General features: G+C 59.2%; 418 protein-coding genes, 9 tRNA genes and 5 pseudogenes (2 of these 432 running past the window's edge). 198 read left to right on the top strand and 234 right to left on the bottom strand.

Annotated elements, in window-relative coordinates:
- The 5 genes from KUF73_RS03425 to KUF73_RS03405 form a co-directional block, all read left to right on the top strand.
- On the top strand, positions 1-114 hold the final stretch of the coding sequence (locus KUF73_RS03425; RefSeq protein WP_218436621.1) for a DUF1330 domain-containing protein. Its footprint begins 186 nt before the window's first position; 114 of the gene's 300 nt are visible here — the last part of the coding sequence; its start codon lies beyond the left edge, outside the window; its stop codon occupies positions 112-114.
- 126 nt (positions 115-240) lie between these two features.
- On the top strand, positions 241-1602 hold the full coding sequence (locus KUF73_RS03420; protein ID WP_256345338.1) for a cytosine permease: 1362 nt from the start codon (positions 241-243) through the stop codon (positions 1600-1602).
- Between the two features lie 312 nt (positions 1603-1914).
- On the top strand, positions 1915-3660 hold the full coding sequence (locus KUF73_RS03415; protein WP_218436620.1) for a hydantoinase B/oxoprolinase family protein: 1746 nt from the start codon (positions 1915-1917) through the stop codon (positions 3658-3660).
- A gap of 39 nt (positions 3661-3699) precedes the next feature.
- Complete coding sequence (locus KUF73_RS03410; RefSeq protein ID WP_218436619.1) at positions 3700-5790, top strand: hydantoinase/oxoprolinase family protein; 2091 nt, start codon at positions 3700-3702, stop codon at positions 5788-5790.
- Between the two features lie 95 nt (positions 5791-5885).
- A complete protein-coding gene (locus KUF73_RS03405) occupies positions 5886-6857 on the top strand; it encodes a helix-turn-helix domain-containing protein (protein ID WP_218436618.1) in 972 nt (323 codons plus the stop codon).
- 43 nt (positions 6858-6900) lie between these two features.
- Here the strand turns inward: KUF73_RS03405 and KUF73_RS03400 are convergent, their stop codons facing one another.
- The 15 genes and pseudogenes from KUF73_RS03400 to KUF73_RS03330 form a co-directional block, all read right to left on the bottom strand.
- The gene (locus tag KUF73_RS03400; RefSeq protein ID WP_218436617.1) at positions 6901-7614 is read right to left on the bottom strand and encodes a GntR family transcriptional regulator; all 714 of its coding nucleotides are present in this window, start codon (positions 7612-7614) and stop codon (positions 6901-6903) included.
- Between the two features lie 71 nt (positions 7615-7685).
- Positions 7686-8708: a proline racemase family protein gene (locus tag KUF73_RS03395; RefSeq protein ID WP_218436616.1), complete on the bottom strand. Its 1023-nt coding sequence runs from the start codon at positions 8706-8708 to the stop codon at positions 7686-7688.
- A gap of 11 nt (positions 8709-8719) precedes the next feature.
- Positions 8720-10201, bottom strand: coding sequence for an aldehyde dehydrogenase family protein (locus tag KUF73_RS03390; RefSeq protein ID WP_218436615.1), 1482 nt, complete (start codon positions 10199-10201; stop codon positions 8720-8722).
- Positions 10198-11496, bottom strand: coding sequence for an FAD-binding oxidoreductase (locus tag KUF73_RS03385; RefSeq protein ID WP_218436614.1), 1299 nt, complete (start codon positions 11494-11496; stop codon positions 10198-10200). Before KUF73_RS03385 ends, KUF73_RS03390 begins: the two co-directional genes overlap by 4 nt.
- Positions 11493-12536: a 4-hydroxyproline epimerase gene (locus KUF73_RS03380; RefSeq protein WP_218436613.1), complete on the bottom strand. Its 1044-nt coding sequence runs from the start codon at positions 12534-12536 to the stop codon at positions 11493-11495. The genes KUF73_RS03385 and KUF73_RS03380 overlap by 4 nt, the downstream gene beginning before the upstream one ends.
- A gap of 59 nt (positions 12537-12595) precedes the next feature.
- Positions 12596-13477, bottom strand: a complete 882-nt coding sequence (locus KUF73_RS03375) for a dihydrodipicolinate synthase family protein (protein ID WP_218436612.1) — start codon at positions 13475-13477, stop codon at positions 12596-12598.
- Positions 13478-13514: 37 nt separating this feature from the next.
- On the bottom strand, positions 13515-14180 hold the full coding sequence (locus KUF73_RS03370) for an amino acid ABC transporter permease (RefSeq protein WP_218436611.1): 666 nt from the start codon (positions 14178-14180) through the stop codon (positions 13515-13517).
- A 10-nt stretch (positions 14181-14190) separates the two neighbouring features.
- Positions 14191-14862, bottom strand: a complete 672-nt coding sequence (locus tag KUF73_RS03365) for an amino acid ABC transporter permease (RefSeq protein WP_218436610.1) — start codon at positions 14860-14862, stop codon at positions 14191-14193.
- Positions 14863-14873: 11 nt separating this feature from the next.
- Positions 14874-15695, bottom strand: coding sequence for an amino acid ABC transporter ATP-binding protein (locus tag KUF73_RS03360; RefSeq protein ID WP_371135398.1), 822 nt, complete (start codon positions 15693-15695; stop codon positions 14874-14876).
- Positions 15696-15747: 52 nt separating this feature from the next.
- Positions 15748-16590: a transporter substrate-binding domain-containing protein gene (locus tag KUF73_RS03355; RefSeq protein ID WP_218436609.1), complete on the bottom strand. Its 843-nt coding sequence runs from the start codon at positions 16588-16590 to the stop codon at positions 15748-15750.
- Positions 16591-17129: 539 nt separating this feature from the next.
- Positions 17130-18128, bottom strand: a complete 999-nt coding sequence (locus tag KUF73_RS03350) for a bile acid:sodium symporter family protein (RefSeq protein ID WP_218436608.1) — start codon at positions 18126-18128, stop codon at positions 17130-17132.
- Positions 18129-18368: 240 nt separating this feature from the next.
- Positions 18369-19494 (bottom strand): annotated as a pseudogene (locus KUF73_RS03345) (agmatine/peptidylarginine deiminase).
- Positions 19495-19520: 26 nt separating this feature from the next.
- Positions 19521-20624, bottom strand: a complete 1104-nt coding sequence (locus tag KUF73_RS03340; protein ID WP_218436607.1) for an extracellular solute-binding protein — start codon at positions 20622-20624, stop codon at positions 19521-19523.
- 1 nt (position 20625) lies between these two features.
- Positions 20626-21534 carry an N-carbamoylputrescine amidase gene (gene aguB / locus KUF73_RS03335; RefSeq protein ID WP_218436606.1) on the bottom strand — a complete coding sequence of 303 codons (909 nt, stop codon included), beginning with the start codon at positions 21532-21534 and terminating at the stop codon, positions 20626-20628.
- Positions 21535-21538: 4 nt separating this feature from the next.
- Entirely contained in the window at positions 21539-22591 is a 1053-nt protein-coding gene (locus KUF73_RS03330; protein WP_218436605.1) for an agmatine/peptidylarginine deiminase, read from the bottom strand.
- A 134-nt stretch (positions 22592-22725) separates the two neighbouring features.
- Here KUF73_RS03330 and KUF73_RS03325 point away from each other — a divergent pair, with 134 nt between their 5' ends.
- The 4 genes and pseudogenes from KUF73_RS03325 to KUF73_RS03310 all read left to right on the top strand — a co-directional run.
- Entirely contained in the window at positions 22726-23583 is an 858-nt protein-coding gene (locus KUF73_RS03325; protein WP_218436604.1) for a LysR family transcriptional regulator, read from the top strand.
- Between the two features lie 68 nt (positions 23584-23651).
- Positions 23652-24845 (top strand): GAF domain-containing sensor histidine kinase, encoded by a 1194-nt coding sequence (locus KUF73_RS03320; RefSeq protein WP_218436603.1) that lies wholly within the window; start codon positions 23652-23654, stop codon positions 24843-24845.
- Positions 24846-24932: 87 nt separating this feature from the next.
- Entirely contained in the window at positions 24933-25859 is a 927-nt protein-coding gene (locus KUF73_RS03315; protein WP_256345335.1) for a serine hydrolase, read from the top strand.
- Positions 25860-25862: 3 nt separating this feature from the next.
- Positions 25863-26147 (top strand): annotated as a pseudogene (locus KUF73_RS03310) (hypothetical protein); the annotation flags it as partial.
- Positions 26148-26360: 213 nt separating this feature from the next.
- On the opposite strand, the gene KUF73_RS03305 reads toward KUF73_RS03310, so the two are convergent.
- On the bottom strand, positions 26361-26957 hold the full coding sequence (locus KUF73_RS03305; RefSeq protein WP_218436601.1) for a DJ-1/PfpI family protein: 597 nt from the start codon (positions 26955-26957) through the stop codon (positions 26361-26363).
- A gap of 457 nt (positions 26958-27414) precedes the next feature.
- Here KUF73_RS03305 and KUF73_RS03300 point away from each other — a divergent pair, with 457 nt between their 5' ends.
- The 6 genes from KUF73_RS03300 to KUF73_RS03275 all read left to right on the top strand — a co-directional run bounded on the left by KUF73_RS03300 (position 27415) and on the right by KUF73_RS03275 (position 33756).
- Positions 27415-28479: an alpha/beta fold hydrolase gene (locus KUF73_RS03300; RefSeq protein WP_218436600.1), complete on the top strand. Its 1065-nt coding sequence runs from the start codon at positions 27415-27417 to the stop codon at positions 28477-28479.
- A gap of 501 nt (positions 28480-28980) precedes the next feature.
- A complete protein-coding gene (locus KUF73_RS03295; RefSeq protein WP_218436599.1) occupies positions 28981-29565 on the top strand; it encodes a hypothetical protein in 585 nt (194 codons plus the stop codon).
- Positions 29566-29671: 106 nt separating this feature from the next.
- Complete coding sequence (locus KUF73_RS03290; RefSeq protein ID WP_218436598.1) at positions 29672-30703, top strand: NAD(P)-dependent alcohol dehydrogenase; 1032 nt, start codon at positions 29672-29674, stop codon at positions 30701-30703.
- A 96-nt stretch (positions 30704-30799) separates the two neighbouring features.
- Positions 30800-31192 carry a GFA family protein gene (locus tag KUF73_RS03285; protein ID WP_218436597.1) on the top strand — a complete coding sequence of 131 codons (393 nt, stop codon included), beginning with the start codon at positions 30800-30802 and terminating at the stop codon, positions 31190-31192.
- Positions 31193-31441: 249 nt separating this feature from the next.
- On the top strand, positions 31442-32158 hold the full coding sequence (locus tag KUF73_RS03280) for a glycosyltransferase family 25 protein (RefSeq protein ID WP_218436596.1): 717 nt from the start codon (positions 31442-31444) through the stop codon (positions 32156-32158).
- Between the two features lie 191 nt (positions 32159-32349).
- Positions 32350-33756: an aldehyde dehydrogenase family protein gene (locus tag KUF73_RS03275; RefSeq protein WP_218436595.1), complete on the top strand. Its 1407-nt coding sequence runs from the start codon at positions 32350-32352 to the stop codon at positions 33754-33756.
- Positions 33757-33840: 84 nt separating this feature from the next.
- On the opposite strand, the gene KUF73_RS03270 is transcribed toward KUF73_RS03275, so the two are convergent.
- On the bottom strand, positions 33841-34416 hold the full coding sequence (locus tag KUF73_RS03270) for a TetR/AcrR family transcriptional regulator (RefSeq protein WP_218436594.1): 576 nt from the start codon (positions 34414-34416) through the stop codon (positions 33841-33843).
- Between the two features lie 106 nt (positions 34417-34522).
- On the opposite strand from KUF73_RS03270, the gene KUF73_RS03265 reads away from it, so the two are divergent.
- The 17 genes from KUF73_RS03265 to KUF73_RS03185 all read left to right on the top strand — a co-directional run bounded on the left by KUF73_RS03265 (position 34523) and on the right by KUF73_RS03185 (position 51919).
- Positions 34523-35404, top strand: a complete 882-nt coding sequence (locus tag KUF73_RS03265) for an NmrA family NAD(P)-binding protein (RefSeq protein ID WP_218436593.1) — start codon at positions 34523-34525, stop codon at positions 35402-35404.
- 78 nt (positions 35405-35482) lie between these two features.
- The gene (locus tag KUF73_RS03260) at positions 35483-36109 is read left to right on the top strand and encodes a glutathione S-transferase family protein (protein WP_218436592.1); all 627 of its coding nucleotides are present in this window, start codon (positions 35483-35485) and stop codon (positions 36107-36109) included.
- A 137-nt stretch (positions 36110-36246) separates the two neighbouring features.
- Complete coding sequence (locus KUF73_RS03255; protein ID WP_047530178.1) at positions 36247-36918, top strand: GntR family transcriptional regulator; 672 nt, start codon at positions 36247-36249, stop codon at positions 36916-36918.
- Between the two features lie 114 nt (positions 36919-37032).
- Positions 37033-37965, top strand: a complete 933-nt coding sequence (locus KUF73_RS03250; RefSeq protein ID WP_218436591.1) for a 4-hydroxyproline epimerase — start codon at positions 37033-37035, stop codon at positions 37963-37965.
- Entirely contained in the window at positions 37962-39077 is a 1116-nt protein-coding gene (locus KUF73_RS03245; protein ID WP_218436590.1) for an FAD-binding oxidoreductase, read from the top strand. The genes KUF73_RS03250 and KUF73_RS03245 overlap by 4 nt, the downstream gene beginning before the upstream one ends.
- Positions 39070-39306, top strand: a complete 237-nt coding sequence (locus KUF73_RS03240; protein ID WP_218436589.1) for a (2Fe-2S)-binding protein — start codon at positions 39070-39072, stop codon at positions 39304-39306. Before KUF73_RS03245 ends, KUF73_RS03240 begins: the two co-directional genes overlap by 8 nt.
- Complete coding sequence (locus KUF73_RS03235; protein WP_218436588.1) at positions 39303-40556, top strand: FAD/NAD(P)-binding oxidoreductase; 1254 nt, start codon at positions 39303-39305, stop codon at positions 40554-40556. Before KUF73_RS03240 ends, KUF73_RS03235 begins: the two co-directional genes overlap by 4 nt.
- A gap of 74 nt (positions 40557-40630) precedes the next feature.
- Positions 40631-41380 (top strand): AraC family transcriptional regulator, encoded by a 750-nt coding sequence (locus KUF73_RS03230; RefSeq protein ID WP_218436587.1) that lies wholly within the window; start codon positions 40631-40633, stop codon positions 41378-41380.
- A gap of 362 nt (positions 41381-41742) precedes the next feature.
- Positions 41743-42561, top strand: a complete 819-nt coding sequence (locus KUF73_RS03225; RefSeq protein WP_218436586.1) for a transporter substrate-binding domain-containing protein — start codon at positions 41743-41745, stop codon at positions 42559-42561.
- Positions 42562-42571: 10 nt separating this feature from the next.
- A complete protein-coding gene (locus tag KUF73_RS03220; RefSeq protein ID WP_218436585.1) occupies positions 42572-44350 on the top strand; it encodes an aconitase X in 1779 nt (592 codons plus the stop codon).
- Positions 44343-45008 (top strand): amino acid ABC transporter permease, encoded by a 666-nt coding sequence (locus tag KUF73_RS03215; protein WP_218436584.1) that lies wholly within the window; start codon positions 44343-44345, stop codon positions 45006-45008. The genes KUF73_RS03220 and KUF73_RS03215 overlap by 8 nt, the downstream gene beginning before the upstream one ends.
- 10 nt (positions 45009-45018) lie before the next feature.
- A complete protein-coding gene (locus KUF73_RS03210) occupies positions 45019-45669 on the top strand; it encodes an amino acid ABC transporter permease (protein ID WP_218436583.1) in 651 nt (216 codons plus the stop codon).
- Entirely contained in the window at positions 45662-46384 is a 723-nt protein-coding gene (locus KUF73_RS03205; protein ID WP_218436582.1) for an amino acid ABC transporter ATP-binding protein, read from the top strand. Before KUF73_RS03210 ends, KUF73_RS03205 begins: the two co-directional genes overlap by 8 nt.
- Positions 46385-46518: 134 nt before the next feature.
- Complete coding sequence (locus tag KUF73_RS03200) at positions 46519-47547, top strand: proline racemase family protein (protein WP_218436581.1); 1029 nt, start codon at positions 46519-46521, stop codon at positions 47545-47547.
- A gap of 269 nt (positions 47548-47816) precedes the next feature.
- Positions 47817-48734, top strand: coding sequence for a dihydrodipicolinate synthase family protein (locus KUF73_RS03195; RefSeq protein ID WP_218436580.1), 918 nt, complete (start codon positions 47817-47819; stop codon positions 48732-48734).
- A gap of 72 nt (positions 48735-48806) precedes the next feature.
- Positions 48807-50201, top strand: a complete 1395-nt coding sequence (gene abaF, locus KUF73_RS03190) for a fosfomycin efflux MFS transporter AbaF (RefSeq protein WP_218436579.1) — start codon at positions 48807-48809, stop codon at positions 50199-50201.
- A gap of 137 nt (positions 50202-50338) precedes the next feature.
- Positions 50339-51919: an aldehyde dehydrogenase (NADP(+)) gene (locus KUF73_RS03185; protein ID WP_218436578.1), complete on the top strand. Its 1581-nt coding sequence runs from the start codon at positions 50339-50341 to the stop codon at positions 51917-51919.
- A gap of 130 nt (positions 51920-52049) precedes the next feature.
- Here the strand turns inward: KUF73_RS03185 and KUF73_RS03180 are convergent, their stop codons facing one another.
- Complete coding sequence (locus KUF73_RS03180; protein WP_218436577.1) at positions 52050-53168, bottom strand: succinylglutamate desuccinylase/aspartoacylase family protein; 1119 nt, start codon at positions 53166-53168, stop codon at positions 52050-52052.
- 251 nt (positions 53169-53419) lie between these two features.
- Here KUF73_RS03180 and KUF73_RS03175 point away from each other — a divergent pair, with 251 nt between their 5' ends.
- Genes KUF73_RS03175 through KUF73_RS03145 form a run of 7 tightly spaced genes read left to right on the top strand, consistent with a single transcriptional unit; the run spans position 53420 to position 60998 of the window.
- Entirely contained in the window at positions 53420-55021 is a 1602-nt protein-coding gene (locus tag KUF73_RS03175) for a 5-guanidino-2-oxopentanoate decarboxylase (protein WP_218436576.1), read from the top strand.
- A 34-nt stretch (positions 55022-55055) separates the two neighbouring features.
- The gene (locus tag KUF73_RS03170) at positions 55056-56639 is read left to right on the top strand and encodes an amidohydrolase (RefSeq protein WP_218436575.1); all 1584 of its coding nucleotides are present in this window, start codon (positions 55056-55058) and stop codon (positions 56637-56639) included.
- A gap of 33 nt (positions 56640-56672) precedes the next feature.
- Positions 56673-57488 (top strand): ABC transporter ATP-binding protein, encoded by an 816-nt coding sequence (locus KUF73_RS03165; protein ID WP_305516099.1) that lies wholly within the window; start codon positions 56673-56675, stop codon positions 57486-57488.
- A 54-nt stretch (positions 57489-57542) separates the two neighbouring features.
- Positions 57543-58316, top strand: coding sequence for a transporter substrate-binding domain-containing protein (locus tag KUF73_RS03160; RefSeq protein ID WP_218436574.1), 774 nt, complete (start codon positions 57543-57545; stop codon positions 58314-58316).
- Between the two features lie 36 nt (positions 58317-58352).
- Positions 58353-59066, top strand: a complete 714-nt coding sequence (locus KUF73_RS03155) for an ABC transporter permease (RefSeq protein ID WP_218436573.1) — start codon at positions 58353-58355, stop codon at positions 59064-59066.
- Between the two features lie 11 nt (positions 59067-59077).
- Positions 59078-59767, top strand: coding sequence for an ABC transporter permease (locus KUF73_RS03150; protein WP_218436572.1), 690 nt, complete (start codon positions 59078-59080; stop codon positions 59765-59767).
- A gap of 49 nt (positions 59768-59816) precedes the next feature.
- On the top strand, positions 59817-60998 hold the full coding sequence (locus KUF73_RS03145) for a pyridoxal phosphate-dependent aminotransferase (protein WP_218436571.1): 1182 nt from the start codon (positions 59817-59819) through the stop codon (positions 60996-60998).
- Between the two features lie 182 nt (positions 60999-61180).
- On the opposite strand, the gene KUF73_RS03140 is transcribed toward KUF73_RS03145, so the two are convergent.
- Positions 61181-62188, bottom strand: coding sequence for an Ldh family oxidoreductase (locus tag KUF73_RS03140; protein ID WP_218436570.1), 1008 nt, complete (start codon positions 62186-62188; stop codon positions 61181-61183).
- A gap of 413 nt (positions 62189-62601) precedes the next feature.
- On the opposite strand from KUF73_RS03140, the gene KUF73_RS03135 reads away from it, so the two are divergent.
- Both KUF73_RS03135 and KUF73_RS03130 read left to right on the top strand, forming a co-directional pair.
- Positions 62602-63420, top strand: a complete 819-nt coding sequence (locus KUF73_RS03135) for an alpha/beta fold hydrolase (protein WP_256345375.1) — start codon at positions 62602-62604, stop codon at positions 63418-63420.
- Between the two features lie 280 nt (positions 63421-63700).
- Positions 63701-64219, top strand: a complete 519-nt coding sequence (locus tag KUF73_RS03130) for an HIT domain-containing protein (RefSeq protein WP_218436568.1) — start codon at positions 63701-63703, stop codon at positions 64217-64219.
- On the opposite strand, the gene KUF73_RS03125 is transcribed toward KUF73_RS03130, so the two are convergent.
- A complete protein-coding gene (locus tag KUF73_RS03125) occupies positions 64176-64505 on the bottom strand; it encodes a carboxymuconolactone decarboxylase family protein (RefSeq protein WP_218436567.1) in 330 nt (109 codons plus the stop codon). The genes KUF73_RS03130 and KUF73_RS03125 overlap by 44 nt on opposite strands.
- Before the next feature lie 229 nt (positions 64506-64734).
- Here KUF73_RS03125 and KUF73_RS03120 point away from each other — a divergent pair, with 229 nt between their 5' ends.
- From KUF73_RS03120 to phnE, 8 genes are all read left to right on the top strand, one after another.
- On the top strand, positions 64735-66108 hold the full coding sequence (locus tag KUF73_RS03120) for a glutamine synthetase family protein (protein WP_218436566.1): 1374 nt from the start codon (positions 64735-64737) through the stop codon (positions 66106-66108).
- 10 nt (positions 66109-66118) lie between these two features.
- Positions 66119-67510 (top strand): aldehyde dehydrogenase family protein, encoded by a 1392-nt coding sequence (locus KUF73_RS03115; protein ID WP_218436565.1) that lies wholly within the window; start codon positions 66119-66121, stop codon positions 67508-67510.
- A 3-nt stretch (positions 67511-67513) separates the two neighbouring features.
- Entirely contained in the window at positions 67514-68674 is a 1161-nt protein-coding gene (locus KUF73_RS03110; protein WP_218436564.1) for an iron-containing alcohol dehydrogenase, read from the top strand.
- Between the two features lie 229 nt (positions 68675-68903).
- Positions 68904-70469, top strand: coding sequence for an amino acid permease (locus KUF73_RS03105; RefSeq protein ID WP_218436563.1), 1566 nt, complete (start codon positions 68904-68906; stop codon positions 70467-70469).
- A gap of 258 nt (positions 70470-70727) precedes the next feature.
- Complete coding sequence (locus tag KUF73_RS03100) at positions 70728-71579, top strand: putative selenate ABC transporter substrate-binding protein (protein ID WP_218436562.1); 852 nt, start codon at positions 70728-70730, stop codon at positions 71577-71579.
- The gene (locus KUF73_RS03095) at positions 71576-72373 is read left to right on the top strand and encodes a phosphonate ABC transporter ATP-binding protein (RefSeq protein ID WP_218436561.1); all 798 of its coding nucleotides are present in this window, start codon (positions 71576-71578) and stop codon (positions 72371-72373) included. The genes KUF73_RS03100 and KUF73_RS03095 overlap by 4 nt, the downstream gene beginning before the upstream one ends.
- Complete coding sequence (locus KUF73_RS03090; RefSeq protein ID WP_218436560.1) at positions 72367-73194, top strand: ABC transporter permease; 828 nt, start codon at positions 72367-72369, stop codon at positions 73192-73194. Before KUF73_RS03095 ends, KUF73_RS03090 begins: the two co-directional genes overlap by 7 nt.
- Positions 73191-73958 carry a phosphonate ABC transporter, permease protein PhnE gene (gene phnE / locus KUF73_RS03085; protein ID WP_218436559.1) on the top strand — a complete coding sequence of 256 codons (768 nt, stop codon included), beginning with the start codon at positions 73191-73193 and terminating at the stop codon, positions 73956-73958. Before KUF73_RS03090 ends, phnE begins: the two co-directional genes overlap by 4 nt.
- Positions 73959-73970: 12 nt before the next feature.
- Here the strand turns inward: phnE and KUF73_RS03080 are convergent, their stop codons facing one another.
- The 9 genes from KUF73_RS03080 to KUF73_RS03040 form a co-directional block, all read right to left on the bottom strand.
- The gene (locus KUF73_RS03080; RefSeq protein ID WP_218436558.1) at positions 73971-75479 is read right to left on the bottom strand and encodes an aldehyde dehydrogenase; all 1509 of its coding nucleotides are present in this window, start codon (positions 75477-75479) and stop codon (positions 73971-73973) included.
- Positions 75460-76533 carry an aminoglycoside phosphotransferase family protein gene (locus KUF73_RS03075; RefSeq protein WP_218436557.1) on the bottom strand — a complete coding sequence of 358 codons (1074 nt, stop codon included), beginning with the start codon at positions 76531-76533 and terminating at the stop codon, positions 75460-75462. Before KUF73_RS03075 ends, KUF73_RS03080 begins: the two co-directional genes overlap by 20 nt.
- A gap of 5 nt (positions 76534-76538) precedes the next feature.
- A complete protein-coding gene (locus tag KUF73_RS03070) occupies positions 76539-76883 on the bottom strand; it encodes a cupin domain-containing protein (protein WP_218436556.1) in 345 nt (114 codons plus the stop codon).
- A gap of 142 nt (positions 76884-77025) precedes the next feature.
- Positions 77026-77394, bottom strand: coding sequence for a cupin domain-containing protein (locus tag KUF73_RS03065; protein WP_218436555.1), 369 nt, complete (start codon positions 77392-77394; stop codon positions 77026-77028).
- Positions 77387-78670, bottom strand: a complete 1284-nt coding sequence (locus KUF73_RS03060) for a glycosyltransferase (protein WP_218436554.1) — start codon at positions 78668-78670, stop codon at positions 77387-77389. Before KUF73_RS03060 ends, KUF73_RS03065 begins: the two co-directional genes overlap by 8 nt.
- Positions 78671-78702: 32 nt before the next feature.
- The gene (locus KUF73_RS03055) at positions 78703-79782 is read right to left on the bottom strand and encodes an ABC transporter ATP-binding protein (RefSeq protein ID WP_218436553.1); all 1080 of its coding nucleotides are present in this window, start codon (positions 79780-79782) and stop codon (positions 78703-78705) included.
- Entirely contained in the window at positions 79775-80581 is an 807-nt protein-coding gene (locus tag KUF73_RS03050) for an ABC transporter permease (RefSeq protein ID WP_218436552.1), read from the bottom strand. Before KUF73_RS03050 ends, KUF73_RS03055 begins: the two co-directional genes overlap by 8 nt.
- The gene (locus tag KUF73_RS03045; protein ID WP_218436551.1) at positions 80578-81438 is read right to left on the bottom strand and encodes an ABC transporter permease; all 861 of its coding nucleotides are present in this window, start codon (positions 81436-81438) and stop codon (positions 80578-80580) included. The genes KUF73_RS03050 and KUF73_RS03045 overlap by 4 nt, the downstream gene beginning before the upstream one ends.
- A gap of 114 nt (positions 81439-81552) precedes the next feature.
- A complete protein-coding gene (locus tag KUF73_RS03040; RefSeq protein WP_218436550.1) occupies positions 81553-82608 on the bottom strand; it encodes a spermidine/putrescine ABC transporter substrate-binding protein in 1056 nt (351 codons plus the stop codon).
- Between the two features lie 267 nt (positions 82609-82875).
- On the opposite strand from KUF73_RS03040, the gene KUF73_RS03035 reads away from it, so the two are divergent.
- The 4 genes from KUF73_RS03035 to KUF73_RS03020 all read left to right on the top strand — a co-directional run bounded on the left by KUF73_RS03035 (position 82876) and on the right by KUF73_RS03020 (position 87076).
- On the top strand, positions 82876-83808 hold the full coding sequence (locus tag KUF73_RS03035) for a GntR family transcriptional regulator (RefSeq protein WP_218436549.1): 933 nt from the start codon (positions 82876-82878) through the stop codon (positions 83806-83808).
- 99 nt (positions 83809-83907) lie between these two features.
- Positions 83908-85191: a glycosyltransferase gene (locus KUF73_RS03030; protein WP_218436548.1), complete on the top strand. Its 1284-nt coding sequence runs from the start codon at positions 83908-83910 to the stop codon at positions 85189-85191.
- 111 nt (positions 85192-85302) lie between these two features.
- Entirely contained in the window at positions 85303-86700 is a 1398-nt protein-coding gene (locus KUF73_RS03025; protein WP_218436547.1) for an FAD-binding oxidoreductase, read from the top strand.
- Positions 86701-86713: 13 nt separating this feature from the next.
- Positions 86714-87076, top strand: coding sequence for a cupin domain-containing protein (locus tag KUF73_RS03020; RefSeq protein ID WP_218436546.1), 363 nt, complete (start codon positions 86714-86716; stop codon positions 87074-87076).
- Positions 87077-87112: 36 nt separating this feature from the next.
- Here the strand turns inward: KUF73_RS03020 and KUF73_RS03015 are convergent, their stop codons facing one another.
- The gene (locus tag KUF73_RS03015) at positions 87113-88165 is read right to left on the bottom strand and encodes a metallophosphoesterase (protein WP_256345327.1); all 1053 of its coding nucleotides are present in this window, start codon (positions 88163-88165) and stop codon (positions 87113-87115) included.
- 321 nt (positions 88166-88486) lie between these two features.
- Between KUF73_RS03015 and KUF73_RS03010 the strand changes: the two genes are divergently transcribed.
- Both KUF73_RS03010 and gltS read left to right on the top strand, forming a co-directional pair.
- A complete protein-coding gene (locus KUF73_RS03010) occupies positions 88487-89068 on the top strand; it encodes a hypothetical protein (protein WP_218436545.1) in 582 nt (193 codons plus the stop codon).
- A 201-nt stretch (positions 89069-89269) separates the two neighbouring features.
- Positions 89270-90508: a sodium/glutamate symporter gene (gene gltS, locus KUF73_RS03005; RefSeq protein ID WP_218436544.1), complete on the top strand. Its 1239-nt coding sequence runs from the start codon at positions 89270-89272 to the stop codon at positions 90506-90508.
- 26 nt (positions 90509-90534) lie between these two features.
- Here the strand turns inward: gltS and KUF73_RS03000 are convergent, their stop codons facing one another.
- Complete coding sequence (locus tag KUF73_RS03000; RefSeq protein WP_218436543.1) at positions 90535-91425, bottom strand: LysR substrate-binding domain-containing protein; 891 nt, start codon at positions 91423-91425, stop codon at positions 90535-90537.
- A gap of 127 nt (positions 91426-91552) precedes the next feature.
- Here KUF73_RS03000 and KUF73_RS02995 point away from each other — a divergent pair, with 127 nt between their 5' ends.
- From KUF73_RS02995 to KUF73_RS02980, 4 genes are read left to right on the top strand one after another with little or no spacing between them, the layout of a single operon-like run.
- Positions 91553-92893: an FAD-binding oxidoreductase gene (locus KUF73_RS02995; protein ID WP_218436542.1), complete on the top strand. Its 1341-nt coding sequence runs from the start codon at positions 91553-91555 to the stop codon at positions 92891-92893.
- Between the two features lie 32 nt (positions 92894-92925).
- On the top strand, positions 92926-94572 hold the full coding sequence (locus KUF73_RS02990) for an FAD-dependent oxidoreductase (protein ID WP_218436541.1): 1647 nt from the start codon (positions 92926-92928) through the stop codon (positions 94570-94572).
- Between the two features lie 4 nt (positions 94573-94576).
- Positions 94577-95746 (top strand): FAD-binding oxidoreductase, encoded by a 1170-nt coding sequence (locus KUF73_RS02985; RefSeq protein ID WP_218436540.1) that lies wholly within the window; start codon positions 94577-94579, stop codon positions 95744-95746.
- Between the two features lie 57 nt (positions 95747-95803).
- The gene (locus KUF73_RS02980) at positions 95804-96601 is read left to right on the top strand and encodes a transporter substrate-binding domain-containing protein (protein ID WP_218436539.1); all 798 of its coding nucleotides are present in this window, start codon (positions 95804-95806) and stop codon (positions 96599-96601) included.
- Between the two features lie 65 nt (positions 96602-96666).
- Here KUF73_RS02980 and KUF73_RS02975 read toward each other — a convergent pair whose 3' ends face one another.
- Positions 96667-97794: a diguanylate cyclase gene (locus tag KUF73_RS02975; protein WP_218436538.1), complete on the bottom strand. Its 1128-nt coding sequence runs from the start codon at positions 97792-97794 to the stop codon at positions 96667-96669.
- A 201-nt stretch (positions 97795-97995) separates the two neighbouring features.
- Here KUF73_RS02975 and KUF73_RS02970 point away from each other — a divergent pair, with 201 nt between their 5' ends.
- Both KUF73_RS02970 and katG read left to right on the top strand, forming a co-directional pair.
- Entirely contained in the window at positions 97996-98250 is a 255-nt protein-coding gene (locus KUF73_RS02970; RefSeq protein WP_218436854.1) for a hypothetical protein, read from the top strand.
- 113 nt (positions 98251-98363) lie between these two features.
- Positions 98364-100622 (top strand): catalase/peroxidase HPI, encoded by a 2259-nt coding sequence (katG, locus tag KUF73_RS02965; protein ID WP_218436537.1) that lies wholly within the window; start codon positions 98364-98366, stop codon positions 100620-100622.
- Positions 100623-100729: 107 nt separating this feature from the next.
- On the opposite strand, the gene KUF73_RS02960 is transcribed toward katG, so the two are convergent.
- From KUF73_RS02960 to KUF73_RS02950, 3 genes are all read right to left on the bottom strand, one after another.
- Positions 100730-101089, bottom strand: a complete 360-nt coding sequence (locus KUF73_RS02960) for a DUF6124 family protein (protein WP_218436536.1) — start codon at positions 101087-101089, stop codon at positions 100730-100732.
- 509 nt (positions 101090-101598) lie between these two features.
- Positions 101599-102165: a DUF4157 domain-containing protein gene (locus tag KUF73_RS02955; protein ID WP_218436535.1), complete on the bottom strand. Its 567-nt coding sequence runs from the start codon at positions 102163-102165 to the stop codon at positions 101599-101601.
- Positions 102166-102414: 249 nt separating this feature from the next.
- Positions 102415-102804: a hypothetical protein gene (locus KUF73_RS02950; protein ID WP_256345322.1), complete on the bottom strand. Its 390-nt coding sequence runs from the start codon at positions 102802-102804 to the stop codon at positions 102415-102417.
- Between the two features lie 89 nt (positions 102805-102893).
- Between KUF73_RS02950 and KUF73_RS02945 the strand changes: the two genes are divergently transcribed.
- Positions 102894-103334 carry a TspO/MBR family protein gene (locus KUF73_RS02945; protein WP_218436534.1) on the top strand — a complete coding sequence of 147 codons (441 nt, stop codon included), beginning with the start codon at positions 102894-102896 and terminating at the stop codon, positions 103332-103334.
- A gap of 71 nt (positions 103335-103405) precedes the next feature.
- On the opposite strand, the gene KUF73_RS02940 is transcribed toward KUF73_RS02945, so the two are convergent.
- On the bottom strand, positions 103406-103810 hold the full coding sequence (locus KUF73_RS02940) for a DUF488 domain-containing protein (RefSeq protein WP_218436533.1): 405 nt from the start codon (positions 103808-103810) through the stop codon (positions 103406-103408).
- A gap of 6 nt (positions 103811-103816) precedes the next feature.
- Positions 103817-104629: an AraC family transcriptional regulator gene (locus tag KUF73_RS02935; RefSeq protein WP_218436532.1), complete on the bottom strand. Its 813-nt coding sequence runs from the start codon at positions 104627-104629 to the stop codon at positions 103817-103819.
- Between the two features lie 134 nt (positions 104630-104763).
- Between KUF73_RS02935 and KUF73_RS02930 the strand changes: the two genes are divergently transcribed.
- From KUF73_RS02930 to KUF73_RS02900, 7 genes are all read left to right on the top strand, one after another.
- Positions 104764-105282: a carboxymuconolactone decarboxylase family protein gene (locus tag KUF73_RS02930; RefSeq protein ID WP_218436531.1), complete on the top strand. Its 519-nt coding sequence runs from the start codon at positions 104764-104766 to the stop codon at positions 105280-105282.
- A 26-nt stretch (positions 105283-105308) separates the two neighbouring features.
- Positions 105309-105560: a glutaredoxin 3 gene (gene grxC, locus KUF73_RS02925; RefSeq protein ID WP_218436530.1), complete on the top strand. Its 252-nt coding sequence runs from the start codon at positions 105309-105311 to the stop codon at positions 105558-105560.
- 293 nt (positions 105561-105853) lie between these two features.
- Positions 105854-106627, top strand: a complete 774-nt coding sequence (locus KUF73_RS02920) for an alpha/beta hydrolase (protein ID WP_218436529.1) — start codon at positions 105854-105856, stop codon at positions 106625-106627.
- Positions 106628-106753: 126 nt separating this feature from the next.
- Positions 106754-107011: a DUF2790 domain-containing protein gene (locus tag KUF73_RS02915; protein WP_218436528.1), complete on the top strand. Its 258-nt coding sequence runs from the start codon at positions 106754-106756 to the stop codon at positions 107009-107011.
- A gap of 115 nt (positions 107012-107126) precedes the next feature.
- Positions 107127-107798 carry a heavy metal response regulator transcription factor gene (locus KUF73_RS02910; protein ID WP_218436527.1) on the top strand — a complete coding sequence of 224 codons (672 nt, stop codon included), beginning with the start codon at positions 107127-107129 and terminating at the stop codon, positions 107796-107798.
- On the top strand, positions 107795-109207 hold the full coding sequence (locus KUF73_RS02905) for a heavy metal sensor histidine kinase (RefSeq protein ID WP_371135397.1): 1413 nt from the start codon (positions 107795-107797) through the stop codon (positions 109205-109207). Before KUF73_RS02910 ends, KUF73_RS02905 begins: the two co-directional genes overlap by 4 nt.
- 153 nt (positions 109208-109360) lie before the next feature.
- Positions 109361-111742 (top strand): DUF3772 domain-containing protein, encoded by a 2382-nt coding sequence (locus tag KUF73_RS02900; RefSeq protein WP_218436526.1) that lies wholly within the window; start codon positions 109361-109363, stop codon positions 111740-111742.
- Positions 111743-111869: 127 nt separating this feature from the next.
- Here KUF73_RS02900 and KUF73_RS02895 read toward each other — a convergent pair whose 3' ends face one another.
- Both KUF73_RS02895 and KUF73_RS02890 read right to left on the bottom strand, forming a co-directional pair.
- Positions 111870-113360 carry an aldehyde dehydrogenase family protein gene (locus KUF73_RS02895; RefSeq protein ID WP_218436525.1) on the bottom strand — a complete coding sequence of 497 codons (1491 nt, stop codon included), beginning with the start codon at positions 113358-113360 and terminating at the stop codon, positions 111870-111872.
- Positions 113361-113406: 46 nt separating this feature from the next.
- Entirely contained in the window at positions 113407-113799 is a 393-nt protein-coding gene (locus KUF73_RS02890) for a cytochrome c family protein (RefSeq protein WP_218436524.1), read from the bottom strand.
- A 474-nt stretch (positions 113800-114273) separates the two neighbouring features.
- Between KUF73_RS02890 and KUF73_RS02885 the strand changes: the two genes are divergently transcribed.
- The 3 genes and pseudogenes from KUF73_RS02885 (at position 114274) to KUF73_RS31580 (ending at position 117866) form a co-directional block, all read left to right on the top strand.
- Positions 114274-115596, top strand: a complete 1323-nt coding sequence (locus KUF73_RS02885) for an alginate export family protein (protein WP_218436523.1) — start codon at positions 114274-114276, stop codon at positions 115594-115596.
- A gap of 143 nt (positions 115597-115739) precedes the next feature.
- Positions 115740-117008 (top strand): annotated as a pseudogene (locus KUF73_RS31585) (HAMP domain-containing protein); the annotation flags it as partial.
- A gap of 246 nt (positions 117009-117254) precedes the next feature.
- Positions 117255-117866, top strand: a complete 612-nt coding sequence (locus KUF73_RS31580) for a methyl-accepting chemotaxis protein (RefSeq protein WP_371135401.1) — start codon at positions 117255-117257, stop codon at positions 117864-117866.
- A 105-nt stretch (positions 117867-117971) separates the two neighbouring features.
- On the opposite strand, the gene KUF73_RS02875 is transcribed toward KUF73_RS31580, so the two are convergent.
- Entirely contained in the window at positions 117972-119120 is a 1149-nt protein-coding gene (locus KUF73_RS02875) for a hypothetical protein (protein ID WP_218436521.1), read from the bottom strand.
- Positions 119121-119587: 467 nt separating this feature from the next.
- Between KUF73_RS02875 and KUF73_RS02870 the strand changes: the two genes are divergently transcribed.
- The 4 genes from KUF73_RS02870 to KUF73_RS02855 all read left to right on the top strand — a co-directional run bounded on the left by KUF73_RS02870 (position 119588) and on the right by KUF73_RS02855 (position 124750).
- Positions 119588-120511 carry a hypothetical protein gene (locus KUF73_RS02870; protein ID WP_218436520.1) on the top strand — a complete coding sequence of 308 codons (924 nt, stop codon included), beginning with the start codon at positions 119588-119590 and terminating at the stop codon, positions 120509-120511.
- Between the two features lie 629 nt (positions 120512-121140).
- A complete protein-coding gene (locus KUF73_RS02865) occupies positions 121141-122454 on the top strand; it encodes an amino acid permease (RefSeq protein WP_218436519.1) in 1314 nt (437 codons plus the stop codon).
- On the top strand, positions 122447-123727 hold the full coding sequence (locus tag KUF73_RS02860) for an aspartate aminotransferase family protein (RefSeq protein ID WP_218436518.1): 1281 nt from the start codon (positions 122447-122449) through the stop codon (positions 123725-123727). Before KUF73_RS02865 ends, KUF73_RS02860 begins: the two co-directional genes overlap by 8 nt.
- A gap of 9 nt (positions 123728-123736) precedes the next feature.
- Positions 123737-124750, top strand: coding sequence for a phosphotransferase enzyme family protein (locus tag KUF73_RS02855; RefSeq protein WP_218436517.1), 1014 nt, complete (start codon positions 123737-123739; stop codon positions 124748-124750).
- 130 nt (positions 124751-124880) lie between these two features.
- Here the strand turns inward: KUF73_RS02855 and KUF73_RS02850 are convergent, their stop codons facing one another.
- Together KUF73_RS02850 and hpaC are read right to left on the bottom strand one after the other, a co-directional pair.
- Complete coding sequence (locus tag KUF73_RS02850; RefSeq protein ID WP_218436516.1) at positions 124881-125177, bottom strand: DUF6124 family protein; 297 nt, start codon at positions 125175-125177, stop codon at positions 124881-124883.
- Positions 125178-125633: 456 nt separating this feature from the next.
- A complete protein-coding gene (gene hpaC / locus KUF73_RS02845; RefSeq protein ID WP_218436515.1) occupies positions 125634-126146 on the bottom strand; it encodes a 4-hydroxyphenylacetate 3-monooxygenase, reductase component in 513 nt (170 codons plus the stop codon).
- A 261-nt stretch (positions 126147-126407) separates the two neighbouring features.
- Here hpaC and KUF73_RS02840 point away from each other — a divergent pair, with 261 nt between their 5' ends.
- Complete coding sequence (locus KUF73_RS02840; RefSeq protein WP_218436514.1) at positions 126408-127037, top strand: response regulator transcription factor; 630 nt, start codon at positions 126408-126410, stop codon at positions 127035-127037.
- A 184-nt stretch (positions 127038-127221) separates the two neighbouring features.
- On the opposite strand, the gene feaR is transcribed toward KUF73_RS02840, so the two are convergent.
- The 9 genes from feaR to KUF73_RS02795 form a co-directional block, all read right to left on the bottom strand.
- Complete coding sequence (gene feaR / locus KUF73_RS02835; RefSeq protein ID WP_218436513.1) at positions 127222-128142, bottom strand: transcriptional regulator FeaR; 921 nt, start codon at positions 128140-128142, stop codon at positions 127222-127224.
- A gap of 154 nt (positions 128143-128296) precedes the next feature.
- Positions 128297-129247 carry a PDR/VanB family oxidoreductase gene (locus KUF73_RS02830; protein ID WP_218436512.1) on the bottom strand — a complete coding sequence of 317 codons (951 nt, stop codon included), beginning with the start codon at positions 129245-129247 and terminating at the stop codon, positions 128297-128299.
- Between the two features lie 136 nt (positions 129248-129383).
- Complete coding sequence (locus KUF73_RS02825) at positions 129384-130124, bottom strand: SDR family NAD(P)-dependent oxidoreductase (protein ID WP_218436511.1); 741 nt, start codon at positions 130122-130124, stop codon at positions 129384-129386.
- 10 nt (positions 130125-130134) lie between these two features.
- Positions 130135-130635, bottom strand: a complete 501-nt coding sequence (locus KUF73_RS02820; RefSeq protein WP_218436510.1) for an aromatic-ring-hydroxylating dioxygenase subunit beta — start codon at positions 130633-130635, stop codon at positions 130135-130137.
- Positions 130632-131915, bottom strand: a complete 1284-nt coding sequence (locus tag KUF73_RS02815) for a Rieske 2Fe-2S domain-containing protein (RefSeq protein ID WP_218436509.1) — start codon at positions 131913-131915, stop codon at positions 130632-130634. The genes KUF73_RS02820 and KUF73_RS02815 overlap by 4 nt, the downstream gene beginning before the upstream one ends.
- Before the next feature lie 23 nt (positions 131916-131938).
- A complete protein-coding gene (locus KUF73_RS02810; RefSeq protein WP_218436508.1) occupies positions 131939-133087 on the bottom strand; it encodes an amidase in 1149 nt (382 codons plus the stop codon).
- Complete coding sequence (locus KUF73_RS02805) at positions 133084-133554, bottom strand: nuclear transport factor 2 family protein (protein ID WP_218436507.1); 471 nt, start codon at positions 133552-133554, stop codon at positions 133084-133086. Before KUF73_RS02805 ends, KUF73_RS02810 begins: the two co-directional genes overlap by 4 nt.
- A gap of 3 nt (positions 133555-133557) precedes the next feature.
- The gene (locus KUF73_RS02800) at positions 133558-133929 is read right to left on the bottom strand and encodes a hypothetical protein (protein ID WP_218436506.1); all 372 of its coding nucleotides are present in this window, start codon (positions 133927-133929) and stop codon (positions 133558-133560) included.
- Positions 133930-133958: 29 nt separating this feature from the next.
- Complete coding sequence (locus KUF73_RS02795; protein WP_218436505.1) at positions 133959-135122, bottom strand: acyl-CoA dehydrogenase family protein; 1164 nt, start codon at positions 135120-135122, stop codon at positions 133959-133961.
- A 343-nt stretch (positions 135123-135465) separates the two neighbouring features.
- Between KUF73_RS02795 and KUF73_RS02790 the strand changes: the two genes are divergently transcribed.
- The 7 genes from KUF73_RS02790 to KUF73_RS02760 all read left to right on the top strand — a co-directional run bounded on the left by KUF73_RS02790 (position 135466) and on the right by KUF73_RS02760 (position 142537).
- Complete coding sequence (locus KUF73_RS02790) at positions 135466-136947, top strand: sensor histidine kinase (protein WP_218436504.1); 1482 nt, start codon at positions 135466-135468, stop codon at positions 136945-136947.
- Between the two features lie 214 nt (positions 136948-137161).
- The gene (locus KUF73_RS02785; protein ID WP_218436503.1) at positions 137162-138310 is read left to right on the top strand and encodes an amine dehydrogenase large subunit; all 1149 of its coding nucleotides are present in this window, start codon (positions 137162-137164) and stop codon (positions 138308-138310) included.
- Between the two features lie 13 nt (positions 138311-138323).
- On the top strand, positions 138324-138863 hold the full coding sequence (locus KUF73_RS02780; RefSeq protein WP_218436502.1) for a MauE/DoxX family redox-associated membrane protein: 540 nt from the start codon (positions 138324-138326) through the stop codon (positions 138861-138863).
- 4 nt (positions 138864-138867) lie between these two features.
- Complete coding sequence (gene mauD / locus KUF73_RS02775) at positions 138868-139488, top strand: methylamine dehydrogenase accessory protein MauD (protein WP_218436501.1); 621 nt, start codon at positions 138868-138870, stop codon at positions 139486-139488.
- Positions 139489-139506: 18 nt separating this feature from the next.
- Positions 139507-140028, top strand: coding sequence for a methylamine dehydrogenase light chain (locus tag KUF73_RS02770; RefSeq protein WP_218436500.1), 522 nt, complete (start codon positions 139507-139509; stop codon positions 140026-140028).
- A 132-nt stretch (positions 140029-140160) separates the two neighbouring features.
- Positions 140161-140682, top strand: coding sequence for a cytochrome c (locus KUF73_RS02765; RefSeq protein WP_218436499.1), 522 nt, complete (start codon positions 140161-140163; stop codon positions 140680-140682).
- Positions 140683-141112: 430 nt separating this feature from the next.
- The gene (locus KUF73_RS02760; RefSeq protein WP_218436498.1) at positions 141113-142537 is read left to right on the top strand and encodes an undecaprenyl-phosphate glucose phosphotransferase; all 1425 of its coding nucleotides are present in this window, start codon (positions 141113-141115) and stop codon (positions 142535-142537) included.
- Between the two features lie 48 nt (positions 142538-142585).
- Here KUF73_RS02760 and KUF73_RS02755 read toward each other — a convergent pair whose 3' ends face one another.
- The 12 genes from KUF73_RS02755 to KUF73_RS02700 all read right to left on the bottom strand — a co-directional run bounded on the left by KUF73_RS02755 (position 142586) and on the right by KUF73_RS02700 (position 155519).
- The gene (locus KUF73_RS02755) at positions 142586-143716 is read right to left on the bottom strand and encodes a glycosyltransferase 61 family protein (RefSeq protein ID WP_218436497.1); all 1131 of its coding nucleotides are present in this window, start codon (positions 143714-143716) and stop codon (positions 142586-142588) included.
- A gap of 47 nt (positions 143717-143763) precedes the next feature.
- Positions 143764-144906, bottom strand: a complete 1143-nt coding sequence (locus tag KUF73_RS02750; protein WP_218436496.1) for a hypothetical protein — start codon at positions 144904-144906, stop codon at positions 143764-143766.
- A gap of 86 nt (positions 144907-144992) precedes the next feature.
- On the bottom strand, positions 144993-145739 hold the full coding sequence (locus tag KUF73_RS02745) for a WecB/TagA/CpsF family glycosyltransferase (protein ID WP_218436495.1): 747 nt from the start codon (positions 145737-145739) through the stop codon (positions 144993-144995).
- Entirely contained in the window at positions 145739-146926 is a 1188-nt protein-coding gene (locus KUF73_RS02740; RefSeq protein WP_218436494.1) for a glycosyltransferase family 2 protein, read from the bottom strand. The genes KUF73_RS02745 and KUF73_RS02740 overlap by 1 nt, the downstream gene beginning before the upstream one ends.
- A complete protein-coding gene (locus KUF73_RS02735; protein WP_218436493.1) occupies positions 146923-148125 on the bottom strand; it encodes a glycosyltransferase in 1203 nt (400 codons plus the stop codon). The genes KUF73_RS02740 and KUF73_RS02735 overlap by 4 nt, the downstream gene beginning before the upstream one ends.
- Before the next feature lie 75 nt (positions 148126-148200).
- Entirely contained in the window at positions 148201-149124 is a 924-nt protein-coding gene (locus KUF73_RS02730; protein WP_218436492.1) for a DUF535 family protein, read from the bottom strand.
- A gap of 7 nt (positions 149125-149131) precedes the next feature.
- Positions 149132-150109, bottom strand: coding sequence for a glycosyltransferase family 2 protein (locus tag KUF73_RS02725; protein ID WP_218436839.1), 978 nt, complete (start codon positions 150107-150109; stop codon positions 149132-149134).
- Between the two features lie 5 nt (positions 150110-150114).
- Positions 150115-150639, bottom strand: coding sequence for a serine O-acetyltransferase (locus tag KUF73_RS02720; protein WP_218436491.1), 525 nt, complete (start codon positions 150637-150639; stop codon positions 150115-150117).
- A 7-nt stretch (positions 150640-150646) separates the two neighbouring features.
- The gene (locus KUF73_RS02715) at positions 150647-151603 is read right to left on the bottom strand and encodes a glycosyltransferase family 2 protein (RefSeq protein ID WP_218436838.1); all 957 of its coding nucleotides are present in this window, start codon (positions 151601-151603) and stop codon (positions 150647-150649) included.
- A complete protein-coding gene (locus KUF73_RS02710) occupies positions 151596-152213 on the bottom strand; it encodes an acyltransferase (protein ID WP_218436490.1) in 618 nt (205 codons plus the stop codon). The genes KUF73_RS02715 and KUF73_RS02710 overlap by 8 nt, the downstream gene beginning before the upstream one ends.
- 101 nt (positions 152214-152314) lie before the next feature.
- Positions 152315-153811: an FAD-dependent oxidoreductase gene (locus KUF73_RS02705; protein WP_218436489.1), complete on the bottom strand. Its 1497-nt coding sequence runs from the start codon at positions 153809-153811 to the stop codon at positions 152315-152317.
- Positions 153812-154142: 331 nt separating this feature from the next.
- A complete protein-coding gene (locus KUF73_RS02700; protein ID WP_218436488.1) occupies positions 154143-155519 on the bottom strand; it encodes an oligosaccharide flippase family protein in 1377 nt (458 codons plus the stop codon).
- A gap of 94 nt (positions 155520-155613) precedes the next feature.
- Between KUF73_RS02700 and KUF73_RS02695 the strand changes: the two genes are divergently transcribed.
- Together KUF73_RS02695 and KUF73_RS02690 are read left to right on the top strand one after the other, a co-directional pair.
- A complete protein-coding gene (locus KUF73_RS02695; protein ID WP_218436487.1) occupies positions 155614-157140 on the top strand; it encodes an O-antigen ligase in 1527 nt (508 codons plus the stop codon).
- A gap of 5 nt (positions 157141-157145) precedes the next feature.
- The gene (locus tag KUF73_RS02690; RefSeq protein ID WP_218436486.1) at positions 157146-159764 is read left to right on the top strand and encodes a cellulase family glycosylhydrolase; all 2619 of its coding nucleotides are present in this window, start codon (positions 157146-157148) and stop codon (positions 159762-159764) included.
- Positions 159765-159812: 48 nt separating this feature from the next.
- On the opposite strand, the gene KUF73_RS02685 is transcribed toward KUF73_RS02690, so the two are convergent.
- Complete coding sequence (locus KUF73_RS02685; protein ID WP_218436485.1) at positions 159813-161459, bottom strand: sulfatase-like hydrolase/transferase; 1647 nt, start codon at positions 161457-161459, stop codon at positions 159813-159815.
- A 224-nt stretch (positions 161460-161683) separates the two neighbouring features.
- Between KUF73_RS02685 and galE the strand changes: the two genes are divergently transcribed.
- Complete coding sequence (gene galE, locus KUF73_RS02680; protein WP_218436484.1) at positions 161684-162661, top strand: UDP-glucose 4-epimerase GalE; 978 nt, start codon at positions 161684-161686, stop codon at positions 162659-162661.
- Between the two features lie 44 nt (positions 162662-162705).
- On the opposite strand, the gene KUF73_RS02675 is transcribed toward galE, so the two are convergent.
- The 5 genes from KUF73_RS02675 to KUF73_RS02655 all read right to left on the bottom strand — a co-directional run bounded on the left by KUF73_RS02675 (position 162706) and on the right by KUF73_RS02655 (position 167650).
- The gene (locus tag KUF73_RS02675) at positions 162706-163497 is read right to left on the bottom strand and encodes a CpsD/CapB family tyrosine-protein kinase (protein ID WP_218436483.1); all 792 of its coding nucleotides are present in this window, start codon (positions 163495-163497) and stop codon (positions 162706-162708) included.
- Between the two features lie 11 nt (positions 163498-163508).
- Positions 163509-165074 carry a Wzz/FepE/Etk N-terminal domain-containing protein gene (locus KUF73_RS02670; RefSeq protein WP_218436482.1) on the bottom strand — a complete coding sequence of 522 codons (1566 nt, stop codon included), beginning with the start codon at positions 165072-165074 and terminating at the stop codon, positions 163509-163511.
- Between the two features lie 21 nt (positions 165075-165095).
- Positions 165096-166211 carry a hypothetical protein gene (locus tag KUF73_RS02665; protein ID WP_218436481.1) on the bottom strand — a complete coding sequence of 372 codons (1116 nt, stop codon included), beginning with the start codon at positions 166209-166211 and terminating at the stop codon, positions 165096-165098.
- Between the two features lie 32 nt (positions 166212-166243).
- Positions 166244-166801 (bottom strand): polysaccharide biosynthesis/export family protein, encoded by a 558-nt coding sequence (locus KUF73_RS02660; protein ID WP_218436480.1) that lies wholly within the window; start codon positions 166799-166801, stop codon positions 166244-166246.
- 363 nt (positions 166802-167164) lie between these two features.
- Positions 167165-167650 carry a hypothetical protein gene (locus tag KUF73_RS02655; protein WP_218436479.1) on the bottom strand — a complete coding sequence of 162 codons (486 nt, stop codon included), beginning with the start codon at positions 167648-167650 and terminating at the stop codon, positions 167165-167167.
- A gap of 504 nt (positions 167651-168154) precedes the next feature.
- Here KUF73_RS02655 and KUF73_RS02650 point away from each other — a divergent pair.
- Positions 168155-169120 (top strand): Dyp-type peroxidase, encoded by a 966-nt coding sequence (locus KUF73_RS02650; protein WP_218436478.1) that lies wholly within the window; start codon positions 168155-168157, stop codon positions 169118-169120.
- Here the strand turns inward: KUF73_RS02650 and mug are convergent.
- Together mug and KUF73_RS02640 are read right to left on the bottom strand one after the other, a co-directional pair.
- Positions 169117-169638, bottom strand: coding sequence for a G/U mismatch-specific DNA glycosylase (mug, locus tag KUF73_RS02645; RefSeq protein WP_218436477.1), 522 nt, complete (start codon positions 169636-169638; stop codon positions 169117-169119). The genes KUF73_RS02650 and mug overlap by 4 nt on opposite strands.
- Complete coding sequence (locus tag KUF73_RS02640; RefSeq protein ID WP_218436476.1) at positions 169631-170257, bottom strand: TetR/AcrR family transcriptional regulator; 627 nt, start codon at positions 170255-170257, stop codon at positions 169631-169633. Before KUF73_RS02640 ends, mug begins: the two co-directional genes overlap by 8 nt.
- A gap of 260 nt (positions 170258-170517) precedes the next feature.
- Here KUF73_RS02640 and KUF73_RS02635 point away from each other — a divergent pair, with 260 nt between their 5' ends.
- From KUF73_RS02635 to KUF73_RS02615, 5 genes are all read left to right on the top strand, one after another.
- A complete protein-coding gene (locus tag KUF73_RS02635; protein WP_218436475.1) occupies positions 170518-171636 on the top strand; it encodes an HlyD family secretion protein in 1119 nt (372 codons plus the stop codon).
- Positions 171636-173132, top strand: a complete 1497-nt coding sequence (locus KUF73_RS02630; protein ID WP_218436474.1) for a DHA2 family efflux MFS transporter permease subunit — start codon at positions 171636-171638, stop codon at positions 173130-173132. Before KUF73_RS02635 ends, KUF73_RS02630 begins: the two co-directional genes overlap by 1 nt.
- 17 nt (positions 173133-173149) lie before the next feature.
- On the top strand, positions 173150-174622 hold the full coding sequence (locus KUF73_RS02625) for an efflux transporter outer membrane subunit (RefSeq protein ID WP_218436473.1): 1473 nt from the start codon (positions 173150-173152) through the stop codon (positions 174620-174622).
- A 96-nt stretch (positions 174623-174718) separates the two neighbouring features.
- Positions 174719-175669, top strand: coding sequence for an aldo/keto reductase (locus KUF73_RS02620; RefSeq protein WP_218436472.1), 951 nt, complete (start codon positions 174719-174721; stop codon positions 175667-175669).
- A 63-nt stretch (positions 175670-175732) separates the two neighbouring features.
- The gene (locus KUF73_RS02615; RefSeq protein ID WP_218436471.1) at positions 175733-176677 is read left to right on the top strand and encodes a LysR family transcriptional regulator; all 945 of its coding nucleotides are present in this window, start codon (positions 175733-175735) and stop codon (positions 176675-176677) included.
- A 44-nt stretch (positions 176678-176721) separates the two neighbouring features.
- Here KUF73_RS02615 and KUF73_RS02610 read toward each other — a convergent pair whose 3' ends face one another.
- The 12 genes and pseudogenes from KUF73_RS02610 to KUF73_RS02560 form a co-directional block, all read right to left on the bottom strand.
- A complete protein-coding gene (locus tag KUF73_RS02610) occupies positions 176722-176994 on the bottom strand; it encodes a DUF2790 domain-containing protein (RefSeq protein WP_218436837.1) in 273 nt (90 codons plus the stop codon).
- Positions 176995-177260: 266 nt separating this feature from the next.
- On the bottom strand, positions 177261-178946 hold the full coding sequence (locus KUF73_RS02605) for a BCCT family transporter (RefSeq protein ID WP_256345316.1): 1686 nt from the start codon (positions 178944-178946) through the stop codon (positions 177261-177263).
- A 281-nt stretch (positions 178947-179227) separates the two neighbouring features.
- Positions 179228-180475 (bottom strand): MFS transporter, encoded by a 1248-nt coding sequence (locus KUF73_RS02600; RefSeq protein ID WP_218436470.1) that lies wholly within the window; start codon positions 180473-180475, stop codon positions 179228-179230.
- Between the two features lie 98 nt (positions 180476-180573).
- The gene (locus KUF73_RS02595) at positions 180574-180945 is read right to left on the bottom strand and encodes an ethanolamine utilization protein EutQ (RefSeq protein ID WP_218436469.1); all 372 of its coding nucleotides are present in this window, start codon (positions 180943-180945) and stop codon (positions 180574-180576) included.
- On the bottom strand, positions 180942-182270 hold the full coding sequence (locus KUF73_RS02590; protein ID WP_218436468.1) for an FAD-binding oxidoreductase: 1329 nt from the start codon (positions 182268-182270) through the stop codon (positions 180942-180944). Before KUF73_RS02590 ends, KUF73_RS02595 begins: the two co-directional genes overlap by 4 nt.
- A 10-nt stretch (positions 182271-182280) precedes the next feature.
- Positions 182281-183537, bottom strand: coding sequence for an FAD-dependent oxidoreductase (locus tag KUF73_RS02585; RefSeq protein ID WP_256345372.1), 1257 nt, complete (start codon positions 183535-183537; stop codon positions 182281-182283).
- Positions 183526-183690, bottom strand: a pseudogene (locus tag KUF73_RS31280) (rubredoxin); the annotation flags it as partial. The gene KUF73_RS02585 and the pseudogene KUF73_RS31280, both read right to left, overlap by 12 nt.
- A 5-nt stretch (positions 183691-183695) precedes the next feature.
- Positions 183696-185141, bottom strand: a complete 1446-nt coding sequence (locus KUF73_RS02580) for an aldehyde dehydrogenase family protein (protein ID WP_218436466.1) — start codon at positions 185139-185141, stop codon at positions 183696-183698.
- A 9-nt stretch (positions 185142-185150) separates the two neighbouring features.
- Entirely contained in the window at positions 185151-186338 is a 1188-nt protein-coding gene (locus KUF73_RS02575) for an aromatic ring-hydroxylating dioxygenase subunit alpha (RefSeq protein ID WP_218436465.1), read from the bottom strand.
- A 259-nt stretch (positions 186339-186597) separates the two neighbouring features.
- Positions 186598-187515, bottom strand: a complete 918-nt coding sequence (locus tag KUF73_RS02570) for a LysR substrate-binding domain-containing protein (RefSeq protein WP_218436464.1) — start codon at positions 187513-187515, stop codon at positions 186598-186600.
- Between the two features lie 248 nt (positions 187516-187763).
- Positions 187764-188084: a multidrug efflux SMR transporter gene (locus KUF73_RS02565; RefSeq protein ID WP_218436463.1), complete on the bottom strand. Its 321-nt coding sequence runs from the start codon at positions 188082-188084 to the stop codon at positions 187764-187766.
- 56 nt (positions 188085-188140) lie between these two features.
- Complete coding sequence (locus tag KUF73_RS02560; protein WP_218436836.1) at positions 188141-188596, bottom strand: carboxymuconolactone decarboxylase family protein; 456 nt, start codon at positions 188594-188596, stop codon at positions 188141-188143.
- 224 nt (positions 188597-188820) lie between these two features.
- Between KUF73_RS02560 and KUF73_RS02555 the strand changes: the two genes are divergently transcribed.
- The 3 genes from KUF73_RS02555 (at position 188821) to KUF73_RS02545 (ending at position 191619) form a co-directional block, all read left to right on the top strand.
- A complete protein-coding gene (locus KUF73_RS02555) occupies positions 188821-190239 on the top strand; it encodes a PLP-dependent aminotransferase family protein (protein WP_218436462.1) in 1419 nt (472 codons plus the stop codon).
- A 114-nt stretch (positions 190240-190353) separates the two neighbouring features.
- Complete coding sequence (locus tag KUF73_RS02550; RefSeq protein ID WP_218436461.1) at positions 190354-190992, top strand: FMN-dependent NADH-azoreductase; 639 nt, start codon at positions 190354-190356, stop codon at positions 190990-190992.
- Between the two features lie 18 nt (positions 190993-191010).
- Positions 191011-191619, top strand: coding sequence for a TIGR00730 family Rossman fold protein (locus KUF73_RS02545; RefSeq protein WP_218436460.1), 609 nt, complete (start codon positions 191011-191013; stop codon positions 191617-191619).
- 67 nt (positions 191620-191686) lie between these two features.
- Here KUF73_RS02545 and KUF73_RS02540 read toward each other — a convergent pair whose 3' ends face one another.
- A complete protein-coding gene (locus tag KUF73_RS02540) occupies positions 191687-192103 on the bottom strand; it encodes an organic hydroperoxide resistance protein (protein WP_218436459.1) in 417 nt (138 codons plus the stop codon).
- 144 nt (positions 192104-192247) lie between these two features.
- The gene (locus KUF73_RS02535; RefSeq protein ID WP_218436835.1) at positions 192248-192577 is read right to left on the bottom strand and encodes a hypothetical protein; all 330 of its coding nucleotides are present in this window, start codon (positions 192575-192577) and stop codon (positions 192248-192250) included.
- A gap of 185 nt (positions 192578-192762) precedes the next feature.
- Here KUF73_RS02535 and KUF73_RS02530 point away from each other — a divergent pair, with 185 nt between their 5' ends.
- Positions 192763-193164, top strand: coding sequence for a hypothetical protein (locus KUF73_RS02530; RefSeq protein WP_218436458.1), 402 nt, complete (start codon positions 192763-192765; stop codon positions 193162-193164).
- 325 nt (positions 193165-193489) lie between these two features.
- Positions 193490-193768 (top strand): DUF3303 domain-containing protein, encoded by a 279-nt coding sequence (locus tag KUF73_RS02525; RefSeq protein WP_218436457.1) that lies wholly within the window; start codon positions 193490-193492, stop codon positions 193766-193768.
- A 56-nt stretch (positions 193769-193824) separates the two neighbouring features.
- On the opposite strand, the gene KUF73_RS02520 is transcribed toward KUF73_RS02525, so the two are convergent.
- Positions 193825-194883: a hypothetical protein gene (locus KUF73_RS02520; RefSeq protein ID WP_218436456.1), complete on the bottom strand. Its 1059-nt coding sequence runs from the start codon at positions 194881-194883 to the stop codon at positions 193825-193827.
- Between the two features lie 175 nt (positions 194884-195058).
- Here KUF73_RS02520 and KUF73_RS02515 point away from each other — a divergent pair, with 175 nt between their 5' ends.
- From KUF73_RS02515 to KUF73_RS02505, 3 genes are all read left to right on the top strand, one after another.
- Complete coding sequence (locus tag KUF73_RS02515) at positions 195059-195598, top strand: RNA polymerase sigma factor (RefSeq protein ID WP_218436455.1); 540 nt, start codon at positions 195059-195061, stop codon at positions 195596-195598.
- Complete coding sequence (locus tag KUF73_RS02510; RefSeq protein WP_371135396.1) at positions 195595-196431, top strand: FecR family protein; 837 nt, start codon at positions 195595-195597, stop codon at positions 196429-196431. Before KUF73_RS02515 ends, KUF73_RS02510 begins: the two co-directional genes overlap by 4 nt.
- A gap of 77 nt (positions 196432-196508) precedes the next feature.
- Positions 196509-198848 carry a TonB-dependent receptor gene (locus tag KUF73_RS02505; protein WP_218436454.1) on the top strand — a complete coding sequence of 780 codons (2340 nt, stop codon included), beginning with the start codon at positions 196509-196511 and terminating at the stop codon, positions 198846-198848.
- Between the two features lie 1284 nt (positions 198849-200132).
- Here KUF73_RS02505 and KUF73_RS02500 read toward each other — a convergent pair.
- The 4 genes from KUF73_RS02500 to KUF73_RS02485 all read right to left on the bottom strand — a co-directional run bounded on the left by KUF73_RS02500 (position 200133) and on the right by KUF73_RS02485 (position 207081).
- Positions 200133-202562, bottom strand: a complete 2430-nt coding sequence (locus KUF73_RS02500; RefSeq protein ID WP_218436833.1) for an RND family transporter — start codon at positions 202560-202562, stop codon at positions 200133-200135.
- Positions 202563-202589: 27 nt separating this feature from the next.
- Positions 202590-203666, bottom strand: a complete 1077-nt coding sequence (locus KUF73_RS02495; RefSeq protein ID WP_218436453.1) for a YCF48-related protein — start codon at positions 203664-203666, stop codon at positions 202590-202592.
- A gap of 187 nt (positions 203667-203853) precedes the next feature.
- Positions 203854-205218, bottom strand: coding sequence for a DUF1329 domain-containing protein (locus tag KUF73_RS02490; RefSeq protein WP_218436452.1), 1365 nt, complete (start codon positions 205216-205218; stop codon positions 203854-203856).
- A 33-nt stretch (positions 205219-205251) separates the two neighbouring features.
- A complete protein-coding gene (locus KUF73_RS02485) occupies positions 205252-207081 on the bottom strand; it encodes a DUF1302 domain-containing protein (RefSeq protein ID WP_218436451.1) in 1830 nt (609 codons plus the stop codon).
- A 168-nt stretch (positions 207082-207249) separates the two neighbouring features.
- On the opposite strand from KUF73_RS02485, the gene KUF73_RS31275 reads away from it, so the two are divergent.
- The 3 genes from KUF73_RS31275 to KUF73_RS02475 all read left to right on the top strand — a co-directional run bounded on the left by KUF73_RS31275 (position 207250) and on the right by KUF73_RS02475 (position 210034).
- Positions 207250-207378, top strand: coding sequence for a hypothetical protein (locus KUF73_RS31275; RefSeq protein ID WP_256345312.1), 129 nt, complete (start codon positions 207250-207252; stop codon positions 207376-207378).
- A gap of 16 nt (positions 207379-207394) precedes the next feature.
- Complete coding sequence (locus KUF73_RS02480) at positions 207395-209389, top strand: alkyl/aryl-sulfatase (RefSeq protein ID WP_218436450.1); 1995 nt, start codon at positions 207395-207397, stop codon at positions 209387-209389.
- Positions 209390-209575: 186 nt separating this feature from the next.
- Entirely contained in the window at positions 209576-210034 is a 459-nt protein-coding gene (locus tag KUF73_RS02475) for a transposase (protein WP_218436449.1), read from the top strand.
- A 91-nt stretch (positions 210035-210125) separates the two neighbouring features.
- On the opposite strand, the gene KUF73_RS02470 is transcribed toward KUF73_RS02475, so the two are convergent.
- Positions 210126-211178 (bottom strand): AraC family transcriptional regulator, encoded by a 1053-nt coding sequence (locus KUF73_RS02470; protein ID WP_218436448.1) that lies wholly within the window; start codon positions 211176-211178, stop codon positions 210126-210128.
- 188 nt (positions 211179-211366) lie between these two features.
- On the opposite strand from KUF73_RS02470, the gene KUF73_RS02465 reads away from it, so the two are divergent.
- From KUF73_RS02465 to KUF73_RS02455, 3 genes are all read left to right on the top strand, one after another.
- Complete coding sequence (locus KUF73_RS02465; protein WP_218436447.1) at positions 211367-213028, top strand: GMC family oxidoreductase; 1662 nt, start codon at positions 211367-211369, stop codon at positions 213026-213028.
- Complete coding sequence (locus KUF73_RS02460; protein ID WP_218436446.1) at positions 212997-213356, top strand: hypothetical protein; 360 nt, start codon at positions 212997-212999, stop codon at positions 213354-213356. The genes KUF73_RS02465 and KUF73_RS02460 overlap by 32 nt, the downstream gene beginning before the upstream one ends.
- 123 nt (positions 213357-213479) lie before the next feature.
- Positions 213480-214592 carry a CaiB/BaiF CoA-transferase family protein gene (locus KUF73_RS02455; protein WP_218436445.1) on the top strand — a complete coding sequence of 371 codons (1113 nt, stop codon included), beginning with the start codon at positions 213480-213482 and terminating at the stop codon, positions 214590-214592.
- Positions 214593-214689: 97 nt separating this feature from the next.
- On the opposite strand, the gene KUF73_RS02450 is transcribed toward KUF73_RS02455, so the two are convergent.
- The 3 genes from KUF73_RS02450 to KUF73_RS02440 all read right to left on the bottom strand — a co-directional run bounded on the left by KUF73_RS02450 (position 214690) and on the right by KUF73_RS02440 (position 218520).
- Positions 214690-215271, bottom strand: a complete 582-nt coding sequence (locus KUF73_RS02450) for a DUF2889 domain-containing protein (RefSeq protein WP_218436444.1) — start codon at positions 215269-215271, stop codon at positions 214690-214692.
- Positions 215238-217004 carry an arylsulfatase gene (locus KUF73_RS02445; protein ID WP_256345311.1) on the bottom strand — a complete coding sequence of 589 codons (1767 nt, stop codon included), beginning with the start codon at positions 217002-217004 and terminating at the stop codon, positions 215238-215240. Before KUF73_RS02445 ends, KUF73_RS02450 begins: the two co-directional genes overlap by 34 nt.
- Positions 217005-217077: 73 nt before the next feature.
- Positions 217078-218520 carry a coniferyl aldehyde dehydrogenase gene (locus KUF73_RS02440; RefSeq protein WP_218436442.1) on the bottom strand — a complete coding sequence of 481 codons (1443 nt, stop codon included), beginning with the start codon at positions 218518-218520 and terminating at the stop codon, positions 217078-217080.
- 358 nt (positions 218521-218878) lie between these two features.
- Between KUF73_RS02440 and KUF73_RS02435 the strand changes: the two genes are divergently transcribed.
- The 5 genes from KUF73_RS02435 (at position 218879) to KUF73_RS02415 (ending at position 224588) form a co-directional block, all read left to right on the top strand.
- Positions 218879-219664, top strand: coding sequence for an enoyl-CoA hydratase/isomerase family protein (locus KUF73_RS02435; RefSeq protein WP_218436441.1), 786 nt, complete (start codon positions 218879-218881; stop codon positions 219662-219664).
- A 30-nt stretch (positions 219665-219694) separates the two neighbouring features.
- Complete coding sequence (locus KUF73_RS02430; RefSeq protein WP_218436440.1) at positions 219695-220942, top strand: thiolase family protein; 1248 nt, start codon at positions 219695-219697, stop codon at positions 220940-220942.
- Positions 220943-220952: 10 nt separating this feature from the next.
- A complete protein-coding gene (locus tag KUF73_RS02425) occupies positions 220953-222110 on the top strand; it encodes an acyl-CoA dehydrogenase family protein (RefSeq protein WP_218436439.1) in 1158 nt (385 codons plus the stop codon).
- Between the two features lie 72 nt (positions 222111-222182).
- The gene (locus KUF73_RS02420) at positions 222183-222959 is read left to right on the top strand and encodes an SDR family NAD(P)-dependent oxidoreductase (RefSeq protein WP_218436438.1); all 777 of its coding nucleotides are present in this window, start codon (positions 222183-222185) and stop codon (positions 222957-222959) included.
- A gap of 42 nt (positions 222960-223001) precedes the next feature.
- Positions 223002-224588 (top strand): class I adenylate-forming enzyme family protein, encoded by a 1587-nt coding sequence (locus tag KUF73_RS02415; protein WP_218436437.1) that lies wholly within the window; start codon positions 223002-223004, stop codon positions 224586-224588.
- A gap of 173 nt (positions 224589-224761) precedes the next feature.
- Here the strand turns inward: KUF73_RS02415 and KUF73_RS02410 are convergent, their stop codons facing one another.
- The 3 genes from KUF73_RS02410 to KUF73_RS02400 all read right to left on the bottom strand — a co-directional run bounded on the left by KUF73_RS02410 (position 224762) and on the right by KUF73_RS02400 (position 227216).
- On the bottom strand, positions 224762-225436 hold the full coding sequence (locus KUF73_RS02410) for a DUF3313 domain-containing protein (RefSeq protein ID WP_218436436.1): 675 nt from the start codon (positions 225434-225436) through the stop codon (positions 224762-224764).
- Between the two features lie 129 nt (positions 225437-225565).
- The gene (locus tag KUF73_RS02405) at positions 225566-226381 is read right to left on the bottom strand and encodes a hypothetical protein (protein WP_218436435.1); all 816 of its coding nucleotides are present in this window, start codon (positions 226379-226381) and stop codon (positions 225566-225568) included.
- A gap of 16 nt (positions 226382-226397) precedes the next feature.
- Positions 226398-227216 carry a DUF2092 domain-containing protein gene (locus KUF73_RS02400; protein ID WP_218436434.1) on the bottom strand — a complete coding sequence of 273 codons (819 nt, stop codon included), beginning with the start codon at positions 227214-227216 and terminating at the stop codon, positions 226398-226400.
- Between the two features lie 295 nt (positions 227217-227511).
- Between KUF73_RS02400 and KUF73_RS02395 the strand changes: the two genes are divergently transcribed.
- From KUF73_RS02395 to KUF73_RS02385, 3 genes are all read left to right on the top strand, one after another.
- Positions 227512-229125 (top strand): arylsulfatase, encoded by a 1614-nt coding sequence (locus tag KUF73_RS02395; RefSeq protein ID WP_218436433.1) that lies wholly within the window; start codon positions 227512-227514, stop codon positions 229123-229125.
- A gap of 77 nt (positions 229126-229202) precedes the next feature.
- Positions 229203-230471 carry an OmpP1/FadL family transporter gene (locus KUF73_RS02390; RefSeq protein ID WP_218436432.1) on the top strand — a complete coding sequence of 423 codons (1269 nt, stop codon included), beginning with the start codon at positions 229203-229205 and terminating at the stop codon, positions 230469-230471.
- Between the two features lie 48 nt (positions 230472-230519).
- Complete coding sequence (locus KUF73_RS02385) at positions 230520-231194, top strand: DUF3313 domain-containing protein (RefSeq protein ID WP_218436431.1); 675 nt, start codon at positions 230520-230522, stop codon at positions 231192-231194.
- Positions 231195-231287: 93 nt separating this feature from the next.
- On the opposite strand, the gene ligD is transcribed toward KUF73_RS02385, so the two are convergent.
- Entirely contained in the window at positions 231288-233903 is a 2616-nt protein-coding gene (gene ligD, locus KUF73_RS02380) for a DNA ligase D (protein WP_218436430.1), read from the bottom strand.
- Positions 233904-234087: 184 nt separating this feature from the next.
- Here ligD and KUF73_RS02375 point away from each other — a divergent pair, with 184 nt between their 5' ends.
- Positions 234088-234534, top strand: a complete 447-nt coding sequence (locus KUF73_RS02375) for a cupin domain-containing protein (protein WP_218436429.1) — start codon at positions 234088-234090, stop codon at positions 234532-234534.
- A gap of 93 nt (positions 234535-234627) precedes the next feature.
- Here KUF73_RS02375 and KUF73_RS02370 read toward each other — a convergent pair whose 3' ends face one another.
- A complete protein-coding gene (locus KUF73_RS02370; RefSeq protein ID WP_218436428.1) occupies positions 234628-235371 on the bottom strand; it encodes a tellurite resistance TerB family protein in 744 nt (247 codons plus the stop codon).
- Positions 235372-235636: 265 nt separating this feature from the next.
- Here KUF73_RS02370 and pcsA point away from each other — a divergent pair, with 265 nt between their 5' ends.
- Positions 235637-236359: a phosphatidylcholine synthase gene (gene pcsA / locus KUF73_RS02365; protein WP_218436427.1), complete on the top strand. Its 723-nt coding sequence runs from the start codon at positions 235637-235639 to the stop codon at positions 236357-236359.
- Positions 236360-236363: 4 nt separating this feature from the next.
- Positions 236364-236498 (top strand): hypothetical protein, encoded by a 135-nt coding sequence (locus tag KUF73_RS31270; RefSeq protein WP_256345310.1) that lies wholly within the window; start codon positions 236364-236366, stop codon positions 236496-236498.
- 104 nt (positions 236499-236602) lie between these two features.
- On the opposite strand, the gene KUF73_RS02355 is transcribed toward KUF73_RS31270, so the two are convergent.
- A complete protein-coding gene (locus KUF73_RS02355) occupies positions 236603-237418 on the bottom strand; it encodes a class I SAM-dependent methyltransferase (protein ID WP_218436426.1) in 816 nt (271 codons plus the stop codon).
- Between the two features lie 37 nt (positions 237419-237455).
- Positions 237456-237725 (bottom strand): DUF4242 domain-containing protein, encoded by a 270-nt coding sequence (locus KUF73_RS02350; RefSeq protein ID WP_218436425.1) that lies wholly within the window; start codon positions 237723-237725, stop codon positions 237456-237458.
- 187 nt (positions 237726-237912) lie between these two features.
- On the opposite strand from KUF73_RS02350, the gene KUF73_RS02345 reads away from it, so the two are divergent.
- Positions 237913-238869 carry an AraC family transcriptional regulator gene (locus KUF73_RS02345; protein WP_218436424.1) on the top strand — a complete coding sequence of 319 codons (957 nt, stop codon included), beginning with the start codon at positions 237913-237915 and terminating at the stop codon, positions 238867-238869.
- A gap of 89 nt (positions 238870-238958) precedes the next feature.
- Here the strand turns inward: KUF73_RS02345 and KUF73_RS02340 are convergent, their stop codons facing one another.
- The 3 genes from KUF73_RS02340 to KUF73_RS02330 form a co-directional block, all read right to left on the bottom strand.
- Positions 238959-240173, bottom strand: coding sequence for a cytochrome c biogenesis protein DipZ (locus tag KUF73_RS02340; RefSeq protein WP_218436423.1), 1215 nt, complete (start codon positions 240171-240173; stop codon positions 238959-238961).
- A 152-nt stretch (positions 240174-240325) separates the two neighbouring features.
- Positions 240326-240538 carry a hypothetical protein gene (locus KUF73_RS02335; RefSeq protein ID WP_218436422.1) on the bottom strand — a complete coding sequence of 71 codons (213 nt, stop codon included), beginning with the start codon at positions 240536-240538 and terminating at the stop codon, positions 240326-240328.
- A gap of 49 nt (positions 240539-240587) precedes the next feature.
- Positions 240588-240851 carry a DUF2790 domain-containing protein gene (locus tag KUF73_RS02330; protein WP_218436421.1) on the bottom strand — a complete coding sequence of 88 codons (264 nt, stop codon included), beginning with the start codon at positions 240849-240851 and terminating at the stop codon, positions 240588-240590.
- A gap of 305 nt (positions 240852-241156) precedes the next feature.
- On the opposite strand from KUF73_RS02330, the gene KUF73_RS02325 reads away from it, so the two are divergent.
- From KUF73_RS02325 to KUF73_RS02305, 5 genes are all read left to right on the top strand, one after another.
- On the top strand, positions 241157-241897 hold the full coding sequence (locus KUF73_RS02325) for a response regulator (RefSeq protein WP_218436420.1): 741 nt from the start codon (positions 241157-241159) through the stop codon (positions 241895-241897).
- Positions 241894-243216: an ATP-binding protein gene (locus tag KUF73_RS02320; RefSeq protein WP_218436419.1), complete on the top strand. Its 1323-nt coding sequence runs from the start codon at positions 241894-241896 to the stop codon at positions 243214-243216. Before KUF73_RS02325 ends, KUF73_RS02320 begins: the two co-directional genes overlap by 4 nt.
- A gap of 110 nt (positions 243217-243326) precedes the next feature.
- Positions 243327-243959 (top strand): CDP-alcohol phosphatidyltransferase family protein, encoded by a 633-nt coding sequence (locus KUF73_RS02315; RefSeq protein ID WP_218436418.1) that lies wholly within the window; start codon positions 243327-243329, stop codon positions 243957-243959.
- Positions 243946-244545, top strand: coding sequence for a 1-acyl-sn-glycerol-3-phosphate acyltransferase (locus tag KUF73_RS02310; protein WP_218436417.1), 600 nt, complete (start codon positions 243946-243948; stop codon positions 244543-244545). Before KUF73_RS02315 ends, KUF73_RS02310 begins: the two co-directional genes overlap by 14 nt.
- Positions 244542-245486, top strand: a complete 945-nt coding sequence (locus tag KUF73_RS02305) for a phosphatidate cytidylyltransferase (protein WP_218436416.1) — start codon at positions 244542-244544, stop codon at positions 245484-245486. Before KUF73_RS02310 ends, KUF73_RS02305 begins: the two co-directional genes overlap by 4 nt.
- Before the next feature lie 109 nt (positions 245487-245595).
- Here KUF73_RS02305 and KUF73_RS02300 read toward each other — a convergent pair whose 3' ends face one another.
- The 3 genes from KUF73_RS02300 to KUF73_RS02290 form a co-directional block, all read right to left on the bottom strand.
- A complete protein-coding gene (locus KUF73_RS02300) occupies positions 245596-246315 on the bottom strand; it encodes a DUF2063 domain-containing protein (protein ID WP_371135400.1) in 720 nt (239 codons plus the stop codon).
- 28 nt (positions 246316-246343) lie between these two features.
- A complete protein-coding gene (locus KUF73_RS02295) occupies positions 246344-247183 on the bottom strand; it encodes a DUF692 domain-containing protein (RefSeq protein WP_218436414.1) in 840 nt (279 codons plus the stop codon).
- Between the two features lie 144 nt (positions 247184-247327).
- Positions 247328-248662, bottom strand: coding sequence for an acetamidase/formamidase family protein (locus tag KUF73_RS02290; RefSeq protein WP_218436413.1), 1335 nt, complete (start codon positions 248660-248662; stop codon positions 247328-247330).
- A 499-nt stretch (positions 248663-249161) separates the two neighbouring features.
- Here KUF73_RS02290 and KUF73_RS02285 point away from each other — a divergent pair, with 499 nt between their 5' ends.
- Together KUF73_RS02285 and KUF73_RS02280 are read left to right on the top strand one after the other, a co-directional pair.
- Positions 249162-250208, top strand: a complete 1047-nt coding sequence (locus KUF73_RS02285; protein WP_218436412.1) for a class I SAM-dependent methyltransferase — start codon at positions 249162-249164, stop codon at positions 250206-250208.
- Between the two features lie 145 nt (positions 250209-250353).
- On the top strand, positions 250354-251196 hold the full coding sequence (locus tag KUF73_RS02280) for an NAD-dependent protein deacetylase (RefSeq protein WP_218436411.1): 843 nt from the start codon (positions 250354-250356) through the stop codon (positions 251194-251196).
- A gap of 130 nt (positions 251197-251326) precedes the next feature.
- On the opposite strand, the gene KUF73_RS02275 is transcribed toward KUF73_RS02280, so the two are convergent.
- A complete protein-coding gene (locus tag KUF73_RS02275; RefSeq protein ID WP_218436410.1) occupies positions 251327-252211 on the bottom strand; it encodes a LysR family transcriptional regulator in 885 nt (294 codons plus the stop codon).
- Between KUF73_RS02275 and KUF73_RS02270 the strand changes: the two genes are divergently transcribed.
- The 4 genes from KUF73_RS02270 to KUF73_RS02255 all read left to right on the top strand — a co-directional run bounded on the left by KUF73_RS02270 (position 252201) and on the right by KUF73_RS02255 (position 255070).
- Positions 252201-252410: a hypothetical protein gene (locus KUF73_RS02270; RefSeq protein WP_218436409.1), complete on the top strand. Its 210-nt coding sequence runs from the start codon at positions 252201-252203 to the stop codon at positions 252408-252410. The genes KUF73_RS02275 and KUF73_RS02270 overlap by 11 nt on opposite strands.
- Before the next feature lie 66 nt (positions 252411-252476).
- Entirely contained in the window at positions 252477-253175 is a 699-nt protein-coding gene (locus tag KUF73_RS02265) for a CoA transferase subunit A (RefSeq protein ID WP_218436408.1), read from the top strand.
- Positions 253176-253211: 36 nt separating this feature from the next.
- Positions 253212-253877, top strand: coding sequence for a CoA transferase subunit B (locus KUF73_RS02260; protein ID WP_057399619.1), 666 nt, complete (start codon positions 253212-253214; stop codon positions 253875-253877).
- Positions 253878-253888: 11 nt separating this feature from the next.
- The gene (locus KUF73_RS02255; protein ID WP_218436407.1) at positions 253889-255070 is read left to right on the top strand and encodes an acetyl-CoA C-acetyltransferase; all 1182 of its coding nucleotides are present in this window, start codon (positions 253889-253891) and stop codon (positions 255068-255070) included.
- 252 nt (positions 255071-255322) lie between these two features.
- On the opposite strand, the gene KUF73_RS02250 is transcribed toward KUF73_RS02255, so the two are convergent.
- Positions 255323-255961 carry an NADPH-dependent F420 reductase gene (locus tag KUF73_RS02250; RefSeq protein ID WP_256345369.1) on the bottom strand — a complete coding sequence of 213 codons (639 nt, stop codon included), beginning with the start codon at positions 255959-255961 and terminating at the stop codon, positions 255323-255325.
- A 76-nt stretch (positions 255962-256037) separates the two neighbouring features.
- On the opposite strand from KUF73_RS02250, the gene KUF73_RS02245 reads away from it, so the two are divergent.
- A complete protein-coding gene (locus tag KUF73_RS02245) occupies positions 256038-256934 on the top strand; it encodes a LysR family transcriptional regulator (RefSeq protein WP_218436832.1) in 897 nt (298 codons plus the stop codon).
- Positions 256935-256989: 55 nt separating this feature from the next.
- Here the strand turns inward: KUF73_RS02245 and KUF73_RS02240 are convergent, their stop codons facing one another.
- On the bottom strand, positions 256990-258309 hold the full coding sequence (locus tag KUF73_RS02240) for an Nramp family divalent metal transporter (RefSeq protein WP_218436405.1): 1320 nt from the start codon (positions 258307-258309) through the stop codon (positions 256990-256992).
- A 286-nt stretch (positions 258310-258595) separates the two neighbouring features.
- Here KUF73_RS02240 and KUF73_RS02235 point away from each other — a divergent pair, with 286 nt between their 5' ends.
- The 5 genes from KUF73_RS02235 to KUF73_RS02215 all read left to right on the top strand — a co-directional run bounded on the left by KUF73_RS02235 (position 258596) and on the right by KUF73_RS02215 (position 262323).
- Positions 258596-259393, top strand: a complete 798-nt coding sequence (locus KUF73_RS02235; protein ID WP_218436404.1) for a hypothetical protein — start codon at positions 258596-258598, stop codon at positions 259391-259393.
- Between the two features lie 55 nt (positions 259394-259448).
- The gene (locus tag KUF73_RS02230; protein WP_218436403.1) at positions 259449-260366 is read left to right on the top strand and encodes a DMT family transporter; all 918 of its coding nucleotides are present in this window, start codon (positions 259449-259451) and stop codon (positions 260364-260366) included.
- A gap of 84 nt (positions 260367-260450) precedes the next feature.
- Positions 260451-261122, top strand: coding sequence for a glutathione S-transferase family protein (locus KUF73_RS02225; RefSeq protein WP_218436402.1), 672 nt, complete (start codon positions 260451-260453; stop codon positions 261120-261122).
- A 31-nt stretch (positions 261123-261153) separates the two neighbouring features.
- Positions 261154-261480 (top strand): putative quinol monooxygenase, encoded by a 327-nt coding sequence (locus KUF73_RS02220; RefSeq protein ID WP_218436401.1) that lies wholly within the window; start codon positions 261154-261156, stop codon positions 261478-261480.
- A 270-nt stretch (positions 261481-261750) separates the two neighbouring features.
- Positions 261751-262323 carry a hypothetical protein gene (locus KUF73_RS02215; protein WP_218436400.1) on the top strand — a complete coding sequence of 191 codons (573 nt, stop codon included), beginning with the start codon at positions 261751-261753 and terminating at the stop codon, positions 262321-262323.
- A 3-nt stretch (positions 262324-262326) separates the two neighbouring features.
- Here the strand turns inward: KUF73_RS02215 and KUF73_RS02210 are convergent, their stop codons facing one another.
- From KUF73_RS02210 to KUF73_RS02200, 3 genes are all read right to left on the bottom strand, one after another.
- Positions 262327-263043 carry an alpha/beta hydrolase gene (locus KUF73_RS02210; RefSeq protein WP_218436399.1) on the bottom strand — a complete coding sequence of 239 codons (717 nt, stop codon included), beginning with the start codon at positions 263041-263043 and terminating at the stop codon, positions 262327-262329.
- A 142-nt stretch (positions 263044-263185) separates the two neighbouring features.
- Complete coding sequence (locus KUF73_RS02205; RefSeq protein ID WP_218436398.1) at positions 263186-264298, bottom strand: succinylglutamate desuccinylase/aspartoacylase family protein; 1113 nt, start codon at positions 264296-264298, stop codon at positions 263186-263188.
- Between the two features lie 194 nt (positions 264299-264492).
- Positions 264493-265272, bottom strand: coding sequence for an ABC transporter substrate-binding protein (locus KUF73_RS02200; RefSeq protein ID WP_218436397.1), 780 nt, complete (start codon positions 265270-265272; stop codon positions 264493-264495).
- A 319-nt stretch (positions 265273-265591) separates the two neighbouring features.
- On the opposite strand from KUF73_RS02200, the gene KUF73_RS02195 reads away from it, so the two are divergent.
- Positions 265592-266224 carry a type 1 glutamine amidotransferase gene (locus KUF73_RS02195; protein ID WP_218436396.1) on the top strand — a complete coding sequence of 211 codons (633 nt, stop codon included), beginning with the start codon at positions 265592-265594 and terminating at the stop codon, positions 266222-266224.
- An 82-nt stretch (positions 266225-266306) separates the two neighbouring features.
- Here KUF73_RS02195 and KUF73_RS02190 read toward each other — a convergent pair whose 3' ends face one another.
- Positions 266307-266741, bottom strand: a complete 435-nt coding sequence (locus KUF73_RS02190; protein ID WP_218436395.1) for a rhodanese-like domain-containing protein — start codon at positions 266739-266741, stop codon at positions 266307-266309.
- Between the two features lie 101 nt (positions 266742-266842).
- On the opposite strand from KUF73_RS02190, the gene ftrA reads away from it, so the two are divergent.
- The gene (gene ftrA, locus KUF73_RS02185) at positions 266843-267817 is read left to right on the top strand and encodes a transcriptional regulator FtrA (protein ID WP_218436394.1); all 975 of its coding nucleotides are present in this window, start codon (positions 266843-266845) and stop codon (positions 267815-267817) included.
- A 108-nt stretch (positions 267818-267925) separates the two neighbouring features.
- Here ftrA and cobF read toward each other — a convergent pair whose 3' ends face one another.
- Both cobF and KUF73_RS02175 read right to left on the bottom strand, forming a co-directional pair.
- Positions 267926-268681 (bottom strand): precorrin-6A synthase (deacetylating), encoded by a 756-nt coding sequence (cobF, locus tag KUF73_RS02180; RefSeq protein WP_218436393.1) that lies wholly within the window; start codon positions 268679-268681, stop codon positions 267926-267928.
- Complete coding sequence (locus KUF73_RS02175) at positions 268678-269253, bottom strand: histidine phosphatase family protein (protein ID WP_218436392.1); 576 nt, start codon at positions 269251-269253, stop codon at positions 268678-268680. Before KUF73_RS02175 ends, cobF begins: the two co-directional genes overlap by 4 nt.
- A 544-nt stretch (positions 269254-269797) precedes the next feature.
- Between KUF73_RS02175 and KUF73_RS02170 the strand changes: the two genes are divergently transcribed.
- The 3 genes from KUF73_RS02170 to KUF73_RS02160 all read left to right on the top strand — a co-directional run bounded on the left by KUF73_RS02170 (position 269798) and on the right by KUF73_RS02160 (position 272916).
- On the top strand, positions 269798-270814 hold the full coding sequence (locus KUF73_RS02170; protein ID WP_218436391.1) for an arginine N-succinyltransferase: 1017 nt from the start codon (positions 269798-269800) through the stop codon (positions 270812-270814).
- A gap of 49 nt (positions 270815-270863) precedes the next feature.
- Positions 270864-271898 (top strand): arginine N-succinyltransferase, encoded by a 1035-nt coding sequence (gene astA, locus KUF73_RS02165; protein ID WP_218436390.1) that lies wholly within the window; start codon positions 270864-270866, stop codon positions 271896-271898.
- Positions 271899-272046: 148 nt separating this feature from the next.
- A complete protein-coding gene (locus tag KUF73_RS02160) occupies positions 272047-272916 on the top strand; it encodes an oxaloacetate decarboxylase (protein ID WP_218436389.1) in 870 nt (289 codons plus the stop codon).
- A 545-nt stretch (positions 272917-273461) separates the two neighbouring features.
- Here the strand turns inward: KUF73_RS02160 and KUF73_RS02155 are convergent.
- Entirely contained in the window at positions 273462-274535 is a 1074-nt protein-coding gene (locus tag KUF73_RS02155) for a diguanylate cyclase (protein ID WP_218436388.1), read from the bottom strand.
- A 258-nt stretch (positions 274536-274793) separates the two neighbouring features.
- Between KUF73_RS02155 and KUF73_RS02150 the strand changes: the two genes are divergently transcribed.
- From KUF73_RS02150 to KUF73_RS02140, 3 genes are all read left to right on the top strand, one after another.
- Entirely contained in the window at positions 274794-276248 is a 1455-nt protein-coding gene (locus KUF73_RS02150) for an NAD(P)/FAD-dependent oxidoreductase (protein ID WP_218436387.1), read from the top strand.
- 22 nt (positions 276249-276270) lie between these two features.
- A complete protein-coding gene (locus KUF73_RS02145) occupies positions 276271-277227 on the top strand; it encodes an alpha/beta fold hydrolase (protein WP_218436386.1) in 957 nt (318 codons plus the stop codon).
- Positions 277228-277331: 104 nt separating this feature from the next.
- Positions 277332-278711: a VOC family protein gene (locus KUF73_RS02140; RefSeq protein WP_218436385.1), complete on the top strand. Its 1380-nt coding sequence runs from the start codon at positions 277332-277334 to the stop codon at positions 278709-278711.
- A 92-nt stretch (positions 278712-278803) separates the two neighbouring features.
- On the opposite strand, the gene KUF73_RS02135 is transcribed toward KUF73_RS02140, so the two are convergent.
- Positions 278804-279481: a type 1 glutamine amidotransferase domain-containing protein gene (locus KUF73_RS02135; RefSeq protein ID WP_218436384.1), complete on the bottom strand. Its 678-nt coding sequence runs from the start codon at positions 279479-279481 to the stop codon at positions 278804-278806.
- Between the two features lie 331 nt (positions 279482-279812).
- Between KUF73_RS02135 and KUF73_RS02130 the strand changes: the two genes are divergently transcribed.
- Positions 279813-280331: an Hcp family type VI secretion system effector gene (locus KUF73_RS02130; RefSeq protein ID WP_218436383.1), complete on the top strand. Its 519-nt coding sequence runs from the start codon at positions 279813-279815 to the stop codon at positions 280329-280331.
- 350 nt (positions 280332-280681) lie between these two features.
- Here the strand turns inward: KUF73_RS02130 and KUF73_RS02125 are convergent, their stop codons facing one another.
- The 6 genes from KUF73_RS02125 to KUF73_RS02100 all read right to left on the bottom strand — a co-directional run bounded on the left by KUF73_RS02125 (position 280682) and on the right by KUF73_RS02100 (position 286165).
- Positions 280682-281260, bottom strand: a complete 579-nt coding sequence (locus KUF73_RS02125; RefSeq protein ID WP_218436382.1) for a hypothetical protein — start codon at positions 281258-281260, stop codon at positions 280682-280684.
- Between the two features lie 85 nt (positions 281261-281345).
- On the bottom strand, positions 281346-281513 hold the full coding sequence (locus KUF73_RS02120) for a hypothetical protein (protein WP_218436381.1): 168 nt from the start codon (positions 281511-281513) through the stop codon (positions 281346-281348).
- 10 nt (positions 281514-281523) lie between these two features.
- Positions 281524-281766 (bottom strand): hypothetical protein, encoded by a 243-nt coding sequence (locus KUF73_RS02115; protein WP_218436380.1) that lies wholly within the window; start codon positions 281764-281766, stop codon positions 281524-281526.
- Between the two features lie 197 nt (positions 281767-281963).
- Entirely contained in the window at positions 281964-283037 is a 1074-nt protein-coding gene (locus KUF73_RS02110) for a lipocalin-like domain-containing protein (RefSeq protein WP_218436379.1), read from the bottom strand.
- A complete protein-coding gene (locus tag KUF73_RS02105; RefSeq protein WP_218436378.1) occupies positions 283027-285495 on the bottom strand; it encodes an ABC transporter permease in 2469 nt (822 codons plus the stop codon). The genes KUF73_RS02110 and KUF73_RS02105 overlap by 11 nt, the downstream gene beginning before the upstream one ends.
- Position 285496: 1 nt before the next feature.
- Entirely contained in the window at positions 285497-286165 is a 669-nt protein-coding gene (locus tag KUF73_RS02100; RefSeq protein ID WP_218436377.1) for an ABC transporter ATP-binding protein, read from the bottom strand.
- Positions 286166-286302: 137 nt separating this feature from the next.
- Here KUF73_RS02100 and KUF73_RS02095 point away from each other — a divergent pair, with 137 nt between their 5' ends.
- The gene (locus KUF73_RS02095) at positions 286303-288282 is read left to right on the top strand and encodes an alkyl/aryl-sulfatase (protein ID WP_218436376.1); all 1980 of its coding nucleotides are present in this window, start codon (positions 286303-286305) and stop codon (positions 288280-288282) included.
- 125 nt (positions 288283-288407) lie between these two features.
- On the opposite strand, the gene KUF73_RS02090 is transcribed toward KUF73_RS02095, so the two are convergent.
- The 5 genes from KUF73_RS02090 to KUF73_RS02070 all read right to left on the bottom strand — a co-directional run bounded on the left by KUF73_RS02090 (position 288408) and on the right by KUF73_RS02070 (position 295637).
- Positions 288408-289793, bottom strand: coding sequence for a DUF1254 domain-containing protein (locus KUF73_RS02090; protein ID WP_218436375.1), 1386 nt, complete (start codon positions 289791-289793; stop codon positions 288408-288410).
- Positions 289790-291139: a DUF1254 domain-containing protein gene (locus KUF73_RS02085; RefSeq protein WP_218436374.1), complete on the bottom strand. Its 1350-nt coding sequence runs from the start codon at positions 291137-291139 to the stop codon at positions 289790-289792. The genes KUF73_RS02090 and KUF73_RS02085 overlap by 4 nt, the downstream gene beginning before the upstream one ends.
- Positions 291140-291310: 171 nt before the next feature.
- Positions 291311-292648 carry a DUF1329 domain-containing protein gene (locus KUF73_RS02080; RefSeq protein WP_218436373.1) on the bottom strand — a complete coding sequence of 446 codons (1338 nt, stop codon included), beginning with the start codon at positions 292646-292648 and terminating at the stop codon, positions 291311-291313.
- Positions 292649-292659: 11 nt separating this feature from the next.
- Positions 292660-294486, bottom strand: coding sequence for a DUF1302 domain-containing protein (locus tag KUF73_RS02075; protein ID WP_218436372.1), 1827 nt, complete (start codon positions 294484-294486; stop codon positions 292660-292662).
- A 311-nt stretch (positions 294487-294797) separates the two neighbouring features.
- Positions 294798-295637, bottom strand: coding sequence for an AraC family transcriptional regulator (locus KUF73_RS02070; RefSeq protein WP_218436371.1), 840 nt, complete (start codon positions 295635-295637; stop codon positions 294798-294800).
- A 97-nt stretch (positions 295638-295734) separates the two neighbouring features.
- Here KUF73_RS02070 and KUF73_RS02065 point away from each other — a divergent pair, with 97 nt between their 5' ends.
- Positions 295735-296652, top strand: a complete 918-nt coding sequence (locus tag KUF73_RS02065) for a LysR family transcriptional regulator (protein WP_218436370.1) — start codon at positions 295735-295737, stop codon at positions 296650-296652.
- A 119-nt stretch (positions 296653-296771) separates the two neighbouring features.
- On the opposite strand, the gene KUF73_RS02060 is transcribed toward KUF73_RS02065, so the two are convergent.
- Complete coding sequence (locus tag KUF73_RS02060; protein WP_218436369.1) at positions 296772-297686, bottom strand: LysR family transcriptional regulator; 915 nt, start codon at positions 297684-297686, stop codon at positions 296772-296774.
- A 71-nt stretch (positions 297687-297757) separates the two neighbouring features.
- Here KUF73_RS02060 and KUF73_RS02055 point away from each other — a divergent pair, with 71 nt between their 5' ends.
- Positions 297758-298828: an AraC family transcriptional regulator ligand-binding domain-containing protein gene (locus tag KUF73_RS02055; protein WP_218436368.1), complete on the top strand. Its 1071-nt coding sequence runs from the start codon at positions 297758-297760 to the stop codon at positions 298826-298828.
- 213 nt (positions 298829-299041) lie between these two features.
- Positions 299042-299806: a ChbG/HpnK family deacetylase gene (locus KUF73_RS02050; RefSeq protein WP_218436367.1), complete on the top strand. Its 765-nt coding sequence runs from the start codon at positions 299042-299044 to the stop codon at positions 299804-299806.
- 157 nt (positions 299807-299963) lie between these two features.
- Here the strand turns inward: KUF73_RS02050 and KUF73_RS02045 are convergent, their stop codons facing one another.
- Positions 299964-300770 (bottom strand): bifunctional 2-polyprenyl-6-hydroxyphenol methylase/3-demethylubiquinol 3-O-methyltransferase UbiG, encoded by an 807-nt coding sequence (locus KUF73_RS02045; RefSeq protein ID WP_218436366.1) that lies wholly within the window; start codon positions 300768-300770, stop codon positions 299964-299966.
- Between the two features lie 176 nt (positions 300771-300946).
- Between KUF73_RS02045 and KUF73_RS02040 the strand changes: the two genes are divergently transcribed.
- The gene (locus KUF73_RS02040; protein ID WP_218436365.1) at positions 300947-301330 is read left to right on the top strand and encodes a hypothetical protein; all 384 of its coding nucleotides are present in this window, start codon (positions 300947-300949) and stop codon (positions 301328-301330) included.
- 38 nt (positions 301331-301368) lie between these two features.
- On the opposite strand, the gene KUF73_RS02035 is transcribed toward KUF73_RS02040, so the two are convergent.
- The 5 genes from KUF73_RS02035 to KUF73_RS02015 all read right to left on the bottom strand — a co-directional run bounded on the left by KUF73_RS02035 (position 301369) and on the right by KUF73_RS02015 (position 309923).
- On the bottom strand, positions 301369-302799 hold the full coding sequence (locus tag KUF73_RS02035) for a sigma-54 dependent transcriptional regulator (RefSeq protein WP_218436364.1): 1431 nt from the start codon (positions 302797-302799) through the stop codon (positions 301369-301371).
- The gene (locus KUF73_RS02030; protein WP_218436363.1) at positions 302768-304261 is read right to left on the bottom strand and encodes a sensor histidine kinase; all 1494 of its coding nucleotides are present in this window, start codon (positions 304259-304261) and stop codon (positions 302768-302770) included. The genes KUF73_RS02035 and KUF73_RS02030 overlap by 32 nt, the downstream gene beginning before the upstream one ends.
- Positions 304262-304363: 102 nt before the next feature.
- On the bottom strand, positions 304364-305467 hold the full coding sequence (locus KUF73_RS02025; RefSeq protein WP_256345303.1) for an SCO family protein: 1104 nt from the start codon (positions 305465-305467) through the stop codon (positions 304364-304366).
- Positions 305468-305484: 17 nt separating this feature from the next.
- Positions 305485-308289, bottom strand: coding sequence for a multicopper oxidase domain-containing protein (locus KUF73_RS02020; RefSeq protein ID WP_218436361.1), 2805 nt, complete (start codon positions 308287-308289; stop codon positions 305485-305487).
- Positions 308290-308474: 185 nt separating this feature from the next.
- Positions 308475-309923: an ATP-binding protein gene (locus KUF73_RS02015; RefSeq protein ID WP_218436360.1), complete on the bottom strand. Its 1449-nt coding sequence runs from the start codon at positions 309921-309923 to the stop codon at positions 308475-308477.
- 293 nt (positions 309924-310216) lie between these two features.
- Here KUF73_RS02015 and KUF73_RS02010 point away from each other — a divergent pair, with 293 nt between their 5' ends.
- Genes KUF73_RS02010 through KUF73_RS01995 form a run of 4 tightly spaced genes read left to right on the top strand, consistent with a single transcriptional unit; the run spans position 310217 to position 315841 of the window.
- Positions 310217-311563 (top strand): hypothetical protein, encoded by a 1347-nt coding sequence (locus KUF73_RS02010; protein WP_218436359.1) that lies wholly within the window; start codon positions 310217-310219, stop codon positions 311561-311563.
- Between the two features lie 35 nt (positions 311564-311598).
- Positions 311599-313845: an Ig-like domain-containing protein gene (locus KUF73_RS02005; protein ID WP_218436358.1), complete on the top strand. Its 2247-nt coding sequence runs from the start codon at positions 311599-311601 to the stop codon at positions 313843-313845.
- Between the two features lie 59 nt (positions 313846-313904).
- Positions 313905-314366 carry a curlin gene (locus KUF73_RS02000; protein WP_218436357.1) on the top strand — a complete coding sequence of 154 codons (462 nt, stop codon included), beginning with the start codon at positions 313905-313907 and terminating at the stop codon, positions 314364-314366.
- Between the two features lie 26 nt (positions 314367-314392).
- Positions 314393-315841, top strand: coding sequence for a curlin (locus KUF73_RS01995; RefSeq protein WP_218436356.1), 1449 nt, complete (start codon positions 314393-314395; stop codon positions 315839-315841).
- A gap of 172 nt (positions 315842-316013) precedes the next feature.
- On the opposite strand, the gene KUF73_RS01990 is transcribed toward KUF73_RS01995, so the two are convergent.
- From KUF73_RS01990 to KUF73_RS01890, 21 genes are all read right to left on the bottom strand, one after another.
- Positions 316014-316343: a DUF6124 family protein gene (locus KUF73_RS01990; RefSeq protein ID WP_218436355.1), complete on the bottom strand. Its 330-nt coding sequence runs from the start codon at positions 316341-316343 to the stop codon at positions 316014-316016.
- 805 nt (positions 316344-317148) lie between these two features.
- Positions 317149-318024: a CsgG/HfaB family protein gene (locus KUF73_RS01985; RefSeq protein WP_218436354.1), complete on the bottom strand. Its 876-nt coding sequence runs from the start codon at positions 318022-318024 to the stop codon at positions 317149-317151.
- Between the two features lie 31 nt (positions 318025-318055).
- Positions 318056-318475, bottom strand: coding sequence for a curli assembly protein CsgF (locus KUF73_RS01980; RefSeq protein WP_218436353.1), 420 nt, complete (start codon positions 318473-318475; stop codon positions 318056-318058).
- Positions 318472-318861: a curli production assembly/transport protein CsgE gene (gene csgE, locus KUF73_RS01975; protein ID WP_218436352.1), complete on the bottom strand. Its 390-nt coding sequence runs from the start codon at positions 318859-318861 to the stop codon at positions 318472-318474. Before csgE ends, KUF73_RS01980 begins: the two co-directional genes overlap by 4 nt.
- Positions 318858-319397: a type II secretion system GspH family protein gene (locus KUF73_RS01970; protein ID WP_218436351.1), complete on the bottom strand. Its 540-nt coding sequence runs from the start codon at positions 319395-319397 to the stop codon at positions 318858-318860. The genes csgE and KUF73_RS01970 overlap by 4 nt, the downstream gene beginning before the upstream one ends.
- Positions 319372-319746 carry a type II secretion system protein gene (locus KUF73_RS01965; RefSeq protein WP_218436350.1) on the bottom strand — a complete coding sequence of 125 codons (375 nt, stop codon included), beginning with the start codon at positions 319744-319746 and terminating at the stop codon, positions 319372-319374. The genes KUF73_RS01970 and KUF73_RS01965 overlap by 26 nt, the downstream gene beginning before the upstream one ends.
- A gap of 4 nt (positions 319747-319750) precedes the next feature.
- Positions 319751-320224 carry a type II secretion system protein gene (locus KUF73_RS01960; RefSeq protein WP_218436349.1) on the bottom strand — a complete coding sequence of 158 codons (474 nt, stop codon included), beginning with the start codon at positions 320222-320224 and terminating at the stop codon, positions 319751-319753.
- 2 nt (positions 320225-320226) lie between these two features.
- Complete coding sequence (locus tag KUF73_RS01955; RefSeq protein WP_218436348.1) at positions 320227-322059, bottom strand: secretin N-terminal domain-containing protein; 1833 nt, start codon at positions 322057-322059, stop codon at positions 320227-320229.
- A complete protein-coding gene (locus KUF73_RS01950; RefSeq protein ID WP_218436347.1) occupies positions 322056-322574 on the bottom strand; it encodes a hypothetical protein in 519 nt (172 codons plus the stop codon). The genes KUF73_RS01955 and KUF73_RS01950 overlap by 4 nt, the downstream gene beginning before the upstream one ends.
- Positions 322574-323122 carry a GspMb/PilO family protein gene (locus KUF73_RS01945; protein ID WP_218436346.1) on the bottom strand — a complete coding sequence of 183 codons (549 nt, stop codon included), beginning with the start codon at positions 323120-323122 and terminating at the stop codon, positions 322574-322576. The genes KUF73_RS01950 and KUF73_RS01945 overlap by 1 nt, the downstream gene beginning before the upstream one ends.
- Positions 323109-323654: a PilN domain-containing protein gene (locus KUF73_RS01940; RefSeq protein ID WP_218436345.1), complete on the bottom strand. Its 546-nt coding sequence runs from the start codon at positions 323652-323654 to the stop codon at positions 323109-323111. Before KUF73_RS01940 ends, KUF73_RS01945 begins: the two co-directional genes overlap by 14 nt.
- 1 nt (position 323655) lies before the next feature.
- Complete coding sequence (locus tag KUF73_RS01935) at positions 323656-324459, bottom strand: hypothetical protein (protein ID WP_218436344.1); 804 nt, start codon at positions 324457-324459, stop codon at positions 323656-323658.
- Positions 324440-326146, bottom strand: coding sequence for a GspE/PulE family protein (locus KUF73_RS01930; RefSeq protein ID WP_218436343.1), 1707 nt, complete (start codon positions 326144-326146; stop codon positions 324440-324442). Before KUF73_RS01930 ends, KUF73_RS01935 begins: the two co-directional genes overlap by 20 nt.
- An 84-nt stretch (positions 326147-326230) precedes the next feature.
- On the bottom strand, positions 326231-326764 hold the full coding sequence (locus KUF73_RS01925) for a response regulator (protein WP_218436342.1): 534 nt from the start codon (positions 326762-326764) through the stop codon (positions 326231-326233).
- Between the two features lie 222 nt (positions 326765-326986).
- Positions 326987-327940 carry a peptidylprolyl isomerase gene (locus KUF73_RS01920; RefSeq protein ID WP_218436341.1) on the bottom strand — a complete coding sequence of 318 codons (954 nt, stop codon included), beginning with the start codon at positions 327938-327940 and terminating at the stop codon, positions 326987-326989.
- Between the two features lie 13 nt (positions 327941-327953).
- A complete protein-coding gene (locus KUF73_RS01915; protein ID WP_218436340.1) occupies positions 327954-329504 on the bottom strand; it encodes an ABC transporter substrate-binding protein in 1551 nt (516 codons plus the stop codon).
- 9 nt (positions 329505-329513) lie between these two features.
- Positions 329514-330134, bottom strand: a complete 621-nt coding sequence (locus tag KUF73_RS01910) for an SCO family protein (protein WP_218436339.1) — start codon at positions 330132-330134, stop codon at positions 329514-329516.
- Entirely contained in the window at positions 330131-330787 is a 657-nt protein-coding gene (locus KUF73_RS01905; RefSeq protein WP_218436338.1) for an SCO family protein, read from the bottom strand. Before KUF73_RS01905 ends, KUF73_RS01910 begins: the two co-directional genes overlap by 4 nt.
- 13 nt (positions 330788-330800) lie before the next feature.
- Positions 330801-332750: a YncE family protein gene (locus KUF73_RS01900; protein ID WP_218436337.1), complete on the bottom strand. Its 1950-nt coding sequence runs from the start codon at positions 332748-332750 to the stop codon at positions 330801-330803.
- A gap of 163 nt (positions 332751-332913) precedes the next feature.
- Positions 332914-338733, bottom strand: coding sequence for a manganese-oxidizing multicopper oxidase MnxG (gene mnxG, locus KUF73_RS01895; RefSeq protein ID WP_218436336.1), 5820 nt, complete (start codon positions 338731-338733; stop codon positions 332914-332916).
- Between the two features lie 310 nt (positions 338734-339043).
- Positions 339044-339652, bottom strand: coding sequence for a lytic transglycosylase domain-containing protein (locus KUF73_RS01890; RefSeq protein ID WP_218436335.1), 609 nt, complete (start codon positions 339650-339652; stop codon positions 339044-339046).
- A 205-nt stretch (positions 339653-339857) separates the two neighbouring features.
- On the opposite strand from KUF73_RS01890, the gene gspG reads away from it, so the two are divergent.
- The 3 genes from gspG to KUF73_RS31265 all read left to right on the top strand — a co-directional run bounded on the left by gspG (position 339858) and on the right by KUF73_RS31265 (position 342284).
- On the top strand, positions 339858-340307 hold the full coding sequence (gspG, locus tag KUF73_RS01885) for a type II secretion system major pseudopilin GspG (protein ID WP_218436334.1): 450 nt from the start codon (positions 339858-339860) through the stop codon (positions 340305-340307).
- Positions 340308-340321: 14 nt separating this feature from the next.
- Complete coding sequence (locus KUF73_RS01880; RefSeq protein ID WP_218436831.1) at positions 340322-341509, top strand: type II secretion system F family protein; 1188 nt, start codon at positions 340322-340324, stop codon at positions 341507-341509.
- Between the two features lie 124 nt (positions 341510-341633).
- Entirely contained in the window at positions 341634-342284 is a 651-nt protein-coding gene (locus tag KUF73_RS31265) for a hypothetical protein (RefSeq protein ID WP_256345299.1), read from the top strand.
- Positions 342285-342345: 61 nt separating this feature from the next.
- Here the strand turns inward: KUF73_RS31265 and KUF73_RS01865 are convergent, their stop codons facing one another.
- Positions 342346-343248 carry a LysR family transcriptional regulator gene (locus KUF73_RS01865; RefSeq protein ID WP_218436331.1) on the bottom strand — a complete coding sequence of 301 codons (903 nt, stop codon included), beginning with the start codon at positions 343246-343248 and terminating at the stop codon, positions 342346-342348.
- A 216-nt stretch (positions 343249-343464) separates the two neighbouring features.
- On the opposite strand from KUF73_RS01865, the gene KUF73_RS01860 reads away from it, so the two are divergent.
- The gene (locus KUF73_RS01860; protein ID WP_218436330.1) at positions 343465-344487 is read left to right on the top strand and encodes an alpha/beta hydrolase; all 1023 of its coding nucleotides are present in this window, start codon (positions 343465-343467) and stop codon (positions 344485-344487) included.
- A gap of 106 nt (positions 344488-344593) precedes the next feature.
- Positions 344594-346021, top strand: coding sequence for a mechanosensitive ion channel family protein (locus KUF73_RS01855; RefSeq protein ID WP_218436329.1), 1428 nt, complete (start codon positions 344594-344596; stop codon positions 346019-346021).
- A gap of 129 nt (positions 346022-346150) precedes the next feature.
- Here KUF73_RS01855 and ycaC read toward each other — a convergent pair whose 3' ends face one another.
- From ycaC to KUF73_RS01835, 4 genes are all read right to left on the bottom strand, one after another.
- Positions 346151-346777 (bottom strand): isochorismate family cysteine hydrolase YcaC, encoded by a 627-nt coding sequence (gene ycaC / locus KUF73_RS01850; protein ID WP_218436328.1) that lies wholly within the window; start codon positions 346775-346777, stop codon positions 346151-346153.
- A 70-nt stretch (positions 346778-346847) separates the two neighbouring features.
- Positions 346848-348686, bottom strand: coding sequence for an amidohydrolase (locus KUF73_RS01845; RefSeq protein WP_218436327.1), 1839 nt, complete (start codon positions 348684-348686; stop codon positions 346848-346850).
- Positions 348683-349294, bottom strand: coding sequence for an antibiotic biosynthesis monooxygenase (locus tag KUF73_RS01840; RefSeq protein WP_218436326.1), 612 nt, complete (start codon positions 349292-349294; stop codon positions 348683-348685). Before KUF73_RS01840 ends, KUF73_RS01845 begins: the two co-directional genes overlap by 4 nt.
- The gene (locus KUF73_RS01835; RefSeq protein ID WP_218436325.1) at positions 349287-349703 is read right to left on the bottom strand and encodes a DoxX family protein; all 417 of its coding nucleotides are present in this window, start codon (positions 349701-349703) and stop codon (positions 349287-349289) included. Before KUF73_RS01835 ends, KUF73_RS01840 begins: the two co-directional genes overlap by 8 nt.
- 292 nt (positions 349704-349995) lie before the next feature.
- Here KUF73_RS01835 and KUF73_RS01830 point away from each other — a divergent pair, with 292 nt between their 5' ends.
- The 6 genes from KUF73_RS01830 (at position 349996) to KUF73_RS01805 (ending at position 358853) form a co-directional block, all read left to right on the top strand.
- Positions 349996-351999, top strand: a complete 2004-nt coding sequence (locus tag KUF73_RS01830; RefSeq protein ID WP_218436324.1) for a type VI secretion system tip protein VgrG — start codon at positions 349996-349998, stop codon at positions 351997-351999.
- Positions 351996-352862 (top strand): DUF4123 domain-containing protein, encoded by an 867-nt coding sequence (locus KUF73_RS01825; protein ID WP_218436323.1) that lies wholly within the window; start codon positions 351996-351998, stop codon positions 352860-352862. The genes KUF73_RS01830 and KUF73_RS01825 overlap by 4 nt, the downstream gene beginning before the upstream one ends.
- Positions 352859-356464, top strand: a complete 3606-nt coding sequence (locus KUF73_RS01820) for a toxin VasX (RefSeq protein ID WP_218436322.1) — start codon at positions 352859-352861, stop codon at positions 356462-356464. The genes KUF73_RS01825 and KUF73_RS01820 overlap by 4 nt, the downstream gene beginning before the upstream one ends.
- Positions 356448-357578, top strand: coding sequence for a hypothetical protein (locus KUF73_RS01815; RefSeq protein ID WP_218436321.1), 1131 nt, complete (start codon positions 356448-356450; stop codon positions 357576-357578). Before KUF73_RS01820 ends, KUF73_RS01815 begins: the two co-directional genes overlap by 17 nt.
- Positions 357575-357739, top strand: coding sequence for a hypothetical protein (locus KUF73_RS01810; RefSeq protein WP_218436320.1), 165 nt, complete (start codon positions 357575-357577; stop codon positions 357737-357739). Before KUF73_RS01815 ends, KUF73_RS01810 begins: the two co-directional genes overlap by 4 nt.
- Before the next feature lie 364 nt (positions 357740-358103).
- Positions 358104-358853, top strand: coding sequence for a hypothetical protein (locus KUF73_RS01805; protein ID WP_256345297.1), 750 nt, complete (start codon positions 358104-358106; stop codon positions 358851-358853).
- Positions 358854-358989: 136 nt separating this feature from the next.
- Here KUF73_RS01805 and KUF73_RS01800 read toward each other — a convergent pair whose 3' ends face one another.
- Both KUF73_RS01800 and KUF73_RS01795 read right to left on the bottom strand, forming a co-directional pair.
- Positions 358990-359916, bottom strand: coding sequence for a LysR family transcriptional regulator (locus KUF73_RS01800; protein ID WP_218436318.1), 927 nt, complete (start codon positions 359914-359916; stop codon positions 358990-358992).
- 47 nt (positions 359917-359963) lie between these two features.
- Positions 359964-360956, bottom strand: a complete 993-nt coding sequence (locus KUF73_RS01795) for an MBL fold metallo-hydrolase (RefSeq protein WP_218436317.1) — start codon at positions 360954-360956, stop codon at positions 359964-359966.
- A 260-nt stretch (positions 360957-361216) separates the two neighbouring features.
- Between KUF73_RS01795 and KUF73_RS01790 the strand changes: the two genes are divergently transcribed.
- Positions 361217-361672, top strand: a complete 456-nt coding sequence (locus KUF73_RS01790) for a helix-turn-helix domain-containing protein (RefSeq protein WP_218436316.1) — start codon at positions 361217-361219, stop codon at positions 361670-361672.
- A 34-nt stretch (positions 361673-361706) separates the two neighbouring features.
- Here the strand turns inward: KUF73_RS01790 and KUF73_RS01785 are convergent, their stop codons facing one another.
- From KUF73_RS01785 to KUF73_RS01775, 3 genes are all read right to left on the bottom strand, one after another.
- The gene (locus KUF73_RS01785; RefSeq protein ID WP_305516098.1) at positions 361707-363149 is read right to left on the bottom strand and encodes a catalase; all 1443 of its coding nucleotides are present in this window, start codon (positions 363147-363149) and stop codon (positions 361707-361709) included.
- A gap of 73 nt (positions 363150-363222) precedes the next feature.
- Positions 363223-364047 (bottom strand): alpha/beta fold hydrolase, encoded by an 825-nt coding sequence (locus tag KUF73_RS01780; protein ID WP_218436315.1) that lies wholly within the window; start codon positions 364045-364047, stop codon positions 363223-363225.
- Between the two features lie 32 nt (positions 364048-364079).
- Positions 364080-364655: a flavodoxin family protein gene (locus KUF73_RS01775; RefSeq protein ID WP_218436314.1), complete on the bottom strand. Its 576-nt coding sequence runs from the start codon at positions 364653-364655 to the stop codon at positions 364080-364082.
- A 359-nt stretch (positions 364656-365014) separates the two neighbouring features.
- On the opposite strand from KUF73_RS01775, the gene KUF73_RS01770 reads away from it, so the two are divergent.
- Positions 365015-367819: a winged helix-turn-helix domain-containing protein gene (locus KUF73_RS01770; protein ID WP_218436313.1), complete on the top strand. Its 2805-nt coding sequence runs from the start codon at positions 365015-365017 to the stop codon at positions 367817-367819.
- Here the strand turns inward: KUF73_RS01770 and KUF73_RS01765 are convergent.
- Positions 367796-369268, bottom strand: coding sequence for a winged helix-turn-helix domain-containing protein (locus KUF73_RS01765; protein WP_218436312.1), 1473 nt, complete (start codon positions 369266-369268; stop codon positions 367796-367798). The two genes, KUF73_RS01770 and KUF73_RS01765, sit on opposite strands and share 24 nt — an antisense overlap.
- A gap of 159 nt (positions 369269-369427) precedes the next feature.
- On the bottom strand, positions 369428-370378 hold the full coding sequence (locus KUF73_RS01760) for a GlxA family transcriptional regulator (protein ID WP_218436311.1): 951 nt from the start codon (positions 370376-370378) through the stop codon (positions 369428-369430).
- Between the two features lie 302 nt (positions 370379-370680).
- Here KUF73_RS01760 and KUF73_RS01755 point away from each other — a divergent pair, with 302 nt between their 5' ends.
- Complete coding sequence (locus KUF73_RS01755; protein WP_218436310.1) at positions 370681-371403, top strand: pirin family protein; 723 nt, start codon at positions 370681-370683, stop codon at positions 371401-371403.
- Between the two features lie 73 nt (positions 371404-371476).
- Here the strand turns inward: KUF73_RS01755 and KUF73_RS01750 are convergent, their stop codons facing one another.
- Complete coding sequence (locus KUF73_RS01750; RefSeq protein ID WP_218436309.1) at positions 371477-372352, bottom strand: LysR family transcriptional regulator; 876 nt, start codon at positions 372350-372352, stop codon at positions 371477-371479.
- A gap of 112 nt (positions 372353-372464) precedes the next feature.
- Between KUF73_RS01750 and KUF73_RS01745 the strand changes: the two genes are divergently transcribed.
- Positions 372465-373688 carry a YbfB/YjiJ family MFS transporter gene (locus KUF73_RS01745; RefSeq protein ID WP_218436308.1) on the top strand — a complete coding sequence of 408 codons (1224 nt, stop codon included), beginning with the start codon at positions 372465-372467 and terminating at the stop codon, positions 373686-373688.
- Positions 373689-373808: 120 nt separating this feature from the next.
- A complete protein-coding gene (locus KUF73_RS01740) occupies positions 373809-374810 on the top strand; it encodes an NAD(P)H-quinone oxidoreductase (RefSeq protein WP_218436307.1) in 1002 nt (333 codons plus the stop codon).
- Here the strand turns inward: KUF73_RS01740 and deoC are convergent.
- On the bottom strand, positions 374804-375487 hold the full coding sequence (deoC, locus tag KUF73_RS01735) for a deoxyribose-phosphate aldolase (RefSeq protein ID WP_218436306.1): 684 nt from the start codon (positions 375485-375487) through the stop codon (positions 374804-374806). The two genes, KUF73_RS01740 and deoC, sit on opposite strands and share 7 nt — an antisense overlap.
- Before the next feature lie 121 nt (positions 375488-375608).
- Here deoC and deoR point away from each other — a divergent pair, with 121 nt between their 5' ends.
- Positions 375609-376379 (top strand): DNA-binding transcriptional repressor DeoR, encoded by a 771-nt coding sequence (gene deoR / locus KUF73_RS01730; RefSeq protein ID WP_218436305.1) that lies wholly within the window; start codon positions 375609-375611, stop codon positions 376377-376379.
- Here the strand turns inward: deoR and KUF73_RS01725 are convergent.
- From KUF73_RS01725 to rbsK (KUF73_RS01715), 3 genes are read right to left on the bottom strand one after another with little or no spacing between them, the layout of a single operon-like run.
- Positions 376372-377430, bottom strand: a complete 1059-nt coding sequence (locus tag KUF73_RS01725; protein ID WP_218436304.1) for an aldose 1-epimerase family protein — start codon at positions 377428-377430, stop codon at positions 376372-376374. The genes deoR and KUF73_RS01725 overlap by 8 nt on opposite strands.
- Positions 377427-378758 (bottom strand): L-fucose:H+ symporter permease, encoded by a 1332-nt coding sequence (fucP, locus tag KUF73_RS01720; RefSeq protein WP_218436303.1) that lies wholly within the window; start codon positions 378756-378758, stop codon positions 377427-377429. Before fucP ends, KUF73_RS01725 begins: the two co-directional genes overlap by 4 nt.
- Positions 378759-378801: 43 nt before the next feature.
- A complete protein-coding gene (gene rbsK, locus KUF73_RS01715; protein WP_218436302.1) occupies positions 378802-379740 on the bottom strand; it encodes a ribokinase in 939 nt (312 codons plus the stop codon).
- A gap of 286 nt (positions 379741-380026) precedes the next feature.
- Here rbsK (KUF73_RS01715) and KUF73_RS01710 point away from each other — a divergent pair, with 286 nt between their 5' ends.
- Positions 380027-380980, top strand: coding sequence for an alpha/beta hydrolase (locus tag KUF73_RS01710; RefSeq protein WP_218436301.1), 954 nt, complete (start codon positions 380027-380029; stop codon positions 380978-380980).
- Between the two features lie 3 nt (positions 380981-380983).
- Here KUF73_RS01710 and KUF73_RS01705 read toward each other — a convergent pair whose 3' ends face one another.
- The 3 genes and pseudogenes from KUF73_RS01705 to KUF73_RS01695 all read right to left on the bottom strand — a co-directional run bounded on the left by KUF73_RS01705 (position 380984) and on the right by KUF73_RS01695 (position 384745).
- Complete coding sequence (locus KUF73_RS01705; protein ID WP_218436300.1) at positions 380984-382798, bottom strand: ABC transporter ATP-binding protein; 1815 nt, start codon at positions 382796-382798, stop codon at positions 380984-380986.
- Positions 382799-382945: 147 nt separating this feature from the next.
- A pseudogene (locus tag KUF73_RS01700) lies at positions 382946-383557 on the bottom strand (DUF6338 family protein).
- Positions 383558-383737: 180 nt separating this feature from the next.
- Positions 383738-384745: an AraC family transcriptional regulator gene (locus tag KUF73_RS01695; protein ID WP_218436299.1), complete on the bottom strand. Its 1008-nt coding sequence runs from the start codon at positions 384743-384745 to the stop codon at positions 383738-383740.
- Positions 384746-384912: 167 nt separating this feature from the next.
- Between KUF73_RS01695 and KUF73_RS01690 the strand changes: the two genes are divergently transcribed.
- The 5 genes from KUF73_RS01690 to KUF73_RS01670 all read left to right on the top strand — a co-directional run bounded on the left by KUF73_RS01690 (position 384913) and on the right by KUF73_RS01670 (position 387912).
- A complete protein-coding gene (locus KUF73_RS01690) occupies positions 384913-385764 on the top strand; it encodes a 3-hydroxybutyryl-CoA dehydrogenase (RefSeq protein WP_218436298.1) in 852 nt (283 codons plus the stop codon).
- Complete coding sequence (locus KUF73_RS01685; RefSeq protein ID WP_218436297.1) at positions 385751-386410, top strand: TetR/AcrR family transcriptional regulator; 660 nt, start codon at positions 385751-385753, stop codon at positions 386408-386410. Before KUF73_RS01690 ends, KUF73_RS01685 begins: the two co-directional genes overlap by 14 nt.
- A gap of 90 nt (positions 386411-386500) precedes the next feature.
- Positions 386501-386914, top strand: a complete 414-nt coding sequence (locus KUF73_RS01680; protein WP_218436296.1) for a VOC family protein — start codon at positions 386501-386503, stop codon at positions 386912-386914.
- A gap of 133 nt (positions 386915-387047) precedes the next feature.
- Positions 387048-387476, top strand: coding sequence for a hypothetical protein (locus KUF73_RS01675; protein WP_218436295.1), 429 nt, complete (start codon positions 387048-387050; stop codon positions 387474-387476).
- A gap of 232 nt (positions 387477-387708) precedes the next feature.
- Positions 387709-387912, top strand: a complete 204-nt coding sequence (locus KUF73_RS01670) for a hypothetical protein (RefSeq protein WP_218436294.1) — start codon at positions 387709-387711, stop codon at positions 387910-387912.
- Positions 387913-388035: 123 nt separating this feature from the next.
- On the opposite strand, the gene KUF73_RS01665 is transcribed toward KUF73_RS01670, so the two are convergent.
- The gene (locus KUF73_RS01665; protein ID WP_218436293.1) at positions 388036-388431 is read right to left on the bottom strand and encodes a hypothetical protein; all 396 of its coding nucleotides are present in this window, start codon (positions 388429-388431) and stop codon (positions 388036-388038) included.
- 503 nt (positions 388432-388934) lie between these two features.
- On the opposite strand from KUF73_RS01665, the gene KUF73_RS01660 reads away from it, so the two are divergent.
- The 3 genes from KUF73_RS01660 to KUF73_RS01650 all read left to right on the top strand — a co-directional run bounded on the left by KUF73_RS01660 (position 388935) and on the right by KUF73_RS01650 (position 392129).
- Complete coding sequence (locus KUF73_RS01660) at positions 388935-389399, top strand: MarR family winged helix-turn-helix transcriptional regulator (protein ID WP_218436292.1); 465 nt, start codon at positions 388935-388937, stop codon at positions 389397-389399.
- Between the two features lie 265 nt (positions 389400-389664).
- Positions 389665-390594, top strand: a complete 930-nt coding sequence (locus KUF73_RS01655; RefSeq protein WP_256345290.1) for an HlyD family secretion protein — start codon at positions 389665-389667, stop codon at positions 390592-390594.
- Complete coding sequence (locus tag KUF73_RS01650; protein ID WP_218436290.1) at positions 390591-392129, top strand: DHA2 family efflux MFS transporter permease subunit; 1539 nt, start codon at positions 390591-390593, stop codon at positions 392127-392129. Before KUF73_RS01655 ends, KUF73_RS01650 begins: the two co-directional genes overlap by 4 nt.
- 795 nt (positions 392130-392924) lie before the next feature.
- Here KUF73_RS01650 and KUF73_RS01645 read toward each other — a convergent pair.
- The 9 genes from KUF73_RS01645 to thrS form a co-directional block, all read right to left on the bottom strand.
- Positions 392925-393001 (bottom strand) — tRNA-Pro (locus tag KUF73_RS01645).
- 89 nt (positions 393002-393090) lie between these two features.
- Positions 393091-393447, bottom strand: coding sequence for a MerR family transcriptional regulator (locus KUF73_RS01640; protein ID WP_003179985.1), 357 nt, complete (start codon positions 393445-393447; stop codon positions 393091-393093).
- Complete coding sequence (ihfA, locus tag KUF73_RS01635) at positions 393428-393730, bottom strand: integration host factor subunit alpha (protein ID WP_002553164.1); 303 nt, start codon at positions 393728-393730, stop codon at positions 393428-393430. Before ihfA ends, KUF73_RS01640 begins: the two co-directional genes overlap by 20 nt.
- 3 nt (positions 393731-393733) lie before the next feature.
- Entirely contained in the window at positions 393734-396115 is a 2382-nt protein-coding gene (gene pheT, locus KUF73_RS01630; RefSeq protein ID WP_218436289.1) for a phenylalanine--tRNA ligase subunit beta, read from the bottom strand.
- A gap of 26 nt (positions 396116-396141) precedes the next feature.
- A complete protein-coding gene (pheS, locus tag KUF73_RS01625) occupies positions 396142-397158 on the bottom strand; it encodes a phenylalanine--tRNA ligase subunit alpha (RefSeq protein WP_056853666.1) in 1017 nt (338 codons plus the stop codon).
- A 109-nt stretch (positions 397159-397267) separates the two neighbouring features.
- Complete coding sequence (rplT, locus tag KUF73_RS01620) at positions 397268-397624, bottom strand: 50S ribosomal protein L20 (RefSeq protein ID WP_007905879.1); 357 nt, start codon at positions 397622-397624, stop codon at positions 397268-397270.
- A 28-nt stretch (positions 397625-397652) separates the two neighbouring features.
- Complete coding sequence (gene rpmI, locus KUF73_RS01615) at positions 397653-397847, bottom strand: 50S ribosomal protein L35 (RefSeq protein ID WP_002553160.1); 195 nt, start codon at positions 397845-397847, stop codon at positions 397653-397655.
- 60 nt (positions 397848-397907) lie between these two features.
- Positions 397908-398459, bottom strand: a complete 552-nt coding sequence (gene infC, locus KUF73_RS01610; protein ID WP_172668659.1) for a translation initiation factor IF-3 — start codon at positions 398457-398459, stop codon at positions 397908-397910.
- Positions 398459-400381 carry a threonine--tRNA ligase gene (thrS, locus tag KUF73_RS01605; protein WP_218436288.1) on the bottom strand — a complete coding sequence of 641 codons (1923 nt, stop codon included), beginning with the start codon at positions 400379-400381 and terminating at the stop codon, positions 398459-398461. Before thrS ends, infC begins: the two co-directional genes overlap by 1 nt.
- A gap of 374 nt (positions 400382-400755) precedes the next feature.
- Between thrS and KUF73_RS01600 the strand changes: the two genes are divergently transcribed.
- Both KUF73_RS01600 and KUF73_RS01595 read left to right on the top strand, forming a co-directional pair.
- Positions 400756-401058, top strand: coding sequence for a hypothetical protein (locus KUF73_RS01600; protein WP_218436287.1), 303 nt, complete (start codon positions 400756-400758; stop codon positions 401056-401058).
- 292 nt (positions 401059-401350) lie between these two features.
- Positions 401351-401563, top strand: a complete 213-nt coding sequence (locus KUF73_RS01595; RefSeq protein ID WP_003179963.1) for a cold-shock protein — start codon at positions 401351-401353, stop codon at positions 401561-401563.
- A gap of 70 nt (positions 401564-401633) precedes the next feature.
- On the opposite strand, the gene KUF73_RS01590 is transcribed toward KUF73_RS01595, so the two are convergent.
- The gene (locus KUF73_RS01590; protein WP_218436286.1) at positions 401634-401954 is read right to left on the bottom strand and encodes an I78 family peptidase inhibitor; all 321 of its coding nucleotides are present in this window, start codon (positions 401952-401954) and stop codon (positions 401634-401636) included.
- A gap of 167 nt (positions 401955-402121) precedes the next feature.
- The gene (locus KUF73_RS01585) at positions 402122-402427 is read right to left on the bottom strand and encodes a hypothetical protein (RefSeq protein ID WP_218436285.1); all 306 of its coding nucleotides are present in this window, start codon (positions 402425-402427) and stop codon (positions 402122-402124) included.
- A gap of 133 nt (positions 402428-402560) precedes the next feature.
- Here KUF73_RS01585 and KUF73_RS01580 point away from each other — a divergent pair, with 133 nt between their 5' ends.
- Positions 402561-402761, top strand: coding sequence for a hypothetical protein (locus KUF73_RS01580; RefSeq protein ID WP_218436284.1), 201 nt, complete (start codon positions 402561-402563; stop codon positions 402759-402761).
- Here the strand turns inward: KUF73_RS01580 and KUF73_RS01575 are convergent.
- The 8 genes from KUF73_RS01575 to KUF73_RS01540 form a co-directional block, all read right to left on the bottom strand.
- Positions 402754-403782 (bottom strand): nucleoside hydrolase, encoded by a 1029-nt coding sequence (locus KUF73_RS01575; protein WP_218436283.1) that lies wholly within the window; start codon positions 403780-403782, stop codon positions 402754-402756. The two genes, KUF73_RS01580 and KUF73_RS01575, sit on opposite strands and share 8 nt — an antisense overlap.
- A gap of 43 nt (positions 403783-403825) precedes the next feature.
- On the bottom strand, positions 403826-404230 hold the full coding sequence (gene rbsD, locus KUF73_RS01570; RefSeq protein WP_218436282.1) for a D-ribose pyranase: 405 nt from the start codon (positions 404228-404230) through the stop codon (positions 403826-403828).
- Positions 404227-405144, bottom strand: a complete 918-nt coding sequence (gene rbsK, locus KUF73_RS01565) for a ribokinase (protein ID WP_218436281.1) — start codon at positions 405142-405144, stop codon at positions 404227-404229. Before rbsK (KUF73_RS01565) ends, rbsD begins: the two co-directional genes overlap by 4 nt.
- Before the next feature lie 24 nt (positions 405145-405168).
- A complete protein-coding gene (locus KUF73_RS01560; protein ID WP_218436280.1) occupies positions 405169-406188 on the bottom strand; it encodes a LacI family DNA-binding transcriptional regulator in 1020 nt (339 codons plus the stop codon).
- Positions 406189-406191: 3 nt separating this feature from the next.
- Positions 406192-407169 (bottom strand): ABC transporter permease, encoded by a 978-nt coding sequence (locus KUF73_RS01555; RefSeq protein ID WP_218436279.1) that lies wholly within the window; start codon positions 407167-407169, stop codon positions 406192-406194.
- The gene (locus tag KUF73_RS01550) at positions 407166-408719 is read right to left on the bottom strand and encodes a sugar ABC transporter ATP-binding protein (protein ID WP_218436278.1); all 1554 of its coding nucleotides are present in this window, start codon (positions 408717-408719) and stop codon (positions 407166-407168) included. The genes KUF73_RS01555 and KUF73_RS01550 overlap by 4 nt, the downstream gene beginning before the upstream one ends.
- A 55-nt stretch (positions 408720-408774) precedes the next feature.
- On the bottom strand, positions 408775-409731 hold the full coding sequence (locus KUF73_RS01545) for a sugar ABC transporter substrate-binding protein (RefSeq protein ID WP_218436277.1): 957 nt from the start codon (positions 409729-409731) through the stop codon (positions 408775-408777).
- 193 nt (positions 409732-409924) lie between these two features.
- Complete coding sequence (locus KUF73_RS01540) at positions 409925-410383, bottom strand: hypothetical protein (protein WP_218436276.1); 459 nt, start codon at positions 410381-410383, stop codon at positions 409925-409927.
- Between the two features lie 352 nt (positions 410384-410735).
- Here KUF73_RS01540 and KUF73_RS01535 point away from each other — a divergent pair, with 352 nt between their 5' ends.
- From KUF73_RS01535 to KUF73_RS01525, 3 genes are all read left to right on the top strand, one after another.
- On the top strand, positions 410736-411824 hold the full coding sequence (locus KUF73_RS01535) for an asparaginase (RefSeq protein WP_218436275.1): 1089 nt from the start codon (positions 410736-410738) through the stop codon (positions 411822-411824).
- A gap of 184 nt (positions 411825-412008) precedes the next feature.
- Positions 412009-412278, top strand: a complete 270-nt coding sequence (locus tag KUF73_RS01530; protein WP_218436274.1) for a DUF1654 domain-containing protein — start codon at positions 412009-412011, stop codon at positions 412276-412278.
- Between the two features lie 4 nt (positions 412279-412282).
- On the top strand, positions 412283-412972 hold the full coding sequence (locus KUF73_RS01525; protein ID WP_218436273.1) for an endonuclease: 690 nt from the start codon (positions 412283-412285) through the stop codon (positions 412970-412972).
- 71 nt (positions 412973-413043) lie between these two features.
- Here the strand turns inward: KUF73_RS01525 and KUF73_RS01520 are convergent, their stop codons facing one another.
- Positions 413044-413409, bottom strand: a complete 366-nt coding sequence (locus KUF73_RS01520) for an SPOR domain-containing protein (RefSeq protein WP_218436272.1) — start codon at positions 413407-413409, stop codon at positions 413044-413046.
- Positions 413410-413659: 250 nt separating this feature from the next.
- Between KUF73_RS01520 and csrA the strand changes: the two genes are divergently transcribed.
- Positions 413660-413854 carry a carbon storage regulator CsrA gene (csrA, locus tag KUF73_RS01515; protein ID WP_007938114.1) on the top strand — a complete coding sequence of 65 codons (195 nt, stop codon included), beginning with the start codon at positions 413660-413662 and terminating at the stop codon, positions 413852-413854.
- A 229-nt stretch (positions 413855-414083) separates the two neighbouring features.
- Here the strand turns inward: csrA and KUF73_RS01510 are convergent, their stop codons facing one another.
- A complete protein-coding gene (locus KUF73_RS01510) occupies positions 414084-414539 on the bottom strand; it encodes a DUF2214 family protein (RefSeq protein WP_218436271.1) in 456 nt (151 codons plus the stop codon).
- A 243-nt stretch (positions 414540-414782) separates the two neighbouring features.
- Here KUF73_RS01510 and KUF73_RS01505 point away from each other — a divergent pair, with 243 nt between their 5' ends.
- Entirely contained in the window at positions 414783-415535 is a 753-nt protein-coding gene (locus tag KUF73_RS01505; RefSeq protein WP_218436270.1) for a carbonic anhydrase, read from the top strand.
- Positions 415536-415598: 63 nt separating this feature from the next.
- Here the strand turns inward: KUF73_RS01505 and KUF73_RS01500 are convergent, their stop codons facing one another.
- On the bottom strand, positions 415599-415793 hold the full coding sequence (locus KUF73_RS01500) for a hypothetical protein (RefSeq protein WP_218436269.1): 195 nt from the start codon (positions 415791-415793) through the stop codon (positions 415599-415601).
- A 579-nt stretch (positions 415794-416372) separates the two neighbouring features.
- Here KUF73_RS01500 and KUF73_RS01495 point away from each other — a divergent pair.
- Positions 416373-416651 carry a hypothetical protein gene (locus KUF73_RS01495; protein WP_218436268.1) on the top strand — a complete coding sequence of 93 codons (279 nt, stop codon included), beginning with the start codon at positions 416373-416375 and terminating at the stop codon, positions 416649-416651.
- 94 nt (positions 416652-416745) lie between these two features.
- On the opposite strand, the gene KUF73_RS01490 is transcribed toward KUF73_RS01495, so the two are convergent.
- Positions 416746-416822: transfer RNA gene (locus KUF73_RS01490), tRNA-Val, on the bottom strand.
- 183 nt (positions 416823-417005) lie between these two features.
- On the opposite strand from KUF73_RS01490, the gene KUF73_RS01485 reads away from it, so the two are divergent.
- Positions 417006-418289 carry an FAD-binding oxidoreductase gene (locus KUF73_RS01485; protein WP_218436267.1) on the top strand — a complete coding sequence of 428 codons (1284 nt, stop codon included), beginning with the start codon at positions 417006-417008 and terminating at the stop codon, positions 418287-418289.
- A 90-nt stretch (positions 418290-418379) separates the two neighbouring features.
- Here the strand turns inward: KUF73_RS01485 and KUF73_RS01480 are convergent, their stop codons facing one another.
- The 5 genes from KUF73_RS01480 to KUF73_RS01460 form a co-directional block, all read right to left on the bottom strand.
- On the bottom strand, positions 418380-419351 hold the full coding sequence (locus KUF73_RS01480; protein WP_218436266.1) for an XdhC family protein: 972 nt from the start codon (positions 419349-419351) through the stop codon (positions 418380-418382).
- A gap of 1 nt (position 419352) precedes the next feature.
- Positions 419353-420588 (bottom strand): cytochrome c, encoded by a 1236-nt coding sequence (locus KUF73_RS01475; protein ID WP_218436265.1) that lies wholly within the window; start codon positions 420586-420588, stop codon positions 419353-419355.
- Positions 420589-420590: 2 nt separating this feature from the next.
- Positions 420591-421130 carry a (2Fe-2S)-binding protein gene (locus KUF73_RS01470; RefSeq protein WP_007982256.1) on the bottom strand — a complete coding sequence of 180 codons (540 nt, stop codon included), beginning with the start codon at positions 421128-421130 and terminating at the stop codon, positions 420591-420593.
- A complete protein-coding gene (locus KUF73_RS01465; RefSeq protein WP_218436264.1) occupies positions 421123-423954 on the bottom strand; it encodes a xanthine dehydrogenase family protein molybdopterin-binding subunit in 2832 nt (943 codons plus the stop codon). Before KUF73_RS01465 ends, KUF73_RS01470 begins: the two co-directional genes overlap by 8 nt.
- A 187-nt stretch (positions 423955-424141) precedes the next feature.
- Complete coding sequence (locus KUF73_RS01460; protein ID WP_218436263.1) at positions 424142-425083, bottom strand: LysR family transcriptional regulator; 942 nt, start codon at positions 425081-425083, stop codon at positions 424142-424144.
- Positions 425084-425207: 124 nt separating this feature from the next.
- Here KUF73_RS01460 and KUF73_RS01455 point away from each other — a divergent pair, with 124 nt between their 5' ends.
- Genes KUF73_RS01455 through aldA form a run of 4 tightly spaced genes read left to right on the top strand, consistent with a single transcriptional unit; the run spans position 425208 to position 429973 of the window.
- Positions 425208-426503 (top strand): MFS transporter, encoded by a 1296-nt coding sequence (locus KUF73_RS01455; protein ID WP_218436262.1) that lies wholly within the window; start codon positions 425208-425210, stop codon positions 426501-426503.
- 16 nt (positions 426504-426519) lie between these two features.
- A complete protein-coding gene (rhmD, locus tag KUF73_RS01450; RefSeq protein ID WP_218436261.1) occupies positions 426520-427704 on the top strand; it encodes an L-rhamnonate dehydratase in 1185 nt (394 codons plus the stop codon).
- A 14-nt stretch (positions 427705-427718) separates the two neighbouring features.
- Positions 427719-428519, top strand: coding sequence for an aldolase/citrate lyase family protein (locus KUF73_RS01445; protein ID WP_218436260.1), 801 nt, complete (start codon positions 427719-427721; stop codon positions 428517-428519).
- A 20-nt stretch (positions 428520-428539) separates the two neighbouring features.
- On the top strand, positions 428540-429973 hold the full coding sequence (gene aldA / locus KUF73_RS01440) for an aldehyde dehydrogenase (protein WP_218436259.1): 1434 nt from the start codon (positions 428540-428542) through the stop codon (positions 429971-429973).
- A gap of 297 nt (positions 429974-430270) precedes the next feature.
- On the opposite strand, the gene KUF73_RS01435 is transcribed toward aldA, so the two are convergent.
- The 19 genes from KUF73_RS01435 to leuC form a co-directional block, all read right to left on the bottom strand.
- Positions 430271-430347 (bottom strand) — tRNA-Asp (locus KUF73_RS01435).
- 92 nt (positions 430348-430439) lie between these two features.
- Positions 430440-430516: transfer RNA gene (locus KUF73_RS01430), tRNA-Asp, on the bottom strand.
- A 53-nt stretch (positions 430517-430569) separates the two neighbouring features.
- Positions 430570-430645, bottom strand: a tRNA-Val gene (locus KUF73_RS01425).
- 182 nt (positions 430646-430827) lie between these two features.
- The gene (locus KUF73_RS01420; RefSeq protein WP_218436258.1) at positions 430828-431604 is read right to left on the bottom strand and encodes an SDR family oxidoreductase; all 777 of its coding nucleotides are present in this window, start codon (positions 431602-431604) and stop codon (positions 430828-430830) included.
- Positions 431601-432812: an O-succinylhomoserine sulfhydrylase gene (locus KUF73_RS01415; protein ID WP_218436257.1), complete on the bottom strand. Its 1212-nt coding sequence runs from the start codon at positions 432810-432812 to the stop codon at positions 431601-431603. Before KUF73_RS01415 ends, KUF73_RS01420 begins: the two co-directional genes overlap by 4 nt.
- 78 nt (positions 432813-432890) lie before the next feature.
- Positions 432891-434396: an amidophosphoribosyltransferase gene (gene purF / locus KUF73_RS01410; protein ID WP_218436256.1), complete on the bottom strand. Its 1506-nt coding sequence runs from the start codon at positions 434394-434396 to the stop codon at positions 432891-432893.
- A gap of 41 nt (positions 434397-434437) precedes the next feature.
- The gene (locus KUF73_RS01405; RefSeq protein WP_218436255.1) at positions 434438-434998 is read right to left on the bottom strand and encodes a CvpA family protein; all 561 of its coding nucleotides are present in this window, start codon (positions 434996-434998) and stop codon (positions 434438-434440) included.
- A gap of 98 nt (positions 434999-435096) precedes the next feature.
- Positions 435097-435762: an SPOR domain-containing protein gene (locus KUF73_RS01400; RefSeq protein ID WP_218436254.1), complete on the bottom strand. Its 666-nt coding sequence runs from the start codon at positions 435760-435762 to the stop codon at positions 435097-435099.
- Positions 435746-437053, bottom strand: coding sequence for a bifunctional tetrahydrofolate synthase/dihydrofolate synthase (gene folC, locus KUF73_RS01395; protein ID WP_218436253.1), 1308 nt, complete (start codon positions 437051-437053; stop codon positions 435746-435748). The genes KUF73_RS01400 and folC overlap by 17 nt, the downstream gene beginning before the upstream one ends.
- A complete protein-coding gene (gene accD / locus KUF73_RS01390) occupies positions 437050-437970 on the bottom strand; it encodes an acetyl-CoA carboxylase, carboxyltransferase subunit beta (RefSeq protein ID WP_218436252.1) in 921 nt (306 codons plus the stop codon). The genes folC and accD overlap by 4 nt, the downstream gene beginning before the upstream one ends.
- Before the next feature lie 189 nt (positions 437971-438159).
- Complete coding sequence (locus KUF73_RS01385; protein ID WP_218436251.1) at positions 438160-438774, bottom strand: phosphoribosylanthranilate isomerase; 615 nt, start codon at positions 438772-438774, stop codon at positions 438160-438162.
- Between the two features lie 63 nt (positions 438775-438837).
- Positions 438838-439662 (bottom strand): tRNA pseudouridine(38-40) synthase TruA, encoded by an 825-nt coding sequence (gene truA, locus KUF73_RS01380; RefSeq protein WP_218436829.1) that lies wholly within the window; start codon positions 439660-439662, stop codon positions 438838-438840.
- A gap of 243 nt (positions 439663-439905) precedes the next feature.
- Positions 439906-442533 carry a FimV/HubP family polar landmark protein gene (locus KUF73_RS01375; protein ID WP_218436250.1) on the bottom strand — a complete coding sequence of 876 codons (2628 nt, stop codon included), beginning with the start codon at positions 442531-442533 and terminating at the stop codon, positions 439906-439908.
- Between the two features lie 207 nt (positions 442534-442740).
- The gene (locus KUF73_RS01370; RefSeq protein WP_218436249.1) at positions 442741-443751 is read right to left on the bottom strand and encodes an aspartate-semialdehyde dehydrogenase; all 1011 of its coding nucleotides are present in this window, start codon (positions 443749-443751) and stop codon (positions 442741-442743) included.
- 208 nt (positions 443752-443959) lie between these two features.
- On the bottom strand, positions 443960-445072 hold the full coding sequence (gene asd, locus KUF73_RS01365; protein WP_218436248.1) for an aspartate-semialdehyde dehydrogenase: 1113 nt from the start codon (positions 445070-445072) through the stop codon (positions 443960-443962).
- Between the two features lie 66 nt (positions 445073-445138).
- The gene (leuB, locus tag KUF73_RS01360) at positions 445139-446221 is read right to left on the bottom strand and encodes a 3-isopropylmalate dehydrogenase (protein ID WP_218436247.1); all 1083 of its coding nucleotides are present in this window, start codon (positions 446219-446221) and stop codon (positions 445139-445141) included.
- 79 nt (positions 446222-446300) lie between these two features.
- Positions 446301-447068, bottom strand: coding sequence for a class I SAM-dependent methyltransferase (locus KUF73_RS01355; protein WP_218436246.1), 768 nt, complete (start codon positions 447066-447068; stop codon positions 446301-446303).
- A 119-nt stretch (positions 447069-447187) separates the two neighbouring features.
- Entirely contained in the window at positions 447188-447832 is a 645-nt protein-coding gene (gene leuD, locus KUF73_RS01350; RefSeq protein ID WP_218436245.1) for a 3-isopropylmalate dehydratase small subunit, read from the bottom strand.
- A 10-nt stretch (positions 447833-447842) separates the two neighbouring features.
- Positions 447843-449261, bottom strand: a complete 1419-nt coding sequence (gene leuC / locus KUF73_RS01345) for a 3-isopropylmalate dehydratase large subunit (RefSeq protein ID WP_218436244.1) — start codon at positions 449259-449261, stop codon at positions 447843-447845.
- A 148-nt stretch (positions 449262-449409) separates the two neighbouring features.
- Between leuC and KUF73_RS01340 the strand changes: the two genes are divergently transcribed.
- Both KUF73_RS01340 and KUF73_RS01335 read left to right on the top strand, forming a co-directional pair.
- Positions 449410-450300 (top strand): LysR family transcriptional regulator, encoded by an 891-nt coding sequence (locus KUF73_RS01340; protein WP_218436243.1) that lies wholly within the window; start codon positions 449410-449412, stop codon positions 450298-450300.
- Positions 450301-450367: 67 nt separating this feature from the next.
- On the top strand, positions 450368-453646 hold the full coding sequence (locus tag KUF73_RS01335; RefSeq protein ID WP_218436242.1) for a PAS domain S-box protein: 3279 nt from the start codon (positions 450368-450370) through the stop codon (positions 453644-453646).
- Between the two features lie 152 nt (positions 453647-453798).
- Here KUF73_RS01335 and KUF73_RS01330 read toward each other — a convergent pair whose 3' ends face one another.
- From KUF73_RS01330 to gltX, 9 genes are all read right to left on the bottom strand, one after another.
- Positions 453799-454758 (bottom strand): tRNA-dihydrouridine synthase, encoded by a 960-nt coding sequence (locus tag KUF73_RS01330; RefSeq protein ID WP_218436241.1) that lies wholly within the window; start codon positions 454756-454758, stop codon positions 453799-453801.
- Positions 454759-454911: 153 nt separating this feature from the next.
- A complete protein-coding gene (locus tag KUF73_RS01325) occupies positions 454912-455349 on the bottom strand; it encodes a thioesterase family protein (RefSeq protein ID WP_218436240.1) in 438 nt (145 codons plus the stop codon).
- Between the two features lie 47 nt (positions 455350-455396).
- A complete protein-coding gene (locus KUF73_RS01320) occupies positions 455397-456230 on the bottom strand; it encodes an alpha/beta fold hydrolase (RefSeq protein WP_218436239.1) in 834 nt (277 codons plus the stop codon).
- A 29-nt stretch (positions 456231-456259) separates the two neighbouring features.
- Positions 456260-456799, bottom strand: coding sequence for a TetR/AcrR family transcriptional regulator (locus tag KUF73_RS01315; protein WP_218436238.1), 540 nt, complete (start codon positions 456797-456799; stop codon positions 456260-456262).
- 184 nt (positions 456800-456983) lie between these two features.
- Positions 456984-457059, bottom strand: a tRNA-Glu gene (locus KUF73_RS01310).
- An 80-nt stretch (positions 457060-457139) separates the two neighbouring features.
- Positions 457140-457215, bottom strand: a tRNA-Ala gene (locus KUF73_RS01305).
- A 53-nt stretch (positions 457216-457268) separates the two neighbouring features.
- Positions 457269-457344: transfer RNA gene (locus tag KUF73_RS01300), tRNA-Glu, on the bottom strand.
- A 79-nt stretch (positions 457345-457423) separates the two neighbouring features.
- Positions 457424-457499 (bottom strand) — tRNA-Ala (locus KUF73_RS01295).
- A gap of 236 nt (positions 457500-457735) precedes the next feature.
- Positions 457736-459217, bottom strand: a complete 1482-nt coding sequence (gene gltX, locus KUF73_RS01290) for a glutamate--tRNA ligase (RefSeq protein WP_218436237.1) — start codon at positions 459215-459217, stop codon at positions 457736-457738.
- A gap of 220 nt (positions 459218-459437) precedes the next feature.
- Here gltX and KUF73_RS01285 point away from each other — a divergent pair, with 220 nt between their 5' ends.
- Together KUF73_RS01285 and KUF73_RS01280 are read left to right on the top strand one after the other, a co-directional pair.
- On the top strand, positions 459438-460487 hold the full coding sequence (locus KUF73_RS01285; protein ID WP_218436236.1) for an HlyD family secretion protein: 1050 nt from the start codon (positions 459438-459440) through the stop codon (positions 460485-460487).
- A protein-coding gene (locus tag KUF73_RS01280) for an MDR family MFS transporter (protein WP_218436235.1) crosses the window boundary here: on the top strand, positions 460477-461373 show its 5' portion. The gene runs 654 nt beyond the window's last position; only the first 897 of its 1551 coding nucleotides appear in the window; the start codon lies at positions 460477-460479; the stop codon falls past the right edge of the window. Before KUF73_RS01285 ends, KUF73_RS01280 begins: the two co-directional genes overlap by 11 nt.

Here is a 461373-nt window from a genome sequence, read left to right as displayed (position 1 = left end):
ACCGCAGCGCGCGCGTGGTACGACAGCCCGGCCTATCAGGAGGCGCGTCAACATCGTTTCAAGGGCGCGCAGTATCGGATGCTGCTGGTTGAGGGCAGTGACGTTCAGGCATAAGCAGTAAGACGTACAGGTGCCCCCGCTATTCACTCAACGACAAAAGACAGGGCCGCCAACAGCAATCATTCGGCACCATGGGCCTCTTACCATCCAGGTTCTTCACACTAAAACAAGAGAAGAACCATGGCCGCCACCCTCCAGAAACAAGGCGACAGCACCGACTATTCGGGCGCTGCCGTTGCCGAAACACACCGCATGAGTAAACGCTCGCTGACGATGGCCTGGTGGGGCATTTGCAGCGCCATGTTCTGGCTGGTCGTTTCGGCCACGCTGGCAATGACCTTCGGTACTAAAAACGCGATTATCGGCCTGCTGTTGTCGGTGGTGACCTACGCGGCCATCAATGGCGTTATTTCCCGTTATGCGATCAGGACCGGGTTGTCGGTCGCGTTGTTCTCGCGGGTATTGTTCGGCCACAAAGGCGCGGTGCTGGCGACTTTGATCTTCTTCGCCACCGCAACGTATTACAGCGTGTTCGAAGGCTCGGTCATCGCCATTGCGATTCAACAGTACGTGCCCTCGTTGTCGATCAATCAGGCGTATCTGCTGGTGGTGCTGTACAGCGTGCCGCTGATCTTGGGCAGCGTGCAAAACTGGATGGACAAGCTCAACGGCGTGCTGCTGCCCTTCTACCTGATCGGCCTGGTCGCATTGGTGGTGATGACCGTCGACCAATACGGCTACAGCGCTGCCTGGCTGCAAATGGGGCCGGCGACCGGCCCTGTGGAGAACGGCTGGTGGAATTGCTTCAGCTACTTCATGGGCGTGTGGATCCTGATGATGTACACCTGGGACTACGCCCGTTTCGGTCGTAAGGAAGACGCCAACTACCATGGCCGCTTCAATTTTGGCCTGCCCTTCTACACCTTCACGTTTTTGATCAATGGGCTGGTCGGGATCTTTCTGGCGGGGACCATTCCGACACCCGGCGGCTTGTCCGAGGTGTCTGTGGTGATGGCGATTATCGAGTTGATGGGTATCTGGGGTCTGATTTTTGTCTGGATCAGCCAGACGCGTATCAACTCGGCTAATTTCTACCTGGCCGCCACCAACATGCAGGCCTTCTTCGGCGGTCTGGGACTGGCGAAAGTGCCTTACATGGTCTGGGCTATTGCCGTTGGCGCTTTGGTTTACACGCTGATGCGCCTGAATGTTTTCGAGTACATCCTGCAAGCGTTGTCGTACCAGAGCATTTTTGTGGTGGCCTGGGTGGCGATAGCCTTGGCGCATATCTTTTCGCCCCGATACACCCAGCTGTTCCAGGATCGGATCGAATATCAGATGGATCGGGTCAGTGCCTTTAATCCTTGCGGCCTCGGTGCCTGGTTTTTTGCTGCCGGGCTGGGCATTGCGCTGCTCAATTGCGGCAATGCAACGCTGACGACGTGGTCGGCGCCGGTGACATTTGTCAGTGCATTTGGCGCGTATTGGTTGCTGCTGATGAATGCTCGGCGTAGCTGGTTTGTGAGTGCCAGTTGTGCCTGAAAGCCCTTTATGCGGTGGATTGGGACAGGGGCAAATCAAAAGCAAGATCAAAAGATCGCAGCCTTCGGCAGCTCCTACATGTGATCGCGTGCACCTGTAGGAACTGCCGAACGCTGCAGTCCGAGCGCAGGTTCTGCGCAGCCGCAGAAACGCATTTCCACCCACCCCCCTCAATCCCCCCAGTGCACTGACAATCAAATACCAGTGCACGTTGCGCCAAGCCACCCACCGGTTCGAGCGCGTAGTTTTGTGTCGTGGGTTAGACGTTCGTCCTGACCTCCACCTGGATAACAACAAGATTTCTGGTGACCCATGAGCACAGTAGATCCGATCACCCTGGCCGTCGTGCGAGGCGCGCTCGAAACCGCGCAGCGCGAAATGACCATCACCCTTGAGAAAACCGGTCGTTCGAGCGTTTTCAACCTGGCTCACGACTATTCGAACGCACTGTTCGATCACCTTCCGGAAATGATCCTGCAAGGCCAGGACATCCCGATTCACCTGGGCTCACTGATTCCCGCGATGAAATGCGTCGCCGGTTTTTTCGGTGATGACGTCCAGGAAGGCGATGTGATTTACCACAATGACCCGGCCTACATGGGCAGCCATATTCTCGACTGCTGCATGTACAAACCGGTGTTCTACAAAGGCGAACTGGTGTTCTGGACCGTTTGCAAAGGCCACCTGACCGACATCGGCGGCCCGGTGCCCGCCGGCTACAACCCGGATGCCAAGGAAATCTACGCCGAAGGCTTGCGTATCCCCCCAGTGAAACTCTGGTCTCAGGGCAAGCGCCGCGAGGACGTGATCAACCTGTTGCTGACCAACATGCGCGCCCGGGCTTATCAGGAAGGCGATCTCAACGCCCAGTACGGCGCCTGCAATGTCGGTGAACGCCACTTGCTCGAACTGCTCGATCGCTACGGCGTGGAGCAGGTGCGCGCGTGCATCGCCGAACTGAAAGACATGGCGGACCGGCACATGCGTGCCTTGCTGCGTGACGTGCCGGACGGTTTCTACACCGGCACGGCGGTGCTTGAGGACTCCGGTCACGGCCTGGGTGAACTGTCGATCACCGCGCAAGTGGAAATTCGCGGCGACGAGGCGCACATCCTGATCGAAAGTCCGCCGCAAGTGCCCTACTTCATCAACTCTTACGCGGGTAATTCGGTGTCCGGGGTTTACCTGGGGCTGATGATGTTCGCGCAGGTGCCGCCGCCCTACAACGAAGGCTTGTACCGTTGCGTATCCGTCGACCTCGGCCCACCGGGCACATTGTGCAACGCCCAGGAACCGGCGCCTCACGTCAACAGCACCACCACGCCGATGGAAACTCTGGCCGATGCGGTGCGTCTGGCACTCGAGCAAGCAGCACCCGACCGCGTGACCGCCTCCTGGGGCCATGCCAGTGGGATCAACATTGCCGGGCATGACCCGCGCAATGGCAACGACGAGTACGTGACCATGGTCCTCGCTTCGATCATCTCCGGTGCCGGCGCGAATAAAGCCATGGACGGTTGGCCGGCGTGCGGTCCGCTGTGCTGCTTCGGGGCGCTGATGTCTGGCGATATCGAGTTGCTGGAGTATTCCTATCCGATCCTCATCCACCGCTACAGCCTGATGACCGACAGCGGTGGCGCCGGTGAATATCGCGGCGGTTCAGGGACACGTATCGAAATCGAGCCGCTGAACCACGCCATGACCGTGGTCGGGTTTGGTGAGGGCCGTCAGTTGCCGACGTCGGGTGCCGCCGGCGCGAACAACGTCATGCTCGAACCCAAGCTGGGCCATTTGATTCACCGCAAAAACGACGGTGAAGAACAGCGCTTTATCTACAACGCGCAACTCACCGCGCAACCGGGCGAACGGGTCATCAACGTCAACCCTGGCGGCGGCGGCTATGGCAACCCTCTGCGCCGATCTATCGCCAGCGTGTTGAACGACGTGCGCAACGGCCTGGTGTCTCGTGAAGGTGCCAGTCTGGAATACGGCGTGGTGATCGACAGCAACGGCCAGGTCGATGAAGCAGCCACCAGCGCCCGCCGTGCCGCCCATTAATTGAGCCCGGCCCCTTTGAGCCCTCTGGAATCCCTGATCATGAGCAAACAACAATATCGTCTGGGCATCGACGCCGGCGGCACTTTCACCGATTTCATCCTGGCGGATCGCAGCGGCAACGTGCAGCTGTTCAAGGCACCGTCGACACCGCAGGACGGCACTATCGCGATCCGTAACGGGCTGGCGCAAATCGCCGACGCCATCGGTCGCACCCCGGCCGAGATCATTGGCGACTGCGACCTGTGCATCAACGGCACCACGGTGGCCCTCAACGCGCTGATCGAAAAAACCGGCGTGAAGGTCGGCCTGCTGTGCACCGACGGGCATGAAGACAGCCTGGAAATCCGCCTGGGCCACAAGGAAGACGGGCATCGCTACGACGCCAGCTACCCGCCAGCCTACATGCTGGTACCCCGCCACCTGCGGCGGCCCATCGGCGGCCGAATCATCAGTGACGGCAGCGAATATGCCCCGCTCGACGAACAGGCAATTCGTGACACGATTGAGTATTTCCGCGAGCAGGACGTTAAAGCCGTCGCCATTTCCTTCGTCTGGTCGGTGCGCAACCCGAGCCACGAACAGCGTGCCGCCGAAATGGTGCGGGCGGCATTGCCGGACGTGTTTGTCTGCACCGGCAACGAAGTGTTCCCGCAAATCCGCGAATACACCCGCACCTCGACAACAGTGGTTAACGCTTACTTGAGCCCGGTGATGGGCCGCTACATTGAAAAGATCGATGCCTTGTTCGAGGAACTCGGTGCGCAACAGCCGACTCGCTACTTTCAATCCAACGGCGGCCTCGCACCAGGTGTGGTGATGCGCGAACGTGCGGTCAATGCGATCAACTCCGGCCCCGCTTCCGCGCCACAAGCCGGGTTATGCGTCGCGCAGCCGTTTGGCATCGACAACGTAATCACGGTGGACATGGGCGGCACCTCGTTCGACATCACCTTGAGCAAGTCGGGGCGCACCAACTTCAGCAAGGACACCGACTTCCTGCGCTACCGCATCGGCGTGCCGATGATCCAGGTGGAAACCCTCGGTGCTGGCGGCGGCTCGATTGCCTATCTGGATGACTTCGGCATGCTCCAGGTCGGCCCGCGCAGCGCCGGTGCCAATCCCGGGCCGGTGTGCTACGGCAAGGGCGGGACCGAACCAACGGTCACCGACGCCAACCTGGCGCTCGGTTATCTGGCCGACGGTGCGTTGCTGGGTGGCAGCATTCGGCTCAACCGCGACGCTGCCATCGAGGCAATCCGGCGCAAAATCGCCGAGCCATTGGGCATCAGCGTTGAGCGCGCGGCCATCGGCATCATCACCCTGGTCAACCTGAACATGGTCAGCGGCATTCGGCGGGTGTCGGTAGAACGTGGTTACGACCCTCGGGACTTTGCCCTGATCGGCGCCGGGGGTGCGGCGGGCATGCACGTGATGCGCCTGGCCGAGGAAATCGGCAGTCAGGTGGTGCTGATCCCGAAAGTCGCTTCCGGGCTGTGTGCCTACGGCCAGATTCTTTCGGACATCCGTTACGACCAACTGACCACGCTGCCGATGCGCCTGGATGACGAACTGGTCAACTTGCCGCTGCTCAACCAAACACTGCGCGACCTGCGCGAGCGCGGCATGAACAACCTGCGTGACGATGGCTTCGGTGCCGGCAACCACGTCGAGTGCCTGTACAACCTGGAGATTCGCTACCTCGGGCAAATTCACGAATGCAGCGTCGAGCTGACCCGCGATCAACTGGATCAACCAGGACTGATCAGCTTGCGTGAAGCGTTCCATACGCGGCACAAGGCGCTGTTTTCCTACAGCGAGCCTGAAAGCCCGATAGAACTGGTGAACCTGGAGTGCTCGGTGATTGCACGCCTGCAACGCCCACCTATGCCGGAACTGCCGCAGCCAGCCGAAATTGTCTTGCCCAAGGCCACTGACCATCGCTCGATGCTGTTCAGCGCTCAATCACCCTGGCAGGAAACGCCGGTGTACAACGGTGATCGGCTGCAATCGGGGCAAACGGTTCAAGGCCCTTGCGTGATCGAAGAAGCGACGACCAACATCGTCGTGCCACCGGGTTGGAAGGCGACGCTCGCACCTTCGGCCACCTACCGGCTGACGCCTGACGATTGACCGCCCGCAAGCATTGGCAAATGATGGCAAACCAGCGGTGCCGACGGATCTTCCGTCGGCACCGTCCTCATAATAAAAATGATACGAGGGCCGCCATGGCGTACAAACTCTCCACCCGTTCCTGGCCCGACAGTCAACGCCAGCCACTCTGGGCCAATGCAATCGCCAGCGCCTATTTTCCGCTGTCGCTGGAGTTCGCCCCCACCAGCAGCTTCAGCGGCAGCCTGCAAATCTGGGAAACCGGCAGCACCCCGCTGACGCTTTCACGCCTTCGTTCCAGTCAACTGGGCTATTCGCGCAGCAAGGCCCAGGTCAGTGACGACAACGAAGCCTGCTACCTCGTCACCGTACCGCGCCGCAGCGAAGTCCATTTCGAACAGGACGGCCGGGCACTGCATTGCCAACCCGGGGGCTTCATTTTCGAACGGGGTGATGCGCCCTACCGCTTTCACTACGCCAGCGACAACGACCTGTGGGTGTTCAAGCTTCCTGAGCGTGCGCTGCACGGACAACTGCGCGGTGCCGAGCGCTACACGCGTTTCTGCTTCGATGCCAAGCGCGCCCTCGGACGGATCTTTGTCGATCAGTTGGCCATGTGCGCTGCCCGTTTCGATGAATGCGACGAGGCCGCCCGTCATATGTTGCTGGAACAGGCACTCTCAACCTTGTTGATGGCTTTGCGTGATGATGAGCGAGTGCTCAACAGCGAAAGCTCGAACCTGGCTGCAATGCATTTGCAGCGCATCGAGCAGTACGTCGACAAGCAACTGGGCAACCCCGACCTGGCACCACAGATGATCGCCGATGCCTGTGGCCTGTCAGTGCGTTATCTGCACAAACTCTTCAGCAGCACGCCCTACAGCCTTGGGGAATGGATTCGTCTGCGACGTCTTGAAGCGGTCAACCGGGGTTTGCTTGACCCCAACTGCCACCTGTCGATCGGCGAGTTGGCCATGCGCTGGGGGTTCAGTGACCAGGCCCAGTTTACCCGCAGTTTCCGCCAGCACTTCGGTTGCACCGCCAGGGAAGTGCGTAGCGGTGCGGGTGCATCGAAGCTTTGTGTGTGACCCGATCCCAGCCCTTGTAGGAGCCAGCTCGCTCCTACAGGTATTAACCCACCGATATCTTCTCGGTGAGGTTCTGTTGCAGGTAGGCCAGGAAGCGTCGTTGAAACAGCATGGTGTGCTCGTGCGCCGCGCTTTCGGCTTCGTCCGGTTTGCGCGCCTGTATGGCATTCACAATCTCATCGTGGTCTCGACCCAGACGCGTGTTTGTGCTGGCCGCCGAACTGACGATGTAGTCAAAGTGCAAATGGAGAAGGCGCTGGCCTTCACCCAAAAGCTTTTCGTAGTAACTGATGAAGTAATGGTTTTTGCCGGCTTCGGCGATGGCCATGTGAAAGGCTTTGTTGGCTTCTGACATAGCCTGAAAGTCACCCGTGCTGACCGCTTCAAGGTAGGTCGCATCGGCCGCCCGGATACGGACAAGGTCATCATCGGTGCGTTGCAGGGCCGCCAGCCGGGTGACCGCACGCTGAATAAGATCCAGTGCGGAAATATAGTTCGGGAACTCTTCGATTTCGAAAGGCGTGACCAACAGCGTGCGGTTGGGCAGGATCGTGACCAGCCCTTCGCTGATCAAACGGGCCAGGGCATCTCGCACGGGAGACCGGGAAAGGCCGAATTGAGCGGCCAATGAAACCTCGTCCAGCGGCACGCCCGGCTTGAGCTTCAGCGTCAGGATCTGCTTGCGCAACTCTTCGTAGATGTAGCGACCACCATGGCGTTTCGCACCACTGGATGTTTCCGTCGTTTCTGTGCTCATAGCGTCATATTCTCAGCAGTGCAGGCCAGCCATCCGACCGGCCTGCAACTTTAACACCGGCCTTGGGATAGTTAAAAACCTTCACCCCAGGTATCGCTCAACATGAATCCCGCCGCCAGCGGATCGTCCGGATCGACGCCGATCTGATGCAACCCGTATATCCAGGCTCGCCCCGTCACTCTTGGCAACACCGCTGGTTTTCCTCCCACTTCAGTCAGCCACAGCAGTTCGACCTGAAACTCGCCACCGATGGTCGAGCGCGAGATGAGTTTGTCGCCCACCTCAACCAGCCCACGGGCACTCAAGGTCGCCAGATTGGCCGAGCTGCCCGTGCCGCAGGGCGAACGGTCAACGCGCCCTGGTGGCAAGGTGGTACAGGTCTGGTAAGTGCTCTTGTCCAGGCGATTGCGGAACATCACGTAGGCCACTTCATTGAGCTCTTTGAACAACGGGTGGCTGACGTTGACCTGTTCATTGATCAGCGTTTTCAAACGCACACCCTGGGTCGCCAGCTCGCGCGCATTCTCGGGGGCAATGGTCAGCCCGATCTGATCCACGTCGACCAATGCGTAATACACGCCGCCGAACGCAATGTCTGCCTTCAGAGTGCCGAACTCAGGCGTGAGGATCGGTACATCCAGCGCTTCGACAAACGAGGGCACCATGTCCAGCGAGACGCTCATGCAGCGGCCATCCGCGCACTGGGCACGGGCCGTCACCAATCCGGCCGGCGTGTCCAGTACAACGGTGGTCACAGGTTCTTGCATCGGCAACATGCCCAGCTCCAGCAGCGCCGTCACCACGCAGATGCAATTGCTGCCAGACATCGGGTGCGCCTTGTCCGCCTGCAGCACGATGAAACCCGCCTGCGCTTCAGGCCGGGTCGGCGGCAACAGCAGGTTCACTGACATTTGCAGGCAACCGCGAGGTTCGAGAATCACCAGCCTTCTAAGGCTGTCGTCGACTTCGTTGATGTAGTTCATCTTGTCGAGCATGGTCTTGCCGGGGATATCGATCACGCCACCGGTAATGACCTTGCCGATTTCGCCCTCACAATGCACGTCAGCCATTTGCAGCGTTTTTTTCCAGCGCATGGCAGGCTCCTTTACTTGATGTACCAGCCCCACGGCTGCTCGCTGTCATAGCGAGTGATCTGCTTGGTTTCCAGGTAGTTGTTCAACCCCCACTCCCCCAATTCGCGGCCTATACCGCTTTGCTTGTAACCGCCCCAAGGGGCTTCGGTGAACGTTGGCTGAGAGCAATTGATCCAGACGATACCTGCACGCAGTCGGCGGGCGACGCGTTCGGCACGCTCAAGGTCCTTCGACATCACGGCGGCAGCGAGACCGAAGCGCGAGTCGTTGGCACTGCGCAACGCGCTGGCTTCGTCGTCGAATGGACGCACACACACCACGGGGCCGAAGATTTCCTCGGTCCAGATCCAGCTGTCCTCGGGTACATCGGCAAAAATCGCCGGGGTCAGGAAGTAGCCTTTCTCACAATTTTGCGGGCGGGTGCCACCGGTGAGCAGTGTCGCGCCCTCCTCGCGACCCCGGGATATGGCTTGCAGGACCTTGTCGAACTGGCCACGGCTGACCAATGGACCGAGTAATACGCCTTCGTCCATCCCGTTACCGATGCTCAGGCTTTGGGTCTGTTCGACCAGGCGCTTGAGCAACGGCTCGTACAAGTCACGCTGGACCAGAACCCTCGAAGTCGCCGAACACACCTCGCCCTGATTCCAGAAAATCCCGAACATGATCCATTCGACTGCGGCTTCGATATCGCTGTCATCGAAGATGATGAAGGGCGACTTTCCGCCCAGTTCCAGACTAATGTTTTTTATATCCCGGGCAGCGGCTTGCATGATCCGTGTGCCGGTTGGAACGCTGCCGGTGAAGGCCAGTTTATCGATACCCGGATGCTCGCTGAGCGGCGCGCCGGCCTCCGCGCCGAGGCCCGTTACCACGTTGAGCACACCAGCAGGCAAGCCCGCCTGATGGGCGATATCCGCCAGCTCCAGAGCGGTCAATGGCGTCAGTTCCGAAGGTTTGAGCACCATGCAGCAACCGGCCGCCAGTGCCGGTGCGACCTTCCAGGCCGCCATCAGCATCGGGAAGTTCCAAGGAATGATTGCCCCGGCGACGCCGACCGCTTCTTTGCGAGCAATGGACGTGAATCGCTCATCCGCCAGGGAAATGCGCTGCTCGCGGTGCCCATCGAGCTCATCGGCCAGATCAGCATAAAAGTCAAAGCAGCCGGCCGTATCGCCGATGTCCCACAGCGCCTCGGGCAGCGGTTTGCCGTTGTCACGCACCTCAAGCCTGGCGAGTGCGTCCTGACGTTCACGAATGCCGCTGGCGATGGCCCGTAGAATCGTCGCGCGTTCGGCGCCATTCATCTGCGGCCATGGACCTTCATCAAAGGCTCGGCGTGCCGCTTTTACCGCCAGGTCGACGTCTTCGGCGGTGGCTGCCGCCACCTGGGTGATGACCGATTCATTGCTCGGATCGATGGTGTCAAAGGTACCGCCGAGCGTGGGACGAACCCACTGGCCGTCGATATAGAGCTGATCGTAGGATTTCATGCATGTCCTCCAACAAGGGCAAAGCGCTTGGCGCTAAATGGGGTCAGGTCCTGGGCCGGCGCACGGCCAGCGACCATGTCGGCAATCAGTCGCCCGGTCGTCGCACCCAGTGTCAGACCGAGCTGGCCGTGACCGAACGCCAGGAACACGTTCGATAGGCGGGCGCTGCGATCAATGACGGGTTTGGTGTCCGGCAGAAACGGACGATAGCCGACGCCGTACTCGATGTTGTCCAGTTGCAGCCCAGGCAGGATCTTCCGGGCTTTCTCAAGAATGATGTCGGCGCGCTTGAAGTTGGGCTCGGCATTCGGACTGGCGAACTCGATGGTGCCGCCGATCTGCAGGCCACGGGTCATGGGGCTGAAGCAAAAGCCACCATCGGCATAAATCACCGAGTGACGCACCTCCACCCCAGGGCTAGGCAAGAGCACTTGGTATCCGGCGATTCCCGCCAACGGAATTTGCGTACCCATCTGATCGAAAAACTGGCGTGAGCCCGTGCCCGCTGCAATCACTACATGGCTGGCTGCATAGCGCTCACCGCTGCCGAGGGTGACACCGCTGGCATGATCGGCCACTTCGTCGATCCGCTTGACTTGACCGCGCACACGCGTGCCGCCCTGTTCAATAAAGCTCTGGGTCAGCGCCGCGATGAAACCTTTGGTGTCGCTGACGGCTCGCCAGTCTGGAAACAACAGCCCGTGGCTGAACTTACCCGCCAGTGAAGGTTCGAGATCAGCAATCGCGGCGCGGTCCAGTACTTCGGACTTGAAGCCCAGCGCCTTGCGCAATTCCAGATGCGCAGCCTCATGCTCGAGCCCCGACGGTGAGTCGAAGACCTCGATAATCGGCCGCTCGCCCATCAAGGTTTTATCCGGGCAGGCTGCCAGCAAAGGCGCGTAGTCTTCGTAGACATGGTGCGTGAGGGTCGCCATGTGTTCGGAAATTTCGACAATTTTCGAGTGCCTGGCACACGCCAGGAATCGCAGAAACCACGGCAGGATGCCCGGTAGCGCGCCCGGTCTTAAGGCCAGTGGCCCTTTCTGATCGAGCAACCAGCCCGGTATTTTTTTCAGAATTCCCGGTTTGGACAGCGGTATCACTTCGCTGACCGCCATCTGCCCGCAGCTCCATTTGGCGGTGCTGTCACCCGCCGCCGCCGGATCAATCAGGGTCACCCCGTAGCCTTCGCGTTGCAGGTAAAGAGCACAACACACGCCAACGATTCCCCCGCCGATCACGATGACCTTTTCGGCCAGGGCGGGTGCTGGTGCAACAGAGTGCTGAGGCGTCATAGGGAACTCTCTTGAGCAGAGGCTGGAGCGGCATAATCTTCCAGACTGAAGCCGTCCCACCACGGTTGGGTATCGTCGACAATAAACTCCGCGCGCCCGGTGATCCATGCCCGCCCCTCAATGCTGGGACGAATCGCCGGACTACCGTCCTCCAATTCAAGCTGCTGCGCCACACGACCGGTGAAGAAACTGCCGATCAGACTTTCATGGCGGTAGGCCGCGTCTTTGGCCAGCCAACCGCGGGCAAAACGCTGGGCAACCCGGGCCGAGCTACCGGTGCCGCAAGGTGAACGATCTATCAGGCTGGCCCCGGCGATCACGACTGCCCGTCCCTGAGATTCTGCCGACAGCGGCGCGCCCGTCCACATGCAGTGTTTGACACCTTTGATAGTCGGGTTGTCGGGGTGGACGACATCGACGCTTCGATTGATCAGGTCCTGGATCTGCCGTCCCCACTCCAGCAGTTGCTGGGGGTCGTAATGTTCGCAACCGGGATAGTTGGGTTGCACTTCGATAATCGGATAGAAGTTGCCGCCGTACGCAATGTCGACCTTCAACAGCCCCAGTGGCGGGAAGTCGACGGCCAGGTCGCGATGCAACAAAAACGACGCAACGTTGGTGAAACACACCGAACTGATTTTGTCGCCGCTGCGGGTGTAGGTGGCGTGAATCTGGCCCGCAGGAACATCCACCACCACAGTGCCCGGGACTTTCGGCTCAATCAGGCCGGCCTCCAATGCAAACGTGATGGAACCGAGCGTGGCGTGCCCGCACATCGGCAAACACCCCGAGGTTTCGATGAACAGCAGGCTGAAGTCACTGTCTGCACGCATCGGCGGATAGAAGAGGGTGCCCGACATATGCGAGTGCCCACGCGGTTCAAGCATCAAGGCACGACGAATCCAGTCGTACTCGGCCATGAAATACTCACGCCGCTCGCTCATGGATTTTCCTTTGAGCGCCGGTGCACCTGCGATCACCATACGAACGGGCATTCCCTCGGTATGTCCTTCAATGCTCTTGAATACGTGTCGGGTCATGTCATATCACTCGGTAGAGCCGCATCAGTCGAGCGCGTCGACCGATACGGCATGCACGGTTAGCCCAGGGCCAGTTCGAAAGCCTTGCGGAAACCGGCCTTCTCTTCGGTGGTCAGGGGCTGCAACGGCATTCTTGCGTTGCCGGCATCGAAGCCTGCCAACTCACAGCCGTACTTGACCTTCTGAATGAACTTGCCGGACTCCATATCCGCCAATACCGGGAACAGCGAACGCACAATAGCCTGGGCGCCCGCCAGGTCACCGCTGGTGTACTTGGTGTAGAAATCGCAGACCTGTCGGGTCAGGCAGTTGGCGGGACCGCAGATCCAGCTCGTCGCCCCCCACAGGAAGAAGTCCAATGCCTGGTCATCGGAGCCGCAGGACAACTGATAGTTATCCTTGTAGGTGTTGCCGATTTCGATGGCGCGCAACAAGTTACCGCTGCTTTCCTTGATGCCGATAACGCGCTCGTTGTCCTTGAACGCGTCCAGCACACTAAAACCGACTTCAACGTTGGTGCGTACCGGGTAGTTGTACATCACCACGTTGATATCGGGCGCGGCATCCAGAATGGCCTGATAGTGGCCGATCAACTCTTCCTGCGACGGCAGCGCGTAATAAGGCGGCGCAATCAGCAGGTTGGTGTAACCCGCATCACGGGTCTGTTTCACCTGCTCGATGACTTCACGGGTGCAGGAACCATTGGCACCGGCAATCAGTACGCCACGGTCACCGACCACTTCGCGCACTGTGGCCAGGATCTGTCGGCGTTCGTCGTTAGTCAGCGCGTAGTACTCGCCGGTGGAGCCCAGCGGCACGAAACCCGTGACGCCGGCACTGAGCTGCGACTCGATGATGTTGGAGAGCATGTCGTAATTAACATATCCAGCCTTGTCGAACGGTGTGACCAGAGCAGGCAGGATGCCTTTGAGTTGGGTCATTGCAGACACTCCACTTATGTTGGAAAACGGGTTGGGGTTAGTACGCATAACGTCGCAGCATCCGCGTCTCGATCACGCCAACCAGCCGGGTCAACGGGAACGCCACGAGGAAATAGATCACGGCGACCGCCGACAGGAACTCGACCGGGCGGGCCGTGCTGTTGGAGATGTTCTGGCCGACGAACATCAGGTCGGCGACACCTACCGAGGAAATCAGCGCGCTTTCCTTGAACAGCGAAACCACGTTGGAAAGCAGCGGCGGGATGCCTCGAAGCAGGGCTTGGGGAAACACCACAAAGACCGTTTTATTCCATGAGGCCAGCCCCAGTGCGACGCAGGCATCGTGCTGTTCTGCTGGAATGGATTTCAGCGCGCCACGGAAGGTCTCGCTGGTGATCGCGGTCATGTACAGCGTCAGTGCCAGCAACACCGACACATAGGGCGGCACATCGATGCCGAACACCACCGGGAAACAGAAGAACACCCAGAACAGCTGGATCAGCAGCGGCGTACCGCGAAACAGCTCAACATAGAGACCCGCGGGTACGCTCAACCAGCGACGACGCGAGGCACGCAACAGGCTCAGAAAAAACCCGCACAGACTGCCCAGAATCGCGCACCCGACGGTGAATACCAGGGTCAACGCCAGCCCTTGCAACAAGGCCTGCCAGTAAGACAACACCACGGTGAAATCAAGATTCATGACAGTCTCCTCAGCGCGCGAGCGCGGCGTCCTGACGGCGTTCCAGCCATTGCACGAACTGAGCGATGGGCAGCGACAAGGCGAAGTAGATGAGCGCGATCAACGAGTAGGTTTCCAACGGACGGTAGGCTTCGGTGGCGATGCTTTTGCCGACGTACATCAGGTCGCCCACGGCAACGATCGCCACCAACGCACTTTGCTGAAGGATCGAAATGCCGTTGGTCATCAGCACCGGGATGGCACTGCGCAATGCTTGCGGAAGAATCACGTAAAGCGTGCGCTGCCATGGGCGCAGACCCAATGCGACGCAGGCGTCCAGGTGCTCACGCGGAACAGCTTGTACGCCGGCCCGGTAGGCCTCGGCATTGAATGCCGTCAGGTTCAGGCCCAGGGCGAGGACGCCCATGGTGATCGGGTCAATGAACACGTCGAACAGCATCGGCACGCAGTAGAAGAACCAGACGATTTGCAGCAATACCGGCGTGCAACGAAAGAACTCGATGAATAGCTGCGCCGGCCAACGCAGAAAAAACCAGCGACTCAAGGTCAGCAGACAAAGGCCAAAGCCCAGTACCAGGCCGACGATGTTCGACACCAATGCCAGTTGCAGCGTGACCTTCAGGCCATCCCACAACAGACCGAAATTACCGTTGAGAAAGTTGAAGTCGAATTGATAATTCATGGTCGCCGTCCTCAGTCCAGGTGCAGCACTTTTTCCAGGAACTCGCGGGTGCGGGGTTCCTTGGGCTGAGTAAACAATTGGTCGGGATGGCCTTGTTCGACCACTTTGCCGTTGGCGCAAAACACCACACGGGTCGCGATATGCCGGGCGAAGTGCATGTCGTGGGTGACGATGATCATCGCCATCTTCTGCTCGGCCAGTTGCAGCATCACGTTCTGCACCTCGATCACCATTTCCGGATCGAGCGCTGAGGTGACTTCGTCGAATAGCATCAACTTGGGCTCAAGCATCAGCGCACGGGCAATCGCCACCCGCTGTTTCTGGCCACCGGACAATTGGCTGGGGTAGACATTGAGCTTGCTCTCCAGGCCAAGCCGCGCCAGCAATGCCCGCGCCTTCTCCGTTGCCTGTGCCCTGGACAGCCCATGCACTTTCATGGGTGCGAGAATCAAATTGCCCAGAACCGAGAGGTGCGGAAACAAGGTGTAATGCTGGAACACCATGCCCACCTGGGTTTGCAGCGAGCAGTCCATGGGCTTGCCTTTGCCCCGGGCATTGCCATCGATATAGGCTTTGCCCTGAAAGCGAATGGTCCCGCCCTGAATGCTCTCCAGCCCCATCATGACCCGCAGCAACGAGCTCTTTCCGCTGCCGCTGGGGCCGATGATGACCAGGCGATCATCGGCCCGCATATCCAGATCGAGGTGGTCCATCACCACCAGGTTTTCGCCGTAGGACTTATAGACGTCGCGCAGCTGGATGAACTCAGCGCCCTTCATTTCACAGGCGTGCAGAGGCCGTGACGGCACCGCCGCCAGATTGGAAGTTTTCATCGAACATTCTCCGAGAGCGCGCAGCCCGCTGCGCGCTCGCCATCGGCGGGGTTTACTGAGGGGTTTTGTCGGCGTTGGCCAGTTGCGAGGCTTTGTCGACCAGGGCGTCGATTTCACCGGTCTCACGGCGCTGCGAGAGGTAGATGTTCAGCGTCTGCAAGTCAGCGGCGCTGACGTCGCGGCGCACGCCGAACGCGACGCCCTGCTTGGCCAGCGCAGGTTTAGGCAGCACTTCCTTCGTCCATGTCGGGTTGGCAACCGCGAACAAGTGGTTGGTGTCGCTGGCATCGACCAATACGTCAGCGCGCTTGGACATGACGGCGAGACGAACCTCGTCCATCCCCGGCAGGCGCATGATCTTGCCTTGCTTGATGACGGCCGAAATCGCCTTGTCCTGAGCGGTGCCGGACATGACCGCAAAGGTCACCTCAGGCTTGTCGAAATCGGCAAGGGTGTTACCTGCATTCGCCAGTTTCGAGTTGTCTTTATTGATCAACAACGAGACTTGATAGTCGGTGGCGGGCACCGAAAAGCTCACAGCCAATGCGCGCTCAGGGGTCTGATTCAGCGCCATCGCCATGTCCCACTTGCCACCTTGCAAGCCCGCCACGAGGTTGTCCCAGTTGGTATCGACGAACTCGACTTTCACCTTCAGTACTTTCTCGCCGAAGTCGCGACACAGGTCCACGAAGTAGCCGCTGTATTCACCAGAGCGGGCATCTCGCATGACGTAAGGCGCAGCGACGGCGGCCCCGCAACGCAGGACGCCGGCTTTCTGAATGTCTTTCCAGAGTGAAACATCAGCCGCCTGGGCTGGGACCTGACTGAGCAACGCGCCAATAGCGGATGCACAAACGAGCATGTTGCGGATGGTGCGAGGAAGGAACCGAGCCATTTTGACCTCTCCGATGAATTCGTTCTTGTAGGCAGGAAGGTACAAATCTACATCGTTGTGCGCCGTCATGTGTGCAGCGCTGTATGCAGATTAGATTTGAACGAATTAAGCTGTCAACACGAGATCGGAAAAATTATTGGGAAAATGACCGAGCGGTCGGACGTCCGCTCCTGGCCGCGAGCAGCAAATGCCCGTGCTGCAAGGCCTGGAGGGAGTGTCGGAGTATCGGAGGGATGGATTTTTGAGGTGACGACAGGTGCAGTCGACCCAGCCCCAGCGCAAGGCAGGACTGTATGTCGTGGAAAAGGGGATTGGGATCGGCCCAGGGAAGCAACGCTGTTTATGAGAAATCTGTGGCGAGGGAGCTTGCTCCCGCTCGAGTGCGCAGCACTCACAAAAATCAACAATGGTCGTCAGATTTTTGGGGTCGCTACGCAGCCCGGCGGGAGCAAGCTCCCTCGCCACAGGTGTGTCAATGCCTCAAGAACTGCCTGACTGAAAAAGCCTGCAATCGGATTGCAGGCTTTTTCGTCTGGCGATCAAGGATCAACCTGCCCCATCAATTCAGCCACCGATTCATGGCGTTTTGCATAGCGCTGCGCTAACACCGCGCAGACCATCAACTGAATCTGATGGAACAACATCAGCGGCAGGATCAACACGCCGATGGTGCTGCCGGCGAACAGCACCTGGGCCATGGGTACGCCGGTTGCCAGGCTCTTCTTCGAACCACAAAAGAGAATGGTAATGCGGTCTTCCATGCTGAAACCAAAGGCTTTGCCCAGCACCGTGGCCGCGACCAACACCAGCCCCAACACCACGCAGCAAGCGACCACCAGGCCCGCCAGATCCCGCAGCGGAATCTGATGCCAGATGCCTTCGTTCACCGCTTCGCTGAAAGCCCCGTAGACCACCAACAGAATCGAGCCCTGATCAACGAACTTCAGCCAGCTCTTGTTGCGCCCTACCCAGGCACCGATCCAGCGCCGTGCGATTTGCCCGGCAATGAAGGGCAGCAACAGTTGAATGCTGATCTTCACAATCGCATCGATGGTCGAGCCGCCGTCGCCGTGCACATTCAACAGCAACGTCACCAGCAACGGCGTGAGAAAAATCCCGAACAGACTCGATGCCGCCGCACTGCAAATCGCTGCCGGAATGTTGCCGCGCGCCAGCGAAGTAAAGGCAATCGCCGATTGCACCGTAGCGGGCAGCGCGCACAGGTAAAGCATGCCCATGTACAAGTCATCGCCAATCAACGGCGACAAGACGGGCTTGAGCGCGAGGCCGAGCAGCGGGAACAGCACGAAGGTCAGGCTGAACACCAGCAAATGCAGGCGCCAATGGCCGGCACCGGCGATGATCGACTCACGCGACAGCTTGGCGCCATGCAGGAAAAACAGCAGGGCAATGGCGATGTTGGTCAGCCAGCCAAAGCCCACCGCCACCTGACCGCTGGCGGGCAGAAAACTGGCGAGAAGCACCACGCCGACCAGGGTCAGGGTGAAATTGTCGGGTAAGAAGCGAGGGCGAGTCATGAGGATCATCCAGGATTGCCGGGAACGTGATCAGGACTCTAACTTGCCTGACAATTGCCGACTAACGCTAGTAAGCCAGAAGATGTCGCGTAAAGGACAAGACGCAATTCAAGAGCGCAGTATTCCTGTAGGAGCGAGGCTTGCCCGCGAACAGGTCGGTACATTCAACAGTGATATCGACCGATACAAAGCCTTCGCGGGCAAGCCTCGCTCCTACAGAGGGTTGTGCTGAATCGTTACTTAAACCATCGGCTGATGACTGGTCACACAGTGAATCCCGCCCCCCCCCGGCAGAGATGGCATCGATATTGAGCTGCACCACCTCGCGATCCGGGTAGAGCTCCGACAACAAATCAAACGCCCGTGTATCTGCCGTCTTGTCACCGAACTCCGGCGCTATCACCGCGCCGTTGATGACGAAGTAGTTGATGTACCCGGCCGCAAAGTCCGGGTTTTCGCGGTTGAACTTGCTTTGGCGCGGCTTGAGCGGTGGCGACACGGTGTGCACCTGGAGCTTGCGGCCGTCGGCATCCGTGGCGTTTTTCAGGATCTCCAGATGAGCCAGCGTGACTTTGCGGTCGTATGACTCCGGGTCGCTATCGAGGTTGGCGATCACCACGCCCGGCTTGACGAATCGGGCGTAGAAATCGACGTGAGCGTCGGTGATGTCCTTGCCCTTGATTCCGGGCAGCCAAATGATTTTGCGCAAACCCAGCCGGGCTTTCAGTTCTTCTTCAACCTCGGCCTTGCTCCATTCGGGGTTGCGGTTGACGTTGATCCAGCTGCTTTCGGTCATGATCCCGGTGCCGTGGCCATCCACTTCGATACCACCGCCCTCGCCCACCAACTCGCTGCGCAGGTAGCGGGCATTCACGGTTTTGGCCACCAGAGCCGCGACCTGCGCATCCTCCTTGTGCTTTTGTTTGTTGCCCCAGCCATTGAAATTGAAGTCCACCGCGCCGAGCCCGCCCTGACCATCGACGACGAAGTTGGCACCGATATCGCGCATCCAGATGTCATCGAGTTCAGTGCTGACGTAGGTGATGTTGGCCGTGCCGCAGTGTTCCTCGGCCAAGTCCCGTTCGCTTTCACGACAGAACACGGTCACCGGCTCGTAGTCGGCGATGGCCCGGGCAATACGGCCAAGCGCCGCTTGCACGTCCGGAGTGAAGTCCTCCCAGATCGCCTCTTGAGCGCCAAAAGCGATGAAGGCCTGTCGGTGTTTGTCGCCCTCATCCGGCATGAACCAGTTGCCCGAGGCAGCCGCTTGCGCACGCGACGGTGCCAGGCCCAGGCCGAGGGACACTGCCGCGCCCAGACCGGCCACCACCGATACCTGTTTTATGAACTGACGACGCGTCGACATGGTTTGATCCTTGAATGTATCTGAAGTCATTTCGCGGTGGCTGTCTTGAATTTTGTCCAGGTCCGCATGCGGGCGCGCATGTCCGATTGGGGAATATCCTTGCCCGGAATCAGCCGTGCATAGGTGGCTTCGTCGAGGTAAATATCCGGGTTGTTGCGCATGCTCGCATCGACGTCCGGACGTGCCTTGGCGTTCGAGGTCGGGTAACCGGTGAAGTTACTGATGGCGGCCATGTTCTGCGGGCGCATGACGAAGTTGATGAACGCATAGGCGTACTCCGGATGTTTGGCGTCGACAGGGATCGCCATGGTGTCCATCCACACGGTGGTGCCTTCTCGGGGAATACGGTACTGGAACGAGGTTTTCTTGCCCGCCGCGTCCGAGGTTCGTTGTGCCTGGGTCATGTCCCCGCTGTAACCGAGCGACAGGCACAGGTTTCCGTTCACCAGGTCGGTCACCGGCTGCGACTGGAATTTGCGAATATACGGCCGCATTTTCAGCAGCAGATCGCTCGCCGCTGTCAGGTCTTCTGGCTTGGCGCTGCGCGGGTCGCGACCGAGGTAATTGAGCACCACGGCCAGCACCTCATCCGGTGAATCGATCATCGAGATACCGCAATCGGCAAATTTGGCGGCCAGTTCCGGCTTGAACAGCATGTCCAGGCTGTTGACCGGGGCATTCGGCACGCGCTGTTTGATCTGTTCGTCATTATAGGTCAGGCCGATGGTGCCCCAGGTGTAAGGCACCGTGGCCTTGCTCGAATGCTCATAGTGCGAACGCAGCTTTTGCAAGCCGGGTTCGACGTCGCCCAGCGCGGTGAGCTTTGACGGGTCAAGCGGCAGCAGGCTGCCGGCGCGCATCAAGCGCTCGGCCACCGTGTCACCGGGGAAGATCAGGTCATAACCGCTGCCGCCAGCGAGCATCTTGGCCTCCAGTGTTTCACTGCCATCCATCACGTCGTAGATCACTTTGATCCCGGTTTCGGCGGTGAATCGGCTCAGGGTGTCCTCGGCAAAATAATCGGCCCAGTTGTACAGGCGCAGGGTTTTATCCTCGGCGTGCAGCGACGGCAACGTACCGATCAGCACCAGGCCCAGGACACCGGTCAACAGCTTGTTGGATTGGCGCATATCAAACCCCTTGAGTGTTCCAGCGTGAATGGATTTGCCGACCGTCGTGGCTTAACAACGCCCCGTACATGTCCGGACGACGGTCGCGATAAATGCCCCAGCTCAAGCGCTCTTCGCGCATGGCGGCCAGGTCCAGGCTATGGACCAGCACGCTGGTGCTGTCACGGTCGGCCTCGGCGAGCAATGTGCCCTTGTGGTTGCAGATAAAAGACGAACCGTAGAAATTCATCTGCAAGGTCGGATCGGTGGTCGCCGCTTCGCGACCAATGCGGTTGGCCGCCACCACCGGCAGGATGTTGGCCGCAGCATGACCGCGCATGGTCATTTGCCAGTGGTCGCGGGAATCGAGGGTGGCGCAACCCGGTTCAGAGCCGATCGCAGTGGGAAACAGCAAAACTTCGGCACCCATCAATGCCAGGCAGCGCGCGGTTTCGGGGAACCACTGATCCCAGCAGATGCCCACGCCGATGCGCCCGAACGCCGTGTCCCAGACGCGGAAACCGGTATCGCCAGGGCTGAAGTACTCCTTCTCCTGATAACCGATAGCATTAGGAATATGAGTCTTGCGGTACACGCTCAGCAGTCGCCCGTCGGCATCGGCCACGCTCAAGGAATTGAAGTAAGCGTTGCCGGCTTTTTCGAACCAGCTCAGCGGCAGCACCACCCCCAATTCCCTGGCCAGTGCGGCAAAGCGTTTGAGCACATGGCTGTCGCGAAACTCTTCGGCCAGCGCCAGGTGTTGGTGGCTTTGCTCGATGCAGAAGTACGGCGTGGCAAACAACTCCTGCAACAGGATCACCTGCGCACCCTTGGCCGCTGCCTCACGTACCAGTTGTTCGGCCTGATCGAGGTTGTGCTGCAAGTCCCAGGTGCACGGCATCTGAGTGACAGCAATTGTCATCAAGGTCATGGCATCAACCCTCCACTGGCCAGGCGGGCTGCTGCTGGGTGATGCAATGCACACCGCCGCCGCCATGGGCCAGGTGGTTGATCCGCACTGGCACCACTTCACGGCCCGGGAAGGCTTGAGCCAACACTTCGGCTGCCGCGTGGTCGGCCTCGATGCCATAGGCCGGCATGATGATTGCGTCGTTGGCGATGTAGAAGTTGGTGTAGGAGGCACAGAACACTTCGGCTTCGGTGTCCACGGCTTCGGAGGCTTCGAACAGTTCGATCAGCTCGAAATGGCGGCCCTGGGCATCAGTAGCCAGTTCCAGCGCACGACGGTTCTCGCGGGCCACTTCGGCATACACCGATTGCTGGTCGCGGGTGGCGTCCACCAGCAATACACCGGGGCGGGCAAATGCGCACACGCCATCGACATGGCCGTCGGTCATATCGCCGGTGACATAGTCCGGATCGCCCGGCAGCCAGATGGTTTTCTTCACCCCCAGCAGGCGCGTGAAGATGTCTTCCATCTCGGCCTTGTTCATGCCCGGGTTGCGATTGGGGTTGAGCAGCACCGATTCGGTGGTGATCAGCGTGCCCTCGCCGTCGACATGAATGGCCCCGCCTTCGTTGCTCAGCGGCGTGCCAAAACAAGGCAGGCCCAGATGATTGAGCGCGCGGCGCGCCAGGCCTTCGTCCAGGTCATGGGCCGACTTGCCGCCCCATGCGTTGAAGCGCCAGCTCACCCCGGCCAGCCCTTGTTGCGGGTGGCAGACAAAGCTCGGGCCGGAATCGCGGCACCAACTGTCGTTCACCGCCAATTCGATCAGTTCGATGTTCGGCCCGCACAGGGCTTTGGCGCTGGCAACCGCCGAAGGGTCAACGACCATTTTCACCGGTTCGAAACGGGCAATGGCGTTGGCCACGCCGGCGAAGTCTTCTTGCACCTGCGCCAATGTCACGCGCCAACCGGATTCCCAGAGTGCCTGATTGTGCGGCCAGACCATCCAGGTCGCGGCGTGCTTGACCCACTCTGCCGGCATCATCCAACCGGTGTTCCGAATTTCATTCTGCTGCATGACAAGCACCTTTAAGTTAAGTCATTCTGTTCAATGAAAACTGCCTTGGCGGTCTTGGCATGCATGCTACGGCTGTAAAATCGGGCGAACAAACGATGGATTTTGCGCAAAACTGATTAGAGGAACTTATCAATATGCTCAAGCACTGGCCCCCGCTCAGCACCCTTCGCGGCTTTGAAGCCGCCGCGCGGCTGGGCAGTTTTCACAAGGCCGCGGATGAGCTGCATCTCACTCAGTCCGCCATCAGTCAGCAGATCCGCAGCCTTGAGGCGTACCTTGAGCAACCGTTGTTCTTTCGCAGCGGGCGCAGCGTCAGCCTCACCGATGCCGGCCACGATTTGCTCAGCACCACTCAGGCGATGCTGCAACAACTGGCGGTGGGCATTCGTCGGCTCGGGCAATACCAGAAACCCAATCAACTGGTGCTCAACACCACACCGGCATTCGCCCGCCACTGGCTGCTGCCGCGCCTGGGGGATTTTCGCCGTCAGCATCCGGACGTCGACTTGTGGATTTACAGCACCGATGAAGTTCCGGACATGACCACCGAGACCATCGACATTGCGGTGCGTGATGACATCAGTTCCCAGGCCGAATGCAGCTTCAAGGTGCTGCATGCCGACCGCCTCTACCCGGCTTGTCATCCGAACTTGATGGCGTTGCCCGGCGAACAGCGCACCACCCTGCACGGCGAGCGGGAAATGGACTGGAGTCATTGGGCGGTGGAGTCGGGGATTGATGTTGGCCAACAAGATCAGGGGCTGAATTTCTCCGATCCGGGCCTGCTGCTGGACGCCGCTTGCGCGGGACTCGGTATCGCGCTGGTCAGCGAATTACTCAGTCAGCAAGCGCGCACCAATGGGTTGTTGCAACCCTTGGTGGAGCAAACCATTCGTGGCCCGAACTGGGCTTTGCTCACCCATCGTGACAGCGAGACTAATGCTCGGAGTTTCTGCGAGTGGCTGATCAGTAATCTGCAACGCACGGGCTGATCAGCCCAATTAGCCAGTTTGCGGGTTTAGCGATAGTCTCAGATCGAACTCATTTGAACCGTATAGCCATGACCAGCCCAGAATTCTCACTCGATGTTGATGCCATCCACAGTATTGATGCTGTGCCGGTCATCTTGAGCATGGTCAAGCACTTCACCGGGATGCGCTTCGCCGCCGTGGCGAGGGTCACCGAGAAAAACTGGGTGGCGTGTGCGGTGGACGATTCCATCGAATTCGGCTTGAAACCCGGAGACGAACTGGTGCTCGAATCGACCATCTGTCATGAAATCCGCCAGCACCGACTGCCGGTCATTTTCGGGCACGCCAGCGCACACCCGGTTTTTTCGCTGCATCACACACCCAAAACCTATGGACTGGAGAGCTACATCTCCATCCCCATCATCAAGGCCAATGGCGACTTTTTTGGCACCTTGTGCGCCATCGATTCGGTGCCCGCGCACCTGGACGAACCGGCTATCGCCAAAACCCTCACCCTCTTCGCCCAACTGATCGCGATGAGCCTCGACACGCAAAGCAACCTTGCAGCGACGAAAGCCGCGTTGCTGACCGCCAATGAGCACGGCAGATTGCGCGAACAGTTCATCGCCGTACTTGGGCACGACCTGCGAACCCCGTTGAGCGCCATTCGCATGAGCGCCGACCTGCTGGAAACCAAAACAGCGGACAAACGATCACTGAACCTGATTTCGGCCATTCGCAGTAGCTCGACGCGCATGGGCATGCTGATTGAAAACGTCCTGGATTTTGCCCGGGGCCGGATGGGTGGCGGGATTCCCATCAAGCGCCAGTTGATCGACGATCTGGGTAGCACGCTGAAACTGACCCTCGATGAAGTGCAAGCGTCGCATCCGGGGGCGACGTTTACACACTCGCTGAACGTGCCGACTGGCGTCTATTGCGATTCGCTTCGCATCAGCCAATTGCTATCCAACCTCCTCGGAAACGCCGTCACTCACGGTTCAACAGCGCATCCCATCAGTGTGCAAGCCTGTGCCGAGGAGGACGAGATCGTCATATCCGTGACCAATCAGGGCAACCCGATCCCCCCGCAATTGATGCCATTGCTGTTTGAACCCTTTACCCGGTCAGAGGCGGGGCAACGAGGTGAAGGGCTGGGGCTTGGGCTTTACATCGCCTCGCAAATCAGCACCGCTCACAACGGTAAGTTGAGTGTGGTGTCCACGCTGGAATCCGGGACCTGTTTTGTTGCCCGATTCCCTGCCCGATTCAAATGGGCGTGAGCTTGCCCGCAACAGCGGTGTGTCTGCCGATGGAGATGTTGAATGTGCTGGCCTCTTCGCGGGCAAGCCTCCCTCCGGGAGAGCGCCGTGCCTAGACCCATCCAACCTTCAGAAATCATCACTGGAGCAGAACATTCGCTGGTATCGAACGGCCAACTGCTCACCATTGATCAGCCTGAAACCGTGGTCCCGTGGTGGAGCTTTACCAAAACGGTCCTGGCCGCGACGGCCCTGTCGCTGGTCCGTGATGGCCTTGTCGGGCTGGACGATCCGCTTCCCGATCAACTATTCACGCTGCGCCAACTGCTGCGACATGAGGCGGGGCTGGCGGATTACGGTCAACTGGCTGAATACCATGCCGCCGTCGCCAACAATGAACCTGCCTGGTCGGCAGATGAAATGATGCAGCGCCTCGATGCAACCCAACGGCGCTACAGCCCCGGCACCGGCTGGCGCTATTCGAACGTCGGCTACCTGCTCATAACCAGGCTCATTGAACGCGTGACTAACCTGGGGTTTCAAGAGGCGGTGACACGACGGGTGCTGGCGCCATTGGACATAGAGGCCGTTCGCTTCGCAAAAACCCGAACAGACTTACAACAGACATCCCTTGGCGATACCTCGAACTACGACCCGGCCTGGGTCTATCACGGATTGCTGATCGGTCCGCTCTCCCAAGCGGCACTTGTGCTGGATCGCTTGCTCGCCGGACGCCTTCTGCCACAGGCGTTGCTCCAGCAAATGCAAACCGTACGCCCGCTTGGAGGTCCGATTCCCGGTCGCCCCTGGGTCAATCCAGCTTATGGCCTGGGTGTCATGCAGAGTTCGATCGAGGGCGGCTTGAACCTGTGCGGACATACCGGCGGCGGTCCAGGCAGTGTGGTTGCCATTTACCGCTGCACTGACGGCAATACGTCGGCGTGTTGCGCCGTTTTTGAGAAAGGCGCCAGCGAAGGAAACGTCGAAGCAAATGTTGTTCGACGCTTGATGGCCGCTTTACGATCATCTGGCTAAAACGACTACGTGCTGGTGATTTTCGAGCAGCGCGAAGTCGATCCGAACGATCTGCTGAACGTCTGCGCCAACCAGACCGAAAACCAGATGCTGGCCAACCTCGAACACGAGTTGCAGCGCACCAAGTTGCATTTGCAGGCGACGATCGAACAATCGGAAGTCTCCAGCGAGGAACTCAAGGCATCAAACGAGGAAATGCAGGCGATCAACGAAGAACTGCGTTCGGCCACCGAAGAGTTGGAAACCAGCAAGGAAGAACTGCAGTCGATCAATGAGCGATCCATCAGCCGGCATTGGTGTTGAATGTGCCGGCCTCATCGCGAGCAAGCTCGCTCATACAGGGATCTATGCCGGCCACCGGCTTCGCGCACACCAAAGATCAAAACTGTAGGAGCGAGCTTGCTCGCGATAGCGGTCTATCAGGCGGCATCGAGGCCAAATGTGCCCGCGTTATAGCGAGCAATCTCGCTCCTACAGGGGAGTTGTGGCTGCACCAAAGGCTTAAAGGAACGGTGAAATGTTCGCCATCGCGCGTGTCACGTAATCGTCCTTTTCACCCACCGGTGCCACATAGTGAATGGCATTGCGCGCCGCCTCGATGCCTTCCAGGCGAGCGATGAACCAGGCGGCCAAATACTGCGATGCCAGGCAGCCACCGCACGTCGCAACGTTGTCCTTGGCCACGAACGGCTGGTTGAGCACCGCCACCCCGGCCTCCTCGACCCATGGTTTAGTGGTCAGGTCCGTGCAAGCCGGCACGTCATTAAGCAAGCCAAGTTTGGCCAGTATCAGCGTGCCCGAGCATTGGGCACCGAGCAGTTGCCGCGTCGGGTCGAGTTTGAGACGAGACATCAACCCAGCATCAGCGACGACCTCACGGGTCTTTTTCCCACTGCCCACCAGAACAGCGTCCGCGGCACATGCCTCCTCAAGTGTTGACTGAGCCTCGATCACCAGGCCGTTCATCGACTGCACCTTGGCCGTGGGGCTGGCGATAGACACCCGCCAGCCGGGGCGTTGGACCCGGTTCAGGATGGCGAGCGCGATCAGCGAGTCGAGTTCGTTGAAACCGTCGAAGGTCAGGATGGCGATGTGCATGGGCAGCCTCGTGCGCGTGGAGACGATATGTGGCTCCATCCTAAAAGCGGCGGTTAATACATTCAAAAAATTGTCATGGATACATTCACCGGACTAACACGTTGCTGAACAGTTCATTACCGAAGCCATGCAGCAGTTTGAGAGTGGCGTGGACGAAATCCTCGTTTAGCCGGCCGAGGCCATGCGCGCCAACCCCGGCCCGAACGAGCATGCGTGGGTCAATCAGTTCAACGACATGATCGCCAACGGGCCAGCTTTCGGTTGATCGCAACACCGCACAGCATGTCTGCTGGTCCGCTATGTATCAGAGTGTGTATGAAGCACACGTCGCTACATAAGCTTTCATCTGGACTAACATTCGACACAAGCCAGATACGTCGCCGCTTTCAAATACAACCAAGGTTTGAAGGGGATCAACCAGATCCCCTGGCCAATGGTTTGCAACGGAGACATGACCATGCAGATGGCAGTGCAGAACAACAAAACCTTCAAGGCCCGCCACCATCTGGTCGGCTCATCGATTCTCGCGTTTGCCCTGATCGGCGTTTTCGGCGCAGCCCAGGCGCAAACGGCAGCAACTGCGCAGCCAGTCGCGACCAGCGCGGGTGCCACGTATGCGCCCTCGCCGTTCGGCCCGCTGAAACATGTCAACGCTGGGCTGCTGAACGTCGCGTATGCCGAAACAGGTCCGGCGGATGGACCGGTGGTGATTCTTCTGCACGGCTGGCCGTATGACATTCACAGCTATGACCAGGTCGCCCCTTTGCTGGCAGCGAAAGGTTATCGCGTGCTGATGCCGTATGCGCGCGGCTATGGCGATACGCATTTCCTGTCCGATAAAACCGTTCGCAATGGTCAACCGGCCGCGCTGGCCAGTGACGTCATCGATTTCATGGATGCACTGAAGATCAAGCAAGCGGTGCTCGGTGGCTATGATTGGGGCGCGCGCTCGGCCGACATCGTCTCGGCGCTGTGGCCAGAGCGGGTCAAGGCGCTGGTCTCGGTCAGCGGCTATCTGATCGGTAACCAGGCAGCCGGCAAGAATCCGCTGCCACCGAAGGCTGAACTGCAATGGTGGTATCAGTTTTACTTCGCCACCGACCGTGGCCGCGCCGGGTATGAGAAAAACACCCACGACTTCGCCAAGTTGATCTGGCAAACGGCGTCACCGAAATGGGCGTTCGATGACGCCACTTTCGACCGCAGTGCCAAGGCGCTGGAAAACCCAGACCATGTCGACATCACGGTGTTCAACTACCGCTGGCGCCTGGGCCTGGTTCAAGGCGAAAGCCGATACGAAGCGCTGGAGCAAAAACTGGCCACGGCGCCGTCCATCAGCGTGCCAACCATCACCCTTGAAGGCGACGCCAACGGCGCACCGCACCCGGCGCCGGAGGATTACGCCAAGCGCTTCACCGGCAAATACGAGTTCCGCTTGATCAACGGCGGCATCGGCCACAACCTTCCGCAGGAAGACCCGCAAGCGTTCGCCAAGGCCGTGATCGATGCGGATCACCTCTGAGGCTGATCTGAACAGCTAAACCCCCAAACCTGTAGGAGCAAGGCTTGCCTGCGAAGAGGCTGGCACATTCAACATTGATGTTATCTGTCACACCGCCATCGCGAGCAAGCTCGCTCCTACAGTGAATTTGGGCCGGACACCAATCCCGAGCACGCCAATAAACACCAGTAGGAGCGAGCTTGCTCGCGATGAGGCCAGGACATTCAACATTGATGTTATCTGTCACACCGCTATCGCGAGCAGGCTCGCTTCTACAGCGGTTCCGGGCATGACACCCATTCTGCGTACGCGAAAAAATCGTGACTACTTCCACGGCGCATTTCTCTCGCCACATCAGCTCTCTGGACGAGGCAGACAGCAGCCAACAAAAATAGTTTGATTCGTTTCATTTTGAACACTATCGCAATTGCGATTACGTCTAGACTTCATCCAAGGCAGGTTACAGCCAGGCTCCGCGCTAAAAACAAAAAAAAGCCCACGTAAAACGAGGGAGCTTCGACTTTGAAAACTTCAACAATCTGCGCGATGGCCGGCCTGTGGCTTTCGTTCGAGGCTGCTGCCACGGGTGTCATGCCTGTTTTCGACGTGGACTTCACAAGGACCGCGGCTGAAACCCTGAAAAAACACGGTATCGACGACGCTTGCATTATCAGAGCGTCAGACCCTGTCGCGTTCACCTATTGCCGTGAAGGCTCGTCAACACTCTGGAAATATCAGGACCTGGACCTGGCTCAAGTAGCGGCGATCAAGAGTGACGCACTGCTGCCCTCGACGGCCTACCAGCAAATCAGCATCATCGAATTCAATAGCCCTGTCTGCAAACAGGAAACCTCCGAATCCATTGTCGAGCCGGCAATGGCTCAGCGACTGGCCTTGGGACTGGCCGCCCTGTCCCTGCTGCTGGGTTTGCGTTACATCTACTTGCTGATTTTCCCACGCCGCCTTCACTTCGCTGCATTGTCAGAACCTGGTTTGCAACCAACGAGCCGAACCCTGCCGCACTTCCACTCCACCAAAAAAGCCGTGGCCGCACTGGGTATTGCCGCGGCTTTGACATTCGTCTACTTCGGCTACTTGGGGTTTTGAGGCACTGATCAGCGGTGCTGCGACCTTCCCGCGCCAAGCTACACTTTCTTCGCCTTGCCACGACATCCGAGCTGAAAATCCTGTCTCCTGATCTGGAGGTATCGCCATGAGCAATAACACCGAACTCAATTCCTTTACCGGATGGGCCGCAACGGCTGCCGGCGCTCCGCTTGAGCGCTACAGCTACGATCCCGGCCCATTGGGGGACGAAGAGGTGGAGGTTGCCGTGGAATATTGCGGCGTCTGTCACTCTGACCAGTCGCTGATCGATAACGATTGGGGCATCAGCCGATACCCTTTTATCCCCGGCCACGAGGTGGTCGGCAGTGTCGTGCGAGTGGGTGCGCAGGTACGCGCTCTGAAACTCGGGCAACGGGTCGGGATTGGCTGGTACAAGGGCAGTTGCATGCATTGCTCCTCGTGTATCAGCGGTTCGCACAACCTTTGCAGCACCGCCCAACCCACGATTATCGGCAGCAACGGTGGCTTCGCCGATCGCCTGCGCTCGCACTGGGCCTGGGCCCTTCCGATTCCGGCCGGGCTCGATCCCGCCATGGCCGGCCCGTTGTTCTGCGCGGGTTCGACGGTGTTCAACCCACTGCTGGAATTCGGCATCAAACCCACTGACCGCGTCGGTGTGGTGGGCATCGGCGGCCTCGGTCACCTGGCCCTGCGCTTCCTCAACGCCTGGGGCTGCGAAGTCACCGCCTTCACTTCATCGTTGAGCAAGCAAGACGAAGCCAAACGCCTGGGCGCGCACAACGTAATCGCCTCGACCGACAGCAGCGCGCTGAAGGCCATTGCCGGCACCCTGGATTTTCTCTTGATTACCGCCAACGCCAACCTCGACTGGCCGGCCATTCTCGGAACGCTGCGCGCCAAGGGCCGCCTGCATTTTGTCGGCATCGTGCCCGACGCTATCCCCGTGCATGTGTTCGAGCTGATTCCCCAACAAAAGACCCTGTCCGCCTCACCGGTCGGCTCGCCCAGTAATACGGCGACCATGCTGGAGTTCTGTGCGCGTCATCAGATCCTGCCGCAGGTCGAGATGTTTCCCATGAGCCAGGTGAACGAGGCCATCGATCACCTGCGCAGTGGCAAGGCGCGTTATCGCGTGGTGCTGGATGCCAGTAAATGAGGGCGTGGCGCGTCGGTTAACGCCGCACGCGCCGTCAACTTCAGCGATGCTCAGTCGACCATTCAAAATCAAGCGGGATGACAAAAGAGACGCAACATGGACCGATTCACCGGCGGTTGCCTGTGTGGCAACGTGCGCATCGTGGCGTCGGGGCTTCCCTACCGGGTTGGCCTTTGTCATTGCCTCGATTGCCGCAAACATCACGGCGCGCTTTTTCACGCGTCGGCGATATTCCCTGAGACTGCTGTGACGATCGAGGGTGAAACCCGTGACTACGCCGGGCGCTATTTCTGTCCTTCCTGCGGCTCATCCGTGTTCGCCCGCACTGACGACGAAATCGAAGTAAACCTGGGTTCTCTGGATGCCCCTGACCAACTGACGCCGACCTATGAAAGCTGGGTCGTGCGGCGTGAGTCGTGGTTGCCGGCGTTTGCCCTCGCGAAGCATTACGATCGTGATCGTGAAGGCTCCGGGCGTTCTGAGGAGTAGCCGGGAATCCTCATCGGGCGTCTTCGAATCGGTGCAGCCCGCCTGCTGATGAAACCAATTACTCATTCGCAAATGCAGCCTATACTCCGACCCCGGGGAGAATAGAGCGCACGGCCAAATCGCCAAACATTCAGCCGGACAGATTGAGATCACAGACGCTGACGCGGAGCCGTCAATGAGTGCCCTCGCGCTGATGCGGTGCGAGCTCCCCCAATCCCCCCCTGATTGTCTGCGCTAAGGACCTGACAGATGAATGTGATCGACTATTTTGATGGCGCAAGAATCATCAATATCTCGTCCAGAAAGGATCGCCGTTTAGAAACAGAAGAAGAGTTCGCTCGCAATGGCTTTGACATTGACGATGAAAAAACAGGCTTTTTCGAGGCGGTCACACCCACTGAGGGAAAGGGTTTCCCGAGCATCGGGGTCAGGGGCTGTTTTTTGAGTCATCTGGGGGTACTGGAAGAGGCAATGCGCCTGAATCTGAAAAATATCCTGATCCTGGAGGACGACATTCAGTTTTCCAGACGCGTTGCTGAATACGGGACACAGGCCATCGAGTCTCTGGAGGGGATGGAGTGGGATATCGTTTATTTTGGCCATCCGGTCGGAGGGGACTCAAACTCGCCCGTTTGGAAAGAGGTCGACCAGCCCATCCATCTGGCCCATTTCTATGCGGTAAACGGGAGATGTTTTGCAAAGTTGAGGGATTTTTTGTTGCAGATTCTAGAGCGCCCGCCGGGACATCCTGATGGTGGTCCGATGCATTATGACGCGGCCCTCAATACGCTCATTCACAAGGATGACGGGATCCGGGCTTACTATTTCACCTGGAATCTTGGCTATCAACGACCTTCACGGACGGACCTGCATGCGCTTTCCTTCTTTGACAGGGTGCCTCTGCTGCGACCGGTAATGGGAATGCTCAGGAGGTTGAAAGCAAGAAACCTGAGGAGAACCCGCTAGTTTGTCGTAAAAATAGCCGTGATCTCTTCGGAGCTGATCAACACTTTCTCTAAAACTGAACAACACGCTCTCAATTATTCATTTTTGCAAAAAGGCATTCGAGACTACCGTGACGCCAGGCCGACAGACCCGTCGGCCCAACTCATAACAAGGCAGGCCAACTGTCCTTTTGTCCCCTCGAGGTAAGCCCAATGTCCGACCAAACCCTGACTGTTTATGCCCCCTACAACAGCGCCGTCGTCGGCCAGGTGGCGGTGTCTACCGAAGCGGATGTCGAGCAGGCATTGAGTGTCGCCCACAGTATTTTCCGCGACCGCAGCCAGTGGCTGTCCAAACCACAACGCATTGAAATTTTGCACCGCACTGCCGAGCTGATCCGCGCGCGCAAAATGGAGATTGCTACCCAGTCGGCCAGCGAAGGCGGCAAACCGCTGAAGGACTCGATCACCGAGGTCGAGCGCGGCATCGACGGCATCCTCAACTGCATCGAGGTGCTGCGTACCGAGGGCGGTCATGTGATTCCCATGGGGCTCAACGCCACGTCGGAAAACCGTGTGGCCTTTACCCAATACGAACCCATCGGCGTGGTGGCGGCGGTCTCGGCGTTCAACCATCCGTTCAACCTGATCGTGCACCAAGTGGTGCCGGCCATCGCCGTCAGCGCCCCCGTGATCATCAAACCCGCAGCCAATACACCGCTCAGTTGCCAGACCCTGATCGAAATCCTTGCCGAGGCCGGCCTGCCAAACGGCTGGGCGCAGATGGTGCTGCCGACCGACAATGCGGTCACCGGCAAGTTGGTGTCGGACCCGCGCGTAGGTTTCTTCTCTTTCATCGGCTCTGCGGCGGTGGGCTGGATGTTGCGCTCGACCCTGGCGCCGGGCACCCGCTGCGCGCTGGAACATGGTGGCGTAGCGCCGGTCATTGTTGCAGCCGATGCCGACCTCGATGACGCACTGCCGCGCATTGCCCGTGGCGGTTTTTGGCACGCCGGCCAGGCCTGCGTGAGCGTGCAACGAGTCTTTTGCCACAGCAGCATCGCCGAACAGGTCGCCAAGCGCCTGGGCCAATTGGGTGACGCGATGGTGGTCGGTGACCCAACTGATATCCACACCGATGTCGGCCCGTTGATCTCTGAACGTGAAGTGCACCGCGTTGGCCAATGGGTCGATGAAGCGGTTGCCGGCGGGGCTCGCTTGATCTCGGGCGGTCGCGCGCTGGATCACAACAGCTATGCGCCCACCGTGCTGCTCAACCCGTCAATCGACTCGAACGTGATGCAAAAGGAAGTATTCGGCCCGGTCGTGGCGGTCTACGCCTATGACGATCTGGCGGAAACGATCCAACTGGCCAACGCCCTGCCCTATGCCTTCCAGGCTGCCGTGTTCACTCAGAATCTGGACGTTGCCATGCAGTGCTATCAGGACCTCGACGCGACGGCGGTGATGGTCAACGAAAACACCTTGTTCCGCGTGGACTGGATGCCTTTCGCCGGGGCGCGGTTGTCGGGGCATGGCGTGGGCGGGATTCCGCACACGATGAAGGAAATGCAGGTTGAGAAGATGATGGTCTGGCGGTCTCGGGCTGTTCGTCGCTGAGGGCCGCGGCCCTTCATCAACTTCCACCGAAACGCTCTCTGCCGAGGCGAGAAACATTGCGACCGACGCGATTTGTCTCGCGCCTTAATCTGCTGGCGTTTCGGGAACAGCCAAATGTTCGTAGGCCGCCTCCAGGATTTCTGTTGAAAGTGCCGGGTGCGTGACCATTCTCGACAACGTGAGCGCGCCCATCATTGTGCACATGGCGACTATTGCCCGGGCGCGTGCGGCCCCGGGCACTGACGATTCGGATTGAGCCGAAAGCAATTCAATAACCCTCTCCAACCCCAGGGTCGCGACCTCCTTGGTCTGCTCATTGCCGCGAGCCAACTCACTGCCCAGCGCCGCATACGGACAGCTTTTTTCCAGTGAATCCCGGTGATCGGTTGAAAGGTAATAACCCACCGCAGCATTGAACCCCCCTTCGTCAGCGATCTCCTCCAACTCTGATACCAGCACATCAATTGCTGCACCGCACGCCTGCGCCACGACCTGGTCTTTCGACTCAAAGTGGCGATAGAAGCCGCCGTGGGTCAGGCCCGCAGCGGCCATAAGGCCCGCAAGCCCTGTGCCATCTATACCGTTCTTTCGAAACTCGACGCTGGCGGCCTCTACGATCCGCTTCCGGGTTTCAGTGGTTTCCTGCCGTGATTTGCGCATGCAAAGAATCCTGATGAGTGGTGTTTGACTTAGATGTTGATAAACATCTAATGTGTATTACGAACATAATATATCCGCACTGATACCACAACCTGAGGCTACCAACATGACCCAAGCCACCATTCTCGTCACGGGCGCTACTGGCTTCACCGGCCGTAAAACCATTGAAACTCTCCTTTCCAAGGGTGTACCGGTCAGGGCACTGGTGCGTAAAGAAGATGAGCGTTCGGCAGAGCTTCGCGCCTTGGGTGCCGAGGTAGTCCTGGGTGATCTGCTGGATCTGAACGCTGTCCGCAGCGCGCTTGAAGGCATCCGCACCGCGTACTTCGTTTACCCGATCGCGCCGGGGTTGATCGATGCTACTGCTCGCTTCGCCCAGGCGGCTAAAGAAGCCGGTGTCGACGCGGTGGTCAACATGTCGCAGATTTCTGCACGGCGCGAATCCAAAAGCAACGCAGCGCTTGATCACTGGACGGCGGAACGCGTCTTCGACTGGTCCGGGTTGGCAGTGACCCACCTTCGCCCGACCTATTTCGCCCAGTGGCTCATCTACCCGCATTTCCGCTCGCACATCCTCGAAAAAGCCGAGATCCGCCTGCCCTTTGGTGAAGGTCGCCACGCCCCTATCGCTGCCGAGGACCAGGCCCGCCTGATTGCCGCTATTCTCGAAAATCCAGCGCCGCATCAGGGCAAGACTTATACCCTTCACGGCCCGACCGAACTGAACCAGCAAGGTGTCGCCGATGCCATCGGCGAGGTGCTTGGACGCAAGATCAGCTACACCCAAATCAGTCTCGAAGACTACAAACGCGAACTGCTCGATGCCGGATTGCCTGCCTTTATCGTCCAGCACTTAGGCGAAGTGGCACTGGACTATCAGCATGGCATTTTCGAAGGCGAAGACAGCATCATCCAGGAAGTGACCGGACAAGCGCCGATGACGGTTCAGCAATTCGTCACCCTTCACGCAGCGCTGTTCAATGCTTGAAACATGCAGGGTGAATGCTTGTGAAGCTGAGCAGGTACTCACCCGGCGAGCAAACACCCTTTTCAAACGGAGCGTCCAATGAATACTGCGATTGAGCTGTACGGCGCAAACACCGGTAATACCTTGCGGGCAGCCATTGCACTCGAAGAAGCTGGCCTCCCCTATACCGCAAGACGTATCGACCTGCGCGCGGGTGAGCATCGCGATCCGACATTCCTGGCCCTGAATCCGGCAGGCAAAGTGCCGACCCTGATAGACCGAAGTTCAACACCCGCGCAGGTGATCAACCAGTCCAACGCGATCATTCAGTACGCGGATACCCAGGCGCCAGGTCGACTCTCGCCTGCGCAACCCGGACCGGAGCGCATCAAGGTATTTGACCGCTACTTCTTTTTTGTCACCGATGTTATTGCCCCCAGCCATGCCGCGTTCTTTCTGCGTCAGGCCGGGGCAAACGATGCCGCGGCCCTCATCGATCGGCGGGTGCTTGAACAATTCAGCCTGGCAGAAACCTTCCTGGCCGATGAGTTCATGGCGGGCGATCGGTTTTCCATGGCCGACATCTCGGCTTTCACGATAGCCGCCTCGATCCGTGATCGGCTGGATTGGACATCACTCACGCACCTGTCGCGCTGGTTTGACGCCATCGAAGCGAGGCCCGCCGTGCAGCGTGGCTTGAAGGCATTCCAGCATTTCCCTGAATAATCCTTGCGGTGCAAACCAGGTTCATGAAAACAGAACGCCACCCGCCCAGGTGGATGGCGGGTGGCTGAACCGAGTGAGATCGACTAACGAATTTCGTATACCCTGTCGCTATCTCATCACTCCAAACGACCGCCGCCGTGAACCTACCCAAATTCAACGCTCCCGACCTTGGCAATACGCCCTCGACCTCGGAAATCATCACCCGTCATTTGCGTGATGCGATTGTCGCCGGGCATTTTGCCGAGGATGAGCCGATTCGCCAGGACGACATCGCCCGCCAGTTCAACGTCAGCAAGATCCCGGTGCGCGAGGCGCTCAAGCGGCTGGAGGCCGAAGGGCTGGTGATGTTCCAGCGCAATCGCGGGGCGATGGTCACGCGGATTTCCGATGCGGAACTGGCGCAGATGTTCGAAGTGCGCATGTTGCTGGAAGACAAGGTGTTGCGCCTGGCGATTCCCAACATGACCGAAGAAACCTTCGCCCGTGCCGAGCGTATCTGCCAGGAGTTCATCGGCGAGGATGACGTGGGTCGTTGGGCCGAGCTCAACTGGGAACTGCACGCCTGCCTGTACGAGCCGGCGCAGCGACCGTTTCTGGTCAGCCTGATTCGTTCGGTCAACGACAAACTTGAGCGCTACCTGCGCATGCAGATGAGCCTGTCGGCCGGCAAGGAACGCGCCGATCATGAGCACCGCGAAATTCTCGCCGCCTGCCGCGCCGGGGATGTGGACCTGGCCGTGAAGCTGCTGGACGAGCACATTGCCGGGGTCTGCGAAACCCTGTTCAAGCACCTGCCCCACGCCCACTGATCGCTACTGGCACTGTGCCGATTTCGTCATCGGCACCGGTTAAATCCATCAAGCCGCCCACCCGCTGCACAGGCCACTCTTTTGTTCACTCATCTGAACGGACGTGGCCCACTCATGAAACGTATCACCGTGATCGACTCCCACACCGGCGGCGAACCGACCCGCCTGGTGACCGCCGGTTTTCCTGATCTGGGCACCGGCAGCATGGCCGAACGTCGTCAGCGACTGGCCGAGCAACATGACCAATGGCGTGCGGCGAGTGTGCTGGAACCACGGGGCAGCGATGTACTGGTCGGCGCTCTGCTCTGCGAACCTGTAGACCCAAGCGCTTGCGCCGGGGTGATTTTTTTCAACAACAGCGGTTACCTGGGCATGTGCGGCCACGGCACCATCGGCCTGGTAGCGTCTTTGGCGCATCTGGGCAAAATCGGCCCTGGCGTGCACAGCATCGAAACGCCTGTGGGCACGGTACAGGCCACCCTGCACGACGACCACTCGGTGAGCGTGCGCAACGTCCCGGCCTATCGCTATCGCAAGGCGCTGCAATTGCAGGTGCCGGGCATCGGTCAAGTCACCGGCGATATCGCCTGGGGCGGCAACTGGTTTTTTCTGATCGCCGATCATGGGTTACGGGTGGCCGGCGACAACCTCGATGCGCTGACCGCTTACACCTACGCCGTGCAACAAGCGCTGGAAACCCAAGGTATTCGTGGCGAAGACGGTGGGCTGATCGACCATGTCGAACTGTTCGCCGATGACGATCACGCCGATAGCCGCAATTTCGTGCTCTGCCCTGGCAAAGCCTACGACCGCTCACCTTGTGGCACCGGCACCAGCGCCAAACTGGCGTGCCTGGCCGCCGACGACAAATTGCAGCCAGGGCAGATCTGGCGCCAGGCCAGTGTCATTGGCAGCGAGTTCGAAGGCTCGTTTGAATGGCAAGGTGAGCGCGTCGTGCCGACTATCCGGGGTCGCGCGTTTATCAGTGCCGAAGCCAGTTTGATCATCGAGCAGGACGACCCCTTCGCCTGGGGCATTCGCCTATGAGCCAGGGCCATGCGGCCGATGTGATCGTGATCGGGGCCGGCATCATCGGCGCGGCCTGCGCCCAGTCGCTGGCGCGTCGTGGTTTGCAGGTGCTGGTAATTGACGCCGGCCTGCATGGCGCGACGGCGGCAGGCATGGGCCACTTGCTGGTACTCGACGACAACCCGGCGGAACTGGCCCTGAGTCACTATTCCCTGCAGCGCTGGCGTGAGCAGGCAGCAAACTTGCCCGACGCCTGCGCCTATCGCACCAACGGCACGCTATGGCTGGCGGCCAACGCCGAGGAAATGGCCGTCGCCCATAGCAAATACCTCAATCTGAAAGCTCAGGGTATCGCCTGTGAACTGGTCGGCGCTCATGCCTTGCGCCAGCGTGAACCGGAACTGCGCGAAGGCCTTGAGGGTGGGCTGTTGATCAAGGGCGACGGCATTCTTTATGCACCGGCGACAGCCAACTGGATGCTCGAAACGCCGAACATCCGTCAGCGCCGGGCGCGGGTCAGCGAAGTCGACGGCAATCGGGTGCGACTCGATGACGGTCAGTGGTTGAGTGCCGAAGCGGTGTTGCTGGCCAACGGAATCCAGGCCAATGAACTGTGCCCCGAGTTACCCATCGAGCCGAAAAAGGGCCATTTACTGATCACCGATCGCTACCCCGCCACCGTCACTCACACGCTGGTAGAACTCGGTTACGTCACCAGCGCCCACAACGCCAAAGGGCCTTCGACTGCCTGCAACATTCAACCGCGTCCGACCGGGCAATTGTTCATCGGCGCTTCGCGGCAATTCGGCACCACTGACCCGCAGGTCGAAGGCTGGATGCTGGCGAAAATGCTCAAGCGCGCCGCCGAATACATGCCGGGCCTGACCCGGCTCAATGGCATCCGCGCCTGGACCGGTTTTCGGGCGGCCAGCCCCGACGGCTTGCCTCTGGTGGGTCAGCACCCGCAACGTCAGGGTTTGTGGCTGGCGGTCGGTCACGAGGGGCTAGGCGTTACAACAGCCCCCGGCACAGCCGATTTGCTGGTCGCGCAACTGTTCAACGAAACCCCACCACTGCCAGCGCAACCCTATCTGCCCCAGCGTTTCCTCGGAGAACCTGTCTATGCCTGATTTGATGCTCGACGGCCGTGCCCTGAGAGTGGCCGAGGGAACCAGCGTCGCGGCTGCGCTGGCGTTGGGCAGCGACGGTTGCACGCGTACCTCGGTCAGCGGCCAGCGCCGAGCACCACTGTGCGGCATGGGCATTTGCCAGGAATGCCGGGTGACCATCGACGGTCGACGTCGCCTGGCCTGCCAGACCCTGTGCCGCGACGGCATGCACGTGGAGACACGTCCATGAACGAATACGCCGATCTGCTGATCATCGGCGCCGGTCCTGCCGGCATGGCCGCCGCACTCGCAGCAGCGCCGAGCGGCGCGCGCATTGTCATGCTCGACGACAATCCACTCGCGGGCGGGCAAATCTGGCGCGACGGTCCTCAGGCCACTGTGCCGGCTCAAGCCCGTGACCTGCGTGAGCGCTTGCAGTCCCATGGCAACATCCATCATCACGCCAGCACGAGAGTGATCGCCAATCCCGGCCCAAAGCAACTGCTGGTCGAAGACGAAGACAACGGCTGGTTGATCCGCTACGACAAACTGATTTTGTGTACCGGTGCCCGCGAGTTGCTGCTGCCCTTCCCCGGCTGGACGCTGCCGGGGGTCACCGGGGCCGGCGGTTTGCAGGCGCTGATCAAGGCGGGATTGCCGGTGCGGGACGAGCGCGTGGTGATCGCCGGCAGCGGGCCACTGTTACTCGCCAGCGCGGCCACCGCGAAAAAACACGGTGCGAAAATTCAGCGCATCGCCGAGCAAGCTTCGCTCGCAGCCGTCGCCGGTTTCGCAGCGCAACTGCCGCGCTGGCCTGGAAAATGGCTGCAATCGTTCAGCCTGTTTGACCACCACTACCGCAGCGCAACTCATGTAGTAGCGGCACTCGGCACTGACCGGCTGGAAGGCGTGCGCCTGCAACAGCAAGGCAAAATCGTCGAACTGCAATGTGATCGGCTGGCCTGTGGTTTTGGGCTGATCCCTAACATCCAGCTGGGTCAGGCACTGGGTTACGCCATCGAAGGCCAGGCACTGGTAGTCGATGCCTGGCAAGCCAGTCGTGCCGATCATTACGCGGCAGGTGAATGCACCGGCTTCGGCGGCAGTGAACTGGCCTTGGTGGAAGGTGCGATTGCCGGCCACGCCGCTGTCGGTGACGTCGAAAAGGCCCGTCAGTTATGGCCGCGTCGGGCACGCTGGCAGGGTTTTGCCAACACGCTGAATCGAGCCTTCGCCCTCGACCCACAACTCAAATCCCTGGCCCGCCCGGACACCCTGGTCTGTCGCTGCGAGGACGTACCTTACGCAGCTTTGACCGGGCACACCGACTGGCGCGAGGCCAAGCTGGCCAGCCGCTGTGGCATGGGTGCCTGTCAGGGGCGTGTGTGTGGCGGCGCGGTGCAACATCTGTTTGGCTGGCAACCCTCGGCGTCGCGCCCACCCTACAGCCCGGCGCGGATCGAGACACTGATGAGCCTGGACGACACTCCGCCAACATGATCACCGCGTCGGGGCTTTCGGCCACGCCGGCGAGCCACTATGATCCCGGGGGTCGCCCTCAGGCCCCCAGCGCTATGTACCCCTCGCTCACCACCTTCAAACCCTGCGACTTGCCGACGCTGCTGAACAGCCTTCAGCCGATCGCGCCGCTGCTCGACACCCTGTCGGACGTGGTGTTTTTCATCAAGGATCGCGAAGCCCGCTACGCCTTCGTCAACCAGACGTTGGCCCGGCGTTGTGGCTTCAAGTGCAGTGAAGAATTGCTGGGGCTTACCGCTGAAATGGTCTTCCCGGAAAACTTCGGCCCGCTGTACACCGAGCAGGATCGACGGGTGTTATCCAGCGGCCGGGTACTGGCCGACCAGTTGGAACTGCACCTGTATTTCGGCAACCAGCCAATCTGGTGCCTGACCCACAAACTCGCCTTGCACGATGAGCAGGGCCACATCGTTGGCCTCGCCGGTATTTCCCGCGACCTGCAATCGCCGCAGTCCAGCCATCCTGCGTACCAGAAGCTTGCGGCCGTGGATGCGCATATCCGCAGTCACTTTGCGCGCGCCATCAGCCTTGCCGAGTTGACCGCCCTGGCCGGGTATTCGGTGGCGCAACTGGAGCGACATTGCAAACGAGTATTTCAGCTCACGCCAAGGCAGATGATTCACAAGGCGCGTCTGGAAGAGGGGTCGCGGCTGTTGCTGCACACTGACCTGCCGATTACAGAGATCGCCCTGCACTGTGGGTATACGGACCATAGTGCTTTCAGCCGGCAGTTTCGGGCGTTGACTAGTTTGTCGCCGAGTCAGTATCGGGGGAATCGGGGGTAGGTAATATGAGGCAGGGAGAGTCCTGTACACCTGTAGGAGCTGCCGAAGGCTGCGATCTGTTGATCTTGATCTTCTTGCCATCGAGGCACCGAACGAAGGGGTAACCCCAACCACAAAAACGGATATGTCCCGGTGTTCCTAAAAGGGGCGCCCACCCAACCATTGCTCCCATATGTAACACCCCCCATCAACACCAACACCACCCTGACCCAGCGTCACACCGCCACAACACCCCTACCCCAAGCCTCAATAACTAATTCCCCCCGAAAACTGGAAACCGGCACATTGATTGCTATCGTTAATATCGTATACGAAATCCGCAATACGATATCTAACAGCACTCAACCCACAACGAGGCCTCTATGAAAAACCCAGCATTTGCCGTAGCCCTCAGCGCTGTTCTCAGTACCTCCTTTATCGCCACCGCCCAAGCCGACAAGCTCGATGACATCATCGGCTCGGGCAAGCTGCGCTGCGCCGTCACCCTGGACTTCCCGCCGATGGGTTTTCGTGATGCCAGTAACAACCCCGCCGGTTTCGATGTGGACTACTGCCACGACCTGGCGAAGATCCTCGGGGTCGAGGCTGAAGTGGTCGAGACACCGTTCCCGGACCGCATTCCGGCACTGGTCTCCGGACGGGCTGACGTGATTGTCGCCTCCACTTCCGACACCCTCGAACGCGCCAAGACCGTCGGCCTCACCGTGCCCTACTTCGCCTTCCAAATGGTGGTGCTGACCCGCGACGACACCGGCATCAACGGCTTCGACGACCTTAAAGGCAAACCCGTGGGCAACACCAGCGGCACCTACGAGGCCATCGCCCTGGAGAAGGACGTGAAGAACTGGGGCACCGGCAGTTTCCGTGCTTATCAATCGCAGAACGACACCCTGCTGGCCGTCGCCCAGGGCCACATCGACGCCACCGTGGTCACCAACACCGTCGCCGCCGCCACCCTCAAGTCGGGTAAATACAAAAACCTGAAAGTCGCGGGTAACGCGCCGTATGTCATCGACTACGTCTCCCTCGGTGCCAAGCGCAGCGAGTATGGCCTGCTCAACTACCTCGACTTGTTCGTCAACCAGCAGGTGCGCACCGGCCGTTACAACGAGCTGTTCGTCAAATGGGTCGGCACCGACATCTCGCCGGCCGATCTGACCGTGCCAAAGGTCTACTACTAAGATGTCCGGTATGCCTGGGCTCACTTCACTGACCGGGCGCAGCCTGGTCGCGGGCGCGGCTCAAGGCGCCCTGTTGTTCGCCGATGTCGGGTTGAGTTTCTGGGGCGGGGTTGATTCTGCCACCGGCGAGGTCATCGACCGTCATCACCCACTCAGCGGCGAACACCTGGCTGGCCGAGTGCTGGCGATTCCCAGTGGTCGCGGCTCATGCACCGGCAGCAGCGTGATGATGGAACTGATCAGCAACGGCCATGCACCGGCGGCACTGGTACTGGCCGAACCCGATGAGATCCTGACCCTGGGCGTGCTGGTGGCGCAGACCATTTTTGCCCGTTCCCTGCCGGTGCTCTGCATCGGCAAGGAGGCCTTCGCGACTTTGCGCAATCACGCTTTCGCCCGGGTTGATGGTGCGGCGCTGGATGTGTTCGAGCTACCGCCCGGCGATGCCTGGCAAACGCTCGATCACACTCTGCCCAACCTCGATACCCATGCTTCGATGGAGCTCACCGAACATGATCGAGCGTTGCGCGATGGCGACTATGGCAAGGCCGCTCAAATGGCCATGCAAATCGTGCTGCGCATGGCTGAACTGCAAGGCGCCCAACGTCTAGTGAATGTCACCCAGGCGCACATTGACGGGTGCATCTACACCGGACCGGCGAGCCTTCGCTTTGCCCAACAACTGGTGCAATGGGGGGCGAAAGTCCGCGTGCCCACCACCCTCAATTCAATTTCCGTGGACCAGCGCCGTTGGCGCGAACTGGGCATCGACCCGGCTCTCGGTGAGCCGGCCAGTGCCTTGGGCGATGCGTATATGGCGATGGGTGCACAGCTCAGTTTCACCTGTGCGCCGTATTTGCTCGACAGCGCCCCCAAGGCTGGCGAGCAGATTGTCTGGGCCGAATCCAACGCCGTGGTTTACGCCAACAGCGTGCTCGGTGCCCGCACCCTGAAGTACCCGGATTACCTCGACATCTGCATTGCCCTGACCGGCCGCGCCCCGTTGATCGGCTGCCACCTGGACGCACAACGCAAGGCCCGCTTGCAGATCGAGTTGCCGGCTCTTGATGAACTGGACGATGCCTTTTACCCGCTGCTCGGCTATCACATCGGTGCACTGGCCGGCAGCCGCGTGCCGCTGGTGCTGGGCCTGGAAAACCGCGCGCCCAGCCTGGACGATCTGAAAGCCTTTGGTGCGGCTTTCGCGACCACTTCCGCAGCGCCGCTTTTTCATATTGCCGGGGTCACTCCGGAGGCGATTGATCCGTCGCAGGTGCTGGAAACCGGTGTAGATCTGCCCGTGGAAAAGATCCGCCTGAAAGACCTGCTCGTGAGTTGGCGCGAGCTCAACAGCGCCCGCGACAACCGGGTGGATGTGGTGTCGCTGGGCAACCCGCATTTCTCCCTCAGCGAATTCGCGCAGCTGGCGCGGCTATGTCGTGGTCGTCGCAAACACCCGCATGTGGTGCTCGCCATCACCTGTGGCCGTGCGGTGCTGGAACAGGCGCGCGAGGCCGGGCACATCACCGTGATCGAAGCCTTCGGCGCGACGCTGGTCACCGACACCTGCTGGTGCATGCTCGGCGAACCGGTGATTCCGCCGGCCGCTACCACCCTGATGACCAACTCGGGCAAATACGCCCACTACGCACCGGGACTGGTGGGACGCCAGGTGCATTTCGCCAGCCTTGCCGAATGTGTCGATTCCGCCTGTACCGCCACGGCCAGCGGCCGTCTGCCGGCCTGGTTGCAACCTGCTGCCCAACTGGAGAGCCCCGCGCATGTTTGATTACACCTTCCAATGGCGCTCGGCCCTGCGCGCCTTGCCGGACATGCTCGCCGGCGCGCTGGTCACCTTCGAGACTGCGGCGCTGTCGATGATCTTCGGCGTGCTGATCGCCCTGGCCCTGACGGTCATGCGCGAAAGCAAACAACCGGTGCTGCGCGGTATCGGCAACGGCTGGGTATCGATCGCGCGCAACACGCCATCGCTGTTCCAGATCTACGTCCTGTACTTCGGCCTGGGCTCGTTGGGTGTGCATGTCAGTTCGTGGTTCGCGCTGTTGGCCGGGATCACGTTCAACAACGCCGGTTATCTCGCGGAAAACTTTCGCGGTGGCCTGAAGGCGGTGCCTGACACTCAAGTGCGCGCCGCACGCTCACTGGGCATGAGCGCCTTCCAGACCTACCGCATGATCATCGTCCCGCAACTGCTGCGGATCGTCTTCTACCCGCTGACCAATCAGATGGTCTGGGCAGTCTTGATGACGTCACTGGGCGTCATCGTCGGGCTGAACAATGACCTGACCGGCGTGACTCAGGAATACAACGTCAAAACCTTCCGCACCTTTGAATACTTCGCCATCGCGGCGGTGCTGTATTACGCGATTGCCAAGGCGATTGTTGCGACAGCCCGGCTGATGGCCTGGCGGTTGTTCCGCTACTGAGGAGCTGTCCATGTTTGCCACCGATTTTTCCTCGAATGACCTGATGTTCCTGCTCAACGGTGCCTGGGTCACGCTGCAACTGACGTTCTGGTCGATCATCCTCGGCTCCCTGGCGGGTTTGCTGTTCGGCTTGCTGCGGGCGCTGTTACCGCGAGCGAGCCTGCCGCTGGCCTGGGTGCTGGACATATTTCGCAGCGTGCCGTTGTTGATCCAGTTCGTGCTGTTCAATTCACTCAAAAGCATTGTCGGCCTGAACATCAGCGCCTTCAGCGTCGGTTGCATTGTGCTGGGGGTCTATACCGCCGCGTACTTCACCGAGATCGTGCGGGGTGGCGTGTTGGCGGTGCCGTTCACGGTGCGTCGGGCCAGTCGTTCGCTGGGCCTGAGCTTTTTCCAGGACCTGCGCTGGATCGTCCTGCCGATGGCCACGCGCGTCGCCTTCCCCGGCTGGCTGAACCTGGTGCTGGGCGTGATGAAAGACACCGCGCTGGTGATGTGGATCGGCATCGTCGAGCTGCTGCGCGCCTCGCAAACCATCGTCACCCGCATTCAGGAACCGCTTCTGGTGCTGTGCATCGCGGGCCTTATCTACTACGTCATGAGCCTGGTGGTCGCACGCCTCGGCGCTCGTCTGGAAAGAAGGTGGCAAGAAAATGATTGAGATCGACAACGTACATAAATCCTTCGGCAACCTCGAAGTGGTCAAGGGCGTGAACCTCACAGTGAGCAAGGGCGAAGTGGTGTCGATCATCGGTGGCTCCGGCTCGGGTAAATCGACCTTGTTGATGTGCATCAATGGCCTGGAGCCAATCCAGAAAGGCAACATCCGCGTCGACGGCGTCGAGGTCCATCACAGCGCCACCGACCTCAATCGCCTGCGGCAGAAAATCGGCATCGTGTTCCAGCAATGGAACGCCTTCCCGCACCTGACGGTGCTGGAGAACGTCATGCTGGCGCCGCGCAAAGTGCTGGGCAAAAGCAAGGTCGACGCCGAGGAACTGGCGGTCAAGCAACTGACCCACGTGGGTCTGGGCGACAAGCTCAAGACTTTTCCGGGCAAGTTGTCCGGCGGCCAGCAACAACGCATGGCCATCGCCCGTGCCTTGGCGATGTCGCCGGACTACATGCTGTTTGACGAAGCCACGTCGGCCCTAGACCCGCAACTGGTCGGCGAGGTCCTGGACACCATGCGCATGCTCGCCGAAGACGGCATGACCATGGTGCTGGTGACCCACGAAATCCGCTTCGCCCGCGACGTGTCTGACCGTGTGGCGTTCTTTCGCAATGGGTTGGTGCATGAGATCGGCTCGCCGGATCAGGTGATCGGTAATCCGCTGCACGCGGAGACTGCGGCGTTTTTGAAATCGGTGAAGTAGCTGCTGGCCTCATCGCGAGCAGGCTCACTCCCACAGTGGCCTGTGTTGGTCGCTAATTTTGTGTACACCCCCAAACCCTGTAGGAGCGAGCCTGCTCGCGATGAGGCCCTCACAGACGAAACAAGGATAAAACCATGCGCTCATCAAGAGTAATCCACGTAGTCAGCTGCCACGCCGAAGGTGAAGTCGGCGATGTCATTGTCGGCGGCGTCGCACCACCACCTGGCGCCACCGTATGGGAACAGTCGCGCTGGATCGCCCGGGATGACACCCTGCGCAACTTCGTACTCAACGAACCGCGCGGCGGCGTATTCCGGCACGTCAATCTGCTGGTGCCGGCCAAGGACCCACGCGCGCAAATGGCCTGGATCATCATGGAGCCCGCAGACACCCCGCCCATGTCCGGCTCCAACTCGCTCTGCGTGGCTACCGTGTTGCTCGACAGCGGCATCCTGCCAATGACCGAACCACAAACCCGACTGGTACTGGAAGCCCCCGGCGGATTGATCGAGGCCGTGGCCGATTGCCGTGATGGCAAGGTCGAACGGGTGGAAATCAAAAACGTGCCCTCCTTCGCCGATCGCCTGGACGCGTGGATCGAAGTCGAAGGGGTCGGCTCGCTCAAGGTCGATACCGCCTATGGCGGCGACAGCTTTGTCATCGCCGATGCCCAGGGGCTGGGCTTTTCAATCCGCCCGGACGAAGCCGCTGATCTGGTGACAGTCGGACTGAAGATCACTCGTGCGGCCAACGAGCAATTGGGCTTCGTGCACCCACTGAACCCCGAGTGGTCGCACATTTCGTTCTGCCAGATTGCCGCGCCCATTGTCCATGAAAACGGCATTGCCACCGGCGCCAACGCCGTGGTGATCCAGCCGGGCAAGATCGACCGCTCGCCCACCGGCACCGGTTGCTCGGCGCGTATGGCGGTGCTGCAAGCCAAAGGCTTGATGCAGGTTGGCGACCGCTTTATCGGTCGCTCGATCATCGGCTCGGAGTTCCACTGCCGGATCGATTCGCTGACCGAAGTGGCCGGGCGCGCTGCCATCTATCCCTGCATTTCCGGGCGCGCCTGGATTACCGGTACCCACCAGTTGCTGCTCGATCCAAGCGATCCGTGGCCACAGGGCTATCGCCTGTCCGACACTTGGCCCGGTGCCTGATGCCAAGCGGGGGCTTTTGTGGCGAGGGAGCTTGCTCCCGCTGGACAGCGCAGCAGCCCCAATTGCAGTGTGTCTGATACAGCGAGTTCTCTGGATTTACGACTGCTGCGCAGTCAAGCGGGACGGTGCGACGATTCGACAAGCTCCCTCGCCACAGCTTCACCAGACCAACGGCCAGATAAACCCAAAAAAACACGAAAAAACCACTAGCCGATTCCTTTCATTTTAAATATCGTATACGAAATACAATTAACGAACCGGAGGCAACAATGAGCAAGCGAATCAACTGGAGTGGCGTCTTCCCAGCAGTGACCACTCAATTCAACGACGACTTCAGCATCAACCTGGATAAAACCCACCAGGTGATTTCCAACGTGATCCGTGACGGCGTTTCGGGTCTGGTGGTTTGCGGTTCGGTCGGTGAAAACACCTCGCTGACCGCCGAAGAAAAAATCGCCGTGACTGAAGTGGCGGTGGATGCCTCTCGCGGGCGCGTGCCGGTGATCTGCGGCGTGGCCGAATTCACCAGCATTCAAGCAGCCAAAGTTGCCAACGCGGTGCGCAAGGTCGGCGTCGACGGTGTGATGCTGATGCCAGCGCTGGTCTACGGCTCCAAGCCATTCGAAACCGCCGAGCACTACCGCTACGTGGCGAAAAACGCCGACGTGCCGCTGATGGTCTACAACAACCCGCCGATCTACAAAAACGACGTCACCCCGGACATCCTGATTTCCCTGGCCGACTGCGACAACGTGGTGTGTTTCAAGGATTCCTCCGGCGATACCCGTCGTTTCATCGACGTGCGCAATGAAGTCGGCGACCGCTTCGTGCTGTTCGCCGGTCTGGATGACGTGGTGCTGGAAAGCATCGCCGTCGGTGCTGAAGGCTGGGTATCGGGCATGTCCAACGTGTTCCCGAAAGAAGGCGAAACCATCTTCCGTCTGGCCAAGGCCGGGCGCTTCGCCGAAGCGATGCCGATCTATGAATGGCTGATGCCGATCCTGCACCTGGATGCCCGTGCCGACCTGGTGCAGTGCATCAAGCTGTGCGAAGCCATCGCCGGTCGCGGCAGCGCGCTGACCCGCCCGCCGCGTCTGGCCCTGCCGGAAGCCGATCGGGTTTTCGTCGAGCAGATCATGGCCAAGGCCCTGGCCAACCGTCCACAGCTGCCGGACGTCGGTCTCTGAGTGATTGCCGGGCGGGCCCTTCAAGGCCCGGCCCGGCTGCCTGTTTTTTGCGCCCCTACAGGAAACGCCAGCATGCCCAACCCTCAACACATTCAAAGCGCAACCACGCCCTCGGGACTCAAGCGCGTCGTGGCCGCCGCCATGGCCGGCACCGTCGCTGAGTGGTATGAATTCTTTCTCTACGGTACGGCTTCGGCACTGGTCTTCGGCCAGTTGTTCTTTCGCCAGACCGACAGCCCCGTCGACGGCATCATCGCCGCCTTCGCCCTCTACGCCGTGGGCTTTCTCGCCCGCCCGCTGGGTGGCCTGGTGTTCGGTCACTACGGTGACAAATTCGGCCGTAAACGCCTGCTGCAACTGAGCCTGGTGGTGGTCGGCATCACTACTTTTTTGATGGGCTGCCTGCCCGGCTTCGAGCAGATAGGCTATGCCGCGCCGGTGTTACTGGTGCTGTTACGGCTGATCCAGGGGTTCGCCTTTGGCGGTGAATGGGGTGGCGCAATTCTGCTGGTGTCCGAACATTGCCCGGACAACCGACGTGGCTTCTGGGCCAGTTGGCCACAAGCCGGTGTGCCGGCCGGCAACCTGGTGGCGACGGTTGCCCTGCTGCTGTTGTCGTCGAACCTGTCGGAGGAGCAATTCCTCGCCTGGGGCTGGCGCGTGGCGTTCTGGTTCTCGGCGGTGGTGGTGCTGATCGGTTACTGGATTCGTACCAGCGTCGATGACGCCCCGATTTTCAAGGAAGCCCAGGCCCGTCAGGCGCACACCAAGCAACAACAACTGGGCGTGGTGGAAGTGCTGCGTCACCACTGGCGCTCAGTGCTGGTCGGTATCGGCGCGCGGTTTGCCGAGAACATCCTCTACTACACCGTCGTAACCTTCTCGATCACCTACCTGAAACTGGTAGTGCACAAGGACACGTCGGAGATTCTGTTGCTGATGTTCGGCGCTCACCTGCTGCACTTCTTCCTGATCCCGTTGATGGGTTACCTATCCGATCTGGTCGGGCGCAAACCGGTCTACTTGGTCGGTGCAGTGCTCACTGCTTTTTGGGGATTCATCGGTTTCCCGATGATGGACACCGGGAATAACTGGCTGATCATGGCCGCCATCACCCTGGGCCTGGCCATCGAGTCGATGACCTACGCACCGTATTCAGCGCTGATGGCCGAGATGTTCCCGACCCACGTGCGCTACACGGCGTTGTCGCTGTGCTACCAGGTGGCGCCGATCTTCGCAGGTTCGTTGGCACCGTTGATCGCGATCACGCTGCTCAACAAGTACCACAGCTCGACACCCATCGCCTGGTACCTGGTCGGTGCGGCACTGATCTCCATTGTTGCTGTCGGCCTGACCCGTGAAACCCGTGGCAAGTCGCTGCACGCGGTGGATGCCGAGGCTGCGGCGCGGATTGCTGCATTGGACAGTGCCCCGGCTAACCCGCGTCGGGCTGATTCGCTGGCCTGAACCATTCCCCTTGTAGGAGCGAGGCTTGCCCGCGAATGGGGTCTGACATTTACCATTGGTGTCGACTGACTTACTGCCTTCGCGGGCAAGCCTCGCTCCTACAGGAGTCCATTTCTCAGTTCCGACAGGAGTGCTCAATGCCTCAGATTCTCGGCCACAACTACATCGGCGGTGCCCGTAGCGCCGCTGGCAGCATCACGCTACGCAGCCATGACGCCAGCACCGGCGAAGCCCTGACCTTCTCCTTCGTACAAGCCACCGAGGAAGAAGTGCACGCCGCCGCCCAGGCTGCCGCTGCCGCCTACCCGGTATTTCGCAGCTTGCCAGCGACACGTCGCGCAGATTTTCTTGAAGCCATCGCCGCGCAACTGGATGCCCTGGATGACGAATTCGTCGCACTGGTCACCCGCGAAACGGCATTGCCGTATGCGCGCATTCGGGGCGAACGTGGTCGCACCAGCGGTCAGATGCGCTTGTTCGCTCAGGTCCTGCGGCGCGGCGACTTCTACGGTGCCCGTATCGACCGCGCCTTGCCCGAGCGTCAACCGCTGCCACGGATCGACCTGCGTCAGTACCGAATCGGCGTCGGCCCGGTGGCCGTGTTCGGCGCCAGCAATTTCCCGCTGGCCTTCTCCACTGCTGGCGGTGATACCGCCGCTGCCCTGGCCGCCGGTTGCCCGGTGGTGTTCAAAGCGCACAGTGGCCACATGGCCACGGCCGAATGCGTAGCCGATGCCATCCTTCGGGCCGCCGAGCAGACTGGCATGCCCAAAGGTGTGTTCAACATGATCTACGGCGCTGGCGTCGGTGAAACGCTGGTCAAGCATCCGGCGATTCAGGCGGTCGGGTTCACCGGCTCGCTCAAAGGTGGCCGTGCGCTGTGCGACATGGCGGCGGCACGACCACAGCCTATCCCGGTGTTCGCCGAAATGAGCAGCATCAACCCCGTCGTGGTACTGCCCGAAGCACTGAACGCACGGGGCGAGAATATCGCCGGCGAACTCGCCGCTTCCGTGGTGCTCGGTTGTGGCCAGTTCTGCACCAACCCGGGTTTGGTGCTCGGCATTCGCGCCCCCGCGTTCAGCGCTTTCGTTGCAACACTAAGCGCGCTGATGGCCGAACAACCGGCGCAAACCATGCTCAACGCCGGCACCCTGCGCAGCTATGAAAAAGGCGTGCAGGCGTTGCTCAGCCATCCGGGCGTGACCCGCCTGGCCGGCGATGACCCGCACGGCAACCAAGCGCGACCGCAATTGTTCAAGGCCGATATCAGCCTGCTGCTGCAAGGTGATCCGTTGCTTCAGGAAGAAGTGTTCGGGCCGACCACCCTGATCATCGAAGTGGCCGACAAGGCCGAACTGCGACAGGCGCTGAACAGCTTGCACGGGCAACTCACCGCGACCCTGATTGGCGAAGCGCAAGACCTGGAGGAACACGCCGACCTGCTGATCCTGCTGGAACAGAAAGTCGGTCGGGTGCTGTTCAACGGCTACCCCACCGGCGTCGAAGTCTGCGACGCGATGGTGCATGGCGGCCCCTATCCGGCCACGTCCGATGTTCGCGGCACCTCAGTCGGCAGTCTGGCCATCGAGCGATTTCTACGCCCGGTGTGCTATCAGAATTGCCCGGACGCGTTATTGCCGGAGCCACTGAAAAACGCCAATCCACTGGGCATCGCCCGTCTGGTTGACGGCATCAGCCATAAAAACCCAATCTAAAAAACACCCTCACACCTGTAGGAGCGAGCTTGCTCGCGATGAACGTCAACGATTACACAGGCTGCCTGGTTCAGCGCGTCGTCCTTGGGTTCATCGCAAACAAGCTCTCAACAACAGGTTTTGCTCTTCATCACGCCGAAACCACCACCCCACCCTCCAGCGCCGTCGTCCCCGCCACCTTGCATAACTCCACTCCTGGCGCCGCAAACCGGATCGCGCTGCGCATGTACATCACCCCACTCACTGAACTGCATACCACCTGCGTTGCACCGCCAATGGGATCGATGATGTGCACCACGGGTTCATCGCATTCAATCCAGGCGCCTGGCTGATGCAGGAATACCACCAGCCCCGCACACGGGGCATGCAGGGTGAGTGAGCCGTCGAAGGGGGTGGCCGGTCGGGCCAGCGCGGGCATGGGCGGTGCGGCGCCAGCAAGGATTGCGCGGTGTTGCAGGAACGCATAGAGCGCAGCCGCGTCCTGGGCTGCCAGTGCGTGTTCGACCTGCGCTTCGCCGCGCAACTCGACAGTTGCCGCGATGCAGCCTGACGGAATCGGGAAACGACCGGCGAACTGTTCGGCCAGCCGCCACCATGGTTGACCGCAGGCTTCGTCGAACGAGCCGGCGCCGCTGCCTTCGGCGAGCAACGTGGCTTGAGCACCGATGTAGCGCGCCAGCGGTTCGATCTGCGCCGAGTAAGGCGTCTCGCCGTAAAGGTGGACCACGGCCTGGGCATCGCAATGCAGATCGAGAACCACATCGGCATCGAACGCCAACAGCAATTGGGCCTGGCGCAGGGAGTCAATCTCGGTGACGGGTTGCATCTGTTTCAGCGCATCGGCCATGGCGCGACGAATCATTTGCCGATTCTGGTCAAGGTCTGCAGTCAGCTCATGCGCCAGGCGCCCTGCAACCATCTCGGCCAAATCTGGGTAGCGTCGGTTGAAGTTCTCACCGCTATTGAAGTCAAAACGGCCCATGGCATCGTGCATCAATGTCTGTTCCAGGCCGATCGGGTTGGCGATGGGTACCAGCACGATTTCCCCGAGGATCTCGCCACGGGCCTCGGCCCTGTCCAGCAATTGCCGCAGATGATGCAACGCCAACATGCCGGGCAATTCGTCGGCGTGCAGGCTGGCTTGCAAGTACACCTTGCCGGCGCGACCCGCCTGGCCGTAATGCAGGCTGATCAGCTCGCGCCGGGTGCACGGGTTGCGGGTCAACAGGGGATGGTGCTCGACGCGCATGGGGTTTTCCTTATGGGGTTGGTCGATCCATCTTTATGAAAATGAAAGCCCCCCACAATCGAATAATTTCCCCGTCAATGGTGAGCCAAATGATCCTTTCAGCGGGGCTGACGAGGGAATAATCGTTCAATTAAATTTGACAATGACGCAAATTTATTTTGATTGATGTAATTATTTTGTCACCAATACTAGGGCACTCGATTCAGGTTTTTCTTCGCCTGACCTCCATAAGAAAAACAAGAGGTGCTCGCATGACCAGTTGTGCCCAGGCGCTCGTTCGCCTGCTTGAAGGCTACGGTGTGGAATCAATATTCGGCATTCCTGGCGTGCATACCGTTGAGCTTTATCGCGGACTGCACGGCAGCACACTGCGCCACATCAGCCCCCGCCATGAGCAAGGGGCCGGATTCATGGCCGACGGTTATGCCCGCGCCAGCGGTAAACCCGGTGTGTGCTTCATTATCACCGGTCCCGGCATGACCAATATCCTCACCGCCATGGGCCAGGCCTATGCCGATTCGGTGCCGATGCTGGTGATCTCCACCACCAGCCGCCGCGAACACCAGCGCCTCGGTCACGGTTACTTGCACGAGATGCCAGACCAGCGCGCCGTGGTCTCCGGGGTCTGCGCCTTCAGCCATACCTTGCAGCGTCCGCAGGAACTACCGGAAGTGCTGGCTCGTGCGTTCGCCCTGTTCAGCTGCGCCCGTCCACGCCCCGTGCATATCGAAATCCCTCTGGACGTTCTGGAGATGCCGGCCGACGACCTCGATCTGCGTCCACGTAACTTGCCGCAAGCGCCAGCGCCGGCGGCAGCCAATATCGACGCTGCCGTGCAGTTGTTGGCGTCGGCGCGCAAGCCATTGATCCTTGCCGGTGGCGGTGCACGCCGTGCCGGCCAGGCTGTGCAGGCTCTGGCTGAGCGCCTGCAAGCACCGGTCGCCCTGACGACCAACGCCCGTGGTCTGTTGTCCCCTGAACACCCGTTGTTGCTCGATGGCGTGCAATCGTCGGCGCATGGTCGGGCCTTGTTTGCAGAGGCGGATGTGGTGTTGGCGGTAGGCACTGAACTGGGGGAAACCGACTACGACTTCTTTGGCCTCGGGCCTTTAGCGTTGAACGCGCCGCTGATTCGCCTGGACATCGACCCGCTGCAAATCCTCGGCGCGGCGCGTGCCGATGTGGGTTTGCTGGGAGATGCCGGGCAAGGTCTGCAAGCACTTCTGGACGCACTGCCCGACAGCCCCGCCAGCGACTGGGCACAGTCGAGCGTGACGCGGGTCAATGCCGCCGAGCGTGCTGGCTGGACATCCAAGCAAAACGTCATGCAGCAAATGCTCGACACCCTGCGTGACAGTCTGCCGGCGCCGATTGTGGTCGGCGATTCGACCCAGCCGGTTTACCAGGGAGCGCTGGGGTATCGCGCACCTCAGGCCAATAGCTGGTTCAACGCCGGGACCGGTTTCGGCACCCTGGGCTACGGCTTGCCTGCCGCCATCGGCGCCAAGCTGGCCATGCCCCACCGCCCGGTCATCGCCGTGGTGGGCGACGGTGGCGTGCAATTCTCCAGTGCCGAACTGATTGCCGCGCGCGAAGCAGAGGTCGGAGTGATCGTGGTGCTGTGGAACAACCATTGCTATGCCGAAATCCGCGACTACATGACCGCCCGCGATATCCCGCCGCTGGGCGTCGACATCCTGCCTCCGGACTTTGCCGCCCTGGCCAAGTCCTGCCACGTACAACACCTGCCGGTCAGTAGTCGCGAGCAACTGCGCGAAGTGCTCATCAGCCTGGCCGACACCCGTCAGCCCGTGCTGCTGGAACTGGATGCTGCCGCTTTTCTATCTGCCTGAGCACAACACCGCTGATTTTTTGGGAGTGAACCGCATGGAATTGCAGAAAAGATTTGCCCTGAACTGGATCGAACAGCACCGCCAGCAACTCTCGGACTGGCACCAGATTATCTGGCACTACGCGGAACCGGCGTTTCGCGAATACAAATCCTGCGCCTGGTATGTCGAGTTGCTGCGCAAGGAAGGCTTCACGGTAGAAGAAGGCAGCGGTGGCATGCCGACCGCGTTCTGCGCCACCTTCAGTAATGGCGAAGGACCGGTACTGGCGACTTATGCCGAATACGACGCGGTGCCGGGTAATTGCCAGGCGGCCACGACGCGCAAAATGCCACGGGATGGCCTGTCGCGTTTTGCCCCGGGCCACACTGACCCGCATTCGGCACTGGGCATCAGTGCCCTGGGCGGCGTACTGGCGGCGAAGGCGACGATGCTCGAGTTCGGCATTCAGGGCACCATTCGTTTCTTTGGTGAGCCCGCCGAAAAACTGCGTGCCTCCAAACCGGTGCACGCGGCCAAGGGTTACTACGACAACCTTGATGCGGCGATCAGTTTTCACCCCACCTACATGCTGCCGCTGAACAACACCACCACTTGGGACACCCATTGCGGTATCGCTTACGCGTACATCTATAGCTTCACTTGCGAAGACCCGGAAAACTGGATCGCCGCCGACCGTTACAGCCCGATTCCGCAAAACCATCTGGCAGCGCGCGCACCGGGGGCCAACGATGCGTTGATGCACTTCTACAACCTCAACGAAAGCCTGCGCCGTTCCACATTGCCGTTCACCGGTCTGTGGAGTTACAACGAAGCGATCCTCACCGCCGGCCAGGCCACTGCCGACAACCTGCCACCGCACTTGTCGCAGATCCAGTACCTGTTGCGTTGCGATTCGATCGAACAGGCCGAAACCATCTCCACGGTGATGGACAACAACGCCGCTGCGGCCGCGATGGCCACCGGGTGTCAGTGGAAAAAGACCTGGGTCTGCAAGTCCCGCGGCGGCCTGGCCAACCATGTGCTGGCCCAGGCCACTTACGACAATCTGGCGGCCATCGGCGCCCCGCAGTGGGGTAGCGTAGCCTGCGATATCGCGCGCGAGATCCAGAGCAATCTGGGGCTGGAACCGATGCCCGAACCCTTCTTGCCCGCCATCGAACAATTGATCGAGCCGCAGGAATGCGAACGCCAGATGCGCCTGCAAATGCCGTCATGGCAGAAGTACCTGACCTCCGACGACTATCCCGAATACACCTGGCATTGCCCGACCGTACGCCTGTTGGTGGCCCGTCCGATGCTCGCCGCGCCCGCCGGTCACGTTTACCCGGACTGGGTCTCCAATGCCTTGGGCGGCATTCCCCAGACCATCGACCCGATGATCAACGTCGCCTCGAAAACCATTGCCACCACCCTGCTCGATCTGTTCTGCCGCGACGAGTTGCTGAGCGCCGCCAAGGCCGAATTCAACCAGCGTACTGGCGGTGGCATCGGTGGCGAACATTGGCAGGCGCCCTTGTTGCCGGCTGATTTCCAGGCGCCTCATCGCTTTCGTTGGCCGGAGTACATCAGCACCGCACGCGGTGAAGAGTGGTGGATTCCCGCCCGAGAAGACGAATAGTCCCCAAAACAATAAGAATTCGAGGAGCCAGACGTGCAAGCACTCACCAACGTGAAAATCCCGCAGCCGGAAACGGATACCTCGGTCGTCGCCATTGACGACCTGCACAAAAGTTACGCCGATCACCATGTACTCAAGGGCATTTCGATGCGTGCCAAAGAGGGCGAAGTGGTCTCGCTGATCGGGTCCAGCGGCTCGGGTAAAAGTACCCTGCTGCGCTGCATCAACCTGTTGGAAATCCCCTGCAGCGGCAGCCTGAAAATCAATGGTGAAACGGTGCACCTGAAGACCGGTCGCAACGGCGTCGCGCAAGTTGCCGACCCGCGCCAGGTCGAACGGCTACGTACCCGACTGAGCATGGTGTTCCAGAGTTTCAACCTGTGGCCGCACCGCACGGTGCTGGAAAACGTCATCGAAGCCCCGGTGTATGTGCTCGGTGAAGACCGTAAAGAAGCCACCGCGCATGCCGAACATCTGCTGGAAAAAGTCGGATTGATCGACAAGCGCGACGTCTACCCCTCCTTCCTGTCCGGTGGCCAGCAGCAACGAGTCGCCATCGCCCGGGCCTTGGCGATGCGCCCGCAAGTGATGCTGTTCGATGAACCGACTTCGGCACTGGACCCGGAATTGGTAGGCGAAGTATTGCGCGTGATCCAAGGCATCGCCGAAGAGGGCCGCACGATGATTCTGGTCACCCACGAGATGGCCTTTGCCCGTGATGTGTCGAGCAAAGTCATTTACCTGCATCAGGGCCGGGTCGAGGAAGAAGGTCCGCCTTCGCAAGTATTGCTCGACCCGCGCAGCGAACGTTGCCGGCAGTTTGTGATGGCCCAGGACAACCGCGGATAACCCGCACCAATGTTTTCAACCTCGATAACAACAACCTGAAAGAGGCACTCAAACATGAAAAAAACTCTGTTGGTTACCCTGCAAGCCTGCCTGTTGGCCGGTATCGCAAGCACTTCGTTTGCCGCGGACAAACTGGTGTTCGGCATCGCGCTGGAACCCTATCCACCGTTCTCGTTCAAGAGCGGCAAGGGTGACTGGAGCGGCTTCGAGCCTGAGATGATCACCGCTGTCTGCGCACGCATGAAAGCCGATTGCACCCTCAACGAAATGTCCTGGGACGGCTTGATCCCGGCGTTGAAATCCCAGCAAGTGGACGTGGTACTCAACTCGCTGTCGATCACCCCGGAACGCCAGCAGGTGATCGACTTCACCCAGCCATACTTCTTTACCCGCGCCCTGTGGATTGGTGACCGCAGCATGGAACTGGACCCGACACCGGCCGGCCTCAAGGGAAAAATCATCGGTGTGCAGGGCTCCACCACTCACTCCGCCTTCGTCAAGAAGTACTACGGCGAATCGAACATCCGTTACTACAACGACCAGGACGACATCCTTGCCGACCTGCGCAGCGGTCGCGTCGACATCATGCTGGCGGACCAGTTAGTGGTCGAGCCGCTGCTGGAGAAGCCAGACAACTCGATGCTCGCCAGTAAAGGCGTCGCACCGCTTGACCCGTTGTTCGGTGATGGCGTGGGCGCCGGTGTGCGCAAAGGCAACGACGCGTTGCGCGAGCGTTTGAACGTGGCCCTGCAATCGCTGCGTGACGACGGCAGCTACGAAAAAATCCGTGCGCGCTACTTCAAGACTGACATCACGACCCTCCAGTAATCCGGTTGTCCCAGCCAGTCCCGCAAAGGAGCGCTCATGACAGTTTCTGAAATTTCCCAGTTGTTTTTTGCCGACGGTTGGCTACAAGCCTTGGCGCAGGGCACGGTACGAACCCTGGGCATTTCCCTGGGCGCCTTCATCCTGGGCCTGGCGATTGGTTTGATCGTGGCGATGGTCAAACTCAAGGGGCCGCGCTGGATGGTGGTTTGCGCCAATTGCTACACCACCTTGTACCGCGCGGTGCCGGAGTTGCTGCTGATTCTGTTGCTGTATTACGCCGGTGCCGACCTGATCAACCTGACAATGGCGGCGCTTGGGCAACCGAGCGTCGAAATCAACGGCTTCATGGCCGCTGTAGTGGTGCTGGGAATTGTGCAGGGGGCTTACTCGGGTGAAATCATCCGCGGGGCCATCGAATCGATCCCCCATGGTCAGATCGAAGCCGCCCGAGCCTACGGGATCAACCGCAGCCTGCTGGTACGGCGGGTGATTCTGCCGACCATGCTGCCATTCGCTATCGCCGGCCTGTCCAACCTGTGGCTGGTGCTGGTCAAGGAAAGTGCGTTGATCAGTGTGGTCGGTTACAGCGAGTTGTTGACGGCGGGTCGCCAGGCGGCGGCGTCGACCAAACACTACTTGCTGTTTTACCTCGCAGTGGCTGCGTTCTATTACCTGATCACACTGGTTTCAAGCTCGGTGTTCCGGCAGGTCGAAGTTCGCTTCGAGCGCTGGATGCCACGGCACGCATAAGGGGCGCGATCATGGATTTTCACTGGTTAAGCAGTTTTTACCACGAGTTGGTCAGAGGCTTTGGCCTGACACTTCAACTGCTGCTGATTTCGGGTTTTTTCGGTTTTCTGATGGCCGTGGGCGTGGCCTTGGGGCGGTTGTCGAAGCACCGCTCTTTGGCTAACGGGCTGCGTTTTTATACCAGCGTATTGCGCGGGACACCGCTGCTGGTGCAGATCTACGTCCTCTACTACGGCGTTGGCAGTGTGTTCGCCACCTTCCCGTTGATTCGCGGCAGTATGTTCTGGCCGTACCTGCGTGAAGGTTTCTGGTATGTGGCATTTGCCCTGACCCTGAGCGTTTCGGCGTATGTGGGCGAAGTGCTGCGCGGTGGTCTGCGTGCGGTTCCGCGCGGTGAACTGGAAGCAGCACGGGCCTATGGCATGCGGCCGTGGCTGGTATTGCGTCGGGTATGGATGCCGCGTGCGCTGCAGATGCTGCGCCCGACGCTGGCCGGCGAGAGCGTGATGCTGCTCAAGGCCACGGCGCTGGCTTCGACCGTAGCGGTGACCGATTTGCTCGGGGCGGCGAACCTGGTACGTGCACAAACATTGCGGGTCTACGAACCACTGCTGGTGGTGGCCGTGATCTACATCATTCTGGCGATTGTCATTGAACAAAGCTTTGCCCGTATCGGCAAAACGCCCCAACGACAGGCCTGAATTCAAGGATGCCTGAAACATCGGCCCAAGGGTTTATAAGGAGTTGCACATGAAATACTCGTCCATGGTCAAGCGCATCAGTGGCGAAACCGTCACTGCCTGGGATATCCACTACGCCGCGTGTGACGCGCAGGCGCGGGGTGAAGATGCGATCGTGCTGAGCATCGGCGATCCGGACTTCGCTACCGACAATGAAATTTGCGCGGCGGCGGTCCAGGCGCTGAACGAAGGCGACACCCACTACACGCATGTGATCGGTCGGCCTGAACTGCGTGAAGCCATTGCTGCCAAGCAAACGGCCTTGCTCGGCCAACCGGTGTCCGCCGATAACGTTGCGCTGGTGGCCGGGGCGCAGAACGGCTTGTATGCGACCGCCATGTGTCTGTTCGAACAGGGCGATGAGGTGCTGGTACCGGCACCAATGTACTTGACGTATGCCGCAAGCATTCAGGCCTCGGGGGCGCTTCTGGTGCCAATTGCCCAGCCGGCGGAAAATGATTTTCGCCTGACGCTGGCAGCCATCGAAGCGGTGATCACCGACAAGACTCGCGGCATCGCCCTGGCCACGCCCAACAATCCGACTGGCAACGTCTACACCCGCGAAGAGCTGGAAGCAGTGGCCCTGGTCGCCCAGCGTCACAACCTTTGGGTGATCAGCGATGAGGTCTACGGTCAGCTCACTTATGACCGTCCGCACCAGAGCGTTGCCACACTCGAAGGCATGGCCGACCGCACCGTGGTGCTCAACAGCCTGTCCAAATCCCACGCCATGACCGGATGGCGGGTGGGCTGGGTGGTGGCTCCGCAAGAACTGATCGGCCATCTGGATAATTTGCTGCTGTGTATGCTTTACGGCTTGCCGGGCTTTATTCAGGCGGCCGCCCTCAAGGCCCTGGAGCTGGATGAACAGGTGGTCAGCCAGGCGCGGGCACTGTACTTGCGGCGCCGCGACCTGGTGGTCGAAGGGCTGCGCAATGTGCCGCTGCTCAAGTGCAAAGTGCCCGAGGCCGGCATGTTCATGTTGGTGGATGTGCGTGAAAGCGGTTTGTCGAGCACCGACTTTGCCTGGCAGCTATTCCGTGAAACCGGGGTCGCGGTACTCGACGCCAGCGCGTTCGGCGCCAGCACCGCCGGTTTTGTGCGGATCTCGTTCACCGTCTCCGATGCCGCCTTGAGCGACGCCTGTGGTCGCATCGCAGGGTTTGTCGAACGCCTTCAGGCGCTCAACTGAAGCGCAACGCCCATGCACCAGACAAGCTGGCTCCTACAGGGGAATTTGCTGCACAGAAATTTTGTGCACGACACCGGTTCAACTGTAGGAGCGAGCCTGCTCGCGAAGGCGTCGGCACATTCAACATCCACGTATCAGACAAACCGCCTTCGCCGGCTAGCCGGCTCCTGGAGAGGGTTTAATCAGGCCAGCAGCGCCTTCAGATCGTTGTACAACGCCTCGGGAATCTGCACCCCTTCGACCACACTGCGAGCGCGCGCCGCATAGCGCCGCTGTGACGGCAAACGCGCGCCCTGCCCTTCAATGCCCTGAAACAACGCTTCAGCCCTGGCCAAATGGACCTCCGTTGCGTCACCGAGAAAGCGCCGCGGATCCAGTGCGATGATCAGTTCACCATGGTACGGCGACGACTTGCTGCCCGCGTCATACGCCAGCGACTCGGCGCTGGTCAGGTCACCGATCAGCGGCCCGGCGATCAACTCCACCATCGCCGCCAGCGCCGAACCCTTGTGCCCACCAAATGTCAGCATCGCGCCGCTATCCAGCACCACGTTGGCATCGGTACTCGGCTGGCCCTGCGCGTCCACGCCCCAGCCCTCGGGAATTGCTTTGCCAGCGCGCCGATGCAGTTCGATATCGCCACGGGCAATGGCACTGGTGGCAAAGTCGAACACGAAAGGATCGTGCCCGACACGCGGCCAGCCAAAGGCAATCGGGTTGGTCCCGAACACCGGCAAACGTCCGCCGGCCGGTGCCACCCAGGCATGGCTTGGATTGCACGCCAATGCGACAAGGCCAGCCGCCGTCAACTGCTCGATCTCCACCCAGAGCGCCGAGAAATGTACACAGCGGTTAATCGCCAGTGCCGCAATCCCGTTGGCCCGGGTTTTCTCCGTTAACAACGGCAGCCCAGCCTGAAACGCCAGTTGCGAGAACCCGCCGCCAGCGTCCACCCGCACAATCGACGGCGCCTGATCGACTACTTGCGGCGTCGCATCGGCAGAGACCTTGCCGGCCCGCAGGGAATTGACGCATCCCAGAACCCGGTACAACCCGTGGGAGGCACAGCCATCGCGTTCGCCGGCTATCACCGTCGTCGCCACGGCTTGCGCATGGGCCAGGCTAAAACCGTTGTGCAACAGGATCGATTCGGCCAACTCACGGGCTTCGATCAAGGTCAGTCGGATCATGTTCATCTCCTTGGACAGACCCGTCAGGTTGGGCTGTTCGCGACGATTTGGCTTGATGGCTTTGGCCACGGGAAATGACGAAATCGGCACAGGCTCGCTGACCGGAACAGCCCATACCAAAGCGTTAATTTGAAACACCCATGTCTACTGGTCAGTGCCATCGTTTGACCCTAAATTCGCCGAAACCGTCGCCGGAAGGCCCACCTCGGGACGCACAAGCGCCAGCTTCAGAAACCATATGAGTGTTGATAATGACTGATCAGACAAACGGAACCACCCGTCGCGCCTTGATGACCGCCGGTGCCATGGCCGCAGCAGCCCTGGCCGTTGCAGCACCGGTGTTGGCGGCGCAACCGGCACCGACAGCAGCGCCCGTGGGCGACCAGAGTAACGGCGATGCCAGTGGCTCGGGGATGATCACCGTCAAGGACGGCACCCACATTTTCTACAAGGACTGGGGCACCGGTCAGCCAATCGTGTTCCACCATGGCTGGCCCCTCTCCAGTGACGACTGGGATACGCAAATGCTGTTTTTCCTCAGCAAGGGTTTCCGCGTCATTGCTCACGATCGTCGTGGCCACGGCCGCTCGTCCCAGACCGCTGTCGGCAACGAAATGGATACCTACGCTGCCGACGTCGCTGAACTGATGGCGCACCTGGACATCAGGAATGCTGTGCATATCGGTCACTCGACCGGCGGTGGCGAAGTGGCACGCTATGTAGCGCGCCATGGCCGCGGGCGTGTCGCCAAAGCGGTGCTGATCGGTGCCGTGCCGCCGATCATGCTGCGCACGGCGAAGAATCCGGGAGGCCTTCCGTTGGAAGTCTTCGACGGCCTGCGCAAAGCCGTGGCCGAAAATCGCGCGCAGTTCTACCGTGATTTTCCGAGCGGCCCGTTCTATGGATTCAATCGACCTGGCGCGAAAGTCTCCGAAACGACGATCGACAATTGGTGGCGCCAAGGCATGAACGGTGGGATCAAGGCGCAGTACGACTGCATTCGCGCCTTCTCGGAAACCGACTTCACTGACGACCTGAAGCAAATCGAGGTGCCGACTCTGGTACTGCACGGTGAAGACGACCAGATCGTGCCGATCGCCGACTCGGCACACCTGTCGATCAAACTGCTCAAGCACGGCACGCTGAAAACCTACCCTGGCCTGCCCCATGGCTTGTGCACCACCCATGCCGACGTCATCAATCCCGACCTTCTGGCGTTCATCAAGGGCTGACGCCCTGCGGGTCGCTGCACCAGCTCGCCTGGTGTAAAAATGGTTCGCACGACGAAGAACTGGATCTAGAATCCGCAGAGGCAGACTCACCCAAAGAGCTGCCGGTGCGAATTCTGGGTGTCTTGCAGCAGTGGAGTGCGAGACAGCGGCTGAAAGACCAACCTGGAACCACTCGCGCTGCTGTTCGATGCGATTTTTCAAGACCAAAGCAGATGGCATGGGATATAAACGGGCAGACCGATCTCCCGTTATCCCCAGGCCTCACCAACGGACATTCGCCATGGACATCGCGCCACGCTTCATCATCCATGAAACTGCCCACTGGCTACTCAATCATCACATGTCGTCAAAGCTGCCGGGCTATCTGGTGCTGGGGACGAAACACCCAGCGCGCTCATTGTCCGACCTGCCCGACGATGCACTGGCCGAGTTAGGGGTTCTGCTCGCCAAAGTCCAGCGAACCGTGCAATCGGAATTGGAGCCGAAATGGCTCTACATCAGCCGATTCGGTCATGACCCTCGCTTCCCCATCCATTTTCACTACATCCCGGTGTACCACTGGGTCGAAGAACTGTTCATGCGGGACGAGCGGTACCGGTTGTTGAAAAACTTCGGTGCGCCGGCCAATGCTCAGACATCGACCGATGGCGCGGAAATGACCTTGTTCGTCTGGCGTGAATTTGGCGAAAGCCTTGAGCCACCGAGCATTCAGGGACCTTCGATCGAACAGATCATCGAGCGTTTGCGGATGGCATTCACGCCACCGGAGGTGCTCCAATTACGTCGTCTGCCCAACTGATGGCCGCCACCACGGTCGGGAAACCGATCGTGCTGGTCAACGAAATCAGGGTGTGGCGAATCTGCTCTGGCGTCGCGCCGGCCTCCAGTGCCCGCCGCGCATGGCTGTGTACGGCGCCTTCCGAGTGAATCGCTGCCGCGGCACCGAGTTGAATCAACTGGACGACAGACTCGTCCAACGGTCCGGCATGCCGCACAGCTGCCCCCAACGACTCCACGGCGTCCAGGTAATCCGGGTATTGCTGTTTGAGATTGCGGTAGGTGTTGTGCTCTTTCTTCCTGGCCATTTTCGTTACCTCGCGAGCCGATACCGGTTTATCGATGGACCCCTCTGCGGCGATGTTTACGCCGATTCATAAAGTTTCCATCAGCGAAAACTTGCGAAAAGCGACAGTCAGCTAAGCTTAGTGCAGCTTATTGCCCACGATGCTCGCGACGGCAGTTTTTGGTTTTTTCTGGAGAGCGTCTGCAACGGCTATTTCAGACAAACCAAACTCTTTGCGCAGGACTGCCGTGATGCCCGAGCCTTTCCTCAGTTTTGACGAACTCAAACGTGCTGCCACTTCCGGCGAGATCGATACCGTGCTGGTGTGCATGGTCGACATGCAGGGACGGCTGGTCGGCAAGCGATTCCAGGTCGAGTTTTTCATCGACAGCGGCCATGAAGAAACTCACTGCTGCAACTACCTGCTGGCCGACGACATCGACATGGAGCCGGTGCCGGGTTACGCCGCCGCCAGTTGGAGCAAAGGCTACGGCGACTTCGTGCTCAAGCCCGATATGAGCACTTTGCGCAAAGTGCCTTGGCTTGAGTGCACGGCGCTGGTGCTCTGCGATGTGCTCGACCATCACCATCGCAAAGATCTGCCACACAGCCCACGGGCGATTCTGAAAAAACAGGTCGAGCGCCTGCGCGAGCGCGGCTACACCGGCATGTTCGCCTCGGAACTGGAGTTCTATCTGTTCGACGAGAGTTACGAGGCCATCCACAAGCGCAACTACCACAAGCCGAAAACCGCCGGCCATTACATCGAGGATTACAACATCCTCCAGACCACCCGCGAAGAGCCGGTACTGCGGGCTATTCGCAAGCATCTTCAGGCATCCGGCATTCCCGTGGAAAACTCCAAGGGCGAATGGGGACCTGGCCAGGAAGAAATCAACATCCGTTACGCCGACGCCATGACCATGGCTGACCACCACGTCATCATCAAACACGCCTGCAAAGAAATCGCGCAACTGCAAGGCAAGGCGATCACGTTCATGGCCAAGTGGCGCTATGACGCGGCCGGGTCCAGCAGCCATATCCACAATTCGCTGTGGGACAAGAACGCTAAAAAACCGCTGTTTTACGACGCCAAGGCCGAGTTCGGCATGTCGAAACTAATGCGTGCCTGGGTCGCCGGACAACTCAAATACGCCAACGACATCACCTGCTTTCTCGCGCCGTACATCAACTCCTACAAACGCTTTCAGGCCGGCACCTTTGCCCCGACCCGGGCGGTGTGGAGCCGCGACAATCGCACCGCAGGCTTTCGTCTGTGTGCCGAAGGCAGCAAATCCATTCGCATTGAATGCCGCATTGGCGGGGCTGACCTCAACCCCTATCTGGCTTTCGCTGCATTGATTGCGGCAGGCCTGGCCGGTGTCGACGAGAAGCTTGAGCTTGCACCGCCCTTCGAAGGCGATGCGTACATCGACGAACAGTTGCCGGAAGTCTCCAAGACCCTGCGTGAGGCGAGTGCCGCACTCAAGGGCTCAAGCATGTTGCGTGAGGCATTCGGCGATGAAGTGATCGACCACTACGTACACACCGCCGAATGGGAACAGAAGGAGTACGACCGGCGGATCACCGACTGGGAACTGCAACGCGGCTTTGAGCGCTATTGAGACCGAGCTTATGACTTCTAAGATTCAGCTCATTTCACCGGTTGATGGCCGGGTTTACGCCGAACGTCAGACCGCCGATCCGGCGCAGATCGAGCAGGCACTGGCCGCTGCGTCGGCCGCTCAGGCACAGTGGAAGCGTCGGCCTCTGAGCGAACGCGCGGCTTTTTGCAGTGCTGCGGTGGACGCGATGCTGGCCATGAAGGCCGAAATCGTGCCGGAACTGGCCTGGCAAATGGGTCGCCCGGTGCGCTTTGGCGCGGGCGAGCTGCGCGGCTTTGAAGAGCGTGCCCGGCATATGATCGCCATTGCGCCTGACGCGCTGGCCGCGCTTGAACCGACGCCGGTCGCCGGCTTTCGTCGATTTATCAAACGTGAACCGCTGGGTACGGTGCTGGTGGTCGCCCCTTGGAATTACCCCTACCTGACAGCGGTCAACACGATCATTCCGGCGTTGATGGCGGGCAATAGCGTCATCCTCAAACACGCTTCGCAAACGCTGCTAGTCGGGGAGCGTTTTGCCGAGGCTTTTCGCCGCGCCAACCTGCCCGAAGGGTTGTTCCAGAACCTGGTGCTCAATCATGTCTGGACCACAGCGATCATCACCTCTGGTCAGGTGCAGCAGGTGAATTTCACCGGTTCGGTCGCCGGTGGGGAGGCTATGGAAAACGCCGCCTCGGGGCATTTCCTCGGCATGGGCCTGGAGCTCGGTGGCAAAGACCCGGCTTATGTCCGCGCAGATGCCAACCTCGAACACGCCGTGGAAAACCTGGTGGATGGCAGCTTCTTCAACTCCGGGCAGAGCTGCTGCGCCGTGGAACGCATCTATGTCGATCAAACAATCTACCCGCTGTTTGTCGAACGCTTCGCCGCCTTGACCCGTCAGTACGTGCTGGGCAACCCGCTGGACGAAGCGACCACGCTCGGTCCGCTGGTGAATCCGGGGGCCGCTGACTTCGTGCGCGGCCAGATCGCCGAAGCGCTGAAAATGGGCGCAACGGCACTGATCGATTCGCAGGCGTTCGCTGCTGACGTGCCGGCCAGCGCTTACCTCGCGCCGCAGGTGTTGGTCGATGTCAGCCATCAAATGTCGGTCATGCGCGATGAAAGCTTTGGCCCGGTGGTCGGCATCATGCCGGTGAGTGGCGACGACGAGGCCATCGCCTTGATGAATGACAGTGAGTTCGGCCTCAGTGCGTCGATCTGGACCCAAGACCTTGCCGCCGCCGAGCATCTGGGCAACCAGATCGACACCGGCACCGTGTTCATGAATCGCTGCGATTACCTCGACCCGGCGCTGGCCTGGACCGGGGTGAAAAACAGCGGACGCGGCGTCACCCTGTCGCGCCTGGGTTATGAACACCTGACCCGCGCCAAATCCTTCCATTTACGCCACGAGATCTGAGCCATGAGCCTGACTGGAAACTGGAGCTACCCCACGAGCATTCGCTTCGGCGTCGGGCGCATCAGCGAGCTAGCCGATGTCTGTCGCAGCCAGGGTATCCAGCGACCGTTGCTGGTCACCGACAGTGGCCTGGGGCGCGCGCCGATCACCACCGCCGCGCTCGACTCCCTGCGCGATGCGGGTTTGGGCGCAGCGCTGTTTTGCGACCTCAAGCCCAACCCGGTCGAAGCCAATCTGGCAGGCGGGCTCGACGCCTGGCGTGCCGGCAAGCACGACGGCGTGATTGCCTTTGGCGGTGGCAGTGGCCTGGACATGGGCAAGCTCATCGCGTTCATGAGTGGCCAGACCCGCCCGGTCTGGGATTTCGAAGACATCGGTGATTATTGGACCCGCGCCGATGAAAGCAAAATTGCTCCCGTTATTGCGGTGCCGACCACTGCGGGCACCGGTTCTGAAGTGGGCCGCGCAGCGGTGATCATCGACGAGGCAACCCACACCAAACGCATCATCTTCCACCCGAAAATGATGCCGCGCGTGGTCATCAGCGATCCGGCACTGACCGTCGGCATGCCGTCGAAAGTCACCGCCGGTACTGGCATGGATGCGTTGGCGCACTGCCTGGAAGCGTACTGTGCCCCGGGCTTTCATCCCTTGGCCGATGGCATCGCCGTGGAAGGCATGCGCCTGGTGACCAGTGCGCTGGTGCGCGCCGTGCACACCCCTTCCGACCTCGATGCCCGCGCGCAAATGCTGGCGGCTGCGGCGATGGGCGCCACCGCGTTCCAGAAAGGCCTGGGCGGGATGCACGCCCTCGCCCATCCGATCGGTGCGCTGTACGACACCCATCACGGCATGACCAACGCGACCTTGATGCCCTATGTGCTCAAGTTCAATCGCCCGGCCATTGAAGAACGCATCACGCGCCTGGCGGCTTATTTGCGTCTGCCCTCGCCGGGCTTCGACAGCTTCCTGGCCTTCATCCTCAAATTGCGCAAAGACATCGCCGTGCCGCACACGCTGTTCGAACTGGGGGTGGATGACAAGCAGGCCGATCTGATCGCCGACATGGCGGTCGTCGATCCGTCCGCCGGCGGCAACCCGCTGCCATTGACCCGGGCTGGCGCAGCAGAAATTTTCGACGCGGCTTTCCACGGCCGCCTGTAGGAGCCGAGTTTGCTCGCGATGGACTCAAGGACGACGCGTTTATTCAGGAAGCACGCGTCATCGTAACGTCCATCGCGAGCAAGCTCGGCTCCTACAGAATGGTAGAAACGGCAACGCGCCGCATGGACAGGTTGTATCGGTTGGAACAGGAGCAGTACGACAAGGGGTTGAAGCCATCCCTTCCGGCAACCCGGAGGGGCGCGTATCAAAACCTGAAGGGGCACACAGCATGAACCCAGCAAGCCAGCCCGGCGCCGACGCGCCGCACGACGATGACGTCAAGGTGCTGCACAGCATGGGCTACGCCCAGCAGCTATCGCGACGAATGGGCGTTTTCTCCAACTTTGCGATTTCCTTTTCGATCATCTGCATCCTCTCGGGCGGCATCAACTCACTCGCCCAGGGCACTTCGGGTGCGGGCGGTGCGGCGATCGGCATCGGTTGGCCGATCGGTTGCCTGATCTCCGGGGTGTTCGCCCTGGCCATGGCACAGATTTCCTCGGCCTACCCCACCGCGGGCGGCCTGTATCACTGGGGCTCGATTCTCGGCAATCGCTTTACTGGCTGGCTGACAGCCTGGTTCAACCTGCTGGGACTGGTCACGGTGCTCGGCGCGATCAACGTCGGCACCTATTACTTTTTCTTCGGTGCCTTCGGCCCGGCACTGGGCATGGAGGACACCACCACCGTCAGGGTGATTTTCCTGGCTGTCCTGACCGGCCTGCAGGCGCTGTGCAACCATCTGGGGATCGGCCTGACAGCGAAACTCACGGACTTCTCGGGCTATCTGATTTTCGCCACCGCGCTGGCGCTGACCATCGTCTGCCTGATTTCGGCCCCCAGTTATGAGTTCGCCCGGTTGGTGACCTTTGCCAACTATTCCGGCGACGCCGGCGGCGGCGTCTGGCCCCAGGCCTCGAACGGCTGGATTTTCATGCTTGGCCTGCTGCTGCCGATCTACACCATCACCGGCTATGACGCCTCTGCGCACACCTCCGAGGAAACCCGCAACGCGGCCATGTCCGTGCCCCGGGGCATGGTCATGTCGGTGGTCTGGTCGTTGCTGTTCGGCTGGGTGATGCTCAGCGCGTTCGTGCTGATGCTGCCGAATATGGATGAAGCGGCCAAGCAAGGCTGGAACGTGTTTTTCTGGGCCATGAACACGCAGGTCAGCCCGGGGATCAAGGAAGCGCTTTACGTGGCTATTTTCGTTTCGCAGATTCTCTGCGGATTGGCGACCGTGACCTCGGTTTCGCGCATGATCTTCGCCTTCTCCCGTGACGGCGGCCTGCCGTGTTCGAAAGCACTGTCGTCGGTCTCGCCGACCTTTCGCAGCCCGGTGGCGGCGATCTGGACCGGTGCCACCCTCGCCGTATTGTTCGACTGGGGATCGTCGGTGATTTCGGTCGGTGCCACGCCGGTTTATACGATCGTGGTGTCCTGCACGGTGATCTTCCTGTTCTTCTCCTTCATCATCCCCATCGTGCTGGGCCTGTTTGCCTACGGAACCTCGAAGTGGCCGGCCATGGGTCCGTGGAACATCGGGCGTTTCTGGTACTCGGTGTTCGCTCTGCTCTCGGTCGTGTCGATGGTGATTATTTTCATCATCGGCATCCAGCCACCCAACGATTGGGCGCTGTACATCACCATTGGTTTTCTGGTGCTGACGGCTATCGTCTGGTTCGGCTTTGAAGCGCGACGCTTCCAGGGCCCGCCGATAGGCGACGTGATTCTCAAGCGCCAGGCTGAGATTGCGGCGGCTGAAGCGGCGTTGGATAAACGCGCCGGAGGTTGAGTGCTATAGCCATGCGAACACGAACTTGTAGGAGCGAGCTTGCTCGCGATAGCGGCGGGTCAGTCAACATTGATGTTGAATGTTTTGCCGCCATCGCGAGCAGGCCCGCTCCCACAGGTTTTGTGTTTTAACCGATCGGTATCAGCGCCCGGTTCTCCGTTTTCTTCGGGTTTCGTCTACCCTCACAAGGCGCCTGTTCAGCCTTCAGCGTGCCGCAGGCGCATCGACATTCTTGCGTTACCAAAACGGAGAACTTCCATGCTCAAGCGCACCCTGGCAATGGCCGTCGGCTTGACCCTGTCTGCTTGCACCCTGCTGGCGCAAGCCGCCGAGACCCTGAAAGTCAGCGCCATTCCCGATGAAGCCCCCACCGAACTGCTGCGCAAGTTCAAGCCCTTGGGCGCTTATCTGGAACAGCAATTGGGCATGAAGGTCGAGTTCGTGCCGGTCAGCGACTACCCGGCCGTGGTCGAGGCCCTGGCCACCGATCGCATCGACATGGCCTGGCTGGGTGGTTTCACGTTTGTGCAGGCACGCCTGAAAACCGGCAATGCCATTCCGTTGGTACAGCGTGAACAGGATGCCCAGTTCACCAGCAAATTCATCACCGCCGACCCGAACGTCAAATCCCTCGCCGACCTCAAGGGCAAATCCTTTGCCTTCGGCTCGGTGTCCTCCACGTCGGGCAGCTTGATGCCGCGTTATTTCATGCTCAAGGACGGCATCAAACCTGAAACTTACTTCAGTCGCGTTGGCTACTCGGGTGCCCATGACGCCACCGTTGCCTGGGTCCAGGCCGGCAAGGTCGACGCCGGGGTGCTGAATGCCAGCGTCTGGGAAAAACTGGTCGCCGCCGGCAAGGTCGACACCACCAAGGTCAGGGTCTTTGAAACCACCCCGGCCTACTACGACTACAACTGGACTGTGCGCGGGACGCTCGACCCGGCGCTCGCCGAAAAGATCAAGGCGGCCTTCCTCAAACTTGACCCGGCCAACCCTAAAGACAAGGAGATTCTCGATCTGCAGGCCGCCACGCGCTTCATCGAAACCAAGCCTGAAAACTACACGGGCATCGAGGAAGCCGCACGCGCCGCCGACCTGCTCAAATGACCTTGCGTCTGAGCGGCGTCAGCCTTACCCACGCCAATGGCGTCCAGGCGTTGCGTAGCCTGGACCTGCACATCGGCGCCAATGAACAGGTCGCCATCATCGGCCCATCCGGCGCGGGTAAGTCGAGCCTGCTCAACCTGCTGGCCACCGCCCTGCGTCCGAGTGGCGGTGAGTTGCAAGTGCTGGGCGAGCACGCATGGCAATTGTCTGCCCGCCAGCGTCAGCGTTTACGTGCGCGTATCGGCCTGGTGCATCAAGCACCTCCGCTGCCGCCACGCCAGCGTGTGGTGACTGCGGTGCTCGCCGGGAAAATTGGTCAGTGGGGATTGGGCAAAAGCCTGCTCAACCTGCTGCATCCACTGGATATTCCGGGCGCACACGCGGCATTGAGCAGGCTGGACCTGAACGACAAGTTGTTCGCCCAGTGCCAGCAACTGTCCGGCGGTCAGCTACAGCGCGTTGGCATTGCCCGCGTGTTGTATCAGGCACCCGAAGTATTGCTGGCCGATGAACCGGTGTCGGCGATGGACCCGGTGTTGGCCGAGCACACGCTTTCTGTCCTGTGCCGGCACGCCCGGGAGCACAACGTCACCCTGGTCGCCAGCCTGCATGCGGTGGAACTGGCCTTGGCGCACTTTTCACGGATTATCGGTTTGCGTGACGGGCAGATCCTGTTCGACCTACCCGCCGACAAAGTCGACCGCGAACGGCTCGACAAGCTCTATGCCAACGAACAACTGCATTCCTCACCACCGCCTTCGACGCCCTTGCACGTGCAGATTCCCCGATGCTGACGCGCAATACCCGCGATCCCGCCGCCCTGCCCCGTCTGCTGCTCAGCCTGCTGGCGATTGTCCTGCTATGGCCAGGCATTCACTTCAGCGAGTTGGACTTGAGCGTACTGGTGGCGGGTGATAGCCGGAGCGAAATTGGCCGGTTCGTTTCGGCGTTTTGGCCACCGGCCCATGACAAGGAATTCATTGACCTGCTATTGCAAGCGACCCTGCAGACGCTGGCCATCGCCACGGCCGGCATGGCACTGGCGTTGCTCTTGGCAGTGCCTGCAAGCCTGTTGGCCAGTCGGGCGCTGTCGCTATCAGCCGCTTCCCGTGGCGGTCGTCCGGGTTACTGGGGCCAACTGCTGCGCTGGCCGGTGCGCGGCGTGCTGATCTTCCTGCGCAGCGTGCCGGAAATCGTCTGGGCCTTGCTGTTTGTACGCGCGGTCGGACTCGGCCCGACAGCTGGTGTGCTGGCCATCGCGATTACCTACAGCGGCATGCTGGGCAAGGTCTACGCGGAAATTTTCGAATCGGTCGACCAGCGTCCAGCCCACGCCTTGCTGCAAGCAGGCAGTGGTCGGCTCGCCGCTTTTTGCTACGGAATTCTGCCCAATGTCGCGGCGGAACTGCTGTCGTACACGGTGTACCGCTGGGAATGCGCAATCCGCGCCTCGGTAGTGATGGGTTTCGTCGGTGCCGGTGGTCTGGGCCAGCAAATGGACCTGTCATTGCGCATGTTCGCCAGCGGCGAAGTCGCCAGCCTGTTGCTGACCTTCCTCGTGCTGGTGCTGTTTGCCGATCAACTCAGTCGCCTGCTGCGCTGGAGGCTGACATGAATCGCCTGATCAATCTGGCGCTGCTCCTCGGCATCGTCGCCGCGATCGTGGCCTCGTTTGTCTATCTGGGCATCGATCTCGGCGAGTTGGGCGGCAGCAGCAACCTGAAGCAGATGGGCACCTATGCACAGCGATTTCTCAGCCCGGATTTGAGCACAAGTCATCTGCAAGCCATCGGCCATGGCGCGCTGGAAACTATCGCCATGTCTGCCCTTGGCACCCTGCTCGCGGCGGTGTTCGGCCTGCTGTTGGCACTGCCCGCCGCGGGACGATTCGGCTGGCCTTGCAAAAGCGCATCGCGTCTGGTGCTCAACGCCCTGCGTGCGGTGCCGGAACTGGTGTGGGCCGCGTTGATGGTGCTGGCCGCCGGGCTCGGCCCCAATGCCGGCACCCTGGCATTGGCGCTGCACACCACCGGCGTGCTTGGCCGATTGTTCGCCGAAGCGCTGGAAAACACCCCGCCCGAACCGGCCGAGGCGATCCGCTTGCAGGGTGGCAATGCCGTGTGGGCGTTCTGTTACGGCACCCTGCCCAACCTGCTGCCACAGCTGCTGGCCTACATCCTGTACCGCTGGGAGAACAACATCCGCATGGCCAGCGTGCTCGGTTTTGTCGGTGCCGGCGGTTTGGGTCAGATGCTCTATGTCAGCCTCAGCCTGTTCCAGGAAGCGCAGGCCAGCACGGTGATCCTGGCCATGCTGTTGCTGGTGTTCGCCGTTGATTCGTTGAGCAGCTGGAGTCGTCAACGCTGGGTCAAGGCCTGACGTTGCAACGCCTCAAGCCGGGTCGCGATAAAACACATCGTCGGCATACGGATACCACCAGTCCTGAATCTTCGGTTGGTGGTCAATGATGACCATTTTCGAGCGACGGAACGCTTCAAGACCCTGACGCCCCAACTCACGTCCCAGGCCGGACATCTTCCAGCCACCAAACGGCAGCGCGTCATTGTCTATCAGCGGGTTATTGACCCAGACCATCCCGGCCTCCAGACGATCAGCGGCCTCCATGGCTTCGGCAAGATCGGTGGAGAACAACGACGCGCCGAGACCGAATGGCGAATCGTTGGCCCGGCGTACGGCTTCGTCGAAATCGCTGACCCGACAGATCGCCGCTACTGGCCCGAAGCACTCCTCCTGAAGAATCGCCATCTCAGCGGTGACGCCGGTGAGAATGGTCGGCTCATAAAACCAGCCCACGGTGTGCTGCGGCGGTATGCGCCCACCGCAGACCAGCGTCGCGCCTTTGGCCAGTGCGTCGTCAACCAGGCGCATGACTTTATTACGCGCAGCTTCGCTGACCATCGGCCCGATTTCCGTACGCTCCAGGCCATGACCGATACGCAGTGCACGGGTGCGCTCGGCGAACCGTGCGACGAACTCATCGTGAATCTCGTCGACCACGTAGAAGCGTTCAGCCGAGGTGCAGATCTGCCCACTCAGGTGGAACGCGGCGGTCACTGCACCGGCAGCGGCGACTTCAAGCGGTGCGTGTCTGGAGATGATCAACGGATCGCTGCCCCCGGCCTCGATCACGCTGGGTTTCATCTGCTGGGCACAGGCCACTGCCACCGCTTGGCCCGCAGCGACGCTGCCGGTAAAGGCGACGGCGTGAGTACCCGAAGACTTCACCAGTAACTGCGCAGTGGCGGCATCGCCGGGCACGCAAGACATCAGGCCCGGCAACAACGCCCTGAAATGCTCCATGAACTTGAGGGTGCACAAGGTCGTGGCTTCCGCCGGTTTGACGATGCAGGCGTTGCCCGCCGCCAGCGAGGCAGCGACCGTCCAGCACATCAGCAGAATCGGAAAGTTGAACGGCATGATGTGCACGCTGACGCCATACGGCTCATAGCGCACATGCTGGAAGGAGCCGATTTGCGTGGTGCCGGCGACCTTGCCGGCGTCGTCGCGGGCCATTTCCGCGTAGTAGCGGAAGATCGGCGCGCAGTTAGCCAACTCGCCCATGGCTTCCGGAAACGGCTTGCCCATTTCCAGGGTCATCAGGCGCGCGACCTCACGGTTGCAGGCGACGTCCTGCTCAATGGCGTTGGCCAGTTTGTGCAGGATAGCGGCGCGACTTTTGGCATCGACCTGGCGCCACTGTTTTTGTGCGGCAGTCGCGGCATCAATGGCCGCCTGCACGTCGGTTTCGTTGCACAGGCCGACCTGCCCGACCGGTTGCAGGGTCGCCGGGTCCAGCACTTCGCGCACGCGCTCGCTGGTCAGTGGCAGGAACTCGGCGTTGATAAAACGTAAGGCGGTGTCAGTATTGAACGTGGCCATGGGCTGATCCTTGAACCAATCGATAAGGGGTGTCGCGCAACATCGCCAGGGTCTCGGCGGGTAATGGCTCGCGCCAGCCCGGCAGGTGCCGGTCGAGCCATTCGCGCAGCGGCGCCAAGGCTTCGGTGTTCAGCGCTCGAACAAACAGGCCGAGGGTGCGCGGCAGATGAGCCAGGTAACCGTGCTTGCCATCGCGCCCGGCCAGGCGCACGAAAATCCCCAACACCTTGGCGTGACGCTGGGCGGACAGGCGACGGTAATCCTCAAGAAAACGCGGGGCGTCGAGTTCCGGGCGCTGCACCAGATAGTGACTGAGCAACGCCACACGAAGCCCTTCCGAGATGTCGCGACGAGCGTCTTCGAGCAGCGACATCAAGTCATACGCGGCTGCGCCGACCAGTGCGTCCTGAAAGTCCAGCAAACCGCAGGCCGCTACGCCTTCGCGCCCTTCCAGCAGCATCAGGTTGTCGACGTGGAAGTCACGCAGCACCAACGCTTCGCGACGTTGCGCGACATCGACAAAGACATTGCCAAACAGCGCCAGGTACGACTCGCGCAACGCCAGCGCCGGCTCCTTGCCAATCAACAGCGGCGCATACCAATCGATGAACAGCGCGCACTCGTCACTCAATTGTCGAGCGTCATAAGCCGCCAGTTCCGCGCCAGGCGTCGCGCCATGCAATGCCACCAACGTATCCACCGCCAGGCGATACAACTCGCGTTCCGGATGCCCGGCCGCCAGTAACCGGGTATAGGTGTCGTGACCGAAATCTTCGATCAACGCCAACCCGGCTTCTTCGTCGACCTGCTGCAGAGCCGGGGCGGACAAGCCCAGCTGCTGCAATTGCCGGGCAACCTGAACAAACGGGCCAATTGGCTCGCTGTGGGGTGGCGAATCCATCAGCAACAACCCGGCGCCGTCGAGACGGAAATAACGCCGGGTCGAGGCATCCGCCGGCAACGCAACCTGCCGCGCGCCCGCGAAGCCGGCACGTGCCAGAAAGGCTGCGCGCTGGTCTTCACGGGTGGGCAGTGAAGCAAGAGCTTCTGTCATGACAATCACCGGATCATGTAGACCTTTTTTACGGTCTCGTGGACGGTGCACACGCCTTTCCAGTCCTTGCGGAAGAAAGCTGCGGTGTCAGGCTTGATCTCGATCACTTCGCCGGATTCGTGCACGTAGGTGCAGCGGCCTTCGAGGAAATGGCAGAACTCGTCACTGGTGACATGGCAAAACCATTTGCCCGGTGTGCAGATCCACACGCCACATTCGGACTGGCCTTCAGGGCCTTTGTGCAGCACCACGCCAGAGACACGGGACTCACCTTCGAGCATGGTCGGGATCACGCCCCAATCCTTGACGTCAGTGATGCTCAGCGGGTTGTACAGAAACGGGGTAGTCATTGATCTTCTCCAGAAAAAAGTCAGGCTCAACTTGTAGGAGCGAGCTCGCTCGCGAAGAACGTAAGGGCACCGCGTTCATTCAGACAGCCCTCGTCATCGTTAACGCCCATCGCGAGCAAGCTCGCTCCGACAAAGGGCAGGCTCAAGCGAGCATGTAAACGTTGCGCAGGGTTTCGCGGACGTGGCATTCGCCAGTCCAGCCGGCCGGGAACAGCACCAGGGTGTTAGGGCGCACTTCAATCACTTCGCCATTGTCATTACGGTACGTCGCGTCACCCGCGATGAAATGGCACAACTCGTCACGGGGAATCGACAGTCGCCAGCGCCCCGGCGTGCACACCCACAACCCGGTTTCCGGGCTGTTGTTCGGGCCTTTGAACAGCAGGCGTCCGCTGGAGTGCGAGACACCTTCGACGGCGTCGCTCTGCACGCCCCAGTCCACCAGATCGGTGCGGCTGCTGACGTCTTCGAGGTACGGCGTAAAACCCGCCGTGGTGGATTGATCAGGCATCGTTGAGCACCTTGTCGAGAATGGCCGCCGCGTCTGCCGGCCCCTTGCGTGATTGCATCTGCGCGCTGGTGCGCTGCAAGCGTTGGCGCATCGCCTCGTCGTTGAGGCACGCAGCGAGTTTTTCCGCCAGCTGCGCTTCGCTCCAGTCGTAGCGATCGAGTTTGAAACCGTGTCCGCTTTCTTCGGCGCGCATGGCGTTGTCGTGACCGTCCCAGACGTAGGACATGACAATTGCCGGTTTGCCGAAAAACAGGCACTCGGTGAAGCTGTTGTTGCCGCCGTGGTGGATCACCGCATCGACCTGGGCAATCACCGAAGGCTGCGGGAACCAGTTGGAAATCTGCACGTTGTCCGGCAGCTCCGGGTACTCATCGAGGTGCTCGCCGACATTGAACAACGCGCGATACGGCAACTGGCCTACCGCCGTGATCAGGCGCTTGAGCAAGTCGACATCACCAGAACCGAGGCTGCCGAAACTGACGTACAACAGCGGTTTGTCGTTGTGTGCGCGGAACTGCGGAATCTCGTACGCCGTGTCATGCCGCACACAGCCTTGCAGGTAGTGGAAACGCTCGGCCGGCAACGGATGACGGCGTTCGAATTTGACCGCGTCCGGGTACAGCAGCAGGTTCATGTAGGGTGAGGCTTCGAAGAACGTGCCTAGCGGATACGGCTGTTCACCGTGAGCTTGAAGGAACTGGTTGAAGTCTTCGTGGATCGGCCCGACCACCTCTTCAAAGCGCTGGCGAAACTGCGCGTGACCGGCCTTGTCGTCGATGCTCATGCCCGACAGGTGCGGCGGAATGTCCGGGTCTTCGATCTCGTTTTCCGAGCAGGAAATGATCCGCACCCATGGCTTGCCGTATTGCTTGATCGCCGGAAACAGGATCACGTTGTCGACGCAGATCAAATCGGGTTTGACTTTGTCCAGCACCGCTGGCAAGTCCTTTTGCGCCCACTTGGCGGTGTCGACGATGGCCGACCAGCACTCCTTCACGTAGTTGTCGATCTGCTCCAGCGGTGTCTTGCGGAAGTTGGGAATGTGGCCGTTGATGAAGTCGACCCAGTAACGGGCCATTTCTTCGGCCGGCATCGGCGCCGACATGTTGACCATGTGTTCTTCAAAGCCGTACCCGGCATACACCCCGCTCATTCCGGGATCGGTCAGGAACACGGCTTTGTGGCCGAGGGCCTCGCAGGCCTGGGCGATACCGACTGAGTTCAGCGCCGGGCCATAGGCGGCTTCCGGAAAGAAGGCGATCACTTTCTGTTTCATCGAGAGATACTCCTGCCTGGTCTTTTTATTGTTCAGCGCGTCAAAACACGGGCATGGCGAGGCTGCCAGCCCAAGCGGATGGTCATACCGATAGCAAAATGAGCGAATTCGAATTGCGAAGAAGGCACGCGGACGATCAAGGCTTTGTCGCTGAGCGACGTCTGCACATGCACGTTGGTGTCAAGGCCGTGGTAGGCAATTTCAACGATCTTGCCGCTGACCTGGTTGGCGCAATCGCTGCTCTGCTCGCCCAACACTTGCAGACGTTCCGGGCGCACCACAACGGCGACTGATTGACCGGGCACGAGCGGCGCGTCGGTCTCGACTACCAACTCCTGGCCGTTGACCCGTACCGAGCGCTCCCCTGAACGAACACCTTCAAACAGATTGCTGACCCCGATGAAGTTGGCGACAAACCGGCTGTTGGGGTTTTCGTAAAGTTCGGTCGGGCTGCCGCACTGGCAGACCTTGCCGCCGTCGAGCACCGCCATGCGATCAGACATCACCAACGCTTCTTCCTGATCGTGGGTGACGATGATGAACGTTATGCCGCTTTCGAGTTGCAGGCGCTTGAGTTCCAGCTGCATTTTTTCCCGAAGCTTCTTATCCAGTGCGCCCAGCGGTTCATCGAGCAGCAACACCCGTGGTCGCTTGACCAGCGCCCGTGCCAGGGCAACGCGCTGACGCTGACCACCGGAGAGCTGATCCGGCTTGCGCTCGGCCAGTTCACCGAGTTGCGCGGTGCTCAGCACTTCATCGACCCGGCGGCGGATTTCCGCTTCCGGCAAGCGCTCCATTTCCAGGCCGTAGGCAATGTTCTTGCGTACGGTCATGTTGGGGAACAGCGCATAGGACTGGAACATCAGGTTCAGCGGACGCTTGTTGGCCGGCAGCGGCGAGATGTCCTTGCCGTCCAGATAGATGCAGCCGCCACTAGGCGTCTCAAACCCCGCGAGCATCCGCAACAGCGTGGTTTTGCCGCAGCCGGACGGCCCCAGCAGCGCGAAGAACTCGTTCTCGCGGATGTTCAGCGACACCTCGTCGACGGCCAGACCATTGCCATAAGACTTGCTGACTTTGTCCAGGATAAGTACCGCAGAAGAATTATTCATGGGTGCGAGGAGCCTTGTTGAGACGCTGCGAAGCCAGCAGCGCGGTAATGCTGACCAGCATCACCAGCGTCGCCAGAGCGTTGATTTCCGGGGTCACGCCGAAACGGATCATGGCGTAGATCTGCATCGGTAACGTGGTGGAAGCCTGGCCGGAGCCCGAGTTGAAAAAGGCGATGATGAATTCGTCCACCGACAGGGTGAACGCGAGCAAACCACCCGCCAGCACACCGGGAAAAATCGCTGGCAACAGCACCCGGCGAAAGGTGGTGAACCAACTCGCGCCAAGGTCGATCGAGGCTTCAAGAATCGAATAGTCGAAATGCTTGAGCCGCGTGCGCACCACCGCACAGACGAAAGCGATGTTGAACACCGCGTGGCTGATGATGATCGAGTGCAGGCCCAATCCAACCTTGAGCAGGTTGAAGAAGCTCAACAGCGCGATGGCCAGGACGATGTCGGGAATGATCATCGGCGCCATCAGCAAGGTGTCGACCACTTGCCCCTTATCATCGCCCTTGCGGCGCATCTCGATGCCCAGCGCCAGCAGCGTGCCGAGCACACAGGCAATGAAGGTCGCCGACAACGCGACGATCAAGGTGTTGAGTGCCGCCGACAAAATCGCCGAATTATGCGCCAGCGCCGTGTACCACTTCAGGGACACACCGCCCCACGCCGTCGGCAAACCGGACTTATTGAATGACAACAGGATCAACACCAGGATCGGCACATAGAGAAAGGCGTAGACCAACCCCAGATGCGCACTGAGCACTGTACCGCCGACAGAACGTGGTTGACTCATGAGCGCGCCCCTTCTGCACGGCGGGCCACCAGTGCCTGGATGAACAACAGGATCAGCATGATGGCGATCAGGAAGAAGCTCAGCGCTGCGCCGAACGGCCAGTCCCGCGCCGTGAGGAACTGCGAGTAGATCAGGTTGCCGACCATCTGCACCTGCTTGCCGCCCAGCAAGTCGGCGGTGATGAAGTTGCCGATACTGAGGACGAAGACAAACACCGCGCCGGCGGCAATGCCGGGCACGCTCAGCGGCAGAATGATTCGTCGAAAGGTCATCCAGCCCGAAGCACCGAGGTCTTTCGAGGCGTCCCAGAGTTCGTTATTGATGCGCGACAGCGAAGAGAAAATCGCCAGGATCACAAACGGGATGTAGTTGTAGACCAGCCCCAGCACTACCGACGATTCGGTGTACAGCAAGCTGATGGGTTCGCCGCTGTAGCCGAACAGTTGCAGCAGGCGGTTGATCAAACCTTCGCGATTGAGCAGGACGATCCAGGCATAGGTGCGGATCAGGTAGTTGCTCCAGAACGGCAACATCACCAGAAACAGAAACACCGCTTGCCGACGCCGTGGCGCACGGGCGATCGCATACGCTGCCGGGTAACCGATCAGCACCGCAAACACCGTGGCGAGACCCGCGATTTTTGCCGATTTGAGCAAGATCCCGAGGTACAGCGGGTCAAACGCGCGCTGGTAGTTTTCCCAGGTAAACAGCCAGTCGATACCGCCATAAGCACCGCGCTCGACGAAGCTGTAGACCAGCACCAGCAAGCAAGGAATCACCAGAAAAGTCAGCAGCCAGCCGAAGCCGGGCGCAAGAAGCCAGGCCGACAGGCGCCTGTCAGCATGCAAAGCACTCATTACCCATATCCTCCCGCCTCCGAACAGAGGCGGCCTGCGAGCGTGGCGAAGGCATGCGGGGCATGCCTCGGTTGTGTACGGCTTACGTGTTGCGCGGCTTACGTTTTTTGAGGCTTAGTTCTGTGCAGCCATGATTTCGGTGACGGCCCGGGTGTAGGCCTTTTGCGTGGTGCCGCCCAGATCGCGCAATTGTTCCATTTTTACCAGCTCGCTCGGGGCGATGGTCAAGTTGGGGTATTGCTTGAGCAGGTCCGGGGAGAGGTCGGCCATGGCGGCTTGGTTGGGGACTTTGTAGAGGATGTTTTCCGCGACCCAGGCGTGGTTTTCCTTGGCCAGCATGAAGTTGACGAACTTGAAGGCTTCGTCCTGATGCTTCGAGCTTTTCAGCACGACCATGGTGTCCACCCACAGGTCGGAACCTTCCTTGGGCACCACAAATTTGATCGCCGCATTGGCTTGGGTGCCGTAGTTGCACCAGCCATCCCAGGCGTGCGCCATCAGCGACTCACCGGAAGCGAGCTTGGAATAGAACGTGGTGTCGTCGAAGGCGAGAATGCGTTTTTTGGTGGCGATCAGTTGATCGCGAACCGCGGCGATCTGAGCCGGATCGCTGTCGTTGACCGACCAACCCTTGGCAAGGAAACCGGCGCCGAGCATCCAGCGATCGGTGGCCAACATCGTGACCTTGCCTTTGAGCGCATCGCTTGGATTGAGCAGATCGTTCCAGCTTTGCGGCGCTGGCGCCACCTTGTCGGTGCGATAGCAGATGCCGGTCGTGCCCCAGGTGTAAGGCACGGAGAAGTGGTTGCCGGGGTCATATTCCAGGCGACTGGCTTCGGGGTAGAGGTTTTTGAGGTTGGGCACCTTGACCGGATCGATGTCGGCCAGCAGCCCTTGTTTGTGCAGGATTTCAGCGAAGGGCGAGGAGACAAAGACCACGTCATAACCTTCACCACCGGACGCCATGAGCTTGCCCATGATTTCTTCGTTGGTGGCGTGCAGGGACTTGTCGACTTCAACGCCGCTGGCGGCCTTGAACTTGTCCAGCGCATCCGGGGCCATGTAGCCGTCCCAGATGGAAATCACCATGTCTTTCGCGCTTGCAGCCTGCGCAGCGATCGCCAGGGAAACGGCCAACCCTATGCACAGCACGTCTTTCAGCTTTCTCATAATACTCACCCGACGATTGTTTATTGTTGTTTCGAAGGCAGTACGGCTAAACGAGAAACGACTACATGTGTTTTTTTTTAGAAATTAGGACCAGCAAGAAAAGATGTCAACGCTTTTTTCCGATTCATCACGTACGCCCGGCACACACAGGCAACGCAAACCTTGTAGGCGCTGCCGCAGCATTGGAGATGTACACCCTGACGATTGCGCAACGCATGACATAAGATGAGCACCTGAGTCCGAAGCGACCGAACCGAGATAAGACGCTTGAGCACAACAGCCGAGAAAAAACCCCGCAGCAACCACCTCGAACTTGCCCGGCGGATTCTGGAGCACACACAGGAAGCCGGGCTGGTGGCCGGCGACCCGGTTGCCGAGCAGGCATTGGCGCGAACCTTTCAGGTCTCGCGCACGCTGATTCGCGGCGCACTGAAAGTGTTGCTGGAAGAAAACCTGCTGAGCCATGAAGCCGGCAAAGGCTATCGCCTGCTCCCAGCGCCAGCAGGCCAGGCGTTCAACGCCGCGTTGCCGCAAGCGGAAGAGGAAGAGCTGGCCGCCTCGGTCTTGCGCGATCGCATGGCCGGGCGCCTGGGCGACAGCATCAGCATCAGCGAGCTGATGCGTCGTTACGACATTGGCCGCCCCGCGGCACAAAAAGCCCTGCAACAACTGAGCGAAAGTCAGGCCATCGAGCGTGGTCCCGGCCAGTCCTGGCTGTTTCGCCCCTCACTGAACAGCCTCGCGGCACTTGAAGAAAGCCTGAAATTCCGCCTGATTCTGGAGCCGGAGGCACTGCTCGGCTCGCACTTCAATGCCGACCCACAACGCCTGGCATTGCTGCGCGGAGCCATGCAATCGCTGCTTTCAAGACCCGTAGAAGACTTCGATACCCAGCAGTTCCGTGAGCTGGACATCAGCTTCCACGAACTCCTCGCCCAGAGCTGCGGCAACCGCTTTATTGGCGACGCCCTGCTCCAACATCAGAGCCTGCGACGCCTGCCGAATCTGCTGCCATCGGTCAGCGTGCACCGCTTGCAAGAGGCGCTGCGCGAACACCTGCAAATCATTGCGCACATCGAACGCGGGCAGATGGAGATCGCCGCCGACCTGCTACGCCTGCACCTGCGCCTGAGCGCCGCGCAACGCCCGCAAACCGCAAACCGCGGTATCCCTCAGGGCCATCTGTTCGGTCGCCGCTGAGGCACCTCAAAAAACATGATGATTTTTTTTATAAAATAAGACAGCATCCAATCATCTTCAGGAACGGCGGGGTTTCCCCGCCATGGATATGGCATCGCCATGCAAAAACAAAAACTGATCGCCCTGTTTCCGGAAGCCAGTTTCGGCGCGGCCCTGAACTGCATTGGCATCGCCCAATCGCTGCGTGAACTGGGCGCCAAACCCGTGTTCATCTGCCACGAACATTTTCAGGGGCTCTTCGCCGAATACGGTTTCGATGAGTACCCGATCCCGCAAGCCAGCCCATTGTCGGCGGCGGAACACCAGCACTACTGGGAGCGCTTCATCGAGCGCAACATTCCCTACTTCGACCAGACCCCGCTGGCACAGATCGACAGCTATGTAGCACCGGCCTGGGACGCGATCATCGACACAGCCATCGAAGCGGAAAAACCGCTGCAGCAGTTGCTCAGCCGACTGAAGCCGGACGTTATCGTCCTCGACAACGTGGTCATGTTCCCGGCCATCGCCAACGCCGGCTGCCCTTGGGTGCGGATGGTGTCCTGCGCTGAAACCGAATTGCCGGACGCCAACGTGCCGCCCTATTTGTCAGGATGCTTGAGCGGCGAAGCAGAAGAACGTGAACGTTTTAACGATCATTACTTGAAAGCCGTCGCACCGGCCCATGAACGCTTTTCGCAGTTTCTTGCCAGCAACGGCACGGCTCCCTGCCCGCCCGGCCAATTCCTCGTCGATTCGCCTTGGCTCAATTTGCTGCTGTCACCGACGCCGGTGCGCTATGAACGCAGTCAACCATTGGACCCGCAGCGCTATGTCTACCTCGACGGCTGCGTGCGCCGCGAAGCGCCGTACATTGTTCCGGACTTTCCACGGCACAACGAAGCACCGCTGATCTACATCAGCTTCGGCAGCCTCGGCGCCGCCGACACCGACATGATGAAGCGGTTGATCAACACTATCGAAACCTTGCCCTATCGCTTCCTGATCAATGTCGGCGCCTACCGCGACATGTACACCACCGTCCCGGACAACGTGTACCTCGACAGCTGGTTTGCACAGCCCGCGGTGCTCAAGGAATGCGAGCTGTTCATCCATCACGGCGGCAACAACAGCTTCTGTGAGGCGCTGTACTTCGGCTTGCCGTCGCTGATCATTCCTTACTGCTGGGACGGCCACGACAATGCCGCGCGCGCCGAGGAAACCGGTGTCGGTCGCTACCTGCCACGCTTCGCCAATCCGCTGGCCGCATTGCCCGCAGCCCTCGAACAATTGCTGGCTGACCAGGTGATGAAACAGCGTCTGCAAGCGTTCAGCCGGAGCATGCAGGCGACTCGCGGCACGGACATTGCTGCACGGGCGATTCTGGCGCTGCCCGACGCCTGACAAGATCGCAGCCTGCGGCAGCTACAGGGTGTGCGCATTTCCATGTAGGAGCTGCCGAAGGCTGCGATCTTTTAATCCTCTGACTGCTCGATTCACCACCGGAGCTCCTGAATGACGTCGCAACCGTGCCACGATTCGCTCCACAACATCCAGCCTCACCCGTTCTGGCAGGACACCGTCGCACCAGCTCCGACCGCATCATCTCTGGCCGGTAGCCTGGAATGCGACCTGGCCATTGTCGGTGGCGGATTCACCGGTTTGTGGACGGCCCTGCTGGCTCGCCGACGCTCGCCGACCCTGAACATCACAATCATCGAGGCACGTCGCTGTGGTGGCGAAGCCAGCGGACGCAACGGCGGTTTCTGCGCACCCAGCATCTCCCATGGCGTCTCCAATGCGCTCAAACGCTGGCCACAGGAAGCCGAGAAGTTGATCCGCCTGGGTCGGCAGAATCTAGACGAACTGGCCGCCGATCTGCAGCACTTCGGCATGCAGGTGGAATTCGAGCGCGAAGGCAAACTGAACGTGGCCAGCCAGCCCTGGCAGATCGACGGTCTGCGCTCGATGCAGCGCAACTACGCGCGATTCGGCATTGAGTGCGAATGGTTCGAAGGCAGCGAACTGGCCAGGAAGCTCGACTCTCCGCTCTATGGTGCGGGGGTGTTCGAACCTAACTACGCCCTGCTCAACCCGGCAAAAATGGCCGCCGAACTGCGCCGGGTCTGCCTTGCACAAGGCATCCGACTATTCGAGCAAAGCCCGGTGCTGGAGCTAATGGAGGGCAAAAACCTTTTGCGCCTGCGCACTGCCGATGGCGACATGAGCGCCGGGCACGTTGCCCTCGCCACCAACATCGCCCCGCCGTTGCTTGGCCACCTGGCCTCCAGCGTGATTCCGGTCTACGACTACACCCTGGTCAGCGAGCCGCTGAGCGATGCCCAACTGACAGCCATCGGCTGGACCGGACGCTACGGCATCGCCGACTCAGGCAACCAGTTCCACTACCTGCGCAAGACCGCCGACAACCGCATTCTTTGGGGCGGCTTTGATGCGATCTATCACTTCGGCGGTCGCCGCGACGAAGCACTGACCCAAAGACCGGAAAGCTTCAACCGCCTCGCCGAGCAGTTTCGGCAAGCCTTTCCATCATTGCGCGAGGTCCGTTTCAGCCACGCATGGGGCGGGATCATCGATACCTCCGCGCGCACGACGATGTTCACCGGTTGTGCAATGCAGGGCCGTGTTGCCTATGCCCTCGGCTTCACCGGGCAAGGCGTATCGGCCAGCCGTTTCGCGGCGCTGAACATGCTCGACTTGCTGGCCGGCGAACGCACGGAGCGAACCGAGCTGCTGATGACCTCCAAGGCGCCGTTTCGCTTCCCGCCAGAACCGTTGCGCTTTGCGGGGGTAAAAATGGCACAGCGCTCACTGGCCCGCGAAGACCGCGATGGCCACCGCGACCTTTTGCTCAAAACCTTCGATGCCTTTGGCATCGGCTTCGATTCTTGATCCGGAGACTCGCATGTCCACCGCCCTGCCCCAGCACATCATCGACTTCGCCAACCCGGACCTGCTGCCCAAAGAACTGGAAATCAACGACCCGGCGCTGGTCGATGCGCCTTATCGCAGCCGCAGCTGGCGACATTTTCTGGCGCCGCAGAAAAACGCCGTAGCCGGTATTTGGGAGGCCGGTCCGCACCTGGAACGTTGCCAGTGCGACTACGACGAGCTGTGTCACATCCTCGAAGGCACTGCGCGCTTGACCGACGAGCATGGCGTCAGTCGTACCTTTGGCCCTGGCTCTTCGTTCGTGGTCGCCGCGGGATTTCGCGGCACCTGGGAAAACCTCACGGCGGTGCGCAAGGTGTATTTCATTCTTGGATAAGGGCGGTGACCGTCAGCGATCGACACTGACGCGGCTTCATTGCGCCAACTGCGCGGTGGCCTCTTGCGCCCCCTCGGGCAATAAACAGCCTTTGGCCATCCACGGGCAGTCTCTGGCCCAGCGATAACCGGTTTCCAGATCGCCACGATCGTTGTAATACGCCAAGCGCAGTTGCCGGGCATCCAGGTCGAGTTTGGCGAACCCGGCGCGCGATGCGGCGAACGTGCTATCCAGCGCAGGCGTTTTCAGGGCATACAGTTTCTGCCCCCCAGCACCGGAAATGACCCACGCGGGCTCCCCCGCACGCAACAACAGTTGCTGATTGTGATCATGGCCTGACAAAAGCAGATCGACTTTGTTGCGTTGCAACACAGGCAAAAGCCTTGCAACCAGATCCGACTCCTCACCATGTTCGCCGAGATTGCGCACCGGGTGATGGGACGCAGCGATTCGCCATACCGGAGCCGGACCCGGTGCCTGGAACGCCTGATCAATCAAGTCGATTTGCTGTTGTAAGTTTTCACGCGGCGCCGAGGTGTCGAGAAACACCATTCGCACCAAGGGGCGACCGCCGACGTCACCGAAATCCTTGACGTAAAAATTCGTCGGCATCTGCCAGCGGCCCGATCCCTTGTGCTGTTGTCCGTACTTGATCTCGTACTTTTGCGACATTGGGTAATCGTGATTGCCCAGCACCGCGTAGAACGGCACATGACTCAACCAGCGCCCCCAATACACCCGCTCGAATTTGGTTTGCCAGTTGTGGTCATGGGTACTGGCTAACGGCTTGCCATAGAAGTTGTCACCCAGGAACACCACCATATCCAGCCGCCCCTCATGGACCGCGACTCGCTCCATGGCTCGCCCCACCCGCCACTGTTGAAGATCACCACTGCCTTGATCGCCCACAGCAATCATCGACACCGAGGCGGGATCCAGACCGCTCAGCGGAACATACGGCGAGGGGGGTATGTAGAGCCAGCAACCACCCGTGATCAGCAGAAGAATGAAGGTGACGCCAGCGCAAAGCACGATCCTTCCGAGCACCAAACGCTTTGCAACCATCGAGGGGGAAATTGTGCGTTTCAATCGGTGACTCACTAGGCATGCTGGCAGGGAAAATTAACGTCAGCCTTCCCCTCAATACATCACACCTGTTGTTCACACTTCGTTAAAAAAACGTACCGGACTCCTTAGTCGGTGATGTTTTTTTGTGATCAAACGCGTTCGCACAAGACGCCCGTTTTGACATGACCAATCTGCCTTTCATAGAAAACCGACCCACCCTTGATACAGCGCAAACCCGGCGGCGAATGCCCACGACTCCATCGATATTCAGGTCGGCTGCAAGAGGGCCCCTGTTCCACTGCTATGCTCATGACATCTGTTTCTGCATTAGAGACGAGTAGCATGGCAGCACAAGGCGAGCGTTCCCCGTTCACGTTCAAGGCGATGGCCTACGCGGCTGGAATTTTCCTTGTGGGTTGGGTTGCCATAAAACTGCTCAACACTTACTTCGAGCTCACGTTATTGGCAGATACCACGGGCTGGCTGCGACATTTTTGGGACTGGCTTTCGTTGGAAACGCCAGTGCCGAATTGGTCATTGCTGATGATTGCCATGATCCTAATCAGCACTTCGTCTGTAGCGATTTACTACGCCCGCACCACTGACGGCGCTTGCGTTGAGCTACACGAGATAGAGCGAAAAGTTTACAAAAATAACAACCCTCAATTTCCGCAACTGACAGATAACCAAACGCTATTAATGGAAGCTTTAACCTATCATGCGAACTTCAGAAAAGTTGCAACCTTAAACTCGGTTTGCAAACTTGTCTCAATCAGCACAGCCGAAGTTGAAGCCGGTCTGAAGCAGCTCCAGGCTAAACGCCTTGTGAAGCAAAAAGTGACAAGGGGAACGTTTGGTGCCACCACGTTCGAACTTACCTTGGCAGGTAAGGACTATGCGTTAGAGCGATTTGAGCTGACCTAGCATGGACACACGCGAGGGCAACATTATTCCCTGATGGTGTCCGTTCCCAAGACAATCGGCTTGGCCTGCGTCTCGCTTCCACATCCAACAGGTAGCTTCCAGCCTGCCTGCTATGCTGCACACCCCGTTGATTGACCCAGGCCTGAACATTGAACGGCAGAACCCTGATAATGATTTTTCATATTTTTAGGTGGGCTCTGAATGACTCCGCAGCTCTTTCCGGTTCATGGCCTCGTGAGTTTCACCCTCGCCATTCTCTTGCTGTTCCTCGGCAAAACCCTGGTCCAGCGCAGCGCCGTGCTGCGTCAATACTGTATTCCCGAATCGGTGGTCGGCGGTTTCGTGTGTGCGGCGGTGACGACCGTTTTTTACTTCGGTCTCGATATTCAGGTCGAATTCGATCTACAAGTTCGCGATACCTTGTTGCTGTATTTCTTTGCCGGTATCGGCTTGAAATCAGACATGCGCCAACTGCTCAAGGGCGGGATCCCGCTGCTGATCCTGCTGGTGCTCGCCGCTGTGTTCATCGTCTTGCAAAACGCGCTGGGCATGGGGGTGGCCGAGGCATTTGGACTCGACCCCAAGGCGGGGTTGATGGTGGGCTCTATTTCCCTCACGGGGGGTGCTGGCACTACCTTGGCCTGGGCTCCGATTTTTATCGACAAGCTGGGCATCAGTAACGCGCATGAGTTGGGCATGGCCAGCAACACCATTGGCCTGATTGCCGCTTGCGTGATCGGCGGTCCTATCGCCAATCGACTGATTCGGCGTTATCAACTGACGCCTTCCGGGGATGCAGCGCTTGAAGTTGGCATTCTCGAACAGCAACCGAGCAAAGCATTGGACTACTACGACGTGCTCTGGGCGTGGATGTGGCTCAACCTCAGCCTGATGCTCGGCTACGGACTCAACCTGCTGCTCGGCTACGGACTCAACCTGCTGCTGGTCGACGTCGGCGTCACCCTGCCCAAATTTGTCAGTTGCCTGTTTGCGGGCATCGTCATTCACCACATCGTTCTCGCCGTGATAGGTGATCAGCGGCTGAAAACCTGGAAAGGTGCCAGCCTGGGCCTGTCGCTGATCTCCGATATCTGCCTGGGCATGTTTTTGACCATGGCCCTGATGGGGCTTCAGTTATGGCAGCTCAGCGGCGCATTGATGTTCATTCTGTGCGCATTGACCCTGCAAATTCTGCTGACGGTCCTCTATACGTATTTTGTGGTCTTCCGCTGTATGGGTCGCGACTACGAAGCCAGCGTGATTGCTTCCGGATTCGGCGGGATCGCCCTAGGTTCCACGGCGACAGCCATCGTCAACATGACGACCGTGACTCAAAAATACGGTGCTGCGCACCAGGCCTTCCTGATTGTGCCGCTCGTATGTGGCTTTTTCATTGACCTGGTCAATGCGGTAATCATTGGCATGTTCAGTGGGATTTAACCGCCCTGCCGGTACAGGAATGCAACTCAACTCATCGAGCCGGGCGCGGCCATCTCCTGTTCCAGCCACTCAAGGAACTCGCAAAAACCGCTCGAGTGCTTCACCCGTTTTGGATAGACCAGCGTGTAACGTCCACCGGTAATGATGCTGCCGGCGTGCACCCGTGTCAGTTGCCGGGTGCGTAACTCATCGCGTGCGAGAACGGCGTCGACGAGCGCGATGCCCTGGCCGCATTTCACCGCGACGATGGCGGACTCCAGGGTATCGAACGTCAGGTGGGCGTTATCGGTCCCGGTTGAGTCCGGGTAGTACTCTTGCCAGCGGCGCCAGTCCAGGCGATCCATGCTGGAGTCCACCAGACGTGCGGTCTTGAGCACTTCCTCGGGGGTCGTGCCGGCGAGCAAGTCCGGCGAGCACACCGGAATCAGTTCTTCTTCCCACAGCTCCAGCGCTTCGAAATCCGGCCATGTGGCGGTGCCGTACGCGATCATCGCGTCGATCGATTCAAACGCGAAATCGGGAAAGCGGTGATACACCGTGTCGACACTGACAGTCACTTGCGGATGCACACGATAAAACCCCGTCAACCTTGGAATCAGCCAACGCGCCGCCATCGTCGGGTGCGCGCGCAAGCTGACGCTTCTGCCCACCGTCGCGAGCATGTGCGATGCATCCGACAGCAGGCCGATGACCTGTTCCGCCACCGGCACCAGCGACCGGCCTTCGGCGGTGAGCACGATTTTGCGCGTGTGCCGCTCGAACAGGCGGTTCTCCACTCGCGCCTCCAGTTGCGCGATTTGTCGACTCACCGCGCTCTGGCTCAGGTGCAGTTGCTCGCCTGCCTGACCAAAATTGCCCGTTTTGGCAACCGTCAGGAACGCCTGCAAAAGCTCGATGGATGGCAGTTGGCGGCTCATCTTTCTATGCGCTCCTCGCATGGGATTAATGCAGATACATCACTGTTCATTCAAAAAATCGAGGCACATTCTTAGCCGAAACAACGACGCTGCGCTACGCGTCATTTTCAACCTGACGGTTCCCCCTATGACCATTCCAGAAGCGGCGTTTTCCACCCAATGGACACCCCAGGACCTGCCTCGTGAAGTCGACGTGGCGATCATCGGCGGCGGTCTGATGGGCTGTGCATGCGCGTACTACCTTAGCAAAGCGGGGGCCAAGGTTCTGGTCCTCGAAAAAAGCACACTGGCCGGTCAGCAATCGTCACGCGCATGGGGTTTTGTTCGCCAGCAATCGCGTGACGAAGCCGAAGTGCCATTGATGCAAGCCAGCATCGGGATCTGGCGCTCGCTGGAGCGCGAACTGCAGACCGACCTTGGATGGCGCAACGACGGTTGTCTTTTTGTCGCCGGCAATGAAGCCGAGCGCGACGGGTATGAATCGTGGCTGACCGTTGCGCGCAGCTTTTCGGTCGACACTGTGATGCTTTCGCCACGCGAGGTGGCAAACAAACTGCCGGGCTACGCCGTGCCACAACTGGGCGGCCTGTTTACCGCCAGCGACGGCCAGGCCGAGCCCACGCTCGTGGCACGCGCCTTCGCCATGCGTGCCCGTGAACTGGGTGCACACATCGTCGAACACTGTGGCGCCAAAGGCATCGACGTCGCCGCTGGCCAGGTCGTGGGCGTTGAAACCGAGCGCGGTTACGTGAAGGCGAAAACCGTGGTGTGCGCCGCCGGTGTCACGACGTTCCGCCTGCTGAAATTACTCGGCATCGCCTTGCCACAGCAGTTGGTCAGGGGCACGGTGGCGCGGACCACGTCCGGACCGACGCTCAGCGGCATTTCCACAATCGCCAACGGCGTGGGCTTCCGGCAACGGCTGGATGGCAGCTTCAACATCGCCGACGACGCTCATGTCGACGTCGACATGACGCTCGGTCATCTGCGCGCACTGCATTGGTATGCGCCTTCGCTGTGGGCGCACCGCAAATCGTTCCGCTTCAACTTGAACGGTGCCTGCCTGACGGATCTGCACCAGCGCCTGCCATGGTCGGAATCGTCGCGACTGGGCGCCGGCATTCACCAGCGCAATCCATTCACCCCACCCAACGACAAGGGTCTGGGAACGGCGATGCGCGCGCTCAAGGCGGCATTCCCCGGCCAGGTGAATACGCAAATTGCCGACCGTTGGGCGGGGGGTATCGATGTGTTGCCGGACGGCATTCCGGTGATCGACGCGCAAACGTCGCCACGCGGCCTGGCCGTCGCCACCGGCTTCTGCGGCCACGGCTTTGCCATGGGGCCCATCGTCGGCAAGACCCTGGCGGACTGGATCGACTCTGGCGACCCGGGACTGGACATGCATCAGTTGCGTTTGTCGCGCTTTGCCGAAGGCGACGTCAAGCCGCCCTCCTCGCTGTTCTAGTCCGATACCCACACCTCCTGGGGAGAATCACCGTGACAACAGAAAACATCTATTACGATCCGGCGTCGGTGGCGGGCAAAGCGCCGCCGATCAATGACGAGACCGACATCCTCATCGTCGGCGCCGGCCCGGCGGGCCTCGCCGCCGCATTGACCGCTGCCGGCCATGGCCTGCGCGTCACACTGGTCGACGAAAACCCGGTGCCCCTGGAAACCATGGGCGAAGAAGTGCCGCTGCATTTCGGTGGTCGCATGGGCGCTGCGGTCTCTAACCGCAACAGCGTGCTGCAAACTTTTCTCGATGCACGCCCGGAAATCGCCGAGGCGCTCGAAGCCGGGGTCGATGTGCGGCTCGGCACAGCGGTCTGGGGACTGTTTCCACAACAACGCACCACGGCGTGGATCGAGGGTGCCGTGGCCGGCCTCGCCGACGACGAAAACGCCTGGCTGCTGCGCTTCAAGCAGGTGATCGTCGCCGCTGGACGGCGCGACATGGGCCTCGCGTTTGATGGTTGGCACCGTCCCGGCGTCATGGGCGTCAGTGCTGCGCATCGCCTTGCGACAGTCTATGAGGCACTGGAATGCAAACGCGCCGTGTTGGTCGGCAGCGATACCCAAGCACTGGCGACGGCCCATGCGCTGATTGGCAAGGGCGTGCAGATCGCGGCAATCATTGAACAGGCCGCACAGGTGAGCGGTGACCCCGCGTTGCTCAGCCTGTTGGTCGAACATGGCGCACAGGTATTGACCGCGCATGTGGTTCGCGAGGCGGTCGGGGATGCATTCGGCGTCAAGCGGATCACCGCAGTCGCTGTCGACACGACCGGTCGAGCCATTGGCGGATCTGAGCAGGCCATCGAATGCGACACGGTGCTGCTTGGCGTGGCCGCGATTCCGGCGATTGAACTGGTTGAAGCCACAGGCTGCCACACTTCATTCCAGGCCGAGCGTGGTGGCCACGTCGCCATGGTTGACCCTGCACAGCGGACGTCGTTGCCCTTCGTTTTGGTGGCTGGGGACTGCGCCGGCGTCTGGGCTTCAAAAAGTCTCGATGACGACGTTTCCCGACGCGAAGGTCGGATCGCCGCGCTCAGTGCCCTCGCCGCACTGGGTATCGACATCAACCAGAACGACACAGCGCCAGTGCCTGACGCGCCTGTCTGCGATGTCGCCGCCAACCGCGCGGCCTGGGTGCGCGCCTCGACCGTCCATGCCCAGAACGCACCCTTCGTTTGCCTGTGCGAAGAGGTAACGGCCAGTGAAATTCTGGGTCAACAGCCGCCGCGCTATCTCGACTGGACACCCGCCGATACGGCGTCGGCAAACGCAATGGCAGCGTCGCAACCCAACCCGGATGTAACCAAGCGTCTGACTCGGGCCTGTATGGGCCCCTGCCAGGGACGTCGTTGCCGCGAACAAGTGGCGGCCCTGCTCAGCATCGGCGCTGGCTTGAAGGTCGAAGACATTGCGTTGGCCTCGTTTCGCCCGCCGGTGCGCCCACTGTCACTGCAACAGGCTGCACAGATCGGGGAAACGCCGCAGATGCGAAGCCACTGGGATGCTTGGTTTGACATGCCGTCGCAGTGGACACCGTTCTGGCTGTGCACCGGGCAACCGACCGTCGCCAGGCACCCGCAGGACAGCGTCCGTCAAATGAATCCGCCGCATAACGAGGGCTGACAGCATGCAGGCAGTTACGAAATCGTCCACCCGCGCGTCCGTCGTCATTGTTGGTGGCGGCGTGACCGGATTGAGCGCCGCCTGGTGGCTGGCGCGCGATGGCGTCGATGTGCTGGTGCTCGAAGCCAGCCTGATTGGCTGGGGCGCCTCGGGCCGTAACGGCGGCGGGTGCTCGCACCACCACAGCCCGCTATTTCTCGAAGAACAGCGGCTCTGGCCGATGATGGATGAATTGCTCGGCTATCCGACCGAGTATCGCAAGGACCGCATCAGCATCGATCTCGACGAACACCAGCTCAAACTCGATAAAAAAGTCGTCGACGAATGCGCCTGGTACGGGTTGCGCGCCGACCTGCTGGACCCGCAGCAGGTGCGCGAACTCGTGCCCTTCGCTGGCGATAACGTGCTGGCGGGCTATTACTATCATTTTGGCGGTCACGCCAATCCGCACCGTACTTTGCAGGCTTACGCCTGGGCGCTGAAAAATCTCGGCGGTCGCGTGCTTGAGCAAACGCCGGTCGTCGGCATCGAACGCGAAGGCGACCGCGTGACGGGCGTGCGCACTGCACAAGGCTTGATTCACTGCGATCACCTGGTGATCGCCGCAGGTCCGCATACCGGCGAACTGGCAGCCCAACTTGGCGTGCACATACCGCTCGTCACCGCGCGCGCCGAGATGATCGTGACCGAACCGCTGCCTTTGCTAGAGGTCGGCGGTGTCGATGGCAATGGTTTGTATGGCCGGCAAACCCTGCGCGGCAACCTGGCGTATGGTGGTGGTCCGCACGAATGGGTCGAGCTTGGGGATCTGCGCGGCACACGCCCGCAGTCGACGCCGCTGCAATGCAACATCGCCAAACGACTCGCCGAACTGTTCCCCAAGGTCGCTCACAAACGCATGATCCGCAGTTGGGCCGGGTTCATCGAAAACACCCCGGACGGCCGCCCGGTCATCGATCGCCCCGCCGAACTGGATAACGTCACGGTCGCGACGATGTCCGGTGTCGGTTTCGGACTTTCGCCGGCGAGCGGCCATGCCATTCGCGACCTTGTCGTCGACGGGACGTGCAGTTTTGCCGACCTGACCACCTTCTCGCTCTCACGCTTCACGGCGCTGGAGCCTGACTGGCGAGCCATTCAGGGATGGCTGCCGTTACCTGTTCCAGGGCCTTAGCAAACGCTTGATCGAAACAATGAATCTGCATCCCTCCAACAAAAAAAGGATTCGACCATGAAACGAATGTTGCGCAATCTGACGTTGCTGGCCTCGCTCGGCATGACGTTGTGTTCCTTTACCGCCCCCGCCAACGCAACGGCAGACACGCTGCGATTTGGGGTGGCCGCGGAGCCGTATCCGCCCTTCCTGGTCAAGACACCTACCGGGCAATTCACCGGCTTCGAACCCGACCTGATCCGCGCCCTCTGCGAGCAAATGAAAGCCGAGTGCGAAATCAAGGAAGTGGCATGGGACGGTATTATTCCGGCGCTGCTGGCCAACAAGTTCGACGTGCTGTTCAACTCAATGGGCATCAGCCCGGAACGGCAGAAGGTCATCGCCTTCTCGCGCCCTTACTATGAAACGTCGGGGATTTTCGTCGCCCCCAAGAACGTTAACCTGACACTGACACCGGAAGGCCTGGCGGGTAAATCCATCGGTGTGCAGGGCTCGACCACCAACGCCGAGTTCATCCGGTCTGCTTACAGCAACGCCTCGACCATCCGCATCTACAACACGCAGGACGAGTGCAACGCCGACTTGCAGGCTGGCCGTATTGACGTCATGTTTCTCGACAAGCTGGGCGACATTGATTTCCTGAAGTCTGAAGACGGTTTGGCGTTCGAGGAAAAAGGCACCGGCAGCGTCAAAATGGACCCTTTGAAATACGGCTTGGGTATAGGGGCAGGCTTGCGCAAGAACGACACAGCGCTCAAGACGCGCATCGACGTGGCGCTTACGCAATTGTATGAATCGGGCAAGTACACGCAAATATCAGAACGGTACTTCCCGGTCGATCTCTGGCCACACTGAAATCAAGAAATGGGCGTCGTCGAGTTGAGACTCAACGACGCCTGGCAGTACGTTTTTTTGCAAACCTATTCCGCCACCGCCACCTGATTACGCCCCCGCGCCTTGGCTCGATACAGCGCTTTATCGGCGTTGCTCATCAAGCTATGCAAATCATTGTCGCTGGCGTTCAACGCCGCCACACCGACACTGGCCGTTATGCAGTGAACCGGCCCGGTCATCAGCCCGGAAATGGATTCGATCAGTTCTTCGGCAATAATCTGGGCGGTTTCAAGGGAGGTGTTCGGCAGCAACACCGCAAATTCCTCCCCGCCCAACCGGCCGTGAACATCGCACTCGCGAAAGGACTTGCCAATCACCACACCCATTTGCCGCAGCACCTGATCGCCGATCTGATGCCCGTAGGTGTCGTTGATGTGCTTGAAGTGATCCATATCCAGCATCACCGCGCAGAGCGGCAACTGGTAGTTTCGGCAATGGCTATATAGCTGTTGGGCATGCTCGAAAAAAGCCCGGCGATTTTTCAGGCCCGTGAGTTCATCGGTCTGTGCAGCACGGGTGGAAATGCTGTGTGCCAGTTCCATTTCGCGGGTCAACCGAAAGGCTGTTTCCACTGCATTGGCCAGGCTGCGAGTTGCACTGAACACAAACGACGCGAACACCAACACCGCCAGGGCCATGCCGACCTGTATGGCCGACGGCTGGAACAACAGCCACAGGGTACAAGGCAGCAGAACCAGAGAAATCGATACCACCGTCATGTAGCGGTAGGCCGAGTAACAGGACACTGCACTGACCGACATGCCAACGGTAAAAAGCATGACCAGCGCCTGGGCCAGCAGGTCGTCCCTGGGCATCACCGCTAACGCACCCGCCCCCCAGATGCAGGCGGATATCACCAGCGTTACCCAGTACCGGCGCTCCCAGTGTTGCGGAGTGCGCTGAACTTCCGGGCTGCGGAAATAAGCGACAAACATCAAGATGCGCAGCATCGTCGAACCGGTCAGCAGGGCTATCCACCAGGTGATGACGTTGTGGTCAAAACGCTCCCAACACAGCCAGCACAACATGATAACGGCCAGAAAACTGCCGAAAACCGCTGAAACTGATTGGCGAAACAGCTGATGTAATCGATCCGCGTGCACCTGCTGTGCAATATAGCGATCCTGCTCGTGCCGAAACCCAAGGCCGTCCATTCAATCCGCCTGATCATGATGCTGCAACGAAAGACTATTGTGGCACATAGCTTATGAGCCCTTGCAACACTCTGTGCCCGCCTAAAAGATTCCGCCTATCGCCTGCCAATACTCCGACTATTAGCTGACTTGCCAAGTGACGACTAGCATTAGCTAACGCCGGTGCTCTCTGGCCGGCCGAGACCTGATAACGAGATAAGAATGAGCCAGAAACCGACCAGGCGTACCGTGGGTCATCCTGTTGGCAACTCGATTGCCGCTGTCAAGAATACCCGCATGGCCGAATGTCAGTCAGTTAAGCGAACGCTGACCCTTGCAGGAGCGAGCCTGCTCGCGATGGACGTTAACGATAACGCGTACTTGCTGGAACAACGCGTCGCCGTCAGGCCTTTCGCGAGCAAGCTCGCTCCTGCAAACTTCCTTAACTGTCTGGCGTTACCCGCATGGCCACTTTGATCAATTGATCGAAATGCCGGCCCAGCAGCCTGAGTCTTTGATTTCACTCGCTGTTATCCCAAGCCCGAACCGGGCCGGATAGCGCAATGAACACGACCGAGGGTAGCTCACACATGGCAACTGAATCGAAATGCCCGTTCAATCATGCCGCCGGTGGTGGCACAACGAACCGTGACTGGTGGCCGAACCAGCTTAATTTGCGGATCCTGCACCAGCACTCGTCCCTGTCCGACCCCATGGACGAGGGCTTCAACTACGCCGAAGCCTTCAAGAGCCTGGATTTTGCGGCGGTCAAGAAAGACCTGACGGCGCTGATGACCGACTCCCAGGACTGGTGGCCGGCGGATTTCGGTCACTATGGCCCGTTTTTCATTCGTATGGCCTGGCACGCCGCCGGCACCTATCGCACCGGTGACGGCCGTGGCGGCGCCGGTTCCGGCCAGCAGCGCTTCGCACCGCTCAACAGTTGGCCCGACAACGTCAGCCTCGACAAGGCACGCCGGCTGCTGTGGCCGATCAAGCAAAAATATGGCCGTCATATTTCCTGGGCCGACCTGATCGTGCTCACCGGCAACGTTGCGCTGGAATCCATGGGCTTCAAGACTTTCGGCTTTTCCGGTGGTCGTCCGGACGTCTGGGAACCGGATGAGGACGTTTACTGGGGCTCGGAAAACAAATGGCTCGGCGGCGACAGCCGCTACGGCAAAGACGACAGTAAACCCGTGCAGAAACCCGGCGATGTGCCGCTCGTTGCCGAGCCGGGGCGAAACGAGGAAAGCCGCGTCGAAGACGGGCGCAACCTGGAAAACCCCCTCGCCGCCGTGCAAATGGGCCTGATCTACGTGAACCCTGAAGGCCCTGAAGGCGAGCCGGACCCGGTTGCTTCAGCACTGGATATCCGAGAAACCTTTGGCCGCATGGCCATGAATGACGAAGAGACCGTGGCGCTGATCGCCGGCGGCCACGCCTTCGGCAAGACCCATGGTGCCGGCCCGGCCGACAACGTCGGTGCCGAGCCTGAAGCGGCGGGCCTTGAACAGCAGGGCCTGGGCTGGAAAAACAGCTTCGGCACCGGCAAAGGCCCGGACACCATCACCAGCGGCCTGGAAGTGACCTGGACCACCACCCCGACGAAGTGGAGCAACAACTACCTGGAAAACCTGTTCGGCTTCGAGTGGGAACTGACCAAGAGCCCGGCCGGTGCGCACCAGTGGACACCGAAAAACGGCGCTGGCGCCGGGACCATTCCGGATGCTTTCGACCCCTCCAAACGTCGCAACCCGACCATGCTCACCTCGGACCTGGCGCTGCGTTTCGACCCGATTTATGAGCCGATTTCGCGACGTTTCCTGGCCAATCCCGACCAGTTGGCCGATGCGTTCGCCCGCGCCTGGTACAAGTTGATCCACCGTGACATGGGCCCGCTGTCGCGCTACCTCGGCCCGGAAATGCCCAACGAAGTACTGCTCTGGCAAGACCCGATTCCTGCAGTCGACCATGCTTTGGTCAACGACAGTGACGTCGCTGGCCTCAAAAGCAAATTGCTGGCATCGGGGCTTTCGGTCTCGCAGCTTGTATCGACCGCTTGGGCGGCCGCTTCGACCTTCCGTGGCTCGGACAAACGTGGCGGCGCCAATGGCGGCCGTCTGCGCCTGGCGCCACAGAAGTCCTGGCAGGCCAACCAGCCTGAACAACTGGCGAGCGTGCTGGCGAAACTCGAAGGCATCCAGAAAGAATTCAACGCAGGCGGCAAGAAAATTTCGTTGGCGGACCTGATCGTGCTGGCCGGTGGTGCCGGTGTCGAACAGGCGGCGAAAAATGCCGGTCATAGCGTCACGGTGGCGTTCACGCCGGGGCGTATGGACGCTAGTCAGGAACAGACTGACGTCGAGTCGTTCGGCTTCCTCGAACCTATCGCCGACGGCTTCCGTAATTATCTGAAAACCCGCTACCGCGTATCGGCCGAGCAACTGCTGATCGACAAGGCGCAGTTGCTGACCCTCACCGCACCGGAAATGACCGCGCTCGTCGGAGGCCTGCGCGTGCTCAATACCAACGTCGGCAAAACCGCTCACGGAGTATTTACCTCGCGGCCGGAGGCGCTGACCAACGACTTCTTTACCAACTTGCTGGACATGGGCGTGGAATGGAAACCCGTGTCCGAGGACGATCAGGAGTTTGAAGGCCGCGACCGCAAAACCGGACAGGTGAAGTGGACTGGCACCCGTGTCGATCTGGTGTTCGGCTCCAACGCGCAGTTGCGCGCCCTGGCGGAAGTCTATGCAACCGCCAATGCCCAGGAGAAATTCGTTAAAGACTTCGTGGCGGCGTGGACCAAGGTAATGAACCTGGATCGCTTTGATCTGAAGTGAAATAGAGCGGGCGTCTGTTAGCCCTCAAAAGATCGCAGCCTGCGGCAGCTCCTACAGGTGTACTTATGTAGGGGCTGCCGCAGGCTGCGATCTTTTGATCTTGATAACTACTGCGGCGGATCGATTTGATCCAGCACCCGATTCGCCGTGATTTCCGCCAGCATGATGCTGTTGGAAATGCCCAGCAGCGCGTTGCGGTCTCCACCTTCCAGATGATCGACCAATTGATGGACCATCACATCGACCGAGGCCAGCGTCTCCACCAGATACACCATCAACGTTTCAGTCTTGACCTCAGGGTCCACGGTGAACAGTGTGCTGGGTGTACGCGGCGTGGCTTTGATGTCGGCAGACGACGGGAAGTGATAATCGAGGGCTCGCTCGGCGGCTTCGTTGAGTTTGTTCGAATCGAGTTTGTACGGGGATGCCGGATCGCTGTCTGGCGGGTTTGGCGTTACTTTGAACATGGTGAAACTCCTAGAAAAATGGAGCTGCCACCATTCGCTGCGAAACGAAAAAGGTGGCAACTGTACGCGGGTTCGCAGACCAGGACTCTAGGAACCCGGCAGACCCGAAGGTCTCCCACGCACAGCCGCCATGACACGAGTGACAGACCTCATGGAGTATCTGCTCACGGACGGAAGACATTGTGCGTCTAGAGATTACCCAGGCTGCGAAACCCGATCACTGATGGGCAGTGACAGGACTCAAACTACCGACAGGCTCCAAGGCGCACAAGCCGGCGGATTCTGGCGTAAGCGTAGGCAACGGCGCAAGGTTTTGTAGCTTTCAGGAAGTAAGCTCGAGGACGCTTAAACACGCACCCTGCGACCCTGTTGAAAAGAACACGCACGCTTCATTCTCAAGCATTCCCCACACCCGTAGGACCGAGGCTTGCCCGCGAAGGCGTCCTTGAGATCGCCTTCGCGGGCAAGCCTCGCTCCTACAAGACTGGCGTGGCCAGTCATCCCCATTTTCAGTCAGTCGTTTCCCGCACTGCCCGTCTGACCTCAGCCTGTATGGCATAAGCCGGCGCCTCCACCGCATTGAAATCCTGTGTATAGCGCTGGGCAAATCCTTCTACCCCCCATTCCTGATATTGCTGCACATGCTTGAGTTCGTGAGCCCAGAGCGCGACGTTCTGCTCGGCGGTTTGAGCGTCGCGGAAGAGGATGATGTCGATCAGCGTCACGGCACCGACATCGGGGTTTTGCAGTATCGCAGTGGCGGCGTTGAGTTGGCCGTTGTCACTGACTTTGTAGCGCGCAGCGTCAAGGACGCTGGGCTCGTACCAGCGCAACAGCTGCTCGCGGAGGTGCGGAGGAATGGGTTGAATGTCGGTCGTGGCGGCCTCGGCGCGGGCTTGAGTCAGCCACAGCGCCAGGGCAGGCGCCGCGATCTGATAGAGGCCATCCGGCAAACAGATGCAAACGTCCAGGCACACTTGTTTTTCGCCAGCTGGGCAAGTGTCGGTCTGGGCTGGCGCTTCAAGCGTCAGGCAGAGAACAGACAGCGCCACCAGGCGCGTGATGATGGACGGCATTGGGCGCTCCTGGAGCGGATGCAGCGCGAACAGCGGGTCACGTCTGTTCGACGGCTGGCCTGGGTTTAGCGTAGTCGCGAACCGGGCGCCGTCAGGATATCGAAGGAATCGAGGGGTCACTTTTCCAGTGAAGCCCACCGAGTAGACGTGCATCCGCGCAAGTTCCTAGCTGGTAGCAGCCCGTTGCGACAGGGAGAAATCGGCCTTAGGCGGTCATCCAGGTTGAGCGCTAGCCAGTAGCACTTTGGTCTAGACGCCAAACCTGCTCAACAACGCGGCACCATCCGCAACACCAAGAATCTGATCAATCACGGCGATTTTCCGGGTTGCGTGGTCGAGTTGAAAGTCAGCATTGTTGTATGTGGTCTGCGCCTCGTTATGAAGTGCATAGGCTATATGCGCCGCGACACGGATGCTCATTGGCGCATCTACATCGCTGCCCAAATAATCAGCAAGCAAGTTCCTGATCTCAATCAATGCGAGGGCGAGTAGCCTGGCCTGGTCAGTCGGCATAAGAAGATCCTGAATAAAGCAACGAGTGTTCCAAACGAATTTTTCGAGTTTTATAAACTTACAGGCTGGCAAAAGCAAAAGACCACCTGACACCCCTACGCTCACCAAAAAAATGTCATCGCTCAATCCAAACTTTTGGCGTCACTGGGCGTCCCTTGTTTAAGACTGCGCCATGGCGCTGACCCCAGACAGCTGATTTCAGCTAAGGACAGGTGATGACTTTTTTTGTTTTTCTTCTAGCCTGCGGTACCGCGGCGAGCACAGGTCTCTTCTTTAAACCGAGCCAGTGGTACGAATCTCTCACTAAACCCGGCTTTACACCGCCCAACTGGCTGTTTCCGGTCGCCTGGACGACTATCTATCTGTTGCTAGCCTGGGCCGGATATCGATTGAGCTTGATGCCTGGAACTCAAGGGGTGCTGGCGCTATGGGCGGCACAGATTGCGCTTAATACGTTGTGGACACCGGTATTCTTCGGCGCACGCCGCATTTTCGCCGGTATGGTGATCCTGACGCTGCTCTGGCTTGTGGTCGCCGCAATGGTGGTGATGGCATTGCAGTTTGACGTGATCACCGGGTTGATCCTGTTCCCTTACCTTGTGTGGCTTTGTGTTGCCGGTGCGTTAAATTTTTCCATCTGGCGCCATAACCGCTGATGAATAACTTCTCAGTGGCTGTTAACGCGCCTTGGCCTGCCAGTGCTATAGGTTGGCCGTTCCTTTCCTCTTCAATACTCCGGAAACTCATCCCGATAACACACCGGCGAACTGGAGCCCTGGTATCGATCGAGTTCCTCTTCCAGCCACTGGGCGAGCACCACGGCGTGGTTTTGCAGCGGGTCTTTTGCGGTGAACACCAACGTCAGCATTCCTGATTGCGCAGGCTGCAAAAGCGCCCACCAATGCGCTGGCTGGGCAGCCAGTTCCTGGCGATAGGCGGCGGTGAATTGGGCAAAGTCGAGCAACTCGTCATTGAATGTCTGAAGCAGATCAGCCGACGGCGCGACATCGGGTAGCCAGGCATCCAACGATAATTGATCGTTTGAGTCATCTTGCGGCCATTGGCGGTCCACCAGCATGCGCCGCCCGTCTTCCGGCATTGCCGGAACAACGGCAGATTTGCACTGGATCATGTTCGCTCACCCCCTCCATTCCCGCGGGCTGACACCCGTTTTACGACGGAACGCCCGGGCCAGTGCCGATGGGCTTTCGTACCCGACTTCTTCGGCGATCAAGGCAATGGGTTTGCCCTCGCGCAAGCGTTTCTGCGCCAGACTGATGCGCCAACTCACCAGATAATCCACCGGCGTCTGCCCGACCACTCGCCGAAAATGTTCGGCGAAACTGGCCCGCGACATGTTGGCCGCCACCGACAACTCTGCCACGCTCCAGGCCTTGCCCGGCGCTTCGTGCATGAGGTTCAGCGGCCGCGCCAGCCGCCCATCGGCCAGGCCCGCCATCATTCCCGGTTGCTGGTTGCGACTGCTGAGGATGTGCCGCAGTAACAGAATCACCAACAGTTCAAACAGGCGGTCCATCACCGCTTCGCGCCCGCAAGTGCCATCGAAGGCCTCGTTGAACAGCCACTCCAGCGTGTTCGCCAGCGTCGGGATTTCGTCGAGTTTAAGCACCAGATAATCCGGCAGCGCCATGGCCAGCGCATTGCCCGAGCCGCCATCGAAGTTCAGCGACGCACAGACCAACTGCGTGGCGGACGCCTCTGTGGCAGACAAGCGATGACGGTACGGCCGGGGGAAGAAGATCAGCGTCGGCTCGGTGATGCGCAGTTCTCCTTCATCGGCCAGTTTCAGCACGACCTCGCCGGCCTGCAGCAAGTGCAGATGACCGCAGGTTTGGCTGCCATCGAAGGCCGATATGCCGCAAAACGCACCGCTGTGAAAGGTGCCGGCATTGACGCCGAAATGCGCAAGCAACGTGGATAAACGATCCATGGGGAGACTCCCGGCAACAGTTTTGGACGATCTGTCGCATATCGTCGACGATTTGCATCCAACAGGCCAGCACGAATCCTTAGCATGAACTCCGTACCCAGCGCCTGTCGCGCTTGAATCCTCGGAGAATCACCATGACCCGCATTTCCCCTGTCAGCCTGGAACACGCCACCGACACCATCCGCCCACTGCTGGAAGGCGTGCAAAAGAAAATCGGTTTCTTGCCCAACTTATTCCGGGTGCTGGCCCACGCCCCCGCCGTGCTCACCTCTTATGTACAAAACTCGGCGGCATTGGGCAAAACGTCCTTGAGCGCGACTGAGAAGGAAGCGATTTTCCTCGCCACCTCACAAGTTAACGGCTGCGATTACTGCCTGGCAGCCCATACGGTGTTTGCCGGCAAGGCCGGGCTGTCTAGCCAGGAAATCCTCAGCGCCCGGGAAGGCCAACTCAACGCCTTCGCCCTGCTCGCCCGGCAAATCACTGAAAGCCGTGGCCACCTGAGCGCCGAGCAGATCGCCGCCGCACGCGCCGCCGGTATCGACGACGCCAAGATCATCGAGGTGATTGCACACGTGGCCTCGCAGACGCTGACCAACTACCTGAACAACGTCGCGCTGACCGAGATCGACTTCCCGGCCATCAATGCCTGAACAACGCCAAAAGCGGAGAACCGACCATGAACACTGTGACCCTGTACACCACCGACACCTGCCCTTACTGCCGCAGCGCCAAATCCCTGCTCGCCAGTAAAGGCATCACCCTGAAAGAGATCAACATTCAGACCCAGCCGGGCAAACTTGAAGAAATGCTCAGCCGCAGCGGACGACGCAGCGTGCCGCAGATTTTCATCGGCGACACGCATATCGGCGGCTTCGACGACCTGGCCAAACTGGACCGCCAGGGCGGGTTGATGTCGATGCTGGCCTGAACCTGTAGGAGCGAGCTTGCTCGCGATGGACGTCAAGAAAACGCGTGCGTCCTGGCTAAACGCGGTGTTCTACAGTCCATCGCGAGCAGGCTCGCTCCTACAGGGGAGGCAATGCCGGACACCAAAATCCCAGCCAACGTCTTCGCCTGGTTTTTGAGGTTCCTTGCAAACCAGCATTACAAACTTGTCATTGAGTTGTCAGCGTAGCCAGCACTCTCGATTCATACAGTGGCGTCGTCAGTCACCCACACCGGATGACACGCCTTCCACTGATGATGACAAGGGTCGAAACCATGAAACCATTGAGCAAACTCTGCCTGATCGCCGCCAGCCTGTTCATGCTGGGCAGCGGTTCCGCCATGGCTGCCACCGCAACGGCACCGGTCAAGGCCAATAACGTCGTGCTGGTGCACGGTTCCTGGGCCGATGGCTCCAGTTGGTCGGAGGTGATTGCCCGTTTGCAAGCCGCCGGTTTGCACGTCACCGCCGTACAAAATCCGCTGACTTCCGTGGCTGATGACGTCGCCGCCACCCAGCGGGTGCTCAATCAGCAGGACGGTCCAACCGTGCTGGTCGGCCACTCCTACGCCGGCACCGTGGTCAGCGAAGCCGGGGTCAATCCGAAAGTCAGCTCGCTGGTGTACGTCGCTGCTCGCGCACCGGATGCCGGTGAAGACTTCGTCGCCCTCTCCGCCAAATACCCGACCATGCCCGTGCGTGCTGGCACCGAAGAACACGATGGCTACATCAGCCTCAAGCAAGACGCCTTCCTCAAATATTTCGCCAGCGACGTGCCCCACGACAAGGCCATGCAGTTGTTTGCCGAGCAGCAACCGATCGCCAAAACCCTGTTCACCGACCGTACGACAGTCGCCGCGTGGCACACCAAGCCATCCTGGTACGCGGTGTCAACGCAGGACCAGACCATCAACCCGGACCTGGAACGCTTCCTCGCCAAGCGCATGGGCGCGACCACCATCGAACTGCCGTCGAGCCACTTGTCACTGGTGTCGCACGCCAAGGAAATCGCTGACCTGATCGTCGCTGCCGCCGGTCGCCAGTCCTAACCCAGCCCCATTTATTACAACTTTGTCATCGAGCTGTTGGTCGGCTGTTCGGATCGCCTGGTTAACCTGAACTCACTGCCAGGAACAGCCACCGGCAGCCTCCAACCCTGAATAGAGAGACTCATCATGAAAATGCTAATCCTCGGTTTTGCCGCCCTCCTCGCCACCGGCTCGGCCTTTGCCGACACCCAGAGCAGCGCGCCCGTGATCCACGACAAAGACGCGGCGTTCGTCCACCTCGACGTCGCCAAAGTCGTCGGCAGCACCGACATTTCGCAACAATGCGGCATCGTCCCTGCACACCTGAACTACCTCGACCACCAGGGTCGGCAACACGAGCTGGACTACCTGGTTGAGGGCAGCGGTTGCACCAATGATCATTGATCATCGTTGCACCGTACGGGCAGATGATCGGGCTACACTTGCGGCACCGGTATGCCGCTGTAGCCCGCCTGCGCGGAACTGAAGCTTGCTGACACTGAATCAGGCAGATCCCCCGATGAACATCCTCGTAGTCGAAGACGAACCCAAGGCCGGCAACTACTTGCTCAACGGCCTGCAGGAACTCGGTTACACCGTGAGCCTGGCCCGCGACGGCGTCGATGGCCTGCACCTGGCCCTGGAGCACGATTTCGATGTGATCGTGCTGGATGTGATGATGCCGAAGATGGACGGTTGGGAAGTCCTGCGCCGCTTGCGCAAGGAAGCCGACACGCCGGTGCTGTTCCTCACAGCCCGCGATGATATCGCCGACCGTATCAAAGGCCTGGAACTGGGCGCCGACGATTACCTGATCAAGCCATTTTCCTTCGCCGAGCTGGTGGCGCGCCTGCGCACCCTGACCCGACGTGGCCCCACCCGCGAAGAAGAACAGCTGCAAATTGACGACCTGCAGATCGACGTGCTCAAACGCCGCGTCACCCGCGCTGGCACGCGCATCACCCTGACCAATAAGGAATTTGCCCTGCTGCACCTGTTCGCCACGCATCAAGGTGAAGTGCTGTCGCGTTCGATGATCGCTTCGCGGGTCTGGGACATGAATTTCGACAGTGATACCAACGTGGTGGATGTCGCAGTACGACGCCTGCGGATGAAGATCGACGATCCCTTCCAGCTCAAGTTGATCCACAGCGTGCGCGGTATCGGTTACCGCTTCGATACTCAGCCATGAACAGCCTGTCCCGCTTGCGCCACTCACTGACGCTGCGCCTGGCGTTGGTGTTTGCATTTCTGGCGTTTGTCTCGCTGACGCTGCTCGGCGTGGCGCTTTACCGTGATCTGGAACGAGAGTTGATCCGCCGCGACGATGCCGCGCTGGTGACCCGTATCGATCAACTGCGCACCTTCCTCAATGACAGCAACACCCTGGAACTGATCCGCACCAAACCGGCGCTGTTCCAGAACATGCTGGGTAACCGCGAGGCCCTGTTGACCATTGGCGCCCCCGGGCAACCGCCATTGCTGGAGGTCAATCCGGGGCATCTGAACATGCCCGCATTGCCACCAATGCCCATCAATCATCCGCTGGCGCTTAGCGACGTGCAGCACTTGCCCAACGTCAACGGCGTACCGTTTTCGGCATTGGCGGCAATCATTGATTCCGGCGATCAAGGCAGCTTGCAGGTGGTCACCGGACGCCTGATGACCGAACGTACCGCGGTGCTCGCCAGTTACCGATTCAACGTTTACCTGTTCGCCAGCGTCGCGGCGATTCTGCTGGCGTTTTCCGGCTATGTGCTGGTGGACCGAGGCCTGCTGCCGGTGCGTCACCTTGCTCGACATGCCCAGGGCATCGGTATTGGCAATCTCAACGAACGCCTCGACAGCCGGGATGCGCCGTTGGAGTTGCTGCCAATGATCGAGGCTTTCAATGCCATGCTCGACCGCTTGGGCAAGGGCTTTGTACAACTGGGCCAGGTATCGACCGATATGGCCCATGAACTGCGCACGCCAATCAACAACCTGCTGGGCGAAACCCAGGTCGCACTGCAGCAGAACCGCAGCATCGAAGCCTATCAACAGTTGCTTGCCTCGAATGTCGAGGAACTGGAGCGCCTGGCACGGATGCTCGACAACATGCTGTTTCTGGCGCGCACCGATCCGTCCAGCGCCCTGCGTCAACGCCAGGAGCTGGACGCAGCAGATGAAATGGAACGCATCGCCGACTATTTCGAAGGGCTCGCGGCGGATGTCGGTATGTACATCGACGCCAAGGGCAGCGGACTGATCTGGGCCGAACCGATGCTGCTGCGCCGTGCCCTGGCCAACCTGTGCGCCAATGCCATCAAGTACGGCGCGCCCGACTCCGAACTGTCCATCCGCGCCACGCCGACGGCCGACGGCATCCGCTTGCAAGTGCGCAACCACGGCCAGACCATCCCTGCCGAACACCTGCCCAAGCTGTTCGAACGCTTCTACCGCGTCGACGAATCCCGCGAACGCTCGGCGCAATCCAATGGTTTGGGGTTGTCGATCGTGGCGACGATCATGCAACTGCATAACGGTGCATACAGCGTCAGCAGTGCCGAGGGTGTGACGTGTTTTGAGCTGTTTTTCCCGGCGCGGCGGCTGGGTGAATAAAGAGAAGATCAAAAGAGACATCCCCTGTAGGCGCTGCCGCAGGCTGCGATCTTTTGATCCTGCTTTTGACTCAACCGACCAAAAAACCCTCGACGGTGCGAGTCATGACCTAACCTCATAGGCTGAGTGACTAACAACCAGTCGAGCACTCCTATGCGCAATGCATTGAGGTCAGTGATTTTCATCGCGTTCGCGCTGTTTGCAGCGAACCCCGGCACGCTGTCGGCAGCGCAACCGCTCGACCCCTCTTCCTCCGTCATAGCGGCCGCAGTCAGTGTTTCCGACAGCGATCTGGAAGTACTGCAAGGTCAACTCAACAGCCTCAAACAACAGGTTTCCCAGGCCAACAATTACAGCCAGCTCGAAGCCCCGCAGGATCTGGTTCAAGCGCTCATCCAGAATGTGGATCGCCTGTCAGCCCTGCTGCTGCCCGAACAAAGTCAATTACAGGCCCAACTGGGCGTGCTGGCCCCTGCACCGCTGGCTGAGGCCGATCTGGAGAAGTCCGATATTGCCAGTCAACGGGCCTCGCTCACCGAGCAAAAGAACAGGGTCGATTTCAAACTCAAAACCCTGGTGGCGATCAAAGCCAGTGCCGCCGAGTTGCTCACCCAGATTGCCGCCATTCGCCGTAGCCTGCTGGAAACCGAGGTGACCCAACAGACCAAGAGCGTGCTCAACCCCTGGTTCTGGTTACCGATGCTCAATCCCCCGGTGGAGGATCGGCAACGGCTGAGCTCGTTCATGCAACAAATTGGCACCACCCTCGAATCGATCTGGCAGCCGGGCCAGCGTCTGCTCACCGTCGTACTGGTCTCATTGGCCTTGGCCGTCTGGATCCTGGGGCGTGGCCTGGCGGAACGAGGGCTGACCTGGCTGTGCATCCATCGAGTGCCTGAAGGTCGCCTGAGGCGCAGCGCCCTGGCGCTGGCCTCGGTGCTCGCCACGATATTGGCGGCCTGGTTGGCCTTGCAGCTGCTGTTTTTTGCCCTGACCCGGCAACTGCCGCTGACGCCGCAACTGACGGGGTTTTCCCAGGATTTCGAAAGGATCGTTTATACCTGCGTGCTGATCACCGGCCTAAGCCGTGCGCTCCTGTCCAACCAACACCCTTCGTGGCGATTGCCGGCCATTGCCGACCCGGTGGCCCTGGTCATCAAACCCTTCCCCGCCCGATTGGCATTCGCCCTGCTGGTGCTGGTATCGATGGCGCAGGTGACCAATGCCACCGGCATGAGCACCGAGGTGGTGATTTCCGTCAGAGGCTTCGTCGCATTAGTTATCTCAATATTGATCGGTACCCTGCTGCTGCGCGTAAACAGAACCCGCCGGGCCATGGTCCTGGCCGGTGCAGCGCCCGAGGCAGGCCGGACGCTGGCCGGGGTCATTTATGCGTTCGCCAGCATCGCGACCGTGGTTTCCCTGCTTGCCTTGCTAATTGGCTACGTATCGTTGTCGCGCTTCATCACTTACGAACTGGTCTGGCTGTTTATCATTTTTGCCGGTTTCTACTTGCTGATACAGCTATTGAAGGACGGCTGCGAATACCTGTTTTCACCCCGGCAACCCACTGGCAAGGCGATCAAACAGTTGCTGGGCATTGGCGATGCTCGCCTGGAGCAGATTTCGATCATTTTGTCCGGCGCAGGTCGGGCCGCGTTGTTGCTGATCGCTTGTATCTCGCTGTTGGTGGGTGGGGTCGGATCGACGCTCGGGCAACTGGCAAACAACACCCTGGCGATACTCGGTGGCGACGGCCTGCGCAAACTGAACATTGTCCCGGGCAACCTGCTGCACGCCGTGCTGGCGCTGATGATCGGTGTCTACCTGATTCGCGCGTTGAGCCGCTGGCTGGACAACGAATTCCTGCCCAAGACCGAGATGGACCCCGGCATGTGCGCCTCGCTCAGCACATTGTTCACCAATATCGGTTATGCGCTGGTGATCCTGATGACGTTGTCGTCACTGGGGGTGAAGTGGACCAACTTGGCCTGGATCGTCAGCGCCTTGTCGGTGGGGATCGGTTTCGGCCTGCAGGAGATCGTGAAGAACTTCGTCTCCGGTGTGATTCTACTGACCGAACGCCCGGTGAAAGTCGGCGACCTGATCAGCATCAGCGGGGTTGAGGGTGACATCCGCCGGATCAACGTACGGGCCACCGAAATACAACTCGCTGACCGCTCGATCGTCATCGTGCCCAACTCGCAACTGATCTCGCAGAACCTGCGCAACGTGACCCTCGGCGGCAGCGCCCAGGGCGTGGCGATACTGGAACTGGTGTTCCCACTGGACATCGACCCGGAGCAGGTGCGCAACCTGCTATACGACACTTACTGCGAGCACGAAGCCATTCTGGAAAAACCGGCACCGTTCGTGCGCTTCAGCCAACTCAGGCCTGAAGGCATCACGTTGACGATCACCGGTTATGTCGGCAGCCCGCGCCTGGTCGGGTCGATCAAAAGCGAGCTGTTGTTTGAAATACTCAAGCGGCTGGGTGCCGCCGGTATTGAACTGGCGAAACCGCCTGCGGCGTAACGCACAGTCCTTTGTAGGAGCTGCCGAAGGCTGCGATCTTTTGATCTTGTTTTTTAAAAGCAAGATCAAAAGATCGCAGCCTCGTTTCACTCGTCAGCTCCTACATAGCTTCACGCCAACCGGTTTATCAATGCGCGATACACACCGATTTAAGCTCTGTGTAAGCCTCAATCACCGCACGTCCAAACTCGCGCCCCATGCCCGATTGCTTGACGCCACCGAACGGCATCGCCGGGTCGAGTAGCACGTGGGCATTGACCCACACGGTGCCGGCTTCGATGCGCGGCACCAGGTTCATGGCTTTGCTCAGGTCGTTGGTCCACAGGCTGGCGGCCAGGCCGTAGCGGTTGTCGTTGGCCAGCTCGATGACTGCATCTTCATCGTCGAACGGCATCACGCCCAGTACCGGACCGAACACTTCTTCGCGAGCCACGGCCATGCTGTGGTCGATATCGGCGAGGATGGTCGGCTGCACAAAGAAGCCGTTACCTTCGATCAATTCTCCGCCCGTTACCACACGCGCACCTTCCTGACGGGCCAGTTCGATGTGTTTGAGCACGCTTTGTTGTTGCTTGCGCGATACCAATGGGTTGATCGCCGCTTCGCAGTTCATACCGTCGCCAATCGGCATCGCCGAGACTGCCGCCGCCAGAGCCTCGACAAATTTGTCGTGAATCGAGCGATGCACATAGAAGCGCGAAGCCGCTGCGCAAACCTGACCGTTGTTCAGCAAGCCGCCAAGGATCGCCCCTTGGACGGCTTTTTCGACGTCTGCATCGGCGAGCACGATCATCGGGTTTTTGCCACCCAGTTCCAGCGAGAAGCGCGTCATGTTTTCCATGCACGCCACGCCGACACTTTTGCCCACGGCGGTGGAGCCAGTGAACGACACTTTGCTCACCAAGGGGTGCTTGGTCAGCACGCCACCGACCGAGGCACCGCCACCGGTGACGACGTTGAACACGCCCGCCGGGATGCCCGCTTCAAGGGCCAGTTCCGCCAAACGCATCGCGGTCAACGGGGTTTCCATCGCCGGTTTGATAATCACCGTGCAACCGGTGGCCAGCGCTGGCATGAGTTTCCAGGCCGCGATCAGCAGCGGGAAGTTCCACGGCACAATGCCGACCACTACACCGACTGGCTCGCGTTTGGTGAACGCGGTGAACTTGGCGCCCGGTGGCAGCGGGATCGACACGTCGAAGGTCTGGCCTTCGATCTTGGTGGCCCAGCCGGACATGTAGCGCATGAATTCGACGGTGGCGTTCAGATCCAGCGCACGCGCCATGTTGATCGACTTGCCCTGGCTCAGGGTTTCCAGTTGCGCCAGCTCTTCAGCGTGCTCTTCTACCAGACGGGTGAAGTTCAGCAGAATGCGCTCGCGGTCTGCTGGACGCAGGCCCGACCAGACGCGGGACTTAAAGGCTTTGTGCGACGACTGCACGGCTTGCTCGACGATTTCCTGCGGCGCATCGAGGGTTTCGCACAGGGTTTGCCCGGTGGCCGGGTTGACCACGGCGATGCTTTCGCCTTCGGCGAATACCCACTGACCATCGATAAAGCAGCCGTGGCGGCGGTCGAGGAATGCAGCAACCTGCGGCAGAATTTCAACGTTGCTCATAATTCACCTTTCGTTCAAACGAGGGGATCAGCCGTAGACCGGCCGCTTAGATTTTTTGTTCTTTGAGGTAGCACACAACCGCCTGGCGATCGTCTGCCGAATTCAGGCCCATGTAGGGCATGTAGGTGCCGGGCACATAAGCCTGCGGCTGAGTGATCAGTTGCGCGATGTTCTCGGCCTGCCAGTCGATGTTTTTGCTGCGCATGGCCTGCGAGTAGTTGAAGCCTTCCAGCGAACCGGATTTACGCCCGACCACACCCGCCAGGTTCGGTCCCATCATGCCGACGGTGCCCTTGGTCACCGAATGGCAGACCCCGCACTCGTTGGCGAACACTTCGGCACCGTGGCGCTGATCGGATGCGCAATCGGCGGCCAAGGCAACCTGGGCCAGGGTGAAGGAGAACAAACCGATGAGGGGCAAACGCAGGGCGGTGAACATAGGGAACGACCTTGAAAATCCACGCATTCGCCAGCAGACGAACGCCAACTCTGAAAGCGCCAGGGCAACGGTGCCCGGGCAGGTTGGGAAGGATTGTCGGTGGTCGGTGGCGCGCACGGTTTGCCCTGCGTGCCAGTTGTGTTGGCGCTTCTGCCAAACCGCTCGGTTGTACCCTCAAGATCAAGAGCTGAAGGCGAGCCAATGCTCGGCTTGATAAGTGGTGAGAAGCAAAAACTGTACGCCGATCCACTGTAGGAGCTGCCGCAGGCTGCGATCTTTTGATCTTGATCTTTAAAAACAAAATCAAAAGATCGCAGCCTGCGGCAGCTCCTACAGGGGATTGCGTTCAACTTTCGTAATCTGGCAAGCACAGCCAACTATTTGGCAAACAGGCAAAAGGGCAAAAGAAATCCGGACCTTAGTATCTAAAAAGACCGCAAACCTGCGCTCAAGAACAAGAACGGATGTCACGCCATGCTCAAGTCCCCCTTGCTTCGACTCTCTACCCTCGCGCTGATGGTCAGCGCAGGCCAGGCCGGAGCTTATGAACTCTACGCCGATAGCGACAGTCACCTGAACGCCACCCTGGAAGCCGTTTTCGGCATTTTCCACAGCCAGGAAAACTACGCGCTGTCCGGCCGTCTTGATGAAGGTAATTCGTCGTGGCGCGAGGGCTACGTCAAATACGGCCTGAGCTTCGACAAGGGCCTGGCCGGTGTCGGCAGCACATACGGCGCAGCAAATTTGCTGAGTTCCGGCACCTGGGGCGACGGCGATGCCGCCGGCTTCAGCGATGGCACGGAACGCACCACCAAGTTCGAAGATGCCTACCTCGGCTGGCGCTCCGGCGATCTGTTCGAGGCCTTGGGTAAAGACGGCATCGACTTCTCGTTCGGCCGCCAGAACATCGTGGTCGGTGACGGCTTCCTGATTGATGGCGACGCGTTGAACATGGGCAAAGGCCTGGCCGACGGCGAATTCAATCGTGGTGGCGCTTACTGGCTGGCTGCACGCAAAGCCTTCGACGAGACGGCGGTGTTGCGTATCGGTGGCAAGGAAGGCTGGCGCAGTGACCTGATGTATCTGAAATCCGATAACCGCGCCCAGGCCAAGACCGAAATGTACGTCGGCACCCTGGAGCACGTTTCCGATATCGGCACCGTCGGTTTGACTTACATCGACAGCACCGATGTCGACGAGCAATACGCCTCCCCCGCGCAGCTCGAACGCGACGGCATGAAGACCTACAGCCTGCGCGCAACCGGCAACGCCGGGGTGAAAGACCTGTTCCTCTCCGGCGAATATGCCAAGGAGGACAAACCCCATACCGCTACCGAAGACGCCTGGTACCTGGAGGCCGGCTGGACCTTTTCCAACGTAGCCTGGGCACCGTATGTCAGCTACCGCTACAGCCGTTTCTCGGAAGGCTACGACACCCTGTTCTACGGTTTCAGTCGCGGTTTCGGCACCTGGTTCCAGGGTGAAGTGGCGGGTAACTATGCCGGTCCGTTCAACACCAACTCGCGTATCCAGCAAGTGAAATTCACCGTCTCGCCACTGGAGAACCTGACCGTCGGTGCGATGTACTTCAACTACGACACCATCGACCGCAGCCTGGGCAACACCGATGGCCACGAAACGGATCTGTATGCCGAATGGCACGTCAGCGAGAACCTGACGGTGATGCCACTGATCGGTCTGTTCCAGCCAGACAAGAGCGCCGATCAAGGTGGCACGCAGTTGGGTAACAACGACAAAAACCTCTACAGCCAACTGGTGTTCGCAACCACTTTCTAAGCTAAAACCACGCACCCCTGTAGGAGCTGCCGCAGGCTGCGATCTTTTGATCTTGATTTTATAAGTCAAAAGATCGCAGCCTGCGGCAGCTCCTACAAGAGCGCGTTACGGTGTCATTGCTTTCAAGGAAAAAGGCATTTCCAATGCAGACAAAATTCCTCACGATCCAGAGCAAAATAGCCCTGCTCGCCGGCCTCTGCCTGCTGTTGGTGGTGGGTTTGCTGATGGGCTTGTCGCTCTATCAGACCCACCAGAGTAGCCAGCAAGTCGCCGAGGCCAGCGGTGAAATGCTCGCCGACGCAGCCAAGGAACACATGCAGGCCCTGGGCAAAGTGCAGGCGATGCAAGTGCAACGGACCTTCATGCAGACCCACGAATATGGCCAGGGAATGTCGCGGTATTTGCTTTACCTCAGGCAACTCCAGCATCAAGGGAACCTCACCCGCCAACAACTGCGCCAGGAGCTGAGTACACAGCTTCACCAGGCCCTGATCGACAAGCCCGACCTGCTCGGGCTTTACGTCATTTTTGAACCAGACGCTTTGGACGGCGTCGATGCCAGCTTCGCCGACAAGGCCGATCTGGGCAGCAATGAAACCGGACGCTTCTCGCAGTATTGGGTGCAGAGCAAACCCGGCGAGTTGCAAGCGGTCATCGGTGACGAAGGCCTGCTCGCCAACACCTCGCCCGGCCCAAGTGGCGCGCCCTACAACTCCTTCTACACCTGCGCCCGCGACACCCGCCAGGCCTGCGTCCTGGAGCCGTACTTCGACGAAGCATCCGGCAGCCGCAAACTGGTGACCAGCGTCGCTTTTCCGCTGTTGGAAAACGGTAAAGTCATCGCCGTGGTCGGCCTCGACATCAACCTCGCCGCGCTGCAAAAAAACAGTGAAACCAGTGCACTGCAACTGTTCGATGGCCACGGCCAAATCAGCATCGTCAGCCCCCGTGGCGTGGTCTCCGCCAACAGTCAGGACGTCAATCGCCTCGGCCAACCGATGGACAATGCCGAAGTGATGGACGCGTTGCGCCAAGGTCAACCGAAGGTGTTTGTCGACCCGCAACAAATCAAAGTCCTCGAACCCCTGGCACCGATTGCCGGTGCCGCGCCTTGGGGCGTATTGGTGGGTGTGCCGCAGGACGTGCTGCTGGCACCGGTCACCACGCTGCAAAAGGAACTCGACGCCCAAGGCGTGAAAAGCACTGCGCTGGAGTTATTGTTGGGTGGCGGCTCGGCACTGCTGGGTCTGCTGTTGATCTGGTACACCGCGCAACGCATCACCCGACCGTTGCAAGTGCTGACGCGGGTCATGGAGGACATCTCCCTTGGCGAAGGTGATCTGACCCGACGTCTGCAAGTGCAATCGCGGGACGAGATCGGCCAGTTGGCGACGGCGTTCAACCGTTTTGTCGAACGCATCCATCACTCGATTCGCGAAGTATCGTCGGCGGCCCTCGGCGTCAATGAAGGCGCGCGGCGCGTACTGGATGCCTCCAATTCGTCTCTGAGCAATTTCGACGATCAATCCACCCGCACCAACAGCGTTGCCGCCGCGATCAATCAACTGGGCGCTGCCGCCCAGGAAATCGCCAGCAACGCATCCGATGCTTCGCAGCAAGCCTCCGCTGCACGACAACAAGCCGAAGACGGTCGTCAGGTGGTGGAACGCACGATTGAAGTGATGAACGAACTGTCCGGAAAAATCAGTGCGTCGTGCGCCAACATCGAAGTGCTCAACGACAAAACCGTGAACATCGGCCAGATCCTCGAAGTGATCAAGGGCATCTCTCAGCAGACCAACCTGCTGGCACTCAACGCGGCGATCGAAGCGGCACGTGCCGGTGAAGCGGGCCGTGGTTTTGCCGTGGTGGCCGATGAGGTGCGCAGCCTGGCGGGACGCACGCAAACCTCGGCGCTAGAGATTCAGCAGATGATCGAAGAGCTGCAAGTGGGCGCGCGTGATTCGGTCATCACCATGACCGAAAGCCAGCAGCACAGCGAGGAAAGCGTGAACATCGCCAACCTCGCCGGCACACGCCTGAGCAGTGTCACGCAACGCATTGGCGAGATCGACAACGTCAACCAATCCGTCGCCGCCGCCACCGAGGAACAGACTGCGGTGGTCGAGGCGTTGAACGTCGACATCACCCAAATCAACACCCTCAACCAGCAAGGCGTGGAAAACCTGCAATCGACCTTGCAGGCCTGCACCGAGCTGGAACAGCAGGCGGCGCGGCTTAATCAGTTGGTGGGGAGTTTCCGGATCTGACTCCCCTGCGGCAGCTCCTACATGTGATCTGTATCCGGTGAAGATCCCTGTGGGAGCGAGCCTGCTCGCGAAGGGTCGTCACATCCAACATGAATGGTAAGTGCTTCAAACATTGGGTCGATCCATTCTGTACCCCGCCCCCGGTGCACCTTCATGCAAAGCGGACTGAATTTTCGAATACAAAGCGTTAGCCTCAGCAGTCGTTATTGACCGTGAACAATCACGCAGTACTACACGCAAAAGCACATTTTCCTGACCGGGCAACAATCCGAGACGGTCAATTGCCTGCACCGGTAAATCCGAAAACTGCCAACGTCCCTTGACCTCCATCTCCTCGATCCAGTCAGAACACTCACCTGCGGCCTGCAACATTCTTTCGGTCAACACTTCTTCACTCACCCCTGGCGTTACCGCCAACGAAATGTCCCGAGCAATCGAAGGCAACCGTGATACAGCACTCCACGGATTCAGATCATGCATCTGCGCCTGTACTCGAACGTTCTGATCCCGCAGCAAGCGAATATCCGGAATGCCTTTGCGCAGCATGGTCAGACGATCCAATCCCATGCCGAGAGCCAGTCCGCCATGACGCAACGGATCAATCTGGAGACGTTCGAGTAACGACCTCGCAATACGACCGCACTCCAACACCTCGACTGGCGCACCGTCGTTCAACACATTCACTTCAATTCCACCCTCCGTGTAGTGATGCGGGCTGTCGCTGCAGATCCAAGGTTTGTCGGGAACGGCTGAAGCGAGGATATCGCTGACCAAACGCAACAGTTGTTCATGCGTGGCCAGCTCCGGCTCACCGAGCACCCAGATATCCATCTGATGCGGTTCGGCACAATGCCAACGATCCCGGCTATCTCGGCGAAAAGTTATCCCTGGCGCAGCCAGCAAAATCATCTGCCCAGGCTGCCTTATATGAGCGGCACGCTGAAGCGCCCTTGGAATTTGACTAGTCGTTTGCGTTCGCAAAAGAGAGCACTCGTCGACCCAGCGTGTGTGTGCACTACCGAGGGTGATTTCCGCAGAGTCATAACCGAGCAAACCGTAATTTTCTTCAGCGGACACAATCCGCGGGCCTGATTGTAGTTGCGCCTGAGGCCAGCCTTTTTCCTTCAGCCCATCAAGGACTTCGTTCAGCAGTAAGCGAACGGCGTGATCTGGAGCGCCTTTCTCGGTTAGATCAATCAGTAACAAGGCTTGATGCACGGACGAATCTGTCAGATATTTCTTTAACTGCTCCACTAGCAACCCCCTCACAATCAGTTGAACACTGAATTTCCAAAAAAAGAAACACCACAAATAAAAATAACGAAACACAATCTATAGACACAACCTGAATCTGGCGAAATCTGCAACTTTGGGAAGTGGACTACAGACCAAGCCCACACAAATAACCGATGGGAATTTACAAAATTCCATTGCTCATAATTAAATCTAAAAAACTAGCCAAGCCCTATTTAACAAGCCAAAAATCTCTGCATTAATTACATCACTCCCACGCATTACCGGGAGTTCAAATCCAACAAGAATGAAAAAGGATGATCAAATGAAAAAGAAAAACATCGCTATTGAAAAACTCAACCGCATCACTTCCGGACCGGAAAATTTTGGTTGGGCTCCGTTAGCTTGGGCTCATGCTGAAGAGTAACTGATGTAAATGGGCGTCAAGAACACTCTTGTCGCCCATTAACCAAAACGGGGAGAAATTTATGTCACCGTCCAGAATGATAGCGACACTTTTTGGTCCAGACGAGCCGTCAATAATTGCGGACTCATCAGGCTTTCTAAAAAAATGCTCGAATTTAGGATTCAAGACCGCCAATATTTTTGAAATCAATCGACTACCAAAAAACAGTATTATTTTCTCTTTCAGCAATGACGCAGCAAAATTGACGTTTGAGATCGCGAAAAAAACCAAGAATAAAAAAAGTATTTTTTGTGCAACACAGGTATTCGAACCGTCCATAGCTAGCGCCCTCTATAGCTTGCAGCTTTTATTTAAGAGTAATTTTGAGCAGGCCTTAAGAACACAGAGGTCGGTACTGAATATGCTCAATTCACATGATTTATTTTTCTTATCTGGCAATCATGCTGACGCGCAAGTCACTATCTTCCCACACGCTCAGCCATATGCATTAATTACAGAAGACATAGAACACAGCTTTATTCAATCAGTGGCCGAATTTTTTGAAGTTCATTATGCACATATGAACCCCCAGAAACCTTGTCCATTCTCCTTTAGTGGCACTTTGAAAATCTCTGGAATTCTTACAGTTTTGAGAAAGCCTAACCCAACACTACCCGACGGCTTGAAAGCCTCATTGAAATGGCTAAGCGAACGTATATCAAAGGAAGGAGCGCTCCTATCGATAGAAGAAAACATCATTACTTCACTAAAAACAGAAACCGAGGAACACATAAAGCTATTGGATCTTGCAGCAGGACCACGCGGGCTTAAACTAACTGAATTTGCTATCGGGGTAAACGAGGCCATCGCGCAAAGTATAGATTACAAAATAAACTCGCAATTGAATGAAGGCATCAACGGAGTTCATTTAGCCATTGGTGACGGATCTTCTGGCTATCACATAGATTTTCTTAGCCCTGACGTGAGCGTATGCCCGACACGCTAATCATTCCGCAGTAATTGGCAATGACTGGAATTTATCGAACAACTGTTACTTGATACGCCTACTGAACGGAAGTTTCGGACTACCACTCCCAGTGCCGTTTCTCCACAGTTGCCTGATATATCGCTATTGCGAACAATCCGCTCTCACATATTGATCACCATCGAACCCAAATGCTGTATCCGGCGAAGATCCCTTTGGGAGCGAGCCTGCTCGCGAAAGGGCCAACATAGCCAACGTTGATGTCGACTGACACTGCGCTTTCGCGAGCAGGCTCGCTCCTACATTTGGATTGCCGCCGTGCACAAACTCTGTGCCCACCAGTTGCCACTGTAGGAGCGTGGCTTGCCCGCGAAGGGGCCGTCCGCGGCCACATCAACGGTGACTGACACTCAGTCTTCGCGGGCAAGCCTCGCTCCTACAAAGGTCCTCGCTGTATTCCCACAGGGAATGAGTTCATCTCGCCAAATCTGGCACCCACAACCAACGACCTGGCATGCGCACAAACAAGCCGCGCCACCCTCCCCGCGTAGTATCGAAGTCAACCCCAGTTACTGGGCGTGAAGCAACGCTGAACCCCCTCCACTCCATACCAAAACAATAAATCGGCCTTCGGGTCGCGGGAGACTTCTGTGCTTAAGAAAAGTGCGTTGGGCTGGCCAAAGATTGCCGGCCTTGGAATTGCGTTGGTGGTGGCCGGGCAGTTTTCCGGTTGGAATTTCGGCTTGATGGCCGGTGGCTGGCTGAACATGTTGATCGCCACGCTATTGATGGCGCTGCTTTGCGGTGGCCTGGCGTTGTGCGTGACGGAACTGTCCACCGCGTTGCCCAGCGCCGGCGGCGTGTTTGTCTATGCGCAAAGTGCGTTCGGACCGTTCGTGGGCTATCTGGTCGGCGTGGCGTGTGCGATTGCACTGACCATCGGTACCGGCGCGGCGGCGACGTTTATTTGTGCCTACACCGAGTCGATTTTCGGCTTCGGCGGCTGGGCGGTGAAGATCGCCTTGTTCGCGGTGATCATCGGCATCCACCTGCGTGGCGTCGGTGAAGCCATGGGCCTGACGATGGTTGCCGGCGTGATCGCGGTCGTTGCGCTGCTGACTTTCGGCGTGGCCATGGCACCACACGTCGAACTGGCGAACCTGCTGAAGATGCCGGCCAATGCCGGACCGGCGATCAGCCTCGGCGGCATTTTCGCCTGTGTGCCGTTCGCTATCTGGTTGTTCATCACCGTGGAGCAAACCGGTTCAGCGGCGGAAGAAGCGAGCGATCCAGGCCGCAGCATGCCGCGCGGCATTCTCGCCGCGATTGGCACCTTGCTTGTTACCGCGTTGGTGGTACTGGTCTGCGCCCCGGGTGCCGGTGGCGTTGAACTGGTGGGTAGCGCCGGCGACCCGCTGTACGCCGCGATGGCCAGCAGCAATGTCTACGGTGAAGGTTCGTGGCTGGCCAAAGTGATTGGTTGTGGCGGCGTGTTTGGCTTGATCGCCACCTTCTTTTCACTGATCTACGCGGCTTCGCGGCAATTGTTCGCCATGGCCCGTGACGGCCTGTTCCCACAATGGCTGGGCAAGACCGGCAAACGTGGCACACCCTACCCGGCGCTGTTGCTGATCGGCGCGATCGGCCTGCCGATGTCGGCTGTCGACCCGGCCACGGTGATGCTCGCGGTGGTGCTGCTGCTCAACGTTTGCTACCTGTTCATCTTCGGTGCCTACCTGCGCATCAAGAGCAGCCAGCCGGACCTGCCACGGCCTTTCCGTCTGGTGGGCGGCAAGCTGATTGCCTGGCTGGGCCTGGCCCTGACGCTGGTGGTCATCGCTGCCTGCTTCCAACTCGACGTGAAGATGCTGATCGCCCTCGCGGTGACTTTCACCCTGTGCATTCTCAATTTTGCCCTGCGCACTCGCCTGCCAACCCCTCTGGAGACGCCTGATCATGCCTGAAGCCACCCTGCTGCAACGCCGCCATCGCGTACTCGGCAGCGCTTCGCCGCTGTTCTACGACAAGCCCTTGCACCTGGTGCGCGGTGAAGGCGTCTGGCTGTTCGACGTCGATGGCCGCCGCTATCTGGACGTGTACAACAACGTGCCCTGCGTCGGTCACTGCAACCCTCATGTCGTCGAGGCCATGCACCGTCAGGCCAGCACATTGAACATCCACACGCGCTACCTCGATGAACAAGTGGTGCGCTACGCCGAGCGCCTGACCGCAACTTTCGCACCCGCGCTGGACACCGCTATGTTCACCTGCACCGGCAGCGAAGCCAACGAACTGGCGCTGCGCCTGGCGCGGTTTGCCAGCGGCGGCACCGGCATTATCGTCAGCGACTACAACTACCACGGCAACTCCGCGTCACTGGCCGAAGTCACCACCGCCCTGCCCTCGCCGGAGCCTTTCGCCGCCCATGCGCGTGCGGTGCCGATTCCGTGCCTGTACCACGCGCCAGCAGGGACCAGCGAGTTACAACTGGCCGAGCAATATGCTTCCAACATCGCCGCTGCGATTGCGTCGATGCAGGCCCAGGGCATTCGCCCGGCGGCGCTGCTGATCGACACCCTGTTTGCCAACGAAGGCTTGCCACGGGTGCCCGCCAGTTTCGTCAACAAGGCTGCCGCGCTGATCCGCGCCGCTGGCGGTTTGTTCATCGCTGACGAGGTGCAGTCCGGTTTCGGGCGCACCGGCGATCACCTCTGGGGTCATCAGGCCCACGGCGTGGTGCCGGACATCGTCACCCTCGGTAAACCCATGGGTAACGGTTATCCGCTGGCCGGGCTGATCACCAACAAGGCGCTGGTCGAATCGTTCGGGCGCCACGCCATGTACTTCAACACCTTCGGCGGTTCACCGGTGGCGGCAGCGGTCGGCATGGCGGTGCTGGATGTGATTGAAGAACAGCAACTGCTGCACAACGCGCAAACCGTCGGCGCTTATGTGCAACAACGTCTGCAAGTGCTGGCGCAAAAGCATTCGATCATCGGCGATGTGCGCGGCAAGGGATTGTTCTTTGCCATGGAATTGGTACGCGACCACGCCAGCAAGGAACCGGCCGGCCTGGAAGCACGCAAAGTCGTCAACGACATGCGCGAGAAAGGTGTGCTGATCAGCAAGATCGGCGCCGGCGACAACATCCTGAAACTGCGTCCGCCGCTGGTGTTCAGCCGCGAACACGCCGACCTGTTCGTTGACACTCTGGACAGCGCCCTGAGCGCGATTTGAGGCCCTGCCATGACTGAATTTCACACGCTAAACCACGACCAGCAAGTAGCCCATCTGCATGATTTGGCACGCAACGCCCTGCAGCATTGGGAAGGCGACTTCGCCGACATCACGCTGGTGAAATACCGCGAGAACGCGGTGTTTTCCGCCCACCGCCACGACGGCCAGCGCGTCGCCCTGCGCATCCATCGCAACGGTTATCACTCGGAAGCTGCATTGCGCTCGGAGTTGCAATGGATGGACGCGCTTGCCAGCGCCGGCATCACCGTGCCGCAAATCATCCGAACTCAAGACGAGCGCCACCTGATCGAAGTGGCCCATGAAGCAGTCGGCGAACGCCATGTCGACATGCTTGCCTGGCTGCCAGGTGCGACCGCCGGTACTTCCGAGGACGGCGTGCAAGCCGACACCGAGATCGATTTTCTATTTGCCGAAGCCGGCGCGATTGCCGCACGCATTCATCTGCACTCGGCGGATTGGCAGCAACCGGATGAGTTCGTGCGCCATGCCTGGGACGAAGATGGTTTGATCGGGGCCAGCCCGTTCTGGGGTCGCTTCTGGGATTTGGAACAGCTCAGTGACGAGCAGCGCGACTTGTTGCTGGAGGCACGCCGTGCGGCGCGCAAGGACTTGCGTCAGTACGGTCGGCAACTGGGCAACTTCGGCATGATCCACGCTGACCTGGTGCCGGAAAACCTGCTGATCGAAGGCCCACAGTTGCGTCTGATCGACTTTGACGATGCCGGGTTTGGCTGGCACATGTTCGAACTGGCCACGGCCCTGTATTTCTGTTTGGACGACCCGCGTTATGAGCAGATCAAAGCGGCGCTGCTGGCCGGCTACGACGCGGTCAAACCGCTGAGCGAGACGGATCGCCAGACGTTGGCGTTGTTCCTGATGCTGCGCGGCACCACGTACCTGGGCTGGATTCACACCCGCAAAGGCACGCAGACCGCGATTGAAATGGCACCAATGTTGATTGAGCGGGCGTGTATGTTGGCTCGGGAATATCTGCAACAGTAACGTCAACCGATAAACCGCTTTCGCGGGCAAGCCTTGCTCCTACAGGTTTGTGTGATTCACAAATATTGTGAACGACACAAACCTGTAGGAGCGAGGCTTGCCCGCGAAGAACGATAACGCGGTGCTCCGATTACCCAACCGGATCTAGATGATCCAATGCCCGATTCACCGCCAACTCCCCCATGTTGATGACTTGCGCAATACCCAACAGGGTATTGCGGCTCGTCCCCTCTGTGCGATCCGCCAAATCCATGGTCATGACATTGGCTGAGGCCAGCGACTCGCAGGCGTGAGCCAGCAAGGTCTCGATATCAAGTTCCGGGTTGACGATGAACATCTTGCAGAGTGTGCGTGGTGTGGCGCGGATGTCGGCGGCCGAGGGGATGCGCTCGGGGGTGTCTTGGGTGGGTTTTGAGTTGTTGGGCATTGATTGAACTCCAGTACTTGCGAAATTGGAGCCATCACTCTCGCTACCAAACGAGGGGTGGTGACCATACGCAGGTTGGTAGACCGGAGTACTGGAACCGGCGCCTCCGAAGAGGCCCTGCGCATGACCACCATAAAAGCAGCGACCTGAGCGTCTGCAAAAGGTGGCGTTGCGCGCCAGAACTCCGGGCTACCAAACCCGATCACTGTTGTTTTTCAGCGACCGGAAAACGATAGAGCCCAGGCCCAAGGCGCACAAGCCGGCGGATTCTGGCGTAGCTGTAGGCAATGCCGCAAGGTGCTGTAGCTTTCAGGAAGTAACGCCCTTCCACGGCGAAACACGGTCAATGTAGGAGCTGCCGGAGGCTGCGATCTTTTGATCCTGCTTTTAAAGATCAAGATCAACAGATCGCAGCCTCCGGCAGCTCCTACATGAAATGCGTTAGACCGGTCACTCTCAGCAATGCGCCCCGGCGTGTTCCAGGCGATGGAACAAACGGTTGAAGTACACCAGGCTATCGCCCTGCTCGCGCACACCAACCTTCGTCAGCTCCACAAACATCACCGAATGCGAGCCCACTTCCTTGCACTCGCTGATGCGTCCTTCCAGCTGCACCAGGGCATCGCGCAGCACCGGCACATCAGCCGCGCCGTCGTCCCACAAATCCCAGGCAAAACGTTCGGCCATCGGCACTTTGGTCATGCCGGCAAAGTGGCGTGCCAGTTCTTCCTGCTCGCCGCACAGCACGTTGATGCACAGGTGGCCGTTGGTGCGGAACACGTCGTGGGTGGCGCTGTTGCGGTTGACGCACACCAGTACGGTGGGCGGTGAGTCGGTGACCGAGCACACGGCGCTGGCGGTGATGCCGCAACGTCCGCCAGGGCCATTGGTGGTGATGATGTTCACCGCAGCAGGCAGCTGCGCCATGGCGTTGCGAAAGTCGATTTGCTGCTGGCTCAGGTCGGCCATGTCGATGCCCCTTCCTTCAGGAGGACCGCTTTGATGCGGTCCGTAGGTGATGGAACAAGACTAAGGCCCGGCACGGTGCGCAACCATTCTGACGATCCCCATCGTGAGGTTAGCTTTCCGCTAGTCGACTAGGTGGTTTCTTTATCGTCACGGCCGGTCAACGTGGGTATTCTGCACACTGGCTCCAGAAAGGTGAGCCGATGTGCGCCGCGCGTGCTCGCGTGGAAAAACAATAAATAGAAATTCTCGTGGCAGCCCCTGATGGAAATCCGCAAACCGATTGTTTATATCGTTGACGACGACAAAGACCTGCGCACTTCGCTTGCCTGGTTGCTGGAGTCGGTCAGCGTGCAGGCGCAGTGCTTTGCTGGTGCCGAAGAGTTCCTCAGCCAATACGACCCCAAGCAACCGGCCTGTCTGGTGCTGGACGTGCGCATGCCGGAAACCAGCGGCTTTCAGTTGCAGGAGATCCTCAACCAGCGTGGCAGCAGCTTGCCGACAATCTTCGTCTCGGCCCATGGCGACATTCCCATGTCGGTCAATGCGATGAAGAACGGCGCGCTGGACTTCGTCGAGAAGCCCTACAACCCGCAGCAGATGATCGACCGCATTCAGGCCGCGCTGAAGACCGCCGTGCACGCCCAGGCTGATCAGGAGCAGCGTCAGAACCTGCAAGGCAAGTTGGCGTTGCTGACCAGCCGAGAGCGTGAGGTGTTGATGCTGGTGATCGATGGCAAGGCCAGCAAGGTGATTGCCCGGGAGCTGAACATCAGCGTGAAAACCGTTGATGTGCATCGCACCAAGATCAAGGAAAAGATGGGCGTGACCAGCATCGCCATGCTGGTGCGTGAAGTGTTGCATTTGCCAGCGGAAGAGACGGCACGGCATTGAGACAGGGGCTGGCGGTCTGGATCTTCAGGGATCTTGAGGCCGCCATCGCGGGCAAGCCCGCTCCCACGGTGGCCTGATCCCACTGATCATCCAATGTAGGAGCTGCCGCAGGCTGCGATCTTTTGATCTTCTAACCAGCAAAATCAAAAGATCGCAGCCTGCGGCAGCGCCTACAGGGGGCGATTCAGTTTTGGCTGTAGCGCTTGCGGTAGGCGCCGGGGGAAACGCCGAAGCGTGATTTGAATGCCGACGAAAAGTAGCTGGAATCCGAGAAGCCCCAGGCGTAACACAGCGCCGAAAGTTTCTGCTCGACATCGCTGCGGCGCAGGTTTTCCGCGCAGAAGTCCAGGCGTCGGTGCTTGATGTATTGCGCCACCACCAAGCCGCGTTTGGAGAACATCCGGTACAGCCCGCGTACCGAAACCCCCACCTCACGGGCAATCAGCTCCGGGCAGAGTTCCTCGTCACTGATGTGCTGGTCGATGAAGGCGATGATTTTGCGAAACTGCCGTTCATGGGCATCGCCGCCGCTGTCATGGGCGCGAATACCCGGCAACAGCAGGCTGGCCAAGGCGTCGAGCACCGCTTCGCTTTCCTGCATGTCCAGCCCTTCTTGCTGGCGTGTTTCCAGCACGAGTTTGTTGGCCATCGCGGCCAAGGGACTACTGGCACCGATGCGCGTGGCGCAATTGACTGCGGTGAAATGCGAGCCGCGCTCAACCACCTGACGCGGCAAGATCAGCGACAACTGTCGGGAGTCCTCGTTGTAGGTCATGTCGCTCGGGCGGCAGGCGTCGATCAGGGCAATATCGCCGCAACCCAATAACGCACGGTTGTCGCCCTGCTCCAGTTGCGAGCTGCCACGCATCTGGAACACCGCGTAGTAATGGCCGTCGCTGCTGACACTCACATCCTTGCTGGTGCGATACAGGTGCACATGCGCCATGTCGACGACGCTGAGTTTGATCGCGCCGCTGCGAAATTCATTCAGCTCGCCATAAAAATCGGTATCGAGCGCGCGGGCATCGAAACGCCCGCAGGCCTGGTTAACCTGGCTTAGCCAACTTTCGAACGCCTCATTGCGCACCGCCGATGCTGTAATCATGTCCGCAAAGCCTCACGTGTTTTTGTTGTTATTGCCGACCGCTTCGTCGAGCAGTTCGGTAAAAATGTTTCGTTTTTCAGCCGTCTCCTCCCTCGACGGCCGCCGGACGCCCATTCAACAGGCTCCGGCGCAAGCTTTCCAGCGCTGGAAGCGCCTAGATGTCCAATACCAGACGAGCGGAAAGCGCCCGTGAAACGCAGGCACAAATCTGCTTGTTTGAGGCCTTTTCCTTGTTGGACAGGCAGTTGTCTCGGTGGTCCGGTTCACCTTCAAGTACCTCGACAATGCAGGTGCCGCAAATGCCTTCGCGGCACTCGGTGTCGATGTCGCAGCCGTGGGCCTGCAGCACATCGACCAGGCTGGTTTTGGCCGGTACCTGCAGCACCACGCCGGAGCTGGCCAGCTCCACTTCAAAACCACCGCTCGGGCCGGCATTGGCGGCCGGGTCCGCCGCGAAGTGTTCCAGGTGAATGGCGTCATCCGGGCGGCTGCGTGCGGCCACTTCCACCACTTTGTTCATGAACGGAGCCGGCCCGCAGGTGTAGACGTGGGCGGCATTGCCGGCGCGGTTCAGGCATTCGCTCAATGCGCCATCCAGATCGCCCGGTTCGATGCCGTAATGGAACTCGACATGATCAGCAAAATTCGTCGCCAACAATTCGGTGAACGCGGCGTACTGCGCCGAGCGGGCGAAGTAATGCAGGCGATAGGGCTGACCGCTTTCGGCTAGTTGATAGGCCATGCTCAACAGCGGCGTGACACCGATGCCGGCGGCAAACAGCACGTGCTCAGTAGCCGTCGGGTCGAGACGGAACAGGTTGCGCGGCGCTCCCATTTCCAGCTCCATGCCCTCTTCTACCTGCTCATGCAGCGCCAGCGAACCACCGCGTGATTGCGCTTCTTTTTTCACCGCCACCAGGTAGGCGCGGCGATCCTGCGGCGGGCTGCACAGGGAGTATTGGCGGGTTACCCCGGTCGGCCCGGTCAGGTCGACATGGGCGCCCGGTTCATAGGTGTCGAGCGGCTGGCCGTCACTGCGCACGAGGCGAAAGGAACGGATATCCAGCGCTTCGTCGACGATCCTTTCGATTTTCACCTTCATCATGGCATCACCTGAATACACTTGTTTTTGGTTTGACACTCACCCCTGTAGGAGCTGCCGCAGGCTGCGATCTTTTGATTTTGTGTTTTAAAGACAAGATCAAAAGATCGCAGCCTGCGGCAGCTCCTACAGGGAACACTCAGCGCATGAACAGGCCGCCGTTGATGTCCCAACACGCGCCGGTTACGGAGGCGGCGTTGTCGGCAATCAGTAGCAGGACGCTGTCGGCGATGTACGCAGGGTCGCCGAGGGTGCCGGCCGGGATCATTTTCAGGATCTGTTCCAGACGCTCCGGGGCGACGGTTTCGCGCACCACCGGCAAGTCCAGCGGACCTGGCGAGAGGCTGTTGACCGTCACCCCACGGGGCGCCAGTTCGCGGGCGAACACCTTGGTCAGCGTCACCACGCCGCCCTTGGCCGCCGCGTAGTGCGCGCCGGTGGCGGTGCCGCCGTTTTGCCCGGCCAGGGAAGCGATGTTGACGATTCGCCCGAAGCCACGTTCGGCAAAGTGCGCGCCGAACACCTGGCACGCGACAAAGGTGCCGCGCAGGTTGATCGCCATCGACTCATCGAATTCTTCGGGCGTGATGTCCATCAGCGCCGCGACTTTCGACACACCGGCGTTGTTCACCAGAATGTCGGTGCCGCCCCAGCGCTCGGCGAGCAGGTCGCGAGCGCGCTGGAAATCCGCCTTGCTGCGTACGTCCAGCTCGATAGCGACGGCGGTGTTGCCGCTGCTATCCAGCTCGGCGGCCAACTGCTGCACGCCGTCGAGACGTACATCGGCCAGACCGACGCGATAACCCGCCGCGTGCAGACGACGGGCGATGGCCTCGCCCAGTCCGCGCGAGGCACCCGTTACGAGGGCTACTCGACTCATGATGTTGTCCTCACAGTAGGAAACCGAGCGCGCTCAGGCTGTCGGTGGAGTTGATCAGGCGCACCACTTTGCGTTCAAGGGACGGCACGCCGTCGGTGAAGCGAATGCGGTGGTTGAGGTCGGCCACGAACGGCGTGTGCACGCCGCGTTTGTAGGCGTAGAGCAACTGCGCCGAGTTGACTTCGACGATGTCACCGGCCGCTTCCACCAGGCGGAACCGCGAGACGGTGCGAATGGTTTTAGCCGCGTCCACTGCCGACGGCGAGTAGCCAGCGGTCAGGCGTTCGATGCGCAGGTCACGCATGCGCGCATCGTCGTAGGCGTAGTTGAGCGTCGCTTCGAAGTCTTCGGTGTCCGGGTCGATCGGCACAATGTACTTGCCGCTTTCGCTCCACAAGGTCGCCCATTCGGCGTAGTGCTTGTGATCGAGCAGTTCGGCTTCGCGCCAGATGAATTCGATGGCTTGGGCCAACGGGCCGGAGAAGCCGTTCAGGTTGTCGTGATTGCTCATTGGCTCATCATCCTTTTCCACATGTCGTAGGCACCGCGCATGCCGCCCTCGTCGGTGGCGTGGGAAACCTTGTCGCCATTCTCGGCGGTCAGTTCGCGATTGAGGCCACGGTTGACCAGGATCGGTGCATCGACGCCGGCATACGAGCCGCGCTGCACGCGGTCCCAGGCTTCGGCGTCGTCTGGGCTGCCGAAACCGAACGGGCCCTGGAAGTGTTCGTGAATGCGCATGCGTTCGCGGTTGGCGATTTCCGGGCCGCCGTCCATGCCGAGGGCAACGTGACGGATTTCCGTTTCAGTCACCGACACCGGACGCAGCACGCGGAAGAACGACATCGACATCGCCACGTTCGGGAACAGGTTGAGGTTGAACCCGGCGCCGTGCAGCGAACGCACGATGCGGCGCACCTGATCCGCAGGCAGGGTTTTCGACAGTTCTTCGGTGACGTGGGCGAAGCGTTCCTGCAACTGCTCGGTGCCGTCGTCGTGATCGAGGTCGACGTGCTCGGGCACCATCACCATCACGCTGTGGCCGTTGCCCAGCGAGTGGGTCACGGCTTGCTCGTCGGTCATGAACGAAAGCATTTCCGAAGTTTCTTCATCCACCGACGACATGAACGACTTGTGCACGATCGGGAAGTGGTAGCCGTCGGTGGTGTTTTCCAGCTGGATCTTCCAGTTGCCCTTGAAGCTGAACTTGTGTTCGCCCTGGGTCTTGATCGGGTAACCGGCACCCTGTTTCATGAACAGGTCCATCCAGTGCTTGGCACCGCCGAGGAAGTCTTCCAGCGGTTCGATCTCGTCGTTGTAGCTGGCGAAAACCATGCCGGCGTAGCTCTCGACCCGCAGGCTGGTGAGCGGCAGTTCGGACTTTTCCAGAATACCTTCGTAGCCATCCGGATACGGCAGCGCACGCAACTTGCCGTCCAGGCCATAGGACCAGCTGTGGTACGGGCAGGTGAAACCGGTGGCGTTGCCCTTGTGCTTCTCGCACACAGTGGCACCACGGTGACGGCAGCGGTTTTCCAGGACGTTGATGTTGTTCTTCTTGTCGCGCACGACAATCACCGGGCGACGGCCAATGGTGGCGGTCTTGAAGTCGCCGGAGTTGCGCACTTCACTTTCGTGAGCGACCCACACCCAGGTGCGGTAGAAAATCTTGTCGAGCTCGGCTTCGAACAGCGCCGGGTCGTTGTACAGCGAGACATCAACGCGGTCGTGCTGAACCAGTTGGTCCATGCTGCGCGATGTGGCGATCAAACGGTTTTCATGAGTACTCATACGGTCCTCCTCATGGTTTCTTGTTATGAATTCTGTTTAGAGGTCGACCGTTCACCGGCCATGCTCTGTTGCAACTGCGCCCCGAAGGCGCAGACCATTTCGTCCTGGCCTTTTCGGCCGACGATTTGCAGGCCGACTTTCAGCCCGCCGCAATCAAGTTCCACCGGCACTGTCAGCGCCGGATGGCCGCTGAGGTTGAAGGGGCGTACCAGCGGGGTCATGCCGGCCACCGCTTTGCTGCCACTGCGCGCTTCGCTCAGGGTTGGCGGCAGGCTCGGCAAGGTCGGCAGCAACAGCACCGCGTATTCTTCCAGGGCCGCATCCACTTGCTGAGTGAAACGGCTGCGCACGGCTTCGGCCTGTGCCAGTTCTTCGCGGCTGGTGCGACTCGCGGCCAACAGACGCTGTTCGACATCGGCACCAATCAGGCCCTTGCCAGTGAGGTGCCCGAACGCGGCCCAGTTTTCAAAGTTGATCACGGTGAGGCCGGCGGCGAATGCGGCTTCGAATTCGCTCAAGTGCAGGTTGCTACGACGCCAGCCGGCACGGTCCGTGGCGGCACCGAGGCTGGCTTGCAGATGCGGGTCGCAGGCCACTTCGAGAAAGCCCACTTTTGCACTGGCGCCTGGCATTCCTTGAGCTGCAAAACCCGGGCAGATCACCTGCATCGCGGCGATCAGGTCGTCCATGCTTTTGGCAAACGGGCCGACGCAATCGAGGCTGGATTCCATCGGATGCGCGCCGACACGGCTGACACGGCCGTAAGTCGGCTTGAGCCCGGCAATCCCGCAGCACGCCGCCGGCACCCGCACTGAACCACCGGTGTCGGTGCCCAGTGCGATATCCGCCAGACCTGCAGCGACCGCCGAAGCCGAACCGCTGGAGGAACCACCCGGCACACGATCCGGTGCTTGCGGGTTGATCGGCGTACCGGTCCAGTCGTTGATACCGGTGACGCCAAAGGCCAGTTCGTGCAGGTTGGTTTTACCAACGATCTGCCAGCCAGCGCCAAGAATGGCATCCACCACTTCGGCGTTTTTTGTCGCCGGTGGCGCGTCGGAAAACGCACGGCTGCCTGAACGAGTCGGATAGCCGGCGATGTCGATGGAGTCTTTCACTGCGACTCGTTTGCCGCTGCCACCGAGCAGGAATTCACTGATGAACGTGCTCATGCGCCTAGCCCCGTATTGAACAAACGTTGCGTGCGGAAATGCGCGATCAACCACACGCCATCGACACAGCAGAAATCGATGTTCAGCCGAGTGCCGAACAGCTCGCTGTGACCATCGGCGTAGGTGGAAATCTGCTGCATGATCCATTGCCCTTGGGCCGTGCTGCCGTCGACCCGAATCGACTCGCTGGTGAGGTAATGCAGGTTCAGCTGGAAGTGCTCGGATGGCGGCAGATAACCCCCGACGAACGCTGCCACTGCTTCACGCCCACGGTGCTGACCAAAGGCCTGCGCCGTCTGGCTGCCGACGCCTTCCCAGATCGCGTCTTCGCAGAACAACGCTGCCAATTCGCTGACATGGGTGAGCGCGCGCGGCACATCGCACAGGTCCATGTAGCGCGCCATCAGGCGACGCACCGAACTCTCCCCTTCGAGCGTCTCCAGACGCTGCAGCAAGGCCTCGTTCATGGCTTACACCTTGGCCGCATCAGGGATGGTCAATGGGCGGCCGATGCGCGCTTCGATCTTGGCGTAGCGCCACAGGCTGTACTCGTTCACCGGGGTGGTGCGGAACAGATTGCAGGCGTTGATCACCGTTTGGTGGCAGTCAACGTCGGCCATGATGTAGACGGTCCACGGCGAGGTGGTGGACGGGCCGACCATCAGGCGGTCGTCATCCATCGCGCCGAGCACGGTGATGCCAGGCATGGCACCGAGGTCACCCATCATCTGGCTGAAGCCCTTCCACACGCTCAGGCCTTCGCCGGTGGGCAGGTCGAAAAAGTTCTGGGTGATGCCGATGCAGAAGACGACGCGCAACGGTTCCTGGGTAGCTTGGGACATGGTTGTGATCCTTGAGTAAATGACGAAATTCAGATGTAGCCAGGGAACGGCGGTACGCCGAGGAACACCGAACCGGCGCCGTCGTACAGGCCTTCGCTGAGGAAGGCGTGCTGGGTGACCACCATCGAATCGCGCAAGTAGCGTTGCAGCGGATGGTGCAGGTAAATGGCGGTGGTCCCGGCGAGGCTGTAGGCGCTCTGCACCACGGCAGCACCCGACTGGGAAACGTGAATCGCGGACAGGCGCAGCAGGCTGGTTTGCTCAGGCGTGACCGGGTTGCCGGCCAGGATCGAGTTCCACACCTGCTCGGTGGCGTTGTAGAAGAAACCGCGCGCAGCGGCGAGCTTCGCTTCGGCCTTGGCGATTTCGATGCGCACATAAGCGCGATCCGCCATTTTCGGCGCGCCGGTGATACCACCGCCGCCGGCCATGCGGCTGACTTCGTCGAGTGCTGCGCGGGCCAGACCGAGGTTGACCACTGCCAGCACTTGCGCGGCGTAGGCAATCGACGGGTAGCGGAACAACGGCTCGTCGATGGTGGCAGCACCGCCACGGATGAAGGTCCAGCGCTCGTCGATGCGTTTATCGGTTACGCGCAGGTCATGGCTGCCGGTGCCTTTGAGGCCGACCACGTCCCAGTTCTCGACGATCTCGACCTGATCCGGGCGGAATACCGCGGTGCGCGGCTTACCGCCCGCAGCGCCGATACCCACGCCGAGTAAGTCCGCGCCTTTGCAGCCGCTGGCGAATTTCCAGGTGCCGTTGACCTGCCAGCCGCCCTCGACAGCCTCGGCGGGTTGCAGCGGGAACAGGCCGCCGGCGAACACCAGGTCCGGGCTCTGCGAGTAGAGCTCTGCAAGCGTTTCTTTTGGCAGCGCGGCGAGATAGACGCCGGCGCTACCAAAGCTGGCGACCCAGCCCGCCGAGCCGTCGGCTTCGGAGATGCGCTCGATCATCTGCAGGAATCGCGCAGGAGCCAGAGCGTCACCACCGAAGCATTTCGGCGTGGCGGCACGATAGATGCCCACCTGCTTGAAGCGCTCGATCATGTCCCGTGGTACGTGGGAGCCGGCGTCGAATTCGTTGCGGCGTTGACGCACTTCTTCCAGTACCTGCGCAAAGAGCTGACTGTCGACGACGTTTTCGTCGAGGCCTGGCAGGGCATCATTTTGTGCGACAGCTGAACGCAGCATGGGCGGGTTCTCCGTTTTACTTATTGTTAGTGGGGCGACACCTCACCGCTGCCTGTAGGAGCTGTCGAGTGAAACGAGGCTGCGATCTTTTGATCCTGATCTCGAAAAACAAGGTCAAAAGATCGCAGCCTCGTTTCACTCGACAGCTCCTACAGGGGATCGGCGTAGTCACCCTTGCATTGGAGGCCAGTGTAGAAACCGCATCGGGTCGCAACTATTGGTGCGTGCAGCCCCCCGGCTAAAGAAAACCCCTATACCCACCCCGGTTACCTCTGAGCGCATCCCCGGGCGCGAGCCGGTATAAAACGCCATACTGAAACCCTCTGCCGCCAAGGGCTGCGTGATGTACCTGCCGAAACCGAACGATTTCTACACCCTCATCGAAGCCATGCCGCTGTGCATCATTCTTCACGATGCCCACAGCAAGGAGATCCTCTGGGCCAACGCCGCCGCCCTGTCGGCGCTGGGATTTACCCTGGAGGAACTGACCCCGCTCAAGGCTCCCGACATGACCAGCGACGCGCCCAAGTACCGGCGCTCGGTGGGTTTGCGCTGGCTGGAGGGCGCCGCGCGCACGGGCCAGCGCGCCATCGAGTGGTGCTACCGTTCCAAGCAAGGGGTGGAAATTCTTTCCGAGGCAGTCGCGACACTGGTGCACCTGGAAGGTCGCGATGTATTGATGGTGCAGTTCCGCGACATCTCGAAAGAGGACAAGGTCAAGCGCGACCTCAAGCGCTTCGAGAGTCGGCTCAAGGCGTTTATGCAGGACCTGGCCGAAGGCGTGGCGGTGCTCGGTCCCGAGGGTGAAATCCGCTTTATCAGTGATTCCGGTGCACATTTGCTCAAGGGTGAAGAACAGCAACTGATCGGCGAAAACTTCCTCGCCTGTTGCGATGACGCTTCCCGTCAGCGTCTGCTGCAACAGCTTTCCAGCGGACGACCGGAACAGGCCCCGTTCAGCGTCCACTATCGCGTGCAGCGCCTCGACGGCGAGTGGCGCTGGCACGATGCGACCTGCCGCTTTATCGAAATCGAAGACGATCTGGTCGGTCACTTGCTGTTGTTCCGCGACGTCACCGAACAGGTACACGCCGAGGAAGCCCGACGGGTCAGTGAGCAAAAACTCGAATACTTGGCGCGCTACAACGCCATGGGCGAAATGGCCGTGGCGATTGCCCACGAGCTGAGCCAACCACTGGCCGCCACCCGCAATTTCATCGAAGGTGCGGTGATTCGCCTCGGTAACGCGGCGGACGCCGATCAGGGCGTGGCTTGGGGCTTGCAGAGTGCCGTGCGACAGATTGAGCATGCGTCCGTGATCATCAAGAGCGTGCGCGATTACGTGGTCAAACTGGAGCAAAGCGAAGAGCTGATCGACCTCAACGAACTGCTGCGCGAAACCCAATACTTCATCAGCTTGCGCGCCGACCCGAGCCTGGTGCGGGTGGAAGTCGTGACCTCGCCCGAGCCGTTGCGGGTCAGTTGCGAGAAGGTGTTGATCGGCCAGGTGATCCTCAATCTGGCCTTCAATGCCATTGAAGAGATGGCCGACCTGCCCATCCAACGACGCCTTTTGCGCATTCATGCCGGTCGCGAAAACGATGTGGCGCTGGTGCGTATCGAAGACTGCGGCCGTGGCATTCAAGCCCAGGCGCAAGAGAAGCTGTTCGATGGTTTCTTCTCTTCCAAGGTCAGCGGCAACGGCATCGGCCTGGCGTTGTGCAAGAACATCATCGGCCGGCATCGGGGCGATATCTGGGCGCAGAACCAGGAGCCTTGTGGCGCTGTTTTCAGTTTTTCCCTTCCCCTCGCAAACCCCCTTTAAAAGCAAAAGATCGCAGCCTTCGGCAGCTCCTACATGACCCTGTAGGAGCTGCCGCAGGCTGCGATCTTTTGATCTTCCCCATCACTGGCACAGACACACAAACACTTGGCAGGCAGCGCAATTCCCCTGATCGCCGGGCGAGGCACTATTCAATCGTCAGAATCTGCCCACTCACCCGCGATCCGCGTTACCAACAATTCAGGAAGTTCCCCTTATGCGAACAAACAGGATCTCCGTACAGTCAGCGCTAGGCCTGAGCCTGCTTGTACTCGGTTTGAACAGTGCCCGCGCGGACCTCCCCGCCGACACCATCGGCCAGACCGTTTTGCCTTTCCCCGCCGAAGCTCACCGGGCGTTCGTCGTCGATGTCGAGTTCGACAGTTTCGTCGCCGGCCGTATCACCGTGGTCGACCCCGACCAGAAGCGCGTGCTGGGCATGGTGCCGACCGGTTTTGCCGCGCCTTCGGCCCTGAGCCATGACGGCAAACTGATTTATGCCGCCGATATCTGGTACTCCCGTGGTACCCGTGGCACCCGCACCGACGTGCTGACCGCGTGGGACAGCTCGACCCTGTCGCCGGCCTGGGAAGTGCTGATTCCGAACAAACGCGCCGAGTCGCTGACCCAGCGCTACGGCCTTAAAACCAGCGGCGATGACCGTTTCGTCTACGTCTACAACTTCACCCCGTCGACCTCGGTAACCGTGGTCGATACCCAGACCAAAGCCGTCGCGACTGAAATCGCGATTCCCGGTTGCGTGCTGAACTACCCGATCGGCAATCGCCGTTTCGCCTCGCTGTGCGGCGACGGCAGTCTGCAAGTCGTGACGCTAAACGATCAGGGCCAGGAAACCGCGCGCAGCCGCACGCCGTTTTTCGACCCGAACGCAGAAAAACTGGTGGAGCGCGCGGTCAACGTCGGCGACACCTACTACTTCACCACGACTACCGGCACCGTGCGCGCGGTGGATTTCTCCGGCGACAAGCCGAAAATCCTGCCGAGCTGGTCGCTGGTCACCGACGCCGAGAAGAAGGCCGGCTGGGCGCCGGGCGGCTGGCAGCTGATGGCTGTCGCACCGAAGCTGAACCGCTTGTATGTGCTGATGCACGACAATCACGAACCGATGAAGTGGGAAGACCCGAGCACCGTCATCTGGGCCTACGACCTCAAGACCCAGAAGAAAGTCGCAACCCTGGAAGCGCCGGTCCCGGTGTGGAGCATGCAGGCAACCGGCGACGACAAACCATTGTTGTTGGGTGCTGACGTTGAAGGCGGCTTGCAGATCTTCGATCTCAAGTCCAACCAACACACTGGCGCCATGGCCAAAGTCGCAAAAACCGCGACTCAGGTCATGAGCTACTAAACGAGGTTCGGCCATGCATTCAGATCCGATCTTCATTATTGCCAGCGCCATCGCCATCGCGGTGTTGCTGGCCAGTGCCGCGACCCACAAGGTGCGATCGCCCGCACGCTTCGCCAAACAACTGGCGGATTACCAACTGCTGCCCGCTGCGCTGGTGCGTCCGAGCGCGCGGTTGATCCCGCTGCTGGAGCTGGCCATCGCCTTCGCGTTGCTGGTGCCGGTCAGCCGGGCCTGGGCCGCATTGAGCGCAGCCAGCCTGTTGGCGCTGTATGCCGCCGCCATTGGCATCAACCTGTGGCGCGGTCGTGCCGACATCGACTGCGGTTGTGCAGGCCCGGACCAGGCGCAACCGCTGCGACCGGTCCTGCTGTTGCGCAACAGCGTGCTGGTGGGTGTGGCACTACTGGCCAGCGTGGCCCCGTTTGTCCGTGACATGACTGTGTTCGATGGCTTCGTGACGCTGGCCTGCGCCACGGTTGCGCTGCTCATCTACGCCGCGGCCGATGGCCTGCTGGCGAACTCCCCTCTTCTGCTCAAATTGATTGGTAGGTGATCCAATGGAAGGCTTGATTGTTTCCAACGTTCTGCTCTGGGTGCTGCTGGTAGCGGTAGCCTTTGTCGTCATGGCCCTGGTTCGTCAGATCGGCGTACTGCACGGTCGCCTGGCACCGGCCGGTGCACTGATGGTCGACAAAGGCGTGGCCGTCAACGAAGCCGCACCGCAAGTCACCGCGTCCGACCGTAACGGCCGCCCGGTGAACTTCGGTTATGCCAGCGAGAAATCGCAGCTGCTGTTTTTCCTCTCGCCGACCTGCCCGATCTGCAAGTCCTTGCTGCCGGCAATCAAGTCGATTGCCAAGGAACAAGCCGATCGCCTCGACGTGGTGTTCATCAGCGATGGCGACATGGACGCCCAGCATGCGCTGATCCGCGAACACAAACTGGAAGACGCCACCTACGTAGTCGGCCCGGAAGTGGGCATGACCTACCAGATCGGCAAACTGCCGTACGCCGCGCTGATCGACAAGGCCGGCACCCTGCGCGCCAAAGGCCTGGTCAACTCCCGCGAGCACCTGGACAGCCTGTTCGAAGTTGAGCACTTGAAGCACGCGACGTTGCAGCAATACCTCAACGCGCAACCCCACGACCACGACCACAGCCACGGCCATAGCCACTGATAAGGCAGGGAGACGTTTATGAAACTGCTGGATCTGTTGTTTGAGCGCTCGACCCGCCGTGTGGCCGACACGACCTCACGCCGCAAATTGCTGTCGCGCATGGGTTCGCTGATGGTGGCCGGTGCCGCCCTGCCCCTGCTGCTGCCACTGGACCGCACCAGCAAGGCACTGGCCGCCGATAACCCGAAGGCCGGTGACCCCGGTGATCCGAACAGCTGCGACTACTGGCGCTACTGCTCCATCGACGGCTTTCTGTGCAGCTGCTGCGGTGGCTCGGTGACCTCGTGCCCACCGGGTACCGAAGCCTCGCAAGTCACCTGGATCGGGACCTGCCGTAACCCGGCAGACGGCAAGGACTACATCATTTCGTACAACGACTGCTGTGGTAAGCAAAGCTGCGCCCAGTGCGCCTGCACCCGTAACGACAGTGAAGAACCGGCCTATCGCCCGTTCAACAACAACGATGTGAACTGGTGCCTGGCCGCCAAATCGCACATCTATCACTGCACCGTTTCGATCATCCGCGGCGTGGCGGTTTAACACGCGGTCCACCGCCGGTTGCTTACGCAATTGGCGGCTTATTTTTTAAAAGATCGCAGCCTGCGGCAGCCCCTACGTAGGAACTGCCGCAGGCTGCGATCTTTTCAGGCATAACAATAAAAGGGGTATGTCATGCGTCATTTGCTAATCCTCGGCCTGGCCTGCCTCTTGATCACCCCACAGGTGTACGCCCGGGCCATCCCCAATCCGGCGCAACGCCACGCACCGGGTAATGAAGCGCCACAAAAACCGATCAGCGAAGCGGGTTACAGCGTGGGTGTGAACTATCAGTTGCAATGCGCCGGCTGTCACTTGGGCAATGGCATGGGCTCCGCGGCCAATGACACCCCCCGGCTGACGGGGTTTGTCGGTAACTTCCTGAAAGTCCCCGGTGGCCGCGAATTTCTGGTGCGCGTGCCCGGTATGTCGCAGTCGGCGCTCAACAATGCGCAGTTGGCGGACTTGCTTAACTGGTTGATGCGCGAAGACGGTTTGGCAGGTAAAAGCACCCCAGCCGATTACCAGCCCTACAGCGCTGAAGAAGTGACGGCATTGCGCGCAAAAACCATGCTCAACCTCCCCGGCACCCGCGCCGAATTGATCAAGCAAATGCGTGCGCAAGGCATTGCGATTGAAGACGGAATGCATGACTGACAATGATTCCTGTAGGAACTTGCTCGCGATGGCGATGTAACATTCAACATTAATGTTGGCTGACCCGCCGCCATCGCGAGCACGCCCGCTCCTCCTACAGGTTTCGTGCTTCAACTGATCTGCATCAGCCCTTCCCACCTCATTTTGCCTCCTCCGACTGCTGACAATGGCTCCATCCGCCGGCCGGTCGAAACCTTCAGAAATGACCGCTAGAAAATTTCGCGGATTCCGTGAATGATGCCAGTGTGCTGCTACAGTATTGGCACGCGTTGCCACATTCTGCCCGGGGTCTGTAATTTTTGAGGGTGGGTGGCTTGCCACGAGCGGTAGCTTGCTGGGACGCTAATGCTAACGCCCTCACGCGAGGGTCGTTTCAAACTGAATCGCGTCATCATTGAGCGCGATGGGGGGCAGCAAGTGAGGTCTAAATATGATATTTGAACCCAATACCAGCCGTTCCGTACTTCAGCGAAGAAGCAGCACCAGTATCGTTATTCAGGCCGGTCTCGATGGTCTCGCGATAACCGGCGTCGCGTGGTATTTGATCAATTATCACATCGGCTATATATCTCAGGCCTACGTCATCATGGTCCTGTTGCTGCTGGGGGCGTTGGCCGTCGTTTACGACCACTATGCTATTTACCGCAGCAATGTCGGCTTCGCCGTTAAAGCTTTCAAGCTACTCAAGGCATGGACCGCCGTTTTTTGTTTTCTTGTTGCCATGGCCTTTCTTACTAAACAAAGTGAACAGTACTCGCGGCTATTGGTTGGCGAGTTATTTGTTATTGGATACTTCGCTCAATTGCTTTTGCACCTTGCCACACGCGAATTGCGGAAGAAATTCCTGGCCCATCCAGCGCAAAGGGAAAACGCCCTGATCATCGGCACGGGCGAGCTCGCCAACTTCCTCCACCTGAAGATCAGTAATAACCCCTGGTTGGGTGAGCGAGTGGTTGGCGCCGTGCTGATCGGGGCTGATGAAGATCATGGAAAGGATGGTTCAAAAAGTGCGCAACGCCTGACGATACTGGGCCATATTTCCGACCTCGATGAGTTGGTCGTTCAACACGCCATTCGCACCGTTTACTTCGTAACACCGCTGGACGGTTCGCAGGTTATCAAGGACGTTTATTTAAGACTGTTTGACAAGCACATCTCGGTTAACTGGGTACCGGATATTTTTTCGTTGCGCCTGATCAACCACAGCGTTCGCGAGATTGCCGGGATTCCCGTGCTGACCTTGTCTGAAACGCCGCTGATGGGGATGCGCCTGTTGCTGAAGAACCTCGAAGACCGAGTACTGGCCTTTCTCATCTTGCTGTTTGCAGCACCCTTGCTGGCGATAGTTGCCATTGCCATCAAACTCGATAGCCCTGGGCCGGTGTTTTTTCGGCAGGAACGCATGGGCTGGAGTGGCGATTCTTTCCGTATCTGGAAGTTCAGAAGCATGGTCGTCCATCAGCCGGAAGAAGGCATCGTCAAACAGGCCGAAAAGAATGATCCGCGAAAGACCCGAGTCGGCGCGTTTATTCGAAAAACCAGCCTGGATGAACTACCCCAGTTGTTCAACGTATTGATGGGGGAAATGTCTCTGGTGGGGCCGCGACCGCATGCCATCGCGCACGATGCGCAGTACTCACCCGATATTGCCGACTACTTTGCACGCCACAACATCAAGCCGGGCATCACAGGCCTGGCTCAAGTGCGCGGTTTCCGCGGCGAAACGAGAGATATTGAACAGATGATTCGGCGTGTTGATTCGGACATCGAGTACATCAACAATTGGTCGCTTTGGCTCGACTTCACGATTCTTGCGCGGACACTGCTTGCCTTCTCTGGCAAGCATGCCTACTAACGAGTGCCCCTGACTTTTAAGGCTGACCCGTTTGCAAACGGGTCAGCCTCAAGAGGCACTCACCGGAAATAAATCGAGCGTTCGCTCAACTTCATCGGCGTCGATACTGAAGCCATCGCCCTCTTGTTTGCCCACTACAAAACCAAAGTTTTGGTGGTCGCGATCGGTCAGGTATTTGAAAAAGCACAGGAACCGGTTTGGCGGCTGCAGCACGAGCAATGAACCACCGGGCTGCAGCACGTTGACGCCATGTATGAGATGACTGCCCTCGATCCCGACTACGGTTCTTGCTCCGGCACAGGCCGCGACAATGGTTGGAACATCGGACTTCGCCGGATCGATAATGCGAAATCCGCGACGATCTCTCAGGCGTTCCGCCAATTCCATTTCATTGCGCAACAAGCGTCTTTCGCCCTTGTCCCCCCGCAGAATGAACACGCCAGGGTGAGCGTCAACCGTCACGTGCGAGAGCAGCTTTTGTCCCATGGCACGAAAGCGCAAATGCTTGTGACGATTTTGGCTGAGATCGTCAAAGATCACGAGCTCACGGAAAAATGCATTACGTAAGCGAACCGGCGTCATTCCAAGCCAGTCCTCATAACCAGGGGCGTGAAGTATGCCGTGCTTTGATGTAGAGACCAGCTTGTCCGAGGTTGCCGTGGTTACCGGCACGCCTTCCTCACAAGCCAATGGATAAGTAATGCAATCATCCATTAACCATGAGCCAAACCACTTGTTCCCTCCCGCAGTGCAATACAGTGCCCCGCGATCAATTTCGGTTTCTACGCGAACTCTTGGCAGCCATCCAGATTGAGGCGATAACCATGACTTGGCACTCCCTTTATAGAGAGCGCCATCGATTAACCATGCATCTTTAAGCAGGTAGCCGCGTGTAGGACCATGTTCAACACTGCCGACCCCTTCCATGGTGCGGCGAGGATGCTCAAAGGGATAAAAAAGATCCTCAGCCCACCCGGTCACCCGCTCAAGTTGATTGGGAAGATAAAACGCGGGCGGCGCGATCGAAACATTACCTGGCGCAATTTCCCAAGTCTTCACGGCGACACTTTGCAGCGTCAGCGACGGTTTTCGACTCAGTCGGGTCTTTAAAATGTGCTTATACGCAGCAAGGCTCCACTTCGATGGACCGTCGTTCGCCAATGTATCGATATCCGACATATGAACTTCCCCGCGTGCTTATAAAGAAGTAGTGCTTTTGAACCCATTCAGGCGGATACAACACTTTCCATCATCGGCGGCGACTTCAAGTGAGTGTAGCGGCCACGCAGGGTGTCGAGCAGCGACTCATCCAGCGTTCGGTCACAATGGAGATACACTTTTGACAGTCCGCCAAAACCCATTTCACGGTATCGGCTGGCGATCTCCTCATCACTCGGCCCTTCGGGCACCCCTAGATGAAGGGTCAAGCCTTTTCCTTCGACAGCAAATAAAGGGGTTTCCCAAAGAAATTGCGCGGCACCTGTCTTTGGCAGCCGCACAAACATATAACCGGAGTTCCCCAGCGTATCGACATCTCCTCCGCGCCTTCTTTTCCATTCCAGTAGCCCATCGTCAGGGCGCGCCAGACAAACGCCGATATCGTAGTAATCGAATTCGTTTTCAATCGCCCATTCAAGCGCCATGAACGTGGTAATCGAGTTAACTTCACGCAGCTTTTTCGCATCTGAATACACGGGTTCCGGGTAACCAAAACGAATCGTGCTCCAGTAGCGTTTTCCTGCCCGGGTTATGACGCACCCAAGATGGCAAGCGACAACCTCGTCCTCCAGCAGGACCAGATCAAGCCGCCCGGCATTTTTTGCCACCCTTCGAACCTCGTGCGTTTCGATTTGAGAGGCGGCCGTCCCATGTCTTGCCTTGGCATAGGGCTGAAGCATCTGCTGATCGGCGGTTTCAATTTCATCATCGTTCAGCGCCTGCTTCATGCGGTAGCGCAGCCGGTTCTTGCGCAGATTTCGACGTAACTCGGTGTTGTATCTCGCGGTGATTTCGTCGATTGGCCTGCGCAGCGGCACAACGGCACTCAAATACTGAGGCACACACAATGCGCCCGGTGTCGGCATTTCACTGACCAAAACCGTTTGCCCTGATTTGTCCGGTTTTAATTCGCTATCAACCCCCGGAGATTCCACCCCGAGGAGCACCTTCACAAATTCACGCTGGGTTTTCCTGCCGACATAGAGCACGTTGAAAGAACTGTCTTCCCGAAGTTTGAACCTGGCAATTTCCCAGCGCCAAAAACAGGCTCGCCCCGTTATATCCCGCAGCCAGGAAACGGCTTTTCTTAGCTCGAAGCGTAAAGAAGGAGAAATCAGCTTACGTATCAGTTTCGCTATAGGTTCTTTCATGTATGCCCCTTCTGCGGGTTGAGTGCGACGGTACAGACAGGGTGCCCTTGCAGGTGCAACACCTGGCTAGCGGGCCCAGGCATTCGCTAAGTCGTCGCGTTTCCGGCTCTGCAAATCAACGTGCGCAACAAGAACATTGGATTACCCACCACATAGCGCGAGAACAATCGCCTGGGTTCACTGATTAACCTGAACACCCACTCACAACCGAGCCAACGCATCCATTGCGGGGCTCGACTCACCTTGCCACCGAGAAAATCCAGAATCGCCCCTCCGCAGACGATCAGGCAAGGTGCTCCACTGGCCGCCAGTCTGGCAGCAACGGCTTCTTGCTTGGGCATGCCCATGCCCAATACAACCAACTCTGGCTGCCACTGCCGGGCAAGTTCCATATAGGTATCCACGCCGGCAAAACCATGGTGAGCGCAAACCACGTCTACGCCATACACCGCTTCACTGTGCCGCACCGCATTGTTTAGCCAGGTGTCTTCAGTGCCCCAAAAAGCCACGCGCCGTCCTTTGAAGGCTGCCAGCAGTTTGGGGATCAGATCCGTACCGTTCATGTTGAGTCCCGGCACCAAGGCAAGTCGACGAAACAGAATGGCCATGCCCGAACCATCCCGTAACAACACGTCGGCAGCGCACAGCGAATGGTAGTAATCAGTGTTGCCCGCCACCAGGTTCATGGCATGGGCATTGACGAACCCAAGCACTGTTGCCACCTCGGTATGGGACAACGCATCAATCAGCCTCTGTTCATCATCCCGATCACTGACCACCCGGAGTTTCTGGATAATCGTTTTCCAGTTATGCAGCCATGCCGAAGCGCCCATCAACTGTCATCCCGCTTGGATCGCACCCACTCAACCTGGCGCTTGAGCAAAAAGCCGATATAGAGAGGGATTTTCTTCAGTGCGTAGAACGGCGCATACAACAAGGCTGAAAAAGCAATGATTCCCCGACCAAACCGGCTCCATGCCAGCAAGACAGTCACTCCCAATATTGTCACCCCGGCAGACGCTATCAACGCTGGCGTCAACGCGCCGGACAACGCAAATACCAACCATGACAGACCCAATACCGCCACCAGGACCAACGTCAACAAAGCCAACGGCGGGACCAGCAGATCCAGCGTCATGGCCAGCAGGCTGCCGTTACCCTTACCAATCGACTCCACCAACAGCTTCGGCGTGTCGCTAAGGATTACCCCGAGATGACCATGTTCCCAGCGCGTACGCTGGGTGGTCAGGCCCTCTTCACTGCGCGGAAAATAACTGGTTACCAGCGCATCGGGGCAAAAGAGTGGCGGCTTGCCGCTTCGACAGAAATCCAGGCCCATCTTCAGGTCTTCGACGATGTGGCCGCTGGCTAAATCGATTAAAGGCAGATCCCGCCAGGCGAAAGCCATTCCAGAGCCCATCAACGGGCAGGGTAAACCGAGCCGGGCCCATCCCCGCGGTCGCACCAGATTTTTCACACACCAGGCAAACTCGGCAAGCCGCACTTTTAGCCCGGACCCTGCCGGAGCGTGCATTAAATAGAGTGATTGAACTGGCCGCCCTGAGTCGATGCAACAAATGGCCAAACGCTCAATAGAGCCTGCGCTTACCTGGCAGTCAGCATCGACAATGATGACGACGTCCGGCGCAATATTCGCCAAATGACGGACGCCATAGTCCAGCGCATATCCCTTGCCACGTTGTTGGTCATTGTTGCGTTCCACTACCTCGGCACCCGCGGTGCGGGCCAGGGCGGCCGTGTCGTCAGAACAGTTGTCCGCCACCACCAACAGGCAGTCGCCCGCCTGCAGTTGAGGTCGAATTGTGTTTAACGTTGCGACGATGATCGAAGACTCATTGTGCGCCGGCACCAACACCGCCACCCGTGGTCTTGCCCCTTGCACTGACGGCAGCGATCTCCCAGGCAGGCAGGCCAGAAGGACCTGGATAAACAGCACCAGTACCGGCAGGACAATGAGCAGCAGCAGTGCGCTGAACAGCCAACTCAACAAAGTGATCATGCTTGCGCCCTGAATAGGTGAGCCAACTTGGCCGCTTCGGTATCGATGTCGTGTCGCTCCAGCACTCGCTGATAAGCGGCCTCGCCCATGCGTTGCAATACTTCGACAGGTTGCGCCAGGCAATCAGCCAGCGCCGCCGCCAACTCGTCGACATCGCCAGCGGGAAACAGCCAACCGTTCTCGCCCTGGCGCACCAACTCGGGAATGCCTGCCACATAGGTCGTCAGTACTGGTCGGCGTAACGCCATGGCTTCCATGATCACCACCGGCAAACCCTCGGCGAAACTCGGCAGCACCAAGGCCCTCGCCGCAAGGATTTCCGCTCGCACTTGCTCGCTACTGATCCACCCGGTAATTCGCACCTGCGCCTGCAAACCATGCTGCGCAATCAACGCTTCAATTTGCTCGCGCATTTCACCGTCGCCGGCCAGCACGATCTCGAATTCCATCCCTCGTGCGGCGAGGATTTGCGCGGCTTCAAGCAGCAGCAACTGGCCCTTCTGCTCACACAAGCGCCCCACGCACACCAGTCGCGGCGCGGTCGGCACGGCAACGGCCGGCACATTGTGAAACGCCTGCTCCAGGCCGCAATGCACCACTTTTACCCGCGGCCAATGTGCATGATCCACCCAGCGAAACAACTGGCTGCGACCATAGGCGCTGATCGCCGCCACAAATGCCGCGCGCCGGACCTTTTCGCCCAAATGAATAAATTGCGGTTTGTCGAACTCTTCCGGGCCGTGCACGGTAAAGCTATAGGCGGGCCCGCCAAGTGCGTTGGCCAACATCACCACCTCGGTCGAGTTCGTACCGAAATGCGCGTGCACATGTTTGGCACCCGACGCTTGCAGCCAGGACAGCAGGCGGCACGCCTCGAACAAATAGATCAAATGGTACGGCCAGGCGCGATCGGCACGTCGGCTCATGCGCAATGCCAGCCATAGCGCCGAGAGAAAGCGTCGCGGCTCGGCGCGCAACACCTGCAGCACCGGCATCAACAGCCCTTTGACGCCGTCCTGCAGTACATATTGAGTTTTGCTGCGCTCGGACTCGTCCTCGGCATCCACCAACTCGGCATCCCAGCCACGCAACGCAACACGCTGCACCTCTAAGCCCTGGCGTTCCAACGCCAAAATCTCGCGACGAATGAAGCTATGGCTGACCTTGGGGTATTGATTGATGAAATAAGCGATACGCATAGGGACCAAGCTTAGTTTTCGTTGCGGAGGATGATTACTGCGGGTACTTCCACAGTAGTACAGTAACCTGGGCCGTCAATTTGCTGCATAGCAACCGACCAACACGGTATCTATCTTCGTAAACGTATCATCCAGTAGTTCATAGCGCCGGCGGTACATGGCGCGCTTTTTTGAAGCAATAGAATCCAGCGGCTTGCGCGACGGCGTCATGGGAATCTCGAAAAAGTCTTCGCGCTTAGATGGAATTGCACCATGTTCCAGCCATATCGAATCGTAATCCGACGCCAGTTCCAGTGCTTTATGAGCGCCAAAGTAGGGATGGCGATGATGTCGATAGCCATCCCCGACGGCAAAAATCTTTCCGACGCCCATCTTCACGGCAATGTACTTGATAACTTCAATCAGGAAACTTCTTGGCCGGAGGCCTTCGAAATCCTTTGTCAAATCCCGATAGATACTCAAGGATTTGTCACTCTCTATGCCCTTGTGTATCCCTTGAACCGCGCCGATAAAAATACAGAGTTCACCCTCTGTGTAACACAAGGTGAAGGCGATGGAGGCAATCCGCAAATCTTCCTGGAACAAGTTAAGCACCAGTTCCCCTTCGCGCATAAACCATATTGGGCGATCCAATACCAGGGAACAACTCGCGGAAAACTCCGACAAGTCGCTCAGGCGCAAACTGTCCTCTCGTCCATAAAGCAATAACTGCGGGCAGTTTTTGGCGACCACTTCGTAATGCGAGGCCAATACACTTAGTTTGTCCTGAGGGCTCCAGCTTTTACTGATGTAGGGCCAATGAACGACCCCCAGACAATCCCCGCCTAACTTATTAAAACCGGAATCGCCTAGCGCGTTAGACATACGCGACAAAAACAATTTCAGTTCGGCCCGGTTTCTTACAACCAGGATCAGCATCTTAAGCTTATTTTTCAAGGCTCTCAGGGAATACCCTGCATGTAAGGAAAACATGCTTTTTAATGCTGACCAATCATTCATGGACGTCTCACTTGTATTCGATCAACGACGTCTTGCCGGCGCCGAATCTGTTCAGTAGAAACTTGATTTGCCCGAGCATCTCGGGAAACTTCCCCAGCACGAGAAAAAAAGCCAGCCGCCAGTTTTTGCCAGAAGATCCACGCCCCCGACGGGCCAAACGCACGACCTGCAGCGGATACGCCAACAGCAGAAGCAACCCGGACCACCCCAGCAGCAGGCACGTGATCAACGTTGCCAACGGGATTCCCAACCCCCAGAACCAGGCACGGCGCGACTCTCGCCGCCAATGTTGCTCCGGTGTGGCTCCATGCAAAAATGCGCCCTCGGCAAAGGCATAGCCCCCGCGCAGGGTGCGTCGCCACCATTGGCCGAATCGGGTCATGGCCGCGTCGTGCAGGGTCATTTCGTCAGCCAGGCGCCAGACCTTCCACCCCTTCGCACGCAGGCGCACGCACAACTCCGGCTCTTCCCCGGCAATCAGGTCCGCTCGAAAACCAGACACCGCGACGAAAGCGTCGGCCCGCATCAGCGCATCGCCCCCGCAAGCCTTGGCCTCGCCTATCGGCGTGTCCCATTCGAGATCACACATAAAGTTATAAATAGAGCGCGCCGGAAAGCGTTCACGCCGCCGCCCGCAGACCACTGCCACCTCGGGCTGCGCGTCGAGAAAAGCCTGTGCCCGGGGCAGCCAGCCAGCGACGACTTCGCAATCACCATCGACAAACTGCACATAGCGCACCTGCGACAACAGCCGCTGTACACAGGCGAATCCTTCGTTGCGCGCACGCGCTGCGGTGAAGGGAATCGTCATGTCCAGTTCGACCACCTCGGCCCCAAGCTTCAAAGCCGTTTGCACTGAACCATCGGTTGATCCGGAGTCGACATAAACAACCTGCTGCGCGGCACCGACCAGCGAGGCCAGGCAACGCTCAAGCCGCAAGCCTTCATTGCGACCGATGACAACCACACCGATGCCAGCAGCCAGAATGTTCAAGAGCACTCCCTGGTTTCTGCACTTTGTCTTCGCTTGATCGTCGCAGGCACGCCCACTGCAACCGAGTTATCCGGGACATCGGTCAGTACCACGGCATTGGCACCAATTACCACGTTGTTACCAATGCGAATATTGCCCAGGACCTTGGCCCCTGTGCCGATATCAACATTGTTGCCAATCACCGGGGCAATCGGTTCATTCACATTCTTGAGCCCCACCACCACGCCATTGCGGATACGGCAATCGTCGCCAAACTGCGCATAACCACTGATGATGATTCCGCCGAAATGATCGATGACGAAATTGCGCCCGACCACAACCTCACACGGCAGCTCGATGCCCGTGATGATCTGCACGAATTTGAAGAGCACTTTGTAGATAAAGGACAACAGCTTGCGTAACAGCGCTGGACGCACGCCGTAACGCCAGCGCCCAAAGCGATAAACCAACATCACCCAGAACCCTTGGGCCGCCCAATCACCCGCGTATGCGCGCAAGTCCGCTCGTATGTTTTCGAACATGGATGATCTACCGTGTGGGTTGGGTCGCGAGTCTGGTTTTGAGCAGCAGCGCCCAGGTAGCACGCATGTGCTGCCAGCACGCCCCAATGGCGGCCAGGCCTCGGCCTTTCAAAAGCGCCTTGAGCGCCAGAATCAAATCGCCCAGGCTCACCAAAAACATATGGAACGCCAGCCCCGCCAGACCGTGGTGTTTGCGGAAGTACAAAAGCTCGCTTTCGATTTGTATGGTTGAGATTTGGCGGCTGGCGGCATTGAGCTTATCTACAGATTTGGCACTTTCACCGCCGATATGCACGACCGTGGTATGCGGGTAGTAAACCACCTTCCAACCGGCCTCTTTGACGCGTTTGCAGTGATCAACCTCTTCGTAATAAAGAAAGTAGCGCGGGTCAAACAAGCCGACCTGATCAATCACTTCGCGGCGAATCAGGTAATAGCAGCCAGGGACCCAGTCGCATTCACGCACTGCGTTGTGATCCCAGGTCATGTCGTCGACCTTTTTCACCCAAGGAAAAAAACGTTCTATCCCTGCATGCGCGATGAAGACATTCAACGGCGTCGGAAAATAGCGGCAGGAGGGTTGCAAATCGCCCTCGCGCCCCACCAGCCGAACGCCCAGCACACCGCAGTCAGGATGAGCCTCCATGTATTCCAACGTCTTGTTCAGGGTATCCGCAGCAACGAACGCATCGGTATTAAGGAGTAACGCGTACTTGCCCTGCAGATGTTCAACCAATTGATTGTTGGCACGACCAAAACCAACATTGTTTTCGTTGGCCAGTTGCAATGCCTCTGGACAAATAGTTGCCAGGCACTCCAGCGAATTATCGGCAGAGGCATTGTCCACGACTAGATAACGCGTGCGATGTGCATTATTGGATTGGCGTAACGCATTAAACATGGGTTGCAACAAAGTTGCTGTGTTGTAATTAACGACCAACACATCCAGAGGAGCACTAACCATTGGGTTGTTCGCCAAAAAAGTACTCTGCTCTCATGGCTTGCAGCTTCGGTTCCAGTTCCGGGTCAAACAACCCATCGCGTTGCTCGATCAGGTCGATCCACGGATAGGCGGAGCAACGCTCCTGGATATTCTTCACCAGCGTTTCCATCGTACAGATAACCCTGGCTGGATTACCTCCGACCACCATCCCGGGCGGAACGTCCTTCAGTACAACAGCGCCAGCGGCCACGACTGAATCCGGGCCAATCGTTACGCGCGGCATGACGATAGCGCCATGGCCGACAAAGGAATTGGCCCGGATGTCGACGCCGCCGACAGAATCGAGTTTTGTTCCGTCACGCGCATTGAGTACATGGACGATGCCATCGTGGCCGAAGATTGTGCAATCGGATAAACCTACGTTGTCGCCGAGTCTAAGCATCGCCGGGTCGGTGATGTTGCACCCGAGGTTGATCCATGCACCTTTACCGACGGAGTGAAGCCCCCCCCATCGCCCCATATGTTGGGCCCATTCATACCCGTCCGGTTTACAAAACTTTTTGTAGAGCGAGGTTCCACGCCCTGTTGTTTTGGCGTAATGAGCAATTGCACGTTTTACTAGACCAATCATCCTGTCAGCCTCAAAAATTCAGCAATAGACGTCTGTGCCAAGGTTAGATACACCTTGATTCTTGATTACTCACTCTCTAAGCGTAGCCCCCTCCCTGAATTTCAACTCGGAAAATCTACAAACTCGTGGGTTCCGGAATACCTGCCCACGGCGGGTCCCATCTGCTGGTTAAGGTAGTCCGCCAGCCTCAGGGCCAGTTGCAAAAGAGGCATCGTGGGATTGCTTGCACCGCCAGTCGAAAAAACACTACTGCCCGCGACATAAAGATTCTCGACACCGAACACTTTGCAGTTTTCGTCGACAACGCCAAACTCAGGCGAAGCGGCCATTCGTGTGGTCCCCATGTGATGGGCATGGGGATTGACCTTCAGCGGTAAGGAGGTGTCATAAACGCACTCATCCAGTTTGACAAAGCCCAGCCCGGTCTCGGCAAAACACTTCGCCACTTCGAGCCCGATGGACTTGATGGTATTTCTGTCGGCGGGGGTCAATTCCCAATGAATGTTTACCTTTCTCATTCCTAACGCATCGCGCTCTTCGAGCAATGAAATACGGCTATCGGGGTTGGGAAATTGTTCGATCAACGTGCCGAGCACCCCATCCCCCGGGCATTCGAATTTGGTAATGAATTCAATTTTGTGTTCCGCACCGATGTCGCAGACGAGATTTTCGAAAAAGTCCTTGATTGCCGCCATTCGCCCATAGGCTTTCACTTCCGATACAAGCGAGGCCGTCACGTTTCCTTTACCCGACTGGTGCTCCATCACAAACGCATCGGTGGTGAAGTACTGCCGAGCATCCGTATCCTGGTCGCCTTTGAGGATGTAGGTACCCATTGCGACGTTCAGATGCTCCATGAAGCACCTGCCGACAAAACCATTTTTGCTGACGATACCGCCAGACGCCAGGGACTCACTGTTGAGCAACTGCCGGGCATTCTCGATTGCGCCTGTCGCCAGGATGAATTGCTTTGCCTTGACTTTCTCTCGGTGCATTCCGTAGTCCGCGACGACTATCGTCGCTATGCGACCGGTCTTGCTGTCGAACTCAAGATCGACACAGTTGCAATTGATGAAGACATCGAGCCCCTCGGTCTCTTCAAGATCCTTGGCATATTTTTGGGCAAATCGCGTCGGCGGGCTAAGCAAGAAACGATCAGCTTCAAAATCGGCGCCGTCCAGCGTGGCGTTGATCGTCTTGAATCCTGAATCCGCCGGCAGATCGACGATCGCCATGGCCGCTGGCAGATTGCGCTCCATCTCGGAAAACTCGATGGGCCAACCAGGCAAATGCACGGGAGGGCCTACGGTAAAGTCGGAGCGTTCGAAGGGACGGCATCGCCCGGCCCAATGATTGGAGGTCCCGCCAAGAAAGCGCAGACGGGTTTCCTCTGCGTAGACTTCGAGGCCTGTCGATGGGCACGTGTAGAGGTTCTGCGAAGTCGGTGAATACTCGTGCCCACCGCCCTCGACAAGCAGCACACGACGGCCATTACCGGCCAGGCGCAAGGCCAGCGTAATACCGGCTGGCCCCCCTCCGACAATGCAGACGTCATAGTGGTCGCGGAGTTCTTTCTGCGATTGGTAATCTTTGATCATGCTTGCGCTTGCCGAAAGTGATGGGCTGGCAGCACCCATCCGTTGATGACGACAAACTCGGATTTCGCCACAGAAGGCCGAGCTACAGTTTCGGAAACTCCAAAGACGAGCCCCCCAACACTCAACAGGGCAAACGCCTGGAGGAAGCCCCTGCGCCCCATCACAGAGGTATTCAAATCAGTTTCTCTCATGATTCAAAGCTCCACGACATCGAGATTGCGTTGGATATTTCAACTACACATCAAGGCCACAATTGTTTGGCGCCAACCATCAACACTTCAATGGCGACGCTGTACTTCAGCTTTGGAGACACCAAGAGAAATAGATCAAATCAGAGCCAGTTGGCAAGAGCCGTCAATAACTCTCCGCACAAAGCCCCCACTGCCAGCATTGGCAGCACCACCAGTTCACGTTTGAGATTGAACATCCCCAGACGATAATTGACATAAAAAACCAGGAAGAGCGTAGGAAACGTATACAGGGCCGCGCCCCAGATCGCCCATTTGACCCCGCCAAGCGCTAGCAGCAGAGGCAACAGAACCCACAACGAGACCACGCGGATAATGTTGTCCATGGCCTGGTATTTTGTATGCCCCAAGGCAATCCACACCTGATTCGCCAACATATAGCGCATCGTGAAAAAAGACAGTGAAAGAATGGCCAGCATGTTGCCGGCTTCAGCGTAACGCTGATCGTACAAAACGTGGATGAGCAGCGGACTGCCGGTCAGGAACAGCCCACAGAGAAACAGACAGGCGAGATCGAACATCAATTTCAAGCGGTAGTACAACGCGTGGAGCCGTGCAGTGTCATTGGTTCTTGCGGCCTCACTGAAGGCCGGCAAGGCTACTGCCCCGATTATCCTTTGCAACCCAAGCTGAACAGCTCCCAAAATCAGCACGGCAATGGAGTAAACGCCCAACTCGGTGGTCGTCATACTGCCGCCGAACCAGACGCGGTCACCGTACATGGCCAATACGCCCACGACCGATGACAACAATATCCAGCGGCCGAAGCCGACCAATTCGTCGAGCGCGGAACGCTCCCACTGCAGACGGTTGGACGGGCCCTCAAACCAGATATGCCCCAGCACAGTGTTGACCAGCGACTGGACCAGGCCGGCAATCACCAGCGACCAGATGGACCGAGTGAAGTAGCCAACGACCAACATGACCAACAGCCCGACGGCCTGAGACGCAAACTCGGCGAGTACCACTTTCTTTTGCTGGAAAGCGCGCACTGCCAGGTCGATTTTCGTCGACTGAAAACCAACGATGATTGCCGAGAAGCCGGTCACGACCAGCACCAACGGCAGCTCCGGGGCGGCGTAGGCGGAATCGGGCGACCACAGATCGAGGGTCTGTGCATACCAGGCGAGGGCCGCGAGAAGAAGTGTCGAAGCAAACAGGATAAAGCCGCGCACGATCTGCACGGTCCAGATGGTGTTGAGAAAAACTGGATCGTCGCCACGCGCGCTCTGAATAATGTTCTGGCGCAAGCCGACATCGGAAAGCAGGTGAAGCACCAGCGAAACGGTGATGGCGATCATCATGATGCCGAACATTTCCGGCATCAGCAGACGGGCCATTATCAGGTTGCCACCCAGGCGAATGGCTTGGGATGTGACCAATGCCCCGACGTTCCATGCTCCAGCAGAGATCGCTCGCTTACGAAGGCCAGACGATGGCGAGAAATCAACTAGCGGCATAGCATCAACTCCGGCTCAATGGTACGAAAGGTACTATAGTCGCATTTGGCCATTCCACTAGTCGTCGCTCATCAATCGATAAGTCCAAGCACCCATGCCTGAGCATTTACGCGCGTTAATCGTCATTCTGGTCCTTGCCGGCATCGTTTTTGCTATGGCACGCCGACCGGCAGCAGACCTGATCCCTGACCAAGACTTCACTCGCCGGCGCAATCTGTGGTTCGTTCTGACGCTAGTGGCCTTTCTTGCGCACAGTTTCTGGGTGTACGCGGGCATCGCCGCTATCGTGATGACCGTCGCGCAAAAACGCGAACGTAACCCTGTTGCACTGTTTTTTCTGCTGCTGTTTCTCATGCCGCCGGGAGCAGCGGAGATACCCGCCTTTGGCCTGGCCAACTATTTCTTTACCCTGAACCACATACGCCTTCTGGCATTTTTCATATTGATGCCGGCGTTTCTCGCTTTACGCAGGCGAGCAGACACCGTGCCATTCGGACGCACGTGGCCCGACAAATTGTTGGCCGCCAACATCGTGCTGACGAGCCTGCTTTACCTGCGCGAAACCACGGTCACCGACACGTTGCGCCAGACGCTTTATCTGTTCATCGAAGTTTTTCTGCCTTACTACGTTGCCAGTCGCGCGCTGAAGAACCTCAGCGACTTCAAGGACGCCCTGTTTGGTTTTGTCATCGCCGCCATGGTGCTGTCGCTTATTGGTCTGTTCGAATATTCCCGCAACTGGCTGCTCTACACCGCGCTGACCGATGCCTTGGGCGTGCAACAGGAAATGACCAGCTACTTGACGCGTGGCGGTTCATTACGCGCCAGCGTCACCACCGGCCAGGCCATTGCGCTGGGCTTCGTCATCAGTGTGGCCATCGGGCTGTTCCTGTACTTGCAGGAGGATGTACGCAGCAAAATGCAGCGAGGCCTTGGCGCGCTATTGCTCGCCGGTGGCCTGTACGCGCCACTGTCGCGTGGCCCCTGGATCGGAGCAGCCGTGATGATCGTCGTGTTCATCGGCACCGGCCGCAAAGCGTTCAAACGCCTGATGCTGCTGGCGCTCGCAGGCGTCATCGCCCTGCCCCTGCTGGCCGTCGTACCGGGCGGGCAAAAAGTCATTGACCTGCTTCCTTTCATCGGCACGGTGGAAGTCGAGAACATCACCTACCGGCAACAGTTGATCGATAACTCAATGATCGTTATCCAGCGCAACCCCTGGCTGGGCTCTTTCGATTACCGCAGCCAACCGGAAATGGTGGCATTGACTCAAGGCCAGGGGATCATCGACATCGTCAACACCTACATCGGTGTGGCGCTGGCAGTCGGGTTGGTTGGATTGGCTCTGTTCGTGGGATTTTTCGCCGCTGTTCTGCTTGGCATCCGCAAGGGGATGCGTTCGTTCCCTCACAAAGATGATGAGTCACGTCGACTCGGGCGTGCACTCCTGGCGACACTGGCCGGAATTCTGATCACCATCGTGACCGTTAGCAGTATCACAGTTATCCCGGTGGTGTACTGGTCGGTGGCCGGACTGGGGGTTGCCTACGCGCAGATGGCACGCAGGCTCAAGCAAACCACCCCGGCCGTCACGGCAAGTGCCCATCTCCAACTCAGGTAGAACTCATGCTCCCGTTGTTTCGCCGCCCCCGGATATTGCTCCTGCTACTGCTGTTTTTTGCTGTTTGGCCGTTGCGTACCTGGGCGTCTGACTGGGTCGCCAGTGTCGAAGAGCGCAATGGCCTGCCAGCACTCGCGCGTGGCGGTAGCCCGGCTGTTGCCAGCAAATTCTCCTTCTTTGGGAGCAACTGGGACTGGACGTATTTGCAGACCGAATTCAAGGTCAATGGCCCTTATCGATACTCCCTTGCCGGAAAAAACAAAGCGCTGGATTTCGACTTGGCTGCACAGATTCAGAAGCAAGACGAGCAAACGATGACCTGGAACTTTGTCCTGGATGCACGCAGCGAGAAGTCGGGCTTGTCAGGTGGCGGTATCGTCTTCAACTTCGACTCCGCCCTTTTCGCCGGAGAAATGGGCGAGCCCACTTTGCTAGCTGACAACCGAGGCTGGTCGTGGGGCAACGCACAAGGACGACACATCGAAATGCGCTTCGAGCCCGCGCTGGCGGGTGTGTACTTTGAACCGGGCGGTAAATCCGAGGTGCGGGCTTTTTTCTACAAGAACACGATCAAACCTGGCCGCCAGGCATTCACCGCCACCTTGAGCGTTTCCGGGGATATGGCGGTCGGCCCGACCAGCAGTGAGCGCTTCGGGCTGACTGACCCGAAGACCTGGCCGACTGACAAGCTCGACAGCAATACCTCGCCGGTCGACCTGTCCTTTCTCAACGCTCAGGAAAAACCGGCAGGCAAGCGCGGCTTTATTAAAGCCTCCGGCGAACAATTGCTGTTTGCGGACAATACGCCGGCGCGCTTCTGGGGCACCAACCTTTCGGCCTATACACTGTTCAAAACCCCGGACGATGCCATCAAGCAGCAGGCCAAACGCCTGTCCGCACTGGGTTTCAATCTCGTACGACTGCACCACCATGACTCGCCATGGGTCTTGCCGAACATCTTTGGCGACGTCCGGGTCACGCGTGACACCCAGCAACTCAGCCCGGAATCGCTGAGAAAACTCGACTGGTGGATCAAGTGCCTGAAAGACGAAGGCATTTATGTGTGGCTCGATATGCACGTCCAGCGAGCCCTTATGGCAAACGACAACATTTATGGTTTCGATGAACTGCCAAAAGAAGAGCAAAACATCGCCTATCTCAAGGGCTACAACTATGTGAATCTCACCATTCAGAAAGCCATGAAGCGTTTCACCGAAGCCTATATGACCCATGTTAACGCCTACACCGGCCTCGCCTACAAAGACGATCCGGCGATCGCCGCCGTCCTGATTACCAACGAAAATGACATTACATTCCACTTTGGCAATGCCCTTCTGCCAGACAAGCAAGTGCCAAAGCACAACCGCGTCTATATGGCAGAAGCCGAGGCCTTCGCCAGCCAGCACAATCTTTCGGCCAACCAGACCTGGCGTGCCTGGGAGCCAGGTCCCTCCAAGCTTTTCCTTAACGATCTTGAGCGACGTTTCAACGTCGACATGATTCAACACCTGCGTGGAATAGGCGTGAAGGTCCCCATTGCCACGACCAGCACCTGGGGTGGCAATGCCTTGAACTCCCTGCCGGCCCTCACCGCCGGCGACGTAATCGACGTCCATAGCTACGGCGGCTCCGGACAGATAGAAAAAAACCCGCTCTACAGCGACGGCATCGTGAACTGGATTGCCGCCGGCCAGGTCATTGGCAAACCCTTGACCGTCACCGAATGGAACAATGAGCCCTTCCCGACGCCAGACCGCCACTCGCTGCCACTCTATGTCGCTGGCACCGCGAGCCACCAAGGCTGGGACGCATTGATGCAATATGCCTACAGCCAGGAGCCACTGGGGGGCGAAGGAATGAGTGCCAGCAACTGGCACGCCTACAACGACCCTGCAATGCTGGCCACCCTGCCCGCCGCCGCATTGCTTTATCGCCGTGCGGACGTTCACGAAGCCACGACGACCTACGTCTTCGCGCCGACGCCAGACACCCTGTTCAATCAAATGATCACACCGGCCAACTCTGCTCTGCTGCGCACCGCCATGGAGAAAGGCAAGCTGGAAATCGCGATGCCACAGACGCCGGAATTGCCCTGGTTGCAACAAAGCGTTATCCCGAACAGTGCACAGCAATTTCATGACCCGAATCAATCGCTGCTGGACGCCAATGCCAGCGAATCCACAACCGACACGGGTGAGTTGAAGCGCAACTGGAAACAGGGCGTCTACACCATCGATACGCCGCGCACCCAGGCCGCGACCGGCTGGATCGGCGGCGAGTCGGTCAGCCTTCGCAACATTCAGGTTCAGGTGAAGACCGCCAACGCCAGTGTGGTGGTGCAAAGTCTGGACGATGCGCCCTTGGGCCAATCGCAGAATCTACTGATTTCGCTGGGCACCCGTGCCGTTCCCCAGGACAACGACAAAACACCTTTTTACGTTGAGCCCCTTGAGGGCACGCTGACAGTCCAGGCGCCGCAAGGCTTGACGCTGTTCACCCACGGCGTACTGGGGCAAATGAAGAAGCTGCCCGCGGCTTACCTTGATGGCCGCTATACCATCAAGTTCGACGGCTTGCAGGCGTCGAGCTGGTTGTTTTTGAAAAAGGCCACCAGTAAGCAGTGAAGTCAACCAGGCAGAACAACGCCTGCAGCGTTGTTCTGCCTGGTTTGTTTAATCAGCGTTAAAATCAAACGATGGAACATATCCTGCGCCGAGAAGATAAGGGCATTCCGACGATACGAAATCGTTACTCAGCAAATCATTTGAACTGTTGTATTTCCCCGTAAAAACCCCCGTAAGACTTAACAGCGTATGCGATAGCGACGATATGCTGACTTTTTGAGCCTCTCTATCCTTCAACTTTAAAAGCTGCAGCGCTTGTTGATTTGAAACATTACTTGAGGCCCAGATAAATGCCGAGACCGGGAGATCGTATTTATTGCCAAGACCGTGCCCCAAAAGCCCTCGGGCGTCATCCATCATATTTTCACCATGATCAGATGCATAGAACAAGACAGAGGGTTTTTCACTTGATTCCAGCCGCTTGATAAACGTACTTAGCAACCAATCCGTATACAAAATAGTGTTGTTATATTCCGCGATGGTTTTGTCTTTGAAGGTGTCCGTTGAAGGCTTGAATTTATCGAAACCTTCCGGGTATCGACGTGAATACTCGAAATGACTACCCTTGATATGAATAAATATGGCTTGCTTTTCTGCATCGCTGTTTTGCAGTATTTTTTCATACTCTGACATTAATGCGCCGTCATAGCTTCTCTCAAAGTACTGACGATACTGTGCCTCAGCCGCTATTTGTGGAATTATTCCGCCAAAACTATCGACTTCCTGTGCAGACAGCCAATAGGTCTTGTACCCGGCGGCACGATATATACTCACCAGCGACCTTGTCGACGCAATCGACTCCCAATCCGATATAGGCTCGAGGCTCAGCATTGAAGGCACCGCAAACGAAGTGTATGGGGCCGTGGTGCAGATATTATTAAACTTGAAAAGCCCCACCTGCTTGTTCAAATTCGGGGTGGTTTCCTGGTTGTACCCGTAGAGAGACCAATTTTGCGGCCGTGATGACTCACCGATCACAAACACAATGGTTTCTATATTTGATTGCTTGGATACGCGGGTTATTTTTACATCAGACGCCAGGCGACGCTTGATGAATTTCTCCGACTCCAGATACAAGTCTGCAGTGAGGCCGACTTGCGACAAATAACCCACTGGCGTGCTTTGATCTTTTGCCAGGAGATCCATGAATGCAGATTTCCCGAAAGAGTTTATCTTGACGGTTTTATAAAAATACGCTCCATACCCCAGTAGCAAAGCGCTAATGGCCAGAACAAAAATACCTTTGTTCTTATACAAGTCGCGTTTGTATAAACCCGTTAGCCCAACCCCATAGCACAGCATGAACACCACCAGAACGATACTGATGGATCGCCAATAGGTCGGTAGAAAATCGGCTGCTTCCTTATAGTTGGTCAAGCCAATAAATATATAGGCTGCTGTCAGTCTTGAGCTGAAATTCAACACCAGAAACAGATCCATGGTTGCTGCCAGATAGAATGGCAGTAGAACAACGTGAACCCTGAACTGATTGCCCGACACAAATCTAATAGCCAAAAACCACAACAACGACATGCCAACAGTATAGAAGGCTAACACATCAATTTTCGAGTACTGATAGTTCAGCACCAACCGAATTATCAACGGTGACAGCAAATATGACCACAACACTAAATTTGGCCATTCCGCTTTTAATATTTGTAGCGCGCAATCGCTAACTTTGGCGGAATTTTTCATTTTATATTTATTCTCGCACGACACCCGAATGCAGTCTGAAGGGTAGCTTTAATTGGCGTGTAGTGCCATGATTTTCAGGGTTCCAAAGCTTCGAATCAATTGCAGGCCGCCGCTGCAAGACTCACTAGCTAAAACTATCTTTTAACGTAATGCTCAGGTAAATCGCACTGAGGTTCCAAGCTGTGCTTGCACAGCAATAGCGCCCTGGAAGATCGGAGATCAGGATGAAATTTTTGGTGGTGGGTGGCGCGGGCTACATTGGCTCGCACATGGTGAAGCAACTGCTGAATGCAGGTCACGAACTGGTAGTGGCAGACAACTTTTCAACGGGGTATCGCAGCGCGTTGACGGGCGGGACACTGGTCGAACTGGACATCGCCGATGCACCGGCACTGGATGCCCTGTTTGCGGCTCACCCATTCGATGCGGTCTTCCACTTCGCCTCCTTTATACAAGTGGGCGAATCCGTCACCGAACCTGGCAAGTATTATCAAAACAATCTGGCCGCCACCCTGTCGCTGCTGCAAGCCATGGTGCGGGCGGGTGTTAAAAACTTCATCTTTTCCTCCACCGCCGCCGTCTACGGCAACCCGATGTACGTGCCCATCGATGAAGAGCACCCCAAGGCCGCGATCAACCCTTATGGGCGCAGCAAATGGATGGTGGAGCAGATGCTTGAAGATTTCGACCGCGCATACGGCCTCAAATCGGTCTGCCTGCGTTACTTCAACGCCGCCGGAGCAGACCCTGAAGGTCAGTTGGGTGAACGTCATGAACCGGAAACCCACCTGCTGCCCCTGATCCTGCAAGCTGCCTCGGGCCGGCGCGAATCCATCACCGTCTACGGCCGTGATTACGACACGCCTGATGGCACCTGCATTCGCGACTATGTTCACGTTGCCGATCTTGTCGCAGCTCACGCGCTAGCCGTGGATTATCTGCTGGAAGGCGGTGCAAGCACGGCTTTCAATCTCGGTAACGGCCAAGGATTTTCGGTCCAGCAAGTGATCGACACTGCGCGCCATGTAACCGGGCAGGATATCCGCGTAGGCGAAGCGCCACGCCGCGCTGGCGATCCGCCGCGCCTTGTGGCTGATCCCCGCAGGGCCAACGAACTACTTGGCTGGCAGCCACGATTTGCCTCACTGGAACAGATAGTGACGCACGCCTGGAACTGGGAGCAGAAGTACCCTTGGCACTGAGACTCGGCGCCGACAAGTAACGCCGCGCGCCGAAGAGAGCCGCTCTAGTAGTAAGAGCGGTTTTGCGGCTCGGCTTTGTTCAGCACCGTGCCAATCAGATTGGATGTCCCCAGGTGATGCAGGCATTCCTCGATTTCTTTCTTGCTGTTCATGCCGTTCGCGACCACCAGCAGCACGCAATCGAATTTCGGCAAGACCGTAATCACGTCATCCGAACTCAACAATGGTGGCAAGTCGAAAATCACGATACGCGAGTTGTAGCGCTCGCGAAGATCGCTGATCAAATGGCTCACCGCGTGCGAGGACAGCACCTCAGTCGAGAGGGGAATCGGCTCTCGTGTCGGCAGGACCACAAAGCGCGGCAAGGTCGGATTGACCAGCACGTCTTGCAGTTCGGCTTCGTCGGCGAGCAGTTCATTGAGCGACTTTTCCATCGTAAGGCCCAGGCAGGCACCCACCTTCGGACGACGCAAATCGAAGTCCACCAACAACGCCGTCTTGGTGGTGTGATGCGCGATGCTCATCGCCAGGTTGATCGCCATGACGGTTTTGCCTGAGTCCGGCGTCGGCGAGGTAATCGCCAGCGTGCGCCAGCCATTTTCCTCCATGGCTTTCAGAACCTGCGTACGCAGCAAATCGAAAGCCCCGCCCATACTCGAATTCTTGTTGTAAGCCACAATGCGGTTGCGCTCAAGGTGGTCTGCCCGCAAGGGCACAACCCTGGTTTGTACATAACTGAGGGCATTGAGCGTCGCAGGCTGCGGGGTCGATGTGGTCACCAGACCTGACGAAGGCTGTTGCTCGTTCTTATCGCTCGCTGGCTTGATAATTTCCATGGCTGTATTCCTTATTCAAACCGGGCCAGAGCCTTGAACACCAGTAGATCCAGAGGCATGTAGAAGAAATGCACGAGCACCAGAATGCCCGCGATCAACATGACTCCACCGAGGATCAGAAGCTGGCGCAACCGCTTGCGACGCGCCAGCTCCGCCTTGGTGTGAATGTAGGGAATGGTGCCCAATACGCGTCTACCCAACACACTTGTCAGCGCCTCGACACCGCGAACACGCTGATTCAGCATTTCCAGCAACATCACCAATGCACCAGTGCCTACCGGGGCGAGAACAAATCCCATGGCAACCACTTTCTTGCGGTTTGGCCGTACCGGCTTCTCAGGCATCAGCGGCGACTCAAGCAGAACAAAACGCTCGGCCTTGTTTTCCTGCTCCAGGCTTTCGGAAATCTTCGCCCCCATTTCCTTGGTCCGAATCTCCTCATACTTTTTACGAGCGTTGTCGTGGTCACGCATTAAAGTGACCAGGCCGCGCTCGACTTGCGGCGTCTCCAGTATCTGCGCCTCGTAAGCGTCGATTTTTGCGAGAATGCCCTGCTTCTGATCAGCCAGCGACTTGATGCGCGCGTCCGAGGCCGCTACCCGGGCCTGAGCCTTGGCAACATCCAGACTGACCGCGCTCACTGCACCCGCCCCCTTACCCTGAGTAGCTTCAAGCGCAGCGATTTTGCGTTTGACGGCACGCACATCGGGGTGAGCTTCGGTATAGAGCGACAGCAACCGGGTGTACTCCGCCTTGAGACTACCCAGATCCTGCGGCTGATCAGCCGCCGCACCAGACGCACCAGGCTTGGTCGCTACCCCGGCACTGGCGGCGGAAACCTCCAACTCGTTGAAGCGCAATTCCTCTTTGGCAGCCTTGTAGTCGCGGTCGACTTCCTTGAGCTCGGTTTCGGCGCGCGACAGCATATTCATGCGCAACTCCTGATGCTCAGGCAGTGCGTTACTGTGCGCCTGCTTAAAGTCCGCCAAGCGGTTCTCCAGGGTTTCCAGCTCAACCCGGAGCTTGTCCGCCTCTTGCGTCAGGAACTCTGTTGTTTCACTGGCACGCTCGGTGCGCTGCTTGATGTTCTCATCGAGAAACAGCGTCACGAGTTCATTGGCGACCTTGTTTGCGACTTCTGGCTGCTTGTGCTCGAAGCCAAGACGAAAAGCAATGGTCACCTCGCCGCGCCCTTTGACGGCGGCACTGACCAGGGAGACGGTAATCGCATTGCGCATTTCGTCGATTTTCTCGGTAACGCTCAACCGACGGCTTTCCGAAGAGAAAAGATTGTACTTGTCGATGATGCCTTCCAGATGCTCACGGGTCATCACGCGCTGGCGGATGACTTCGATACGCTCATCGGCAAAGGTGTTGTTGTTCGCCGCCACCAGGTCTGGCGAAATCTGCTGAGACTCGACCAGAATCGTGCCGGATGACTGGTAAACCGGAGGAATGGACATCGCCACCAATACACTCACGGCGAGAATGACCACGATACTCACGATCACCAGCACCGCGTGATGCTTGATTATTGCAATGTAGTCGTTGACCGACATTTCGTATTCAGAGGCCATAAATACTCACACAGCTGAATTTCAGAGTTCGGGATAACTATAGGTCAGCGTCAGTCCGACAACATTGGCGCTGGCATCCGGCAAGCCATCTTCCACGCGTTCTTTGTAGGTGTAGGATAGGCGCGCAACCCAAAAAGGCGAGAGTTCTCGACTGACCCAGGCATTGAAACTGCGCAGGGTACTTGGCGCCGTGCCTTTGGTTTTTTGCCACGAGGTGTCAATACCGGTGCGGCTGAACTCGTCGATGGAGTAACTCACTGTGCCGCGCAGATTGTCGCTCTCGGCGAAACCGCCATCACCGTTGGCGATCGTGCTGCGACTGGCATCGAGGATCGTTTCAAAACGCTCACCGGTATAGTGCAGATTGAACCCGCCCTGGCCGGTTGGACTGCTATCCGTACCCGAGGTTTTGTTGGCACCCACGTACACCGAACCCTCAAGCCGCTCGGAAATCTTGTAGTTCAAACCGGTGGTTGGGGTGTAGCTGTTCGAGGAGGCGATTCCGGAGCCCGACTCCGGCTCATAGCGCTTCACTGAAAAACGTGTGAAGAGATCAACGCGTTCGCTCCACGCGTAAATCCAGCTGACTCGGTTCGAAAGCTCGTCATAAGGGGTCAGTGAATTAACATCGTAGTCGACGTTCGTGTATTCAGCCTCGTCGACCAGCGTGCTCCGCTCGCTGATTGCTGAACGCCAGTTGGCGCCCAAGGTGTACTGCTTTTGCGTGCCATCAGTGGGGGCGATCACACCGGTTTGCTGAACCGCACTGGAAAGCGTCGAGCTTTCGACATAACTCGCCGTCAACCCGTAGGCGCCCTTCTCGGTCTCACGTTGCCACCCTAACAGCAGTTTTGGGTCTTGACGGTTCTTGACGATGGAGGTGTCGGACGAGTGCACTACGTTCAGCCCAAGGCCGATATTCAATTGATCCTGGCCAGAAGTGCCGACGAGACTCAAATCGGGGGCGATGATCGTTCGCGTCACCCCCTTCTTGTCGTCGTCCCCGAGAAGTACCGGATTGCTGTCGTACTCGACGGTCGAAGGCACTGCAACGGCTGATTGCCAGGTGGCAGCGTAGGCCGCACCCGAATACGGCAACATTAAAATGGCTGTCGCGGCCCCGGTGGTTCGTAGCATGAGAAGGCTCAATCCTAAAACATCGCGCAAGATCAAGGCACGACCAACGTATCGCCGACCTGGAGCACATAGTTGGTGGACATGTCCTTTCCGGACATCAGATCTTTATAACGAACGGGCATTGACACGTCTGTAGTCCCTTTTCGCCGAATGATCTTGATATCACCCGTGTCCGCGAACTTGTCGACCCCACCCGACATGCTCAAGGCTTGCAGCACGCTGGTTGGTCCGGTCATCTGTACCGGGCCGGGTTTGAGCACCTTGCCGTTCAAGTAGATGAGATAACCCTTAGGGTCTTTGACACCGACGCTTACGTCCGGATCGGGTATGTATTTTTCGAGCTTGGCGGCGAACGCCTTTTCGACTGCGGCCGTATCAAGCCCCGCAACATGAATTTGGCGTGCCAAAGGAAAGTTTACGCTGCCATCGGGAAGTACGGATAAGTCTCCCTCCAGCTTCGTCTCACCCCACACCGAATAATGAATGACATCACCTGGGTTCAGGAGGTATGCCCCACTTTTTTCATCGGCACAGACCATGCCGGAGCAGACAGACAGCGCACAGAGCGCAGGTAGCAATAAACGCAACATTCGGGATCCCTCCGCCTAAGTAGCCTTGCCAGGAGTTTTGCACAAAAACGGAGCAGAAACACTCTCCCCCGTTTCATGCAAAAGAAACCATAAAAGACCATTTGAATCGAGCTTGCCGGCGGATAATTTCATCTGACACTACCTCAGACAGCGAAATTTTATTATTTAACAATCACTTAAAGCACAACACAGTAACCTGCGCCTACCTCGTCAAATTAATTGCATCATGGTCGTTACCGACCCCCGCCAACCTTTCCCAATCCGATTTTGTCAGTCTATTAAACTGACACTTCCTCTTGTCAACATCGCGATTAACATCTGACTTAATGGCAACTAACCTCACCAAAAACCCAAATTCAAACCTTAAACTTTGCGTCGATTGGCTACTACAACAAAACCAAATAGCGCTGAAGAAAACAGCCATGCAACCGCAGACAACGGTACAGCCTTCGGTTGATTGGACACACCAGTCAAGCCGGTATCCTGACCAATCAGATTAACCATCGCTTGATCATCGCTAACCGCCGCCATTAAACCGTCGCAAGAAGAAACATTGACACTTTCAGTCGAGCCCGCGTGATGAATCACACTGCTGAATTTGGCAGATTTTTCACCATCGAAATAGATATCGGTGACCAATGCAGGCATGCCAAGGCCGTTTCCAAAAGTAAGTAGCTCGCTACCGGAAGTCTCTTCGAGTGCGACACCAACTTGCGACCTTAACGCATCGCAAGAATTACCCATGCGATTAGTTTCATTGACAAAACTGGTCGCCTGCGCACTAAAGACAGCCGCACCATTAAGAAGCATCATTACCAGAACGGATTTAATGACAACTGTTGGACGCATGGCACCGCCTCCCTGCACAGAGGTAATTTCTTTGTTAGAAGGGTGGAATCTTTCATCAGGTTAAACTGAGCCTATAAGCACATAGCCAGTACGTCAATAGCTCGTCACGATAATAAATTAAAATATAAAATCGCGCAGAACGGCGTCAAAATATCGCCACAGCAACGCTATTCATCATCAGCGAATGGACCGTATTCGCATGCAACTGCCCGGCGTCAGACATTAACTTTCACCGGTCTGCCCCCTCGAAAACTTTATTGTTATCTTTTCGAAAGTTAGCGATGCTTTTGAAAAAAAACATCAAGAGTCCAATCAGTTACATCCGCTTATCCAGTTCTATAGCCAGCAGAAAACAACGCTTTTTTTCGCCGGCAGGATGCTTATCCACCCTTTCACTCCAGGTGCCGTAAGCCGTTTGAGCCTTGACGTGCCCTGACGGCAGAAAACCGGCGCGAATCTTTGCTAATGTCTCTCAAACTTGACCTTCCGCTCATGGAACCGCTTATGACCGCGCGACTGCCAACGAATACCTCGTCTGCGGAGCCTCAATCGATCTGCAATCCCATCACCAGCAGCGCGATTTTTATCGTTGCAACATTGGGGCCGGGTAGTGAGCGTGCCACTAAAGTGCGTGCCTGGTGCGCCGACATCGCGGCCCTCACGCGATCGGTGGGCAAACGGGTCCCCGCCGGGAACTTGTCATGTGTATGCGGCTTTGGTGCCAACGCATGGGACACCCTGTTCGGCGGCCCCCGCCCCGCCGCCCTACACGGGTTCCGCGAGTTCGGCAGTGAAGGCCGTCTGGCTGTTGCAACGCCTGGGGATGTTTTGCTGCACATCCGTGCAGACCAGATGGATCTGTGTTTCGAGTTGGCAACGCAATTGATCTGCGCACTGGGCGACGCGATCTCGGTCGTCGACGAAGTTCAAGGTTTTCGCTACTTCGACATGCGCAGCATCATCGGCTTTGTGGATGGCACCGAAAATCCCGTCGGTCGCAAGGCCATCGACTTCACGATTGTCGGCGATGAAGACCCGGCATTCAGTGGCGGCAGCTATGTGCTGGTGCAGAAATACCTGCACAACATGACTGCCTGGAACGCGCTATCTGTTGAAGCGCAGGAGCGGGTTATCGGGCGCACGAAACTGTCCGATATCGAGCTCGACGCTTCGGTCAAACCGAGCTCCTCGCACAGTGCCTTGACGACGATCACCAAGGACGGCCAGGAAGTGAAGATTCTGCGCGACAACATGCCGTTCGGCCGGCCAGGTGCCGGAGAGTTTGGTACTTACTTCATTGGCTACGCGCGCTCGCCTGAACCCCTTGAGCAAATGCTCGAAAACATGTTTGTCGGCAAACCACCGGGCAACTATGACCGCCTGCTGGATTTCAGCACTGCTGTCACCGGCAACCTGTTCTTCGCGCCATCCGCCGACCTGCTGGAGGAACTGGCTGAACGTAACCCTTAGAACACCCGCCTATCGCCCGACGCCAAATGGAGCTGGCGATAGGCCTCAACCAGTTGCTCCAGGGTAAACGCGCGATTTCGGCCACTCGGGTTGGGCAGCAGCCATACCGCGGCATTGCCAAAGGTTTGGCGCTGAAGCCCCCACTCAACGTCTCGTTGACCGGATAACGCGCAATACGCCGCTTTGCCGAGAAACGCCACGTAGCGTGGTGCATAGCGCGTGATCTTTTCTTCGAACGCCGCAGCGGCCGCTTTGAACTCATGCAGTGACAGCTGATCCGCCCGCGCCGTCGGCCGTTCAACCACGGCCGTCAAGCCACACTGATACTGCAAGATCGTCCGATCGTTTTCCGGACGCACCTGCGCAGGGGTAAAACCGGCGAGATGCAACGTGCGCCAGAAGCGATTGCCCCGGCCCGCAAAATGATGCCCTTGGGCCGCGGCCATCACGCCTGGATTAATGCCACAGAAAATCACCGCAAGCTGTTCAGCCAGAATATCTTCGAGACCTTCAGCCACCGCAGATCACACTGACCGCATCGCGTGCGAGCTCCGTCAACTCCTCGCGGGATTTGCCCGCCCGCGCACGGATAGAGATGCTGTGCAGCAGGGAGGCGGCAAGTACCGCAAGGGCCCCGGCATCGACGCTGCTTTTCAATTCGCCGGAATCAATGGCCAGCCGCAAACGCGCTTCCAGATCGGCGTCGAGCCGGCTCAATCGATCCGAAAGGACGTCGCGTATTTCAGAATCCTCCACCGCCTCGGTCGTCGCTGTGCCGATCGCAAAGCAGCCTCGGGGCTGACCTTCTCCCGAGAAGTAGATCGACAACTGCCCTTCATAAAAACGCATTAACGCCTCGCGCAGGGTCAGCGACGAATCCGTCAACGCCTCATGCATGGCGGCAACGGCGAACTCCCAATACTGCTCGAGCGCTTTGATATAGATCGCGTGTTTGTCACCGAACGCCGCATACAGGCTTGGGCGATTCATACCCGCCGCCGTGGCAATGCTGTCGAGCGAAGCGCCGGAATAGCCGGTGCTCCAGAACACACCAAGCGCTTGCTGCAGGGCTGTCTGCGGGTCATACGCGCGGGGGCGGCCTCGGCCTTTGCCCTCTGTAACTTTATTTTGTGCCATGTCGTACAAAATCCTTGAATATGGGTGAGTGCAGGGATATTCTTACACCATCGCACAAAAATAAGGAACCAAAAGTTCCTCGGTTACAGGTTTGTTGAAGCGAAGCTCGAATTGGGTGTTGCGGCGACGAAACAGAGGCAACGGAGTCACCCTCCCCACTGCCCACCGGTTTGCTTTCTCACGGCAATTATTAACGTCAGGGCCGCAGGCGATTCATGCAGCTGTTAGCCCGATTTCCCCGGTTAAAGGTGTATTCGATCATGACTAAACAGTTCGACATTCCAGCTTCGCAGACCTTCGAACAGCCCGTGGCCGTCAAAAAGCCGCTCAAGGAAAAACTACGCCCATGGCTGATAATCGGCGTGCCTGCCGTCTTCGCCGTAGTGGGTTACGCCCACTACGTGGCAGGCGAGCCCTTTGTTTCGACCGACAACGCCTACGCCCGTGTGGCCAAGGCTTCGATTAACGCGCGGATTTCCGGGCAAGTCGTCGAAATTGCAGTTGAGGACAATCAACGGGTTCAAAAGGGCCAGGTGCTGTTTCGCATCGACCCTAAACCGTTGCAGATCGCGGTCAACCGTGCCGAAGCCCAGCTGAACGTGGCGCGCTTGCGCATCGACGGACTCAAGGCCAGCTACCGCCAACAACAGGCAGAATTGCAATCGGCCAAAGAGTCGGCCGATTTCGATCAGCGCGACTTTGCGCGCAAGAAAGCACTGGTAGCGACCGAGTTTGTTTCGCGCTCCATTTTTGAGCGTGCAGACACCGACGTCAAAGTCGCACGGCAACGCATAGCGTCGATCGAACAGCAGATCGCCAGCACCGTTGTTTCCTTGAATGGCAATCCGAACATCGACGCCGACAGCCATCCGACCGTTCGTGAGGCCAAGGCGCAGCTCGACGAGGCGCAGTTGTACCTCTCGTACGCAACGGTGTACGCGCCAGCCGACGGCATCGTGGCCAAGGTCGACGATCTGCAAGTGGGCAACTATGTCAACAACGGTGCCGCGGCCTTCGCGCTGATTTCCGATCACGAGATCTGGGTCGAGGCCAACTTCCGCGAAACCGAGGTGACGCACATGCGCCCCGGCCAGGAAGCGACCATCAGCATCGATACCTACCCTGACCACGTGTTCAAGGCCCACGTTGTCAGCATGAGCCCCGGTGCCGGATCGGATTTCGCCCTGCTGCCACCAGAAAATGCCACTGGCAACTGGGTCAAGGTTGTCCAGCGAGTACCGGTGCGCCTCGAACTTGATGCGATCGACGCCACCCTGCCGCTGTTCTCAGGCACCAGCGCCACGGTAAAAGTCGACACCGGCCATCGCACGCCTTGGTGGCACCCGCTCAAGTCGCTGTTGACCGCAGGTAACTTCTGATGAACGCCAACGCGGCTGGAACCCCGGAGGCAGGTGGTGCACGCTCGCTCAGGTTCGCCGCACTGCTGGCAACCTTCATGCAGTCGGCGAACCTGCCGGTGCCAAACTCGGCGCTCAGGTTTATCCAGGGCGGCCTGTCGATGACCGACGATCAGGCTGGCTGGATATTCACTGCGTACCTCGGCGCCAGCGCCATCACCATGCCGATTGCGCAGTGGCTGGCCGGGCGCTTCGGCTTGAAGCTTGTCTACCAAGCCGCAATCGCCCTGTTCATCGTGGGTTTGCTGCTCGCCACGGCGGCAACGACCCCGATGGAATTCATCGGCGCGCGGATTGTTCAAGGCATCGCCGGTGGCGTGCTCGGACCTCTCTCGATGGGCATTGCCATGGAGACATTGCCACCGGCCCGGCGTCCGAAATACGGCGCGGTGCTCGGGCTCATTGTGCTCTTGGGCATTGCCACCGGTCCGACCATTGGGGCGTTGCTCAGCGACAATCACGGATGGCGTTCGATGTTCTACGCCAGTGTGCCGCTGTCGGCCTTCATTTTTCTGGTGGTGACACTGGTACTTGCCGAGAAAAAGGCCGAAAAAAAACCACCCTTTGACTTCTTTGGGTTCGGCACGTTCACGCTGGGCATGATCGGGCTGCAAATGCTCCTCGACCGTGGCGAGCGCCTGGACTGGTTTGCTTCGCCCGAGATCTGGATCGAAACGGTGGCCTTTGTGTTGGGGATCTACCTGTTTGTTGTGCATGTCCTCACGACAAACGTGCATTTCGTCAACAAGAGCCTGCTCAAGGACCGCAACTACGTACTGTCGACGATCATCTTTTTCGCACTCGGGTTCGTACTGTTGTCGACCATGGCACTGACGTCGCCGATGCTGGATGAAATTCTCGGCTACCCGCCGACCACCACCGGTTTCCTGACGCTGCCGAGAGGCGCGGGACTTGTCGGGGCGTTCTTCCTGATGAACCGTTTTACCGATCGCTACGACCAACGTCTCTTCGTTGCGGCAGGCGTTGCACTGGTGGCGTATGCCAACTGGATGATGCTCGGTTATTCGCCGCTGATGGACTGGTCGCCGGTCGCAATTGCCGGTGCGATCCAGGGGATTGGCCTTGGCGTCCTGATGCCGTCGATCAGCAAAGTGGCGTTCAACACCCTGGATCCCAAGTTCCGCCCGGAAGGCACCGGTTTTTTCAATCTGATGCGCGCCTATGGCAGCACGCTGGGCGTTGCGGTGGTGCAGTTGTACTTCTTCAACAACACCCATGCGATGCACATGGCACTGGCCAGCAACCTGACGCCCTATCGCGCGGCATCGCACTCGCTGACCTCGGCGCCGTTGCCAGCACTTGCCGGGCTCAACGAAATGATCACTGGGCAGGCCGCGTTTATCGCCGTCATCGACCAGTTCAAGATTTTGATGGTGGTGATGCTGGTGGTGAGCCCACTGGTTGTCTTTCTTCGCAAACCCGCTGCGACCAACTAATTTTCGGAGTGTGCCAAATGAAATCCCGTCATCTGTTCCCATCGAAAATCAGTGCGCTGTCGGTGCTGGTATTCCTGTCAGCCTGCACCGTCGGCCCTGACTACAAATCCCCCGAGACCACCGCGACGCAGCACTATGACCAGCAGGCCGAGCAACGTCTTGGCCAAAGCGGCCAAAAGCCCGGCGAACAGCGCATCGGCCTCGGCCAGAAGGTACGCGGTGAGTGGTGGTCGACCTTTCGTTCGCCAAAACTCGACCAGGTCGTGCGCCGGGCCATCGACGGCAATCTTGAACTCGTCGCCGCGGACGCGACCATCCGCCAGGCGGCCTCCTCCGTCGCCGCTGCAGAAGGTGCGCTGTATCCGCAGGTCGACTTCGGTGCCACCGCTGGCCGTCAACGGACGCACAACGCGAAAGACCCTTCGATCTCCAATTTCTATGCGATCGGCCCGCGGGTCGGCTTCGATCTTGATGTTTTTGGCGGCAACAAGCGCCAGGTCGAAGAGCAGCAGGCGTTTACCGATCTGCAGAAACATCGCTACGAAGCGGCGTACCTGACCCTGACCGGCGATGTTGCCAGCCAGGCCTTGTTGGTGGCCTCTGCCAACGCACAGATGCGCGCCGTCGAGAAGCTGTTGGCCAACGACACCAAGAACCTCGAACTGGTACGTTCGGCGCACGCCAATGGCAGCACCACGCAGATCGATGTGTCGCTGGCCGAGACTCGTCTCGCTCAGGACCGCACGTTATTGCCGCCCCTCGCCCAGCAGCGCGATGCAGCACGCCATGCGCTGTCGATCCTTACGGGCAAGGGCCCGGCCGACTGGATCGCGCCGGACTTCGATCTGGCCGAGTTTGCCTTGCCGCCAAACGTGCCCGTCAGTCTGCCTTCGGAAATGGCCCATGACCGCCCCGACATTCTGCAAGCCGAGTCTGAACTGCACATCGCCAATGCCGCCGTTGGCGTGGCAACCGCCAACCTCTATCCCCATGTAACGCTCTCTGCATCGCTGGCGCAGGCCGCTTCGGGCAATGGCGGCGCGGCACTCTGGGGCTTCGCTGCGGGGATCGCCGGGCCGCTCTTCGACGGCGGCACGCTCAAGGCTGAACAGCAGGCTGCTGTCGAAGGCTATAAGGCAACGCTCGCCGGCTACCAGCAGACGGTCATCAGTTCGTTCGGCCAGGTCGCGGATACGTTGCAGGCCATCAACCATGACGCCGAGCAAAACCTTGCACAGGAAGACGCGCTGCGCGCGGCCGAGACCAGTTTTCGCTTGAACCAGCAAGCGTTCGCGCAAGGCGAAAACAGCATTCTCCAGGTACTTGAGGCGGAGCGTGCCTACGAGCAGGCGTTGCTGGGACAGATCCAGGTGAAGACCGCGCAATACCTCGACACGGTGCGCTTGTTTGTCGCGCTCGGCGGTAACTCCGTCGGTGTATTCGAACAACGAGTGGCCAGTCGCGAAGAACCAAAACCTTCGTATCAGTAATCACCGCTGCACAACCGTCGCGCATGCGCTCATGAACACCTACACAAGGGCCCCCTGCGCTGTGCAGTTGCGGTCCCGGGCAACGGAGTAATAGTCATGTCTTACGAACCCATTTTCGACGCACTTCGCGAAACCACATTTCCACTTGTACACGGCTCTGGTGAAATGCCAGCCGTTGGTTTCGGCACCCTGTTCAAAGACCTGAGCGTGACAACCCAGGCAACCAGACTCGCGCTGGAAACCGGCTTTCGCCATTTCGATTGCGCGGAACGCTATCGAAATGAAGAAATGGTGGGCGTGGCCTTCAAGGAATTCCTGGAGGCCGGCAAGGCCCGGCGAGAGGATCTGTTCGTCACCACTAAACTGTGGAACACCAACCATCGTCCCGAGCGCGTTTTGCCTGCTTTCGAGGCCAGTTGCCGACGCCTTCAGGTTGACTATATCGACTGCTATATCATCCACACGCCCTTTGCCTTTGAACCCGGCGACAACCAGGACCCGAGGGATGCATTCGGTCATGTCATCTACGACTCGGGCGTGACATTGATCGAGACTTGGCGGGAACTTGAGCGCCTGGTGGATGACGGCCGCTGCAAGTCCATTGGCTTGTCCGATATCACCCTGGAAGCTCTGAAAGAGATTGTCGCGCAGGCCCGGATCAAGCCCGCCGTCGTGCAGGTCGAGTCCCATCCTTATTTGCCTGAATGGGAATTGCTGGAGTTCTGTAAGGCGCACGGAATCATCGTGCTGGCCTTTGCACCACTGGGCCATGCCATGGAACCCAACTTACTGGAAGACGCTGTCATTACCGGCATCGCCCGACGCGTACAGAAAACCCCGGCACAGGTAGCACTGGCCTGGGCCGTTCAACGGGGCACCGCTTTCCTGACTACCTCTGTCACACCAAGCCGTATTCGGGAGAATTTTGATATCGCGACCCTGCCCCATCGGGCCATGCATGAAATCCGTGAGGACATAACGACCCGGATACGCTTCAATTCGGTAGTGGAAACCGGTGTACCTGGATTCATCCCGCGCAAAAAATGACACACGACAAGGGGCGGTCCTGTGCAGGGCCGCCCCTTTTTTTTGACTCATCGAGGTGAAACGATGGATGTTTTCCAGACCATGCGCTTCTTCACGGCGGTCGCCCAGACCGGCAGTTTTACAGCGGCGGCGCAGTTGTTGGACACCACTACAACCAACGTTTCGAAAGCGGTTTCCAGCCTGGAAGCCCGACTTCAAACCCGCCTGATCAACCGTACCACCCGACGTCTGGCGTTGACCGAAGCAGGTCTGCGCTACTTGCAGCGCTGCGAGAAAATTCTGGAAGAGATCCGTGATGCGGAGGAGGAAGCAGGCACTGCACACATCAAGCCCGTTGGCCGGCTGAAAATTCATGCCATGGGCGCCATTGGCAATCACTACGTGATCGAAGCCATTGCCCGGTACAGGGAGATCTATCCGTCGGTGTTGTTTGATTTGACCCTGACCAACCGGCTACCTGACTTGCTGGAGGAAGGCTATGACATGTCGATTGTCCTGGCGCGGGACCTGCCCGACTCCGGGTTTGTCGCTCAACGGCTCGGCATCACTTACAGCATCCTCTGCGCCTCGCCGGCGTATCTGAAGAAACACGGCATGCCCGATACTCCGGGTGCGCTTGGCGAACATGATTGCCTGAGAATCGTGAATACGATTATGCCGGTTGAAAACTGGGTATTTGAAGGCCCCGAAGGCGTGGAGACGGTCAACACACCCGTGTCGCCCTTTCACGTCAATACAGCCGATGGCATGACCATTGCGATAAAAACCGCGATGGGAATCGGTATTCAGCCCATTGCTTCTGCTGTGGAAGGACTGAAGGCTGGCACCCTCGTGCGCGTACTGCCCGAGTACCATTTCGAAGAGTTCAATCTGTACGCAATCTACCCGTCACGCAAATTCGTCGATGCAAAAATAAAGACCTGGGTGGAGTTTCTTAAAGACTGTATTCCAGGCTTGTTGGCTGCTGATGAAAAAATCGCTGGCTCATCGAGAAAACGGGTTCGCTAACGTTGCACACATGGAGTGTCGACCCTCCACCGTTTGCACCGCACTCAACCGTTTGAGCATCCAGTCCCCATCACTTGATATTGCAGGACGTGGCGTTGGCCGTTGGAGTCCTCATAGGTCATTTGTGCCGGGACCGGTCCGCATACGTTAGGAATGTCGGTCACAGTAATAACCTTCTTGATGTCCAGTTTGGTGCCGTAAGAGTAGGTCTCGACGGGCGCCTTGATCGCTGGCGTCTTGGCCTGGCTTTCTTCCGCAAATGCCTGTGTCCCTAATAAACCGAGTGCAAGAAAAATCGCGATTTTTGAAATGTTCATGGTGTTCACCGTCTCGTTGAAATTTTGGTTTGTACCTTGAGAACCCATGACATGGGTTCATTCGGTAGAGACGATGCTAGGTGTTTGACCCTTTCCTAAAAAGCCGCCCACCGGACAAACACTGTTGACGGATTGCGCATGAATAGAGCGGTTTGTGTCGCGATTGGCAGGTAACACAAGGCGTAAAAAAACACCGAAACCGTCAGCTCTGCCAGAGGACGGTTTCGGTGTTTTTACAAACTGCCCCGTGAGGGTCATCAGTAGGCTTATGCTGCGGTCAGCGGCGTCGTATTACCCAGGTTCGACTCTGCTTCGCGACGCTCGGCATGCGCAAGCCCCAGCTCCGGCAAGCTATCGCGCGCAGGTGCCCAGGCTGGAACGCTCGGCATTTCCTTACGCAAGCTGCTGATCAATGTGTACGACATTACCAGCAGTAGCATGGCAATCGGCAGCCCCGCCGCAATACTTGCCATCTGAATGGCCTTGAGTCCCCCGGCCAGCAGCAGGCCCGCGGCAATGGAACCTTCCAGAATGCACCACAACAATCTGATCCAGTTGGGCGGATTGGTGCTGCCCAGCGCACACAACGTGCACAACACTTGGGTTCCCGCATCTGCCGTGGTGACAAAGTGCACACCGAGCAAAACGCAGACGAGGATCGAGAGCGCGGCGCCGACGGTTTTACCATCGAGCGACTGCAGCAGCGTGAACATCGCAGCGGTGGTTTCTTTCTTGGTGGCCAGCAACACCGTGCCGCCGGCAAACTTCGGCTGATCCGCAGTGACCTCTTGAGCAGCGACGGACGCCTGGTAAGCCTGTCGGTCCTGTTGCTCGTTCTTCAGCGCAGCGCCACCGAACACCGACATCCACAGAATGGTCACCATCGTCGGCACCACCAGAGCGCCGATGACCAGTTCACGAATGGTCCGGCCTTTGGAGATCCGTGCAATGAACAGCCCAACGAAAGGCCCCCAGGTCATCCACCATGGCCAGTAGAACGCTGTCCACCAGTTTTGCCATTCAGTGTCCTTCTGCGTGTCCATCCAGAAACTCAGGCCGACGATGTTTTGAACATAGTCGCCGGTGGATTCAAACATCAGGTTCAGGATGTAGCGGGTCGGACCAATCGCCAGTACCGCCAGCATTAATATGAATGACAAGTACATGTTAAGCGTCGATATACGCTTCATGCCTTTAGACAGCCCGGCCAGTAGCGAAATACAGGCAACTACACTGACAAACAAGATAATCGACAACTGCAACCCGATACTGACCGGAATACCAAATACCTGATGCAGCCCGGTATTGATCTGCGCCACGCCCAGACCAAGAGACTGGGAGACACCAAAGGCCGTAATCACCACACCCAGAATGTCGACAACATGACCAAACCAGCCATAAATGCGGTCGCCAATCAGCGGGTAAAACAGTGAGCGAAGTGCCAGCGGCAAACCTTTACGGTAAGCAAAATAGGCCAGGCTCAAGCCAATCATGGAAAAAATCGCCCATGGATGCAGGCCCCAGTGGAACAGGGTGATACGCATCGCCAAGGTGGCCGATTCATCCGTCAACCCTTTGGAGAACGGGTTATCGGCATAGTGCAGCATGGGTTCGGCAACCGACCAGAAGATCAGGCCGATCCCCATCCCTGCGCTGAACAACATGGCGATCCATGAGGGGAAGCTGAACTCCGGCACATCATGTTCGGCACCCAGTTTCAGATTGCCAAAACGGCTGACGGATATATAAAGCAGTACGCCCAGCACACCGCTGATCAGGGCGATGTAATACCATTTGAAGTTATGCAGAATAAACACCGAAGCCATTTCAAAGGCCTTGGCTGCCTGTTCATCTTTAAATGCACAAAACAGTACAAATATGATCACCGCTAATATGGAAGCCACTGTCACATTCGGATTCAGGCCTTTCAACAGGCCGGATTGAGCACGCATTTTTATCCCCTTTTGTTTTTGTTTAAGGGTGTAGAGAGTGTTCCGTTGGATGCTCGTCGCCTGGCACTCATTGACGCCAGGTCAAAGGCACTGTTCATCCATGGGTTAATTCAGGTCTAACCGGGTCTTGGCAGCATCGCCAAGATCGTTGAAACGGGTGCGTCGTTCAAACCATTTTTCGTCACCGACTCATGAGAAAAACGCATCAATAGAATCGGTTTCCCCCTGTATTTTTCCTGTCCTGTCCCTTGCTCGACGAAGAAACTGACGCCCTCCTCTCACTAACGCACTTCAGCGCATTTATTTGCAGGCTCAGCGACCGCCACCAGGTTGGAGCTGGCAATCCCGTTAGGTGTCGAGGGGTGATGAAGCGGCGCATCCTTGTGCAAGTGTTTGCCAGTCACTTTCGCCTGGCCCACCAATAGCGCGAGCAACGTTGCACTGCCCGCATAGAAAAAATAAAAGCTGGATGGCCCGAAAAACTCCATCAGCACTCCAGCGATCAGCGGCCCGAAACAGGCGCCGACGCCGAAGGTAATTAACAGCATCCCCGAGAGCGACACGCGTAACTGCGGTTCCATGTTGTCGTTGGCCAGCGCCACGCCCAGCGGGTACAGGCAGAACTGCAAAAAGCCGATGCCCGCCCCGAACCACAGCAGCGTCGTGAATGAAGGGGCTTGATAGAACGCCAACGGCAGGCTGGTCAGTATCAGCAACACGGCCACTGCGCGGATCAGACTGGCGCGGGGCAAGCGATCCGAGAGCCAGCCCAGAGGCAACTGCGCCAACAGTCCCGCACCGATGGTCAATGCCATGAACTGCCCGACCTGCGCCGTTCCCAGCCCCTGCTTGCTCGCATAGATCGAAGCCAGGCCATAGAAGCTGCCATTGACCATGCCAGACACGAGAATGGTCACCAACGACTGCGGAATCCTGCGCAGGAACAATCGCAAATCAATGGATGCCGCCGGCACCGCCGTTGGATGCGCGCTACGGGTGAGCGCCACCGGCACCGAACACAAGGCAAACACCATCGCCACACCCAGCAGCGCACGGATGCCCAATCCCTCATCCAGACTCAAGGCCAACTGACCGAGCATCATGCCGACGTAACTCGCCACCATGTACAGCGCCAGGACACCGCCACGCTGTTCGGTCCTGGCCTGGTCGTTAAGCCAGCTCTCCAACACCATCAGTTGGCACATCATGGCCAGCCCGACCAGCGCCCGAAGCACCAGCCAGAACGGCAAGGACGTACTGAATTCATGGGCCAGTACCGCCGCCGCAATCGTACCGGCACAGGCCGCATAAGTGCGAATGTGCCCGACCTGTGCGATCAGGCTGCGCCCGACCCAACCACCCACAACCATGCCCAGGGCATTGGTGGCCATCAACGCACCACCTGCCGTTTCAGAAGCCCCCAATGCATTCAGGCGAAGTGCCAGGTAAGTCATCAGCAAGGTCGAGCCCAACTGCATCAACAAGCTGGCCAAATAGAGCGCACCAAAGGTTTTCGTCAGTCCAAACACTGTGCTGATTCCAGAAAAATGCGGCATGAGAAAACGAACGAAACCCCGGTACGCCTTGCTCGCCCCCCCTGTAGGAGCAAGCTCGCTCCCTCAAGGTCTCAAGCCAAACCGTGAAGCTCTTTCCAGTTGCCCGGATGCACGACATACCCGAACAAGGCATGCCCGCCATAGACCAGTTCCGTGCCTTCAGGAATCCACAGCAACTGACCGGGTGTGACCTGGAACAGCTCGTCGCCGACCTGCAATTCAAAGCAACCTTCGATCACGAAGATCACCTCGTCATACAGCACCGTCCAGGCGATTTGCGCGCCTTCCCAGCGGGCGAAACCCACCCCGATGTTCGGCGAGATTTCATTGCTGAGGGCACGGGCGACATAGGCAGCGCCGGGCGGACCACCACGGAAGTTGAAGTCCAGGTCCTTATGGTCGATGCGCAGGACCCGACTTTTTTCCGTTTCGGGCTGACTCATAGTTCACTCCGGCTGTTCCAGGCGGCCAGACGAATACGCGAGCGAACACCCAGTCCAAGAAACGGTTCCGGCGGGTTGAGCGATGGCATGCCGGTGACAGCGCGGATGTCGTTCAACTGCGCCGAATCGGCACCCACCGCAAGGTCCGCCAGCATCGTGCCGGAGATCGTGCCCCACGCCGCACCGACGCCGTTGTCGCACGCCGACGCATGCACGCCCGGCTCCAACTCGCCAAAGAAGTTGGTGAAGTTTCGCGAGATGGCATAAACCCCGCCCCACGTGTGGCTAAAAGGCACGTCGGCCAGTTGCGGGAAGCGCGCCAGAAATGCCTTGCGATGGGACGCCTGCACATTCTCGCGCATGCCATCGCTGGTGCTGCGCCCGTACTTGGGCACGTGCTTGTAGGTGTTGCGGATAATCAGGCGGCGGTCCTGAGTCATGCGCACCGTCGTCCCGGCGTGATCCGCCGGCGTGAGGCCCCAATCCAGTTGCCCGCCGTAGGTAGCCAGTTCCGCATCGGTCAGCGGCCGGGTCCAGCTGGCAAAGGTCATCACCGGCAACAGGCGATTGCGCAGATAGCCAAATTCCTGAGTGAAAATACTGGTACCCAGCAACAGTTGCGGGGTACGGATCTGCCCCGAGGTGCCATGCAGAATCCAGCCGCCACGGCCGTCACGCTCCAGGCGCTGGATCGGCGATTCTTCCAGCAGCTCAACGTTGCCCGGCAATGTCCGCGCCAGGCCAGTGACCAGCGCTGCGGGTTGCATCAGGTAGCAACCGGGGGTGTAAATCGCGCCGCTGTAATGCGGGGTGCCCAGTACACCGGCGAGCTCTGTCGACCCTACTCGGCGGAACGGTTCGCCCAAGTCGCTCATCAAGCGTTCGAAGTGATCCAGGTAAGCCATGCCGCGTTGGCCGACTGCTCCTTGATACTTGCCGGCATGGGACCACTGGCAGTCGATGCCACGGTCCTGTACCAAACCCTGCAACTGCGAAATCGCCGCGCGGTTGAGCGACAGCAAGCGTTGTTTATGCGCCGGGTCTGGATGCTCCAGGGCGAACTTGTGGGGCAGGTCAATGACGAAACCGGAGTTACGACCCGAGGCACCATGGGCGACCCGCTGCGCATCCACCAACAGAATGCGTGCTTGCGGATGATGCTCGGCGAGGCGACGGGCCGCAGCCAGGCCGGCAAAGCCTGCGCCCACGACCGCGTAGTCGGCACGCTGTTCGCCGGACAAACGCTTGCAGGCAGGTTGTTGAGGCAACGCTGCGTACCAGCCGCAGGTCGCATCGTCATATGGCAGATTGATCGAGTTCTTCATGATTCTGGCCTCAGGCTACAGCCTGCTGAGAGTTCTGACAGGACTGCAGCAATGCGCTGCGCTGTGTTTGCGCTTGGCGACCCAGCAGGACAAAGCCATTAAGCCTGCCCTCGGCGTCATAAAACCCGGCGCTCAAACCGTCTTGCGTCGGCGTGCATCGCCATTCACCTTCACTGGCGTTGGCCGGCGCTAACAGACACAGCGGCGCGGCCGGCGTCTTCACCGTCACCGGCATCAGCGGGTAGTCGACAGCCGTGAGTTGGCCGAGCAAGGTTTTACTCAGCGCCTGGATGCCCTGATTGATCGGCGCCAGATAAGGCAGCAACTGACCGTCGATCTCGATGCAATCGCCCAGGGCGAAGATGCCCGGCGCAGAAGTTTGCAGATGAGCGTTCACTTGAATGCCTCGTCCAACCGTCACGCCGGCACTCTCTGCCAGGCTCAAATCGGGTCGCAAGCCGACTGCCGACAACACCAGATCAGCCTCGACGGTTTGGCCATCGGCGAGTGTCAGGTGATAGCCCTGCCCGCTGGATTCGATGGCTTGCACGGTGTTCTGCAAATGCCACTTCACCCCCAGTTCACTCAGCGCGTTCTTCAGCACCTGCCCCGCTTCGGCGGGTAGCAAGCGCTCCATCGGCCAGCGACCCAAGCCGATGACCTCCACGCTAAAACCGTTGTGGGCCAGGTCATTGGCAAACTCGCAACCGATCAGGCCATCGCCCAAAATGGCGACACGCTGCACGCCGGCCAGGCGCTCACGAAAGCCGTGATAATCCTGCAAGTTGTTGACGCTGAGCATCGCTGCCATGTCGCCCTGGATCGGCAAACGAATCGGCTGCGCACCGCTGGCGAGCACCAACTGGCCGTACTGCATTTCACCGAAGCTGGTGCGCAGGCGCCGTGCCGAACTGTCGATGCCCAGCACCTTGCAATGGGGATAGACGCGGATGTTCAGACGCTGTTCGATCGCCAGGGGTGATTCGCCGGACAACGCCTCGGCGCTTTTGCCCTGGGACAGTCCAATCGATAGCGCGGGTTTCGAATACAGGTGACCGGATTCCTGAGTCAGCACGCGGATTTCGACGTCGGGGTCTGCCTTGCGCAACGCCTGGGCCAGGCCGTAACCGGCGTAACCGCTGCCGATGATAACGATCGGCTGACGTGGCGACAGGCTTACAGTAGGCACAGTAACTGCCACCGGCAGCGCACTGATCGGCGCGCTGACGGCAGCAGCTGCCTCAACGTGTTCACTGATATCGAGCATCTCGAAATCGGCCTTGCCGACATGGCACTCGGGGCAAACCCAGTCCTCTGGAACATCTTCCCAGCGGGTGCCGGCGAGGATGCCGTCGTCCGGCCATCCCAGTGCCTCGTCGTAAATCAGGCCACAAACGATGCAAAGCCAAGTCTTGTACATGATGTTCACTCTCCAGCGACCCGGATTGCCACGTTCTTCGTGCGAACGTAACTGAACAAGGCTTCCTGGCCCTTTTCCCGACCAAAGCCCGACAAACCGACGCCACCGAACGGCGTTTCGATGCCGCCGGCATACCATTCGTTGACGAACACCTGGCCCGATTTCAGGCGACGGGTGCAGCGCATGGCGCGGCTGATGTCCTGGGTAAACACCCCGGCTACCAAACCGAATTCGGTGCCGTTGGCAATGGCAATGGCTTCCTCTTCCGTATCGAACGCCATGATCGCCAGCACCGGCCCGAAGACTTCTTCCTGGGCAATGCACATCTGGGGAGTGACGTCGCGGAACACCGTCGGACGCATGAAATGCCCGGCACGGTCGCCAAATGCTTCGCCGCCGGTGACCGCCACGGCGCCGTCTTCGACTGCCCGTCGGCACAAGGCTTCGATGCCCGCCAGTTGCCCGGCGCTGACCACCGGCGTGAGGTCGGCGTTGTCCTGACCGACGCCAACGCTGAGCCCTTCGGCCATGGCGACGACGGCCTCGACCACCTCTTCATAAATCTCGCGCTGCACCAGCAGGCGCGACATCGCCGAACAGACCTGGCCGGCATTAAAGAAAATGCCGGACTGGACACTGGCCAGCAGTTGCTCACGGTCGGCATCGGCGAAGGCAATCGCCGCCGATTTGCCACCCAACTCCATCACGCTCGGAATCGCATGCTGAGCGGCATCGCGCAAAATCGACTGCCCCGTCGGTACCGAACCGGTGAACACGATCTGATCGACCGCACGATGGCTGACCAGATAAGAACCGACCTCGCGGCCACGGCCACAAATCAGATTGACCGCACCGTTAGGCAAACCCGCTTTGGCAATGGCGCGGATCAGCACGCACATGCCCAGCGGTGAAAGCTCGGGGGACTTGATGACCACTGCGTTGCCGGCCGCCAGGGCCGGTGCCAGCGAGCGGGCACAAATCGAAACCGGGAAGTTCCACGGTACGATTTGCGCCGAAACGCCCATCGGGTCGTACAGGGTAAAGTCCATGTAGCCATTGCCGAGCGGGATCGAGGTGCCTTCGATTTTGTCCGCCATCCCGGCGTAGTACTCGAAGTAACGCGCCGCCTCGATGAACTCGTCTTTGGCATCGCTCAGGCGCTTGCCGTTTTCCTGGCACAGCACCCAGGCACCTTCGTCTGCTACCGCTCGAATTTCCTCGGCGATGCGCAGCAACCAGGTAACACGCTGCGCCGGGCGCACACGGGTCAACTCGCCGCTGTCGGCGCAGCGTCGGGCCGCCAGCAAGGCGCGCTCGGCATCGGCAACGGTGGCCTGGGCGATGGTCGCGATCTGCTCGCCAGTGCCAGGGTTGTGCACCGCCAGTTGCTGGACGCTGTCGCTCCATTGACCGTCGATGTAGTTGAGCCAGTGAGAGGCTATCGGATACATGGGGCCTCCTCAGGCAGACGGTGTGGTGGCGAGCAGTTGACGTGCGGCCCACTGGTGGAAGAAGTGCGTCGGGATGTCCATTTCCGGAGAGAACGCGCCGCCCTTGTAGCCAGGGGAATGACGGCCTTTCTGCATGCCTTCCACGGAGCTGATGTCCTCGGCGAACACCACTTTCCAGGATTCGAGAATCGCATCGCGGCAAGCGGCAAACTCATCGCTGGAAGCGGCTTCGTCACCGACATAAAACAGGCGCAGGTGCTCGATCGTGCGACCCGGCGCGACCGGTTCAAGCTGCATGGCGAAGGCATGGTCGGCCTGGATGCCGAGCAAGACGTTCGGGAAGAACGCGACGTACTCGGCATTTTTCAGGCGATCCAGCGGCCAGCCCGGGAATGTCGGCAGGTGCGTACCGGCCACGTCCGACAGGTTGTAGGCGTAGCTGCCCTGACCGGCGAAGTGCTCGTCGAAGATGATGTTGTAGTGGTCTTCCAGACGCGAGTACGAGTTCAGGCTCGGGTGCACCCACGGCAGGTGATAGGCCTCGCAGTAGTTTTCAACGGCCAGCTTCCAGTTGCAGTTGATGTCCAGCGTGGTGGCGTCATGACCCGGACGGCGGCGCAGCAGGCTCATGCCGTCTTCACCGAGGAACTGGGTCCAGCGTGCGGTCAATGGCGCGAGCATGTCTTCCAGCGGCTGTGCATCGCCGGACAGGTTGATGAACACCATGTCCATCCAGATCGCACTGCGGATAGCTTTCAAGCCGTGTTTTTCACAGGCGAAGCGCTCATCCTTGTGTTGATCGATGCCACCCACATGCGGAGTGCCGCGCAGCCCGCCGTTGAGGTCGTAAGTCCAGGAGTGGTATGGGCAGCGGATAACGCCTTGCACCTCTCCGGCCTCCTCCACCAGTTTCATGCCGCGGTGACTGCACACGTTGTGGAAAACCTGCACCAGGCCTTCGCGGTTGCGCATCAACAGCAGCGGCAGGCCCATGAAATCGACCGGTTTGACCGAGCCGGCCTTGCCCAGATCGCTGGCAAAACCGACACAGGCCCAGGTTTTACCCATGACCTGATCGCGCTCAAGTTCGAAGTAACGTTGTTCGGTATAAAACTCGTTGCTCAGGCCGGTGGCTTCATGGATCGGATTGAGGACGGTTTCGAGGTGATGCACTGGAATTTGTTGGAGGGTGGTCATTATTGTTTTCCCCTGCTGGGCACGGTGTTGAAAGATCGGCAGGCTCACTGGCCAATGTCCGTTGGCAGCAAGTTTCGGAAAACAGGGCATGTCTCGACAAACGATATTTCCAGCGCAATTCATGACTTTTGATCATAAATAGGAGAACGCAAACACCCCTGTAGGAGCTGCCGCAGGCTGCGATCTTTTGATCTTGTTATAAAAAAGCAAAATCAAAAGATCGCAGCCTGCGGCAGCTCCTACAGGGGTGTTGTGGCTGTTAATTATTATTCGGCGTTACTGGAAGTTGATTCATCAACCAACTACGGAAGCGCTTTACACTTTGCCGCATGCCACCACGGGCCAAGGGTTCCAGCAGGCAAAACTGCGCATCGGTTCGCAACACTGTATCCAACGGTCGCACCAGCGCGCCGGTTTGCAGGTAATCATCAACAAGATTCGACCAGGCCAGTGCAACGCCCTGCCCGCTGATCGCCGACTGGATCAGCATCGAATAACTGTTGATGTTGATCCGGCGTTTGGGTTCGACACTTTTCAGCCCCTGGATCTGGAACCACTCGGTCCAGCCAATCCAGTCACGCTGCGGGTCGTCGAGGAACAGCCAGGTGCAGGCCGCGAGGTCTTCGGGCTGCATCAAGCCGGGATGCTTGGCAAAGTAAGCGGGACTGCAAACCGGGTAAACCTCTTCGGAAAACAGCGGCGTGACCTGCATATCCCGAGGTGGCGTACGGCAGTAATACAACGCCAGATCGCAATCCAGACGAGAGAAATCCTTGACCTGGTCGTGGGCGATAATGCGCAGGTCGATCTCTTCGTTTTCCCGTTGAAACTCTGTCACTTTGGGCAACAACCAGAGAGAGGCCATGGCGGTACTGGTGGCAACGGTTACTTGCTCCGCACCTTGCCAATGACGAATTTCACCGGTGGCCTGGGCAACTTGCATCAATGACGCACGAACCGTCTCGTAATATTGACTGGCCGCCGGACTCAATTGAATCGTGCGGGTGGTACGTATGAATAAAACTTTACCTAAATAGTCCTCAAGCAAGCGTACTTGTCGACTAATCGCACCTTGGGTCACATTTAATTCTTGCGCGGCAAGCGTAAAACTCAAATGCCGGGCTGCGGCTTCAAACGCGACCAAACTATTGAGTGGCGGTAAAGGATGGATTTTCATACAGGCAGGTCACGTCGTTATTTTGGTTTTATCGCGGCAGTTTAGCCCTTGATGTTGGAGGTGGACAGCGCCATTGATTTCGGCCAGAGGCCTTCCAAAAAATCGCAGCCTGCGGCAGCTCCTACATCAAACCGCGTATCTGCGTGTAGGAGCTGCCACAGGCTGCGATCTTTTAATCTTCCTGCTGATCAGGTTTTGAAATTCATGCACGCCGAGTTTGTACGCGCCCCACAAACTCCAAATATCCGTCAACTCCCCGATACCAGCTTAAGTCCGATCACCCCGCCCAGAATCACCGCGATACAGAGTAAACGCAGGGGTGCCGTGGAATCTCCGAGCAATGCCATGCCGACAACCGCAGTGCCCGCCGCGCCGATGCCGGTCCACACTGCATAGGCCGTTCCCACCGGCAAAGTGCGCAGCGACAGAGAAAGTAAAAAGACGCTCGACAGGCCGGTGACGACCGTCAAGAGTCCGGGAATCAGTCGGGTGAAGCCTTCGGAACCCTTCATATAGAAGGCGAAGGCGATTTCCAGAATGCCTGCGATACCGAGCAGTGCCCATGTCATGTTTTCAGCTCCTTCAGAGGGCTCACCCGGCATCGAGGCCAGGCGAGCGAATGGGGTCAGGCTTTTTCAGCAGCCGCCGGTGTCGAACGGAACGCCACGCCGAATCGATTGAAAGCGTTCATCAAACCGATGGCATAGGTAAGGTCCGACAGTTCCTTCTCGCTGAACTCGGCCACCACGGCGGCATAGTCAGCATCGGGAACGCCGGTCTGCGCGACGTGTGTTACGGTTTCTGCCCAAGCCAGTGCCACACGTTCGCGCCGAGTGAAGACGTTCCCGGCGTCGTGCCATACCGGCACCAGCACCAACTTTTCGACTGAAACGCCGAGACCGATCAGGTCGCGAGAATGCATGTCAATGCAAAAGGCGCAGCCGTTGATTTGCGAAACCCGCAGGTAAACCAGATCGATCAGTTCGGTGGGCAAGCCGCTCTTTTGCAGATAGCCGTACACATTGCCGAAAGCCTTGTAACCTTCAGGGGAAGCGCTGGAGTAGTTGATACGCGTCATGATGAATCCTTTATTTGGTTGTTTGAAGGACTGCATCGTGCGGCGGCCTGGTCTATCGGAGAAGGTCCATGTTCCGCCTTAAGTCATAGGCCATATTTGCGCAATCATGGCCCAGTCGATCTATGGTTTTATGGACCTTGGAGGCAGTGCATGAGGTTTGTAGGATCAATGTTCATGCCGGTGAATCAGCCTGACCGAGGCCACGGTATTTCCCTCGGAGCCAGAGCATGACCAAAGCCGCCAACAGTTTTTCACCCCTCGACCCCTCTTCCACGGAACCGATTTACCGGCAGATTTACTGGCGGTTCCGCGGGGCGATCACTGAAGGAGTGCTCGCACCGGGCGAACGCATTCCTGCGGCCCGGGCCCTGGCGAAAGAGTTGGGGTTGGCACGGGGGACTATCGATAACGCGTATTCGTTGCTGACGGCTGAGGGCTACATTCAGTCCCGTGGCCAGGCCGGTTCGGTGGTGGCTGAGGGGCTGCAGGTCAGGCCCGCGAACAGTCAGACCGAGCGACCATTGGGCGCAACCGCCAAGGTCTCGATCCGGCACAAGGCACCGCTGCTGCCCTTTCAAATGGCCTTGCCGGCGCTGGATGCTTTTCCGCGAAAAATCTGGGCACAGATCGGGGCACGGTGCGTGCGCTCCACGCAGGTCGCCGATATGGCCAACCCGTCGGCGTTTGGTCTGGAGTCGCTCCGCACCGCGATTGCCGGTTATCTGCAGGTAGCGCGCGGCATTGCCTGCCAGCCCGCGCAAGTGTTCGTGACCTCGGGCTACCGCAATACTCTGGCGCTGATCTCGCAGGCGCTGCTGCAACCTGGAGATGGCGTCCTCGTCGAGAACCCGGGTTACCCGCCTACACGGCAGATGCTTGAGCATTTGCAAATGCGGGTGGCCGCGGTCGCAGTCGACCAGGACGGCATGCAGGTCGCGCAGGGCGTGAAGCGCACGCCGAATGCACGCGCCGCCGTAGTCACGCCGGCCCATCAGAGCCCGCTCTGCGTGTCGCTGTCTTTGCCGCGACGCCTTGACCTGCTTGAGTGGGCAGCGGCCCAGCAAGCGTGGATCATCGAGGACGACTACGACGGCGAGTACCGCTACGTCAGCCGTCCGCTGCCTGCGCTCAAGAGCCTGGACCGGGACGGGCGCGTGCTCTATGCCGGCACCTTCAGCAAGGTGCTGTTTCCCGGCATCCGTCTCGCCTATCTGGTCGTGCCACCCGAGCAGGTCGAGCGCTTTGAAGACATCAGCCAGACTTTCCTCGGTGGCTGCCCGGAACTGACCCAGGCCATCGTCAGTACCTTTGTCACCGAGGGTCATTTCGCCCGGCACATTCAGCGCATGCGCAAGCTCTATGGTGAACGTCGCGAGGCGACAGTCAGGGGACTCACCGCTGTTTTGGGTGAGCACATCAGCATTGATGCCCAGCCCGGCGGTATGCATTTGATTGTGCGATTGACCCAACCACAACCGGATCGCGCACTGGTTGAACGTCTACTGCACGCGGGCATCTACGCCGAAGCCTTGAGCGAGTGTTGTATAGGCCCTGAAGCACATACCGGTTTGATGCTCGGTTTCGCCAATATCGACTCGCAAGCCAGCGCCGAACAACTGGGGAGGCGCATCCTGGCGCTGATTTGAGCCGCATCCGCGCAGAGCGTATGGCCCACTCGCACAGCCGTTTCTTGGCTCTTTGTCAGTGGTCCAGGCCACCACATCATGTAGATCCTGTTTCCCTACACCCCAAAGGATCCCATGAAAATACTGCGCGTGATTTGCAGCCCCAGAGGCACCTCTTCCGAGAGTTATCGGCTTTCGCAAACCCTTATCAACCACTTGATCGACCACCATCGCGGCAGCGATTTCATCATCACCGAGCGCGGTGTCACCGGGCTTGCTCACATCGATGCTGACTACGCCGAAGCAATGAGCAAACGCCGGGAACCTGATGATACCGGCTCCACCAAAGGCACCCTGTTTCGGTCCGAGCAATTGATTCGAGAACTGGAAAATGCCGACTGCGTGGTGATCGCCACGCCGATGCACAATCTGATGGTGCCCTCTGCGCTGAAGGCCTGGCTCGATCATGTGATTCAGGCCGACCGAACCTTCCGGATCACCCACCATGGCAAGGTCGGCGCATTGCATGATCGACCGGTGTATATCGCCATCGCATCGGGTGGCACATTCACTGGCGTCGATGCCCAGCAACCTGACTTCATCCGGCCCTGGTTGACGACCGTGCTGGCAAGCATCGGTTTGCTCAATGTGAAGTTCTTCTCGGTGGAAGGCACCGGGCAAAAACCGGAGGTCCTGAATGTCATCCGAGCAAAAGCCGAGCGGGAAACCGTGCTGTATTTTTCCAGTCACACGCCACAGCTCCAATCGGCATAACTCATCTGGAACTCTTTGATGGCCACTTCCCCAATTCTGCGCAGCATTGCCGTGTTCTCCGGCTCTAATTACGGCTTCAATCCCGAGTACATCGAAGGCGCCAGAGCCTTGGGCCGGGAAATCGCCAAACGTGGCTTACGCCTGGTTTATGGCGGCACCGACAAGGGTTTAATGGGCGTAATGGCCGACACTGTGCTCGCCGAGGGCGGTGAAGTCGTCGGCATAATCACGCGCCTGCTGTTCGACCTCGGCCATCTGCATACCGGTCTGACCCAATACGAAGTGACACCAGACATGCGCAGTCGCAAAACCCGCATGAGTGAGTCCGCCGATGCCTTCATTGCACTGCCCGGCGGCCTGGGGACTTTTGAAGAGTTGTTTGAAGTGGCGACGCTGACGCAACTGGGCGAGCATCACAAAGGGCTTGCCTGCCTGAACATTGGCGGATTTTTCGATCCGGTACGCAGCCTGCTCAACCATGCAGTGAAGGAAGGCTTCATGAAAACCGAACACAGTGAAATGCTGATTTTCAACACTGATCCGGCGGCGCTGATCAATGCACTTGAGCGATGGCAGGCACCGACCGTATCCAAGTGGATTGGCTCTGCGCCTGACGCCAGTAATTAAGGCCCGCACATTGCAATCCCTGTGGGAGCGAGCTTGCACGCTCCCACAGGTTTTGTGTGTCACCGGCTTAAACGAGCTTCACCACAACATTGATGTTGTTGCGCGTGGCTTTGGAGTACGGGCAGTACTTGTGGCCGGTATCGACGATTTTCTGCGCGGTTTCGCGGTCCAGCCTCGGCAGGCTGACATTGAGCCGCGCTTGCAACAGGTAGCCACCTTCATTGGTCCCCAGATCGACTTCGGTGTCCACGGCCACATCCTCGGGCAGCGCAACCTTCAATTCCTTGGCAGCGACCCGCATCGCGCCGATAAAACAGGCGGACCAGCCGGCGGCGAACAGTTGCTCCGGGTTGGTGCCACTGCCTCCTGCGCCCGGGGACGAAAGCTTGATATCAAGAATGCCGTCAGAGCTTTTCGACGCGCCGTCCCGGCCACCTGTGGTGTGGGTTTTGGCGGTGTACAGTACTTTGTCGAGCTGGGTCATGATGATCTCCTGATTGAATGTTGTTTTTGCAATTTCAGGTGAATCAGAAAACGGCCGTCAGGCTTGATGCCAGGCATTCAATATAGACGGCGCAGCCCAACCGGTTGGTCTATCCGACAAAGGCCACCTTTGACCTTCGCAGGTTCATTTACGCGCCAACTTGTACTTCACGCAGTCGCCATAAAAAACCTCCCGCAACGCCGCAGGCTTGATCCGGGTCGGGCTGTCGTAGGTTTGTTCGGTAATGCCCATGGCCATCATGCGCATCCATGACTTGGCAAACTTGTAGGAATGAATTTTTTGTCGTGCGGCATACAGTGAAACCCCAGCCAACTTGAGCTCCTGCGCTTTTGCCGCCGTGCCAGCGCCCCAGCTGCACATATAACGATCGTTGGGCATCAGTTCCCTGGCCTGGGCAGACATTGCGAGGCCTGCAACGCTGAACGAAATCAGCGCGATCCAAACATTGCGCATTTTTACTCCACCTAACCGCCTGAAAATGAAGCGATTCTGGCGACAGGCGAGACACTTGGGGGCCAGCATAATGCCTTTTCTGCAACGCCCCGCCCCAGTGCCCGATTCAGTCAGTTCAAGCGCTTGAGGCATCCGTCCAAAACCCTATGGGCAAACCCGATCACAGCGCTCTATGATTGAACCCCATGACTACCTCTGCTCCGATCCGCCCACCCTGCCCGCCCGGCGCCTGCGACTGCGGGCGTGACCCGTTGCTGGAAACACCGGGGGCGGACGTGCGCATTCTGTTTCTGACCCGCGTCGAAGAAAAACGCCTGATCGAACGCCTGGAAAACCTGCAGAGCCTGACGGACCTGGAGCACCTGCAACGACGCATGTTCGATCAACTGGGCATCCACGTGAACGTCGCCCCCGGTTTCAACGAAGTGCGCACCATGCGCGGCATCGGCATCAGCATCGACGAGTTGCCGGGGCTGTGCCGCAAGACCCGCGCCTCGATCCCGGCCGCGATTCGCCGCGCCTTGGAAAAACGCCCGGAAATCGCCTACGACTTGCTCAATGCCAACGACCTGTTGCGGGATGCGTGATGAACCCGTCGTTCGCACTGACCTTTCCCGATCACGATCGCAACCGATACTGATCAGGCGCACCGCAGGACAATTCATCCGTTCCCCCGCTACAACCGGTGCCTATGTTTCGCGGGTGAAACATACGTGGCGCCCTGCTGTTGAAATTGCCCCGAAAGAGGATCAGCGGTCGTACGCGAAGCGCTGGCCACTGCTATGCCTTCACCTAGGAGATTTCGTTGTAAACCAGCCAGGACGGAACTGGAAACCCGAGTGCGACCCTGGTCCAGGTGCCAATCAGGTACGCGAAGGAAAACAGGTGCCAATCCGCAACAGGAGGTGGCAGATGTTATTCATCGTCAGTTGGTCAATCAGCCCGGAAAACCGTAATGCCGCGGTCGAGCGCTTTCTCAAGACCGGCGGCGCTCCGCCCGAAGGCGTCACGATGTTGGGGCGCTGGCATGCTGTAGGGAGTTCGGCCGGTTTTGGCATCGCCGAAGCCAGTGATCTGGTGCCGATCCAGAAATGGGTGCTGGACTGGAACGACCTGATGAGCATGGAAGTGCATGCTGCATTGACCGACGCACAGATCGCGCCGTTGCTGGCCGGTGTTGGTGGCAAGTAGCGACCGTTGAGGCGGCGAGTACTGTGCGCCGCCTCTTATCGCACGTCGGTGTTCAGTCAGGCGCGCTTCCAGCAATCCGAAAATCGTGCGCACACCCCGTATTGCTCATCCATTTTCGCCATTCGCTCCAGATGGTTACCGACGGTTTCAATCGTCAAACGGTTGCTGATCTGGAAGTAGTAAATCGCCATCGCCTTGTATTCGGCGAATGCTGCCGCATTGGCAGGTTTGGCCCATTTGTCTTCCGGCAAGGCCCATTGCTCCAATTGCTGATCGTCGAGTCGTTGCAGGCGCACGCGGTATTCGGCGGTGTAACGCTTGAGTGTCTCGCCTTTTTTCCCGGCCATTTCGTCTTCAAAGGCAATCAGATTCTGGCGATACAGCGCCCAATAGTCGTCCGGTAGCGTGAAGCCGAGTTTCGCCTTGCGCTCGGCGATCAACTGGTCGAGGTGTTCCGGGGTCGAACGGGTAGCCTTGGCCGGATCGGGCTTCATCGAGGCAATCACGGAGCTATCGATGATTTGATTGATCAACGTCACGCGACGCGGTGTATCCGGCAATGCGTCCGGCAATTTCGGGAATATCGCGTTACGACCTACGCAGGCCGCGACGCCATTGCGGTCCAGCAACATCGGCGTGCGTACATCCTTGCCATCGACACGTTGCACGCGGTGCAACGTCGTTTTGCAATATCCGCCCCCGGCACTCAGGGTCACTTCGTACTCCGCACCCCGTTGCGGCGTGAGGTTAAACCCGGTGCCACATACCGAATAGCCGCCCAGAGTCTGGGTACGCAGAAAAGTATCCTGGTCGGGTTTGAGCTTGATTTCCAGGTAGCCCTTGGCATCGGCCGGCGGCGCGACACTCATGCCGACCCGGCGCTGGCTTTGGCTGGTGAACAGGTTGTTGAGGGGGCCTGTGGTCTGGCCATCACAGTGCGCAGCATCGAAGTAATCGAGCGTTGCGTTTTGGGTATTACTGATAAAACGCAGCTTGGCGGCGTCTGGCTCGGCGGCATCGGGATAAGTGCCATTGATAGTGCAACCGCCAAGCAAAGCAGAAAACAGCGCGACCGTGGCAAAGGCGCGCAACGAGCCAAAATGGAGTGCCAACATGTTCGTCCTTGAAGGGCGTGGATCATGGAAAGCGCGGAAGGCTACTAAATCGCCACCATTCTGTCCATGCAGGCATTGCGATCCTGGCCGTGCCAATCAGACCGTATTTTTAGGCTATGAATGAAAAGACTTCTCATTTATATTTGCTGTCGCTCTGCCTCGCCTCAGGTCTGTCATGCCCTTCGACCCGGTCAAACCATCGCTGATCAGCACCCTGGTGCGTCATTACGACGAGCTGGTCGACCATGTGCGTCGGCGTTTCGGCGATCGGGGTTTTGCCCGCGAGGTGGTGCACGACGTCTGCGTGCAATTGCTGGAGAAACGCGAAAAGGATAACGTCCATACGCCCCTGGCATTGCTGCGCAAGATTTCCCATGATCAAGCCGTGAGCCGTTATCGTAGCGAGCGCCGGCGTCAGGCCTGGGTGGTGGCGTTACCGGAATTGCCCGACGCGGCGTGCGAAGCGCCCTTGCCGGCGCAGCACTATGAAGCGGCCCGGGAGTTCGATCGCCTGGCCCAGGCCATCGCCCAACTGCCGGCGCGCTGCCAGATGGTTTTTGTCATGCATAAAATCCATGAGTTGCCTCAGGCTGAAGTGGCTGTGCGAATGGGCATTTCCTTGAAGACCGTGGAAAAACACCTGCGCCTGGGCCTGGCTGCCTGCCGCGCGCACCTTGATCGCACGACGCTTGATGACATGGAGCCTGCCCAGTGAGCCAATCGTCTGCCCCCTCGCCATTGTCCCGCGAAGAAGAAGCACTGACGCGCCACCGCGAAGAGTTGCGCAACCGCTTTCCGATGCCAACCCCAACCCCGCGCAAGTCACACAAGGCACTCGGGGCTGCGGTGCTGCTGCTAGTGCTTGGCGCGGGGCTGGCGTGGATCGACCCGGCCTACCAGACCGAGCAATTCCATACCGTCATCGGCGAGCGTCGCGTTGTAAAACTCGACGATGGCAGCCGCATGACCCTGGACAGCGACACGCGTGCGACGGTGGCCTGGCATCTACGCTCGCGGCGTGTGGCACTGCAAACCGGGCAGGCATTGTTCGATGTGTCGAAAACCCTTGTCCGTCCCTTCCAGGTCGATGCCGGTTTGGCGCAAGTCAAGGTGTTGGGCACACTGTTCAGCGTCAGCCATTTTGAGGGCGCCGTGCGTGTGACCCTGGTGCGTGGTGCCGTCAGCGTCAACGACACTACCGAAGCCAGGCACACCGTGCAGCTCGTTCCGGGCCAGCAGGTCGACGTGCGAAAAAACCTGCTGCAGCCACCGACAGCCGTCGACGCCGATGCAGCCATAGCCTGGAAAGACAGCCGACTGATTTTCGACCACACGCCGCTGGCCGAGGCACTGACGCAGATCCAGCGCTACCGCAAGCCATCGATCGTGCTTGACGACCCGAAACTGGCCAGCCTGCCGATCAGTGGCGTGTTCGACAACCGTAACGTTGAAGACCTGCTGAATCTGCTGCCGAGCATCCTGCCAGTGAGTCTCAATGCCGAGTTCGATGGCACCCTTCATATACGGCGCAAGGCTGCAAAAAAATAATTTCAATCAGGGGTAGGGTTTTCCGACGCTCGTGGCGGCTAGTAGGTACAGCTCTCACTTTCCAAGGAACACCGTCCATGAAGCACCGCCGGCACTTGCCATTGTCCGCCCTCGCCACCAGCCTGTTGCTCGCCCTTGCGGCACCCGCCCAAGCACAGGAACAGGTCGAACTTGACCTGCCCGGTACCCGCCTGGACAAGGCGCTCAACACCCTGGCGCGGCAATCGTCGGTGCAAATCATCTTTGCCAGTGACATCACGGTGGGCAAGACCACTCAGCCGCTCAAGGGTAGCTACACGCCGGAGCAGGCGTTGTCGCAATTGCTCGATCACAGCGGCCTGCAATCGCAGGTTCGCGATGAGCATACGTTCATCATTGTCCCCGCATCAGAGCAGGCACCCGCAGCCGCCAAGCCTGCCGAAGTCGAGTACATCGCACCGATGGTGATTCGCGGCGATGTGCTGGGTGGTGCCACCGACCCGGAAATCCTCACCTACCCCGGCAGCCGCTCAATGGTCAAAGACGCAGACCTGCACAAAGCCAGCGTGCGCAGCGTCGACGATGCATTGCAACGCGTGCCCAGCGTGAAAATCTTCGACGAAACCGGCACCGGTGCCCTGCCGCAAATTTCCGTGCGCGGTTTGTATGAAAGCCGCAGCGGCCGGGTTCAGGCCTTGTCCGACGGTATTCCCCTGGCCCTCGCGCCTTACGGCCAGACTGGTTTGTCGCTGTTCCCGGTGACCCTGGCCACCGTCGACCGCATCGACGTGGTGCGCGGCGGCGCAGCCGTGCAATACGGCCCGAACAACGTCGGCGGCGTGATCAACTTCATCAGCAAACCGATCCCCAAGACGTGGGAAACCACTTTGCAGGAACGCACGACCTTCAACGCCGGCGGCCACCAACTGTGGGACACCTACCTGGGCACCGGCGGTTACCTGACCGACAATTTCGGCCTGCAACTGGACCTCAACACCCTCAATGGCGACACCGCCCGCGAACACTCCGACAGCGACATCCAGAACTATCGCCTGCGCGGCCAGTGGAACATCGACGATGACCGCGACCTCAGTTTCGGCGTGCAGCATTACCAGGCCGACATGGATCTGGCCGGCGCCCTCAGCGTCAAGGACTACAAAGACGACCCGCGCCAGTCGACCCGGCCGCTGGATCGCTTCGAAGGCGACACCGACCGGGTCTGGGGCACCTACACCCAACAACTCGGTGCGATGGGGCCGTTCGATTCGGTGGAGTTCAGCTGGACCAACTTCGCCCACAACAGCTACCGCAACTTTGTGGTTGGCTTGCCGTTCACGCCGGATGGCACGGCGGTGACCAAACAGGACGGCCCAAGGGACTTCAAGGTCTGGAGCAGCGAGCCACGGCTGAGCATGAGCATCGACGGCAACTCACTCAGCCAGACCTGGCTGCTGGGCGCGCGATACGTGCGTGAAGACATCGACTACAAGGTCAACCGCGAAAGCCTCGCCACGGGTAGGACCACGCCGTTTCGCGACTGGACCTTCGATGACGAAGCCAAGGCGTTTTACATCAACAATGCCATCGGCCTGCTTGATAACCGCCTGACCATCACGCCGGGCGTGCGCTACGAAAACGCGACAATGAAATACGACGACGGCATCACCGGCTTCGAACACGAAAACAAATCCGAGGAGTGGTTGCCGGGCCTGACCGTCGGCTTCCAGGCCAGCGATGACTGGTTCGTCTACGCCAACGCGCAAAAATCCCTGCGCCCGCCGCAAGTGACGCAGATCGTCAAGGAAGGCGACGTCGGTGCCGAACTGGCCTGGAACTATGAAACCGGCGTGCGCTACACGCCATGGCAAGGTCTGCGCGTGGACGTCGGTCTGTACCGCATCGATTTCAGTGATCAGATCGTCTACAACGCCACCATCGATCGCTTCGTCAACCTTGGCAGCACCCGTCATCAGGGGATCGAGAGCGAAATTTTCTGGACCCCGTCAGCCCTGCCCGATCTGGACCTGCACGCCAGCTACGCCTACCTCGACGCCAAACAGCGCAACGGCGAATTCAATGACAACGAAGTGCCGTACGCTTCGCGCAACCAGTTCAACATCGACGGCCGCTATCACTTCGCCGAACACTGGACCTACAGCCTCGATGGCCTCTTCGTCAGCAGCGCCTACACCGACGCCGCCAATTCCGGGGACGAGGACAAGACTGCATCGGTGGGCAAACTTCCGGCGTACTGGGTATGGAACACCGCGCTCGAACGGGAATTCAAATTGCAGGACCACAGCGTCCTGACGGCCTCGGCCGGGGTCAGCAACCTGTTCAACCGCGAGTATTACTTCCGAGGCATCGACACCAGCCCGTGGGGTCGGCAGCCCGCACCGGAGCGTTCGTTGACGTTGGGGCTCAATTACCGATTCTGACCAAAACACGTCATCCATCGACACCCTGATCCCTGTAGGAGCTGCCGCAGGCTACGATCTTTTGATCCTGATCTTAAAAAATCAAAAGATCGCAGCCTCGTTCCACTCGACAGCGCCTACATCGGATTGCGTTCCTGTGTAGGAGCTGCCGCAGGCTGCGATCTTTTGATCTTGATCTTAAAAAATCAAAAGATCGCAGCCTCGTTTCACTCGACAACTTCTACATCGGATTGCGTTCACTGTGTAGGAGCTGCCGCAGGCTGCGATCTTTTGATCCTGATCTTAAAAAATCAAAAGATCGCAGCCTCGTTTCACTCGACAGCGCCTACATCGGATTGCGTTCACTGTGTAGGAGCTGCCGCAGGCTGCGATCTTTTGATCTTGATCTTAAAAAATCAAAAGATCGCAGCCTCGTTTCACTCGACAGCGCCTACATCGGATCGCGTTCCTGTGTAGGAGCTGCCGAAGGCTGCGATCTTTTGATCTTGATCTTAAAAAATCAAAAGATCGCAGCCTCGTTTCACTCGACAGCGCCTACATCGGATTGCGTTCACTGTGTAGGAGCTGCCGCAGGCTACGATCTTTTGATCCTGATCTTAAAAAATCAAAAGATCGCAGCCTCGTTCCACTCGACAGCGCCTACATCGGATCGCGTTCCTGTGTAGGAGCTGCCGAAGGCTGCGATCTTTTGATCTTGATCTTAAAAAATCAACAGGTCGCAGCCTCGTTTCACTCGACAGCGCCTACATCGGATTGCGTTCACTGTGTAGGAGCTGCCGCAGGCTGCGATCTTTTGATCCTGATCTTAAAAAATCAAAAGATCGCAGCCTCGTTTTACTCGACAGCGCCTACATCGGATTGCGTTCCTGTGTAGGAGCTGCCGAAGGCTGCGATCTTTTGATCTTGATCTTAAAAAATCAAAAGATCGCAGCCTCGTTTCACTCGACAACTCCTACATCGGATTGCGTTCACTGTGTAGGAGCTGCCGCAGGCTGCGATCTTTTGATCCTGATCTTAAAAAATTAAAAGATCGCAGCCTCGTTTCACTCGACAGCGCCTACATCGGATCGCGTTCCTGTGTAGGAGCTGCCGAAGGCTGCGATCTTTTGATCTTGATCTTAAAAAATCAACAGGTCGCAGCCTCGTTTCACTCGACAACTCCTACATCGGATCGCGTTCCTGTGTAGGAGCTGCCGCAGGCTGCGATCTTTTGATCCTGATCTTAAAAAATCAAAAGATCGCAGCCTCGTTTTACTCGACAGCTCCTGCATGGGTGGTGTTGGGTTATCGCACTTTGCGCAACAGGAAATGCGACAGCGCCGGGATCAGTACCAGTGCCCCAACCATGTTCCAGATGAACATGAACGTCAGCAGGATGCCCATGTCCGCCTGGAACTTGATCGGTGACCAGGCCCAGGTGATCACGCCCGCGGCGAGGGTGATGCCGACCAGCGCCACGACTTTGCCGGTAAACGAAACGGCGTTGCGGTAAGCCTCGGTCAACGACAACCCGGCACGTTGCTGCGCCAATTGCACGCTCAACAGGTACAGCGCGTAGTCCACGCCGATCCCCACACCGAGGGCGATTACCGGCAGTGTGGCAACTTTCACACCCATGCCCAGCCAGACCATCAACGCTTCGCAAAGGATCGAAGTCAGCATCAACGGCACCACCGCCACCACCACCGCGCGCCAGCTGCGGAAGGTGATGAAGCACAACACAATCACCGCGCCATACACATACAGCAGCATGGTCCGGTTGGCGTCGCGCACGACAATGTTGGTCGCCGCTTCAATCCCGGCACTGCCGGCGGCGAGCATGAACTGGCGTTCGCCATTGCTGTGCTCGCGTGCAAAATTTTCGGCCACCTGCACCACGCGGTCTAGAGTTTCTGCCTTGTGGTCCGAGAGATAGGCCACGATCGGCATCATCGAACAATCGTTGTTGAACAGGTCGGGGCTGCTCACCGAGGCCTGCTGCGCGCCATAGTTCAGCACGTTCTGGTTGCGGGCGATGGTCAGCCACTTCGGATTGCCCTCATACGAACCGGCAGTAATCTGCCGCACCGCATTGACCAGCGACACCGTGGTTTGCACCCCCGGTTGCTGCTGCAACAACCAGCCCAGGCGATCGGCTTCCACCAGGCTTTCGTACTTCAGGCAGCCTTCGCTCGGGGTCTTGAGCATGATTGCGAACTGGTCGCTGGACAGCGAATAGTTGGCAGTGATGTAAGCGTTGTCGCGGTTGTAACGCGAGTCGGAACGCAGCTCCGGCGCGCCGGGGTCGAGGTCGCCGATCTTCAGGTGATGGCTGACGACAATCCCGCCGACCGCCAGCACAGCTGAAACCACCACCGCGACCGTGGCCCAGCGGCGTTCGGTGAACTTGTCGAGAAAACTCCAGACGGCGCCCATGCCTTTGCCGCGCAGTTCTTTATTCTCGGCGCGCAAACTGCGCTCGGCCGCCTTGCGACTGACGCCCCAGTACGACAGCAACACTGGCAACAGCACCAGGTTGGTAAAGATCAGCACCGCGACGCCAATGCTGGCGGTGATCGCCAGGTCTTGAATCACCGGAATGTCGATCAGCATCAACACCGCAAAGCCCACGGCATCTGCCAACAGCGCGGTGAGGCCAGCCAAAAACAAGCGGCGGAAGGTGTAACGCGCGGCGACCAGTTGATGGGTGCCACGCCCGACGTCCTGCATGATCCCGTTCATCTTCTGTGCGCCGTGGGACACGCCGATGGCGAATACCAGGAATGGCACCAGGATCGAAAACGGGTCCAGCGCGAAGCCGAACAGTGCCACCAGCCCCAACTGCCAGACCACTGCAATGACCGAGCAGAGAATCACCAGCGCCGTACTGCGCACGCAGCGGGTGAAGTAGAAGATGATCGCCGTAGCAATCAACGCGGCGGCACCGAAGTACAACATCACCTGCATCAGGCCATCGATCAGGTCGCCCACCAGTTTGGCGAAACCGATCACGCGGATCTTAATCGGGCCTTTGCCTTCTTCGCCCACGACGCGAACGCTGCCTTCGAACTCGTACTTGTCGCGAAGTTTTTCTTCGAGGGTTTTCGAGAACTGGTGGTAGTCGATGCCCTCGCCGGTGACCGGGTCTTTCTCCAGCAACGGCACGAAAATCATGCTCGATTTGAAGTTGTTGCCGATCAGGCTGCCGACGATCCCCGAGCGTGCAATGTTCTGCCGCAACTGCTGCACGCTCTGCGCCGAACCGTCATAGGAGTCGGGCATCACCGGGCCGCCCTGGAAGCCCTCTTCGGTGACTTCCGTCCAGCGCACGGCCGGGGTCCACAGCGACTTCATCCACGCCCGGTCAACACCTGGGGTCACGAACAATTCGTCGTTGATTTCCTTCAAGGCGTCCAGGTAATGCGGATCGAAAATATCGCCGTTGCTGCTCTCCACCACCACCCGTACCGCGTTGCCCAAACCCCGCAGGGCCTGACGGTTTTCCAGGTAGTTTTTGATGAAGGGCTGGCTCTGCGGGATCATTTTTTCGAAGCTGGCATTGAGCGTCAGCCGCGTGCTCGCGAAGTAGCTCAGCGCCAGCGTCACCATCAGGCAGGCCAGCACCACCCACAGGCGGTTATTGAAAATCAGCCGTTCGAGGGCGTTGCCGGAGCGGGCATCGAAGCCCTTGAGCTCGCGGATGACCGGCATTGTTTCGAGTTCGTAGTGACCCATCATGCTGTTCTCTTTGTAATGCCGGGCTTATTCGAGGGGCAGTTGGCGCAGGCCGCGCGTGCCTGCGAGCACCAGTGAACCGCCACTGACCACTTGCGCGGCGGCGACCGGCGCCAGTGTCGTGTTTGGCTGGAGTTGAAAACTCGCACCGTCATCGGCGCTGACCAACACATGACCGGCCTGGCTGACCAAAACAATCCGGCCATCGGCGGTGATGCTGCTGGCGGTAATGCTCAGGGGCAGGCCAAGGTCGATCTTGTTCCAGGTCGCCCCACCATCGGTGCTGCGGAAGACGTTGCCGCGCAGGCCAAACACCAGCACGACGCCGGGCTTGCCAGTAACGCCGAAAAAGCTGCCGTTGTACGGGGTGGGCATCGCGTTGAAACGACCGCTCGCGCGATCCAGCTTCATCACCAACCCTTGTTCGCCGACGATGAACAACTCGTCACCGACCGGGCGCAACGCGTAGAGGTTCAGCGCGCCGGGGTTTTCGGTGCGATCCAGCAATGGCGTCCAGCGCTGGCCGCCATCGTCGGTACGGAAAATCAGATTGAACGCGCCGACGATGTAGCCGACTCGCTCGTTTTCGAACCAGACATCGAGAAAGGGTTTGTCGGCACCCTCCTCGACCATGCGTTGCGCTTCGCCGACCCGCGCTTGCAGGTCCGCGTCATCCGGTTGTTTATCGAGTTGATGCTGGTAGTAAGCGAGCATGATCGGACCGACCTGACGCCCGTCCAGTTGCCGACGCCAGGTCTGCCCGCCATCGCTGCTGTGCAGAACCACGCCATCGTGACCCACTGCCCAACCAAGTTCCGGCGTCGGAAAATGCACCGACACCAGGTCCGAACTGACCGGCACCTGCGCCTGCTGCCAGTGCTGGCCGGCGTCGTCGGAATAGAGGATGTGCCCGCGCTGGCCGACGGCGACCAGTCGATCACCGGCATGCGCAAGCCCGGTCACCATGGAATGTGCGGCCAACGCGCTTTGCAGCGCCGGCGTGTCGAGTACATCGGCAAATTCGCCGGCAATCACCGGACGGGTAAACGGCACGGCCATTGCGGCCGCGAGGGCGGCGAGCAGAGCCCATTTGATCATTGTCATTATTGTTATCTCGGGTGCACACCACAGAATCTCTGTGACCTCCCATGTAGGAGCTGCCGAGTGCAACGAGGCTGCGATCTCTTGATCTTTTTTTTCAAGATCAAGATCAAAATCAAGAGATCGCAGCCTCGTTGCACTCGACAGCTCCTACATGAGGTTTCACGGGGGTCGCCGTGGATCGCGGGGTTTAACGGATACCGGTTCCCGCCAGCGACTCGGCAGACCACTGGGCCTTGGACAGCGGGTCGATGTACTTCAGGCCACCGTAAGGCCCGTAGAAACCGTTCATGTTGTAGGCACCGGAAACCAGGTCGTAGAGCATGTGGTTGATGGTGTCCGGGGCCTGCACGTCGTAGCTGTAGGTCAGGTGCGAGAAGCCACCGCGATAGAGCTGGCCACGCGCGTCATACTCGTCGGACGCCAAAGCAATCCAGCTGTCCTCGTCGAGATAGAAAGTGCGTTTGCTGTAGATATGACGTTTGCCCGGCTTGAGCGTCGCCTCGACCACCCACACCCGGTGCAGCTCCCAGCGCAGCAGGTCAGGGTTGACGTGGTTGGCCTTCATCACATCGGCCGCGTCCTTGTGGTAGCTCAGCTTGTAGGTGTTGTACGGCACGTAGAGTTCTTTCTTGCCGACAAGCTTGAAGTCGTAACGGTCCATCGCACCGTTGAACAGGAACGCGTCGTCGTAGGTGGCGGCGCCGACAGTGCCAGGGTTTGGCGTGTCGTAGGCCAGGTCCGGCGCCAGCTTTACCCGACGTTGCCCCGGCAGGTATTGCCAGGCGCGTCGAGGTTGTTTCAGCGGGTTGACCGAGTCCATCAGCAACAGTGCTTCACCGGCGCGACGGGCCGGACCGGTGTAGGTCAGCTTGATCTTGTAGAAGGTTTCATCGGGACTGACAGGCCCCGCAGCGCGCGTCGGGGCATAGAGCGGGTATTCGATGTTGAAGACGCCCGTGGAGCTCAACGATGCGGCACCGGACGAGTCGACGTTCCAGGAGTCGTACTTGTTGGTCATGCCCACGCCTTGATAACGCAGCAAGTGGTTCCACATTGCTTCGTTGCCATCAGCGGGGATCGGGAACGGCACGCCCGGCAGGACGTTTTCCAGCGACAACCCGCCGTCAGTGGTCTTGGCAGTCACCGCATTTTTTGCGGTGTTTTCCAACACGCCTTTGGGCAGCGCAACGCTGCGGTGCGTCGGGTATACGTCGAGGCGATAGGTCGGGTAGCGCGTGAGCAACGCTTGGGCCGTCGCCGTGAGTTTGTCTTTCTGCTCGGCGACGTCCTTGCCGGTGATCACCAGGCGCGGTTTTTCATTGCCAAACGGGTCCGGGCGGAACGCGTCGCCGCTTTTGAAATCGGCCGGCGCCGTGGTCAGGCCGCCGGTGTAGGCCGGAATGCTGCCATCGGCGTTGGCGGCTTTGTCAGCGCCAACCGAGGTCAGGCTGGTGCCGAGTTTGGCGGCCTGGTCGGCGCTGACTGCCGCGTGTGCGGAGCCTGCAACGGCCAGCGCCAACGCGCTGGCCAATACTGATTTTAGGAAGTTCATGGGGGTGTCTCCTGTTAACACACAGCTCGAAGATCAGAGGGTGGTTTTGAAAGTGAAAGTGACCATGCCGCGATCCTTGAGCTGGGCCGGTGTACCCGCGAATGCGGTGGTCTGGCCAGGAACGCAGTTGTACTGGCCATTGGCGCCGGGAGCGGCACCGTCACCATGTACAGCGGCACTGCCAGCAGAGCCGCAGGTATCGAAGTCGCCGAAGTTGTCGACGTATTTGAGGTCGAAGCGGTATTGGCTGCGCACGTCCATGCCAACGCCGACCGAGTAACTGCCAGTGCCTTTATTGCCGCCCAGTTGCACCGAGGACTGCCCCGCGAGGCCGACGTTGTAGCTGACCGGCAGGAACATATCGACACCAGGGAACACCTGGTACCAGGTCGGGTTGAAGTTCATGCCCAGGATGTAGTTGTCCTTGGAAACCTTGTCGACGCCGTGATACCAGTCTTCGCCCTTGAACAGTTGCTTGTTCTCGGTCACGTCCAGCCAGCGGCTATAGCCGAGTTCGACCAGCAACGACGAGGTATCCCACAGCGGCGTTTCGCCGAATGTGGTCAGGCCGTTGAGCACCGCGTGCACGGTGTTGCCGCGTGCCACGCCGTTGTCGCCGTCGAAGCTGCTGATAAACCCGGGGGCATTCGCCGCACCCAGCGTTGGGTTGACGGTAGCCGGGACGCTGGCCAGTGGCATGTTGTGGCGATAGTTGAGGTCGAAACCGACGCTCACGCCCGCGATGCTTTTGGCCAGGCTGAAGCCATAGACGTCGATGTCATCGACATAGAACTGGTTGTAGCTGCCGGCATTACCGGAAATCAGCTGGGCCGGACCAACGGCGGTTGGTTGCAGCACCAGGTTAGGCAGGATGTCCGAGGTTTTGCGGTAGTAGAGGCCCATCGTGCCGTCGAGCCACGCCGGGCTCCACTTGGCCATCAAGCCAAAGTCGCCGCTGTTGCTCGGGGTGTAGGTGTGACCGTTAGTCAAGCGCAGGAACTGGTTGGCACCCAACGGCCCCGGCGTGCCGAAGCGAGGATTCTGTGCAGCGATCAGCGACAGGTTGTGGCCGCCACTTTGAAGCCCGTCGTTGAACCCCAGGTACGTGCCGGATTCCGGCAGGCGTGCTGCGTCCCAGTCGAGGAAGTACTGCGCCGCCAGGGTCAACTCCTGATTGACGGTGAAGCTGGTGGACAACTGGTTGCGCGGAATGAACAGCTCTTTGGCTTCGGTGCCCGGCACGGCGAGCGCCTTGGACAAATCCAGGCCCGACTGGCCATAGCTGTTGCCGTGCGCGAACGCCAGCACGCTTTCGCCCCAATACAGGGTGTGCTTGCCTGCCTTCCCGCTGAGCAGCGATTCGTCGCCGATCTCGGTGCTGCCGAACACAAAGGCGTCGAGAATTTCCGAGGACGGGCCGTTGTAATAACGGTCGGCGTAGCCGCTCTGATGATTCGAATCGGGCTTGCCGTTGTTCAACTGATTGGTCGAAGGATTGAAGCTGCCGACATCGTCATAGGCATGGTCGTACCAACTGTTGGCACTGACCCGAAAGCCCATCTGCTTCTTGTACACCACGTCCAGCTCCGAGAGCACGTCGAGGCGCTGGGCCACCGGGCTGCCAGAAGAAAAATTGCGATCGCCGTCGTTGTTGTTCCACGCGTTGGCCAGTTTGCTGTTCGGCGCTTCGACCCGTTGGGCGTAGTTGAATTTCAAGGTGTTGTCGAAACGAACCGACAGGTCTTCATTCCCCGTATCGAACTCAAATGCCTGCACCGGCGTCATTCCCAGCCCGGCGAAAACCGCCGATGCCAGCAGCCCGCGCCGCAGATTTGGATGGCAGATCTTATTGTTGTTATTCATCTAGCGTGCTCGCCTTCTCTGTGGTTTCACGAAAAGTCATTCAAGAAAATGACGGATTTGACGCAACACCCTGCTCTAAGGAGTGCAGGCCGAATCGGTCGAGGCTGTTGTATCGCGGGGGGTGGGTGGGTCGCCGGTCAATTGGGCCAAATCACCGGTCAGCACAACGTGGGCGCGACAAAGCGCCGGCGTTATTCCGCGTGGACTGGTGAACGGGCGCTATTGACCGGTCTGGAACAGGCATGGGGCGTAGAACAGCAGTCGAGCGGTCCGGCCTGCGCCGACCAGAACCCCTGACCTGAAAACAGAGCCCATGAAAAAGACCCTTCCTGTACTGCTGTTACCGACCTTGCTGGCCAGCCTGATCAGCCAGTGCGCCCTGGCCCATGTCGAGCCGAAATCAGCCGAGCCGGCCACCGTGGCGGCCAACACGGCGGTCAGCCAGATGCTGCAAGGCATGAACGGCCAGAGCGATGCCGACATCAATCGCGGCTTCATCGCCAGCATCCCGGACGCCGAAACGCTGACGGCCGACGGCAAGGTGATCTACAGCCTCAAGGGCTATGAATTCCTCAAGCCTGTCACCGGCCCGGACACTGTCAATCCAAGCCTGTGGCTGCAAGCGCGCAAATCCATGGCCAACGGTTTGTACAAGGTCACCGACGGTTTCTATCAGGTGCGCGGCATGGACCTGACCAACATGACCATCATCGAAGGCAAGACCGGGTTGATCATCATCGACCCGTTGATGACTGCCGAAACTGCACGCACGGCGCTGAATCTCTACTACGCGCATCGCCCGAAAAAACCGGTGCTGGCGGTGATCTACAACCACAGTCACGTCGACCATTACGGCGGCGTCAAAGGCATCGTCGACGAAGCCGACGTAAAGGCTGGCAAGGTGCAGATCATCGCGCCGGTAGGCTTCATGGACCATGCGATCGCCGAGAACGTCATGGCCGGCAACGCCATGAGCCGTCGCAGCGAATACCAGTTCGGCACCACCCTGCCCCGTGGTGATCGCGGTCAACTGGACCTCGGTGGCGCCAAGGCGTTGCCCAACGGCACCATCACCTTGATCCCGCCGACCCGCGAGATCAGCCAGCCCATCGAGAAGATTGAAATCGACGGCGTCGAGATCATCAACATGCTGACACCGGGCACCGAGGCGCCGGCAGAGATGGTTCACTACTTCCCGCAGCACAAAGTGCTCGACACCGGCGAACTGGCCCTGCAGACCCAACACCAGTTGCTGACCCTGCGCGGCGCGGAAATCCGCGACAGCCAGTCCTGGGCCAAATACCTCAACGAAGCCTTGCAGCGCTTTGGCGCGGACACCGACATTCTCGTCGGCCAGCACACCTGGCCGGTGTTCGGTAAACAGCAGGTCAACAACTACCTGAGCAAACAGCGCGATCTGTACAAGTGGATTCACGACCAGTCGTTGCGCCTGGTCAACAAGGGCTACAAACCGGTGGAGATCGCCGAGTACATGCGCCAGAACGTGCCATCGAGCCTGGCCAGCGAGTGGTTTACCCGGGGTTACTACGGCTCGGTGCAACGCAACGCCAAGGCGGTTTATCAGCAATACATGGGCTGGTACGACGCCAACCCGGCCAACATGGATGCCTTGAGCAACGCCGACTACGGACGCAAGTTTGTTGCTTACGCTGGCGGAGCCGATGCACTGCTCGCTCGCGCACAGGCGGACTACAAGGCGGGTGAATATCGCTGGGTGTCCCAGGCAATGAGTCATCTGGTCGATGCCGAACCGACCAATCAACCGGCACTCGAATTGTTCGCCGATGCCCTTGAACAACTCGGTTACCAGGCCGAATCAGCGGTGGAGCGCAACAGCTACCTGACCGGTGCCATGGAGCTGCGCAGTGGCGGCAAGAAAGTCCCGTCACCGCTGCGCACTGCCAGCCCCGACACCATCCGCGCGTTGTCGATCGAAAACATCTTCGACCTGCTGGGTGTACGCCTGAACGGGCCGAAAGCCGAAGGCAAACACATCGTGATGAACTGGAACTTCAGCGACAGCGGCAAGCACTACCTGCTGAACCTGGAAAACTCGGCGCTGACCTACTCCGCCGATCGCAGCGCCCCCAACCCGGACGCCACGCTCACGCTGAACCGCGACACCTTGAACGCGATCATGACCCAGCAGCTGACTCCGCAGCAGGCGATCCAGAACGGCCAACTGAAAATCGAGGGCAACCCTCAAGCCTTCGGCGGCCTGCTCGGCCTGATGGACACCTTCTCGCCGAACTTCGAAGTCATCCTGCCGAACCCGGCAGCGCAGTAAACACCCTGTAGGAACTGCCGCAGGCTGAGATCTTTTGACGTTGATTGTTTAGATCAAGATCAAAAGATCGCAGCCTGCGGCAGCTCCTACATTTGTCGTTCGACACATCCGGAAAATGCTTCGTCCTTCCGACGCAAACAACAGCGACTAACGTTCATTTTCAATCTATGAACGGAGGGCAACGGAATGCCTGCCGCTGCAAACGCCTGTCGCCTGCGTAGAGGTCGATATTCTGAATCGGGGCAGATTTATCTTCTGACTGCCGTCACTCACGAGCGGCAACCTGTGTTTGCGGATTGGCGAATGGGGCGCTTGTTAGTCGACCAATTGCGCAGTGCTGACGAAACTGAAAGGGTCACGTCGATGGCGTGGGTGGTAATGCCTGATCACCTGCATTGGCTGGTCCAACTGCACCAGGGTTCTTTATCTGAACTGGCCTGTCGCATCAAATCCAGAAGCAGCCGTTCAATCAATCTCAACCGTGGCCAAGAAGGCCGTTTATGGCAGCGCGGTTACCACGACCGTGCCCTGCGCCGCGATGAAAACCTGAGAAATACCGCCCGCTACATCATCATGAATCCACTGCGTGCGGGGCTGGTGCAACGGATCGGCGATTACCCGCTATGGGACGCCATCTGGCTGTAACACGCCCCCCATGTAGGAGCTGCCGAAGGCTGCGATCTTTTGATCTTGATCTTAAAAATCAACGTCAAAAGATCGCAGCCTTCGGCAGCTCCTACAGGGGTTGTGCCCGGTAATCGGTTGGTGAAAACCCGGTCCAGCGTTTAAAGGCGCGGGTGAAGTTGCTGGTGTCGCTAAACCCCAGCAGAAAGGTGATCTCAGTCACCGGTCGCGAGGCCTGGCTGAGGTAGCTGCAGGCCAGTTCCTTGCGGGTGTCGTCGAGCAGTTGCTGGAAATTGGTACCACGCTGGGACAATTTGAGCTGGAGTTTGGTCGGGCTCATGCACAGGGCGCTGGCGACCCGATCCCGGGTGCAGTCGCCGTCCGGCAGGAACTCGATGATCTTCTGCGTCACTCCAGTGATCACATCATTTTTTTCCAGTCGAGCCAGGTAACTGATGACGATGTTGTCGTTGACCTGCGCCAGCTCCGGGCAAGAACCGCTGAGCACTTGCATCAGGTCTGCCTTGGCGAACACCACCAGGCCGGACGTCTGACTGAACAGCACCGGGCAGCGGAACAACGTCAGGTAAGGTTCGGCGCCCTCATGCGGAACGGGCCGACGCATTTCCAGGCGCAAGGGAGTGAACTCCTGCCTGTGGATCAAGCGCATGGTGCGAATCAGGAAACCGAAGAATGCATCTTCCGTCTCGCTACTCAACTGCACCAGGTACTCGAATCGCAACAGCACCTGGTCGCCAACCTGTTCGAGACTGACCTTGGCCACCTGGGAAACCAACCGGAAGTACCGCTCCAGGCGCCGGCAGAAATCCATCAGGGTGCCACTGGCTGCGAGGGAATAGCCCAAGGCGTGCAGGTGCGTCAGGTGGATGTGCTTGGCCACGGTCAGGCCAAAATACGGATTGTTGGTGACGTCGACGCAGGCTTGGTACAAGCGGGTCATGGTGGGGACCGGCAGGCGGGTCATCGGGTCGGTGGACAAGTCCATCGGGATGCCCATGGCGCTGAAAATCCGTTTGCTGTCCACACCACTGGCGTCCAGCGCCCGCGCGATGGCCACGGTGTAGCTGCCGATGGTGGTGGGTTGCAGCGTTTCTTCACGCAGCGGTATTTCGGTGCCGGGCGTATCCATTTTCGAACCTGACATTGGCCTGCCTGTTGGGGATGCGAATTCCGATACTCGCTCCCGACGTTCCATCGGTCAATGACCCGTCCGGTGCTTGGCGCGATTGTCACCTGTCGCAGTGACCGTCGAATTGACTCAATTGACCGGTAGCGCCTCGTCCTTCTGCTCACAATGCGTTGAAGTTGTGCATCGAACAAAGAGAAGAACGCATGAACGAGAACACGGAATTCGATTACATCGTAGTCGGTGCAGGCGCTGCCGGTTGTGTAGTTGCCAGTCGCTTGTCGGAGGATTCGAATATTTCGGTCTGCCTGCTCGAAGCGGGCGGCCCGGACACCCATCCCCTGGTGCACATGCCGGCCGGCGTGGCCGCGATGGTGCCGACCTCGATCAACAACTGGCAGTACCAGACCGTGGCGCAATCGGGCCTGAACGGCCGCGTCGGTTATCAGCCTCGGGGCAAGACACTGGGCGGCAGTTCTTCGATCAACGCCATGGCCTATCACCGTGGCCATCCGGAAGATTTCAACCGCTGGGCGGCGCTGGGCAACCCGGGCTGGAGTTATCAGGAGGTGCTGCCGTTCTTCAAACGCGCCGAGCACAACGAACATTTCAAAGATCCGCTGCACGGCCAGAACGGCCCGCTCAACGTGCGTTTCCACTCCTCGCCCAATCCGTTTGGCGAAACCTTTGTCGAAGCCGGAATGCAAGCAGGCTACCCGGCCTGCCCTGACCAGAACGGCGCGACCATGGAGGGCTTCGGTCGCGTGCAAGTGATGCAGAAGGACGGACAGCGTTGCAGTGCGGCCAAGGCTTACCTGACACCGAACCGCCAGCGGCAAAACCTGCACATCGAAACCCACGCCCACGCCACGCGAATTCTCTTCGATGGCAAACGTGCGGTGGGCATCGAGTTCATGCAGAACGGGGTAAAACGCACCCTGCATGCGCGGCATGAACTGATCCTCAGTTCCGGCGCGTTCAACTCGCCGCAGCTGCTACTGCTGTCCGGCGTTGGCCCCTTGGCTGAACTGCTGAAATTCGACATCCCGGTGGTCCACGAACTACCCGGCGTCGGCCAGAACCTGGTCGACCACATCGACTACGTGCACTCCTACCGCGTCAAATCCAGACGCCTGATTGGCCTGTCGCTGGCCGGCGCCTGGGACATCACCAAAGCGGCGTTTAGTTACTGGCGCCGCCGCAGCGGTCCGCTGACCAGCAACTTCGCCGAGGCCTGTGCTTTCGTCAAAACCGCGCCGGAACTGGTTCAGGCTGATATCGAACTGGCCTTGACCATCGCCATGTTTGCCGACCATGGCCGCACCTTGTATCGCGGTCACGGCCTGAGCGTGCATGCCTGCCTGCTGCACCCGAAAAGCGTCGGGCAACTGACCCTGGCCAGTGCCGACCCGATGGTACCGCCGCTGATCGACCCGGCCTTCCTGACCCACCCTGACGACATCAAGACCCTGATCAAAGGCTACCGGGTCATCGAGAACGTCATGGCAACACCGGCGTTCAAAGCCTTCAGTCCACAAAGCGTGATTGATGCGCCGATGCGCAGCGATGCCGAGATCGAGCAGGTAGTGCGTAACCGCTCCGACACCCTCTACCACCCGGTCGGCACCTGCAAAATGGGCAGCGATGCAATGGCGGTGGTGGACGCCCGATTGAGCGTGCATGGCCTGCTGGGCTTGCGCGTGGTCGACGCTTCGATCATGCCGACTATCATTGGATGCAGCACCACGGCGGCGACGGTGATGATCGGCGAAAAAGCCGCCGAGTTTATCCGCCAGGATCGCGTCGCCAGCGCCTCTACCCCATCGAGTGATAGCCATGAATCCAGCGCGCTTTCTCACCCCGCATAAGCTGCTGACGGTGGCAGCGGTTGTCGAGCTTGCTACCGGATTGGCGCTCTTGTTTGCACCCGGACTGGTCAGCCAGCTGCTGCTGGGAATTGCCGGGACCGAGGTGATCGCGCTGTTTGCGCGGTTGTTCGGTTTGGCGCTGATTGCGCTCGGGATTGCCTGCTGGCCACGGCCGGCGAATGCCAGCGCGGTGTGGGCGATGCTGATCTACAACGGGACGATTGCGTTGTACCTGGCGTATGTCGGTTGGTTTGTCGGCAGCGGGCCGTTGCTGTGGCCCGCCGTTGTGTTTCACGCAGTGATGACCGCGTTGCTGGTCCGTCGTTAACGTCAAAAGATCGCAGCCTTCGGCAGCGCCTACACAGGCCTGCGTAAACCTGTAGGAGCTGCCGAAGGCTGCGATCTTTTGATCTTCATCCCCAATTTTCCGTTGAAACATAGGAGTACTCACATGGGCGTACTGGACGGCGTTCGCATCGTCGAAATTGCCGGCATCGGTCCGGGGCCGTTCTGCGGCATGTTGCTGGCGGACATGGGCGCCGAGGTGATCCTCGTCGAACGCGCCGGCACCAAGGGCAGCGACATGCTCGACCTGGGCAAGCATGCGATCGTCAATCGCGGCAAGCAGTCGATCGCACTGGACCTCAAAGACCCCGAAGCCATCGAAGCGGTGTTGCGCCTGATCGAAGGCGCCGACGCGCTGATCGAAGGCATGCGGCCCGGCGTCATGGAGCGTCTGGGCCTGGGTCCCGACGTCTGCCTGGCGCGCAATCCTCGATTGGTCTACGGGCGCATGACCGGTTGGGGCCAGCAAGGCCCGTTGGCTCAGGCCGCCGGCCATGACCTCAACTACATCGCGTTGTCCGGTGCCTTGTGGTTCAGCGGTGAGGCCGGTCAACCGCCAATGGCGCCACCCACGCTGGTCGGCGATCTGGGCGGCGGCGCACTGTACCTGGCGATGGGGATTCTGGCGGGGATCATCAACGCCAGCACCAACGGCGTCGGCCAGGTGGTGGACGCGGCCATTGTCGATGGCAGCGCCAACCTGATGAACCTGTTGCTGTCGGCGCATTCTGCCGGTCAACAACCGCTGGAACGGGGTTGCGGACTGCTAGACGGCGCCCACTGGAGCCGCACCTATGCCTGCGCCGATGGCTCGTTCGTCAGCGTGCAGGCCCTCGAACCGCAGTTCAATGCACTGCTGTTCAACAAGCTCGGGCTGGGCGACGACGCGGATTTCAAGAATCCCTATGACCCGCGCCTGTGGGGCACCTTGCGCGAGCGACTGGCCGCCGTGTTTGCCAGCCAGCCGCGCCAGCACTGGATCGACCTGTTGCAAGGCAGCGATGCCTGTTTCGCGCCGGTGCTGACACCCGCTGAAGCGCTGACGCATCCGCACATGGCTGAACGAGGCGTGTACTCGCGCCACGACGGTGTGCTGCAAGCGGCACCGGCACCACGGTTTTCGGCAACGCCTTCAACGGCTGGCCTGGTGCCAAAACGCGGCGAGCACACTGCACAAATCCTGCAAAAGGCCGGCATTCAACTCAGCACTGCCAGCTAACAAATCCCCTTTAGGAGCTGCCGCAGGCTGCGATCTTTTGACGTTGTTCTTACAAAACAAAATCAAAAGATCGCAGCCTGCGGCAGCTCCTACAGGGTTATTTTTTCAGGAATATCGCCACCGGGCTGTCCTCACGCAACGCGTAACAGGTATTAATCAAACGGCCGGTGGCGTCGCTGTACGCTTCGGCATCTTCCGCCGTACGCGGCGCCACCATTGCCCTAGCCATGGGGATCGTCTGAAACGCCGTGGTCGCCATCGGCAGCAGCAACTCGGTCAAATGCACGCACCCGCCGACACCGCCGAACAGCTCCTTGATGCGCCGTGAAAAGCCCGGACCGACCCGCTCCCCCAGCAACTTGTCATACGCCGGCATCGACCCGCGACATTGACTGGTGGGGACGTCGGGCATACTCACCTGGACTTCTTGCACGATAAAGTCATCGTCCAGTGTCAGGCGGATCAGCATGCCGTGATAGGTCTGGCCGGCTGCAACAGTTCGGCCTTCAGCCAGGGTCACCGGATGCGTCTTGCTGTCGTTCAATTGGCCCTCGATATCCCACAGGCCATCGGCTCGCAAAAATCCCTGACACTCGACCTTGCGCCGGTGAATCAACCGGCGGCCCCACTCGTCGACTTCATTGATCACGATTGTTCGCCCCTGCTGCGACGACGCCATACCCAAACTCCGATCAACAGCACCAACACGGCCAACACTGGCGGGGCAGCGGCTTTGAGTTTCGGTATCAGCACATGCTGCAACGCGTACAACTGGCCCTGGCGCTTGTAGTCATAACCCGCCGGCATCGGCAGCACGCCGTTGACCTGCGCGTACTCGACGTAGTCCGCTTGCATGCGCAGGAAACGCTCTGGTTCCTGACGCTGCAGGTCGTTCACTTCGCCGGGGTCGGTGGCGATGTTGTAGAGATGCCATCGCTCGTCGCCCACCGGTTTCAGGCTTTTCACCAGTTTGTAATCGCCCTTGAACAACGCCGCACTGCCCGACAGTTCGTAGCCGATGGCCTGATCTTCGGGGTGTACCCGCTCGGACCGGCCGTGCAACACCGGCATCAGACTGCTGCCGATCAAGGGCTCGACGGTTCTGCCTTTGTATTGTCCGCCAGGGTCTTGAACACCGGCCACCTCCAGCAACGTCGGCACAATGTCGGTGACGTGAGCGAAGGTTCTGGAAATTTGATTGGCCTGGATACCGGGCACGCCGGAAACGATCAGTGGCGTGCGCAGCCCGCCCTCCCCGGCGAAAAATTTGTAGCCGCTCAACGGTGCCGCTGCGGCACTGGCCCAGCTCGGGCCGATGCTGGAGAAACCGCCCTTGCCGCCCAGTCGGTCAATGTCGCGGGAGTACTTCACTTCCAGCCACAGCTTCAGCGCGAGAATGTCGTAGGGGTTGGTCGGTTCGCTGCCATTGTCGGAAAGGAACACAAACACTGTGTTGTCGTATTCGCCAGTGTCTTTGAGGTGGGCGATCAGGCGGCCGATTTCCAGGTCCATGGTTTCCGCCATGCCGGCATAGACTTCCATGCGCCGTGCTTCGTAGCGTTTTTCATGTTCATCCAGCGCCTCCCAGTCAGCAGTGCTGGCCATCGTCAGCATGGCGGATTCGGCCGGGATCAGGCCCAGTTCTACCGCACGATCACGACGGGCCTTGCGCAATGCGGTCCAGCCTTGGTCATAGCGACCACGGTATTTATCGATGATGTCCTTGGGTGCCTGGACCGGAATGTGGTTGGCCTGAAAGCCCAGATATGCAAAAAACGGCTGCCCGTCCGCGCGGTCCTGCGCGATGTAATCCATGGCTTTGTCGACAATGAACGTCGAGGAGTAATAGTCCTTGGGCAGGTGCGCCGGTTGGCCGTTTTCGAACCACGCGGCTTTGTCGTACAGCGGTGCATAGGGCCGTTCCTCCCAGTTGTCCGAGCCGCTGTCGGCCTGGATGAACGAGCGCTCGAAGCCGCGATTATTTGGCAGCGTGTCGGCGGTTTTACCCAGATGCCATTTGCCGGTGATGTAGGTGTGATAACCGCTGTCCTTGAGCAGGCTGGCCACGGTGATCGCGTTGTCATTGAGCACGCCGCTGTAGCCCGGTTTGCCGAGATGCTCGGCGGGCATAGTCTCCGGCATATTGCCGACGCCATTGCGGTGGTTGTCGACGCCAGTCAGCAGCATCGAGCGGGTCGGCGAGCAAGATGCAGTGACATGAAAATCGGCAAAGCGCACGCCTTCACGGGCCAGTGTGTCGATGTTCGGCGTGGCGATTTCGCTGCCAAAAGCGCCGACATCGCTGTAGCCCCAGTCGTCGGCGACCAGGACCACGATGTTTGGGCGTTTTGGGGTGGCGAGGCATTGGGGGGCGAAAGCGAGACAGCACAGGGTCAGGACAAGAGGTTTCATCGGGGGCATTTTTTTCCCTTTTGGACGAAGATCAAGATCAAAAGATCGCAGCCTGCGGCAGCTCCTACAGGGGTTAGGGTTTCAATAACGCACCCATTACACGTCGGAACAATTTGCCGTACGGCGGGCGCAACATACCCATCACATCCCAGCGCGGCGGCGTGAATACCGACCGTTGCAGGCTGAACGCCTTGAAGCCGTCGCCGCCGCGATATCGACCGAAACCGGAATTGCCGCAACCACCGAACGGCAGGTCGCTCTGGAAAATATGCTGCATGACTTCGTTGATACAGGCACCACCCGAGGACGTCCGCTGCAACACCTGCTTCGCTTCGGCGCGGTCATCGCCAAAGTAGTACAGCGCCAGCGGGCGCGGACGCGCATTGACGTAGGCAATGGCCTCGTCGATGGAACGGTAAGCGCGGATCGGTAACAGCGGGCCGAAGAGTTCTTCCTGCATCACCAGTGCCTGCTCCGGCGGGTCCACCAACAGTGTCGGGGCGATCTTGCGCACGCTGGCGAGTTCTTCGTCGGCGGGATTGACCTCGATGCACCGCACGTACCACGACCGGGCATCCGCCAGGTAGGTTTGCAGTCGTTGGTATTGGCCCGGCGTGGCCATGGCGGTGTAGTCGGGGTTATCGCGCAGGGTCGGGAACATCTTGCGCAGTTCTTCCTGCATGCAGGTCAGCAATGATTCGAGGTCATTCTCGTGTACCAGCACGTAATCCGGGGCGATACAGGCTTGACCGGCGCTGATGCCCTTGCCGCCCCAGATGCGCCGCGCGGCATTGCCCAGATCAGCGCCGCGACCAATGATCGTCGGCGACTTGCCGCCCAGCTCAAGCGTGAGCGGCGTCAGGTTTTGCGCGGCGGCGGCCATCACCAGTCGCCCTACCCGGGGGCTGCCGGTGAAGATGATGTGATCCAGCGGTAATGCGGAAAATGCCGCGCCGACTTCCGCGCCACCGACAAAAGCCGCGACCTCGGTGTCGTCGAAGTAACGCGCCACCAGTTTGATCAGCAGTGCCGCAGTGGTGGGGGTGAACTCCGACAGCGTGATCATCGCCCGATTGCCCGCCGCAAAGGCTTCGGCCAACGGGCCCAGAGCGATGGCCACCGGAAAATTCCACGGTGCCATGATGCCGATGCTGCCCAGCGGCTGGAAGTGGATCTCGGCCTTGGCGCCGAGCCATCCGGTGCCCATTTCCGGCGTGCGTCGCTCGGCCTTCATCCAGCGATGCACCCGCTGGCGCGCGTACTTGAGCCCGGCAACCGGCAACAGCACATCGCTCATCAACGAGTGGTCGTGCGAGCGCCAGGAAAAATCCGTCGCCAGCGCCTCACACAGCGCCTGGCGGTTTTCCAGTACCAGCGCAATGACCCGGTCAATACGGTCGATGCGCAATGCGACCGGGGGTGGACCTTCGGCAGCTTGTGCAGCCTTTTGCCGCGCAAGCACGTCGTGCATTCGAGCGATGGTCACATGGGCATTGAGGTCTTGGCTGCTGGCCATGGGATTCCTTGGGTACTGAAAAGAGAGATCACCCGATGGTGCGCAACACCTGCGCGCGATGCCGGTCATCTGAAGCCTTTCACCAGTCTTTGGCGCAGCAGATACCTGACCGGCAACGACAAGATTAAAAGATCGCAGCCTGCGGCAGCTCCTACATGGAAGCGCATGTCCCCTATAGGAGCTGCCGCAGGCTGCGATCTTTTGATTTCTTGCCGCCATCGCTGGCAAGTCAGCCGACCTTTTATGCTCCAGCAGACAAGCGCTTTGGTCGCAATGACCTGCGCAGCACCGGACAGCATTCCTACTATCGGCCCATCGATGACGCCAATAGCGCGACTAACAATAAAGGGGAGCTGTCATGAGTGAAGATGTGTTGCTGTTTGAAATCATTGGCCCGGTAGCGCGCTTGACGCTCAACCGGCCACGGGCCATGAATGCGCTGAACCTGGCAACCCTCGCCGAGCTGGAACGCAGCCTTGATGACATCGCCCGCAACGATGAATTGCGCGCAGTGATTCTGACCGGCAATGGCCCGGCCTTCTGCGCCGGTGCCGATCTGAAAGAAGTGCTGGCCGGTGCCAGCCTCGCCGCCGGTGAAGCGGATTTTCTCGACCGTGCCAATCAGGTGTTCGGGCAACTGCGCAACTTCCCCAAACCGGTGATCGCCGCCCTCAACGGCGTGACCATGGCCGGCGGCCTGGAGCTGGCGATGTGCGCCGACATCGTGGTCGCCGCACAAACCGCGACCCTCGCCGATGCCCACGCCAACTTCGGCGTCTACCCCGGTGCCGGTGGTGCGGCGGTGTTGCCCCGCCTGATTCCATTGAACATGGCGATGTACCTGCTGCTGACCGGCAAATCCCTGTCGGCCACGGAAATGAAAGTCTACGGCCTGGTCTGTGAAGTCCACGCCGACGCCGAACTTGCCGACGCCACCCTGGCCCTGGCCAACCAGATCGCGAAAAAGAGCCCGATTGCCCTGCGCCGCATGAAAGAAGTGGCGCGCACCTCGGCTGACAAGTCCCGCGACGACGCCTTGCTGCATGAGCAAGTCATGCTGCGCCAGCACCTGCGCACCGCTGACTTCCAGGAAGGCCTGCAAGCCTTTGGCGAAAAACGCGCACCGAACTTCAAGGGCCGCTAGGCCGAACGCCGCAAACCTCAGGATCAGACAATGAACGATATCTACGTAGTGGGCGTCGGCATGACGCCGTTTGGCCGGTTGCTGGAGCGCAGCGTCTACGACATGGTCGACGAAGCCGTGGGCCTGGCACTCAAAGATGCCGGTGCCACCAACGCTGACGTCGGCTCGGTGTACTACAGCACCATGACTAACGGCATGTTGCAGGGCCAGACCGGGATTCCCGGCCCCATCGCCATGCGCCGCATCGGCATCGAAGGCGTGCCGGTGTTCTCGGTAGAGAACGCGTGTGCGTCCGGCTCGTCGGCGTTCAACCTGGCGACCCTGGCGCTGCGCGCCGGTCAGTGCGACATCGCCCTGGCGGTCGGTGCCGAGAAGATGAACATCCCGGACAAGGCCAAGATGTTCGCCGTGTTCGACGGCGGCTGGGACGTGTCCACAGTCGAGCAGAACAAACACACGTTGCTGGCCATGGGCGAAGGCATCGTGCCGCCGCCGGGCACGGTGTCCGAACGCCCGTACAGTGTGTTCATGGACGTGTACGCCGCAATTTGTCGCAACCACATGCTGCGTTACGGCACCACCCAACGGCAGATCGCCGCCGTTGCGGCGAAGAACCACCAGCACTCGGTGCACAACTCGCTGGCGCAGTTCCAGCAAGCCTTCAGCATCGACGAAGTGTTGGCCTCGCCGCCGATCTGCTACCCGCTGACCACCCTGATGTGCTCGCCAATCAGCGACGGCGCCGCCGCCGTGCTGCTGTGCAACGCCGAGGGCCTCAAACGCTTGAAAAGTTCGGGTGATCGCGCTGTTCGCGTACTGGCCAGCGTCGTGCAAACCGGCACCAACCGTGGCCTCGACGAACCAGAAAAAATCGTTGCGCACCTGGCGGCGAAAAAAGCCTACGCCCAAGCCGGCGTTGAACCTGGTGACGTCTGCGTCGCCGAGGTGCACGACGCCTCTGCCATCGGCGAAATCCTCAATGCCGAATCGCTGATGCTGGTGCCGTTCGGCCAGGGTGGCCCGGCAGCCGAGCGCGGTGATTTCACCGTCGGCGGCCTCATGCCGATCAACCCGTCCGGCGGTCTCGAATCCAAGGGTCACCCGATCGGCGCCACCGGTCTTGGGCAAATCCATGAACTGGTCACGCAACTGCGCGGTGAGGCCGGCAAGCGCCAGGTCGAAGGCGCGCGCATCGCCATTCAGGAAAACGGCGGCGGACTGTTCGGCATCGAAGAAGCCGTGGTCGCCGTCAACATTCTCGCCAACAAAAACTATTAAGGAGAACCCCATGGGACACGTCATGCGCACCCCGGAACAACTCGAAGCTGTCGAAAGTTTCCGCCGCTTCCTGGCCGACAAGATCGACCCGATCTTCAACAAGGAATACCGCGACAAATTCATTCCCAAAGAGAAAATGGCCGAGGTGATGCGCCAGCTCTCCGAGTTCGGCATGGTCTCGGGCGCGGTCAGCGAAGCCAATGGTGGTTTGGGCCTGGACTGGCCGACCATGACCATGTTGTTCGAAGAAGTTGCCGCGTGCTCGGTCGACCTGTCGACCCCGGTGGTGATCAACTCCTTCGGCGCCCAGATGCTGGAAAAACTTGCCCCAGACCATCTGCGCGAACGTTACCTGCCGGGCCTGATCAGCGGCGACTCGTTCGTCAGCGTCGGCATATCGGAACCTGACGTCGGCTCCAACGTGCTGGAAATCAAAACCCGCGCCCGCCGTGACGGTGACGATTACATCATCACTGGCGAGAAAACCTGGATCAGCAACGGCTCGTACTCGGACTTCCTGATCTGCACTTGCCGCACCGGCGAAGACCCGCGCAAAGGCCTGACGCACTTCCTGCTCGACCGTAAAGAACATCCATACGAAGTGCAGAACATCCACAAGATGGCCTGGAACAGCCAGTCCACCGCGCAGATCTTCCTGAACGACGTGCGGGTGCCAGCCAGCAACATCATCGGCGGCGAAGGCCAGGCGCTGAAAAACACCCTGTCGTTCTTCGAGCGTTCGCGGGTGTTTGTCGCCGCACAAGGCTTGGGCATCGGCCGGCGCGCACTGGAAGAAGCCGTGCGTTACGCCAAGGAGCGCAAGCAGCACGGCAAAGTGATTGCCGGTCACCAGTTGATCTCGGCGATGCTTGCGGAAATGGCCACCAATGTCGACGCAGCGCGCCTGTTGACCTACCGCGCCGCCGAGATGATCGGCGCTGGCATTCCGGCTGAAATGGAAGCGGCAATGGCCAAGTATTTCGCCTGCGAAGCAGCAGTGACCATCGCCCGTCAAGCCGTGCAGATTCACGGCGGTGCCGGTGTGACCACCGACTTCCTGGTCGAGAAGCTCGCCCGTGAAGCCATCATCGTGCCGATTCCGGAGGGCACCACCCAGATCCAGCAACTGATCATTGGACGCGCCCTGACCGGGGTCAACGCGTTCTGATCAGCCGTCAGTTCGACACCTAACAATAACAACCCGGCCTGCATTGGGCCGGGACCGAACAAGGACACTTTCATGCGTATTCAAGACAAAGTTGTGGTCATCACCGGCGGCGCCTCAGGCCTGGGCCTGGCCACCGCTCATTATCTGGTGGAAGAAAAAGCCGCCCGCGTGGCGATTTTCGACCTGAACATCGAAGCCGGGGAAAAAGCCGTGGCCGAAATCGGCGCCGACCGCGCAATGTTCGTGCAGACCGATGTCAGCGATGAAGCCTCGGTGCAGAACGCCGTCAATGCAGTCATTGCCAACTTCGGCGCGATCCATGTGTGCATCAACGGTGCCGCCGTGCCGACCGGTTTCAAAGTGCTGGGCAAGGAAGGCAAGGCTGCGCCGCTGGCACGTTTCGCCCAGGCCACTGCGATCAACCTCAATGGCGTGTTCAACGTCATGTCCAAGTGCGCCGAGCACATGGCCAACAATGAGGCCGAAGCCGGCGAAGAACGCGGCGTGGTGATCAACGTGTCGTCCGGCGCGGCCTATGAAGGTCAGGTCGGCCAGTGCGCGTATGCGGCAACCAAGGCTGGGGTAATCGGCATGAACATGCCCGCCGCCCGCGAGTTGGGCGCCATCGGCGTGCGGGTCAACGCCATCGCACCGGGCCTGTTCCTGACCACCATGGTCGCGGGTCTGGATGAGAAGGTTTTGAACTCCCTCAAGGAGCAAATGGAAGCGCCCAAGCGCCTTGGTGACATGCGCGAGTTCGCCCATTGCTGCGCGTTCCTGATCGAGAACGCCTACATCAACGGCGAAACCATCCGCCTCGACGCCGCATCGCGCATGCGTGCCCGGTAAGCGCCGCGTTCATTTGAGCCAGTCATACAAGGCCGTCACAGCATGAAAATGAATTTCAGCCGAATCATGGGTCTGCTTGCGCTGCGTCATCGCGATCAGGAAGCCATCGTCAACGTCGAGCGCAATCGACGTTTCACCTATCAGCAATATCACCTGCTGACCAACCGCATCGCCGATGTCCTGCGCAACACCTTGCAGGTGCGTGCGGGCGAACGCTTCATGCTGATCCTGGAAAACGACAACCTCAGCCTGATGATGTTTCCGAGCACCTTCAAGCAGGAAGGCACGGTGGTCATGACCAACCTGCGCGACCCGCTCGACGAACATGCGCGGCAGATCGACCTGGTGAAACCACGAGTGGTGTTTCTCGAAACCCGCTTGCTGGACAGCTACTACGGCATGCTGCGCAGCCGCGATTGCCAGATCGTGGTGATGGACCCGCCGACGCCCGACCAAGCCGGCCTCCCCGGCGTGCACAGCTTCTGGCCGTTGGTAGAGGCCTCGTCGGATCTCGACAATGACGTGACCCTCGATACCGACCAGCACATCTGCATGCTGCGCTTTACCGGTGGCACCACCGGCAAAGGCAAGTGTGCGATGTACTCCATCGACAACTGGATGGCCTGCCGCGATGCGGCGTTCATCAATACCGATCTGGGGTTGTCCGGTACGACGCGGTTGCTGCACGTGTCGCCCTTGTCCCACGGCACGCTGATGCTGTTCTTCCCTACGGTTTATGGCGGTGGCACCAACATCACCCTGAACCAGCTGGACATGGAATGCTGGCGGCAGATCGTCGAGAGCGAACGGGTCACCCATTCGTTCCTGGTGCCGACCGTGTTGTATCGCTTGCTGGAATTGCAGCGCGCCGATCCGAAGGACTTCTCTTCGTTGACCACGTTGATCTACGGTGCCGCACCGATGAGCCCGGACAAACTCGGCGAATTGGTGGCGTGCTTCGGGCAGATTTTTGTTCAGGGTTACGCCGCCACCGAGTCGCCGATGATCATTGCGTCGCTGGACAAGGCTGCACACCAACCTGGCGATGTTGCGGCGTTGCAGCATTTGTCTTCGGCTGGCCGCCCGACGCCGGGTGTCGAAGTGTTTATCGCCGACCCCGATGGTCACCCATTGCCGGTTGGCGAGACGGGTGAAATCCGCATTCGCTGCAAGGCGATCATCAAGGGTTACTACGAAAACCCGGAAGCGACAGCAGCGGAATTCGACGATGGTGCCTGGAAATCCGGCGACCTGGGTTACCTCGACGGCGACGGCTACCTGTACATCGTCGACCGACTCAAGGACATGATCATCAGCGGCGGTTTCAACGTATACGCGGTGGAAGTCGAGGCCGCACTGGCGGCGCATCCGTCGGTGCTGATGGCCGCCGTGGTGGGCATTCCGCACGCGGAATGGGGCGAAGCAGTGCACGCCGAAGTGATCCTGCGCCAAGGCGAAACGGTGACATCCGAAGAGCTGATAGCCCAGACCCGCTCCCGACTGGGTGGCTACAAGGCACCGAAATCGCTGGTGTTTGTCGAGGAGCTGCCGACCTCCGTCGTTGGCAAGGTATTGCGCCGGCAAGTGCGGGAAAAGTACTGGCAGAACTCGTTGCGCAAGATCAGCTGAAACGCCCAGACTGACACTTCACGAATGTAGGAGCTGCCGCAGGCTGCGATCTTTTGATTTGGATTCTTAAGATCAAAAGATCGCAGCCTGCGGCAGCTCCTACAGGGATATCAGGGATATCAGGGATATCAGGGATATCAGGGATATCAGGGATATCAGGGATATCAGCGTGTTTACATCAACTGCGCGCGCATATCGCTGGCCATGCCGTTGATTGCCGACTCGAAATCAGCGGCCGTGACCGGTTGGCTGGCGTTTTTTAATGTATCGCCAAAAACCTTGCGCACCACCCTGAGCAGCGGCAAGCCGTTCGCCGCATCGATAAACTCGGCCTCGATAAACAACTCGGTATTCTGATCACGATGCCCGGTCGCGGCCTCGGTCGCCCCGACCACTGCCGCCACCGGCACGATTTCATACCAGCGCATACCTTCGTTGGTGGCTGATACGCCGGTAATCGCTGCGCGCAAAATCAGCGTCTTTTTACCGGGTCGCACTTCCTGCATTGAGGGTACGACGCGGTATTTTTCATCGAGAACGCTTTTCACGCTGGCGTTGGTGTAAGCCTGCAAGTCTTGCAACGTCTGCCTGTTTACCCGCTCGTCAGGTTGCGGCGCGGGGTAGAACTGCAAACCGCTGAACACCACTGTTGAATAGGTGTCCGGTGCGAAACCTGGCGCGACCCAGCGCAACACCTGCTTGCCACTCGGCGAGCTCAGTTCCTGCAAGCCTGCATAGCTGGGCAGAAAACCGGAGTACTGCTGCTCGTCTGTCACCTTGGAGGTACAGCCAGCGAGTAGCAGGCCACTGATCAGGGCGCAGACCAGCCATTGACAATGCGTGTTCATTGATCCGATCTCCTCAAAGCGGACAAAATGTAGGAGCTGCCGAAGGCTGCGATCTTTTGATCTTGATCCTGAAAAACAAGATCAAAAGATCGCAGCCTTCGGCAGCTCCTACATTGGGATTTGTGTGAGTCAGGGCATCGGCACGACGGTGTAGAAAACACCGTTGGCACCGTAGGCAGGTCGCACCCATGAATTGCCGCATTGATAGAACGTACCGCCTGACACGGTCCTCAACCCACACCCGGAAGGAAGGCTGACAAAGGTCGCGCCCATGGGCATGGTCGGCGGTGCGGAGGCCACCATGCCGGCGTTATAGCCTGCGCCGTAAGCGTTGTTGTTGGCATTCTGGTCGGCCGCTGTGGCGACGGCGGCACCGGCCACTACCCCGGCGGCTGCAGCGGCGGCAGGATTCACGCCTTCGTTGTAGCCACAGTTGTAGCAACCACTGCTGGCGTATACGGCGGTCGGTGGATGGTAGTAACTGGTGCCGTAGGTCGCTGGATGGTAGGCCGTCGTGCCATACCCGTCGGCATGATAGCCGCTGGCCGTGGCGCCATTTTCGCCCTGGGCATGCCATGCGCCTTCGCCACCGGACGCCGTGCCACCTTCGGCACCGGTGCCATGCCAGGAACCGTCACCGCCCGAGGCCGTACCGCCGTTTTCGTCCTTGCCGCTCCAGCTGCCGCCACCACCGGACGCGGAACCGCCGCGATAGCCCGAGCTATTCCAGCTGCCATCGCCGCCCGAGGCCGATCCGCCTCGATTGCTTTCGCCACTCCAACTGCCACCGCCACCCGAAGCCGAGCCATATTCACCGGAGTGACTCCAAGAGCCACCGCCACCGGAAGAGCGCCCAAAACTGGATGCGTGGGACCAGGCCAACGCCTGCTCGCCGGTCAGCAGCGCGACGATCAACCCGGCAAATTTCAAGGTGGTTCTGTTCATGGTTCAGCCTCCTCGCTCAGGGTTTGGCAACCGGCGCTTTAACCCCATTCGGGGCGCGCAGGTCAGGCGGTGGAGCAAACTGAATCCGGTGAGCATCCTCAATGTGCTCTGGCTTGAAGAAGTCTGCGGACAAGGCCGATTCGAGCTTCCAGTCACTGAACGCGACCTGATGCCGGGACTGGTTTGGATCATCACGAAACACGGCCCGCAGCATGCGCGGCAGTTTGTCTTGAGTGCCAACCCAGGCTTGTACGAACACCACGTCGTTGGCGTAAGCGATCACATCGGTGGTGGTATCGCCGACCACGGTCGACTGGCCGATGTAAAACGCCAGGCGCATATCCCTGATCAGATCCTTGTAGGGATCGGCGACGATCACATCGGTGAAGGGAAAATAGATCGCTGCGCGCTGGTACGCAGCTTCAAGAGTGGCATCAATGGTGGGTGGCGCCTCGGCTTGCGCCAGCAGCTTTTCCTTCGGTTCAAAGGCGTACGCCTGTTTGCCGTCATAGTAGAACTCGGTCGCCGGACCATCGCCCGAGGTCAGCACGCGCAAGCGATCTGGCCGCTGCACATTGACCAGTGCCACAGTGTTGTAGGCCAAGGGTGGCCCCAGTCGGCTGGGTTTTTCGTAGGTGGTAATGGCTTTGAAGCTCATGCCCTGGGTGCCTGCCAGCCTGGCGCTCATGCTTTTCAGAATCTCCAGCGCCTTGGGCTCCAGCTGACTCGCGGGTGCCTCACCGGCAGCCGGTTGGGCCGCGTGCAACGGAATGGCAACCAGGCCCAAGACCAAACCGAGAGAGAACAATCGAACACGCTGTAGAAGGTGCGACATCACTTGTTCTCCGCAGAGATCAGGTCAGGTTTTAAAGCGTAGCAACGGAAGTGCTGGCGCAACGGATTAATTTGCCGTGCTTGCCAAAGGTTCGGGGGCGGATCCGGGCTTTATGACCACCAGCATTTCAATGGCTGCCCCAACTGTAACGCCCATGAAACAACAGACATATGACCGGCAATATTTTTCTGGATATTTCACGATTCAAACCTACTCTCTTGCGGGGGAACCAGATTTTCATTGGGCGGTCGGGGGGCTCGTCTCAGTACTAAATACCAGTACGCAGGAGCTCAACATGAACCGGAAAAAGTTATCTTCAGTGTTTGCTGTCCCTTTATTGTTCTCGGCAATGGCGCTTTCGGGCATGACCCATGCCGCGGATGCGCCACCCAACATCGTGGTGATCATGGGCGACGATATCGGCTGGTCCAATATCGGTGTCTATAACCAGGGCATGATGGCCGGCAGAACGCCCCACCTTGATCAACTTGCCAATGAAGGCATGCGCTTTACCGACTACTACGCCGAGGCCAGTTGCACGGCCGGACGCGCCAACTTCATTACCGGTGAACTGCCGATCCGTACGGGCATGACCACCGTGGGCCAGGCCGGTTCTCCGATAGGTATTCCTGCTGAAGCCGTAACCATTGCTACCACGCTCAAAGCCATGGGTTATGCCACCGGCCAGTTCGGCAAGAACCATTTGGGCGACCTCAACGAATTCCTGCCTACCGTGCACGGCTTCGACGAATTCTTCGGTTACCTCTATCACCTCGACGCCATGGAAGACCCGGCGCACCCCAACTATCCGCAGGATCTGCTAGAGAAATTCGGCCCCCGCAACATGGTTCACAGCTGGGCAACCAATACCGATGACAGCACAGTGATGCCGCGCTGGGGCAAGATCGGCAAACAGAAAATCGAAGACGCGGGCACGCTCTACCCAGAGCGCATGAAAACCGTCGACGACGAGATTCGGGACAAGGCTTTCAGCTTTATCGACAAAGCCAAAACCGACAACAAGCCCTTCTTCCTGTGGCTGAACCCGACCCGCATGCATATCGTTACCCACCTTTCCGACAAATACGAAAAAATGCGTAATTCAGAAAACGGCTGGTCGGAACAGGAAGCCGGCATGGCGCAACTTGACGACATCGTTGGCGATGTCATGGCCAAGCTGAAAAAAGACGGCATGGATGGCAATACCATCGTGGTCTTCACCACCGACAATGGCGCAGAAAACTTCACCTGGCCGGATGGCGGCACCACACCGTTTGCCATGGGTAAAGGCACGGTGATGGAGGGTGGTTTCCGGGTTCCGGCGATTATTCGCTGGCCTGGCAAAGTACCGGCGAATCAGGTGGCCAATGGCATCATGTCCGGCATGGACTGGTTCCCGACCTTCGTCGCGGCGGCAGGCAACCCGAACATCACGACTGAACTGCTCAAAGGCAAGCAACTGGGTGATACCACCTACAAGGTTCACCTGGATGGCTACGATCAGACGCCTATGATTACCGGCAAAGGACCGTCGAATCGGCATGAGATCTTCTACTTCGGTGAGAGCACACTCGGCGCAATCCGCATCGATGACTTCAAATATCGCTTTATTGACCAGCCAGGCGGCTGGCTTGGGCCTAAAGTGCAGCCGGACATGCCGGTCCTGACCAACTTGCGGCTCGATCCGTTCGAACGCATGGGCTGGTCTGAAAATCTGACGGCGAATGGCTCACTGGAATATTTCGAATGGTTCAAGTTTCAATTCTGGCGTTTCGTGTTTGTGCAGGACCAGGTAGGGAAGCTGGCAATGACCGCCGTTGAATACCCGCCAATGCAAAAAGGCGCGAGCTTCAACCTCGAAGCAGTCAAGGCCAAGATCGAAGCAGCCCGTGCGGCCATGGGCAAATAAGCAGTCAAGTTCACGGGTGGTCGACGCTGGCCACCCGTGCTCCTGACGGACGTTTATTGACGCAGTAGGGAATACATATGCAGATAAAAACCTCCGCCCTGCCCGCCTTTACCGTGTTTGCGTTGTGCTGCCAGCAAGCGCACGCCGGCGGCATCATGCTCTACGAAATTGGTACCGATAATGCGGGACTGGCCAACGCCGGTGCCGCCGCCCGAGCCCAAGGTCCTTCCACCATCGCCAGCAACCCGGCGGGTATGAGTTACCTGCCGGGCACGCAGATTACCGCTGGCTTGCAAGTGCTCTACGGCGACCTCTCCTTCGATCGCGATTCCGGCACCAATGTCCCCGGCAGCGGCAGTGGCAATGCCCTTGACCCGATACCCGGCGGCAGCTTTTTCATCACCCACCAACTCGATGACCACTGGAGCGTCGGCTTCGGCCAGTACGGCGATTTCGGTCTGGCGGTCAATTATGACAACGACTGGTCCGGGCGCTACTTCGCGCAAAACTCCAGCCTGCTCGGTTTGTCGATGGTGCCCAGCGTGGCTTACCGCTTCAACGATCAATGGTCGGTCGGCATCGGCGTGAAAGCCATGTATGGCATGCTCAAAGCCCAGACGGCTATCGACCGCTCGCCTTTTGGCCTCACCGACCGCAGCGACGGTCAGTTCAAATACAAGGACAACGATTGGGGATTTGGCGCCAACGTGGGGGTGATCTACGCCCCGCAACCCGGTACTCGAATCGGCCTGACCTACACCAGCAAGGTTGACCTGGACTTTGAGGACAAGCTGGACGTCAAGGGCGACGGACCGTTGCTGCGACGCCTGGACAACTCCAACATCCAACTCGACACGACAGTGCCGCAAACCGTCACCCTGAGCCTGTTCCAGCAACTTGACCCGCAATGGGCATTGCTGGCTTCGGTGAACTGGCAGGACTGGTCAGAGTTCGGTCAGATCTCGGCGCAAATCGACACTTCGGCGGGCAATGCCCAATCAACCACCATCGACGCCGACTTCAAGGACACCTGGCACCTGTCCCTCGGCGGCCAATACCAGGTCACCAAGCAATGGCTGTGGAACTTCGGTGTGGCCTATGACAGCAGCGCCGTTTCGGACAGTAATCGTTCCGTGACTGTGCCAATGGCCGAATCCTGGCGCATTGCGACAGGAGCCACCTATGCTCTGAACAAGGACACCGACGTCAACGTCAGTTGGGCCTTGGTCTATTTGGGCGACATGCCAGTGGACCAGACCAAATCCACGTCAGGCAATCGAATTTCCGGTCAATTCGACAGTGCCTGGATTCAAGCCGTGACCGGAAACATGACTTGGCGATTCTGATGCCCTGCCAGTGAAAAAGACGACTTTATCCAAGGAGCACACAGCACTATGAACCTGACCCGAAAAATGCTCGTCGGCGCCGCACTGACCGGGCTTCTGCTCGGTGGTTGCACCTCGAAAGTCACCGAGAAGGAGCAGTACTCCGGCTACCTGTCCAACTACAACAACCTGCAAGAAGTCGAAACCCCTAGCGGGGGAACGGCCATGCGTTGGGTGAGCCCGTCTTGGAACCCGAATGCGTATAACACGGTGGCGTTCAACCGGCTCGAACTGTATCCGGCGCCCAAGCCCAATGAGCGGGTTAACCAGCAGACGCTCAACGATATTCAGAACTACATGACCAGCAAGGCCAAAGCGACACTGGGTCAGAAGTACCAGGTGGTCTCCAGCCCGAGCGCCGCACCGGCCGGTTCGAAAACCTTGGTCATGCGTGCGGCCATCACCGGCGTGAGTGCGTCCAACGAAGGCATGAAGTGGTACGAAGTGGTGCCTATCGCGGCGGTCGTCGGTGCTACCCAGGCGGCCACCGGCCACCGGGATCAGGACACTGAGTTGTACATCGAAGCCGAATTCATCGACGCGAAAAACAACCAGACCGTGGCCAAAGTCGTGCGCAAGGTGTTCGGCACGCAGCTGTCCAACGAAAGCCAGAAAATCACCGCCAAGGATTTCAAGGCGGCGATCGATAAACTGGGTTCCGACTTCCAGGCCTTCATCAAATAACACGCCTCCCCCTGTAGGAGCTGCCGCAGGCTGCGATCTTTTGATCCTGAAAAACAAGATCAAAAGATCGCAGCCTGCGGCAGCGCCTACATGTCACGGTTTTTTCATGCCGATCCGCCGGCGCATCTCGGCGGTAATGGTTTGCCTGGTTTTCTTCAGGTCCGCCCAGGGCTCATCACCCACCTCGGCCAGGCGTTCGTGCACGTTGTGCACGTTCCACTGATTACCACCCTTGAGTTCTTCAATCTCCTCACGAAAGACCGGCACCGACACCGGCAGCCCTTCCCGGGTGCGCACGGCGTAGGCGCAGATGGTGGTCGCACCCAGTCCATTGCGCAGATAGTCGATGAAGATCCGCCCGACCCGGTTCTTCGGCCCCGATACCGCGGTAAACCGCTCTGGCAGCAACTTCGCCATGTGGCTGACAATCGCGTGACTGAAATCCTTGACCTCATCCCAGCCGAGCTTGCGGGTCAACGGCACCACCAGGTGAATGCCCTTGCCACCGCTGGTTTTGAGGAACGCCTTGAGCCCCAGCTCGTCCAGCACCGAGAGCGTCAACTGAGTGGCCTCGACCATGCGTTTCCATGGCAATGCCGGATCAGGGTCGAGGTCGAGAACGAAGCGGTCCGGTTTGTCGAGATTGTCCGAGGTGGCGTTCCAGGTGTGCAGCTCGACGGTGCTCATCTGCACTGCGCCGATCAAGGCTTCGGCGCTGTTGATGACCATCATTGGCTGGCCGGTGAGTTGCTGGTCCAGCGTGGTGATGCCGGGGATGGCCAGCCGTTCGGCGTTCTTCTGGAAAAACAGCTCGCCAGCAATGCCGTCCGGCGCCCGCACCAGCGCCACGGGCCGGTCCTTGAGCTGCGGCAAAATCCACTCGGCAACGCTGGCGTAATACTCCGCCAGTTGTACTTTGGTGGTGCCACTGGTGGCGTCGATGACCCGATCCGGGTGAGTGATGCGCACCTTGCCTTGGTCCAGGCCGATTTGGGATGGCGCGGGTTCAGCTTTCTTTTGAGCGGCGGTTTTCCTGGGCGATGCCGAGGACTTGGCAACGGCTGGTTTTTTCGCAGGGGACGTTTTCACGGCAGTCGGACGCTCCTCGGTAATGTCTTTAGCAGGTTTGTCGTCACGCAGGCCATGGAACACCGCGTGCCGCACCGAACCATCCTTGGTCATTTCAGCAAAGGCCACTTCCGCCAGCAGGTTGGGTTTTAGCCAATGCACCGTCTTGAACTCGGCACCGCCGGGTGGATTGACCACCGCCGGTTTTTTCGTCTGCAAGGGCTTGAGTTGTTCGTGGATGCTGCCCAAAGTCGCTTCCGTAAAGCCGGTGCCGACCTTGCCCGCGTAGCGCAACTCACCGCTGTCACGGTCATGCAGCCCCAGCAGCAACGCGCCAAAAGCACTGCGCGAACCTTTGGGATCGGTGTAGCCGACGATGACGAATTCCTGCCGATGCTTGCACTTGAGCTTGATCCAGTCGCTGCTGCGCCGGGACACGTAAGGCGAACCCAGGCGTTTGCCAATCAAGCCTTCCATGCGCATCTGACAGGCGCTGTTGAGCAAGGCTTCGGGGTCTTCGCCGAATGCGTCAGAAAAGCGCAACAGTGGGTCTTTACCGGTTTTGAGCACGGTTGCCAGCGCCGCTCTGCGTTCTTCGACAGGCACGTCGCGCAGGTCGACGCCGTTGAGATAAGGAAGATCGAACAGATAGTAAAGAATGTTGCCGCTGCGACCGGCATCGAAGGCATTTTGCAGCGCCTGGAAGTCCGGCACGCCCTGCTCGTCCGCCACCACCATTTCACCGTCGAGCCAGGCCGACTCAAGCCCCAGACCGGCCAATGCCTTGGCCTGACCGGGCAACTTGTGGGTCCAGTCGTGGCCGTTGCGGGTGAACAGTTTGACGTCGTCATGGTCGATGCGCGCCATGATCCGATAGCCATCGAACTTGACCTCATAACTCCACGGACCCTGCGGGGCTTTTTCCACCAGGGTCGCCAGTTCCGGCTTGATCTGATCCGGCAGTTTGGCTTTGTGCGCACCGCTCAGCTGCGCAGACTTCTCCTTGCGCGCCGGGGTGGCGGTTTTTTTTATCGCTTTGGGCTTGGCGGGTTTACCGGCCTTGCTCGCCTTCTCCACGATTGTGCGATCGCTGAGCACACTGTCCGGCTCAGCCTTGACCACGTCGTAATCGTCTTCGGGTCGCGCCGCGCCGTCCTGATGCTTGATCAGAAACCATTGCTCCTGCTTGCCTGGCATGTGCGTGCGCACCAGGTTCCATAGACCGCCAAGTTTCTCGCCTTGCAGCTCAAACTTGAGCCGGCCCTTGGCGTAGGCCGTGGCCGGATCGTCCTGGGGAATCCACACGCCACGGTCCCAGACAATTACGTCTCCGGCACCGTAATGCCCTTCGGGGATGCTGCCTTCGAAGGTGGCGTAGTCAATCGGGTGGTCTTCGACGTGCACCGCCAGGCGCTTGACCTTGGGGTCCAGCGACGGGCCCTTGGGCACCGCCCAGCTTTTCAGCGCGCCATCGAGTTCCAGGCGGAAATCGTAATGCAGGCGCGAGGCGTCATGCTTCTGGATACAGAATTGCAGGGCATGATCCTTGGCGTTCTTTCTGCGCGAACTTTTGACGGCTGCCGGCTCCGACGTCGCCGAAAAATCGCGCATGCGGTTGTAGTCTTCCAGGTTCTTGTTCATGGCTCACCTGCCGGTCGCTGCAAGGCGCTGAATCAGCCCTTCCTTCCCTCAGCAGAGCCAGCCGTCTGGAAAAAAATTCCATCGGCATTGAATTTGCCCGGACAGACGGACGGCCCGGCGGCACCCGGTTCAAGCCCAAATGCATATACTCAACCGGTGCTGTCTTACCCATTGGAGAGCAATCATGCGCACGGTGCACGTCATCGATGCCGGCAACATCCCCCGACCGGTCAACGTCGTTGGCGAGGCGATCACCATTCTCGCTGGCGGGGACCTGACCAAGCCCTTTGAGATGCACATCCAGGAAGGCGTGCAAGGTGGCGGACCGCCGCCGCACTTTCACCCGTGGGACGAAGCGTTCTTCGTCATTGACGGCCAGGTCGAAGTGACCGTGGAAGGCCAGGCCACCACCGTCTCGACCGGTGGTTATGTGCATATTCCCGGCGGTTCGATCCATACCTACAAAAACATCAGCGCCACGGCGAAAATCATCGGTGTGGTCTCCGATCCCCGTGGTGGGCAGTTCTTTGCGGCGATGGACCAGTTCAAGGTGCCCGAGGACCTGCCGCGGATTTTTGAAGTGGCTGAGCGTTATGGCGTGACGTTTCTGGTTCCGGAATCACCAAAATAACTGTAGGAGCTGCTGCAGGCTGCGATCTTTTGATCTTTGTTTTTTTAAGATCAAAAGATCGCAGCCTGCGGCAGCTCCTACATTGGGATTTGCTCAGGCTGTGCCGCCCTTGGCCTGCTGTTCCAGATGCACCTGCAAGTCCGGATCAATGTTCAACGCTGCTGCCAGTTCATCCAAATAACTGCGCTCGGCATCCCCTTGATCGTTCACCAGCATCACGCTGGCCAGGTACATCTCCGCCGCCATGGCGGGGTCGGTGGCCGACTGCGCCACTTCGCCCGCGTCCAGCGGTTTGGCGACTTCGCCGTCGAGCCATTGCTGAAGCTGCGGGTCGTCAGTGTGCCGGCCGATTTCGGTGCTGATCATTTGTTTTTCAGCGTCATCGATTCGCCCGTCAGCCTTGGCCGCCGCTATCAATGCACGGAGAATCGCGTGGCTATGCGCCTCAACTTCCGGGCCAGCCAACATATCCACGGTTTGCAGCGCCTGTTGCGGTGCCTGTTGTGGTGCCGCAGCCTGGCTGCGTTGCCAGGCCTGATACGCCTGGAACGCCATCATCCCCAGCGAAGCGAGCGCGGCATAATTGGTGCCGCCCCCGGAACGCGATGGCGCAGAACCGCCCATCGGCGAACCGCCGCCGAGCAGGCCACCGAGCAAACCGCCCAGCCCGCCCATTCCGCCCGCCCCGGCGCTGGAACCGCTGCCACCACCCAGCAGGCCGCCGAGCAACCCGCCGAGATCGCCGAGCCCACCTTGTGTCGACGCCCCACCGCCGCCCTGTTGCGCCGAGCCTTGGCCGCCCCGCAGTAATTGTTCGAGCAGATCGCTGGTGTTCATGACGACGTCCTCATCGATGGGAGTGATCCAGTCAGACAACAATAGTCCCCGTCGGAAAATGCGCTACCACCGTTGGGCTGACGTATCCGCCAAACTCGAAACTGCGGATTTAACCGGGGTATTTTTTTGTGGCGCAGCTAAGATTCATAGGGTGGTGAACCTTATCCGCGGATACCCGGTCGATACCTGCAACCCGACCGGTTTGCCGCCGCCCCCGAGGCTGAGGGCGATGACTGGCTTGCTTCACTTTCTGGAGAACGCTCCCGTGATTTCGACTCTACACATCGCCAGGCTCAAAGCCTGGGGTGCCCATGGATTCACCGCCACTGGCGTGGTCACCGCCTTCCTCGCCACCCTCGCCCTGCTCGATAACCAACCGACCAATTGCCTGCTGTGGCTGGGCGTCGCGCTGATCGTTGATGGGCTGGACGGTGCGCTGGCTCGCAAGGTCAATGTGCAGTCTGTGTTGCCGAGTTTCGACGGATCGATCCTCGATCTGGTGATCGACTACCTGACCTATGTGTTCATACCGGCGCTGTTCATCTATCGCTACATTCCGCTGCCGGACTACACGCTGCTGCTGACGGTGTCGCTGATGCTGGTGTCGTCGCTGTTCTGCTTCTGCAACGTCAACATGAAGAGCAAGGACAACTACTTCCAAGGCTTCCCTGCCGCGTGGAACGTGGTTGCGTTGTGTCTGTACATCATCGCGCCGTCGCCGTGGATCACCTTTCTCACGGTCATCGGCCTGGCGCTGCTGACCCTGACCCGCATGAAGTTCCTGCATCCGTTCCGTGTGCGGCGTTTCATGCCGATCAACATTGCCGTGACGGCCATCTGGCTGCTGTGCAGCTTGTCGCTAGTGATCAACCACCCGGTGATCAACCCGATGGTCATGGGCCTCTGGTTGCTGATGTCAGCGTATTTCCTGGGGATCTGCTTCTGGCGCACGGCGCTGGAATGGTTCGACGGCTCGCGGCTCAAATAACACCATGCCCATTCATATTGTGCGACTGGGCTCGCCGCGCCTGCCCAACGAAGGCTTGCGCATCGGCACGGTACCCATTGGCTGTTATTCGGTGTTGCGCGACGAGTTGCTGGAAGCACGGGGCGCGAAAATCATCTAAACCCCTGTAGGAGCTGCCGAAGGCCGCGATCTTTTGATCTTGCTCTAAAAAAAGATCAAAAGATCGCGGCCTTCGGCAGCTCCTACAGGGGCAGTGTTATCAGTTCAGCGTCGTGTGATGACCACCTCCAGGTATTCACCCGGCACCACCAGCGACTTCTCCCCCGCCCGGTTCGAACGGTTCAGCAGTTCGGTCATGTCATTTTCCAGGGCCGTGGCGCCGTCCGCCGGCAGCGCCGCGAAAGCCTTGTGGACCGGGCCGTACCAACTGCGGAACGTGTCGATGAAATGCCCGGCATTGCGATAGCGGAAGTTGAAGATCCTTTGGGTCACCTGGACCAGAAAGTCGCGCTCGTCGAAGTGTTTATGCAACCAGACTTCGGTGCCCCACTGCGTCGGCGATTGCGCGCCAGGCGGTGGCGGCAGGTGTTTGCCCAGGGTTTTGAACATCTGGCCGACAAAACCTTCCGGCGTCCAGTTCGCGAGGCCGATCCGGCCTCCCGGCCGACAGACCCGCGCCAGCTCCGAGGCGGCTTTGGTCTGGTCTGGCGCAAACATCACGCCGAAGGTGGAAAGCACGGCGTCGAAGCTGGCGTCCTCAAAGGGCAAGGCTTCGGCGTCAGCCATTTGAAAGACCACGTTGTCCAGGCGCTCCGCCCTGGCCCGGTCTTCCCCGCGTTCGAGCAACGCGGCGACGTAGTCTGTCGAGCGTACATTGCAGCCTCGACGTGCCGCAGCCAGTGTGGCATTACCGTTGCCGGCGGCGACATCGAGCACATGCTCATCGCACAACAAGTCGCAGGCTTCAGCCAGCTGCTCGCCGACGATCTGCAAAGTGGTGCCAATCACGGCGTAGTCGCCACTGGCCCAAGCGGCCATTTGACGGTTTTTCAGGGCAGCAAGATCAATAGGTGTACTCATGAATTCCGCTCCGTTGCGGGTTGGAAGGCCATTGGCCCTATTCCGCTGTGGTGGGATCGATGATGTTCATGACCTCGGAGATGCGATTGGCCGGGAAACCGCTCTGCCTGGCGTGTTCCCTGATCAGCTCTTCGCTCGGCGAGATGTACACGCAATACAGCCTGTCACCGGTGACATAACTTTGAACCCACTGCACCTCTGGCAACTCGCGCAATGTCCTGCAGGACTTTTGCGAAGCAGCTTTCAAATCCCTTTGTGACAGTGTTCCAGCCCCTGGAATCTCGCGTTCTATGACGAACTTCGGCATGGCAACCTCTCATTCTTGTTATGGCTTACAGGGCCGGGATGCCCTGTGTGTTCACTATCGCGCTGGGCAACGGCGGCGTCCTGCCCGATCGTCGGCCAAGCCTGCCCGATCGTCCGGAGGTTTCATGCTTCGCTGCGACAGGCTCACAATCGACGTTTCATCGACAATTCCCGCGCGGGAAAAACCCATGGACGCTCTGTCACAAACCTTGCGCGTCGTCCGCCTGGTCGGCGCGATTTTCATCAATGCCCGGTTCACCGCCCCGTGGTGCTATCAGTCACCGCGAGCAGACACGGCGGCGCCGTACCTGGAGCCGAACGCCGAACGGGTGGTGATCTTTCACTTGATCACCGAGGGCGAGTGTTACGTCGAACTGGGGGATGATCCGCCGCTGCTGCTGACGGCTGGCGATGTCGTGGTTTTCCCGCAAGGTGATGCTCATCGCATGTGCTCTGCACCTGGCGTTCCACCGGCCACCGGCGCGCGTCTGGATGCGGTGTTGGCGCGGCGGCCCCGGCAACTGAGCTATGGGGGTGGCGGCGCGGTCACGCGTTTGGTATGCGGCTATCTGGCGTGTGACAGGCGGTTGGCGGGCATGCTGCTGACGGGGCTGCCTGCAGTGGTTCGGGTCAATGTGCGCGGCTCGAATGCCGGTATCTGGCTGGAGTCTTCAGTGCGTTACGCCTTGGCCGAAGCCCGCTCGCCAAGGCCGGGCGGCGAAGGCGTGCTGGCGAAACTGGCCGAGGTGTTGTTCATCGAGGTGCTGCGTTTGTACATGCACGAGCATGGCAAGGGCCGAACCGGTTGGCTGGCGGGCGTGAATGACCGGATTGTCGGTGCAGCGCTCAACGCATTGCATAACAAACCGTGCCACGCCTGGACCCTGGATGAACTGGCGCGCACCGCCGGCACCTCAAGATCGGTATTGGCCGAACGCTTCCAACAACTGGTGGGGACTTCACCGATGCAATACCTGACGCAATGGCGCATGTTGCTGGCCGCCAACCTGTTGCGCAGCAGTAACAGTTCGTTGATGCGCATTGCCGAAGAGGTGGGTTATCAGACGGACACGGCGTTCAGCCGGGCATTTCGGCGTGAATATGGATCTCCGCCAGCGGCCTGGCGGCGCAGTCAGGCGTCATAACGTCAAAAGATCGCAGCCTGCGGCAGCTCCTACATTGGAATGCTTTTCCTGTAGGAGCTGCCGCAGGCTGCGATCTTTTGACTTTGACCTTACACCGCTGGAGCGGTGGCCTTCGCCTCCTCCAGCAACTGCTGAATCATCTTCTCCTGAGTCTCGTAACTGCCCTCACCAAAGTGGCGGTAACGCACTTGCCCCTTGGCATCGATCAAGTAATGCGCCGGCCAGTACTGGTTGTCGAAGTTGCGCCAGATCGCGTAGTTGTTGTCGATCGCCACCGGGTAGGTGATGCCGTATTCCTTCACCTTGTCCTTGACGTTGTCGATGATGCGCTCGAACCCGTACTCAGGCGTGTGCACGCCGATCACCACCAGGCCGTCCTTTTCGTATTTCTTCGCCCAGTCTTTCACGTAAGGCAGGGTGTGCTTGCAGTTGATGCAGTCGAAAGTCCAGAAGTCCACCAGCACCACTTTGCCTTTGAGCGATTCGTTGGTCAGCGTCGGCGAGTTAAGCCATTGCACTGCACCGGACAGCGACGGCATGTTGCCTTGGGCGTTGTCCATGGACTCGGCCTTGACCTTGCTGACGAAGTAATCGACGACTTTCGGCACGGTTTCCAGCACGCTTTTTTCGACGCTGCTGACCCCTTCGGACGACGTATTGGCCAGCAGCACGTTGTCGGCACCGGTGGAGATCACCGCCGCACCGGCCAACACCGCCACACCGGCACCACGACGCAACCAGCCAGTGACCGGAATCGATGGTTTCAAGCGATTGACCAGGCCGCGACCGGCGAAAATCAAGGTGCCCAGGGACAACGCACTGCCCGCCCCGTAGGCCACCAGCAACAGACTGGTCCCGGCGTTCGCGCCCTGTAACATGGCGCTGGTGAGAATCACCCCGAGGATCGGCCCGGCGCATGGTGCCCAGAGCAGCCCGGTGGCCACGCCAATCATCACCGAACTCAATGGCCCGGACATTTTGCGGCTATTGGGGTCGATGCGATTGCCCAGTGCAACGAACGGACGTGCCAGCCAGTCGCCCACCCGGGCGGAAATCAGCGACAGGGCGAACAGCACCATTACGATCAAGGCCACGTGGCGGCCGGTGTTGCTGGCTTTTATCACCCATTCACTGCTGACAACGGCCAGGCTGGAGATCAGGGCGAAGGTCAGGACCATGCCGCCGAGAGTGAGCATGATCGATGAACGCGAGCGGTTGGCACCGGCGAACAGAAACGGCACGACCGGCAGGATGCAGGGGCTGAGGACGGTCAATATGCCGCCCAGGAAAGCGATGAGTAACATGGGATCACCTTGAATAATGTGGGTGGCACCTCACACACGTCCCCTGTAGGAGCTGCCGCAGGCTGCGATCTTTTGATCCTGATCTGCTGTGGCCTCAAAAAAAGCCAAAAACAGAATCAAAAGATCGCAGCCTGCGGCAGCTCCTACAGGGTTCACGCCGGCTGCTGATCTGGCGCTTGCCCTTGCGGTGTGCGGTTATAACCATCTTCGGCGAGAAACGCGCCAGCGCCCTTCTCTGCCACGGGGGTCAGTTGAAAGCAGGTGCTGCTGCCACAAGCGCTTTGTTCTACAGCGGCATTGGCGTGAGCAGCGGCGCCGGCGGCGGAGAAGGCAATGGCGGTCAAATAACGGGTCACGTTGTTCATGATGTTCTTCCTGTGTTCAGTCGAGAGGGGCAATGGCTGAGCACAGAACTCAGTTGTCCGAGTTGCAGTTGTCAGCAATCTTGCGGTAGTCCAGGACCTGGGTTTTGTTGTGGGAATCCAGGTAGGTCAACTGGGCATCCACAATCCCGCAGGAAGGCAAAGCGTCCTGTTTCAGCGACACCACTTTCTTGATGTCCAACTGAGTGCCGTAGGTGTAGGTTTTAGCGCTGACATCAGCTTCGGCGCGGGCCGACAAGGTGCAGATGTTCAGTGCGGCAAACAGGCAAGCGGCGTAGATGGCTTTAGTGTTCATGGCGTTTTCCTCAAGGTTTCAATAGGTAAATCGTTTGTTGGGTAGAGGCGGTCTGGTTTGCCTCGATGGAACCTATTAAAAGCCTGCGAGGTATCTCGTCTGTGTCGGGAATCGGCGCGTGTAAATCGCTACGTATCAGAGCCGGCCCGGGATACAGAGCGATACAAACCTCCCGGAATATCGCGTTTTTGCGTCTGTGTGTATCCACCGTCCGGCCAGATACACTGCAATACAAAGGGCTGCGGGCGAGCGGGCCAAGGCTCGATAGACTGTGCGACATCCCCCACTGATAGAGGCAAGACCCCATGGAACACGTTGATCACATTCTCATCGTTGACGATGACCGCGAGATCCGGGAACTGGTGGGTAACTACCTGAAGAAGAACGGCCTGCGCACCACGGTCGTGGCGGATGGGCGGCAGATGCGCACTTTTCTGGAGTCCACGCCGGTTGACCTGATCGTGCTCGACATCATGATGCCGGGCGACGATGGCCTGATGCTCTGCCGCGAGCTGCGGTCCGGCAAACACAAGGCTACACCGGTACTGATGCTCACCGCCCGCAACGATGAAACCGACCGCATCATCGGCCTGGAAATGGGTGCCGACGATTACCTGGTCAAGCCATTCGCCGCCCGTGAATTGCTGGCACGAATCAACGCTGTGCTACGGCGCACACGGATGCTGCCGCCGAACCTGGTGGTGACCGAATCCAGCCGCCTGCTGGCTTTCGGGCGGTGGCGCCTGGACACGTCGGCCCGCCACCTGCTCGATGGCGACGGCACCATGATCGCTCTCAGTGGTGCGGAATATCGCTTGTTGCGGGTATTCCTCGATCACCCGCAACGGGTGCTCAACCGCGACCAGTTGCTCAACTTGACCCAGGGCCGCGACGCCGATCTGTTTGATCGTTCCATCGACTTGCTGGTGAGCCGCTTGCGCCAGCGCCTGCTGGACGATGCCCGTGAACCGGCCTACATCAAGACCGTGCGCAGCGAGGGCTATGTGTTCTCCTTGCCAGTCGAAATCGTCGGTGCGCCAGCATGAATCTCTCGATGCGTTGGCCCCGTACCCTGGCTTCGCGGTTGTCGCTGATTTTCTTGATCGGCCTGATCCTCGCCCAGGCACTGTCCTTCGGCGCGCAGTATTACGAGCGCTATGAAAGCGCGAAAGACACGATGCTGGGCAACCTGGAAACCGACGTATCGACCTCCATCGCCATCCTCGACCGCTTGCCGGCCGATGAACGCGCGAGCTGGCTGCAACAACTGCAGCGCAAAAACTACGGGTATCTGTTGAGTGAGGGCGAAAAAGGCGCGCCCATGGACATGGGCATGCCCGATGCGCCGATCGCCATGGCCTCGATCAAGGACGCCATCGGCAAGGAATACCCGATGACCTTCAGCGACATTTCCGGGCCGAACAAGCACTTTCAGGTGCACCTGAAACTGTCGGACGGCAGCCCGCTAACCATCGACGTGCGGCCTGCAATGGTGCCGTTGTCACCCTGGTTGCCCATCGTCTTGCTCGGGCAACTGGCGCTGATGCTCGCCTGCACCTGGCTGGCCGTGCGCATCGCCATCCGCCCACTCACCCGCCTCGCCGAAGCCGTGGACACCCTCGACCCCAACACCCACCCCGTGCTGCTGGACGAAAATGGCCCGACCGAAGTCGCTCATGCGGCCAAGGCCTTCAATGCCATGCAGGCGCGCATCGCGGCGTATCTCAAAGAGCGCATGCAATTGTTGGCGGCCATCTCCCACGACCTGCAAACGCCGATCACCCGGATGAAACTGCGCGCCGAGTTCATGGACGACTGCGTCGAAAAAGACAAACTGTGGAACGACCTCGGCGAGATGGAACACCTGGTACGCGAAGGCGTGGCCTACGCGCGCAGCATCCATGGCTCTACCGAAGAAAGTCGCCGCACCGATCTGGACTCGTTCCTCGACAGCCTGGTGTTCGACTACCAGGACATGGGCAAAGACGTTCAGCTCAACGGCAAAAGCGCGGTTGTCATCGACACCCGTCCCCATGCCTTGCGCCGGGTGCTGGTCAACCTGACGGACAACGCCCTGAAGTTCGCCGGCGCCGCTGAGTTGTCGGTCGAAGCGAAGGCCGATGGCTACCTGTCGGTGAAAGTCATGGACCGTGGCCCGGGCATTGCCGAAGAGGAACTGGCGCAGGTCATGGAACCGTTCTACCGCGTGGAAAATTCGCGCAACCGCAGCACCGGTGGCACCGGCTTGGGTCTGGCAATCGCGCAGCAACTGGCGTTGGCGATCGGGGGATCGTTGACGTTGAGTAATCGCGAGGGTGGTGGGTTGTGTGCGGAGCTTAAATTGCGCGGGAAAGCCGGCCAATAACGTCCAGTCGCTTTCCACTATCGGTCACTGCATTGTGGGAAGCAGCTGACATCAATCCATTGAAATTGCATATACGCTTAGTGAAACCCAAGAGACAGGGACACCAAGCAATGGATGACAACAGAAGGCCGATCAAGGCGCGCTCTTCAGGTTGGGCGAAACGGATCACCGACACGCTGGTAAAAAAAGATGTTTCCCCCAACCAGATCTCCGTCGCCAGCATTGGCTTTGCGCTGGCCGGTGCGCTTGCACTAATTATCGATAACGGCGTCCTCGGCTCGATCTGCTGCGCGGTCGGCATTCAACTGCGCCTGCTGTGCAACCTCCTCGACGGCATGGTTGCCATCGAGGGCGGGAAGAAGTCGGACATCGGCAGCCTCTACAACGAATTCCCCGACCGTATTGCCGACAGCGTGCTGATCGTAGGGCTCGGCTATGCCATCGGGTATGCAGACCTTGGCTGGTTTGCTGCACTAGCCGCCGCACTGACGGCCTATGTGCGGGTGTTTGGCGGCTCTATCGGTCTCAAACAGAGTTTTATGGGCCCGATGGCCAAGCAGCACCGGATGGCATTGATGACCGCCGGGGTGCTGTTGAATGCCGTCGAGGTTGTCGTTTATGCCACCCATTATTTGCTGTTGCTGACGCTGGTCGTCATCGCCATCGGCTCAGCCGCCACCTGTGCGACCCGAACGCTGGCGATCTCCAGGCAACTGAAGGAGGCCGGCCATGTGGATCAGTAACGCGCTGATTGCCGTGCTTCGGCTGGTGATCGGCGTCACGGCCAGATGGGAAAGTCCGCCCGACCTCACCCGCCAACGCATTTATTTCGCCAATCACACCAGTCACATGGACACCCTGGCGATCATCGCGGCCCTGCCCCCGGAAGCCAGGGTCAATGTAAAACCGGTCGCCGCCGCCGATTACTGGGGCAAGAACAGGTTCCTCTCGTATATCTCTCAACAAGGGCTCAATGCGGTTCTGATTGAACGCAATCCCGCACCCGGCACCCATGTGCTGGAGCCAATTTTCGATGTGGTACGGGCCGGCCATTCGATCATCATCTTCCCCGAAGGCACTCGATCCAATCAGGCATTGCCCGGGGAGTTCAAATCGGGGCTTTATCGGCTGGGTGAGTCCTTCCCCGATGTCGACCTGGTGCCCATCTACCTGGAAAACCTGCATCGCTCGATGCCCAAGGGCAAGCACGTGCCCTTGCCGATCATCTGCACGATCCGTATCGGCGACCCGCTGCCAAGGATTGCCGGCGAGGACAAACAGATGTTTCTGGAGCGCGCGCGCGACGCGATTGTGAGGCTGTCGAAATGAGTCTTGAAGTGAAGTTCTTGTGGTTCTTTGCTGCCATCGCCTGCCTGCTGGCGGTGGCTTCGCTGGTCGGCCGGGTGCTGGCCAAAAGGGCCACGACGGAGAGCGCCATCTCGACCATCGAAAATCTCAATCAGCGCGTGAATGCCTGGTGGGGGATGGTCATTATCTTCTTCGTGTCCTGGTTGCTGGGCCCGAATGCGACAGTGGTCCTGTTCGGTTTCATCTCGCTGTTCGCCCTCAGGGAATTCATCACCCTGACACCCACCAAACCGGGTGACCATAACGCGCTGTTTTCGGCTTTTTTCATCCTGATCCCGCTGCAATATTTCCTGATCGGAACCCATTGGTACTCGATGTTCACGCTGCTGATTCCGGTATATGCCTTCCTGCTGCTTCCGGCGATTGCGGTATTGAGCCAGGACACCGAGGCGTTTCTGGAAAGAACGGCAAAGATTCAGTGGGGGGTGATGATCTGCATCTATTGCATCAGCCACGCGCCGGCACTGTTGCTGCTTGATCTTGAAGGGTTCAAGGGCCAGAACGCGCTGCTGCTGTTCTATCTGGTGTTCGTCGTGCAAATGAGCGATGTCTTGCAGTACGTGTTCGGCAAGCTCTTCGGCAGACACAAGGTCGCGCCGTTGGTGAGCCCGTCGAAAACCGTCGAAGGCCTGGTGGGTGGTGGGCTGTCTGCAACGCTGATTGGCGGCTGCATGTTCTGGATGACCCCTTTCAACTTCTGGCAGTCGCTGTTGATGTCGCTGGCGATCGTGGTGATGGGGTTTCTCGGTGGCCTGGTCATGTCGGCGATCAAGCGCAGCTTGAGCGCCAAGGACTGGGGCACCATGATCAAGGGGCACGGCGGCATGCTCGACCGGATGGACTCGATCTGCTTTGCGGCGCCAATCTTCTTTCACCTCACACGGTATTTTTTCTCGGTTTGACCGAAGATCAAAAGATCGCAGCCTTCGGCAGCTCCTACATTGGCCGTGTAACCGCGCAGGATCGCATTTGTAAGAGCTGCCGCAGGCTGCGATCTTTTGACTGTAGTGATCACACCAAACCCAAAACCCCTTCGTCATGCATCTGCCGCAACAGCGCCAACCCGTTATCGAAAAACGTCTGCGACCCGGTCCTCCCCGCCTCCACCGCCAACTCCTGCAACTGCGCATGGCCGCTCAGCTCGGGAAATTCCTCGATTCGTTGCAACAACCGCCACGCCAGCGGGCTCAATTCGGAAAACTTCACACTCCAGTCTTCGACCCGGCGAACCAGTAGCAACGTAGGTTGCGCCGGTGCGGTGTCCGGCTGGTAATCCGGTCCGACCAAATGCACCGGCCAGGCGTAAGCCAACGGCCAGGTCAGTGGCGAGACCTGCAACGGACACTCCAGCAACAACCCGGCGTCGCTGACAGGCAATGGCTGGTCATCGGATTGTTGCAGGGCCATTTCCACCCATTCGTAGTGCGCCAGCTCCACCATGAACGGCGGCCACGATCCATCCGCCAACGCGGCCGGGTCAGACGCCAGGAATTCGACGAACTCTTCGGCGATCTCACCAAATTTCGGCGTTTTGGCGCGGTAGTCGCGCAGGAATATCCGCACCAGCGAACGCCAGCGCGCATCGCCCAGAATCTTTACCAGCACCGGAAAGGTGCCGCTGATCAACGACGACAGGTTGGCAAACACCAGGTCGCGATAAATCTCGGCTCGTACCGGGTTCATTTCGGCCGGTGGCGCGCAGTGGTCGGGGTTGCGCAGGTACTGACCCATGCTGTGTTGCTGTTCGTGCAGCGAACGCTTAGCCACGGGTCACCTCCTGGGTCTGCAAGCGGCGAATGGTCTGCAATTCGGCCACCAGTTCGGAAAACGCCGGAAAGTTGAAGTCTCGCTCCAGCAAGGTCGGTTGCGCGCCGAACCGCGCATATGCCTCGGCGAGTAGCGACCACACCGCCGGTTTGACCGAGGCGCCATGGGTGTCGATTTTCAAGGTATCGGACTCATCGAAGTGCCCGGCGATGTGCATGGCCACCACACGGTTCGAATCGATACCGGCCAGAAAGGACCGCGGATCGAAACCATGGTTGATCGAGTTGACGTACACGTTGTTAACGTCCAGCAACAGGTCGCAATCCGCTTCGCGCAGCACGGCGTTGGTGAACGTCACTTCGTCCATGTCCTGCTGGGGCGCGGCGTAGTAGGAGACGTTTTCCACCGCCAGGCGTCGACCGAGAATATCCTGGGCCTGACGAATGCGCGCGGCAACGTGAAGCACCGCTTCTTCGGTAAACGGCAACGGCAACAGGTCGTAGAGGTGACCATCATCGCTGCAATAACTCAGGTGCTCGCTGTACAGCGGCACGTTGTGATGATCGAGAAAAACCCGCACCTCTTGCAGAAATCCGACGTCCAGCGGCGACGGCCCACCCAGGGACAATGACAAGCCGTGACAAGACAACGGATAGCGCTCGGCCAGGGTTCGCAGCGCTGCGCCATGAGCGCCGCCGATGCCGATCCAGTTCTCCGGTGCGACTTCCAGAAAGTCGAAATGACCGGCCGATGCAGCCAGGAGATCCTTCATTAAACCGCGACGCAAGCCGAGCCCGGCGCTGGCCTTGGCTGAAGTGATGGGGGTTTGCATGGTGTCTGTCTCAACGGTTGTCAGTACGGAATCACAGTTAATCGAAGTGATGTATCGGGGCTGTGTTGCGTACCGACGGAAAACGGCAGGGCTTGTATCACCAGCGGGTCTGTACACACTCTGGTACAGACCCTGTTTTCGGCATTACGCCAGGTCGTACTTCTCGCGCACCAGATGACCGATGCCGATACGATCCAGCACGTCCATCGGGCACAGGAACGTCACGCGCACAGTGCCTGGCAGGCGGCTGATGTCGATCGAGCCGGTGATGGTGGCGCGGTTGAGTACTTCGTCGTAGGGCAGACCGGTAACGGTGGCGGCACGGGTCAAGCCGTTCTCCACCGCCAGGTTGAGGTTTTCGCCACTGCCGATGAAGGTGATCGGGCCGCTTTGCTCGATCTCGTGCTGACCCCAGCGTGCGCCCAATTCACGGACTTTGGCCCGTTGTTCGGCGTTCATGGGCCGGGCCATAGGCGGCAAGTCATCGAGGTTTTGCAGGAGGATCGGCCCTTCCAGCGTCAGGTTTTTCACCACTTCGACGCTCACTTCGGTTTCCCCGGAGCAATCGGTGGCGTGCCCGGCGATCTCGCCGTTGCCCTGCTGGGCGTGCATGTCGCCCATGTACACCCCAGCCCCCGGCACTTTCACCGGGCAAATCAACACGCACCCTTCGCGGATCGAGTTGGTGTCCATGTGGCCGTCAGTCTTGGCTGCGTGCAGTTCTTCACGGGTCATGCCAAAGCGGTGCGGGGCGTTGATCAGGTATTGGCCGAAATCGGCGCAGTTGTGGGAATCGGGTATATCGCGTGAAGGCATGGTGCCGATGTTGCCGAGGAACGGACGCATGTGCGCGGCCACACCAGGAATATCCGCACGGGCCAGCGACAGGATCGAATGCTGCGCGGCGAATTCCGGCAGCGCCGACATTTGCGAGGCATTGCCGGCCAGTTGATTGGCGATGTCCTGATTGACCGTCAGACTGACCTGGTTCTGTGCATCGAACACAATCACGTAGCCGTGGCTGAAACGAAACGCACTGACTTCGGCACCGCAGTTGTTACAGCGAATCGCGTCCTCACCGATGCCATCGACATGACTGGCCGGGTGTTCAGTACCGCACTTGGCGCAGAACTTGGAGACGAATGGATCGCCGTTGTAACGCCCTTCAACGAAGGTCATGACCCCGGACGAGGTGGCCAACGAGGTCACGCGCATGCTTTTGATCTTGATGGCGACCGCATCGCCGATTTCCGCACCGACGATGGCCACCGGCTGCGTCACTTCATGGCCGCCTTCAAACGATGGCGTGATCATCGGGCCCCAACAACCCGGCGGCGTTCCGGTAATCAGGGTGCCGCCGTCAGCCAACGGACCGAGCATCGGCTGGCTCGGGCCAATGATGCCGTTGGTGTAGTGATCGACCCGCAGGCGATTGACCGGCGTGGCATTGAGGTTGGGTTGCGACACAAGCGTTGTCATTGTTGTCCCCTTGACCGCATCAGGCGCGGAACAGAGTCAGGAGCGAAGGCCGCCTTTGAAGGCGGTCAGGAAAAGGTCTTGGCCGCCACGGTTTCAAGGCGCCAAAACGGCCTTCACAGTTCATCGCAGGTTTGTATCTGGTCTGTGTTCGCGGATGGTCCGGAGTTGTGGGGGACTGTATCGAGAGGTCGGTTAGATACATTGGGATACATGCACTCCCCAGGCACCGCACCCTGTAGGGGCTGCCGAAGGCTGCGATCTTTGATTTTTATTTTTAAAGATCAAGATCAAAAGATCGCAGCCTTCGGCAGCGCCTACAGGGTTCTGTGCCAAACCGCGGGGCTTTCGTCGCCTCAGATACCGGCACACGGCCCGCGAACTAAACTTAATGCACGCAGGACGAGCCAATCGTCCTGTTCATTCCAACGACCACCGCCCAGAGGCGCATGCCTCGACAAACAATGCCTCTGGACCGTGATCCTGTTAAGGAGCACACGTGATGGACGAGGCCAGACTCAACGATTTCATGGGCAAACTGGTGAATGACATGGGCGGCGCGGCGATGCTCGCCAACGTCATCCTTGGCGAAGAGCTCGGCCTGTACCGGGCCATGGCCGACAGCCAGCCCACCAGCCCTGAAACACTCGCCGACAAGACCGGCTGCAACCCCCGCCTGGTGCGTGAATGGCTTAGCGCCCACGCCGCCTCCGGCTACATGGAACACGTTGACGGCCAGTTCCGCCTGCCCGAAGAGCAGGCCCTGGCATTGGCCATCGAAGACTCACCGGTCTACATTGCTGGCGGTATCGGGGTGGTCGCGTCGTTTTTCCATGACAAGGACAAACTGGTCAAAGCGATGCGCGGCGACGGTGCCCTGCCCTGGGGTGATCACCATCCGTGCATGTTCAGCGGCACGGAACGGTTCTTCCGCCCTGGCTACAAGGCACATTTGATCGCCGAATGGCTGCCGGCGCTTGATGGTGTGGTCGCCAAGCTGGAAGCCGGTGCCAAAGTGGCGGACATTGGCTGCGGGCATGGCGCCTCCACGGTGATCATGGCCCAGGCGTTTCCGGATTCGCGGTTCGTCGGTTTCGACTACCACGCACCCTCCGTCACCGTCGCCACCCAACGCGCTGAAGAAGGTGGCGTCTCCAGTCGCGCGCGGTTCTTCCAGGGCACAGCCAAAAGCTACCCCGGCGACGACTATGACCTGGTCTGCTACTTCGACTGCCTGCACGACATGGGTGACCCGGTGGGCGCGGCGAAACACGCCTATGAGTCGTTGAAACCAGACGGCACGGTGCTGCTGGTAGAACCGTTCGCCAACGACTCGCTCGACGACAACATCACCCCGGTCGGTCGATTGTTTTATGCCGCCTCGACCTTCATCTGCACGCCCAACTCGCTGTCCCAGGAAGTCGGCCTCGGCCTCGGCGCCCAGGCAGGCGAGGCGCGGTTGCGCAAAGTGTTCACCGAGGCCGGATTTTCAAGTTTCCGCCGGGCCACGGAAACGCCGTTCAACCTGATTCTGGAGGCACGCAAATAACTGACGGCCAAAATGTAGGGGCTGCCGAAGGCTGCGATCTTTTGATCTTGCCGTTAAAAGCAAAATCAAAAGATCGCAGCCTTCGGTAGCTCCTACAGGGGTGATGCTAATCTGCATGCACCCAGGGTCCACCGGAGTGTTGAACATGCTCGACCACCCGATCCGAGAACAGCTCGACCGGCTCCAGCAGCTTATGGCTGATCGACCGTTCGTGGTCCTGACCGGTGCCGGGATCAGCACGCCCTCGGGTATTCCGGACTACCGCGATAACCAGGGCGTACGTCGTGGCCGGCAGCCGATGATGTACCAGGAATTTCTCTCGGCACCCGAGTCCCGGCGGCGTTATTGGGCGCGGGCGATGCTGGGTTGGCCACGGGTGCGCCAGGCCCAACCGAACGTCGCCCACGACACCCTCGCCCGCTTGCAAAGCACCCGACAAATCAGCGGGTTGATTACCCAGAACGTCGACACCCTGCACGATCAGGCCGGTAGCCATGACGTGATCGAACTGCACGGCAGCCTGCACCGGGTGCTGTGCCTGGACTGCGGAAAACGCAGCGAGCGAGATTCGATCCAGCACCTGATGGAAGCACAAAATCCTTATCTGGCCGGCGTTGACGCGGTGCAGGCGCCGGACGGCGACACCCTGCTGGACGCGGCCTTTGAAGCACGCTTTCAAGTGCCGCATTGCCCGCATTGCGCCGGAGAACGGATGAAACCCGACGTGGTGTTCTTTGGCGAAAACGTCGCCCAGGAAACGGCAGCCAAAGCGATGGCCGCCGTGGAAAAGGCTGCCGGGTTGCTGGTGGTCGGTTCGTCGCTGATGGCATATTCGGCGTTCCGCCTGTGCCGGGCGGTGGTGGATCAGGGCAAGCCGTTGCTGGCGATCAACCTGGGCAAAACCCGCGCGGATGACATTCTGGATTTGAAAATAGAAGGGTCGTGCGAACAACTTTTACCGTTGCTGGCTCAACGCCTCTTCAACTAATCAACTCAATACCCTGTAGGAGCTGCCGCAGGCTGCGATCTTTTGATCTGGTTTTTTGGCGGTGCTGAAATCGCTGAAGATCAAGATCAAAAGATCGCAGCCTGCGGCAGCTCCTACAGGGGGTGGGGTGTTAGAGAGAAAATTGTGCTTTAAGCACATCAAACAATGCCTGGGCCGCCGCCGACAGTTCTGCGCCCGGCAGGGTCAGCACGCCGATTGCCCGCTCCACCACAGGGTCGCTCAAGGTGATGCATCGCGCGCCCAGTTCACGCATCTGCCCGGCGCACAACGCTGGCACAGCACTCACCCCCAACCCACTGGCAACCATCCGCCCGACTGTCGCCAGTTGGTGGCTTTCAAATTCCACCGGCAATTTCATTCCCCGCGCCTGCAGATGTTCTTCCAGCATGACCCGCACCGTCGACGGGCGCTGCAGGGTGATGAACGGTTCCTTGAGCAGCGTCTGCCAATCGATTTCGTCGAGTTCGGCCAGTGCCGAATCATCAGGCACCACCGCCACAAATCGATCGATATACAAGGGGGTGAATTGCAGCGACGAACTCATGGTCGGCTCAAACGCCACCCCCAGTTCCACCTGACGGTCACGGACCATTTCCAGCACCTGTTCGTTGATCACGTCGTTCACGGTGACGTTGACTTTCGGGTAGCGGGCACGGAACGTCTTGAGGATTGGCGGCAACAGGTTGCCGGCAAACGATGGCATGGCCGCCAAGGTCACCCGCCCGCGCTGCAGAGTGAAGCGCTGGCGCAGTTCGTCCTCGGCATTGTCCCAGTCGGCGATCAGACGGCGCGCCAGTGGCACCAGCGACTCGCCTTCGGCGGTCAGCGCCACATTACGGGTGTTGCGGGTAAACAAGCGTCCGCCGAGGCCCTCTTCCAGCGCCTTGATGGTCAGGCTCAGGGCTGACTGCGACAGGTGCAGGCGCTCGCAGGCCACGGCAAAACTCAGGCTCTGGGCCACGGCCAGGAAGGCGCGGATCTGCTTGACGGTCATGCGCGCTGTCTCCAGGGTAACTACATTAATTCGACCGTTCCCTGTAGGAGCTGCCGCAGGCCGCGATCTTTTGATCTTCAACGATCCCACCACCGCTAAAAAGCAAGATCAAAAAATCGCAGCCTTAGGCAGCTCCTACATGAGCGGCACTGTTGAGTTTTATCTATTAATCAACCTTAAAAATCAACTTAACAAATAAATACTCCAGCGCGACACTTCATTCATTCGGCTAGCCAGCCGCCCACAAAGAATAAAAGAGGTGCATATGGCAGGTTTCGACAAGCGTGTGAGTTCCTACGAGGAAGCTCTGGCAGGTCTTGAAGACGGCATGACCGTGATCGCCGGGGGCTTCGGCCTGTGCGGGATCCCGGAAAACCTGATCGCCGAGATCAAGCGCAAAGGCACTCGCGACCTCACCGTGGTTTCCAACAACTGCGGCGTCGACGGTTTCGGTCTCGGCGTGCTGCTGACTGACCGCCAGATCAGCAAGGTTGTCGCTTCTTATGTTGGCGAGAACAAACTGTTCGAAGAGCAACTGCTCAAGGGCGAAATTGAAGTCATCCTGACCCCGCAAGGCACCCTCGCCGAAAAAATGCGCGCGGGCGGTGCCGGCATTCCGGCCTTCTTCACAGCGACCGGCGTCGGCACTCCGGTGGCCGAAGGCAAGGAAGTGCGCGAATTCCATGGCCGCAAGTACCTGATGGAAGAATCCATCACCGGTGACTTCGCCATCGTCAAAGGCTGGAAAGCCGACCATTTCGGTAACGTCATCTATCGCCACACCGCCCAGAACTTCAACCCGCTGGCCGCCACCGCCGGCAAGATCACCGTGGTCGAAGTCGAAGAAATCGTCGAACCCGGCGAGCTGGACCCGGCGCAGATCCACACCCCTGGCATCTACGTCGACCGGGTCATTTGCGGCACGTTCGAGAAGCGCATCGAACAGCGCACCGTGCGTAAGTGATCCCCTGCCCCCGGACCGAATGAAGGAATAACAACAATGGCACTTTCCCGCGAACAAATGGCTCAACGCGTCGCCCGCGAAATGCAGGACGGCTTTTACGTAAACCTGGGCATCGGCATTCCGACCCTGGTCGCCAACTACATCCCTGAAGGCATGGAAGTCATGCTGCAGTCGGAAAACGGCCTGCTGGGCATGGGTCCTTTTCCTACCGAAGAAACCATTGATGCCGACATGATCAATGCCGGCAAGCAAACCGTGACCGCGCGCATCGGCGCTTCGATTTTTTCCTCGGCGGAGTCGTTCGCGATGATCCGCGGTGGTCATGTCGACCTGACCGTACTGGGCGCCTTTGAAGTCGACGTACAAGGTAACATCGCCTCGTGGATGATCCCCGGCAAACTGGTCAAGGGCATGGGCGGCGCGATGGACCTGGTGGCCGGCGCAGACAACATCATCGTCATCATGACCCACGCGTCCAAGGACGGTGAGTCCAAGCTGTTGTCCCAATGCAGCCTGCCGCTGACCGGCGCCGGTTGCATCAAGCGCGTTCTGACCGACCTGGCCTACCTGGAAATCGAAAACGGCGCGTTCATTCTCAAAGAACGTGCGCCGGGTGTCAGCGTCGAAGAGATCGTTGCCAAAACCGCCGGTAAACTGATCGTGCCGGACCACGTTCCGGAAATGCAGTTCGCTGCCCAGTGAGGAATCATTCCATGCAAGAAGTCGTCATTGTTGCCGCTACGCGTACCGCGATCGGCAGTTTCCAGGGTGCCCTGGCCAATGTTTCTGCGGTTGACCTGGGCGCGGCGGTGATCCGTCAGTTACTGGCGCAAACCGGGCTGGATCCTGCAGAAGTCGATGAAGTGATCATGGGCCAGGTGTTGACCGCCGGTGCCGGGCAAAACCCTGCGCGCCAGGCCTCGATCAAGGCCGGTCTGCCTTTCGCTGTACCGGCCATGACCCTGAACAAGGTCTGCGGCTCGGGCCTCAAGGCCCTGCATTTAGGTGCCCAGGCCATTCGCTGCGGCGATGCCGAAGTGATTATCGCCGGCGGCCAGGAAAACATGAGCCTGGCCAACTACGTCATGCCCGGTGCCCGCACCGGCCTGCGCATGGGTCACGCGCAAATCGTCGACACCATGATCAGCGATGGCCTGTGGGATGCATTCAACGATTACCACATGGGCATCACCGCCGAGAACCTGGCCGAGAAGTACAACCTGAGCCGCGAACAGCAAGATGCATTCGCCGCCGCCTCTCAACAGAAAGCCACCGCCGCGATTGAAGGCGGGCGTTTTGTTGATGAAATCACGCCGATCCTGATTCCACAGCGCAAGGGCGAACCACTGTCCTTCGCCACCGACGAGCAACCACGGGCCGGCACCACCGCCGAATCCCTGGGCAAGCTCAAGCCAGCCTTCAAGAAGGACGGTTCGGTGACTGCCGGTAACGCCTCGTCGCTGAACGACGGCGCCGCTGCCGTGATCCTGATGAGCGCCGAAAAAGCCAAGGCCCTGGGCCTGCCGGTACTGGCAAAAATCGCCGCTTATGCCAACGCTGGTGTGGACCCGGCAATCATGGGCATCGGCCCGGTCTCGGCCACTCGTCGCTGCCTGGACAAGGCCGGTTGGTCCATCGATCAACTGGACCTGATCGAAGCCAACGAGGCTTTCGCCGCACAATCGCTGGCCGTGGCCAAGGACCTGGAATGGGACTTGAACAAGGTCAACGTCAACGGTGGCGCCATCGCCCTCGGCCACCCGATCGGTGCCTCGGGCTGCCGCGTGCTGGTGACCCTGCTGCATGAAATGATCAAGCGTGATGCCAAGAAAGGCCTTGCGACCCTGTGCATCGGTGGTGGTCAGGGCGTGGCACTGGCGCTCGAACGGGCTTAAAGCGTTCAACAGACGGCGCGGGGACCCACGAATATCCGTTCGCCGTCTGGCAAAACACCCGGTGCGACTCACGTCGCACCGGGTTATCTCCGCTCCCCTGTAGGAGCTGCCGAAGGCTGCGATCTTTTGATCTTGTTTTTGATCTTTTTGAGATCGCCGAAGATCAAGATCAAAAGATCGCAGCCTTCGGCAGCTCCTACAGGGAGTAGCCGTCACGTGTATTCATACGAACGCAATAGCCATCGCATTTCGTCAGGCAAATTTCACCAGGTTCAACACCGGCAACGGTCCGCCCGGAAACTGCGCCAGTCGCGCGCCGACACTCAGCGTCCCCAGATCAATCCCGAAGAACCCCACCTGCTCGATCAAGTTCGCCACTTGCGCTTTCGCGTCAGCATCATCGCCCGAGAGAAACAGCACTCGCCGCCCACCCTCCGCTGTCGGATCGCTCTCAAGCAAACGTGCCACCAAGTGATTGAACGCCTTGACCACCCGCGCCCCCGGCACCCACTCAGCGAACACTTCGCTGGATGTACGCCCCTGTAAATCCACCGCTTTGAATGAGGGTGCCTCTATCGAATTGTTGGCATCAATGACAATTCGCCCGGCAAAGTCCGGCAGACCCGCCAGCGCCGTCGGCAACTTCGACCAGTTCACCGCGACCAGAACGATCGGCTGGGCGGCCGCTTCCTCGCGGGTGCCGGCACGGGCCGTTGGCCCGAGTTCTGCGATCAGATCGGCGAGGCTTTCCGGCCCGCGACTGTTCGCGATGACTACTTCGATGCCCTGACGGGACAAGGCTCTGGCGAAGGCTGATCCGATGGCGCCGGCGCCAATGATTCCAATGGTGCTCATGGTTTTCTCACTCCGAGGGTTGTCGTTGGAGCGAATACTGCCCTTGCCATTAGTGTTTTATTAGCCGGTAATGACTTGAATGATTTTCAAGTCTTGCTATCAGGTCGTAACCATGGAAACCCTCGCCAATCTCGAATCCTTTGTACGCAGCGCCGAGACCGGAAGCTTCTCAGCCGCCGCGCGGTTGCTTGCACTGACACCCGCCGCCGTCAGCCGCAACGTGGCGATCCTCGAGCGCAACATTGGCGTTCGTCTTTTCCAGCGCTCCACCCGCAAGCTGTCCCTGACTGAGGCCGGCGAGCGCTTTCTGGCCAGCATCGGCGGCAATCTGCAGGCGTTACAGGCGGCGATCAGCGCCGTCACCACCGATCGGGGTGAGCCGGCAGGCGTGCTTAAAATCAGCCTGGCACCGACCTTTGGCATCGGGCACATTTTGCCGCTGCTGCCGGCGTTTCTGGCGCGCTATCCGTTGATCCGCCCGGAATGGCATTTCGAAAACCGCCCGGTGGACCTGATTGCCGAAGGCTATGACGCGGCCATCGGTGGCGGCTTCGAATTGACGCCTGGCGTCATTTCGCGAACCCTGGCGCCAGCACAGGTGGTGGCCGTCGCTTCGCCGACCTATCTGGCCAGCCGCCCCTTACCCAAAACCCCGGCGGACCTCGCCGGTCACATCGGCATCGCGATGCGCGGCAGCCTCACCGGACGGATTCGTCAGTGGACGATGCGCGATGGCGCCGGCCATGAAATGCCGGTCAACCTCAACGAAAACATTGTCATCAACGACCCCGCCGCCATGCGTGAAGCGGCCATTCTCGGTTTGGGCGTCACGTTGCTGGTGCTGCCCGATGTGCAGGCGAATATCCAGCGCGGTGAACTGGTGCGCGTTCTGCCGGATTGGCATGCCGATGCGGGACCGATTTCGTTGTACTACCCGAGCCGGACGCTGATGCCGGCCAAGACCCGGGTGTTTATTGATTTTGTCGTCGAAGCGTTCGAGCGGAGTTGAAGATCAAAAGATCGCAGCCTGCGGCAGCTCCTACAGACTGCGACCTTTCAACAGCTCACCCAAACAGCTGCAGAATCAACCAGCTATTTGCCCCGCTGATCACCACAAACACCCCCCACGCCAACACCCGCGTCGGTAACCGGTTCACAAACGGCCCCATCAATTTCTTATCGTTGGTCATGCGTATCAGCGGATACAGCGCAAACGGCAATTGCAAACTCAACACCACCTGACTCAGCACCAGCAGCTTGCCCACCGCATCGTCACCCATTAACCAGACGCCGATGAACGCCGGGATCAGCGCCAGCCCACGGGTGATCAGACGCCGTTGCCAGCAAGGAATCCGCAGGTTCAGGAAGCCTTCCATGATCACCTGGCCGGCGATGGTGCCGGTGAAGGTTGAACTCTGCCCCGACGCCAGCAACGCGACCCCGAACAGCACGCTGGCCAACGCCCCGCCCACCAGTGGATCAAGCAAATGATAGGCGTCCTGAATATCCACGACATCGGTGTGCCCGGTCTGGTGAAACGCAGCGGCAGCAAGAATCAGGATCGCCGCGTTGACCAGCAACGCCAGCGCCAGTGAACCAATCGTGTCGATGCGCGCCAGTTTCACGGCGTCCTGCTTGCTGGCCAGGTCCTTGCCGATCAGCCGGGTCTGCACGATCGAAGTGTGCAAGTACAAGTTATGCGGCATCACCGTGGCCCCGAGAATACCGATGGCCAGGTACAGCGGCGCGGCACCGCTGATGGCTGACAGTGACGGTTTGAAACCCTGTAAGACGTCCGGCCAGTATGGTTTGATCAGCATCAACTCGACGAAGAAACACGCGCCAATGGTGCCTACCAGCACCAGCATGATTGCTTCCAGGCGGCGGAAGCCACGGTTTTGCAGGGCCAGTACCAACAAGGTGTCGAACGCTGTGAGCGCGATGCCGAACGTCAGCGAGCAACCCAGCAGCAAGTGGAACGCCAACGCACAGCCGAGCACTTCGGCAAGGTCGGTGGCGATGATCGAGATTTCCGCCAGTACCCACTGTGTGCGGGCGGTCCGCGTGCTATAGCGCTCGCGGGACAATTGCGCCAGATCACGCCCGGTGGCAATGCCCAGGCGCGAACACAAACATTGCACCACCATCCCCGCCAGGCTGGCCAACAGCACCACAAACAACAGGCTATAGCCAAACCGCGATCCGGCCTCGATGGCGGTCGCCCAGTTGCCCGGGTCCATGTAGCCAATCGACACCAGCAAGCCAGGACCGGCAAAGCGCAGCACGCGCTTGAAAAATGAGGCAGTGGGATCGACGGCCACACTGCCGGCGACTTCAGGCGGACAAAACGGTGCGGTGGCGACTTTGGGCAAACTGAATTTCACGCGATGGTCCGTCAACAGGTGGGAGACGCCCAGCTTAGACGTTTCAATTGCTCCGGTGTACACGCAAGTCCCTGCTGACGAAACGCCGCTTCTTTTGAAACCCCCTGTAGGAGCTGCCGCAGGCTGCGATCTTTTGATTTTGCTTTTAAAAAACAGGATCAAAAGATCGCAGCCTGCGGCAGCTCCTACAGGGGCCATATTTTGTATACAAAATCGATATATCTATAGAGCAATCCAGCGTGCTCAATGCTACCGTTGCCGGCATACACAGGTCGGAGATATACGCGTGCTGATGCTCAAACTGCTGGTGATTCCGGGATTTCTGCTGCTGATCTCTCTGGCGGGTAAACGCTGGGGACCGAGCGTGGCCGGTTGGTTGTCGGGGCTACCGGTGGTGGTCGGGCCGATTCTGTTTTTCCTCGCCATTGAACAAGGCGAACTGTTCGCCGCGCAGTCAGCCATGGCAGCGCTGTCGGCAATGGTCGCCATGATCGCTTTCTGCGTGACCTATGCGCAGGTTGCTCAACGCGCCGGCTGGACGATTGCATTGACGATTTCGCTGACGGTCTGGGCTGTGATCGCCGTGGTGTTGTCGTTGATCCCGCCATCGTTGCTGTTTTCGGTGATTGCGGCGGCGACGGCTCTGTTGGCCGCGCCCTACCTGTTCCCGTCGGTGCAGCCGGTCCTCTCAGGCCCGGCACCAAAATCCGACAAATTGCTGCTGCGCATGCTGGCCGGGGCCTTGCTGACCCTCGCCGTCACCTTGCTCGCCAGCACGGTCGGCGACCGCTGGAGCGGGCTGCTCGCCGTGTTCCCGGTATTGGGCAGTGTGATGGCAGTGTTCTCCCAGCAAACCCGTGGTCCCGCATTTACCGCCGCCCTGCTGCGAGCAACGGCCACCGGCATGTATTCGTTCTCGGCGTTCTGTCTCGTGTTGACGCTGACTTTGCCAAGTCTGGGCATGAGCGCGTTTGCCCTGGGCGTTGCGGTATCGGTGGCGATGTTGGGCGTGACCAAACGCTTGCTGGCGCGCCCCGTCGGGCCGGTATCGGCGGACGCTGGACGAACCGCGATCAAGCGCTAAGCTGCATCAGGTCATCGGGCAAGGAAGTCGCCCGCCACGTGCTGAAGGAACAGACATGACCACGCCTCGCGTCCGTAATGCTCACTCCGCCACAGCGGTCGGCGTAATCGCGATCTTTCTCTGGTCCTGTCTGGCGTTGTTGACCACCCTCACCGAAGGCATTCCGCCCTTTGAATTGCTGACCCTGAGTTTCGCCGTGGCGTTTGCCGCGAGCGTGGTCATTCTAGGTCGACGCGGTCTTGGCGGCTTCAATAGCTGGCGCCAACCCTGGGCGGTATGGGCGACCGGGTTCGTGGGAATTTTCGTTTATCACGCGCTGTATTTTTTCGCGCTCAAAGCCGCGCCAGCCGCCGAAGCCAGTCTGATCAATTACCTGTGGCCATTGTTGCTGGTGCTGCTCTCGGCCTTCGCCGCTGGAGAAAAGCTGCATAAACGGCAAGCGCTCGGCGCTGTGCTGGGTCTGGCCGGCACCGCATTCATCATGCAGCAACGTGGCTCGGACACCTCCGCCGCCATGCCGGTCGCCGGTTATCTCGCGGCGTTCGGCTGTGCGTTGATCTGGGCCGGGTATTCGGTGTTCAACCGGCGCTTCAGTGAAGTTCCAAGCAGCACCATCGGCGGCATCTGTGGCATGTCCGCGGCGGCGGGACTGCTTTGTCATCTCACTTTCGAATCCACCGTATTGCCTGATGCCAGGCAATGGGCAGCCATCGTCATCCTCGGTCTGGGGCCGGCAGGGCTGGCATTTTTTGCCTGGGACCACGCCACCAAACACGGCAGCCTGGCAACACTGGGGGCGCTGTCGTACCTGGCACCGCTGATTTCTACCATGCTGCTGATCGTCGTCGGGCGCAGCCATGCCAGCCCTATTCTGCTAGTGCCTGCAGTGTTGATTATTGCTGGTGCGGTGATTGCCACGTCGCAACCGGCAGTCAAAATCCCTACAACACCTTCGATGGTTTCGCACGAGTAGAGCAATAACCTCGTACGTCAATCGAACAGGTTTCGCCCAACATCAACCTCAGTTCAAACCCCACTACTGACTGAGGCCTACACCATGAAATTCTTTTTCCACCCTTCGCCAAACCCGATGAAAGTCGCCCTGTTGCTTGAAGAACTGCAAACGCCTTACGAATTGATCGGCGTCGATACCTTCAAGGGCGAACAACACTTGCCGGCCTTCCTCGCGATCAACCCGAACGCCAAGGTGCCAGCCCTCGTCGATGGCGACGCCACGGTCTTCGACTCCCAGGCCATCCTGCTGCACCTGGCGCAAAAACATCAGCGTTTCCTGCCAACCAGCGCTGCCGGCAACGCCGAACTGCTGTCCTGGCTGATGTTCATCGCCACTGGCCTGTCGCCGTTCTCCGGTCAGGCCGTGCACTTCCTGCACCACGCACCGGAAGACCTGCCTTACGCGAAAAACCGCTACCTCAAGGAAGTCGAACGTCACTATCGCGTACTCGACCAGCGCCTGGCCGACCATCAGTACCTGGCCGGCGACACTTACAGCGTCGCCGACATGGCGCTCTGGGGTTGGGCCAACTACGCGCCTTACATCCTTGGCGAAAACGGCTTGGCGGCTTACCCGAACGTGAAGCGCCTGTTCGATGAAATCAGCGCTCGCCCGGCAGCCCAACGTGCCCATGGCCTGAAAGAGCAACTGGTGTTGAAGGCCGAATTCGACGAAGAAACCCGCCGCAACTTGTTCCCGCAAAACCAGGCATAAGAAACCGTTCCCAACCTTCGAGGGTGATGAAATGAGTGACCAAGTCGCGTTTATCGTTTACCTGCCGGCCAAACCGGATCGTTTCGTCGAAACCAAAGAACGGCTGCTGGACGTGGTACACCAAATGGCGGCCGAGCCTGATTTCATCAATACCTGGGTGCATCAGCTTCAGGACGAGCCGAACACTTTGGTGCTCTACGAAACCTGGAACTGCAGCAAGGAAGATTTCATCGCACGCCACCTGAGCAAACCTTATCGCCAGGAATACGAAAAGCTGCTGCCGGAGCTGCTGGCCAGCGACCGCCGGATCGAGTTTCTGGAGGTGATCAAGCGTTACCCGGCACGGCGGAAGGTGTAATTGCTTCTCCGTGCCTGGCTCAACCTCTGTGGCGAGGAGCTTGCTCCCGCTCGGCTGTGCAGCAGCCGCAATGATGAACATGACTTCTGCCTGCCAAAATGCGGTCAGCGGTTTTGGGGCCGCTTCGCAGCCCAGCGGGAGCAAGCTCCCTCGCCACAGGTTAGTTTGTAAGCCACAGGTTCGTGACCGTCCGTTAGACCACGCTGGAATGCGCCACAGCCTCCATGGGATGATCGCCCCCCATTGCGCGACCATCCCTGGAGATTTCGAATGTCACTGTTGAGTAAAAAAGCCGCTGTCCTGCTGCTGGCAGCGGTTGCCAGCCTAGGGGCTTTGAATGCGCAGGCGGCCAAGGCCACTGCCAAGGAGACTGCATCGGCACAGAAGGTCTCGATGCTCGGTGGCAAGTTCACCTTCACCCTGCCCAAGGGCTTCGTGGCCAACCCGCTGCCGACCAGCCCCACCGGCGCGAGCGGCACCATGTACAGCAACGAAACCACCAAGACCGTGGTGATCGCGGCAGAAAACAGCCTGCCCGAAGGCGTCACGGTCAAGGACAACGACGGCGCGTTTCTCGATGGCACCGTGGCTGACTTCGACGCGGCGCAGCGCAAGGCTTTGCCGGATTACAACAAACTCAGCGAGAAAAGCCTGACCCTGAAAGGTAACGGGCTGGGCCTGCGCCAGGTCGACAGCACCGCCACTCAAGGTGGCGGCCAAACGCTTAACACCACGCTGATGGCAGCGTCCGGCGGCCACATGACCGTGATTCAGGTGATTTCCCGCCCAGGCGACATGGCGGCGCATGAAACCCTGATCAAACAGATCGTCAGCGGCAAATAAGCCTCAAGGATTGAGACGCTGCAACCAGGCGCTCAAATCCTGTATTTCGGCGGCACTGATGTTGTGACCGACACCGTCGTAGGCGTGAAACTCAGGTTCGAGTGACACGCTCTGCAACAGGCTGTTGGCTTCGGTGCCGTCGCTGATTGGAAGTCGTTTATCCGCTGTACCATGACCGATGAAAATCGCCAGCGACTGGCGTTTTTCATCCGGTTTCAGCTCGGACTTGAGCACCGGCAAAATCCTCCCGCTCAATGCAGCGATCCCGCCCACGGCCTCTGGATGGCGCAGAGCAACTTCGTAAGACATGATCGCGCCCTGGCTAAAGCCCACCAGGTAAACCTTGGACGGTTCGGTGTGGTATTTCTTCGCCGCCTGAGCGATGAAATCCAGCAGCAACTGGCCGCTGGACTTCAGGTCATCCGTCTCGCCGTTGTAGGCACCTTCGCCCTTCTTGCGAAACCACTGGTAACTGCCCTCTTCCATCACTATCGGCGCACGGACCGACAGGTAAGTGTATTGCGCGGGCAAGTCATCCTTGATGCCGAACAGATCCTGCTCGTTACTGCCGTAGCCGTGGAGGAAAATCACCAGAGGTTGATTGCTCGAATCGGAATTGGCCTGCTCCAGGTACTTGAGCGGCAGATCGGTTTGCAGTGGGGTTTGAGCGTGGACAGCGGCGGACGCCAGCAGCGTGAGCAGAGCAAGAATTCTCAACATAAACCTTCCTTCACAGTGCGCAGGATTCGGTTCAGAGCCTAACACTCTTCTCGCACACTGTAGGAGCTGCCGCAGGCTGCGATCTTTTGATCCTGAAAATCAAAAGATCACAGCCGGCGGCAGCTCCTATGGGTGAGTGGGGTCAGTCGTTGATGAGCTTGCCCACACGAATCGGCTCCCGCCCCGCTACTTTCGCCTGCCACGTCCCCGGTTGCGTGTAGCGCCCACGATCGATGGCAAACAACACGCCAGTGGTGCCAGCGCGAACAGTGGTGACCTTGTCGTTCAGCGGGTCGACCACTTCAAACAGGGCATCGCCCTGCTCCACCCATTCACCCGCCTCGCGCAGGAAACTGACCACCCCGTGGTGCGGCGCGAACAGGTACTCCGTGCCTTCGAACGGCATGCCTTCACAGCATTCGACCGGGGCCACCGGCCAAGTGCCCTTGATGAAACCCTGTTCGGCGAGAAAGCCCAGAATGGCCTCGCAATTGGCTTGGGCCTGATCAACTCGGGTGTCGCCCATGCTGCCCAGTTCCAGGGTTGTCGCCAGGTTCGCCGGTGGAATCGCCGCTTCAGGGAAAGCCCTGGCCAGGCGCAACCATGGCGCGGAACAGGACTCATCAAACGAACTGCCGCCAGAATCTTCACACAGCAACGCGACACCGGCCTTCAGGCGCGCGGCCAAGGATTGCCACTGCGGCCAGTGTTGCGGCAACGCATAGATGTGAATCGCCGCGTCGAAGTCGCAATGCAGATCAAGGGTGATGTCGGCGTCGCAAGCATGGCGCAGCAACAAGCGATGCATCGCCTCCAGTTGCGAAGCCGGGGCCGGCAAACCATCGAGCACCTGGCCCATGGCCTGGCGAATCAGGGCGATGTTGGCTTCGGCATCGTTGCCCAAGCGGTCGCCAATCAACTGCCCCACCGGTGCGCTGAGCTCGACAAACGAGCGGTTGAAATTCTTGCCGCTGCCCAGTTCAAAGCGGCCCATGTGACTGCCTTGCAGGTGCTGATCGAGACCGATGGGATTGGCTACTGGCACCAGCTCGATCACGCCTTGCAACTGCCCCTGGCTTTCGAGTTCGGTCAGGCGTTTTTTCAGTTCCCAGGCCGTGCGCATGCCCGGCAATTCGTCGGCGTGCAGGCTGGCCTGGATGTAGACCTTGCGAGTGCCCGCGCCATAACGAAACACGCTGAGGCTGCGCTCGGTACCCAGGTGGCTCCAGGGCAATGGATGGTCGATGCGTTGCATGGAAAGCTCCAGGTTCGCGAAAATCATGTAGGAGCTGCCGAAGGCTGCGATCTTTTGACTTTGATCTTTAAAAGCAAGATCAAAAGATCGCAGCCTGCGGCAGCTCCTACATTGGAATGTGTTGGAAGGATAAATCATGAACATAAAAAAAGTGGCAACCGCGTCAACGGTTGCCACTTTTTTGAACGGCTCGATTACTCGCCGTAAACGTCAAACTGGAAGTACTTGTCCTGCACTTGCTTGTACTTGCCGTTGGCGCGGATCTCGGTGATGGCTTTGTTGAATTGCTCGGCCAGAGCGGTATCGCCCTTGCGCACAGCAATACCGGCGCCGCCGCCGAAGTATTTCGGATCGTTGTACTCAGGGCCTACGAAGGCGAAACCTTTACCGGCGTCGGTTTTCAGGAAACCGTCGTCCAGGTTGACCGAGTCGGCCAGCAGCGCGTCTACGCGGCCGGAGACCATGTCCAGGTTGGCTTCCTGCTGGGAACCGTAGCGAACCAGGACGATGCCGGCCGGTTGCAGTACTTCAGTGGCGAAGCGGTCATGCGTACTGGCGCGCAGTACACCGACTTTCTTGCCTTTGAGTTCGGTCAGCGGATCCTTCACAGCGGAGCCTTCCTTCATCACGAAGCGCGCCGGGGTGTGATAGTACTTGATGGTGAAATCGACGTTTTTCTTGCGATCGTCGGTGATGGTCATGGACGACAGAATGGCGTCGATTTTCTTGACCTTAAGCGCCGGGATCAGGCCGTCGAACTCTTGCTCGACCCAGGTGCACTTCACTTTCATCTGCTCGCACAGTGCATCGCCGATATCGACGTCGAAACCGGTGAGTTTGCCATCAGGGGTTTTCATCGAAAATGGCGGGTAACCGGCTTCGATACCGATGCGGATCGGCTTGGCGTCTTCGGCCACGGCGGTCAGGGACAACATCGACAGTGCCAGGGCACCAAACATCACTAGCTTCTTCATTTATAACTCCTGTGTGCGGAGGCTTTTATTGGCAGCTTTCGGTCGGTCGCTTGTGGCGGGTAAAGACCGAAGTGGCCGGCAGTCTAGAGGTGCGGCCGCAGGGTAAATTGTGTTTAAGCGACAATTATTTATAAAAAAGTGGCTGCGGGGATGCAGGCGATTGCGGTGTGCGCCATGGCGATGCAAGGACTGTCAGACAATCACCTGCTTCAGAAAAAACCTACAAAGTTTCGAGTGCTTTCCGACTAACGAGTCGCACTGGTGATCACGCACTTTTTGCGGCACATTGGCCGTCCCCCTGACCCACAAGAGAAGCGTGATGCCCACGTTGAACCTGATCCAGCACCACCCCGCCGAAGGTCCGGGCGCCATTGCCAACTGGGCTGAATCCCGGGGTTTGACGCTGAATGTCTTTCGCGCCGACCTCGGTCAGTTGCCGCCAGCAAGTGCGGCACCTGTGATTCTATTGGGCGGGCCGTTTGAGTCCAACGCCGGACCGGCATGGCTGGAATCCGAACGCCAATGGCTGGCAAGTAGCCTGGATCAAGGCGCGGCCGTGTTTGCCATTTGCCTGGGCGCGCAGTTGCTGGCGTTGAGTCTGGGTGGGAATGTGCGGCGGATGGACCGAACCGAAACCGGATGGACCACCGTAAGTTTCGTCGATGGCCAGCGCCTGAAAGTGCTGGAGTGGCACGAAGATGCCTTCGACCTGCCGCCAAATGCGCGGTTGATGGCCAGCAGCGAGCGATGTGAACAACAGATGTATTGCGCTGGGCCGACGCGGATGGGGCTGCAGTTTCATCCAGAGTGGAATGCCGAATCGGTGGCCGTTCTGAATGAGTATTTTGCCGAGGAGTCGCCGTTGCCGAGGGGTCAGCAGGACGATGCCGCGCATGCCGCCGTTTTTGAATGGTTGCAGGTAACGCTGGATGGGTGGTGGGCGGCGGTTTAAACAGCAAGATCCAAAGATCGCAGCCTGCGGGATTTTGCACTCCATGTAGGAACTGCCGCAGGCTGCGATTTTTTCGACTACATCAACATTCGCAACCGATAACGACAGCGACATCCCGTTGTACCGCAACACTCAATTCAAACCCTTCATCCAGCCATCCGGTCACACCACCGATCATCTCTTTGACCGGGTAACCCAGCGCCGCCAGTTTCACCGCAGCCTTGTTCGCGCCATTGCAATGCGGGCCGGCGCAATAGACCACGAACACGCTGTTTTTCGGATAAGCCGCCAGGCCTTCAGCGGTGAGCAAGCGCCCCGGAATATTGATCGACCCCGGTACATGCCCGCGCTCGAACGCCATCGGGCCGCGCACGTCCAGCAGAATGAAATCAACTTCGCCAGCCGCTTGACTGCCATGGACGTCGGAACAATCGGTTTCGAAAGTCAGACGGTTGCTGAAATGCATCAAGGCAATGGCCGATGGGGCGGCGGGAATTTCGCGAACCAGGCTGGTCATGGGCAATGCTCCTCAGTGTTGGTGGGTGTGAACAGACTTTATCCGTCTGCGACTTGTGGCTACAGTGGCGCACAAGACACTCACCGGGAACTTTCCGCCAAATGCAGCCTACCCCTGGATTGGTCGCGATTCTGGCCTACGACGGCCTCTGTACCTTCGAATTCGGTATCGCCGTGGAAGTCTTCGGTCTGGCGCGACCGGAGTTCGATTTCCCTTGGTATGAGCATCGCATCGCCGCCGTCGATCAAGGGCCGATGCGCGCCATGGGCGGCATTCAGGTATTGGCCGATGGCGGTCTGGAACTGCTCGAACACGCCAGGACCATTATTATTCCCGGCTGGCGTGACCGCCACGCGCCGGTGCCCGAGACGCTGCTCACCGCTTTGCGCCAGGCCCATGCCCAGGGCGCGCGACTGCTGTCGATCTGCTCAGGAGTGTTCGTGCTGGCCGCCACCGGGTTACTCGATGGACGTGGCGCCACCACGCACTGGCGCTACACCACAGAATTGGCGGAGCGTTTTCCGAACATTCTGGTGGACCCCGACGTGCTGTATGTCGATTCGGGCCAGTTGATCACTTCGGCGGGCAGTGCCGCAGGCATTGATGCCTGCCTGCATCTGGTGGCACGGGACTTCGGCACGCAAGTGGCCAACTCCGTGGCACGGCGACTGGTGATGTCGCCGCAACGCACGGGTGGACAAGCGCAGTTCATTCCTACACCGGTCAGCCCTACACCGCGCAGCGATCTTTCCCGCGTCATGCAATGGGCGCGTGAACGCTTACATGAACCGCTGGAAGTACGCGATCTGGCCAGCGAAGCGGCTATGAGTGAACGGACATTCCTGCGGCGCTTTACCGAAGCCAGTGGCCAGTCGCCCAAGACGTGGCTGCAACATGAGCGTCTGGGTCGCGCCCGTGAACTGCTGGAAAGCACCGATCAAAATACCGATCAGATTGCCCAGCGCTGTGGTTATCGTTCGGTAGAGAGCTTTCGGGTGGCGTTTCGCAGCGTGGTGGGTGTGCCGCCGTCGGTGTATAGAGAGCGGTTTGGGCGGGAGGTCCGAGCCATTTCTTGAGGTGATCTTCAGGGCCCCTTCGCGGGCCGCCTCGCTCCTACAGAATCACCGCGCCCTCTGTAGGCGCGAGGCTAGCCCGCGAAGGCGTCAGCTCAGGTAACCCATCGTTCAAGGCTTACGCAACAAATAGGTATCCATGATCCAGCCATTAGCCAACCGGGCCGCCTTGCGCACCCGTTCGATTTCATCCGCCACATCCCTGAGCTTGCCGCTGATCAGGATTTCATCCGGCGTGCCCAAGTAAGCCCCCCAGTAAATCTCGGTGTCCTGATCCGCCACCTGATGGTAGGCGTCCTGCGCGTCCAGCATCACCACCAGGCTGTCGGCATCGCTCACCAGCCCGGCGGCCAGTCGCCGGCCGGTGGTGATTTCAACCGAGCGGCCAATCTGATTGAGCGACACCTTGTGTTGCGCCGCCAATGCCTGGACGCTGGTGATGCCCGGGATCACCTCGAATTCGAAAACACAGGCACCTGACGCCAGGATCGCCTGCAGGATGCGGATGGTGCTGTCATACAACGCCGGGTCGCCCCACACCAGGAAACCGCCGCACTGGCCGTCAGACATTTCTTCGTTAATCAGCCGTTCGAAAGTCTGCTGCTTGGCCAGGTTCAGATCGTCGACACTGGCCTTGTAGTCCACATCACCGCGCTCGCGCTCCGGGCTCAGGGCTTCGACAAAGCGGTAGTCGCGATCAGTGATGTAGCGCTCGCAGATCTCTCGACGCAGGTCGATCAGTTTGTCTTTGCTCTGGCCTTTGTCCATGAGGAAAAACACGTCGACCCGATTCAGCGCCTTCACTGCCTGAAGGGTGATGTAGTCGGGGTTACCGGCGCCAATGCCGATGACCAGTAGCTTTTTCATCCACCCATCTCCTCGGGATCAGCGCCCGACAAACGTAGCCGCCAGCAACCATGAAAGCGCAATTCGACAGCCGACAGTGGCTCAACATCAATCAGGTTGAACGCCGAACTTTGCAACACATGCGTCAGCGCGGCGCGGACGACAAATGGATGAGTCACGGCAACCACATGCCCCGGTGTCGCCTGCAATGTTATGAGCCAGGCGACCACCCGCTCACACACTTTCGTCACCGACTCACCACCGTGTGGCGCCGAAAGGGGATCGGCGAGCCAGGCCTGGAGCAATTGGGGTTCGGATGTCTGCAGGTCATTAATCCGCTCACCGCTCCAACGCCCAAAATCGCAATCCCTCAGCGCCGCGTCAATCTGCGCAGTGCTGCCAAACAACTCGGCGGTTTGCCGGGTGCGCAGTTCCGGGCCGCACAACAGCCGTGGCTCACCTTTGAATTGAGCACTACGAGCACCCCGCGCCGATTGCCAATCCATCTCCAATGGTTCGTCCGCAGGAAAGCGTGCCAATTTCTGTGCGACAGTTCGAGCGTGGCATATCAGGGTTAAACGGGTCGCCTGCACGAAAGATCACTCTGTCGATAGATTAGGAAAAACGGTATTTAGCCGTCAGACGTTGCGCAATTGTGCCGTAAGAAAGGTACTCAGGGGGGCGATTCATTTTGCTGAAGGGATGATCTCCGACCTTTCTATAGGGCAATGCCTTACAAGGTCTGTCGACATCCGTGTAGCCATGCACTTACAGGGATTTCGCCGCATCATCGGCCGTTGAAAAACGGCGTGAAAATTAACTAGACATATAGTGCGCCTTAAATAAATACTCCTTTCAACGGATTACCCCACATCCAGCAGGAGCCCGGATGCCTTTGTTCAATGACCCGATCATCGATCCCGGACAGAACCCCGTCCAACGTCAAAACAATGTACGCCTTTGATCAATACCTGCCGCTGTAGCGAGCCGGGCCTGATATCGCGCCCGATCAAACCTGAGTCGCGACTAAAAAAGAGCGGAGTCTGGCAAGACGTCCGCCGATTCAATGCGTGGAAACCGACAGTGATAGTCAGGTTCGGTGCAGGCCGCCGAACCCTTTGATACAGGAGTTCATCCATGCTGGTCTTGCGCCCAGTGGTATTAACCGACCTGCCCCAATTGCAGCGACTGGCTCGCGAAAGCCTGGTGGGCGTTACGTCGTTGCCGGACGACAGCGAGTGCTTGCGCGACAAAATTCTCGACTCTCGTACCTCGTTCGAGCAAACCGTCCACAGCCCAGGCCCCGAGAGCTACTTGTTCGTGCTGGAAGAATCGACGACGCGGTGCCTAGTGGGCTGCTCGGAAATTCTTGCCACCGCCGGCTTCAGCGAACCGTTTTACAGCCTGCGCAATCGCGACTTCAACAGTGCTTCGCGGGAGCTGCATATCGAGCACGGCGTGCCCGCACTGTCGCTGTGCCAAGACCTCAGCAATCACACCCTGCTGCGCGGGTTTCATATCGATACGGCGTTGGTGCGCACTGCGTTTTCCGAGCTGTTGTCACGGGCGCGACTGCTGTTCATCGCCGCCCATCCACGACGCTTTGCTGATGCGGTCATCACCGAGATCGTCGGTTTCAGCCGCGATGACGGGCATTCACCGTTCTGGGATGCCGTGGGCAAACATTTCTTCGACCTGCCCTACGTCGAGGCCGAGCGGCTCTGTGGCCTGGAAAGCCGGACGTTTCTTGCCGAATTGATGCCGCAATACCCGATCTATGTGCCGATGCTGCCCCAAGCCGCGCAAGACTGCATCGGCCGAGTTCATCCCGATGGCCAGGAAGCCTTCGATATCCTCGAGCGCGAGGGATTCGAAACCAACAGTTATGTCGACCTTTTTGACGGCGGCCCCACGCTGTATGCACGCACCGGCGGCATACGTTCCATCGCGCAAAGCCAAACCACTTCGGCGAAACCCGGCTCATCCATCGACGCCCGTGGCCTTTATCTGGTGAGCAATGATTCGCTGGAAAATTACCGCGCCATCGTCGCCGAACTGGACTACAACGCCGGGCAGGCCGTGACCCTGGACGCCGCAATGTGTGCGGCGCTGAAGGTGAGCGAAGGCAGTCCGATCCGGCTGATCGCCTTGTGAGCATCAACCGACGACCGCGCCACAGTTGGCGAGCAAAAGGAGCTACAGCATGATTGTTCGTCCGGTACAGGTCACCGACCTGCCCGCCCTGCTCGCACTGGTTCGGCGGGCAGGTCGCGGATTGAGCTCGCTGCCGGCCAACGAAGAACGCCTGATCCACCGTTTGCGCTGGGCAAAAAGGACCTTCGCAGAACAGGTTGAGCGCGCCGATGCCGATTACCTGTTCGTGCTTGAAGACGACGATCAGCAAGTGGTGGGCGTCAGCGCCCTGATCGGAGCCGTTGGACTGCGCGAGCCCTGGTACAACTATCGGGTCGGGCTGACGGTGAGCTCGTCAGCTGATCTGGGTATCCAGCGGCACATTCCGACCTTGTTCCTGAACAATGAAATGACCGGCCAGTCGGAACTTTGTTCGCTGTTCCTGCGCCCCGATCAACGCCAGGACAATCACGGTCGATTGCTCTCCCTTGGACGTTTGTTGTTCGTGGCAGAGTTTCCGCATCTGTTCGGCGACAAACTGATCGCCGAACTGCGCGGCAGTGCCGACGAACAGGGCTGCTCCCCCTTTTGGGACAGCGTTGGCCGGCATTTTTTCAAGATGGATTTCCAGCATGCCGATCACTTGTCGGGATTGGGCAGCAAATCATTCATCGCTGAACTGATGCCACGGCAACCGCTGTACACCTGCCTGCTCACCGAACAGGCCCAGGCGGTGATTGGCAAACCTCATCCCAATACCGAGCCAGCCCTGAAAATCCTCACTGCCGAGGGTTTTGCCCACAAGGGCTACATCGATATCTTCGACGCTGGCCCCGTGATCGAGGCCCCGGTTTCGGGCATACGTACCGTGCGCAACAGCCAGCTACTCGAACTGACTATCGGCCCCCCGGACGACTTGGCACCCGTATGGCTGATCCACAACCGCCGCCTGGAAAACTGCCGCCTCACCGCCACCCCGGCACGGCAGGTGGGCAACAGCCTCATCGTCGACCGCCTCACCGCCAAACGGCTGCAACTTCAACCCGGCGACTCGGTACGCGCAGTACTGCTGCACAATCAACTGCAGCAGGCCGTGGCCGCGTAATCGCTTGCCGGCTCGCCAAATATTCGGAGCCAATCAGCAACACTCTGCAAATTCGTCATCATTCTAGACCCGCCTCCGTGATAGCCTTTTACATCTTCGGCGTTGACACTTTTGCTCAAGCCCTTCCATTTCCATTGGTGGAACTCATATGTCCAGGCTTTCTCATCAAGATTTGCGCCGCAATTTTCGCCAACTGTTCGCTTCCAAAACCTGCTATCACACAGCGTCGGTCTTTGACCCGATGTCGGCACGCATTGCCGCCGACCTGGGGTTTGAAGTGGGCATTCTCGGTGGTTCGGTGGCTTCATTGCAGGTGCTGGGCGCGCCTGACTTTGCCTTGATCACCCTCAGCGAATTCGCCGAACAGGCCACCCGCATCGGCCGTGTCGCCCAACTGCCAGTGATTGCCGACGCCGACCATGGCTATGGCAATGCGCTTAATGTCATGCGCACCATCGTCGAACTCGAACGTGCCGGCGTTGCCGCCTTGACCATCGAAGACACATTGCTGCCCGCCCAGTTCGGCCGAAAGTCCACGGACCTGATCACCGTTGCCGAAGGCGTAGGCAAAATTCGCGCGGCACTGGAAGCCCGCTGCGATTCGGAAATGGCAATCATCGCCCGCACCCACGCAGGCATTCTTCCGGTTCAGGAAATCATCAGCCGGACCAAGCAATACCAGGCCGCTGGCGCCGACGGGATCTGCATGGTGGGCGTGAAGGATTTCGACCATCTGGAACAGATCGCCGAGCATTTGAATGTGCCGTTGATGCTGGTGACCTACGGTAATCCGCTGTTGCGTGATGACAAACGCCTGGCCGAACTGGGCGTGCGCGTCGTCATCGACGGCCACGGTGCCTACTTCGCCGCAATCAAGGCGACCTATGACAGCCTGCGCGAGCAACGACAGATCTTCACCCAGGCCGCTGACCTGAGTGCGACGGAATTGACTCACACCTATACGCAGCCGGCGGAATATATTCGTTGGGCGGAAGAGTTCATGCACGTCAAAGAGTAATGGGTAACGGGCAAGCCAAGCGCCTACAGGACGCCGGGTGTATCCGCTGAATTTTGGTCGGCTGTCAGGACGCAAAGATCAAAAGATCGGAGCCTTCGGCGGCTCCTACAGGGGGAACCGCTTTCGCCTTTCACCAGTCATCAGGCCGAGCGTTAGCTCGCCTTCAGCTCTTGATCCACCCGCCCCCTCGGGAGGCTGAGTGGAGGTGTTCATCCGGGGAGTGGCGCAAAGCGCCGTTCGACGCAGTCGAACACGCTGCATGTAGGTCGAAGCGAAGCCGACCGGAGGGCAGTGTCCCCGGATGGATACCGCAGCGAAGGAACGCCGAGCCCTAGCGAGGGGCCGGACGCAAGGGGCGAGACCTTTGCTTCCTTTGGGGCGTTTGCCAAAGGGAGTCGCCGTAAGGGCGAAACCATAAGCCGCCGTTACCGCAGCACCGGATATGTACACCACCAGCAAGGACCAGGTCGGCCCGAAGGCCGCCTTCGCAAGCAAGCAAGCAAGCAAGCAAACAACCCCAAACCAACAGAGACATTCGCTAAAGGTCAGACCGAATCGAGCAGTTCGTGATACGGCCGGCCATCACCACAGCAGATCACCCGATTGCGACCGCTGGTCTTGGCCTCATACAACGCCTGGTCAGCGTCGTTGAGCCACAGGGTGGCGTCGGTATGGGAGGCATTGAAGGCAGCCAGACCAATACTCAGGCTGACTTTCAACGCAGGGTTTTGCTCGTAACCCAGCGTGGCGAAACGATCACGCAGCGCTTCCATGGCTGCAGCAGCGTTGCTCAGGGGCAAATCCGGAAGGATCACGCAGAATTCGTCGCCACCGTAACGCCCGGCGACATCGGTAGCCCGCAAATTCTGTTTGAGCATCTTGCTCAGTTGCCGTAACACGATGTCACCCGCCACATGGCCGTAGGTGTCGTTAATGCTTTTGAAATGGTCGATGTCGATCAGCGCAATTGCCCCGCCCTGATGCTGGCGTTGGCAGCGCTGGAACTCGACTTCCAGTTGATCCTTCCAGGCGCCGTGGTTGAGCAGGCCGGTCAGGCTGTCGGTGCGGCTCAGGGCGAGCAGTTCACGCTTCTGCCGGCCAAGGGTGTGGGCCTGGCGAAAGCAGATCCAGCCCAATGCCAGCGGATAAAAACACATCAGGGGCAAGCAGGCGTAGAGCTGGAGCTGACTGGTTTCAGGGATGAAGAGCGGTCTGAAAATCAGCCATCCGACACCGATCCCGAGAATCTGTGCGGCGCTGCCCGCCAGCAGAAAACGCAAGCCGCCGATGGCCACGTTGTTCATCGCCATCATTGAAATGGTGGTGGCGCTGGGCAATGGATTGAATTGCATGGCGGCGACCCAAAAGCCCCCCATGAAGGCATCGACCAACAAGTTGCGGTGTTCGGCGTGGTAAGGCGCTTGAGTCCGGCGGCCCCACTGGTAGGCCAGGTGCGGCCAGAGCAGACCGTTGAACAGCATGAGCCCCCAGACCCAAGGTGCCGGGTTCAGCGGGTACATCGCCACACTCACACATAACAAACCCAGCACGAGGCCGAGGATGCGTGACGTGTAGAGCCTCCTGGCCAATGAAAGTCCTTTTCCTCCCAACTTTCCCATAGGGACCTCTGCACCACAGAACGGAACCTGATAAAAACCAGGGCTGCGTATGTGCTCGAAGTCTAACAGGGTAACGTTAAATAGCCATCACCGGCGGGCGGGCTAATACCGTGATATCAGGCTTGCCCGCGAAAAACGACAACGCGGTGCGTCGGCCGACCGCGTTATCGTTTTTCGCGGGCAAGTGTCGTTCCTACAAGAGCATAAACAGCTATATATGAAGTAAGGTTGGCTCGATAACGATAAAAAAGGAGGCCCATGCAGACCTTTCAAGTGTTGATCATTGGTAGTGGCTTTGGTGGTCAGTGTGCGGCGGTCAACTTGCTCAAGGCTGGCATCAGCGACTTTCGCCTGCTGGAGCGGCGTGACTTCTTCGGTGGCACCTGGTGCCAGAACACCTATCCCGGCGCGGCAGTCGACGTGCCCTCGCCGCTTTACTCGCTGTCCTTCGCGCCGTATCGCTGGACGCAGATGTTCGCCGAACAAGCCGAACTGCACCGCTACACCGGCTATGTGGTCGAGCATTTCGGCCTGCGTGACCGGGTTGAGCTGGAGGCCAATGTCGAACGTGTGGAATGGGATGACGAAAACAAGCGCTGGGCGATACACACGGCCAGCAAAGGCACGTTCTACGCGCAGTTCCTGATCAATGCCACCGGACCGCTGAGCCAACCGGTGGTCCCACACTTCGAAGGCCAGGAACGCTTTCAGGGCAAGACTTTTCACACGAACAATTGGGATCACGCCTACGACTACCGGCAAAAACGTGTGGCCATCGTTGGCAGCGGTGCCAGTGCGGCTCAGGTCATTCCGGCGATAGCCCCGGACGTCGAGCATCTGCATGTGTTCCAGCGCACGCCCCATTGGGTGTTGCCCCGTGCCGATCGCAACTTTGGCCGCTTCCAGCGCTGGTTACTCGGGCTGAAACCGGCCTACAAGCTGCTGCGCTGGATGATCTACTGGCAATTCGAAACCCGGGTGATTGCCTTCAAATACTCGAAACCGGCCGTGCGCATGGTTCAGCATCAGGCTTTGCGCTTCCTCAAACGTCAGGTGCCGGACACAGAACTGCGGAGCAAACTCACGCCGGACTACACCATCGGTTGCAAACGGGTAATTCTGTCGAGCACGCTTTACCCGGCCCTGGGCCGCTGCAACGTAACGCTACACAGCCGCGAACAGGGCATCGCCGCCCTGGACGAAACCGGCGTCGTCATGCAGGACGGCCAGCACATCGACCTGGATCTGATCGTCTGGTCCACCGGTTACGACGCCACCGACGGGGTGATTTCCTACCCGGTGACCGGCAAAAACGGCACCCGCCTGAAAGACGTCTGGGCCCAATATCCACGCGCCTATCTCGGCACCAGCCTGCCGGATTTCCCCAACCTGTTTATTGTTACCGGGCCGAACACCGGCATTGGCCATACGTCGGCACTGTTCATCATCGAATCGCAGATGAACTACATCCTCGACTGCATCCGCACATTAAAAGCACAGGGTTTGCGCAGCATCGAAGTTCGCCCCGAGGCAGAACGTACCTACACTGAAATGATCCATAGAGAAATGGAGCGCACGGTGTGGAAGTCCGGTGGCTGCCACAGTTGGTATCAAAGCAAGAGCGGTCATGTGATTGCCATGTTCCCGGGGTTCAGTTTCAGCTTTCACCGCTTGACCCGAACCCTGAAACCCGCCGATCACATTTTGTCCTGATCCGTTAGAAGGAAGACGCCTGATGCTGTTACTGGTTGTCGCTATCGCGGTGTTTGCAGCCTGGAGCTGGCTAAGCTACCCGGCCATCGGTTACTGGCTCTATGACTTGAGCACGGCCGCCGAGGCCAAGTTGTACAAGCTGCACAAGATCGTTGTGCCCATCTCCGAAATGACCGTCTCGACCTGGCAAGGCGGGCCGTACGAAGCATCCAGCAATGTCTTGATGCTGCATGGCTTCAGCGCCGACAAAAACCTGTGGTTGCGCTTTGCCCGGCATTTTGTCGGCAATTACCGGGTGATCATCCCTGACATTGCCGGCCATGGCGAAACCGGCTTCAAGGCGGGCGGCGGCTATGACATCGCGCTGCAAGCCAAGCGGATGATTCAGTTGCTTGATGTCTGCGGGGTCGACAAGGTCCATGTGATCGGCAACTCGATGGGCGGCTACATCGCAGCATGGCTGGCGGCCACCTATCCGGAGCGCATTGCATCAGTCGCCCTGTTCGACCCGGCGGGCGTCACCGCTCCCGAGCCCAGCGATCTGGAGCGGCACCTGGCCAAGGGTCACAACCCGTTTTTGATTAACTCACGGGAAGAATTCAAATATTTCTACGCCATGACCATGGCTGACCCGCCGTGGATACCGCGAGTGGTGCTGGACGCCGTCGCCCACCGCTATGAACAGTCGCGCGATGAGCTGGAGGAGATTTTCCGCGATTTTCGCGCCAGCCCGCCTATGGAACCCAAACTGTCGGCCATCACGGCACCGGCGCTGTTGTTGTGGGGGCGCAAGGATCGCCTGATCGATGTCAGCAGCGTGGCCATCTGGAGCAAAGGCCTGGCCAATCTTCGGGTGGAAGTCTGGGAAGGTATCGGCCATATGCCGATGGTCGAAGCGCCTGCCGGATCAGCACGCCTGTATCGGGAATTTTTGGCATCGCTGCGCTCGGAAAGCCCTCAGGATCAACGACTGCATTGAACCAGCAGTCCTTTGCAGAATGAAGTTCGTCAGAAACTTCGTTTGTCGGCGACGCTGAAGGCTGCGATCTTTTGCCTAACGTCACCGCGCCAGGAATCCTGTTCATGAATCACCCGAACTTCGTCAGCCCCGACCTGATTCGCCAACGCTTTTCCAAGGCGATGTCCGACATGTACCGCGAAGAAGTGCCGCTGTACGGCGCGCTGATGGAACTGGTGGAACAAACCAACCGCCACGTGCTGGAGAGCGATCCGCAAGTGGCCCGACAGCTCAACAGCACAGGCGAAATCGAACGCCTGGACCTGGAGCGCCATGGCGCGATTCGCGTCGGCACAGCCGCTGAGCTTGCGACTCTGGCGCGTTTGTTCGCCGTCATGGGCATGCAGCCAGTGGGCTATTACGATCTGACGCCAGCCGGAGTGCCGGTGCATTCCACCGCGTTTCGGGCCGTGCATGAAACCGCCCTTCAAGTCAGTCCGTTCCGCGTATTCACCTCGCTGTTGCGCCTGGAACTGGTCGAAGACCTGGAACTGCGGGCGTTCGCCCAATCGGTATTGGACAAGCGTTCGATCTTCACCCCGGCAGCACTTACGCTGATTGATCGCGCTGAAACCCAGGGCGGCCTTACCGAACAAGAATCCCAAGACTTCGTCGAGCAGGCACTGGAAACTTTCCGCTGGCACCACAGCGCCACCGTCACCGCCGAGCAATACCAGAAACTCAGCAATCAGCATCGCCTGATTGCCGATGTGGTGGCGTTCAAAGGCCCGCACATCAACCACCTGACGCCACGTACGCTGGACATTGATATCGTTCAGGCGCAAATGCCGGCTCATGGCATCACCCCTAAAGCGGTGATCGAAGGTCCACCCCGCCGCCAGTGCCCGATTTTGCTGCGCCAGACCAGTTTCAAGGCGCTCGACGAACCGATCGCGTTCACCGACCAATCCGCCACTCGCGGCAGCCACAGCGCCCGATTTGGTGAAATCGAGCAACGCGGCGCCGCGCTCACACCAAAAGGCCGAGCACTCTACGACCGCTTGCTCAATGCCGCCCGGGATGAACTCAAAGACTTCCCCAACGAAGCCAATGCCCCACGCTACAACACGCTGATGGCGCAGCATTTCAGCGAATTTCCTGACACCTATGAGGGCATGCGCCAACAGGGACTGGCGTACTTTCGCTACTTTGTGACGGAAACAGGCCTGGCCGCGCAGGCACTGAAAACTTCGACACTGGAAGAGCTGGTCAGCGGCGGTTATCTGCGGGTTGAACCCTTGGTGTACGAAGATTTTCTGCCGGTCAGCGCGGCGGGGATTTTTCAGTCAAACCTGGGGGACGCGGCGCAAACCCACTACGGCGTGCACTCCAACCAGCAAGCGTTCGAGCAGGCCCTGGGGCGTGCGACCATTGACGAGCTGGCGTTGTATGCCGAGACACAGCGGCGCTCGATCGAGCAATGTTTTGCAGCGCTGAACAAGTAATCATCAAGAACGCTAAAAAAAAATCGCAGCCTGCGGCAGCTCCTACAGGGATATGTGTAGGAGCTGCCGCAGGCTGCGATCTTTTGATTTTTCTATTTCAACTTCGCCAATAACGCCTCGGCCGCAGCTTGCGACGACGCCGGATTCTGTCCGGTCAGCAACAATCCATCGGTAAGCACGTAACTCGCCCAGTCAGGCCCCTTGGAATAAATCCCGCCCTTGGCCTTGAGCTCGTCCTCCACCAGAAACGGTACGACATGGGTCAACTGCACCGCTTCCTCTTCGCTGTTGGTGAACCCCGTCACCTTCTTGCCTTTCACCAACGGCTGGCCGTCTGAGCCTTTGACATGACGCAATACGCCCGGCGCATGGCAGACGGCTGCGACCGGTTTACCTGCGCTGTAAAACGCTTCAATCAGTGCGATTGAATGCTTGTCTTCGGCAAGGTCCCAGAGCGGGCCATGACCACCTGGATAGAAAACTCCGTCGTAATCATCGGCCTTCACTGAGTTGAGCAGGACAGTCGAAGCGAGTGCGGACTGGGCGGCAGGGTCTTTGCGGAAACGCTCGGTGGCTTCGGTCTGTGCGTCGGGTTCATCGCTTTTCGGGTCCAGTGGTGGCTGGCCGCCCTTTGGCGAGGCCAGGGTCAATTGCGCGCCCGCGTCCTTGAAAGCGAAATAGGGCGCGGCGAATTCTTCGAGCCAGAAACCGGTTTTCTTGCCAGTGTTACCCAATTGATCGTGGGACGTTAAAACCATCAGGATTTTCATGTCGTCTTCACTCCGTCTCGGGACTGCAGTGGTGGCTGGTTACCATTATGCGCAACAACTTGCGCATTGAGCTTGCCGTAAGACCGTTGCGCGGTGCGGATCGTTCGGCCTGACAAGGCCATTGATCCACGTGTGCAAAATATTGATCTGCGCTGCGCAATCTTCTGCGCAACTGTCGGGGGTATTGCGCGGCGGAACCTTGCGAAAATCACTCAACCGGCAGGTTTATATAGCGTTCAGGCTTATGGCACGGACCTTGTTAAGAGTCAGGCCCCCATCGAGCGATACCGCCTCTCGGGCACCGTCATTTACTTTAGCAAGGAGAGCATCCATGGCTACACCCGCGTACATGTCCGTCACTGGCGAGCAACAAGGTTTGATAACTGCTGGCGCATTCACTGCCGATTCCGTTGGTAATACCTACCAGGAAGGCCATGAAGACCAAGTCATAGTCCAGGCATTCAGCCATGAATTAACCAGGCCCCGTGATCTGCAGTCAGGTCAGCCTACTGGCCCCCGTACCAATAAGCCTCTGATGATTACTAAGGTATTCGACAAGGCTTCTCCACTGCTGCTCAATGCGCTGTGCTCCGGTGAACTCATTACCCAAGTGGAAATCAAGTGGTACCGAACTTCGGCTCAAGGCACTCAGGAGCACTACTACACCATCGAACTGGAAGACGCGATCATCGTCGATATCAAGGACTACATGCACAACTGCCAGGATCCGATCAGCGCACACTTTACCCATCTTGAAGACGTACACTTCAGCTACCGAAAAATCACCTGGACTCATGAAGTATCTGGAACTTCAGGTTCTGATGACTGGCGCGTTCCGATCACGGGCTAAGTTTGCTAAAACGTCTAAATGTCGGCCAGCTCTGCTGGTCGATTTTGTTTGCGGGGCAAAAATCAGCAGGACTAATCGAAGGGAAGGTGTTCGCCCAGTGCAATGGCCTCGGCAATCCATGCACTGGTAAAGAGCCGTGACACTGGGCGAACGGGACGTATTTTAATTGAAGTCTTTGAATATGTCCGCGCCGGCAAACGTGAAATTTGCCGATACACATTTTATAAATTATCGAACAAAACAACATTTAGGCGGGCGATTTAAACTCACCAGTTCGGCCAAAAAAAACCGATTATTCCTATACAAAAAGTTGTACAGGAATAATCAATTGATGTAGCAGACATTCAACTTCAGTGTTTGCTGGTCACTGTCAGTATGTCGGTGTAGGTCACATAAACACTTTGCCCGACTTTCAGGTCTTTGAGCTTGGCTTGAACTTCCGGCCTTTCGACATTGACGGTTTTGCTCTGGCCGGCCGGGTTTTCAAAGGTCACTTGGTGTTTTTTCACGTCGATGTGTTTGATCTTCAATTGGACCTTCACCTGGCGGAAGGCTTCGCCGCCCGGGTTGGCGCTGCCCGGTGCGAAACGGGCGTCCCCCGTGGTTTCGGTGCTGCCAGGCAGGCCTTTGTCGATATCGGTGTCGAGGTAGGCCGCAACGGAGCGGGTCACCTTGACGTCGACCTGATCGCCGACTTTCAGGTTGTCGAGGTTCTTGGCCTTCTCGGTCAGTTGCACATGAACCTGACGGCCTTCCGGTCCTTCAAGGACCACTTGATGATTGGCAGCGTCAACCGACACGACTTTGGTGGTGATCTGATCAGCTTCCACGACGGCAGACAGTGGGATATCGGCGGCAACGGCGCTGAAGCTGGCGGCAGACAGCAACGTGGCGAGGGTGATGGCTTTAGTCAGTGCGTGGAGTTTCATAGGCAGAACATTCCCTGTGATAGATGGCGACAAACGGCGCAGAAGCAGTCTTCAACGCCATGTGTGCGATGAGCATAGACGCTGATCAGGGAGTGTTCGCAGTTTCTTGTGCAGTGGACTCGCCACTGGTCGTGCCTTTGCCGCTTTCCTTGCGCCGGGTCGGGTCGGTAGGACGCAAGGCATCGTTGTCGCGCTCGGTTTCTCCGGGTGGACGCGGTTCGTCGGGGTGTTCCGTGTCGGGCGTGGGTTTCATGGCGTTTTCCTCAGGCTTCGGGATCGTCGACTTCTCGGGCAACGTTAATCGCCGGTGAATCTCTGTGGGACTGTTCCGTCCTGCTTCTCAGGTCTTGCCATTGTTCGAGGTCAATGGTGCCCTGCCCCAACAGATCGTCGGCCAGGCGCAGCAACTCCATGTAATGGGCATCGGGGGATTGTTGCCAGTAGGCATCGTCTTCAAACAAACGCTGCCACGAGTCAAGGTCAGGCGGGGCAAGGTCTTCGCGCATGGCAGTCTCCTGCTGGGTGTTCTTACGGTAGAGGGTTGCGCCATGAGCGGAGTTCCAGCGGGTTTTGGCCAAAAAATCGCCGCATCCCCCCGGCAGGAGCTGCCGAAGGCTGCGATCCTGGCGGCGGCTGGCTCACCGGGAAGATCAAGATCAAAAGATCGCAGCCTTCGGCAGCTCCTACATTGAACGCGTAAGGTTTAGTAGCCGGTCATTTCCAGGTAGCCCTGTCCGCCGTGGCTGCCGCTCAATTGCACAGGGCCTTCCCAGTAGGGAATGCGCAAATCCATCCAGGCGTTGGGATTCAGCGCACTGATGACGATGTCGACGTGTTTGCCGGGGATCTCGATCGACCAGCGTACGGGCATCGAGCGCCCGGCCACTTTGACGGTGTCTTGTGGCGTAAGGTGGATGTCGGCGGCCTGCAACAGCTGCGTTTGGCCCTGCGCATCGATCCACGTACCGGTCAGGTAAGGCGCACCGTCCTTTTGGCGCATGCGATAAAGCATGACCTGTTCACCGCTGTCCAGGTGCAGGGAAAACCAGTCCCAGCCGGTCTGGTTGGCGGTAAGGGGCTGGCTGCTCCATTCACGGTCGAGCCATGCGGGACCGCTGACCTGATAACGGTTGCCATCGATTTCCACGGTGCCGCTGGCCTGGAAAAACGGCTGGCTGTAGTAATACGACGCCTGGCCCTGCTCGGATTTCTGGCTGAAACCCTTATCCCCCTGCAACACCAGCGGACGGTTTGCCGTCAGCCGCAGGTGATAGCTGAAAGACTTGTCGCGTGCACTGAGTTGCACGTCAACCAGCGGGTCCGAATCGGCCGAGTCACTGCTCAAGCGCCAGTCATCAATCCATGCATTGAACGGCGTCAGGGTGACGCCGGCCTGCCCCACACCCCCACGGGCATAGCGTTCGGCGGCGTGATGCTCGGTGGCCGAGGTGACGGCCGCATGGCCCAGCCATAATGTCTGATCACTCCAGCCGGTGACTTCGGGCGTGGCGTTCAAGGCGCTGCGAAACAACGTCCACTGCGCGCCGAACTCATGGCCTTGTTCGTCCTTCAGGTTGGCGGTGACATACCACCACTCAATGCGAAACCCGTCATGGGGGCCATGATCCGCCGGAAAGCTGAACACACGACCGGGCACCACCGGTGTGAAAGCAGTCGCCTGATGACCCAGGCCGGCGAAACCTTTTTCCACCGGCGCTGACTGATCGCAACCCGCAAGCAGCGTTACGAGCAACCAGATGCCGAACCTAATCTTCATGGGCAAAGGTCCTCAGCAGGTCCGCCGGTTGCGTGCGATACAGCGAATACAGCGGCCATGCCGAGGCCAACAACGTCGCCAGCACCGCCAGCCCCATCAACTGCAGCAATTGCAGGGGGAATACCCGCAATGGCAGGCGCCAGCCGAATGCCTGAACGTTGATCACCGTGTCCAGGCACCAGGCCAAGGCAATGCCCAACGGCAACGCCAGCACCAACGTCAGCAGCGCCAGCAACCAGGTTTGCCCGAGGTTCAGCAGCATCAACTGCCGACGTGTCACACCCAATGCCCACAACGGTGCCAGTTGTCCGAGTCGGCTTTGGCTTTGGGTCAGCAGGCTGATAAACAGCGCCACCCCCGCTACACACAGCGTCAGGCTGTTGAGCGCCGCGGTGGCGGCGAAGGTGCGCTCGAACACCTGCGTGGACCACCCCTTGAGCCGGGCCTGATCGACAATCCGGCTGTCGTCCAGAGCGAAGCGTTGTTGCAACGCAGTCACGAACGGTGGGATCGCCGTCGGCTCAATACGCAGGTTGAATCGGCTGGGCGTCAGCTGCGGCCAACCGCGCAACAAGTGATTGACGTTGACCAACACGTGCCCCTTCGGATTGCCATAGTCGGCGTAGATCCCGACGATGCGCGGCGACCACGGACCGTTAGGCGTGGGAATGGTCAGGTGATCGCCGAGTCGCACTTTCAAGCGCCGCGCCAATTGTTCGCTGAGCATCAGTGCATCGTCCTTGGCCAGGCGATCCCATGGGCTGTCGCCGAACGACTCCAACAGCGGCCAGTGTTGGCGATAAGTCGGATGATCGATCACCCCAAAGACATCCGCCGGCCAGCCTTGCAGCTGAATCGAAACCTGCCAGTTGGGCAGCACCGCCGTGAGTGGTGACTGCTGCTTGAGCCAGGCGTACAGCTCCCGGGCCTGGGCCGGGTTTTGTGGATTGAGATAGAGCTCGGCGGTCAGCCGTTGTTCGAGCCAGTCGCTGAACGTCTGGCGAAAACCGGCGGTCATGCTGCCGGCGCCGATGTTCGCCGCCAATGCCAACAGCAGCGCCATCAGCGCCAGGCTCAAGGCCGGCAGTTGCTGACGGCAATCGGCGACAAACCATTGGCCGAGCACAGAACGGCGACTTGCCAGCCCGTTGAGTACCGCATCGAGCACCACCGGCAACGCCAGTGCCGCACCCAGCAATAGCGCCGCCATGAGCACGAATCCGCTGGCCAGGCTGTCACCGCGCAACAACGCCAGCAACGCGATACCCAAAGCCAACGCCGCCACCCAACCCTGACGCCGCAACCAGCGCGCGTGGGCTTGAAGCCAGGCCTGCGGATCAGCCAGTGCCAGCAACGGCAAACGTGCGGCCCGCCACAAACTGTTGGCGCCGGCGAGGAAAGCACCGAGCAGACTCAGGCCGACGCCGCTGAGCCACCACAGCGGACTCAGGCTCAACTGCCCCGCGACTTCAGCACCGTACAAACCGCGCAGGCTGGCGGCGACATCCGGCAGCAGCACACTGGCCAGCAAGTAGCCGCTGACAACGCCGGCCAAACCGCCAATCAATGCCAGCGTTCCCAGCTCGACGGCGAGGCAACTCATCAACATTCGCGCACTGACTCCACAGGCGCGCAGGGTTCGGAGCAAGCCTCGACGCTGTTCCAGCGCCAACCCTATCGCCGCGTGCACGATGAACAGGCCGACCACGAAAGACAGAAAACCCAAGGCATCGAGGTTCAGGTGAAAGCTCTCGGTCAGGCGCGCCAGATTATTTTCTTCGTCGCGGGTCTGGAGCTGCAGTTGCCCTTTGAAGGGGTCGGGCAACGTCGCGGTGAAATCCTTGGGCAGCAACAGGCGCGACAACTGGTCCGGCAATCCGAGAATCTGTTGAGCGAAACCGATGTCCACCAGCAACAATCCGGGGGCCATCTCCGCCTGAGCGTGCAACGGCGGCAGTGCCTGACCATTCAACGCGAGCGGACGCGCGCCCTCCTCCAGCCCCAGCACCTGCAAGGTTTGTGGCGAAACCCAGGTACTCCCCGGCGGCGTAAAAAACGCTACAACCTGCTCGATCGCCAACGCCTGCCCCGCCACCGCCGCACCGGCCGGAAGCGATACCGGCTCGATGCCCATCAATTGCAAACGCTGATCTTCGTGGTTTTTAAGGATCACCCGCCCCTGCAACACCGGCGACACCGGCCAGCCCGCGCGACGCAAGTCGACAAACAGCTGCTGCGAGAACGTCCCGCCACCGGGTGGACTGAGGCTGGCCTGGGGTTCGCCGCCGATCAACTGACTGGCCCGGGCGTAGCTTTCGCGGGCCTGGTTGTTCAGCGCTTGCACGCCGGTCAGCAGACTGGTGGCCAGCCACAGCCCGGTGAGCACGCTGAAAAACTGCACCGGGTGCTGCCGCCAATGGCTGAGCAACGCGCGCAAGGTCTCGCGAAAAATACGCAAGTCAGCGCGCTCCCACATCGACCAGACGACCACCGTGCAGCACCACTTTGTCAGCCAGCCGTGCCGCAACACTAGGGCTGTGGGTGACCATCAACAGCGTTGTCGGGCTGTCGTCGAGCAGCTCCAGCAGCAACTTCAATACCTCCTCGCTGGTCGCTTCATCGAGGCTGCCGGTGGGTTCGTCGGCCAACAGCAATTTCGGCTGCGACGCCAAGGCTCGGCCCAACGCCACTCGTTGCTGTTGCCCACCGGACAACTGCTCCGGATAACGCCGCAACAACTCGCTCAGGCCCAGACGCTGCACCAGATGCGCCTGCCAGCGTGGATCATGCCGACCCGCCAGCCGTGCCTGAAACGCGAGGTTGTCCTCCACGCGCAGGCTGCCGATCAGATTGAATTGCTGGAACACCAGCCCAATTTCGGTACGCCGCCAGTTCGCCAGTTGCCCTTCGTTCATCTGCTCCAGGCGATGTTCGCCGCTGCGGATACTGCCGCTGTCCACCTTGTCCAGCCCGGCAATCAGGTGCAGCAACGTGCTCTTGCCACTGCCCGATTCACCCATCAGCGCCAGGCTGCTGCCGGGTTTCAGGGTCAAGTCGACGCCTTGCAACACCGGCAAAGGCCCTTGCGGCGTGGCGTAGCTTTTGAAGACACCGTGGACTTCAAGCATGGAGGAATCCGTTCGATAAGCGTGAGCCAAGGATAGCGGCCCTGCATGGTTTTTGTCCGTTGACGATTGCAGCCAGGCGCAACGGACGCCCTACCCTCAAGGCTGGTCTAACCATAACGATAAAAAACGGAGACGCCATGCCTCGTTTCATTTTGAGCCCTCGCGGGCTGTTGGCCTGCCTGATCACAGCGTGCCTTGCGCAATCGGTGATCGCCGCTGATGCGCCAGCCAGTTCCAGCGCCAGTGCCTTGACCACTGCCAACAACGCCGCCGTCCTGCAACACTTGCCCTTCAGCGATCGCACCGATTTCGAGTCGATAAGTCGTGGTTTGATCGCGCCGTTCACGGGTCAGGTCAAGGACGCCTCGGGCAAGGTCATCTGGGACATCCAGTCCTACGAGTTTCTCGACAAGGATCAAGCCCCGGCCTCGGTCAATCCGAGCCTGTGGCGCCTGGCCCAGCTCAATGCCCATGCCGGCCTGTTCGAAGTCAGCCCGAAGATTTATCAGGTACGTGGCCTCGACCTCGCCAACATGACGATCATTGAAGGCGATGACGGCCTGATCATCATCGACCCGCTGACCGTCGCCGAAACCGCCAAAACAGCGCTGGATTTGTACTACCAGAACCGCCCGCATAAGCCGGTGGTAGCGGTGATCTACAGCCACACCCACGTCGACCATTTTGGCGGCGTGCGCGGGGTGATCGACGAGGCCGACGTCAAGGCCGGCAAGGTCAAGGTTTATGCGCCTGCCGGGTTCATGGAGCACGTCATGAGCGAGAACGTATTTGCCGGCACCGCCATGAGTCGTCGTGCGCAATTCCAGTTCGGCAGCCTGCTGCCGCGCGGTGAGAAAGGTCAGCTGGACGCAGGCCTGGGCAAGAGCTCGCCGAGCGGCGGCACCGTCACCTTGATCCCGCCGACCGACCTGATCGACAAGGATTTGGAAACCCGCACCATCGCCGGTATCGAGGTCGAGTTCCAGCTCACGCCAGGCACCGAAGCGCCGGCAGAAATGAACCTTTACCTGCCGCAGTTTCGCGCGTTATGCATGGCCGAAAACGCCACGCAAATGATGCACAACATCCTCACCCCGCGTGGCGCGCAAGTCCGTGACGCCAAGGCCTGGTCGCAATACCTGGACAGCAGCCTGGCACGCTACGGCGCCAAGAGTGACGTGCTGTTCGCCCAGCACAATTGGCCGACCTGGGGTGGCGAGCGGATTCGCACTTTCCTCGCCGATCAGCGCGACATGTATGCCTTCCTCAACGACCGCACGTTGCACTTGCTGAACCAGGGCCTGACGCCGCTGGAAGTCGCTGACGCAATCAAGACGTTGCCCGGGGCGCTGGATCAGAAGTGGTACACCCGCGGCTACTACGGTTCCTTGAGTTTCAACGTGCGGGCGGTGTATCAGCGCTACCTGGGTTTCTATGACGGCAACCCGTCCAATCTCAATCCACTGCCACCGGTGGAGACGGCCAAACGCACCGTCGAGGCCATGGGTGGCAGCGCGGCGGTGCTGGAAAAAATGCGCGCGGCGATGACCCAGGGTGACTATCGCTGGGCCGCGCAACTGGGCAATCATTTGTTGTTTGCCGAACCGGACAACGTAGCGGGCCGCAATGCTCAGGCCGAGGCGCTTGAGCAATTGGGCTACCAGAGCGAGAACGCTACCTGGCGCAACATGTACCTGACCGGGGCGATGGAACTGCGCAATGGCGTGCCGCAACATGCCGGCAGCTCGGTGTCGGTGGACATGATGCAGGCGATGACCCCGGACATGTTCTTTGACTACCTGGCGATTCGTCTGGACAGTGAAAAAGCTGTCGGCCATGACCTGACGTTGAACTGGACGTTCGAGGATCAGAACCAGGACTTCAACCTGACCTTGCGCAATGGCGTGCTGACGCACCGGGCCGGGCTCAACCCTGCCGCCGATGCCGGTGTGACGCTGAGCAAGGCAACGCTGGAGCAGATCAGCCTCAAGCAGCTGGATTTCCCGACGGCGATTCAGAAAGGCTTGATCAAGCTGCAAGGGAACGGGAAGAAGCTAGGGGAGTTGTTGGGCAGCGTGGATACGTTCAGCCCGCAGTTCAATATCGTCACGCCATAAAGATCAAAAGATCGCAGCCTGCGGCAGCTCCTACAAAGCTGCCGCAGGCTGCGATCTTTTGCTTTAAAGCAGCATTGGATCTACGTCGTTCACATATCCCTTGCTCGCGATGGCGTCAGACCGGCCTATACAGAAACCACTTCAACCGCCGGCATCTGCCACCGCTGCTCGACCACCTGCCGTTCTGGCCCATACAAACGCAAGACCAGGGTAAACACCCCGCTCGCAGGTGCCGGGAGCCAATTGCTTTGCTCGTCCGGTGTCGAGGATTGCATGACCAACGTCAATCCACCGTCCGCATCCCGCTGCAGGTGATCGCGACTGCTGAGGCAGTAACGATTGATCGCATTAGCCACCAATTGCCGGTCCGGCAAGTCATACAAGGTCAATGACCAGAACTCGCTGGCCGGTGGCAGTTGCCCCGGTGCAAAGCGCAGTCGATATTGCCGTCCGCCCTGCAAGGGCTGCCCCTGATTGTCCAGCCGTGTGCCGGTGTAAAACGCTTCTTCAACGCTGTTGCCGTAGATGCCGACATGCGCCGCAACCGCGCGATTGAGGTAATTGCCGTGCAGCGCTTCGCGGGTACCGAACAGGCCCAGCGTGGTGCGTACTTTACCCACAGCCGCTTGCAGTTGTGCCTGGGCATCCTGGATACCGGCGAGTAATGCCTGACGCTGTTCCGCCGGTAGCGTCGACAGATCAAAACCCTGGCCGGGGACGATGCCGATACGGGCGAAGCGTTCACGCAAGGCCCGTTCCGAGGGTTGCGTCGGGCATAGCGTGAGGATCTGATTCAGCATTGCGATAAAGTCCGGGCCCAACCCGGTTTTGCTGGCCCAGGTCGGCCAGGCAATTGCCGGCGCCACGATAGGCGCGGAACTGCCGGTGTATTCATGCAACGCACGCAGGCGATATTGCTGCTGCAACGCACGCACCGCCGGCAGGTCTTCGGCGTTTTTCAAGCCGGTGCGGCCAAGCACCATGACGATCTCGGTTTCACTGCGCAGCACGGCTTTGATCCCGGCGGGGGTCGGGCCTTGCCAATCGGGCCCGGCGATCAGGTAATCCCCCGCTTCACGTCCGGTGCTGAGCACGCCGACATAGGCGAAGTTGTGCGTGTACTGATCCACCAATTGATGCACGTAATAACGGTCATCGGCGACCGCTGGCACGCTCAGCACCTGAGGCTCGCTGCGCAGGTCGAGCCAGGCCCATGAGTACGGCGTGTCGTTGTTCGGCGTGACGATTTCGCGGTTGTTCGGTGTGTACAGTTCGCTGTAATGACGAAAGCGATTGAAGCCGCCGACGTACTCCGGTGCGGCAGGATTGAGTACCTGTTTTTCCAGGGTCTGGTAGTGCATGAGCATCGGGTAGGCGTAGATCCACGCCTCCTGGGCAATCGCCCTCAGGTCATCAGATTCGGCGGCCAGCAACCAGCGTGGAAACATCAGACTTCCTCCCAGCACACCCATGCTGCCCAAGACGCGGCGGCGACTGAAAACCATGTTCATGGCTCGATCCTCGCGATAGTCGGCAAGTGATAACTGCCGTCCAGCGCCCCCGCCTTTGGCAGGTACAGGCGCAACAGCAAATTGAACGGACCTTCCGGCGTCGGCAGCCAATTGCCCTGCTGCGTGGATACGGGGGCGTTGGGTTGCAGCATCAGAGTCAGACCGCCATCGGCGTCGTAATGCAGATCGGGGCTGCGATCGCCCAAGGCGTATCGCTGGATCGGGTTGGCGGCGAGCAATTGAGTTTTGCCGTCATACAGGGTCAACGACCAAAAGGCATCCACTGGCGGCAATTGCCCGGCGGGGAAATGCAGTCGATAAGTGTTGCGGCCGTCCAGCACCTGACCCTGAATGTCGTGCAGCGCCATCGGATACACCGCTTCCACCGCATCGTTGGCGTAGATGTAGCGCCAGGCCACCGCTGCACGGGACAGGTCGTCATCACCGAATTTGCCGACATTGGTCGGCGAGCGGAACCAGCCTTGTTGCTCCACCGACACCTGGCTGGACGCATTTCGTACCTGTTCGCGACCCGCTTCGGCCCCTTGGACAATGGCCTCGCTGAGTGCCGCTGGCGGCTCGAACGTGGCACCAGGTTTGATGCCGATGGCGGCAAAACGCGCGAGTTTTTGTTGTTCGCTAGCGGTCCATTGGTGCAGCGGTGCCAGCGCATTGAACGTATTGAACAGTGCCGCTGCCGGGCCTTGCTTGGTGTCCTGATAAGCCGGCAATTGCAGCGATGGCAATGCAACAGGGGCCACGCCACCGAGGACTTTGGATAATGGTTGCAAGGCATAGCCCATCAGCACGTTCGCTGCGTCTTTCTGGTCGGCCTCACCTTTGACTTCAGTGCGCCCGAGCAAAAACACCAGACGACTCGGGGAGCGGATCACGCCGGCGAAACCTGCCGGCAAATCACCTTGCCAATCCGGCCCGGCGATCAGGTAGCGCCCGGCCTGATTACCGGTGGCACGGGTGCCGATGTAGTCGAGGTTGTCGGTGCGCATGTCCACCAACTGAAAGCTGTAGTAGCGCCCTTCTACTGCCGGCACTTCCAGCACCACCGGTTCACCGCGCAGGTCGAGCAAGGCCCGGGAGTAAAAGGTGTCGTTGTTGGGCGACACCACTTTGTTGTCTTGCGGGCCGAGCAATCGCGGTTCGCTGTAGAGCCGGTTGAACGGCAGTTTCGCGGCGATAGCAGTGAGCACTTTGTCGTGCTCGACGGTGGCGTAGGCAAATACGTAAGCCTCCTGCGCCAGCGCTTTTGCCTGCGGTTGATCGAGGGTTGCAGCGTGCACGTTGCCCAGGCTCGCGCCCAGGGCCAGTGCGGATATCCAGTAGCGCACGGCAGATCTCCTGGTAGTTGTCGAACACCGCATTCCTATGTAGGAGCTGCCGCAGGCGGCGATCTTTTGATCTGGATCTTCAGCAATTTCAGCTCTGTCAAAAACAGGATCAAAAGATCGCAGCCTGCGGCAGCTCCTACAGGGATAGTGGTGCGTCAATAACGGTGTGGGTTACTTGGCCCAGCGCCGCAGGTCCGACGGGGTGTAGTCGTCGGTCTTGGCGGCGAAGCCGACGCGCATCGGTTCGGTCTCTTCGTTGGCCAGGCCGCCGGCGTAGTAGCGCCCGGAGATCAGGTCATAGGACGTTTCCAGCACGTTGTAGGTGAAGCCGTGGTCGTATTGCTGAATCGCGTGCAGTTCACCGCTGCGCCACAGTTCACCGCGACTGTCGTACTGGTCCGACTGGGCGATCTGCCAACTGTCTTCGTCGATGTAGAACCGGCGCTTGGCATAGATGTGCCGGGCGCCCGGTTTGAGCGTCGCTTCCACCACCCACACCCGATGCTTCTCGTAACGGGCCAAGTCCTGATTGACGTGGTTAGGCTTGATCACGTCGTCATACTTGATGTCACGACTACCGATTTTGTAGCTGTTGTATGGAATGAACAGCTCTTGCTTGCCCACCAGTTTCCAGTCGAAACGGTCCGGTGCACCGTTGTAGCCGTCGATGTTGTCGGCAGTGATCAGGCCGTTGCTGTAACGGGCACTATTGTCGTAGGCGATCATCGGCGCGCGGCGCACACGACGTTGACCCGGCAGGTATTGCCACGCCGAACGCGGCTCGGCCACCTGGTCAATCGGTTCGTGCACCAGCACCGCCTCGCCGGACAAACGCGCCGGTTCCAGCACCCGGCTCTTGAACATGAACAGAATGTTCGAGCCCGATTCCAGCCCGCCAACGGTGTCGGCAAAGTTGATCAACGACTGGTTGCGCACGTAACTGGTAGCACCGTTTTCACGCACCAGGGCCGCGCTGCTGATGCGCTCGTAACTGCCGCCGCGATAACGGGTCATGTGGTTCCACATCACCTCCAGTCCTTCAGTGGGCAGCGGAAACGGAATGCCCCGCGCATAGTCGTGCAGGCCGTTGCCGCCGTCAGCCATGGTGGTTTTGGCGACGTTATCGCGGCTCTGCGCCAACACATCCTTGGGCAGATTGGCGCTACGGTGCGTCGGGTAGATGTTCATTTTGTAAGTGTCAGGAAAGCGCTTGAACAAGGCGATTTGCCCAGGGCTGAGAAACTTTTCGTACTGCGCCAGATTCTTCGCGGTGACGGTGAACAATGGTTTCTCGGCGGCATAGGGGTCGCTGTAGCCACCCTTTTTATCGACCGTGCCGGCGTTACTCGCCAGACCGCCGCTCCACGCCGGAATGCTGCCATCGGCATTCGCCGCCATCTCCGAGCCCATGGGGGTCAGGGTTTTGCCCAGAGGTGCCGGATCGGTGCCTTTGGCCTGAGCCAGGCCGACAGTGCAGGCCAGGGCCAGCACGCACAATTGCATACGCATAACGGTTCTCCTTAGAAGTCTGCCTTGAAGCTGACGGATGCGAAATCTCGGTCGTCGAGGGTGCTGTATTTGTTGGAGCCGAAGAACGAGTTGTAAGCCAGTTCCACGCTGTAATCGTTCATGTAGACGCCGGTCAGGCTCAGGCCCAAGGCTTGCTGCCCTTCCTGGAACGGGCCTTGCGGATCGTAGGAATAGCCCTCGACGTCGTGCCGCCAATTGACTGCCGGAATCAGGTTGATGCCCGGTAGAACATCGCTGTATTCCAGGCTGCCGCGCAGTCGATAGCCCCACGACCAGTCAGTGGCGAAACCCTTGTCGGTGCAGTACTCATTGGTCACACCCGAGGCCACGGTGTTGCAGGGTGTACCGTTGCGCGTCGAGCTGCGACCGAACGCGGCGCTGCGACCCAGACGTTCATCGCCGAGGTTATCGATGTGCACCACGCCGGCTTCGGCGAACAGGCTCAGGCGAGTGGCACCCATGATGTTGTCGAAGGCCTGGGTGGCCGAGGCCGTCCCCTGCCAGACACCCTTGCGTTCCCATGCGTCAAAACGGCTGCCCCGATTGATATTGAAGCCGGGTGGCAACTGCACCCAGGAACTGCCCGCCGGACCGGAAATCACTGCGACGTTGACGTCTGGCGCGTTGATCGACAGTGGCATGTTCGGGCGATAGCTCAGCTCGCCGGCGAGGGAAATCCCGCTATTGGGTTCCACGCCGTTGAGGCTGATGCCGTACAAATGAATATTTTCCGGAAACGCCGCCGCGTAGCTCGGCGCCTGAATGCCGCCGGGGAACGTGCCGCGTATGGCGGTGTTCTTCGCGTCGAGGGTGAAGTACGGCAGCCGCGAGTGATAGTTGATGTAGTAGATCGCCGCTTCGGCATCGTTCAGCGCCGGGATCATCTGGCGCAGGGCGAAGCCGAACTGACCGTTGTCGGATGGCGATTCGTTGCCCCGGGAAGTGGCGTACAACCCGGCTGCCTGCATCTGCTGATCCGTCTGCACCTGATTCAGGTACAAAGGCCCGCAACCCTTCTGGATCACATCACTGGCAGCGAAGAACGTGCCGCAACCGTCGAGTACGCTAGGGCGCCAGTTGTATTGGTAAAAGCCTTCAAGGTTAGTGGTGTCGGACAGCCCGAAACTGAAGGAGACCATCTCCACCGGCAACTGACCTTCCTTGATCTCGACGCCCGGGCGGTTGAACGCCGAGACGTCCAGCGGGTTGATCACGTTGATGCCATTCTGGATCAACAGCGACTCTCCCCAGGACAACACCTGATTGCCCACCTTCACGTTCAGCGGATGCTCGGCCACCTGAAAGTCTTTCCAGACATAGGCATCGAGCATCTCGAAGCCCTTGAACTTGGACAGGTCTTCCCAGCCCGAATCGTCGAAATCCTTGAAGCGCCCCTGACGGGTTTCGTAGGCGTGGTCATACCAGTATTTAAAGCGCACGAACGCGCCCTGGCCCTGACCATCGAGACTGAAATCAGTGAGACCCTTGAACAGCTGCGAGATGGGATCGCCCTTCTCGAAGTTCAGCCGATTGTCGTCGGCACTGACGCTGGTGCCGTTGGCCTGAACACCTTGCGCCTGCAAGGCGTTGGCGCGGGTCATCAGGCTTTTATCGGGGTTTTGCGTCGACCAACTGCTGCCCAGGCTCAAGCTGGTTTTGGTCGACAGGCTCCAGTCTTCGTTGATGTCGAATGTTGTGGCGCAGGTTGGCCCCGCCAGTACAGCAAGAACCGCCAGCGCAAGGGGCTGCGGGCGGGTGTGGCCAAGCCGGTGAAGTCGTTGGCGAACTCCGGCTGTGGCCGAGCGTTTTTTTATCATTATTAGGCTCCGGTCAGATTTGCTCAGCCCGGACACGGTGCCCAACAATCGGCGATGACACGCAAGCGGTGGCCGACAAAAAGTAATCATCGGTGGTGGTGTTTGCGAATCCTCGGGGTGGGATTGTGTGAACATCCATTTTTGCGATAACGGCCGTTTTTCAAACGTAAGCAACATCAATGGCAAGATCAAAAGATCGCAGCCTTCGGCAACTCCTACATGGGATTGCGTACTCCTATAGGCGCTGTCGAAGGCTGCGATCTTTTGATTCTGATCTTCCCGTCAACCCGCAGCCACCTCCACCGGTGCCGCTACACCCCCAACCGAAACTGCTTGGGCGTAATACCAAACTGCTTGCGAAACGCCCGGATAAAATTGCTCGGTTGACGATACCCGAGGCGCTCGGCGATTCGTTCGATCGGCTGGTCGCCCGCCGTCAGCCAGTGTCGCGCCAACTCCAGACCGTCGCTGCGCGCATGTTGTGCCACCTCGGTCTGCCAGTGACGCAACATGCTCTGGTGCAGGAACGGGTTAGCGCCAAGCAAGGGTTCATCAAGGCTCGCAAGTGGAAGTGTCAAACACGGATGTGGCCCTTCTTGAACCTCGATGCCAACGCTGCGCAACCACTCACCGGCGGCTTGTTGCAGTGTCAATTCGACACCGGTAAACACCGCGCCGGGCGCCCGTCCGAGACGCCGGGCAATGTTGCGCACCAGCGTCAGCGTCGCCGCGTCCAGCGCGAAAAAATGCGGCTGCTGGTCGACACTGCGCAGGTGCAAGCGGGCCTGCCCGTCGACCTCCTCCAGCTCTGCCAGCACCGCGTCGGTCACCCGTGGCAGGAACTGGACGAAACACCCGAGACTGGCGCGCAGCGTGCTGGCGGAGTCGAGCAAAATGTTCAAGCCTTGCAGACTGGTCGTCGCCATGCCATTGACCATTTCGCAGCCAAATGTGGCACCTGCGCCCAGGCGCTCGCACTCACGCCACAGCTGGTCGACCAAATGCCCAGGAACGCGCAACCCCTGCCCGTCCAGTAACGACAAACAGATTCCAGCCCGCTGCAATAGTTGCTCCTGGCACAGGCCGGAACGTTGGGCGTGGCTGAGAATGGTGCGGGTGAAAGCGCTGGAGGCGAAGGTTTGACTGGTCATGGCGAGCTACGGCGGGAAGACAGGCGTGTACTTATGCCAGTCACTGTGATATCGATCAAATGCATTAAAAGTATCCGCCGAATGCAGGAGACGCATGATGGATCTACGACAGCTTCGCCACCTCGTCGCACTGGCCGATTACCGCAGTTTTGGCCGCGCCGCCGAAGCGATCAATCTGAGCCAACCGGCCTTCAGCCGTAGCATTCAGACCCTGGAACGAGATCTCGATTGCGCGCTAGTGGAACGCAGCAGTCGCGAATTCCGCCTGACCGGCCAGGGTGAATTGGTGTTGCAACACGCCCGGCGTCTGCTTGCGGGCAGCCAGGCATTGCACAACGAGTTGACCCAATACAACGGCCTGACCGGCGGCGAATTGCATTTCGGCAGCGGCCCGTATCCGGCGCAGCTGTTGGTGCCCGAAGCGCTGGCGCAGTTCATCCAGGCGCATCCGGCGATCCGCACCCGCTTCCACCAGGGTGACTGGGAACAACTGGCGTTGTGGCTGCGCGAACAGCAGATCGAGTTTCTGGTCGCCGATTCGCGTTACTTCACTGGTGATCCGCAGTACCAGGTGCAACTGCTGCGACCACGGCGGGGGCGGTTTTTCTGTCGCGTCGATCATCCCTTGGCCAACCGCGAAAACCTGCCGCTGCGCGCCCTGCTCGACTACGCGGTAGTCGGTACACGCATTCCGCCGATGATCCGCAAAATCCTCGCCGATGTGCAGGGCGAACCGGACTTCAACCCCAGCGTCGAGTGCGCGCAATTCGACGCCATTTGCCGCGTGGTCAGGCACTCCGACGCGGTGGGTATCGCCACCATGGAAGCCCTCGTCGAACAAGTCGATCAGGGCTTGATACAGCTGCTGGAGTTCGTCGACGTGCCCCGCGACGACCCGGGTTTGCAGTTGCATTACGGCATTGTCAGCCGCGTCGGGTATTCCCTGACACCGGCGGCGCTGGCGATGGTTGAGGCGATTCTGCAAGTCGACCAACGCCTGCTTGAGTCCCTGTAGGAGCTGCCGCAGGCTGCGATCTTTTGATCTTGCCCTTAAAAAAGATCAAAAGATCGCAGCCTTCGGCAGCTCCTACAGGGGATCAGTGATGCCAGGAAAAACCGGTTCGTGGCAAAAATCTACGCGCGCCGTGCCAGCGCCTGCAGCGCACGTGGCTCACCCAGCGCACGCAACAGGCAATGCATCGCCTCCTCGCGGCTTCGTTCGAAGCGATAGCGCGCCTCGATGTACAGCGCCAGTTTCAGCTCCACCGGTTCTTCCAGCGGCAGGGGCACATGCTGCAAGCCCAGCACCTCGGCAACCCGACTCGGCAGGCTCATGCCGAAGGGCTGCCGGTCGGCGATCAACTTGGCGGCCAGCGTGCTTTGCGTGTTCACCGCGAGGTTTCGGCGCAAGCCTTTCAAACCAAGGTGCAGATCCACCGGACTGAGCCCGTCGCGGCGGCTGGAAATCTGAATTTGCGGTTGTGCCAGATAGGCCTCCAGCGTGCGCGGTGGCTCTTTGAGTGCAGCGCCATAGGCAAACACGTAATGGTCCGCCGGCAGCATCTGTTTGTGCAGGCCAGTCAGCCCGGCCAATGGTTGGTCGAGGTCGATCAGGATATCGAGCTTGCCACTCGCCAGTTCCTGCAGGGCATCGCGCCGGCGCGGCTGGAAGTAGCGTACCTGCCAGTCGGCATGGGGCGATTCGAGCAACGCATCGAGCAACACCGGTTGCAGGCAGTCCAGGCAACTGATGCGCAGCAACGGGTTGTTCTGCCGCGCGGCGGGAATCATGCGCAAACCGTCACGCAACGACTCCAGCGCGGCGCGCACGTAGTCGGCCAGCCGATGCGCGACCAGCGTCGGCGTCACGCCCAAACGGCTTTTGATGAACAGTGGATCGCCACACAATTCGCGCAGGCGACGCAGCGCATTGCTCATGGCCGGTTGCGACAGGCACATCACCTCGGCGGCGCGGGTGACACTGCGCTGCTGGTAAATCGCATCGAAGGCAAGCAACAGGTTCAGGTCGAGCTGGCGTAAATCAAGCATGGTCTTGCTCCGGCAAATCGCTTAACGTCGGGCAGCCTAACCAGTGTTCTGACACAAGCTGTGAGCCCTACATGACAAAAAGCGATCAGCCACCCCGTGATCAACCCTCGGCGAATGCGTTCTACGCGCCGACCCTGCTGCCGGCCATTGAAGAACTGCTCGCGCGCGGTGTTGCCCGGGAGAAAATCGAAGGCCTTTTGCGCCGCAGCCTGTTCGAGTTGCGCACGCCATTCATGCGGGTGCCGTTATTCCTGTCGCGAAGTTTTTGGGCATTCGCGCTGGAGGAAACGCAAGACCCAATGATCGGGTTGACGGCCGGACGGCGATTTGTCTCCACCGCGACCAATGGCCTGACGTACCTGTTCGACGTGGCTGCTTCACTGGAAACCGCCTGCGATTTTTTCGAACGGTTCTTTCCGTTCTTCAGCGGCCACTTCGAAGCGCGAATCGTGCGCCACGAGAAAGGGGTTGAACTGCGTCTGCTCGACTGCGGCGGCGTGAGGGCCAGCGCGCCGATTGCCGATTACATCCTCATCAGCCTGTGCAGCATGCTGCGTCGAAAATTCCTCGCCAGTGGCCTGGAGAAGGACCCCATCCTTGGCGTCGACCTGGCCTTTGCCTGTCCAGCCTCCCCTGAAAACCATGAGCAGGCATTCCGCGCAGCGGTGCGCTGGGGCGTGGCGCAGCATTCGATTCACCTTGACTCACAGCTGTTCGTCATTGCGTTGACCCCCGGCAATCATGAACTGGAACAGACCCTGGTGGCGTTGCTGGAACAGACCCGGCGCAACAGCGAACCGACCTTGCTGGAGCAAGTCAGCGACCACCTGATCGCCGACTTGGCCGGTGCCAACTGGCAGCAGTTTTGCGCCGGCCATCACTTGCTTGAACGCACAGCTGCACGACGGTTGAAGGCGCTGGGCTGGAGTTTTTCAGAGTTGCTCGACGAGTACCGTCGCTGTCGCGCCGAAGACCTGTTGCAGGCGGCGGACCTGGAGCTGGTGGAGGTTTCCGACCAGTTGGGTTACAGCGATGTGCAGAGTTTCAACCGCGCGTGTTTGAGGTGGTTTGGTTGTGCGCCGGGGGTGTACCGGGCACGGTGGGGACAGACCCCGAATGACGCCCGCTTATCGCTTTCCTGAAAATCTTCGCGCCCCTTTCAGACCCCGGTAAATCCAGCAGCAGTAAGCGTTTGATGGCAACTGGAGGAAAAGTCCGGACGTGATTCAGGCAAGCAGCATGTCATTTTGCCGGTATGGATCTTCAGGGCTGGTCTATACCCTTCTGACGGTTTCATTTCTGATCTTTGCGGCGACTTCCGAGCGGCACCTACCGAAAACTTCTGGAGGACGAACATGCCTCGCCAAGTCATCGTCAACGCTGACGATTTCGGCCTCAGTGCCTGTGACAACGCGGTGATTCTGGGGGCTTTCCAGGCCGGGGTCATCAGTTCCACCACCGCCATGGCCAACATGCCTGCGTTCGAAGCCGCGTGTTCCCTGGCCCGGCATCCGTTGCTGGAAGGACGCGTCGGCCTGCACTTCAACCTCACCCATGGCCGCCCGCTGAGCCGGCGGATTCTTGCGCGCCGGACCTTCTGCGACAGTGCCGGCGTGTTCGACCTCAACTTGTCCCGCGCCCGCCTCTGGCTCGGTCATCAGGATCGCCGCGCCGTTCTGGAAGAGCTCGAAGCCCAATGGCAGCGCTGCCTGGACCACGGTGTACGGCCCAGTCATCTGGACTCCCACCAAAACGTGCACAACATCTGGCCCATCGGCGAGATCGTCGCACGCTTCGCTGCGCGCCAAGGTGTTCCGGTGCGACTGGCGCGAAATCTGGGGCCACAACCGAGCCTGCCCAAACGCGTGTTCAAGCAATTGCTCAACCATCGCTTGAGCAGCTTGGCGGGCTCCACCGCCGACTACGTCTGCACCCCCGTGGACCTGCGCAACGCCACCCCGCCTGACGACGGCTTACTGGAAATCGTCGCCCACCCCAACCAGCTCGGCGCTGACTTTGGCGATGCTTATCTGGATCAGGGCGAGTCGTTGAGTGCACTGCTGGAACAGCGATTGCCGGGAGTGCCGCGGGTTGCGTATGGGGTGGCTGAAGAAACATGATTTATCTGGCTGAAAGATATTGATGTCTGTGGTGCCGCCATCGCGAGCAGGCTCGCTCTCACATTGGATCTTCGTTCAGAGCAGGATTTGGGTTTGACGCTGATCAACTGTAGGAGCGAGCTTGCTCGCGATGGTGCCAGTCGCATCACCACTTCAGTCAGCGTTTCACGGCAACCAACGTAAAACACAACGGCAACTGCGCCGCTTGCTGCTGATAACGGTTATAGAGTTCCTCGCGGTTGGAATGCGGGTACTCCTTGAAGTGGCTGATGTTAAGGCCAGCGGCGATGGCGCCGCTGAAGATCGCGCCCAGGGTGTGAACGAACCAGAAGGACGCAGCAGCCTGCTGCTCGACCTTGCCTTCGTACACGATCGGCTCGTTTTGCACGAAGGGCTCGCAGCGAAAATAGGAGCTGTCGAGGCGATAGGGATCAGCGGCTTCGGGGTCGAACATTTCCAGAAACGGATGGGTTTCGTACACCACCAAGGCGCCACCCGGTTTCAGGGTTTGTGCCACGTGCCGGAAGAACTCGCTAATGTCCGGCATCCAGTTCAGCACGCCGATGGTGATCAGTGCCACGTCGAAGCGGCCCTGCAATTGCGGTGGCATGCGGTGAATGTCCGCCTCGATGAATTCGGGCGAATGCGGCGAGCGGGACGCCAGTTCCCGCGCCTGATCCAGAAAGGCTCCGGACTGGTCGATGCCGACCACATGCCTGGCGCCCAACGCATACAGCGACAGGCTCTCGCGACCGTTGTTGCAACCCAGTTGCACCACCTCTTTTGCGTCGACACCGACTTGAGTCAGCAGCCCGGCCAGGGTTTCATCCAGACAGGAGAAATCCGCTTGAGTGACAGCCCAAAGTAACGCCTGCCAGTCGGGGCTGTCTTTGTGGTGTCGGGCGGAGTCATTCCAGGCATCGCGGTTACTGGCGATGGCTGTTTCGTGTGTTGGCATTTCCATTGCTCACTCCAGAATCGGCTTTTTTGTTGGCCGGCCGAGTCTAGATCACCGCGAGGTAGAACCCCATTCAGCGTTTGTTGTGATCTTGTAATCCCGGCCTCACCAACGCTCACCCACCGGAACGCTATAGTTAATGGCCTGGGGAAAAACCGAAAACCGATTTCACAGGTGCTGCCATGAACAAGACTGAACAGACGCTGTTGCTTGCCCTCTGCCTGACCGCCGCCACTTGTGCGCAAGCGGATGACAGCCTGATGCAAACCGAGCAATCGAGCAGTGAATTCAACTATTACGGGGCGGACCAACCCTTCGCCCATCCCGCGCCCATGACGATGAGTACGGTGCCGCCGGGGGCCTACATTCCAACATCACCCGGCGACTTCATCCCGGTTTCAAGCCAGCATGTGTTCTCCGATTCACAGTTGCCAACGGTCGCAGACGCGACCGTTCGCGTTTTCATCCGTTCCTACGATGCCGAGCACGGGGTCTACGTGAACCAGGAAGTCCTCGACCCGACGTGCATGCTGGCCTGCCTCAGAACGCCGGAGCCGGCGTTGTAGATCTGTAGGAGCAAAGCTTGCTCCTACAGGCGATCGCCTTACCACTGGCGCTTGTCCGGGCGCGCCAGGCCGAGTTTTTCGATCCGGTAACGCAGCATGTCGCGGCTCAGGCCCAGCAGCCGTGCGGACTTGGTGACGTTCCAGTCGGTCTTGTCGAGCATTTTGCGCACCATGTCGCGCTCGACCTCCGGCAGGTTCATCGACTCGTTGCCGTTATAGAGCGGGCGCGAATCGCTGGCGGGCATCTCATGCTGGAACATCGGTGGTTCATCCACCAGGCTCAGGCAGACATTCAGCTGATGGGCCGCAATGGTATCGCTCTGCGCCAGCAACACGGTTTGCTCCAGCATGTTGCGTAACTCGCGCACGTTGCCCGGCCAGCTGTAGTTGAGCAGCAGTTCTTCGGCCTGATCGCTGAAATGCAGGTTCGGCTTGCCGTAGCGCTTGCCGTGGGTCCCGAGAAAGTGTCGCGCCAGCAGCAGAATGTCTTCGCCACGGGCATACAGGCGCGGCACCTTGATCGAGATGATGCGCAGGCGGAAAAACAGGTCGCGGCGGAACTTGCCCTGCTGGACCATTTGTTCGAGGTTGCAGTTGGTGGCGCTGATCACCCGCAGGTCGACTTTGCGCTCCTTGACCGAACCGACCCGACGAATCGTCCGGTCCTCCAGCAGCTTCAGCAGTTTGGCTTGCAGCAGCAGGTCCATTTCACCGATTTCATCGAGAAACAGTGTCCCGCCATCCGCCGCTTCTACCAGACCGAGGCGACGGTCCTTGGCGTCGGTGAAGGCGCCCTTCTCGTGACCGAACAGCTCGGACTCCACCAGATTGGAAGGAATCGAGGCGCAGTTGAATTCAATGAACGGGCCTTTGGCGCGCGGACCATCAAAATGCAGCGCCCGAGCAACCAGTTCCTTACCGGTACCGGTCTCGCCTTCCACCAGCACCGGTGGCAGGTCGGCGTTGGCCATGCGGCGCTCGGCATCGAGCAGCTGGGCGATGGTGCCCTTGAGGTAAACCATCGGTGCCGAATCACCAATCAGTGCCTGCACCCCGGATTTCTGCGCTTCGCGCTCTTGATAGAACGACAGCGTGCGCTCCATCCGATCGGTGGCCAGGGCCTTGTCCAGCAACAGTTTGAGCTCCGGTAACGCAACCGGTTTGGTCACGTAGTGGAAGGCACCTTCTTTCATCGCCACCACCGCGTCTTCAACGTTGCCGTAGCCGGTCATCATGATCACTTTCAGATCCGGTGCGCTGACACGCAGCTTCTGGATCAGGTCATGACCACTCATGCCCGGCAACGAGTTATCGGTCAGCACGACATCAGGCACAAAAGTACCCAATTGCTCCAGTGCGTCTTCAGCCGAGTGGCAGACCGTCACCTCGAAGTCCTTGCGCTCCAGGTAAGTCTGAATATTCTCGGCGAGGAGTTCATCATCCTCGACCAGCAGTATGCTGTGTTCCATATTCCCCTCCCGTTGCCACTTTAAAGTTGAGGCTTACGCGGGTTCCTTCCTGCTCTTGGCTGGTCAGTTCTACCGAGCCTTCGAATCGCTCCATTATTCTTTTGACCAGGGCCAGGCCTACACCTAACCCTCCTTGTTTGGTGGTGAAAAACGGCTTGAAGACCATTTGCTGCTGCTGTTTGGTCATGCCCTTGCCGGTATCAGTGAGAATCATGCACACCTGCCCGGACGCGAGTGTTTCAAGATCGATACTCAACACCCCGCCCTTGGGCATGGCTTCCAGGGCGTTGGCAAACAAGCTATTGAGAATTTGCGTGAGTAGCACCTGTTGACTGACGACCGGTGGAACACTTTTGGGGGTGAAGCGCACTTCGACGTTCGAGCGCTTGATCAACGGCTCGAAGGCACTGAGTGTGTCGTCGATGGCCAGGACCAGGTCGACGTTTTCATCGTCGTCATTCACCGGCCGCAATGACACCAGCAATTCGCGGACCCAACGCGACATGCGATCAACCTGACTGATGATGTCGCCGATGTTCTTCTGTGCGGTCTGGCTGGCGATTTCCTGGGCCAGTTCAGCGCTGGAACGGATGTTCGCCAGCGGGTTGCGCAGGCTGTGGGCGACCGCCGAGGACATTTCACCAAGGGCCACGAACGTCTCGTTGGCAATCAGTTGTTTCTGCTGGCTCTGCAGCAACATGGCTGCGCGCCGCACAATCCAGAACAGCCCCAGGTAAATGGCCGCGCCACCGAGCAGCGTCGCCAGCCAGATAGCTTTAAACCCACGCTGGATACGCTCCACCAGATCAATCGGTTCCTTGTAGATCTCGACCATGGCGATCACTTTGCTTCGGTCGGCGTTGAACATCGGGATGTAGTTCTCGATGAACAGGTACTGAGGTTCACGCAGCAAGCGCTGTTCGGGGCGCTCTTCATCGATTTCGTGGTAGCTGGTGGACACCGGTTCTTTCATTTCGAAGGACTCGTCGAGTTCATCGTCATCGTCGATGCGCACGCCGATCAACTCGGGGTTGGTCGACCAGACCACGGTGCGGTCCAGGGCGTAGACCGTGGCCAGGAGAATGTCCGGCAGGTGCTCGACATGATCGAGAAACTCGATGCGCGAAGCCGCACGGGCCGCTGGATCGACATCGGGATAGGCATTGTCCTGACGCGGGTCGAGCATTTCGCCCATGGTTCTTTTCGGGGTAATCGCGGCATGGCGAACTTCGGCGTCGCCAATGGCCTGAATGAATTGCGCGGTCAGCATCGAGTCGCGCTCGATGCTCTCTTCAACCACGAAGCGCGTGGATATGTAGCCCAGCCCCAAGGCCACGGCGGCAATAATGAAAAAGCTCGCCAGGGAAAACCAGCGCACAAGATTGAACGGCGGTCGCCAATCCTTGCTTTCTGCTGCCGGTGTCTCTGGCGCAGGCATTTTTTGTTGTTCCAGTATCTGCATGGGGCTGTCCTGGATGCTGGTGATCTAGCCTTTTCAGCCGTGTTTCGGATCAGTGTAGGTGGCATTGATCGCGACCGACGGTCCAAGGAAAGTATTTCGCCACTATTGCACCTGAGTCGTGTTCGGCACCGCGACGGCGTGATGATGTTCCGGCTCTTCATTGCCCGCAGCCAACGGCGCTACCAATGGGTGTTGGCGGTCGGTTTCTTCCTGCAGAAAATCGATGATCGACTGCGCGGAGAGTTCATCCATGCGCAGATTCGGCATCGAGATTTTGTCGAACCGCTCGTACAGCTCCATGGCGATCGGATCTTTTTCCTTGAGCATACGGTCTGGCTCGCGGATCCAGCGGTTGAGCCACGCGGGATCACGCTGACGGGTCACGCCGACCAGATCGGGGCCGATGCTGCGCATGCCAATGCCCTGCCCATCCTGCGGGCCTAGGCTGTGACACGACGCGCAGCGGGTGCGAAACAGTTCTTCGCCATTGCTCGGCGGGCGGATTTGCGGCGCATTGGCGTAGCTTTCTTCACTGCTGGGTTGTTTCCAGTTCTGCAAGGTATTGGCCAGTTGATCGGCAAGAATCCACGGATTTTCGAAGGGCGACGCTTTCATCCAGCGCCCCGTCTCCTGGTTGCCGACGATCAGGCTCAGGTTGTGATCCTTGCTGCGGCCGTTATCCACGCCCTCGATGAACAAGCCGAGTTTCTGCCGCAGTTCGGTGACATCGGCGAATTCCCCGGTGAGGAATTTCCAGCCCGGCCCGACCTGGAAGCGCTGCGCGTAGGCCTTGAGCACCGCGGGTGTATCGCTCAAGGGATCGATGCTGATGGAGTAGAAAAAGATGTCCTTGCCGACCCGGTCACCGAGCAGCTTCTGTACCTGACGCAGGCGCGCGGTTTCCAGCGGGCAAGAGTCGCTGCATGACGTGAAGATGAAATTGATCACCACCACTTTGCCCTTGATCAGGTCATCGAAAAAACGCACCTGCCGACCGTCCTGGTCGGTCAGCAAGGTGTTGGGGAAATAGTCGCCACCCCACGGGGTGGCGGATTCAGCAACGGCTGTGGTTGTAGTGGCGGGTGCAGGTACAGGCGTCGACGGTGACGGGCTGGCGACCAGCAACTGGCTGGCCAGCAAGCAGGTTGCCAATACCAGCACCAGGTGCATGCCCAAGTCTCGCGAGCGTGGTGTTTGCCACTTCATGTCGACACCCTCCCTGTTCATTTTTTAACAGTCACTTGTGGGCCCATGCCGTCGCCAGTACGGAAGGTTGGCAGTGCGGCAGAGTTCACGTAGCGCACACCATCCCAACTTGGCAGCGGCGTCGGCATCAACTGGAATTGACCGGGCTTCTCAATGTCCCAACGCAGCAGCATGGAGTTGTCTTCGTGCTGGGTGTTGTGACAGTGCTCCATGTACGTCCCGGCGAATTCACGGAAGTTGATCGCCATTTCCACGCTGTCCAGGCCATCGGCTTCAGAACCAATGCGGTACACGTCCTTGCGTGCCCATTTTTCCCATTCCGGTGGTGCCTTGCCGCCACGGCTGAGGATGATCCCTTCCTCGAAGTGCACATGCACCGGGTGGCTCCAGCCTTTGCCGCCGAGCTTGATGTTCCACACTTCCAGGGTGCCGAAACCGGCAGCCCCGGCATCGGTGGGACCGCTGGCCAACTGGGTCGACGCGTTCAGGCGACGAGGGTCCATGTGGAAGCCGAAGCCGCCATCGGTCTTGACCGTCCACGGCGCTTCATCGGTGCCGTCGGAACGACCGAAGATGAAGCTGCGGTGACGGGCATTGGCCAGCAGTGCCTTGTCGGCAACGTTATCGCGGTGGATTTTCAGCGGGATCATCACCAGGCCTTCAGCCTTGCCAGGTTTGGCCGGTTCGTACAGCGCCGGGTCCATGGCCAGGTCCTGACCGGTGTAAGCCTTGACGTTGAGTTGCAACACCTTGCCCACTGCCGGGTCGCCCTTGTCCCACTGTGGGCCTTTGCTGGTTTGCTTGATCACCGCCAGGTACTTCTCGGACAGCACGTCGCCCAGGGCGATGGGTTCTTTCGGACCTTTGCCGTCGTCGTGGGCCAGCAGGTTGACGAAGAAGATCTTGTCCCCCGGCTTGATGCCGTTTTTCGCGAAGTTGACGATGATGTCGAAGCGCTCGGCGATCCCCTGAGTCGGCAGGATTGCGTTGTGGTTCTGTTTATCGCCGTCGGCGTCCAGATCCATGGTGCCGTCGAATGGCACGCTGTGCTCCATGATGTTGCCGTCGTTGGCAATCATGTGGAACGGCACGCGGGCATAGGACAGACCCGATCCTTTAGGCCCCTGGAACTCGCCACTGGTGCCCTTGATTTCCCGCACGAGCGCCCACTTGTAATAACGCGACACCGAGCCGTTGAGCATGCGGAACCGATAGCTGCGGGCACGCACGTCCAGGGTGGGTTTCCATCCCCAGTTGACCACCACTTGATCACCCAGGAAGCCGTCGGTGTTGAACGGGTTGAACCACAGCTGACCGTTTTGATCCCAGGCCTTGTCGGCGAACACCAGGTTGACGTCATAGTCGCGGTTACCCCACGGCAAGGCGTTGCCGCTGGGGAAACGCAGGTTGACGCCGTCGTTCACCGCTTCGTTGCCACGGTCCAGCGCGCTGTAATAGTTCATCATCGCCGCGTTGCCCTTGTAGACGTTCTGCGCGGTGAAATCGAGCATGTGGTCATGGAACCAGTGCGTGCTCATGGTTTCGCGCCAGTCGCCACGGATCTTGATCGTGCCGTTTTCGCAGGTCTTCTTGCTCGGGTTGACGTCATTGGTCCACAGAGTTTCACCCGGTGCGCACGGAAATGCTGCGCGCGGATCATGGGCGTCGGTGTTGATGCTGTCGTACCCCGCCAACTGGATCGGCCAACGATAGTCGTAGTACTGCCCGGGAAAGAAAAACGCATTGGCATAGCCGTCACTTTCCGCGGGTCCATGGCCGTTGTGTTCGTGGGTGGTAATGGTGTGCAGACCAAAACCCATATTCGCCGACGGGTCGATGGGCAAGCCGTTGTAATGACGCATCAGCATTGGCTGGCCGTAACGCACCATCAATAGTTTTGGCGGCAAGGTGCCGTCGAACGTCCATACCGAGTTGTGGTTCTGCACCGGCATCTTCGGATGCAGGCGCACATCGGTACCCTTGGAAGTGCCATCCGTTGCCGGTATGCCCGCGACGTTGTGATAGAGACCACCGGGGCCGAACTCTCCGAGGGCATAGCCGTGCATTTGCCGGGCATCACGCAAGCCGCCGTTGACCCGCGCACCGGTCTGCACGGTTTTGTAAGCGTTCTGCGGGTAGAACTCGTTCCAGCGTTGATGCGACCAGCCTTTTCCTGGCGGACGACCTTCAGCCGAAGAACCGATGTGGCGATTGAGGAAATACTCGATCTGCGCCTGCCAAGGGTTGCGGTCCACCACGTTGGAAAACTGGCTGGGAAATGGCGTCAGCCCCGGTTGGCGCAAGAAGGTATCGAGCGCCAGGCCTGGCGGCGCACTGCGGGCCGCGCTGGTAGGGTCTTGCGCCGGCAACGGGCCAATGGCTGCCGGAGGAAACGGCAGGGGCGCGGCTGGCGTGGTGGGGTCGAGTTTTTCCGGCCCGAATTCCTCGAACAGCAGCAATTGCTGGGTGAACGGTTGAGCGCCAAACAACGGGCTCGGTTTGCCATTGGTGGGGTAGTTGAAACTGGTCTGCGCACTGGGTGGCAGAACGTTTTCGACCCGCGTGGCGTCGCGTGTGCCTTTGACCCCGTCTGGCAAATCGAAGGAATCTTCGTTGGCCTCCGGCATGGTCAAAATGGCACTCAACGCTGCCGGTTCATCGGCCGGTTCGTCGTAGTAGGCCGAAGGATCGGACGGTTCTGGCTGTCGCTCGTCGTCTATTGGGCTGGCGCGCAACGTCCCTGAAGCTAGCGTCATCGAGATAAGGACGCTCAGAGGCGTCAACAGGAACCACTTGAAGGGATACCGCGATTTTCTGTCCATCACCAGCCGCCTCGTATGTGTGAAGGGGGTGATGGAGGTTTTGCAATTAGCTCGCCAGATTTGTAACAACTTTATACAAAAGTATTAATACCCACTGAAACAATGGCTTATCAACATCAATGTGCCATGACCGGGGAAACGACTGGGGAATGACACCCGCTAGCGGGGATAGTTCACACCCATTTTCAGGGAATCAGCTTGAACGACAGACGGACGTGGGTGCCTTCGCCTTCACGGCTATCCAATGCCACCGTGCCGCCAAAACGCTCCATGATCCGCTTGACCAGCACCAGCCCGACCCCAAGCCCGCCCTGCTTGGTGGTGAAGAACGGGCGGAACGCCATGGCGCGTTGTTCTACGGTCATGCCTTTGCCGGTATCGCCCACCACTACGCAAACGCCATCAGCACCGGCCGGTTCCAGAGTGATGGTCAGCGTACCGCCTTCGTCCATCGCCTCCAGCGCATTGGCCAGCAAACTGTTGAGGATCTGCGTCAGCTGCACTTGCTGGCTCAACACCATCGGCGTTTCTTTGGGCTCGAATACGACGCTTATCCGCCCCTTGGTGATCTGCAGTTCATAGGCCGAGAGGCTGTCGTGAAGGGTTGCCACCAGGTTCACCGGCTCGGCCTCATCACTCAGGGGACGTAGCGATTGCAGCAACTCGCGTACCCACTTCGACATACGGTCGACCTGCCCGATGATGTCATTGATGTTCTTGTGCGCCGGGCCGCTGTCGAACTCCAGCGCCAGCTCGGCGCTTGAGCGAATGGTTGCCAGCGGATTTCGCAGACTGTGGGCGACCGCCGATGACATCTCGCCCAAGGCCACAAAGGTTTCGTTGGTGATCAATTGCTTTTGTTGCTGCGCCAGCAGAATCGCCGCCCGTCGCACAATCCAGTACAGCCCCAGGTAAATCAGAACGCCGCCCAGGGCCGTGGCCAGCCAGATCATCACCAGGCCACGCTCCATGCGATTGATCAGATCCTGGGGCTCTTTATAGATCTCGACCATCGCCGTGACCTTGTCGCCATCGGCATCGAACAATGGAATGTAGTTCTCGATGAAGATGTATTCCGGCGGCGTCACGAACTTCTGCTCCATGCGCGACTTGTCCACATCGTGATAGCTGGCCGATACCGGAGTCTTTGCGTTGAAGGCTTGATCCAGGTCCTGATCGGCATGGATCGTGGTGCCCATCAGTGCCGGGTTTGTCGACCAGATCACCATGCGGTCGGGCGCATAAATATTGGCCAGGATGACGTCCGGCAAGTGTTCGACGTGGTCGAGAAATTCACCCCGGGCATTGGCACGGGCCATGGGGTCGACCTCCGGAAAGTCCTTGTCTTTGCGTGGGTCGAGTAACTCGCCCATGGTCCGCACATTGGGGATCGACACGTGACGCACTTCGGCCGAGGCAATCGCCTGAATGAACTGCGAGGTCAGCAAGGCATCGCGCTGCACACTTTCAGTGATCACGAACTTTGTGGACACCGAGCCCAGCGCCACCGCCACCGTACCGATCACCGCCATGCTGATGAGCGAAAACCAGCGCAGCAGATTGAACGGCTGTTTGCGCGTGCTCAAGCGAATATCGCCCTTGTCGGACTGAAGTGTTTTTGCCAGTGTCGTCATGAGCGTTTATCCCGCAAAACCCCTACAAGGTTTATAGCCCACTACTGGCAGTTTGCCCGACGTTGGGTTTTCCCCTCCCCCCACTTTCCCCACTCCGCACCGCCGCCCCCATCTACCCCCAATGCTGGGGAAAGAGGCCCGTTCCCAACATCGGGAAACCGCCTTCGCTTGCGCTGTAAATGCCTGTGGCTCGGGCCTCTCGCGGACATTTCCGCCGGTTGGTATGGAAGTTGCCGAAGCCCTGTCAACTGACCCATCCCCAAGGGGCAGGTACTCTGATAGAGGGAATACTCATGCACCCTTTACTGTCCAAAACCGCGACCGCCCTGGTCGTGACCGCTCTTGCCCAAGGCGTCGCCCAGGCAGCGTTGTTTGCAGTCGATCCCGGACCTTATCTGCCAGCCAATGGCTCCTTCGCCTCCTGGTATCAGGACACACATGGTCGAACCCTCGATTTGTGCCTGTCCAAGGCAGTCAGCTCGAGGGTCCCCAGCGCGCCGGGAGCCCCGACGTACATGTGCAATTTGCTACCGGCTCCCGGGATCTTCGACGATACGCAACCGGTCGTATTCCCGAACAACTTCCCGGACGAAGCGTTTTGGTTCACCGGCGATGGCACGATCGTCGATGCCGCACGAGGCATCGACCTGACTTACGTCAGCGCCGTTGAAGCGGCCTTCAGTGGCGGCGATCCAGTTGAAGGCGACCAGATCAGCTTCGCCCGTATACGTATACGGATCGATGTTCCTGCTGCTGGCACCTATGTCATCACCCACCCCTACGGCGTCGATGTATTCAACGTCGACACCCCCGGGCGCCGTGCGATCAACATGACCCGGGACATTGGCATCGGCGCGGCGAAAACCTACGACGGAGCGTTGAAGGGGGACATCGGACCGTTCCTGCGCAGCGTCAATGGCCCCTATACCGAAATCAACCCGGTGACCGGCGCGGCCGATCAGTTCGTCGGCGACCCGAACCTGGTAGAAGCTTTCACCGGCAGTCCTTTCAATACCAACTACATCCGCATCGAAGGCCCCAACGGGATCGACCTGCGAACCACGGTGATGGCCATCTCCGGCAAGTTGTCGACCGTGGCCCGGCCGACCCCGATCATCAGTGAGCGCAGCACCTACTCGCGTAAAGCCGGCAGCAGCGCCCCGGTGGCCCAGCAGGACGTGTTCGTCAAGGCACCGCCGCCACCGGCCAAAGTGACCCTGGACAGCAACAACCCCGTGCTCAATCTGACCGAGGCCGACACCACCGGCAGTTGGTACGCCCAGTCCTCCACCAACCCGACGTTGCCGAGCACCTTGCAGGTGACTGCCGACAACCACCTGGCGATCCCTAACAGCACGCCGACCTCCTTGCCCATGCCCCTGACAGACCTGGTAGTGATCTCCCGTGCCGAATACAACCTGACCACCGGGCAAATCACGGTGGAGGCCTCCTCCAGCGATGAAACCTCGCCGCCGGTACTCACCGCCACCTCTGGCGCCGGTGCCGCCATCGGCGCCCTCGGGGGCGGCGGAGTGGTTAAAACCCTGTCCACCGGGATCTCGCCGATTCCACCGGCCAAGGTTCGCGTGACGTCATCCAATGGCGGCAGCGATATCGAAGACGTGGTCATCGTGCAATGAACGCTCACATGGCCAGATCCTCATCAGGAGGCATCATGAACAAATTGCCACGCCTGGCGCTCAACGCCCTGGGACTGACTCTATCGCTGTCTGGCAGTGCTTTCGCGCAACTCGCCGCCGTCGACCCTGGCCCTTATACCTTTGCTTCGGGAAAATTCCCGATCTGGTATCAGGACAATAATCTGCTCTCGATGGAACTGTGCCAGTCGCGGGCGGCCAGTTCGCGGGTGCCGGCTGCCACGCCACCGGCCTACATGTGCACCCTGTTGCCGACCCCGGGCGTCTTCGACGACACCTTGCCAATGGTGTTCCCGGATAACTGGCCGGACGAAGCTTTCTGGTTCCTTGCCGAGACCAACATCCCCAACAACGCCGCCGGTTATGGAATGGACGCCTACGTGGCCGGGATAGAAGCAGCGTTTGCCAGCGGAAACCCGCTCGATGGCGATCAAATCAGCTTCGCGCGGATTCGTATGCGGATAAACGTGCCCGTGGCCGGGACCTACACCATCACTCACCCTTATGGTGTTGAAACAGTCAATGTCACCACGCCCGGTCGCCGGGCTATCAACATCACCCGAGATATCGGCGTCGGGGCACCAGGCGTGTTCAGCGGTGCGTTAAATGGCGCGATCGGACCATTCCTGCGTAGCGTCAACGGACCTTACACCGAAGTGAATCCGGACACCGGCGCTATCGAAACCTTTGTCGGCGACCCGAACCTCACCGAAGCCGTCACCGGCAGCCCCTTCAACACCAACTTCGTGCGTATCGCGGGACCGGCCGGGACTATTCAGTCCAGTCTCTTTACCCTGTCCGGCAAAGTCCTCGATAACCGTGCGCAAACCCATGTGGAACTCGAACGGGCCACCTACCGCCGCACCACCTCGGGCACCGGCACCAGCATCCGGGTCGAAGTCTTCGGCAAAGCGGACAACAGCTCGACCCTGTGCTTCCGCGAATCCGTCGCCCTGGTGCCCGGCCCACCGCCTACGCCATGCCTGACCAACCTGGTGGGTAACGGCACCGGGCTGTTCTTCGGACAACGCCTGTTCAACGGCCCCGTGCCTCCGGTTGTGGTGCTCACTGCCACCAACCCGGCCGGTTCCACCCGCCCGACCTCTGTGTCGAGCAAACTCAGCGACGTAGTGAAAATCCAGACCGCTCGCTACAACTGGAGCAATCACAGCCTGCTGATCGAGGCCACGTCCACCGATGAAGTGGCCGTGCCGGACATGGTTGCCCAGGGTTACGGACGCCTGTCGAAATCCGGCACACTGCAACGCCTGACCGTTGCCGATCTGCCGCAACCACCGGCCACGGTCACTGTTAAATCCGCCGCCGGCGGCAACGATACCGAGCCAGTGGTGGTACTCGGCACAGCACCGGACAGTGGCGAAAACCAGGCACCTATCGCAATCGCTGACAGCGGCAGCACCAGTTTCGGGGTGCCGATCACCCTTAACCTGCTGGCCAACGACAACGACCCGGACGGCAACGTGCCGTTGAGTATCACCGCGCTGACCCAGCCGGCCTCCGGCCAGGGCACCGTGGCACTCAGTGGAACCACAGCCGTCATTTACACCCCGCCAGCCGTGGTCAATGCACCGCTGACCACGACCTTCACTTACAAGGCTCAAGACGTCAAAGGCCTGGCCTCGGCCAATCCTGCAACGGTGACGATTACTGTGGCACCGAACCAGGCGCCTACGGCCGTCGCCGACGCCGCCACCACCCTGGGCGTGGCGATCCCGATCAGTGTGCTGGCCAACGACACCGATCCGGAAGGCAACGTGCCGCTGGCCATCGCCAGTTTCACTCAACCGGCGGCAGGTCGCGGGACCGTCAGCAGTAACGGCACGGTGATTACCTACACCCCACCGGCCACGGTCACCACAGCCTTCACCACGACCTTCACCTACTTCGCCAAGGACAGCTTCGGCGCCGTGTCGGCCTCGCCGGCCACGGTCACGGTGCAAGTCTCGCCACGGCCTGCTGCGGAAACCTTCACGGTGACCACGGCCACGGTGTCCGCCCGTTCCAATAACCGCTTCACCTGGGACTTTGCAGGGACCTCGTCGGTGACCACCGGCAACACCATCACCATCCAGGTCACCACGCCGACCGGGCTGCAAACCCTGGGCACGACCACCGTGCCGGTGACAGGTCGCTGGAGGCTGACGGTGAACAACATCACCACGGTGATTCCGTCGGCGAACCCGACAGCCACCATCACCTCGTCCCAAGGCACCACGCGCACCGTGACAGTGATCGCGAACTGAGCCCTCGCCCCATCGACCACCCGGTCGATGGGGTCGGCCTCATCCCAAAGGAAACAGCCATGAAAATGTCGACCGCCACCCTGCTTTGCCTGCTTCTGCTGTGCAGCAGCGCAGGCGTGCGCGCCGACGATTTGATGGAAAACGACGACCTGGCGCCCGCCGCCGATCTCGGCGAGCTGCCACCACCGGTGGGCCAACACGCAGTGATCGACCAGAACGGCCAGGCCAACATCGCGCTGTTGCAACAGAACGGCCAGTCGCTGCTCGGCCAGATCGTGCAGTCCGGCAGTAATCAGGAAGCCTACATCCTGCAACAAGGCAGCGACCTGATGGCATTGATCAACCAGCAAGGTTCAGGCAACGCCGCTTCGATCGTCCAGAGCGGCAGCCACAACCGCGCGCAGATTTCCCAGAACGGCAATAACAACGACGCCAGCATCGTCCAGGCCGGCACGGGCCAGCAAAGCTCCGTGACCCAGGCAGGAAATGGAATGAGCGTATCGGTCACCCAATATCGCTAAGCACTGCACCACTTGGAGGTTTCATCATGTTCAAACTGACGCCCCTAACCGCCGCCCTGCTGGTCATCATCAGTGCCCAGGCATTGGCCGATGACAGCGTGTCCACGCAAAGCCAGTTCGGTACCGCCAACATCGCCAATGTGAAGCAGACCGCAGCGCCGTTCAGCTCCGCGACGCAACAACAATCCGGCGAGGGCAACGATGCCGCTGCGGTGCAAGACACGGCCACGAGCACCATCACCCAAACCCAGACCGGTGATTTCAACGCCGGCTATGCCGAGCAACTGTTCGAAGACAACAGCACCATCACCCAGAACCAGATCGGCAGTTCCAACACCAGCCACGCCAGCCAGTCGATTGGTGTCGGCGGCGGCGAAGTGCTGCAACAACAGGAAGGCACCGGCAACTTCTCGTTCATCTATCAGGACAGTCAGGAAGGCACCACCGCAAAAACCTTTCAGTACGGTGACAACAACGAAGCCAACGTCGAACAGATTGAACTGGGCGCGGGCAACAACGCAGTGATCATCCAGTACGGCGACACCAACTATGCGACCGCCGAACAAATTGGTCAGATGGGCGGCCAGATCGACATCAACCAGGCGGGCAGCACCAACTATGCCTATGGCGACCAACGCAGCGGCACAGGCGGCAACCTGACCATCAACCAATTCGGCGACTTCAACGGCACCGAAGTCTGGCAAGACACCCAAATCGGCAGCAAGGCCACCGTCAGTCAATACGGGCAGACCAACGAAACCGTAGTCGACCAGAGCTTCGGCGAAAACAACGTCGCCAACGTGGTGCAAGTCGGTGACCTCAACGCGATCTACGCCGATCAGTTCGAGTCCATGGGCTCGACCCTGACGCTCAACCAGACGGGCACGAGCAACGTGCACTTCACCTACCAGAACGGCGACAACCAAGTGCTCAATGCCACGTCGGTGGGTACTGGCAACAAGGTCTACGCCAGCAACTGGAAAGGCCCGCAAAAGGGTGGCCAGTTCGGTAGCAACCAAGTCGCCAACGTCAATCAGAACGGCACCAACAACGTCGCCAACTTCACCCAGAACGGCGTTGGCCACATCATGACCACCAACCAGACCGGCACTGGCAACAAAACCACCGTCACCCAGGCCGACTCCTACAACGAGCTGTACTTCGACCAGAACGGCAGCGACAACATCCTCATCGCCGACCAGCGCGGCACCACCAACCTGGCCCAGGGCAGCAGCAACGGCAGCGGCAACAGCACCGAGTTCACCCAGGACGGCAGCGGCAACCAGGCCTATACCGCGCAGCTGTATGGCGACGACAACATGATCACCATCAAACAGGCCGACACCATGAACGTGGCCTACGTGACCCAGGGCGGCACCGGCAACATCGCCAGCGTCGATCAGAGCGGCATGACCCAGACGGCCAACGTGACGCAATTTGGTACCGCCAACTCGGCGACTGTGTTGCAGAAATAATCGCGCTGCAAAAAAACCGCGATCCTTGAGGGAGGGTCGCGGTTTTTTTATAGCTTGCATATGCCCCCTGTAGGAGCTGCCGAAGGCTGCGATCTTTTGACTTTGTTTTTGAAGAGCAAGATCAAAAGATCGTCCGAACGCGGCCCGAGCCTTCGGCAGCTCAGGGCGGTGGTCAGCCTTGCGGGTCGAGGTTATCCAGCGCCCGGTTTACTGCCAGGTCGGCCAGCATGATGACCTGCTGGATGCCCAACAACATACTGCGTTGCGGCCCGTCCACAAACGTTGCGAAGTCAGTCGCCATGATGCTCGCGGATGCCAGGGATTCACAGGCGTGGGCCAGTAGGCTCTCGGTGTCTATGTCCGGGGCGATGAAGAATATTGTGCTGGGTTTGTGGGGGATGCAGGATTTGAGGATGGCGGGTTTCAGGTGGAGGTTGGAGGCGCGGTTGGTGGTGTTGCTTTCGGTATCTGAATCGGGGGGAGTGGGGGTTGATTTCGCCATGGTGAAACTCCGTCTATAGGGTTTGAAGCCGCAGCATTCGATTCCAGCCGAATGGGTGGCAGCTGTACGCAGGCTGGAATTCCCGGGATAAACGAGCCCGGTAGACCCGAAGGTCTCCCGCGCACAGCCGCCATAACGGAGTGCACGCAAAGCGAGCGCAGCATACGTTATGAAGGGCGCTATTGCGCCGTTTATACATCGGGATTCCAGCCCCGGTCGCTGAATTGGCAGCGACGTCCGGAGGCTAGACTTTGAGCTTCCGACGGACAACCTTAAAAACCTGTAGGAAAACCCACCAAAAATGCCAAGGATGTCAGCTCTTTCTGTAGGAGCTGCCGAAGGCTGCGATCTTTTGATCTTGCCCTTCAAAAACAAAGTCAAAAGATCGCAGCCTTCGGCAGCTCCTACTGGGGCGAACCGTTTTTGCTTCTCACCACTCATCAGGCCGAGCGTTAGCTCGCCTTCAGCTCTTGATCTTGATTCACCCGCCCCCTCGGGAGGCTGAGTGGAGGTGTTCATCCGGGGAGTGGCGCAAAGCGCCGTTCGACGCAGTCGAACACGCTGCATGTAGGTCGAAGCGAAGCCGACCGGAGGGCAGTGTCCCCGGATGGATACCGCAGCGAAGGAACGCCGAGCCTCAGCGAGGGGCCGGACGCAAGGGGCGAGCCTTTTTTTGCTTACTTTTTTTTGGCGTTTGAAAAAAAAGTGAGTCGCCGTAAGGGCGAAACCGCCAGCCGCCCTTACCGCAGAAACGGATATGTACTCAAAAAACCAAGAACCAGGTCGGCCCGAAGGCCGCCTCGGTTCACTCACCCTCACCCTCACCCCCACCCTCAGGGTCCACCTTGTTCTGCGTCAGATAACGATCCAGCGTGTCATTGCTCGCTGGCGAATTATCCCCGGCCACCTGCCACAAATGCCGCTCGATCCCCTGCGCCAGCATATGCCCCACCGCCGCCTCGATCGCCGACAACACACACAGTTGCGCCGGTTCGTTGGTGGTGTAGCCGACCTCGGCCTCCAGCAACTTCTTGAACTCGATGAACTTGAACACACCAGCACTGCGGGCCACGGAATAGATGGTCTTGCTGGTCATGACATTGGACAGCACCTGCCCGCTACGCACATCGACTGCGCGCAAATTCACCGTAACCTGATCCACGCGGTATTCCCGGGAAATGTCGATGCCCAGGTAGCGCGCCCCTTCCCCGCCGCTGCGCACGTTGGTGTCGTAAGCGATGATCCCGCCCTCAAGCATCATGTTCGCCGCTTGCAGCGGTGGCAGTTCAGCCTGAATGTTCACCGGCGTGTTCGGTTTCTTTTGCGAGGCACGGATGATTTTGCGTTCGGTCAGCAGGTTCTGCAGCCCTTCACGCTCCAGCACCACGAACCAGCCACTGGCCTGCAAGGCGTCCATCAGCATACTCGCCGCGCCTTGGGTCACGCTGGTGGAAAAGGAACTGGCCGGCGTCGGTTTGTACTGCCCGGTCTGATCGCGGAAGCCATACACCACCGCCATCAATCGGCCCTTGGGCCGTGGCATGTTCAACAAGTCGTAATAGGTAGAGGCCCTGGGGGTCAGGGTCGGGGTTTTGCTGTCCTGCTCGGCCGGCATCGGCTCGCGCAGACTGCACCCTTGTAATGCCGCCAACAGCATCCCTAGCAAGATTATTTTTTTCATGTCCATCACTCCCCATCAACCCAAATCCCCTTCAAGGGGCCAGGCCGTTCACCTTGATTTCCGAAAGTTCGCCGGTCGCTCGGTCGGTCACCTGAATCGTCAGTTGCCCTGAATCGTCGACGACGTTGACGATGAAAGCGTCGGTAGAAAGGCTCCCGGTGTTGCCGGTGGAAATGTTGTCGAGCAATTGCCCTAGCAATCGCGATTGCAACTGACTGGTAAAGCGCTCCAGGGCCGAAGTCCCGGCCACGGCGGTGCGATCCTTCAAGTCAGGGTCGTCGAAATCGTTTTGCGCCTGGGCATTGTTGAGCAGCCAGGTGCCATTCAACGGGTTGCCGCCAAACGATGGGTTGATAGGCGTGTAGACCAGTTCCGTAGCCTGGACCAGGGCGCAACTTCCCAGCCCGAGCAACCAGAGCCCAAGGTGCCGCGAGACAGTTTTCTTATTCATAATTCGTCCCTCTCAAGGTCCGTGGTGTCCTGCAACAAGGCTTCCAGCTTGCGCTGGACAATCTGCCCGCGTACCTCGTCGGCGGCGTTATAGGCCTCGTCCTTGAGTTCCACGGTATTCGGCGGCAGGAAACGCCGATAAACCAAACGCTGTTGATATTCCACCGTCACCAGGCTGCCCCAGCGAGCCGAAGGTCGTTCGCGTACCACCAGGTTGAAATCCATCGGGCTGGTGGCCCGCAGGCGTTCACTGAACGAGTAATAGAAGTCGTGGCCAATGTGCGAAATCGTGTCGTCGATGATGAAGCCCAGCATCTCGTCCTCTTCGCCGGCCGAGGCCATGGAGGTGGTCAACACCAGGATCAACGCCACGCAGAACCGGTTCATGGCTGCAACGCCTGAGGGGCTTTGCTCTGGCCTTTCGCCGGGCCCGAGGTGCCGTCGAGGAAGGCCTTCTCCGCGACAAACTGCCAGTCCTTGTAGCTGGCCATACCATTGAAATCCGACCACTGACTGGGAAAGTCCGCCTGTTTCAGAGGCTTCTCGGTGGAGGGACTGTTGATGCCACTGATGCGCCCGTCGAAACCGCGCATCAAGGTCCATTCGCCGCCACCAATCGGGTCCGGGTACAACTGCCGCAAGTGGTGCTTCGGGTTAGGGAAACGCTCGTCCTGCAACAGATCGGCGAGTTCTTTCGGGTACTGGGCCAAGCCTGGCGAACTGCGGTAATAGCTGCGCAATGCCTGGGCGTATTGGGTGCCAACCCACAGCAGTTGGCGCTCGCGATCACGGCGCGAGGCGGTGGCCCATAATTCGCCGGCACTGGCCAGGCCCATGCCCATCACCATGATCAGGAACAGCACACCCAGGTAGGTGAAGCCGCCCTGCGAAGCAGGTTTACCACTCGGAATAAAGGCTGCCATCACGCGCCCTCCCTGTGGCACCGCTCTTGATATCGGCAACCCCGCCCTGCACGCCATCAGGCGGCGCGACCAGGACCCAGGCGTCCTTGCGTTCGCTGATCGGGTCTGTCGGCTGGTTGCGCAGGTAACGCTGCTCAACCATTTGTTCAATGGAATCGGGATAACGCCCGGTATCGCCGTAATAGTGATCCAGCGCTTCGCGCATCGCCGACAGGCTCTGGCGCAGGGTGGTCTCTTTCGAGGCTTCGAGGCTGTTGAAATAGCGCGGCAAGGCGATGGTCATCAGCGTCGCAATGATTGCCATGACCACCATCAGTTCAAGCAGGGTAAAGCCCTTTTCCCGGCGCATAGATTCACCACTCCCGGTAGGCGATGCCGTTGAGACCCTTGCCCCGGGCCTTGGAGTAAACGTCAAAGACGTCTTCGCCATCGCGCGGGTTTTGAGCCGTACTGTCATAAGAGCGCAAGCCCCAGCCACCGTCGTCGTCACGCTTGACCGGGGCCAGCGGGTCGTGGGGCACGCGCCGCAGGAAATAGAACTTGGCCCCCTTGGCGCTGCGCACATCACGCACGCCATCGACCAACACTTTCAGGTTCGGCGGGTAGCCACTGCTGTCGAGTGATTTCTCGATGTAACCGGCGTCGAAAGCACGTTTGTAGGCGTCGATGGCATCGCGAATCTGGTACAGCGCCGTGCGCATCTCCTGCTCTTTGCCCCGGCGCACCACGGTCTCGGTCAGCGGCGCGGCCAGGCCCGCCAACAGGCCGACCAGGGCCAGCGTCACCACGACTTCGATCAAGGTGAACCCACGTTGCGAGGCGTTCATGATCAAGGTTTCTCGATGGTGACGGTGGTGGCAATCGGAGCGCTGATGGGCTCAGCCGCCTGAACCGTCGACGCGCCCATTGAACGATCCGGCGCCTGAATGTGCATGCTGGTTTCGGTACCGGTCGTGAACTCCATGTCCGACGGGCTCTGGTACGGCAGGTTGCGCACGATCCGCGGCGTGATCGACAGCACCAGCTCGGATTTGATGACGTCGTCCCTGTTACTGCCGAACAGACGGCCGATGCCGGGAATGTCACCAAGACCGGGAATCTTGTTGCCGGTGCTGCCGTGGTCGTTACGCACCAGCCCGGCGAGGATCTGGGTTTCGCCATCATGCAGGCGCAACGTGGTCTGAGCGTTTCGGGTATCGACCTGGACCGGAATCGTGCCCTGGCGGGTCGGCTCCAGCGGCGTGGCATTACTGACTTCCAGCGCGACCTTGATCGCCACTTCGTTGTTCAGGTGCACGGTCGGCTGCACTTCCAGTTTCAGACCGACATCGAGGTAAGTCACGCTTTCGGTGATCACCGGTCCCTGGGTCGAAGGCACCGAGGTGGCGCTGATGATCGGCACCCGCTGGCCGATGTGGATGCGCGCCTGTTCGCGGTTGCTGACCCGAATGACCGGGCTGGCCAGGGTATTGATGTCCTTGTCCTGGGCGTTGATCTTGGCTTGTGGCGACGGCGAGATCGTAATCCGGCTGGAGTCGATGCCTTTGAGTTGATCCAGCAATGTCACCGCCGAACCGTCGCTGTTGACCACGCCGAAGGTGTTCGGCCATTGCAGGCCAAGGTCAAGAATGCGCTGACGGGCGACCTCCATCACTTCCACTTCCAGTATCACTTCCGGGTTGGACTGGTCCTGCGATTGCAAGAGCTTTTCCGCCATGCGAATGGCGTCGCCGGTGTCGCGCATGGTCAAGGTATTGAGGCGTTCATCGACGAACACGTCGCGGGTCTTGAGCATGGTTTTGATCATGTTCAGCGCGGTGTTGGCATCGATGCTGGTCAGGTAAAAGGTGCGCATCACCAATTCCTGATAATCCTTGAGCTTCTGCGGCGAGTCCGGGTAAATCAGCAAGGTGTTTTCGTTCACCACTTTCTGGTGCAGCTGGTTCTGTTGCAGCAGCAGTTCCACGGCGTCTTCGATGCGCACGTCACGCACGAAGATCGTGGCTTTCATGTCCGGGCGCAGGTCCTTGTCAAAGATGAAGTTCAAACCGGCGACCTGGGACAGCACTTCGAAAATGGTTTTCAGGTTGGCATCGCGAAATTCGAGCGTCACCGGCCGGTCCAGGCGGGTCCGCAGTTGCGGATATGGCACCACGTTGCGGCTCTGAACCAGGCGGATATTGCCTTGCAGTTCCTGGGCGCCCTGGTTGTTCGGGTCCAGTTCGAGAATCTGTTTGACCTGACGGTCGGCACCGTAGATATCGCCACGACGCAGATCGCCACGGGCCAGTTCGAGTTTTTCATCCATGCTGTGCAGATAGTCGAGCTGGCGAATGGAATCCTGAGCGCGGCGGTTGTTCGGTTCGATGGTCAACACCCGGCTGTAATCCAGGCGTGCCGACGGGAAATCGCGCTGGGTGCGGGCCATGTCGCCCTGGCTCAGCAGCGTCGTCACCGCCAGGGCACGGCCGCGGTTCAGTGCCATGTGCAAATCAGTATCACGCGGGTTTTCCCGCAACCCTTCTTCGATCCGTGCCAGCCCTGCCTCGTATTGACCTGACTCGATCAGGGCATTCGCTTCATCCTTGGCGACCTGTGCCGAGCTGCACGCAGCCAGCCCTGCACAGAGGCAAATGCTCATCAGCAAACGGGATTTGTTCATTGCGCGCTCCCCACAGACAAGGTCTGGGACAAATGCAGAGGCAAATAGACCAGGCTCAATTCCATGTCGGAAATCCGCTCGATCTTCCATGTTTTGTCGATCACATCCCCTTTGCGCACGACGTATATTTTTTCTCCGCTCTGCAAGAACACTTGCAGGTCAGTACGGTCATCCAGCCTGCCAATGAACTGGAATGGCATAGGCGGCGCAGTGGGGATTTGCACCACCGGGGTAACGTTGACGGGTTGTTCGTTGACGCTGGCGAGTGCCGGTGCAACCTTCCAGCTGCGGGCGGCGAACAGATCGCCGGCCGGGCTCAGATCTTTGATCGCAACCGGCGTACCGGAAGCTTGCGTGGCCGCCAGCGCGCCTGCGCTTTTGCTTTTACCGGTGGTTGCCACGGTGGCAACCGCAGGGTCACTGTCGTTGGCCTGTTTGAAGTATTCGGGCAGCCAGGTCAGTGCCGCCGCTACACCGAGGAACGCCACCCAACCCATTGCGCGCTTGGTATTCATCATGACCTCGACAGGTAAAGGGTCATGCGGATCCGCCCGGTCAGGTCGGTGTCGGCGATCTTCTTGCGCTGGAACTCCACGTCCTCCACCACCACCGCCGGCAACTGGCCGAGCAAAGCGTGCAGGAAACGCCGCAGCTGCGGGTAGCTGCCGCGCACTGGAAGCAGAATCTGGTAGCGCGCCAGGTGGGTCTTCGGATCGATGCCCAGCGAATATTCACCCCGACTCAGCGTGATGCGTTCCTGGGCGGCCAGCGCGTAAATCTTGTCGATGGCGACGGTGGCCTGCGGTTGCGATGGCAACTTGCTGCGAAAATCATCGAGTTGACGTTGCGGCACCACCGGTGCGGCCACCGTGCCGTCTTCGACCTTGGCCAGGTACTCGCTGGCTTCGCGCGTCTGCTGGCTGAGTTGTTGCAGTGACTGCCAGTCCGGCAACAAACCGGCCAGGCCCCAGGTCAGCGCCAGCACCAGCATCGCCAGCCCTGCCAGGCCAGGCACGCCCAGGCTTTGCAGGTATTCGTGGACGATCAATCTAGGGATTTGCATCGCCAATCTCCCAGGTAGCCGACAGGTTGAATTGCACCGGGTGTTCCGGCACGTTGGCGACGATTTCGTGGCTGAGCAGCGACACATCGGACAGTTCGTCGCTGGCTTCAAGGCGGCGGTGGAAGTCGAGCATGGCGTCCAGGTCGCGCGCTTCGGCGCTGATCCGCACTTGCCCTTTGCGGGCGTCCGGGGTCAGGGTCAGCAAGGCAATGTTGTCGCGAGGCATCGCTTCGAGCGTGGCGAACAGGCGCTCCCAAGGGCGGCGCAATTGCTGCGAGACCTTGCGCATCTCGGCCAGGTTCTGCGCCTGCTCGCGGATTTGCGCCGGGGTCAGGCTGACCTTGCTGCCGGTGTCACCGGTGAGTACGCGTTGGGTGGTTTGCAGGTGACCTTGTTGTTGCTCGGCCTCCACGCTGAGGTGTTGTTGAATGACGATGCAGGTCAGCGCCAGCACCACGCCACCGGCCAGCAGGCTCCAACCCAGGGGGCTTGAGCGACGGCGCGGCTGAAAGTCGAGCGTCAGGGCGCGCATGTCAGGCCACCGCCCGGGACATGACGTACAGGCTGTCGCGTACGGCTGTCCGGTCCTCTTCAAGGGTGCGCAAGTGCACGCCGGGTACATCGGGGTGCGATTCGATGCGGGCCGGCGCGTGCAGGTAAACGTTCAGCGGCCGTTCGCTGCTGGAGGCCTGCATTTGGCTTTCGCGGCCGATCAGCGCGGTCAGTGCGGCATCGCTGTCGCTGCTGCCCACCGAACGCACCGCCGTCCAGCGACCTTCGCGGGCCAGCAGCATCACGCTGCGTACCGGCTCGGCAACCACGAAGAGGAAGTCCCCGGCGTCGAAGCTTTTATCGAAGTGATTGAATGCGGCCATCAGGTACGGCTGCACCGAACGCAGCTTCAGGCCGCGCCCCGCAACCAGTGTGCGCAGGCGCTCCAGCAAATCTTGCGGCAGCGCCGTGGCGATCCGGTCGTAGCCGGCAGGTTCGGCCGAGAGCACCAAGCTCCAGGGTTGGCTCGGGGCACCGTAGAGGTCTTCGAAACACACTTGGGCAAACCCGCGCAGTTCATCGGGGCTGCTGATCTGTTCGCTCCAGGGCACCAGGCAGAAACGGCTGAAGTGTCCGGAGATCACCACAGTCAATTCCGCACCGGCACGGGCGTGTTCGCCCAGCAGACGGTCGAGGGTTTCCAGGGCCACGGCCCAGGCAAGGAAGCCCTCATCGATAAAGCCGACGCTGCCCAGCCACAGGGTTTGACTGCCCTGACGCTGCCCCAGGCCGACACCACTTGCGCCGAGTACGGCGACATAACGCTCACGAGATAAAAGTGACACGATTGATCTCCTCGAGAGTGGTCCGGCCTTGTTGCACCAGTTCCAGCGCCGATTCGCGCAGCAAGCGCAAGCCACGTTTGCAGGCGTGGGCCTTGATTTTCGAAATGGGTTGGCGCTCGACGATCATTTGCCGCAGCTCATCGTCCAGGTGCAGCAGCTCGGCGATCGCGCTGCGTCCGCGGTAGCCGGTGCCACGGCAATTACCGCAACCCTTGCCGTGGACAAAGCGGTAGTGAGCGACCTGTTGCGGGTCGAGCCCCGAGGTTTCCAGCTCTTCTTGCGTCGGGGTGTATTCGCTGCTGCAGCCGGTGCAGACCAGTCGAATCAAGCGCTGGGCCAGCACCGCGTTAAGGGCGCTGACGAGGCTGTAGGGGTCGATTTCCATCTGGGTGAAACGGCCGATCACATCGAACACGTTGTTGGCGTGAATGGTGGTGAACACCAGGTGCCCGGTGAGGGCCGATTGCACGGCGATCTGCGCGGTATCGGGGTCGCGGATTTCACCGACCATGATTTTGTCCGGATCGTGACGCAGGATCGAGCGCAGGCCACGGGCGAAGGTCAGGCCTTTCTTTTCGTTGACCGGGATTTGCAGCACGCCCGGCAGCTGATACTCCACCGGGTCTTCGATGGTGATGATCTTGTCCACACCGTGGTTGATCTCGGTGATCATCGCGTACAGCGTGGTGGTCTTGCCGCTACCGGTGGGGCCGGTGACCAGCACCATGCCGTAGGGTTCGGCGGCAAGCCGGCGCAGTTGGCGCAGGGTTTCCTCTTCGAAGCCCAGCGCCTGCAATTGCACGCCACAGACTTTGTCCGCCAGGTCCTGTTTGTCCAGCACCCGCAGCACCGCGTCCTCGCCGAAAATGCTCGGCATGATCGACACCCGGAAATCAATCTGCCGACCGCTGATGCCAATCTTGAAGCGACCGTCCTGGGGCACGCGTTTTTCGCCGATGTCCAGTTCGGCCATGACCTTGACCCGGGAAATCACTTGTTCGGCAAACTCGTTGCCCTGGATTTTACTGATGTTGTTCAGCACGCCATCGATCCGGTACTTGATCACCAGACCGCTGCCGGTGGTGCCCAAATGGATGTCGCTGGCGTGCATTTTCAGCGCGTCATAAAGGGTCGAGTTGACCAGTTTGACCACCACGCTGGAGTCTTCGCTGATGCTGGTCAGGGACAGACTTTGCAGCGTATCGATTTCGGTATTGCCGTCGGCCTGGGCGTTGAGCGATTCCACCGCGTGGAAGCTCTCTTCGTGACGCGCCAGATAGGCTTTCAGGTCGTCGGCGTGCACCAGATACAGCGGCGCGCCATGCAGGCAATCGTCGATCCAGGCCAGGCGGGCCGTGTCAAAGGGGTCGGCAAACACACCGATGACCGCATCATCGTGACGCAGCAGCGTGAATTCGCGCTTGAGGCATTGGGCCAGGGTAACCCGGTCGAATACCGGGGTGGCTTGAAACAGGCTGTCGGTGTCGAGCACCGGATAATGCAGGGTGGCGCCGAGGCAGTGAATGAAAGGCATCGGGGCGAGTTCGCACAACTCCCCGAGGGCATCCAGCATCCGTTCGCCGGAACTGGTGGCCAGCGCCCGTGCCTGGGCCAATTGCTCACTGGAAAATCGGGTCGGTACGCACTCCAGCGGCGACGGTTCCACAACAAGGGATAGACGGTCCATGGCTTGCTCTCCAACGCCCGGGGCTTTGAGCCCTGTCGGCGCGGCGAGCTGGTTCGGCGGGGGCCGGAACGTCTTGTCGCGCCACTACTCCCCGGTGAGCAATTGTTCGTCGTCTGGCGCTTCGGAGGCCGATGTACTTCGTCGGCGATCTGCAAGCACCCAACTACCGTCGTACAACTGCAGCGGGAAACTCTCGGTCCTGCTCTGGCGTCGTTCGACAAAGCCTTCAGAAGTACTCACAGCCGTGTTGGGTTCGCGCTCCATCCCCAGAAGATCGCAGACTGCCCGGGCCAATTCCGCCAACGGAAACGGTTTGAACAGGATATGGCTGACTCCCAGTTGCCGGGCCCGGTCGCAAACTTCTGCGGTGGGGTGCCCTGTGATCAGCACAAAATGACAATTCCTGTTCTGGCGGACAGCATCGAGCACCTCAAAGCCTTCCATATCGGGCAAGCGGTAATCGAACACCATCACGTCGGGTGCGAAATCGTGAGCTTCCACAATTCCTTGCGCACCGTCGTGAGCAATCCGGACTTCCAGCGCTTGCGCCTGCAGGTAACCCTGGAGGTTTTCCGCAAGAAGCTGTTCGTCTTCAACAACCAGTACTTTGTTTAACAAGGTGGACTCCTTGAAACCGCAGGTCCGAATACCGAACCTGGCGGAGTGCGCGCCTTAATAGGTCTAACGCACACTTCATGCCAGGCTGAGCGCCGGTCATTTTATTACTTCATGTCCTTGAATTTAAAAACAATGCCTTTTCGTCCACATGCCCCACCCCCCAAAAACGGGGAAAAGCGAACGGATCTGCATTGATGCTTTTCCCCACTGTTGGGGAATGGCTCAATCATCGTCAATCCGTTCAATCCGGTTACTGGAGCGCAACTGCGCCAGAACCTGCAGACGAGCCTGGACCTGTTTCTGTCGGGCAAGGTACGCCCGTACCATGTCAAGTCCTTGCTCCTCTGTGACATCGGCTGCCTCCAATCGGTTCTCTAAATAAATCAGATGCCAACCTACCGCCGTACGCACCGGTTCGCTGACTGCACCCGGTGCCAGGGCAAACGCTGTCGCTTCGAACTCAGGCAACATTCGCCCCCGGGTAAAGTAGCCCAGTTCGCCGCCGTCGCTGGCCGAGGCGTCTTCGGAACCGGCCTTTGCAACACTGGCAAAATCGGCACCCTGATGGATGCTCGTACGCATTGCCTCCAAGCGTAGTCTTGCAGCTTCAACAACGGAAGCCTCCGCACCCTGAGGCACTTTGATCAGGATATGCCTGACCTGCACTTCTTCGGGCCGGTTCATTTCGGCGCGATGCTCTTCAAAAAACGCCCGTACCTGCTTGTCCTCCGGTTCGCTGGTTTGAGTGAGTTCGGCAAACACTTGCCGCGCCGCCAGTTCACGCCGGGTGTACTCGGCATAGCCGGCCTCATCGAAACCGGCGTCTTCCAGGCGTCGGGCGAACACGTCGGCACCACCAAAGGCCTGACGCGTCTGATCAACCTGGCTTTGCACCGTGGCATCGCTGATCACCACGCCGCGCTTGAGCGCTTCCTGCCAAAGCAATTCCTTGTCGATCAAGGCGTCCAGGGCCGCCTTGCGCAATTGCGCGTAGGCCTTGGGGTTGCGGATATTGCCCACCGAGCGGCCCTGGTCCTCCAGGTACTCGGCGAAATAACGCTCCAGGCGCAGCTGCGATATTTCTTCGCCATTGACCCGTGCCACAGCCGGGCCATTGCTGCAAAACGCAGCGGGAACCCACAGCGTCAGCAGAACCAGCAGAGTGTTGAGTTTCATCTTCGGCCTCCGGTCAGGGCATGGCGGCAATGGGTTTGTACGGGGCAACCAGATAGAAACGCTGGTCGGGCAGATCTACCGTGACAATGTGTGCGCCACTCAGGCCCTGACGGCGGCCCGGGCCGAAGCTGATCAACGGCGTGAGCCCGGTATCGAAGTCATGCAGGCCTTCCAGCGCGCTGATCAGTTTTTCGCGGCTGGCGTCCCGCCCGGCCTGCTTCATGCCTTCACTGAGCAGCATCATCGAACTGAACGCACCGACTTGCAGGACCGCATGCTCGCCGCCCAGTTTCTGCCGTTCGCGCAACTGGGTCAGGGCCAGGCGCCCGGCCATCGTCCAGTCGCTGGGCACGAACGGATACGCCAGAAATACCCGCCGGGAAAAGTCACTGGGCACTTGCAGCAGATCCCCCGCCACCTGGTTCGAAGCCGCGAACAGGTAAGGCAGCTGCCCCGCCGTCTGCAAGCGCTCGGCCAGGTGACTGAAACCGTTGCTGCTGCCCATGTAAAACACCGAACGCGAACCCAGCGGCAGTTCGTCCTGCGCCGACGCATAGGCTTGCAGGCGCACTTTCTGCCAGGCGTTGTCTTGCAAATACTGCGCGAGTTTTTCCGCTGCCGACCGCTGGCCGGGATCGTCCGGGTAGGCGATCAGCGTTGGCCCCTGGAGAACTCGCAGGCTCGCCGCCGCGTAATTGGCCAGGGCAATCATTTGCTCGGGTAACCCCGGCAACGGCTCGAAAATCTGTCGGCTGGCCAGGGTTGTGCCTTGCAATGAAAGCGGCCCGATCAGGGGCACGCCGGCCCGTTCCAGGCGTGGTGCGAGCTCCGAATCCAGCGCCGGCACCAGCGGCGCAATCAGCGCGAACACCTGTTCCTGTTCGATCAGTTGGTCCAGCGCCCGCTCGGCGCTGTCGCGGTCCGGGCCGGGATCGAGAATAGTCAGGCGCAACTGCCGGCCATGAATTCCACCGGCGTCGTTGATCCGCGTCACGCACCCATTGAGCACTGCCGCCACCGTGACGCCCTCCTCGCTCAACGCGCCGGTACTCGGCAACAACGTGCCCAGGTGCAAACTGTCGGGGCTCAGGCCTGGATCACGGTCATCGGCCAGGCGCTTGAGGTACGCCGTGAGGTTGCGCTGGTCATTCATCGACAGCACGAACCTGGGCATCGCCGGGTCGAGCCGGTTGTTAGCGGAATCGCGCCCTTCCTGAATCGCCCTCGCCAACGTGCTCTCGTTATAGGCCGGATAGGCGCGCCCGTTGATTTGCTGTTGACCGTAAGTGCTGGAAAGCCGCGACCAGGTCAGGTCCGGTGGGCGCACCCCGCCTTCGGGACGACCGATACCGTCGCTGCCATGGCAGTTGGCACACGGCAGGCTGGTGGCCGGCAACAGCATGCCCGCCGCCCCGATCCGCGCCATGATCGGCTCGCCACTTGCCGACACGCCTTCGCGGTACAGCCGTTTGCCGGCGCTTTCACTGGGCGTCAGCGACAACGCCTGGGCGGTCAGGCTGGTGCCGGCGAAAATGAGCAGGCCGAAGATGAGGGCTTTTTTCATGGCGCGGACTCAGCGACCGGCCACGGGCATTGTCAGCAACTGCAAACGCTGGGCAATGGCGGCGGCCGGGGCATCGGGACGGATTTTGCTCCAGCGTTTGTTGGCTACGTCACCCACGATCAACTGCGTGGAATGCTGTTCGGGGGTCGGCACGATCTGGCCGATGCGGCTCAGGACCAGATCCATTTGTGCCTTGTCGCCGGTAAGAAAAAGCCAGTGGGGCCCATTGACGCCCTGCTTCAAGGTGTAAGCCTTGAGTACCGCCGGGGTATCCCGCAGCGGATCACTGGTAAGGGAGATGAAGGTGATGTCGTCCGCTTTGTCGCCCAGCACTTCACGAACTTCCTTGAGCTTCTGGGTGATCAACGGGCAGGCATCGGTGCAACTTGTGAAAATCACATTGAGTAGCACCACGCGGTTCTGCAATGCGTCGCTGTAGAACCGCAGGGTGTTGCCGTTCTGGTCCTGCAACGGCGTGTCGGTGAACCAGGTTTTTGCATCGCGGGTGCCGCCGCTGGGTTGTGCCGCCGCGACAGCGGGTGCCGGTTCTTCATGCCCTTCATGGGCGAATGCCACCGCACTGAAGATGCAAAAGCAGATGCACAGGGCGACCCAGTCGAAGATTCTCATGGCTGCTGCTCCATCGCGATGGCGGTGTGTTTGGCGTGGGCGTTGCGCTGGCCGCTGAGTTTCTCGACTTCACGGCTGAGCACCGTCGGGTCGGTAAAGCCGTAATAACGGGTCCAGTGACGGCTGTTGCCATCGCCCACCAGAATCAGTGGCGCATGGTTTTTGAAATCACCACTGAAGGTGCCCAGGCCCTTTAGGGTTTCGTTGACCGACTGCGGGGTGCCGGTCAGCCAGCTCCAGCCCGGACCATTCTGAAAAGTGCGGGCGTAGTCGTTCAGGCGTTTGGCGTCATCACGCTGCGGGTCGATGCTGATCGACACCAACTGCACCTCGGTGCCAACCCGTGCACCCAGTTGTTTCTGCACCTTGCCCATGATCGAGGACACCACCGGGCACACCGTGGTGCAACTGGTGTAGATGAAGCTCATGACCACGATCTTGTTGCTGACCAGGTCTTTTTCCAGGCGCACGGTTTTACCGTTCTGGTCCACCAGCGCCACGTCGGCGAATTTGACCTGGGTCGTCTCCGAACGAGCGCCCTTGGCCTCCATGTTGTGGCCGGCATGTTCATCGGCCGAATGGGCCAGGGCCTGGCCTGTCCCTACGGCCAACAGGCAGAGCGTCAGCAGGCCGCGATGTGCAGATCGGTTCATGTCGATGTCCTCTTCAATGAGCGTCGTCGGGTGTCACCCGAACACTGGCAAATGTCTGGTCGCCGAAATTTGCCCCCAGTGACGCTGCACGCACGTGCAAGTACCAGGCGCCTTTGCGGTCAAGGGTCACCGGGGCTTCATAAACGCCATTGCCGACGTCCAGTGCCGCGACGTGCTGTGGCCGTGAAGTCGGCGCCAGGAAGTAGCGCACCTGAACGTCCTTGACCCCGCTGCGCTCGACTTTCTGCTTGCCCTGGACGATGCGGAACCGCACGACGTAAGGGCCCGGCGCGGCGGTGGATTTGCCGAGCAAGAACTCGACTGTCGGCACGCCAGCGTGCTGCTCGATGCTGGGGTTGGCCTCCACCACAGTGCTGAAGCAATGGATGATGTTCGGTTGATTGAGCAGGAACGCCACGTCGAAACGCCCCGCCGGCGGCAACTTGATCCGCGCGCTGTAGAGCCCCGGTTCAACCTCGCGCAGGCTGCGGTCAATCACCAACGCGGCCCGCGCCACTTGCCCGCGATTGGGGTAGCCGGACATCGGCGCGTTCATGCCTTCGGCGTAGAAGTAGGTGGTGTTGTCGACCGGGTTGACCACAAACACCGCGTTGTCGTCCCGCGACACAGCCAGGCTCGATGCCAGCGGCAAGTCACCGGCCAGCCGTGGTGCCTGAGGCCCGGCTTCAAAGCCTTGGCTGATCGGCATACGGCCTTCGCCGAGTGACGACAGATTGATCATCGTCACTTTGGGCGATGCCAGTCCGCGTACGTAGGCATAGGCCTTGGTGAACACCACTTGATAGGGTTCGGCGGACACGTCCAGTTCATGGATCAACGAGTCGTTGGCGGCATCGATCACCGAGGCCTGGTTTTCCAGGGTGTTAAGGACGATGCCGAAACGGCCATCCGCACTGAAACCCATCGGGCCGAGGCCCTGCTTCATCTTGATGACCCGACGCACCGACTGGTTGGCGGCATCGACCACCGTTACCGTGCCGTCCTTGCCATCCGCCACATAGGCCGCGCCGGACAGCGGCGAGTACACCACCGACAACGGGCGTGAACCGGTCTTGAGCTGTTTGCTGAGGGTCAGGCTGGCGATATCGATGATGCTCAGCGTGCCGTCGTCGCGGTTGGTGACGAAGGCAAACCGGCTGTCCTTGCTGAAGGCAATTTCGTGGTGCCCGCCGCCCGTGGCCAGGTGTTTGAGGGTTTTCAGGCTGTGGGTGTCGATCACCGTGACCCCGGATTGCGCCGCCGATTGCGCATTGTTGCCGACCCACAGCAGGCGCTCGTCCGGTTGCAGCGCTACGCGCACCGGGTTGCTGCCGGCCGTCACCGAGTCCAGCAGTTTGAATTGTTCACTGTCGATCACCGCAACTTCGCCAGCCGTCGGCATCGAGATAAATACTCGTTTGTTGTCTCTGGGGGTGACCCAATCCATCGGTGGTTGCTTGATATCGATCCGGGCCATGGTGCTGGTGATGCCGCCCACCGACACCGACGGATCGACCACCGAGACGCTGGCGTCGCGGTTCATCACCAGCAGGAAGTAGCTGTTGAGATCCAGCAGTGGCCGCGCGCCGATGCTCGATTTGAGGAACACCCCGACCCGGGATTTGCAGCTCTGCTTGCGACCCTGGGCCTGGTCGGCGGCAATGGTTTCCGGGTCCAGCCAGGCACCGGGGGCGACGCCCGCCAGGGGTTGGCCGGACGCTTGGTCAGTGACACGAAATTGCACGTCGGCAAATTCGCCTTCACGCAGCACGCCGTCCTCGGCCAGCGGCCGCACGTTGAGCGCCACCGAAACGCCGTCTCGCTCAAGCGTCTGGCCGGTCCAGGTGTTGGGCAGCTCAACTTCGCTGAGCAAGGTAGACGGCGACGTGCGCCATACCCCGAGCCAGATCAGCGCCACGCCGACTATCAGCGCACCGCTGGCGATTTTGATGGTCCTGTTCATGCCAAAACTCCCCTTTACCAATCTGTACCTGCCTAACTTCTGTAGGAGCGAAGCTTGCTCGCGAAGGCGTCATCCGGTTCACCACCAAAGAACGAGGTGAACCCTTCGCGGGCAAGCCTCGCTCCTACAGGATCGGGGGTGTTGTTCACCGCCGATCCAGTTCCTACGGTGTTGGGGTCGGCTCCGGTTCGTTGGTCACCCGCAGCAATCCCCATAACCCGGCGGTGTTGCCATAGGCGGCGTAGTCGCGGAACAGGTAGTCGCCCGGTATCGCGTTGACGCCCCCGGCGCTCGGGTGCATGAAGCTGAAGTGCGCCGCTGGCAGAACGCTTTCGTGGGCGCCGATGTACATCGACATCGGGTTGTAGCCGAACCGCACCGAACCCACACCCGGAGTACCCATCGGGTAGCCGCCGGTGTCGCTCTTCTCCGACAGGAACGGGTTGACCGACCAGACGTGACCGTCGAGCTGGAAGGTGGTGCCGCGACTGCCGCCGGTCGGCATGAGAATGTGCGTGCGGAAGGGTTGCCCCGGTTTGACGTACAGCACCGGTGTCTGCGGATCGCCGCCCACCAACGCATTGCTGTAGGCCATGTGCGCGTTCGGCATATCGCCGTAACCCGCGCCGTCGGCATGCCCGAATGGCGCATCCGGGGCCAGGCCGAAGCGGTACCAGATCGGCTCGGCCTTGTAGTTGATGGCCATGCTGGAGTTGTCTTGCGGATCGGTCGGCACGCCGAAACCTTCGGCGGCAATCCCTTCCACCGGCCGGCCATTGGCCCAGCGAATGTTCAAGGCTTTCTGCCAGACCATCGCAAAATCGCGGTAGCTGGTTTGTCCCGGTGCGGTGACGGTCGCGTTCACCTTGCGCACGTCGTCAACCCAGGTCGCGCCGACCGGCAGGATGCTCATTGCACCGCCCAGGCCTTTTTGCGGCTGCTTGATCACGTCCGCCGGCGTGAAATTCAACCCGCCGAATTCCACCGCCGTGGCGTTGATGTTGTCGACGCTGCGGCCCAGTTGCGTGATCGGTTTGCCTTCACGCTCCAGGTGCCCGGCGTAGTACTGATACGTCCGGGTCGGGTACGCACCGCTGCTGCCGATACGCGGTGGCACGGTCTGGATCGGGTTGACACCAACGTTGGTGCCATCGGATTTGGTGATGTCGTACGCCAGCAATTGCGCGTGCAGACCCACGTGGCTCGACGGCCGCATCAGGTTGTTGCTGAAGGTGGTCGAACCGGTGCCGCTGTTGCGATCACGTTTGACCATGCCTTGCATCACCGCCGTCTGAGTCAGGTCCGGCATGACCGTAGGCAGGCGGTTTTCCAGGGTGATGTTGATGCAGTCACCCGCAGCGGCGCGCAGCACCAGCGGTTCGACGGGCACACCGGGTTTAAGCTTGCCGGTGGTTGGATCGAGGTCGGCCTTGCGCACATACAGGATCGCGGTCGGGTCATGCAGCGGCCCGCTTTGCCCACCGATGGTGATGGTTTCACCGTCTTCAGGGTCGGTCACGGTGACCTGCGGAATACTCACTGTCCGCGAGTTGAACACCAGGGTGCCACCCGCCGGATTCAGCGGGCCGCCGACATGCTGGCCAAGCCCCGCCGAGTCGCCGATGGACAAGCCCAACGGGTTTGTGAGGATGTCGTTGGCCAGCGCAGCAACCACGTCATAGTTGCGTTGCGGCGTTGGCCGGGTGCCGATGCCATTAGGATTGGCACCGATCCGTGGGCAGCTGCCGTCGAAGGCTACGGTGTTGCGCATGCCGGCCGGTTTCGGATTGTTCGGCAGGGCGAACAGGTCATTACGCTGCGCGGTGTAGTTGCGCATCACGCCCCAGATACCGCTCCAGTAACCTTCGATCGACGCGTCCATCGAGTACAGATAGTCACCGGTGGTGGCCGCCGAACTGGAGAGCATCGAGACCGGCGCAATGAAGCCCATCTGCTCGGAGATCCCGATCATCTGCGACGCGCGCCAGCCGGAGTTGGAGCTGTTGCCGAAACCGGAACCGCTTTGCAGCCACTTCACGCCGTGCAGGGTGACGTTGTGCTCCTCTTCGTGACCGCCGGCATGCACCCGCAGCCGCACGTTGTCACCGGTGTAGGTGCGCAGCATCGGGGTGAAGGGGTCGCCCGGTTCGGCACCGCCCTTGTTGACGTGCGGCGGGAACAGTGTGGTGCCGCCGGTTGGGCCGGTGGCCGAGGTGATCAGGTTCGGCGCCAGGTTCATCGCCGGAATGGCGCGATCAGTCCGGCTTTGCATGGCGTACGCGAGGTCGCCGCCCAGGCCATCGGCCTGCATGCCGCGCTTGCCATCCGGGCCGACGCGGTTCGGGTCGTACACCCGCAAGGCCAGCGGTTCGTTGCGGTAATTGACCACGAACATGCCAGGGTCATCGACCGAGATCGCCTGCGGGCACGGCCGGGTCGGGCAGCCAGGAACCATGCCGCCCTGCACTTCAAGAACGCCGTCCAGCAGGCTACTGGCGTTATTGCGCACCGGCGGGTTGATCGCGTAGCGGAAGCTGTCGGCGGTGGCCGGGAAGCTTTGCGCATCAGGCACGCCGTTAGGTCCCGCGCCCACGTACACGCCGGCTTCATAAGCGTGCTGGAAGTCGCTGTATTCGAGGAAGAACTCGCGGAAGCTGTCGTTCTTGCCGTCGCCGTCCAGGTCACCGGTGGAAATTACCGCCTGCCATGACGTCGGCCCGCCGTCCTGACGCGCGCCGCTGTACAACGGCTCGCCGGTTTCGGCGTGGAACCAGGTGGAACCGGCCGGCTCAGCCAGCACCGTGGCATACAGACCAATCTGTTGGTGCGTCGACGGGCCGAGGTGGTCGTGGGTAAAAATGGTGCCCAGGCCACGGTCGACACCTTTGCTGTTGACCACCGGATCGACGAACCAGCGCTGCATTGCCGTGCGCGCACCGACCCAGTCGGCCCGGCCGTATTGGCCAAAGAACGGGTGATTTTTAGCTTTCGGGCACGCGGGTGTTCCGTCACGCGGATCGGCGCCTTCACACTGGTTGAACTCACGAATGGCGCGGATGCGTTCTTGCACGGCGCCAGGGGAAAGTACGCCGTCTTCATAGTTCCAGCCGTTGGCTGAGCCGTCGGCCGATGTCAGGTCCCACTTCGGCAGGTGGATGTGCTGACCGATCACGTCGGTCGGTGTGCGCACCTGATAGTCGTCCATTTCATAGGTGGCCGGGACCAGGTTGGTTTGCTGGTACTGCACGCAATCGAAGGTATTCATGCGCATCACCAGCGGTTCTGGTGGACGCTGTTTGGTGATCACCGGCCAGGCGTCTTCCCACAACGCAAGGATGCGTGCCTGCGGGAAGTGGTAGCCGACTTTGTTGTACACCGCGTCAAACTGAATGTTCGCCGCTTTATAGATGCGAGGGCGGTCGGCAGTGAAGGTCGAGGCACCGATGAACGACATGCCATCGACGCGTTCACCACTGTTGAACTCGCCTGTGCCAGCGCTGCTGGTCAGGCGTTTTTGCCGGTCATCCATGCACGGTTCGTAGTACGGTGCGCCAGCCATCGGCAAGGCGCCATTGGTGCGGAAGTTACGCGCCACCACCTGGTTGCCCGGCAGCACGGCGTAGCTTGGGTGGTCTTTTTTGGCGTGGAAAGCCATGGCCGCCTGTTCGACTTCTGTGCCTTCTTCCGGCATGTAGATCGGTTTGGCGCGGGTGACCTCCTTGGAGAAATCCAGTGACGTGGTCACGGTATGCGCCTGCCCGCCTGAGGAGAAACCGTCCAGGGAATGACGTCCCAAACCGCCGTCCCAGCCACCCGACTGATTCGGGTCGAGGTTGGCCCACAAGGCTTTGCCACTGGCTTTCAAGGACTGCGCCGTGGCGGCATCGAGCATGTCCAGCGGTGGCGTCGGTGGGCGTTGGCCGACCGAACTTTCCATGCCGCCGATCCAGAACGGATAGCCAGGGTTTTTAAGGGTGCCGTCAGGATTGCGGTTGGCTTCGCTGCGATCCACCAGCGCCAGCGAACCGATGGCTTGAGCGCCACCGCTGCCGCCATGGTGCTCGCCGTCATCGTCTTCTTCATCGTCATCGTCGTTGGCGGCCACCAGGGTCTCGCCGACTTTCGGTACGACCGCGACTTTGCCCGGCATCGGCGCCATGGCTTTTCCAGGTAGCGGCACCACCGCCGGAATGGGTGTGCCGGCAATGATTTCGCCATCGGGCAAGGCCCGTGCGCCAGCCGCCGGTTTACCGCTGCGCAGGGCATAGGGTTCGCTGTGATAGCCGTCGGCACCCTGCTGCGACACTTCGAGCCGGGTGCCTTCTTCAAACACGTCGTGCACCCGCCACATGGCCCACATGCCCTGGGCAAAGTGCGGATAGAAGTGGCAGTGATAGATCGCATCGCCCGCTACCCGGTTGCGGTTGCCCGAGCCACCGTTGGCGATTTCATAGGTGTAGCCGGCACCCGGACCGATGCCTTGGGCGTCCACATAATCGGAGTTGTCATCGTTGGGGTTGAACAGCCACTGATGCCCGTGCAGGTGGAAAATGTGCTGCTCATGACCGTTGTGGGTGTTGCGGAATTTGACGAAGTCACCGATGTAGCTGTGGTTGACGTTGGACGGCTCGGACGGGTACAGCGCCATGGTCGCCTTGACCCCGACCTGATCGGCCCTCGGCACTTCACCAGGACGAATGTTCTCCAGGCCGGCGTTGGCCGGTACATCCACCAGCATCGCCACGTCGCCGACGGTGTGGGAGCTGAGGAAGAATTCTTCATAGGCGCAGGACAGGCAGTCATGCATCGGCCCCACACCCAATCGGTTGGCGACCACCTCGGCGCCCATGCCGCCGGAGCCGTAGTTGATCATGAACGAATCGCGGGTCGGCTCCAGCACGTGGGCCATCACCGGGTCAGCCCAGTAAGCGGGAAAGGCTTGGGTTGCGGCGGTTTCATCCTGGAACTGCGAGGCGAAATCGCGGAAAGGCTCCAATCGATTGGGCAACGCGGGGTTGCGTTTGCCCACGGATTCCAGCGGATACGTCGAGGGCGGGAAGCTGCCATCGGCGTTGCTGCCCATCACGATCGCGTCGCTCTCGCTGGAGATGATTTCATTGCCGTCGACCATGTTGATGATCGGCGTGCCAGCCTTGCCTTCACGGAGCCAGGGCTCGCGCTGCGGGTAGCGTGCCTGGTAATCGACGATGGGCTGACCGGCCGGCGTGCGACCAGTGCTGGCCAGGCGCATTTCTTCTTCGGTCAAAGTGTTGCGATAGGTGCGCCCGCCCCTGGGCACCACCACCACTTCGCCAAACAAACCGTTGGCCACGTTGCCGGCGTCGCCTTCGCCACCGAAGGTCGCGCCCCGGCTGCTGGCGGCGAATGCGCCTTCACGCTCGGCGTACAAGGTATAGGTGCGAGTGGCGCCGGGCGGAATCAAGCTGTTGCCGTTGCGCCCGGTAAACGAAGCGATGTCGTCGATGCTGTTGACCGCTTGCAGGCCGTTGACCTGGAAACCGACATGGCGATCAGTGACCTGCTCGTCGACCTTGAAGTCATCGTTGTTGCCAATTTCGATGCCTCCCTCTTCCTCCTCGCCACCCTCGTGCGAGCCGGGGTTGGCCTGGTAAGCCAGCAGGTTTTGCAGGTTGATGGTCAGGCAGTCACCGGCGGCGACTCGCAGCACCAGCGGACGCGGGCGCTTGTCGGCTCGCAGTGAAACCTTGCCCGGCACCGCCGCACCGCCCTTGGCCAGTGAAACGTCACGGTCATCGACCACATCGCGACGCAGGGCGAACATCATGCCGTTGACGTTCTGCGCGCCGAGGCGGTTGAACATCAGCGGCTGGTCCAGCGCCACGACGTTCGCCACCAGATTGCGTTCGCAGCGTGCAGCGGCCTCAACCAGCTCGACACTGAGCATCGAGCCTGCCAACAGCAGCAATTGGAGTAAGGACGGAGCGTGGATTATGCCGGTCATGATCACAGGCCTCGCTGTGGGTGCTCACAGGGAATAATTCTCGACAAATGGCTTGGAGCAATCTGCATGCCATAATTTTTTTACTTGTTTTTCATACCCTTACGACAATCAATTGATGAACCGGGGAATATTCCCCACTTATTTCCCCCGATTTGCGGGCTGTTTTTTTTCCCAAGATCAAAAGATCGCAGCCTGCGGCAGCTCCTACATTTGTTGGCGGACTCCATGTGGGAGCTGCCGCAGGCTGCGATCTTTTGATCTTCATCAGCTCTCCCCCAAATGTGGGGGAACTCTGCCCCACGATCCCCGCTCACAGCGGAGCGTCCTCCGACAGCCCCTGCAGACGCCGGTATTGGCGCAGCACGCTGGGCACATAACGCTGGGTTTCGGCGAACGGCGGGATCACTCCGCCACGGCTGAGCACCGCCTGCGGCCCGGCGTTGTAGGCGGCTACGGCGAGGGCAATGTCGTTATCGAACAGTGTCATCAGCCGTTTGAGATAACGGGCGCCGCCCTGGATGTTGGCCTTGGGGTCGTAGACATCGGCCACGCCCATTTCACGCGCGGTGTCGGGCATCAACTGCATCAGCCCGCCCGCGCCCTTGGGTGACACGGCACTGGGGTTGTAATGCGACTCCGTCTGGATCACCGCATGCAGCAGCGCCGCCGGCAACGCATTGGCCGTGGCCGCCGCTGAAACCAGCTCGGCATAGGGCCTGGCGGCGATCATTTGCGGTTGCTGATCAAGGCTGACCAGCGCCTTTTCAGGTTCATGAATGACCCGTTCATAGTGGCGTCCGGGGCGGTGGACATTGGACAAAACGAAATTGCCCTTGGCATCCACGGAAACGAACACATCGGCCTGAGCGACGCCGGTCAACAGCATCAAACCGAGCAGTCCTGTGGTGAGTGTTTTCATTGTTCTGTCTCCCCTGCCCGGCCCCGAAAAATGGGGGTAATGCCCCAATGACCAGTCGTGAATCAGCCATACGCAAGCACTGTGCCGAAAGCGCAAAAGGCCGTAGTACGGGGGTTCAGGTGAATGCCAAACGGTTTGCCAACCCTTTGCATGGCAATTGCATAAGCCTTTATTGCGACCCTTCTGCCGACTGTGTGAGGTCATCATGAAACAGCGCCTGTGTTTCGCCCCGCGTGATTTTTCCCTGCGCGCCCAGCGCGGGTTCACCCTGCTTGAACTGTTGGTGGTGCTGGTGGTGCTGGGGCTATTGGCCGGTATCGTCGCGCCGAAGTATTTCGCTCAATTGGGCCGTTCCGAAGTGAAAGTGGCCAAGGCGCAAATCGAAGGCCTGGGCAAAGCGCTGGACCTGTACCGGCTGGAAGTCGGCCATTACCCGTCGACCGAACAGGGTTTGCAGGCACTGGTCACCGCACCCAGCGATGAAACCCACTGGACCGGTCCGTACTTGCAGAAAAAGCTGCCGCAGGACCCATGGGGCCGTAATTACAACTATCGCTACCCAGGCGAAAACGGCGAGTACGACCTGCTGTCCATGGGCAAGGATGGCCAGCCGGGCGGCGAAGGTGAAAACGCCGAAATCACCAGTTGGCAGTGACGGGAATGGCCACCATACGTTTTCACCTCAAAGCGGTAGGCAAGGCGGGTGTCGTTTCAATGACCGTCGAGGCAACGGGTGACAGTGAAGCCCGGCGCATCGCCGAAGACCAGGGCCTGCGAGTGGTCAGCGTGCACGCCGAACGACACTGGCGCGCGCTGCGGGTCAAACAGCGCGAGACCTTCAACCTGGTGTTGTTCAGCCAGGAACTGACCACGCTGCTCAATGCCGGCCTGCCGTTGATCGATGCGCTGGAAAGCCTTGCGGAAAAAGAGAACGCGCCGCAGGCCCGCAAAACCTTGAACGGGCTGGTACGCCTGCTTTATGAGGGAAAATCGTTTTCCCAGGCGTTGGCCCAGATGTCCGCGGTCTTCCCTCCGCTGTACGTTGCATTGGTCCAGTCCAGCGAAAAGACCGGCGCCGTAGGCGATGCGCTGGGTCGTTATGTCAGCTATCGCCAGCGCATGGACGAGGTTCGCCAGAAGATCGTCAGCGCTTCGATCTACCCCATGCTGTTGCTGGTGGTGGGTGGTGGCGTGGTTTTGTTTTTGATGGGCTACGTGGTGCCGCGCTTCAGCCTGGTGTTCGAAGGGCTGGGTTCCGACCTGCCGTGGCTTTCGCAGATACTGATGAGCAGCGGCATGTTCCTGCACGCCCACCAGGGCGAATTCTTCGGCGCCTTTGCGGCGATCATCGTCGCCCTCGTGCTGCTCAAGCGCCAACCGGCCTTTCGTCGCGGCGTCGACCGTTTGATCGAAAAGCTGCCGGCGGTGCACCAGCGCATCTTCATGTACGAACTGGCGCGCTTCTACCGCTCCCTGGGGATTCTGCTGCAAGGCGGCATTCCCCTCGTTACCGCCATGGGCATGGTCCGCAACCTGCTCACCGTTGCCTCCCGCTCGCGCCTGGACCAGGCCTGCGAACGGGTGCGCGAAGGGCAATCCTTGTCGACGGCGCTGGAACTCAATCACCTGGTGACGCCGGTGTCCCTGCGTCTGCTGCGTGCTGGCGAGCAGTCCGGCAACCTCGGGCAAATGATGGAGCGCAGCGCCGACTTCTATGACGAAGAAATCAGCCGCTGGATCGAATGGTTTGTGCGGTTGTTTGAACCCTTGTTGATGACCTTCATCGGCTTGCTGATCGGGGTGATCGTGATTCTGATGTACATCCCGATATTCGAGCTGGCCTCCAGCATTCACTGACCGTCAGGAGCAAGGTCGAGCTATTCGTTGCACCGTTCATCGACGTTTTGACTGACTAACCGAATAAAGCACTGCACTGGAGTGTTTATCAAAGTTCAACCTGAAGAAGAAGACGGAGATCGATATGCACATGAACAAGCTTTTGTTGGCTGTTGCTATTGGCGCAGTTCTGTCAGCGTCTACCGTACTGATTCCGGACAACCTGTCCGGCATGTCGAGCGCTCAGGCAAGGGAAGGAGGTAGCGGCGGTGGTGGTGGCGGCGGTGGTGGCCACGGTGGCGGCGGCGGTAGTGGCGGCGGTGGCGGTGGCGGTGGCCACGGTGGCGGCGGCGGCGGTAGTGGCGGTGGCGGTGGCGGCGGTCATGGTGGTAATGGCGGCGGCAATGGTGGCGGCGGCAATGGCGGTAGCAGCGGCAGTGGTCACAGTGGCTCTGGCAGCAGCGGCACCAGCGGCACCAGCGGCAGCGACCATGCGTCGGGGCACACCGGCAGCACAGCCTCATCCAACTCCGGACGCAACAGCACCCATGCCGAACCGGGTGATGACCATGGGGTTCATCAGGCTGGACAAGTCGGTGATGACCACGGAGTGCATCACGCCGGACAAGTCGGTGATGACCACGGGGTTCATGTCGGCGGCGAAGTGGGTGATGACCACGGCGTTCATCAGGCTGGGCAAGTTGGCGACGATCGCGGCATTCACGCCAATGGTGAGGTCGGCGATGACCGCGGCATCCATGTCGGCGGCGAAGCGGGCGATGACAAAAGGACCTGACACCCTTTGATCACCCAACAACACATAACCCTGTAGGAGCTGCCGGAGGCTGCGGCAGCTCCTACAGTGGATTGTGTGGATCGCTTTGATCCAGCCGCTCACGCAAAAACTCGATCAACGCCTGCACCGGTCGCGATGACTGACGATGCTGCGGATACACCGCCGACAACGTCAGCGGTTCCGGCCGAAACGCGTCCAGGACCGGCACCAGTCGCCCGTCTCTCAGCGCCGAACCCACGATAAACGTCGGCAAGTACGTAATCCCCATCCCGGCGATCGCCGCGTCTTTGAGCAACTCACCATTGTTAACCCGCATCCGTCCGGTAACGTTGACGGCCAGCGGCTTGCCCTGCCCCGCGAAACGCCACTGCACCTGACGTCCATGACCATAGGGCAGGCAGTCATGATCGTGCAGGTCTTCCGGTTTGAGCGGCGTGCCGCGCTCGGCCAGGTAGGCCGGGCTGGCGCAATACACACGCTCGATGGAGGCAATGCGCCGGGCAATCAGCGTCGAGTCTTCCAGCGTACCGATGCGCAATGCCAGGTCGTAGCCCTCGCCAAGCAAATCCACCGGACGGTCGCTCAGATCAACTTCCACCGTGACCTCGCGATAGCGCTGCAAAAACACCGGCAGCAGGCACCCCAAGTGCGCCAGGGCAAACGACAGCGGCGCACTGACGCGAATGGTCCCGCGCGGCTCGGTAGTCTGCCCGGCGATGCCCTGCTCCACTTGCTCGACCTCACCCAGCAGGCGCAGGGCTGACTCGTAATAACTCTGGCCCAGGGGCGTGACGTCCAGCCGGCGGGTCGAACGGTTGAGCAGCCGCACGCCGAGACGTTCTTCGAGTTGCATCAAGCGTCTACTGATGAACTGCTTGGACAGGCCCAACTGATCGGCCGCTGCGGTGAAGCTGCCCGAGTCCATCACCTGGCAAAAAATACGCATATCTTCGAACGGGTTCATTGTCACGCCTTGGTTGACAGTCAAACACCTTATAGCCGCTTTTTCCCTTTTCGACACCCTATTAATCTGTGTCCACGGTGTTGACACCGATACCCGCAGGCGCTGCCGAAGGCTGCGATCTTTTGATCTTCAGCGATGCAAAAAAAAATCAAAAGATCGCAGCCTTCGGCAGCGCCGACACGGACCGCAGACCATTAATTAAAAAGGATTTACCTAATGAACATCGTCAAAAAAACCCTGACCGCTTCCCTCCTCGCCCTCTCCATCGGTAACGCGTTTGCCGCCGGCAGCCCCGGTGTCGAACACAACACCCAGGCCTTCCTCGAAGCCCTCGCCGCCGGTGGTGGCAAGCCGCTTGAGCAACTGAGCCCGAAAGACGCGCGTGCGGTGCTGACCGGCGCCCAGTCTTCGGTGAAGGTGGACCTGTCGGGTGTGGACGTCAGCGACCGGGCAATCCAGGTCGATGGTCAAACCCTCCACCTCAAAGTCGTGCGTCCGGCCAAGGTCAAAGGCGAGTTGCCGGTGTTCATGTTCTTCCACGGTGGCGGTTGGGTGCTGGGTGACTTCCCGACTCACCAACGCCTGATTCGCGACCTGGTAGTGGGCTCCGGCGCGGTCGCGGTGTATGTCGATTACACGCCATCCCCGGAAGCGCAATACCCGACGGCGATCAACCAGGCCTACGCCGCGACCCGCTGGGTGGCCGAGCACGGCAAAGAAATCGGCGTCGACGGCAAGCGTCTGGCAGTAGCTGGCAACAGCGTCGGCGGCAACATGGCGGCAGTCGTTGCGTTGATGGCCAAGGAACAGAAAGCTCCGGCCTTGCGCTTCCAGTTGCTGATGTGGCCGGTCACCAATGCGCAGTTCGACGATGGCTCGTACCAGCAATTTGCCGAGGGTCACTTCCTCACCAAAGGCATGATGCAGTGGTTCTGGGACAACTACACTACCAACCCGGCCGAACGTGCGCAGATCCATGCTTCGCCGCTGAATGCCAGCGCCGAACAGCTCAAAGGCTTGCCCGCCGCGCTGGTGCAGACTGCCGAGTTCGACGTGTTGCGCGATGAGGGCGAAGGCTATGCCCGCCACCTGGATGCGGCCGGTGTGCCGGTCACGGCAGTGCGCTACAACGGCATGATTCATGACTTCGGCCTTTTGAATCCGCTGAGCCAGATTCCGCAAGTGAAGGCGGCGGTGCGCCAGGCAGCGCTGGAACTCAAGACTCATTTGAAGCCCTAAAAGCAAAAGATCGCAGCCTGCGCAGCTCCTACAGGGAAACGCATTCCAAATGTAGGACCTGCCGCAGGTTGCGATCTTTTTTCCCGAGCACCACGGAGCGTTGCCCATGTCCCTTTTCTACACCCACCTGTTGTCCTGGAGCGCGCTGCTGCTAGTGATCGACGCCGTGCTCTGGCACCTCGCGCCGTTCCAGCACCGCGTCACCCGAGTCGGTTTGCGCACCGGTCTGTTCCTGATCTTCAGTACGCTCATCATCAACGCCGGCGTCAGCCCGTTGCAGGCACCGCTGTTGGCTGATGACCCAGTGGCGCAATTGGGGGCCACGGCGCTGGGGATTCTCTGGTGGTTGTACGCCGCACGGGTGCTCACCGAAATCATTGGCCTGGTGCTGATGCGCCGTATCGGTCATAGCGGACGGTTGTTGCAGGATGTCATCGGCGCGCTGGTGTTTCTGGCCGCCATTGTTGCCGCAGCGGGTTATGTGCTGGAGCTGCCGGTGAAAGGTTTGCTGGCGACCTCCGGCGTGGTCGCCATCGTCGTCGGTCTGGCGTTGCAGAGCACGTTGAGCGATGTGTTTTCCGGGATTGTGCTCAACACCACCAAGCCCTATCAGGTGGATGACTGGGTGATGATCGACGGCGTCGAAGGCAAGGTGCTGGACATCAACTGGCGAGCCACCCATCTACTGACCAGCGTCGGGACCACGGCGGTGGTGCCGAACTCGGTGGCGGCCAAGGCGAAGATCGTGAACCTGAGTCGCCCGAGCAACATGCACGGTGTGTCGATCAGCATTCAGGTGCCCAACCATATTCGCCCACGACGCGTGCTCGATGCACTGGACCGCACCCTTCAGGGCAGCAGCAGTTTGCTGTTGAATCCGGCACCGAAAGCGGTGCTCAAAGAGGCCGGCGAAACCATGTCCGAATACGTGGCCAGCGGGTTTATCGCCGAGCTGGGCAAAAAAAGCGAAGTGCGCAATCAGTTGTTCGACCTGGCCCATCGGCATCTTGAAGCGGCCGGCATTTCCCGGCAGCTCGATGGTGTGATCGAACCCTCGACCCGCGCGCGGGCATTGCTCGACGAGGTGAAAATCTTCCGTTCCCTGAGTGCAGAGGAACGTGACAGGCTGGCGCAGGGCATGGTGGCGCAGCAATACGCGGCGGGTGAAGTGGTGCTGGAGCTGGAGGCAGTACCAGACAGCCTGTTCGTCATTGCCACAGGCGTGGTCAGCGCTACCCTGCCCGACGGCACCGGGCAAACCGAAGCCGGGCGCATGGGCCCCGGCGAAGTCATGGGCGAACAAAGCATCATCGCCGACACCCCGTCCCAGGCTCGTTTCACCGCCATGACCTCAAGCATCATCTACCGCCTCGACAAATCCCTGACCCGCAGTTGCATGGAGCAACGCGGCGAAGTCGGCCGGGCGATGAACAAGTTGCAGGCAGTGCGGGAGCAGAGCAGCCGGCTGGCATTGATGAGCAACCCATTGCCGATCAAGAAAGGTGGTTTTTTGGGATGGTTGCAGAAACGTTGATGAAACACCTGTAGGAGCTACCGAGCGAAACGAGGCTGCGATCTTTTGATCTTGTTCTTAAAAAAACAAAGTCAAAAGATCGCAGCCTCGTTTCACTCGGCAGCTCCTGCAGGGGTAAACGTTACGTTCTTACTTGGCGGTGAACGCCGTGTAGCTGTTGATCAGGTTGCGATAGTTCGGGATGCGTGCCGACAGCAGGTTGGCCAGGCCTTCCATGTCGTTGCGCCAGTCGCCTTGCAGTTCGCACGCCACGGAGAACCAGTTCAACAGTTGCGCACCGGCCGCCGACATACGCGCCCAGGCCGCTTGTTGCACAGCGGTGTTGAAGGTGCCGGAAGAGTCGGTGACCACAAACACGTCAAACCCTTCGGCCAGCGCCGACAGCGTAGGGAACGCTACGCATACGTCAGTCACCACACCGGCGATGATCAGTTGCTTGCGGCCGGTGGCCTTCACTGCCTTGACGAAATCTTCGTTGTCCCAGGCGTTGATCTGGCCAGGGCGAGCAATGTAAGGGGCATCCGGGAACTGCGCTTTCAGTTCCGGCACCATCGGGCCGTTCGGGCCCGATTCGAAGCTGGTGGTGAGAATGGTCGGCAGTTTGAAAAACTTGGCGATGTCACCCAGGGCCAGCACGTTGTTCTTGAATTCGTTGGGCGAGAAATCCTGCACCAGCGAGATCAAGCCAGTCTGGTGATCGACCAGCAACACCACTGCATCGTCTTTGTTCAGGCGCTTGTAAGGAACGTTGCTCATGTGAAACTCCTTGGTGGATGGTTGTTGCGTGTGGCGCCGTCCCTCAGGGCCGACGCCTTTCTGTTCTGGTTCAGAAGGCGAAGCAAGAGCAGCCGAACGCGCCCCAGAAACCGGCGAAATCGCTGACCGGTGCATTCGACAGGCGCGCCTTCTCGTGGCTGTGGGTATGCACCGCACACGGTCCGCTGCATTGGTGAACCTGCGCCTGCAGCGGCGAATTCGGCCGCCAGTGACCCGGCACTTTCACCACGGGCGACCAGTCCGGCAGCACCGGCACGCGGGCCGGCCCGAGTTTTTCGAAATCGCCGGCGGCATACACGACCTTGCCACCGACCACAGTCAGTACCGACTCGATCCACTTGATCGCTTCTTCGTCGACGTTGAAAAAGTCAGCGCTCAATGCCGCCACGTCCGCCAGTTGCCCGACCTTGATCTGGCCTTTCTTGCCCTGTTCGGACGAGAACCAGGCGCTGCCGTGGGTGAACAGTTCCAGCGCGGTCAGGCGCGACAAGCCTTCGGCGTGCAGTTCCAGGCCGCCAACGGTGCGGCCGCTGACCATCCAGTACAACGAAGTCCATGGATTGTAGCTGGACACCCGGGTAGCGTCGGTGCCGGCGCCGACCGGTACACCTTCAGCCAGCATGCGCTTGATGGGCGGGGTCGCTTCGGCCGCTTTGGCACCGTAGCGCTCGACAAAATATTCCCCCTGAAACGCCATGCGGTCCTGAATCGCGATGCCGCCCCCCAAGGCCCTCACCCGCTCGATGTTCTGCGGGGTTATGGTTTCGGCGTGGTCGAAAAACCACGGCAAACCATTGAACGGTATGTCGCGGTTGACCTTCTCGAACACGTCGAGCATGCGACTGATGGACTCGTTGTACGTGGCGTGCAAGCGGAACGGCCAACGCTGCTCCACGAGATGGCGCACCACCGGTTCCAATTCGTCTTCCATGCTTTGCGGCAAGTCCGGGCGCGGCTCAAGGAAGTCCTCGAAGTCCGCCGCCGAGAACACCAGCATCTCACCCGCGCCGTTGTGCCGCAGGTAGTCGTCGCCCTGATGCAGTTTTACGCTGCTGGTCCAGTTCTTGAAATCGGTCAGCTCTTCCTTGGGCTTCTGGGTGAACAGGTTGTAGGCAATGCGGATGGTCAGTTGCTGGTCCTTGGCCAACTGCTCGATCACTTGATAATCATCCGGATAGTTCTGGAATCCACCGCCGGCATCGATGGCACTGGTCAGCCCCAGGCGATTGAGTTCGCGCATGAACTGGCGGGTCGAGTTGACCTGATATTCCAGCGGCAACTTAGGCCCTTTGGCCAGCGTCGAGTACAAGATCATCGCGTTGGGCCGCGCCACCAGCATGCCGGTTGGATTGCCGTTGGCATCACGGACGATTTCACCGCCCGGCGGGTTCGGCGTGTCACGGGTATAACCGGCAACGCGCAGCGCCGCTCGGTTGAGCAAGGCACGGTCGTACAAATGCAGGACAAACACCGGCGTATCCGGCGCGGCCTGATTGAGCTCTTCGAGGGTCGGCATGCGCTTCTCGGCGAACTGGAATTCGTTCCAGCCACCCACCACCCGCACCCACTGCGGCGTCGGCGTGCGATCGGCCTGATCCTTGAGCATACGCAAGGCATCGACCAGTGAAGGTACGCCCTCCCAACGCAGTTCAAGGTTGTAGTTCAAGCCGCCACGGATCAGGTGCAAGTGCGAGTCGTTGAGACCGGGTATTACGCAACGGCCCTGGAGATCGATCACTTGCGTGCCAGCACCGCGCAACGCCATGGCCTCGGCGTCGCTGCCAACCGCGACGAAGCGACCATCGCTGATGGCCACCGCACTGGCGAGGGGGTTTTCACGGTCAACGGTATGAAATTGGCCATTGAACAGAATCAGATCGGCGTTCATCGCGTTTCCTTGGGCAGAGTGGAAGGTGACAGCCAAGGCGCGAACAAACGCGTCGCCATCGGCATGAACAGGTACACCACCGAAAGCACGATGGTCAGTGTGATCAGGAACGTCGCAACCAAGTAATTGGAAAGAACGGCGTTGAGCTGTAGCAGTGGCCCCCAGAGCAATGGCACCAGCAAGGTGTGCGGCAAGATCACCAACAGTGTCACCACAGCCTGTTTCCAGCGCGGCGGTGGCGAGCTCGTTTCTCCTTGTGGAGCGAACCAGAACTCGTTGACCGGGTTGACCTCGGTCTGGTCACCGTCCGCCAGCATCGGCGTGGCTTCGTTGACCAGTGCCTGGCGTTGCGGAGAATCGAGCCAGTGCTGCATCGACTCCGTCGAGCAAAAACGCAATACGCACGTGTACATATCGAGGCCAGCGTTCTTCCCGCGCATCACGTCCACACCCAAGTGCCCTTCTTGCTGCCCGGCGACACTGACAATATTGCGCAGCCAGGTTTCGTAAGGCGCTTCAAAACCAGCCTTGACCCGGTGTTTGATAATCAGCGTAACGACTTCTTCGAAGCCTCGTGCTGGCAAGTCGAGCGAACTGGATTCAGGCATAACGAAAGGCTCCGGCAAATCGATGATTGATCGCCAGCCGCCCCGGCCCGGCGATAAAAATGCTGGTGAACAGAATCAATAGCAGCCAGCCGAACTGCCCTTCGGCCACGCTCCATTGCGGATGCACGATCAACAGCGCCACCAGCAGCACAAAGAGAATAGGCAAACAGGCCAGACGCACCAGCACACCGACGACGATCAACAACGGGCACAACACCTCGGTGAAAATCGCCAGCATCAGCGTCAGATTCGCCCCCAGGTGGAACGGGTCTTCGATGCGTTGCAACTCAACGCTGTAGTTGAGCAACTTCGGCAAGCCATGCACCCACAACAGGAACAGCCCGGCGCTGACCCGCAAAAAAAGCAGCCCGAGGTCCCGGGCCCGTTCATCCCATTGAGAAGCAATCATGGCCGACTCGCACAAAGGAAAAACCACCGACGTCAATGCGTCGCGGACAGGTTTGATAGTGCCGAAGGGAGGATGGGAAAAATTGGATGTACGTGCTCTTTTTGCAAGAGCGACTCACGCGATATTGCTGCAGTGCACAATCCTGCAGACCGGCCTGATACCCATTGGATCAATGACCGCATCCATCGGCATAACGGACGCGTCCTACACTAAAAGTCGACTTAACTGACTGCGCCAATTGATAGATCCACGCAAAGTCCCCTGCCTTTTTTAAGACACAGGGAAAGTGGAAATGCCCAGTACGGCCAGCCAAGTCGCTTTCACACTCGATATTGACGGGTTTCCCCATGACCTTCAGGTGCTCGAGTTCCGTGCCACCGAATCACTCAACCGGCCCTACGAGGTCAAGCTCGAACTGGTCAGCGAACACCCCGCCCTGGATCTTGAAGCACTTTTACACCGCTCGGCATTTCTGACTTTCGGCCCCGATGGCACCGGTATTCACGGGCAGGTCTATCGTGTCGCCCAGGGCGACTCACGCAAGCGCCTGACCCACTATCAGATAACCCTGGCGCCTCGCCTCGCCTATCTGGCCCACCGCCACAACCTGCGTATTTTCCAGCAACTGAGTGTGCCGCAGATCATTGCCAACGTGCTGAAAGACCACGCCATGCAGTCTGATGTCTGGCGCTTTCAACTGAGTATCGAGTACCCACAACGGCTTTACTGCGTGCAGTACGACGAGACCGACCTGCACTTCATTCAAAGGCTGTGTGAAGAAGAAGGCATTCACTTTCATTTCCAGCACACCTGCGACGGGCACCTGCTGGCATTCGGCGACGATCAAACCTTTTTCCCGAAACCTCACCAACCAACGGCGTACGTGCAAGTCAGCGGGTTGGTCGCTGAGCAACCGGTGATCGACCGATTCAATCTGCGACTCGAAGCCCGTACCACTCATGTCAGTCGACGTCATTACAACTTCGAAAAACCACGGGTGCAACTCGATAGCGAGACCCAAACTCCGCTGCTGCCGCACCTTGAAGACTACGCCTTTCCAGGCCCGTTCACGGATCGGGAGCGCGGCAACAAACTAACCAGACGTGTACTGGAACGCCATCGCAGCGATTACCGGCAGGCAAGTGGCCGCAGTGATCAAAGCGTTATGCGCAGCGGGCATTTTCTTGACATGAGCGAACACCCACGCGGGGAATGGAATGGGCTGTGGTTGTTGATCGAAGTCGAACATGTTGGCAAACAACCTCAGGTACTGAAGGAGTCGATCAGCGACTGGCATCCCGATGACGACTTCAGTCAGGGCTACCGCAATCACTTTGTCGCGACACCTTGGGACGTGATATTCCGCCCGCCTCTGGAACACCCCAAGCCTCGCATTAAGGGCAACCAGAATGCGGTGGTTACCGGCCCACCCGGTGAGGAAATTTACTGTGATCGATACGGTCGAGTAAAAATTCAGCTGCCCTGGGACCGCGATGGCCAGTACAACGAACACTCAAGCTGCTGGCTACGCGTCGCGACCGGTTGGGCGCATGACGGGTATGGCAGCGTGCAAATACCGCGGGTCGGTATGGAAGTGTTGGTGGGGTTCACCGACGGAGATCCCGACAAACCGTTTGTCCTGGGTTGCCTGGCCAACGCGGTCACCCCGGTGCCATTGAATTTGCCAGCCGAGAAGACCCGCAGCATTTTTCGCAGTCAAAGCAACCCAGGTGGCGGTGGCTACAACGAACTGCGCATCGAGGACCGCAAAGGGGCTGAGGAAATCGCCCTGCGAGCGCAACGGGATCTGGTCCAGCACGTACGCAACGACGAGCGCGTTCAAATCGACAACCAGCGCAATGTCATGATCGGTGGCGTTTGCAGTCACGATCTGCGCGGCGACGAACATCACCTCACCCACGGCAACCGCCTGGCCGAACTCAGGCAGGACGACCATCTGCTGGTTCATGGCGACCAACACATCCGCGCCACCCAGATAATGTTGAGTGCCACGCAGCAAATCCATCTCAGCGCAGAACAACAAGCACTCATCGCCAGCGGCGCACACCTGACTGTAAAGGCCGGCGGTCACTGGCTGACGTTGGGGCCGGATGGCATTTCCAGTAGCGTACCGATCCTGCAGGGCGGTGCCCCTGCTTCAGTGATGTCGGCCGAGCCTTTGATGCCGGGAGCCTTGCCCCTGCTGAAATTGACCTTCGACCCTGTACAGCAACGCCAGGCCCTGATTTCAAACCGAACTTCACGCTGCCTGATCTGCGAGGCTGCCCGAGCATGAGCCTCTCGACATCGCTGCCTGAAAACCTGCCCTGGCATGCGCAACAAGCTTTCCTGTTGCTCGACGGTGCAACCGTGAGCGACTTGCCCGGGCGGATAAAAAAGCTCAACCCCGACGCCTGCATCTTCCCTCTGTATGACCGGCCGCCATTTGCTTCGCTGCGAGATATTTCACCGCTGCTGGTGAGGGTCCAACAACCGGATGAACCGGTCTTCCAATTCTTTTTGCGACAGGCGCACAACGAGTGGGGCTGGCTGCTATTCAGTCATGCACCCGCACTTTCCATCGCCCGGCATTTGAAGCAACTGCTGACTGTCGAGTTGCCCGAGGGCCAGACCGTTCTACTGCGACTGGCCGATGCAGCGGTGATGCAGGCGCTGTTCAACAGCGGCGATCAACGTTTGTTCGGTCCCCTATGCGACGTAGTGATCGCCGACAGTGCCAGTACCCACTGGCACCGTCATCGCCCTCGTCGGCCCGAGTGCCCGGAAATGCCGAACCCTTATCGCCTGAGCCCGGAACAAAATGCGGCACTGGACCGGGTCGATCGACGTCGTGCGCTGCTGGAACTCGACGCCCATCTACTGCGTCACTTTCCCGAACACCATAGCGGTGAAACCGTGCTCCAGCGCTGGCCAATGCTCGAGCAGCGACTGGATGAGGCCCACGCCCTGGGCTTGAGCGATAAATCAGAACTCTTCTATTACGCCAACGTCATGGCTTGGCTCGCGGGCGCCACACTCGAACAACGCGCGCGAATCAACCACTTACTGCAAGCGCCGTCCCTGCAACCACCCGGCGAGTGCGTTGTGCTGGCCACTGAACTGGCCCAACGCTGGGCCATTGAACGGGAACAAACATGACCCATCCTGCCAACCTCGATGCCGCCGCGGCCTCCAAAACCGCCATCGGCTCCCTCGGCGCCTGCCCCTTGCGGCAAACCCATGTGCAGTTGTTGCCCGTGTGCTACGGCCTTGTGGAAAAGCCCCTCGACCCGAGCGCCAAACTGCAACTGCCTTACACCCTGACGACACGCCCGCTGGGCATTCGCATGCTGCGCGATGGCTGGTTGTATGTGATCGACAGCGCTACGGGGCACTTGCACGAGTATCAGATACGCAATGGATTGGTCTGTGCGCTGTTGCACAAAGGCGCCAAGGTCGACAGCGATCAGCGCGCGCCTTACGAGGAGCGCCCGACGCTGATTTTTTCCCGGCGCAGCACCTTGCATGTAACCTTCGCCGAGGTGCAGTGGACCGCTGCCAAATGTCATCAGGTGCTCGACAGTGCTGACGAGCGTGACCACTTCATGCAGGCCGTCGACCTCGGCCCGGTGCACTGCCTGACCGGTGGCACGCACCTGCTTACCGTCGAGCAAGGCAAGCGCTGGCTGGCGGAACTCGCGGCGACAACTGCGGAACAACAGCTATGGGACGATGACCCGTTCGTCACTCCATTACCCACCGTACAGGTCAGCGACGCCCCCGAGCACGAGCGCGAACCCTATTTGTGGGAACGACCCCGGCGCTTTCGCGACGCGCACGTCGGCGAGTTTCTCGGTCAGGTGCGCGCCCCTTATCAGGACGACACGCTGTTTCTGGTCCTTGAAGATGATCTCGGTGTGCTGCGTGATCTGGCCGAGTATCAGGACCGGGTGGTCGGTTGGCTCGACGAGTGGAGCAACACGGGCAATAACGAGCGCGACTACATGCTGGCCTGCTACATCGAATCCCTGAGCCGGCTCAGTGCCGAGGACATCGACAAGCTGGCCAATTCCAACGTCCATCCGCCGGTCAGGGCGATGTTTGACGACCTGGAGCAATTGCCCGAACCGGATCGCGAAAACACCCGCAAAGCCCTGCTCGATTACCTGAACAAGGGTGGCGAGGTCGAGCCGACGGGCGAACCGGCATCGCCGGAACTGCAAGAGCTGCGTGATCAGGCTCTAAAAGATTCGTTCGACCGAAACCGTTTCGACGGTTACGGCGTCGATCCCAAGGCCCACGAGCGCGCCACCGCCGAGGCCGACCGCCGTTACTACACGCGGCAACACTTCGCGGTGGCCCCCGACGATTTTGTCGAGCGCCACCTGCAAACCCTGGTCAAGCTCGGCCGCGACCAGAACCGGCGTATGCGCGACGTGCTCGAAGGCCCGGTGTTCAGCGGCAAGCGCGGGGTCAACGACCTGATCGACCGCCCGGCCATGGACGAAGTGCTGGAACGTCACCGTGATGACATCGGGCGCTGGAACCGCCTGCTCGAACGCATCACCACCGATCGTACGAATCTGGTGTGCGCCGGTCGCTACCACCGCTCGGCCTGGTACTACGACGGGCACGATCCGCAGCAGCTGGGCCAGACTTTCAGCGCCGAATACGCCTGCCTCAAGGACATCTGCCGCAGCGATGCCGCCAGCCAAGCGCTGCTCGACTATCTGGAAAAACACCCGGAGCTGACGCGGCCGCTGTTCTACACCTTGCCCCTGCGCCTGCAACCGGAGCTGGCGGCGCAATATTCCACGCTGTTCAACGCCGGCATGGGCCTGCTCAACAACCTGCCGCACTGGCTGGAAACCCTGCAAAAAATCGAACAACCGCAACTGCCGGCCCTCGACGATTTGCCTGAACACTCCCGCGCCGTCGCCGATGCCGCGCAACACAGCTTCAGCCCCGCGCTGAACCTGGGCCTGAGCCGGGCGCTGGCAGGTTTCGACCTGTCGGGGGAAAAAATCCCCGATCTCGACGAGCTGTTCCGCAGCCTGCCCAAGGCCCTCTCCATCCGGATCCTCGATGCGGCGAGAGCCACCGGGGTGACGTTCACCGTGGCCACCCCGGCCGAACACGCCGCTTTGCAATCGACCCTCAAGGACCTGCTGAGCGAACGTGACTACCTCAAGACCCTGACCCGCGAACGCAAACGTCTCATCCACAACAAAAACCAACAGGGCCACAAAACACCGCGCGCGATTGAGCTACAGAACGAAATCACGCGGGTGCGTGGGGCGCTGACTGAACTTGAAGGCCGACTGGCCGGGGCGCTGAGCCCGATAGCGGAACTGCCGGATCAGTCGACACGCCTGTACGGCGCGACACCGGCCCGGGCGGGAGTGACGGCAGTGTTTCCGCCCGCGCAGCAGCAGGAAGTGCGGGGGTTGCTGAGGAATATCCGGTTGGGGGTACAGAGTGTGCCGAATGCGAGCTTGATCAAGACCGAGGGGGTGGGGTTATTGGTGTTTTTGGTGCAGGGGGTGAATTTGGTGGAAGTAACCCGTGAGCTGATGGATCAATCCAAAGACAAACGAGTCTGGATGCCCTTTGCCAATGCGCTGGCGACTACTGGGGCGGCGGGGTTTCTTCTGGCGCAGAGCCTTGCAGATACAGCGTTGAGGGTACGCAGCGCTGCACTCGTTTCGGGGCTTCAGCATCATGCCTTGAGGAGTGTGCATGTGCAGATGGGGAAGATGCATGTTGGGTTGGGTGGCTTTACTTATCTTTTTGGATTCTTATCCTCAATATCGAGTTTTATCACCTATCAGCAAAACTGGCAGACTGCGGCTCAGAGTGGAAATCGCTCGGCACAATACAGTGCAGCGCTTGCCATGGTGGGTTCTGGCGGAATGGCGACTGTGAATGTCGCTGGATTTACTCCTACTGCCCACGTCATCTACAAATTACTGACTACTCGGGACGCGGCGGCACGCACTGCCGCCTGGGCCACCGCCGGCACGCGCCTCTCGACGATATTCTTCCGTTTCAATCTAGCCGGTGCACTGTTCACCGTGCTGGAGTTAAGCGGTATGTGGCTCTATAACCGCTACAACCTCGGCGCGCACGATAAGTGGCTGCAAACCACGCCCTGGGGCCTGGACAACGATGAACGGGGTGACCACTCCCTGGCCGACTACCGTAACTATCTGGCTTTCTTGTTTTACGTTCCCTACGCGCAACTCGGTCAGAACGAACATGACTCCTGGCTGAAAAACCTGCTGCTAAAAGCCAAACCCAGCGACATCCATCTGGTACTGCCAAGGGCCACGCTCAACGACTTCCTGCCACCGCTGGGCGGTAAACCTGCCAAGCGTTTAGGCATCGGTGCCCATCGCATTTCCATGCCTCTGCAAAGCCGCGGCACTCCGCAAGCGCGCAAAACCGTCATCAGCGAAGAAGTCGCCAACAGCCTGCGCATCGTCCAGGAAAGCCCCGATGGTCTGGTGCTATGCCTGCAATACCCGCTGACCCCTAAGGCTGAAATTAGCCCGGCAAATGAAACCCTCGAACTGGCCGTCTGCATTCAGATTTTGAATACGCAGGGCGAGTGGTTATCTCAAACGCGGGTCATTCGAATCGATCCTCATGGCGAAGGGCACTTTGCCGCCCTGCCTCTTGACTCGGCGATCGAGCATCCGCCGATGATGCTTGTGGATACCGAGCTACTGGAGCTGGCCGATCATGCCCAACAAAATTGAGGTCACCCTGCCGACGCCACATCTTGAGCAATCTCGAAAGGCCGGTGATATCGAACCGTTTCCGAGCGGGAAGATTACCTATCTGGCGCCCTTGCCACTGCCCACACCGTTGCCACCTCATGGTTCTCACATTGGGGAGCTAAATGACGTGCATATGGATTTCGGATTGGGATCTCCGCAGGTGTTTTCGTGGCAGTTCACCTTGGGACTTCCCTTTAGCGGCACCTTTATGATCATGTTCTTGTTCCCACTAATCGGCGGGTTCTTGTTTTTTTTGTTCGGGATGAACTGGGGCGATATCTCCCATGCCATTGCCGGGATCTTTCACGAAGTCAAAGGTCTTGCACTGCTAACCGGTTTCGTTTTCCTATTCATCGGCCTAGCCGTCTGGCACCACAACATCAAAAAACGCATCACCATCATCCCCACCCGCTTCAACCGTCAACGCCGCGAAGTCTGCTTCATGCCCGAAGGCGCCACCGAGCCCGTCTTCGTCCCGTGGGAATCTCTCTCGGCCTGGATCATCGAAGCCAAAGGTGCCACGCAATACGGCATTCACCGCCAGTACGGCATGGGCATCGGTTTCCAGAACGGCGAGCGCCTGACCAGTGTTGAATTCCCCTGCTTCGGGCTGTCCCTGGCCATCAGCCACTGGGAAGCCATCCGCGGTTACATGGAATACGAAATCCACGACCTCAAAGCCATTCAAGACCCGCAAGACCTGCAAGGCCCCAACGACCCGCCTCACGAAGGCCTGCACACCTTCTACAACGCCCGCGCTCGCATGCATCAGCAAATTCGCGATGGCGAACGCACTCGGCTGTCGGGGTTCTTCTGGTACCTGTACCACGTGATGACCCTGTGGACGATTCCCAACTACCTGACTGAATGGGACGTGCGTCGCCTCAAAGTCATGGGCCAAAAAGCTTTGCCCGAGGTGATGCGTCAATGGTCCGAGCCGTTGCCCAAGGAACAACGGGCCCAGCCAAGCGCGGAATTACTGAAGATGAGCGAACAGGTCCGCGCCCTGCACAAACGTCAGCCGCAGCGACCGATCACCGAGATTTTTGCCGAGGTGCAGCGCTCGAATCCGACGGGGAAGCGGCGCAGATGAGTGGCATGGACGTGTTCGAAGACCCGATGTTCAGCGAAAAACGCGGAATCAACCTGATCGGCCTGAACAGTGATGAGCGTGATGACCATCCTCTGGCCGATTATCGCTACGAGCTACCCACCGAACTACTGGAGCTGGCCGACCATGCCCAACAATCTTGAGCTCGACCTGCCTGCGCCACATCTCGAACCATCTCGGAAAGCGGGCGATATCGAACCCTTTCCCAGCGGCAAAATCACCTACCTCGCACCGTTGCCACTGCCGACGCCTTTGCCACCTCATGGTTCTCATATTGGGGAGCTGAATGAGGTGTATATGGACTTTGGGTTAGGGTCTCCGCAAGTGTTCTCGTGGCAGGTCATATTAGGAGGACCATTGAACGTCGCATTCTCAGTTGTATTTCTGTTTCCGCTATTTACTGGATTTTTAGGGGTTATTTTTGGCTATGGTTGGGAAGATATCTGGGACTCAATGACGGGAATGTTTCATGTAGGCTACAACAACGCTCAAGTATCGTGCCTTTTGATGCTCCTCATCGGCCTGGCCGTCTGGCACTACAACTTCAAAAAACGCGCCGAAATCATCCCCACCCGCTTCAACCGTCAACGCCGCGAAGTCTGCTTCATGCCCGAAGGTGCCACCGAGCCCGTCTTCGTCCCCTGGGAATCCCTCTCGGCCTGGATCATCGAAGCCAAAGGTGCCACGCAATACGGCATTCACCGCCAGTACGGCATGGGCATCGGTTTCCAGAACGGCGAGCGCCTGACCAGTGTTGAATTCCCCTGCTTCGGGCTGTCCCTGGCCATCAGCCACTGGGAAGCCATCCGCGGTTACATGGAATACGAAATCCACGACCTCAAAGCCATCCAGGACCCGCAAGACCTGCAAGGCCCCAACGACCCGCCCCACGAAGGCCTGCACACCTTCTACAACGCCCGCGCTCGCATGCACCAAGAAATTCGCGACGGTTTACGCAATCGGCTGTCCGGTTTTTTCTGGTACCTGTACCACGTGATGACCCTGTGGACGATACCCAACCACCTCACCGAATGGGACGTGCGTCGCCTCAAAGTCATGGGCCAAAAAGCTTTGCCCGAGGTGATGCGTCAATGGTCCGAGCCGTTGCCCAAGGAACAATGGGCCCAGCCAAGCGCGGAATTGCTGAAGATGAGCGAACAGGTCCGCGCCCTGCACAAACGTCAGCCGCAGCGACCCATTACTGAGATATTTGCCGAAGTGCAGCGCTTGAATCCAAAGGATAAACGCCAGGCATGAGATGGATTGCCCCCGAAACTCACGCTGCCCGCCCCTCTGTAGGAGCTGCCGAAGGCTGCGATCTTTTGATCTTGATTTTCAAAAAGCAGATCAAAAGATCGCAGCCTGCGGCAGCTCCAACAGGGGACGGATGCAGTCAGGCAGAAGCCGAATCGTTCACAGGCGTAGACATGAACTGACTGATCCGCGACCGCAACCAGCGCTCCGCCGGATCGTTGTCATGCACCCCGCTCCAGGCCATCGAGAGTTGCGCGGCGTCGATGGGAAACGGCGGATCTTCAGCCCGCAAGCCACACCCTTCCACTAACGCACAAGCCGCATAATCAGGAACGGTGGCGATCATCTCAGTGCCCGCGAGCAACGCACGCAAGCCACTGAACTGCGGCACACCGAGCACCACCCGCCGGGAGCGGCCAAGTTTAGCCAGATCCAGATCGATGTTGCCGCTCAAGTCCCCGGAAAACGAAACCATCGCATGAGGCCGCTCGCAGTATTCATCCAGGGTCAGCGTCCCCGGCCGCTTATCGCCACGCAGCACTTTGCAGGGAATATCACGCAGCTTCTTGCGCTTGGCATTCGCCGGCAGATCCGTGGTGTAGCTCACGCCCACCGAGATTTCCCCCGATGCCAACAGCGCCGGCATCAGCAAATAATTGGCCCGGCGTACCACCACGACAATGCCCGGAGCCTCTTCTTGCAACTGGCGCAACAACGGCGGAAACAAACCGAACTCGGCGTCGTCAGACAAACCTATGCGAAACACATCACAGCTTGTCGTCGGATCGAATTCCTTGGCCCGGCTGACGGCGCCGGAGATGGTGTCCATCGCCGGTTGCAGTTCCTTGAGTATCGCCAGCGCCCGCCCTGTCGGCTCCATACCGCGACCATTGCGCAACAGCAGCGGATCGTCGAACAAATCGCGCAAGCGACCCAGGGCAGCACTGACCGCCGGTTGGCCCATGAACAGTTTTTCCGCGACGCGGGTCAGGTTCTTTTCGAACATCAACGCTTCGAAAATCACCAGCAGGTTCATGTCGACGCGGCGCAGATCGTTACGGTTCATAGGCACGGTTCCCTTGTGTGTTGAGCCAGGCGCAAGTGCTGCGAACTCTACTCGATCAACGGCACATTCGCCGCTCGTTTATACGGCCCGTATTCCACAGGCACCCACTGGAAATGTTTGCCCTCGGCAGTGATGTGACCGATGCCCGGGAAGGGCAAGTGCGCGGCCGTCACCCAGGTTTTGTTCGCGGCTGCCGCGCTGAACACTTTGGCGCGACTGTTGATCGCTTGCTGGCTGTTGACGTCAAAACCGATCGACACTTCAGGATGCAGGAACTGCACCGCCAGGTTATGCACCAGGTCGCCCATGAACAGAATGCTCTGCCCCTGAGAGGTGAACCGGTAGGTGGTGCTGCCCGGCGTGTGCCCGGCTTGCAGGTCGGCTTCGACCACGCCCGGCACCGGCGACTGGCCCGGTGCGAAGGTCTTGAAGCGCCCGGTGGCGATGTAAGGCGCGGTGGAGTCCTGGGCGATTTTGAAGAATCCTTTGGCCGCTTCGGGCGCCTTCGCCAGCGCTTGCGGGTCGAGCCAATAGTCGGCTTCAGCCTTGGCGGCATACACCGTGGCATTGGCAAAGATCGGCTGTTGCTTGCCATCCACCAGCCCGCAAACGTGGTCCAGATGCAAGTGAGTAAGCAGAATGGTATCGACCTGCTCCGGTTTGTAGCCGGCAGCCTGCATGTTCGCCGAGAGCTGGCCGGCGGTGGCACCGATGCATTGCCCGGCCCCGGTGTCGACCAGAATCAGTTGCTTGCCGGTATTGATCAGGAAGGCGTTGAACGCGGTCTGCACACCGGGCGTTTCAATAGAGCGGCGGGCCAAAAGCGCGCGAATCTGGCTCTGACTCATGCCCTGGAGCAGTTTCGGCGACAGATCGTTGTAACCGTCGAACAACGCGGTCACTTCGTAATCCCCCAGCGCCAGGCGGAAGTAACCGGGCACTTGCGTTCCCACTTGTGGAGCCTGCGCCGACGCGCCGGTCGAAGTCAGCGCCAGTGCCAGGCCGAGAGCGCCGAGCGTTGTCTGCAATGAATGTTTCATCTATCCACCGTTGATCGAATCAAAACAGCGGCCGCATGGTCCGCCCCTATTGGTCCCATCTTGCCCGGCCCATCTGCAGCGCACTTGCAACGGTGTGCTGAGTTGGTCGCGCGAGCGTGGAATTAACAACGTTTAACTCGTCAGCCCACGAGTAGCCCCCAACAATAAAACCCTCTGCGCAGAGCTGTTTTTTTCCAGAGGGCATGTGCTGGCTGAGCGTGCAGTGCGCCAGTACATTCCCACTAACACGGATATTGGACATGGCTCATTTACAGCAACTCGTCGCCCGCCCCTCTATCAGCGAATCGTGCAAAACCATCAGTGGCGGCCTCAGTCCGCAGCGCGAGCGGCTGGTAAAAAAAATTATTCTTGAACGCCTCGGCGACAGCCTGGAAGTCACCGAACTGGCCGAAGCCTGTGCCCTCTCCCGCAGTCATTTCTCCCGTGCATTCAAGTGCAGCACCGGCTACTCGCCACAGGACTGGATACGCCAGCAGCGCATCGCCCGGGCCAAGCTGTTGATCCAGCACACCGACCTGAGCCTCACACAAATCAGCCTCGAATGCGGTTTCTGTGACCAGGCGCATTTCTGCCACATGTTCACCCGCAGCGAAGGCATCAATCCGTTTGCCTGGCGTTGTAAGGTCGTGGGTGACCTGAGAAGCAAAAGATCGCAGCCTGCGGCAGCACCTACAGGGATATGCATTCCAATGTAGGAGCTGCCGAAGGCTGCGATCTTTTGATCTTTCTCTACCGCAGTGGAACCAACCGCTCCAACGCATCCGCCACCCCGCGACCATAGGCCGGATCAGCCTTGGTGCAGTTGTCGATATGCCGCTGACGGATCAATTGCGGAACACCGTTCATGGCCCGAGCGGTGTTCTCGAACAACAACTGTTGGCGCGCCGGGTCGAGCAGGCGAAACAGATTGCCCGGCTGCTCGTAATGATCCTCTTCGAGCCGATGGTCGTAGTGTTGGGCAAAGCCTTCCAACGGCAGCGGCGGCTCGGACAGTTCCTTCGAGTCCTCCCACTCACCCACGCTGTTCGGGAAATAACTGGCGGTGCCGCCCAGGTTGCCGTCAGTGCGCATGGCGCCGTCACGGTGATAGCTGTGGTGTGGGCAGCGCGGTGCGTTGACCGGGATGTGATTGAAGTTGACGCCCAGACGATAGCGCTGCGCGTCGCCATAGGAAAACAGCCGCGCCTGCAACATGCGGTCCGGCGAGAAGCTGACACCGGGCACCACGTTGGCCGGGGAAAACGCCGCTTGTTCGATTTCGGCAAAGTGGTTCTCGGCGTTGCGATTGAGCTCCATGGTGCCGACTTCGATCAGCGGGAACTCGCCATGTGGCCAGACCTTGGTCAAATCAAACGGGTTGTGCCTATAGGTATTCGCCTGCGCTTCGGTCATCACCTGGACGCACAGTTTCCAACGCGGAAAATGGCCTTGCTCGATGCTTTCGTACAAATCCCGCAGATTGCTTTCGCGGTCCTTGCCAACCACCACGGCGGCCTCGGCATCCGAGAGGTTTTCGATGCCTTGCTGGCAGACGAAATGAAACTTCACCCACACTCGCTGGTTATCACGGTCGATCAGGCTGAAGGTGTGGCTGCCGAAACCGTGCATGTGGCGGAAACTGGTGGGAATGCCGCGATCGCTCATGACGATGGTGACCTGGTGCAACGCTTCGGGCAGCAGCGACCAGAAATCCCAGTTGCTGGTGGCATTACGCAGGCCGGTGCGCGGGTCGCGTTTGACCACATGGTTGAGGTCGGAAAAACGCAGCGGGTCGCGGAAGAAAAACACCGGGGTGTTGTTGCCAACGATGTCCCAGTTGCCTTCGTCGGTGTAGAACTTCACCGCAAAACCCCGGATATCGCGCTCGGCATCCGCCGCACCGCGCTCACCGGCCACCGAGGAAAAACGCACGAACAGCGGTGTCTGTTTGCCCACTGAGCTGAAAATATTGGCTTTGGTATAACGGGTAATGTCATGGGTAACGGTGAAGGTGCCGTAGGCGCCGGCGCCCTTGGCGTGCATGCGGCGTTCCGGGACCAATTCACGGTCAAAGTGAGCGAGTTTTTCCAGTAACCAGATGTCTTGCAGAAGTGCCGGGCCACGGGGGCCAGCGGTCTGGATATTGAGGTTGTCGGCCACCGGAGCGCCGGTGGCGTTGGTCAGTTTTTTCACGATCAGGTTCTCAATGGATGGTTGCTCATCAGGAGCAAGAACCGGCGCAGATCTACGCCCGCGCCGGTGTGCATCAACCCTTCAGGAACGCCAGCAGATCGGCGTTGAGCTGATCCTTGTGGGTGTCAGTCAAGCCGTGGGGCGCGCCGGGGTAGACCTTCAGCGTAGAACCTTTCACCAATCCTGCCGAAGCAATGCCCGCCGCTTCGATCGGCACCACCTGGTCGGCGTCGCCGTGCACCACCAGCGTAGGGATGTCGAATTTCTTCAGGTCTTCGGTGAAGTCGGTTTCCGAGAATGCCTTGATGCAGTCGTAAGCGTTCTTGTGACCGGCGGTCATGCCCTGCATCCAGAACCAGTCGATCATGCCTTGGGACGGCTTGGCATCAGACTTGTTGAAGCCGAAGAACGGGCCGCTGGCGAGGTCCTTGTACAGCTGCGAGCGGTCAACCAATGAAGCCTGGCGAATGCCGTCGAACACTTCGATCGGCAAGCCACCAGGGTTGGCTGCGGTCTTGAGCATCAACGGCGGCACTGATGAAATCAGCCCGGCCTTGGCCACGCGGTCGGTGCCATGGCGACCGATGTAACGCGCCACTTCGCCGCCACCGGTGGAGAAACCGAACAGTACGGCGTTCTGCAAATCCAGGTGTTCGATCAGTTGCGCGAGGTCATCGGCGTAGGTGTCCATGTCATTGCCGAACCATGGCTGGCTGGAGCGACCGTGGCCGCGACGGTCGTGGGCGATGACCCGGTAGCCCTGGGACGCGAGGAAGATCATCTGCGATTCCCAGCTGTCGGCATTCAGGGGCCAACCGTGGCTGAAGACGATGGGTTGACCGGTGCCCCAGTCCTTGAAGTAAATCTCGGTGCCGTCGCGGGTGGTGAACGTGCTCATGAGGCGTGCTCCTTACGTGGGGTTAGTTGGAATCATTCAGATGCGCGGCCCATGCGCTCGGCCAGTCGTGCGACCCGCTCGCCCAGATGCGCGGCGGTGCAGCGGTCTTCTGGGGGCGGGGCGAGATCAGGGGATTGTTCGACATTCGACTGGGCCATGGCACCGAGCGAACTGCCCAGGCGATTCATTTGCCCGTCGAACACGCCGGTGCCGGAGCGCGCCGGCAACAGGTCGAGGCCGACCCAGATCATTGAATGCTGGGCGGCGAATACCGCCATCTGCAGCAACGTGTTGAGCTTGTCGCCGCACAGGCAGCCGGAGTTGGTGAAGCCGGCAGCCAGTTTGTCGCGCCACGGCTGTGCCAGGTAGAACGACGCCGTGGCTTCCATGAAGCCCTTGAAGGCGGCCGAAGCACTGCCCATATAGGTCGGCGCGCCGAAAATGATCCCATCGGCCTGGTGCAACTGCTCCCAGTGTTCGTCCACTTCTTCCACCGCAATCAGCCGGCAGGTGCTGCCCAGATGCCGTTCCACACCCAAGGCCACGGCTTCAGCCATGACCCGGGTATGCCCGTAGCCGCTGTGATAGACCACCACTACCTTGCTCACTTCGGCGTCCTCCTGAAAAAGCAAATTCCCTGTATGAACTGCCGCAGGCTGCGATCTTTTGATTTTGGTTTTCAAGATCAAGAGATCGCAGCCTTCGGCAGCTCCTACAGGAGTCTTGGGGGTAGACCGGAGGTTGGACGAGTTAAACGTTGTTAATTTTCCCTGGTGCGCCAAAAGCCCCGACCGTCCTTATTCATACCCCTTGTCCAATGTTCACGGGACTGTCGGCTACTGACTGATACGCTACAGTCAATGCGCGCACCCGACAGTCACTCGCGCACCGCATTGCGCTCGACAAAAAACCTGAGGAATATGCTCGGAAAACCGCGTACTAGACGGATGCAGGCAGGAGTGACACGTTGACCCTTTCCCCCGATCAGGCTGTGCTTTTCGGCCCCTACAGGATCTACCCCGGACAACGCCTGGTGATGGAGGCCGACCGGCCCCTGCGCCTGGGCCGAAGGGCCATGGACATCCTGGTGATCCTGTTGCAACACGCCGGGAATGTCGTCAGCAAGCAGCAATTGATCGCCGAAGTCTGGCCCAACAGCGTAGTGGAAGAGATCAACCTGCGGGTGCACATGGCAGCCCTGCGCAAAGCCCTCGGCGATGGCCAGGCCGGCCAGCGCTACATCGTCACCGTGGCCCAGCGCGGCTACAGTTTTGTCGCCCCGTACTCGCTGGAACAGATCGAACAAGACCCGCGAAGCCAGCCGCTGGAGTCGAGCGGCCATAACCTGCCCCTGCGCCGCACCCGGCTGATTGGCCGTCAGGCGCTGGTCGACAACCTGGTTACCCATTTGCCACGCCAGCGTTTCATCACGCTGGTCGGCCCCGGTGGCATCGGCAAGACCACCGTGGCCCTGCGTGTCGCCGAGCAACTGATTGGCCGTTATCGAGATGGTATTCGCCTGCTCGACCTGACGCCGATCAACGATCCGCTGATAATCACCAGCCATCTGGCGACACTGCTGGACCTGTCCCTGCACGACGGCGAACCGATGATCGGCCTCGCGACGTTCTTGCGCGATCGCCAGATGTTGCTGGTCATCGACAACTGCGAACACCTGATCGACACCGTGGCACTGCTTTGCGAATGCCTGCTGCGTGGCGCGCCACAGGTACACATCCTGGCCACCAGTCGCGAGGGCCTGCGAGCCGAGGGGGAGTTCGTCCAGCGCCTGGAATCACTGGACTGCCCGCCGCCCATCGCGGTGCTGGACCGTGCCCAGGCGCTGAGTTTTTCCGCATTGCAACTGTTCGTCGAGCGAGCAATGACCAGCCAGGACAGCTTCGAGCTGACTGATGCCGAGTTGCCGCTGGTCATCGACATCTGCCGGCGCCTCGACGGCATTCCGCTGGCCCTGGAACTCGCGGCCGCGCAAGTGGACAACCTTGGCCTCGCCGGTTTGCTTGCGCAATTGCAAGACAGCTTTCGCCTGCTCAACCACAATTGCCTGACGACCCTGGGCCGGCATCAAACCCTGCACGCCACGCTGGACTGGAGCTTCGAACTGCTCAGTGCCTGCGAACAAACCTGCCTGCGCAGGCTGGGGGTTTTCCGTGGCGGCTTTACTCTGGCGTCGGCAGCGGCGGTGATCGTCGGCGAACACATTGAACCCCGTGAGGTGTTTGGCTCAATTACGCAACTGGTGGCCAAGTCCCTGCTCAACGTGGACGTTGGTGACGAAGAAGTGTTCTACCGCCTGCTCGACACCACCCGCAGTTACGCCCTGGAAAAACTCGAACAGACCGCCGAACTGCCCGACACCCGCGAACGCCACGCCGAACGCTGCCTGGCCCTGATGCATCAGGCGCAGAACGACTGGGAGCACATTCCAACCGGTCGGTGGATCGAGCGCTATGCCCGCAGCCTGGAAGACATTCGTGCGGCCCTCGACTGGGGGCTGTCCGCCCAGGGGCCGCACGCGCTGGCGATCCGCCTGACTGCAACATCGACGCCACTGTGGCAGGAGTTGTCGCTGCTCAAGGAGCACGGCGGTTACGTGCGCAAAGCGCTGATGCTGCTCGATGCTGCGCCCGAGCCCTGCCCGCGTTTGAAAATGGCCCTGAAACTGGCCCTCGGCAGCGCCTGTTACCACGCCCAGGGCGGTACGGCGGAAACCGTAGAAGCCTTCGTCAGCGCCCGGACCCTGGCCAAACACTGCAACGATGTGGCCGGACAGCTGCGCGCCATCTCTGGGCATCTGGCGGTCAACCTCAGTTGCGGCAACTACCAAATGGCCCTGGAACAGAGTCAGCAATTTGACCGGTTGGGGCTGCACGGCGACCCGGTGTTGTCCCTCAGCACCCACCGCCTGCGGGTGCTGGCCCTGCACTTTTCCGGGGATCAACAACGCGCGCGGGTAAGTGCCGAAGAAGTGATCCAGCGCATGGCCCACAGCGGCCATCTCAACCGTTTTACCCATGGCTTTGGCGTGCAATATGACCAGAGCGTTGCGGCCCTGACGATTCTGGCGCGCATCCTCTGGATTCAGGGTCAACCGGAGCAAGCCTGGCGCGCCGCCCGCCAAGCGCTAAACATTGCCTTGCAGATCAACCATGGCACCTCTATCTGCTACACCCTGGCGCTGGCCGGCTGCCTGATCGCCCATTACAACGGCGATACTCGCACCGCCCGCGAGCTGTTGCACCTGTTGCTGGAACAAGCGCAGAAACACTCGGTGTTGCTGTTCTACACCTGGGCGCAACACTATGCACAGGTCATCGACAGTGCCGACGCACACCCGTCGCGGCGAGCTGGCGTGGGTTTGATCAAGGAAATCATGGTCACGCTCGACACGGCTTTCGTCGATGACGATTTGCTGCAGCGGGCCGACACCGGCGCGGCCGGCTGGAGCACCGCGGAGATTCTGCGTGCTCGGGCCGATGCGCTGCTGGCCGCCGATTGCCCGGTAAAAAACGGCGACGCCGAAAGCGTGCTGATCAGGGCGCTCAACGTAGCGAAATCCCAGGGTGCCCTGGCCTGGGAACTGCGCAGCGCCACCTCGCTGGCGCGGCTTTGGCAGCGTCAGGGCCATTACCGACAGGCCTATGAACTGCTGACGCCGATCTACCAACGCTTCACCGAGGGTTACACCACGCCAGACCTGACCGCCGTGCAGCGCTTGATCGACGAGCTACACAGCCACTTGCCGGCCTGAAGGCTGGCGTGCATGGCTGATGTAGCCGGCGTAACGCATCTCGAAGGTGCGCAAGGCACCGCTGTGTTCGAGTTTTTCGAGGGCATAGCTGCGGGTGGTATTGAGGAAACGATAACGGCTCACACCGTCAACTTGCTCCAGCGACAGCAGTGATTTGAGCGCCAGGCTTTCCATCACTTTGATCAGGCTGGCGGGCAATAACGTTGCGCAACTGATGACGCCCATCGCCGCGTCCACGGTGAAGGCCGATTTGAATACCGCCAGACGCTGCAACACGGTTTGCTCCAACGGGCACAGCCGTTCATAGCTCCAGTCCAGCGCAGCTTTGAGGGTCTGGTGCCGAGGGACGGCGGTGCGCCGGCCTTGGGTCAGCAGCTGAAAACAATTATCCAGTTGCGCCTGCAACCCCACCACCGCCAACGCATCGATCTGCGCGGCCGCCAGTTCAATCGCCAAGGGCAAACCGTCCAGGCGTCGGCAGATTTCACGCACGGCTTTGAGGTCCTGTTCACGCAGGGCAAAACCTTGCTGACGGGCACGTGCACGGCTGACAAACAATTGCACCGCCGAATAGCCCATGACCTCATCGACACTGCGCAAGGCCGATGCCGGCGGCACCACCAGCGGCGGCAGAGCCAGCAGCGTTTCGCCCGTGGCCAGCAGCGGCTCGCGACTGGTGACCAGAATCGACAAGCGTGGCGCGCAAATCAGCAGCCCCTCGACCAGGCTCCGGCAGCGCTCCAGCAAGTGCTCGCAGTTATCGAGGATCAACAACGCGTGCCGTTGTCGCAGCGTATCCAGCGTGCTGCCAACGTCCAGCCCAAGGGTGCGCGTCAGATGATCGACCACCTGCGCCGGGTCATCGATAACTGCCAGATCCACCCACCACACGCCGTCGCGATAGTGCTGCAACAGCAGTTCGGCCACACGCACGGCGACAGTGGTCTTGCCGATGCCGCACGGCCCGACCAGGGTCATGAAACGCCGCACCGGCAACTGCCGCACCAGACTGCCCACCACGGCATCGCGACCGGTAACCGGTGTCAGTCGCGCCGGCAGATTGTGTTGGGGTTTGTGCAGGGTATCGATGGCGAGCGGCGAGACGTGCGCGGCCTGCTGCAGCGGCGCGACAAAGCTGTAGCCGCGCTGGGGAATGTTGACGATAAAACAGTGGCCGTTCTGCCCGTCGCGAAAGGCTCGGCGCAGCGCGGCGATGTGTACACGCAGGTTGATTTCTTCGACCACCGACCTAGGCCAGACCTGAGCAATCAGCTCGTCTTTGCTGACCACCGAGCCTGCGCGCTCGACCAACACCTGCAGAATATCCAGGGCCCGTCCGCCCAGGCGCAGCGGCTGATCGCCTTCCAGCACCAGTCGCTGATTCAGATGGAACGCGAAAGGGCCGAAGTGCAGCACCGTGTCGATATTTAGATCTCTGAGGCTATTCATGCAGCTTCACCCGTCGGAAACCTGCTCGGCACGCGAGTCCATCCAGGCTCCGTACCTTCCTTGCAATGAGTTCACCACTATCTTGGCAGGCCTCCGTGACGGTACAACTACCTTGGAGGGAGTGTCACGGCCATTTCGGTGCGCGCAACGGCCAAGGGCCTAGCTGAATTGTTCGCGGTACTGGGTCGGGGTCAGGCCGAGTTTTTCGCTGAACAAAAAACGCATGTGCCGCACGCTGCCAAAGCCGCTTTTGAACGCCACGGTCTTGAGCGGCAGGTCGCCGGTTTCCAGCAGGTTCCTGGCGCAGTCAATGCGTGCGCTTTGCAGAAACTCCATCGGTGTCATATTCACCTCGCGGGCGAACACCCGGGTGAAATGCCGTGGACTCATGGCAGCCAGGCTGGCCATGCGTTCGATGCTGAAGGCTTCATCAAGGTGTTCGAGCACATGATTCTGCACCCGGGTGATCGCCGTTTCATGGGGGGCGACCGCCGCCATCAACGGACTGAACTGCGCCTGGCCGCCCTGGCGTTTCATCACCACCAGCAACACCTTGGCCACGTCTTGGGCGATTTTCTTGCCGTGGTCTTCTGCGACCACTGCCAGCGCCAGGTCGATGCCGGCGGTGACGCCACCGGAGGTGATGAGGTTGCGGTCCAGGACGTAAATCTGGTCAGTCTCGACCGTGGCCTCGGGGAAGGCCTTGATCAAGCGCTCGGTGTAATGCCAGTGGGTGGTTACGCGAAAGCCGTCGAGCAAACAGGCATGACCCAGCACAAATGCGCCGGTGCAGATCGAACCGTACCGCTTGGCGCGGGGAACGGCACCCTGCAACCAGCCAAGCAATGCCGGGTGCTTCTCGTTGTAGGCCCCCGGCCCACCCGGCACCAGCAACAGGTCGTAGTGCTCGCAAGCCTGATCGATATGCCGATCAGCCTGGACGCTAACGCCATTGGAGGCCCGCAACGGGCCCTGCTCGGTGCTGATGGTCGACAACGCATAACGGGCCTCTGGCGGCAGATACCGGTTGGCGATGGAAAACACTTCCATTGGCCCGGCCATGTCGAGCAGGAGAAAGTCGGGAAACAGCACCATTGCCACGGTTTTCATGGGTTTTAAATCACTGGAATCATAAGAAAAGAGCACCATCCCTGTAGGAGCCGAGCTTGCTCGCGATAGCGGTTTAACAGTCAGCATTTTCACTGAATTCAAGACTGCTATCGCGAACAAACTCAGCTCCTACAGGTTTTGGTGCCGTGCATTATGGCGAAGTGTAGCGCCAACGTCGTCTGCGCATTACTGTCAACCTCAAAGGGACAGTATTTCAATTTTCATCTACTTATTGCACCAAACGATAAACATTAACCTTCTCCTCACTCGGACGAATTCACGTCCCCACAGGAGATTTCTTCATGCTGACCCTTCGCAAAGCTTCGGACCGCGGCGCAGCCAACCATGGCTGGTTGAAGTCGTTCCACACCTTTTCCTTCGCCAACTATCGCAACCCGCGGGAACAGGGTTTTTCCGATCTGTTGGTGATCAACGATGACCGCGTGGCAGCCGGTAAAGGCTTCGGCCAACACCCGCATCGCGACATGGAGATTTTCTCCTATGTGCTCGAAGGCGCGCTGGAACACAAAGACACCTTGGGCACCGGTTCGGTAATCCGTCCCGGCGACGTGCAATTGATGAGCGCCGGCAGCGGCGTGGCGCACAGTGAATACAACCACTCGGAAAAGCGGCCAGTGCACTTTCTGCAAATCTGGATCGTGCCGGAAGTCAGCGGCGCCAAACCGCGCTATCAGCAGGAGCACTTCAGCACGCAGAAAAAACGCGGTCGCCTGCAACTGATCATCTCGCCCGACGGCGCCAAGGGTTCGTTGAAAGTGCGCCAGGATGCGCGGGTGTACGCCGCCCTGATTGATGGCAAGGAAACCGCCACCCTGGAACTGACCGCCAATCGCTATGCCTACGTGCATGTGGCTCGAGGCAGTGTCGAACTCAACGGCATGTCGTTGCAGGAAGGCGATGGTGTGCGGGTTCGTGAAGAACAGGTGCTGACGTTGAGCAATGGAATGGATGCGGAAGTGTTGGTGTTTGACCTGCGTCCGCAGGAATTGCCTGAAATGCCGTAAAGATCAAGAGATCGCAGCCTCGTTGCACTCGACAGCTCCTACAGGGGTGCGGTGAGGCTGCGATCCTTTGATGTTATTCGCCAGTCCCGGAAAACCCCGCAACGATCTCATCGATCACCGCTCGCACCCTGGCCGTATGCCGCAAGTCCGCATGGGTCACTAACCACACGTCATACGGCAACGTCCGTGTGCGCTCCGGCCATACCCTGACCATCCCTTCCCTCTCCCCCACGTACACTGAAACTTCCCCCAGCCCGATCCCCGCAGCGATGGACTGGCGCACCAGCAGACTGGAACTCAGGCTGGCGACAATCCGCCCGCGTCCCAACGGTTCGTTGACCAGCGTCATGTCCTTGCCACCCTGCAAGTACGGCTGATACACCACCAGATCATGCCCCTCGAACGCCGATCCCGCTTCGGGCATGCCATGAGCGTCCAGGTACGCTTGCGAAGCGAACAAGCCCACTGGCCAACGGGCGATTCGCCGGGCGATCAGGTCCGGGTTGTCCGGTCGGGTATTACGCACGGCGATATCGGCTTCGCGTTTCGCCAGGCTGGCGATTTGCGTTGACGCGTCCAGTTGCACCCGAACGTCGGGATGCTGTTGGTGCAAACGGGCAATGGCCGGGATCAGGAAGTCGATAGCTAGCGAGTCGGTGGTGGTGACTCGCACGATGCCGGTCAACCGATCATCGAGCCCCTGAATCTGGCGCTCCAGTTCCAGTGCCGAATGTTCCATTTTCTCCACGGCGCGCATCGCCGCTTCGCCTACCGCCGTCAGCGCATAGCCTTCGGAGGTGCGCAGAAACAACGTCGCGCTCAATGACTTTTCCAGCGCCGCAATCCGCCGACCCACCGTGGCCTGATCAACACCCAATACCCGTGCGGCACCGCGTAGCGTTGATTCGCGGCACACCGCGAGGAATACCCGTGCGTCATCCCAGTTCATAGGTTCTCCTAACCGATGCAGATACGCATCACTGTAACGTGAAATCGCAGCATTATTGCATCGAAAAATGTCGTTATGCTGGCCCCCATAGTCAACCTGCGGGACCACGCTCATGCCCAGCTCATTGCCTTCTCTCGACGCACCGCGCAACGCGATCTGGCTGCCGATCTTCGCCGGTCTCTGCGCCAGCCTGGTCAGTATCGGCCTGGCGCGTTTTGCCTACACGCCTTTGATTCCCTCGCTGATCCAGGCCCATTGGTTTTCCGCCAGTGACGTGGTGTACCTCGGCGCGGCCAATCTGGTGGGCTACCTGGTCGGTGCGTTGATCGCCCACCCGCTGGCGCGTCGCACCTCCAACAAAACCGCGCTGCGGCTAATGATGCTCGCCGTGACACTGGCGTTTTTCGCTTGTGCCTTCCCGTTGTCAGTGGCGTGGTTTTTCGGCTGGCGTTTGCTGTCCGGCATCGCTGGTGGAGCCATCATGGTGCTGGTGGCAGCGACGGTGTTGCCACACGTTCCGGCATCACGAAAAGGCCTGGCCAGTGGTGCCATCTTTCTCGGGATCGGCCTGGGCATTGCCGGCTCGGGGACGATCGTGCCGCCACTGCTGAGCCTCGGCTTGCAGCAAACCTGGCTCGGCCTCGGCTTGCTCGCGCTGGTGTTGACTGCCGCCAGTTGGTTTGGCTGGCCGTCAGCCGCGCCTCATGGGGCCGACCCGGTGCCGGCCAATGCCGCACCGAAAGCGACAAACCCGAGTGTCTACCTGCTATTCGCTCAATACGCGTTCATGGCGGCGGGACTGGTGCCGGCCATGGTGTTCCTCGTGGATTACGTGGCGCGCGGGCTCGGCGCCGGTCAACACGTCGGCGCGCTGATTTGGGTGATGTACGGGCTCGGCGCGATTGTCGGACCGGTGACCTACGGTTTCCTGGCCGATCAACTGGGGGCAAAGCTGGGTATCCGACTGGTGCTGGCGGTGCAGGCGATTGCCGTTGGTCTGCTGTCGATCTCCAGCTCCTTTGCGGCACTGGCCTTGCTGGCGGTGATTATCGGTTCATTCCCGCCCGGCATCGTGCCACTGGCATTGGCACGGGTGCATGAACTGATCCCCGACCATCATCTACAACAGATCGCCTGGAGTCGCGCCACCGTGTCATTCGCCACATTCCAGGCCATCTCCGGTTTTGCCTATTCGGCGCTGTTCAATGCCAGCGGTGGGCATCATGCATTGATGTTCGTCATCGCGGCCGGGGCTATTGTTATTGCATTGCTGCTGGAGTTGGCGGTGCGCTTGTTGGGCCGTCGTAACCCGCTGATTGCTGTGAGTTGCCCATGAAGATCAAAAGATCGCAGCCCGCAGCAGCTCCTACATCAAACGCGTACACCGGTAGGAGCTGCCGAAGGCTGCGATCTTTTGATTCCCCCTTACTGAACACTTTGCACACAGGTATATGAAATGAATTTGCCTAAAGACATGACCCTCATCGAAATCACCGAATTTGGTGGCCCCGAAGTCTTGCAGCCGCGCCAGGTGCCGATCCCAGTTGCTGGCGCCGGTGAAGTGCTGATCCGCGTCCACGCCGCCGGGGTCAATCGCCCCGACGTGCTTCAACGCGCCGGCAAATACCCGATGAAACCCGGCATGAGCCTGATCCCAGGGCTGGAAGTGGCGGGTGAAGTGGTGGCAATCGGCACAGGTGTGACTGATTTTATCGTCGGTGACAAGGTGTGCGCGCTGACCAACGGCGGCGGGTACGCGCAGTATTGCGCCGTTCCTGCCAGCCAGACATTGCCGATCCCTGAGGGCATGAACTGGCTGCAAGCCGCTGCGGTCCCGGAAACCTACTTCACGGTGTGGGCCAATCTGTTCGACATGGGTGGTGCCAGCAAAGGCCAACGCGCATTGATTCACGGCGGCACCAGTGGCATTGGCACGACCGCCTTGATGTTGTGCCGTGAATTCGGCGTCAAGGCGTTTGCCACGGCGGGCAGCGAGGAAAAGTGTGCGGCGATCCGTCAATTGGGGGCCGAAGCGATCAACTATCGCGATCAGGACTTCGTCCAGGTTATCCAGGAAAAAACCGCCGGCAAGGGCGTTAACGTCATCCTCGACATCATGGGCGGTTCGTACCTGAATCAGAATATCGCCGCATTGGGCATGGAAGGCCGGCTGGTGATGCTCGGCTTTCTCGGAGGCGCTCACGCCAAAGACGTCGATCTGCTGGCGATCATGGCAAAACGCGCCATAGTGACCGGCTCGCTCTTGCGCTCGCGCACCCAGGAAGAAAAAGCCTCGATCGCCGAACAATTGCGCGAGTTTGTATGGCCAGTACTCGCCGCGGGCCGTTGCCTGCCAATGATCGACCAGGTCTTCCCGCTCAACGAGGCCTCACTGGCCCATGCGCGGATGGAAGCTGGCGATCACATCGGCAAAATCGTGTTGAGCGTCCCTCAGTAACCCTCACCCGCAGCCTGAGCGCCGCTGATGATGGCGATGCCCGAACTGGTGCCCAAACGCGTGGCACCGGCTTCGATCATCGCCAGCGCGGTCGGATAATCGCGCACCCCGCCCGATGCCTTCACCCCGATCCCGGCACCCACCGTGCGACGCATCAGGGCGACATCTTCCACTGTTGCACCGCTGCGGCTGAAGCCTGTGGACGTTTTGACGAACGCGACGTTCAGCTCACGGCAGATCTCGCAGGCCTTGACCTTTTCGGCGTCGGTCAGCAGACAGGTTTCCAGGATGACTTTCAGCGGCACGCTGCCACAGGCTTGCTTGACCAGGGCGATATCGGCCTGAACCTGATCCAACAGCCCCTCCTTCAACCAGCCGATGTTCAACACCATGTCGATCTCTCCCGCCCCGGCGGCTATCGCGCGCTCGGCTTCGAAGGCTTTGCTGTCACTGAGCCCGGCACCAAGGGGAAAGCCAACCACCGCGCAAACCTTGACCTTTTGCCCGGCGAGGCACTGCGCAGCATGGGGCACCTGGCCCGAGTTCACGCACACCGAATAAAACCCGTGCTCCTGTGCCTCACGGCACAGCGTGGCGATTTGTTCGCGGGAAGCGTCGGGGGCCAGCAAGGTATGATCGATAAACTGCGCCAATGCCTGGGGTTCGAGGTGTGCCATCGCAAAAACTCCTGTTTGTGTATTCAAATGCCCCTGCGCCACAATCGAGGATCAATCGCGCAAAAACGTTACAAAACTAACAAATAATGTTACTTATTTAACATCAACAATCAACCCCGGAATGCCTGTGGACAGTAAAAAAACCGAGCGCCTCAAGCTTATTCAGCAAGCCCTGCAAGACCAGAGCGCCATTCACCTGCGCGAAATGGCCGCCTTGCTGGACGTTTCGGAGATGACGCTGCGCCGTGACCTGACCAAGTACACCGACCACTTGCGTCTGCTCGGCGGCTACATCACCAAAATCCACGACGGCAACGAACCCGGCGATTACCGTGTAGCCGAACAAGACACCCGGCATGTCGAAGAGAAACGCCGGATCGGCAAACTGGCCGCCGGTTTTATCCAGCCCGGCGATACGGTGTTCTTCGACTGCGGCACCACCACGCCTTTTGTCGTGGACTTCATTCCCGACGATCTGGAGTTCACCGCCGTGTGCAACTCGCTGAACGTGCTGCTCAAACTTTCGCAAAAACCCAACTGCCACATCGTGGTGTGTGGCGGCACGTTCCACCGCAAAAACCAGGTGTTCGAGAACCAGACCGAAACCGGCATCCTCGACAGCGTGCGCCTGACCTGGGCATTTGTTTCAGCTGCGGGCGTCAGCCAGGACTTCGGCGTGACCTGCTTCAACTTCAATGAAGTGGAGGTCAAGCAGAAGGTCCTGCGCCAGGCCCAGCAGCGCTTGCTGCTGGCCGATCACAGCAAGTTCGACACCGTGCGCACCGCGCACTTCGCCGACTTGCAGGACTTCCAGTACGTGGTCAGCGACAAGAAAATCCCCAAGTCCTATCGCGATGCCATCGCCGCCAGCGGTGCCCAGCTGATCACCTGATCAGCGCCTGCTGCTCCGTTGCGCTGAGATAGCCGGTGGTCACGCTGAACGCCGCTGTATCCCCGGCCGCCAAAGAGCGCACATGGCCCTTGGCGGACTCGGCCCGATAGCCCTCCGGTTCACAGGTCGCCGGCAGCACGAATGCCGCCACCTGTTGATCGGCGTTGTGCAACACCCAGCGAGCGGCGTGCTCGAACTGCTCCGGACGATAGCGGGTGTAGAACGCCGCGCCGTCCGGATGACTCAGCAGAAAATGCGCATGACCGGTCGAATCCGCCCGCACGCCGTCGAAGAAAAACACGATTTCCGGGTCATAAAGCGCTGGCTGGTCCAGGCATTGAAACTGCCCGGGTGCCTGCGCCAACTGCTCCGTGTAGCGACTCCAGGCCGGCGTCGGTTTGACGTGTGCCGGCACGCTGCTGCGCAGGCGCACACGCTCGAACTCAAGCGGCTCGATGAATCGGCCGTCTTCGACATAGGCATAATTCATGTGCGCCATGTACATCAGGTCCATCGGTTTTGCCGCGAGGTTGGTCACCTGCATGTCGATATCGAACAACCCCGAATCGCTGTGCAAAGTAACGCTCGGATTCGCCCGATAACGATCGCCAAAACCCTGCACGTATTCGTACTCGCCGCCCAGACGCAGGAACCTTCCGGCGCTGTCTTCACCGATCTCCAGCCAGGCGCTATCCATGGCCGCGCACGGCATTTCGCCATGCAGCGGATGATCATCTTCGGGGCTCGGGCAACCATTGCGCAGCAGGCCGCTGTGGAACATGAAGCATCCGTAGGTGCCGATCACCGTTGGGCTGGGTTTGGGCTGACTGAACAGGTTTTTCATGGTCAGGTCGCAACCGTCGAAGACGGCGGACCAAATCATCTGCCCCTGATACGGCAGCACCACCAGATGACCGCGACTGTTTGCCAATTCCACGGCCAGCACGCCACTGGGGTAGACCCAGGTGCTGACCTTGAACGCAGCGGACTCAAGCAAGGTCTTGCGCGCTTCACCGAACTGCGATGGATAAAGGTTGATCCGCGTGCTCATGAAGTCACCGCCGCACCCACCGGTGCCCGTTCGCTGTCAGCGTGACGCAGGCAACGCACTGCGTAGGCCACGATCACAATGAAGCACAACAGCGGCACGCTATAGGCCAACTGCATATTGCCGCCACTGTAGTCGGACAGTAGCCCCTGGAAGATCGGAATCACCCCGCCACCGACGATGCTCATCACCAGTAGTGAACCGCCGACACCGGTGTCTTCGCCCAGGCCATCGATCGTCAGGCCGTAGATGGTCGGCCAGCACGGGCCAACGAACACACTCACGCCCACTGCCGCATACACCGCCGTGATGTTCGGCACTAGAATCGTGTAGGCCAGCAACAGAATGCACAGCACGCCGTACACCGCTAGCACCTTGGCCGGGTGCAATTTGCGCATCAACAGGTTGGCAATCATCTTGCCGACGAAGTACGCGGCAAAGGTGGTCAACAGGAACCACGAGGCGCTGCGCTCGTTCATGCCGCCCAGCTGCATGGCCAGGCGAATGGTGAAACTCCACACACCAACCTGGGCACCGACGTACAGAAATTGCGCCAATACGCCGAAGGTAAAGCGCGGGTTGCGCCACAGCCGCGACAGGCTTTCACCCAGGCTGGCGGTTTTTTTGCTGACCGGTTGATTACCCTTGCACGCCGGGAACCGGGTGATGGCAATCAGGATGAACATCAGCACCAGGACCGCGATCATCCATTTGTAGGGCAACAACGTGGACTGGATCATTTGCAGTTGCTGGATAGCTGCGTCCGAGGCGCTCATTTGCGTGAGCTGTTCGCGGGTCGCGTCCGTGTCCTTGAACATCACGAAACTGCCGACATACACCCCGGCCATTGCACCGAACGGGTGGAACGTCTGGGAAATGTTCAGCCGACGGGTGCCCGTTTCCCGTGGTCCCATCAGCGTCGAATAGGTGTTGCAGGCGGTCTCAAGGAAGGACAGGCCGGCCGCGATCACGAACAGCGCCAGCAGAAACATGCCGTATTTGGCCGTGGATGCTGCCGGGAAGAACAACAGGCAACCGAACATGTACAGCATCAAGCCGATCAGGATGGTGGTCTTGTAGCTGAAACGCCGGACCACCAGCGCGGCCGGGATCGCCACGAAAAAATAGCCGAGGTAAAACGCCGATTGCACGAACGCAGTCTGGAAATCGCTGAGCAGGAACGCCTTCTTGAAATGCGCGATGAGCACGTCGTTCATGCTCGCGGCCGCCGCCCACAGCGCGAAGATGCTGCACAGCAGAATGAAAGCGAACCAAGGCGTGCGATTCAGGTAGAAACCATCGGGTGTCTGTTGGAGCGGAGGCTTTGTCATTGTTGTTCTCCGTGATGGGCTGGGAAAAGGTGAAGCGTTCGGATCACTTCGGCGCCGGGGCATCGAAGCTGCGCTGGAATTGCGCGAATGCTTGGGCGTCCGGGTAGGACGTCTGGGTGCCCAGGCCCGTGACCGAACAGGCGGAATAAGCTACGGCCTGGATCATGGCGGCATGGATATCGCGGTCGCGGCTCCAGTGGTGAATGAAGCAACCGATGAACGCATCCCCTGCCCCGGTGGTATCGCGCGCAGCGACACGCAACCCGGAAACACGGAACTCGCCCTCTATCCCGACATACAGCGCGCCCTGCTGGCCGAGGGTCACGATCACATGGCGAACACCGCTGGCAACCAGGGTTTGCGCGGCTTTGCGCGCGGATTCTGGCGAGTCCACGACCTGCCCGCTGATCAGCGACAGCTCGGACTCATTGGGCACCAGGAAATCCAGCTGCGCCAAGTGTTCACGGCTTAGCCCCGACAAGGCTGGTGCCGGATTGAGCAGCACCGGAATGTCGTGCTCGCGACCGAACTCGATGGCGTAGTAAACGGTTTCGACATTGATTTCGAGCTGCAGAACGATCAACGAACACTCGCGCAACGCCTGTGCTGCGGCGTCGATATCTGCCGGGACGAGATGTGCGTTGGCACCTTTGACGATGAGGATGCTGTTGTGGGAGTCGGCCTGAACGAAAATCGGCGCCACGCCGCTGGATACGCCGGGGACGCGCTGTACATAGCGGGTGTCGATGCCAAAGCGCTGGAAGTTGGCCAGGGTATTATCGGCGAACATGTCATCGCCGACTTTGGTCAGCATCAGCACATCGGCACCGAGCTTGGCTGCCGCCACTGCCTGATTCGCGCCCTTGCCACCACAACCGAGGGCGAAACCCGGCGCTTCCAGCGTTTCGCCCTTGGCCGGCATGCGGTCGATGTAGGTGATCAGGTCCACCATGTTGCTGCCGATGACTGCGATCTTGCTCATTGCTTTCCCACCTTGATCCGGCTTGCCAGGCTGACGCTGGCGTCTTTGTTTTGTTATTTAAATAACATTTAATGTGATTATTCAATCTTTTTATCGAGTACCCATTGAGATAAGGACGAGCGGTTTTGGGAAAAGAACTACCCAAGTGTCAAGACAGCCTCTTGCAGCAGAACAGGCGCGGTACCGCGATTTGCTTCCGACACCGGTACGACTGTCGAAAATCTTCCTGCAAGCCAGGCGCATCTGTTAAAACGCGAACTTAATGTCTTTGCTGGTAAACCACCCAATGCCTTCTGCCCTCCTCACTCGTCTGCGCCGACGCTGGCTGCCGCTGCTGTGCATGGCTGCGCTGATCGTCGGCCTGCCGGTGAGTTGCGGCGCGCTCAAATACAAGGAGCGCGAGTTGCTGTTCCGTATCGAACCGGGCACGGCGGGTTGGTATCGCGGCTTGCCGCAGGACGTTCAGGAATTCGATATCAAGCCTGCAAGCTTCAAGGCCGGACAAAACCTGCACGCCTGGTGGTGGCCGGCGATGCGCCGCGATGCGCCGTCGATCCTTTACCTGCACGGCGTGCGCTGGAACCTGACCGGCCAAGCGTTCCGCATCGAACAATTGCGGGCCATGGGCTATTCAGTGCTGGCGATTGATTACCGTGGCTTTGGCCAGAGCAAAGGAGATTTGCCTTCGGAGGCCAGCGTTTACGAAGATGCTCGGGCCGCGTGGGAACGCTTCACGGCGATGCAACCGGATGCCAGCAAGCGCTTGATCTACGGCCATTCGCTGGGCGGTGCGGTGGCCATCGACCTTGCGACGGACCTGGCTGCGCAGGCGAAAAAGGATCACGTCGCAGTGCCGGTGCGCGGCCTGGTGATCGAGTCCACCTTCACTTCGCTGGGTGATGCCGTGGCGGAGGTGGCTGGCAACAACCTGCCGGTCAATTGGCTGCCGGTGCGCTGGCTGCTGTCACAGAAGTTCGATTCCATCGACAAGATCGTCGACATCGACATGCCGCTGTTGGTGGTCCATGGTTTGGCCGATCCGTTCATGCCGTCGCGATTCAGCCAACAATTGTTCAATGCAGCCAGCGAACCGAAGCGCCTGTTATTGATCCCTGGTGGCACGCACAACAACAGCATGAGCCTGGGCGGCACCCAGTATCGTCAGGCCCTGGACAATTTGATGAAAGCCAAACCGCAGATCGCCGGGCCGTCGCTTTCACGGGGGGCTCAGGACTCCTGAGGGTTATCGATACCCTCGCGCCTGCATGTCGAACAACTGCGCGTAACGTCCACCTGCAGCGACCAGCGTGTCGTGATCGCCACGCTCCAGGATCGCGCCCTGATCCAGCACGATGATGTGGTCGGCATTGCGCACACTGGAAAAACGGTGGGAAATCAGCAGGGTCATGCGGCCTTGGGTGTTCTGGCTGAAATGCTCGAACACCGCAGCTTCCGCCGCCGGGTCCAGCGCCGAGGTCGGCTCGTCAAGAATCAGGATATCGGCGTCACGGCGCATGTACGCTCGCGACAATGCGATTTTCTGCCATTGCCCGCCCGACAGCTCCTGCCCACCGGCAAACCAGCGCCCCAATTGCGTGGCATAGCCGCGATCCAGACGCTCGATAAAAGGCGCTGCCATGCCCTCGGCCGCAGCTTCCTGCCAACGCTGTTCATTGTTGAATGCCAGCGTGTCGCCAACGCCAATGTTCTCGCCGACGGAGAACTGGTAACGAATGTAGTCCTGAAAAATCACGCCGATGCGCCGACGCAATGCGTCTTCCTCCCAGGCCTGTAAATCGCTGCCGTCCAGCAGGATACGTCCCTGATCGGGTCGGTAGAGCCGAGTCAGCAATTTGATCAACGTGGTCTTGCCCGAACCGTTCTCCCCGACCAAGGCCACACTGTGGCCCGGCACAAGGTGCAGGTCTATGCCTTCCAGCGCAGCGCGACTGGCACCCGGATAACGGAAACCGACGTTCTCGAACCGCAAACCATCGCCGGGTACTGCGCCGACGGTGAGGTGACCCGTGTCGACCACCACGGGTTCGGCCAGGTACTCGTAGAGGCTCGACAGGTAGAGTCCATCTTCGTAAAGACCGCTGATAGCGCCGAGGCTGCTGCTCACCGCCGTCTGCCCCTGCTTGAACAACACCAGGTACATGGTCATCTGGCCGAGGCTGATGTTGCCATGGACGGTATCGACCACCACCCAGGCATAGGCCAGATAAAACGCTCCTGTGCCGAGCAGACCGAGAACAAATCCCCAGCCATCGCGGCGCAAAGTCAGTCGTCGGTCCTCGGCATAGAGACGAGCGAACGTGTTGCGGTAACGCTGCAACAGCAGCGGCGCAAACCCGAACAGCTTGACCTCTTTGATATAGCCCTCGTGGGAGAGCAGTGTCTCGATGTAAGTCTGCTGTCGACTTTCCGGGGCTCGGCGGGTGAACAGGCGAAAGGCATCCCCGGAAAAATGCGCTTCGGCAAAAAACACCGGCAGCGCACCCACCACCAAAAGCACCAGCGCCCACGGCGAAAAATGCACCAACAGCACGCCGAAGCTGATCAACACGATCAGGTTCTGGACCAGCCCCAATGACTTCATCACCAGCGCCAACGGCCGGGTGGAAGCTTCACGCCGTACCCGCACCAGCTTGTCGTAGAACTCGGAGTTCTCGAATTGCACCAGCGACAATGTCTGGGCCTTTTCCAGAATCATCGTGTTGACCTTCTGCCCCAGCTGAACGCGCAACAGAGATTGCTGGACCGACAACGCTCGTTGAGCGCCAGACAACAACGCCAACGCGCCGGCTTCGAACAACACGTAACGCACCACTGGCCACAAAGGCGCGCTGCCCTGTTGTGCGTGCAATTGCATGGCGAAGACCACGGCATCGACAATGCGCTGCCCCAGCCAGGCCGCCAGTGCGGGAAGCACCCCGGCAATCAGCGTTGCCAGCACCAGACCGAGGAACAAGCCGCGCGAGGTGCCCCAAACCAGTAGCAGCGCGCGCCGGGACTGGTCGAGCAATAACGAGAAACGTGTAAGGACTGCGGGCATAGTTACCTGTTACGCCGACGCGGTTTCTCGGAATCTCTTTTTGTAGGTGGAGGCCCCTTCGGAATCACCAGCCCGGGAGGTTGAGGACCACCGTTGACCCAGATTTCCATTAGCCGCCTCATTTCAGGCGGCATTTCTTGCGGCGCTTTACTTGTCATTCGGCCACCCTTTTGATTGCAGGAATTCGACCCACTGTACTTTTGAAACATCAATAACAATGACTTCGGCCCCGGTATTAAACCCCTTGCCTCCATCATCAATCCAGTGAGGGTACTCAAGAACGAATTGCCCTCTTGCAGGCTCGGTTGGCCATTCAATCGGCCAGCCAAAAAGCCGTTTACCATCGACCAGGTGTAGAACTACATGTCTTTTTCGCGTTGAAAAAGCACTGTACCACTCGCACGGATATGAAGACTGCGTGGTGACTTTCAGTTTCCTGAGTAGAGAGTGAAGCCTGTCGCTACTCGCAACATGACACGAAAGAAAACCCAACAGCACCGCAATCACCGCTGACCACAGCGCCTCTGACTTCCTATCCCACAAGCCGACCGAAAAAAACCGCTCTCCCGTAACCAGCAGAAAGGCCCCCAGACCAACAACCAACGACTGGATTACAAAAGTAAAAATCAGTGCCTGGACAATTTACCCAAAGGTGTCTGGCCGCTTGAACGCTGTCAGGGAATAAAAAATCCAGGCGGCTAAAAACCCCGGGATCAAATACTGGAGTAACGGAATCACTTCCTTGATCAAATCATCCATGCAAGTTTTCAATCCATTGAAAGCTTCGGCTCGGTACAAACAAATACATCACCCGGACGACTCGCGCTATCAGTTGAGAAGTCGCTGTCGTCACAAGAAATTTCAAGGTTTAACGCAAGGAATCGTCGGGCAAATATCAGCGAAAAGTCATACAAAAATTTAATCGAAGGCCCACGTTATCTAGGCCTGAAACCTCGCCCGATACCGCCCTGGGCTCTCCCCCGTCCACTTTTTGAACGCACGGTGAAATGCGCTCGGTTCCTGAAAGCCCAACTGCTCGGCGATATCGCTGATGCTCGCCCGGCTTTCACGCAACTGCTCGAAGGCCACGGCACGGCGCACTTCGTCCTTGATCTCCTGATAGGAACAGCCTTCGCGCTCCAGTTTTCGGCGAAAGGTGCTGGGGCTCAGGTGCTGTTCGAGGGCGAATGCCTGAAGGGTCGGCCAGTGGCTGTAATGGCTGTTGCGCAAGCGCTGATGCACTTGCGACGCCAGGCCATGTTGGTTGCGGAAGCGGATCACCAGCCATTGCGGCGCGGTGCGTAAAAACACTTTCAGTGACGCCAGGTCCTGGACCACCGGCAATCGCAAATAGTGACTGGCGAACTCGATTTCGGTGCGCTCGGCGCCGAAGGTTAAATTAGGTCCCCAGAGCAAACGGTCATCACTGAGGGCGATGCGTTGGTGGCGAAAATCGGCGCGGTCGATGGGGATGCGCCGGCCACCCAGCCAGCACAACAAACTGATCATCAACACCAGAAATGTCTCTTCGCCAAATCGACTGGCATCGTCGTTCGACGCCTGCGTTTCCAGGCTGATGATTGCCCGTTTGCCGCGAACGGTCAGTGTGCCGCGAAAGTCGCGCAGGAACAGGGCGAAGTTGGTCAGGCACTGGCGCATGGCTTTGTGCAAATCGGGCTCCTGAATCAGTGCCCGGCAGATCAGGGCGAACGCGCCTGGCGGCATGCCATGAGCGTCCAGGCCGAAGAACTCATCGTCGAGCTCGCGGATCTGAATCAGCCATAACGCCGCAAACGCATTGGCCGGTACCCGCGCCGTGGGTTGCTGCATCACCGCCGGATCGATGCCTGCCTGTCCAAGCACGGCGCGCACCCGCTGCGGGTCGTCACCCATCCCATGGATCATTGCCTGCACGAAGTAGGCGGCCACTGAGTCCTTTTCCCGCATGTGAACGCTTCTCCCCCCATTACCCGAAATGGCAAAAAACACCAGTGCCGTTGAACAGTTTCAGCATAGGACAACCGCCCTGCCGGCTCTAGACTCGCGGCCAATAGTACGCCTTTGGCCATTATGGCGGCCAAGGTATCGCAAGGCTTGATCGGAAGGACGGCAAGATGAATCTGCAAAACATTGGCGTGATTGGCGCTGGCACCATGGGCAACGGCATTGCGCAAGTCTGCGCCTTGGCCGGTTTCAATGTGACCCTGCTCGACATCTCCGAGAGCGCCTTGCAAAAAGCTGTCGCAACCGTCGGCAAAAACCTTGATCGGCAGATCGCCAAGGACACCCTGACGACTGAGCAAAAGCTCGCCGCCCTCGACAAGATCCGCACCAGTACCGATTACAGCAGCCTGCACAATGCGCAACTGGTGATCGAAGCCGCCACCGAAAACCTCGACCTGAAACTGCGGGTACTGCAACAGATTGCTGCGCAGGTCAGCGCCGAATGCGTGATCGCCTCCAACACCTCGTCGCTGTCGATTACCCAACTCGCCGCCAGCGTCAGCCAACCTGAGCGTTTCATCGGCCTGCACTTCTTCAACCCGGTGCCGGTAATGGGCCTGATTGAAGTCATTCGCGGCTTGCAGACCAGCGACGCCACCCACGCACTGGCACTGGACATGGCGACCACGCTTGGCAAAACCGCAATCACCGCCGGTAACCGCCCGGGTTTCGTGGTTAACCGGATTCTGGTGCCAATGATCAACGAAGCGATCCTGGTGTTTCAGGAAGGCCTGGCCAGTGCAGAAGACATCGACGCCGGCATGCGTCTGGGCTGCAATCAGCCCATCGGCCCGCTGGCGCTGGCGGACCTGATCGGCCTGGACACTCTGCTGGCGATCATGGAAGCCTTCTACGATGGCTTCAACGACAGCAAGTACCGCCCGGCACCACTGCTCAAGGAAATGGTCGCCGCCGGTTACCTGGGACGCAAAACGGGGCGCGGCTTCCATGCCTATGCCTGAGCGTTGTTCGCGTTTCGCCGAATACCGGGACAAGGTGCTGGAGCTATTTGCCAGCAAGGGTTTCGGTCAGGTCGGCATGCGTGAGCTCGCCACGTGCCTGGGGCTTTCCCCGGGCTCGTTGTATCACCATTACCCAAGCAAACAGCACTTGTTGCTGGACCTGATCGAAGAGTTCTACGAAGAGCTGCTGGCCACACTGGGACGCATCGAGCAAAAGGCCCCGGCCAAACGCGATCGGCTCAACCAATTGATTCGCGCGCACCTGAACCTGCATCGCAACATGCCGTGGCATTTTCGCCTGGTGGAGCGCGACAGCGGCTGCCTGAATGAAGAACAGCAGGCGCGGGTGCAAAAATTGCGCGAGCAGTACGAGCGCAAATTGTTATTGATGCTCGGCGCCCGCTCGCGATTCAGTGAACTGGGCCTGTTGGCGGCAGGCCACGCCATTGCAGCATTGCTTAATAGCGCACCCAGCTGGCTGACGCCCCATTCGCTGGACGAAAGCGAACACGACGAACTGCTGGAGAATATGGTGAACGGTGCTGTCGAGCGCTTGCTGGCGCCTCGTCGTGCAAGTGAGGCAATAAGCCTTGCTCCATCTATCGAGAAAACGTCTAAAAAAACCCAGACCTCCGTCGCGATTTAGCGCTTTGCTTGCCGGTTCAATGCCATCGGAATTCGTCCTCGAACGAGGCGTCCAATCCGATGTGTATCTTCAATGACCGGAAGCCGAATCATGAAAATCAATCCCTACCTTATCTTCAACGGCGACTGCAAAGCCGCGTTCACCTTCTATGCCGAAAGCCTCAAAGGCCAGATCGAAGCCATGATGACCTTCGGTGAAACCCCTGCCGCAGAGCACGTACCCAAGGATCTGCACAACCTGATCATCCACACACGCCTGGCGGTGGGTGACCAGGCCATCATGGGGTCGGACACTACCCCCGATCGCCCTGTCGATGACATGAGTGGCTGCTCCGTATCGCTGAATGTCGACAGTATTGCCGAGGCTGAACGGGTTTTCACCGCGTTAGCGGAGGGTGGGACTGTGAACATGCCGCTGGAAACCACGTTCTGGGCTGCGCGTTTCGGCATGCTGGTCGACCGGTTCGGTGTGTCATGGATGGTCAACTGCGAAAAGGATCAATGAGCTTTCCTGATCGACGATGTTCGAAGCATGAAAAAGCCCAACCTGAAGAGGTTGGGCTTTCTGGCAACTCCCGGCCCGTCTGCTACCGTCAACTAGCCACCTGTCTAGCAGCGGCCTTCGGAGGAAACCCACTATGCCAGCCCATGACACGTCATGGTCCACCCGCTTCAAACTGACACTGCTGGCCGGCGGGCTCACTGCCTCCCTGCTGGCGCTCAGCGGTTGCGCGACTGTGGATGCCCAGACCACCGCGTACGTCGGGGTGGAGCATCCCGCACCTACGCTGCCCAGCGAAGTCGTGATTCTACGCACCGAGCCGCTTCGGCCGCATATTCGATTGGGTGAAATATTGGTCGATGCCAGCGTCGATCCTGCCCCGCCCATCTCGGAAGTCGAAGAGAAACTGCGCGTTGAAGGTGCGAAGCTCGGGGGCGACGCCGTTGTGGTGGTGTATGACCATATTCAAGCGGTGGGGGCTTATGTCAACGGGCCGCTTTGGGCGCGCGATGTGCAGACCATCGAGGGACGCAAACTCAAAGGGATTGTTATCAAATATCGCTGATGCCCACCTCTGAAGCTGAGGTCAGTGAGGGGTTAGCAAAGGAAGTTTTCAGTGGGACGCAACCTTTCGTCGCAAATGAAAACACGACTCGCAATGCGCCCCTCTGTCTGGCTTGGGGTTTGCACAGGCCCGTCCTAGTGGCACCAGAACGACATATTTCTGACGCGGCCACACCTCAAACTAACGCTTAAGGACTCCAGCGATACGCTTGGTCAGTCACCGGAGATGTAACGTGTCAACTCTCAATGAAATCGCAGCGAACCACGCGAGAATGGCCAAGGCAAAAGAAGAAGAGTCGACCGGACTGAATGAGCGACAGCTTCAAATAGTGGGCGGTTTCGAAATTTCATCCATCAATGAACAACATATCCCTCTGCACCTCATCTCCGTGGTTCAGGACAATAGCGTCGGACAGACACCGGGCTATCTGCTCTGACTGCGTTTGATCTGAACCGGGTCAGTCGCCGACTTGTCGCATGTCACGCAGTGCTCGCACTTCAACATGCGACAAACCGGGTTTTAACTTGTCGCCCGTTCGAAGGCGAGACCCTTTACCGGATTATTGTGGGCTAAGCGTGTAGTGATAGTGGACCGCGCCAGTGTCTGGGTGCACCAACCAATAGTCCTGATTGTCCTTTTTTAGCCGGTAACATTCTTTGGGGGTTTTGGCAGAGGTAAAACAAATAACTCCATCCTTGACCGACCACTGTTCGGTCTCCGGCGGATTGCCGGACATCTTGAATATTTCCGTCCCATCGGCATTGAAGCTCAATGAATAGGGCAGGCCAGAGGTGCCGGTATTATTCAGCTTGTTGCCGACCAATGTGCTACGGACTTGAGCATCATCGAGTGCCACAGCTGAAGCGGTTACCGGCTTTATAGTGTTTCCTCCAGAAGAACTACAACCAGACACAACAAGCGCCATTAACAAGTAACTCAAACTTTTTAGATTCATATTGCACCTCTTACCAGGCTACTGATCGAACAGTCGCACCCGTTTCCATACCCTCTAAGTCACAGCGAAACATCTATTTAAGCCTAGACATTGTAAAAATCACCAATATATTTTTTCACTATAAAATCGATAGCGCCCGACATTCGAAAAGCCAGACTCGAGGACGATGCCTATATAAATAGCTTGCTCACAAAGTAATTTAGCTGCTGCCATTAAGTTAAAAAAATCAACGGCAAGTTTTTGGTGAAGCTACTACTTACGCTCGCAGCCGATTCTCTGCCGTAATCAAGCAGTGCAATGTCACTCAACCTGGTTTCCGCTCCAGGTGTCCTCTAAACAACCTCACCAAAAATGCCGTCAGGCTGATCGCAGGCTCACTTCGTCGCCCCATTCCGCTAGCAAGCGTCCTCGACCTGATGCTCCCTTTCGCCTCAAAAAATAGATAGCACCCTAATCACAAGCTCAACTATGATGAGCTAACTCTTTCGCGGCAGATTTTTAGCATGACGGACACATTGACTTTAGGTTTCGCCCTTCACGATGCAGCTCGATTGATGCGCAAGCGCTTTGAGCAACGTGCGCGCCACGTCGGGCTGACGCGTTCGCAGTGGCAAGTGCTTGCCATGTTGTCGACCAACGAGGGGATTCATCAAAAAGGCCTCGCGGACTTGCTGGAGCTGGAGTCAATCACCCTTGTGCGTCTGCTGGACAAAATGGCTGAACGCGGGTTGATCGAACGGCGTCGACATCCCACAGATCGCCGCCTGTCCCTGCTGTTTTTGACCACCCAAGCTCATCCATTGCTGGAGCTAATGCGTGGAATGGGTCAACTGACACGTCAGGAGGCCACGAACGGTTTCTCAGAGGAAGAGAGTCAATTACTGCTGAAGATGATGAAACGCGTCAGGTCCAATCTGATCGATGCCTGCAGTCTTCCGATTGACGAGGAGGAACGTCTTCATGGCTGATCAAAATCTGAAGTCGCCCCCCGAACTGCCTGTGAGACCCGCTATCTCGCGGATGGAAGGCCCCTCGTCAACCGAGCCCCCCACACCCAACCTTCGCCACGCTGAAGGCGAGCAAAGTGATGCCCCCCCTGTCCGGCCAAAACGACAGCGCGCACGGGTAGCGCTGTTTACATTGCTGCCCATCGGGCTTCTTGTCGGCGGATATCTGTACGTCACAGGGGGCCAGATCATTTCAACCGACAACGCGTACATTCAGGCCGATCACGTGGGTGTTTCCACTGATGTCTCAGGGCTGGTGGCTTCGATCGATGTCAAAGACAATCAGCGGGTCGCCCAAGGTCAAGTGCTCTTTACCCTCAAGCCCGAGCCTTTTGAAATTGCGTTGGCAAGTGCCAGGGCACAGCTGGGCAACGTGCGCAATCAGATCCTCAACCTCAAAGCCAATTACAATCAAGCGCTGGCCGAAATCGATCAGGCGCAGATCGATCTTCCGTACTACCAGACCAGTTTCCAGCGCCAGCAAACCCTGATCAGCGTTTCTGCAGTTTCCAAAACCAACTACGACGATGCCAAGCACGCGCTGGACAGCACCCGGCAAAAAATCGCTGTCGCCAAGGCCACGGCGCAGATGGTGTTGGCGCAATTGGGCGGACACATCGAGACACCGGTCGAACAGCAACCCGCGTATCTCCAGGCACAAGCCGCAGTCGATGAAGCGCAACGCAACCTGACCAACTCAGTGGTCAGGGCGCCGTTCGACGGCATCGTAACCAATGTTGATTCGTTGCAAGTCGGCTCCTATCTGCAACCGCCACAATCAGGCGTCAGCCTGGTGTCGGCCGATCACCTGTGGGTCGCTGCGTCGCCCAAAGAAACCGAGTTGACCCACATGAAGCCAGGTCAACCCGTCGATATCAGCGTCGACAGTTACCCCGGTGTCGAGTGGCATGGGACCGTCGAAAGCATCAGCCCGGCATCGGGTTCGAGCTTTTCGTTGCTGCCCGCGCAGAACACCACTGGCAACTGGGTCAAAGTCGTTCAACGCATTCCGGTGCGCATCAGCATCGACGATACCGGGCAAAAACCTTCGCTGCGCACCGGCATGAGTGTGGAAGCGCGGATCAATACAGGCGTGGCACGTGGTCTTCCAGAAATGTTTTCCGGCTTGTTTAACAGCAAGGCCCCACGCCCATGAATGCAGCGCCAGCGACTGAACCGGTACGCCATCGCGGAATGATCACCGCTTGCGTGGTGCTGGCGGTAATCATGCAAGCGCTCGACACCACGATTGCCAACGTCGCCCTGCCCTATATGCAAGGCAGCATCTCCGCCAGTTCGGACCAGATCAACTGGGTGCTGACTTCCTACATCGTCGCGGCCGCAATCATGACGCCGCCATCTGCCTTCCTGGCCAGACGCTTCGGGCGCAAACAAGTGCTGCTATGGGCGATTAGCGGTTTCGTTGTTTCGTCGATTCTTTGCGGTCTGGCGCAGTCGCTGGAAGAAATCATCCTGTTCCGACTACTGCAAGGCTTGGCGGGCGCGGCATTAGTGCCCTTGTCTCAAGGCATTCTGCTGGATATCTACAGCCTCAAGGAACGCGGTTCAGCCATGGCACTGTTCGGTGTCTCAGTCATGGTCGGTCCCGTATTGGGCCCGATGCTTGGCGGCTGGCTGACCGACAACTTCAGTTGGCGGTGGGTGTTTTTTATCAACCTGCCCATTGGTTTGCTGGCGCTGGCCGGCATCATCTACTACGTCAGTGAAACGCCGACCGACACTTCGTCACGTCTAGACTGGCTCGGCTTTGGTTCGCTGAGTGTGGCAATCATGGCCCTGCAATTGTTTCTGGATCGAGGTGAACAACTGGGTTGGTTCTCTTCCGGAGAAATTCTGATCGAAGCCGAGGTGGCCGTTGCTGCCATCTATGTGTTTCTGGTCCACACCTTCACCTCCGACACCCCATTTATCAGCCCAAACCTGTTCAAGGACCGTAATTTTTCAATCAGCGTTATTTTTATTTTTATCGTCGGCATTACCTACCTGGCTTCCCTAGCCTTGATGACCCCCTACCTGCAAACATTAATGGGCTACCCAGTGCTGACCGCTGGCATGGTCATGGGTCCGCGCGGGTTGGGCACGATGCTGACCATGTTCCTGGCCGGTCGGCTGCTGGGCAAAGTCGATACACGCCTGTTACTGCTAACCGGCCTTGGACTGTCAGCATTGTCCATGTGGCTAATGACCGGTTGGACGCCCAATGTGTCGATACAAACCATTGTCTATGTCGGCTTCATTCAAGGTTCTAGCCTGGGAATGCTTTTCGTGCCATTGACCACGGTTGCCTTCACGACGTTGCCAGTCGCATTGCGGGCAGAGGGCACCGGGCTTTACAGCCTGTCGCGAAACGTCGGTTCCAGCGTCGGCATCTCCATCGTGACCGTGCTCCTCGCCCAAAATATCCAGGTCAACCACGCAGAAATAGGTGCCTACGTCACCCCGTTCAACCGGGTCTTCGACACCTGGCAGATCAAGAGTTATCTGAACCCGATGGTCGCGTCCGGTCGCGCAACACTGGACGCGATGGTCACGGCACAGGCCAGTTGGGTCGCCTATCTGGATGACTTCAAGCTGCTGATGGTGTTGTCGCTGGCGGTTATGCCGCTGCTGCTGATAATCAAAAGCCCCAAAACCCAGGCCAATGACGAGTCAGTACCGGTCATGGAATAGCTGAAGCCAGCCCCTCAATGCTCGATTGGAAAGTCACTAGGTGTGAGTTAGCAGCGGATTTGGCACCGACCAGGACCTTGCAAGAGATTCCGAGCTTACCGCTAGAAACCGCGGCCGCCGGATTTTTCGTGGGGTCAGCGGAACTCACTCGGTGCCAACTACCTGCAAAATGGTTTGTCACCAAAACAGCAAGAAGTCGGGTGAATTTGCGGTCTGTTTGGCACTGCGGTTTGGGCCCAAAAGCGCCGAATTTGGAGGTATGAGTCAGGCTATCGGACGCGATGGTTTGATTCCAAATTAGCCCCAGGGCCTTGTGATCAAAGGGTCTTCAAAAGGCCCACAGCCCGTCAGCAATCAATTCGAATAGATGCGCCCTCCCCGCGCTCTGTTCCGTTTCCCTAGCGCACAATCGGAGGTCCGGCTTTCGCTGCTTCCGTTTGTCTTCAAAGGCACGGCCCGCATGACGTACAGCCTGTTTCGCTGATTTGGGATGGTGACCTTTAAGAACGAAGAATCGGAACTGAGCTTCCAGGGTTTAGCGCCGCGGAGCGGGTGAGGAAAAACGCCCGAATCGCCTGGAAACAGGGCGTTTGGCAAGGCTATCTGATATGCGAAAAAGCTGAGAAAGGAAGAGAAATATCAGACAGGATTGTTGCCAAAGGTAGCGCGAAAAAGGGCCAAAAGCGGCGTGAACTCACAATAGGAAACAGGCGTGAAAAATCGAGGAGTCACGCAAATGTCACGCACACGAAAAAGGCCAATGCTGTGAACATTGGCCTAAGACGTTGAATAATATGGTCGGGACGGAGTGATTCGAACACTCGACCCCTAGCACCCCATGCTAGTGCGCTACCGGACTGCGCTACGCCCCGACTAGGCGTTAAATCTGTCCCTTATCTCGAAGAACGCTCAAGAATATATCGCAAGCTTTTGAAAACTGGAAGTATTTAAAAGCAGGATTTTATTTCTTGAGGACCACCAGAACATCTTCCAACTCGGCGATCATCTGGCGGATCATTTGCTTGTATTGGGTGGTGTCGTCTTTGGCTTCATCACCAGACAAACGCAGGCGTGCGCCGCCGATGGTGAACCCTTGATCGTAAAGAAGCGCGCGGATCTGCCGGATCATCAGTACGTCCTGGCGCTGATAGTACCGGCGGTTTCCGCGGCGTTTGACGGGGTTGAGTTGAGGAAACTCCTGCTCCCAATAGCGCAGCACGTGCGGTTTTACCGCACAAAGCTCGCTAACTTCACCGATGGTGAAGTAGCGTTTGCCTGGGATGACGGGTAGCTCGTCGTTATGACTTGGTTCCAGCATAAGCCTCAACTCGGGCCTTCAACTTCTGCCCTGGACGAAAGGTGACCACACGGCGAGCCGTGATCGGGATTTCTTCTCCCGTTTTCGGATTGCGGCCAGGCCGCTGGCGTTTGTCCCGAAGGTCGAAATTGCCGAAACCGGACAATTTGACTTGTTCGTTGTCTTCAAGAGCGTGCCTGATTTCCTCGAAAAACAGTTCAACCAATTCCTTGGCTTCCCGCTTGTTCAGGCCCAGCTCTTCATACAGACGTTCCGCCATCTCAGCTTTCGTCAAAGCCCCCATACGTCACTTCCTTAACGTGGCGTTCAACCTTTGTTCGAGCGAGGTGAGGATATTTTGCGTCGTAGTATTCACCTCATCGTCATTAAGAGTGCGCGATGGATGCTGCCAGGTCAAGCCAACTGCGAGGCTTTTTCTATCAGGATCAATACCTTTACCCTGATACACGTCAAATAGCCTGAGGTCTGTCAGCCATTCGCCTGCATTTTCACGGATTACGTCCAATACAGCCGAGGCCGCAACATCTTGGTGCGCGATCAGTGCCAGGTCACGACGCACTTCAGGAAAGCGCGATAACTCGTGGAATTTAGGCATTTTGCCCGACGCCACTTCCGCCAGAACCAGTTCAAAAACGAATACCGGACGATCCAGGCCCAGCGTTTTCGACAATTCAGGGTGAATCGCGCCAACGAACCCCACCAGACGACCATCACGCTCAATGCGAGCGGTTTGACCCGGATGCAATGCCGGGTGTTTGCCTGGTACAAACGTGAAGGCATCCAGTGCACCGGCAAAGCCCAGCACCGCTTCCACGTCAGCCTTGACGTCGAAGAAATCGACGACATCGCGACCTTGTGCCCAGCCTTCCGGCAGACGGCTACCGCACACCACTCCTGCCAGCATCGGCTCTTGCTTCAGACCTTCGAGCTGCCCCACGAAACGCAGACCGCTTTCGAACAGACGCACGCGATCCTGCTGACGATTCAGGTTGTGCTGAAGCGCCTTGACCAAGCCTGGCCACAAGGACGAGCGCATAGCAGCCATGTCGTTGGAAATCGGATTGGCCAGCAGCAACGGTTCAACACCCGGATTGAACAGCTCGAACTGTTTCGGATCGATGAAGCTGTAGGTAATCGCTTCCTGATAACCACGAGCAACCAGCAGACGGCGCAGCTCCGGCAGATCGCTACGTGCTTCAGCCTTGGCTTGCGGCGCCAGACGCGCTTGCGGGTAACGAACCGGCAGACGGTTGTAACCGTAGAGACGGGCCAATTCTTCGATCAGGTCGACTTCCAGGCTGATGTCGAAGCGATGGCTCGGCACTTCTACGCGCCACTGCCCTGCACCATCGGCGGAAACGGTCAGGCCCAGGCCCTTGAGCAGGCGCTCAACTTCGACCGAATCCATTTCCATACCCAGCATCTGGGTGATGCGTTGCGCACGCAGGGTTACCGGCGCGACTTTCGGCAGGTGCTGCTCGCTCACGGTTTCGATGATCGGGCCGGCTTCGCCACCGGTGATTTCCAGCAGCAGGCCAGTGGCGCGCTCCATGGCTTCACGGGCTAGCTGCCAATCCACGCCACGCTCATAGCGGTGCGAGGCGTCGGTGTGCAGGCCATAGGAACGGGCCTTGCCAGCGACGGCGATCTGATCGAAAAACGCGCTTTCCAGGAAAATATCGCGAGTGGTCGCGGTGTTTACACCGCTATGCTCCCCACCCATAACGCCAGCGATTGCCAGAGCGCGGGTGTAGTCAGCAATCACCAGCGTATCGCTACGCAGGCTGACTTCCTGACCGTCGAGCAGCACCAGCTTCTCGCCTTCTTCGGCCATGCGAACGCGGATACCACCATTGATTTCGGCGAGATCGAACGCATGCAGCGGCTGACCCAATTCCAGCATCACGTAGTTGGTGATGTCGACGGCAGCATCGATGCTACGCACTTCGGAACGGCGCAGGCGCTCGACCATCCACAGCGGCGTAGGCTTGGACAGGTCGACGTTACGGATCACACGACCCAGGTAACGCGGACAGGCAGCCGACGCCAGCACTTCAACCGAACGTACTTCGTCGTGCACAGCTGGAACGGTAACAACCACCGGACGAGTGACCTGGGCGTCATACAGCGCGCCGACTTCACGGGCCAGACCGGCCAGGGACAGGCAGTCGCCACGATTCGGAGTCAGGTCGACCTCGATGCTGGCGTCGTCCAGGTTCAAGTACTCACGAATGTCCTGACCCACCGGCGCATCGGCCGGCAATTCCATCAGGCCATCGTTGCCTTCACCAACCTGCAGCTCGGCTTGCGAGCACAGCATGCCGTTGGACTCAACGCCACGCAGCTTGGCTTTCTTGATTTTGAAGTCGCCCGGCAGTTCGGCACCGATGGTGGCGAACGGGATTTTCAGGCCCGGGCGCACGTTCGGCGCTCCGCAAACGACCTGGAAAGTCTCCGAGCCATTGCTGACCTGGCATACGCGCAGCTTATCGGCGTCCGGGTGCTGCTCGGTGCTCAACACCTCGCCCACGATCACGCCACTGAATACACCGGCGGCCGGGGTAACGCTATCGACCTCAAGACCGGCCATGGACAGACGAGCAACCAGCTCGTCGCGACCTACCTGCGGGCTAACCCAGCCACGCAGCCATTGTTCACTGAATTTCATCCTGCTCTCCTAAGAATTCGTTACGACTAGCGAAATTGCGCGAGGAACCGCAAGTCGTTGTCGAAGAACAGACGCAGGTCGTTCACGCCGTAACGCAGCATGGCCAGACGCTCAACGCCCATGCCGAAGGCAAAGCCCGAAAACTCTTCCGGGTCGATCCCGGACATGCGCAACACGTTCGGGTGAACCATGCCGCAGCCCATCACTTCCAGCCAGCCAGTCTGCTTGCAGACACGGCAGCCTTTGCCGCTGCACATCACGCATTCCATATCGACTTCAGCGGATGGCTCGGTGAACGGGAAGTACGAAGGACGGAAACGAACGGCCAGTTCTTTTTCGAAGAACACCCGCAGGAACTCCTCGATGGTGCCTTTCAGGTCGGCGAAGTTGATATCGCGGTCGACCAGCAGGCCTTCGACCTGGTGGAACATTGGCGAATGGGTGATATCGGAGTCGCTACGGTACACGCGGCCTGGGCAGACGATGCGGATTGGCGGCTGTTTCGATTCCATGGTGCGGACCTGTACCGGCGAGGTATGGGTGCGCAGCAACATGTTCGCATTGAAATAGAAGGTGTCGTGCATCGACCGGGCCGGGTGATGGCCTGGGATGTTGAGCGCCTCGAAGTTGTGATAGTCGTCTTCGACCTCAGGGCCTTCGGCGATGCCGTAGCCAATGTGAGTGAAGAACTGTTCGATGCGTTCCAGAGTGCGGGTAACCGGATGCAGACCACCGGAGGTCTGACCACGGCCCGGCAGGGTAACGTCAATGGACTCGGCGGAGAGTTTGGCGGCCAGGTCGGCCTCTTCAAACAATGCCTTGCGCGCATTGAGAACATCTGTGACACGCTCCTTGGCAACGTTGATCAGCGCACCGACTTGCGGACGCTCTTCTGCCGGCAAATTCCCCAGGGTCTTCATCACCTGAGTCAATTCGCCCTTTTTGCCAAGGTAGTGAACCCGGATTTGCTCCAGGGCATTGATATCTTCAGCGCTTTGCACGGCCTCTAGAGCTTGAGAGACGAGCGCATCCAGGTTTTCCATGTACAGACTCCAGATACAAAATAGGGGAAGAGCTTGAAGGCTCTTCCCCTATTTATGACGTTTAACACCTGACCCCACAGAGGTGAGGCCGGGTGACTGTCGGGGGTACTTAAGCCAAGGTGGCTTTAGCTTTCTCGACAATCGCAGCAAACGCCGCTTTTTCGTTCACTGCCAGATCAGCCAGAACCTTACGGTCGATCTCGATGGACGCTTTTTTCAGGCCGGCGATGAAACGGCTGTAGGACAGACCGTTGATACGTGCACCAGCGTTGATACGAGCGATCCACAGAGCGCGGAACTGACGTTTTTTCTGACGACGGTCACGGTAGGCGTATTGGCCTGCCTTGATTACCGCTTGCTTGGCAACACGGAATACGCGGGAGCGTGCGCCGTAGTAGCCTTTAGCAAGTTTCAGAATTTTTTTGTGACGCTTACGGGCAATGACGCCACGCTTTACACGAGCCATGAGTTACTTCCTCTATTCTTGACTAAAATTAACGAAGGCGCAGCATGCGCTCGACTTTTGCCACGTCAGACGGATGCAGCAAGCTGCTACCGCGCAGTTGACGCTTACGCTTGGTCGACATTTTGGTCAGGATGTGGCTCTTGAAAGCGTGCTTGTGCTTGATACCGTTAGCAGTTTTCAGAAACCGCTTAGCAGCACCACTTTTGGTCTTCATTTTTGGCATGTTCGGATACTCCGCATTCAGTTGATAAACATAATCAGAAGGCCTGCCGTGCCCTGTTGATTACTTCTTCTTTTTCGGGGCGATGACCATAATCAGCTGGCGTCCTTCCATCTTAGGATGCTGTTCGACCGAACCGTACTCGAGCAAGTCACCTTCAACTCGCTTGAGGAGTTCCATCCCCAGCTCCTGGTGGGCCATCTCACGGCCACGGAATCGCAAGGATACCTTGGCCCTGTCCCCGTCACTCAGGAAACGTACCAGGTTGCGCAGTTTTACCTGGTAATCCCCTTCCTCCGTCCCTGGACGAAACTTGATTTCTTTAACCTGAATCTGCTTCTGGTTTTTCTTGGCCGCAGCAACCTGCTTCTTCTTTTCGAAGATCGACTTGCCGTAGTCCATCAGTTTGCAAACAGGGGGTACTGCATCGGCGGAAATTTCCACCAGATCCAGCTTGGCCTCTTCAGCCTTAAGAAGCGCGTCTTCAATTGACACAATCCCAAGCTGCTCGCCCTCAGCCCCAATTAACCGAACCTCGCGTGCCGAGATATTCTCGTTGATCGGGGCTTTCGGTGCAGCTCGTTTATCTTGTCTCATTTCACGCTTAATAATAATTACTCCGAATCTGGGCGACCACGCCGGGAAACCGCTTGCGCGAGAAACTCAGCGAACTGGGCGACGGGCATCGAGCCCAGGTCAGCACCTTCACGAGTACGCACAGCGACAGTCTGCATCTCGACTTCCCGATCTCCGATAACCAAGAGATAGGGAACCTTGAGCAAAGTATGCTCGCGGATTTTAAAGCCGATCTTTTCATTTCTCAAGTCAGACTTGGCACGAAATCCGCTTTCGTTGAGAGTTTTTTCAACTTCAGCGGCGAAATCAGCCTGCTTGTCAGTGATATTCATGATCACTGCCTGAGTCGGAGCCAGCCACGCGGGGAACGCACCCTCGTAGTGCTCAATCAGGATTCCGACGAAACGTTCGAAGGAGCCCAGGATCGCCCGATGCAACATAACCGGGTGCTTGCGACTGTTGTCTTCGGAGACGTATTCGGCTCCCAGACGTACAGGCAGGTTAAAATCGAGCTGCAGGGTACCACACTGCCAGACGCGACCGAGGCAATCTTTCAACGAGAACTCGATCTTCGGACCGTAGAACGCGCCCTCACCCGGCTGTAGATCGTACGGCAGGCCAGCACTATCAAGGGCTGCAGCCAATGCCGCTTCGGCACGATCCCAAAGCTCGTCGGAACCAACGCGTTTTTCCGGACGAGTGGATAGCTTCATTTCGACGTCTTTAAAGCCGAAGTCGGCGTAAACGTCCATGGTCAGCTTGATAAACGCAGCGGATTCGGCCTGCATTTGCTCTTCAGTGCAGAAGATATGGGCGTCATCCTGAGTGAATGCACGCACCCGCATGATGCCGTGCAACGCTCCCGACGGCTCGTTACGGTGGCAAGCACCGAATTCGGCCAGACGCATCGGCAACTCGCGGTAGCTCTTCAGGCCCTGGTTGAACACCTGCACGTGGCAAGGGCAGTTCATTGGCTTGATGGCGTAGTCGCGGTTTTCCGACTGAGTGGTGAACATGTTGTCGGCGTAGTTGGCCCAGTGCCCGGATTTCTCCCAAAGACTGCGGTCAACGACCTGGGGAGTTTTGATCTCCAGGTAACCGTTGTCGCGCTGAACCTTGCGCATGTACTGCTCGAGAACCTGATACAGAGTCCAGCCGTTCGGGTGCCAGAACACCATGCCCGGCGACTCTTCCTGGGTGTGGAACAGGCCCAGGCGCTTGCCGATCTTGCGGTGATCGCGCTTTTCAGCTTCTTCGATGCGCTGGATATAAGCCGCCAGCTGCTTCTTGTCGGCCCACGCGGTGCCATAAACGCGCTGCAACTGCTCGTTCTTGGCATCGCCACGCCAGTAGGCGCCAGACAACTTGGTCAGCTTGAAGGATTTCAGGAAGCGTGTGTTCGGTACGTGCGGGCCGCGGCACATGTCGACGTATTCTTCGTGATAGTACAGGCCCATGGCCTGTTCGTTCGGCATGTCCTCGACCAGGCGCAGCTTGTAGTCTTCGCCACGGGCCGTGAACACTTCGATCACTTCGGCGCGCGGAGTGACTTTCTTGATCACGTCGTAATCTTTTTCGATCAGCTGCTGCATGCGCTGTTCGATGGCCGCCAGGTCGTCCGGGGTGAAAGGACGCTCGAAGGCGATGTCGTAATAGAAACCTTCGTCAATGACCGGACCGATGACCATTTTGGCCGTCGGGTACAGCTGCTTGACCGCGTGGCCAACCAGGTGGGCGCAAGAGTGGCGAATGATCTCCAGCCCCTCTTCATCCTTTGGCGTAATGATTTGCAGCGTAGCGTCGCTGTCGATGATGTCGCTGGCATCAGCCAGCTTGCCATTGACCTTGCCGGCCACGGTGGCTTTGGCCAGACCTGCGCCAATAGATGCGGCGACTTCGGCGATGGAGACCGGGTGATCGAATGAACGTTGACTGCCGTCGGGAAGAGTAATAGTTGGCATGGCGCCTCCTCTCCTAGTGGTGACCCCTACCAAAGGTCACGTGGGTTGGGATGAGCCAGTACAAGATCCGATCCAGGCCATTCAATGACGAACGCCTGCCTTACAGCGGCAGGAGCCTTGCGGCCAACCGGAAAACCGAACCAGAGTGACTGGGATTCAAATCAGGGTTATTCGCGCATTCACCGCGGCCGGGACTGAAGGTCAACCGGAGCCTGCAAACGCCCGAGCGAGGCATGCTAGCACAGATGAACGGTCACAGCGGAACCGCGGTTTTCTGCCGGGGCAAATCAGGTGTTTTTATGACAGAGTGCTGAACTTGAACCCCGCTTTACCCCTCAGATAACAAGACATTGACCCACAAGGAGCATCTCAGCATGCGTCTGAATCGTTTATTCGCTGTAGTCGCACCCATCGTTCTGCTGTTGCCGCTGGCCGCCCACGCAGAATGGCCAAAGGGCGAGCGCGAGAAGTATATGGCGCAGTGCGTCCCTGCGGCTGCGCAGCAGATTGGCGACGCGGCGGCCAAAGCTCACTGCGCATGCGGTGCCGACGCGATCAAATCGTACCCGGCCAAGGACCTTCAATCCCTGATGAACAACACGGCCAGTAAAGAACTACAGCAACAGGCTTTGACCCAGATTTCCAAGTGCAAGGCCAATAGCACAGAGAAAAAATAAGCTCTGCAAGGCGCTGAAAAAGCGTTTTCAGCTAGCGAAAAGCCCCTGAAATCCGCTTTTTTGGACAATTTATGCAGCTTTTACAGCTTTTTTTATCGTCTTCACTTTTGGCTGAAAGCCTTTTAAAACGGGGCTTTCAGCGATATCAGGCAACAAAGAATGTGCAACTGTAGGGCAAACAGCACCCGCGGGGGGCTCCCAAAGCGAACATTTCGACTATGATACCCCGGTGTGCCCAGTTGGCCTGAGCAGCACAGTACTACTGAAAATATATGTTTCTTGGAGATACACCATGTCTAATCGCCAAACCGGCACCGTTAAATGGTTCAACGATGAAAAAGGCTTCGGCTTCATCACTCCTCAAGGTGGCGGTGACGACCTGTTCGTACACTTCAAAGCTATCGAAAGCGACGGTTTCAAAAGCCTGAAAGAAGGCCAAACCGTTTCCTTCGTGGCTGAGAAAGGCCAAAAGGGTATGCAAGCTGCTCAAGTTCGCCCAGAGTAATTTCCAGGCGCACTAAAAAAACCCCGTCCATGTGACGGGGTTTTTTATGGGTGACGCTAAAGCTTAGCGATCAGCCGCAGTTGACGCGCATGACGACTTTGTTGGCGTCGGTGTTCAAGTTAAGCCGATCTGAGCGGTACTCCAGAGTGACCATATCGTTAGGCAACAGGAACCGGGCGTTCTGTGCGCCTGCACGTGTACGCGCCTGCTCCAGCAATTCAGGCGAAGCGGTTTTGCCAATGGTAAATTCAGCGGCTTTTGCCTCACAACGGCTGTGACCTGTGTCAGTCGTCGCTACAGGGTCAGTTGCCGAATCGGTGCTGGCAGAGCTGCAACCGGCCAGTGTGGCAATGGCCAATAAAGTACCCAATGACGCGAGCTTCCAAGGCATGAAGCCTCCTTTTTCCGATAGTTAAGCTGAAATCGTGCGACCGCCAATCTGGCGTTTGGTTTCACAGAGCGTTCTGGGAACAGACCCGTCGCGGCAGACAAACGGCGAGTTTGCCTGAGCAACGCCCTCCCCTCATGCTTCAATCGTGTCTGAATATGAACAGTGCATCAGTAGATGTCGATGTAGTCGAAGGCTGGTTTCGGCCAGTTCTGTTTCAGCGCATTGAAGATCTGCATGACCCAGACTTCGTCACTGGCCGCGACCCGTCCGACATAGCCCGACCCCTTGGCCCACGTCTCCAGGCGAAACAGCAAGCCGTCGATATCGGTGCCACCGACGACACCCGATGAAATATAGGCGATACCGCCTTTGGTCACACGCAACTGAGTGTGTTCATCGTCACTGGCCGCGGCCAGCAGCTGGCGTACGGCCTCTACGGTCAAGCCGTCAGGGGTATTCAAATCAATCTGCACAGCGCAGTCCTTGAGAGGTCATCAAAGACCAAGTGTCGCATAGCCCTTCAACCATGCCTAAGTCGGAGTGCCAAATGCCGCGCAAAAATGGTTAACTCGCATACAGCCCCTCCCCGACTGCACGAGCGCCATCATGACCACCGTAAGCATCGACGCCGCCATTAACGCCAAGTGGCCAGATGGCCACAGCTCTTACAGCCCTGGCAGTCCGGCAGAGCTTGCAATCATCGGAATCGATTTACTGGTCAAGGAGCTGGGGACTGAAGCCGCCCAGTCCTTTATCGAGCAGATTTTCGAAAAATACCCGACGAACCACGGTGCCGAGCCTACTTGAGACGAGCCAGACGCTCGGTCAGCAGATCGAAAAAGCCCTGCGCATCGCCGCTTTCAATCCAAAACGCATTTTTCGGCGCCTTCAGACCGTCATACCAATCGACAATGGTTTGACCGAAGGTCGGACCTTCGCGACTGTCGATCACCATGTTGACCGAACGACCGCTAAACAGCTTCGGCTTGAGCAAATAAGCGATAACCGTCGCGTCATGCACCGGGCCGCCCGGGATGCCATAGCGCTCCATATCGCCCCTGATGTATTCATTCAGAATATCGCCCACCAGTTTGCTGGCGTTGTTGTTCAGCGCAGCGATCTGCTTCAGTCGCGCGTCGCTGGTGAGGATCTTGTGGGTTACGTCCAGCGGTAGGTAGGTCAGCTTGACGCCGCTCTTGAGCACCACCTCGGCAGCCTGTGGATCGGCGAACAGGTTGAACTCGGCGACAGGCGTAATGTTGCCACCGTTAAAGTGCGCACCTCCCATGACCACCACTTCCTTGATGCCTTGAACGATTTCAGGCTGCTGGATTAGCGCCAAGGCCAGATTGGTCTGTGGACCCAGTATCGCAATGGTGATGCTGTGAGGCTTGGCCGTCGTCAAGGTGTCGATCAGATAATCGACTGCACTGCCCTTGGCCAGTCCTTTTTTCGGTTCATGTACCGCAATACCCGACAAACCTTCTTTGCCATGAATGTCTTCGGCATAGATTGGCGTGCGCATCAGCGGTTTCGGCGCCCCGGCATACACCGGCACGTCTTCGCGCCCTGCCCATTCACGGGCCAGTCGAGCGTTGCGTGATGTCTTGTCCAGTCGTACGTTGCCAGCCACGGTGGTCAACGCGCGAATGTTCAGTTCATCCGGCGATGCCAGCGCAAACAACAACGCAACCACGTCGTCTGCCCCCGGATCGGTGTCGATAATCAGGTCGATCTTTTCCGCCGCCTGGGCGCTGGTTGCGGTAATCAGGGACAAAAGCAGCAGGCTCCGAAGCAAATGGTGCAGTTTCTGGGCACAGCGATACATGGCGCACTCCTTGTGCAGGGTAGAACAGAGAAAAACAAACGATTCAGAACGTTACCCCGGCGATCAGCACAATGTTGCAGTAAGGCTGGCATTCACCGGTCCGAACAATCGCCCGAGCCTGTCGACTGAGGTCTTTGAATTGTTCGTGGCTGAGCAGCTCGCGGCGGCCCAGCGAACCTTCGGCATCCAGTTCATCCAACGCAGCAAGCGCCGATGGTTTCTTTTCGAGAATTTCATGCGCCAGCACGTGGCTTTCAACCTGCATTTCGCTGAGCACAACTTTCAAGGTGCTGATGAAGTCTGGAATGCCGTGGGTCAAGGCCAGGTCGATCAACTCGACGCCCGGCGGCACTGGCAGACCTGCGTCGCCGATCACCACTTTGTCACCGTGGCCGAGTGACGCAATCAGCCGCGACAACGCGACATTGAGCAAAGGTGTCTTTTTCATGGTGTTTTAAACGCCTGCACATCGGACAAAGTGGGAATCGAGGGTTGTGCGCCAGCACGGGTGACCGATAACGCCGCAGCGACTTGCCCGAACCGTATCGCTTCAACTTCGCTTTTACCGTCTGCGAGCGCAGCGGCAAAACCACCGACGAAGGTGTCACCGGCTGCCGTAGTGTCGACCGCTTTCACGGTCGGCGCAGGAAAATGCTCGAAGCGCGCGCCATCGGCAAACAGCGATCCTTGAGCGCCGAGGGTGATGATCACCTTGCCGGCCCCCATCTCGATCAATCGGGCCGCAGCAATTTCTGCGGTTTCCCGTGAATCCACCGGCAAACCGCTCAGCGCCGCCGCCTCGCTTTCGTTAGGAATCAGGTAGTGGATGGACGAATACCAATCCGCCGGCAACGGACGACTGGCTGGCGCCGGGTTGAGGATCACGGTTTTGCCCAGTTCACGACCACGCTTGAGTGCATGGCCGACAGTGGCGTCGGGCACTTCAAGCTGGCAGATGATCACGTCGGCCGCTTGCAGAACCGAGTCGAAGCAGCCGAGTAACGCGGGCGTCAACGCGCCGTTGGCGCCTGCGACGATCACGATTGCGTTCTGGCTGTTGTCGTCGACCACAATCAGCGCCACGCCACTGGAACCGTCGACGGTGCTGACCGCCTGACAATCGATCTGTTCGGCCAACAACGCCCCGCGCAGTTCTTCGCCGTAGGCATCACTGCCCACGCAGCCGACCATCGACACCTGCGCGCCCAGTCGCGCGGCGGCCACGGCCTGATTCGCGCCCTTGCCGCCGGACACTGTGGCAAACGACTGACCGATCAGCGTTTCACCGCCGCGTGGCAGCCGCGGCGCCCGAGTTACCAGGTCCATGTTCAGGCTGCCTATTACCACTACTTTTGCTGACATTCATCACTACTCATCAATTCGGTTTCAACGGTATTCGGCAAAGACGCCGGCCAGTGGCGCGGTCGATTCGCGCATGACGATGCTCGGCGTAACGATCCGTTGTCTGGTGGCCAGTTCCGGTGTCGCAATCCTTCGCAACAGTACCTCGGCAGCCATCTCGCCAAGCTGCAGGATCGACTGCCCGACCGTCGTCAATGCCGGATAGACGTAGCGGCTCATCTGGATATCGTCGAAGCCGATGACCGACAACTGCGTCGGTACTCGAATATTGCGCTCGGCAGCGGCGCGCAGTACGCCGATGCCAATCATGTCGTTGGCGGCGAAAATAGCACTGGGTGGATTGCGCTCCAGCAGGAGCGCGGCGGCGTTGTAACCGCCGGTGCTGGTGAAGTCGCTTTCCAGCATGCGATGGCTTGGCACTTCGAGGCCGGCGTCTTTCAGCGCTCGGCAAAAACCCGCCAGACGCATCTGCGCCACACTGGTGGTCACTGGCCCGCTGATCGTGGCAATGTCCCGATGCCCCAGCTCCAGCAAATGCCGGGTGGCCAGATAGGCGCCATATTCGTGGTCGATCCGCACCAGATCCGCGTCGACACCGTCCAATCCGCGGTCGACGATCACCATCGGCGTTCGCACAGCCGCCAGGCCCTGCGCCAGCCCACTGTCACCACCCGCCGAAGCGACGATCAGCCCGTCGATACGTTTTTCCAGCAGCACGCGCAGGTAGCTGCGCTGCTTGTCCGGGTTGTCATCGGAGTTGCAGAGGATCACGCAATAGCCGTTGCGCTCACAGTAATCCTCGATGCCTCGTGCCAGTTCGGCGAAGTAGGGGTTGAGACTATTGGGCACCAGCAGACCGATGGTCGCCGTGGTTTTAGCCTTGAGGGACCGGGCCACCGCACTGGGGACGTAGTCGAGGGTTTTGATCGCGGCCTCGACTTTCACCCGTACTTCTTCGCTGACTGGCCGGGTCTTGTTCACGACGTGGGAAACCGTGGTGTAGGAAATCCCCGCGAGCGCTGCTACATCCTTGATCGTTGCCATGACTCAGGTCCGCCGGCTTGCGCGCTGACTGCGGTAAGTATCCAGCACCACCGCGACCACGATCACCGCACCGGTGATGATGCGTTTGGTCGGCTCTGTCGCGCCGATTTGCGCCAAACCGGCCGCCAGCACGGAAATGATCAATACACCGAAGAACGTACTGATGACCGAACCGCGCCCGCCCATCAGGCTGGTGCCACCAATCACCACCGCAGCGATCACTTGCAGCTCCAGACCGGAGCCGGCGTTCGGGTCCGCCGCCTCCAGGCGCGAAATCTGAAACAACGCAGCGATGCCGGCCAGCAACCCCATCAGGCTGAACACCAGGATCTTGTAGGGTTTTGGATTGATCCCCGCGAGGCGCACCGCTTCTTCGTTGGTGCCGATGCCGATCAGGTAGCGACCAAACACGGTACGGGTCAAGACGGCCTGGGCGATGAAGATGATCAGCAAGGCGATGATGAACGACGGCGAAATACCAAAGGCAATCGGGTTGGACAACCAGGCGAAAGCGTCACCGATATAGGCCGTGCGCGAGCCGGTCATCTGATACGCCACGCCGCGCGCCATTTCCAGCACGCCGAGGGAGACGATGAACGACGGAATCCGCCACGCCACGGTGATCGAACCAGTAATGGTCCCGGCCAGTGCCGCCGCCGCCATGCCGAGCAACGCTGCAGGCAGGACACTCCAGCCCCAGCCGAGAATCGCCACGCTGACTGTCGACGCGGCCAATGCCAACACCGAGCCAACCGACAGGTCGATGCCACCGATGATCAACACAAACGTCATACCAACAGCGAGGACCATCAAATCCGGAATCTGGTTCGCCAGGGTGCTGAAAGTGTCGTAAGACAGGAAGTGGCTGCTCAGGACCGAGAACAGTACAACCATCGCCAGCAAGGCACCGGCCAGGCCCAGATAGGTGCCGAGGCCGTAAAAATTGCCACTGCGTTTGCCGGCCGAAGATGCGGTTTTCATGGAAGATCCCTAGGCGCTGCTTCGTTGAGCAGCGCATCACGTTTTTGATAGCCGGCAAAAGCGGCCGCAAGCAAATCATCCTGGGTCCAGCTGTCGCGCTCGAACGTTTCGATCAGACGCCCCGCCGACAGCACGCCGATCCGGTCGCAGATCAGCATCAACTCGCGCAGGTCGCTGGACACCACCACCAGCGCTTTGCCCTGCCGAGTCAGGTCACCGAGCAAGGTGTAGATGTCGAACTTGGCGCCGACGTCGATGCCACGGGTCGGTTCGTCGAACAGCAACACCGAACAATCACGTTCCAGCCAACGGCCAATTACGACTTTCTGCTGGTTGCCACCGGACAACTCGGATACCAGTTGTGCCGGACCGGAACTGCGGATGCGCATGGCATCGATCTGCCGCTGGGCCAGGGAAGCCTCGTCAACTGAATTGACGATACCGCCGCTGGAAATGCCGGGCATGTTGCCCAGCGCAATATTGCCGCCGATGGATTGCGTCAGCAGCAGGCCTTCGCCCTTGCGATCTTCGGTGATCAGGGCGATGCCGTGACCCACCGCGTCCACCGGTGAACGGATGCTGACGACTTGCGCTGGCGATCCCAGCGCCACGGTGCCGCTGTCGGCGGTATCGGCACCGAAGATCAACCGCAGCAACTCAGTGCGCCCTGCCCCGATCAAACCGGAAATGCCAAAAATCTCACCGGCGCGCACTTCGAAAGACACATCGCGAACCTTGTCGGCGCGGGTCAGCCCATTGACCGTCAACGCCGGGGCACCGATGTTGCGCAGGCCCATGTCGATGTGTTCGCCGATTTCACGACCGACCATCAACGTGACCAATTGCTCGCTGTTGTAATTGGCCATCGGCTCGACGCACACCAGGTTACCGTCGCGCAGTACCGCAATGCGCTGAGCGACCCGGGCCAGCTCTTCGAGGCGATGGGAGATATAAATGATCGACACGCCACGCGCTTGCAAGCGGGTGATCTGCTCGAACAGCATCTCGACTTCACGGGCCGTGAGCATTGCGGTCGGTTCGTCGAGGATCAGTACGTGACAATCGCCGATCAGGTTGCGGGCAATCTCGACCATTTGCTGATGACCGATGCCCAATTCACCCACCAGCGTGTCCGGGTCGATTGCATCGAGCCCGACCTGCGCCATCGCTTCGATAGCCGCCTTGCGCAGCTGCTTGCGACTGATCCAGCCACCGGTACTGGGCAAATTGTCGAGAAACAGGTTTTCCGCCACCGACAGGGTCGGCAGCAGATTGAGTTCCTGCATGACCATGCGGATGCCCAAGTCTTCAGCCTGGGTGCGGCTGCCAGGGCGGTAATCCTGCCCCTGAAACTGCATCTGGCCAGTGGTAGGCGTGACCAGCCCGCCAATGATCTTCGACAAGGTACTTTTGCCAGCGCCGTTCTCGCCGGTCAGTGCCAGCACTTCACCGCGCATGAGCGTCAGGTCGATGCCGGTCAGGACCGGTTGGGCGTAGGTCTTGCCGATACCGCTGACCGAGAGGACAGCGTTCGGGGCGCGAACGGACATAAAAACTCTCCATGCGCTCGCCCGGACGGGCGAGCACCATTGTGTCGCCAGAGGACTACTTGGTAACCAACTCGACCGGGGTTTCGATCACGCCGTTGGCGCCGCTGTCGACTTTCTCACCCTTGATGATTTTCAGCGCAGTCTCGATGCCGAACACGGCTTGCTTGGCGGCAAACTGGTCCGCGGTGGCCAGGACTCGGCCATCCTTGAGCATCGGCTTAATCGCGTTGATGTTGTCGTAACCGACTACTTGCACCTTGCCGGCCTTACCCGCGGCGCGAACGGCGGACACAACGCCTACGGCCATGCTGTCGTTACCGGCGAGCAAGGCTTTGACTTGCGGGTACTCACTAAGAATCGAGGCAGCCACCTTGTTGCCCTTGTCGATTTCCCAGTCGCCGGACTGCACGGACACAACCTTGATCTGCGCTGCCTCCATCGCATCCTTGAAGCCTGCGGTGCGGGCCTGGGCGTTGGTGGTGGTGGAAACACCTTCGATGATCCCGACCTCATCACCGGCCTTCAGTTGTTTGGCCAGGTATTCGCCGACCAGACGCGCGCCTTTACGGTTATCGGGGCCTACGAACGGAACACTGATGTTTTTGCTTTTAACCACAGCCGGGTCTAGCTGATTGTCGATGTTGATCACGGTGATACCCGCATCAATGGCCTTTTTGATTACCGGCACCATGGCTTTGGAGTCAGCCGGCGCGATAACCAGCGCATTGACTTTGGCCAGGATCATTTGCTCGACGATGCGCGTCTGGCCAGCGGTATCCGTTTCGTCCTTGATGCCATTGGAGATCAGGTCGAATTCGCCGGAGTGATCTTTCTGGTAGGCTTTGGCGCCGTCTTCCATAGTCAGGAAGAATTCGTTGGCCAGGGATTTCATGACCAGCGCGACTTTAGGTTTTTCAGGCGTGTCGGCGAGTGCCGAAGAAAGAGGCAACGTAGCGGATGCGGCGGCGAGCATGGCGACAGCGAGAAGGCGTCCAGCAAATGGCAGCTTCATTGGTTCACTCCGATCTTATGATTATTGTGAGCAACGCTTGCGCTGGCGTTAGCTTGGTGGTGCCGCGATAAATCTAGCTCATCACGGAAGCCGCGCAAACGTTTGCGTAGACCGAACTATGCGAACCCTACTGACATTTGTCAACGCCCAGAAAGCCGTTGCGGGAGAAACATCGAAAAGACGCGCGCTTACCTTATGCCGTCGTGTTGACGACCGATCCAGTGCTGGAACCCTTGGCCAACTCCTTGATCAGGCTAGCACTCACCTCCAGGATTGCCCCGTTGGTTTCGGCTACCTGTCCTTGCATGGCTGCCACAACGGTGGTCTTGGCTTCCGGCGTCGGGTAAGACGCCACTTGGGCCGCCGCCAATTGTTGTTGCTGCTCGCGCAGTTGCTGTTGAAGTTCCTGCAGGCGTTTAAGCAAGACCTTCACGGCGATGCTGGTGTTATCTCCAGCTTCGGGCTCGGCTTGGGTATCAGCAGTTTTCCCCAGGCCAATGGCACTGGTCCTGACTTGCTTAATGTCGCTGTCTGTATCCAGTGTTTGAGTCGAGGCGTCGGCCGTTGCATCGTTCAATGCCCGGAGGGTAGCGGTTGAAGTACCACCGATGGTGACGGCTGCGGCATTAGGAATGCCAATGAATAACGACATGTGAACTCCTGAATAAAAAGATCCTTTAAAGAAAGATCGACCCGCGCATGGGTTTCTTTAGCTCTAATTTCTGATCAGGCAAAAAGAACTTCCCATGCACACCTGAACTCCTTTTCGGAGAGCCGAACAGAAAAGCCGTTCAAAGTCGGAAACCCGGACGAACCATTGCGAAAGAGCTTCAGGCATGATGTTTAAAAATTTAAACAAATCAGCAGGTTAAACGTTTTACTCAACTAAAAGTGTAGCTGGTATAGATCCTGCTCTTCTCCAGTACCCCAAGCGTTCAGATCCGTTTGGGGCGCATCTAGATGAACTTGCATCAGCACCGTCTCACTACTAGAAGAGAAAAATAATGACATCTGCTTTCAAGACCTTTGTTCCGGGTGCCTTGGCCCTCCTGCTACTCCTGCCTTCTGCCCTTCAGGCAAAAGAAGTCGAACCCCAACAGAAACTGGCGAACGTGGTCATTCTGGCCACCGGCGGCACCATTGCTGGCGCTGGTGCCAGCGCCGCCAACAGCGCGACCTACCAGGCGGCGAAAGTCGGTATCGAACAATTGATCGCCGGGGTTCCTGAACTGAGCCAACTGGCAAACGTTCGCGGCGAACAGGTGATGCAGATCGCCTCCGAAAGCATTACCAACGAGAACTTGCTGCAACTGGGCCGGCGCGTGGCAGAACTGGCCGACAGCAAAGACGTCGATGGCATCGTGATTACCCACGGCACCGACACCCTGGAAGAAACCGCTTACTTCCTGAATCTGGTAGAAAAAACCGATAAGCCGATCATCGTCGTGGGCTCCATGCGCCCGGGCACCGCCATGTCTGCCGACGGCATGCTGAATTTGTATAACGCCGTGGCCGTAGCCAGCAGCAAAGATGCACGCGGCAAAGGCGTGCTGGTGACCATGAACGATGAAATCCAGTCGGGTCGTGACGTCAGCAAAATGATTAACATCAAGACGGAGGCGTTTAAAAGTGCCTGGGGTCCACTCGGGATGGTGGTTGAAGGTAAATCCTACTGGTTCCGCCTGCCAGCCAAACGCCACACCACGGACTCGGAATTCGACATCAAGACCATCAAGGCCCTGCCTGACGTCGAAATTGCTTACTCCTATGGCAATGTCAGCGACACCGCCTACAAAGCGCTGGCTCAGTCAGGCGCCAAAGCCATCATTCACGCCGGTACGGGCAATGGCTCGGTCTCTTCGCGGGTGGTTCCAGCCTTGCAGGCCCTGCGCAAGGATGGCGTGCAAATCATTCGTTCATCCCACGTCAATGCCGGTGGTTTCGTATTGCGCAATGCCGAACAGCCTGACGACAAGTACGACTGGGTCGTCGCACATGACCTGAACCCACAAAAAGCCCGCATCCTGGCCATGGTTGCACTCACCAAGACCAACGACAGCAAAGAGCTGCAACGGATGTTCTGGGAATACTGAGTAGCCCTCGCCCGACCGGTTACGGTCGAGCAAAGCGTGTGCCACGCGCCAGCCTTGGCGAGTGGTACACAGTTCATGCCTGACAAAAAAACTCTCATCGTCCTACACCAGATGGAAAAAACCGCTGTCAGTGGATTTTCTTGAATTTTAAGCAGTTGCGAAATTGCCTACAGTTAAATACTGTATGCACGTACAGCTTAATAAGGATAATCCCGTGGACAGCACCTCCGCCGCACCTGATTCCTATGTACGCATGGGCACGCGCGTTCAGAAAATCATCAACTCCCCCACCGCACAAAAAGCCAAAGCTGCGCTGATCTTCCGTCTTGCGGATGAGCCAGCGGATGAGTGGGAACGCTTGCTCGAAGAAATCGACGAGAACGACAACGTCACCCTCGCCTATCGCGACGACGGTGGCGTGCAGATTTTTTGGGTTGTGCCGAAGGAAGACTGAGTCAATGAGTGTCCGTTGTTTTGCTTTGCTGTTAATGCTGTTCGCCATGGCCGCCCAGGCTGACGCGCCACGCACCTTCAATGAAGCCAAGAAAGTCGCCTGGAAGCTTTATGCCCCACAGTCCACCGAGTTTTATTGCGGGTGTAAATACACTGGAAATCGTGTGAATCTCTCGGTTTGTGGCTATGTGCCGCGTAAAAATGCCAAGCGCGCGGCACGCATCGAATGGGAACACATTGTTCCGGCCTGGCAAATTGGCCATCAGCGCCAGTGCTGGCAGGAAGGCGGACGCAAGAACTGCACGCGGTATGATCCGACTTATCAAAAAGCCGAAGCCGACTTGCATAACCTGGTGCCGAGTATCGGCGAGGTAAATGGTGATCGCAGTAACTTCAGTTTCGGCTGGTTACCGGAACAATCGGGTCAATATGGCTCGTGCCAGACTCAGATCGACTTCAAGGCGAAGAAGGTCATGCCGCGCCCTTCCATTCGGGGCATGATCGCGCGGACCTATTTCTACATGAGCAAACAGTACGGGCTGCGCCTGTCGAAGCAGGATAGACAACTGTACGAAGCCTGGAACAAAACCTATCCGGTTCAGGCCTGGGAACGCCAGCGCAATCAAAGTGTGGCGTGCGTCATGGGGCGTGGTAACGAGTTTGTCGGCCCGGTGAACATGAAAGCCTGCGGTTAAACGCTCGCTGAAATGCAAAGGCCTCGGGTTCAATGCCCGAGGCCTTTTTGTTTACGCAGCACAATAGAACTTCACTGGGCTGCCGGACGTTCGAGGACCAGCACTTCAATATTCTGTTTCTTCGCCCGGACAAGCGCGGCCTCCACCTCTGCCTGCTTCGCCTCGGCGTCGGCTTTCGAGTTGTAAGGCCCCATCAGAATACGGACTTTGCCGCTTTCCTTGACGACGCTGGACATGAAATTATGTTCGATCAACCAACCGCTGAGATCGCTGACGGCCTGGGGTGTTTCACCTCGAACCTCAAGATCCCATTGAGGCGCTAAAGCTTGTGCGGGTGCAGCAATCGTTACCTGAGCAGGCTTTGGCGCATCGACTTTCTTGCCCTCTCCGCATCCCGCCAGCGCCAGTACTGCCATTACCAAGACCATTTTGCGCACAGCGTTTCCCTCTGAATGCTTAAAACGGCGATTTTACCATTCATGAATACTTCCCGAGTGCCGCAAAATGGGCTTAAAACAACGAGATTGATGGTTGCGGCCTCTGTATAGTTACGCCTTGGGAATTAATGCTGCATCTGCGCGTCAGAAAGAGGCACCCAAACCGTGAGACTTCGCACTAATCTATACATACCACCGACCTCTGCACTGTCCGAATCAGGTGCCCCACAAAGCAATCAAGGAGAAGACCATGCTGATACTCACCCGCAAAGTCGGTGAAAGCATAAACATTGGTGATGACATTACGATCACCATCCTCGGCGTAAGCGGCCAGCAAGTCAGGATCGGCATCAACGCCCCGAAAGACGTTGCGGTGCATCGCGAAGAAATTTACCAGCGCATTCAGGCCGGCCTGACTGCCCCGGACAAACCGCAAACCCCCTGAATCCCTGTGCAGTCAGTAGCCAGCCCGTTCGCTCCGGAACGACGGCTGGCTAGATATTCAGACGATGCAACAGCCACTGCTTTTTCGCTTGCCTCATTATCGGAAAGCCATGAGTCCTCATTGCGATCGATAAAGTCGAGCACGCCAGGCCGATACTAACCGCAACCGTCAACTCATGACTGTCAGACGTTTCCGGCTTACCCCGAGGAAGGCGCCTGATTACAGCCCGCTAACCAAATGTCACACCCCTCGCCATACCTGTGGCCGCCACGACCATCAACAACACCAACAGCGCTTCGATATGACTGATCCGCGCAAACAGCTTTGCACGTCCAGTCTCAATCGCTCCGCCACGCGCCAGCGCAATCCGCCATTTGATCAATATCACCATCGGTGCTACTTCGAGCAGCAGGATGAGCACGAATAGCGTCATTTTGAGATGGAACAATGGCTGATGCAGGTAGTAGTCCGTGCCTTTTTCGTACCCGCCGAAAGCTCGCATCCCACCGGTAACCAACAGAATGAGGGCCGAAATGCCCCACAGGTTATCCGCAATCAGTACGCCACGAGCCTGCCCAGCGCCATCAGCCAGGTGCCGAAAAGCCGTTCCACGAGTCAAAACCGCCCAGAATCCCAGCGTAAGCGCTAATAGATGAACCGCCGCAAAAAACCAGTGAGCCAGCATCGAGAAACTCCTGTCAGGATGAGGTTGAGTCAGCCTGTCAGTAGTAGCCCATGAATTCAGGGTTTGCACTTGGCAAACCAATCGCTGGCTCATGATTCCCGTGGAGCAGGCCTGCCCCTGGAGGCCGCGGAAAACATAATGGTGCAGACCGACTAGACTCCACTATTCGGGCGCTGCAGTTCCTGCAAGCCCCACCCCCCAACAGCTGTCATTCCCACCGAATTGACCCGAGTACACAAAATCATGTGTGAATCATGTGATTCAAACTCTGCTTCAGGAACAACTGATCGTCGCCGATTTCTTCGGCTTGCCGGACTGGGAGCAGGCGCCCTGCTACTTGCGGGCACACTGCCCAGCCGCATTATCCAGGCAGCCGAAAAAACCTCCGCGCCCCCAAAACCACAAAACGTAATCAGCCCCGACGAGGCGTTGAAAAGGTTGGTCGACGGCAATGAACGCTATGTAAGCGGCAACTCAAAAACACACGACTTCAAAGACGAGCGCGAAGCGTTGGTGTCCGGCCAGAACCCTTTCGTGGCCGTACTAAGTTGCTCCGACTCGCGCATTGCTCCCGAATACGCTTTCGATACCGCGCGAGGCGATCTTTTCGCTATACGTGTTGCTGGCAACTTCGTTACAGAGGAAGGTTTGGCAAGTATTGAATACGGCGTCGCAGTGCTCGGTGCACCGTTAATTCTCGTATTGGGGCATGAGAGTTGCGGTGCCATTGAGGCCGGCATCAAAGCTGTCAAAGACCACACGGTGTTCCCTGGGCATATTCCGAAACTGACTGACGCCCTTAAATCGTCAATCGAGACAGTCATCAAGCAACCTGGGGATCTTGTGGAAAATGCGACGGTGCAAAATGTAAAAAACTCGGTCGACAAACTTAAAAAGGCTACGCCGCTGCTGACTGATGCACTCGGTAAGGGCACGCTGAAAATAGTGGGCGGCATCTATCGCCTGGGGACGGGTAAAGTTGAACTGATTGCTTGAGTCGTACAGGCATCGGCAAAAAGATCCAGATGTGAAGAGCCCAGCGCGATGGCTGGGCTCTGGTTATTTTCTGTTTTCCATCATTTTGTCGGCGAGGGCTTTGGCCCTCTCGATCAACAAATTCTGCCGATCTTCGTGAGTAGCTCCGCCTACAACCGGCGCAGTCAGGGTGCTTTCCGCAATCAACGCAGCGCAGAAGTATTGATCCCAAACAGCTTTGTGGTCACAAGCCTGTTTGTTCATTTGGTCGGAGATCATATGAGACTCCTTCTGATGGGGTAGCACTGCACATTTTACGCCGCAAATCGCAGCGTCACAGGATCCACCTCAGAAGAACGTGGGAGGCGATCCATGGGGACGCCTCAACCACAGTCCATTGAAGCAAGAGGCAAATGGACAAGTAAGCCACAACAAACCGGATCATCGCTCGCCGCCCCATGAAATTCCCTCCCGCCACATCAAGCAAACCAAACGCTTGGTCGCCTCTGTTTGGCGTTGGATGCAATCCATTGCTCACAGTTCAATTTGGCTGGAACTGATTTTCATTGGCCTCGCATCCTTCAGACGGTCGCCATAAATGATAATCTTTCTCAAGCAAGAACCACGGGACGCTTGGGTAATGAAGGAACGTTACGAGATCCATTCGTGGTCAGCGGATTCAAGCAAGTCATCATCATCGAGCGTTCGAGCATGTGCGATCTTGAAGCCTGGAAGAGCGCTTTGCTTCACAAAAATCCGACCTCAACCATTTCCTTCTGACCGCTCGTCCATATGTCAGCACGTTCACCGCGCACTCTCTTCCAATGCATATATCTCCTCGCACGGAAGACGCAATCGATGAACAAAACAATTACCGCCCTGATACTTGTGGGGCTGATGACGCCCTTCTCGCTCAACTCACTCGCAGCCGAAAAATCGACCACAGGTTCAGCCGTTCCCCCCAGCGCTCTTCCCGGAATTAATTCGGCACATGGTTCGGAATCCAAGGAGGACAAGGCCAACAAAAAAGGCGAGGAAGCTTCGGGCTCCAATTCCGGTGCGGAAGCGCAAGCCACGGAAAAGGACGCAGCCACCTCAAGTGATTCGACGGGTAAGCAAACGAAGCCAAAGCAATAGCGGGCTTTAAAGCCAAACATCAAACACAGGACAACAAAAAAGGGCCCACCTTTCGGTGAGCCCTTCCAGACCGCCCAGCAGAGCGGATTTTGTTTGGTAGGCGCGATTGGACTCGAACCAACGACCCCCACCATGTCAAGGTGGTGCTCTAACCAACTGAGCTACGTGCCTGCTGTGAGGCGGCATTCTACGGAATTCCGGAGGGGTGTCAACACCTTTTTTCGAGCTAACCCTATGAATATGCAAAATATTTAATTTTGCTGCTGCAAAGAAGAATTCCGGGTGGCTGGCGGTCGATTTTTATCTCGGGTAGGATCGACGCACTCGTAAAATATATTAAACAGAGGCTGCCGGATGGCGAACACCCCCTACCCAGAGTCCTACTATGCCGCATCGGCCAATGCGGTTCCGCCGCGCCCGGTTTTGCAGGATGACGTTGAGACTGATGTCTGTGTAATTGGCGCCGGCTATACCGGGTTGTCCTCGGCCCTGTTCTTGCTGGAGAACGGTTTCAAGGTCACGGTGCTGGAAGCGGCGAAAGTGGGTTTCGGCGCTTCGGGACGTAACGGCGGCCAGATCGTTAACAGCTACAGCCGAGATATCGATGTGATCGAGCGCAGTGTCGGCCCCAAGCAGGCTCAATTGCTGGGGCAGATGGCATTCGAGGGCGGGCGGATCATTCGTGAACGGGTCGCCAAATACAACATCCAGTGCGACTTGAAAGACGGCGGCGTGTTCGCCGCCATCACTGCCAAGCAGATGGGCCATCTGGAATCACAGAAACGCCTGTGGGAGCGCTTCGGTCATACGCAGCTTGAGCTGATGGACCAACGCCGCATCCGTGAAGTAGTGGACTGCGATCAGTACGTCGGCGGCATGCTCGATATGAGCGGCGGACACATTCACCCGCTGAACCTGGCGCTCGGCGAAGCTGCGGCTGTCGAGTCGCTGGGCGGCACGATCTATGAGCAATCGCCGGCGGTGCGCATCGAGCGCGGCGCGAACCCTGTGGTGCATACACCGCAGGGTAAGGTCCGGGCCAAATTCATTATCGTGGCGGGCAACGCGTACCTGGGCAATCTGGTGCCGGAGCTGGCTGCCAAGTCAATGCCGTGCGGCACTCAGGTCATCACCACGGAACCCTTGGGCGACGCATTGGCGAAAAGCCTGTTGCCCCAGGATTACTGCGTCGAGGACTGCAACTACCTGCTCGATTACTACCGTCTGACCGGCGACAAGCGTCTGGTTTTCGGCGGTGGTGTGGTGTACGGCGCGCGGGACCCGGCGAACATCGAAGCAATCATTCGACCGAAAATGCTCAAGGCTTTCCCGCAGCTCAAGGACGTGAAGATCGATTACGCGTGGACCGGTAATTTCCTGCTGACCCTGTCGCGCCTGCCTCAGGTCGGACGACTGGGCGACAATATCTATTATTCGCAGGGTTGCAGCGGCCACGGCGTGACCTACACACACCTCGCGGGCAAGGTGCTGGCCGAAGCGTTGCGCGGTCAGGCAGAACGTTTCGACGCGTTTGCCGATCTGCCGCACTACCCGTTTCCGGGCGGGCAGTTGCTGCGTACGCCGTTTGCGGCGTTGGGCGCGTGGTATTACGGATTGCGGGACAAGTTTGGGTATTGATTGCTAAACCAAAATCAAAAGATCGCAGCCTTCGGCAGCTTCTACATGATGATCCCTGTAGGAGCTGCCGAAGGCTGCGATCTTTTGTTGTTACAACCGATTCCGCTCGATACCACTGCGGATCCGCAAGATGTCGGCAAGCACCGCCAAGGCAATTTCCGCCGGTGTCTTGCTACCCAGGTTCAAGCCAATCGGCGCATGAATCCGCGCCAGCTCGACATCCCCCAGACCACCAATACGCCGTAACCGCTCGAAGCGCTTTTGCGAAGTCTGCACGGAGCCCATCACACCGATATAGAACGCCTCGGTGCGCACGGCTTCCATCATCGCCAAGTCATCGATACGCGGGTCGTGGGTCAGCGCCACGACCGCCGTGTCGCTGTGACAACCGCCGTCGGCGATAAACACCGATGGCAGCTGCCGACGAATCTCCACGCCCTCCAGCACCACGCCTTCCAGCACCTCGTCGCGCGGATCACAGAGAATCACTTCGAACCCCAGACCGACCGCAAACTCGGCGCAGGCCTGCGCCACGCTGGAATAGCCTGCCAGCAGCAAACGCTGAGCGGCGCCGATGCGCAGCCGAACCCGGTCGATCTCACGCTCGACACGTACGCCCTGTTCGCGATCATCGAACAGGCTGCGCGCGCCACTGGCCAGATCGACTTCACGTATCAACCGACGTCGCCCCAACAGCGCCGCCTCCAGCTCGCGCAAGTGCGCCTGAACCTCGCAATCGGGATCAAGCTTCTCGACCAACACATCGAGCACACCGCCACAGGGCAGGCTCACTCGCGAACGCGGGTCGTCGCCTTCACCGTAGCGAACAATGCCGACCGCTTCTTCAAATGCACCCTCGGCCACGCGCTCAAGGAAGTCTTCCTCGACGCAGCCACCGGACAGTGAACCTATCCAAAGCCCGTCGGCATTCACCGCCAGCAACGAACCCGGCGCGCGAGGTGCCGAGCCGTAGGTGGCGAGCACGGTGCACAACCAGACACGCTGACCACCCACCGACCACGCCAGCGCCCGGCGCACCACTTGCAGATCAAGATGCTGCATGTCAGTGGGCCTTGTGCTCAAGCGGCGGCGCATCGGCTCGCAGCTTCTGCACATCATTCACCGCCAGGTCACCCGGCTGACCTCCCCAACCCTGGCGCAGGTAGTTCAGCAGATCGGTGAGTTGCTCGTGGCTGAGCTTCTCGGAAAAGCCCGGCATCGGTTGCATGTGTTCGAAGCCGGCAAACTTCTGCTCGCCGATACCGTCGTCGATCACCCGCACCAGGTTGCGCGGATCTTCCAGGCGCAGCGTGGTGTTGCCGCGCATGGCCACGGCAATGTGCGGCTTGCCTTCACCACCGACCGCGTGACAACCGGCGCAGACGTTCAAATATTCCTGACGGCCACGCTGTGCGCTCGCACTGAGTTTTTCCAATGGCACATCGGTCAGCACTTTTGCCGCTGGCGGTTGATCGCCGAGCAGGAAGGTCGCCATCGCCGCCAGGTCCGGATCATTCAGGCCCTGAGTGCTGTTGTGGAACACCGGGAACATCTCATTGAACATCGTGCCCTGGGCACTCATACCGTGCTTGAGGAACGAGCTCAAGTCCTGAGGATTCCAGCCGCGACTAGCCAGGTCATTGGCCAGCAGGCTTGGCGCCAGATAGCCGTTGAGCAGGCCGCCGGTCAGGCGTTTGTCTTGCTGCATCGCACCGGGCATCCCCCGTGGCGTGTGGCATTCGCCGCAGTGGCCGAGCACGTCGACCATGTACTGGCCACGTTTCCAGGCTTCGCTTTTGCCTTCGGCGGGTTCGAGCTTCACGTCTTTGCCGTAGAGCATGTTCCAGCCCATCAGGCCCAGGCGCACGTTGAACGGAAAGCTCAGGCTGGTGACCGGTGCGGCGCGCTCGATCGGCTCGACGGTTTTCAGATACGCGTGAATCGCATCAGAGTCTTCACGTGGCATCAAGTGATACGAGGTGTACGGCATCGCCGGATACAGGTTCGCACCGTCGCGGCGCTTGCCTTCAGTCAACGCAGCGAAGAATTCGTCATCGCTGTACAAGCCGATACCGTGCTCTTTGCTCGGGGTGATGTTGGTGCCGTAGATCGTGCCGAACGGCGAGACGATTGGCAGGCCGCCTGCATACGGCGCGCCACCCGGCGCGGTGTGGCAGGCCATGCAGTCGGCGGCGCGGGCAAGGTACTCGCCGCGCTTGGCCTGATCATCGGCGTGCGCCAGCAACACAGGCGCAGCCAAACCAACCGCCAACGCAAGACGGCTAAGTAGTTGCTTCATGCTTAACCCTCCTTGACCAGGCCGAGATCGGTCAGCACGTTGCGCGTGGCGCTGTAGTAACGCACGTACCCGGTGCAGCGGCAGATGTGATGGCCGAGGCTGTCCTCGATGACTTTTTCCAGCTGGCTTTTGACGATCGGCTGGCGCTGCAACTTTTCCACCAACACGGTCGCGGCGTTGACGAAACCTGGTGCGCAGTAGCTGCACTGGAAGGCGAATTCGTCGACGAAGCGCTGCTGGATCGGGTTCAGCTCGGTGACCTTGCCTTGCTCGTCGCGGGTAGCGTGGCCTTCGATGGTCCGCACTTTCTTGCCTTCGAAGTAATGCGCGCCGGTGATGCAGGTGCGCACTTCTTCGCTGGTGCCGTCGGGGTTGTCGACGATCACCACGCAGGCGTGGCAGATACCCTGACCGCAACCCAGGCGCGAGCCGGTGAGGTTTTTGTATTCGTGCAGGTAATCGATCATCGGCAGGTCATCAGGGATGTCCACCGGGCCGACGGATTGACCGTTGAGGGTCAGTTGAAGCGGACGGTTAGCCATTGAGGGCCTCCTTGATGCGCGCAGAAGTGATAGGCAGGTCGCGAACGCGCTTGCCGATGGCGTGAGCCACGCCGTTGCCGATGGCGCCGACCACCGGGATCATCACCACTTCGGCAATGCCTTTGGACGGGTCGCTTGGCGACAGTGGCGGGAGGATTTCCGACGTCTGCTTCCAAACGGCGACGTGCCGCGCCATCGGCAAGCGGTAACGGTTGAAGTTCCAATCGCCCTCACCCGGCCCACCTTCGTACAGCGGCATTTCTTCCATCAGCGCGTGGCCGATACCCATGGCGATCCCGCCTTCGATCTGACCCTTGACCAGCTCTGGCACAATCACCCGACCGCACTCGACCCACGAGTGATGGTTGAGCACTTGCACTTCGGCCGAGCCCTTGTTCACTTTCAATTCCACCAGCGTCGCGACCGGGCTGTAGTAGGTCACGGCCGCGTTGTTCAACTGGGTCACCGGGTAGGCGATGTTCTGCCGATCCAGCAAATGGAAACCAGCGCTGTTCATTTGCGCTTTCTTCGCGTTCGGAGCTCCGTCGCCGTACTTCACCGCCAGGCCATCCAGCGGCAAGCGCTCGCGCACGCCGTCGATGCTGTACTCGGCTTCGGCCCAGCTCCAGCGGTTGAAACCATGCACGGTTGCAGCGGTAACCAGACCACGCTCGTGGGCACGCTTGGCCAGCACTTCAAATGCCAACGGCTCCATGCCATTGGCAGTCAGTTTGCCGTCGACCCAATGCGCGTCTTCACGGCGCACCACGTAAGGATTGGCCTGCCCGCCGTAGGGGCCTTGACGCCAGATTTCCAGTGCCGCCGGCCACAGGCCGTGGTTGAACAACACGCGCGCCGCTTCACGGGTGGCGTGGCTGAAGTAGTAGGCGGAGTTGGTCGCCGACGAGGCCGAAGCGATCTTGCCGACCCAGCGCGGGTTGCGCAGGAAGTTGTCCTGTTCGGCCTGGCTCATGATGTAAGGGTTGCCGCCGCTGGTCAGCTGCATCTCTTTCCAATCGGTTTCACCGGTCTTCACTTCGTGCGCCGGGTTACCGAGGAAATCAGCCACGACCATCGCTTGCGAGGTGGACATGCCCGTACCGATTTCGATGCCGATATGACGCAGGGTGATGCGGCCTTCGGCGGTGAATTCGATGCTGGCCATCGGCGCTTCGGAACCGGTGCCAAAGTCCTTCTGGCAAATGGCGAAACCGACGCCGTACCAGTGATCAGGATCCGCCGCTTCCCGCTGCTTCTTGATCGCGTCGCGATTTTTCCAGACTTCGTGAACCCCAGCCTTGTCGAGAATTTCGTGCAGGCGCAACGCCCCTGCCGGCACCGCGCCCTGGGTGTTTTTCATGCCCGAACGCAGGGCGTTTTTCTTGCGCAGGTCGATGGCGTCGATGCCGAGACGATCGGCGATTTCGTCGACCATCATCTCGGTGGAAGCCATGCTCTGCAGCGTGCCGTAGCCGCGCATCGATCCGGCTTCAACGGCGCGGGAATGATAGGCCGTGACCTGCAAATCATTCTGCGGCATGTAGTAGATCGATTGTGCAGCCGTGGCGCCAACGGCCGCTACGGATGGGCTGTAGTTGACCCGCCCGCCGCCGTCGACACTCATGTCGGCGCGAAAAATCTTGAAGCTGTGATCGGTCTTATCCACCGCCAATTGATAGCGAATATCGAACGGGTGGCGCTTGATGCCGCTCTGGAACTGCTCATAGCGGTCGTTGGCCAAACGCACTGGCACACCGGCGCCGTACAACGCCGCGAGGGCTGCGTAGTAGACGAAAATGTTGTGGTCTTTCGAGCCGTAGCCAACGGTGTAACCGGGGTGCATGTTCAGGTTCGCCAGGCCGAAACGCGACGGCGCGATCATCTTCGCGGTCTCGGTCGCCGCTTCCAGCGGGCACTGGGTGGCGACGACGAAATGCAGGGTCTTGGTCGCCGGGTCGTACCAGCCGTTGCCGTTGTCCGGTTCCATCGCGGCCGGTTCGATCGACGGCGTCTTGTAGCGCTCGTCGAACACCAGCCAGTTGTCTGGCGGCGTGTCGATCTGCTGCTTCATGCGTTCGGCATAGAACAGCCCGCGCTCGGTCAGGTTGCCGTGCAGGTTCGGCTGGGAATTCCATACGGGACGACGGTTGCGCAGCATCGGGAACAGGATCGAGTCCTTGAGGCTGGCGAATTCGTCTTCGTCCGCCGAGGTCGCACCACCAACGCGCACGTAGCGGAAACTGCCGTAGGGATCGCCTTCGTAGAACGGCGCTCTATTGCCGTAGCGGATTGCTTTGTCATTGAATTTGAGTTTGGATTTAGCCTGACGGAAGCGCTCGAAGTCATTCCAGATCAGGATCGCCACCGGGTGACCGATGAACATCGGCACCTTGCCAGCCGGCAACAGCGGGTCAGGGGCGTGCTCTTCCGGAAAGACGATACCGTCCTTGACCAGATCTTCGGCGGTGACGATGCGGTCGGGCTGCAGCTCGGCGCCCAGCCACGACAGGTCGTAACCGTCGTAGATACGGTCGGCCTTGATGGTCTTCAGCAGCATGGCGTGGCCCTGCTGCTGCGGCCAGCCCGGCATGTCCTTGGCGCGGATGTCGCGGGCAAATACTTTGCTGCCGCAGACCTTGGACAAGGCATCGTTACGGGCGCGCGCCTTGCCGTTGTTGCCAAGCCACTGCTCGGACGGCACGGTCACGCTGTTTTCCATCAAGGCTGCCAGCGCCTGACTGCTGAGCGGTGTAAGCGTCACGCTCACACCCGCTACCAGCCCGCCCTGAAGGAACGAGCGCCGGGATATATCACGGTTGGACATGGATCATCCTCTGGGCGGTTATGGGCCCGCCCTTCTGGTTATGTTCTGGAAATCTCGAGTCTTGCAGAAGCCCTTTTGGACTGTAGCAAAGGGCTGTAATTGACAGTGCAAAGCTGACCGAAAGGTTAAGTTTATAGGCTTATGCGCTCGCGGCAAATAACCAGACACAAAAAAACTGACCAACGAATCAAAATTTAGCCGCTTTGCTGCGCAACAAATCGATAAACAAACCCAATTCCCGAGTGATGTGTTCGCCTTTACGCATCAACAGTCCAAAGGGCGCCAGTTGAACATCGAGTTCCACCGGCAGCGCCACCACCAGACCCATCTTCAGGTAGTCGCGCAGTGCCGTTTCCGATAGCACCATGATTGCGTCGGTCAGTTGAATCAGCTGCTGCATGGAATACACCGAGCTGCATTCGATGATGTCTGCTGGTAGCGGCAAGGCCAGACGCTGCAAAGCCTGATCCAGGCCGATTCGCGCCGGGCTGGTTTCCGGTTGCAGGATCCACGGCCAGGCACTGACCAGCTCCGCCAACTCAAGTTTCTCGCGCCGCGCCAGCGGATGACCGGCGTGCACCACCACCAACAGGCGTTCATTGCCCAGTTGTTCAAACTGGTAATGCTGGCTATCGGTGGCGGCATTGCGCCGGGCGATGGCGAGGTCGATGCGGCCCTGCTCCAGCAACTGAATCACCTGATCGCTGGTGTCGCCCATGATGCGAATTCGCAACTGCGGATTGAGCGCCTTGATCTCGGCAATCGAATCCATCACCAGGTCCGGCGCCGCGCCCATGATGGTGCCGATCGACAAATAGCCGTAACCGCCCTGTTGCCGAGCGATCAAATCTTCGGCACAACGATCGAGGCCGCTGAGGGCCGATTCGGCGAAGCGAATCAGCTCCTGGCCCAACGCCGTGGGGCGCATGCCGCGGGGCAAGCGCTCGAACAGATCGCAGCCAAACATGTCTTCAATCTCATGCAGCATCCGGGTAGCGGCTGGTTGCGACATGCTGAGGGTTTGCGAGGCGCGATGCAGGTTTTGGCTGGTGCTCAGCGCCACCAGCATGTGCAGGTGCTTGTAACGCAGACGGTTAAGCAGGCTGCGGGAGAGGATCGGCGTAGTCATGACAGGCCTTTTTCATCGATACCCTGAAGGTATCAGCTGTGAGCTAGATTCGATTTGTAACGCATCGATCTGCGGCCGTACAGTCTTTCCCATAAGAACAAATGCCCTACCAAAGGAAACTGCGATGAAGACTCTACCCGCGCCTCTGCTCGCCAAAATTTCCTGGCGGCTCCTGCCTTTCCTGCTGTTGATGTACATCATGGCCTTCCTCGACCGTGCCAACGTCGGGTTCGCCAAGCAAGCCTTTCAAGCCGACACCGGCATCGGTGACGCGGCCTTCGCCTTCGGCGCCGGCGTGTTCTTCGTCGGTTACGCGTTACTGGAAGTGCCGAGCAACCTGATCCTGCACCGCGTCGGCGCCCGCCTGTGGATGTGTCGGATCATGGTCACCTGGGGCCTGGTCTCTGCGGCCATGGTCTTCGCCCACACCGAAACCAGCTTCTACGTTCTGCGCTTTCTGCTGGGCGTGGCCGAAGCCGGATTCTTCCCCGGCGTGATCCTCTATCTCACCTACTGGTTCCCCAGCGCCGTACGCGGCAAGGCCATGGGCTTTTTCTACTTCGGTGCGCCGCTGGCGTTCATCTTCGGCAGCCCGTTGTCCGGCCTGCTGCTGGAGCTGGATGGATTTGCCAACGTTCACGGCTGGCAATGGCTGTTTGCGGTCGAAGGTTTGATGGCCACTGCGGTGGGTGTCTGGGCTTACTTTTATCTGGACAATCGCCCGGCCGATGCCAAGTGGTTGACCGCCGAAGAGCGCCTCCAGGTGCAGGAACTGCTCGATCGCGAAGACAGCCATAAACAAAACCACGGCCGCAGCCTGCTTAACGTGCTGTGCCAGCCTTCGGTGCTGTACCTGTGCCTGATCTACCTGCTGATTCAGGCCAGCGTTTATGGCGTGGTGTTCTACTTGCCGAGCCAGGTCGCCGGCCTGCTTGGCACCAAGGTCGGTTTGATGGTCGGACTGGTCACAGCGATCCCATGGATTTGCGCATTGCTGGCTGCCTACCTGATTCCCGGCTATAGCGACCGCACCGGCGAACGTCGTCGTACCGCCTGCCTGACCTTGCTGATGGCGGCCTTCGGGATCGCCTGCTCGGTGACGTTCAGCAGCCCATTGCTGGGAATTGCCTCCCTGTGCTTCGCCGCCTCGGGATTCATCGCCGTACAGCCAGTGTTCTGGACCTTCCCCTCCAGCTACCTCGCCGGCAGCGCCGCGGCGGCCGGGATCGCCCTGATCAACTCGTTCGGCGCCCTCGGCGGTTTCATCGCCCCGGTGCTGAAAAACTGGGCCGAAGGCGCCTTCCATTCACCGGCAGCCGGCTTGTACCTGCTGTCCGCTACCACCGTCATTGCCGCGTTGCTGGTGCTGGGCGTGCGTTCGCCCGGCCACACAGCTTCGAACAAACCGGCCACCATTTAACCTAAGGAATCACACCATGGGCATTCCAACCATCAAACACGTTCGCGCCTTCACCCTGCGAGGCGGCGGCGCGGATTATCACGACCAGGCAGACGGCCACTGGATCGACGATCACATCGCCACACCGATGAGTAAATACCCCGAGTACCGCCAGAGCCGCCGCACCTTCGGCATCAACGTTCTTGGCACCCTGGTAGTGGAAATCGAAGCCAGCGACGGCACCGTCGGTTTCGCGGTGACCACCGGCGGTGAGCCTGCCGCTTACATCGTCGAGAAGCACCTGGCGCGCTTCCTTGAAGGCGCCAAAGTCACCGACATCGAAAAAATCTGGGACCAGATGTACCAGTCGACCCTGTACTACGGCCGTAAAGGCATCGTGATCAACACGATTTCCGGGGTCGATCTGGCGTTGTGGGACCTGCTCGGCAAGATTCGTCAGGAGCCGGTGCACCAACTGCTCGGCGGCGCGGTGCGCGACGAATTGCAGTTCTACGCCACCGGCGCCCGCCCGGACCTGGCGCAGAAAATGGGTTTCATTGGCGGCAAGATGCCGCTGCACCACGGCCCGGCTGAAGGCGAGGAAGGCCTGCGCAAGAACCTCGAAGAATTGGCGACCATGCGTGAACGGGTTGGTCCGGATTTCTGGCTGATGCTTGATTGCTGGATGAGCCTGGATCTGAATTACGCCACCAGACTGGCGATCGGCGCGCACGAACACGGTTTGAAGTGGATCGAAGAAGCCCTGCCGCCTGACGATTACTGGGGCTACGCGGCCCTGCGCAATAACGTACCCAAAGGCATGCTGGTGACCACCGGCGAACACGAAGCCACTCGCTGGGGCTTCCGCATGCTGCTGGAGATGGGTTGCTGCGACATCATCCAGCCAGATGTCGGCTGGTGCGGCGGCCTCACCGAACTGGTGAAAATCTCGGCCCTGGCCGACGCCCATAACGCACTGGTCATTCCCCATGGCTCTTCGGTGTACAGCTATCACTTTGTCGCCACCCGACATAACAGCCCGTTTGCCGAATTCCTGATGATGGCGCCGAAGGCTGACGAAGTGGTGCCGATGTTCCACCCGCAATTACTCGGCGAACCGGTACCGGTGAACGGTCGCATGCGCCTGTCGGCTCTCGACCAGCCAGGCTTCGGCGTAACGCTCAATCCTGAATGCCAATTGCATCGGCCGTACAGCCGCTGAGAAAGGAACTCGTCATGAACATGCCTCACAACGCTTTCAAAACCGCGCTGAACAATTCCGCGACCCAGTACGGTATCTGGGCCGGGTTCGCTACCGGCTATGCCGCCGAGATCGTCGCCACCACCGGTTACGACTGGATGCTGATCGACGGGGAACACGCACCGAACACCGTACCCGCCGTGCTCGCCCAGCTACAGGCTGTCGCGCCCTACCCTACGGTGCCGATCGTGCGCGCAGTCAATGACGACGCCAATCTGATCAAGCAACTGCTGGATATCGGCGCGCAGACGCTAATGATCCCGATGGTCGAAACCGCCGAGCAGGCCAAGGCGCTGGTGCGCGCCATGCGTTACCCGCCCCACGGCATTCGCGGTGTCGGCGGCGGTTTGACCCGTGCCACGCGCTGGGACGGCGTGCCAGACTACCTGAACACCGCCCACGAGCAGTTATGCCTGATCGTGCAGGTGGAATCGCGGACCGGTGTGGAAAACGTCGAGGCGATCGCCGCCGTTGAAGGTGTCGATGCGGTGTTCATCGGCCCTGCCGATTTGTCCATCGGCCTCGGTCATGCCGGCAACCCTGGCCACCCCGAAGTTCAGGAACGTATCCAACACGCGGTGAACGCCACCCTCGCAGCCGGCAAAACCTGCGGAATCCTCGCGCCCAATGAAGAAGACGCGCGCCGCTACCAGAGCTGGGGTTGCCAGTTCATTGCCGTGGCCATCGACATCAGCCTGCTGCGCCACAGCGCCATGGCCACCCTCGCCCGCTACCGCGAACCGGCCACCACTCAAGCGCCCTCGCGCACCTACTGATCAGCCAAGGAGTCGCCCCAATGTCGTCCGTGCCTGTTTACGAAAACTTCATCAACGGCCAGTTCGTGGCCAGCACTGCCCATCTGGATGTGATCAACCCGGCTACCGGTGCTGTGCTCTCAAAGGTTCCGGCATCGAATGCGCAAGACGTCGAGCGTGCGCTCGCCGCTGCTCGTAGCGCGCAAAAGGATTGGGCGCGCAAACCGGCGAATGATCGTGCCGGCTACTTGCGCCGGATTGCCGCCAAACTGCGGGAAAACGTTGCGCACCTGGCGCGCACCATCACCCTGGAACAAGGCAAGATCAGCGGTCTGGCGGAAGTTGAAGTCAATTTCACCGCCGACTACCTCGACTACATGGCCGAATGGGCGCGGCGCATCGAGGGCGAAATCATTACCAGCGACCGCCAGAACGAAAACATTTTCCTGTTTCGCAAACCGCTGGGCGTGGTAGCCGGGATTTTGCCGTGGAATTTCCCGTTTTTCCTGATCGCACGCAAAATGGCCCCGGCGTTGCTGACCGGCAACACCATCGTGATCAAGCCGAGCGAAGAGACCCCGAACAACTGCTTCGAATTTGCCCGACTGGTGGCCGAAACCGATCTGCCACCGGGCGTATTCAACGTGGTTTGCGGTGACGGTCAGGTCGGTGCCGCACTGAGTGTGCATAAAGGCGTGGACATGATCAGCTTCACCGGCAGCGTCGATACCGGTTCACGAATCATGGCTGCCGCCGCGCCGAACATCACCAAACTCAACCTGGAACTGGGCGGAAAAGCGCCGGCTATTGTGCTGGCGGATGCCGATCTGGACTTGGCGGTGAAGGCGATCCGCAATTCGCGCATCATCAACAGCGGCCAGGTGTGTAACTGCGCTGAGCGGGTGTATGTCGAGCGCAAGGTAGCGGATCAGTTCATTGAGCGCATCGCGGCGGCGATGACCGCGACCCGTTACGGCGACCCGATTGCACAACCTGATGTGGAGATGGGTCCGCTGATCAACCGTCAGGGTCTGGACAGCGTTAACCGCAAAGTTCGCACCGCGCTGAGCCAGGGTGCCAGTTTGATCAGTGGCGGGCAGATTGCCGACCTGCCAAATGGCTTCCACTTTCAGCCCACGGTTTTGGCTGGCTGCCGTGCCGACATGGAGATCATGCGCGAAGAGATTTTCGGCCCGGTGCTGCCGATCCAGATCGTCGATGACCTGGACGAGGCCATTGCCCTGGCGAATGACTGCGACTACGGCCTGACGTCGTCGATCTACACCCGCGACCTCAGCAAAACCCTGCACGCCATGCGCGAGCTGGATTTTGGCGAAACCTACGTCAACCGCGAGAACTTCGAAGCCATGCAAGGTTTCCATGCCGGCGTGCGCAAATCGGGTATTGGTGGCGCGGATGGCAAGCATGGGTTGTACGAGTACACCCACACCCATGCGGTGTATTTGCAAGGCTGAATCTGCGCTCGCCCTGTAGGAGCGAGCTTGCTCGCAAAAATCTCCAACGACGACGCGCTGTACCTGCAAGCCCAAGGCGCCAGATGGTTTTTCGCGAGCGAGCTCGCTCCTACAAATTGGCTCGACAAGGACGTCGACGTTCATCAGAAATCGAGCAATAAGAGTAAATGGAAAGGAAAAGCCAAATTTCAGACACAAAAAACCCCGGTCTTTCGACCAGGGTTTTTGCTATCGACTCGAAGTAGCCAACGGCTTTCTTCGTAGCTCCAAGGCGTTCAGTGGGCCTCGGGGCAGATATGGCGCAGCGGACGGGACTCGAACCCGCGACCCCCGGCGTGACAGGCCGGTATTCTAACCGACTGAACTACCGCTGCGTATCGCTTTGGACTTGCGTCCAAGTAACTCGTCTGATTGAAAACTCAGTAGCTTTTCAATCTCGAACCAGATGAATCTGACTCGGAAAATATGGCGCAGCGGACGGGACTCGAACCCGCGACCCCCGGCGTGACAGGCCGGTATTCTAACCGACTGAACTACCGCTGCGCGTCGGTGGAGGCATTTCAGCTTCCATCTTGCTTTCGCAAGACTCTCGGGAGTGGTGGGTGATGACGGGATCGAACCGCCGACATTCTGCTTGTAAGGCAGACGCTCTCCCAGCTGAGCTAATCACCCGTTTGCATCTCCGAGGCCGCGAAATTTACGCAGGTAGCGAACCTAAGTCAATAGCAGGATTGAAGTTTTTTTCAAAACAGCTTCAAGCGACAAGCATCACGCTGCAAGCCAAAGCAGTTACGTGTAGTGCAGGCATAACGCTTTCGTGCTTTTACTTGCAGCTTGAGGCTTGAAGCTGCTTCTCACTGCTCGTAAATCATCTTCTTGGTCATGCCACCGTCCACCACGAACTCCTGGCCCGTGACGAAACCAGCGTTCTTCGACAACAGCCACGCGACCATCGCCGCCACATCCTCGACTGTCCCTACCCTGCCCGCCGGATGCTGCGCATGATCGGCCTCGGTCAACGGCTCAGCGCGACGGACCGAAGGGTCTCGCGTATCGATCCAGCCGGGGCTGACCGCATTGACTCGAATCTCCGGGCCGAGGCTGATGGCCAACGCGTGAGTCAGGGCCAACAAGCCGCCCTTGCTCGCCGCATACGCCTCGGTGTCGGGTTCTGACTGCCCGGCGCGGGTCGAGGCCAGATTGACGATCGCCCCGCTGTGAGCGCGCAGGTACGGTGCACAGTGCTTGGCCAACAACATGGGCCCACTGAGATTCACCGCCAGTACCCGATTCCAGTAAGCCAAATCGAGGCTTTCCAGGGTGATGTTGTGCGGATCAGCCACCGCCGCATTGCACACCAGCGCATCCAGTCGCCCGAACTGCCCCAGCACTTCAGCAACACCCAGCGCCACTTGCCCTTCGTTCGATACGTCCATGGCGATGAACCAGGCGTTTTGACCCAGCACCTTCGCCACTTTCGAGCCGCGCACCCGATCCAGATCCGTCAGCACGACTTGCCAGCCTTCGCTGATCAGCCAGGCCGCAATGCCCAGCCCAATGCCCCGCGCCGCACCGGTGACCAGTGCAACGCGACCATTGGAGCCGGTGGATGGCGTGGACAACTCGATCACAAGGCAGCCAACCCGCGCGCCAGATCGGCTTGCAGGTCTGCCACGTCTTCCAGGCCGACCGCTACGCGGATCAGGCTGTCACGAATACCCGCAGCTTCACGCTCTTGCGGTGCCAGACGGCCGTGAGAGGTGGTGCTCGGATGCGTGATAGTGGTTTTGCTGTCGCCCAGGTTGGCGGTGATCGAAATCAAACGGGTCGCATCGATAAAGCGCCAGGCTCCCTCTTTACCGCCCTTGACCTCGAAACTTACCACCGCACCAAAACCCTTCTGCTGGCGCAGAGCCAATTCATGCTGCGGGTGGCTCTTGAGGCCGGCGTAATGCACTTTTTCGATGCCGTCCTGCTGCTCTAGCCACTCGGCTAGTTGCTGGGCATTGGCGCAATGCGCCTTCATGCGCAGGTTCAGGGTTTCCAGGCCCTTGAGGAAGATCCAGGCATTGAACGGGCTCAGCGTCGGCCCGGCGGTACGCAGGAAACCGACCACTTCTTTCATCTGCTCGCTACGACCGGCAACCACGCCGCCCATGCAACGACCTTGGCCGTCGATGAACTTGGTCGCCGAGTGCACGACGATGTCCGCGCCCATTTTCAAAGGTTGCTGCAACGCCGGGGTGCAGAAGCAGTTGTCGACCACCAGCATCGCGCCTTTGGCGTGAGCGATTTTCGCCAACTCGGCAATGTCCACCAACTCGGCCAACGGGTTGGAGGGCGACTCGACGAACAGCAATTTGGTGTTGGCCTTGATCGCCGCATCCCAGCCGGACAAGTCCGCCAGGGGCACGTAATCGACTTCGACACCGAAACGCTTGAAGTACTTCTCGAACAGGCTGATGGTCGAACCGAACACGCTGCGCGACACCAGTACGTGGTCGCCAGCACTGCACAGGCTCATCACCACCGCCAAGATCGCAGCCATGCCGGTTGCGGTGGCCACGGCCTGCTCGGCACTTTCCAGCGCGGCAATGCGCTCTTCGAAGGCGCGCACGGTCGGGTTGGTGTAGCGCGAGTAAACGTTGCCCGGTACTTCCCCGGCAAAACGCGCGGCCGCGTCGGCGGCGGTGCGGAATACGTAGCTGGAAGTGAAGAACATCGGATCACCGTGTTCGCCTTCCGGCGTGCGGTGTTGACCGGCGCGTACGGCCAGGGTATCGAACGCTACGCCTTCGAGGTCGCTGTCCAGCCGACCGGCATCCCAATCCTGACTCATGCTGTCACTCCTTGCCCTGCTCTTGAATTAAAAGTCTTTTGATAGATACAAAACCGGCCCCTAGGGGCCGGTAATTACTCAGTTGTTGTACAGATCGATGATCGCGCTGACTGCCTGCGTCTTGACCTTGGAGGCATCGTTACGTGCCTGCTCGATCTTGTTCAGGTAAGCCTCGTCGACGTCGCCGGTGACGTACTGGCCGTCGAACACCGCACAATCGAACTTGTCGATCTTGATCTTGCCGCCACCCACCGCTTCGATCAAGTCAGGCAGGTCCTGATAGATCAGCCAGTCGGCGCCGATCAGGTCGGCTACGTCCTGGGTAGAACGGTTATGGGCGATCAGCTCGTGGGCGCTCGGCATGTCGATGCCGTAGACGTTCGGGAAACGCACGGCTGGCGCTGCGGAGCAGAAATAAACGTTCTTGGCACCCGCTTCGCGCGCCATCTGGATGATCTGCTTGCAGGTGGTACCGCGAACGATGGAGTCGTCCACCAGCATCACGTTCTTGCCGCGAAACTCCAGCTCGATGGCGTTGAGTTTCTGGCGCACGGATTTTTTCCGTGCAGCCTGGCCCGGCATGATGAAGGTCCGGCCGATGTATCGGTTCTTCACGAAGCCTTCGCGGAATTTCACGCCCAGGTGGTTCGCCAACTCCAGCGCCGCAGTGCGGCTGGTGTCGGGAATCGGGATGACCACGTCGATGTCGTGCTCAGGACGCTCGCGCAGGATCTTCTCGGCGAGCTTCTCGCCCATGCGCAGACGGGCCTTGTAGACCGATACGCCGTCGATGATCGAGTCCGGACGCGCCAGGTAGACGTGTTCGAAAATGCATGGGGTCAGCGACGGGTTGGTCGCGCACTGACGGGTGTGCAGCTTACCGTCTTCAGTGATGTAGACCGCTTCGCCTGGTGCCAGGTCGCGAATCAGGGTGAAACCGAGCACATCCAGGGAAACGCTTTCGGAGGCGATCATGTACTCGACGCCTTCGTCGGTGTGACGCTGGCCGAACACGATCGGGCGGATGCCGTGCGGGTCACGGAAACCGACGATGCCGTAGCCGGTCACCATCGCCACGACGGCGTAACCGCCAACGCAACGGTTGTGCACGTCGGTGACGGCAGCGAACACGTCTTCTTCGGTTGGCTGCAACTTGCCGCGCTGGGCCAGTTCGTGAGCGAACACGTTGAGCAGTACTTCAGAATCGGAGTTGGTGTTGACGTGGCGCAGGTCGGATTCGTAAATCTCCTTGGCCAGTTGTTCAACGTTGGTCAGGTTACCGTTGTGCGCCAGGGTGATGCCGTAAGGCGAGTTGACGTAAAACGGTTGAGCTTCAGCCGACGTCGAGCTACCCGCGGTCGGATAGCGCACATGGCCAATGCCCATGTGGCCGACCAGACGCTGCATGTGACGCTGCTGGAACACGTCACGTACCAGGCCGTTGTCCTTGCGCAGGAATAACCGGCCATCATGGCTGGTCACGATACCGGCAGCGTCCTGGCCGCGGTGCTGGAGGACGGTTAGCGCGTCATACAGCGCCTGATTGACGTTCGACTTACCGACGATACCGACGATGCCACACATGCGACGCAACCCCTACTTAATGGATCTGAACTGAACACAACTCACTGAGGCGTTTTGGCCATCGGCAAGAGGTGCTCCTTGAACGGTATTTCAGCGGGTACGCTGATACCGCTGGCAAGCCACTGACTGCTCCACCCAAGGATCAGGTTTTTGGACCAGTCGGCAACCAATAGAAATTTTGGCACGAGCTGTGACTCTTTCCACCACCCGTCCTGCTGTACCGGCCCCAGGCTCAACAGCCCGACCGCCACGACCACCAGCAACACACCACGCGCGGCGCCGAAAGCCATGCCGAGGAATCGATCGGTCCCGGACAACCCGGTGACGCGTACCAACTCGCCGATAAGATAATTGATCATTGCGCCTACGATCAGCGTGGCGACAAACATGATTGCGCAGCCCGTGATCACACGGGCCGAAGGCGTTTCGATGTATCCGGCGAGGTACTCGGACAATGAGCCACCGAACATCCAGGCAACGACTCCTGCGATGATCCAGGTCACTAGCGACAATGCTTCTTTGACGAAGCCGCGGCTCAGACTGATCAATGCGGAGATGGCGACGATTGCAACGATCGCCCAGTCAACCCAGGTAAATGGCACAGTGCAGCCTACAGACGGATAAGGCGGCGCATTTTAGCAGAGCCCATGCTTATCGGTAAGCTGCGATTGTCAGTGCATTTCAAATCGAGGCGATAGATTTAGCCGCGCTCAGGCTGAAAGCGCACCACAAACCCTTTGAGGTCCTTCTGGCGGTTCAACAGATCACGCAGACGATCGGCTTCCGCGCGCTCGATAAGCGGCCCGACATACACCCGATTCTTGCCGTCGACAGAACGGATATAAGCGTTATAACCCTCGCTACGCAGGGTTTTCTGCAGTTTTTCCGCGCCTTCACGACTGCCCAGGCTGGCCAGTTGCACCGACCAACTGACTGACAGGCCATTGGCATCGACGCGGCTTTGCGTGGTGTCCGGCTTAGCAGGTGCGGCGGAAATGGGCTGGGCTGGGGCTGTCGCAGGCTTGGCCGCCAGAGCTGGCACTGGAGCAGGCGCAGCTGGCTTCGCGACTGGAACGGGTACGCCCGATACCTTCGGCGCGACAGGCGGCGCGGGCTCGTCCTCTTGAGCGATTTCGTCGTCGCTCGGCACCGGCTCTTGCGGCAAAGCCTGCGGCTCAGGCACCACCACCGGCTCAACCTGCACTTGCGGCATGGCGGGCGCTTGCGGCGCAGCCGGGGCCTCGACGGTCACCTGACGCTGTTCATCCTGACGGGAAAACAGCATCGGCAGGAAAATCACGGCCAGCGCGACCAGAACCAGGGCGCCGACCATGCGCTGTTTGTAGGCCTTATCCAGCAATGCCATTTGCCGCTTCCTCCGTGGAGCGCCGAGCCAACCATTCCAGGGCCTCGGCGACACAATAAAATGATCCGAACAACAGAATTTCGTCGTCGCTCGTCGCGAGAGCACACTGCCCTTCCAGGGCGGCAGCCACGCTGTCATAAGATGTTACCGAAGCACCGCGTTGTTGCAGCGCCCCCTGCAAATCGGCCACCGGCCGCGCCCGTGGCGAATCCAGCGGCGCGACGGCCCAGTGCTCGACACTAGCATTCAACTCGTCGATAACACCATCCAGATCCTTGTCCGCCAGCAATCCGAAGACCGCCAGCCGCTTGCCTGCCGGTGGTCGACTGGCGAGGCGTCGGGCCAGATATTCTGCAGCGTGCGGGTTATGCCCCACATCCAGCAACAGATTCAGGCGCTTGCCTTGCCAATCGAACTGCCGGCGATCAAGACGACCGACCACCCGCGTCGCTTGCAGCGCCTGAACAATCTGCGCATCTGCCCAAGGCAAATCGAGCAGAAGATAGGCCTGCAAGGCCAGCGCGGCATTTTCCATTGGCAGATCGAGCAATGGCAGATCCCGCAACTCGACCGCACGCCCTTGAGCGTCCACGCCACGCCATTGCCAGTTGTGATCGGTGATACCGAGATCGAAGTCGCGCCCACGCAGGAAAAACGGGCAGTTGAGCTCGCGCGCTTTATCCAACAGGGGTTGCGGAGGATTCAGGTCGCCACAGAGCGCGGGCGCACCCTGGCGGAAGATGCCGGCCTTTTCATAGGCCACGGACTCGCGGGTATCACCCAGGTAATCCGCATGGTCGACGCCGATGCTGGTGACCAGCGCCATGTCGGCATCCACCACGTTGACCGTATCCAGACGCCCGCCCAGGCCGACTTCGAGCACCACCGCGTCAAGCGCAGACTGTTGAAACAGCCAGAACGCCGCCAGGGTGCCCATTTCGAAGTACGTCAGGGAAGTGTCGCCGCGACCGGCCTCGACCGCAGTGAAGGCCTGGCACAATTCGGCGTCAGTGGCTTCGACGCCGTCGATCTGCACCCGCTCGTTGTAACGCAGCAGGTGCGGGGAATTGTAGACACCGACTTTCAGGCCCTGCATCCGCAGCAATGAAGCCACGAACGCACAGGTAGAACCCTTGCCGTTGGTGCCAGTGACCGTGATCACCCGAGGCGCCGGCTTGCCCAGTCCCATACGGGACGCTACCTGCTGCGAGCGCTCAAGGCCCATGTCGATGGCCGAGGGGTGCAACTGCTCAAGGTAGGCGAGCCACTCGCCAAGGGTACGTTCGGTCATAGGTTGGCAGGCACCGGCGGAACAACAATCGGCTCGATTGGCGCGGCGACGAATTTCGGCGTCGGCAGGCCCATCATTTGCGCCAGCAGATTACCCACGCGCGGACGCAGTTCCTGACGGTGAACGATCATGTCGATGGCGCCATGCTCCAGCAGGAATTCGCTGCGCTGGAAGCCTTCTGGCAGTTTTTCACGCACGGTCTGCTCAATAACACGCGGACCGGCAAAACCGATCAGGGCTTTCGGCTCGCCAATAATCACATCGCCCAACATCGCCAGACTGGCGGAAACACCACCGTAGACCGGGTCAGTCAGCACGGAGATGAACGGAATGCCTTCTTCACGCAGACGCGCCAGCACCGCGGAGGTCTTGGCCATTTGCATCAGGGAGATCAGCGCTTCCTGCATCCGCGCACCACCGGAGGCGGCAAAGCAGATCATCGGGCAGCGGTTTTCCAGGGCGTAGTTGGCGGCGCGAACAAAGCGCTCACCGACGATGGCACCCATCGAACCACCCATGAAGGAGAACTCGAACGCCGAAACTACCACTGGCATGCCCAGCAAAGTACCGCTCATGGAGATCAGCGCGTCTTTTTCGCCGGTCTGCTTTTGCGCAGCGGTCAGGCGATCCTTGTACTTCTTGCCGTCACGGAATTTCAGACGGTCAACCGGCTCCAGATCCGCACCCAGTTCGGCACGGCCTTCGGCATCGAGGAAAATGTCGATACGGGCGCGGGCGCCGATACGCATGTGGTGATTGCACTTAGGGCAAACGTCCAGGGTCTTCTCCAGCTCCGGACGATACAGCACAGCCTCGCAAGACGGGCATTTGTGCCAAAGACCTTCAGGCACCGAGCTCTTCTTGACCTCGGAACGCATGATCGAAGGGATCAGTTTGTCTACTAACCAGTTGCTCATGCTTTCTTTCTCCAGTACCGGCGGCCCGAACGCTCTGGTTCGCAGCCCCGCGTATGCCCTTGAGCTAAATTCATGTGTGCGGCGATGATTGATGAATGACCACGGTCAGCGCGAGACTTGACCTGCGTGCAACCCAAAAACCCTCAGCCGTTTTGTACAGTGCAGTGGACGGCGGCAGTGTGCCAGCCGTCACATCAACGCTTTGATGAACGCCTGAATCTTTGCGTGATCCTTGACGCCCTTGCTCGCCTCTACCCCACCGCTGACATCCACGGCATACGGCTGAACCCGCGCAACCGCCTCAGCAACATTATCCGGGGTCAGACCGCCCGCCAGGATGATCGGCTTGCTTAAACCCTGCGGTATCAATGACCAGTCAAACGCTTCGCCGGTTCCACCCGGAATACCTTCGACATAAGCATCGAGCAAAATGCCGCTGGCACTCGGGTAAGCGTCGCAGGCTGCCGCGATGTCATCACCGGCCTTGACCCGCAGCGCCTTGATGTACGGACGATGCCAGTGCTCACACTCCGCTGCGTTCTCGTCGCCGTGGAACTGCAGCAGGTCCAGCGGCACCGCTTCGAGAATCTCTCCCAACTCGGCGCGGCTGGCATTGACGAACAAACCCACGGTGGTGACGAACGGCGGCAACGCCTTGATGATTGCGCTGGCCTGCTGGAAAGTCACCGCCCTCGGGCTTTTGGCGTAGAACACAAAACCAATGGCGTCGGCCCCGGCCTCAACCGCCGCCAACGCATCTTCTATGCGGGTAATCCCGCAAATCTTGCTGCGAACGGCTGACATGTCGTTAAAACCCCACGGCAAATCCGAGAAAGTCCCGGATGGTAACAAAAGCGCTCAAGGGCGTCAGCCGTCAAGTTCGCTGAAACCGGTCAGGAAATGCGGCCCGATGTAACGCTCGGGCAATTCGAATTCGTCACGGTATTCGACCTGTACCAAATACAACCCGAACGGATGCGCGGTTACCCCGCCAGTGCGGCGAATACGGCTTTCCAACACTTCTTTCATCCATTCCACCGGACGCTCGCCCGCACCGATGGTCATCAGCACGCCGGCAATGTTGCGCACCATGTGGTGGAGGAAGGCATTGGCGCGGATATCCAGCACAATCATCTTGCCGTGACGCGTAACGCGCAGGTGATGCAATTGCTTGATCGGCGACTTCGCCTGGCACTGGCCTGCGCGAAAAGCGCTGAAATCATGGGTGCCAACCAGGTACTGGGCCGCTTCGGCCATCCGCTCGACATCCAGCGGACGGTGGTTCCAGGTAATTTCTTCGTTCAGGTGCGCCGGACGAATCTGGTCGTTGTAGATCACGTAGCGATAGCGCCGGGCGATGGCCTTGAACCGCGCATGAAAATGCGCAGGCATGACCTTGGCCCAACTGACGCTGACGTCGTGCGGCAGGTTGATATTGGCGCCCATGACCCAGGCTTTCATCGAGCGCTCGACCTGGGTGTCGAAATGCACCACCTGGCCACAAGCGTGCACGCCAGCATCGGTACGCCCGGCGCAGAGCAAAGACACCGGTGAGTCGGCGACTTTGGACAAGGCCTTCTCCAGGGTTTCCTGCACGGTGAGCACACCGGAGGCCTGACGCTGCCAGCCGCGATAACGCGAGCCTTTGTATTCAACGCCTAGCGCTATCCGGAAAAAGCCGTCAGCCGCCATTTCGGCGACCGGGTTATCTATATTTGCCAAGGGGTGACAGCCTGCTGATGTACGCAAAGGCGGGCATTATAAGGCTGTCGGACGGGGACGCCAGAGGTGTGTGGTTGAAGATCAAAAGATCGCCGCCTGTGGCAACTCCTAAAGGGTGAACACAATAACCCCGCAGGGCTGCGATCTTCTGATCTGAAAAAACAAAACGGCAGCCTTGAGGGGCTGCCGTTCTGTTTATAACCAGTCGATCACTCACGCCAGACGCGCAAGCATCTCCTTCGCTTCACTCTTCTGACCGGCATCGCCTTCGACCACGACCTCATTGAGGATGTCACGGGCGCCGTCGTTGTCGCCCATATCGATGTAGGCCTGGGCCAGATCGAGCTTGGTAGCGACTTCATCGGTGCCAGAGAGGAAATCGAATTCCGGCACATCATCCGCGGAGAGTAATGCATCATCAGCTGTGAAAGTCGGCTCGCTGATACTGCCAGACAAGCTCTCCAACTCCGCATTGACGTCATCCAGTTCCGCCGAAAATGCATCCGGCGCATCCATTTCGTCAGCCAGCGACAGATCAAAGTCAGCCGGCAACTCCAGATCATCCAGCGCCAATACAGGCGCTGCCGGCGCTTCAACGGCAGGCAAATCCTTCACGCCGTCGTCCAGATCCAGCAGGAAATCGTCCTCAGCAAGCATCGCTGGCGACGGCTCTGCGCCGAGATCCATGTCCAGGTCGAAGTCCGACAGGTCGTCGAGGTTTTCCTTGATGTCTGTCTGCTGCTGCAACACCGATTCGAAACTCAGATCATCGTCCAGCGGGAAATCTTCCAGCTCGGCCAGGGTTGTGGTTTCGGGCTCAGGCGCCGGCGCAACGGTTTCAGGAGCAACAGCCACCGGAGTGACGTTGTCAAGATCATCCAGACTCAGATCGAAGGCGCTGTCGAAATCATCATCGACCGGCGCCGGGGCTTGTGGCTCGTCGAGCAACAGGTCCTTGACGTACTGCGCGTCCAGTTCGGCGGCGACAGCGGCAGCGGCGATACCACCGGCAGCAATCAACGCCATGGCCGGGAAGCGGCTTTTCAGTTTTTCGACCTGGGCGAAGTTGTCACCATTGGCAACCAGTTGGCGTTCCTGGGCCACGAACGCATCACGATCGCCTTGCTGCCCGTAGACTTCCATCAGCTTCAGGCGCAAATCACTGCGCTGCGGCTCTTGCTTGATGCCCTCTTCCAGCAATGCAGCTGCCTGATTCAGGCGGCCGGCCGCGATGTGCGACTGTGCCTGGCCCAACACGTCATCGGAACGCTCGCCGGCCGGCGCCACCAGTGGCGCGGCGATTGGCGGCGTGACCACAACCGGGGCAATAACCGGTGCGGGTACTGGCGCAGGAGCCGGCGCTTTCGCGAGGTTAACGCTCGGCGGTGGAACTTCCAGACCTTCGAAGCTACTTTCCGGCAGGTCGAGATCTGAGGAGAACGGCTGATCTTCGGCCAAGGCGCGGGCCATGCGCAGGTGTTTCTCGGCTTCTTGCTGGGCTTTACGACGACGAGCCAGCAACAGCAGCAACAGCAACACAACTACGGCGCCGCCACCCGCCAGACCCAAGAGCCATGGATTGGTCAGCAGTTCGTTGAATTTCTGATCATCAGAAACTGCCGGCGTTGGCTCCGCCGGCTTTTCAGCCGGAGCAGGGACCGCTTCAGGTGCCGCAGGAGCAGGTGCTGCCGGAACGCCTTCGGCCGGTGTTGCTGCCGGGTTAGGCGTCAGTTCAGCGGTGATTGCAGGCGCGGCGGCAACAGCCGCCGGAGCAGCGGCCGCGCCTTCGGCCTGCAGTTTGGCCAGTTGGTTGTTCTTCAGTTCGATCAGGCGCTGCAACTTGTCCATCTGACTTTGCAGATCAGCCACGCGGCTTTTCAGTTCATCGTTGCCACGCCGAGTGGTATCGAGACTTTCCTGGGTGACGGCCAGCTTATTGCTCAGCGCCTTGGCATCGCCTGCGGTACCTTTGCCACGAGCCTTGCCGGACTCAGCTGACACCAGGCTCAACTTGTCCTGACCGGTTTGTGTCGCGGTCACATCGCCACGACCACGTTTGGTGGCATCCAGTTGCTGCTGCCCCGCACCCGGCTTCGCCACATATCGACGGCCCTGACGCCACGCGCTGTTCTGCGCGGCCACTTCGGCAATGGCTTTGGGTTGCGGCAGGCTGATGCTTTGCGCCTGATCGGGCAGACGCAGCACCTGACCGGTTTTCAAGCGGTTGATGTTGCCGTCGATAAAGGCATCCGGGTTCAGCGCCTGGATGGCCAGCATGGTTTGCTGGATCGAACCGCCATTACGCGCCTTCGCGGCAATTTCCCACAGGGTATCGCGCGGCGTAGTGGTGTGCTGAGAAGGCTTGGTGGCACCGGTGACCGGCGCTGTGACGCCTTGGGTCGGCGCCGGCTGCGCAGCCGCTTCAGCGGTTTGCGGCGAGAACTTGGACGGATCGAGCAGCACGCTGTAATCGCGCAGCAGACGACCATTGGGCCACATCACTTGAACCAGGAATTTCACCATTGGCTCGGAGAGTGGCTTGCTGGAAGTCACACGCAGGATGCTTTTGCCACTGGCGTTGAGTACCGGGGTGAAGGTCAGATCGTTGAGAAACGCCTGCCGATCGACACCAGCCTTGGCGAAATCTTCAGGAGAAGCCAGGCTCGGCACCACTTCGGCAGCGGTGAGTTCCTTGACGTCAAGCAACTCGATTTCCGCCACCAACGGCTGATTCAGCGTCGACTTCAGGGTTAGCTCCCCGAGGCCGAGGGCATGCGCCATACCGGAGGACAGCGCCGAGGCGGCCGCTATTGCTAACACCAGTTTGCGAACTTGAACCATAGCTCATCCTTAGTTTGAACATTCCTCGGCCAGCGAGAAGGTGTTGATAGTCGCTGCCGTAAGGCATTGCGCGCGGCGGCGAAGGGTCGTCGCGCGCGATCGTTTCATGCATGCCCCGGAAAGCCCCGCAGAGCGGCTTGCCTTCAGCATTCCAGCCAAGCATAGCGCTGGTCTGGAACCATTCGAAAATTTGTTGCCAAGTATCTTTTACAGCAGGTCTTTTATCAACAATTCAGCCAGCTGCACAGCATTGAGCGCCGCGCCCTTGCGTACGTTATCTGACGTCAGCCACAAATTAAGTTCCGACAGGTCGTCGATACCTTGGCGAACCCGACCAACGTAGACCACGTCCTGCCCTACCGCGTCACCGACCGGCGTCGGATAGTCGCCGGCTTCGACCAACTCGATGCCCGGCGCATCTTCCAGCGCGGCGTTGACTTTCGCCAGGTCGACTTCACTCGCCGACTGCAAGGTCACGCTAAAGCTATCGCCAAAAAACACCGGGGCTTGAATGCAAGTGACGGAAATCTTCAATGAAGGAAATGCCATGACCTGACGCAGTTCGCGCACCAGGCGCTTTTCCAGCAACGTATGGCCTTGTTCATCCGGCTTGCCGACCTGTGCCAACAGGTTGAAGGCCATCTGCCGGTCAAAGAAAGTCGGCTCCAATGGACGCACATTCAGCAACTCGGCAGTCTGCCGCGCCAATTCGGTCACGGCTTCGCGGCCCTGGGCAGAAACAGCGAGGCTGGCGGTCATGCTGATGCGCTGCAAGTCGAGCAATCCCATCAACGGTGCAAGCACCACCGCCAGCGTGGTGGCCGACGGGCTCGGGCTGCTGACCTGGAACGGTTTTTTCAGGCCGGCCAGTACGTGCGCATTGGCCTCAGGGACGACTTGTGGCGCCTGATCGGCCGGCAAGGCGCCGGACAGGTCGATCACGGAGCAACCGGCTGCGGTGGCGCGCGCGGCGAAGCTCAGGGTCACCGCCGGGCCGGCGGCAAAAAACACCAATTGGACTTTGCTGAAGTCAAATTCATCGACTTCGCGCACCCGCACGTTTTTGCCGCGAAACGGCACGGAATGCCCGGCAGACTCGCTGCTGGCCAGCAGGTGCAGGTTACCGACCGGAAAGTCGCGCTCTTCAAGAATCTGCACGAGCGTTTCGCCGACAGTACCGGTGGCGCCGATCACGGCAATATCAAAGGACTGGGTCATGGTTCTATCTCTGGCGAAACGGGGGGGGAGCGGCACTTTACCGGGTGGGTGGCGGTTCGGCAATTTAGAGCAAAAGATCGCAGCCTTCGGCAGCGCCTACACAGGAACGCGCATTCTGTAGGAGCCGCCGCAGGCTGCGATTTTTTGCTCCTCAAAGAAAAAACCCGCACCTCTTTCAAGGCACGGGTTTTTTCATTGCTTCAATCGATCAACGCTCAAGCAGGATCCGCAGCATGCGACGCAGCGGCTCGGCCGCGCCCCACAGCAGTTGGTCGCCGACGGTGAATGCACCGACGAATTGCGAACCCATGTTCAGCTTGCGCAGACGGCCGACTGGCACGTTCAGAGTGCCGGTGACTTTCGTCGGGCTCAGCTCCTGGATGCTGATATCGCGGTTGTTCGGTACCAGCTTGACCCAAGGGTTGTGCTGGCTGATCAGCCCTTCGATATCGGCGATCGGCACGTCTTTGTTCAATTTGATGGTCAATGCCTGGCTGTGGCAGCGCATGGCGCCGATGCGCACGCAGATACCATCCACAGGGATCGGGCTCTTGAAGCGCCCGAGGATTTTGTTGGTCTCGGCCTGAGCCTTCCACTCTTCACGGCTCTGACCGTTCGGCAGTTCCTTGTCGATCCACGGGATCAGGCTGCCGGCCAGCGGTACACCGAAGTTTTCGGTCGGGTACGCGTCGCTGCGCATGGCTTCGGCAACACGGCGGTCGATGTCGAGGATGGCGCTGGCCGGGTCGGCCAGTTGATCGGCGACAGCGGCGTGGGTCGCGCCCATTTGCTTGATCAGTTCACGCATGTTCTGCGCGCCGGCACCGGAGGCCGCCTGATAAGTCATGGCGCTCATCCACTCCACCAGACCGGCTTCGAACAGACCGCCCAGCCCCATCAGCATCAGGCTGACGGTGCAGTTGCCGCCGATGTAGTTCTTGGTGCCCGCGTCGAGTTGCTGGTCGATGACCTTGCGGTTGACCGGGTCCAGAACGATGACCGCGTCATCCTGCATGCGCAGGCTGGACGCGGCGTCGATCCAGTAACCCTGCCAGCCGGCTTCGCGCAGCTTCGGGAAGACTTCGCTGGTGTAGTCGCCACCCTGGCAGGTCAGAATCACGTCGAGGGTTTTCAGCTCTTCAATGCTGTAAGCGTCCTTGAGCGGAGCAATGTCCTTGCCCACGGACGGGCCTTGGCCACCGACATTGGAAGTGGTGAAAAACACCGGCTCGATAAGATCGAAATCCTGCTCTTCCAGCATCCGCTGCATGAGCACGGAACCGACCATACCGCGCCAACCGATCAGACCTACACGTTTCATCGCAACTACACCTTCTTGAAAAGTGGGCCGCTGCCTTTGGGGGAAAGTGGCAGCGGGCCCGAGAGATTACAGATTCCGCAGCGCGGCGACTACTGCGTCACCCATTTCCTGCGTACCGACTTTAGTGCAACCGTTCGACCAGATATCGCCCGTGCGCAAGCCTTGGTCCAGCACCAGGCTGACAGCCTTTTCGATGGCATCGGCGGCGGCCTGCTGGTTGAAACTGTAACGCAGCATCATCGAGACCGACAAAATGGTCGCCAACGGGTTGGCAATGCCTTTGCCCGCGATGTCCGGCGCCGAACCGTGGCACGGCTCGTACATGCCTTTGTTGTTGGTGTCCAGGGACGCCGACGGCAGCATGCCGATGGAACCGGTGAGCATCGAGGCCTGGTCGGACAGGATGTCGCCGAACATGTTGTCGGTGACGATCACGTCGAACTGCTTAGGCGCACGCACCAGCTGCATCGCGGCGTTGTCGACGTACATGTGGCTCAGTTCGACTTCAGGATAATCCTTGGCCACTTGCTCGACCACTTCACGCCACAGTTGGCTGGAAGCCAGCACGTTAGCCTTGTCCACCGAGCACAGCTTCTTGCCGCGGACCATGGCCATGTCGAAGCCGACACGGGCGATACGGCGGATTTCGCTTTCGCTGTACGGCAGGGTGTCGTAGGACTGACGCTCGCCGTTTTCCAGGGTGCGGGTGCCGCGTGGCGCGCCGAAGTAGATGCCGCCGGTCAGTTCGCGAACGATCAGGATATCCAGGCCGGAAACGATTTCCGGTTTCAGGCTCGACGCTTCAGCCAGTTGCGGGTAGAGAATCGCCGGACGCAGGTTGCCGAACAGGCCCAGTTGCGCACGGATCTTCAGCAGGCCGCGTTCAGGGCGGATGTCACGTTCGATGGTGTCCCATTTCGGGCCGCCAACGGCCCCCAGCAGCACGGCATCAGCCGCACGAGCGCGTTCCAGGGTTTCGTCGGCCAGTGGCACGCCGTGCTTGTCGATGGCTGCGCCACCGATTACGTCATGGCTCAGCTCAAAGCCCAGGGCGAACTTGTCGCTGGTCAATTCCAGCACCTTGACCGCTTCGGCCATGATTTCCGGGCCAATACCGTCACCTGGGAGAATCAGAATCTGCTTGCTCATGCTTTCCTCAATGTCATCAGTCGGCGCGCCCTAGGCGCACCCGGAAAAATTCTATCGTTCGGCGTCTATTGTTCAGAGCTTACCGTTCAGCCATCAGCACCAGTACATCGGTACTGAACGAACCATCGGCCTCAATCTCAAAATATTCGCGTACTTCGTTGCCCATCGACTGCTGCAGTTCGCGGATCGCCGCGCGCATCACCTGTGGCGTGCGCATGCGTTCGACCCAGGAGTTGTACTCCAGACGCAGCCGTTGACGCGTGGTACTGCGGGTATGCAACCCCGCTTCGCTGACCTGACGCAACCACTCACCGGCGGAATAATCGCGCACATGGCTGGTGTCGCGCAGCACTTCGACGCTTTGCAGGTAAGTGTCGAACAACGGGCTGCCCGGTGACAACACGTCGATGAACGCCGCCACGCCGCCCGGCTTCAGCACACGCCGAACTTCCCGCAGCGCCAGGCCAAGATCGCTCCAATGGTGCGCCGAATAACGGCTGAAGACGAAATCGAACTCACCATCGGCGAATGGCAGGCGCTCGGCGGCGCCGTTGACTGGGGAAACATTGCTCAAGCCACGATCAACGGCAGCAGCGGCGACCACGTCAAGCATCTGCTGCGAAAGGTCGTAGGCCACCACTTCTTTTACCAGCGAAGCGACGTGAAAACTGACGTGACCGGCGCCGCAACCCAGGTCCAGAACCCGGGCCTCGCCCTGCCCCGCCAGCTCGGCCTGTAGCAGTGCGAATTCGGTACCTTGAGCGTGTACGGCGCTGCTCAGGTAGGCCGAAGCCTGCTCACCGAATTGCTTCTGGACTACCTGACTGTGCTGGGCGGTGCTGGTCATGGGGACTTCCTTTCATGTTGCTGGTTTTAAGATCAAAAAATCGCAGCCTTCGGCAGCTCCTACATGGAACTGCGTACGCCTGCCGAAGGCTGCGATCTTTTCGGGGTCACCTCAAAACATCACGCGTCGCGAAATAACCACGGCTGGCTCGCGCGGTGCTTGGCTTCAAACGTCGCAATCGCATCGCCGTCCTGCAAGGTCAGGCCGATATCGTCCAGACCGTTAAGCAGGCAATGTTTGCGGAAAGCGTCGATTTCAAAACTCAGCACTTTGCCGTCCGGACGGGTCACGGTCTGGGCCTGCAAGTCGACCTGCAATTGATAGCCAGGCGTAGCTTCAACCTGCTGGAACAGCTCATCAACTTCAGCGTCGCTCAAGATGATCGGCAGCAAGCCGTTCTTGAAGCTGTTGTTGAAGAAGATGTCGGCATAGCTCGGCGCGATGATGCTGCGGAAACCGTATTCTTCCAGTGCCCATGGCGCGTGTTCACGGCTGGAGCCGCAACCGAAGTTCTCACGGGCCAGTAACACGCTGGCACCTTGATAACGGTCGGCGTTGAGGACGAAGTCCTTGTTCAGCGGACGCTTGGAGTTGTCCTGATATGGCTGACCCACATCCAGGTAGCGCCATTCATCGAACAGGTTCGGGCCGAAACCGGTGCGCTTGATCGACTTCAAGAACTGCTTCGGGATGATCTGGTCGGTGTCGACGTTGGCACGATCCAGAGGCGCGACAAGTCCAGTGTGCTGGGTAAAAGCTTTCATGCTGCGCTCCTTAGATCAATTCACGGACGTCGACGAAACGACCGTTCACAGCGGCGGCGGCGGCCATGGCCGGGCTGACGAGGTGGGTACGACCACCGGCGCCCTGACGGCCTTCGAAGTTACGGTTGGAGGTCGAAGCGCAATGCTCGCCAGACTCCAAACGGTCCGGGTTCATCGCCAGGCACATCGAGCAACCCGGCTCACGCCATTCGAAACCGGCTTCGAGGAAAATCTTGTCCAGACCTTCCGATTCAGCCTGCGCTTTCACCAGGCCCGAGCCCGGCACCACGATGGCTTGCTTGATGGTCGAGGCCACTTTGCGGCCCTTGGCGATCACGGCAGCAGCGCGCAGGTCTTCGATCCGCGAGTTGGTGCAGGAGCCGATGAACACGCGATCCAGCTGAATGTCGGTGATCGCCTGATTGGCGGTCAGCCCCATGTACTTCAAAGCGCGCTCGATGGAACCGCGCTTGACCAGGTCCATTTCCTTGGCCGGGTCCGGCACGTTTTGATCAACGGCCAACACCATCTCGGGCGACGTGCCCCAGCTCACTTGTGGCTTGATCTGGGTGGCGTCGAGCTCGACCACGGTGTCGAACTTCGCATCGGTGTCGGTCACCAGGTCTTTCCAGGCTTCGACGGCCAAGTCCCATTCCGCGCCTTTCGGGGCGAATGGACGGCCCTTCACGTAGGCCACGGTTTTTTCGTCAGCCGCCACCAGACCTACGCGAGCGCCGGCCTCGATGGACATGTTGCAGATGGTCATGCGGCCTTCGACGGACAGGTCACGAATGGCGCTACCGGCGAATTCGATGGCGTGGCCGTTACCGCCGGCGGTGCCAATCTTGCCGATCACCGCGAGGACGATGTCTTTGGCGGTCACGCCGAACGGCAATTTGCCTTCAACGGAGACCAGCATGTTTTTCATTTTCTTGGCAACCAGGCACTGCGTGGCGAGCACATGCTCGACCTCGGAAGTGCCAATACCGTGCGCCAGGGCACCGAAGGCGCCGTGGGTCGAGGTATGCGAGTCGCCGCAAACCACGGTCATGCCCGGCAAGGTAGCGCCCTGCTCCGGACCGATGACGTGGACGATGCCTTGGCGGATGTCGTTCATCTTGAATTCGACGATGCCGTATTCGTCGCAGTTGTCGTCGAGGGTCTGCACCTGCAAACGCGAGACCTGGTCGGCAATGGCTTCGATGCCGCCCTTGCGCTCAGGCGTCGTCGGTACGTTGTGGTCCGGGGTCGCGATGTTGGCATCGATACGCCATGGCTTGCGCCCGGCCAGACGCAGACCTTCAAAGGCTTGCGGCGAAGTCACTTCGTGGATGATGTGACGATCGATGTAGATCAGTGCAGAGCCATCGTCGCGCTGCTTGACCAAATGCGAATCCCAGAGCTTGTCGTAGAGCGTTTTGCCGGCCATCAGACGGTTTCCTCATCAGCTTGTTTCTATGCCCTGGGTCTTGAGTGATTCAATAACCCCTTGGCTTGTGAGGCTGATCCTATGGGGTTACATTAAATAACTCAAATTCATATTTTTTATGCTTTGGATAACCAACTGGAATACAACCATGGATCTGGCTAACCTCAACGCTTTTATTGCCATTGCCGAGACCGGCAGCTTCTCCGGCGCGGGCGAACGGCTGCACCTGACCCAACCCGCCATCAGCAAGCGCATCGCCGGGCTGGAGCAGCAACTGAAGGTGCGATTGTTCGATCGGCTTGGCCGTGAAGTCGGTCTGACCGAGGCCGGCCGCGCCCTGCTGCCGAGGGCTTACCAGATTCTGAATGTACTGGATGATACTCGCCGTGCCCTGACCAACCTCACCGGCGAGGTAACCGGTCGTCTGACCCTGGCCACCAGTCACCACATCGGCCTGCACCGTTTGCCCCCTCTATTAAGGGAATTCACTCGACGCTACCCACAAGTGGCGCTGGATATTCAGTTCCTCGATTCGGAAGTGGCCTACGAAGAAATCCTCCACGGTCGCGCGGAACTGGCCGTCATTACCCTGGCGCCGGAACCCCACGCACTGGTCAAGGCCACCCCGGTGTGGGATGACCCGCTGGATTTCGTGGTCGCCCCGGAGCATTCGCTGATCAATAACGGCAAAGTCAATCTGGCAGACATCGCCCGCCATCCGGCGGTGTTCCCCGGTGGCAACACCTTTACTCACCACATCGTTCAACGGCTGTTTGAAGCCCAAGGGCTGACGCCGAACATCGCCATGAGCACCAATTACCTGGAAACCATCAAGATGATGGTGTCCATTGGCCTGGCCTGGAGTGTGCTGCCGCGCACCATGCTTGATGATCAAGTTGCACGAATACCCTTGCCGGGCATACAACTGTCTCGCCAGCTAGGCTATATCCTGCACACAGAACGGACGCTATCGAATGCAGCACGGGCCTTTATGGCCCTGTTGGATGCTCAAATCGATCTGCCAGGGACTCCAGGCTAACTTGTGCTACTCCTATAGAGCCGCGAAATCCCTGCGCAAAATGCCCAAATCAGCCTAAGGCTTGCCAATGCCGAAATCTGTTGACCGTATTCCGCCGATGCCGCGTATTCAGGCGCTTGATCCCCAACGATCCGAACAGAGCTGGGAAAGTGCCCCACAATTGCTGGCCGCCCTGAACGGTGCCCGTTTGGGTGCCTGGTATTGGGACATCGAGCGCGGGCAGATCAGTTGGTCCCGCGGCACGCAGGCACTATTTGGCTTCGACCCAAAGCAACCGTTGCCCGCCGATCTGGAATACCTCGACTTGCTGCCACCGGAGGATCGCGCGAAAACCGTTCGCGCCTTTCATGCCGTGATCGCCGGCGCACCGTTGGAGCACGCGATGCATCACCGCATTCGCTGGCCCGATGGCAGCCTGCATTGGCTGGAGATCAACGGCAGCCTGCTGCCTGACAAACACGGTCGCCCCCGCATGATCGGAGTGATCCGCGAGATCACTCACCAGCGCCAACGCGAACAGGCGCTGAGCAGTTCGGAAAAACGCTTTGCCACGCTGTTCCACCTGTGCCCGAACATGGTCTTGCTGACCCGCCAGGAAGACGGCTTGATCACAGAAGCCAATCAGTATTTCGAAAGCCTGTTCGGCTGGCCGGTGCAGGACGCAATCGGCCGCACCACCCTGGAGCTGGGCCTGTGGGTTCATCCCGAGCAACGCGCAGAGTTGGTCAAGGCGACCAAGGCCAAAGGCGAACTGACCAGCATGGAAGTGCAATTTCGCGCCAGCAACGGCCAGATCCACGATGGCATCCTCAGCGCGCAAAAAGTCGAACTCGAAGGCCAGCCCTACCTGCTGAGTACCTTCCTCGATACCACCGAACGCAAATCTGCCGAGCATGCCTTGAAGGACAGCCAGGAGCGCCTCGACCTGGCCCTGGACTCGGCACAGCTGGGCACATGGGATTGGCACATTCCCAGCGGCATGCTTTACGGTTCGGCCCGCGCCGCGCAATTGCACGGGATGGAAGCCAGACCTTTCCATGAGTCCTTCGACGAGTTTTTCGAAGGCGTCCCCGGCGAAGAACGCAACAACATGCGCGACGCCTACCGCAGCCTGCGTGAAGGCCCGGCAGGCAACTATCAGCTGACCTATCGCGTACAACTACCGGACGGCACCTCGCGCTACCTGGAAAGCCGGGCCCGGCTCTACCGCGACGAAAATGGCGTGCCGCTGCGCATGGCCGGCACCCTGCTCGACATCACCGACCAGGTCGAACGCGAACAACAGTTGATTGCCTCCGAAGAGAAATTCGCAACCCTGTTCCAGGTCAGCCCGGACCCGATCTGCGTCACCCGCCAGGACACCGGGCAGTTCATCGAGATCAACTCCAGTTTCACCCAGACCTTCGGCTGGAGCGCCGCCGATGTGATCGGGCGCAGCGCCGACGAAATCGGCCTGTGGGACGCCTCGGCAAAAAGTTTGCAGCGCATTGAACAGGTGATCCGCGAACAAGGCCTGAACAACGTGGCGATCCTCGTCCAGCACAAGGACGGGCAATCCCTGACCTGCGTGATTTCCAGCCGTCAGATCAACGTCGGCGAGCAGCCGTGTGTCGTCACTACGTTGCGCGACATCACCCAGCAGCAACGCTCGGAAGCGGCACTCAAGGCCAGCGAAGAGAAGTTCGCCAAGGCGTTCCATTCAAGCCCCGACGCCATCACCATCACTGAACGCGACACTGGACGTTACCTGGAGGTCAACGACGGCTTCTGTCGCCTGACCGGCTACCGCGCCGACGAGGTAATCGGGCGCACGGTGTACCAGGTCGGGATCTGGGCCGAAGAGAAGCAGCGCTCAGCGCTGCTGGCCGAACTGCAAATCAAGGGCCGGGTTCACCACCAGGAAATGCTCGGGCGTAACAAACGAGGCGAGTTACTGACGGTCGAAGTGTCGGTAGAACCGATCACCCTCAACGAAACCGCCTGTCTGCTGCTGACCGCACGGGACGTCAGCCTGCTGAAAAACGCCGAGGCGCAGATTCGCCACCTGGCCTACCACGACCCACTGACCAACCTGCCTAACCGCGCATTGTTGATGGATCGCCTGAGCCAACAGATTGCCTTGCTCAAGCGCCACAATCTGCGTGGTGCCTTGATGTTCCTTGATCTTGACCACTTCAAGCACATCAATGATTCGCTCGGTCATCCCGTGGGCGATACGGTGCTGAAAATAATCACCGCGCGCCTGGAAGCCAGCGTGCGCATGGAAGACACGGTCGCGCGTTTGGGCGGTGATGAATTCGTGGTACTGCTCAGCGGCCTTGAGGGCTCGCGGAATGAAGTCAGCGATCAGGTCCGCGAACTGGCCGACACCATCCGCGAATTGCTTTCGGAACCGATGTTCCTCGACGGCCAGCGCCTGCAAGTGACGCCAAGTATCGGCATTGCGCTGATACCCGATCACGGCTCCACGCCAACCGATTTGCTCAAGCGCGCCGATATCGCCCTCTATCGCGCCAAGGATTCAGGGCGCAATACCGCGCAGATGTATCACAACACCATGCAGAAAGCCGCGAGCGAGCGCCTGCGCATGGAAACCGATCTGCGTCTGGCGCTGTCCCGTGGCGAGTTTCGCGTGCATTACCAACCTCAACTGGACGCCCGCAATAACCGCATTGTCGGCGCCGAGGCGTTGGTGCGCTGGACCCATCCGGAACTCGGCGCGCAGTCGCCCACCGAATTCATCAAGGTGCTGGAGGACAGCGGCCTGATACTGGAGGTCGGCACCTGGATTCTCGATGAAGCCTGCCAGGCCTTACAACAACTGATCACCAATGGCTTGGTCGACCCGCTGGATTTCAGCCTGTGCGTGAACATCAGCCCCCGACAGTTCCGTCAGAACGATTTTGTCGAGCGCATCGAGAACAGCCTCACCTCCCACGGCCTGCCCTGCTCGTTGCTGAAACTGGAAATCACCGAAGGCATCGTCATCCAGAACCTGGAAGACACCATCAACAAAATGCGCCGCCTGAAAAAACTCGGTGTGAGCTTTGCCATGGACGATTTCGGCACCGGTTATTCCTCACTGACTTACCTCAAACGCCTGCCGGTCGACACCCTGAAAATCGACCAGTCGTTCATCCGCGACGCCACCACTGATCCCAACGACGCCGAGATCATCCGCGCCATCGTCGCCATGGCGCGCAGCCTGGAATTGAAAGTGATCGCCGAAGGTGTGGAAACACCGGAACAGCTGGAGTTTTTGCAGGGGCTGGGTTGCCACTTCTATCAAGGATATCTGCACAGCCGACCGCTACCGGTGAATGAGTTCCAGAAACTCCTGAAATAACAATCCCCTGTAGGCGCTGCCGCAGGCTGCGATCTTTTGATCTTGTCCTTAAAAGTCAAAAGATCGCAGCCTGCGGCAGCTCCTACAGGATCGGGTACAAAAAAGGACGCCCGAAGGCGCCCTTTGATCACTGATTGCTTTCTAATAGATTTTTAAGCTGCTTGCGCGACCTGCAGACCCAGCAAACGCGAAACCTGATCCAATTCGGTCTCACGGCGCAGGACGGTGAACAGTTCCACAGCTTCGGGATAATTGCGTGTCAACATCGCCAGCCATTGCTTCAAGCGACCAGGAGATTGGCGCGCCGTCATCTGCGCCTTGGCTTGCAGCCAGAAGTCCTGGATCAGCGGCAGCAACTCGGCCCAGGTCATCTCGACGACCTCTTCGCCCACCCGCGCCGCGGCGATTTGCCGGGCCAGATCAGGGCGCGAAACCAGGCCGCGACCGAGCATGATGTCTTCCACCCCGCTGATTTCGCGGCAGCGGCGCCAGTCCTCGACGCTCCAGATATCGCCATTGGCGAATACCGGCACCTTGACCACGTCTTGCACCCGTGGAATCCACTCCCAATGTGCCGGAGGCTTGTAGCCGTCGGTTTTGGTACGGGCGTGAACCACGATGTGCTCCGCGCCGCCTTCGGCCAAAGCCGTGGCACACACCAATGAACCGTCGGGGCTATCGAAACCCAGGCGCATCTTGGCGGTCACCGGAATGTGCGCCGGAACGGCGCGACGGACGTGTTCGACGATTTGGTTCAGCAGCTCAGGCTCTTTGAGCAACACCGCGCCGCCACGGGATTTGTTCACCGTTTTCGCCGGGCAACCGAAGTTCAGGTCGATGACTTCAGAGCCCAGCTCACAGGCCAGTGCGGCGTTTTCCGCCAGGCAGACCGGATCCGAACCCAGTAACTGAACACGCAGCGGCACGCCGGATGCGGTGCGGGCACCGTTCAGCAGTTCCGGACCGAACTTGTGGAAATACGCAGGCGTGAGCAACTGATCGTTGACACGAATGAACTCGGTTACGCACCAATCGATGCCGCCCACCCGGGTCAGCACGTCGCGCAGGATGTCGTCGACCAACCCCTCCATGGGCGCCAAAGCAATTTGCATGAAAAACACACTCAACGAAAAACGTGCGGCAGTTTACTGGGTTTCAGTGGTGAAAAGGTAACCCCTGTAGGAGCTGCCGCAGGCTGCGATCTTTTGATGTTTGTTTTTTAAAATCAAAAGATCGCAGCCTGCGGCAGCTCCTAAAGGATTGTGTCAGGCCGGGATTTGAATGGCCGGGCCGTAACCTTCGATGAACTCGACCGGCATGCGCTTGGGCTTTCCCGTAGACAGCTCGATGCAAACGAAGGTGGTCTGCGCACGCAACAACGTCGAATTATCGCTGGGCCGCTTGAGCTGGAAGTGTCGGGTCATCTTCAGGCGCTGATCCCAATCGACGATCCAGGTCGCCAATTGCAGCTCGTCGCCTTCATAGGCGGCTGCAAGATAGTCGATTTCGTGGCGCACAACTGCCATCGCCCGATCAAGTCGACGGTATTCCACCAAATCCAGGCCCAGGCGTTGGGAATGGCGCCAGGCGCAGCGTTCGAGCCAGGTCACGTACACCGCATTATTAGCGTGGCCCAGCCCGTCGATGTCCTCGGCGCCCACTTGCAGATCAATGATAAACGGCGTTTCCCGATCCCAGCCCATACCCACTCCCGGTCACATTAATTCGACCGGGGCAGTGTAACGGATGCTCAGGCCGATTGGCGCGATTGCAGGCTACGACCGGACAGCAGTGATAACACGCCATCAATCACCCGAGGGTCAGCCAGTACCCGCTGATGACCGCCCTCTTCCAGGCGCAGCAGACGGCTGTCAAACCAGGCTTCGTGGATCAGTTGCGATTCTTTTACCGGAACATGTTTGTCGTCTTCGGCATGGACGATCAAGCCAGGCATATCAAGCTGATAGTGCGCGACATCCAGCGTTGCGGCGCGCATGCCGACGTCTTTCTCCACTTGGCGAATGAACGCCGAGCGAGCTTTCGGCGGCAACCCCACAAAACGGGCGAAACCGCGCAATACACCGAGAATCCTCGCCGGCGCCGCGATACTGACCAACGTTTCGGTGCGCAAGCCCAATTGCACGGCGAGCATGGCGCTGGCGCCGCCCATGGAGTGACCGATGACGGCTTGCAGCGGTGGCAATTCGGCGGCGGCTTCGAGCATGGCGCGGGCGAACAACACCACATTCGCTTCAGTGCCCGGTGAGCGACCGTGTGCCGGGCCATCGAGGGCAACCACGGTGTAGCCAGCGTCGACCAGCGCGTTGATGAGACTGGCGAACTGTGTCGGCCGGCCTTCCCAGCCGTGCATCAACAACACCGCCGGCCCTTGCCCCCAGCGTAATGCAGAGAGGCCGAAGCGCAGCGTTATCCGCTCGGATTTGGCCAACAACGGCAATTCCCATTCACGCGGCGGAAAATCTCGCGGCGTCATGAACGCCAGTCGCATTTTGCTTGCGACCAGCTTCGGAGCCAACCAACCCAAGGTGCCATTAACGCCACGAACCCACTTCAACGTGTTCATCGCTCTATCCTCAGGCTGTAGCCTTCAGGTCAACGCACCGCCGACTTGGCAGCGCGCAGCAATCGATCGGATAAATCACCTGGGCCCAACGCGCGTGCCAGCGCCAGGCCGCCCACCATCAAGGCCATGTCGGCCAAAGCTTTGTCTGTGTCTTCAGGGCTGGCCGACAATTGCGCGACCATCAGTTCCAAATGTTCGTTCAACGCGATCCGGAACGTCTCGGGCAGACGACCGAGCTCACCGATAGAAGCCGGAATCGGGCATGCAGCCTCACTGGAATCACGATGTTTGCGCGACAGATAGAACGCAGCGACCAGGGCGCGACGCTCTTCACCGGTCAATTCGGTATCCATGTCGTCAATCAAGTCACGACGACGACCCAGCAATTGCTTGAACGCCTCCAGCATCATTGCGTCCTTGCTTTCGAAGTGCGCATAGAAGCCGCCGACGGTCAGGCCGGCTGCGCCCATCACTTCGCCCACACTCGGCTCAGCCGGGCCGCGCTGAATCAGCGCTGCGCTGGCAGCCTTGAGGATGCGTTCGCGGGTTTGAGCTTTTTTATCGTTCATCGTTGCCTCCGAATATTACGACTAGAATATTATTCTCATAATAATTTTCTGCAAGTCGTGGATGTGACCGCTGGTCTGAAGAACAGTTTGAAAGAAATGGAGGGATTTGGCCAAACGCCAGACAAACAAAAGGGCCATTCAATAATTGAATGACCCTTATAAAATCCCGCAGAGCGGGTAATCGTGGCGTCCCCTAGGGGACTCGAACCCCTGTTACCGCCGTGAAAGGGCGGTGTCCTAGGCCACTAGACGAAGGGGACACAAACCCTTCTATACAATTGATCAGTGCTGAGAGCTGATCGATTCAAGGCCGGTGTGGCCAGACCTTGAACTGTAAAATTGGTGGAGCTAGACGGGATCGAACCGTCGACCTCTTGCATGCCATGCAAGCGCTCTCCCAGCTGAGCTATAGCCCCGGATTTTTCGCCTCGCGGCGGAGCGACATTTTGCAACATCACTTCTGTAAAACTGGCGTCCCCTAGGGGACTCGAACCCCTGTTACCGCCGTGAAAGGGCGGTGTCCTAGGCCACTAGACGAAGGGGACGCAAACCCTTCTATACAACTGATCAACGCTGAGTGTTGATCGCTTCAAGGCCGGTGTGGCCAGACTTTGAAGTGTAAATTGGTGGAGCTAGACGGGATCGAACCGTCGACCTCTTGCATGCCATGCAAGCGCTCTCCCAGCTGAGCTATAGCCCCTCATCGCTGAGGACGGGGCGAATCTTAATGGCGGACCGGAAAGCTGTCAAACTTATTTTTAAAATATTTCAAAGTTTTTTGCCGACATAACAATCACTTACCGCCCTCCCCCCTAAAAACGGCAACCTCGGGGTCACACGGACCTGTAGGAGCTGGCGAAGCCTGTGATCTTTTGATCTTGCATCAGAAAGCCAAAGTCAAAAGATCGCAGCCTGCGGCAGCTCCTACAGAGGCTTTCAGGCGATGTTGCCCAACAGCTTTTCCCATTCCTTGTTTTCTTTCTTCGACACGCCGCCCAGCAGGTCAATGGCCTGGCGCAGACGGAAACGGGTCAGGTCCGGACCGAGGATCTCCATCGCGTCGAGTACCGAGACCGAGCTGGCCTGGCCAGTGATCGCGGCGAACATCAGCGGCATGGCATCACGCAGCTTCAGTTCCAGGGATTCGACGACGGCCTGGATCGTTGCGGTGATGCTGTCCTTCTCCCACTGACGCAGGCTTTCCAGTTTCCACAGGATCAACTGCATCAGTTGACGAACCTGGTCACCCGAGAGCTTCTTCGATTCGAACAGCTTGGCATCCGGGCTTACCCCCCCGGCAAAGAAGAACCCGGCCAGCGGTGCTACCTGGCTGAAGGTTTCAACCCGGCCCTGCACATGCGGAGCGATCTTCATCATGTACTCAGGGTTCAGCGCCCAGGTATGCAAGCGGCTGGCGAACTCTTCCACCGGCAGATCACGCAGCCACTGGCCGTTGAGCCACGACAGTTTCTCGATGTCGAAAATCGGCCCACCAAGGGAAACACGCTTGAGATCGAAATTGTCGACCATTTCCTGCAGCGAGAACTTCTCGCGCTCGTCCGGCATCGACCAGCCCATCCGACCCAAGTAGTTGAGCATCGCTTCCGGCATGAAGCCCATGCGCTCATAGAAGGTCACCGAGGTCGGGTTCTTGCGTTTGGACAGCTTGCTCTTGTCCGGGTTACGCAGCAGCGGCATGTAGCACAGCTCCGGTTGTTCCCAGCCGAAGTATTCGTACAAGAGGATCAGTTTCGGCGCCGATGGCAGCCACTCTTCGCCACGCAATACGTGGGTGATACCCATCAGGTGATCGTCAACCACGTTGGCCAGGAAGTACGTCGGCAGCCCGTCGGTCTTCATCAGGACTTGCATGTCCATGCGATCCCACGGGATTTCGACATCACCACGCAACATGTCCGGCACCACGCAGACGCCTTCGCTCGGCACTTTCATGCGGATCACGTGCGGCTCGCCGGCGGCCAGGCGACGCGCGACTTCTTCCGCCGACAGCAACAGCGCACGACCGTCGTAACGCGGAGTTTCGCCGCGAGCCATTTGCTCGGCGCGCATCTGGTCCAGCTCTTCAGCGGTGCAGAAGCACGGGAAGGCATGACCCATTTCGACCAATTGCTGGCAGTACTTCTGATAAATATCGCCACGCTCGCTCTGACGGTATGGACCGTGCGGGCCGCCAACGTCCGGGCCTTCGCTCCAGTCGATGCCCAACCAGCGCAAGGCGTCGAAAATCTGCTGTTCGGACTCGCGGGTCGAACGCAATTGGTCCGTGTCTTCAATCCGCAGGATGAACTCACCGCCGTGCTGCTTGGCAAAGCAGTAGTTGAACAATGCGATGTAAGCGGTACCTACATGGGGGTCCCCGGTAGGCGATGGCGCGATGCGAGTGCGGACGGTGGTCATGGCAAGTCTCGAAATAAAGATAAAACAAAGGGCGAATGGTAACAGGCGTAACCCGCCCGGCTCCAGCGAACAGGGCATTTAAGCCAAGGTTGCGTCTACAACGCCCGTATGGCGCGGTGAATGGCCGAATATCAGGCGACGGCATTTACCGTTTATCAGCTGTATGCCAGATTCGCCTGCTGATAACTTTCCTGACAATTTCTCGACTACAGTTTGCCCCATGCCTGCCCAACTCAAGCGTCGCCTGTCTATTTTCCTGTTGATTGTCCTGCTGATCGCCGGGGGCTTTTTTGCCCATTGGTTTTTCAAGGGACGGTTTTATGAAAGCACCGACAACGCATATGTCCAGGGCGAAATCACCCGCGTATCGAGTCAATTGGGCGCGCGCATTGATCAGGTGCTGGTGCAGGACAACCAGCACGTCGAGAAGGGCCAACTGCTGATCAAGCTTGAAGGCGATGACTTCCATCTCGCTGTCGATCGCGCCAATGCCACCCTCGCCACCCGCGAAGCCGAACGCCTGCAAGCCCAGAGCAAACTGACTCAACAAGGCAGCTTGATCGCAGCCAGTGATGCACAAGTCGCATCCACCCAAGCCAGCCTGGGTCGCTCGCAGATCGATTTGACCCGCGCCGAAACCTTGCGCAAACCCGGTTACGTCTCGGAGGAACGCGTAACCACCCTCTCCGCCGACACTCACATCGCCCGCTCGCAACTGGCCAAAGCCCAGGCAGACGCCCAGGGCCAGCGCCAGCAAGTCAATGCACTGACCGCCGAGATCAAACGCCTCGATGCGCAAATTGCCAACGCCAAAACCGACCTGGCCCAAGCCGAGCTGAACCTCACCCGCAGCGAAATCCACGCGCCCATCAGCGGCCTGATCGGCCAGCGTGCCGCCCGCGAAGGTCAATTCGTGCAGGCTGGCGCCTACTTGCTGTCGATCGTGCCCGATGCAGACATCTGGATTCAGGCCAACTTCAAGGAAACCCAGATCGGCCACATGCAGCCTGGGCAGAAAGCCGAGCTGACCTTCGATGCCTACAGCGACACGCCCATCGAAGCGCGGGTCGATAGTCTGTTCGCCGCGTCTGGCGCGCAGTTCAGCTTGTTGCCGCCGGACAATGCCACGGGCAACTTCACTAAAGTCGTGCAACGGATTCCGGTCAAACTGACCTTTGCCGCGAACAATCCGCTGCACGGCAAAATTCGTCCAGGCATGTCGGTCACCGCCAAAGTGAACATCAAAGACATCCCAGACGATGGCCGGTGATCAACTGATCCGCCCCGTCGGGGAACCGACGCGACGGGACTGGATAGCCGTAATGAGCGTGATGCTCGGTGCCTTCATGGCGGTGCTCGACATCCAGATCACCAACTCGTCCCTCAAGGATATTCAGGGCGCGCTGTCGGCCACTCTGGAAGAAGGCTCGTGGATTTCCACCTCATACCTGGTGGCGGAAATCATCATGATCCCGCTGACTGCATGGCTGGTGCAGTTGCTCTCAGCGCGGCGCCTGGCAGTCTGGGTGTCCCTGGGGTTTCTCTTCGCCTCGCTGCTCTGCTCCATGGCCTGGAGCCTGGAGAGCATGATCGTCTTCCGCGCCTTGCAGGGCTTTACCGGTGGCGCGCTGATTCCGCTGGCGTTCACCCTCACCCTGATCAAACTCCCCGAACATCACCGCGCCAAGGGCATGGCCATGTTTGCCATGACCGCCACGTTCGCGCCGTCCATTGGCCCGACGCTGGGCGGCTGGCTGACGGAAAACTGGGGCTGGGAATACATTTTCTACATCAACATCCCGCCCGGCCTGATCATGATCGCCGGCCTGATGTACGGCCTGGAAAAGAAAGAAGCGCACTGGGAATTGCTGAAAAGCACCGACTACGCCGGCATCGTTACCCTCGGCGTCGGCCTCGGCTGTTTGCAGGTGTTTCTCGAAGAAGGCCATCGCAAGGACTGGCTCGAATCCGACCTGATCGTGACCCTGGGCAGCATCGCACTGATCAGCCTGATCACTTTTGTGATCGTGCAGTTTTCCAAACCCAATCCGCTGATCAACCTCGGCATCCTCGGTAATCGCAACTTCGGCCTGTCGAGCATTTCCAGTGTCGGCATGGGGGTCGGTTTGTACGGTTCGATCTATCTATTGCCGCTG

Origin of the sequence: Pseudomonas sp. PD9R (assembly GCF_019200975.1) — a bacterium.
Classification (GTDB): domain Bacteria; phylum Pseudomonadota; class Gammaproteobacteria; order Pseudomonadales; family Pseudomonadaceae; genus Aquipseudomonas.
This window is presented reverse-complemented; position numbering and strand designations above follow the sequence as displayed.

Coding starts and splice junctions, on each gene's coding strand:
- KUF73_RS03420 (WP_256345338.1), top strand. CDS start 241: ATGGCCGCCACCCTCCAGAAACAAGGCGACAGCACCGACTATTCGGGC.
- KUF73_RS03415 (WP_218436620.1), top strand. CDS start 1,915: ATGAGCACAGTAGATCCGATCACCCTGGCCGTCGTGCGAGGCGCGCTC.
- KUF73_RS03410 (WP_218436619.1), top strand. CDS start 3,700: ATGAGCAAACAACAATATCGTCTGGGCATCGACGCCGGCGGCACTTTC.
- KUF73_RS03405 (WP_218436618.1), top strand. CDS start 5,886: ATGGCGTACAAACTCTCCACCCGTTCCTGGCCCGACAGTCAACGCCAG.
- KUF73_RS03400 (WP_218436617.1), bottom strand. CDS start 7,614: ATGAGCACAGAAACGACGGAAACATCCAGTGGTGCGAAACGCCATGGT.
- KUF73_RS03395 (WP_218436616.1), bottom strand. CDS start 8,708: ATGCGCTGGAAAAAAACGCTGCAAATGGCTGACGTGCATTGTGAGGGC.
- KUF73_RS03390 (WP_218436615.1), bottom strand. CDS start 10,201: ATGAAATCCTACGATCAGCTCTATATCGACGGCCAGTGGGTTCGTCCC.
- KUF73_RS03385 (WP_218436614.1), bottom strand. CDS start 11,496: ATGACGCCTCAGCACTCTGTTGCACCAGCACCCGCCCTGGCCGAAAAG.
- KUF73_RS03380 (WP_218436613.1), bottom strand. CDS start 12,536: ATGACCCGACACGTATTCAAGAGCATTGAAGGACATACCGAGGGAATG.
- KUF73_RS03375 (WP_218436612.1), bottom strand. CDS start 13,477: ATGACCCAACTCAAAGGCATCCTGCCTGCTCTGGTCACACCGTTCGAC.
- KUF73_RS03370 (WP_218436611.1), bottom strand. CDS start 14,180: ATGAATCTTGATTTCACCGTGGTGTTGTCTTACTGGCAGGCCTTGTTG.
- KUF73_RS03365 (WP_218436610.1), bottom strand. CDS start 14,862: ATGAATTATCAATTCGACTTCAACTTTCTCAACGGTAATTTCGGTCTG.
- KUF73_RS03360 (WP_371135398.1), bottom strand. CDS start 15,695: ATGAAAACTTCCAATCTGGCGGCGGTGCCGTCACGGCCTCTGCACGCC.
- KUF73_RS03355 (WP_218436609.1), bottom strand. CDS start 16,590: ATGGCTCGGTTCCTTCCTCGCACCATCCGCAACATGCTCGTTTGTGCA.
- KUF73_RS03350 (WP_218436608.1), bottom strand. CDS start 18,128: ATGACTCGCCCTCGCTTCTTACCCGACAATTTCACCCTGACCCTGGTC.
- KUF73_RS03340 (WP_218436607.1), bottom strand. CDS start 20,624: ATGCGCCAATCCAACAAGCTGTTGACCGGTGTCCTGGGCCTGGTGCTG.
- aguB (WP_218436606.1), bottom strand. CDS start 21,534: ATGACCTTGATGACAATTGCTGTCACTCAGATGCCGTGCACCTGGGAC.
- KUF73_RS03330 (WP_218436605.1), bottom strand. CDS start 22,591: ATGCAGCAGAATGAAATTCGGAACACCGGTTGGATGATGCCGGCAGAG.
- KUF73_RS03325 (WP_218436604.1), top strand. CDS start 22,726: ATGCTCAAGCACTGGCCCCCGCTCAGCACCCTTCGCGGCTTTGAAGCC.
- KUF73_RS03320 (WP_218436603.1), top strand. CDS start 23,652: ATGACCAGCCCAGAATTCTCACTCGATGTTGATGCCATCCACAGTATT.
- KUF73_RS03305 (WP_218436601.1), bottom strand. CDS start 26,957: ATGCACATCGCCATCCTGACCTTCGACGGTTTCAACGAACTCGACTCG.
- KUF73_RS03300 (WP_218436600.1), top strand. CDS start 27,415: ATGCAGATGGCAGTGCAGAACAACAAAACCTTCAAGGCCCGCCACCAT.
- KUF73_RS03290 (WP_218436598.1), top strand. CDS start 29,672: ATGAGCAATAACACCGAACTCAATTCCTTTACCGGATGGGCCGCAACG.
- KUF73_RS03285 (WP_218436597.1), top strand. CDS start 30,800: ATGGACCGATTCACCGGCGGTTGCCTGTGTGGCAACGTGCGCATCGTG.
- KUF73_RS03280 (WP_218436596.1), top strand. CDS start 31,442: ATGAATGTGATCGACTATTTTGATGGCGCAAGAATCATCAATATCTCG.
- KUF73_RS03275 (WP_218436595.1), top strand. CDS start 32,350: ATGTCCGACCAAACCCTGACTGTTTATGCCCCCTACAACAGCGCCGTC.
- KUF73_RS03270 (WP_218436594.1), bottom strand. CDS start 34,416: ATGCGCAAATCACGGCAGGAAACCACTGAAACCCGGAAGCGGATCGTA.
- KUF73_RS03265 (WP_218436593.1), top strand. CDS start 34,523: ATGACCCAAGCCACCATTCTCGTCACGGGCGCTACTGGCTTCACCGGC.
- KUF73_RS03260 (WP_218436592.1), top strand. CDS start 35,483: ATGAATACTGCGATTGAGCTGTACGGCGCAAACACCGGTAATACCTTG.
- KUF73_RS03250 (WP_218436591.1), top strand. CDS start 37,033: ATGAAACGTATCACCGTGATCGACTCCCACACCGGCGGCGAACCGACC.
- KUF73_RS03245 (WP_218436590.1), top strand. CDS start 37,962: ATGAGCCAGGGCCATGCGGCCGATGTGATCGTGATCGGGGCCGGCATC.
- KUF73_RS03240 (WP_218436589.1), top strand. CDS start 39,070: ATGCCTGATTTGATGCTCGACGGCCGTGCCCTGAGAGTGGCCGAGGGA.
- KUF73_RS03235 (WP_218436588.1), top strand. CDS start 39,303: ATGAACGAATACGCCGATCTGCTGATCATCGGCGCCGGTCCTGCCGGC.
- KUF73_RS03230 (WP_218436587.1), top strand. CDS start 40,631: ATGTACCCCTCGCTCACCACCTTCAAACCCTGCGACTTGCCGACGCTG.
- KUF73_RS03225 (WP_218436586.1), top strand. CDS start 41,743: ATGAAAAACCCAGCATTTGCCGTAGCCCTCAGCGCTGTTCTCAGTACC.
- KUF73_RS03220 (WP_218436585.1), top strand. CDS start 42,572: ATGCCTGGGCTCACTTCACTGACCGGGCGCAGCCTGGTCGCGGGCGCG.
- KUF73_RS03215 (WP_218436584.1), top strand. CDS start 44,343: ATGTTTGATTACACCTTCCAATGGCGCTCGGCCCTGCGCGCCTTGCCG.
- KUF73_RS03210 (WP_218436583.1), top strand. CDS start 45,019: ATGTTTGCCACCGATTTTTCCTCGAATGACCTGATGTTCCTGCTCAAC.
- KUF73_RS03205 (WP_218436582.1), top strand. CDS start 45,662: ATGATTGAGATCGACAACGTACATAAATCCTTCGGCAACCTCGAAGTG.
- KUF73_RS03200 (WP_218436581.1), top strand. CDS start 46,519: ATGCGCTCATCAAGAGTAATCCACGTAGTCAGCTGCCACGCCGAAGGT.
- KUF73_RS03195 (WP_218436580.1), top strand. CDS start 47,817: ATGAGCAAGCGAATCAACTGGAGTGGCGTCTTCCCAGCAGTGACCACT.
- abaF (WP_218436579.1), top strand. CDS start 48,807: ATGCCCAACCCTCAACACATTCAAAGCGCAACCACGCCCTCGGGACTC.
- KUF73_RS03185 (WP_218436578.1), top strand. CDS start 50,339: ATGCCTCAGATTCTCGGCCACAACTACATCGGCGGTGCCCGTAGCGCC.
- KUF73_RS03180 (WP_218436577.1), bottom strand. CDS start 53,168: ATGCGCGTCGAGCACCATCCCCTGTTGACCCGCAACCCGTGCACCCGG.
- KUF73_RS03175 (WP_218436576.1), top strand. CDS start 53,420: ATGACCAGTTGTGCCCAGGCGCTCGTTCGCCTGCTTGAAGGCTACGGT.
- KUF73_RS03170 (WP_218436575.1), top strand. CDS start 55,056: ATGGAATTGCAGAAAAGATTTGCCCTGAACTGGATCGAACAGCACCGC.
- KUF73_RS03160 (WP_218436574.1), top strand. CDS start 57,543: ATGAAAAAAACTCTGTTGGTTACCCTGCAAGCCTGCCTGTTGGCCGGT.
- KUF73_RS03155 (WP_218436573.1), top strand. CDS start 58,353: ATGACAGTTTCTGAAATTTCCCAGTTGTTTTTTGCCGACGGTTGGCTA.
- KUF73_RS03150 (WP_218436572.1), top strand. CDS start 59,078: ATGGATTTTCACTGGTTAAGCAGTTTTTACCACGAGTTGGTCAGAGGC.
- KUF73_RS03145 (WP_218436571.1), top strand. CDS start 59,817: ATGAAATACTCGTCCATGGTCAAGCGCATCAGTGGCGAAACCGTCACT.
- KUF73_RS03140 (WP_218436570.1), bottom strand. CDS start 62,188: ATGATCCGACTGACCTTGATCGAAGCCCGTGAGTTGGCCGAATCGATC.
- KUF73_RS03135 (WP_256345375.1), top strand. CDS start 62,602: ATGATCACCGTCAAGGACGGCACCCACATTTTCTACAAGGACTGGGGC.
- KUF73_RS03130 (WP_218436568.1), top strand. CDS start 63,701: ATGGACATCGCGCCACGCTTCATCATCCATGAAACTGCCCACTGGCTA.
- KUF73_RS03125 (WP_218436567.1), bottom strand. CDS start 64,505: ATGGCCAGGAAGAAAGAGCACAACACCTACCGCAATCTCAAACAGCAA.
- KUF73_RS03120 (WP_218436566.1), top strand. CDS start 64,735: ATGCCCGAGCCTTTCCTCAGTTTTGACGAACTCAAACGTGCTGCCACT.
- KUF73_RS03115 (WP_218436565.1), top strand. CDS start 66,119: ATGACTTCTAAGATTCAGCTCATTTCACCGGTTGATGGCCGGGTTTAC.
- KUF73_RS03110 (WP_218436564.1), top strand. CDS start 67,514: ATGAGCCTGACTGGAAACTGGAGCTACCCCACGAGCATTCGCTTCGGC.
- KUF73_RS03105 (WP_218436563.1), top strand. CDS start 68,904: ATGAACCCAGCAAGCCAGCCCGGCGCCGACGCGCCGCACGACGATGAC.
- KUF73_RS03100 (WP_218436562.1), top strand. CDS start 70,728: ATGCTCAAGCGCACCCTGGCAATGGCCGTCGGCTTGACCCTGTCTGCT.
- KUF73_RS03095 (WP_218436561.1), top strand. CDS start 71,576: ATGACCTTGCGTCTGAGCGGCGTCAGCCTTACCCACGCCAATGGCGTC.
- KUF73_RS03090 (WP_218436560.1), top strand. CDS start 72,367: ATGCTGACGCGCAATACCCGCGATCCCGCCGCCCTGCCCCGTCTGCTG.
- phnE (WP_218436559.1), top strand. CDS start 73,191: ATGAATCGCCTGATCAATCTGGCGCTGCTCCTCGGCATCGTCGCCGCG.
- KUF73_RS03080 (WP_218436558.1), bottom strand. CDS start 75,479: ATGGCCACGTTCAATACTGACACCGCCTTACGTTTTATCAACGCCGAG.
- KUF73_RS03075 (WP_218436557.1), bottom strand. CDS start 76,533: ATGACAGAAGCTCTTGCTTCACTGCCCACCCGTGAAGACCAGCGCGCA.
- KUF73_RS03070 (WP_218436556.1), bottom strand. CDS start 76,883: ATGACTACCCCGTTTCTGTACAACCCGCTGAGCATCACTGACGTCAAG.
- KUF73_RS03065 (WP_218436555.1), bottom strand. CDS start 77,394: ATGCCTGATCAATCCACCACGGCGGGTTTTACGCCGTACCTCGAAGAC.
- KUF73_RS03060 (WP_218436554.1), bottom strand. CDS start 78,670: ATGAAACAGAAAGTGATCGCCTTCTTTCCGGAAGCCGCCTATGGCCCG.
- KUF73_RS03055 (WP_218436553.1), bottom strand. CDS start 79,782: ATGAATAATTCTTCTGCGGTACTTATCCTGGACAAAGTCAGCAAGTCT.
- KUF73_RS03050 (WP_218436552.1), bottom strand. CDS start 80,581: ATGAGTCAACCACGTTCTGTCGGCGGTACAGTGCTCAGTGCGCATCTG.
- KUF73_RS03045 (WP_218436551.1), bottom strand. CDS start 81,438: ATGAGTGCTTTGCATGCTGACAGGCGCCTGTCGGCCTGGCTTCTTGCG.
- KUF73_RS03040 (WP_218436550.1), bottom strand. CDS start 82,608: ATGAGAAAGCTGAAAGACGTGCTGTGCATAGGGTTGGCCGTTTCCCTG.
- KUF73_RS03030 (WP_218436548.1), top strand. CDS start 83,908: ATGCAAAAACAAAAACTGATCGCCCTGTTTCCGGAAGCCAGTTTCGGC.
- KUF73_RS03025 (WP_218436547.1), top strand. CDS start 85,303: ATGACGTCGCAACCGTGCCACGATTCGCTCCACAACATCCAGCCTCAC.
- KUF73_RS03020 (WP_218436546.1), top strand. CDS start 86,714: ATGTCCACCGCCCTGCCCCAGCACATCATCGACTTCGCCAACCCGGAC.
- KUF73_RS03010 (WP_218436545.1), top strand. CDS start 88,487: ATGGCAGCACAAGGCGAGCGTTCCCCGTTCACGTTCAAGGCGATGGCC.
- gltS (WP_218436544.1), top strand. CDS start 89,270: ATGACTCCGCAGCTCTTTCCGGTTCATGGCCTCGTGAGTTTCACCCTC.
- KUF73_RS03000 (WP_218436543.1), bottom strand. CDS start 91,425: ATGAGCCGCCAACTGCCATCCATCGAGCTTTTGCAGGCGTTCCTGACG.
- KUF73_RS02995 (WP_218436542.1), top strand. CDS start 91,553: ATGACCATTCCAGAAGCGGCGTTTTCCACCCAATGGACACCCCAGGAC.
- KUF73_RS02985 (WP_218436540.1), top strand. CDS start 94,577: ATGCAGGCAGTTACGAAATCGTCCACCCGCGCGTCCGTCGTCATTGTT.
- KUF73_RS02980 (WP_218436539.1), top strand. CDS start 95,804: ATGAAACGAATGTTGCGCAATCTGACGTTGCTGGCCTCGCTCGGCATG.
- KUF73_RS02975 (WP_218436538.1), bottom strand. CDS start 97,794: ATGGACGGCCTTGGGTTTCGGCACGAGCAGGATCGCTATATTGCACAG.
- KUF73_RS02970 (WP_218436854.1), top strand. CDS start 97,996: ATGAGCCAGAAACCGACCAGGCGTACCGTGGGTCATCCTGTTGGCAAC.
- katG (WP_218436537.1), top strand. CDS start 98,364: ATGGCAACTGAATCGAAATGCCCGTTCAATCATGCCGCCGGTGGTGGC.
- KUF73_RS02960 (WP_218436536.1), bottom strand. CDS start 101,089: ATGTTCAAAGTAACGCCAAACCCGCCAGACAGCGATCCGGCATCCCCG.
- KUF73_RS02955 (WP_218436535.1), bottom strand. CDS start 102,165: ATGCCGTCCATCATCACGCGCCTGGTGGCGCTGTCTGTTCTCTGCCTG.
- KUF73_RS02945 (WP_218436534.1), top strand. CDS start 102,894: ATGACTTTTTTTGTTTTTCTTCTAGCCTGCGGTACCGCGGCGAGCACA.
- KUF73_RS02940 (WP_218436533.1), bottom strand. CDS start 103,810: ATGATCCAGTGCAAATCTGCCGTTGTTCCGGCAATGCCGGAAGACGGG.
- KUF73_RS02935 (WP_218436532.1), bottom strand. CDS start 104,629: ATGGATCGTTTATCCACGTTGCTTGCGCATTTCGGCGTCAATGCCGGC.
- KUF73_RS02930 (WP_218436531.1), top strand. CDS start 104,764: ATGACCCGCATTTCCCCTGTCAGCCTGGAACACGCCACCGACACCATC.
- grxC (WP_218436530.1), top strand. CDS start 105,309: ATGAACACTGTGACCCTGTACACCACCGACACCTGCCCTTACTGCCGC.
- KUF73_RS02920 (WP_218436529.1), top strand. CDS start 105,854: ATGAAACCATTGAGCAAACTCTGCCTGATCGCCGCCAGCCTGTTCATG.
- KUF73_RS02915 (WP_218436528.1), top strand. CDS start 106,754: ATGAAAATGCTAATCCTCGGTTTTGCCGCCCTCCTCGCCACCGGCTCG.
- KUF73_RS02910 (WP_218436527.1), top strand. CDS start 107,127: ATGAACATCCTCGTAGTCGAAGACGAACCCAAGGCCGGCAACTACTTG.
- KUF73_RS02905 (WP_371135397.1), top strand. CDS start 107,795: ATGAACAGCCTGTCCCGCTTGCGCCACTCACTGACGCTGCGCCTGGCG.
- KUF73_RS02900 (WP_218436526.1), top strand. CDS start 109,361: ATGCGCAATGCATTGAGGTCAGTGATTTTCATCGCGTTCGCGCTGTTT.
- KUF73_RS02895 (WP_218436525.1), bottom strand. CDS start 113,360: ATGAGCAACGTTGAAATTCTGCCGCAGGTTGCTGCATTCCTCGACCGC.
- KUF73_RS02890 (WP_218436524.1), bottom strand. CDS start 113,799: ATGTTCACCGCCCTGCGTTTGCCCCTCATCGGTTTGTTCTCCTTCACC.
- KUF73_RS02885 (WP_218436523.1), top strand. CDS start 114,274: ATGCTCAAGTCCCCCTTGCTTCGACTCTCTACCCTCGCGCTGATGGTC.
- KUF73_RS02870 (WP_218436520.1), top strand. CDS start 119,588: ATGTCACCGTCCAGAATGATAGCGACACTTTTTGGTCCAGACGAGCCG.
- KUF73_RS02860 (WP_218436518.1), top strand. CDS start 122,447: ATGCCTGAAGCCACCCTGCTGCAACGCCGCCATCGCGTACTCGGCAGC.
- KUF73_RS02855 (WP_218436517.1), top strand. CDS start 123,737: ATGACTGAATTTCACACGCTAAACCACGACCAGCAAGTAGCCCATCTG.
- KUF73_RS02850 (WP_218436516.1), bottom strand. CDS start 125,177: ATGCCCAACAACTCAAAACCCACCCAAGACACCCCCGAGCGCATCCCC.
- hpaC (WP_218436515.1), bottom strand. CDS start 126,146: ATGGCCGACCTGAGCCAGCAGCAAATCGACTTTCGCAACGCCATGGCG.
- KUF73_RS02840 (WP_218436514.1), top strand. CDS start 126,408: ATGGAAATCCGCAAACCGATTGTTTATATCGTTGACGACGACAAAGAC.
- feaR (WP_218436513.1), bottom strand. CDS start 128,142: ATGATTACAGCATCGGCGGTGCGCAATGAGGCGTTCGAAAGTTGGCTA.
- KUF73_RS02830 (WP_218436512.1), bottom strand. CDS start 129,247: ATGATGAAGGTGAAAATCGAAAGGATCGTCGACGAAGCGCTGGATATC.
- KUF73_RS02825 (WP_218436511.1), bottom strand. CDS start 130,124: ATGAGTCGAGTAGCCCTCGTAACGGGTGCCTCGCGCGGACTGGGCGAG.
- KUF73_RS02820 (WP_218436510.1), bottom strand. CDS start 130,635: ATGAGCAATCACGACAACCTGAACGGCTTCTCCGGCCCGTTGGCCCAA.
- KUF73_RS02815 (WP_218436509.1), bottom strand. CDS start 131,915: ATGAGTACTCATGAAAACCGTTTGATCGCCACATCGCGCAGCATGGAC.
- KUF73_RS02810 (WP_218436508.1), bottom strand. CDS start 133,087: ATGAGCACGTTCATCAGTGAATTCCTGCTCGGTGGCAGCGGCAAACGA.
- KUF73_RS02805 (WP_218436507.1), bottom strand. CDS start 133,554: ATGAACGAGGCCTTGCTGCAGCGTCTGGAGACGCTCGAAGGGGAGAGT.
- KUF73_RS02800 (WP_218436506.1), bottom strand. CDS start 133,929: ATGTCCCAAGCTACCCAGGAACCGTTGCGCGTCGTCTTCTGCATCGGC.
- KUF73_RS02795 (WP_218436505.1), bottom strand. CDS start 135,122: ATGCTGCGTTCAGCTGTCGCACAAAATGATGCCCTGCCAGGCCTCGAC.
- KUF73_RS02790 (WP_218436504.1), top strand. CDS start 135,466: ATGTACCTGCCGAAACCGAACGATTTCTACACCCTCATCGAAGCCATG.
- KUF73_RS02785 (WP_218436503.1), top strand. CDS start 137,162: ATGCGAACAAACAGGATCTCCGTACAGTCAGCGCTAGGCCTGAGCCTG.
- KUF73_RS02780 (WP_218436502.1), top strand. CDS start 138,324: ATGCATTCAGATCCGATCTTCATTATTGCCAGCGCCATCGCCATCGCG.
- mauD (WP_218436501.1), top strand. CDS start 138,868: ATGGAAGGCTTGATTGTTTCCAACGTTCTGCTCTGGGTGCTGCTGGTA.
- KUF73_RS02770 (WP_218436500.1), top strand. CDS start 139,507: ATGAAACTGCTGGATCTGTTGTTTGAGCGCTCGACCCGCCGTGTGGCC.
- KUF73_RS02765 (WP_218436499.1), top strand. CDS start 140,161: ATGCGTCATTTGCTAATCCTCGGCCTGGCCTGCCTCTTGATCACCCCA.
- KUF73_RS02760 (WP_218436498.1), top strand. CDS start 141,113: ATGATATTTGAACCCAATACCAGCCGTTCCGTACTTCAGCGAAGAAGC.
- KUF73_RS02755 (WP_218436497.1), bottom strand. CDS start 143,716: ATGTCGGATATCGATACATTGGCGAACGACGGTCCATCGAAGTGGAGC.
- KUF73_RS02750 (WP_218436496.1), bottom strand. CDS start 144,906: ATGAAAGAACCTATAGCGAAACTGATACGTAAGCTGATTTCTCCTTCT.
- KUF73_RS02745 (WP_218436495.1), bottom strand. CDS start 145,739: ATGGGCGCTTCGGCATGGCTGCATAACTGGAAAACGATTATCCAGAAA.
- KUF73_RS02740 (WP_218436494.1), bottom strand. CDS start 146,926: ATGATCACTTTGTTGAGTTGGCTGTTCAGCGCACTGCTGCTGCTCATT.
- KUF73_RS02735 (WP_218436493.1), bottom strand. CDS start 148,125: ATGCGTATCGCTTATTTCATCAATCAATACCCCAAGGTCAGCCATAGC.
- KUF73_RS02730 (WP_218436492.1), bottom strand. CDS start 149,124: ATGAATGATTGGTCAGCATTAAAAAGCATGTTTTCCTTACATGCAGGG.
- KUF73_RS02720 (WP_218436491.1), bottom strand. CDS start 150,639: ATGTTCGAAAACATACGAGCGGACTTGCGCGCATACGCGGGTGATTGG.
- KUF73_RS02715 (WP_218436838.1), bottom strand. CDS start 151,603: ATGGTTAGTGCTCCTCTGGATGTGTTGGTCGTTAATTACAACACAGCA.
- KUF73_RS02710 (WP_218436490.1), bottom strand. CDS start 152,213: ATGATTGGTCTAGTAAAACGTGCAATTGCTCATTACGCCAAAACAACA.
- KUF73_RS02705 (WP_218436489.1), bottom strand. CDS start 153,811: ATGATCAAAGATTACCAATCGCAGAAAGAACTCCGCGACCACTATGAC.
- KUF73_RS02700 (WP_218436488.1), bottom strand. CDS start 155,519: ATGCCGCTAGTTGATTTCTCGCCATCGTCTGGCCTTCGTAAGCGAGCG.
- KUF73_RS02695 (WP_218436487.1), top strand. CDS start 155,614: ATGCCTGAGCATTTACGCGCGTTAATCGTCATTCTGGTCCTTGCCGGC.
- KUF73_RS02690 (WP_218436486.1), top strand. CDS start 157,146: ATGCTCCCGTTGTTTCGCCGCCCCCGGATATTGCTCCTGCTACTGCTG.
- KUF73_RS02685 (WP_218436485.1), bottom strand. CDS start 161,459: ATGAAAAATTCCGCCAAAGTTAGCGATTGCGCGCTACAAATATTAAAA.
- galE (WP_218436484.1), top strand. CDS start 161,684: ATGAAATTTTTGGTGGTGGGTGGCGCGGGCTACATTGGCTCGCACATG.
- KUF73_RS02675 (WP_218436483.1), bottom strand. CDS start 163,497: ATGGAAATTATCAAGCCAGCGAGCGATAAGAACGAGCAACAGCCTTCG.
- KUF73_RS02670 (WP_218436482.1), bottom strand. CDS start 165,074: ATGGCCTCTGAATACGAAATGTCGGTCAACGACTACATTGCAATAATC.
- KUF73_RS02665 (WP_218436481.1), bottom strand. CDS start 166,211: ATGCTACGAACCACCGGGGCCGCGACAGCCATTTTAATGTTGCCGTAT.
- KUF73_RS02660 (WP_218436480.1), bottom strand. CDS start 166,801: ATGTTGCGTTTATTGCTACCTGCGCTCTGTGCGCTGTCTGTCTGCTCC.
- KUF73_RS02655 (WP_218436479.1), bottom strand. CDS start 167,650: ATGCGTCCAACAGTTGTCATTAAATCCGTTCTGGTAATGATGCTTCTT.
- KUF73_RS02650 (WP_218436478.1), top strand. CDS start 168,155: ATGACCGCGCGACTGCCAACGAATACCTCGTCTGCGGAGCCTCAATCG.
- KUF73_RS02640 (WP_218436476.1), bottom strand. CDS start 170,257: ATGGCACAAAATAAAGTTACAGAGGGCAAAGGCCGAGGCCGCCCCCGC.
- KUF73_RS02635 (WP_218436475.1), top strand. CDS start 170,518: ATGACTAAACAGTTCGACATTCCAGCTTCGCAGACCTTCGAACAGCCC.
- KUF73_RS02630 (WP_218436474.1), top strand. CDS start 171,636: ATGAACGCCAACGCGGCTGGAACCCCGGAGGCAGGTGGTGCACGCTCG.
- KUF73_RS02625 (WP_218436473.1), top strand. CDS start 173,150: ATGAAATCCCGTCATCTGTTCCCATCGAAAATCAGTGCGCTGTCGGTG.
- KUF73_RS02620 (WP_218436472.1), top strand. CDS start 174,719: ATGTCTTACGAACCCATTTTCGACGCACTTCGCGAAACCACATTTCCA.
- KUF73_RS02615 (WP_218436471.1), top strand. CDS start 175,733: ATGGATGTTTTCCAGACCATGCGCTTCTTCACGGCGGTCGCCCAGACC.
- KUF73_RS02610 (WP_218436837.1), bottom strand. CDS start 176,994: ATGAACATTTCAAAAATCGCGATTTTTCTTGCACTCGGTTTATTAGGG.
- KUF73_RS02605 (WP_256345316.1), bottom strand. CDS start 178,946: ATGCGTGCTCAATCCGGCCTGTTGAAAGGCCTGAATCCGAATGTGACA.
- KUF73_RS02595 (WP_218436469.1), bottom strand. CDS start 180,945: ATGAGTCAGCCCGAAACGGAAAAAAGTCGGGTCCTGCGCATCGACCAT.
- KUF73_RS02590 (WP_218436468.1), bottom strand. CDS start 182,270: ATGAAGAACTCGATCAATCTGCCATATGACGATGCGACCTGCGGCTGG.
- KUF73_RS02585 (WP_256345372.1), bottom strand. CDS start 183,537: ATGCTCGATATCAGTGAACACGTTGAGGCAGCTGCTGCCGTCAGCGCG.
- KUF73_RS02580 (WP_218436466.1), bottom strand. CDS start 185,141: ATGTATCCGATAGCCTCTCACTGGCTCAACTACATCGACGGTCAATGG.
- KUF73_RS02575 (WP_218436465.1), bottom strand. CDS start 186,338: ATGACCACCCTCCAACAAATTCCAGTGCATCACCTCGAAACCGTCCTC.
- KUF73_RS02570 (WP_218436464.1), bottom strand. CDS start 187,515: ATGAAAATCCATCCTTTACCGCCACTCAATAGTTTGGTCGCGTTTGAA.
- KUF73_RS02565 (WP_218436463.1), bottom strand. CDS start 188,084: ATGACATGGGCACTGCTCGGTATCGCAGGCATTCTGGAAATCGCCTTC.
- KUF73_RS02555 (WP_218436462.1), top strand. CDS start 188,821: ATGACCAAAGCCGCCAACAGTTTTTCACCCCTCGACCCCTCTTCCACG.
- KUF73_RS02550 (WP_218436461.1), top strand. CDS start 190,354: ATGAAAATACTGCGCGTGATTTGCAGCCCCAGAGGCACCTCTTCCGAG.
- KUF73_RS02545 (WP_218436460.1), top strand. CDS start 191,011: ATGGCCACTTCCCCAATTCTGCGCAGCATTGCCGTGTTCTCCGGCTCT.
- KUF73_RS02540 (WP_218436459.1), bottom strand. CDS start 192,103: ATGACCCAGCTCGACAAAGTACTGTACACCGCCAAAACCCACACCACA.
- KUF73_RS02535 (WP_218436835.1), bottom strand. CDS start 192,577: ATGCGCAATGTTTGGATCGCGCTGATTTCGTTCAGCGTTGCAGGCCTC.
- KUF73_RS02530 (WP_218436458.1), top strand. CDS start 192,763: ATGACTACCTCTGCTCCGATCCGCCCACCCTGCCCGCCCGGCGCCTGC.
- KUF73_RS02525 (WP_218436457.1), top strand. CDS start 193,490: ATGTTATTCATCGTCAGTTGGTCAATCAGCCCGGAAAACCGTAATGCC.
- KUF73_RS02520 (WP_218436456.1), bottom strand. CDS start 194,883: ATGTTGGCACTCCATTTTGGCTCGTTGCGCGCCTTTGCCACGGTCGCG.
- KUF73_RS02515 (WP_218436455.1), top strand. CDS start 195,059: ATGCCCTTCGACCCGGTCAAACCATCGCTGATCAGCACCCTGGTGCGT.
- KUF73_RS02505 (WP_218436454.1), top strand. CDS start 196,509: ATGAAGCACCGCCGGCACTTGCCATTGTCCGCCCTCGCCACCAGCCTG.
- KUF73_RS02500 (WP_218436833.1), bottom strand. CDS start 202,562: ATGGGTCACTACGAACTCGAAACAATGCCGGTCATCCGCGAGCTCAAG.
- KUF73_RS02495 (WP_218436453.1), bottom strand. CDS start 203,666: ATGACAATGATCAAATGGGCTCTGCTCGCCGCCCTCGCGGCCGCAATG.
- KUF73_RS02490 (WP_218436452.1), bottom strand. CDS start 205,218: ATGAACTTCCTAAAATCAGTATTGGCCAGCGCGTTGGCGCTGGCCGTT.
- KUF73_RS02485 (WP_218436451.1), bottom strand. CDS start 207,081: ATGAATAACAACAATAAGATCTGCCATCCAAATCTGCGGCGCGGGCTG.
- KUF73_RS02480 (WP_218436450.1), top strand. CDS start 207,395: ATGAAAAAGACCCTTCCTGTACTGCTGTTACCGACCTTGCTGGCCAGC.
- KUF73_RS02475 (WP_218436449.1), top strand. CDS start 209,576: ATGCCTGCCGCTGCAAACGCCTGTCGCCTGCGTAGAGGTCGATATTCT.
- KUF73_RS02470 (WP_218436448.1), bottom strand. CDS start 211,178: ATGTCAGGTTCGAAAATGGATACGCCCGGCACCGAAATACCGCTGCGT.
- KUF73_RS02465 (WP_218436447.1), top strand. CDS start 211,367: ATGAACGAGAACACGGAATTCGATTACATCGTAGTCGGTGCAGGCGCT.
- KUF73_RS02460 (WP_218436446.1), top strand. CDS start 212,997: ATGAATCCAGCGCGCTTTCTCACCCCGCATAAGCTGCTGACGGTGGCA.
- KUF73_RS02455 (WP_218436445.1), top strand. CDS start 213,480: ATGGGCGTACTGGACGGCGTTCGCATCGTCGAAATTGCCGGCATCGGT.
- KUF73_RS02450 (WP_218436444.1), bottom strand. CDS start 215,271: ATGGCGTCGTCGCAGCAGGGGCGAACAATCGTGATCAATGAAGTCGAC.
- KUF73_RS02445 (WP_256345311.1), bottom strand. CDS start 217,004: ATGAAACCTCTTGTCCTGACCCTGTGCTGTCTCGCTTTCGCCCCCCAA.
- KUF73_RS02440 (WP_218436442.1), bottom strand. CDS start 218,520: ATGGCCAGCAGCCAAGACCTCAATGCCCATGTGACCATCGCTCGAATG.
- KUF73_RS02435 (WP_218436441.1), top strand. CDS start 218,879: ATGAGTGAAGATGTGTTGCTGTTTGAAATCATTGGCCCGGTAGCGCGC.
- KUF73_RS02430 (WP_218436440.1), top strand. CDS start 219,695: ATGAACGATATCTACGTAGTGGGCGTCGGCATGACGCCGTTTGGCCGG.
- KUF73_RS02425 (WP_218436439.1), top strand. CDS start 220,953: ATGGGACACGTCATGCGCACCCCGGAACAACTCGAAGCTGTCGAAAGT.
- KUF73_RS02420 (WP_218436438.1), top strand. CDS start 222,183: ATGCGTATTCAAGACAAAGTTGTGGTCATCACCGGCGGCGCCTCAGGC.
- KUF73_RS02415 (WP_218436437.1), top strand. CDS start 223,002: ATGAAAATGAATTTCAGCCGAATCATGGGTCTGCTTGCGCTGCGTCAT.
- KUF73_RS02410 (WP_218436436.1), bottom strand. CDS start 225,436: ATGAACACGCATTGTCAATGGCTGGTCTGCGCCCTGATCAGTGGCCTG.
- KUF73_RS02405 (WP_218436435.1), bottom strand. CDS start 226,381: ATGAACAGAACCACCTTGAAATTTGCCGGGTTGATCGTCGCGCTGCTG.
- KUF73_RS02400 (WP_218436434.1), bottom strand. CDS start 227,216: ATGTCGCACCTTCTACAGCGTGTTCGATTGTTCTCTCTCGGTTTGGTC.
- KUF73_RS02395 (WP_218436433.1), top strand. CDS start 227,512: ATGAACCGGAAAAAGTTATCTTCAGTGTTTGCTGTCCCTTTATTGTTC.
- KUF73_RS02390 (WP_218436432.1), top strand. CDS start 229,203: ATGCAGATAAAAACCTCCGCCCTGCCCGCCTTTACCGTGTTTGCGTTG.
- KUF73_RS02385 (WP_218436431.1), top strand. CDS start 230,520: ATGAACCTGACCCGAAAAATGCTCGTCGGCGCCGCACTGACCGGGCTT.
- ligD (WP_218436430.1), bottom strand. CDS start 233,903: ATGAACAAGAACCTGGAAGACTACAACCGCATGCGCGATTTTTCGGCG.
- KUF73_RS02375 (WP_218436429.1), top strand. CDS start 234,088: ATGCGCACGGTGCACGTCATCGATGCCGGCAACATCCCCCGACCGGTC.
- KUF73_RS02370 (WP_218436428.1), bottom strand. CDS start 235,371: ATGAACACCAGCGATCTGCTCGAACAATTACTGCGGGGCGGCCAAGGC.
- KUF73_RS31270 (WP_256345310.1), top strand. CDS start 236,364: ATGCCCATTCATATTGTGCGACTGGGCTCGCCGCGCCTGCCCAACGAA.
- KUF73_RS02355 (WP_218436426.1), bottom strand. CDS start 237,418: ATGAGTACACCTATTGATCTTGCTGCCCTGAAAAACCGTCAAATGGCC.
- KUF73_RS02350 (WP_218436425.1), bottom strand. CDS start 237,725: ATGCCGAAGTTCGTCATAGAACGCGAGATTCCAGGGGCTGGAACACTG.
- KUF73_RS02345 (WP_218436424.1), top strand. CDS start 237,913: ATGGACGCTCTGTCACAAACCTTGCGCGTCGTCCGCCTGGTCGGCGCG.
- KUF73_RS02340 (WP_218436423.1), bottom strand. CDS start 240,173: ATGTTACTCATCGCTTTCCTGGGCGGCATATTGACCGTCCTCAGCCCC.
- KUF73_RS02335 (WP_218436422.1), bottom strand. CDS start 240,538: ATGAACAACGTGACCCGTTATTTGACCGCCATTGCCTTCTCCGCCGCC.
- KUF73_RS02330 (WP_218436421.1), bottom strand. CDS start 240,851: ATGAACACTAAAGCCATCTACGCCGCTTGCCTGTTTGCCGCACTGAAC.
- KUF73_RS02325 (WP_218436420.1), top strand. CDS start 241,157: ATGGAACACGTTGATCACATTCTCATCGTTGACGATGACCGCGAGATC.
- KUF73_RS02320 (WP_218436419.1), top strand. CDS start 241,894: ATGAATCTCTCGATGCGTTGGCCCCGTACCCTGGCTTCGCGGTTGTCG.
- KUF73_RS02315 (WP_218436418.1), top strand. CDS start 243,327: ATGGATGACAACAGAAGGCCGATCAAGGCGCGCTCTTCAGGTTGGGCG.
- KUF73_RS02310 (WP_218436417.1), top strand. CDS start 243,946: ATGTGGATCAGTAACGCGCTGATTGCCGTGCTTCGGCTGGTGATCGGC.
- KUF73_RS02305 (WP_218436416.1), top strand. CDS start 244,542: ATGAGTCTTGAAGTGAAGTTCTTGTGGTTCTTTGCTGCCATCGCCTGC.
- KUF73_RS02300 (WP_371135400.1), bottom strand. CDS start 246,315: ATGGGTCAGTACCTGCGCAACCCCGACCACTGCGCGCCACCGGCCGAA.
- KUF73_RS02295 (WP_218436414.1), bottom strand. CDS start 247,183: ATGCAAACCCCCATCACTTCAGCCAAGGCCAGCGCCGGGCTCGGCTTG.
- KUF73_RS02290 (WP_218436413.1), bottom strand. CDS start 248,662: ATGACAACGCTTGTGTCGCAACCCAACCTCAATGCCACGCCGGTCAAT.
- KUF73_RS02285 (WP_218436412.1), top strand. CDS start 249,162: ATGGACGAGGCCAGACTCAACGATTTCATGGGCAAACTGGTGAATGAC.
- KUF73_RS02280 (WP_218436411.1), top strand. CDS start 250,354: ATGCTCGACCACCCGATCCGAGAACAGCTCGACCGGCTCCAGCAGCTT.
- KUF73_RS02275 (WP_218436410.1), bottom strand. CDS start 252,211: ATGACCGTCAAGCAGATCCGCGCCTTCCTGGCCGTGGCCCAGAGCCTG.
- KUF73_RS02265 (WP_218436408.1), top strand. CDS start 252,477: ATGGCAGGTTTCGACAAGCGTGTGAGTTCCTACGAGGAAGCTCTGGCA.
- KUF73_RS02260 (WP_057399619.1), top strand. CDS start 253,212: ATGGCACTTTCCCGCGAACAAATGGCTCAACGCGTCGCCCGCGAAATG.
- KUF73_RS02255 (WP_218436407.1), top strand. CDS start 253,889: ATGCAAGAAGTCGTCATTGTTGCCGCTACGCGTACCGCGATCGGCAGT.
- KUF73_RS02245 (WP_218436832.1), top strand. CDS start 256,038: ATGGAAACCCTCGCCAATCTCGAATCCTTTGTACGCAGCGCCGAGACC.
- KUF73_RS02230 (WP_218436403.1), top strand. CDS start 259,449: ATGACCACGCCTCGCGTCCGTAATGCTCACTCCGCCACAGCGGTCGGC.
- KUF73_RS02225 (WP_218436402.1), top strand. CDS start 260,451: ATGAAATTCTTTTTCCACCCTTCGCCAAACCCGATGAAAGTCGCCCTG.
- KUF73_RS02220 (WP_218436401.1), top strand. CDS start 261,154: ATGAGTGACCAAGTCGCGTTTATCGTTTACCTGCCGGCCAAACCGGAT.
- KUF73_RS02215 (WP_218436400.1), top strand. CDS start 261,751: ATGTCACTGTTGAGTAAAAAAGCCGCTGTCCTGCTGCTGGCAGCGGTT.
- KUF73_RS02210 (WP_218436399.1), bottom strand. CDS start 263,043: ATGTTGAGAATTCTTGCTCTGCTCACGCTGCTGGCGTCCGCCGCTGTC.
- KUF73_RS02205 (WP_218436398.1), bottom strand. CDS start 264,298: ATGCAACGCATCGACCATCCATTGCCCTGGAGCCACCTGGGTACCGAG.
- KUF73_RS02200 (WP_218436397.1), bottom strand. CDS start 265,272: ATGAAGAAGCTAGTGATGTTTGGTGCCCTGGCACTGTCGATGTTGTCC.
- KUF73_RS02195 (WP_218436396.1), top strand. CDS start 265,592: ATGCCCACGTTGAACCTGATCCAGCACCACCCCGCCGAAGGTCCGGGC.
- KUF73_RS02190 (WP_218436395.1), bottom strand. CDS start 266,741: ATGACCAGCCTGGTTCGCGAAATTCCCGCCGCCCCATCGGCCATTGCC.
- ftrA (WP_218436394.1), top strand. CDS start 266,843: ATGCAGCCTACCCCTGGATTGGTCGCGATTCTGGCCTACGACGGCCTC.
- cobF (WP_218436393.1), bottom strand. CDS start 268,681: ATGAAAAAGCTACTGGTCATCGGCATTGGCGCCGGTAACCCCGACTAC.
- KUF73_RS02170 (WP_218436391.1), top strand. CDS start 269,798: ATGCTGGTCTTGCGCCCAGTGGTATTAACCGACCTGCCCCAATTGCAG.
- astA (WP_218436390.1), top strand. CDS start 270,864: ATGATTGTTCGTCCGGTACAGGTCACCGACCTGCCCGCCCTGCTCGCA.
- KUF73_RS02160 (WP_218436389.1), top strand. CDS start 272,047: ATGTCCAGGCTTTCTCATCAAGATTTGCGCCGCAATTTTCGCCAACTG.
- KUF73_RS02155 (WP_218436388.1), bottom strand. CDS start 274,535: ATGGGAAAGTTGGGAGGAAAAGGACTTTCATTGGCCAGGAGGCTCTAC.
- KUF73_RS02150 (WP_218436387.1), top strand. CDS start 274,794: ATGCAGACCTTTCAAGTGTTGATCATTGGTAGTGGCTTTGGTGGTCAG.
- KUF73_RS02145 (WP_218436386.1), top strand. CDS start 276,271: ATGCTGTTACTGGTTGTCGCTATCGCGGTGTTTGCAGCCTGGAGCTGG.
- KUF73_RS02140 (WP_218436385.1), top strand. CDS start 277,332: ATGAATCACCCGAACTTCGTCAGCCCCGACCTGATTCGCCAACGCTTT.
- KUF73_RS02135 (WP_218436384.1), bottom strand. CDS start 279,481: ATGAAAATCCTGATGGTTTTAACGTCCCACGATCAATTGGGTAACACT.
- KUF73_RS02130 (WP_218436383.1), top strand. CDS start 279,813: ATGGCTACACCCGCGTACATGTCCGTCACTGGCGAGCAACAAGGTTTG.
- KUF73_RS02125 (WP_218436382.1), bottom strand. CDS start 281,260: ATGAAACTCCACGCACTGACTAAAGCCATCACCCTCGCCACGTTGCTG.
- KUF73_RS02120 (WP_218436381.1), bottom strand. CDS start 281,513: ATGAAACCCACGCCCGACACGGAACACCCCGACGAACCGCGTCCACCC.
- KUF73_RS02115 (WP_218436380.1), bottom strand. CDS start 281,766: ATGCGCGAAGACCTTGCCCCGCCTGACCTTGACTCGTGGCAGCGTTTG.
- KUF73_RS02110 (WP_218436379.1), bottom strand. CDS start 283,037: ATGAAGATTAGGTTCGGCATCTGGTTGCTCGTAACGCTGCTTGCGGGT.
- KUF73_RS02100 (WP_218436377.1), bottom strand. CDS start 286,165: ATGCTTGAAGTCCACGGTGTCTTCAAAAGCTACGCCACGCCGCAAGGG.
- KUF73_RS02095 (WP_218436376.1), top strand. CDS start 286,303: ATGCCTCGTTTCATTTTGAGCCCTCGCGGGCTGTTGGCCTGCCTGATC.
- KUF73_RS02090 (WP_218436375.1), bottom strand. CDS start 289,793: ATGAACATGGTTTTCAGTCGCCGCCGCGTCTTGGGCAGCATGGGTGTG.
- KUF73_RS02080 (WP_218436373.1), bottom strand. CDS start 292,648: ATGCGTATGCAATTGTGCGTGCTGGCCCTGGCCTGCACTGTCGGCCTG.
- KUF73_RS02075 (WP_218436372.1), bottom strand. CDS start 294,486: ATGATAAAAAAACGCTCGGCCACAGCCGGAGTTCGCCAACGACTTCAC.
- KUF73_RS02070 (WP_218436371.1), bottom strand. CDS start 295,637: ATGACCAGTCAAACCTTCGCCTCCAGCGCTTTCACCCGCACCATTCTC.
- KUF73_RS02065 (WP_218436370.1), top strand. CDS start 295,735: ATGGATCTACGACAGCTTCGCCACCTCGTCGCACTGGCCGATTACCGC.
- KUF73_RS02060 (WP_218436369.1), bottom strand. CDS start 297,686: ATGCTTGATTTACGCCAGCTCGACCTGAACCTGTTGCTTGCCTTCGAT.
- KUF73_RS02055 (WP_218436368.1), top strand. CDS start 297,758: ATGACAAAAAGCGATCAGCCACCCCGTGATCAACCCTCGGCGAATGCG.
- KUF73_RS02050 (WP_218436367.1), top strand. CDS start 299,042: ATGCCTCGCCAAGTCATCGTCAACGCTGACGATTTCGGCCTCAGTGCC.
- KUF73_RS02045 (WP_218436366.1), bottom strand. CDS start 300,770: ATGGAAATGCCAACACACGAAACAGCCATCGCCAGTAACCGCGATGCC.
- KUF73_RS02040 (WP_218436365.1), top strand. CDS start 300,947: ATGAACAAGACTGAACAGACGCTGTTGCTTGCCCTCTGCCTGACCGCC.
- KUF73_RS02035 (WP_218436364.1), bottom strand. CDS start 302,799: ATGGAACACAGCATACTGCTGGTCGAGGATGATGAACTCCTCGCCGAG.
- KUF73_RS02030 (WP_218436363.1), bottom strand. CDS start 304,261: ATGCAGATACTGGAACAACAAAAAATGCCTGCGCCAGAGACACCGGCA.
- KUF73_RS02025 (WP_256345303.1), bottom strand. CDS start 305,467: ATGAAGTGGCAAACACCACGCTCGCGAGACTTGGGCATGCACCTGGTG.
- KUF73_RS02020 (WP_218436361.1), bottom strand. CDS start 308,289: ATGGACAGAAAATCGCGGTATCCCTTCAAGTGGTTCCTGTTGACGCCT.
- KUF73_RS02015 (WP_218436360.1), bottom strand. CDS start 309,923: ATGACGACACTGGCAAAAACACTTCAGTCCGACAAGGGCGATATTCGC.
- KUF73_RS02010 (WP_218436359.1), top strand. CDS start 310,217: ATGCACCCTTTACTGTCCAAAACCGCGACCGCCCTGGTCGTGACCGCT.
- KUF73_RS02005 (WP_218436358.1), top strand. CDS start 311,599: ATGAACAAATTGCCACGCCTGGCGCTCAACGCCCTGGGACTGACTCTA.
- KUF73_RS02000 (WP_218436357.1), top strand. CDS start 313,905: ATGAAAATGTCGACCGCCACCCTGCTTTGCCTGCTTCTGCTGTGCAGC.
- KUF73_RS01995 (WP_218436356.1), top strand. CDS start 314,393: ATGTTCAAACTGACGCCCCTAACCGCCGCCCTGCTGGTCATCATCAGT.
- KUF73_RS01990 (WP_218436355.1), bottom strand. CDS start 316,343: ATGGCGAAATCAACCCCCACTCCCCCCGATTCAGATACCGAAAGCAAC.
- KUF73_RS01985 (WP_218436354.1), bottom strand. CDS start 318,024: ATGAAAAAAATAATCTTGCTAGGGATGCTGTTGGCGGCATTACAAGGG.
- KUF73_RS01980 (WP_218436353.1), bottom strand. CDS start 318,475: ATGAATAAGAAAACTGTCTCGCGGCACCTTGGGCTCTGGTTGCTCGGG.
- csgE (WP_218436352.1), bottom strand. CDS start 318,861: ATGAACCGGTTCTGCGTGGCGTTGATCCTGGTGTTGACCACCTCCATG.
- KUF73_RS01970 (WP_218436351.1), bottom strand. CDS start 319,397: ATGGCAGCCTTTATTCCGAGTGGTAAACCTGCTTCGCAGGGCGGCTTC.
- KUF73_RS01965 (WP_218436350.1), bottom strand. CDS start 319,746: ATGCGCCGGGAAAAGGGCTTTACCCTGCTTGAACTGATGGTGGTCATG.
- KUF73_RS01960 (WP_218436349.1), bottom strand. CDS start 320,224: ATGAACGCCTCGCAACGTGGGTTCACCTTGATCGAAGTCGTGGTGACG.
- KUF73_RS01955 (WP_218436348.1), bottom strand. CDS start 322,059: ATGAACAAATCCCGTTTGCTGATGAGCATTTGCCTCTGTGCAGGGCTG.
- KUF73_RS01950 (WP_218436347.1), bottom strand. CDS start 322,574: ATGAATACCAAGCGCGCAATGGGTTGGGTGGCGTTCCTCGGTGTAGCG.
- KUF73_RS01945 (WP_218436346.1), bottom strand. CDS start 323,122: ATGCAAATCCCTAGATTGATCGTCCACGAATACCTGCAAAGCCTGGGC.
- KUF73_RS01940 (WP_218436345.1), bottom strand. CDS start 323,654: ATGCGCGCCCTGACGCTCGACTTTCAGCCGCGCCGTCGCTCAAGCCCC.
- KUF73_RS01930 (WP_218436343.1), bottom strand. CDS start 326,146: ATGGACCGTCTATCCCTTGTTGTGGAACCGTCGCCGCTGGAGTGCGTA.
- KUF73_RS01920 (WP_218436341.1), bottom strand. CDS start 327,940: ATGAAACTCAACACTCTGCTGGTTCTGCTGACGCTGTGGGTTCCCGCT.
- KUF73_RS01915 (WP_218436340.1), bottom strand. CDS start 329,504: ATGAAAAAAGCCCTCATCTTCGGCCTGCTCATTTTCGCCGGCACCAGC.
- KUF73_RS01910 (WP_218436339.1), bottom strand. CDS start 330,134: ATGAGAATCTTCGACTGGGTCGCCCTGTGCATCTGCTTTTGCATCTTC.
- KUF73_RS01905 (WP_218436338.1), bottom strand. CDS start 330,787: ATGAACCGATCTGCACATCGCGGCCTGCTGACGCTCTGCCTGTTGGCC.
- KUF73_RS01900 (WP_218436337.1), bottom strand. CDS start 332,750: ATGAACAGGACCATCAAAATCGCCAGCGGTGCGCTGATAGTCGGCGTG.
- mnxG (WP_218436336.1), bottom strand. CDS start 338,733: ATGACCGGCATAATCCACGCTCCGTCCTTACTCCAATTGCTGCTGTTG.
- KUF73_RS01890 (WP_218436335.1), bottom strand. CDS start 339,652: ATGAAAACACTCACCACAGGACTGCTCGGTTTGATGCTGTTGACCGGC.
- gspG (WP_218436334.1), top strand. CDS start 339,858: ATGAAACAGCGCCTGTGTTTCGCCCCGCGTGATTTTTCCCTGCGCGCC.
- KUF73_RS31265 (WP_256345299.1), top strand. CDS start 341,634: ATGCACATGAACAAGCTTTTGTTGGCTGTTGCTATTGGCGCAGTTCTG.
- KUF73_RS01865 (WP_218436331.1), bottom strand. CDS start 343,248: ATGAACCCGTTCGAAGATATGCGTATTTTTTGCCAGGTGATGGACTCG.
- KUF73_RS01860 (WP_218436330.1), top strand. CDS start 343,465: ATGAACATCGTCAAAAAAACCCTGACCGCTTCCCTCCTCGCCCTCTCC.
- KUF73_RS01855 (WP_218436329.1), top strand. CDS start 344,594: ATGTCCCTTTTCTACACCCACCTGTTGTCCTGGAGCGCGCTGCTGCTA.
- ycaC (WP_218436328.1), bottom strand. CDS start 346,777: ATGAGCAACGTTCCTTACAAGCGCCTGAACAAAGACGATGCAGTGGTG.
- KUF73_RS01845 (WP_218436327.1), bottom strand. CDS start 348,686: ATGAACGCCGATCTGATTCTGTTCAATGGCCAATTTCATACCGTTGAC.
- KUF73_RS01840 (WP_218436326.1), bottom strand. CDS start 349,294: ATGCCTGAATCCAGTTCGCTCGACTTGCCAGCACGAGGCTTCGAAGAA.
- KUF73_RS01835 (WP_218436325.1), bottom strand. CDS start 349,703: ATGATTGCTTCTCAATGGGATGAACGGGCCCGGGACCTCGGGCTGCTT.
- KUF73_RS01830 (WP_218436324.1), top strand. CDS start 349,996: ATGCCCAGTACGGCCAGCCAAGTCGCTTTCACACTCGATATTGACGGG.
- KUF73_RS01825 (WP_218436323.1), top strand. CDS start 351,996: ATGAGCCTCTCGACATCGCTGCCTGAAAACCTGCCCTGGCATGCGCAA.
- KUF73_RS01820 (WP_218436322.1), top strand. CDS start 352,859: ATGACCCATCCTGCCAACCTCGATGCCGCCGCGGCCTCCAAAACCGCC.
- KUF73_RS01815 (WP_218436321.1), top strand. CDS start 356,448: ATGCCCAACAAAATTGAGGTCACCCTGCCGACGCCACATCTTGAGCAA.
- KUF73_RS01810 (WP_218436320.1), top strand. CDS start 357,575: ATGAGTGGCATGGACGTGTTCGAAGACCCGATGTTCAGCGAAAAACGC.
- KUF73_RS01805 (WP_256345297.1), top strand. CDS start 358,104: ATGCTCCTCATCGGCCTGGCCGTCTGGCACTACAACTTCAAAAAACGC.
- KUF73_RS01800 (WP_218436318.1), bottom strand. CDS start 359,916: ATGAACCGTAACGATCTGCGCCGCGTCGACATGAACCTGCTGGTGATT.
- KUF73_RS01795 (WP_218436317.1), bottom strand. CDS start 360,956: ATGAAACATTCATTGCAGACAACGCTCGGCGCTCTCGGCCTGGCACTG.
- KUF73_RS01790 (WP_218436316.1), top strand. CDS start 361,217: ATGGCTCATTTACAGCAACTCGTCGCCCGCCCCTCTATCAGCGAATCG.
- KUF73_RS01780 (WP_218436315.1), bottom strand. CDS start 364,047: ATGAGCACGTTCACCACCCGCGACGGCACCGAGATTTACTTCAAGGAC.
- KUF73_RS01765 (WP_218436312.1), bottom strand. CDS start 369,268: ATGAATAGCCTCAGAGATCTAAATATCGACACGGTGCTGCACTTCGGC.
- KUF73_RS01760 (WP_218436311.1), bottom strand. CDS start 370,378: ATGAAAACCGTGGCAATGGTGCTGTTTCCCGACTTTCTCCTGCTCGAC.
- KUF73_RS01755 (WP_218436310.1), top strand. CDS start 370,681: ATGCTGACCCTTCGCAAAGCTTCGGACCGCGGCGCAGCCAACCATGGC.
- KUF73_RS01750 (WP_218436309.1), bottom strand. CDS start 372,352: ATGAACTGGGATGACGCACGGGTATTCCTCGCGGTGTGCCGCGAATCA.
- KUF73_RS01745 (WP_218436308.1), top strand. CDS start 372,465: ATGCCCAGCTCATTGCCTTCTCTCGACGCACCGCGCAACGCGATCTGG.
- KUF73_RS01740 (WP_218436307.1), top strand. CDS start 373,809: ATGAATTTGCCTAAAGACATGACCCTCATCGAAATCACCGAATTTGGT.
- deoC (WP_218436306.1), bottom strand. CDS start 375,487: ATGGCACACCTCGAACCCCAGGCATTGGCGCAGTTTATCGATCATACC.
- deoR (WP_218436305.1), top strand. CDS start 375,609: ATGCCTGTGGACAGTAAAAAAACCGAGCGCCTCAAGCTTATTCAGCAA.
- KUF73_RS01725 (WP_218436304.1), bottom strand. CDS start 377,430: ATGAGCACGCGGATCAACCTTTATCCATCGCAGTTCGGTGAAGCGCGC.
- fucP (WP_218436303.1), bottom strand. CDS start 378,758: ATGACAAAGCCTCCGCTCCAACAGACACCCGATGGTTTCTACCTGAAT.
- rbsK (WP_218436302.1), bottom strand. CDS start 379,740: ATGAGCAAGATCGCAGTCATCGGCAGCAACATGGTGGACCTGATCACC.
- KUF73_RS01710 (WP_218436301.1), top strand. CDS start 380,027: ATGCCTTCTGCCCTCCTCACTCGTCTGCGCCGACGCTGGCTGCCGCTG.
- KUF73_RS01705 (WP_218436300.1), bottom strand. CDS start 382,798: ATGCCCGCAGTCCTTACACGTTTCTCGTTATTGCTCGACCAGTCCCGG.
- KUF73_RS01695 (WP_218436299.1), bottom strand. CDS start 384,745: ATGCGGGAAAAGGACTCAGTGGCCGCCTACTTCGTGCAGGCAATGATC.
- KUF73_RS01690 (WP_218436298.1), top strand. CDS start 384,913: ATGAATCTGCAAAACATTGGCGTGATTGGCGCTGGCACCATGGGCAAC.
- KUF73_RS01685 (WP_218436297.1), top strand. CDS start 385,751: ATGCCTATGCCTGAGCGTTGTTCGCGTTTCGCCGAATACCGGGACAAG.
- KUF73_RS01680 (WP_218436296.1), top strand. CDS start 386,501: ATGAAAATCAATCCCTACCTTATCTTCAACGGCGACTGCAAAGCCGCG.
- KUF73_RS01675 (WP_218436295.1), top strand. CDS start 387,048: ATGCCAGCCCATGACACGTCATGGTCCACCCGCTTCAAACTGACACTG.
- KUF73_RS01665 (WP_218436293.1), bottom strand. CDS start 388,431: ATGAATCTAAAAAGTTTGAGTTACTTGTTAATGGCGCTTGTTGTGTCT.
- KUF73_RS01660 (WP_218436292.1), top strand. CDS start 388,935: ATGACGGACACATTGACTTTAGGTTTCGCCCTTCACGATGCAGCTCGA.
- KUF73_RS01650 (WP_218436290.1), top strand. CDS start 390,591: ATGAATGCAGCGCCAGCGACTGAACCGGTACGCCATCGCGGAATGATC.
- KUF73_RS01640 (WP_003179985.1), bottom strand. CDS start 393,447: ATGCTGGAACCAAGTCATAACGACGAGCTACCCGTCATCCCAGGCAAA.
- ihfA (WP_002553164.1), bottom strand. CDS start 393,730: ATGGGGGCTTTGACGAAAGCTGAGATGGCGGAACGTCTGTATGAAGAG.
- pheT (WP_218436289.1), bottom strand. CDS start 396,115: ATGAAATTCAGTGAACAATGGCTGCGTGGCTGGGTTAGCCCGCAGGTA.
- pheS (WP_056853666.1), bottom strand. CDS start 397,158: ATGGAAAACCTGGATGCGCTCGTCTCTCAAGCTCTAGAGGCCGTGCAA.
- rplT (WP_007905879.1), bottom strand. CDS start 397,624: ATGGCTCGTGTAAAGCGTGGCGTCATTGCCCGTAAGCGTCACAAAAAA.
- rpmI (WP_002553160.1), bottom strand. CDS start 397,847: ATGCCAAAAATGAAGACCAAAAGTGGTGCTGCTAAGCGGTTTCTGAAA.
- thrS (WP_218436288.1), bottom strand. CDS start 400,381: ATGCCAACTATTACTCTTCCCGACGGCAGTCAACGTTCATTCGATCAC.
- KUF73_RS01600 (WP_218436287.1), top strand. CDS start 400,756: ATGCGTCTGAATCGTTTATTCGCTGTAGTCGCACCCATCGTTCTGCTG.
- KUF73_RS01595 (WP_003179963.1), top strand. CDS start 401,351: ATGTCTAATCGCCAAACCGGCACCGTTAAATGGTTCAACGATGAAAAA.
- KUF73_RS01590 (WP_218436286.1), bottom strand. CDS start 401,954: ATGCCTTGGAAGCTCGCGTCATTGGGTACTTTATTGGCCATTGCCACA.
- KUF73_RS01580 (WP_218436284.1), top strand. CDS start 402,561: ATGACCACCGTAAGCATCGACGCCGCCATTAACGCCAAGTGGCCAGAT.
- KUF73_RS01575 (WP_218436283.1), bottom strand. CDS start 403,782: ATGTATCGCTGTGCCCAGAAACTGCACCATTTGCTTCGGAGCCTGCTG.
- rbsD (WP_218436282.1), bottom strand. CDS start 404,230: ATGAAAAAGACACCTTTGCTCAATGTCGCGTTGTCGCGGCTGATTGCG.
- rbsK (WP_218436281.1), bottom strand. CDS start 405,144: ATGTCAGCAAAAGTAGTGGTAATAGGCAGCCTGAACATGGACCTGGTA.
- KUF73_RS01560 (WP_218436280.1), bottom strand. CDS start 406,188: ATGGCAACGATCAAGGATGTAGCAGCGCTCGCGGGGATTTCCTACACC.
- KUF73_RS01555 (WP_218436279.1), bottom strand. CDS start 407,169: ATGAAAACCGCATCTTCGGCCGGCAAACGCAGTGGCAATTTTTACGGC.
- KUF73_RS01550 (WP_218436278.1), bottom strand. CDS start 408,719: ATGTCCGTTCGCGCCCCGAACGCTGTCCTCTCGGTCAGCGGTATCGGC.
- KUF73_RS01545 (WP_218436277.1), bottom strand. CDS start 409,731: ATGAAGCTGCCATTTGCTGGACGCCTTCTCGCTGTCGCCATGCTCGCC.
- KUF73_RS01540 (WP_218436276.1), bottom strand. CDS start 410,383: ATGTCGTTATTCATTGGCATTCCTAATGCCGCAGCCGTCACCATCGGT.
- KUF73_RS01535 (WP_218436275.1), top strand. CDS start 410,736: ATGACATCTGCTTTCAAGACCTTTGTTCCGGGTGCCTTGGCCCTCCTG.
- KUF73_RS01530 (WP_218436274.1), top strand. CDS start 412,009: ATGCACGTACAGCTTAATAAGGATAATCCCGTGGACAGCACCTCCGCC.
- KUF73_RS01525 (WP_218436273.1), top strand. CDS start 412,283: ATGAGTGTCCGTTGTTTTGCTTTGCTGTTAATGCTGTTCGCCATGGCC.
- csrA (WP_007938114.1), top strand. CDS start 413,660: ATGCTGATACTCACCCGCAAAGTCGGTGAAAGCATAAACATTGGTGAT.
- KUF73_RS01510 (WP_218436271.1), bottom strand. CDS start 414,539: ATGCTGGCTCACTGGTTTTTTGCGGCGGTTCATCTATTAGCGCTTACG.
- KUF73_RS01505 (WP_218436270.1), top strand. CDS start 414,783: ATGTGTGAATCATGTGATTCAAACTCTGCTTCAGGAACAACTGATCGT.
- KUF73_RS01500 (WP_218436269.1), bottom strand. CDS start 415,793: ATGATCTCCGACCAAATGAACAAACAGGCTTGTGACCACAAAGCTGTT.
- KUF73_RS01495 (WP_218436268.1), top strand. CDS start 416,373: ATGAACAAAACAATTACCGCCCTGATACTTGTGGGGCTGATGACGCCC.
- KUF73_RS01485 (WP_218436267.1), top strand. CDS start 417,006: ATGGCGAACACCCCCTACCCAGAGTCCTACTATGCCGCATCGGCCAAT.
- KUF73_RS01480 (WP_218436266.1), bottom strand. CDS start 419,351: ATGCAGCATCTTGATCTGCAAGTGGTGCGCCGGGCGCTGGCGTGGTCG.
- KUF73_RS01475 (WP_218436265.1), bottom strand. CDS start 420,588: ATGAAGCAACTACTTAGCCGTCTTGCGTTGGCGGTTGGTTTGGCTGCG.
- KUF73_RS01470 (WP_007982256.1), bottom strand. CDS start 421,130: ATGGCTAACCGTCCGCTTCAACTGACCCTCAACGGTCAATCCGTCGGC.
- KUF73_RS01465 (WP_218436264.1), bottom strand. CDS start 423,954: ATGTCCAACCGTGATATATCCCGGCGCTCGTTCCTTCAGGGCGGGCTG.
- KUF73_RS01460 (WP_218436263.1), bottom strand. CDS start 425,083: ATGACTACGCCGATCCTCTCCCGCAGCCTGCTTAACCGTCTGCGTTAC.
- KUF73_RS01455 (WP_218436262.1), top strand. CDS start 425,208: ATGAAGACTCTACCCGCGCCTCTGCTCGCCAAAATTTCCTGGCGGCTC.
- rhmD (WP_218436261.1), top strand. CDS start 426,520: ATGGGCATTCCAACCATCAAACACGTTCGCGCCTTCACCCTGCGAGGC.
- KUF73_RS01445 (WP_218436260.1), top strand. CDS start 427,719: ATGAACATGCCTCACAACGCTTTCAAAACCGCGCTGAACAATTCCGCG.
- aldA (WP_218436259.1), top strand. CDS start 428,540: ATGTCGTCCGTGCCTGTTTACGAAAACTTCATCAACGGCCAGTTCGTG.
- KUF73_RS01415 (WP_218436257.1), bottom strand. CDS start 432,812: ATGAGTCAGGATTGGGATGCCGGTCGGCTGGACAGCGACCTCGAAGGC.
- purF (WP_218436256.1), bottom strand. CDS start 434,396: ATGTGTGGCATCGTCGGTATCGTCGGTAAGTCGAACGTCAATCAGGCG.
- KUF73_RS01400 (WP_218436254.1), bottom strand. CDS start 435,762: ATGGCATTGCTGGATAAGGCCTACAAACAGCGCATGGTCGGCGCCCTG.
- folC (WP_218436253.1), bottom strand. CDS start 437,053: ATGACCGAACGTACCCTTGGCGAGTGGCTCGCCTACCTTGAGCAGTTG.
- accD (WP_218436252.1), bottom strand. CDS start 437,970: ATGAGCAACTGGTTAGTAGACAAACTGATCCCTTCGATCATGCGTTCC.
- KUF73_RS01385 (WP_218436251.1), bottom strand. CDS start 438,774: ATGTCAGCCGTTCGCAGCAAGATTTGCGGGATTACCCGCATAGAAGAT.
- truA (WP_218436829.1), bottom strand. CDS start 439,662: ATGGCGGCTGACGGCTTTTTCCGGATAGCGCTAGGCGTTGAATACAAA.
- KUF73_RS01375 (WP_218436250.1), bottom strand. CDS start 442,533: ATGGTTCAAGTTCGCAAACTGGTGTTAGCAATAGCGGCCGCCTCGGCG.
- KUF73_RS01370 (WP_218436249.1), bottom strand. CDS start 443,751: ATGACCCAGTCCTTTGATATTGCCGTGATCGGCGCCACCGGTACTGTC.
- asd (WP_218436248.1), bottom strand. CDS start 445,072: ATGAAACGTGTAGGTCTGATCGGTTGGCGCGGTATGGTCGGTTCCGTG.
- leuB (WP_218436247.1), bottom strand. CDS start 446,221: ATGAGCAAGCAGATTCTGATTCTCCCAGGTGACGGTATTGGCCCGGAA.
- KUF73_RS01355 (WP_218436246.1), bottom strand. CDS start 447,068: ATGACCAGCACCGCCCAGCACAGTCAGGTAGTCCAGAAGCAATTCGGT.
- leuD (WP_218436245.1), bottom strand. CDS start 447,832: ATGAAAGCTTTTACCCAGCACACTGGACTTGTCGCGCCTCTGGATCGT.
- leuC (WP_218436244.1), bottom strand. CDS start 449,261: ATGGCCGGCAAAACGCTCTACGACAAGCTCTGGGATTCGCATTTGGTC.
- KUF73_RS01340 (WP_218436243.1), top strand. CDS start 449,410: ATGGATCTGGCTAACCTCAACGCTTTTATTGCCATTGCCGAGACCGGC.
- KUF73_RS01335 (WP_218436242.1), top strand. CDS start 450,368: ATGCCGAAATCTGTTGACCGTATTCCGCCGATGCCGCGTATTCAGGCG.
- KUF73_RS01330 (WP_218436241.1), bottom strand. CDS start 454,758: ATGCAAATTGCTTTGGCGCCCATGGAGGGGTTGGTCGACGACATCCTG.
- KUF73_RS01325 (WP_218436240.1), bottom strand. CDS start 455,349: ATGGGCTGGGATCGGGAAACGCCGTTTATCATTGATCTGCAAGTGGGC.
- KUF73_RS01320 (WP_218436239.1), bottom strand. CDS start 456,230: ATGAACACGTTGAAGTGGGTTCGTGGCGTTAATGGCACCTTGGGTTGG.
- KUF73_RS01315 (WP_218436238.1), bottom strand. CDS start 456,799: ATGAACGATAAAAAAGCTCAAACCCGCGAACGCATCCTCAAGGCTGCC.
- gltX (WP_218436237.1), bottom strand. CDS start 459,217: ATGACCACCGTCCGCACTCGCATCGCGCCATCGCCTACCGGGGACCCC.
- KUF73_RS01285 (WP_218436236.1), top strand. CDS start 459,438: ATGCCTGCCCAACTCAAGCGTCGCCTGTCTATTTTCCTGTTGATTGTC.